Here is a 461,373-nt window from a genome sequence, read left to right on the forward strand (position 1 = left end):
CATCATGCGGGGGAACGGGCGCGCGACCGGTGAGGCGGGGCCGTTCGGTACTGTCGGCGGCGATGCACAAGACCTTGATCGTGACCAACGACTTCCCACCCAGGCCCGGCGGCATCCAGGCGTTCCTGCACAACATGGCGCTGCGGCTGGACCCCGACAGGATCGTCGTCTACGCCTCCACCTGGAAGCGCGGCGCCGAGGGCACGGAGGCGACGGCGGCCTTCGACGCCGAGCAGCCCTTCACGGTCGTGCGCGACCGCACGACGATGCTGCTGCCGACCCCGAGGGTGACCGGACGGGCGGTGGGACTGCTGCGTGAACACGGCTGCGAGTCGGTGTGGTTCGGCGCTGCGGCCCCGCTCGGTCTGATGGGCCCCGCGCTGCGCCGGGCGGGTGCCCGGCGGATCGTCGCCACCTCGCACGGCCACGAGGCGGGGTGGGCGCAGCTGCCCGCGGCCCGGCGACTGCTGCGCCGTATCGGCGAGGGGACGGACACGATCACCTACCTCGGCGAGTACACGCGCTCACGGATCGCCGCCGCGCTCACGCCGGAAGCGGCCGGGCGCATGGTCCAACTGCCGCCCGGCGTCGACGAGAAGACGTTCCATCCGGGGTCGGGCGGCGACGCGGTACGCGAGCGGCTGGGGCTCGCGGAGCGGCCGGTGGTGGTCTGCGTCTCGCGGCTGGTGCCGCGCAAGGGGCAGGACACCCTGATCCTCGCCATGCCCGCGATCCTGGCGAGGGTCCCCGACGCCGTGCTGCTGATCGTCGGCGGCGGACCGTACGACAAGGAGCTGCGGAAGCTGGCGACGGAGACCGGCGTCGCCGACTCCGTACGCTTCACCGGCCCCGTGCCCTGGTCCGAGCTGCCCGCCCACTACGGCGCCGGCGACGTCTTCGCGATGCCCTGCCGCACCCGCCGCGGCGGCCTCGACGTGGAGGGCCTGGGCATCGTCTATCTGGAGGCCTCCGCGACGGGCCTCCCAGTGGTCGCGGGCGACTCCGGCGGCGCTCCTGACGCGGTACTGGACGGTGAGACGGGCTGGGTGGTCCATGGCGCCCCGCCGGCGCTCGCCGCCCAGGAATCGGCGGACCGCGTCACGACCCTGCTGCTCGACCCCGAACTCCGCCGTCGCATGGGCACGCGCGGCCGGGACTGGGTCGAGGACCGCTGGCGCTGGGACCTCCTGGCGAACCGCCTGCGCGAGCTGTTGTAGGAGCCCTCAGCCCCGGTACAGCGACTCGATCTCGTCCGCGAAGTGCTTCGCCACCACACCGCGCTTCAGTTTCAGCGACGGCGTGATGTGGCCGGCGTCCTCCGTGAACTGGGCGTCCAGGACACGGAACTTGCGTACCGACTCCGCCTTCGAGACCGCCGCGTTGCCGTCGTCCACCGCCTGCTGGACCGCCGCCAGCAGATCCGGGTCGTCGTGCAGCGACGCCGCCGTCGAGCCCGCCGGTTTGCCGTGCTCCTTGGCCCAGCGCGCCAGGAACTCCTCGTCGATCGTCACCAGCGCGGCCACGAACGGACGCCCGTCGCCGACCACGATGCACTCGGCGATCAGCGCGTGCGCGCGGATGCGGTCCTCGATCACAGCGGGCGCCACGTTCTTGCCGCCCGCCGTCACCAGGATCTCCTTCTTGCGGCCGGTGATCGCGAGATACCCGTCCTCGTCGAGCGTGCCGATGTCGCCGGTGTGGAACCAGCCGTCGGCCAGCGCCTCCGCCGTCGCCGCCTCGTTGTTCCAGTAGCCCGTGAACACGTGCTCGCCGTGCAGCAGCACCTCGCCGTCGTCGGCGATACGGATCACCGAACCCGGCAGCGGCTGCCCCACCGTGCCGATCTTCTGCCGGTCCCACGGGTTGAACGCGGTCGCCGCGCACGTCTCCGTCAGGCCGTACCCCTCCAGCACCGTGAAGCCGATGCCGCGGAAGAAGTGACCGAGCCGTTCGCCCAGCGGGGCGCCGCCGGAGATGGCGTACTCGCCCCGGCCGCCGAGGACCGCGCGCAGCTTGCCGTACACGAGCACGTCGAAGACCTTGTGCCTGATCCTGAGTCCGAGGGACGGACCCCGCGCGCTGTCCATCGCGCGGCTGTAGTCGATCGCCGTCCGTGCCGCGCGGTCGAAGATCTTCCCCTTGCCGTCCGCCTGGGCCTTGGCGCGCGCCGAGTTGTAGACCTTCTCGAAGACACGCGGCACCCCGAGGATCAGCGTCGGCCGGAACGTGGCCAGTTCCTCGGTCAGATTCTTGATGTCCGGTACGCAGCCGAGTTTGATCGGCGCCATCACGGAGGCGACCTCGACCAGCCGCCCGAAGACGTGCGCGGCGGGCAGGAAGAGCAGGACGGAGCAGTCGCCCGTGCGGAACAGCGGCTTCATGCGCTCCACCACGTTGCCGCACTCCGCGAAGAACGCGCGGTGCGTCAGCACGCAGCCCTTGGGCCGGCCGGTGGTCCCGGAGGTGTAGACGATCGTCGCCGGATCGTCCGCCTTCGCCGTCGCGCTGCGCCGGTCGACCACCGCCTCGGGGACCTCCGCGCCGGCGGCGGTCAGCTCCGCCACACAGTCCTTGTCGATCTGCCAGACGTGCCGCAGCTCCGTCAGCCCGTCCGACACCGACCGTACGGCCGCCGCGTTCGCGTCGGACTCCACGATCACGGCCGCGGTGCCCGAGTCACCGAGGACCCACTGCACCTGCTCGGCCGAACTCGTCTCGTACACCGGTACCGTGACGGCGCCCGCGCTCCAGATCGCGAAGTCGAACAGCACCCACTCGTAGCGGGTCCGAGACATCAGGGCGACCCGCTCGCCCGGGAGGATGCCGGACGCGATCAGCCCCTTGGCCACCGCCCGTACCTCGGCGAGGAACTGGGTGGCCGTGACGTCCGTCCAGACGCCGCCGGTCTTGCGGCCCAGGACCGCGACATCCGGATGCTGAGCGGCGTTGCGGCTGATGAGATCCGTCAGATTGCCGTCCGAGGGGACCTCGTACAGGGCCGGAAGGCTGAACTCGCGCAAGACTGCTGCTCCTCGTCGGGCGCCGGTCGCACGGCACTGTGCCGAACCGGCTGCGGTCCACATCGGGCAGGTGCTCTCGGGGGCGAGCACGAGGGGACTGCCCGGACGTTACCCACCGGTACAGGGTTCCGGATAGAGGGTGCCGGCCAGATGTTCCCTGCGTCACACGTTTTTGACAGTCCTTCGCGCAGATTAGTCCACAGCTGTGCGGACGTGCGAGTAAGCGCAGGTCCGGACCCCTCTACTCAGCCCGAAGACGGCGATCTAGGGTGAGCGGCATGGGTGGTGGCGGGAACATCGGCAGGGACATCGACCAGAACAGTGACCGGAGCAGCGACCGGGTCGGCGGCAGCGCCCGTACCCGCGTCCATGTCGTCAGCGACGTGCACGGCAACGCCCGCGACCTGGCCAGGGCCGGCGACGGCGCCGACGCCCTGATCTGCCTCGGGGACCTCGTCCTCTTCCTCGACTACGCCGACCACTCGCGCGGCATCTTCCCCGACCTCTTCGGCAAGGAGAACGCCGACCGCATCGTGGAGCTGCGCACCGCCCTGCGCTTCGACGAGGCGCGTGACCTCGGCCGCGGCCTCTGGGCCGGTCTTGAGGCCGACCGCGAGACGGCCATCGAATCGGCGGTACGCCGCCAGTACGCCGAAATGTTCGCCGTCCTTCCCAACCCGACGTACGCCACCTACGGCAATGTCGACATCCCCGGCCTCTGGCCCGAGTACGCCGGACCCGGCACGACCGTCCTCGACGGCGAGCGCGTCGAGATCGGCGGGCGTGTCTTCGGCTTCGTCGGCGGCGGCCTGCGCACCCCGATGCGCACCCCCTACGAGATCTCCGACGAGGAGTACGCCGCCAAGGTCGAGCGGCTCGGCGATGTCGACGTGCTCTGCTCCCACATCCCGCCCGACGTGCCGGAGTTGACGTACGACGTGGTCGCCCGCCGCTTCGAGCGCGGCAGCCGCGCGCTGCTCGACGCCCTGCGCAGGACGAAACCGAGGTACGCGCTCTTCGGCCATGTCCACCAGCCGCTCGCCCCCCGGATGCGCGTCGGCTCGACGGAGTGCGTGAACGTCGGACACTTCGCGTCCACCGGACGGCCCTGGGCCATGGAATGGTGACCGGCGCGCACGCGATAACCTGCACGCTGCACGGGCGGTACCGGTAAGCGTGACCGTCGCCCCGCACCACCGGGGAGACACCATCTGGAGGAGCACGTCGATGGCGGAACACACCAAGTCGAGCATCACGATCGAGGCGGCACCCGCCGACGTGATGGGCGTGATCGCCGACTTCGCCCGCTATCCCGAGTGGACCGGCGAGGTGAAGGAGGCCGAGGTGCTCGCCACCGACGCCGAGGGCCGCGCCGAACAGGTACGGCTGGTGCTCGACGCCGGCGCGATCAAGGACGACCACACCCTCGCGTACACCTGGACCGGCGGTGACGAGGTCAGCTGGACGCTGGTCAAGTCCCAGATGCTGCGCTCGCTCGACGGCTCGTACCACCTCGTCCCGACGGACGGCGGCGCGCGCACCGAGGTCACCTACCGGCTGACCGTCGACGTCAAGATCCCGATGCTCGGGATGATCAAGCGCAAGGCCGAGAAGGTCATCATCGACCGCGCACTCGCCGGTCTGAAGAAGCGCGTCGAGAGCGCCCCCGGAAGCGCCGGGTCCGCCGAAGCGTTCGAGAAGCCCGGCGCCTGATGGCGGAGAGTACGGCCGACACCGCACATGAGGCACGTACGACGAGGGCGACGCGCACGGTCCTGGTCACCGGCCCCGGCGGCGCGGGCCGTACCACCGTCGCCGCGGCGACCGCCCTGGCAGCCGCCCGGCGCGGTGACCGCACGCTGCTGCTCTGCGCCGACCCGGCGGGCCCCGGCGCCGTCATCGGCGCCCCGGCCGGCCTCGGGATCGAACCGGCCGAGGTGACGCCCGGCCTGTGGGCCGCGTGCGTCGACCCCGCCGACTACTTCCGCACAGAGTTCCTCGCGCTCCAGGACCGTGCCGCCACCGTGCTCGACATGCTCGGCGCACGGCGTCTGGACGGCGAAGAGCTGACCGAGCTGCCGGGCAGCGAACAGTTCGCCCTGCTCCAGGCGCTGCGCCGGGCCTCGGCCGGCGACTGGGACGTGACTGTCGTCGACCTGCCGCCGCTGCGCGACGCCCTGTCCGTGCTCGCCCTGCCCGAGCGGCTCCGCCGGCTGCTGGGCCGCCTCCTGCCGGTGGAGCGGCAGGCCGCGCGTGCGCTGCGCCCGATCATGGCGCAGCTCGCCGGAGTGCCGATGCCCGCCGAGTGGCTGTACGGCGCCGCCGCCCGCAGGGACGAGGAACTGGCCGCCGTACAGACGCTGATCGGGGCCGGCACCACGACGGTGCGGCTCGTCGCGGAGCCGGGTCCTGCCGCCCGGGACGCACTGCGCGTGGCCCGCGCCGGGCTCGGACTGTACGGGCTGCGCGTCGACGCCCTCGTACCGAACAAGGTGCTGCCGACGGACTCGTCCGACGCCTGGCTCGCGACGCTCGCCGCCCAGCAGCAGAAGTGCCTGGACGAGTGGAGCGAGGAGTACGGCCCCGCGTGGCCGCTGCGCCCGGTCCGCCATCTCGGCCGGGACCCGCGCGGAGCCGCCGATCTCGCGGACCTCGCCGGTCTCGCGGACCTGGACGCGGACCTGGACGCGGGTGTGGGACCCGACCCCGCCGCGTACGGCGATCCGTGGTGGGTCGAGGACCGGCGCGGGGAGGACGGGCTGCTGGTGTGGTGCCTGCCCCTGCCCGGCGCCGTGAAGTCGGACGTCGGCCTGGTCCGGCGCGGCGACGAACTCCTGCTGACCGTAGGCCCGTTCCACCGCATGGTGCCCCTCGAAGCCGCTCTGCGGCGCTGCACCGTCTCGGGCGCCGCGCTCACGGACGGTGTCCTGAAGGTCCGGTTCACGCCGGAGCCGGGGCTCTGGCCGCGCACGCCCTGAACGTCCCCCCGGGGTTCAGGTACCGTCGAAGGTACACAGCCTCCGTTCCGCCCCGGACGAGGCACCTTGTCCCGATGCGGGAGAAACCCATGAGTGATGCCATCGAGCGTCCCGCCGCCGACCCGGACGCCTGGGCCACGGCCTGCGCCGAGGACCTCGCCGCCGAGAAGGCCCGACGTCGCGCCGTGCACGGTACGCCGCCCGGCTCGGCCTCCGAGGAGCTGCGCAAGTTCGTGGACGCGGTCGCCGACAAGGTGTCCTCGTTCCAGAGCCCGCTGCTCGGCATGGCCGCACAGGGCGCCGTCCAGCAGTTCATCAATCAGGCCAGGTCCGCCGTCGAGCCGGTCATCGACCGTAATCCGGACCTTTTCGACCATCTCGCGGCGGCCGGAAACGAACTGCTCGCCGCCTACCGCTCCGCGGTCGAGGGCGACGAGCGCCGCTGGACCCGGGGACCGTCCGAGGCCCCCGACATCCGCCTGAACAAGACGGACGAAAAGGCCAACGACCCCTCGGATCCCCGTGACGAGGGCCCTACTCCGGGTACCCACATCGACCTGGACTGACCAGCCCGGCGCCCGCCCTCGGGTACGGTTGGGCCCAGCGGGGCTCGACCGAAAACTGAGGGACACATGGGACTCACCATCGGCGTCGACATCGGCGGCACGAAGATCGCGGCGGGCGTGGTCGACGAAGAGGGCACGATTCTCGATACGCATCAGGTGCCCACCCCGCCGACCGCCGAAGGCATCGTCGACGCGATCTGCGCGGCGGTGTCCGGGGCCGGCAAGGGACACGACATCGAGGCCGTCGGCATCGGCGCCGCCGGTTACGTGGACGACAAGCGCGCCACCGTTCTGTTCGCGCCGAACATCGACTGGCGTCACGAACCGCTCAAGGACAAGGTCGAGCAGCGGGTCGGTATGCAGGTCGTGGTGGAGAACGACGCGAACGCGGCGGCCTGGGGCGAGTACAAGTTCGGGGCCGGACAGGGCCACGACGACGTCATCTGCATCACGCTCGGCACCGGGCTGGGCGGCGGCATCATCATCGGCAACAAACTGCGCCGGGGACGCTTCGGTGTGGCGGCGGAATTCGGCCATATCCGGGTCGTGCCCGACGGGTTGCTCTGCGGCTGCGGCAGCCAGGGCTGCTGGGAGCAGTACGCGTCGGGGCGCGCCCTCGTCAGATACGCGAAGCAACGCGCCAACGCCACCCCCGAGAACGCGGAGATATTGCTGCGTCTCGGCGACGGCACACCCGACGGCATCGAGGGCAAGCACGTCAGCGCCGCCGCCCGCGAGGGCGACCCGGTGGCCGTCGACTCCTTCCGGGAGCTGGCCCGTTGGGCCGGTGCGGGCCTGGCCGACCTGGCCTCGCTCTTCGACCCGTCGGCTTTCATCGTCGGCGGTGGCGTGTCGGACGAGGGCGAACTGGTCCTCGACCCGATCCGCAAGTCCTTCCGCCGCTGGCTGATCGGCGGGCAGTGGCGCCCGCACGCGCAGGTCCTCGCCGCCCAACTGGGCGGCAAGGCCGGGCTGGTGGGGGCCGCGGACCTGGCCCGCCAGGGCTGAGCCGTACCGGTCCCGTACGGAATCACGTACGGGCCAGGCAATCGGGATGATCACGCCCGCCGTGCCCCTCGGGGGTGCGGCGGGCGTTGGCCTATCGTGGTCCGGTGACAATTCCGGTGAGTGGACAGGGTGGACCCGTCCCCATGATTTCGCTGCCCGACTCCCGTACCGAGCCTGATGGTTCGGCCGTGATCCGTGTGCTCAGCTACAACGTCCGCTCCATGCGCGACGACTGCGATGCGCTGGCCCGGGTGATCCGCGCCTGCGAGCCCGATCTGGTCTTCGTCCAGGAGGCGCCGCGCTTCTTCCGCTGGCGCAAGCGCGCCGCGTGGCTGGCGGCCCGGACGGATCTCGTCGTCCTCAGTGGCGGCGGTACGGCCGCGGGACCTCTGCTGCTGTGCTCGCTGCGCGCCACGGTGGAGCGTACGCAGGACGTACTGCTGCCGCTCACGCCGGGGCTGCACCGGCGCGGCTTCGCCACGGCCGTCGTACGGATCGGCGGCGCCCGTATCGGGCTGCTCAGCTGCCATCTGAGCCTCCAGGCGGACGAACGCCTCGCCCAGGCCGGGATGCTGCTCGACCGCGTCGGGGCGATGGACGTGCCGCACGCGGTGGTGGCCGGCGACCTCAACGACCGGCCCCAGGGGCGTTCGTTCCGGCGGATCGCCAAGGAACTCCAGGACTGCTGGGCGGTCAAGCCCTGGGGGAGCGAGTACACCTCGACGCCCGCCGATCCGCGTCAGCGTATCGACGCGGTCTTCGCGACCGAGGGCGTCGAAGTGCTGGGCTGCGGAGTGCCGTTGGGGCTGCCGGGCATCGCGGAGAGCGACCTGCGGGCGGCCACGGATCACCTTCCGGTGCTGGCCGCCCTGCGCGTGCCCGCGTCCTGAACGCCGCCTCCGGGCAAGGGTCCTGACCTCGCCTCAGATCCGACGGGGCATCAGGCCCACGCCCTTCAGGGCTCCTTGTTCAGACGACCGCGCCGCGGCCCGGATCGTCGTTCTCCTCGTCGTCCTGCTGCATCCGCGCCACCAGCGTGACGAAACCGCCCAGGAAGCCGCCGATACAGACCGTCGTCAGCCACCAGGTCATCTCCCACTGCAACAGCACCGCGAGGAGCATGAGCACCGGGCCGCCGATCACCGCGAGCCAGGCGAACTTGGCCGTGACGTCGGCCTCCGGCAGCGGCGGCGGCTCCGGCGGTACGAAATGGCCCTCGTCGCTGTCGTCGAGGTCGTCCTCGCCGGGCTCCGCCACCGAGTAGTCGCGCGGCCCCCCGCCGGCGACGCCGGGCGCGAAGACGATCGAGCCGCCGAGCGAGGGCTTGTCCGGCTTGTCGAACTTGCTCGGTTTGACCGGATCGCCGGTCTCGGTGTCCGGCCGGCGCTCGGGCGTCGGCGCCACGGCGGATTCGGCGTCGGCGGCGCCCGGACCGGCGCCCGGACCGGTGCCCGACCCTGCCTCCGGCCTCGTCTCCGGTCCCGCTTCCGACCGGTTCACCGGCCCGAGGTCCGCCTTCGTGGTCCCGGACCCCTTGTCCTTGGGCGGTGCCGGCTCGGAGCTGTTCCGGTCGCTCTCCAGCAGCGCCAGATCCTCGACCGACTTGAAGGGCTTGGCACCCGGCGGATCGGCCGGCTCCTCGCCGTAACCCGCGACGATCGCCGCCCACGCGGCGTCCTCGTCGATCGGCTGCGGCTCACGGTCCGCGTCATGCTCAGCCACCGGTTGTGCTCCCCTTCTTCCCGACGATCGGAGCGAGTCGGCCGATGAACGCGTGGCTCTCCTCGAAAATCCGCTCCGCATCGTGGTCCAACGTCGCCACGTGGTAGCTCTGTTCCAGAATGACTTCACGGATGTCCGTCGACGAGACCCGGCCGAGGATCCTGGCCGAGTCGGCCGGGGGCACGACATGGTCCTGGGGGCTGCGCATCAGCAGCAGCGGCTGGGTGACCTGGGGCAGCTCACCGTCCACCAGCCGGAAGAAGTTCCGCAGGGAGTGCGCGGAGTGCAGCGGCACCCGGTCGTAACCGATCTCCTCGCTGCCCGGCAGCGCGATGTCGCTGCGCAGACCCTTTGTCGTCCGGACGAGGTGACGGGCGACCGGCAGGGCGTACGCCGAAAGGCCGTGCACCTTGTTCCCCGGGTTGACGACCGCGACGCCGGTGACGGCGTGCCCGTGCTTGGCGGCGAGGCGCAGCGCCAGCGTCCCGCCCATGGAGAGACCGAAGACGAAGACCTGCTCGCACCGCTCGGCGATCTCCCGCAGCGCGCGGTCCACCTCCGCGTACCAGTCCTGCCAGCCGGTGATCTGCATGTCCTCCCAGCGCGTGCCGTGCCCGGGGAGCAGCGGCAGCGACACCGTGAGATCCCGGGCGGCCAGATACTCGGCCCAGGGGCGCAGCGACTGCGGGGAACCGGTGAATCCATGGCAGAGGAGGACGCCGACAGCTCCGCCCTCGTGGCGGTACGGCTCGGCTCCAGGAAGGACCGGCACAGGGTCTCCTGTTCGTCAGTCTCGAAGTGGTACTTCACCGTACGCGACCGGACCGACACCGACCAGAGCCGTCGGCGCCCCGGGACGGAACCACCGCGTCCCCCGCGGGTTAAGGTGCGTCGACAGCACACAGGAGGCACCCGAGTTGATCTACCGCGCGATGAAGTTCTCCATCGGAGGGCCGCTCAAGCTTGCGTTCAGACCTTGGGTGGAGGGCATCGAGCACATCCCCGATGACGGGCCCGCGATCCTCGCCAGCAACCATCTCTCGTTCTCCGACTCCTTCTTCCTTCCCGCGGTCCTGAGCCGGAAGGTGACCTTCATCGCCAAGGCGGAGTACTTCACATCGCCGGGCGTGAAGGGCCGGCTCACGGCCGCGTTCTTCAAGGGCGTCGGTCAGCTGCCGGTGGACCGCTCCGGCGCGCGCGGCGCGGGCGAGGCGGCCATCAAGAGCGGCATAGCGGTCCTGCGGAGCGGTGAACTCTTCGGTATCTACCCCGAGGGCACCAGGTCGCCCGACGGACGGCTCTACCGGGGCAAGCCGGGCGGCCTGGCGCGCGTGGCGCTCGCCTCCGGCGCGCCCGTGATCCCGGTCGCCATGATCGACACGGAGAAGATCCAGCCGCCGGGCACGGTGATGCCGAAGCTGATGCGGCCGGGCATCAGGATCGGGCGACCGCTGGACTTCAGCCGGTATCAAGGCATGGAGAACGACCGTTTCATCCTGCGTTCGCTGACCGACGAAGTCATGTACGAGATCATGAAGCTGTCCGGTCAGGAGTACGTCGACATCTACGCGACGGCCGCCAAGCGCAAGATCGCCGAAGAGGCGAAGGCGGCGAAGACGGCGAAACCGCTCAAGCCCGGGAAGACGGAGCAGCCGGGGTAGGCGGGACGGACGGGACCGGGGGGTTGGGGAAACACATGGCCGGACGCGAACGGGTCGTACGGATGTCGGTCGAGCAGCCGCTGTGGCGCGCGCTCACCGCGTACCGCCTGCTGACCATGGTCTACGCCGTCCTGATCGCCGCCTTCGCGCGCGACAAGTTCGAGCGCCCCTGGCTCGCCGCCGGCTACCTCGCCCTCCTCGTCGTCTGGACGGTCGCCACGCTGCCCAAGGTGGCCAACGCCGTCAGCTGCACCAAGCGCTTCCTCGGCGTCGACCTCACCATCGCGCTCGCCGGCGTCCTGCTCACCTCGGTCGTCGACGTGCAGGCCCGGCACGAGGACGGCCCCACCCTGCCGAGCATATGGACCGCAGGCGCCGTCCTCGCCTTCGCTGTCAAGGGCGGCTGGCGCTGGGCGGCCTTCGCCTCCTCGCTGGTCGCCGTCGCCAACCTGGTCGGGCGCGGCAACCCCAGCCGGGACACCCTGCACAACGTGCTGCTCGTCTGGGTCGCGTCCATCGCGATCGGCTACATCGTGGAGGTCGCCCGCGCCTCCGAACGCACCCTGGCGCGCGCCCTGGAGATCGAGGCGGCGACCCGCGAACGCGAGCGGCTGGCGCGCGACATCCACGACAGCGTGCTCCAGGTCCTGGCCATGGTGCAGCGGCGCGGCACCGCGCTCGGGGGCGAGGCGGCGGAGCTGGGCCGGATGGCCGGGGAGCAGGAGGTCGCCCTGCGCACCCTGGTCTCCAGCGGCCTCGTGCCCCCCACGCGCGCCTCCGAGGACGCCTCGCTGGGCGCGGTGGTGCGTCACGTCGACGACGCGGAGTACGGCGCGGAGGGGCGGGGACCCGGGGACGACTGCGGCCCCGACGGGGCCGAGTTGTGGGATCTGCGTACGCTGCTGGCGCCGTTCTCCGGCTCGGCGGTGACACTCGCCGAGCCGGGTGCTCCCGTCCTGCTCCGGCCCGCGGCGGCCAGGGAACTGGCCGCGGCCGTCAACGCCGCCCTGGACAATGTCCGTCAGCACGCGGGCGACGGCGCGCGGTCCTGGATCCTGGTCGAGGACTCACCGGACGAGGTGGTCGTGACCGTCAGGGACGACGGCCCGGGTATCCCGGAGGGGCGTCTCGCCCAGGCGGAGGGGGAGGGACGTCTCGGTGTCGCGCTCTCGATCCGGGGGCGGCTGCGGGAGTTGGGCGGTACGGCCGAGCTGATCTCGGTTCCCGGCCAGGGCACGGAAGTCGAGTTGAAGGTTCCACGGGGGAAGGCGGAGCGATGAGCGAGCAGACGGAGAAGAACGAGCGCGGCGAGGGCGGCGGCGCGGACGGCGCCGTGGCAGGACCGACGCGCGTGATGGTGGTCGACGACCACCCCATGTGGCGCGACGCCGTCGCCCGCGACCTCACCGAGGCCGGCTTCGACGTGGTGGCGACGGCCGGCGACGGCCCTCAGGCGGTGCGCCGCGCGACGGCCACCACCCCCGACGTGATCGTCCTCGACCTCAACCTGCCCGGCATGCCCGGTGTCCAGGTCTGCAAGGAACTGGTCGGCTCCCAGCCCGGCCTGCGGGTCCTGGTCCTCTCGGCGAGCGGCGAGCACGCCGACGTACTCGAAGCGGTGAAGTCCGGCGCCACCGGCTATCTGCTGAAGTCGGCCAGCACGGCCGAGCTGACGGACGCCGTACGGCGCACCGCCGTCGGCGACCCGGTCTTCACTCCCGGACTCGCCGGACTGGTCCTCGGCGAGTACCGCAGGCTCGCCTCGGAGCCCGCCCCCGCCGCGTCCGACGAGCCCAAGGCGCCCCAACTGACCGACCGCGAGACCGAGGTGCTGCGCCTGGTCGCCAAGGGGCTCTCGTACAAGCAGATCGCCGAGCGCCTGGTCATCTCGCACCGCACGGTGCAGAACCACGTACAGAACACCCTCGGCAAGCTCCAGCTGCACAACCGCGTGGAGCTGGTGCGGTACGCGATCGAGCGCGGCCTCGACGACGTGTGACGCGCCGCCGGCGCGCCGTGCGCACCACCGCCGATCGGCAACCGCCCCTCACCGCCCTCTGGTGTTACGGAAATGACCCTGCGCACCATGCCGGGGTGACCTGTGTCACTCAGGCGTGGCTCAGGTGCGTCACCGACGGCGAAGGGAAGTGTTTCCATGCGGGTCGGAGTATTGACCGGGGGCGGCGACTGCCCAGGGCTCAACGCGGTCATTCGAGGCATCGTACGCAAAGGCGTCCAGGAGTACGGGTACGAGTTCACCGGCTTCCGGGACGGCTGGCGCGGACCGCTGGAAGGCGACACCGTACGGCTCGACATCCCCACCGTGCGGGGCATCCTGCCCCGCGGTGGCACCATCCTCGGATCCTCACGCACCAATCCACTCAAGGCGGCCGACGGCATCCGCCGGATCAAGGAGAACCTCGCGGACGGCGGGGTCGACGCGCTCATCGTGATCGGCGGCGAGGACACCCTGGGCGTGGCGGCCCAGCTCTCCGACGAACACGACGTGCCCTGTGTCGGCGTGCCGAAGACCATTGACAACGACCTCTCGGCCACCGACTACACCTTCGGATTCGACACGGCGGTCGGCATCGCGACCGAGGCCATCGACCGCCTCCACACCACCGCCGAGTCGCACATGCGCGTCCTCGTCTGCGAGGTGATGGGGCGGCACGCGGGCTGGATCGCCCTGCACTCGGGTCTCGCGGGCGGCGCGAACGTCATCCTCATCCCGGAACAGCGCTTCGACATCGACCAGGTCTGCGCCTGGGTGACCTCCCGTTTCAAGGCCTCCTACGCGCCCATAGTGGTCATCGCCGAGGGCGCGATGCCCAAGGACGGCGAGGTGATTCTCAAGGACGGGACGCTGGACTCCTTCGGCCATGTCCGGCTGTCGGGTGTCGGCGAGTGGCTCGCCAAGGAGATCGAGAAGCGCACCGGCAAGGAGGCGCGGACCACGGTCCTCGGGCATGTGCAGCGCGGTGGTACGCCCAGCGCGTTCGACCGGTGGCTGGCCACGCGTTTCGGGCTGCACGCGATCGAGGCCGTGAAGGACGGCGACTTCGGCAAGATGGTCGCCCTGCGCGGCACGGACATCGTGCGCGTCCCGATCTCGGAGGCGATAGCGGAACTCAAGACGGTCCAGCCGGAGCTTTACAAAGAAGTCGGCGTCTTCTTCGGCTGACCGGTCACCGATCACCGGCCATGGCCGTACGTACGCGCGGTGGCGTACGTACGGCCAGCCGCCGGCCGGCCGGTCAGCGCAGGCGCTCCGCCCCGCTGCCGCGCATCGCGCCGGCGAGGAGATCACCGACGATCTCCGGCCCGCGCAGCGTCAGTACGGACTCCGGATGGAACTGGACCCCCGCGAAGCCCGGTCCGCGCAGCGCGTGCACCTCTCCCGCGCCGTCCCTGCTGACCTCGATGCCGCGCGCCGCCAGCGCCGCCGCCCGCTCGTCGTCGCAGCGCGCGGTGAAGCTGTTGTAGAAGCCGACGGTCTCCGTCCGGCCGAAGAGTTCGATCCGGGTCTGCGCGCCCTGGTACGGCAGCCGCTTGCGCGCGGTCCTGAGCCCCAGCTCCGCCGCGATCAGCTCGTTGCCGAGGCAGACACCCAGCAGCCCGTGCCGGTGCTCGCGCAGCAGCGCGGCGGTCAGCGCGCGCAGCGTACGCATCCGGGGACCGGCGGCGTCCGACGGGTCTCCCGGCCCCGGGCCGAGCACCACGGGCCCCCGGTGCGCGAGCGCCGCCTCCGTACTGAAGCCGGGTTCGTCGTACCGCCGTACGGTCACCTCCAGACCGGCCGACCGCAGCAGGTGCGCGAGCATCGACGTGAAGGTGTCCTCGCTGTCGACGACCAGCGCGTGCCCCGTCAGCGACGCCGACCGCTCCCGCATCTTCAGCCAGAACGGCGCCAGTTGCGCGCGCCGCGAGTCCAGCGCCGCCCGCACGCGCGGGTCGTCCGCGAGCGCCTTCCGTACGGAGGAGCCGTCCGGCCGCCCCGGGTGCACGCCCAGCGCCGTCAGCACCCCCGCCGCCTTGGCATGGGTCTCGGCGACCTCGCCGGCCGGGTCGGAGTGCCGTACGAGCGTGGCCCCGACCGGCACGCGCAGCCCGCCGTCGGCGCCGATGTCGGCCGTCCGGATCAGGATCGGCGAGTCGAGGGTCTGCGCCCCGCCCGCGTCCCTCCCCACGAGGGCCAGCGCGCCCGCGTAGTAGCCGCGCCCCGTGCCGTCCCGCCCCTGCGGCTCGTACCGCGCGATGACGCGGCAGGCGTTCTGCACCGGCGATCCCGTGACGGTCGCGGCGAACATCGTCTCCCGCAGGACATCACGCACATCGAGCGAGGACCGCCCGCGCAACTCGTACTCCGTGTGCGCGAGATGAGCCATCTCCTTGAGCCGGGGGCCGATCACCACCCCGCCCATGTCACCCACGGTGCACATCATCTTGAGTTCCTCGTCGACGACCATGGACAGCTCGTCGGTCTCCTTGCGGTCGCCGAGGAAGTCGAGCAGCGCCTCGGCGGTCGGCCCCTGCGGCGGATAGCGGAACGTCCCGCTGATGGGATTCATCACGACGGTGCCGCCGCTCATCCGCACATGTACCTCGGGGCTGGCCCCGACCAGGGTCCGGCCGCCCTTGTCCCCGGTGTGCACCACATACGTCCAGTACGCGCCCCGCTCACCGGCCAGCAGCCGCCGGAAGAGCGCGAGCGCGTCGGCGCGCCCGAAGCCGGGGATCCGGCCCTCGAAGGTCCGCCTGATGACGAAGTTGGCCCCCTCGCCACGCCCGATCTCGTCCTCGACGACACGCCGGACGACGTCCGCGTACCGCTCGTCGTCCACGTCGAAGGCGCCGTCCTCGACCTGGACGTGGTGCGCGGGCAGGTGCGCGAGGACCTCCGCGAGCGGCAGCTCGTGCGTTTCGTCGGCAACGAGCACCGCCAGGGGGGTGCCGTCGTCGTGCGCCTCGAAGCCGCGCTCCCGGATCTGCCGGAACGGCACCAGGGCGAGCGAGGGGCGCTCGTCCTCGGCCGGGATGTCGGCCAGCCGCGCCGCCTCGCGCACCTCGCCGATGAGCAGCTCCACGGTGTCGTGGTCCCGCCCCGGTGTGCGGCGGCGCAGCAGGGCGAAGGGCGGGCAGCCGTCGCCGGTGAGCCGGGCCAGGAGCGCGCGGGTGTCCGCGCCGGTGCTGTCTGTACCGGTGCTCTCTGTACGGATGGCGTCAACGCGAGTGATGTCCATACGGGTGGGGTTCCTTCCGGAGAAGAGGAACGGCCCCGATTCCCGGTCCGTGCCGGCCGGCGGGCCGGGAAACACGGAAGGCCGCCCCTCGGGCGGCCTTGCGATTCGGTGTCGAGCGCGTGAATCAGCGGACCGCCGGATGTGCGGTCCACCACCAAGCCTGGTTCAGCTGCGCCAACATGTCGCGGAGCATAACCGACATCCCCCGCGCGTGAAACGAACGCGGAGAGACGTCTCAACCACTGAGAGAGGACATGGACGGCCTCCGGGACCCCGTAATGTTGTCCGCGTGACCGTGAACGCTGACACCCGAGCACCCGCCGTGCAGGCGACCTGGCGAGACCTCCCCGCGGCGCAGCAGCCCGAGTATCCCGATGCCGAGGCCCTGCGCGCTGCCGTCGCGGAGCTCGAAAGCTATCCGCCGCTCGTCTTCGCGGGCGAATGCGACCAGCTCCGCGCCAGGATGGGAGCCGTCGCCAAGAGCGAGGCGTTCCTGCTCCAGGGCGGCGACTGCGCGGAGGCCTTCGACGGCGTGTCCGCCGAGCAGATCCGCAGCAAGCTCAAGACCCTGCTCCAGATGGGCGCGGTCCTCACCTACGCGGCCGCCGTGCCGGTCGTGAAGGTGGGCAGGATCGCCGGCCAGTACTCGAAGCCGCGCTCCAAGCCCACCGAGACACGTGACGGCGTGACGCTGCCCACCTACCGCGGCGACTCCGTCAACGGCTTCGCCTTCACCGAAGAGGCCCGCGTCCCGGACCCCGAGCGCCTGAAGCGGATGTACCACGCGTCCGCCGCGACGCTCAACCTGGTGCGTGCCTTCACCACCGGTGGCTACGCGGACCTGCGCCAGGTGCACGCCTGGAACCAGGACTTCGTGAAGTCGTCCCCGTCCGGCCAGCGTTACGAGCGGCTCGCCCGGGAGATCGACAACGCGCTGAACTTCATGAAGGCGGCGGGCACCGACCCGGCGGAGTTCCGTACGGTCGAGTTCTTCTCCTCGCACGAGGCGCTGCTCCTCGACTACGAGTCGGCGCTGACCCGCGTCGACTCGCGCACCGGCAAGCTGTACGACGTCTCGGGCCACATGGTCTGGATCGGCGAGCGCACCCGTCAACTGGACGGCGCGCACATCGAGTTCGCCTCGCGGATCGCCAACCCGATCGGCATCAAGCTCGGCCCGACGACGACCGTGGACGACGCGCTCAGCTACATCGACCGGCTCGACCCCGAGCGCGAGCCCGGCCGGCTGACCTTCGTCGTCCGGATGGGCGCCGACAAGGTCAGGGACAAGCTCCCCGAGCTGGTCGAGAAGGTCACCGCGTCCGGCGCGACCGTGGCCTGGGTGACCGACCCGATGCACGGCAACACCTTCGAGGCGGCGTCCGGCCACAAGACCCGCCGGTTCGACGACGTGCTGGACGAGGTCAAGGGCTTCTTCGAGGTCCACAAGGCCCTCGGCACGCACCCGGGCGGCATCCATGTCGAGCTGACCGGCGAGGACGTCACCGAATGTGTGGGCGGCGGCGACGAGATCTTCGTCGACGACCTTCACCAGCGGTACGAGACGGCCTGCGACCCCCGGCTCAACCGCAGCCAGTCGCTCGATCTGGCCTTCCTGGTCGCGGAGATGTACCGGGCGCAGTAGGACCTGACGGCAGCCGCGGCAGGCACGCGGGAGACATACGAGGAGTGGGGCGCGGATCGCGATGTGATCCGCGCCCCACCCATGCAGGGGGGTCTGTCGCGCACGCCGGGCGGCGGGGTAAGGTTAGGTTTGCCTCACCGTTCAGAACGGGGACGGCGCCAGCCAACGACCCCGCCGGGAGGTGAACCGCGTGTACATCTGCTCCTGCTTCGGCATCACCGAGCAGCAGGTACGGGAACACGCGGCGGCGGGCGCGTGCACCCCCCGCCAGATCGCGTCGGCCTCCAAGGCCGGCACCGACTGCGGGTCGTGCGTACGAAGCATCCAGTCGCTCCTCGGGCGCGGCGGCTGCCCGCGCCGTGAGCTGCTGGGGACGGCCGCGGAGCCCGCGATCGTGGAGACGGCGGTCTCCCAGCCGGTGCGGCCGGTGCTCGCGCAGTCGGGTGCCGTACAGGCTGTGGCCACCTCGGCCGGCCTGGAAGCCGCCTGACGCGCGGCTACGCCGTCAGCTGTCCGGCTGCTCGATCAACTGGGCGATGTAGAGCGGCTCGCCGAGCTTCTCGACCAGATCAAGCTGGGTCTCCAGATAGTCGATGTGGTGCTCCTCGTCCTTGAGGATCGACTCGAAGATCTTCGCGGACGTGATGTCGGACTTGGCCCGCATGAGCTCGATCCCGCGCCGCAGCCGGTCGATCGCCTCGATCTCGATCTGCCGGTCGAGGTTGAACATCTCGGTGACCGTCTGGCCGACCCGTACATGGAAAAGCCGCTGATAATTCGGCAGACCCTCCAGGAAGAGAATCCGGTCGGTCAGAACCTCCGCGTGCCTCATTTCGTCGAACGACTCGGATCGGGTGTACTTCGCGAGCTTCGTCCAACCGAAGTTCTCCTGCATTTTCGCGTGCAGGAAGTACTGGTTGATCGCGGTCAATTCGGCGGTCAGCTGCTCATTCAGGAACTCGATGACCTCGGGGTCGCCCTGCATCGCAGAGACTCCTTCCGCACGGGGAGTGGCAGTTCGCGCATCCTTGCACCACGCATGAAAAGCGTCCAGTAAGTCCATCCTTAGTAGTAGTTGCCCGAATCGGTCGGTACCTGGTCATGACCACCCTTCGCGGTCTGTCACCATGGAAGGCATGGGTCAGCCGGAAAGCCGGGAAGAGCGGGAGTCCGCGCAGTCCGGGCTTCCGCCGGGGCAGCGGCTCCAGCGCGGCTGGCCGGTCACCCATTACGGGCCCGTGCCCAAGTTCAAGCCGGACCGCTGGGAGTTCCGGGTCTTCGGCGCCACGGCCGACGGTGAGAAGCGCTGCTGGAATCACGAGGAGTTTTCGGCCCTGCCGTTCTCCACGGTCGTCGCCGATCTGCATTGCGTCACAAAATTCAGCATGCTCGGGGCCGAATGGGGCGGTGTACTCGCCCGTACCATCCTGGAACTGGCGCCGCCCGCGGCCACCGTGACCCATGTGATGGTCTGGGCCGAGTACGGCTACAGCGCCAATATCCGGCTCGCCGACTTCGCGTCGGAACGGACCGTCTTCGCCACCCACAAAGGCGGCGAACTCCTCACCGCCGAGCACGGATTTCCGCTGCGGCTCGTCGTCCCGCATCTCTACGCGTGGAAGGGCCCGAAATGGGTCCGGGGCGTGGAGTACATGACCGCCGACCGCCGCGGTTTCTGGGAGGAGCGCGGCTACCACAACATCGGCGACCCCTGGTCCGAGCAGCGCTACTCCTACCAGGAAGTCCCCGGAGACGGCCCCGAGATCTAGGACAGGACCTGGGGCCTTACCCGTGCTCGCGCAGCTTCTTGAGCAGGGCCACGTCCGCCGCGTGGCCCTCCTTGCCGCCGGGGGTCTCGATCACCAGCGGAACGCCCTCGGTCGCCGGATGCGAGAACAGCGCCCGGAACGGCTCCTCGCCGATATGGCCCGCGCCGACGTTCACATGCCGGTCCTTGAGGGCGCCGCAGACGTCCTTGGAGTCGTTGGCGTGGATCAGCCGCAGCCGCCCGGGACCCACCGTCTCCACGAGCTCGTCCAGCGTCCGGCGTGTCCCTCCGGGCGCGGCCAGATTGTGGCCCGCGGCGAAGATGTGGCACGTGTCGAGGCAGACACCGAGCTTGGGGTGCGAGTCCAGCGCGGCGAAGTACGGACCGAAGTCCCCGGCCAGCGAACAGAGCGAGGAGCCCTGCCCCGCGGTCGACTCCAGCAGCAGATACGGGTCGTCGTCGTGTGTCAGCTCGTCGAGAAGCGGCAGCAGCAGCTCCCGTACCTGCGCCAGCGCCACCTCGCGCGTCCGCCCGCCGGTCGCCGATCCGGTGTGCACGACGACGCCCGGCGCGCCGATCTCCCGGCCCCGGCGAAGGCTGTGCCGCAGCGACTCCACGGACCTCTCGGCCGTCTCCGGCGTGTGGGAGCCGAAGTTGATCAGGTAGGGCGCGTGGATGTACGCGGACAGCCCCTCGGCCGCGCACTCCGCTCGGAACCGTTCGTCCTGCGCGGGATTCCCGCGCGGTGTCGCCCAGCCCCGCGGGTTGGCGACGAAGACCTGGACGGTCTCGGCGCCGATGTCACGCGCCCAGGCCAGCCCCACGCGGGCGAGACCGCCCGCCACCGGAACATGGCCGCCTACGGGATTGCGCGGGCGGTCGGGGAGCGTCAAGCCTCAGATTCCCTTGGTCGTGATGGTGATGGTGCTGCCCTCTGGGGCCTCTTCGCCGCCGTCGACGGACTGCTTCTCCACGGTGTCGTCGAGGAACGGGAAGCTCCGGTCGACCTTCACCTCGAAGCCCGCCTCCGACAGCTCCGTCTTCGCGGCGTCTATAGACTTCCCGGTGACGTCCGGGACGGCGATCATCCGCGGGCCCTTGGAGATGGTCAGCGTGACGCTGTCGCCGCGGGCGAGCTTGGTGCCCTCCTTCGCGGACTGCCCGGCCACCGACCCAGCGTCCTCAGGGGAGTTGACCCGCTCGGCCGCGATCCTCACGTCGAGTCCCGCGTCCTCCAGCGAGGCGGTCGCCTCCTCCTCGGACTGACCGGTCACGTCGGGCATGTGGACCGGGCTGCCCTTGCTGACGACCAGCGCCACTCCCGCGTCGGGCCGCAGCTCCGTACCCGCCTTCGGCTGGGTGCGGATGATGTCGCCCTGATCGGTCTGCTGGTCGAAGGAGCGGGTGACGACGCCGGGCGCGAGCCCGGCCTTCCTGAGGGCGTCCTTGGCGTCGGCCAGCGACTTGCCGGCCAGATCCGGGACCCGCACGATCTCCGGGCCGCGTGAGATGACGAGGGTCACCGACCCGTTGCCCCGTATCCGCGACCGCGGCTCGGGGTCGGTGCGCATGACCGTGCCGCGCTCGAACGTCCCGCTGAAGTCCATTTCCACCTTCGCGTCCAGACCGGCGTCGGCGAGGCGCTTCTTCGCGACCTGCTCGGTCTGTCCGAGGACGGAGGGGACACGGGTGAACTGCCCGGAGTTGATGTACCAGACCCCGACGCCCACACCGAGCACCAGCAGCGCGGCCACCACGATGGCGACGACGCCCCTGGGGGGTCCGGACGCGCCCCGGCCGCCCCGGCGGCGCGCGAAAGGCTGTCGCGGCGGGGCGGGCGGTCCCGGCGGCGGCAGCGTGAGCCGGCTGGTGCGGCGGACCTGGTCGTCTCCCGAGGAGGCGGCCGGGCCGGGCGTACCGGATTCGTCGGCCGACACCGGGGAGCGGACAAGGCGCGGAATCACGCTCGTACGGTCGTCGGAGCCGTCGCCGAGGCCATCACCCGCACCGGTGGCCGGTGCGGCTCCGGAGGGGGCCAGGGAGGCGTCCCGCGAGCGTCCGGCCCCGCCGTCGACGCTGTCGTGGCTGTCCTGGGACGGCTCCGAGGCGGCGCCCACCCTTGTGCCGCCCGTGCGGCCCTTGCCGCTCTTGCCGGCCTTCGTGCCGGCGGCGGCCGACGTGGTCGTGGACGTCGTCGCCTGCGGCGGCATCGCGTCCAGCTGCGCGTCGTCGAGCGCGGCGCGTGTCTCCCGGGTCATCGCGAGAAGCGCCACCGCGTCCTCGGGGCGGATCTCCGGATTGCGGGCGGTGGCCGCCGCGACCAGCTCGTCCAGCTCGATCGCCATTCCGGGCACGGCGGCGGACGGCGCGGGCACGTCCTCGTTCAGATGGAGGTAGAGCACCTGCGCGGGGGTGTCCCCGCCGTGCGGCTTGGCGCCGGTCAGCATCTCGTGCAGGACGACACCGCACGCGTACACGTCGACCCGGGTGTCGGAGGTGCCGTACTCGATCTGCTCGGGGGCGAGATAGGAGACCGTGCCGAGGATCGTGCCGCTGGTGTTGGTGACCGAGCCGACGGCCCGTACGAGGCCGAAGTCGGCGACCTTCACCCGGCCGTCGTCCCCTATCAGGACGTTCTCCGGCTTGATGTCCCGGTGGATGAAGCCGGCCCGGTGCGCGGCGCCCAGCGCGGCCAGCATCGGCTCCAGGATGTCGAGGGCGGCACGCGGCTGGAGGGCGCCGCGCTCGCGCAGGACGTCCCGCAGCGTGCAGCCCTCCACGTACTCCATCGCCAGATACACGTACGCGCCCTCGGCGCCCTGGTCGAAGACCCCCACCACGTTCGGGTGCGCCAGCCGCGCCACGGACTTGGCCTCGCGGATGAAGCGCTCCACGAAGACCGAGTCGGTCGCCAGAGCGGGGTGCATCACCTTCAGGGCCAGGACCCGGTCGAGCCGGGTGTCGACAGCGCGGTAGACCGTGGCCATGCCGCCGACGGCGATGCGCGCGTCGACGCGGTAACGGCCGTCGAGCACCTGCCCGACAAGAGGGTCCTTGAGCGTCGTATCCACCCGGCCGATTCTACGAGCCGCCACCGACACTCCCGCAGCCCCGGGTGAGGCCGGACGCGCCAATGGAGCCGTCTTGTGACAGCGCGCACACCACTTCGCGGCAATCGGCCGACACCCTTCCGGCCGCCGTCCCCCGGGGCGCCCTCCGGCCCTCCCGGAACGGGGGTCAGAAGGCCGGCCGCTCCGGGTCCAGTACCGCCAGCCCCTCCTTGGGAGACGAGGCGTCGGCGAAGTGCCGGCGCGGGATGCGCCCCGCGCGGTGGGCCAGCCGGCCCGCCTCGACCGCGTGCCGCATCGCCTCGGCCATCAGCACGGGCTCCTGGGCGCGTGTGACCGCCGACGCCAGCATGACCGCCGCGCAGCCCAGCTCCATGGCGAGCGCCGCGTCGGAGGCCGTGCCCGCCCCCGCGTCCAGGATGACCGGCACGCGCGCGTGGCCGGTGATCAGCTCGAAGTTGTGCGGGTTACGGATGCCCAGACCCGATCCGATCGGTGACCCGAGCGGCATGATCGCCGCGCAGCCCACGTCCTCCAGCTTCCTCGCGAGCACCGGATCGTCGTTCGTGTACGGCAGGACGGTGAAGCCGTCGTCCACCAACGTCTCGGCGGCGTCGAGCAGTTCGATCGGGTCGGGCAGCAGCGTCCGTTCGTCGGCGACCACTTCGAGCTTGATCCAGCCGGTGCCCAGCGCCTCACGCGCCAGCCGGGCCGTGAGGACCGCCTCGCCCGCGGTGAAGCAGCCGGCTGTGTTCGGGAGCACCCGGATGCCGAGCCGGTCGAGCACCGACAGGACGGAGCCCTGCACGGTCGGGTCGAGCCTGCGCATGGCGACGGTGGTGAGCTCGGTGCCGGAGGCGGTCAGGGACCTTTCCAGTACGTCGAGGCTGGGCGCGCCGCCCGTCCCCATGATGAGCCGGGAGTTGAGTGCGGTGCCGCCGATGACGAGCCTGTCGTCGGACATCTGGTTCAGCCTCCCTGGACAGCGGTGAGGACTTCGACGCGGTCGCCGTCGGACAGGGTGGTGGCCGACCAGCGCCCGCGCGGGACGACGGTCTCGTTGAGCGCGGCGGCGACGCCGGACGGGGCGGGGGTGAGGGTCGCGACGAGGACGTCGAGGGTGACGGGGCCGGTGAGGACGCGGGTCTCGCCGTTCACCGAGACGGTCACGGAGGAGTCCGCGGGCGGGTTCGTGGGCGGGTTCGCGTGCGGATCGAGGGGCGGATTCACGGTGTCTGTCATGCGTGCTGCTCCTGACCTGCGGAGACGGCGGGGGAGAGACCCGGCGCCGGGCCGGGCGCGAACGTGGGCGAGAAGCGGTCCGGTGTGAAGGGCCGTGCGTCGTCGGGGAGTTCACCCGTCGTGAGCACGGTGGCCATCACCTGGCCCGTGACCGGCGTCAGGAGCACCCCGTTGCGGTGGTGCCCGGTGGCCAGATGCAGGCCGGGCAGCGCGGTCGGGCCGAGCAGCGGGGCGTTGTCCGGCGATGTCGGCCGCAGCCCCGCGCGGGTCTCGGTGAGCGGCAGTTCGGTGATGCCGGGGAGCAGTTCATGGGCGTCGCGCAGGAGTTCGTACACCCCGCCCGCCGTCACCGTCGTGTCCCAGCCGAGCTCCTCGCTCGTGGCGCCGACGACCAGCTCGCCGTTCTCGCGCGGCACCAGATAGACATGGCTGCCGCGGACCTCGGCCCGCAGTGTCCGGGAGAGGAAGGGTGCGTACGGGCGCGGCACCGTCAGCCGCAGGACCTGGCCCTTGACGGGCCGTACCGGCGGCAGGACGTCGTCCGGCACCCCGGCGAGCCGCCCGCTGAGGCTGCCGCCGGCGATGACCACCTGCTCGGCGCCGAGTTCGGTGCCGCCTGCGACGGTGACTCCGGCGGCCCGGTCCCGGACCACCCGCAGCCTCTCGGCCCATGCCCGGTGGAAGACCACCCCGGCCCGCTCGCAGGCCGTCACGAGGGCCGCCGCGAGCCTGCGCGGGTCGATCTGGTGGTCGCCGTCGGCCCGCAGCCCGCCGCGTACGCCAGGGGCGAGCATCGGCTCCAGCCGCCGGCACTCGCGGCCGGTGAGCCATTCGGACTCCAGGCCCGACCTCCTTTGGAGGGCGTGGAGTTCACGCAGCCGCGCCCGGTCGTCGGAGTCGAGAGCGACCGCGAGCGTGCCGCAGGCGCGGTAGCCGGTGTCCTGCCCGGTGGCGGACTCCAACTCGGCGACGAAGTCCGGATAGAGCCGCGCGGAGGCGATGTTCAGCCCCAGCAGGGTCTGCTCGCCGTGGTCGAGTTCGCTGACGGGGGCGAGCATCCCGGCGGCGACCCGCGCGGCCCCGCCGCCGGGCTCGGGGTCGACGACGGTGACGCCGAGCCCGCGCTGTGCCGCGCGCCAGGCGGTGACGAGGCCGATGACGCCGCCCCCGACGACCAGGACGTCGGTGTGCCGGGGACCCGGGCCGGCCGACGGGTCCGGAGACCTGCCCGGAGAGGTCTCCGGACCGGATTGCCCCAACGGAACGTGAGATGAGCGCATGGGCGTCCAGCTCCTCCCTTCGCCGGCATGACCCGGATCAGGTTCGTACGGTCGGAGGCCGCGTCAGCCTCCCTCTCAGCCCGGTGCGTACGGGCTCCCGCGAGGTGTGAAGTCTCTTGTTCGCTACTGCCGACAGATGCTTCCGGGTCAGCGTAACCCCCGCTCCCCGCGCCCTGTAAGGGCGTCGTCGTCCCGGCCCGATCCAAAAGCCAGACCCTAAGGTGATCAGGTGAACGAGCAGCGGAAGCAGGCGGACCGGCGGCGCACCGTCATCGTCGGCGCGGGCATGGCGGGCGTACAGACCGCCGTCGCCCTGCGTGAACTGGGCTACGGCGGCCCCGTCACCCTCATCGGAGCCGAGCCCCACCAGCCCTACGACAGGCCCCCACTCTCGAAGGCCGTCCTCCTTGGGACGGCGGAGAGTTCGGCCTTCGACGTGGACTTCGGCGCGCTCTCCCTGGAGCTGCGGCTGGGACTCGAAGTGACCGGAGTGCGCCCCGACGACCACGAGGTGGACACGGCGGCGGGGCCGGTCCCGTACGACGTACTGGTCCTCGCCACCGGCGCCGAACCGATCACCCTCCCCGGCACCGGGGACACGCCCGGTGTCCATCTGCTGCACACCCTGGACGACGCCGCGCGGCTGCGCCCCGTCCTGGACCGCCGGAACCACGTCGTCGTGGTCGGCGCGGGCTGGATCGGCGCCGAGTTCACCACCGCCGCCAGGGAGGCCGACTGCGCGGTGACCGTCGTCGAGGCCGCGGACCGTCCGCTCGCGGGCGCCCTGCCGGCCGAGGTCGCCACTCCGATGGGGGACTGGTACGCGCAGAGCGGCGCGGAACTCCTCACCCACGCGCGCGTGACGCGCATCGGGCCCGGCACGGTGGCCCTCGCCGACGGCCGCGAGCTGTCGGCGGACGCGGTCGTCGTGGGCATCGGCGCCAGACCCGCCACGGCCTGGCTGGCGGGCTCCGGCATCGTGACCGGCCCCGAGGGCGCCGTCACGGCCGACGACCGGCTGCGCACGTCACGGGCCGACGTGTACGCGGTCGGGGACTGCGCCTCGTTCCCCTCGGCCCGCTACGGCGAGCGGCTGCTGGTGCACCACTGGGACAACGCGCTCCAGGGGCCGCGCACGGTCGCCGCGGACATCGTGGGGGAGGCCCACGAGCCGTACGACCCCGTGCCGTACTTCTGGTCCGAGCAGTTCGGCCGCTTCGTGCAGTACGCGGGCCATCACGCGCGGGCCGACACGCTGCTGTGGCGCGGCGACCCGGCGACCGCGGCCTGGTCGGTCCTGTGGCTGCGCGACGGGGCGCTGGTGTCGCTGATGACCGTCGGCCGGCCGCGTGATCTGGCGCAGGGCCGCAAGCTCGTCGCGTCGGGCGCGCGGATCGACACACGGCGGGCCGCCGACCCGGCCGTACCGCTCAAATCGACGGTTCTCTGACCTCGCCCGACGCCGCCCGGAGACCCGTTCGCCGCCCGGCTCGGCTTCCGACTGTCAGTCCGGGATGGCAGGCTTGTCCTGTGACTGAGATTGACGCAAAGATCGATGCTCTCGTCCCTGCCTGGCTTCACCTGCCCGATATCGCCGAAATGCTGGATATCGAGGTGACGCGTGTGCGTCAGCTGGTGAAGGAAGGCACGCTGATCGCCGTGCGCCGCGGGGAGAACCGCGCGCTCCAGGTGCCGGCCGCCTTCATCGACGGCAACAAGGTCGTCAAGGGCCTCGCCGGGACCTTGACGCTCCTGAGGGACGACAGCTTCACCGACGAAGAGATGCTTGAGTGGCTCTTCACTCCCGACCCGTCCCTGCCGGGCACGCCCGCGCAGGCCCTCAGCGAGAATCGCGGTACGGAGGTGAAGCGCCGCGCTCAGGCGCTCGCCGTCTGACGACACCACCACCGGCCGTGCGCGGGGCGGAGCGCTCCGCCCCGCGCACGGCCGTTACGGAGAAGCGCTCCGACAGACACCGATCCGACGGGGGAGACCCGCATGCCCGCAGCGCCCGGTGCGCCCAGCGCACTCGATCTGCTGTCCGACGCCCGGCTCTATCTGTGTACGGACGCGCGGAAGCGGCAGGGGGATCTCCCGGAGTTCCTGGACGCCGTCCTCACCTCCGGTGTGGACATCGTGCAGCTGCGTGACAAGGGCATGGAGGCGGCCGAGGAGCTGGAGCACCTCCAGGCCTTCGCCGACGCCTGCCGGCGCCACGGCAAGCTCCTCGCGGTGAACGACCGGGCCGACGTGGCGCACGCCATCGGCTCCGACGTGCTGCATCTGGGCCAGGGCGACCTGCCCGTCTCCGCCGCCCGCGCCATTCTCGGTACGGAGCTGCTGATCGGCCGCTCCACGCACTCCGAGGCCGAGGCGATGGCGGCGGCCGGTGAGCCCGGTGTGGACTACTTCTGCACGGGTCCCTGCTGGCCCACCCCCACCAAGCCCGGCCGGCACGCGCCGGGGCTCGGCCTCGTGCGGTACGCGGCGTCGCTGGCCACCCGGCGCCCGTGGTTCGCGATCGGCGGGATCGACGCGGGCAACCTCGAAGAGGTGCTGGACGCCGGGGCCCGCCGGGTCGTGGTCGTCAGGGCCGTCACGGAGGCGGACGATCCGGCCATGGCGGCGGCCGGTCTCGCCAAGCGCGTCCGCGACCGAGTGGCCTGACATCCGGCGCCCGGCCGCCCGGCAAGCCGGCGCCTGCCCCGCCCGCCCTCGATCTTCGGTGTCCGTACCGTCCGAGGGATGGACAGGGATGGTGTGAAACGAACAAATCGCCCTGGTCTGGTTGGGTGATCGCCGTAGCCTCGATAGCCTTCGGATATGGCCCTTGGTACAGCTTCGACCAGGACGGATCACGCTCGTACGGTGCGTGACCTGCTTGCGACCGGCAAATTGTCGTACTCGTTCGAATTCTGGGCGCCCAAGACGGAGAAAGGCGAGCGGAATCTCTGGAACGCGCTGCGCCGGGTCGAGGCGGTCGGCCCGAGCTTCGTCTCCGTGACCTACGGCGCGGGCGGCTCCACCCGGGCCGGCACGGTCAAGGCGACCCAGCGCATCGCCTCCGACACCACGCTCACCCCGGTCGCCCACCTCACCGCCGTGAACCACTCGGTCGCCGAGCTGCGCAACATGATCGGCCAGTACGCGGACGCCGGGATCAGGAACATCCTCGCCGTACGCGGAGACCCGCCCGGCGACCCCATGGGCGAATGGGTCAACCACCCCCAGGGCGTGCGGTACGCGGCCGACCTCGTCCGGCTGATCAAGGAGTCCGGCGACTTCTGCGTCGGTGTCGCGGCCTTCCCCGAGATGCACCCGCGCTCGGCCGACTGGGAGAGCGACATCCGGCACTTCGTGGCCAAGTGCCGCGCGGGCGCCGACTACGCGATCACCCAGATGTTCTTCGACCCCCAGGACTATCTGCGGCTGCGGGACAAGGTCACCGCCGCGGGCTGCGACACGCCGATCATCCCGGAGATCATGCCGGTCACCAACGTCCGGCAGATCGAGCGCTTCTCGCAGCTCAGCAACGCCTCGCTGCCCCCGGCGCTGAAAGAGCGGATCCTCTCGGTCAAGGACGATCCCGCCGCTGTACGCTCCATCGGTATCGAGTACGCGACGGAGTTCTGCGCGACGCTGCGCGCGGAGGGTGTTCCCGGACTCCACTTCATTACACTCAACAACTCCACGGCGACGCTCGAAATCTACGAGAATCTCGGACTGCACGAGCAGTCGTGACAGGTCGTACCCGCCCCGCTCCGGGGCGGTGACCGCAGGAGAGGGGCGGGCATGGGCTGGACGGTCCTCTACATCGCGTTCGGCATCGTCGCGCTGTGGCTGCTGGGCGAAGTGCTGCTCCAGTACAAGGCGCGGCTCCGCTGGCGGCTCCTCGCCTTCATCGGTTTCGCCGGCGTGGTGCTGGGTGTCCTCCTCGCCTCCGTCCCGGTCATCGCGGTCGGCGCGATCGCGTTCGCGGTCGGCCAGACCTATGTGACGCTCTCGTTCCGCCGCGGCTTCTCCACGGGCTGGGCGATCGGCGGCAGCCCCGGCGCGAGCCGGCGCCGCAGGGCCGGTGGCGGTGAGACCGAGAACCGCGAACCGAGCCTGGAAGTCTCGGACTTGGAGTACCAGCCCGTCGCCGCGGGCCCCGCCGAGGCCGCCGCTCCCGTCCCCGACGAGCCCCCGTACACCGCCTCCGTCTACGAGCCGGAGCCCATGCCGGACGAGACCGGGCAGTACGGCGTCTACACCGATGCCGCCTACCAGGCGACCCAGTACGGCGACTACGACCCGTACCACGGTTACGACGCGACCACGGGCCAGGACGCCTACGCGGGTCATGACGCCTACGCCGGCCAGGGCCAGGGCCCCCAGGACGGATACGGCGCCTCCGACGTGTACGCCGCCCCGGACCCGTACGCGACCCAGGGGCAGGATGTGTACGGCGGCCAGGACGCGTACGGCGCCCAGCAGGACCCGTACGCGGCGCGGAACGACCAGGGCGGGCAGTACGACTACGGCACGGGCCAGCAGCAGTACGCCGCCTACACCGACGACCCGTACAGCGGCGCGGCCACCGGCGGCGAGTCCTATGGCTCGTACGACAGTTACGGCGGCCAGCAGCAGTACGCCGACCCCTACGCCGGCCAGAACGGGCAGAGTGCCCAGCCGGAGTACGGCGCGGAGACCCCGCCCGGCGGCGTCTGGGTCCCGCAGCAGCGCGAGGGCGAGAACGTCCCCCCGATGCCGCAGCAGGCACCGCAGCAGTACGGCTACGACCCCAACTACGACGAGCAGCAGTACCGCTACTGACGGGCACTCAACTCCCGCCATCCCTTCGCGAGTTCACCCCGGCGCGGGGGATTCAGCGCGAGCCGCGGAAGTCCGCGCCCTCCACGATCAGCCCGGCGACCAGCGCCCCCGACATCCCCGCGTGCGCCAGCCCGCCGCCCGGATGCGCCTCGCCGCCGACGAGATAAAGCCCCGGCAGCCGCGTGGTGTTCGCCGGATGCAGCAGCCGGCCCTCCGCACCCGCCAGCGACGGTGCGGGCACCGAGCCGCCCCGCGCCCCGGTCCGTGCCGCCGTGTCCGCCGGCGTACGGACCTCCCGCCAGCGCAGCCGCTCCCGCAGCTGAGGCACGGCGGCGCCGGCCGCCTCCACCAGCACATCGGCGTACCGCTCACGCAGCCCGGGATCCGTCCAGTCCACCGGACCCTGCGGCGCGACGGTCGCCGTGACGGTGACCGCCTCGTGCCCGTCGTCCGGACGCGTCGTCGGATCGTCGGGCCGCAGCACCGTGACCGTGGGCCGCTCCGCCGTCCGCCCGGAGAAGACCGCGGCGGCCTCACCGGCGCCGGCGGGGGAGTGGACCACCGTACGGTGCGCCGCGTCGTCCGGCCTGCCTCCGCGCAGGGCCAGCAGCACCGTGAACCTGCCGGGAACCGACGCCGCCCCGACGCCGCCCGCGCCCCCGCCCCGGGGCCGTACGTCCTCGTCCCGCCACAGCTCCTGGCCCGCCAGGGCGGCCGGAGCCGTGCCCGCCACCACATGCTCCGCCCCGACGACCGCCGAGGTGCCGGCCGAAGCCCCCGGCGCCAGCTCGACACCGACCGCGCGGCCGTCCTTCTCGACGATCCGGGTCACCTCGGCGTGGAACACGAACTCCACCCGGCGCTCCAGGCACCGCTCGTACACCGCGTGCGCCAGCGCCCGCATCCCGCCCCGCACATACCAGCTGCCGAAGGTCTGCTCCATGTACGGCAGCGACGCCGCGCCCGCCGGGGTGTGCCGTGGGTCAAGACCGTACGACAGCGCGTACCCCTCCAACAGCGCGGCGAGCCGGGGATCCGCCAGCTCCCGCGCGCCCACCTCGGCGACGGTGCCCGCCCACCGGGGCCCGCGCAGGAGCCTCCGCTGCCGCACGGCGGGATACGGATCGCGCCCCAGCACCTGCCAGTCCTCGCGCAGCGGCTCCTCCAACAGAGGCCGCCGCGACCGGTCCCAGGCGTCCCGGGCCCGGCCGAGGAAGTCGCCCCACCGCGCGCCGGCGCCCGCGCCGAGAGCGGCGTCCAGGGCGGCGACGACACCGGCGCGCGACGCGTTCGGCAGCGACACATCGGTGCCGTCGGGGAAGACATGGCGGCTCGCCGGGTCGACCTGCGTCATCCGCACGCACTCTTCGAGCGGCTTCTTGCCGGTCTTGACGAACAGATCCCGGTAGACGGCGGGCAGATGCAGCAGCCCGGGGCCCGTGTCGTACGCGAACCCGTCCCGCTCGAACCGGCCGAGGGCCCCGCCGTACGTCGCGGAGCGCTCGTACACCGTCACCTGGTGCCCCGCCACCGCCAGCCGGGCAGCCGCCGCCATCGCGCCCATCCCGGCGCCGATCACCGCAATCCGTGCCATGAAGTGGACCTTAGCGGCCGGTTTTTCCCCGGTCGCGCCCGGGAGGCGCGGTGTTCACAGCGGGCGGCCAGGTGGTGGCGAGGCGCCGCTCGGCGCGTCTGTCCGCCCTGCGCCGCCAGAACCGGCGGATCTTCGAGGCCACGAAGAAGGTGATCACGATGCCGATCAGCAGCAGGCCGCCCGCGACGACCGCCGCGGCGAGCGGGTGGAAGATCGCGAACGTGATGATCCCGGCGACACCCAGGTCCTCCGCGGTGCTCACGGCGATGTTGCTGAAGGGCTCCGGCGACGTGTTGACCGCCATCCTCGTGCCGGCCTTCACCAGATGGCTCACCAGAGCGGTCGATCCGCCGACCGCGCCCGCCGTGATCTCCGGGAGCGAACCGCTCTGTCCGGCGAGCAGCGCGGCGACCACCGCGCCGGTGACCGGTCTGATCACGGTGTGCACGGAGTCCCAGATCGAGTCGACGTACGGGATCTTGTCCGCCACCGCCTCGCAGACGAAGAGCACACCGACGACGATCAGAACGTCGGTGCGCTGGAGCGACTCGGGGACCTCGTCGGTCATCCCGGTCGCGCCGAAGACACCCAACAGCAGGACCACCGCATAGGCGTTGATCCCGCTGGCCCAGCCGCTGGTGAAGACAAGGGGGAGTACGGACACGGACGAGATCGTAGCCAGAGACTCGGCCGGACGGGTGAGCTCCGCAACGGGGTCGTGAGTATCCGTACCTAGTACATGAGATGAGTAGAGACACGGATAGGCCCTCACCTGCGAAGACGGAAGAGTGAGGGGCACGGGAGGGGCGCGACGCCGAAACCGCCGGCACGGGGCGGCGGAGCGGCGTGGCACCCCGACCGCCACGGGGGTGGGCAGTGCGCCGCTCCGGCCGGGACGAGTGAGGAAGTCCGGCCGGAGCGGCGCACTTTCCGCTGTCCGGCAGGCAAGAGCGTGCCGGCCCCGGACGCCGCGTCAGCTCCCGCCGACCCGGCCGTGCAGCAGCAGCGAGAGCGCCGCGTGCACGTCGTCGATCGACCGCTCGGGCTGGAACGCCTGCCAGTCCAGGGCCGCCACCAGCACCATTCCCACCAGTGCGGCGGCGGTGAGCGGAATGTCGATCTCCTCGCCGAGTTCACCGCCGTCGATCCCCTCCTGGAGCACCTTCTCCACGACGGCGACGGCCCGCTGACGCGCTATCAGTAACGTCGGCTGCCACGCGCGGTTGGTGCGCCAGAGTTCGGCCACGTACAGCTGGGTGAAGGCCGGGTGGCGGTCGATGAAGGCGAGTCCCGCGCGGACCATGGCGTCCAGCGCCTCGACGCTGGTCCCTTCGCGCTCCGCCGTCTCGTCGGCCGCGGTCTGGAGGGAGGCGGTGAGCAGGCCCACGCCGTGCCGCAGAAGCTCCTCGAACAGCTCGTTCTTGTTCTTGAAGTTGTAGTAGACCGTGCCTTTGGCGACTCCGGCGCGCTCGGCGATCTCGTCCACGGTCGTCGCCGAGAAGCCCTGTTCGGCGATGAGCGTCACCGCGGCGTCGTAGAGCTTCTGACGGGTGGCCTGCCGGCGGGTGCTGCTGCTGTCCATGCGCCCGATTCTCACAGGTGCCGGGGAGGCGTCCGACGGTGAGCGCCGGCAGCAGGCAGGTGCGGCCCGTGCCGGACGCGCCCGCGACCGCGAGGACCCCCGAGCCCGCGCACGGGGCAGAAGTGCAGGTCAGGGTCGATTGTCAGTGGCGTACTCCACGATGGACACATACGGCCACAGAGCCGTCACAGAGACGACCAGGAGGTTCGTCATGGCCAGTTCCTACGCCGCAGCCGCGCACCGGCGAAGCACAGGCGGCCCTGCCCCCTCACTGACCGGCGCCGCGACCGATGTCCACCCCGTCCAGAGGCGCGCGACCGCGCCGCCCGCCGCCATCGACCTGCTCGCCCAGGCCCGCTCGGGACTTGACGAGGCCGCCACCTTCGAAGCGCCCAACGAGCGTTACGCCACGGCGCACCTGGCCGCCCTGCGCACGGCGGCGGCGGTCCTCGCCGCGCGTGGCCGCCCCGAGCCGACGAGCCCGCGCCGCAGGCGCATACGGAGCGCCTGGGAAGTGCTGCCCGAGATCGCCCCCGAGCTCACCGAGTGGAGCGCCCTGTTCGCCTCGGGAGCCACCCGCAGGGCGCGGGCCGAGGCGGGTATCCAGGGCGCCGCGAGCAGCCGCGACGCGGACGATCTGCTGCGCGACGTGGCCATGTTCCTGCGGCTCGTGGAGCGGCTTCTCGTGCTCGAACCGGTGCTGCCCCGGCCGAGGGCCGAACAGCCGGAGAAGGGCGGCGCCGTTGGGTGACAGGGACGGACCGACGGAGGCAATAGGCTGTGCGGTGCCTGCACCGTTCACGCCCCGCGACCTGGGGCGGCACCGCGCCGAGGAGTCAACTGCCGTGTCGGACCCTTCCCCTGCCTTCGGTGGAGAGACGCCGTCGCGCCCCCGTAGCTCCCTGCGCACCGCCGTGGTCTGGGAGGTGCTCCAGGTCGCCCTCGAAAGCCGCGCCGCCGCCGTGGGTACGGCGGCCCTGGATGTCCTCGACACCGGGGGCGGCACGGGCAACTTCGCCGTGCCCGTGGCCCGCCTGGGCCACCGGGTGACCGTCGTCGACCCCAGTCCCAACGCGCTGTTCGCGCTGGAGCGCCGGGCCGCCGAGGCCGGCGTCGCGGACCGCGTCAGCGGCGTCCAGGGCGACATCCACGGACTGTTCGACGTGGTGGGGCGGGGCGGCTACGACGCGGTGCTCTGCCACGGCGTCCTGGAGTACGTCGACAACCCCGCCGAGGGCGTCCGGAACGCGGTCGAGGCGCTGCGCCCCTCCGGTGCGCTCAGCCTGCTTGCGGCCGGCCTCGGCGGCGCCGTACTCGCCAGGGCGCTCGCCGGGCACTTCACCGAGGCCCGGCAGGCGCTCACGGACCCGGCGGGCCGCTGGGGCGAAGGCGACCCCGTGCCCAGGCGGTTCACCGTCGAGATGCTCACGGAACTGGTCGACAAGGCCGGTGTCGACGTGGGCGCGGTGCATGGTGTCCGGGTCTTCTCCGACCTGGTTCCCGGTGTTCTGGTGGACACTCAACCGGGCGCCCTGGAGGCCCTCCTGAAGCTTGAGGCGGCCGCCGCCGAACTGTCGTCCTTCCACTCCGTGGCGAGCCAGTTGCACGTCCTGGGGGAGAAGCGGGCCTGACGGCGGGCGCCCCGGAGCACTGATCGCCGGGCTGATCAGCAACGCAGCTGTGGATGGAGTGCGCCACAGGCCCCCCGGCAGAGCCTTCGGCGCCGTATGATCGGGGTACGCCTTCCGGCATGACGGGTGGACGGTTGGGGAATCAACGCCTCAGCGGCCGAGTCGTCGTGGCGGCCCGGATTGGCGAAATGGCGTAGAGGGCGGGTTTCACGGGGGCGAATCCCTGCCTATCCTGAAGGGGCCGCATACCGGTCGCCCCCCGCGACCGACGACTAGGAGGACTCCGTGCCGCTCTCGGAGCACGAGCAGCGAATGCTCGAGCAAATGGAGCGAGCGCTGTACGCCGAAGATCCCAAGTTCGCGACAGCGCTTGAGGGAAGCGGGCTGCGCAGGTACACCCGGCGACGGGTCTACCAGGCGGTCGCCGGCTTTCTGGTGGGTATCGCGCTCCTCATGACCGGTATGGTCGCCAAGCAGATCTGGATCGGCGTGGTGGGATTCCTCGTCATGCTGGGCTGTGCGGTCCTCGCGGTCACCGGCTGGCGCAAGGCCCCGAAACCGGGCGAGCAGCAGCCGACCGGGGAAGCGACGGCCGACCGTAGACAGCCTCGGCAGCGCCGCTCATTCATGAACCGGATCGAGCAGCGATGGCAGCGCCGCCGTGACGAGCAGGGTCAGTAGATACGGCAGGTACGGCGCAGAGGTTCACCAGCCAAGCTTGTAGCAGTGGTGCGGCTGCCGTGGGACACGGCAGAGACGGGTGAGGGGCGAACGCGGAAAGCGTTCGCCCCTCACCCGTCTCCGCATACGGGCCGTACCCCCGCCCCGTATCTCGCGCTCGCCCGTAGCCCCGGCCCCAGGACACACGAGACGGGGGTGGGGCGCGGGGCCCGAAAGCCGCCCCGCGCCCCGCCCCCGTGGACGGTCCAGCCCCGCCTGCTCAGCCCCGCTGCCGGGACGGCCTGCTGAAGAGCGCCGTCAGCCGGCGGACAAGCTCCAGGCGGCGCACCCCCCAGCGGTCCGTGACGGCCGCCCAGCGCTCGGACAGCGCCCACATCACCCGAATGGACGAGCGCGGCAGGAGTAGCGCGCGCTGGCGGGCCCAGCGGCCCACCCCTTCGCCCAGCCCCGCGCGTACCCGCTGGACCTCGTCGGCGAGGCCCGTGGCGGGCTGTGGCTCCGGCGCGTACAGCACCTGCTCCACCGCGCGTGCCACCCGGTGCACGGCGTTGGCGGCCTCACCCTCCAGCCGCCCCAGCCGCACGATCCGGGCCGCCGTCCTGCGGGGGGTCTGCGCGTCGTCGGGACGGATGCCGTGATCCCACGCGGTGTCGACGATCTCCCGCCAGGCGCCCAGCGCCCGCGCCGTGGCATCGGCGGGCGTACGGCCCCCGGAACCGAGACGCCGGGCCCGCACCCGGATCCGCCACAGCAGCGGCAGGAGTGGCACCAGCAGCACGGCCAGGACGCCCAGCGTGATGCCGATGACCGTCCCCGCGGACGTTCCCGAGCCCGTCGGAGGCAGCGCACCCGCCGGTGCCGTCGTGCCGCAGTCGCCGATCCTGGCCGCCTGGGGCGGGCAGCTGTCCGAGGCGGACGGCTGCGAGCTCGGCGCGGACGACGTGCTGGCCTCGGGCTGGGACGGATCGCTCGCGTCGCCCGAAGGAGCCTCGGGGATCGTGTAGTCCGGTGCGCTGCCCCGGCTCGGCGTCGGCTCGAAGCGGGTCCAGCCGACCCCCTCGAAGTACAGCTCGGGCCAGGCGTGCGCGTCACGCAGCCCGACGGACATCGTGCCGTCCGACTGCGGGGTACCCGGGGTGAAGCCCACCGCCACCCGGGCCGGAATGCCCAGCGTGCGGGCCATCGCCGCCATCGAGAACGAGAAGTGGACGCAGAAGCCCTGCTTCTGGCTGAGGAAGCGGGTGATGGCCGAGACGCCCGTGCCCGACGCGACCTGGGTGTCGTACGTGAAGCCGCCGTCCACGGCGAACCAGTCCTGGAGCCTGACGGCCCTCTCGTAGTCGTTCGCGGCGCCGTCGGTCACCTCGCGTGCGGTGTCCGCGACCACCTCGGGAAGGTTGTCGGGCACCTTCGTGTACTCACGCACCAGCGCGGCCGGGGGTCTCGGCGCCGTGGCGAGCTGGTCACGCGTCGGCTCCACCAGCAGACTGCCGACCTGGTACTGCGCGCCCTGCGTGGTCTCGCCCCGGTCGCCGACCAGGGTCCGGCCGCTCGGTTCGAAGCGCCAGCGCCCCTCGATGTCCACCTCGGACGCGGGATAGGGCATCGGCAGATAGTTCTGCCGGTACCAATTGGCGGCGGAGATACTCGTCTTGATCTCGGTGGTGCTGACGTCGCCGTTCAGACCGGGCGGACTGGGAAGCCTGTCCGGCACGTCCTCGACACTGCGCTGGGAGAACCGCCAGGACGTACCGTCGAAGTCGTCCAGCGCCATGATCCGCAGATACAGGTTCTGGGTGCTCTCCGCGTTCGTCCGGTACCGCAACGCCTCGCGGTCCTCGGGCTGGTTGAGGTTGTCCTGGAGGGACACGAGCGGATTGACGGCGGAGATCGTGCCACCGCCCAGACCCGAACCCGCCCCGGCCCCCGTGCCGTTGAGCAGCCCGCCGTTCAGCGAAGGCAGCGCGGCGGGCACGACGAGCGCGATTCCCAGGGCCATCACACCGATACGGTGCCCCGCGCGGACCGGTGCCGCGGCCCGGCCCCCGGTGTCCATCCCGGCGGCGGTACGGCCCGGGGCGCGCGGAGCGCCACCGAAGACGCGCCCCCACTGGGAGAGCCGGTCCCGGCCCTCGGCCAGCAGCAACAGCAGATACCCGCCGGCCGCGAGCAGGAACCAGAGCCAGGAGGCCGCGCCGCCGTTGAGACCGGCGGCGACCGAGTACAGCGCGAGCAGCGGCAGTCCGGCCGGGGCCGCGCTGCGGAACGTCACGGCGAGCGCGTCCACGGCGAGACCGATGACCAGCACACCGCCGACCAGCATCAGCTTGATGCCGTCGGTGGCCGGCGCGGGGATCGCGTACCGCCCGACGTCCTCGCCGCCCTCGTTCAGCAGCTCGCCGAAGCGCTGGAAGACCTCGGGGCCGGGAAACAGACCGAGCACGGCGTGCTCCGACGCGAACACCACCGTGAGCATCAGCAGCCCGATGACCGCCTGGAGCGCCACGATCAGCGTCCTGGCCAGCGGCACCCGCCGGCCGAGTGCGCCCGCCCCCACCAGGATCCCGACCATGAACGCCGCCTGGAGGAGCCAGGTGGCGGGATCGACCAGCGGCAGCAGCGCGCCCGCCGACATCAGCGTGGCGGCGAACGCGCACAGCGCCAGCCTCGCGCGACCGCTCATGACCATCCTCCGGAGAAACCTGCCGAGCCCTGGGTCGCACCCGACTCGGTGCGCTGGTGTGCCGCCTGCTGCCACAGGTCCGGGAGCGCGGACCCGGCCGGCACCGCGAGGGCGGTCCAGCCGGACTCACGCAGCTGCCTCAGCCGGTCCTGGAGGCGCGCGGGCGGTTCTTCGCCGCCGTCCTGGAACCAGCCGGAGCTGTCCAGGACGAACGCGACGGCGGCGCCGCTGCGGTGCCGCATACGGCCGGCCACCGCCGTCTGCTCCTCGTCGAGATCCCCGAGGAAGGCGATCAGCAGCCCCTCGGTGCCGCCGCGCAGCACGTCGTACGCGCGCGACAGCCCCGCCCCGTCGGAGTGGTCGACGACCGCGAGCGTGTCCATCATGAGTCCGGCCGCGTCGGCGGACTCCTGCGTCGAGCCGGCGAACCCGTCGGCGCCCTCGCCGGGCACCGACGTCCCGGTGTCGGTCAACAGCCGTACGGCGAAGCCCCGTTCCAGCATGTGCACCAGCGCGGACGCCGCGCCCGACACCGCCCACTCGAAGGCCGAGTCGGGGCCGGCGCCCTGATAGGCGAGCCGCCGGGTGTCGAGCAGCACCGTGCATCTGGCCCGCTGCGGCTGCTCCTCGCGGCGCACCATCAGCTCGCCGTAGCGCGCGGTGGAGCGCCAGTGCACCCGGCGCAGGTCGTCGCCGTGGCGGTACCCGCGCGGGATGACGTCGTCCTCGCCGGCCAGCGACAGCGAGCGCTGCCGCCCGTCGCCGTACCCCGCTGTCGCTCCCGCCAGCCGGACCGGTGGCAACGGCTCGGTGCGCGGGATGACGGTCAGGATGTCGTGGGCGCTGAAGGACCGCGTCAGCTCGCACATCCCGAACGGATCGCTCAGCCTCAGCTGGAGCGGCCCGAGCGGATAGCGCCCGCGCAGGTCCGAGCGCACCCGGTAGGAGACCTCGCGGCGCCCGCCCGCCTCCACCCGGTCCAGGACGAACCGGGGGCGCGGGCCCAGCACGTACGGCACATGGTCCTGGAGCATCAGCAGACCCGTGGGCAGCCGCGACACGTTGTCCATCCGCAGATGGACGCGGGCCTCGGACCCCGCGGGCACCCGCGACGGCGAGAGCCGCCTGCTGCCGGCGACCCGGTAGCGCGTGCGGTACAGCACGGCGACACAGACCAGCGGCAGCACGGCCAGCAGCATCCCCACCCGGAGCAGATCCGCCTGGCCGAGGACATAGGCGCAGACCGCCGCGGCTATGCCTGCGGCGAAGAACGACCGGCCGCGGGTGGTGAGACCGCCCAGCGCCGCCCGCAGCCCGCCCTTGTCCTCGGTCTCCGAGGGGGTGGCAGCGGGCTCCATCACAGCCGCCGGACGCCCGGCTGGGGCCGGTCGTAGAGCGGCGCGGCGGCCACGGGAGCCTGCCGGCCACCGTCGGCCGTCGGCACCGGGACGCGCTGCAGGATGTCCTGCACCACCTGCTCGGCGGTCCGGCGGTTGAGCTGTGCCTGCGCGGTCGGCAGCAGCCGGTGCGCCAGCACGGGGACTGCCAGCGCCTGTACGTCGTCCGGCAGCGCGTACTCCCGGCCGCTCAGGGCCGCGGACGCCTTCGCCGCGCGCAGCAGATGCAGCGTCGCGCGCGGCGACGCGCCCAGCCTGAGATCCGGGTGGTTACGGGTCGAACCGACCAGCTCCACCGCGTACCGCCGCACGGAGTCGGCCACATGGACCTTCCGCACGGCGTCGATCAGCTTCACGATGTCGTGCGCGTGGGCCACCGGCTGGAGATCGTCCAGCGGCGAGACCCCGCCGTGCACGTCCAGCATCTCCAACTCGGCCTCCGCGCTCGGATAACCGATGGAGACCCTGGCCATGAAACGGTCGCGCTGCGCCTCGGGCAGCGGATACGTCCCCTCCATCTCGACCGGGTTCTGCGTCGCCACCACCATGAAGGGACTGGGCAGTTCGTACGTCTGCCCGTCGATGGTGACCTGGCGCTCCTCCATCGACTCCAGCAGCGCCGACTGCGTCTTCGGCGAAGCGCGGTTGATCTCGTCGCCGATCACGATCTGCGCGAAGATCGCCCCGGGCTTGAACTCGAAGTCCCGCCGCTGCTGGTCGTATATGGAGACCCCGGTGATGTCCGACGGCAGCAGGTCAGGCGTGAACTGGATACGCCGCACCGAGCAGTCGATGGAGCGTGCGAGCGTCTTGGCCAGCATCGTCTTGCCGACGCCGGGGACATCCTCGATGAGGAGATGTCCCTCGGCGAGCAGCACTGTCAGCGAAAGCCGTACGACCTCAGGCTTGCCCTCGATCACACCCTCCACCGATGCGCGCACACGCTCCGCTGTGGTGGTCAGATCTGTGAGGCTCGCTCGATCGTCATAGGTCGTCACCCGGCCCTCCTCGGCCCGTTCATACGGGCCGAGGCTCTTCTCACGGCCCGGCCCACCCCGAAATACGGACGCCGCGCCCGGATGGTTCCGGAACGCCGCCGTCACTCACGCATTCTTGTAGCCGTTACCGCTTCGTGTCACTCGCCTGTGGATAAGTGGGTGTGAATTGCCGGAGTTGCCGTGCTTCTGCCGCGGGCGACGCGGTCAGTTCGCCGGGTCGACTTCCCGCAGAAGGCCCGTCGACACGTCGAACACGAACCCCCGCACGTCGTCGGTGTGCAGAAGGAACGGAGACGTCCGCACCCGCTGCATCGACTGACGTACATCCTGGTCCACGTCCCGGAAGGACTCCACGGCCCAGGCCGGACGCTGCCCGACCTCCATCTCCAGTTCGTGCCTGAAGTCCTCGGTGATGGCCTCCAGGCCGCAGCCGGTGTGATGGATGAGTACGACGCTGCGGGTCTGGAGCGCGCGCTGGCTGATGGTGAGTGAGCGGATGACGTCGTCGGTGACGACGCCGCCCGCGTTGCGGATCGTATGACAGTCACCGAGCTCCAGGCCCAGCGCGTCGTGCAGGTCGAGACGGGCGTCCATGCAGGCGACCACGGCGACGCGGAGCACGGGGCGGGCGTCCATCCCGGGGTCGTCGAAGCCCTTGGCGTAGTGCCGGTTGGCATCCACGAGTCGATCGGTGACCGTGCCGTCGGTACGGGCCGCGGCGGCGGTTGCCCGGGCGGACTCGGCGGGGAGGTGCGCGGAAGTCGACATACCCATAGACGGTAATGCCCACCCGCGCCGGGGGCCCGCTCCACGGCAGGACAAACATCGTCGGCGAGCCCTGGTGTGAGGTAAGCCACACAATTGGCACCCGACGCGCACGCGATCTCCGGACGATCCACCCCGCCGCTCCACCCGCGCCGGGCCGGGCGACGCGCTGGCCGGTTGATTGACCGGGGAGACCTGTGGACTAAAGTGACGCGAAGTTCACGGACATCCCGAACACTCACCGGAACACTCCCCGAATTCCCCCCGCGTGTGCGGCGTACGTGCGGCTCGGCCTCCCCACGCTCGGCGGTACGTACAAACACGCCGGACCTGAGAGGGCGCATGAGCGAGCGCAGCCAGCGAACCCGCGAGGCCCGGGTATGACCGCGATCCGGCACGTTCCGGTGATGCTCGACCGGTGCCTCCACCTGCTCGCCCCCGCCCTCGCCGAACCGGGCGCCGTCGTCGTCGACTGCACCCTCGGGCTCGGCGGCCACAGCGAGGCGCTGCTCAGCACCTTCCCCGCCGCACGGCTCGTCGCGCTCGACCGTGACAAGGAGGCGCTGCGCCTCTCCGGCGAGCGCCTCGCCCCGTACGGCGACCGCGCCACCCTCGTGCACGCCGTCTACGACGAACTCCCCGACGTCCTCGACCGGCTGGGCATCCCGCGCGTCCAGGGCGTGCTCTTCGACCTCGGCGTCTCGTCCATGCAACTCGACGAGGCGGAGCGGGGATTCGCGTACGCCCAGGACGCCCCGCTGGACATGCGCATGGACCAGTCGGCGGGGATGAGCGCCGCCGAGGTCCTCAACACCTACGCGCCGGGCGAACTGGTACGGATCCTGCGGGCGTACGGCGAGGAGAAGCAGGCCAAGCGCATCGTGTCGGCGATCGTCAGGGAACGCGCCGTCGAGCCCTTCACCAACAGCGCCCGCCTGGTCGAACTCATCCGTGACGCGCTCCCGCAGGCCGCCAAGCGCACCGGAGGCAACCCCGCCAAGCGGACCTTCCAGGCCCTGCGGATCGAGGTCAACGGCGAGCTGTCCTCAGTAGAAGCGGCCATTCCCGCCGCGGTGGAAGCCCTCGCCGTCGGTGGCCGTATCGCCGTACTCGCCTATCACTCCCTCGAAGACCGCCTGGTCAAGCAGGTCTTCGCGGCCGGCGCCGCCAACACCGCGCCGCCCGGCCTGCCCGTGGTGCCCGAGCAGTACCAGCCGAGACTCAAACTCCTGACGCGCGGCGCCGAACTGCCCACCGACGCCGAGGTCGCCGAGAACCGCCGGGCCGCCCCCGCCCGGCTGCGCGGCGCGGAGCGGATCCGGGAGGACGTGCGGTGAGCGGACGGGCCAGGCAGCTGAGGGGGCGGGCCGCGCGGCTCGCCCGGCTGATGCCGACGACCGGGGCGAGCACCGCCGCGCGTACGCCCTTCGTCCTGCTGGTCGTTCTCCTCCTCGGCGGCGGGCTGATCACCCTGCTCCTGCTGAACTCCTCGCTCAACGCGGGGTCGTTCAAGCTGAGCGAGCTCAAGAAGCGGACCACCGACCTGACCGACGAGCAGCAGGCGCTCCAGCGGGACGTGGACAACCTCTCGGCGCCCGACGCCCTCCAGCGCCGCGCACGGCAGCTCGGCATGGTGCCCGGCGGCAGCCCCGCCTTCCTGAACCCCGACGGCAAGGTCAGCGGCGTCCCCTCCGAGGCCGACGCGCTCCCGTACGCGGCACCGTCCGCCCTGGACGCCTTCCCGCCCGTCGCGCCGAGCCTGCCCGCCTCGCTCGCACCGTCCGTGTCCCCGTCGGAGTCGCCCACGGACACCGCGGCGGACCCGTCCTCCACAGAAGGACTCGCGCCCGCGGACCCGTCGACCACGCCGACCGCCTCGCCCGTCCCTTCCGTCCCCTCCGACTCGTCCGCCTCGGCGGACTCGCGCGGCGCGCCCTCCACCGCACCCGTCCCCGGACCGACGTCCACCGCGCCCACCACCCCGACGACCCCCGGCAGGTGACGCAAGTGCCCCCCGAGCAACCACCGCGCCGCCGGGTCCCCGGCCCCGCGCGCTCCGGGAGCGGCGCCCGCCCCCGGCCCGAATCGCGTTCCCCGCGGCGTCCAGCGCCCCGCCCCTCCGGACGCCCGCGCCGCCCCGACCCGGGCCGTCCGCGCTCCGAGGCCGCCCCCCGCGCCCCGCACCGCATCCGGCTCAGCAGCCACCGCCCCCGGCTGCGCCTGGTCAGCCTCGGACTGACCCTCGTCATGCTGGTCTTCGTCGTCCGGCTGCTCCAGGTCCAGGCCGTCGACGCGAGCGCGTACACCGCCAAGGCCGAGAAGAACCGCTTCACGAGCGTCACGCTGGCCGCCGAGCGCGGTGAGATCACCGACCGCGCTGGTGTCGCCCTCGCCACCAGCGTCGACGCGCACGACATCACGGCCGACCCCAAGATGTTCACCCCCGAGGACAGCAACGTCCCCGACGCCCCCGAGCAGGCCGCCGCCCTCCTCGCGCCGATCCTCGACAAGGAGCCCGAGACGCTCGCCAAGCAGCTCTCGGCCCCCAAGTCCCGCTTCACGGTGCTCGCCCACCGCAAGACCCCCCAGGTCTGGAACCAGATCAGCGACCTCAAGGCCGTTCTCGCCGAGAAGGCCGAGAAGGCGCGCTCGGCCAAGGGCGGCAAGGGCGGTGAGGCACCGGCCAGCGTCCTCGCCGGAGTCTTCCAGGAGCCCAGCAGCAAGCGCGTGTACCCCAACGGGGACCTGGCGGCCGGGATACTGGGCTACGTCAACGCCGCCGGCCACGGAGGCGGCGGCGTGGAGTCCATGCTCGACAAGAAGCTGTCCGGCCAGGACGGCGAGATCACCTACGCGCACTCCGGCGGCCGTCGCGTCCCCACTGCGGACTCCCAGGAGACCCCGGCCGTCCCCGGCACCGACATCGAGCTCACCATCGACCGGGACATCCAGTGGGCCGCCCAGCGGGCCATCACCGACCAGGTCGAGGAGTCGCAGGCCGACCGCGGGTACGTGATAGTGCAGAACACCCGGACCGGCGAGGTGCTGGCCATGGCCAACGCCCCCGGCTTCGACCCCAACGACCTGTCGCAGGCCGACAGCGCCCGGATGGGCAACGCCGCGCTCCAGGACGCGTTCGAACCCGGCTCCACCAGCAAGGTCATGTCCATGGCGGCCGTCCTCGAGGAGAAGGCCGCCATCGCCGGCACCCATGTCACCGTGCCCAACCGGCTGCACCGCGGCGACCGCCTCTTCAAGGACGACATCGACCACCCCACGTGGTATCTGACGCTCAACGGCGTCCTCGCCAAGTCGAGCAACATCGGCACCATCCTGGCGACCGGACAGCTGGGCAGGACCCAGCCCGAGGCCAACCAGGTCCTCCACTCCTACCTGCGTAAATTCGGCATCGGCAGCCCCACGGGCCTCGACTATCCCGGTGAGACCCAGGGCATCCTGGCCGACCCGAAGGACTGGTCGACCTCGCAGCAGTACACGATCCCCTTCGGCCAGGGACTGTCGATCAACGCCATGCAGGCGGCCTCGGTCTACTCGACCATCGCCAACGGAGGCGTACGGATCGAGCCCACCCTCGTCCGCGGCACCCAGGGCCCCGACGGCCTCTTCACCCCCGCCGAAGCCCCCAAGAAGACCCGCGTCGTCAGCGAGAAGACAGCGAAGACGCTGGCCACCATGCTGGAATCCGTCGTCGGCGACGAGGCGGGCACCGGCACCAAGGCCCGTATCCCCGGCTACCGCGTCGCGGGCAAGACGGGAACGGCCAACCGCGTCGATCCCGAGACCGGGCGCTACAAGGGCTACACGGCGTCCTTCGCGGGCTTCGCGCCCGCCGACGACCCGCAGATCACCGTCTACTGCGCCATCCAGAACCCGACCAGCGGCAGCTACTTCGGCGGCCAGATCTGCGGCCCCATCTACAAGGAGGTCATGGAGTTCGCTCTCAAGAGCCTCCAGATCCCACCGACCGGCCGGACATCGGATCCGCTGCCGGTCGAGTTCAAGCCCGGCGAGTGACCCAGGGAACACCCCAGTGACAACGATCACCCCCGACCCGGGGAACCAAGACGACCCGTCCGTCACCCCACCGGACGGCTCCGGCACCCGGCGGCCCTCACTTGGCCCGGTGCCCGGTGAGCCCGGTACGCTCACCGCCGTGCCCCACGCAGATAACCACCGAACCGCCACAAAGGACGCGCCCGTGAACCACCCCGGAGCGCCCCGCCCGGACCATGTCCGGCCGATCTCACTCGTGGACCTCGCCGCCAAGCTGGGGGCCGAGCCCCCGGCGGACGGGGCGGCGACAGGCATCACCCACGACTCGCGCGCGGTACGCGAAGGGGACGTGTACGCCGCCCTGCCCGGTGCCCGCTTCCACGGCGCCGACTTCTCCGCCCAGGCGGCCGACCTCGGCGCCGCTGCGATCCTGACCGACCCCGCGGGCGCCGAACGCGCCGCCTCCACCGGCCTGCCGGTGCTGGTGACCCCCGACCCACGGGGCAGCATGGGTGAACTCGCCGCCGAGATCTACGGCCACCCGGGCGCCGGCCTGCTCCAGATCGGCATCACCGGCACGTCCGGCAAGACCACCACGGCGTACCTGGTCGAGGGCGGACTGCGCGGCGCCGGACACCACACCGGGCTCATCGGCACCGTCGAGATGCGCATCGGCGACGACCGCATCAAGTCCGAGCGCACCACCCCCGAGGCCACCGACCTCCAGGCGCTCCTCGCCGTCATGCGCGAGCGCGGTGTCGACTCCGTCGCGATGGAGGTTTCCAGCCACGCGCTGGTGCTCGGCCGGGTCGACGGCTGCGTCTTCGACATCGCCGTCTTCAACAACCTCAGCCCGGAGCACATGGAGTTCCACTCCGGCATGGAGGACTACTTCCAGGCGAAGGCACGGCTGTTCACGCCCGAGCGCAGCCGGGTCGGCGTCGTCAACTACGACGACGAGTACGGGCGCCGGCTGGTCGACGAGGCGGGCGTGCCCATCACCACCTTCTCCGCCGAGGGCCACCCCGACGCCGACTGGCATGCCGAGGACGTCGAGGTCGGCTCACGCGGCAGCACGTTCACCGTCGTCAGCCCCAAGGGCGAGCGGATCCGCGCGGAGGCACCCCTGCCCGGCCCCTTCAACGTGGCCAACACACTGGCCGCCGTCGTCACCCTCGCCGTGGCCGGAATCGACCCCCAGGTGGCCGCGGACGGCGTCGCACACGTGCCCGGCGTTCCCGGCCGGCTGGAGCGCGTCGACGTGGGCCAGCCCTACCTCGCGGTCGTCGACTACGCCCACAAGACGGACGCGGTCGAATCGGTCCTGCGCTCGCTGCGCAAGGTCACCCGGGGCAAGGTGCACGTCGTCCTGGGCTGCGGCGGCGACCGCGACCGGTCCAAGCGCCCCTCGATGGGCGCCGCCGCCGCCAGGCTCGCCGACACCGCCGTACTGACCTCGGACAACCCCCGCTCCGAGGACCCGCTCGCGATCCTCGCCGCGATGCTCGCGGGCGCCGCCGAGGTGCCCATCCACGAGCGCGGCGACGTCCTGGTCGACGCCGACCGGGCGGCGGCCATCGCGTCCGTCGTCTCCCGCGCGGGCGAGGGCGACACCGTCCTGATCGCCGGCAAGGGCCACGAACAGGGCCAGGACATCGCCGGGGTGGTACGCGCCTTCGACGACCGCGAGGTGCTGCGCGAGGCCATCGAGCGCTCCTGCCGCGGCAGGAGCGAGAGCGCCGACCGGGCATGACGTCCCCGCCCGCCACCCGGAGACCCCCGCCCCGCCCCTGTCCCTCACCCGCCCTCCAATTGCCGGACGGTCCCAGTGATCACCCTCTCCCTCGCCGAGATCGCCACCATCGTCGGCGGACAGCCGCACGACATACCGGATCCGGACGTCCTCGTCACCGGACCCGTCGTCATCGACTCCCGCCAGGTCGCGGACGGCAGTCTCTTCGCCGCCTTCGCCGGTGAGAACGTCGACGGCCACGACTACGCCCGCAAGGCCGTCGAGGCGGGCGCCGCCGCCGTCCTGGCCGTCCGCCCCGTCGGTGTCCCCGCCATCGTCGTCGAGGACGTCGTCCAGGCCCTCGGCGCCCTCTCCCGCGCCGTCGTGCGGCGCACCGGCGCCACGACCGTCGCGCTCACCGGATCCTCGGGCAAGACCAGCACCAAGGACCTCATCGCCCAGCTCCTGCGGCGGGCCGCCCCCACCGTCTGGCCCGACGGCAATCTCAACAACGAGATCGGCCTCCCCCTCACAGCCCTGCGCGTCGCCGACGACACCCGGTTCCTCGTTCTGGAGATGGGCGCGCGCTACATCGGTGACATCCGTTACCTCACCGGCCTCGTCCCCCCGAGGATCGGCCTCGTGCTGAACGTCGGCACCGCCCACATCGGCGAGTTCGGCGGCCGCGAGCAGATCGCCGAGGCCAAGGGCGAGTTGGTCGAGTCCCTGCCGTCCGCCGACGAGGGCGGCGTGGCCGTCCTGAACGCCGACGACCCCCTCGTACGCGCCATGGCCACCCGCACCAAGGCGCGCGTCCTGCTCTTCGGAGAGTCCGACGAAGCAGACGTACGGGCAGAGAACGTCCACGTCGACGCCCTCGGCAGACCCTCCTTCCGCCTTCGAACACCCACCGGGTGCAGCGAGCTGACGCTGCGGCTGTACGGTGAGCATCACGTGTCGAACGCGCTCGCCGCGACCGCCGTCGCCCATGAGTTGGGCATGTCCGTCGACGAGATCGCCCTGGCGCTCTCCGAGGCGGAGACCCTCTCCCGCTGGCGTATGGAGGTCACCGAGCGCGCGGACGGCGTGACGATCGTCAACGACGCCTACAACGCGAACCCCGACTCCATGAGGGCAGCGCTCCGCGCGCTGGTCGCCATGGGCGGTGCCGCCAGGGAAACCGGCGGACGCACGTGGGCGGTGCTCGGCCCGATGGCCGAACTCGGTGACGAGGCGCTCGCCGAGCACGACGCGGTCGGACGGCTCGCCGTCCGGCTCAACGTCAGCAAGCTCGTCGCAGTCGGGGGCAGGGAAGCGTCCTGGCTGCGACTGGGCGCCTACAACGAGGGTTCGTGGGGTGAGGAGTCGGTGCACGTGTCCGACGCGCAGGCGGCGGTCGATCTGTTGCGCAGTGAACTGCGTTCGGGAGACGTCGTGCTGGTGAAGGCTTCCAGGTCGGCCGGACTGGAGCGGGTCGCCCAGGCACTGCTCGAGAACGCAGTCGAGGGTGAGGTCTCCGGCCGATGAGGCAGATCCTCTTCGCGGGAGCCATCGGGCTCTTCCTGACCCTGATCGGTACGCCGCTGCTGATCAAGCTGCTGGCCCGCAAGGGTTACGGCCAGTTCATCCGGGACGACGGCCCCCGCAGCCACGGCAGCAAGAAGGGCACGCCCACCATGGGCGGCATCGCCTTCATCCTGGCCACGCTGATCGCCTACGCCCTGGCGAAGGTGATCACCGGCGAGGACCCGACGTTCTCCGGTGTGCTGGTCCTGTTCCTGATGGCGGGAATGGGCCTCGTCGGCTTCCTCGACGACTACATCAAGATCGTCAAGCAGCGTTCGCTGGGTCTGCGGGCCAAGGCGAAGATGGCCGGACAGCTGATCGTGGGTATCGCCTTCGCGGTGCTCTCGCTCCAGTTCGCCGACCTCCGCGGCAACACCCCGGCCTCCACCAAGCTGTCCTTCGTCACGGACTTCGGCTGGTCCATCGGACCGGTGCTCTTCGTGGTCTGGGCGCTGTTCATGATTCTCGCGATGTCCAACGGCGTGAACCTGACGGACGGTCTGGACGGACTGGCCACCGGCGCCTCGGTGATGGTCTTCGGCGCCTACACCTTCATCGGCCTCTGGCAGTTCCAGGAGTCCTGCGCCAACGCGCTGACCCTGACCAACCCCGACGCCTGTTTCGAGGTACGCGATCCGCTCGACCTCGCCGTCGTCGCCTCGGCCCTCATGGGCTCCTGCTTCGGCTTCCTGTGGTGGAACACCTCACCCGCCAAGATCTTCATGGGCGACACCGGCTCGCTCGCCCTGGGCGGCGCCCTCGCGGGCCTCGCCATCTGCTCCCGTACCGAACTCCTGATCGCCCTGCTCGGCGGCCTCTTCGCCCTCATCACCATGTCCGTGGTGATCCAGGTCGGTTCGTTCCGGCTGACCGGCAAGCGCGTCTTCAGGATGGCCCCGCTCCAGCACCACTTCGAACTCAAGGGGTGGTCCGAAGTCCTTGTCGTGGTCCGCTTCTGGATCATCCAGGGCATGTGCGTGATCGTCGGACTCGGACTCTTCTACGCGGGCTGGGCGGCCGACAAGTGAGCGACCGTCAGCCGGCCGGAACGCCGGCCGGAGCCTCGGCCGGCCTCCGGGCCCGGTGGCACGGCAAGCGGGTCACCGTCGCCGGTCTCGGGGTCTCCGGGATGCCGGCGGCCCGCACGCTGAAGGACCTGGGCGCCGTCGTCACGGTCGTCAACGACGGCGACGACGAGCGTGCCCGTACCCAGGCCGCCGAACTGACCGAGGTGGGCATCACCGTACGGCTCGGCGACGGCGCGACCCTCCCCGAGGGAACCGAACTCGTCGTCACCGCGCCCGGCTGGAAGCCCGACAAGCCGCTCTTCCTGGCCGCCGCCGAAGCCGGCGTACCCGTCTGGGGCGACGTCGAACTGGCCTGGCAGCTCAGGGGACCCGACGCCGCCCCCTGGCTCGCCGTCACCGGCACCAACGGCAAGACCACCACCGTCCGCATGCTCGCCGCGATCCTCAAGGCTGCGGGCCTCCGTACGGAGGCCGTCGGCAACATCGGCGTCTCGCTGCTCGACGCCGTCCTGCCCGACGAGAACGGCGAGGAGAAGTACGACGTCCTCGCCGTCGAACTCTCCAGCTACCAGCTGCACTGGGCGCCGAGCCTGCGCGCCCACTCGGCGGCCGTCCTCAACATCGCGCCCGACCATCTCGACTGGCACGGCTCCATGGAGGCGTACACCGCCGACAAGGGCCGTGTCTACGAGGGCAACACCGTCGCCTGCGTCTACAACGCCGCCGACAAGGTGACCGAGGACCTGGTGCGCGAGGCCGATGTCGAGGAGGGCTGCCGTGCGATCGGCTTCACCCTCGGCACCCCGGGCCCCTCCCAACTCGGCGTCGTGGAAGGCCTCCTGGTCGACCGCGCCTTCGTCGAGAACCGCACCGTACAGGCCCAGGAACTCGCCGAGATCGGGGACGTCAACCCGCCCGCCCCGCACAACATCGCCAACGCCCTCGCCGCGGCGGCCCTCGCCCGCGCCTACGGCGTCGCACCCGCCGCCGTACGCGACGGACTGCGCGCCTTCCGCCCGGACCCGCACCGTATCGAGCACGTCGCGGACGTCGCGGGTGTCAGCTACGTGGACGACTCCAAAGCCACCAACACCCATGCCGCCGAAGCCTCACTGGCGGCCTACGACCCGATCGTCTGGATCGCCGGCGGGCTCGCCAAGGGCGCGTCCTTCGACGAGCTGGTCGAGACGTCGGCGAAGCGGCTGCGCGGCGTGGTCCTCATCGGCCGCGACCGCGCGCTGATCGCCGAAGCCCTCGCGCGACACGCCCCTGAAGTCCCGGTCGTGGACCTCGAACAGACGGACACTGGGGCGATGTCGGCCGCGGTCCGTGCGGCGGCGCGCCTCGCGAAGACCGGGGACACCGTCCTGATGGCCCCGGCCTGTGCCTCGATGGACATGTTCGTCAACTACAACAAGCGGGGCGAGGCGTTCGCGGACGCGGTCCGCGCACTCGCCGCCGAGCACGCCTGACCGACCGGCCGACAGCCCTGCGAGCGCGAGCCGCGAGGGCCCCACCGGCCGGTCCGGTCGTGCCGCGCACGACTGGAGGGGACAGCGAAGATGCCGGCCGACGACACCACGGGTGGCCGCCCGCGCCCCGTGCGTCCTTCGGTACGCGGGCGGTTCCCCGCCGCCGTACCGCCCTTCGCCCTGCCGGGAGTGACCGCCGGCGCCGTCACGGGGGCCGCGCGCCCGCCCGCACCGCCCGGCCTCGCCCTGCGCGGCCGGGCCCCCGGAGCGGCCGTACGGCGGCCTCCCGCCGTCCGCGGCGGGTCCGCCGGACCCAGCGCCCGGGGGCCCCGCCCGCCGCGCGGCAACAGGGTGCGGCGGATGTACGAGCAGGCCCGCCGCGCCTGGGACCGGCCGCTCACCGCGTACTACCTGATCCTCGGCGCCAGCATGCTGCTCACCGTGCTCGGTCTGGTGATGGTCTACAGCGCCTCGATGATCAAGGCGCTGGAGCTCTCGCTGCCCGGCTCGTATTTCTTCCGCAAACAGTTCCTCGCGGCCGTCATCGGCGCCGGACTGATGCTGCTCGCCTCCCGGATGCCCGGCAAACTGCACCGCGCCCTCTCCTACCCGCTGCTCGTGGGCGCCGTCTTCCTGATGGTCCTCGTGCAGGTCCCGGGGATAGGGCACTCGGTCAACGGCAACCAGAACTGGATCTACATCGGCGGCCCCTTCCAGCTCCAGCCCAGTGAGTTCGGCAAGCTGGCGCTGATCCTGTGGGGCGCCGATCTGCTCGCCCGCAAACAGGACAAGCGGCTGCTGACCCAGTGGAAGCATCTCCTGGTGCCGCTCGTCCCGGTCGCCTTCATGCTGCTCGGTCTGATCATGCTCGGCGGCGACATGGGCACCGCGATCATCCTCACCGCGATCCTCTTCGGACTGCTGTGGCTCGCGGGGGCGCCCACCCGGCTCTTCGGCGGCGTGCTCGCCATCGCCTGCGCCCTCGGTCTCATTCTCATCAAGACCAGCCCCAACCGGATGTCCAGGCTCGCCTGCATCGGCGCCACGGACCCCGGCCCCGGCGACCAGTGCTGGCAGGCCGTGCACGGCATCTACGCGCTGGCCTCCGGCGGATGGTTCGGTTCCGGGCTCGGCGCGAGTGTGGAAAAATGGGGCCAACTCCCGGAACCTCACACGGACTTCATCTTCGCCATCACCGGGGAGGAACTGGGGCTGGCGGGGACGCTGTCGGTACTCGCCCTCTTCGCGGCTCTAGGCTATGCGGGTATCCGCGTGGCCGGACGCACGGAGGACCCCTTCGTGAGGTACGCGGCGGGAGGCGTGACCACGTGGATCACGGCGCAGGCCGTGGTCAACGTCGGCGCGGTGCTCGGTCTGCTGCCGATCGCCGGAGTCCCGCTCCCGCTGTTCTCCTACGGAGGTTCAGCCCTGCTGCCGACCATGTTCGCTGTCGGGCTGCTGATCGCGTTCGCGCGAGAGGATCCCGCCGCGAAAGCGGCCCTGGCCATGCGAAGGCCCGGCGTGAGATGGAAGACGATGAGACGGCGCGTCAAGAAGCGTCCGTCCGGAGAGCGGTGAATTTCGGTGCATGTCGTACTCGCCGGTGGGGGGACCGCCGGCCACATCGAGCCCGCGCTCGCCCTCGCGGACGCCCTGCGGAGGCAGGACCCCACCGTGGGGATCACGGCCCTCGGTACGGAGCGCGGACTCGAAACCAGGCTGGTACCCGAGCGGGGGTACGAACTGGCCCTCATCCCCGCCGTCCCGCTGCCGCGCAAGCCCACCCCTGAACTGATCACCGTCCCCGGCCGGCTCCGCGGCACCATCAAGGCCGCCGAGCAGATCCTGGAGCGCACGAAGGCGGACTGCGTCGTCGGCTTCGGCGGCTACGTCGCGCTGCCCGGCTATCTCGCCGCCAAGCGCCTGGGCGTGCCGATCGTCGTGCACGAGGCCAACGCCCGCCCCGGCCTGGCCAACAAGATCGGTTCGCGGTACGCGGCGGCCGTCGCCGTCTCCACCCCGGACAGCAAGCTGCGCGGCGCCCGCTACATCGGCATCCCGCTGCGCCGTACGATCGCCACCCTCGACCGGGCGCGGGTGCGTCCCGAGGCGCGCGCCGCCTTCGGGCTCGACCCCAACCTGCCCACGCTGCTGGTCTCCGGAGGCTCGCAGGGCGCCCGCAGGCTCAACGAGGTGGTCCAGCGGGCCGCGCCGCTCCTCCAGCGCTCCGGGATCCAGATCCTGCACGCGGTCGGACCGAAGAACGAAATGCCGCGCGTCGACAACATGCCGGGAATGCCGCCGTATATCCCGGTACCGTATGTGGACCGGATGGATCTCGCCTACGCCGCTGCGGACATGATGCTCTGCCGGGCCGGCGCGATGACCGTCGCCGAACTCTCCGCCGTCGGGCTCCCGGCCGCCTACGTACCGCTGCCCGTCGGCAACGGTGAACAGCGGCTCAACGCCCAGCCGGTGGTGAAGGCCGGCGGCGGACTGCTGGTCGACGACGCCGAACTGACGCCCGAATGGGTCCAGGGCAATGTGCTGCCGGTGCTGTCCGACCCGCACCGGCTGTACGAGATGTCCCGCGCGGCAGCCGAGTTCGGCCGCAGGGATGCGGACGAGCTGCTCGTCGGCATGGTGTACGAGGCGGTCGCAGCGCGCCGTCAGGCATAGGGAGGCAGGGGCAGTGGCCGGACCGACGACCGCCGAGCGTGATGCGGAACGCACCGAGTCGGAATCCGGCCGCCCCCGATCGGGGCGGCCCGGGCGCCGCCGATTCCGGCTTCTCGACCGCCGTTTTCTGCTTCTTCTTACTTCGTTGATCGTGCTCGGTGGCGGGGGAATCTGGCTGCTTTACGGCTCTGCCTGGCTGAGGGTCGAGCAGGTGAAGACTTCGGGGGTCGAGGTGCTGAAGCCCGCCGAGGTGGAAGCCGTCGCGGCAGTTCCGTTCGACACCCCCCTGATTTCCGCCGACACCGAAGCGATTGAGCGTCGACTTCGGCAGAAGCTGCCGCGTATCGACTCGGTGGATGTCGAACGGTCATGGCCGAACGGCATCGGTCTGAAAGTGACTGAGCGAAAGCCCGCGCTGGTTATCGAAAAGGGAGCAAAGTTCATCGAAGTGGACGCGAAGGGCGTTCGTTTCGCCACCGTCGACAAGGCCCCGAAGGGCGTACCCCTGCTGGAATTGACGGTGGATCAGTCCCCGAGTGTGCGACGCTTCACAGCCAGTCGTCTGATGTCCGAAGCGGTACGCGTCTGGGACGAACTCCCCGGCAAAGTCGCCGACGCCACCAGTGTGGTGAAGGTCCGTTCGTACGACTCGATCTCACTGGAGTTGACCGGCGGGCGCACCGTGATGTGGGGGAGCGGCGAGGATGGCGGCGCGAAGGCGCGGGCTCTCACCGCTCTCATGAAAGCAGTTCCCGACGCGGTGCACTTCGATGTGAGTGCGCCCACCGCCCCTTCCGTATCAGGGAGTTGACGCGCATATGTGCTGACCAGCACCCTGGTTGGTCAGCCCTGTGCGTGATCACATAGGGTGAAAAGAAAAACGGGAGGTTCGGCGTGTTCGTTGAACGTGCGCCACGTGTCGACTTAGTGTCCTGTTCGGAAGAGTCCAAGAAGCAGACACTCTGGTAACCCTAAACTTCAAGGTTAGGGTTCGGGTCGGCGTCCGGACCGTCCCATCGGCATCAGTCCCCGCCTCGCGACAACAGCGAAGCGGCGACACGTAACTCGAGGCGAGAGGCCTTCGACGTGGCAGCACCGCAGAACTACCTCGCAGTCATCAAGGTCATCGGTGTCGGCGGCGGTGGTGTCAATGCCATCAACCGAATGATCGAGGTCGGCCTCAAGGGCGTCGAGTTCATCGCGATCAACACCGACGCACAAGCCCTGTTGATGAGCGACGCCGACGTCAAGCTCGACGTCGGCCGTGAACTCACCCGTGGCCTCGGCGCCGGCGCGAACCCGGCAGTCGGCCGCAAGGCGGCCGAGGATCACCGCGAGGAGATCGAGGAGGTCCTCAAGGGGGCCGACATGGTCTTCGTCACCGCCGGTGAGGGCGGTGGAACCGGTACCGGCGGCGCCCCCGTCGTCGCCAACATCGCCCGCTCGCTCGGCGCCCTCACGATCGGCGTCGTCACCCGGCCCTTCACCTTCGAGGGCCGGCGGCGCGCGAACCAGGCGGAGGACGGCATCGCCGAGCTCCGTGAAGAGGTCGACACCCTCATCGTCATCCCCAACGACCGCCTGCTGTCCATCTCGGACCGTCAGGTGAGCGTTCTGGACGCGTTCAAGTCCGCGGACCAGGTGCTCCTCTCGGGTGTCCAGGGCATCACCGACCTCATCACCACGCCGGGTCTGATCAACCTCGACTTCGCCGACGTCAAGTCCGTGATGTCCGAGGCCGGATCGGCCCTCATGGGCATCGGCTCCGCACGTGGCGACGACCGCGCGGTGGCCGCCGCGGAGATGGCGATCTCCTCGCCGCTCCTCGAAGCGTCCATCGACGGCGCGCGCGGTGTGCTGCTCTCCATCTCCGGCGGTTCCGACCTCGGTCTCTTCGAGATCAACGAGGCCGCGCAACTGGTCAGTGAGGCCGCGCACCCCGAGGCCAACATCATCTTCGGCGCCGTCATCGACGACGCCCTCGGCGACGAGGTACGGGTCACCGTGATCGCGGCAGGCTTCGACGGCGGACAGCCGCCGACCCGCCGCGAGGCCGGCCTCACCTCGGCCAAGCGGGAGGAGCAGCCGTCCTACCGCTCCGCCGCCCAGGAGCCCGATTCGGGCCGCCCCGCCGGCGGGCTCGGCACGGTCCCCCGCGAGGAGGCGCCCGCCCCCGAGCCGGCCCCGGTGGCCAACGAGAAGTCCCTGCCGCCCATCTCGCCGCCGCACGTCCCGCCGGCCCGTCCGTACCAGGACACCCAGGCCGAAGAGCTGGATGTTCCGGACTTCTTGAAGTGATAGGCCAGCACAACGCGTTGAGCTCGGCCGGCGGCGCCCATTTCGCCTTCACCGACAGGTGGGGCGGGGTGAGCGCCGCTCCGTACGAGCAGCTCAACCTCGGCGGCGCGGTCGGCGACGATCCCGCCGCCGTACGCGCCAACCGGACCGCCGCCGCCGAGTCCCTCGGGATCGACGCGGCGCGGGTCGTGTGGATGAACCAGGTGCACGGCCGCGATGTCGCCGTCGTCGAAGGACCCTGGGAGCCGGCCGGGTCGGACGCGATCCCGGCGGTCGACGCCGTGGTCACCACGAGCCGGGGGCTCGCACTCGCCGTACTGACCGCGGACTGTGTCCCGGTCCTGCTGGCCGACCCGGTGGCGGGAATCGCGGCCGCCGCGCACGCCGGACGCCCGGGAATGGTCGCGGGAGTCGTCCCAGCCGCCGTCGATGCGATGATCGCGCGGGGCGCCGAGCCCTCCCGTATCACCGCCCGGACCGGACCCGCCGTCTGCGGACGCTGTTACGAGGTCCCCGAAGCCATGCGGGCCGAAGTCGCCGAAGCCGTACCGGAGTCCTGGGCCGAGACCAGCTGGGGCACCCCCGCCGTCGACGTCATCGCCGGGGTGCACGCCCAACTCGCCGCGCTCGGGATCGGGGACAGGCACCGCTCGGAGGTCTGCACCCTCGAATCGGCCGACCATTTCTCGTACCGCCGCGACCGCACCACCGGACGGCTCGCCGGTTATGTCTGGCTGGAGGCGTCATGACCGATCGCGGGGCCGAACTCGCCGAAAATCTTCACAAGGTGGAGAACCGTATCTCCTCCGCCTGCGCCGCGGCCGGGCGGAACCGGGACGAAGTAACCCTGATCGTCGTCACCAAGACCTACCCCGCGAGCGATGTCCGGCTCCTTCATGAACTGGGTGTGCGGCATGTCGCCGAGAACCGGGACCAGGACGCGGCGCCCAAGGCCGCCGCGTGCGCGGATCTGTCGCTGACATGGCACTTCGTGGGTCAGTTGCAGACCAACAAAGTCCGTTCCGTGGTCGGTTACGCCGACATCGTGCAGTCGGTCGACCGGCTCAGGCTCGTCTCGGCGCTGTCCGCCGCCGCGGTGCGCGCGGACCGTGAGATCGGCGCGCTGATCCAGGTCGCGCTCGACGCGGATTCGGGTGCGCGAGGCGAGCGGGGCGGCGTCGCGCCGGACGGAATCGGGGAGTTGGCGGCGGCCGTCGCCGAGGCTCCGGGACTGCGGCTGGACGGTCTCATGACCGTGGCACCACTCGCCGGACAGTATGCCGATCGTCAACAGGCCGCGTTCGAGCGGCTGCTGGAATTGTCATCCCTGCTGCGCTCGGACCATCCTGCTGCGAACATGGTGTCAGCAGGGATGAGTGCGGACCTCGAAGCAGCCGTTTCGGCCGGAGCGACACATGTGCGCGTCGGTACGGCGGTACTCGGAGTCCGCCCCCGGCTCGGGTAACGTCGCGAAGCAAGTCGGACCACAGCAGAAAATATGGTCATTTCCGCCGAAAGGTGGACGGGCCGCGTGGATCGAGGGCACTTGGTGACGAGGCCGATCCACCACAGAGCGGAGGACTCAGAGCATGGCCGGCGCGATGCGCAAGATGGCGGTCTACCTCGGCCTCGTGGAGGACGATGGGTACGACGGCCGGGGTTTCGACCCCGATGACGACTTCGAACCCGAGCCCGAACCCGAGCGTGAACACCGGCGCCACCAGCCGGTGCACCAGGTCGAACGGGACGAACCGGTACGAGTGGTGCAGCCACCTCCGCAGCGTGAACGGGAGCGTCAGCCGGTGCCGGTAGCGGCAGAAAGCGGACGTCCTGCCCGAATCGCCCCCGTGGCATCCATCACACCTGAACGCCCCAGCCTGGAGAAGAACGCACCAGTGATCATGCCCAAGGTCGTCTCCGAACGAGAGCCCTACCGCATCACCACATTGCACCCGCGGACCTACAACGAGGCCCGTACCATCGGGGAACACTTCCGGGAGGGGACCCCGGTGATCATGAATCTGACCGAGATGGACGACACCGATGCGAAGCGACTTGTCGACTTTGCCGCGGGACTTGTCTTCGGTCTCCATGGCAGCATTGAGCGAGTGACGCAGAAGGTGTTCCTGTTGTCGCCTGCTAACGTCGATGTCACGGCGGAGGACAAAGCCCGTATCGCAGAGGGCGGGTTCTTCAACCAGAGCTGAGATTCGACACCGGGAACGACCCGGCCACGAGGCCGGACCAGAGAGCCAGGGGAGAGGGAAGCGCGGGATGAGCGTTGCGCTACAGGTGGTCTACATCGCGCTGGTGTGCTTCCTCATCGTGCTGATCTTCCGGCTGGTCATGGATTACGTCTTCCAATTCGCCCGCTCATGGCAGCCCGGCAAGGCGATGGTGGTCGTTCTGGAGGCCACCTACACTGTCACCGATCCACCGCTCAAGCTTCTGCGGCGGTTCATCCCGCCGTTGCGTCTCGGGGGCGTGGCACTCGACCTGTCCTTCTTCGTTCTGATGATCATCGTGTACATCCTGATCTCGGTCGTCAGTGGCCTTGCGAGGGGCATGTGAACGATACGGTCTTGCCGACTGCCGACGACTACGTAGAGGTGAAGAAGAGATGCCGTTGACCCCCGAGGACGTGCGGAACAAGCAGTTCACGACCGTCCGCCTCCGAGAAGGCTACGACGAGGACGAGGTCGATGCCTTCCTAGACGAGGTCGAGGCCGAACTGACGCGCCTGCTTCGTGAGAACGAGGATCTGCGCGCCAAGCTCGCCGCCGCGACGCGTGCCGCCGCGCAGAACCAGCAGCAGCAACAGCAGCAGCAGGGGATGCGCAAGCCGCCGGAGCAGCAGGAGCGGCCCGGTGCGCCTGTCCCCGCCGCCATATCTGGACCGCCGGTACAGCAGCAGCAGCCCCCGCAGATGGGCCAGCCCCAACTGCCGGGTGGGCCCCCGCAGCTTCCCGCCGGCCCCGGCGGTCACGGCCCCGGCCCGGGTGGACACCCCGGTCACGGCCCCGGCCCGCAGGGTCAGCACGGTCCCGGTCCCATGCAGGGCGGCCCCATGCAGGGGCAGATGCAGGGCGGTCCGATGCAGGGCCAGATGCAAGGGCAGATGCAGGGCGGTCCCATGGGTGGACCGATGGGCGGACCCATGGGTCACGGCCCGGGGCCCGGTCAGGGCGGTCCCGGCGGCGACAGCGCCGCGCGTGTGCTCTCGCTCGCCCAGCAGACGGCCGACCAGGCGATCGCGGAGGCCCGTTCCGAGGCCAACAAGATCGTCGGCGAGGCGCGCAGCCGCGCCGAGGGTCTGGAGCGGGACGCCCGTGCGAAGGCGGACGCCCTTGAGCGGGACGCGCAGGAGAAGCACCGCGTGGCGATGGGCTCCCTGGAGTCCGCGCGCGCGACGCTGGAGCGCAAGGTCGAGGACCTGCGCGGCTTCGAGCGCGAGTACCGGACACGGCTGAAGTCCTACCTGGAGAGCCAGCTGCGGCAGTTGGAGACCCAGGCCGACGATTCGCTGGCCCCGCCGCGTACGCCTGCGGCGGCCTCGCTGCCGCCGTCGCCGTCCATGGCACCGGCCGGTGCGGGCGCGATGGGTCACACGATGGGTGGCAACCCGTCCATGGGCGGTGGGCACGGTCCCTCGTCGGGCGGACCGTCGTACGGGAACCAGCAGCAGATGTCCCCGGCGATGACGCAGCCGATGGCACCGGTACGGCCGCAGGCGCCGCAGCCCATGCAGCCGATGCAGCAGGCGCCGTCGCCGATGCGGGGATTCCTGATCGACGAGGACGACAACTGACGGGGGTTGGGCGCGGGATCCGCGCGCAGCCGTCGGCAGGCTGAAGGGCCGTGCCCGGGGTATGAACCCCGGGCACGGCCCTTTTCGCGTCCGCGCGACGCCGGGGCGCTGCGCGCGCTTTCCCCCACCCCGCCCCTTCCCGAAACCGGGGGCGGGGCCCCGGACCTCCCAGGGCCCTCGGCCCTGCGGGCCGGGCGGGCGGGTTCGCCGCTGCGCGGCGGGGAGTTCGGCCTCGCGGCCGGGTGCGGACCCGGGCCCTGCGGGCCGGGTTGGGTTGTTTGCCGCTGTGCGGCGGGGCGTTCGGCCTGGCGGGCCAGGGCGGGTTGTTTGCCGCTGCGCGGCGGGGTCTTGGACCCCGCTGTCCTTGGCCTTGCGGGCCGGGGCGGCGCGGTTTGCCGCTGCGCGGCGGCCAGCTTGGGCCCCGGGCCTCGGTAGCCATCCGCCCTGCGGGTCGGTTCGGCTCGGGCGTTGTTGTGCGGCGCGCCGACCCCCGGCCCGGCCCGCAGGGCCAAGGGGCCCTGGGGGGTCCGGGGGCCCCGCCCCCGGTTTCGGGAAGGGGCGGGGTTGGGGGAAAGCACCCCCCGGGGTCAGGCCTTGCGGAGGTGGAACGTGAGGGAGAGACCCTCGTCCGTGAACGGGGGGCCGAACGTCGCGTCCGGTGGTGCCGGGGTGAAGTCGAGCGCCAGGACCTCGTCCGAGATCAGCGACGCGTGCGTCGACAGCGCCGTCCGGGTCTCCTCCGTCGTCGTCGACCAGCGGACCGCGATACGGTCCGCGACATCCAGGCCGCTGTTCTTGCGCGCCTCCTGGATCAGCCGGATCGCGTCGCGCGCCAGGCCCGCCAGGCGGAGTTCCGGGGTGATCTCCAGGTCCAGCGCCACCGTCGCGCCCGAGTCGGACGCGACCGACCAGCCCTCGCGGGGCGTCTCCGTGATGATCACCTCGTCCGGTGCCAGCGAGACCGGTTCGCCGTCGACCGTGACCGACGCCGTCCCCTCACGCAGCGCCGCGGACAGCGCCGCCGCGTCCGCGTCCGCGACCGCCTTCGCCACCGCCTGGACGCCCTTGCCGAACCGCTTGCCCAGCGCCCGGAAGTTCGCCTTCGCCGTGGTGTCGACCAGCGAGCCGCCGACCTCCGAAAGCGCCGCCAGCGACGAGACGTTCAGCTCGTCGGTGATCTGCGCCCGCAGCTCGGCCGACAGCGTCTCGAAGCCCGCCGCCGCGACCAGCGCGCGGGACAGCGGCTGGCGCGTCTTCACGCCCGACTCCGCCCGCGTCGCGCGGCCCAGCTCCACCAGCCGCCGTACCAGCGCCATTTGGCGCGACAGCGCGGGGTCGACCGCCGACAGGTCCGCCTCCGGCCAGGACGACAGGTGCACCGATTCCGGTGCCCCGGGTGTGACCGATACGACGAGGTCCTGCCAGACCCGCTCGGTGATGAACGGGGTGAGCGGCGCCATCAGACGCGTCACCGTCTCGACCACCTCGTGCAGCGTGCGCAGCGCCGACTTGTCGCCCTGCCAGAAGCGGCGGCGTGAGCGGCGTACGTACCAGTTGGACAGGTCGTCGACGAACGCCGACAGCAGCTTGCCGACCCGCTGGGTGTCGTACGCGTCCATCGCCTTCGTGCTCTGGTCCACCAGCGCGTGCAGCTCGCTCAGCAGCCAGCGGTCCAGTACGGACCGCTCCGCCGGCGCCGGGTCGGCCGCGGACGGCGACCAGCCGGACGTGCGCGCGTACAGCGCCTGGAAGGCGACCGTGTTCCAGTACGTCAGCAGCGTCTTGCGGACGACCTCCTGGATCGTCGAGTCACCGACCCGCCGCGCCGCCCACGGCGACCCGCCCGCCGCCATGAACCAACGCACCGCGTCCGCCCCGTGCTTGTCCATCAGCGGGATCGGCTCCAGGGTGTTGCCCAGGTGCTTGGACATCTTCCGGCCGTCCTCGGCGAGGATGTGCCCGAGGCAGACCACGTTCTCGTAGCTCGACTTGTCGAAGACGAGGGTGCCCACGGCCATCAGCGTGTAGAACCAGCCGCGCGTCTGGTCGATGGCCTCCGAGATGAACTGCGCCGGGTACCTCTTCTCGAAGAGGTCCTTGTTCCGGTGCGGGTACCCCCACTGCGCGAACGGCATCGAACCGGAGTCGTACCAGGCGTCGATGACCTCGGGCACGCGCGTCGCGCTCTCCCCGCAGGTCGGGCAGGGGAACGTCACCGCGTCGATGAACGGGCGGTGCGGGTCGAGCGACGACTGGTCCTCGCCGCTCAGCTCGGTCAGTTCGGCGCGTGAGCCCACGCAGGTGAGGTGCCCCTCCTCGCACTGCCAGATGGGCAGCGGCGTGCCCCAGTACCGGTTGCGGGACAGGGACCAGTCGACGTTGTTGTCCAGCCAGTCGCCGTAGCGGCCGTGCTTGACCGAGTCCGGGAACCAGTTGGTCTTCTCGTTCTCCTCAAGGAGGCGGTCCTTGACGGCGGTTGTGCGGATGTACCAGGACGGCTGCGCGTAGTAGAGGAGGGCCGTGTGGCAGCGCCAGCAGTGCGGATAGCTGTGCTCGTACGGCACATGACGGAACAGCAGCCCGCGCGCGTCCAGGTCGGCGGTGAGCGCCTCGTCCGCCTTCTTGAAGAAGACGCCGCCGACGAGCGGTACCTCCGGCTCGAACGTGCCGTCGGGACGCACCGGGTTGACCACCGGCAGGCCGTACGCCTTGCAGACCACGAGGTCGTCCGCGCCGAACGCGGGGGACTGGTGGACCAGACCCGTACCGTCCTCGGTCGTCACGTACTCCGCGTTGACGACGTAGTGCGCCTCGGTGCCCTCGGGGAAGTCGATGAGCGAGAACGGACGCTCGTACGTCCACCGCTCCATCTCCCGGCCGGTGAACCGCTCGCCGGTCAGCTCCCAGCCCTCGTCGCCGAGCGCCTTCTCCACCAGCGGTTCGGCGACGACGAGCTTCTCGGTGCCGTTCGTCGCGACGACGTAGGTGACATCGGGGTGCGCGGCGACCGCGGTGTTGGACACCAGCGTCCAGGGCGTGGTCGTCCACACGAGCAGCGCCGCCTCGCCCGCGAGCGGGCCCGAGGTCAGCGGGAAGCGGACGAAGACGGACGGGTCGACGATCGTCTCGTAGCCCTGGGCGAGCTCGTGGTCCGACAGGCTCGTCTGGTCGCGCGGGCACCAGGGGGCGACGCGGTGGTCCTGGACGAGCAGCCCTTTGTTGAAGATCTCCTTCAGTGACCACCAGACGGACTCGATGTACTCCGGGTTCATCGTCTGGTACGCGTCGTCCAGATCGACCCAGTAACCCATGCGGGTCGTCAGCTCGGCGAAGGCGTCCGTGTGCCGGGTCACGGACTCGCGGCACTTGTCGTTGAACTCCGCGATGCCGTACTTCTCGATGTCCTGCTTGCCGGTGAAGCCCAGCTCCTTCTCGACGGCGATCTCCACGGGCAGGCCGTGACAGTCCCAGCCGGCCTTGCGCGCGACGTGGTAGCCGCGCATCGTACGGAAGCGCGGAAAGACGTCCTTGAAGACGCGGGCCTCGATGTGGTGCGCGCCGGGCATGCCGTTCGCCGTCGGCGGGCCTTCGTAGAAGACCCACTCGGGGCGGCCCTCGGACCGCTCCAGGCTCTTGTCGAAGACCTTGTTCTCGCGCCAGAAGGCGAGCACGGCGTGCTCCAGCGCGGGCAGGTCGACCTGGGCGGGCACCTGGCTGTACTGCGGTGGCGTCATGGACGAAACTCCTCCAACGGAACTGCGGCATCTCCGTCGGAGGGACGAGAGCCTGCGGCTCCCGCGGTACCACCCTCCTTGGCCCCGGGCGTGGCCGCCCTCGGCCCCCTCATTGGGGTCGCGCTGCCGGGTCTACGGCCCCGCGTACTGCCAGGGCTTTCTTCCGGCGGCTCCGGGGTGATGCTTCACTCCGCGCTCTGCCCCCGGGCTCGCACCGTCCCCGGGTCGCTCATGGCCGCTCTCGGAGCTACTCGTCCCCATCCACGCCTCTCGCTCGGGCCAGTGTAAGGCCCCGACGGTGACCCGAATGGTCCGGCGGGCCGAGTGGACTTCCCGGAGCGGCCCGTGCGGCGGATTACCCGGCGGGGAGCTGGGCACAACGGATGGAGGCTCGCCTTGTCACCGGCGGAGGCGGGTCCCACCGGCGGCGTGCCCCGTTGCCGCGTGGCTGGTGTCGATTTATCGTCCCAGCACGACTCGCGTGCAAGATCACAAAATGTGAAGGGGCCGCGGCCATGGTGGCGAAAAAGACCGCCGCGAAGAAGACAGCGGCCAAGAAAGCGGCTGTGAAGAAGTCAGCGGCCGACAAGGCGGCTGCCAAGAAGACGTCGGCGGCCGAGGCACCGGAGCGAGAGACACCGGCGACGCACGCACCGGACGCGGAGGAGACCGCCGCGTCCGAGCCGGAGCACCAGGCACCTGCGAAGAAGACCGTGGCCAGGAAGACGGCGCCTCCTAAGAAGGCCGCCGCCAAGAAGGCCGCGAAAGAGGCCGCGACCGCGGCCGAGGGGGCGGCCGAGGCCGCGGAACAGACGGGAGCCAAGACGGTGGCAGCGAAGAAGACAGCGGGCAAGGGATCGGCGGCCCCGGGCGCCACGGCGACCGCGGTGCCCCCGGTGCGCGGCACGACACTGGCCGGGGAACTCCCCGTACGGCCCGGCGAGGACCCGTGGACGGAGGAGGAGGTCGCCGAGGCGCGGACCGGTCTGGAGAGCGAGGCGGCCCGGCTGAACGCCGAGATCTCCTCGTCCGAGCAGGCGCTCGCCGGTCTGATGCGGGACTCCGGCGACGGCGCCGGGGACGACGACGCCGACACCGGCACGAAGAACATCACCCGCGAGCACGAGATGTCCCTCGCCGCGAACGCGCGCGAGATGGTGGAGCAGACGGAGCGGGCGCTGCTGCGCCTCGACGCCGGTACGTACGGCCTCTGCGAGGTCTGCGGCAAGCCGATCGGCAAGGCCAGGATGCAGGCGTTCCCGCGGGCCACGCTGTGTGTCGAGGACAAGCAGAAGCAGGAACGGCGCGGCTGAGGCCGTACGTGGGTGCCGTACCCTCGACCCTAATCGGGATCTAACTTGAGGGACTCACGTGGCAGAGGCGGAGCGCGTCATCGGTACGCCGGATCTTGACGACGAGGACGCGGCTCCCGCCGTTCCGGTCAGGGGAAAGCGCAAGATCGCCGCGCTCTTCTCCGTGGCACTGGTCGCCTATCTGCTCGACCTCGGCAGCAAGATGCTCGTGGTGGCGAGGCTGGAGCATCACGATCCGATCAATGTCGTCGGCGATCTGCTGAAGTTCGAGGCGGTGCGCAACGCGGGCGCGGCCTTCGGTATCGGCGAGGCGTACACCGTCTTCTTCACGTTCGTCGCGGCGGCCGTGATCGTGGTGATCGCGCGGCTGGCCCGCAAGCTCTACAGCGGGCCGTGGGCCGTGGCGCTCGGTCTGCTGCTCGGTGGGGCGCTCGGCAATCTCACCGACCGGATCTTCCGTGAGCCCGGAGTGTTCAAGGGCGCCGTGGTCGACTTCATCGCGCCGGCGAACTTCGCGGTGTTCAATCTCGCCGACTCCGCGATCGTGTGCGGCGGCTTCCTGATCGTGATCCTTTCCTTCCGCGGGCTCGACCCCGACGGGACCGTCCACCGCGACTGAGGCCGGGGCACTCCGGACCGGAACCGAGGCTCCGTCCCGGGGCCGGGGAGGCCGTCCGTGGGCGGCCGGGCCGTGCGGGCAAGGCATACTCGACGGGTGAGCACCGTTCCCGATATCCGCACCCTGCCCGTTCCCGACGGCCTCGAAGGTGAGCGCGTCGACGCCGCCATCGCCCGCATGTTCGGGTTTTCCCGTACGAAGGCGGCCGAGCTGGCCGCCGCCGGCAAGGTGCAGGTCGACGGCGCTGTGGTCGCCAAGTCCGAACGGGTCCGCGGCGGCGCCTGGCTGGAAGTCGAGATGCCCGCGCCGGCCGCCCCGGTGCGTGTGGTGGCCGAGCCGGTCGAGGGCATGGAGATCGTGTACGACGACGACGACATCGTCGTGGTCGTCAAGCCGGTCGGTGTGGCAGCGCACCCGAGTCCCGGCTGGACGGGTACGACCGTCATCGGCGGGCTCGCCGCGGCCGGCTACCGCGTCTCGACGTCCGGCGCCGCCGAGCGGCAGGGTGTCGTGCACCGGCTGGACGTCGGCACCTCCGGGCTGATGGCCGTGGCCAAGTCGGAGCGCGCGTACACCTCGCTCAAGGCGCAGTTCAAGGAGCGGACCGTCGACAAGCGCTACCACGCGTTGGTGCAGGGGCATCCGGACCCGATGAGCGGGACCATCGACGCCCCGATCGGGCGGCACCCGAACCACGACTACAAGTTCGCCGTGACCGCCGAGGGCAAGCCCTCCGTCACGCACTACGACCTGATCGAGGCCTTCCGGTCCGCCTCGCTGCTGGACATCAAGCTGGAGACGGGCCGCACGCACCAGATCCGGGTGCACATGGCGGCCCACCGCCACCCGTGCGTGGGCGACCTGACGTACGGGGCCGACCCGACGCTGGCCAAGCGGCTGGGGCTGACCCGGCAGTGGCTGCACGCGATGAGGCTGGGCTTCGAGCACCCGTCGGACGGCCGGTGGGTGGAGTTCGAGAGCACGTACCCGGACGATCTGCAGAACGCGCTGGACAAGGTCCGCGCCGAGAGCAACGTATGACCCTGGGGGACGCCACGGCCGCCGCTGGAGCCGCCGCGGGCATCGGCGGTCTGGCGTACGAGATCCGGTCCGCGGTCGGCGCGGCCGACCGCGAGGCGTGTTTCGCGGTCCGCAGACAGGTGTTCGTCGCGGAGCAACAGGTGCCCGGGGACCTGGAGTTCGACTCCCACGACGCTCTCGGCGCCGCCGCCGCGCATGTGCTCGCGGTGCGGGACGACGGGGTGCCGCTCGGCACGTCGAGGCTGCTGTACGGGCCGGAGGCGGCGGACCGGACCGACGGTGATCCCACGGTCGGCTCGCTCGGCCGGCTCGCGGTGGTGAAGGAGGCGCGGGGCCTGCGGGTCGGTGTCGCGCTGGTGAGGGCCGTGGAGGACCTGGCGCGCGAGCGCGGGCTGCTCGTGGTGGATCTGCACGCGCAGACGCGTGCGCTGGGGTTCTACGAGCGGCTGGGTTACGAGGCGTACGGCCCGGAGTACGAGTCCGTGGGGATCCCGCACCGTGGGATGCGCCGCGCGCTGTAGCGGGGGGTGCCGGGGCCCTGAGTGATCGTGGGCGCGGCCCGCGCGGCAATCGTTAGGAAACTTTCCCAACACTCTTGACGGTGATTGGAAACAACCTTAACTTTCACTCACTTGCTGTCATGCCTCTGACAGTCGATCTCCCGCACCGGACCCCACCCGAAGGGAGCACCACCCCATGTCCCAGCACCCCGTCCCCCACACCCGAGGACGGCGCGGCCGCAGAGCGCTCCTCGCCCTGTCCGCGCTCGGCATCATGACCGCCATGCTGTCCCCCATGAGAGCCGGCGCCGCCACCACGAGCACCGGCACCGCCCCCGCGTCCGCCGCGGGCGTGGCCTCACCCATCAGTGACAACGGCCAGCTCAAGGTCTGTGGCACCCGCCTCTGCAACAGCCAGGGCCAGGCCGTCCAGTTGCGCGGCATGAGCACGCACGGGACCCAGTGGTACTCCCAGTGCGTCACCGACGGCTCGCTCGACGTCCTCGCCAACGAGTGGCGGGCCGATGTGCTGCGCGTCTCCACGTACGTACAGGAGGGCGGCTACGAGTCCGACCCCCAGCGATTCACCTCCCTCGCCCAGAAGTTCGTGGACGGCGCGAACCAGCGCGGGATGTACGCGGTCATCGACTGGCACATGCTCAGCCCCGGCGACCCCAACTTCAACCTGGAGCGGGCGAAGACCTTCTTCACCGCGATGGCGAAGAAGTACAAGGACAGCCCCGGCGTCCTCTACGAGATCGCCAACGAGCCGTCCGACGTGAGCTGGGCGACCGTCAAGTCGTACGCCGAGAAGATCATTCCGGTTATCCGGGCGCAGGACCCCGACGCCGTCGTCCTCGTGGGCACGCGCGCCTGGTCCTCGTTCGGCGTCTCCGACGGCGCCGACGAGAAGGAGGTCGTGAACAACCCCGTCAACGCCTCCAACATCATGTACACGTTCCACTTCTACGCCGCGTCGCACCGGGACGAGTACCTGGCCGCGCTCGACCGGGCGTCGGACCGACTGCCCGTCTTCGTCACCGAGTTCGGCACCCAGAACTACGCGGGCGAGGGCGCCAACGACTTCGGCCAGTCGCAGCGCTTCCTCGACCTGATGAAGCGGAAGAACATCTCCTGGACCAACTGGAACTACTCCGACGACCACCGCTCCGGAGCCGTCTTCAAGGAAGGCTCCTGCAACGCCGGCAACTTCTCGGGCACCGGCGTGCTCAAGGAGGCCGGTGTCTGGATCCGCGACCGGATCCGCGAGTAGCGGCGACCGCGCGCGGGTGAAGCCCGCGCGCACCGCCGGAATGTCTCCTCGCGGCCCGGAAGCGGGCCGCGAGGAGCACCGCGTCGCCTCAGCCTCGCCGGCTTCGGAGTCCACGCGTGGCAGGGTTGAGAGGCCTTGATCGTCAGGGCTCACGACTCCGGAGGGCGCACCGTGGCCCAGTTGGCGCTGCTGCTCGTGCTGTTGCTGGGCGCCGTGGTGACGGTGCCGCTGGGGGAGCGGCTCAACCTGCCGTCGCCCGTGCTGATGACCATTTTCGGGATCGTCCTGGCGCTGCTGCCCTTCGTACCGAACGTCGACGTGCCGCCGGACCTCATCCTCCCGCTTCTGCTGCCGCCCCTGCTCTACGCGGCCGTACAGCGCACCTCCTGGCGGCAGTTCACCGCCAACGTGCGGCCGATCCTGCTGCTCGCCGTGGCGCTGGTCCTCGTCACCATGGCGACGGTGGCGAGCGTGGCCAACTCCGTCGTCCCCGGAGTGCCGATCGCCGCCGCGTTCGTCCTCGGCGCGCTCGTCGCGCCGCCCGACCCGGTCGCCGCGACCGCCGTCGCCGGCTCGCTCGGACTGCCCCGGCGGCTCGTCTCCATCCTGGAGGGCGAGGGGCTGTTCAACGACGTCACCGCGATCGTGCTCTACCACGTGGCCATCGGCGCGGTGGTCGGCGGCAGCTTCTCCTGGCCGGGGGCGGCCGGGACGCTCGTGCTCTCCGCCGTCGTCGCGATCGCCGTGGGAGTGGCGCTCGGGTGGCTCTCCAACAAGCTCATGGCGCTGCTCGGCGACGCGCCCCTCCAGGTCGGTCTCACCCTCCTGGTGCCGTTCGTCAGCTATGTCATCGCCGAGGAACTGCACGGCTCCGGTGTCCTCGCCGTCCTGACCACCGCCCTCTTCCTCGCCGAGCACTCCGCCGACGCCGACGACGTGATGGGACGGCTGGCCGGGAACACCTTCTGGGAGATCATCGACATCCTCGTCACCGGTATCGCCTTCGGCCTCGTCGGGCTCGAACTGCACCACGCCCTCGGCGCGGCCGAGGGCCACACGGGGCAGATGCTCGCCTGGTCGGGCGCCGTCGTCGGGGTCGTGGTCCTCGTACGGCTGGTGTGGCTGCTCCCGGCGGTGTGGGTCACCAAACGGCTGCACAAACTCCGGGACTACGACGAGGAGATCCCGGTCAGCTGGCGGGAGACCGTCGTCATGTGGTGGGCCGGGATGCGCGGGGTGGCCTCGGTCGCGCTGGCGCTGGCCATCCCGCTGGAGACCGACGACGGGTCACCCTTCCCCGGCCGCGACACGATCATCTTCATCGCCTTCGCCGTCATCATGACGACGCTCGTCTTCCAGGGACTCACCCTGCCGTGGCTGGTGAAGGTCCTCGGCGTACGCGCCGACACCGAGGCCGAACGCGGCTTCGAGCACGAGCTGGCCGTCCGCGCGGCCAAGGCGGCCAAGCGCCGCCTCAAGGAGATCGAGGAGGTCGAGGACCTGCCCGAGGAGCTGAGCGAGCGGCTGGCGCGCGGGGCGTACGACATCGGGGCGCGGATCAGCCCGGACGTGGTCGACGAGGAGCGGCGCGACTGGTTCGCCAAGCGCGGACAGCGGATCAGGACCACGCAGCGGATCCAGCGCGAGATGATGTCGGCGGCCCGGCACGAGGTCCTGGCGGCGCGCAGCGAACCCAACGCGAATCCGGAAGTGGTGGACCGGGTGCTCAGATATCTGGACGTACGCAGCCTGCGCTGAGCGCGGCGACCGGCGGTTCCGCGGGACCTGACGCGACCTGCCCGACCTGCCGAACCCGCCTGACCCGCCGTCAGCCCCGGCCCGCGCGGGGGTCCCCGTCGGCGTTCTCCGTCAGCGCCGGGTCGGGCTCGTGGTGCGGTCCGGCATCGCTCGCGGCGCCGTTCCTCCCCGGGGCCGGGAGCACCGCGGCCCGCGCGGTCGCGATCCGCGGCAGCGCGTACGGATGCTCCGCGACCAGCCATGCGATCAGCTGCTCCCGTACCGTGCAGCGCGCCGTCCAGATGTCGTCCGCGTCCTTCGCGGTGACGACGGCCCGCACCTCGATGGTGCTCGGGCTGGTGTCGGTGACGGCCAGACTCCAGTCCCGGCCGTCCCAGGCCGCGCAGTCCTGAAGGATCTCGTGCAGCTTCTCGCGCATCAGCTTCACCGGCGCGGAGTGGTCGAGCTGGAGGAAGACGGTGCCGGTCATCTGGACCCCGCCGCGCGACCAGTTCTCGAACGGCTTGCTCGTGAAGTACGACACCGGCATCGTGATCCGGCGCTCGTCCCAGGTGCGTACCGCGAGGAAGGTGAGCGTGACCTCCTCCACCACACCCCACTCGCCGTCCACCACGACGGTGTCGCCGAGCCGCACCATGTCGCCGAAGGCGATCTGGAATCCGGCGAAGAGATTGCCGAGCGTGGACTGCGCCGCGACGCCCGCGACGATGCCGATGATGCCGGCGGAGGCGAGCATCGACGTACCGATCGTCCGCATGCTCGGGAAGGTGAGCAGGATCGCGGCGACCGCCACCACGACGACCACCGCCGTCACGATCCGCATGATGAGCGTGACCTGCGTACGGACCCGGCGGACCTTTGCCAGGTCGCGGGCCGACGTCGCGTAGCGGGCGTACGTCGACTCCACGACGGCCGACACGATGCGCACGACCAGCCAGGCACCCGCACCGATCAGGACCAGCGTCAGTACGCGGCCGACACCGGTCTCGTGGTTATCGACGGCCGCCCAGCGCGTCTCGCCGTACGTGGCGAACAGCAGCACGGTGAGGACGACGACCTGGAGCGGCAGCCGGCAGCGCCGGAGCAGCCCCCACAGCGGGGTCTCGGCGTGCCGGGCGTCCGCGCGGCGCAGCATCAGGTCGACGGCCCAGCCGAGCAGCAGAGTCAGGACGACAGCACCACCCAGCACGGTCAACGGTCGCAGTACGTTCTCCATGGCTCCGGATTCGGACGAGGGGGCCCACCTGGCAGGATGGGCGGATGGACGTCGTTCTCTTTCATTCGGCCCACGGCCTGCGCCCGGCGGTGCACGCGGGAGCCGAACGGCTGCGCGCTGCCGGACACCACGTGCACGTGCCCGACCTCTTCGAGGGCCAAACCGTCGAGACGGTCGAGGAGAGCAGGGCACTCAAGGACAAGATCGGTTCCGACGAGCTGCTGAGGCGCGCCGTCCTCGCCGTGGCGCCCTACTCGGAACGCGGTCTGGTGTACGCGGGATTCTCCTTCGGCGGGTCCGTCGCGCAGACGCTCGCGCTGGGGGACTCGAAGGCCCGCGGGCTGCTGCTGATGCACGGCACGTCGGACATCGCCGCGAACGCGTCGGTGGACGACCTGCCCGTGCAGCTGCATGTCGCCGACCCGGACGTGGCCGAGCCGCACGACTGGCTGAACACCTGGTACCTGCGCATGCGGGAGATCGGGGCGGACGTGGAGATCTACCGGTACCCGGGCGTCGGGCACCTCTACACCGACCCGGACCTGCCGGACTACGACGAGCCGGCGGCGGAGCAGACCTGGCGTACGGGGCTGGCCTTCATCGAGTCGCTGGCTTAGCACGTGGAGTCGGTGTCTGCCCGTCAGCCGCGGGTGCAGCGGCCCGTGGTGCGCCCGCCGGGGGCCGGGCCGCACAGATACATGCTGTCGGTCGCCTCGTCGCTGATGTAGCGGCCCACACAGGCGCTGTTCGTGTCCAGACCGCGGGTGCGGCACCAGTTGACGGCGTGCTCGCCGCTGTTGAAGCCGGAGACGTAGAACATCCAGTAGCCCGGCTTCAGCGAGGCGTGTTCGTCGCTGTCCAGATAGCGCGCGTTGGCGATGCCCCTGCTGCGCAGGGCGGCGGCCTGTTTGTCGCGGGCGGCGGTGCCCGCGGACTTCTCGGTGGAGGCGAGCTGGGCGACCCAGTTGCCGGTCAGGTCGTCGCCGGACGGTTCGTCGTCGTCGCTGTCCTCGTCCCCCGTCTCGCTGTCGACCGTGGCGGAAGGCGTCGGCGAGGGCGACTTCACGTCGGGGCTCCGCGGGCTCGCCGACGCCCCGGGGGACTTCCCGTCGGACCGTGAGCCGGAATCGTCCTGGAGCGAGATGACCAGCGCGGTCGCCGCCACGAGCGCGACGGCCACGGCGACGGCGGCGACGACCATCGGCGTACGTCCGCTCCGTGCGGCGGCAGCCGGCCGGCGCCGCGTGGTGACCCCGTCGTCCGCCACGGGGTGCGAGCCGCCGGACCGGGTCAGCGCCACCCGGGGATCCGGGACCGGAGCCCGGGGCGGCGCGGGGGCGATGAGGGTCGGCAGCTCCCAGTGCGGTGTCACGCCCGCCTCGACCTGGGCCAGCATCCGATCCAGCTGGGCGGCGTCGGGCCGCGCGGCCGGGTCACGTACCAGCAGCGCGTTCAGTACGGGCGTGAGGGGCCCGGACCGTACGGGCGGCGGAACGGGCTCGTCCAGTACGGCGGCGAGCGTGGCCAGGGTCGTCGCACGGCGCAGCGGGCTGACGCCCTCCACACAGACGTACAGCGTCACCCCCAGCGACCACAGGTCGGAGGCGGGGTCGTCGCCGTGCCCGCGAATGCGCTCCGGGGCGAAGTACTCGGGCGAGCCGACCAGTTCGCCGGTCGCCGTGAGGGAGGTCGAGCCCTGGAGGGCCGCGATGCCGAAGTCGGTGAGCACCGCGCCGCCGTCCTCGCGCAGCATGACGTTCGCGGGCTTCACGTCGCGGTGCTGGATGCCGACCGCGTGGGCGGCCCGCAGTCCTGCCAGCACCTGGCGGCCGATCCTGGCGGCGTCCACGGGCGGCAGCGCGCCCCGCGCGACACGGTCCATGAGCGTGTCGCCGGGCAGCAGCTCCATCACGATCCACGGATGCGGCCCGACGTCCACGATGTGATGGATCGTCACCACATGCGGGTGGCTGATCCTCGCCAGCGCCCGTGCCTCGCGCAGCACCCGCTCACGCGGCACATGGGCGCTTTGGGGCGTGGCCGCCGTCATCGCGGGGTCGGGGGAGCGGACCTCCTTCAGCGCCACCTCGCGGTGGAGCACGGCGTCACGTGCCCGCCACACCGTGCCCATACCGCCGCTGCCGAGCCGTTCCAGCAGCTCGAACCGCCCGTCGATGATCCTGTTCTCGCTGCCCCCGGTCATGCGGGTCAGCGTACGGGCCACGGTGGGGTGGCCCGTACGCGGTTAGGCCTTGGGCCGGCTCCGGTGACCCGGTGCCGTCACGCGGCCAGGGCCTTGGTGATCGCCGCGGTGAAGTCCGGCGCCGTCAGCGGGGCGTTCTCGCTGCCCTCCGCGGTGACCGTCTTCCCGTCCATGCGGAGCGTCGGGGTGCCCTCGACGCCGCTGCTGTCGAACGTCGCCGACATCTTCATCGCCCAGGCGTCGAACGTGCCGCTCTCGACGTTCTTCTTGAACGCCGCGTTGCCCTTGAGGCCGTCGACCGAGTCGGCGATCTTCAGCAGGGAGCTGTCGTCGGCGAACTTGTCGTCGCTCTCACTGGGGTGGTTCTGCGCCGAGTAGAGCGCCGCCTTGTACGCCGAGAACGCCTCGGGGCTCACATCGAGCGCGGCGCCCAGCGCGGACAGCGCGTTCTTCGAGCCCTCGCCGTTGTCCGAGTTGTCGATGAACGTGGCGCCGACGTACTTGACCTTGTACTTGCCCGCGTCGACGTCCTTCTGGATCGTGGCGCCGACATGCTGCTCGAACGTCGCGCAGATCGGGCAGCGGGAGTCCTCGTACAGCTCCAGGGTCTTCTTCGCCTCGGGCTTGCCGATGACGACGGTCGTGCCGTTCGTGCCGGAGGTGTGCTTCGGCGCGGTGACGTTCGTCGCGTCCTTGGCCGCCTCCCACTGCGAGGGCTTGTTCGCCTGGACGACCCCGAAGCCGACACCGCCGGCGATCGCCAGGATCGCGACGGTGGATCCGGCGACGACGAGCTGGCGGCGGGCGCGGTCCTTCTTCGCCTGCCGCTCGCGCTGCTCGCGCAGCTTCTCGCGGGCGGCGGCCTTGTTGGCGTTGCTGTTGCGTGCGCTCATGACTGGTCTACTCCGTGTGGGGTCGAACGAGACGCGCGGGCGCGAAGAGACGCGCGCCGGCACGCGGGGGACGGACGGCGGCCGCAGACGGCTGCCGACGTGGTGCTCAGGCCGGGAGAAGGGCCGAGCGAGGTGGTCCCCGTCGTCCGACGGAGTGCGCGCACAGGCGCGTACGGGAGGTGTGCGGGCGGGTGGCGGGGCGCGGGAAGCGCCGTACCGTACGGCGGACCGTGCCGGCCACCGCGACGGCGACCAGCAGCGGCCGGAAGGCGAAACCGGCGAGCGCCCGGACCAGGCCCGCCAGGGCGGCCTCGCCCCGCCGCAGCCAGAGCGCGGCGAGCAGACCGATCGCGACATGGGTGGCGAGCAGCAGCCACGGGAGTGCGGGATCGGGGGAGCCCAGCAGGGTGGCCGCCGCGCTCTCGGGCGAGGCGACCGACGAGACGCCGGGCAGCGGGGAGCCGAAGCTGCCGCCGCACAGGACGTCGAGGCCGACGGAGCGCAGGGGGCCCTCGACGGGTCCGCCGGCGGCGCCGTAACAGACGTTCTGGCCGGTGGTGAAGATGGTGTCCGCGGCCAGTTCGAGCGGGACGAGCAGGGCCGCTATGCGCCAGAAACCCCGCTCGCGGCCCGCCAGGGCGTACGAGACGGGGAACACGACGGCGCACAGGACGGCGACGACGGACAGGGGCAGCGGGGCCCGCGACAGCAGGACATGGGAACCGGCGGACAGCGTCACGGCCAGTGCCGTGAACAATGCCGCCCGCAGCGCCCTGAGCCGTGCCGCCGATATGTCCATCGTCGCCGAGTGTGCCACGAGAACCTGTAAGGGGTCCCTAAGGTCGCCGTCGCCCCGGGCGGGGTCAGCCGCCGGCGAGCTGTCCGTTGCGGAAGAGGTCCACGAAGATCTGGTGGTCCGCGCGGGCCCGTGCCCCATAGCTGTGGGCGAACTCCACCAGCAGCTCGGAGAAGCCCTCCTCGTCCGCCGCGATCGCCGCGTCGATGGCCCGCTCCGTGTTGAACGGCACCAGCGAGTGGCCGCTCTCGTCGTCCGCCGCTCCGTGCATCGTCGCCGTCGCGCGGCCGAGGTCGGCGACGACGGCGGCGATCTCGGCCGGGTCGTCGATGTCCGACCAGTCGAGATCGACCGCGTACGGGGAGACCTCGGCGACCAGCTGGCCCGCGCCGTCCAGCTCTGTCCAGCCGAGCCACGGGTCGGCGTGCGCCTGGAGCGCGCGCTGGGAGATCACCGTGCGGTGGCCCTCGTGCTGGAAGTAGCCGCGCACCCGCTCGTCGGTGATGTGCCGCGAGACGGCGGGGGTCTGCGCCTGCTTGAGGTAGATCACGACGTCGTTCTCCAGGGCGTCGCTGTTGCCCTCCAGCAGGATGTTGTACGAGGGCAGGCCGGCCGAGCCGATGCCGACGCCGCGCCGCCCCACGACGTCCTTCACCCGGTAGGAGTCGGGGCGGGTCAGGCTGGACTCCGGCAGGGTCTCCAGATAGCCGTCGAAGGCCGCCAGGACCTTGTAGCGGGTGGCGGCGTCCAGCTCGATGGAGCCGCCGCCCGGGGCGAAGCGGCGCTCGAAGTCACGGATCTCGGTCATCGAGTCGAGCAGCGCGAAACGGGTCAGCGAGCGGGCGTCGCGGAGCGCGTCGAGCAGCGGTCCTGTCGCCGTGTCCAGGGTGAACGGCGGGACCTCGTCGTTCTTCGCGCCCGTGGCCAGCGCGTGGATCCGCTCGCGGTAGGCGGCGGCGTAGATCCGGACCAGCTCGCTGATCTGGTCGTCGCTGAGCGCCTTCGTGTAGCCGATCAGCGCGAGCGAGGCGGCCAGGCGCTTGAGGTCCCAGGTGAACGGTCCTACATAGGCCTCGTCGAAGTCGTTGACGTTGAAGATCAGCCGGCCGTTCGCGTCCATGTACGTGCCGAAGTTCTCGGCGTGCAGATCGCCGTGGATCCAGACCCGGCCGGTGCGCTCGTCCACGTACGGCCCGCCGTGCTGCTCCCGCTCCAGGTCGTTGTAGAACAGGGACGCCGTGCCTCGGTAGAAGGCGAAGGCGGAGGCGGCCATCTTGCGGAATTTGACCTGGAAGGCCGCCGGATCAGCGGCGAGCAGGGCACCGAAGGCGGTGCCGAACACGGAGAGGATCTCCTCCCCTCGCTGCTGGTCAGCGGCTTCGACCGGGCGCGGGACCGACATCGGTGGTGCCTCCTGGAACATGACGAACTGGGCGGATGAACTGACACGCCACCCGCCTCGGGCGACGGCGCCGTCAGTACTGGCAACGCACGAACGTACCGGTGCGTGCCCGTTCCGCGCCGGTCGACCCGGAGGTTCGTGACGCCCGGTCCGGACTCCTCGGGACATCGTCCGGACGCGCTTCGATTGTCAGTGGGCGGTCGTAGACTTCGGGGCTGTCCCCCCGGGGGGGCAGCCCGTCGCTCGTCCGCTCGTTCGCTGGAGGCCTCAGCCGTGACCAAGCCGCCGTTCACGCACCTGCATGTGCACACGCAGTACTCGTTGCTGGATGGTGCGGCGCGGTTGGGGGACATGTTCAAGGCGTGCAATGAGATGGGGATGTCTCATATCGCGATGACGGATCATGGGAATCTTCATGGTGCGTACGACTTCTTCCATCAGGCGAAGAAGGCGGGTGTGACGCCGATCATCGGTATTGAGGCGTATGTGGCGCCGGAGTCGCGGCGGAACAAGCGGAAGGTGCAGTGGGGGCAGCCGCATCAGAAGCGGGACGATGTCTCGGGTTCGGGTGGTTATACGCACAAGACGATCTGGGCGGCGAACAAGACCGGTCTCCATAATCTGTTCCGGTTGTCGTCGGACGCGTATGCGGAGGGGTGGCTGACGAAGTGGCCGCGGATGGACCGGGAGACGATCGCGAAGTGGTCGGAGGGGTTGATCGCTTCGACGGGGTGTCCGTCGGGTGAGTTGCAGACGCGGTTGCGGCTGGGGCAGTTCGATGAGGCGATGCAGGCGGCTTCGGACTATCAGGATATTTTCGGTAAGGACCGGTATTTCCTGGAGTTGATGGATCACGGGATCGAGATCGAGCGCCGGGTGCGGGACGGGTTGCTGGAGGTGGGGAAGAAGCTGGGGATTCCGCCGCTGGTGACGAATGACTCGCATTACACGTATGCGGGCGAGGCGACGGCGCATGATGCGCTGCTGTGTATTCAGACGGGTAAGAATCTGTCGGATCCGGACCGGTTCCGGTTCGACGGGACGGGTTATTACCTGAAGTCGACGGACGAGATGTATGCGGTCGACTCCTCGGACGCCTGGCAGGAGGGGTGTGCGAACACGCTTCTGGTGGCGCAGCAGATCGATACGGAAGGCTGGTTCCAGGAGCGGAACCTGATGCCCAAGTTCGACATCCCCGACGGCTTCACCGAAGTCACCTGGTTCCGTGAGGAGACCATGCGGGGAATGGCCCGGCGTTTCCCGAACGGCATCCCGGAAGACCGCCAGAAGCAGGTCGAGTACGAGATGGGCATCATCATCGAGATGGGGTTCCCGGGGTACTTCCTGGTTGTCGCCGACTTCATCATGTGGGCCAAGAACAACGGCATCGCCGTGGGCCCCGGCCGAGGCTCCGCCGCCGGCTCGATCGTCTCGTACGCGATGGGCATCACCGACCTCGACCCGATCGAACACGGTCTGATCTTCGAGCGGTTCCTCAATCCCGAGCGCATCTCCATGCCGGATGTCGACATCGACTTCGACGAGCGTCGGCGCGGTGAGGTCATCCGGTACGTCACCGAGAAATACGGCGCCGACAAGGTCGCCATGATCGGGACGTACGGAAAGATCAAGGCGAAGAACGCCATCAAGGACTCGGCGCGAGTGCTGGGTTATCCGTACGCGATGGGCGACCGGCTCACCAAGGCCATGCCGGCGGACGTCCTCGGCAAGGGCATCGACCTTTCCGGCATCACCGACCCCAAGCACCCGCGCTACAGCGAGGCGGGCGAGATCCGGGGGATGTACGAGAACGAGCCCGACGTCAAGAAGGTCATCGACACGGCGAAGGGTGTCGAGGGTCTGGTGCGGCAGATGGGGGTGCACGCGGCCGGCGTGATCATGTCCAGCGAGACGATCACCGACCATGTGCCGGTCTGGGTCAGGCACACCGACAACGTCACGATCACGCAGTGGGACTATCCGCAGTGCGAGTCGCTCGGCCTGCTGAAGATGGACTTCCTGGGTCTGCGAAATCTGACCATCATGGACGATGCCGTCAAGATGGTGAAGGCCAACAAGGGTATCGATCTGGAGCTTCTGTCCCTGCCGTTGGACGACCCCAGGACGTACGAACTGCTCTGCCGAGGTGACACGCTCGGCGTCTTCCAGTTCGACGGCGGTCCGATGCGCTCGCTGCTGCGGCTGATGAAGCCCGACAACTTCGAGGACATTTCCGCCGTGTCGGCCCTCTACCGGCCGGGCCCGATGGGCATGAACTCGCACACGAACTACGCGCTGCGCAAGAACGGGCAGCAGGAGATCACTCCGATCCACCCGGAGTTGGAGGAGCCTCTCAAGGAGGTCCTCGGCCTCACCTACGGCCTGATCGTGTATCAGGAGCAGGTGCAGAAGGCCGCGCAGATCATCGCGGGCTACTCGCTCGGCGAGGCGGACATCCTCCGCCGTGTGATGGGCAAGAAGAAGGCCGACGAACTGGCGAAGAATTTTGTCCTGTTCCAGGCCGGTGCCAAGAAGAACAACTTCTCGGACGAGGCCATCCAGTCGCTGTGGGACGTACTGGTCCCGTTCGCGGGATACGCGTTCAACAAGGCGCACTCGTCCGCGTACGGGCTCGTCACCTACTGGACCGCGTATCTCAAGGCGAATTACCCGGCCGAATACATGGCGGCCCTGCTGACCTCGGTGAAGGACGACAAGGACAAGTCGGCCGTCTATCTCAACGAGTGCCGGCGCATGGGCATCAAGGTGCTGCCGCCGAATGTCAACGAGTCGGTGGCGAACTTCGCCGCACAGGGCGACGACGTGATCCTCTTCGGACTGACGGCCGTCCGGAACGTCGGCACGAACGTCGTCGAATCGATCATCCGCTCGCGCAAGGCCAAGGGGAAGTACGCGACGTTCCCCGACTTCCTGGACAAGGTCGAGGCGGTCGTCTGCAACAAGCGCACCGTCGAATCGCTCATCAAGGCGGGCGCCTTCGACGAGATGGGCCACACCCGTAAGGGGCTCGTCGCGCACCACGAGCCGATGATCGACAACGTCGTACAGGTCAAGCGCAAGGAGGCGGAGGGGCAGTTCGACCTCTTCGGCGGTATGGGCGACGGCGACGACGCGTCCTCCGAGCCGGGCTTCGGGCTCGACGTGGAGTTCTCCGACGTGGAGTGGGACAAGTCGTATCTGCTCGCGCAGGAACGGGAAATGCTCGGCCTGTACGTCTCCGACCACCCCCTCTTCGGTATCGAGCACGTCCTGTCCGACAAGTCGGACGCGGCGATCTCGCAGCTCACCGGCGGCGAGCACGCCGATGGCGCGGTGGTCACCATCGGCGGCATCATCTCCGGCCTCCAGCGGAAGATGACCAAGCAGGGCAACGCGTGGGCGATCGCCACCGTCGAGGATCTGGCGGGCTCGATCGAGTGCATGTTCTTCCCCGCCACCTACCAGCTGGTCTCCACCCAACTGGTCGAGGACACCGTCGTCTTCGTCAAGGGACGTCTCGACAAGCGCGAGGACATCCCGCGTCTTGTCGCGATGGAGCTCCAGGTCCCCGACCTGTCGTCCAGCGGGACGAACGCGCCGGTCACGATCACCATCCCCACGGTGAAGCTCACGCCGCCCATGGTCAGCAGGCTGGGTGAGATCCTCAGCCACCACCGGGGCAACTCCGAGGTGCGGATCAAGCTCCAGGGCGCACGGAAGACGACGGTGCTGCGGCTCGACCGGCACCGGGTGCAGCCGGACCCGGCGCTCTTCGGCGACTTGAAGGTGCTGCTCGGGCCGTCCTGTCTGGCGGGGTAGCGGGCGCGGGGGAGCCGTAGCGGTACGCGTACGCGTGGAGGGGCACGCCCGGGAGACCGGGCGTGCCCCTCTTCAGTCAGGTGCCGCCGAAGTCAGATGTGGCTGACCTCGTCAGTCAGTCATGCGCGCAGTCACGCGTGAGTCCGGCGTCAGTTGTGGCCGAAGCGCTTCTGGCGGCCCTTGTGGGCCACATCGGACGGCGTGACCTGCGACTGTATCTGCTCGGCCTTGGCCTCCGAGGAGGACGAGGACTGCTCGGCGCCACGCTCGGTGGACGAGCGGTCCTGCTGCTGTTGTCTGCCGCGGTCACGGTTCTTGTTCTTGGCCATGGTGCTGCCTCCTGAAGGATGTTGGGGCCAGGGCCGCTGTCAGATTCACATACGCCGTGACTCACCGCATTTTGGATCATAGCTGTGCGTAACGGACATGGTTCGGCCGTCTCCGGGGGTAGCCGGGAGGGACACGCCACGCCGATGATCCAGTTCCGGCCGTTAACCCAGTTGCGGTCGGGCAGACTCGAAGGAAACCCGTAGCAACTTCCGATCCCGACGTTCCCGAAAGAGGGTGGAACACGTGGACCGCTGCGTCGTCCTGGTGGACGCCGGTTACCTGCTGGGCGCCGCCGCGAGCCTCCTGGCCGGAGAACCGGCCCGCTCACGCATCACCGTCGACCACGCCGCCCTCATCCAGGGGCTGCGCGAGCGCGCCGAGGCCGATACGGAGCAGCCGCTGCTCCGTATCTACTGGTTCGACGGCGCCCCCGACCGCGTGCCGCAGCCCGAACACCGACGGCTGCGCGTCATGTCACGTGTCACCGTCCGGCTCGGTGCGCTGACCCGCAGCGACGGGAGATGGGCGCAGAAGGGCGTCGACGCGGCGATGCACGCCGAGCTCACGGAGTTGGCCAGAAATCGCGCCTGCTCGGACGTGGTGCTGGTGACCGGCGACGGTGATCTGCTGCCCGGCCTGATGTCCGCGAAGGAGCACGGCGTCGCCGTGCACCTCTGGGCGGTGCAGGCGGCGGACGGCGACTACAACCAGTCCGAGGACCTCGTGGCCGAGGCCGACGAACGCCGGGTGCTCGACCGGGCCTGGATCACCAAGGCCGTACGCGCCAAGGACTTCGGCGGCGTCTGCGCGCCGCAGCCCGCGCCGCGTCCGGAGATCGCCGCGATCCTCTCCGCGCCGCTGCCCGAGTCGGCGCTCGCCGCCTCCGCCGAGCGGGCGGCCGAGGCGCAGGCCGCGTCCGCGCGCAACGGGACGGCGCCGGCGACGACGGAGCACGGGCCAGGTGCCGGGCCGGGGCGCGAGCACGGCCCCGGGACCGCGCAGTCGGCGCCCGCCGGTGGCAAGGGTGTCCCCACCCCGAAGGACCTGGCCGCCCTGCGCGCGCCCGGACCCCACGCCGCGCCCGCGCCCCCGCCGGGGAACGCGACGCTGCGCTGGTCGTCCGACCGGGGCTGGGTCGAGCGCACGGGCGGCGGGGGCCAGCTCGGGGAGCCGCCCGAGACCGCGTCACTGCCGACGCTGGCGCAGCTCACCAGCGCGGAGCAGCGCTGGGCGGACCGCGAGGAGGACATCACGACGGTCGGCGGCGATCCGTTCGAGGTGGGGCAGGTGTTCGCCAGGCGCTGGGTGGAGAGGCTGCCCGACGTGGGCCACGCGCAGAAGCTGTCCACGATGTATCCGCGGATCCCGCACCGTATCGACGGCGAGGTGCTGAGGTACGCGGCCCGCTTCGGACTGCTGGCACACAAGGACGACCAGATCGACGAGCACGACCGGTACGCGATCAGAGCGGGGTTCTGGCGCGAGATCGATGTGCGGGCGGCGGCGGAGCATCCGTCGGCGAAGGGTGCGGATCACTCGCCACCGAAGGGCGACGGAGCGGCGGAGTAGCGCCCGCACGCGGGCGCGGGACGGGTCACCGGGCGCCCCCGGGCGGATTACGGGCAGTTGGACCCCGTAGGCTCGTGTCTTGTGAGTACGGTGTGCGCGGTGCGGGAGCTGGTCAAGACGTACCCCGCCGCGCGCGCCAGGCGTGGCGCCCCGGCCACGCCCGAGGTGCGCGCCAACGACGGGATCTCCCTGGACGTGCGGCAGGGCGAGATCTTCGGACTGCTCGGTCCCAACGGTGCGGGCAAGTCCACCCTCGTACGTCAGCTCACCGGGCTGATGCGGCCGGACTCCGGCAGCGTCGACGTCCTCGGCCACGATCTTGTCGGCCATCCCGAACGCGCCTCGCGCCTCATCGGCTATCTCGGCCAGGAGTCCACCGCGCTCGACGAGTTGACGGTCGGGCTCGCGGCCGAGACCACGGGCCGGCTGCGGGGGCTCGGACTGAGCGAGGCGCGGGCCGAGCGGGACGCGGTGCTCGCGGAACTCGGCCTGACGGAGCTCGCGGGGCGTCCGCTGAAGAAGCTCTCCGGCGGTCAGCGGCGGATGGCCTGCTTCGCCGCGACGCTGGTGGGGGAGCGGCCGGTGCTCGTTCTGGACGAACCCACCACCGGTATGGACCCGGTCGCCAGGCGCGCGGTCTGGGCGGCGGTCGACCGCCGCCGGGCCGAACGCGGCGCGACGGTGCTGCTGGTCACCCACAACGTCATCGAGGCCGAGACGGTCCTCGACCGGGTCGCCGTGCTGGACCGGGGCAAGGTCATCGCCTGCGACACCCCGTCCGGCCTCAAGGAACAGGTCGCGGGCGAGGTACGGCTCGAACTCGTCTGGCGCCAGCGCGCCCCGCTCGACGTCCCGGAGGTCGCCGCGCTGCGCGGTTCCGCGCAGGAGTCGGGCCGCCGCTGGGTGCTGCGGCTCGCCCCGGACGAGGCGCGCGCGGCGGTGGCGGCGGTGACGGGCGGCGAGGCGTTCGCGGCGCTGGACGACTTCACCCTGGCGACGCCCAGCCTGGAGGACGTCTACCTGGCCCTCGGCGGCCAGGTTCAAGGCCTGGTGAAGACATGACCGGGAAACACTCCAGATTTACGACTCCGAGACCCGCCCGCCTTGCCACCGGGGGGCGCGCCGCGGTTCGCACGCGGGCCGCGTTCGCTGGGGCGGGGGGTCCTGGGACAGCCCGCTGCGCGGACGGCAGGCCGCCGCGCGGGGCGACCGCCGTCGGATCGGGCCGTGCGGCGCTGCGCGCCTCGGAAGCGACCCGCTTCGCTTCGCTCAGCGCAACGGGCCGGCGCTGCGCGCCTCTCCTCCGGGCCACGCCCGGACGCCCCTCCGCTCCGCTCCGTCCCCACCGGCAGCTGATCCTCTCCGCTTCGCTCCGAGGCCTCCGAGGCAGGACCACCCAGGACGTGCCCGCCAGGCCCGCATCCGCAGTTCCCGCCGTTGCCGTCCACGCGGTCGCCGTCCACGCCGTCGCCGTCCACGCGACCGCCGCAGGCGGTCGGTGCGCCGAAGGCCGTAACGCCCTGGCCGCCCATTGCGTGGCCGTCGTCCACGCGCAGTGCGCCGAAGGCCGCCACGCCCCGGGCGCCCGAGGCGGAGCCGTCCTCCCCGCGACCGGCCGGAACTCGGCCGTTCCTACGGGGCGTTCGGGGCGTTCCGGGCGTATGGCACGCTGGGCGCGGGTGGCCGTGGGTGTCAGGTGCCGGGGTCGCATCCGTCCGTACGGACCGAACAGGAGCTGCGTCAGGTGAGCATCGTGCCCGCGGAGGCCGTCGGCGGGAAGCGCCGGACCGTCCCGGACCCCCGTGCCGCGAGCGACGGAGCCGGCCGGGGGCCGGCCGCGCTGGCGCCGCGTGCGCGGCTGCTGCCCTCGCTCGCCGCCGTGTACCGCGCGCAGCTGTCGCGGGCGCGGGTCGCCCGGATCCCGCTGCTTTTCGTCGCGACCTTCCAGTCCGTCGGGATCATGATCCTGATGCGCGGCGTCGTCGACGGCGGCGCCGAGGCGCGCGCCGTGGTCGCGGGGTCGAGCGTGCTCGTCGTGGCCTTCGTCGCGCTCAATCTGCTCGCCCAGTACTTCGGTCAGCTCCGGGCCACCGGCGGGCTCGACCACTACGCGACGCTGCCCGTGCCGCCCGCCGCCGTGGTGCTGGGCGCGGCCGGGGCGTACGCCTCGTTCACCGTCCCGGGCACCGCCGTGACCGCGGTGACCGGCAGTCTGCTCTTCGACCTGCCGCTCACCCACCTCTGGGTGCTGGTCGCGGTCATCCCGCTCTCCGGCGCCGCGCTGGCCGGGCTCGGGGCCGCGCTCGGGCTGCTGGCGCCCCGCCAGGAGCTCGCCACGCTGCTCGGGCAGCTCGGCATGTCCGCCGCGCTGCTGCTGGGTGTGCTGCCCGCCGACCGGCTGCCGGGGCCGATCGCGTACGCCCGGGATCTGCTGCCGTCCACGTACGGCGTGGAGGCCCTGGCCCGTACCTTCGACAGGCATCCCGACTGGCCCACCGTCGCGCTCGACCTCGCGGTCTGCGCGGCCGTCGGCGTCGTCTCGCTGGCCGTGGCGACGTGGGCGTACAGGCGTGCGGCAGTCCGATGAGGCACTGCCGGGCCATGCCTGGCACGATGGCGGGGTGACAGCTCCTCTGACGCCGCCCCACCAGCCCCCGAACGACGGCCCCTGGCAGCACGCCCAGGGCGCGGGGGCCACGGCCGCCCACCACACCGCCAAGGCGGCGGACGAGGCCGACACGAGGACCGAGCTGAAGCAGGCAGCCGTCGTGACGCTCGTCGTGGCTGTCTCCGGCGTGCTGCTCGGACTGCTCTGGCTCTGGCTGTCGCCCCGGGTGCCGCTGATCGCCGGTGAGTCGGCCGTGTTCCTGAAGGACACGGAGGGCGAGGAAGCTATCGGCGCGGACGGCACGTTCGTGCTGCTGGCCCTGGGATTCGGCCTGGTCAGCGCTGCCCTGGTCTTCCTCTTCCGACGGCGCGGCGGTGTCCCGCTCGTCGTGGGCCTGGCACTGGGCGGGCTGCTCGCCTCGGGGCTGGCCTGGCTGGTCGGCTGGGGTCTTGGCCCGGACGACGTGGTCACACAGGCACGGGCGGCCGGAGAGGGCGCGACGTTCGACGCGCCGCTGGAGCTGAACGCGCGGGGAGCGCTGCTGGCGTGGCCGGTGGCGGCGATGATCGTGCACCTGGCGCTGACGGCGCTGTTCGGCCCGCGCGACCCGGAGCCGGAGTGGGTGCCGTTCGGGGCGCCGTATCTGCCGGCCGACCGGGAGGACGGGCCGGAGACCGGACGCTGACCTCGCCCCGTCGAGCCGTCACGCCTTGGCGATCGGGGCCAGCGTCGCGGCCGTCAGGGACGTCAGGTCCGAGGGGGACAGTTCCACCTCCAGGCCGCGGCGGCCCGCCGAGACGCAGACCGTCGCGTGGGTCCCCGCCGACGCGTCGAGGACCGTACGGAGCCGCTTGCGCTGGCCCAGTGGCGAGATGCCGCCGCGTACGTAGCCCGTGGTGCGCTCCGCCGCCGCCGGGTCCGCCATCGTCGCCCGCTTGCCGCTTACCGCGGCGGCCAGCGCCTTGAGGTCCAGCGAGCCGGAGACCGGGACGACCGCCACGGTCAGTTCGCCGTCGACGTCGGCGACCAGCGTCTTGAACACCCGGTCCGCCGGGACCCCCAGAGCCGCCGCGGCCTCCTCGCCGTACGAGGGGGCCGCCGGGTCGTGTTCGTACGCGTGCAGGGTGAACTCGGCCTTCGCCGCCGTCAGCGCGACCGTCGCCGGGGTGCCGCCGGCGGCCTTCTTCGCTTGCTTCTTCGCCAAGGGATCTGTTCCTCGCGTCAGTTGAAGAGCCCACAGACCTGAGAAGAGCCCGCGGAGGTCAGTTGGGGCTCGTCGGGCCCCGGGTGAGGTCCACGGCCGGCAGCGACGGCAGATGCCGGATCACCGCGGTCTCGGCGCGCAGCAGCTTCAGTTCCTCCCGGAGCCGCGTCACGGTGTCCGGGGCCTGGAGCAGCCGCTGCTTCGCCGGGATGTCCAGGACGGCCGCCGCGGCCACCAGATACGAGACGACGGACGGCTCCTCGGGCAGGTCGTCGCCGGTCGACAGCGACCGCTCACGCGCTCCCGCCAGCCGTTTCTGGTAGCTGCGGAACGCCCGCAGGACGCCTTCGGCGAGTGCTCCCGCCCCCTCACCCGAGTCCTCTTCGACCGCCTCGACCTCGGCGGTCAGATACGGCCCGCCGGTGTCGACGGAGAGCAGCCGGACCCGGCTGGTGCCGGTGCCCAGCACCTCGAAGCTGCCGTCCTGGCGTTCGCGGATCGTGGTCGCGTCGGCGACGCAGCCCACCTGGTGGAAGGCCTTCAGCGGCTCGGCGCCGAAGCCCGCCGACGGCCCGCGCTCCGGCAGGGACGTGGGGTCGGGCATGCCCGACGCGGTCGGCGCGACCTCGTGCCCGTCGCGGATCGCGACCACGACGAAGCGTCGCGGTTCGGACTCGTCTGTCTTGAGCAGGTCGCGCATCATGGCGCGATACCGCTCCTCGAAGATGTTCAGGGGCATGACGAGGCCCGGGAACAACACCGCGTTCAGCGGGAAGAGAGGGAGATGTGCGGTGGTCACAACGCTCAAGCGTAATGGCCGCGCGGACGCCCTCGGTCTGTCCGGTTCCACAACGGCATCCCGGAGGCCACCTGGAGGCGTACGCCGTCGCGTGTCTCCAGGAAGTGACCCAGCGGATCGTCGGTCAGCGACGTCCACGGAAAGGACGTCGCGTACGGGCCGATCAGCCGGAACTGTTCCAGCGCCTCGTCCCATCGGCGCCGTCTGACCAGCACGTACGCCAGCAGGTTCCGTACCTCCGCCGGCCAGGAGTCGCCCACCGCGTACACGGACGAGAGCCGGATCGCCTCGTCGCAGGCCGCGTCTGTCCGGTCCGTCGTCATCGAGGTGAGGTCGTCGTCAAGCAGCCGGCTGAAGGCGGCCCGCATCGGAAGTGCCTTGACGAGCGACCCGGGCAGCGCGTCCGCGGCGGCCTGTTCGGCGAAGTCGAAGCACTCCTGGTGCGAGCCGTGCCACTGGGCGGAGAGGTACTGCAGGGCCGCGACATGGCAGCCGTAGTGGTGCGACGAGCGGCGTACCGCCTCGCCCCAGAGCGACTCGAAGGCCCGGTGGCCCGCGTGCGTGCCGCGCGCGTGGTCCAGGGCGATCCGCCACGGCACCGGGTCGCGCGGGTCGCCGTCGGCCGCCGCGCCGATCAGCGGGCCCATCTCCCGCAGGAGCTCGGCGCGGGCGGGGGACTCCCAGGCCTTGCGCACACCGAGTTCGGCCTTGACGACGAGCGCGTCCGGGTCGGCGGGCGAGGCGGCGAGCCAGTGGGCGAGCCATTCGTGGCGGTTGTGGGCGAAGGCGGCGAGCCGCATCACATAGCGGTCGCGGTCCTCCCACTCGGCGGATTCGCGCGTGGTCGCCAGCAGCTTCGCCGCGTGCTCGTACTCGCCGAGCGCGGCGGAGACGAGCGCCGGGGCGAGCCGCTCGTCGGGGGCGTCGAGCAGTACCGCATCGTCCGGCGGAAGCCCCTCGGCGAGCCGCGGGGTGTGCCGGAGCATGCGCGCGGTACTGATCAGGGCGCGAATCAATGACATGGTGCGGACCATTGAAAACCGCAGGTCGCAGAGGCGCCAGAGGGCATATGTGAAGCTTTGGTGGTGGGTGAAAGGTTGTCTCGGGCCAGGTCAAGGGAGAGTAAAGAAAGCCGTCCCGGCGCTGGGTCAGCCGCGGCGCAGGAGACGTGAGGCACCTGCTGCGACTGTTGTGGCGAGGATCCAGCCGAGCAGGATCATCGCCGCCGAGAGCCACTGCCAGCCGCCCTCCGGCCGCCAGTGCCCGTCCTGGCCCAGATCGATCACCGGCACCAGCAGATCCAGTACGTACAGGGCCGGATTCCACGCCGGATGCTCCTCGGACTTGATCGCCTCCGGGGCGTGCCGCGCGAAGACGAACGTGCCCGCCGCCCACAGCATGGCCATCCACAGCGCGGCCCGGCCGGGACGGTAGCCGTAGGCCACCGTCCAGTCCTGGATGAAGCCCCAGATCTTCCCCGCCACCGGCAGCGTCTCGCGCCGTCGGCGCTGCTTGGCCAGCAGCACCTCACGGGCGTCGGCGTCCTCGCCGCTGTTGCGCATCACCTGCGCAAGGCGTTCGTACGGCTCCGGCGAGTACTCCGGCGTCGCCGAGTCCAGCCACTCCAGCCGCCGGTTGAGCGGGAAATGGCCGGACGGCACCACGTTCTCGTAGACGAAACCGCCCATCGCGAGACCGCCGGGGCCCGGCCAGCTCGTGGAGAGATCCATCAGCGTGATGATCTTCGCGCCGTTCAGCACGACCCTGCCCTCCAGCGGGCGCTCGCACTGGAAGCGCAGCTCCGTCGCGGTGATCCGGCGCAGCGACAGCTCCTCGCCGGGCGACATCAGGAAACGGGCCTGGTGGAGGTCGATCGTGTCGCCGAACCGGCCGTCGTCGAGGCGCACCCCGCCGTAGCACTCGAAGCGCCGGATCTCGGTGCCCGGCGGCAACGACCCGCGGCCCGCGGTGTTGCCGGTGTAGACCGTGCCGTACGGCGGTGTGGAGTTGGCGTTGCCCGTCGCGATGCTCACGACCGCGCCCGTCAGATAGAGCGAGCGCTCGACGGTCAGCTGCGGCGCGTTGAGCGCGCGGCGCTCGCCCGCCGCGCGCAGCCGGCTGCCGCGCAGCATCAGCGAGCCCCCGACCTTCGAGCCGCGCAGGCTGAACTCCCCGTGCGTCTCTATCTGTTCGGCCTGAAGGTCCTGGCCGACCGACATCCCGTCGGCGGCTATCGACCGGCTGCTGCTGTCCGGCCGGACGGATATCTGGCTGATCAGCAGGTCCGTGCCGATCTGCGCGTCGGTGAGCCGGATACCGCGCGCGACCTGGCAGCGAGGCAGATGCAGATCGCCCTCGGTGCGCAGCCGGGCGGCCTCCAGGCGCGGGATCACACACCCCACCAGCCGCAGCGTGGTGAAGTGGCACTCAGGCAGCACCAGTTCACGCTCGAAGCGGCAGAACGTCAGCTCCACGTACGGCTCGACATTGCCGCCGGCCAGGTTCAGCGACCCGCTGATGTACGCCCCGCGCAGCTTGAGCGCGGCGACCCGCCCCGGGCGCGCCGAGGGACCGCTCAGCAGCAGCAGCGCGACCACGCGGGCGCGCACGCTGCGGTGCTCACCCCAGGGGCCGGCCGCGGCCGGATCGTTGAGCAGTGGACTCGGCACGCTCAGGTCGTAGGTACTGCCGTTCCGGAACGCCTGCCACATGCCGAGTTCTGTGGCCGAGAGCCAGTCCGGAGCTTCGTCGTCCTGCGGCTCGGACACTGCCGCGCCTCACTTCCCCGTTTGCCGTGCTGTGCGCCGTACCTCACGCTGTGGTCGTGTGACTCCCGCGCAGCCGTCGCCGGGCGGGGCTGCTGTGGTGAGGTCGTACGAACGTTCTTCCCTCTGAGTGACCGATCGAACGCCAATCGTTGACATTAGTAGCCGTGAGTGACATTCGGGGCTCATATCAGCCAGTGATACGGGCGGCCGTCGGCCGGATCAGGTCTGCGAGAATTGACCGCGTGATCTCACGAATCGATCTGCGCGGCGCCGCCCTCCCCGAGGGCGCCGCACTGCGCGACCTGCTGCCCCGTGCCGACTTCGACGTGGAAGCCGCCCTCTCGAAGGTGCGCCCCATCTGCGAGGACGTGCGCCATCGCGGCACCGCGGCGCTGATCGAGTACGCGGAGAAGTTCGACGGCGTCTCGCTGGAGCGCGTACGGGTCCCCGCCGAAGCCCTCACCCGGGCCCTGGCGGCCCTGGATCCCGCCGTACGGGCCGCGCTCGACGAGTCCATCAGGCGGGCCCGTATCGTCCACCGCGCCCAGCGGCGCGCGGCGCACACCACCCAGGTCGTGCCCGGCGGCAAGGTGACCGAGAAGTGGGTGCCGGTCTCCCGCGTCGGGCTGTACGCGCCCGGCGGACGCGCCGTCTACCCGTCGTCCGTGATCATGAACGTGGTCCCGGCGCAGGAAGCGGGCGTCGGCTCGATCGCCCTCGCCTCCCCTCCGCAGCAGGAGTTCGACGGCCTGCCGCACCCGACGATCCTGGCCGCCTGCGCCCTGCTGGGCGTCGACGAGGTGTACGCGGTCGGCGGCGCCCAGGCCGTCGCGATGTTCGCGTACGGGACGACCGGCCCCGACGGCTGCCCGCCCGCCGACATGGTCACCGGACCCGGCAACATCTGGGTCACCGCCGCCAAGCGCTACTTCGCGGGCCGTATCGGCATCGACACCGAGGCGGGCCCGACCGAGATCGCCGTCCTCGCCGACGGGACCGCCGACCCGGCGCACGTCGCCGCCGACCTGATCAGCCAGGCCGAGCACGACCCGCTCGCCGCCGCCGTCCTCGTCACCGACTCCGTCGAACTCGCCGACGCCGTCGAGAAGGAACTGGTGCCGCAGACCGCGGCCACCAAGCACGTCGAGGAGCGCATCGCGCCCGCCCTGGCGGGCAAGCAGTCCGCGATCGTGCTGGTCGACGGCGTCGAGGAGGGCCTGCGGGTCGTCGACGCGTACGGCGCCGAGCACCTGGAGGTGCAGACCGCCGACGCCGCCGATGTCGCCGCCCGGGTCCGCAACGCGGGTGCGATCTTCGTGGGGCCGTACGCCCCGGTCTCGCTCGGCGACTACTGCGCCGGCTCCAACCACGTACTGCCGACCGGCGGTTGTGCCTGTCACTCCTCCGGCCTGTCCGTCCAGTCCTTCCTGCGCGGCATCCACATCGTCGACTACACGCGGGACGCCCTCGCCGATGTCGCCCACCACGTGGTGACGCTCGCCGAGGCCGAGGACCTGCCCGCGCACGGCGCCGCCGTCAAGGCGCGTTTCGGCTGGAAACTGCCCTCGCGGCGGCCCACGGGGGAGGTGCCCGACGCGTGACGAACATCGACGACCTTCCCGTACGTGACGAACTGCGCGGCAAGTCCCCCTACGGGGCGCCCCAGTTGGACGTCCCCGTCCACCTCAACACCAATGAGAACCCGTACCCGCTGCCCGAACCGCTCGTCGAGCGGATCACCGAGCGGGTCCGGGAGGCCGCCCGCGGCCTCAACCGCTACCCCGACCGGGACGCGGTCGAACTGCGCACCGAGCTGGCCGCCTACCTCCGCCGCACCTCCGGCGACCTCCCGCTGACCGCCGCCAACGTATGGGCGGCCAACGGCTCCAACGAGGTCATCCAGCAGCTGCTCCAGACCTTCGGCGGCCCCGGCCGCACCGCGATCGGCTTCGAGCCCTCGTACTCGATGCACCACCTCATCGCGCGCGGCACCAGCACCGGCTGGATCTCCGGCCCTCGCAACGAGGACTTCACCATCGACGCCGACGCCGCCGCGCGGGCGATCGCCGAGCACCGCCCCGGCGTCGTCTTCATCACCACCCCCAACAACCCCACCGGCACCGCCGTCGACGCCGCGACCGTGGCCCGGCTGTACGACGCGGCGCAGGCGGCCGGTCCTTCGCTGGTCGTGGCCGACGAGGCGTACGTCGAATTCAGCCACCACCCCTCGCTCCTGCCGCTGCTCGCCGGCCGGCCGAACCTCGTCGTGTCCCGCACGATGTCCAAGGCCTTCGGCGCCGCCGGACTGCGCCTCGGCTATCTCGCCGCCGACCCCGCCGTGGTCGACGCCGTGCAGCTGGTGCGCCTGCCGTACCACCTGTCGGCCGTCACCCAGGCCACCGCGCTCGCCGCGCTGGAGCACACCGATACGCTGCTCGGATATGTCGAACGGCTCAAGACCGAGCGGGACCGGCTGGTCACCGAATTGCGGGCGATGGGCTTCGAGGTCACCGAATCGGACGCCAACTTCGTCCAGTTCGGCGTCTTCGACGACGCGCACCGGGCCTGGCGGACGATCCTCGACCAGGGCGTGCTGGTGCGCGACAACGGCGTCCCCGGCCGGCTGCGGGTCACGGCGGGCACCCCGTCCGAGAACGACGCGTTCCTCGACGCGGTACGTAAATTGACGAAGGAGCAGAGCGCATGAGCCGTATCGGCCGCGTGGAACGAACGACCAAGGAGACCTCGGTCGTTGTCGAGCTCGACCTCGACGGCACGGGCAAGGTCGAGGTGTCGACGGGCGTCGGCTTCTACGACCACATGCTCGACCAGCTCGGCAGGCACGGACTCTTCGACCTGACGGTCAAGACCGAGGGCGATCTGCACATCGACTCGCACCACACCATCGAGGACACCGCGCTCGCGCTCGGCGCCGCCTTCAAGCAGGCGCTCGGCGACAAGGTCGGCATCTACCGCTTCGGCAACTGCACCGTCCCGCTGGACGAATCGCTCGCCCAGGTCACCGTGGACCTCTCCGGCCGCCCCTATCTGGTGCACACCGAGCCGGAGGCCATGGCGCCGATGATCGGCAGTTACGACACGACGATGACCCGGCACATCCTGGAGTCGTTCGTGGCCCAGGCCCAGATCGCGCTGCACGTCCACGTCCCGTACGGGCGCAACGCGCACCACATCGTCGAGTGCCAGTTCAAGGCGCTGGCCCGCGCGCTGCGGTACGCGAGCGAACGCGACCCGCGCGCCGTCGGCATCCTCCCGTCCACGAAGGGCGCGCTGTAATTTCATGACCGGTCTCAACACCATCCTCATCGTCCTCGGCCTGTTCCTGGCCGGCGGCGTCTACTCCTTCGCCAAGCAGAAACAGCCCACCGGCGTCATCGTCCTGCTCGGCATCTGCTCCGCGCTCGCTCTCGTCGCCGGCATCCTCCGTATCCAGGGGCTCTGGGAATGACCAAGAACGTCGTCATCCTCGACTACGGCTTCGGCAACGTCCGTTCGGCCGAGCGCGCCGTGGCGCGTGCCGGGGCCGGCGTCGAGATCACCCGTGACTTCGACAAGGCCATGAACGCCGACGGGCTGATCGTGCCCGGCGTCGGCGCCTTCGCCGCCTGTATGGCCGGGCTCCGCGCGGCGCGCGGCGACTGGATCGTCGGCCGCCGGCTGGCCGGCGGGCGCCCCGTGCTCGGCATCTGCGTCGGCATGCAGATCCTCTTCGAGCGCGGCATCGAGCACGGCGTGGAGACCGAAGGGCTCGACGAGTGGCCGGGCACCGTCGGCCCGCTCCTCGCCCCGACCGTCCCCCACATGGGCTGGAACACCGTCGACGCGCCCGCGGACAGCCGGCTCTTCGCCGGGCTCGACGCCGACGAGCGCTACTACTTCGTGCACTCGTACGCCGTCCACGACTGGTCCCTCGAAGTCACCAACCCCAAGATCCGCGCCCCGAAGGTCACCTGGTCCCGGCACGGCGAGCCGTTCGTGGCCGCCGTGGAGAACGGGGCACTGTGGGCCACGCAGTTCCACCCCGAGAAGTCCGGCGACGCCGGAGCCCAGCTGCTGTCCAACTGGATCGGAACCTTCTGATGTCCGGCACACCCACCTCCCCCTCCGTACCGAGGCTCGAACTCCTCCCCGCCGTCGACGTGCGCGACGGCCAGGCCGTGCGGCTCGTGCACGGCGAGTCGGGCTCCGAGACCTCGTACGGCTCACCGCTGGAAGCCGCACTCGCCTGGCAGCGCGCGGGCGCCGAGTGGCTGCATCTCGTGGACCTCGACGCGGCGTTCGGCACGGGCGACAACAGGGACCTGGTCGCGGAGATCACCGGCGCCATGGACATCGAGGTCGAACTGTCCGGCGGTATCCGCGACGACGCCTCACTCACCGCCGCGCTCGCCACCGGCTGCACGCGCGTCAACCTCGGTACGGCGGCGCTGGAGACCCCCGAGTGGGCGGCCAAGGCCATCGCCGAGCACGGCGACAGGATCGCGATCGGCCTCGACGTACGCGGCACGACGCTGCGCGGACGCGGCTGGACCAGCGACGGCGGCGACCTGTGGGAGACGCTGGCCCGCTTCGACGAGGCGGGCTGCGCGCGCTACGTCGTCACCGACATCGCCAAGGACGGCACCCTCCAGGGGCCCAACCTGGAGCTGCTGAAGAGCGTGTGCGCGGCCACCGACCGGCCGGTCGTCGCCTCGGGCGGCGTCTCCTCGCTCGCCGATCTGCGCGCCATCGCCTCGCTGGTGCCCGCCGGGGTCGAGGGCGCGATCATCGGCAAGGCCCTGTACGCGAAGGCGTTCACGCTGGAAGAGGCGCTCGCGGAGGTGGCGCGATGAGCCCGGGGGGCGGCGTGCGCCGTATCGCATCGGGCGGCCCCTGGGAGGACGCCTACGGCTACTCCCGCGCCGTCGAACTGCCCGGCGGTCTCGTCCTCGTCTCCGGCTGCACCTCCGTGGTGGACGGGCGGATCGCCGAGGGCGGACCGTACGAACAGGCCGTCACCGCCTTCGGTGTCGCCGTCGAAGCCCTGCGGGACCTCGGCCTCGCCGCCGAGCACGTCGTGCGCACCCGGATGTATCTGACGCACGCCGGGGACGCGGACGACGTCGGGCGCGCCCACAAGGAGCTGTTCGGCGATGTACGGCCCGCCTCGTCGATGGTCGTCGTCGCCGGTCTCATCGACCCGAGCCTGGTGGTCGAGGTCGAGCTGGAAGCCTTCCGCGCGCCGGCGGGAGGCCCGGCATGAGCCTCGCCGTACGAGTCATCCCCTGCCTGGACGTGGACAACGGCCGGGTCGTCAAGGGCGTCAACTTCCAGAATCTGCGCGACGCGGGTGACCCCGTGGAGATGGCGCGGCTGTACGACGCCGAGGGCGCCGACGAGCTGACCTTCCTCGACATCACCGCCTCGTCGGGGGACCGCGAGACGACGTACGACGTGGTGCGCCGCACCGCCGAGCAGGTCTTCATCCCGCTCACGGTGGGCGGCGGGGTCCGTACCCCGGAGGACGTCGACAAGCTGCTGCGGGCGGGCGCCGACAAGGTCGGCGTCAACACGGCCGCCATCGCGCGCCCCGAGCTCCTGCGGGAGATCGCCGAGCGCTTCGGCCGCCAGGTGCTCGTCCTGTCGGTCGACGCGCGGCGTACGCCGGAGGGCACGTTCGAGGTCACCACGCACGGCGGGCGCCGGGGCACCGGCATCGACGCCGTGGAGTGGGCGCACCGCGCGGCCGAACTGGGCGCGGGCGAGATCCTGCTCAACTCGATGGACGCGGACGGCACGAAGGACGGGTACGACACGGAGATGATCGCGGCCGTACGCGCGCGGGTGACGGTCCCGGTCATCGCCTCGGGCGGCGCGGGCAGGCTCGCGCACTTCCCTCCTGCCGTCGACGCGGGCGCGGACGCCGTACTGGCCGCGTCCGTCTTCCACTTCGGCGATCTGCGGATCTCCCAGGTCAAGAAGGAACTGCGCGACACGGGCCACGCGGTGCGCTGAACACCCGCGAAACGCACGGGAGCCGCCCCGGAACGTCTGTTCCGGGGCGACTTCGCGTCATTACGGGGAGTCGACGAAGGGGACTGCCGCACGCTCTACGTCGCCCGCACCGCCACCGCTTCGCAGCTCGCCGAGCAGGTGAACGAGGCCGTCTCACTCATCAGTTACCACCTGCGCAAACTCGCCGACTACGGCCTGATCGAGGAGGCGCCGGCGCAGGGCAAGGACGGCCGCGAGCGCTGGTGGCGGCCCGCGTCCGAAGGGCTGAGCTTCCGTGACGAGGACTTCAGGGACGCGCCCGAGGCCGTCGCGACGCACGCGGCCGTGGGCCGGATGTCGTTCGAGCAGCGCTCGGAGCTCTACCGGAGCTTCCTCGACAGCCGGTCGGCCTGGGCACCGGATTGGCGTGGCGCCTCATTCAGCAGCGAGTACCTGGCGCGGCTCACCGCCGGGGAACTGGCCGAACTCGGCCGGGAGATGCACGCACTCGTCTGGCGGTACGAGGAGGCCGGCCGGGCCGCGGTGAAGGCCGGTGACACCGCCGAACTCCGTACGGAGGCGGCCCGGTTCGGGCCGGTCCGCGCGGTGACCCGCACCCCCGGCCGGCTGCGTGGCCGGCTCGGCTGGCTCCTGGTCGAGGTGGGCCTGCGCCTCGTACACAGTCCGCGGGCACACGCCGCGCGTACGGCCTGACGGAAGGTCCGCGGCCCTACATCCCGAGCTTCGCCCGCTGGACCTTGTCGACCGCTTCCTTGTCGCCCTCCACATCCACCCGGGCCGCGTCCTGCCGGCCGAAGACGAAGAGCAGCAGCTCGCCCGGCTCCCCGGTGACCGTCACGACCGGAGAGCCCCGGTGCGCCACCGCCGTCTGGCCGTCCGGGCGGCGCAGCACGAGGCCCACCGGCGACTTGCGGCCCATCATCCGGGCGCCCTTCTCCAGCCGCGCCCACAGGGTGTTCGAGAAGACCTTGTCGAGCTCGCGGGGCGCCCAGTCGGGCTGCGCCCGCCGCAGGTCCTCGGCGTGGACGTAGAACTCGACCGTGTTCGCCACCTCGTCGAGCTGCTTGATCCCGAAGGGCGACATCCGCGGCGGCCCCGTACGGATGAGCTGGATCAGCTCCTCGTACGGCTTCGCCACATACTCGCCCTGCACCCGCTCCAGCCGGTTCCTGAGCGGTCCGATGACCGTTCCGCCCGCCGCGTCCGGGCGGCGCTCACGCACCACCACATGGGCCGCGAGATCCCGGGCGGTCCAGCCGTCGCACAGGGTCGGGGCGTCGGGTCCCGCCGACTCCAACAGGTCGGCGAGCAGAAGTCGTTCACGCTTTGCATGGGTCGACATACGTGCCAGCGTACGACCGCCGCGCACCGTCCGCCCAGTGGACGCCCGGAGCCCGCGCCGCGACACGCGCGGCACAATGGGCCGTATGACCAGCACGACCGAGGGCCAAGGCCCCGCCAGTGGCCTCGACCCCGCCATCGCCGCCCGGCTCAAGCGCGGCGCCGACGGGCTGATTCCGGCCGTTGCCCAGCAGTACGACACCGGCGAGGTGCTGATGCTCGGCTGGATGGACGACGAGGCCCTGCACCGCACCCTCACCACCGGGCGTGCCACCTACTGGTCCCGCAGCCGCCGCGAGTACTGGGTCAAGGGCGACACGTCCGGCCACGTCCAGCACGTCAGGTCCGTGGCGCTCGACTGCGACGCCGACACGGTCCTCGTCAAGGTCGACCAGGTGGGCGCCGCCTGTCACACCGGCGACCGGACCTGCTTCGACGCCGACGTCCTCAGGCCATCGACGCCCACGACGGGCCCCGCCGCCGACTAGGCTCCGCTGCCATGGATCTCGACACCTTCCGCAAGCTGGCGGTCGACCGCCGTGTCATCCCGGTCGGCCGCAGGCTCCTCGCGGACGGCGACACCCCCGTCGGTCTCTACCGCAAGCTCGCCGCCGAACGCCCCGGGACATTCCTCCTCGAATCCGCCGAGAACGGCCGCTCCTGGTCGCGCTACTCGTTCGTCGGCGTCCGGTCCGCCGCCACCCTCACGGAACGCGACGGCCGGACCCACTGGCTCGGCACCCCGCCCGTCGGCGTTCCCGTCGACGGAGACCCCCTGGCCGCCCTGGGCGCCACCGTGGAGGCCCTGCACACCCCGCACGACCACGACGGTGACCGGCCGCCCTTCACCGGCGGCATGGTCGGCTACCTCGGCTTCGACGTCGTACGGCGGCTGGAGAAGAAGATCGGCGACCACGCGCGCGACGATCTGCGGCTGCCCGAGCTGACGATGCTGCTCACCTCCGACCTCGCTGTCCTGGACCACCGCTCCGGCACCGTCCTGCTCATCGCCAACGCGATCAACCACAACGACCTCGACACCGGCGTGGACGAGGCCTACGCGGACGCCGTCGAGCGGCTCGACGCCATGGAACGGGACCTGGCGCGCCCCGTGGACAGCCTCCCCACCGCGCTGCCGCCGTCCGAACTGCCCCCGTACACCGCGCTCTGGGGCGGCGAGGCCTACCAGGAGGCCGTGGACGACATCAAGGAGCGCATCAGGGCGGGCGAGGCCTTCCAGGTCGTGCCCTCGCAGCGGTTCGAGACCCCCTGCGAGGCGAGCGCCCTCGACGTCTACCGGGTACTGCGGGCCACCAACCCGAGCCCGTACATGTACCTCTTCCGCTTCGACGGCTTCGACGTCGTCGGCTCCAGCCCGGAGGCGCTGGTCAAGGTCGAGGACGGGCACGCGATGGTCCACCCCATCGCCGGCACCCGCCCGCGCGGCGCGACCCCGCAGGACGACCAGGCCCTCGCCGACGAACTGCTCGCCGACCCCAAGGAGCGCGCCGAGCACCTGATGCTGGTCGACCTCGGCCGCAACGACCTGGGGCGGGTCTGCGAACCCGGCAGCGTCGAGGTCGTCGACTTCATGTCCGTCGAGCGCTACTCGCATGTCATGCACATCGTCTCGACCGTCACCGGCCAGGTGGCCGAAGGCCGTACCGCCTTCGACGTGCTGACCGCCTGCTTCCCCGCCGGCACGCTCTCCGGCGCCCCTAAGCCGCGCGCCCTGCAGATCATCGACGAGCTGGAGCCCACGCGGCGCGGTCTGTACGGAGGCTGCGTCGGCTACCTCGACTTCGCCGGCGACTCCGACACCGCCATCGCCATCCGTACGGCCCTGCTCAGGGACGGCACCGCGTACGTCCAGGCCGGCGCCGGCGTCGTCGCCGACTCGGACCCCGTCGCCGAGGACACCGAGTGCCGCAACAAGGCCGCCGCGGTGCTGCGCGCGGTGCACACCGCGAACCGGCTGGGAGGGCCCGGCACGGGCCCGTCCGAGGCGGCGCGGGAGCGGTAGGGGATAGTGGGGCGGGTGAGTGCCGTACCGATTCCCCAGCCCCGCGCCGAGACGACGGCGGACGCCACGAGAAGGCGCGCCGGCCGAAGTCTCGGCATAGCCCTCCTCCTCGGCGCCGCCGGCTCCGCCGTGGTGCTGATCGCCTCCGGCCAGACCTGGGCCGACGGCATCGCCACCGTGGCGGGCGGCAGCGTGTCGCTCCACGTCGGCGGCCGTGACGTCACCGGTGTCCCCGCCGCGCTCGCCATCGCGGGCCTCGCCGCCCTCGTGGCCGTCTTCGCCGTCCGTACGGGCGGGCGGCTGCTGGTCTCCGCGCTGCTCGCCCTCAGCGGCGCGGGCGCGGCAGTCGCCGCGCTCGTCGGCGCCAACGACAGCTCGGCCCTCGACGACGAGGCCGCCCGTACGACCGGCGACACGGCCGCGACCGTCGACGGCCTCATCCACACCGCCTGGCCCTACGTGACGGCGGCCGGCGGCGTACTGATCCTCCTCGCCGGTCTGCTGGCCCTGCGATACGGATCACACTGGCCCACCATGTCGGGCCGCTACGAGCGCGACGGCACCCCGCGCGCCGCCCGCGTCCGAAGGCCGGCGGCCGGGCCCGCCAAGGCCACCGACCCCGACCGGCCCGAGGACATCTGGAAGGCCCTGGACCGGGGCGAGGACCCCACGGGCTGAAGAGGCGACCGCGGCCCGGACCCCCCGAGGGGGAACGCCGGGGGGTGCGGGACAATGAACGGTGAGCGTTCGGCCCGGCCGGCGCGCGACCCCAGCGCCACAGCAGCACACCAGCGCAGCACATCAGCAAACGAGGAGCGAATTCATGGCGGGCAGCAGCCACGGACACACCCCGGCCGCCTGGACCGGTGTCACCATCTCTGTCATCGGCTTCGGCATCGCAGGCGTCTTCATGGTGGCGGCCGACCCCCTCGGGTTCGTGGGCGGCCTCGCGGTCGTCCTCCTCGGCGGCATCGTCGGCCTCGCCATGCGGGCCGCCGGCCTCGGCGCGGTGAAGGAGTCCGAAGCGGCGAAGCAGGCCCGCGTGGAGGCCGCGCGGGCGTCCCTTGACCGTGCGGAGCGCGAGGCCGTGGCACGCGGTGAGGGCCACCCGACCGGTGAGCCGCAGGTCGCGCAGGCGGGCCCCGAGCCCGCGAAGCAGACCGCGTAACCAACCCCCGCGGCCTTACGGGAACGTACTCCGCACAGCGACACCAGGCGCAGCCCCGCCACCGCCGGGCTGCGCCTTCGTCGTACGGCGGACGCTCATCGGCGGCGCGCGTACGGGGTACGGCGCGGGGTCCGGCTGCGCTTTCCCGCCCGCACGGGGGACAATCACCCGGTGGACGCCATGCCTGCACCCGCCGCGCCGCCCCCGGCACCCGCTCCGGCGACCCGCGCCCGGCGGCTACTCGCCCCGCTCGGCACGCTCGCCGGCGTCGTCGCCGCCTTCACCTACGTCGGCCTGGTCGACCCCAACGAGAGTGGCCACTACCCCGTCTGCCCGCTGCTCAGCATGACCGGCCTCTACTGCCCCGGCTGCGGCGGTCTGCGCAGCGCGCACGCCGTCGCGCACGGCGACATCGCCGCCGCGTTCGGTTCCAACGCGCTCGCCGTCGTCGGCTACGCGATCTTCGCGGCGGTGTGGCTGGGCTGGCTGATTCTCGTCGCTCGCGGAACACGGCCCCGGGTCTCGGTGCCACCCTTCACGGGATGGGCCGTCGGCGCGGTCATCGTGGTTTTCACGGTGCTGCGAAACCTTCCTTTCGGCTCGTCGCTCGCCCCGTGAAGTGCCAGGTGGTGGGAGGGTGGACCGGTGGATGCGGGCCCTCGGCCCTCCTCCGGATACCATCGACATGGCTGATCCTCATCCATGGCTGAATCCGACACCGTTCCCGGAAGGGGGCCGCTCGCGTGAGTGTGCTCGACGAGATCATCGAAGGCGTACGCGCCGACCTCGCGGAGCGGCAGGCGCGCGTCAGCCTCGACGAGCTCAAGGAGCGCGCGGGCAAGGCGCGGCCTGCCAAGGACGGCGTCGCCGCACTGCGCGGCGAGGGCGTCACGGTCATCTGCGAGGTCAAGCGCTCCAGCCCCTCCAAGGGCGCGCTGGCCGCGATCGCCGACCCCGCCGGACTGGCCGCCGACTACGAGGCGGGCGGCGCCGCCGCCATCTCCGTACTGACCGAGCAGCGCCGCTTCGGCGGCTCGCTCGCCGACCTCGAAGCCGTACGGGCCAGGGTCGACATCCCCGTCCTGCGCAAGGACTTCATCGTCACGGCGTACCAGCTGTGGGAGGCGCGCGCGTACGGCGCCGACCTCGCCCTGCTGATCGTCGCCGCCCTGGAGCAGCCCGCGCTCGTCTCGCTCATCGAGCGCGCCGAGTCCATCGGGCTGACCCCGATCGTCGAGGTGCACGACGAGGACGAGGTCGAGCGCGCGGTCGACGCGGGGGCGCGGGTCATCGGGGTCAACGCGCGCGACCTGAAGACGCTGAAGGTGGACCGCGGCACGTTCGAGCGGCTCGCCCCCGAGATCCCGGACGGCATCGTCAAGATCGCCGAGTCCGGTGTGCGCGGACCGCACGACCTCATCGCCTACGCCAACACGGGCGCCGACTCGGTGCTCGTCGGCGAGTCCCTGGTCACCGGGCGCGACCCGAAGACGGCGGTGGCCGATCTGGTCGCCGCGGGCGCGCACCCGGCCCTGCGGCACGGGCGGAGCTGACCCCCGATGCCCATCCCCGCCTCCGGACGCCCGGCCGTCGTGCCCGTGCCCCACGCGCCGCTGGCGCGCGGGTGCCGGCCGCGCGGCTGCCGGGCCCCCGCGCGGCGGGTGCACGGGCGGCGGGTGCGGTACGTGATCGGTGACGAACCCGGTCAGGTCAACGGGATGCGATGGCCCCGGGCCGCGCTCCGGCGAGGCCCTTCCGACCGCGACCACTGAGCCCAGGCGGACACCCGCCGCGGCGACACACGCCCGGAAGACCGGTCCACGACCCACGCCCCTCCCGGCCCACGCCGGTCACGGGGCGGCCTTGCCCATGGCGCCCACGGTGCACCCACCCGTCGCTCCGCCGCTCCATGAGGAGATCATCCGTGACGTCCGCTCCCACCACTTCTTCCGGTTCTTCCGGTTTCTTCATTCCCGACCCCGAGGGCCTGAGTCCGAACACCGACGGCTACTTCGGCGCGTACGGCGGCAAGTTCATCCCCGAAGCGCTCGTCGCCGCCGTGGACGAGGTCGCCGTCGAGTACGAGAAGGCCAAGGGCGACCCCGCCTTCGCCGACGAGCTCAACGACCTCATGGTCAACTACACCGGCCGCCCCAGCGCCCTCACCGAGGTCCCGCGGTTCGCCGAGGAGGCCGGCGGCGCCCGGGTCTTCCTCAAGCGGGAGGACCTGAACCACACCGGGTCCCACAAGATCAACAATGTGCTCGGCCAGGCGCTGCTCACCAGGCGCATGGGCAAGACCCGCGTCATCGCCGAGACCGGCGCCGGACAGCACGGCGTCGCCACCGCGACCGCCTGCGCGCTGTTCGGGCTCGAATGCACCATCTACATGGGCGAGATCGACACCGAGCGCCAGGCGCTGAACGTCGCCCGCATGCGGATGCTCGGCGCCGAGGTCGTACCGGTCAGGTCCGGCAGCCGCACCCTGAAGGACGCCATCAACGAGGCGTTCCGCGACTGGGTCGCCAACGTGGACCGTACGCACTACCTCTTCGGCACCGTCGCCGGACCGCACCCCTTCCCCGCGATGGTGCGGGACTTCCACCGCGTCATCGGCGTCGAGGCGCGCCGCCAGATCCTTCAGCGGGCGGGCCGGCTGCCCGACGCCGCCGTCGCCTGTGTGGGAGGCGGGTCCAACGCGATCGGTCTCTTCCACGCGTTCCTCGCCGACGACGACGTACGGCTGGTGGGCTGCGAGCCGGCCGGTCACGGCATCGCGAGCGGCGAACACGCGGCCACGCTGAGCGCGGGCGAGCCCGGCATCCTGCACGGTTCGCGGTCCTACGTCCTCCAGGACGAGGAGGGCCAGATCACCGAGCCGTACTCGATCTCGGCCGGACTCGACTACCCGGGCATCGGCCCCGAGCACGCGTACCTCAAGGACAGCGGGCGCGGCGAGTACCGCGCCGTGACCGACGACGACGCGATGAAGGCCCTGCTGCTGCTCTCCCGCACCGAGGGCATCATTCCGGCCATCGAGAGCGCGCACGCGCTCGCCGGGGCGCTGGAGGTCGGCCGTGAGCTGGGGAAGGACGGCCTGATCGTCGTCAACCTCTCCGGGCGCGGCGACAAGGACATGGACACCGCCGCCCGCTACTTCGGGCTGTACGACGAGGAGAGCGCCAAGTGAGCGGGAACATCCAGCTGTTGAGCGACACCCTCGCGGCGGCGCGGAGCGAGGGGCGCGCCGCGCTCATCGCCTATCTGCCGGCCGGATTCCCGACGGTGGACGGCGGCATCGACGCCGTGAAGGCCGTCCTCGACGGCGGCGCCGACGTCGTCGAGATCGGGCTGCCGCACAGCGACCCGGTGCTCGACGGCCCCGTCATCCAGACCGCCGACGACATCGCCCTCAAGGGCGGCGTGAAGATCGCGGACGTGATGCGTACGGTCCGCGAGGCGTACGAGGCCACCGGGAAGCCCGTGCTGGTCATGACGTACTGGAACCCGATCGACCGGTACGGCATCGAGCGCTTCACCACCGAGCTGGCCGAGGCGGGCGGCGCCGGGTGCATCCTGCCCGACCTGCCCGTGCAGGAGTCCGACGTGTGGCGGCAGCACGCCGAGAAGCAGGGCCTCGCCACCGTCTTCGTGGTCGCGCCCAGCAGCAGGGACGACCGGCTCGCGAAGATCACCTCCGCCGGCTCCGGGTTCGTCTACGCCGCCTCCCTGATGGGTGTCACCGGCACCCGGCAGTCGGTGGGCGCGCAGGCCCAGGACCTGGTGCGGCGGACCCGCGCCACCACCGATCTGCCGGTGTGCGTGGGGCTCGGGGTCTCCGACGCGGCGCAGGCCGCCGAGGTCGCCTCGTTCGCCGACGGGGTCATCGTCGGCTCGGCCTTCGTCAAGCTGATGCTGGACGCGCCCGACACCGGGGCGGGAGTCCTCGCGGTCCGCGGGCTCGCCGCCGACCTGGCGGAAGGCGTTCGCAAGCGCTGACGGGTGCGGTAGCTCATACGGGTGGACATGGGACCGGGGAGGTGCGTACGTGCCTCCCCGGTTCGTTGCTGAGGCGTGAGCGAGAAGAACCGTGAGGCAAAGAGGAGCGCCCGAGAGCGGCTCCAGGAGCAGCGTGAGCGGGACAAGAAGCGGGAGCGGCGCAGGCGCACTCTCGTCGTCTCGGCGGCGGTGGTGGGCGTGCTGGGTGTGGCGGCGGCGATCGGACTCGTCGCGAGCAACGCGAACGAGGACAAGGGCGAGAGAGGCGCCGCGGGCCCCGTTCTCGCGCCGTCGGGCGCACAGGGCAAGGACGAGCTGTCGATCCCGGTGGGCAAGGCCGACGCCCCGTCGACCCTCACCGTGTGGGAGGACTTCCGCTGTCCGGCCTGCGCCCAGTTCGAGAACGCGTTCAGGGACACGATCAAGGAGCTGGAGACCGACGGTCAGCTCAAGGTCGACTACCACCTCGCCACGATCATCGACGGCAACATGGGTGGTACGGGCTCGCTGCGCGCGGCCAACGCGGCGGCCTGCGCCCAGGACGCGGGCAAGTTCGCGCCGTACCACGACACGCTCTTCCAGAATCAGCCGCCGGAGCCCGACGACGCCTTCGCTGACAACGCGCGGCTGCTGGAGCTCGCGGGCAAGGCCGACGGCCTGGAGTCGGCCCCCGGCTTCCGTCAGTGCGTGGAGGACGGCAAGCACGACAAATGGGTGATGAACTCGAACGCGGCGTTCCAGAAGGGCGGCTTCAGCGGCACGCCGACCGTCCTGCTCAACGGTGAATCGGTCTTCCCCAAGAAGGGCGCCGAGAACATCACTCCGGACAACTTCAAGAGGTGGGTCAGGGAGGCCAACAAGGGCAAGCAGCCGGGCACCGCACCGGCGACGCCCCCGGACACCGGGGCCTCTCCCTCCTGAGCCGGCGGGCCGCGCGGGGGCTTTTTCGCGCGGGCTCGTTATCCATACGTTGCCGGGCGGGTTGCCGTACTCCCCGCCCGGCACGGTAGCGTCGGAACCGCCATGGAATTTGCCTATATCCCCAGTCCGTCGAGCGGCGTGGTCCATCTCGGACCGCTTCCGCTGCGCGGCTATGCGTTCTGCATCATTCTCGGTGTCTTCGTCGCCGTCTGGTACGGCAACAAGCGCTGGATCGCCCGCGGCGGCAAGGCCGGCACCGTGGCCGACATCTCCGTCTGGGCCGTGCCCTTCGGACTTGTCGGCGGCCGGCTCTACCACGTGATCACCGACTACCAGCTGTACTTCAGCGACGGTAAGAACTGGGTCGACGCCTTCAAGATCTGGGAGGGCGGCCTCGGAATCTGGGGCGCGATCGCCTTCGGCGCCGTCGGCGCGTGGATCGGCTGTCGCCGCCGGGGCATCCCGCTGCCCGCGTACGCGGACGCCATCGCACCCGCGATCGTGCTGGCCCAGGCCATCGGCCGCTGGGGCAACTGGTTCAACCAGGAGCTGTACGGCAAGGCCACCGATCTGCCGTGGGCCGTGGAGATCTCCGACGGGGTGAACCGCGAGGGCGGTACGTACCACCCGACGTTCCTCTACGAGTCGCTGTGGTGCGTCGGCGTCGCGCTGCTCGTGGTCTGGGCCGACCGCCGCTTCAAGCTCGGCCACGGACGCGCCTTCGCGCTCTACGTCGCCGCGTACTGTGTAGGCCGGTCCTGGATCGAGTACATGCGCGTCGACGAGGCGCACCACGTGCTGGGGCTCCGCCTCAACGTGTGGACCGCGATCATCGTCTTCGTCCTCGCGGTGGTCTACATCGTGATCTCGGCGCGGATTCGCCCGGGTCGCGAGGAGATCGTCGAGCCGGACCGCGAGACGCTCGGCAAGGACGCGAAGGCCAAGACCGAGGACGGCGACGCCGAGGTCGAGCTCAAGAAGGGCGACGAGCCCGAGACGGCCGGGGCCGGGGCGGATGCCGCCCCGGACGCGGAGAGCAGCTCCGACACCGCGGCGGCCAAGAACGCCTGACGGCTGCGACAGCCAGGCAGGGTTTGCCAGACACGGTCCAAAGGGCCGCCGGACCTCCTCAGGAGGCCCGGCGGATCTTTCGTGTGCCCGCCTGACGGGCGCGCGTCGGCCCGCCGGGGGCGGATAGCTCGTTGGCCCGGTTTCGGCAACGCCGGGAGCGTGCCAGGCTGAGACGTCGGGCACGGAGGCCCATTCGGGCCGTCAGTTCTGCAGCACGCCCCGTTCGCGGGCCGCCAGGGTGAGTGTGTGGTGAGCCGCCGTGACGATCGCCGCGTCCACGAAGCGGCCGTCCGGCAGTGCCAGCGCACCCGCGTCCTTCGACGCCGCCTCGACGATCTCCGTGGCCGACTCGATCTCCCGCGCCGTCGGGAGATACGCGCGTTCGATCACCGGCAGCTGGCGCGGGTGGATCGCGGAGCGCCCGAAGAAGCCCAGCGAGCGCCCGTGCGCGCACGAGGCCGCCAGCCCCTCCAGGTCCCGCACATCCGGGAAGACGGACTGGGCCGGCGCCGGCAGACCGGCGGCCCGTGCCGCCACCACGACGCGGCTGCGCGGCCAGTCGAGCCCGGCGTCGTTCCGTACCCCCAGATCGGCGCGGAGGTCGGCCTCGCCGAGTGCGATCCCCCGCAGGAGGGGATGGGCCGCGGCGATGGCGTGGGCGTTCTCGATGGCGAGGGCCGACTCCAGCAGCGCGTACAGCGGGACGCCCGGGGCCATGGCCGCGGCCCGGCGGATGTCCGACGCGTGCGTGACCTTCGGCAGCCGCAGCCCCGCCAGACCGGGGAGGCCGGCCAGCACGGGGATGTCGGCGTCGCAGGCGACACGGACATGGACCGGGGTCGCGCCGGGGGAGGCCAGCAGGTCGGCCGTCGCGGCGCGCGCGTACTCCCGGCGGTCGGTGGCGACCGCGTCCTCCAGATCGACGATCACCGCGTCGGCTCCGGCGGCGAGCGCCTTCTGTACGACGTCGGGCCGGTCCCCGGGCACGTACAGCCAGGTGAGCGGGGCGTGCGGCGGGCACGTCGGGTGCGGACGTCCCGGCACGGCTGGGGCGTGCGGCGCGGGGCGGCTCACAGCGCGCCCTCCTCACGGAGGGCCGCGATTTCCCCAGCGGAGAGGCCCAGCTCGGTGAGGACCGCGTCCGTGTCGGCGCCGTGCGGCCGGCCGGCCCACCGGATGGCCCCGGGGGTCTCCGAGAGCCGGAAGAGGACGTTCTGCATGCGGATCGGACCGAGGTCCGGATCCTCGACCTCGGTGACGCTGTCCAGCGCCCGGTAGTGCGGGTCGTTCATGACGTCGCGGACGTCGTAGACGGGGGCGATGGCCGCGTCCGCCTTCTCGAACGCGGCCATCGCGTCGTCGCGTGAACGCCGGGCGATCCACTCGCCCACCGCCTTGTCCAGCACGTCGGCGTGTTCGGCCCGCCCGCTGCCGGTGGTGAACCACGGCTCGTCGACCAGTTCCTCCCGGCCCACCAGCCGCATGACGCGCTCGGCGACCGACTGGGCGGAGGTGGAGACCGCGAGCCAGGAGCCGTCGGCGGTGCGGTAGGTGTTGCGGGGGGCGTTGTTACGGGAGCGGTTGCCGGTACGGGGCTGTACGTAGCCGAGCTGGTCGTACCAGAGCGGCTGCGGCCCCAGCACCGTCAGGATCGGCTCGATGATCGCCAGATCGACCACCTGTCCCCGCCCCGTCGTCGCCCGGCCGTTGAGCGCGGTCATCACGGCGTACGCGGTGGCCAGCGCCGCGATCGAGTCGGCCAGACCGAACGGAGGCAGCGTCGGCGGCCCGTCGGGCTCGCCCGTCATCGCGGCGAACCCGCTCATCGCCTCGGCGAGCGTGCCGAAGCCAGGACGCCGGGAGTACGGGCCGAACTGCCCGAAGCCGGTGACCCGGGCGAGCACCAACCGGGGGTTGACGGCGGAGAGTTCGGCCCAGCCGAGGCCCCATTTCTCCAGCGTGCCGGGGCGGAAGTTCTCGATGATCACGTCCGCTTCGGCGGCCAGCCGCAGCAGGACGTCCCGGCCGGGCGGGCCGCACAGGTCGAGCGTGATGGTGCGCTTGTTGCGGCCCAGGATCTTCCACCAGAGGCCGACGCCGTCCTTCGCGGGGCCGTGCCCGCGCGACGGGTCGGGGCGGGTGGGGTGCTCGACCTTGATGACCTCGGCGCCGAAGTCACCGAGCATCGTGGCGGCGAGCGGCCCGGCGAAGAGGGTGGCGAGGTCCAGGACGCGCAGGCCGTCCAGCGGGGGAGCGGCGGGAGCCTTCGACCCGGTGCCGGTGCCCGTGCTGTTCGTGGTGGTCATGACGTGGCCTCGTCGATCTCGCAGCGGTACGGCATGGACGTGGACGCCCCGTGGCGCCGCACACAGAGCGCGGCGGCGGCCGACGCCCAGCGCGTCGCCTCCGCCATCGGACGGCCCTCGCCGATCGCCACGGCCAGCGCGCCGACGAACGTGTCGCCGGCGGCCGTCGTGTCCACGGCGGTCACCTTCGGCGCGGGGACGGTGACGGGCCCGGCGTCGCGCGCCGCGTACAGACAGCCCGCCGCGCCCAGGGTGATCACGACCTCCGGGACCTGCCGGAGCAGCACCTTCGCCGCCTCGCGCGGGTCGGCGACGCCCGCGAGCTCCGCGGCCTCGTGCTCGTTGGGGACCAACAGATCGGTGGCGGCGAGCAGTTCGGGCGGCAGCGGCTGGACGGGGGCGGGGGTGAGGATCGTCCGAACCCGGTGCCGCCTGGCCGCCCGCGCGCCGTCGAGTACGACGCTCAGCGGGAGTTCGAGCTGGAGGAGCAGGGAGGCGGCGGTGCCGATGAGGGTCTCCTCGCCGGGGCCGAGCGCGGTGAGGGTGCCGTTCGCGCCGGGGATGACGACGATCGCGTTGCCGCCCTCGTCGTCCACGACGATGTGCGCCGTGCCGGAGGGGCCATCGGCGGTGTGGAGCAGGTCGGTGTCGACGCCGGACGAGGTGAGCGTGTGCCGGAGCCGTACGCCGAACTCGTCGTCGCCGACCGCGCCGATCATCGCCACGTCCCCACCGGCGCGGGCGGCGGCGACGGCCTGGTTGGCGCCCTTGCCGCCGGGGACCGTACGGAATTCACGGCCCGTGACGGTCTCCCCGTGCTTCGGGGCCCGCGCGACGTACGCGACGAGGTCCATGTTGGTGCTGCCGAGCACCACGATGCCGGTCATGGGCGGAGTGCCTCCTGGGTGAGTCGGGCGAGTTCGTCGAAGCCGGTGCCGTCGAATCCGACGACGGAGGTGGCGAGGCGGTTCTTGAGCGGAGCCGTCCACCGCTCGGGCAGCCGGTCCGGGTGCCCGGCGAGCAGACCGGCGACGGACCCGGCCGTCGCGCCGTTGGAGTCGGTGTCCCAACCGCCGGACACGGCACGGCAGATGGAGCCGGTGAAGTCGCCGTCGGCGTGGGTGAGGGCGGCGGCGATGAGCGCGGCGTTAGGGATGGCGTGGACCCAGTGGTAGTGGCCATGGGCGGCGTGCAGCCGGTCGACGACGGTGTCGAAGCCATTGTGGACGCGGGCCGTCCCGATCCCGTCGCGGACGGCCTCCGCGAGTCGTGAGCGCGGGGGTACGACGGCGAGGCCGGCGCGCAGAGAGGCGTGCACGTCGGCGCCGCCGCCGGCCGCGGCGATGGTGCCCGCGACGAACATCGCGCTGTACACCCCGTTGGCGGTGTGCGTCAGCGCGGCGTCCCGGTGTGCCTGGGCGGCGGCCGACGCGGGGTCACCCGCGTGCGTCCAGCCGTGGACGTCCGCGCGGATGGCCGCGCCGATCCACTCCCGGAACGGGTTGTGGTGCCGGGCCGTGTCCGGGGGCTCGATCCCCGAGAGCAGATTGCGGTACGCGACGCGCTCGGCGGTGAACGTACGTCCTGCGGGCAGCTGGTCGAGCCACAGACGCGCGACGTCGGCGGTGCGGAAGCCGCGGCCGTACCGCTGGAGCAACAGCGCGTTGAGCAGGGGGTAGTTGAGGTCGTCGTCCTCGGGCATGCCGTCGATGTTCTCGGCGAGGGAGTCGGCGGCGGAGCGCCGGTTCCAGGGGTGCGCGGCGGCGAGGTCCGCCGGGACGCCCTCGGCGGTGAACCAGTTGTTCAGGGGCCAGTTGCCGGTGGCGCGGGCGAGTGCGCGGATGGCGGCGAGTGGGAGTTTCTCGACGGGTTTGCCGAGGAGACAGCCGGCGGCGCGGCCGAGCCAGGCGGCGTGCAGCTGGTGGGTGCTCAGGGGGGTGTGTTCCCCGGCCCCGCCCCTTCCCGAAACCGGGGGTGGGCCCCCGGGCCCCCCGATGGTCGCGTCCGCCGGGCCGGGCGGCGCGCTTCGCGGCGCGGTGGTGGACGGCGCGTGATCGCCGGCACTGCCCGCTCCCGGGTCCGGTGCCAGGCCGCCGGGCCCCCGTGCGGCGGGCGCGCTCGCGGTCGGCCACGCGTCGCCGCACGCTCCTACGATCTCCGGCAGCTCCGTCGGTTCATCGGCCGCCAACGGGCTTGGCAGCTCCGCCAGTTCATCCAGAAGCGTCACGGCCAGCGTGCGCAGGTGCGCGGGGGGCGGTGGGGTGGAGGCGCCCCCGTGGGGTGGGGACGCGGGGCCGCCCCCGGCGTGCCACCGCGCGGCCACCGCCGTCGCGTCGCGCCCGTCCTCCGCCGCCTGGCGCAGCTCGTGGCCCAGCAGGTCCTCCGGCTGGACCCAGGTCACCCGCAACGGCTCCGTCATCGCGCCACCGTCAGCTCGGCGAACGCCGCCTCGTGGGCCCGGCGGCGCGCCGTGTCCTGGGCGAACATCTCGTACGCCACCTTCGTCAGCGTCCGCCCCGGGCCGTACAGATCGAGGCGGCTCGCCTCCGACACACGCTTCGCCCAGTCGGGCGGGATCGTCGCCCCGCCGGACAGCGCCCCGGCCACCGCCCCGCTCATCGTGGCGATCGAGTCGCAGTCGCGGCCGTAGTTGACGGAGCCGAGGACCGTACGGCGGTAGTCGCCGTCGCCGATGAGCAACATGCCGAGGGCGACGGGCAGTTCCTCGATGGAGTGCAGCCGCGAGGGACGGCGCGCGCCGAGGGACGGGGCGCGGTAGTCGGGGCCCACGGTGTCGAACGGCGCGACGGCCTCCCGAAGCGGACGCAGCGCCGGCTCGAAGTCGTCGTGGGCGGCGGCCACTTCGCACACCGCCTCGATCGCGGCGCGCGTCCCGTCCTTGGCGAGCCCGAGGCACGTGTCGATGACGCTCGTCGGCGTCGCGCCCGGCACACACGCCGCCGCGACGGCCGCCGCGAGGACCCCGGCCGCCTCACGGCCGTAACTGGACTGGTGCGCGCCGGCAACGTCGACGGCCTCCGCGTACGCGGCACCGGGGTTCGCCGCGTTGACGAGGCCCACCGGCGCCATGTACATCGCCGCACCGCAATTGACGATGTTCCCGGCGCCCGCCTCGCGGGGGTCCACATGGCCGTAGTGGATACGGGCGACGAGCCACTTCTCGGCGAGGAAGATCCGCTGGAGAGGCAGCGCCTCCGCCTCCAGCTCCGGGATCCAGCGCGGGGTGGAGATCAGGTCGGGGACGAGATGGTCGGCGACGGCGTACGCGTCGAGGTGGTCGCGGACCGTGGCGTACACCCGCACCAGCGCGTGCGTCATCAAGGTGTCGTCGGTGACATGGCCGTCGCCCTTGTGGTACGGGGCGATGGGCCGCGCCGTACGCCAGTCCTCGTGCCACGGGCCGACGATGCCGGACACCCGGCCGCCGTGCCGGTCCATGATCTGCTCGGGGGTCCAGCCCTCGACGGGGCCGCCGAGCGCGTCTCCGACGGCCGCGCCGACGAGACTGCCGGCGATCCGGTCTCGGAGTGAGGGCGTCGCGGATGCTGTGAGCGTCGTCATGCCGGAATTGTCCACCCCGGTACGTCCCGTGGGGGTGAAGCTCGCCGCCCTTGGTGCTAAAGGGAGTTGTGGTCCGCGGAGTCCGTCGAGTTCGCCGAGTCGAGCGTGCGGGTCAGCAGCCCGGCGAGTTCGACCAGGTCCGTGCCCGCGAGACGCGGCAGGGCGCAGCCCGCCAGGACGCGGCAGGCGTCGCGCCACGCCGGGGGCACGGCCGCACCCCCGCCGAGCGCCCCGGTCAGCGCACCGGCGAGCGCGGGCGCCGAGTCCGCGACCCGCGAGAGGCAGGCGGCGGCGGGTACGGCGGCGCGGACGTCCCCGCCGGAGGCGAGGGTCAGGGCGAGGGTGACCGGCACGGTCTCGGCGGCGGCGATGCCGTAGCTGTAGACGTGGTCGACGATCTGATGCTCCAGCAGGGGGACGAGCGCGAAAGCTCCGGCGGGCTCGTCGGCGAAGTCCCGCGCCAGCTTGACCGCGTGCTGGGCGTTGCGGCCGATCTCCGTGCTGTCCGGCAGCTGTTCGAGCGCGGCGGCGACAGCGGTCGCGGTGTCGGCGCCGCCGAGCGCCGCGGCCACGGCGGCGGCCATCGCGCGGGCGCCGTGCACCCCGTCGCCGTCCTGCGTGTAGCGGGCGTCGAACTCGGCGAGTTCGGCGGCGGCGTGCGGACGCCCCGGATACGTGACCGCCAGGACGACGGCCCGTACGCAGGCCGCGTCGTCGAAGTAGTGCGGGTTGTCGTGGCCGGTCGCGGGCGGGCGCAGACCGGTGGCGAGATTGCCGAGCCCGGCACGTACGGAGATCCGGGCGCGGAGCGGCAGTACGGCGGACTCCACCTCCGGCGCGCGGTCCGCCGCCGCGGCGATCTCGCAGGCGAGGGTGGACCAGGCGAGGTCGATGGCGGCGCGGGTGCGGCGATCGGCGGGAAGGCCGGCGAAGTGGTCACCGAACGCGGTGAGCACGGTCTCGGCGGCGAACGCCGCCCACTCGGCGTCGTCGGACGGGCCGAGGCGCAGGGGCTCGGGGGGCTGGTTGAGGGCGATGGGGACGGGGAGGGTGGTGGTGGCGTTCTGCTCGGCGAAGGTGTCGAGCTCGCGGGTGAGCCGTCGGGTCCACTCGGGCATCCGCGCGGCCCGATGCCGCGCGGCGGGCCACCCGGCGGCATCCCCGGCGGCCAGCCCGAGAAGCAACCCTTCGACCCGCTCGCGCCCGGCGCCCGCCCCGACACGCAGGTGCTGACACCGGGGAGCGCCGGCGCTCCGGTCCGGCCGGGGCGCCGGCGGCCGTTCCCGCGCGTCCGCCGGCTGCGAACCGCGCGGTGTCCCGTACGCGCCCTCGGACCCGGCCGGGTTCCGGCGCTTCGAGGGCTCGCTCAGCACATTCCGCTGTTGAAGGCCGGGCTGGGCGTCGGGCGACGGCTCGACGTCGTGTGCTCCCCGAGCCGCGCCCTCCGGCCGGCCTGGGTTTCGGCGGGTTGGGACTTCGTCCTCCGCGCCCAGCGCGTTCCGCGGCTGCGAACCGTGCTGTGCGCCGGGTGACGGTTCGGCGGCGTGGGTTTCGTACGCGCCCTCTGCGTGGGCGGGGTTCCGGCTGGCGGGCGGTGCTTCGTCACCCTCCGCCCGGCCAGGGTTCCAACCGGTCCGGGCCTCGTCCTGTGTCCTCGTCCGCCCCGCGTTCAGCGCGCCCCCGGGCTGCGGACCGAGCCAGGTGCCGATGTCCGCCCCCGCGCCCTCGCCCCCCTCCCCGCCCGTCACAACCCCTCCCCGTCCTCGTCCGGAGTCAGCAGGTCTGCGATCTCCAGGACGTGGTAGCCGCGCATCGATGGGAGGCAGCTGCCGCGGGCCGGGCCGATTGCCGAGGACCATTCCTGGGGGATCGCTGCGGCGCCGGACACCGCTCCGGCCAGTGCTCCCGCCACCGCCGCCGTCGTGTCCGCGTCGCGGCCCATGTTGACCGCTGTCAGGACCGACGTACGGAAGTCGCCGCGGGCCGCCGCGAACGCGCCGAGCGCCAGGCCCACCGCCTCCGGCGCCAGGTCCGTCCACGGATAGCCGCCGATCACGACCGCCGAGCGGACCGCACGCTCCATGGTGAGCGTGTCGGGGTACTCGCGACCCGCCGCGACCACCGCGCGGCGCAGTGAACGGGCCGTCCAGGAGTCCATCGGGATCACCGAGAGCGCCGCCGCGACCACCGACGCCGGGCCCGCGCCCGTCATCGCGGCGGCGACCCCCGCCGCCACCGCCTGGCCGCCGTAGATGCCCTCGCCCTCGTGGCTGACCGTGCCGTCGACCGCGACCAGCCTGGCCGCCTCGGCCGGGCTGCCCGCCGCGAAGACGCCGAACGGGGCCGCCCGCATCGCGAGGCCGTCGCTCCAGGCGTGCCGGTGCTGCGCCGTGATCGGCGCGGCGAGGCCCCTGCGCAGATTCTCCAGCGTGCCGCGCTCGCTGAACCCGGCCCCCCGGAAAGCTCCCTCGTCCAGGTCGGCCAGCCAGTGGTGCCACGCGTTCTCGGCATCGGCGACCGTCAGGGCCGAGCCGTGTCCGGCCAGGAGGAGACCGGAGAAGATCGCGTACTCGGTGTCGTCCGTACCGGCCGGGTTGTCGCTGACGAACCCCTCGATACGGCCCCAGCGGCGGCGGATCTCCGAGGGGCGCATGTTCTCGGCCGGCGCCCCGAGCGCGTCGCCGACCGCGAGGCCGAGCAGCGAACCCCGCGCCCGTTCCCGCAGAGCGGTGACCCTCGACGGAGCGGGACCGGTGCCGGAACCGCAGGCGGTCAACTCCATCGCGGGGCCTTTCGCGCATCGGGCCCCAGGGAGGCCACTCTTCCTCCCATACGTCCCACGCCGCGACCCGCGAGAGTCCCGCAAGCGCCTCTGTCACCCGGCTGGTGCCTTGGTAAGCATGGCTTTCCTTGCTGGCGGGGCCCCTGTTTCGTGCGTACTTTCGAAGCCGTGGGCGGGGTGTCCCGCCACGCCCGAGCAGCCGGATCAGCCGGTCATCGGGACCGGCTGGGAAGGGGACAGCGTGTCCGTCATGGACAACGAGGCGTCACTCCACGGAGCACACCGTGACAATCACACGCACCGCGATGTGAACGGCGGCTGGCTGCGCCCCGCCGTGTTCGGCGCGATGGACGGACTCGTCTCGAACCTGGCTCTGATGACCGGCGTGGCGGGCGGCTCCGTCGACCGGCAGACCATCGTCATCACCGGCCTCGCGGGCCTGGCGGCCGGCGCCTTCTCGATGGCCGCGGGTGAGTACACTTCCGTGGCGTCGCAGAGCGAGCTCGTCCAGGCCGAGCTGGACGTGGAGCGGCGGGAGCTGCGCAAGTACCCCAAGGACGAGATGGCGGAGCTGGCCGAGCTGTACGAGTCGCGCGGTGTGGAGCCGGAGCTGGCACGCCAGGTCGCGGAGCAGCTCTCGAAGGACCCCGAGCTGGCGCTGGAGATCCACGCGCGCGAGGAACTGGGCGTCGACCCGGACGATCTGCCGTCCCCGATGGTCGCCGCCGTGTCCTCGTTCGGCTCCTTCGCGGTGGGCGCGCTGCTGCCCGTGCTGCCGTATCTGATCGGCGCCACCGAGCTGTGGCCCGCCGTGCTGGTGGCGCTGCTCGGGCTCTTCGCCTGCGGCGCGCTCGTGGCGCGGATCACCGCGCGGAGCTGGTGGTACAGCGGTCTGCGGCAGCTGCTGCTCGGCGGTACGGCGGCGGCGCTCACGTACGGGCTCGGGGCGCTGTTCGGGGCGGCCGTCTAGCCGGCCCCCGGCGGGGTGGTGGGCCGGCGCCGCGACAAGCCCGGTCTGCCGCCCCGGCCCGGCACACCGCCCACCAGGCGTACGACATATTGCGCGGTCGGGGACATGCCGTCACTGTGGTGACGAACATCCCCTCGACCATCCTCCGGCCTTGTCCCACCTGGGTGGGACACTTTGCGTGGCGTCACATATTTTTGCCGTTACCCGGTTGTTTCGAACGCTTGAACTCCGGGCATGACCCGTAGGCGCCGCGGGCAATGAAGCTCGCTCCGCCGTGGTCCGGTGTACGGCGTCCCGTACCCCCTGACCTCCTTCGCCGCTGCGAGCGGCGTCCACATGCTGGATTCCGCTATCCGCTTTCTGAGCAGCCGACCCATCATGTAACCTGCACGAAATTTTGCCCAGGGCCAGCGTCGTCCCTCGGTTATCGCATATGCCACGACGACGACGGGAGAGCCGATGCGTTTCGACGCCTGGTCGCCCATGGATGGCCGCCCCGCTGCGCAGGGCATGTATGACCCCCGTAACGAGCACGACGCCTGTGGCGTCGGGTTCGTGGCCACCCTGACCGGTGTGCCCGGCCACGAGATGGTCGAGCAGGCGCTGACCGTGCTGCGTAATCTCGAACACCGCGGTGCCACCGGCTCCGAGCCCGACTCGGGCGACGGCGCCGGCATCCTGCTCCAGATCCCGGACGCGTTCCTGCGCGAGGTCACCGGATTCGCGCTCCCCGAGGCCGGTTCGTACGCCGTCGGAATCGCCTTCCTGCCCGCCGACAACCCGGACGAAGCCGTCTCACGGATCGAGACGATCGCCGCCGAGGAGGGCATCGACGTCCTCGGCTGGCGCGAGGTGCCGGTCGCCCCGCAGATGCTCGGTGCCATCGCCCGCTCGACCATGCCGGTCTTCCGCCAGCTCTTCGTCTCCGCGGCGACGGACGCGGGCAAGGCCACGGGCACAGGCACGGACGCGGGCAACGACGCCGGCACAGCCCCGATCACGGGCATCGCCCTCGACCGCAGGACCTTCGTCCTGCGCAAGCGCGCCGAGCGCGAGGCCGGGATCTACTTCCCCTCGCTCTCCGCCCGGACGATCGTCTACAAGGGCATGCTGACCACCGGCCAGCTGGAACCTTTCTTCCCCGACCTCTCCGACCGCCGCTTCGCGACCGCCGTCGCCGTGGTGCACTCGCGCTTCTCCACCAACACCTTCCCGAGCTGGCCGCTCGCCCACCCGTACCGCTTCGTCGCCCACAACGGCGAGATCAACACGGTCAAGGGCAACCGCAACTGGATGCGGGCCCGCGAGTCCCAGCTGGCCTCCGACGTGTTCGGTGACGACCCCGGCACCCTGGAGCGGACCTTCCCGGTCTGCACCCCCGACGCCTCCGACTCGGCGTCCTTCGACGAGGTCCTGGAACTGCTCCACCTCGGCGGCCGGTCGCTGCCGCACTCCGTGCTGATGATGGTCCCCGAGGCGTGGGAGAACCACGACTCCATGGACCCCGCCCGGCGCGCCTTCTACCAGTACCACGCGACGATGATGGAGCCCTGGGACGGCCCCGCCTGCGTCACCTTCACCGACGGCGTCCAGGTCGGCGCGGTCCTCGACCGCAACGGGCTGCGCCCCGGCCGCTACTGGGTCACCGACGACGGCCTCGTCGTCCTCTCCTCCGAGGTCGGCGTCCTCGACATCGACCCCGCGAAGGTCGTCCGCAAGGGCCGCCTCCAGCCCGGCCGTATGTTCCTCGTGGACACCGCCGAGCACCGCGTCATCGAGGACGACGAGATCAAGGCGACGCTCGCCGCCGAGAACCCGTACCAGGAGTGGCTGGAGGCCGGCGAGATCGAGCTGGAGGACCTCCCCGAGCGTGAGCACATCGTGCACACGCACGCCTCCGTCACCCGCCGCCAGCAGACCTTCGGCTACACCGAGGAAGAGCTGCGGATCATCCTCGCGCCGATGGCCCGCACCGGCGGCGAACCGCTCGGCTCCATGGGCACCGACAGCCCGATCGCCGCGCTGTCCGCGCGCCCCCGGCTGCTGTTCGACTACTTCACCCAGCTGTTCGCGCAGGTCACCAACCCGCCGCTGGACGCCATCCGCGAGGAGCTCGTCACCTCGCTGCGCTCCACCCTTGGCCCCCAGGGCAACATCCTGCGGCCGACCGCCGCCGCGTGTCGCAGCGTCACCCTGCCGTTCCCGGTGATCGACAACGACGAGCTGGCCAAGCTCATACACGTCAACGCCGACGGCGACATGCCCGGCATGACCGCCGCCACGCTCTCCGGCCTCTACCGGGTCAACGACGGCGGCGACGCCCTGGCCGCCCGGATCGAGGAGATCCGCGCCGAGACCGACGCCGCGATCGAGGCCGGCGCGCGGATGATCGTGCTCTCCGACCGGCACTCCGACGCCGAGCACGCGCCCATCCCGTCCCTGCTGCTCACCGCCGCCGTGCACCACCACCTCATCCGCACCAAGCAGCGCACCCAGGTGGGGCTGCTGGTCGAGGCCGGTGACGTACGCGAGGTGCACCACGTCGCGCTGCTCATCGGCTACGGCGCCGCGGCCGTCAACCCGTACCTCGCGATGGAGTCCGTCGAGGACCTCGTCCGCGCGGGCACCTTCATCGAGGGCCTGGAGCCCGAGAACGCCATCCGCAATCTCATCCACGCCCTCGGCAAGGGCGTCCTGAAGGTCATGTCCAAGATGGGCATCTCCACCGTCGCCTCCTACCGGGGCGCGCAGGTCTTCGAGGCCGTCGGTCTCGACGAGGCCTTCGTGGAGAAGTACTTCAGCGGTACGGCGACCAAGATCGGCGGCGCCGGGCTCGACATCATCGCCCAGGAGGTCGCCGCCCGCCACGCCAAGGCCTACCCGCCCTCCGGCATCTCCGCGTCGCACCGCGCGCTGGACATCGGCGGCGAGTACCAGTGGCGCCGCGAGGGCGAGCCGCACCTCTTCGACCCCGACACGGTCTTCCGCCTCCAGCACGCCACCCGCAACCGCCGCTACGACATCTTCAAGATGTACACGGACCGGGTGAACGAGCAGTCCGAACGCCTCATGACGCTGCGCGGACTCTTCAGCTTCGACTCCGGCCGTGAGCCCGTCGCCCTGGACGAGGTCGAGCCCGCCTCCGAGATCGTCAAGCGCTTCTCCACCGGCGCCATGTCGTACGGCTCCATCTCCAAGGAGGCGCACGAGACCCTCGCCATCGCGATGAACCAGCTCGGCGGCAAGTCCAACACCGGCGAGGGCGGCGAGGACGCCGACCGGCTCCACGACCCCCGGCGGCGCTCGTCCATCAAGCAGGTCGCCTCCGGCCGCTTCGGCGTCACCAGCGAGTACCTCGTCAACGCCGACGACATCCAGATCAAGATGGCCCAGGGCGCCAAGCCCGGCGAGGGCGGCCAGCTGCCCGGCCACAAGGTCTACCCGTGGGTCGCCAAGACCCGGCACTCCACGCCCGGCGTCGGCCTCATCTCGCCGCCGCCGCACCACGACATCTACTCCATCGAAGACCTCGCCCAGCTGATCCACGACCTCAAGAACGCCAACCCGGCCGCCCGCATCCACGTGAAGCTGGTCTCCGAGGTCGGCGTCGGCACGGTCGCGGCCGGTGTCTCCAAGGCCCACGCCGATGTGGTCCTGATCTCCGGCCACGACGGCGGTACGGGCGCCTCCCCGCTCACCTCGCTCAAGCACGCGGGCGGTCCCTGGGAGCTGGGCCTCGCCGAGACCCAGCAGACCCTGCTGCTCAACGGGCTGCGCGACCGGATCGTCGTCCAGACCGACGGCCAGCTCAAGACCGGCCGCGACGTCGTCGTCGCCGCGCTGCTCGGCGCCGAGGAGTTCGGCTTCGCCACCGCGCCGCTCGTCGTCTCCGGCTGCGTCATGATGCGCGTCTGCCATCTCGACACCTGCCCGGTGGGCATCGCCACCCAGAACCCGGTGCTGCGCGAGCGCTTCTCCGGCCAGGCCGAGTACGTCGTCAACTTCTTCCAGTTCATCGCCGAGGAGGTCCGCGAGCTCCTGGCCGAGCTGGGCTTCCGTACGCTCGAAGAGGCCGTCGGGCACGCCGAGTTGCTGGACACCGAGCGGGCCGTGGACCACTGGAAGGCACAGGGCCTGGACCTCAAGCCGCTGTTCCACGTCCCGGCCCTGCCCGACGGCGCCGTACGGCACCGGATCATCGAGCAGGACCACGGCCTGGCCAAGGCGCTCGACAACCAGCTGATCAAGCTGGCCGCCGACGCGCTCGGCGCCGAGAGCGCCGAGGCCGCCCAGCCGGTCCGCGCGCAGACCGCGATCCGCAACATCAACCGCACCGTCGGCACGATGCTCGGCCACGAGGTGACCAAGAGGTTCGGCGGCGCGGGACTGCCCGACGACACCATCGACATCACCTTCACCGGCTCGGCGGGCCAGTCCTTCGGCGCCTTCCTGCCCAGCGGCATCACGCTGCGCCTGGAGGGCGACGCCAACGACTACGTCGGCAAGGGCCTCTCCGGCGGCCGGGTCGTCGTCCGCCCCGACCGGGGCGCCGACCACCTCGCCGAGTACTCGACCATCGCGGGCAACACCATCGCGTACGGCGCGACCGGCGGCGAGCTGTTCCTGCGCGGCCGTACCGGCGAGCGCTTCTGCGTCCGCAACTCCGGTGCCACGGTGGTCTCCGAGGGCGTCGGCGACCACGGCTGCGAGTACATGACCGGCGGCCACGCCGTCGTCCTGGGCGAGACGGGACGCAACTTCGCGGCCGGCATGTCCGGCGGCATCGCGTACGTCATCGACCTCGACGCCGACAACGTCAACGCCGGCAACCTCGGCGCCGTCGAGACCGACCTCTCCGACACCGACAGGAAGTGGCTGCACGACGTCGTGCGCCGCCACCACGAGGAGACCGGGTCCACCGTCGCGGAGAAACTGCTGACCGACTGGGACACCTCCGTGACCCGGTTCAGCAAGATCATTCCTTCCACCTACAAGGCAGTGCTCGCCGCCAAGGACGCCGCTGAGCTCGCCGGTCTCTCCGAGCAGGAGACCACCGAGAAGATGATGGAGGCGGCGACCAATGGCTGACCCCAAGGGCTTCCTGACCACCGGGCGCGAGGTCGCCAAGTCCCGCCCGGTGGACGAGCGCAGACACGACTGGAACGAGGTCTACGTTCCGGGCTCACTGCTCCCGATCATCAGCAAGCAGGCCGGACGCTGCATGGACTGCGGCATCCCCTTCTGCCACAACGGCTGTCCGCTCGGCAATCTCATCCCCGAGTGGAACGACTACGCGTACCGCGAGGACTGGACAGCGGCGAGCGAACGGCTGCACGCGACCAACAACTTCCCGGAGTTCACCGGCCGGCTCTGCCCCGCGCCGTGCGAGTCCGCGTGCGTGCTGGCCATCAACCAGCCCGCCGTCACCATCAAGAACGTCGAGGTCTCCATCATCGACAAGGCATGGGACAACGGCGACGTCGTCCCGCGCCCCCCGGAGCGCCTGTCCGGCAAGACCGTCGCCGTCATCGGCTCCGGCCCGGCCGGGCTGGCCGCGGCCCAGCAGCTCACCCGGGCCGGCCACACGGTCGCCGTGTACGAGCGCGCCGACCGCATCGGCGGCCTGCTGCGCTACGGCATCCCCGAGTTCAAGATGGAGAAGTCCCACATCAACCGCCGTATCGAGCAGATGCGCGCGGAGGGCACCAAGTTCCGTACGGAGACGGAGATCGGCCGCGACATAGACGCGGCGAAGCTCCGCAGGCGCTACGACGCCGTGGTCATCGCGGCGGGCGCCACCGTCTCGCGCGACCTGCCCGTGCCCGGCCGCGAGCTGAACGGCATCCACTTCGCGATGGAGTACCTGCCGCTCGCCAACAAGGTGCGGGAGGGCGACCTGACGGTCTCCCCGATCACCGCCGAGGGCAAGCACGTCGTGGTCATCGGCGGCGGCGACACCGGCGCGGACTGCGTCGGTACGGCGCACCGCCAGGGCGCCGCGTCCGTCACCCAGCTGGAGATCATGCCCCGGCCGGGCGAGGACCGCGCCCCGAACCAGCCCTGGCCGACCTTCCCGATGCTCTACAAGGTCACCTCCGCGCACGAGGAGGGCGGCGAGCGGATCTACTCCGTCTCCACCACCCACTTCGAGGGCGACGAGGACGGCAACGTCCAGTCGCTGCACCTCACCGAGGTCGAGTTCAAGGACGGCCGCCCGGAGCCGAAGCCCGGCACCGAGCGGGTCATCCCCGCCCAACTGGTCACCCTCGCCATGGGTTTCACCGGTACGGACCGGTCCAACGGTCTCGTCGACCAGTTCGGCCTCGAACTCGACGCGCGCGGCAACATCGCACGGGACGCCGAGTACGCGACCAACGTCGACGGCGTGTACGTTGCGGGTGACGCGGGTCGCGGCCAGTCCCTGATCGTGTGGGCCATCGCCGAAGGCCGTTCGGCCGCCCGCGGCGTCGACCGCTATCTGACCGGAGCGAGCGAACTGCACGCCCCGATCCGCCCGACGGACCGTTCACTCACGGTCTGAGCCAAGAAACGTCCCGTACAACGGCGTACGGACGAATGACGGCCCGGGGGACGTCCCCTGGACCCTCCGCAAGACACGGCGCCCGCCAGTCCCCGACCGGACGACGGCGGGCGCCGTGGCATGTGCGCCCCGTGCTGTGTAGCCTCTACGCACCCCCCGCGCCCGTCGAGTGAACGGCAACACTCATGACCACAGCGCCCTTCGCGGCAGGCCCGGCGATCAGCCTCCGCAAGGTCGAGGAGACCGCGCCCGCGCTCGTCGAGCACTACCGGGCGGCGGGCATATCACTGCGGAAGCACGGGATGAGCGGTCAGCGCGCCGCCGTCTATCTGGTCCTGGACTACTCGGGATCGATGCGCGAGTACTACCAGGACGGCAGCGTCCAGGCGTTCGCCGACCGGGTGCTCGGCCTCTCGGCGAATCTGGACGACGACGGTGTCGTGCCCGTCGTGTTCTTCTCCACGGACGTCGACTGCGAGACCGACATCGCGCTCGCCGACCACCGCGGCCGTATCGACCGGATCGTGGCCGGGCTCGGGCACATGGGCAAGACCAGCTACCACCTCGCCATGGACGCGGTGATCGACCACTATCTGGACAGCGGGTCCACCGCGCCCGCCCTGGTGGTCTTTCAGACCGACGGCGGGCCGATCAACAAACTCGCCGCGGAGCGCTATCTCTGCAAAGCGGCCGAACTCCCGTTGTTCTGGCAGTTCGTCGGCTTCGGCAACAAGCGCAGCTCACAGTTCAACTTCCTTCAGAAACTTGACGAGTTGGCCGTTCCGCAGAAGCGGTCCGTCGACAACGCGGGCTTCTTCCACGCCGGGCTCGACCCGCGCGAGGTGCCGGACGAGGTGCTGTACGACCGGCTCGTCGCGGAATTCCCGCTGTGGCTCGCGGCGGCCCGCTCGCGGGGCATCGTGCGCGGCTGACCCGCGCGGACACCGTCAGTTCGGCACCGGGCGTGTCGGATCCGGGTAGGCCCGGGGAGCGTGCTAGGCTGACCGCGTTGCAGTTTTGGTACCCATGAACTTTATGTGCGCCTGACGGGAATGTTCCTCAGGCGCATTTTATTGTTTTCGCCGGCTTCTCCGGATGGGGCTCAATGCGGCGACGAGGAATCCGTGAAGTGCGGATTCGTCTCTGCACCTGTTTTAGGAGAATGACATGGCTACTGGAACCGTGAAGTGGTTCAACTCGGAAAAGGGCTTCGGCTTCATCGAGCAGGACGGCGGCGGCGCCGACGTCTTCGCCCACTACTCGAACATCGCCACCCAGGGCTTCCGTGAGCTCCAGGAGGGCCAGAAGGTCTCGTTCGACGTCACGCAGGGCCAGAAGGGCCCGCAGGCGGAGAACATCGTCCCGGCCTGATCGCCGGACGCGTACCTCGCAGCCGGGGCCCGCACCTGCACGGTGCGGGTCCCGGCTTGTGCTGTCCCTGAGGGCTGTCCCGTGATCCCCGGCGGGCGTGCGACGACAGCTGCGGCATCTCGCCGCGTCGGCCGCCGCGCGCGCTGCTCCACCGGGGATTACGGGACAGCCCTCAGGGGATGTCCTGCCGATCTTGCCGGGCTCGCGGTCCCTGATCCGGCCTGATCGACAAGACACCCCCAGACCCGGGCCGGAAACGCCCCAGGAAGGTTCTTCACCGAATGACTCGCCCCGAACGCCCGGCCCGCGCACCCCGCCCGGCCGGTAAGCGCCCGGTCCACTCCCGCGCCAAGAGCCCCGCGAAAGGCACGGCGAAGGCGCCGGTCCGCCGCGTCGCGCGCCCGCAGGAGTTCACACTCCCGGAAACCATCACCCCCGCGCTGCCCGCCGTCGAGGCGTTCGACGAACTCGACATGCCCGCGGCACTGCTCAAGACCCTTACCTCCCTGGGTGTGACCGCTCCCTTCCCGATCCAGGGCGCCACCCTCCCGAACTCCCTCGCGGGCCGCGACATCCTCGGCCGGGGCCGTACCGGATCCGGCAAGACCCTCGCCTTCGGCCTCGCGCTGCTGGCCCGCCTCGCCGGCCGCCGCGCCGAGCCGCGCGCGCCGCACGCGATGGTCCTGGTGCCGACCCGCGAGCTGGCGCAGCAGGTCACCGACGCCCTCACGCCGTACGCCACCGCGGTGAACCTGCGCATGGCCACCGTCGTCGGCGGCCTGTCGATCAGCAAGCAGGCCGGGCAGCTGCGCCGCGGCGCCGAGGTGCTCGTGGCGACGCCCGGACGGCTCAAGGACCTCATCGAACGGGGCGACTGCCGGCTGGACCAGGTCACCATCACCGTCCTCGACGAGGCCGACCAGATGGCCGACATGGGCTTCATGCCGCAGGTGACCGCGCTGCTGAAGCAGGTGCGGCCGGACGGGCAACGGATGCTGTTCTCCGCGACGCTCGACAAGAACATCGACCGGCTCGTACGGCAGTACCTGACCGACCCCGTCGTCCACTCCGTCGACCCCTCGCAGGGCGCGGTCACGACGATGGAGCACCACCTCCTGTACGTCATGGACGAGACCGACAAGAAGGCCGTCACCATGCGGATCGCGGCCCGCGAGGGCCGGGTGCTGCTGTTCCTGGACACCAAGCGGTCGGTGGACCGGCTGGTCAAGCGGCTGCTGGCGAGCGGTGTACGGGCCTCCGGCCTGCACGGCGGCCGGTCCCAGCCGCAGCGCAACCGCACGCTCGACCAGTTCAAGACCGGCGAGGTGACCGTCCTCGTCGCGACGAACGTCGCGGCGCGCGGCATCCATGTCGACGACCTGGACCTGGTCGTCAACGTGGACCCGCCCGTCGACCACAAGGACTATCTGCACCGCGGCGGACGCACCGCGCGCGCCGGTGAGTCGGGCAGCGTCGTGACGCTCGTCCTGCCCGAGCAGAAGCGGGACATGACGCGGCTGATGTCGGACGCGGGCATCGCCCCGAGGATCACCAGCGTCAAGTCGACCGACGCGGAACTGACGCGGCTGACCGGGGCGCGGGAGCCCTCCGGGGTCGCGATCACCATCGAGGTGCCGCAGCCCGCCGTACGGAAGCCGCAGAAGGCACGCGCGTCGCGCCCGGCCCGGCGGACGGGCGGCGCGGGCGCGGGCGGCGGCGGGACCCGACTGGGCGCGGCCGGCGGATCCGCCCGGGGCAGCCGCGGCGGCCGCCGCGGCCGGCCTCCGGGGACGGGCGCCGACGGCGGCCGTCGCACCGCGGCGTAGGCCCTACGAGGGCGGGGGATCGCCCTCGTACCGGCCGTACTTGGGTGAGCGAGGACGACGCGGGTGCGCCTTCCGTGCCGGAAGGGCTGCGGGGGCGAGGGCCGCGTGAGCGGTGCTGCCCGCCCACAGGGCGGGACGGCGCCCGCCGGCGCTAGGGCGTGTTTGAGAAGTCCCGTCTGGCCCACGACGCCTGGCACGCGCGCTCGCCGCGTTGTCGGAGTCATCCAAGTACGTCCAATATGAGGATGATCCTCCGCCTTGCGATCGCACGCACCAGACGCCGTGGGCCCCGCCCGATGGGCGGACGACGCTACTTCTCAAACACGCCCTAGGTGTGTCGTTTGGCTCAGGCCGGATGAGGGGGCCATGCCGACCGACGACAACGGGGGGCACCCCCCCCGTGCCCGAAGGGCTGCGGGGGAGAGCGTGCGTGCCAGGGACCGCGAGCCCGACAGGATCGCCCGGACAGGACCCCAGGCCCCGTCCGGCGGGTCTTCGCGGGCCCCGAACGCCGCAGTGACATCAGCCGCTGTCGCGGCGTGCGGCACGGGCTATCCGCCAAGATCGCCCGGACAGGGCCTGGGCGGGGGATCGCCCTCGTACGCGACGTACTCGGGCAATGTGCCCGAGGGGCGCCGGAGCGTGGGCGGGGCAGGTGTCGCGGGGTGCTGATGTTGTGTCATGGGTGCCGGGCCGGGCTTCCGGTCGTTCGGTGCTCGTGACGAACCGGTCACAACGGTCGGGTGTCGTGGCCGTGTCGGGTGGTGAACTTGGCGAAAACTCCACCGACTTGGGATTGACGTGCACACGTCTACGCGCGTCATCATGAGGGCATGCGAATCCCCCCACGAATCGCCCTCATCGGCGGCGCAGCCGCCCTCCTGTCCACCCTCCTCGTCGGCGGTACGGCGGCCGGTGCCGCCACGGCCGCCCCGCTCGCGGTCGGCGACATCTGCTACTCCGACCTGCCGTCCCAGGCGCACGACACCCTCGACCTGATCGACCAGGGCGGGCCCTACCCGTACCCGCAGGACGGCGGCGTCTTCCAGAACCGCGAGGGCATCCTGCCTCAGCAGTCCACCGGCTACTACCACGAGTACACCGTCAAGACGCCGGGCTCTCCCGACCGCGGTGCGCGCCGCATCGTGACCGGTAACTCGCAGCAGGACTACTACACCGCCGACCACTACGAGTCGTTCGACCTCGTCGACCACGGCTGCTGATCCCGCACCGTCCGCACCACGGCAGACAGGTAGCCTCCGCCCCATGACAGTGACGTATGTGATCCCCGGGGCGGAGGTCACCGGTCTTGAGCGCTTCTGGCAGGTGGTCGGCGAAGCCGTGAACGGCCCCGACGGTTACTTCGGGCGTAATCTCGACGCGTTCGCCGACTGCCTCAGCGGCGGCTTCGGGACCCCGGACGACCGGGACTTCGTCATTGAGTGGCGCGAGCACGAACTCTCCCGCCGCGCACTCGGCCACGAGGAGACCGCCCGGCAGCTGCGCGCCCGGCTGGCGCGCGTTCCCGAGGTCAACAGGGCCTTCGTCCAACGGCAGTTGGACGACGCCGAGGCCGGCCGTGGCAGCACCGTCTTCGACTGGCTCACGGAGATCATCGACGAGCGGGCGCCAGGCACCCTGCGGCTGCTCTGAACCGCCGGGCCCCCCACCGGCCCCGGCGGCTCACCGGCCGCGCGGCAGCAGGCCCTCCAGCCTGCGCCGGACCGCCGCGTCCGGCAGACCGCTCACCGCGTCGGCCGCGGTCTCGCGCGCGTGACCGGCCACCTTCCCGTCGGCGAGCATCCGCGCCAGCGCGTCCACCGCCCTCGGGTCCGCCCGGACCGCGAGACCCCGCGCCGCCTCGGCCGCCGTGACCGCCACCGGGTCCGTCAGCCGCGCCGCCAGCGCCTCGCGGATCCCGGGCGTGTCCGCGTCCGACACCGCCAGCGCCGTCGTCGCCCGCTCCCGCACCGAGTTGTCGATGTCCGCGCTGAGCGCCGTCAGCGCCGCGATCCCCTCCTCCTGGTCGCCCGCGACGAGTTCGGCCAGCGCGGCCGTCACCCGGCGCCGTACTCCCGGATCCGGATGCCCGGTGTGCCGCAGGATCTCCGGCAGGACAGCGGCGTCGCCCTGCGCACCGAGCGCCGTCACACAGGCGCCGATCAGCTCCGGTGTCCGAGCCCGCGCGCACAACTCCCGCAGCGGCGGCAGCGATCGGTCCGCGAACGGCTTGTTCCCGTCCGCCATGCCGAGCCCCGCGAGTACGTCGGCGGCGAAGGCGCGACGCAGCGGATCGTCGCTCGCGCACCAGGCGAGCGCCGCCTGGAACGACTCCTCGTCGCCGCGCCGCCACAGCGCGGCCACCGGCTCGCGCCAGTCGTCCCGTTCGGGTACCCCGCACCGCAGCGCCCGCCCCGCCAGCACCTCGAACGGTGCGGGCAGACCCAGGGATTCCTCCAGAACCGTGGTGATCGCCCCGTGCCCGGTCTGCCGCTCCAGGCTTGCGACGGGCACGCCGTCCTTCAGCGTCTCGACGACGACCGTCACCCCGCCGTCCTCCTCGATCCGGCGCACCACCGTCTCGTCGCCCTCGCCGGCCATCGGCAGCAGCTCGGCGTGCAGTTCATGCTCCACCGCCTCCGGCGCCGTCCACCGCCGCGCCTCGGCCAGCGCCTCCTCGCGCGCGCCCGCGCCGTGCCGCAGCAGGGCCCGTACGGTCGACGGCGAGCCGCGCCGGGCGGCCGTCACCAGGGGCGGCTCGCCGTCCGGGGCGCCGCCCCCGGGGCCGGGAAGGTCGGGGTCCGCGCCGTGCGCCAGCAGCGCCTCCACCGTGGCCGCGTGGCCCTGCCCGACGGCCCAGGCCAGCGCCGTGAAGCCGTACGCCTCGCGTCGGTCGGGGTCCGCGCCCGCCGCCAGCAGGGCCAGCACCACCTCCGTATGACCGCCGCACGCGGCCCCGCACAGCGGCAGGTCGCCGTCGCCGGGGCCACTCGCGCGCCCGGGGCCGGCGCCGGCCGCCAACAGCAGCCGGACCACGCCGGGTTCGTCGCTGACGGCCGCGGCGTAGAGCGCGCTCTGGCCGTCCCGGTCGGTCGCCTCGGCGGGGACGCCGGAGCGCAGCAGACGTACGACGTCGTCGTCCCGGCCCTCGTACACGGCCGAGAACAGCTCGTCCGTCGCGTCGTCCGGCGCCTCGTCCGGCGCGGGGCCGTGCGCGTCACCGGGCGGGCTGCCGGGCGCGCCGTCGGTGTCCGCTGTCCGCTCGTTCGTCATCCTTCGACCTTCGCCCGACGGGACCATTCACGCCAAATCGATAAATCGACGGCCGCTTTCCGGCGCGGTGAAGTCCCGTACGGCCAGGGGGAGTTAGGTGTCGCAGTCCAGCACGGTGTGACAGAGCTGGCACCGCGCCCGCACCCGCCCCCTGACCGGCACGCGGATGCGCTGATGGCAGGTGGGGCAGGGGAACGACACCCGCAGCCCGTCCGGCAGCGTCTCGAAGGCGTACGGGCGCCCGGCGTCCCCGGACTCGCCGGGGTGGTCGAGCGCGTAACGGCGCTCCTTGGCGTACCGGTGCCGGCCCGACCACCCCGCCGTCGTCAGCGGCGGCTGCTGCTCGTCCCGCAGGGCCTGGGCCTTGCCCTTCGTGTAGGCGGTGTAGCCCTGGGGGCTGGTGAACCAGATGGCCGGGTCCTCGTTGAACACGATCGCCCGCTTGGCCAGCACGTAGCCGAACTCCTCCGGCGTCAGATAGCCGAGCTTCTGGCTGGAGTCCCGGTCCTCCCGGAACGCGTCGAGCAGCAGCCAGCCCGCGCCGAGGTACGTCGTCACGGTGTCGGTCAGGATCTCGTTGTCGCGGGTGCCGGGGAAGCTCAGCCCGAGCCGGTGCAGCAGGACATGGGTGATCTCGTGCGCGAGGGCGGCGCCGATGTCCCTGCGGTGGGTCCGGAAGCGGTCGTTGAGCTCGATGAAGTACTCCGGCCCCGCCGTCAGCTCGACACTCGCCGCGTGCTCCATCTCGTGGAAGCCGACGATCATCCGGGCGTCCGGCAGATGCAGCTGCTGGACCAGTGCGCGGGCCACCCGCTGCACTCCCAGATGCAGGTCGTCGTGATCGGCGAAGGCCACATCGGCGGGCGCGACGCTGGTGTCGTACCGCCGGATTCCGTCGCCCGGCATATGTCGGTAGAGCGCGGTGATGGCGGCCCGCACGGTGTCCAGATGCGGATAGCCGTGCACGACCGGGCTGCCGTTCGCCGCGCCTCTGTCCGTCACGCCACTACCCCTTCGTAGGACGGTCGACCGCCCTCAACTGTACGGGGGCGAGCTCCGCGGAGGCCCGACTGTTGCGTTGGCTGAAATCTACATCTTGTGCCACGGCTGATTTCCTCCCCATAATCCGGATCACGCTGTGGCGGGCGGACGCGGGCGATCTTTTGTTTCACCGGTCGTCGGTCGGCTTCGCCATGCGTACGGCACCCCCACGTGCTGAGTGTCATCCGTACACAGCTTCACGCACGACAGCCCCACGCAAGACAACCAAACGCACTGTTTCCCCCCACGAAAGGCAGTCAGTTGAGCTTCCTGCGTGCCCTGAAAAGATGTGCCGTCGTCGGCGCGGTCGTCCTCGCCGGTGTCAGCCTTCAGCCCACCTCCGCTTCGGCCACCCCGCCCCCGGGCCCGCTGGTCGTCGGCGGCACCCCTGCCGAGCAGGGTGAGTTCCCCTTCATGGTCCGGCTCTCCATGGGCTGCGGCGGCGCGCTCTACGAGCAGGACATCGTCCTGACCGCCGCCCACTGTGTGGACGGCTCCGGCCCGAACACCGGCATCACCGCCACGGCGGGCGTCGTGGACCTGGAGAGCCCCGACGCCGTCGAGGTCAACTCCACCGAGGTCCTCCAGGCCCCCGGCTACAACGGCACCGGCAAGGACTGGGCGCTGATCAAGCTCGCCCAGCCGATCGACCTGCCGACGCTCGACATAGCCACCGACGACTCCCTGAACAACGGCGAGTTCACCGTCGCCGGCTGGGGTGCGGCCACCGAGGGCGGCGGCCAGGAGCGGTACCTGCTGAAGGCCAACGTGCCCTTCGTCTCCGACGCGGACTGCGAGGGCGCGTACGGCAGCAGCCTCGTCCCGTCCGAGGAGATCTGCGCCGGCTTCATCGAGGAGGGCGGGGTCGACACCTGCCAGGGCGACTCCGGTGGCCCGATGTTCCGTGACAACGGCGCGGGCGGCTGGATCCAGGTCGGCATCGTCAGCTGGGGCCAGGGCTGCGCGCAGCCGGGCTTCCCGGGCGTCTACACCGAGGTGTCCACCTTCGCCGCCGACATCCAGTCGGCAGCGGCGGGCCTTTGACGGACGGCTCGTCCGGCGCGCCGCGCCGTCGGCTAGGCGCGTGGCGCGCGTGATGTGACACGAACGAGGAGGGGTGGGTTCCGGACCAAGGGGTCCGGAACCCACCTCTCTCTTGTTTCTCCCGTTTTTCGGAGCCGCGCGGCTTTCGTCCGTGCTTTCGGCCGTGTGGGCGCCATGTCGGCGGACGCGCGCGCGGCGACCGGGGATCGGGGCGGGTTCCGGTGTTCGGTGGCCGGACGGCGACCGGAGGCCGACCGTTCGGTTGGCCGAGATTCGTATCTTGTGGGGCCGCTCCTGCCCTCCGGATAATCCGGATCGCGTTCCTGTCGGGCTCATGCCAACGGCGCGCAACGCGCGTCGACCCGTGTGTGCCATGACAGGAGCAACTCCCTCAAGCCCCCACGAAAGGCAGACCGTTGAGCATTCAGGGTGTCCTCAAGAGATGCATCGCTGCCGGCGCTGTCATGCTCGCCGCCATCAGTCTCCAGACCGCCTCAGCCACCGCCGCGCCCGTGCCGGACGCGCCCAAGACGCAGGCCGCCGCCCCCCTCGCGCCGCCCGTCGTCGGCGGTACCCGTGCCGCCCAGGGTGAGTTCCCCTTCATGGTCCGCCTCTCGATGGGCTGTGGCGGCTCGCTGTACTCGTCCACCGTCGTGCTGACCGCCGCCCACTGTGTGAGCGGATCGGGCAACAACACCAGCATCACCGCCACCGCGGGCGTCGTGGACCTCCAGAGCAGCAGCGCCGTCAAGGTCCGCTCCACCAAGGTCCTCCAGGCCCCCGGCTACAACGGCGCGGGCAAGGACTGGGCGCTGATCAAGCTCGCCCAGCCCATCAACCTGCCGACCCTCAAGATCGCCACCACCACGGCGTACAACAACGGCAACTTCACCGTCGCCGGCTGGGGTGCGGCCACCGAGGGCGGCGCCCAGCAGCGCTACCTCCTCAAGGCGACCGTCCCGTTCGTCTCCGACGCCAGCTGCAACTCGTCGTACGGCGGCCAGATCATCACGAGCGAAGAGATCTGCGCCGGATTCGCCGCCGGCGGCACGGACACCTGCCAGGGTGACTCCGGCGGCCCGATGTTCCGCAAGGACAACGCCGGCGCCTTCATCCAGGTCGGCATCGTGAGCTGGGGCAACGGCTGCGCCCGGCCGAACTACCCCGGTGTCTACACCGAGGTCTCCACCTTCGCCTCCGCCATCGCGTCGGCCGCGGCCACTCTCTGATCCCCCTCCGGGCTCTCTGATCCGAGCGGATCCGGGCCCGTAGAGCGCCCGGTCCCGAGGGCGGGGCAGGTCAGGACACGCCGTCGGCGCGTCGGTCCACGACCTGTCCCGCCTGTGGTGCTCCGGCTGTCGTGGACCCGTACCGCGTGGGACCTGGGGGGAGGACACCCCCTAAGCTTCCGCACCATGACCACGAGCGACAACGGGAACACCGGCGGCATCGACCAGTCCGTCCAGGCCGAGCTGGACCGGCTCCGCGGAAGTATCGACAACATCGATGCGGCCGTCGTCCATATGCTTGCGGAACGGTTCAAATGCACCCAGCAGGTCGGCCATCTCAAGGCCGAACACGATCTGCCGCCCGCCGACCCGGCCCGTGAGCAGCGGCAGATCACCCGGCTCCGGCAGCTCGCCGAGAGCGCCAGACTCGATCCCGCGTTCGCCGAGAAGCTCCTCAATTTTATTATTGCCGAGGTGATCCGCCACCACGAGACGATCGCGGACAACGCGGAGAAGGCCGACGGCCAGGGGCGCACGAACGGCCGGACCTGACCGACCGGTGACCCGGCGGTACGGGCACCGCGCTCCCGTGCCCCACCCCGTGCTCCCTCCCGTGCGCTCACAGCGCAATCCCCACCCGCTGTGCCTCCCCATCCCCATCGGGCAGCATGTCCCCATGTCCGTACTGACGCGCGACGAAGCGCAGACCCGTGCCCAGCTCATCGACGTCCACCGGTACACGGTCGCCCTCGACCTGACCACCGGCGACGAGACCTTCGAATCCCGTGCCGCCATCGAGTTCACCGCCCTCGCGGCCGGAGACACCTTCGTCGAGCTGAAGCCCGCACTGCTGCGCTCCGTCACCCTCGACGGGCAGCCCCTGGACCCCGGCGCCCTCAGCGAGAACCGGCTCGCGCTCCCCGGTCTCGCCGAAGGCCGGCACGAACTGCGCGTCGACGCCACCATGCGCTACTCCCGCACCGGCGAGGGCATGCACCGCTTCACCGACCCCACCGACGGCGAGACCTACGTCTACACCCAGATGTTCCTCGAAGACGTCCAGCGGGTGTTCGCCGTCTTCGACCAGCCCGACCTCAAGGCCGTCTTCGCCCTCACCGTCACCGCCCCCGAAGGCTGGACCGTACTCGGCAACGGGATCGCCACCGACGAGGGCGACGGCCGCTGGAGCCTCGCGCCGACCCCGCCCATCTCCACCTACCTCGTGGCCGTCGCCGCCGGTCCCTGGCACTCGGTCCGCACCGAACACGCGGGCCTGCCCTTCGGCATCCACTGCCGGCGCTCCCTCGCGCCCCATCTCGACACCGACGCCGACGAAATCTTCGCCATCACCCGCGCCTGTTACGACCGCTACCACGCGAAGTTCAAGGAGCCGTACCCCTTCGACTCCTACGACCAGGCCTTCGTCCCCGAGTTCAACGCCGGTGCCATGGAGAACCCGGGCCTCGTCACCTTCCGCGACGAATTCGTCTACCGCTCCGCCGTCACCGACACCGAGCGGCAGACCCGGGCCATGGTCATCGCCCACGAGATGGCCCACATGTGGTTCGGCGACCTCGTCACGCTCACCTGGTGGGACGACATCTGGCTCAACGAGTCCTTCGCCGAGTACATGGGCTACCAGACCCTCACCGAGGCCACCCGCTACACCGACACCTGGGTCGCCTTCGGCATAGACCGCAAGTCCTGGGGTTACGACGCCGACCAGCGGCCCTCCACCCACCCCGTCGCGCCGGACCCGGACGCGGTGCCCGACACCGCGTCCGCGATGCTCAACTTCGACGGCATCTCCTACGCCAAGGGCGCCTCCGCGCTGCGCCAACTCGTCGCCTGGCTCGGCGAGAAGGACTTCCTCGCCGGCATCAACACACACTTCGCCCGCCACAAGTTCGGCAACGCCACCCTCGCCGACTTCGTCGACTCCCTCGCCGCCTCCACCGACCGCGACGTGCACCGGTGGGCCGAGCGGTGGCTCCGTACGACCGGCGTCGACACCCTCACCCCCACCGTCACCGGCAACGGCTCCGAGGCCGGCTGGACGCTCGGCGTCACCCAGGACGGCAGCCGCCCGCACCGTATCGCCGTCAGCGCCTACGACCGTGACCTGGTCGACCCCGGCAGGCTCGCCCCGCGCGACCGCTTCGAGATCGACATCCCGCAGCAGGACGGCCCCACGCTCCGCCCCGGCCGCCGCCCCGACCTGGTCGTCCTCAACGACGGCGACCTCGCCTACGCCAAGGTCCGCCTCGACGACCGCTCCTGGGCCACCGCCCTCGACTCCCTTTCGGCCATCCCCGACCCGCTCACCCGCACCGTCGTCTGGAACACGGCCCGCGACATGGTCCGCGACGGCGAACTGCCCCCCGGCGCCTACCTGGAGGCCGCGCGTACGCACCTCCCGCACGAGTCCGACCTCGCGATCGCCCAAGGTGTACTCGGCTTCGCCGCCACCCAGATCGCCGACCGCTACCTCGGCCCCGACGAGCGGCCCGCCGCCCTCGCCACCCTCACCACCATCTGCCGCGCCCTCATCCGCCGCACCGAGGACGGCAACGCACCCGGCCTGCGCCTCACCGCCGTACGCCACTTCATCTCCGCGGCCACCCAGCCCGACGGCATCCAGGACTGGCTCGGCTCGGGCAGCGTCCCCGGCGGCCCCGAACTCGACCCCGAACTGCGCTGGCGCATCCTCTACCGCCTCGCCGTCCTCGGCGCCGTGGACGACGCCGCCATCGCCGGCGAACTCACCCGCGACCCCAGCGCCACCGGCCAGGAAGGCGCCGCCCGCTGCCGGGCCGCGATCCCCGACAGCGACGCCAAGGCCGCCGCCTGGGAACGGCTCTTCCTCGGCGACGACCTGTCCAACCACCTCTTCACCGCCACCGCCCAGGGCTTCTGGCAGCCCGAACAGACCGGCCTCGTACGCGAGTACGTCCCCCGCTTCTACAAAGACGCCGTCGAACTGGCCGCCCGTCGCGGCCCCGCCATCGCCGAATTCGCCGGACGTTACGCCTTCCCGCTCCACGCGGTGGACGAGGAGTCGCTGCGCCTGGGCGAGGAATGCCTGGCCGGGGCGGACCTCCTGCCCGCGCTGCGCCGCAAACTGGCCGACCAACTGGACGACCTGCGCCGCGCGCTGCGGGTCCGGGCCGAATGACCCCGCGGTCTCCGTAAGGAGGACGGGCCGGCCCGCCCTCCTTACGGAGACCGCACACCGTAAACACACACACTCTCCTTCAGCGCACGCCGCTACCCCCGCCGGGTCCGGATCGTTGTGCACCGTAGGCACCACCCGACCGACCCCGGACCCCTGGTGCATCTGGCCCCCGCGCCCTGAAGGACCTCCATGACCGACCTGTCAGCAGACGATCACGACCAGCCGCACGATCTGGTCGGCATCGGCATCGGACCGTTCAACCTCTCCCTCGCCGCGCTCGCCGACGGCGTCCACGGAGGCCTCGCCGCCACCTTCTTCGAACAGCGCCCCGCCTTCCACTGGCACCCCGGGCTGCTCCTCGACGGCACCACCCTCCAAGTGCCCTTCCTGGCCGACCTGGTGACCCTGGTCGACCCGGCGAGCCCCTGGTCGTTCCTGAGCTATCTCAGGGCCTGCGACCGGCTGTACCCGTTCTACTTCGCCGAGCGCTTCCACATCCAGCGCGCCGAGTACGACGCCTACTGCCGCTGGGTCAGCGAACAGCTCCCCGGTCTCCACTTCGGCCACCAGGTCGACGCCGTCCGCTGGAACCCCGAACGCGCCCTCTTCGAGGTCGACTTCACCCAGCTCGACAACGACGGCGAGGTCGAGGCGCTCGGCCGCGCCTACACCCGCAGTGTCGCGCTCGGCGTCGGCACCGAGCCGTACGTCCCCGAACCGCTCAAGCTCCTCGCCGACACCCCGGCCGTGCCCGTGATCCACTCCGCCGACTACCTCGCCCACCGCGAGCGGATCCTCCAAGCCGAGCACATCACCGTCGTCGGCGCCGGACAGTCCGGCGCCGAGGTCTTCCTCGACCTGCTGCGCGCCCGCCCCACCGGCGCCGAGAAGCTCCACTGGCTGGCCCGCACCGAGGCCTTCGCGCCCATGGAGTACTCCAAACTCGGCCTGGAGCAGTTCACCCCCGACTACACCAGCTACTTCCACGCCCTGCCCGAACGCGTACGCGACGAACTCCTGCCCCGCCAGTGGCAGCTCCACAAAGGCATCGACGCGGGCACCATCGCGGCCATCCACGACGAGCTCTACCGCCGTACGCTCCACGGCGGCTGGCCGGACGCCGTCCTGACCCCCGGCGTTCTCGTCCGTACGGCGGGACGCGTCGGCGCCACCCGCATCGAACTGCACCTGGAACACGCCCAGCAGTCCGGCCGCTCCCGGCTCACCACCGACGCCGTCGTCCTGGCCACCGGTTACCGCGAGCGCCCGCTCGGCAGAATGCTGGCCGGACTCGACCCGTACATGCGTCTCGACGAGTCCCAGCGCCCGCGCATCGACGACCGGTACCGGCTGCTGCTCGATGCCTCGGTGACCGGCTCGGTATACGTACAGAACGCCGAACGGCACACGCACGGCGTCGGCGCCCCCGACCTCGGACTCGCCGCCTGGCGCAGCGCGACGATCCTCAACTCGCTGACCGGCACCGAGCCCTACCCACTGCCACGGCGTACCGCGTTCACCAGCTTCGGCCTCGACGGACAGGAAAAGCACCGGGCGGTGCCGGTGCCCAGAGGTCTCGTACCGCTCTCCGAAGTGCGCTGACCCGGAACGGGACCAGGGCCTGTCCGGGGGGTGCGCCGGCGTGGTGCCGAGGGGACGGCACCACGCCGGCGCGTCATCGCGCGACGAGTCAGAAGACCGGGGTGCCGTCGCGCGTGAGCTTCCAGTCCACCGAGGCGAACGAGGCCGGGTCGACGGTCTTCTCCGTCTGCACCCAGGTGATGATCGTGTTCCGGATCTCGTCCGGGTTGGCCCACAGCTGCTGGGCGCCCGCGACATGCGGGAAGTTGCCGCCGCCGCTCGCCCGGTAGTTGTTCACGGCGAGGACGAACTTCGCCGCCGGGTCCAGCGGCTTCCCCTCGAAGGAGAGATTCACGATCCGCGAACCGGCCGGCTTGGCGATGTCGATGTCGTACGTCAGCCCCGACACCACGTCGTAGTTGTAGTCCGGGATGCTGTCCGCGTTCGTCAGCTTCGAGGTGTCCACCGGCGCACCGGCCGCCGTCCGCACGTAGTACTTCGCCGAGAACTCCAGATAGTCCCTGATCTGAGTGCCCGTCAGCAGCCGTGCCTCCAGGGTGTTCTCGAACGGGTACAGCCCCGCCGCGTCCTTGATGGTCACCTCGCCCGCCGGGATCCCCGCCGTACGCGAGAAGCACGACGCCTGCGACAGCAGCGGCAGCGCCGCCCACTCGCCGCCCGCGAGACCGGCCTTCACCGTCTCCGTCTGCACATGGTTGATCAGGTCGATCAGCGGCTCGTCCCGCCAGGGCGCGTCGGCCGTCGTCATCGCGGCCGTCGACGTCCCGATGACCTGGTTGACGTAGCTCACGACCTTGCGGTGCTCGTCGACGAGCAGCCCCGTGATCTTCGGGTCCTCGTCCACCGTGCTGGAGTTGAGGACCTGCGAGCCGACCTTCTCGACCGACCAGCGGCCCCGCTCCCACACCAGGTCGAAGTCGAACAGCGTCAGCCGCTGTCCCCACTTCAGCGGCTCGGACAGCACCACGTCCTTGCCGGTCTCCTTGTTGGTGACCCGGTACTCCGGAATCTCGCTGTGCGCGTGACCGACCAGGATCGCGTCGATGCCCGGCACCTGCTCGGCCACCAGCCCGGCCGCGTTCTCGACGTACGGAAGCTGGTCTCCGTAGGAGGACGTGCCGTTCGACCCCGAGTGCGCGGAGACGATCACCACGTCGGCGCCCATCGACCGCAGCCTGGGCACCCACTTCGCGGCCTGCTCCTCCAGACCCGGGAACGTCATCTTCCCCTGGACGTTCACCTTGTCCCAGATCGCGATACCCGGGTTCGTCAGCCCCAGCACGGCCACCCGCACATCGCGCCCGTGGGGCGTCCGCAGCCGCTTGATCACATACGGCGGGAAGGCCGGCCGCAGCGTCTTCGCGTCCAGCGCGTTGGCGCCGAGCAGCGGGAAACGGCACTGCTCCTCGAACTTGCGCAGCACCGGGATGCCGTAGTTGAACTCGTGGTTGCCGAGGGCGGCGGCGTCGTACCCGATCGCGTTCATCGCCTGCGCCATCGGGTGCACCGGGCCGCGCTTCGCCGTGATCGGGTCGATCTTGGCGTAGTAGTACGAGAGCTGGGTGCCCTGGATGGTGTCGCCCGCGTCGATGAGCAGGGTGTTGCCCCGGCCCTTCTCCTTACGGACGCGGTTCACCAGCGTGGAGATCTTCGCCAGACCGACGTCGTTGCGGTCCTTGTCGTCGAACTCCTTGTCCGTGAAGTAGTCCCAGTTGAAGACGTTGCCGTGCAGGTCGGTGGTGCCCATCACGGTGAACGAGTACCGCTTCGGACGCCCGTGGCCGTGACCGTGGCCGCCGCCGTGCTCCCGCGCCTCGGCGCCCCCGGCGGTGCCCCCGGCGATCGCCACTCCGGCTCCCGCGGCGGCCGACCGGCCCAGGAACGTCCTTCGGTTCAGCGGCATCGCTACTCCCTCGTACTCGTCAACTCGGCGCACAACGCGCGTAGATAGGGCCGCTAGATTCTGACGCAGGAACGCGGAATCGAACACCCCCAGCGGGTTTCGATCCGATGACCGCCGAATGTCGTGCCCCGGACGGGAGCCGGATGGGAGAGTGACCGGACGGACCGGGGAAGGCCGTACGCCTCCCCGTCCCCCCCCACAACTCGCCGTCGTACGAGGGAGAACCCAGCCGTGACCACCGACGCCCCCGCCCCCGTCTCCGCGCCCTACGGCACCCCGGAAACCCCGAGGGTCGCCGTCCGCGGCGAGGCGCGCCTGGAGTTCGACCCGGAGATCGCCAGGATCGGCGTCACGGTCAGCGCGCGCGGCACCGACCGCCGCACCGCCCTGGAAGACCTCACCCGCCGCAACAACGAGGTCCTGGCCCTGATCAAGTCCTACGGTGACGCCGTCGAGAAGCTGGAGACCGGCTCCTTCTCCATCAACCCGGAACTCACCCGGCACGGCCGCGGCGAACGCGTCCGCGCCTACCACGGCCGCGTGCACATCAACGCCGAGCTCGCCGACTTCACCGCACTCGGCGAACTCACCACCCGCCTCGCCGACCTCGACCTCACCACCGTCGACGGTCCCTGGTGGGCCCTGCGCCCCGACTCGCCCGCCCATGGTGAGGCCCGCGGGCAGGCGGTCCGCGAGGCGGTCCAGCGGGCCCGCGAGTACGCCGGGGCGCTCGGCGCGAATCTCGCCGCCCTTGTCGAGCTCGCCGACATCGGCGCGGAGAACGCCGTGCCGTTCGCCACGCGTGCCCCGGCGTACGCGATGGGTTACGGCGGCGCCCCCGAGGCCGCCGGCGCGGCCCCCGCGCTGGACCTTGAACCGCAGCGCCAGACCGTCTACGCGCAGGTGAACGCGCGCTTCACGATGACACCGCCCGTTCTCTGACCGGCGCACGCGGGAATTACCGAATACCGCTCATCGGAGCAGCCCCGCGCCCACTTCAACACTTGGCAACAACCCTTCATGTAAAGGTTGTTGAGTAGTCATGTGAGACCGATTACCTACCCGGCGGTAAGGTTTAGTCTCGGTTCATGCGCCGAGCAAAAATCGTCTGTACCTTGGGGCCCGCCACCGACTCGTACGACCAGATAAAAGCACTGGTCGAGGCCGGAATGGACGTCGCCCGCTTCAACCTCAGCCACGGCAGTTATGTCGAGCACGAGGAGCGCTACCAGCGCGTACGCAAAGCCGCCGAGGAAACCGGCCGCAGCGTGGGAATCCTCGCCGACCTTCAAGGCCCGAAGATCCGCCTCGGGCGCTTCCGCGAAGGTCCGGTACTCCTTGAACGCGGCGACGAATTCACCATCACCGTCGAACCCTTCGAAGGCGACCGCCACACCTGCGGCACGACCTACGAAGGACTCGCCGACGACGTGACCACCGGCGAGCTCATCCTGGTCGACGACGGCAAGGTCACGCTGGAGGTCACCGCGGTCGACGGACCCCGCGTCCGTACCACCGTGGTCGAGGGCGGCATGGTCTCCGACAACAAGGGCCTCAACCTGCCCGGCGTCGCGGTGTCCGTCCCCGCGCTCTCCGAGAAGGACATCGAGGACCTCCGCTGGGCCCTGCGCATCGGCGCCGACGTCATCGCTCTCTCCTTCGTACGGAGCGGACGCGACATCGAGGACGTCCACCGCATCATGGACGAGGAGGACCGGCGCGTCCCGGTCATCGCCAAGGTCGAGAAGCCGCAGGCCGTGGAGAACATAGACGACATCGTCGCCGCGTTCGACGGCATCATGGTCGCCCGCGGCGACCTCGGCGTCGAGATGCCGCTGGAGCAGGTGCCGATCGTGCAGAAGCGCGCGATCAAGCTCGCGAAGCGCAACGCGAAGCCGGTCATCGTCGCCACGCAGATGCTCGACTCGATGATCGAAAACTCCCGGCCGACCCGCGCGGAGGCGTCGGACGTCGCCAACGCCGTCATCGACGGCACCGACGCGGTGATGCTGTCCGGCGAGACGAGCGTCGGCAAGTACGCGGTCGAGACGGTCCGGACGATGAGCCGGATCGTGGAGGCGGCGGAGGAGGACGTGCTGGCCAAGGGCCTGCCCCCGCTCACCGAGCGCAACAAGCCCCGCACCCAGGGCGGCGCGGTCGCCCGCGCGGCGGCCGAGATGGGCGACTTCCTGGGCGCGAAGTTCCTGGTGGCCTTCACACAGTCGGGCGACACGGTCAAGCGCCTCTCCCGCTACCGCTCACCGATCCCGCTGCTGGCCTTCACCCCGGACCCGGCGACACAGGCGCAGCTCAACCTCACCTGGGGTGTGGAGGCGTTCCTCGGCCCGCGGGTGGAGTCGACGGACGCGATGGTCGACCAGGTCGACGAGCAGCTGCTGCGGATCGGCCGCTGCGACAAGGGCGACATCGTGGTGATCACGGCGGGCTCCCCACCGGGAGTGGCGGGCTCGACCAACCTGGTCCGCGTCCACCACATCGGCGAGGACGACAGCCCCAAGTAGTACGCTCCGCGCACGCACGATGGGCCGGAGCTGAGTGCTCCGGCCCGGTGTGTGTCCGTGCGGCGTGATCGCGGCCGCATGATCCCGCGGGACCTCAGAGGTCTGGTGAGATCATGGAAATGGAGGGAAAGTACCCCGGGTGGGATTCGAACCCACGCTGGATGGTGTTTGAGACCATTGCCTCTACCGCTGGGCTACCGGGGCGCCCTTTGAAACGAAGGAATTGGTGTCCCCTCCGTGACACAACCATACCGTAGCTGGGTAGGCTCTTGACGAGCAGTATCTGCCTGGAACGAGGAGCCTCAGTGACCGCCCCCGAGTCGCCCCAGCCCGTCGCCGACGACGACAAGTCGCATGTGCCGCCCCTGACGACGCGCGTCGTCATCGCCGAGGACGAGGCGCTCATCCGCCTCGACCTCAAGGAGATGCTCGAAGAAGAGGGCTACTCCGTCGTGGGCGAGGCCGGTGACGGTGAGCGTGCCGTCGAGCTCGCGCGGGAGCACCGGCCCGATCTCGTCATCCTCGATGTCAAGATGCCCGTCCTGGACGGCATCTCCGCCGCGGAGAAGATCGCGCGGGAGTCCATCGCGCCCGTCCTGATGCTCACTGCCTTCTCCCAGCGCGATCTCGTGGAGCGCGCCAGGGACGCCGGTGCCATGGCGTATCTCGTGAAGCCGTTCAGCAAGACGGACGTCGTGCCCGCCATCGAGATGGCCGTCTCGCGCTTCAACGAACTCAAGGCGCTGGAGCGGGAGGTCGCCGATCTGACGACCCGCCTGGAGACGCGCAAGCTCGTGGACCGCGCGAAGTCGATCCTCCAGACCCAGTACGGCCTCACGGAGCCCGCCGCCTTCCGGTGGATCCAGAAGACCTCGATGGACCGGCGGATGTCGATGCAGCAGGTCGCCGAGGCCGTCATCGAGGACGACGAGGAGAAGAAGAGGGCCGCGAAGGGGCAGTAGAGCGGTCGGCACGGCGCGAGAAGGCCCGCACCCCTTTCGGGACGCGGGCCTTCTCGCGTACGTACGCGCGCGCGTGGACTCAGTCCTCGCCCAGATACGCCTTCCGCACCGACTCGTCGACCAGCAGGTCCTGCCCGCTGCCCGAGAGTACGACCTTGCCGACCTCCATCACATGGCCCTGGTCGGCCAGTGACAGCGCCGCCTGGGCGTTCTGCTCGACGAGGAGGATCGTCGTGCCCTGCGACTTGAGTTCGGCGATCGTCGCCATGATCTTCTGCATCATGATCGGCGAGAGTCCCATGGACGGCTCGTCCAGCATGAGCAGCTTGGGCCGTGACATCAGCGCCCGCCCCATGGCGAGCATCTGCTGCTCGCCGCCGGAGAGGGTGCCCGCGGCCTGCTTGCTGCGTTCGCCGAGGATCGGGAACAGCTCGTAGGCGCGCTTGATGTCGCTGTCGATGCCGGCGGCGTCCTTACGGAGGAACGCGCCGAGCTTGAGGTTCTCCGCGATCGTGAGACGCGGGAAGATCCGGCGCCCCTCGGGGGAGTGCGCCAGACCCATCGCGACGATCTTGTGCGCGCCGACGCCGTTCAGCGGCTTGCCGTCGAAGACGATCCGGCCCCCGGACGGCTTGAGCAGCCCGGACAGGGTGCGCAGTGTGGTCGTCTTGCCCGCGCCGTTGGTGCCGATGAGCGTGACGATCTGACCGGCTTCGACGCTGAAGGAGATGCCCTTGACGGCTTCGATCTTGCCGTAGGCGACCTTGAGGTCCTCCACCTCCAGTAGTGCGGTCACTTGCTGTCTCCTTCTTTGCCTGCCGTGCTGTGTGCCTCCGCGGCCTCCACCTCGGAGACTTCCTCGGCGCCTGGGGCGCCCTCGTAGGGGGTGCCGAGATAGGCGGCGACGACCCGCTCGTCGGCCTGGACGACGTCGGAGGTGCCCTCGACGAGCTTCTGGCCCTGGACGAGGACGGCGACGCGGTCGCACAGGTTGAAGATGAAGCGCATGTCGTGCTCGATGACGAGTACGGCGATGCCCTGGTCACGGATGGCGAAGACCAGGTCCTGGGTGGTGCGGGTCTCCTGCGGGTTCATGCCGGCGGTCGGCTCGTCGAGCAGGAGGAGGCCCGGGTCGCTGGCGAGGGCGCGCGCGATCTCCAGTTTCCGCTGTTCTCCGTAGGGGAGGTTGCGGGCGAGGTGGTCGCGCTTGGCCGAGAGGCCGGTGAACTCAAGGAGTTCCATGGCGCGTTCCTCGGACTCCTTCTCCGCCTTCTTGAAGCCGGGGCCGCGCAGGAGCGCGGACCAGAGGCCTTCCTTGGTCCTGGTGTGGCGTCCGACGAGGACGTTCTCCAGGACGGTCATGTTGGCGAAGAGCCGGATGTTCTGGAACGTCCGGGCGATGCCCGCCTTGGTGACCAGATGGGACTGGTGCGGCAGGACGGTGCCCTTGTAGCTGACGGTGCCCTCGGTGGGGACGTACAGACCGGTGAGGCAGTTGAAGAAGGTGGTCTTGCCCGCGCCGTTGGGGCCGATGAGGCCGACGATCTCGCCGGTGTTGACCTGGAGGTCGACGTTCTGTACGGCGGTGAGGCCGCCGAACTTCTTGGTGACGCCGGTGGCTTGGAGCACGGGGACGGCGGCCTGCGTGGCGGCCTTGGGGGATCCGGCGCCGGTGGGTTCGATGTCGGTGGTCATTCGGGTCACACCCCCGCTTTACTGAGGCCGATATCGCCCTTGGGCGCGTCCAGTTGCCCGGTTTCGTGGAATTCGAGCTGCTTCCTGCGGTCGGCGATGAGGCCCTCGGGGCGGAATCGCATGAGCAGGATCAGCGCGATGCCGAAGAGCAGCAGCTGGTAGTCCGACATGAACTGGAGCTTCGCCGGGATGAGGTAGAGCAGCGAGGCGCCGATGAGGGGACCGCTGACCGTGCCCATGCCACCGAGGATGACGGCGGCGAGCAGGAACGCCGAGTTCGGCGGGACGGCTTCGACGAACTTGTACTGGGCGGGGGTGACGGTGAAGGTCACGTGCGCCTGTACGGTGCCGGCCATGCCCGCGAGGGTGGCGCCGAGCGCGAAGGCGAGCAGCTTGAGCCGGAAGGCGTTGATGCCCATGGCCCTGGCCGCGGTCTCGTCCTCGCGGATGGCGACCCAGGCGCGGCCGATGCGCGACTGGTCGGAGCGGCGGAAGACCGTCACCACGATGATCGTGAACAGCAGCATCAGCAGGTAGTAGTTGGAGAACCTGCCGAGTTCGACGCCCAGAATCGTATGTGGCTCCCCGAGGTTGAACCCGAAGAGGTCCAGGTCGGGGATGTTCGGGATGCCGTTGGAGCCGTTGGTGACATCGGGGCCCGACGATCCGTCGAGGTTCTGCATGGTGATGCGGAAGATCTCACCGAAGCCGAGGGTCACGATGGCCAGATAGTCGCCGTGCAGTCGCAGGGTCGGCGCGCCGATGACGACACCGAAGATCAGCGAGGCGCCGGCGCCGCAGAGGACGGCGGCCCAGAACGGCAGCTGGAGCCCGATGGTGGACGACGGCGATCCGGAGACGAGGGCGGCCGTGTAGGCGCCGACGCCGAGGAAGGCGACGTATCCGAGGTCGAGCAGACCTGCGAGGCCGACGACGACGTTGAGTCCGAGCGCGACGGTGGCGAAGATCAGGATGTTCGTCCCGATGGAGGCGTACGCGTCGTTGCTCTGGGTGAACGGGAAGGCGAACGCGGAGACGAACGCCGCGGTCACGGTCACGTTCTTGTGCTTCGAAGTGAGGCTTGCGAGGCGGCGGTTGAGGCCGGCCCGCGAAATGGCGGTCGCGCCGAAGGCGACGAGGAGGATGTAGCCGATGAAGAGCTCGGCGGCCTCGGTGTCGATGCCGAAGGTGAAGACGAACAGGCCGAGCCCGAAGGCGGCGGCGATGACGAGGATCTCGGCCCAGCCGGGGAGCGGTGCGGCTTCCTCGGGAACGGGCGCCTTGAACGACTGGACGAACCGCTGCCAGGCGTTGGGGCTCGGGTGCTCGTGCGGGACGTCGCAGGGGAGGCCGAGGGCCGCGACGAGCGTGATCAGCGAGGCGACCGCGGCGACGTAGGCGCCCGGTTCGAGGTTGGCGAGTCCGCCGAGTTTCACGGCGATCGCGATGACCGTGTACCAGGTGGTGGCGAACGTGCCGAGGGCGAAGAGAAGGACGGGGCCGTTCTTGCCGCCGGGGGAGAGCCAGCCGAGGCCGCGTACGCCGTAACCGGCGGCGACGAAGAGCAGGGTCAGCAGCGCACCGGTGAGGGTGAGCAGCTGGAGGCCGCCGGGGTAGCCGGTGACCGTGAGGTCGCCGGGGAATTCGGCGGTCCAGGTCCAGGCGAGGAAGGTGCTCGCGAACGTCGCGACGGCGCCGATGGCGGCGCCGAGACTGGCCACCGCGGGCGGCAGGCCGATGACGGGGCGCTGCTCCCGGTGTGCGGGGGCCGCGGTGGTCGTCTTCGATGTGGTGGTGGTCATCGGTATCACGCCCGATCCGATACGCGTGCGCCGAGCAGACCTTGTGGCCTCAGCAGCAGTACGAGGATGAGGAGGACGAACGCCCACACGTCCTTCCAGGCGCCGCCGCCGAGCTGCGACATGCCGGGGATGTTCTCGATGTAGGCGGTGGCCATGGATTCGGCGAGACCGAGTACCAGGCCGCCGATCATGGCTCCGTAGATGTTGCCGATACCGCCGAGGACCGCGGCCGTGAAGGCCTTGAGTCCGGCGATGAAGCCCATCTTGAAGTTGACCTCGCCGTACTTGAGACCGTGCGCGACCGCCGCGATGGCGGCGAAGGCGGCACCGATGGCGAACGCGGTGACGATGATGCGGTCGGTGTTGATGCCCATCAGCTTGGCCGTGTCCGGATCCTGCGACGTGGCCTGCATGGCGCGCCCGGTGCGGGTCTTGGAGACGAACACGCCGAGCGTGATCATGCACAGGGGTGCGGCGATGAGCAGGAAGAGGTCGCCGCGGCTGATGGCGAACGCGCCGAAGTCGAGCCTGCCGCCCTCGAACTCGGGGAAGGGGCGGGACTTCGTGGCGTCCGGGTAGAAGGCCCAGATGGCCTGCTGGAGTGCGATGGAGAGGCCGATCGCGGTGATCAGTGGCGCGAGCCTGGGCGCGTCACGCAGGGGCCGGTAGGCGAAGCGTTCGGCTCCTACGGCGACGAGCACGGAGCAGGCCATCGCCATGAGGATCATGAGGGGGAGTGCGATGAGCAGACTGGTACCGCTGGGCAACCAGAGAAATGCGGTCAGCGCACCGAAGCCGCCGATCATGAATATCTCGCCATGGGCGAAATTGATGAGCTGGACTATGCCATAGACCATCGTGTAACCGATTGCGATGAGTCCGTACAGCGCGCCGAGTAGCAGGCCGTTGGCAAGTTGCTGCGGCAGATCGTTCACCGCGGGGCCTCCGAATGAGTGGGGTCAGATACGGCCGCGGGGGGGCGCTGTGGCGCCCCCGCGCGGTGGTAGGTCCTACAGGAGGGAGGGCTGGTGAGCCCGGTCAGCCCTCGAACACGCCCGTCTTGACGGGTACGTGCTTGCCGCCCTTCACCTCGTAGAGGGAGAGCTGCTTGTTCACGGTGTCGCCGAACTCGTCGAATCCGACCGTGCCGGTGACGCCGTCGAACTTGACGTCCTGCATGGCCTCGGTGATCTGCTTGCGCGCGTCCTTGACGTCGCCGGGCAGCTCGCCGTCGTTCTTCTCGACGACGGCCTTCACGGCCTGGATGATCGCCCAGGTGGAGTCGTAGGCGTAGCCGCCGTACGCCTCGAACGCGCCGTCGTAGCCGCCGGCCTCGTAGTCCTTGATGAACGTCTTGGCGGTCTCCAGGGTCTCCAGGGGCGCGCCCACGGAGCTGGCGAAGTCGCCTTCGGAGTTCTTCTTGCCCAGCTTGATGTACTCGGCGCTGAAGAGAGCGTCACCGCCGACGGTGGGGATCTTGGCGCCGGCGTTCTTGATCTGGCTGGCCAGCGGGGCACCGGCCGGGTACTCGCCGCCGTAGTAGACGAAGTCGGCGTCCTTCTGGGCGACCTTGCTCGCGACGGACGAGAAGTCCTTGTCGTCCGGGTTGATGTGGTCGGTGCCTACGACCGTGCCACCGAGCTTCGTGAACTCGGCGGAGAAGGTCGCGGCGAGACCGGCTCCGTAGGTCTTCTTGTCGTCGATGACATAGACCTTCTTGAGCTTCTTCTCGTTGAACATGAACTGCGCGGCGTACGGGCCCTGAATGGCGTCCGTGGTGGCCGTACGGAAGTACGTGTCGAAGCCGCGGACCTTCTTGCCGCTCTGCCAGTCCTTGCCCTGAGTCATCTCGGGGTTGGTGTTGGCGGGCGAGACCTGGACCAGGTTGTCGTTGGCGAAGACCTTCTGCATGGCCTGGCCGACATCGGAGTTCAGGGGGCCGACAACGCCCACGACGTCCTGGTTGCCGACGAGCTTCGTGGCGTTCTGCTGGCCGGTCGCCGCCTGGGCGACGTCGTCCAGGGACTCCAGCTCGAAGGTGATGCCTTCGACTTCGTTGTTCTTGTTTGCCGTTTTGACGGCGAGGTCGGCGGAGTTCTTGATGCCCTGGCCGAGCGCGGAGAGGTCTCCGGTCAGCGGCGCGTCGAGGCCGATGACGACGGTCTTCTTTCCGCCGCCGCCGCCCTCGCTGCTGTCGTCGCGGGAGCCGCAAGCAGAAAGCGTGAGGGCTCCTACAGTGACCGCAGTGGTGACTATGAACAAGGAACGGTGACGCACGATCAGTCCTTTCCCCTGGCACGGCTGTCCCTGATTGAGAAGCCGGGTCGAGCGCTGGAACCGAACTGAAAGGAATCCGGTGGCGCGGTGACTGGCCGTGACTCTAAGCGCGCTGGTGGGGGTGGTGCAGAGGTGGGGCCAAGGATGTGACTCTCTTGTTATGACGGAAGCGCGATGAAGCCCGTGGCGGTGGGGAAAGACGTGTGATTTGAGACTGTTGGTGAGTCCACATACTGAGAACCAGCAGGACCGCACCGGTAATCGGGCGATTACGGAGTGGAGCGGTCGCATGTCTTCTGGACGGCCGCGCCGAGGTCTTCCGGGTATCCGCCGCCGAGGATACGGCTCTGTTTCTGGACCGCCCGTTCATTACGTAACGTGACATCCAGGAAGGGGAGTCCGGCATTCCGTGGTACCTCCCCGCAGTCGAGCACATAGACGGTCACCAGCACCTCGCGGGAGCCTCCGGCCGGCACGGTGAACGGCGCCGACGGTTCGGTCGAAACGGCCAGCGCCGCGGACGGCTGGGTGACGGCGTCGATCGTGACGCGCCGGCCGGGCTCGGTCGAGACGGTGACGCCGAAGGTGAACGCGCCCGCGTGCTCGCTCTTCGGCGCGGCGCCCCCGTAGGCGAAGCCAACCACCTGCGACGGCCAGGGCGGTGGTGGCTCGGGAGGCGGCGACGGGGAGTTGAGGACGTACAGGCAGCCGCCCGCCGTGAGGGCCGCGGCGACGCCCAGCGCGGCCTTGCGGCGGTGCCGCGGGGGCACCGTGAGACGGATGCGGGGCCCCGTCGCGCCGGTGAGCGGGGGCTCGGGATGGTGATAGGTGTCCTCGCCCGGTTCGACGGGGCCGATACCGCTCATGCGCCGACGCTAATGCGGTTCGGGCGCGACGACAATGGATCGCGCCGCAAGGCGTGACGCAACGTCACCATCGAGGGTCCCACCTGGCTTTCCCGTGCCGGGGTCCGGCGGCGGGCGGGGCGCCGCGGGAGCCCCGACAGGCCTTGGTTTCCGCCGTGTTTCGCGGTAGTCCCGCGGCCGTCACGCGTCTCACCTGTTGGTCACCGCGGGCCTTCGGAAGCCCGTTCGGCACCTTTACCGGCCCGCTTGAGCTCCCCTTGAGGTTCGCCCCTCAGGCGTTTTTCCGCGTCGTGAATCCGGTGCCGTCGCCGCTCTGGAGAAGGCACGTCAACCGCGCGGTGCAGACCCGCTTTCCCTGCTCGTCGGTGATCACGATCTCGTACGTCGCGGTGGACCGGCCCCGGTGGAGCGGGGTGGCGACACCGGTCACCAATCCGGCACGCGCGCCGCGGTGATGCGTGCAGTTGAGGTCCACGCCCACGGCGATCTTGTCGCGTCCGCCGTGGAGCATCGCGCCGATGGAGCCGAGGGTCTCGGCGAGTACGGCGGACGCGCCGCCGTGCAGCAGCCCGTACGGCTGGGTGTTGCCCTCCACGGGCATGGTGGCGACGACGCGCTCGGGGGACGCCTCGGTGACCTTCAGGCCCATGCGACTGCCGAGGTCCCCGGCGGAGAAGAGCGAGGTCAGATCGGTGTCGTACGGCGCGTACTCCTCGACGACCTCCTTCGGGAACGTCGCCGACTCCTCGTTCGCTTCTGACTGCTCACCCATGGGTCCGGCTCCGATCGGCTGCGTGGTGCGATACGTGTGCGGTGCGTGTTTTGGTGCGTGCCGGCGCGCGGGATTGCGCGCGTGGCTCCGCGCGGGCCGGCACGCACCGTCTTATCAGATGACTGAGCGAACGCTTAGGCGGGGCCGCGCTGAGGCGGCCGGGACCGGGACCGGACCCGGGGGTTCCGTCAGCGGTGCTCGAAGCGCACCACGACGGACTTGCTCGCCGGGGTGTTGCTGGTGTCGGCCGTGGAGTCCAGCGGCACCAGCACGTTCGTCTCCGGGTAGTAGGCGGCGGCGCAGCCGCGCGCCGTGGGGTAGTGCACCACCCGGAAGCCGCGGGCCCGCCGCTCCACGCCGTCCTTCCACTCACTGACCAGATCGGTGTACGAGCCGTCGGGCAGGCCCAGCCGGCGTGCGTCGTCCGGGTTCACCAGCACCACCCGGCGACCGCCCTTGATGCCCCGGTAACGGTCGTCGAGGCCGTAGACCGTGGTGTTGTACTGGTCGTGCGAGCGCAGCGTCTGTAGGAGGAGCCGCCCATCCGGCAGCGCCGGGTACTCGACGGGCGCCGCGGTGAAGTTGGCCTTGCCGGTGGCGGTGGGGAAGCGCCGCTCGTCGCGCGGGGCGTGGGGGAGCTGGAAACCGCCGGGCCTGGCGACGCGTTCGTTGAAGTCCTCGAAGCCGGGGACGACCCGCGAGATCCGGTCGCGGATCGACCCGTAGTCCTTCTCGAACTCCTCCCAAGGAGTCAGCGACCGCGGACCGAGGACGGCACGCGCCATCCGCGCGACGATCGCCGGCTCGGACAGCAGATGCGGGCTCGCGGGGGCGAGGTTGCCGCGCGAGGCGTGCACCATGCCCATGGAGTCCTCCACGGTCACGATCTGCCTGCCGCCCGCCTGCACGTCCTTGTCCGTACGGCCGAGGGTCGGCAGGATCAGCGCACGCGCGCCGGTCACCGCGTGCGAGCGGTTGAGCTTGGTCGAGACGTGCACGGTCAGCCGCGCGGTGCGCATCGCCGCCTCCGTCACCTCGGTGTCCGGCGACGCCGAGACGAAGTTGCCGCCCATGGCGAAGAAGACCTTCGCGTCGCCGTCGCGCAGCGCGCGGATGGCCCGTACGACGTCATAGCCGTGGTGACGCGGCGAGGTGATCCCGAACTCCTGGTCCAGGGCGTCGAGGAAGGCCGCCGCGGGCCGCTCGAATATGCCCATGGTGCGGTCGCCCTGGACGTTGGAGTGTCCGCGTACGGGGCACACCCCCGCGCCCGGCCGGCCCACATTGCCGCGCAGCAGCAGGAAGTTGACGACCTCGCGAATGGTCGCGACCGAGTGCTTGTGCTGGGTCAGGCCCATCGCCCAGCAGACGATGGTGCGCTTCGACGCCAGCACCATGGACAGCGCGCGCTCGATGTCCGCGCGGTCGAGACCCGTCGCGACGAGGGTCTCGTCCCAGTCGGCGGTGCGCGCGGCGGCGGCGAACTCCGCGAAGCCGTGGGTGTGCTCGGCGACGAACGCCTCGTCGACGGCGGCCGGATCCGACTCGGCCGCTTCCAGTATCAGCTTGTTGAGCAGCCGGAAGAGGGCCTGGTCGCCGCCGATGCGGATCTGGAGGAAGAGGTCGTTGAGCGCGGCGCCCTTGACCATGCCCTGCGGCGTCTGCGGATTCTTGAACCGCTCCATGCCGGCCTCGGGCAGCGGATTCACCGAAATGATCTTCGCGCCTGCCGACTTGGCCTTCTCCAGGGCGGAGAGCATCCGGGGGTGGTTGGTCCCGGGGTTCTGCCCGGCCACGATGATCAGGTCGGCCTGGTGCATGTCCTCCAGGGAGACGCTGCCCTTGCCGACACCCAGGGTCTCGGAGAGCGCCGAACCGGACGACTCGTGACACATGTTGGAGCAGTCCGGCAGATTGTTCGTACCGAACTCGCGGGCGAACAGCTGGAACAGGAAGGCCGCCTCGTTGCTCGTACGGCCTGAGGTGTAGAACAGCGCCTCGTCGGGGGAGTCCAGCGCCGTCAGCTCCTCGGCGATGATCGCGAACGCGCGCTCCCAGCTCACCGGTTCGTACCGGTCGCCCCCGCCGGCCGCGCCGTCACCGCCGTCGCCGGAGCCGCGCTCCAGGAGCATCGGCTGGGTGATACGGCCCTGCTGGCCCAGCCAGTAGCCGCTGCGCCGCGCGAGATCCGCGACCGGGTGCGCGGCGAAGAAGTCCGGCGTCACCCGGCGCAGCGTCGCCTCCTCGGCGACCGCCTTCACACCGTTCTCGCAGAACTCCGCCGTGTGCCGGCGCTCGCCCTCCGGCCAGGCGCAGCCCGGACAGTCGAAGCCGTCCTTCTGGTTGACCTTGAGCAGCGTCCGCGCCGCGCGCCCCACGCCCATCTGCTGCTGGGCCACCCGCAGCGAATGCGCCACGGCCGGCAGCCCGGCCGCGCTGTGCCGGGGGTCGGCGACCCGCGGCGCGTCCTGGACCGGGTCACCTGAAGGCGGCTTGCGAGCCATCACGCACTCCCTCACTCGTACGACGGGACTCCGTCCCGCGATCCCGTCCCCCGACAACTCTCCCCCGATCCTGTCACGCACCGCCGGGGGCACCTCGTGGTGGAGTGCCGGTCAGGATTGTCAGTGGGGCGTGGCAGGATCGAGTACGTGGCTGAGACAGCGTCGAAGAAGACCGAAGACAACCGTCCTCGCCTGCTCCTCATGGACGGGCACTCCCTGGCGTACCGGGCGTTCTTCGCGCTGCCCGCGGAGAATTTCACCACCAGCTCCGGCCAGCCGACGAACGCCTTCTACGGCTTCGCCTCGATGCTGGCCAACACCCTGCGTGACGAGGCGCCCACGCACTTCGCGGTGGCCTTCGACGTGTCACGCAAGACATGGCGCTCGGAGGAGTTCCCGGAGTACAAGGCGAACCGCTCCAAGACGCCCGACGAGTTCAAGGGCCAGGTCGAGCTGATCGGCGAACTGCTGGACGCGATGAACGCGCACCGGTTCGCCATCGAGGGCTTCGAGGCGGACGACGTCATCGCCACCCTCGCCACCCAGGCCGAGGAAGCCGGCTTCGAGGTCCTCATCGTCACCGGCGACCGGGACTCCTTCCAGCTCATCAGCGAGCACACCACGGTGCTGTATCCCACCAAGGGCGTCTCCGAGCTGACCCGCTTCACCCCGGAGAAGGTCCAGGAGAAGTACGGCCTGACCCCCGCGCAGTATCCGGACTTCGCCGCCCTGCGCGGCGACCCGTCGGACAACCTCCCGGGCATCCCGGGCGTCGGCGAGAAGACGGCCGCGAAGTGGATCAACCAGTTCGGCTCCTTCGCCGAGCTCGTGGAGCGCGCCGAGGAGGTCAAGGGCAAGGTCGGGCAGAATCTGCGCGAGCACCTGCCCTCGGTCAAGCTCAACCGCCATCTCACCGAGCTCGTGCGCACCGTCGAGCTGACGAAGACCGCACAGGACCTGGAGCGCTTCCCGTACGACCGGTCGGCCGTCACCGGTGTGCTCGACGTCCTGGAGATCCGCAATCCGAGCCTGCGCGAGCGGCTGCTCGGCGTGGACCCCGGCGCCGTCGAGGACGAGGCCCCGGCCCCCGACGCGGGCATCGAGCTCGACGGCAAGGTCCTCACCTCCGGCGAACTGGCGCCCTGGCTCGCCGAGCACGGCGACGAACCGCTGGGCGTCGCCCTCGTCGACACCTGGGCGCTCGGCACGGGCAGCATCAGCGAGGTCGCGCTGGCCGCGGCAGACGGCGCCGCCGCCTGGTTCGACACCACCCAGCTCGACGAGGCGGACGAGAAGGCGTTCGGCGCCTGGCTCGCGGCGGCGGACCACCCCAAGGTGCTGCACAACGCGAAGAGCGCCATGCGGGTCGCCCCCGAGCACGGCTGGCGGGTCGGCGGCGTCACCATGGACACCGCGCTCGCCGCGTATCTGGTCAAGCCCGGCCGCCGTTCCTTCGCCCTCGACGCCCTCGCTATCGAATACCTCGGACGCGAACTCGCCCCGGCCGCCGCGGGCGACGGGCAGCTCGCCTTCGGCAGCGACGACCAGGCCGAGGCCGACGCGCTGATGACACAGGCGCGCGCCGTCCTCGACCTCGGCGACGCCTTCACCGGACGGCTGGAGGAGGTCGGGGCCACCCGGCTGCTCCAGGAGATCGAGCTGCCCACCTCCGCGCTCCTCGCCAAGCTGGAGCGCAACGGCATCTCGGCCGACCAGCCCCATCTGGTCACCCTGGAGCAGCAGTTCGCCGCCGCCGTCCAGCAGGCGGTCAAGGAGGCGCACGCGTCGGTCGGCCACGAATTCAACCTCGGCTCGCCCAAGCAGCTCCAGGAAGTCCTCTTCGGCGAGCTCGCCCTGCCCAAGACCAAGAAGACCAAGACCGGTTACACGACGGACGCCGACGCGCTGGCCTGGCTCGCCGCGCAGACCGAGCACGAACTGCCCGTCCTGATGCTGCGCCACCGCGAGCAGGCCAGGCTCCGCGTCACCGTCGAGGGCCTGGTCAAGATGATCGCGTCCGACGGCCGGATCCACACCACCTTCAGCCAGACGGTGGCGGCCACCGGCCGGCTCTCGTCCACCGACCCCAACCTGCAGAACGTGCCGGTGCGCACCGACGAGGGCCGGGCCATCCGCCGCGGGTTCGTCGTCGGCGAGGGCTACGAGTCGCTGATGACCGCCGACTACAGCCAGATCGAGCTGCGTGTCATGGCCCATCTGTCCGAGGACGCCGGTCTGATCGAGGCGTTCACCTCCGGCGAGGACCTGCACAACACCGTCGCCTCCCAGGTGTTCGGTGTGGAGCGGGCCGCCGTCACCCCCGACATGCGCCGCAAGATCAAGGCGATGTCGTACGGACTGGCGTACGGCCTCTCGGCGTTCGGCCTCTCCCAGCAGCTGAACATCGAGGCGGCCGAGGCACGCGGCCTGATGGACACCTTCTTCGAACGCTTCGGCGGCGTACGGGACTATCTCCAGCGAGCGGTCGAAGAGGCCAGGGCCACGGGCTACACGGAGACGATGCTCGGCCGCCGGCGCTATCTCCCGGACCTCAACAGCGACAACCGGCAGCGCCGCGAGATGGCCGAGCGGATGGCGCTCAACGCCCCGATCCAGGGCACGGCCGCCGACATCGTGAAGGTCGCGATGCTCCGGGTCGACACGGCGCTGACCGAAGCCGGGCTGGCTTCGCGCATGCTCCTCCAGGTCCACGACGAAATCGTGCTGGAGATCGCCCCCGGTGAGCGGGAGCGGGTGGAGGAGCTGGTGATCCGCGAGATGGCCGCGGCGACCGAGCTGCGGGCGCCGCTGGACGTCTCCGTGGGCGTCGGCCCGGACTGGGACTCGGCCGCCCACTGACAGCGGCCCCCGCTCCTGTCTCGCTGGGCGCTCAGCGCGATCCCGTACGTGAACGATCGGGCGCCGTCCGGTCGTTCGCGGCCGGCGGCGCCACCGGCTTCGTACGGGCTCCGCGCAGCCGCATCCCCGCGCCGTACAGCACGAGTCCCGCCGCCAGCCCCGCCCCGGCGCCGAAGCAGAGCGTCGGGATGACGTCCAGCGGCGTCGACACCTGCCCGTGGTAGTCGTACCAACGGATGAACCGGTGCGCCATGGCGGTCAGCACGCACCCGGCGAGCAGCGCGTAGGCGAGCATGCGTTCGCGCCGTACGAGCACGGGCACCGAGCCCGGCGCGGGAGACCGGGGCAGCCGGCGCAGGGCGGAGACCGTGAACCAGCAGAGCGCCACCGCCGCCAGCGCCGAACTGCCGTACTGCGTGTACGTGTAGAGCGGGAAGCCGGCGACGACCTCCCCCAGCGCGGGCACCATACGGGTGCCCCACCGGTCGATGTGCGTGAACGCGTCCCACACCACATGGGTGGACGCGCCGAGCACCGCCGAGACGTAGAACCGGGCGGCGAGCGCCCCGCGCCCTCCGCCGCGCCGGTCGGGTCCTCGTACGAAGGCGTACGCCCGCCCCTGCCAGGCGGTGGGCAGCAGCGAGAGCAACGGCTCACGCAACATCAGCCAGAGGCCCACCAGGGCCGCGGCGATGACGGCGTCGACGGTGAACAGGCCCACCGGGCCGTGCGTCACCTCGCCGAACTCCATGGCGGCAGGCACGGCGGTCGCCGCGAAGTACGTCATGTCGGGTGCCATCGACCCGGCGACGAGCGCGGAGGCGAGCAGCGGCCCGCGCGACGTGCCGTCCCTTCTGATGCCCGGCAGCACCGCCGCGGCATGGCTCAACGTGAAAGGCACGGCATGTCTCCCGGGGGCGTGTGGTCGTCCGATCAGGCAGGGAACACGCCCACCTGGCACGGAGTCAGTATGGAGGACGCCACTTCCTCGCCACCGGTTCGACCTACGGGAAGCCGGGAGGTGGCGAACCGGTGAAAAGCGGTCAGCGGCCCATGTGCGTACACAGGGAGTTGCCGTAGGGTCGCCTGAGTCCTCGCGCTGGGAGCGCGAACCGCTGTTCACCGGGAGGGACCAGACGTATGGCAGCGAAATTCGGCCGCCGGCTCCGCAGAGGGGCGACCACCACCGCGGTCGCCGCGCTCGCGGTCGCCGCACTCTCCGCCTCGCAGGCCCCGGCCATCGTCTCCGGTGGCGGTGGCGGTGACGGCGGCGGGAAGCAGGCGTCCGGATCGAGCGTGCCGGACGGCGACGGCTCGGCCTCCGGTGACTCCTCGTACCACACGGATCTCCCGCCGCTGAACACCCCGAACAAGCCCGGCACTTCGATCGATCTGCCAGGCCTCGGCAGTGAGTCGGAGGCCGGTATACCTGCCTCGGTGCTGGCCGCGTACAAGCAGGCCGAACAGAGCATCGCGATCACCAACCCCGGCTGCAATCTGCCGTGGGAGCTCCTCGCCGCGATCGGCAAGGTCGAGTCGGGCCAGGCGCGCGGCGGCAGGGTCGACAGCGAGGGCACCACGCTCACGCCGATCCTGGGCCCGGTGCTCAACGGTGTCGGCTTCGCCAACATCTCGGACACCGACAACGGCGAGTACGACGGGGACAAGACCCACGACCGTGCCGTGGGCCCGATGCAGTTCATCCCGTCCACCTGGGCCACCTGGGGCCAGGACGCGAACGGCGACGGCCGCGAGGACCCGAACAACATCTTCGACGCGGCGCTCGCCGCCGGCCGCTATCTCTGCGCCAACAACCGCGACCTGTCGATTCAGGCCAATCTCGACCAGGCGATCCTCAGCTACAACCGCTCGAACGAGTATCTGGCCACGGTCCTGTCCTGGCTCGACTACTACAAGCGCGGCACCCACGAGGTGCCGGACGGCACGGGCGTGCTGCCCACAGGCCCCGGCCCGCTGAACCCGGGCGGCTCCGGGAACTCGCCGAGCCCGAGCCCGAGTCCGACCTCGTCGAAGCCGGGCAAAACGCCGAGCCCCGGTTCGTCCCCGAGCCCGCAGGATCCGGGCGACTCGCCGTCGCCCAAGCCTCCCAAGCCCCCGAAGCCGCCGACGACGACACCGCCCGCGACCCCCGCGCCGACCGTCCAGCGGCTGGAGAACGCGGGCACGGGCAAGCTGTCCGCCACGGCGGGCGGGGCGTTCGCGGAGCGCGTCTCGGTGCGCGGCGAGGACGCCACCGGCAAGGCCGTCGGCAAGGTGGCCGTACGGTTCGAGATCGTCGGCGACACCGACGCGACGTTCACGGGCGGCGGCAAGCAGGCCACCGTCACCAGCGGCAGTGACGGCGTCGCCACGGCGCCCGCGCTCCAGGCGGGCGAGAACACCGGCGACTTCACGGTGCGGGCGAGTGCCGTGGGCCGTACGGTCCCGGCGCTCGACTTCACGGCGACGGTCACCGAGCGCCAGGCGGACGCGGTCGTCCGGATCAGCGACAAGGAACTCAACGCGGCGCCGGGCGCGGAGTTCGCCGACGCGGTCGAGGTCAAGGCCACCAACCAGGGCCAGACGGCTCCGGGCGTGGCGGTCAAGGCCACCCTGGTCAAGTCGGCCGACGACGCGTCGCCGGCCGACAAGGGCCCGTATTTCAAGGGCGCGGACGGTCAGCCGCTCAGGTCCCTGGAGGGGCTGAAGACGAACGACCAGGGCCTGCTCGTGCTTCCGAAGATCTACGCGGACGACACGACGGGCACGTTCCTGCTGCGGATCGAGACGGCGGGCGGCGCGACGGTGACGATCGAACTGAAGGTCACCGCCCCCGCGTAGCCCGGGGCCTACGGCACCCAGCGGGCGCCGCCCCTCTGTCACGGACGGAGGGGCGGCGCCGGTTCGTGCCGCGTGCTTACGACCGCGGACACGCCCTACCGCCGGTCCTTCAGGCGACGCGTCGCGACCGCCCGTGTCGGGTCCTCCGGCCACGGGTGGCGTGGGTAGCGCCCGCGCAGCTCCGCGCGTACGGCGAGGTAGCCCTCCCGCCAGAAGGACGCCAGATCCGCCGTGACGGCCGCGGGGCGCCCGGCGGGGGACAGCAGATGGACCAGCACCGGCACCCCCGCGACCTTCGGCGTCTCCGTCAGACCGAACAACTCCTGGAGTTTCACCGCCAGTACAGGCTGCTCGCCGCCGTAGTCGACCCGTACGCGCGATCCGCTCGGTACCTGGAGGCGCTCCGGCGCCAGTTCGTCCAGCCGCGCCGCCTGCCCCGACGACCACGGCAGCAGCCGCCGCAGCGCCTGGCCCGCCTCGATCCGCGCCAGATCGGCCCGGCGCCCGGCCTTCGACAACTCGGGCTCCAGCCAGTCACCGGCGCCGTCGAGCAGGGCCGCGTCCGAGACGTCCGGCCACGGAGCGCCCAACGTCCGGCGCAGAAAGCCCAGTCGCTCGCGCAGCGCCTGCGCGTCACGCGTCCAGTGCAGCAGGGCGCCCGGGCCCTCCCGCCGCAGACCCTCCAGCAGGGCTGCTCGCACCAGGGCCGGGTCGGGCCGGCGCAGCGGCCGCGCGGACAGTTCGATCGCGCCGAGCCGCCGCACCTGTCTGGCGACGACATCGCCGTCCTCCCAGCGCACCTCTTCGCCCGAGACCAGCAGATGCGCGGCGGCGTCACGGGCGGTGTCCTCGTCGATGACGGCGGCCAGCCGCACCCGGGCGGAGGCCGCCGTCGTAGGCCGGTCCGCGACGGAGACGGCCAGCCAGGGCGCGCTGCGCAGCCCGGACGCGTCGGCCAGTTCGGCACCGGTCCCCGACGCCATGAGGAACGCGCCGCCGCCACGGGCGCGCGCCACCCTCTCGGGGAAGGCGTACGCGGCGACGACCCCGACGACGGCATCGTCCGGCAGCGCGCCCGCCTCACCGCTGCCGCTGCCGCCACCGTCGTCGGCCTCGCGACCGCGCCCCCCGGCGGAGGCCAGCCTCCGCACCTCCCGGCGCCAGCGCGGCGCGTACGCGTCCCCGCCCCGTCTCGCCCTGCGCCACGCCGCCGCCAGGTCGTCCCCGTACGTCCTCGGCGGCTCCTCGCTCAGCAGTGCCACCACCTCCGCGGCCCGTTGCGCGCCGACCTCCCGGGCGCCGTCGAGCAGGGCGCGGGCCAGCCGCGGATGGAGACCGAGCCGGGACATGCGCACGCCCCGCTCGGTCACCCGGCCCTCGGCGCCGACCGCCCCGATCGCGGCCAGCACCGCCCGCGCGGCGGCCAACGCCCCCGCCGGCGGCGCGTCGAGCAGCGCGAGGCCCGAGGCGTCCGGATCGCCCCAGCACGCGGCCTGCAACGCGAACGACGCCAGATCGGCGACCTTGATCTCGGGCGCCGGGAACCGCGCGAGCCGCGCGTCCTCCGCCTCCTCCCAGCACCGGTAGACCACCCCCGGCCCCTCACGCCCCGCCCGTCCCGCGCGCTGGCGTGCCGTCGCCTGTGAGGCCCGCACGGTGGTGAGCGCGCTCAGCCCCCGCGCGTGGTCCGTACGCGGCTCACGCGCGAGACCCGAATCGACCACCACCCGGACGCCCGGCACCGTCAGGCTCGACTCCGCCACCGAAGTCGCCAGTACGACGCGGCGGTTGCCGTCCCCCGGCCCCGCGAGCACGGCGTCCTGCACCTCCGCCGGGGCCCGGCCGTGCACCTGAAGGACGTCGGCGCCCAGGCTGTCCCGGTCGCCCAACAGATTCGCCATCCGGACGATCTCGCCGACGCCCGGCAGGAACACCAGCACATCGCCCGCGCGCTCGGCCAGCGCCCTGTTCACCACCGTGCCCATATGCGTCAGCAGTGCTGGATCGACGCGCATCCCGTGCGGCGGACGCACCGGGCGCGACGGCGGTGCCCACACGACCTCCAAAGGATGCGTGACTCCCCGCGCCTCCACCACAGGCGCGTCCCCCAGCAGCCGCGCCCACCCCTCGGCGTCGGTCGTCGCGGACGCGGCCACCAGCCGCAGTCCAGGACGGAGCGTGGCCCGTACGTCCAGCAGGAAGGCCGCCACCGTGTCGGCGTCCAGATGCCGTTCGTGGCACTCGTCGATGATCACCACATCGACCCCACTGAGCTCCTGGTCGCGCTGGAGCCGCTGGAGCAGTACGCCGGTGGTCACCACCTCCACCACCGTGTCGCGTCCCACCACGCGCTCCCCGCGCACCGTGAACCCGACGCTCCCGCCGACCCGTTCGCCCAGCAGCCACGCCATCCGGCGGGCCGCCGCACGTGCGGCGATCCGGCGCGGCTCGGCGACGACCACCCGCCGCCGGGGTCCCTGCACGCCGCCGTGCACGCCCACGAGCCCGGCCAGCACGAGCGGCACCAGCGTCGTCTTGCCCGTGCCGGGCGGCGCGCACAGCACGGCGCACCCGGGCCCGTCGAGGGCCGCCTCCAGCGCGGGCAGGGCGGTACGGACGGGCAGGGCGCCGAGGGCGTCTTCGCGGATCACGCCCTCAGTCTCGTACGCAGACGAAGATCGCCGACCCCGGAATCAGATTCCCGCGCAGCGGCGACCAGCCGCCCCACTCCTGGGTGTTCCAGGCCGGCCACTCCGGCTCCACCAGGTCGACGAGCCGGAAACCGCCCGCCACCACGTCGCGTACCCGGTCACCCACCGTCCGGTGGTGCTCGACGTACATCGCGTGCCCCCGCTCGTCCTGCTCCACGTACGGCGTGCGGTCGAAGTACGACGCGGACACCGACAGGCCCTCGGGACCGGGCTCGTCGGGGAACGCCCAGCGGATCGGGTGCGTGACCGAGAAGACCCAGCGCCCGCCCGGCCGCAGCACCCGCCGCACCTCGCGGAACACCCGCACCGGATCGGCCACGAAGGGGATCGCGCCGTACGCGGAGCACGCCAGGTCGAAGGAACCGTCACCGAAGGGCAGCGCTCCCGCGTCCGCCTCCACAAGAGGCACCTCGTCGCCGATGCGCAGCGCGTGCTGGAGCTGCCGGTGCGAGAGGTCGAGCGCCACCGGACGGGCCCCCTGCTTCGTCAGCCAGCGCGAACACTGCGCCGCGCCCGCCCCGATCTCCAGGACGTCGAGGCCCTTGAGCGACTCGGGCGGCCCCAGGAGCTCCGCCTCCACCTCGTCCAGCCCCTCGGGCCCCCACACGAACCGGTCGTCGCCCAGGAAGGTGCCGTGCTCGATCTGATAGTCGTCCGCGTTCCGGTTCCACCAGCCCCGGTTGGCGCGGCTGCTCTCCGTGCCGTCACTGTCACGCCGGGTGGCCTCGGGCTCCCACTCCGTCTGACGCTCCGTGTGCTGATGCTCTGCCTGGTCTTGGCTCATCGTGTCCGTCGTCGTAGTGTGCGGAGAGGCCGCACGCGCCTGTGCCGCTCCGTAGTCGGCCGGTAGCGACCGGGGCCACGGTGCGGCCGCTGTGGCCTCATGAAACGAATGTTGTGCCGGGTATGGGGCGTTCCGCCCCGGGTGTGCGCCTTCGCGCATTGACCGTGTCCGGCTGCCCCCGTATGCTAAAGGTTGCGCTGCGGGCTTGCGCGCCTCAGACGTAGCAGGCCGCGCTCGCATCTGTTGTAGGTCCCCTCGGCTGTTCGAGGCGCCTTCCTCGTCGGGAATGGCGCTTCCCAGGCTGTCCGGCTTCCGGCAGATGGCGATACGGGCTCTCGGCGTGGCAGTACCTACGACTCAATGTCCGTACCGGAGCCTTTACCCACATGACGAGCAGCACCGAGACCACCGCCACCACCCCGCAGGTTGCGGTCAACGACATCGGTAACGAGGAAGCATTCCTCGCCGCGATCGACGAGACGATCAAGTACTTCAACGACGGCGACATCGTCGACGGCGTCATCGTGAAGGTCGACCGGGACGAGGTCCTGCTCGACATCGGTTACAAGACCGAAGGCGTCATCCCGTCCCGCGAGCTTTCGATCAAGCACGACGTCGACCCCAACGAGGTCGTCGCCGTGGGCGATGAGATCGAGGCCCTCGTTCTCCAGAAGGAGGACAAGGAAGGCCGGCTCATCCTGTCCAAGAAGCGCGCGCAGTACGAGCGCGCCTGGGGCACGATCGAGAAGATCAAGGAAGAGGACGGCATCGTCACCGGCACCGTCATCGAGGTCGTCAAGGGTGGACTCATCCTCGACATCGGCCTCCGTGGCTTCCTGCCGGCATCTCTCGTCGAGATGCGCCGCGTCCGCGACCTCCAGCCCTACGTGGGCAAGGAGCTCGAAGCCAAGATCATCGAGCTGGACAAGAACCGCAACAACGTGGTCCTGTCCCGCCGTGCCTGGCTGGAGCAGACGCAGAGCGAGGTTCGCCAGACCTTCCTCACGACCCTGCAGAAGGGCCAGGTCCGCTCCGGCGTCGTTTCCTCGATCGTCAACTTCGGTGCGTTCGTGGACCTCGGCGGTGTCGACGGTCTCGTGCACGTCTCCGAGCTCTCCTGGAAGCACATCGACCACCCCTCCGAGGTTGTCGAGGTCGGCCAGGAAGTCACCGTCGAGGTTCTCGACGTGGACATGGACCGCGAGCGTGTCTCCCTGTCGCTCAAGGCGACGCAGGAAGACCCGTGGCAGCAGTTCGCCCGGACGCACCAGATCGGCCAGGTCGTTCCCGGCAAGGTCACCAAGCTCGTTCCGTTCGGTGCGTTCGTCCGCGTCGACGAGGGCATCGAGGGTCTGGTCCACATCTCCGAGCTGGCCGAGCGCCACGTGGAGATCCCGGAGCAGGTCGTCCAGGTCAACGACGAGATCTTCGTCAAGGTCATCGACATCGACCTGGAGCGCCGTCGCATCAGCCTCTCGCTGAAGCAGGCCAACGAGGCGTTCGGCGGTGACCCGGCCTCGGTCGAGTTCGACCCGACGCTGTACGGCATGGCTGCCTCGTACGACGACCAGGGCAACTACATCTACCCCGAGGGCTTCGACCCCGAGACCAACGACTGGCTCGAGGGCTTCGAGGCTCAGCGCGAGGTGTGGGAGACCCAGTACGCCGAGGCGCAGACCCGCTTCGAGCAGCACCAGGCGCAGGTCATCAAGTCCCGCGAGGCCGACGAGGCCGCCGCTGCCGAGGGCGCTGCCGCCCCGGCCGGCGCGGCTCCGGCCGCCTCCGGTGGCAACGGTGACGGTGGCGGCGGCGGTTCGTACTCCTCGGAGTCCCAGGACAACTCCGGCGCCCTGGCGTCGGACGAGGCCCTGGCCGCCCTGCGGGAGAAGCTGGCCGGTGGCCAGAGCTGACGCTCTGACTCCGTAACCGGCTACGGAGACCGGTTTTCGTAACCGGTCGACAGCTCGACGTAAGGCCCGCTCCCCGGGGGAGCGGGCCTTACGCATGCCCGCACCGCCGGGGCACCCCCGGGCGCATCGCCGGGCCGCGAAGATCAACGGCGGCCAAGTGCCGTACGCTGTCGGCCTGTTGATTCCCGTACCACCGGCGCCGGGACCCACGGTGCCCGCACGGACGGGTTCCGGTCCGTCCGTCACCGGCCGGATGCGGGGTGCGCCGCCGGGGAATGCTCACGCCCGGAGGCGCGTTCTTCCTGAGGAACACGAGGAGGACCGGTAATCGTGCTTGATCCGCAGGATTTGTACGAGTGGGAGCCCAAGGGCCTGGCAGTCGTCGACATGGCGCTCGCGCAGGAGTCCGCGGGCCTTGTCATGCTCTATCACTTCGAGGGCTACATCGACGCGGGTGAGACCGGCGACCAGATCGTCGAGAACCTGCTGGAGTCGCTGCCTCACCAGGTGGTGGCGCGCTTCGACCACGACAGGCTGGTCGACTACCGTGCCCGCCGCCCGCTGCTGACGTTCCGGCGCGACCGCTGGTCGGGCTACGAGACGCCGGCACTGGAGGTACGGCTCGTCCAGGACGCCACCGGCGCCCCGTTCCTGCTGCTGTCGGGACCCGAGCCGGACGTGGAGTGGGAGCGTTTCGCCGCGGCCGTCTCGCAGGTCGTCGAGCGCCTCGGCGTACGGCTGGCCGTCAACTTCCACGGCATCCCGATGGGCGTCCCGCACACGCGCCCCGTCGGCATCACCCCGCACGGCAACCGCACCGACCTCATGCCGGGCCATCGCAGCCCCTTCGACGAGGCCCAGGTGCCCGGCAGCGCCGAGGCGCTGGTCGAGTTCCGGCTGATGGAGACGGGCCACGACGTTCTCGGTGTGGCCGCGCACGTCCCGCACTACGTGGCGCGGTCCTCGTACCCGGACGCGGCGCTGACCGCGCTGGAGGCCATCACGGCGGCGACGGGACTCGTCCTGCCGGGCGTCGCGCACGCCCTCCGTACGGAGGCGCAGCGCACCCAGACCGAGATCGAGCGCCAGCTCGGCGAGGGGGACGAGGAGCTGGTGACGATGGTGCAGGGCCTTGAGCATCAGTACGACGCGGTGTCCGGGGCCGAGAGCAGGGGCAATCTGGTGGCCGAGCCGGTGGAGCTGCCGTCGGCGGACGAGATCGGGCTCGAATTCGAGAAGTTCCTTGCCGAGCGCGAGGGCGACTCCTGAGACGTCCGGACGTCCGGCAGTCTCGTAAAACGCCCGGTGCACGCTCTAGGCTGCGAGACATGCTGAAAGTGGGCCTGACCGGCGGAATCGGTGCCGGAAAGAGCGAAGTATCCCGACTGCTCGTCTCGTACGGCGCGGTGCTGGTGGACGCGGACAAGATCGCCAGAGAGGCCGTCGAGCCCGGGACTCCCGGGCTCGACGCCGTTGTCGAAGCCTTCGGGCCCGGTGTGCTCACCGCCGACGGGAGGCTCGACCGGCCGAAGCTCGGCTCGCTGGTCTTCTCCGACAGCGACAGGCTCGCCACCCTGAACGGCATCGTCCATCCCCTGGTCCGCGAGCGTTCGGCGGAGCTGGAGAGCGCGGCGGGGGAGGACGACATCGTCGTCCACGATGTGCCGCTCCTCGTCGAGAACGGGCTGACCGGGCTCTTCGACCTGGTCGTGGTCGTGGACGCGTCCCCCGAGACACAACTGGACCGGCTCGTACGGCTCCGGGGCATGGCCGAGTCCGACGCCAGGTCGCGGATGGCGGCGCAGGCCACCCGAGAGCAGCGCACCGCGGCCGCCGATCTGGTGGTCGACAACGACGGGCCGCTGGAGAAGCTGGAGCCGCGGGTCCGTGAGGTCTGGGAGCGGCTGGTCGAGCGGGCCACCGCCGACGCCCCCAGTGACCGCTGACGGGCCTCGCCGGCGGGCCCACCGACCGGTCCTCGGCCACCGAACCGTTTTGGAATACCGGCAACCTGTGCGACCTTGAACGCGCGACCGAGGGGAAGGATTCGACCGTGCCCGAGAGCCCGGAGACCCACGTCATCGACTACCGCGCGGCCGAGCAGCTGCTCGCCGCGCGCGACCCGCGCGGCGCGGTCAAGCTGCTGGACTCGGTGATCGCGGCGCATCCCGAGAACACGGCGGCCCGGCTGCTGCGCGCCCGCGCGTTCTTCGCCGCCGCCCAACTGCGTCCCGCCGAGCTGGAGTTCGAGCTGGTCCTGGAGCGTGAGCCGGACAACGCCTTCGCGCACTTCGCGCTGGCCCGTACCTATGAGCGGGCGGGGCGGCCCGAGCACGCGACGAAGCACTTCAGGCTCGCGGCGGCGCTCGACCCGAACCCCGAGTACCTCAAGGCGGCCCGTTTCGACTCCGACGACTGAGGTCGTCGTTCCGGTCGCTGTCCTTCCCCCATCTCCAGGGCCGCTCATCAGTGGTGCCGCCGCGTCGTTGGCCGTGATCCTCGAACGGCGGTACGTCGCGGCTCGGCTGGTAGCGGGACCCCTGGCGCATATGGCGGACGACCAGCACGAAGTCCGTGGCGACGATCAGCAGCAGCACCCCACAGGCGGCGGCCCAGCCGGGTTGGCCGGCGATCGCGAAGGCGACCGTGCCCAGGGTGAACCAGCACAGCCCCCAGACACTCAGCCACCAGCGCATCCGCAGCGGACTGCGCGCGGTGACGGGTTCATTTCCGGTGCGCATTGCATCGCACCTCCTGTTGATGACGTACCCGGTCCGCGCCCGCCCCGTCGGAAAGTCCGTCGATCCGACCTCCCGGAGAACGATGAGTTCCAGGCGCGGCGGGTGTCTACCTCTTTGAAAACACACCACGTGTTCAACGGAGGAGACCCCCAATGTCCGAGGCTACGACCACTCACGTGCCGGATGCATCCGCGCAGCTCACGTCGCCTTCCGAAGTCCGGTCCGCTTCCACGGCCGGTGCCGTCGGCGAGGCTCGGGGCGGGCTCTCGCGCCGTACGGACATCGTGGTCCGTACGCTCCAGATCGTCCTCGCGCTGTTCATGGCGATCCCGAGCGCCGGGCCCAAGATCATCGGCCACTCGGTGGCGGCCGAGTCGTTCGACGAGATCGGCTTCGGCGACTGGTTCATGTATCTGACCGGGGGCCTTGAGCTGGCCGGCGCCGTCGCGCTGGTCGTTCCGATCCTCTCGGGAGCCTCCGCGATCGCGCTCATCGGCCTGATGATCGGCGCCTTCATCACCCAGGTGACCGTCTTCGACGGTCAGAACGCGCTGACGCCGGTGATCCTTCTCGTCCTCTTCGCGGTGGTCGCGTGGGTGCGGCGGCAGAAGACCGTGGAACTCGTCGCCCTGGTGCGCCGGCGGGTCTGATCCATGGCCTCCCGCCGTCGCGTCTGAAGACCGCATCCTCGCGCCCTGGAGGATGCGGCCTTCAGGCATGACGGGGGGACTGTCAGACCCCCCGCCTAGACTCGCCGTAACGAGATCTCGCAGGTGTGCGACCTGGGGACCTGGACGGAAGGAGTCGGTGACGATGGCGCGACACGCGTTGGACGACGCGCTGCCGACTGTCCGGGCCGCTTCGGTCGTTCTTGAGGACACCGGCAGGGACGTGGACACGAACGTCGGCACCCACGCCGCCGGCTCCGCGACACCGCCGGCCCGCTGCGCGGTGGTCTTCCTGCCCGCGGGCCTGCCCCGTGAGGGACGTGTCGCGTTCTGGGTGCCGGAGGGGGAGCCGCCCGCCGAGGGCGACTTCACCACGGGCGATCTCACGGTCGTGGTCCCGGCCGACCACCATGATCCCGGCGACGGGGACGGCTCCGGCGGTCCGCACACGGACGTGGCGACCCGCGTCGTACGCGCCCTGCTCATGCCCGTCGCCGACGCCGTGCCCCTGCTGGTCCGTGCCCGCTCCGACGCCTCGGCCCATCCCTCGGCCGCCTGCTGGGGCGCAGCCGCCCTGCACGCACTCCACCTGGCGGCCCGTGGCCAGCTGCTGCCCGGCCTCACGGCCTCCGACCACGACGCCTGGCGCGCGGGCCCGCTCGACGCGGACGACATCGCCCAGTTGCGGGCCATCGCCGCCGCCATGCCGTACGAGGCGCACGCCGTCCCGCTGCCCGGTCCGCTCCCGCTGCGGCTGCCCGAGCCGGAGGCGCTGGTGCGGGCCTTCCTCGACGCGGTCGCGGACGCCCTGCCCCGCACGCCCGCCGCCGCGTTCGCCGCGGGCGCGCCCTTCGCCGCGCGGGCCGCGCAGCATCTGCCCCACGCCCGCTCCTGGGCGGCCGAAGCGGCGGCGGGTATGGACGCCGGGGTGCGCGTATCGCTGCGCCTCGACCTGTCCGCGTACGAGCTGTTCGACTCCTCGTCCCCGCGGGAGACCCCGGAGGAGTCCGGCACCGAGCGGCGTGCCGGGGCCGCCCTCGTCCAGATCCACAGCCTCGCCGACCCGACGCTCGTCATGGACGCGGCTCAGCTCTGGGCGGGCGACGGCGACGACCTCTTCGGCCCGCGCGCCCGGATCGACGCCCTGCTCGCGCTGCGCCGCGCCGCGCGCGTCTGGCCGCCGCTCGCCAGGCTGCTGGAGCACGACGTCCCCGCCGTGCTGCCGCTCTCCGAGGACGAGCTGTACGAACTGCTCGGTCCGGGCGCCGCGAGTCTCGCCGCCGCCGGAGTGGCCGTCCACTGGCCGCGTGAGCTGGCGCGTACGCTCTCGGCCGCCGCCGTCGTACGTTCCGCGCCCGGCTCGGCCACCGACGGCACACCCTTCTTCGACAGCACCGAACTGCTCAAGTTCAACTGGCAGTTGGCGCTCGACGGCGATCCGCTCAGCGAGGCGGAAATGGACGCGCTCGCCGAATCGCACCGGCCGATCGTGCGGCTGCGCGACCAGTGGGTGGTGATCGACCCCGACCTCGTGAGGAAGGCGCGCAAGCGGGAGCTGGGCCTGCTCGACCCGGTCGACGCGCTGGCCGTCGCCCTCACCGGCTCGGCCGAGGTCGAGGGCGAGACGGTCGACGCCGTCCCGACTGGCGCGCTGGCGGTCCTGCGTGACCGGCTCGTCGCCGGCTCGGCGGCCGTCCCGCAGCCCGCAGCCCTGGACGCCACCCTGCGCGACTACCAGCTGCGCGGTCTCGCCTGGCTCGACCTGATGACGTCACTCGGTCTCGGCGGCTGTCTCGCCGACGACATGGGCCTCGGCAAGACGATCACCGTCATCGCGCTCCATCTGCACCGCGCACGCCCGGTCCCCACACTCGTCGTCTGCCCCGCCTCGCTCCTCGGCAACTGGCAGCGGGAGATCACCCGCTTCGCGCCCGGCGTCCCCGTCCACCGTTTCCACGGCTCCGGCCGCACGCTCGACGGCGTGACGGACGGGTTCGTCCTCACCACGTACGGCACGATGCGCGGCAGCGCGCCCGAACTGGCCGCCCACACCTGGGGGATGGTCGTCGCCGACGAGGCCCAGCATGTCAAGAACCCGTTCTCCTCCACGGCCAAGGCCCTGCGCACGATCCCCTCGCCCGCCCGCGTCGCCCTGACCGGTACCCCGGTGGAGAACAACCTCTCCGAGCTGTGGGCACTCCTCGACTGGACGACCCCCGGACTCCTCGGCCCGCTCAAGTCCTTCCGCGCCCGCCACGCGCGCGTCGTGGAGAACGTGGAACACGCGGGGTCGGCGGGCACCACCGCGAGCGACGAGGCGGTGGAACGGCTCTCCCGGCTGGTCCGCCCCTTCCTGCTGCGCCGCAAGAAGTCCGACCCCGGCATCGTGCCCGAGCTGCCGCCCAAGACGGAGAGCGACCATCCCGTGCCGCTCACCCGCGAACAGGCCTCTCTCTACGAGGCCGTCGTCCGCGAGACGATGGGCGCCATCGAGAGCGCCGAAGGCATCGCGAGGCGCGGTCTCGTCATGAAGCTGCTCACCGCGCTCAAACAGATCTGCAACCATCCGGCGCAGTATCTGAAGGAGGACCGGACCAGACTCACCGGCCGCTCCGGCAAGCTCGCCCTGCTCGACGAACTGCTCGACACGATCCTGACCGAGGACGGCTCGGTCCTGGTCTTCACGCAGTACGTGTCGATGGCGCGGCTCCTCGCCGCGCATCTCACCTCCCGCGCGATCCCGTCCCAACTCCTGCACGGCGGCACGCCCGTGGCGGAGCGCGAGCGGATGGTGGACCGGTTCCAGTCCGGCGAGGTGCCCGTCTTCCTGCTGTCGCTCAAGGCGGCGGGCACCGGCCTCAACCTCACCCGGGCCGGCCATGTCGTGCACTACGACCGCTGGTGGAATCCGGCCGTCGAGGAGCAGGCCACCGACCGTGCGTACCGCATCGGCCAGACCCGGCCCGTGCAGGTCCACCGGCTGATCGCGGAGGGCACGGTGGAGGACCGGATCGCCGAGATGCTCGACGCCAAGCGCGCCCTGGCCGACGCCGTCCTGGGCTCGGGCGAAGGAGCCCTCACCGAGCTGACCGACCGTGAACTGGCCGATCTGGTCTCGCTCCGGAGGCCGTCATGACCGCGCCGCGCGTCCCCCGGCACGACGACCGCCGCCGTACGTTCCCCGCCCTGCCGCGACGGCCCCGGGCTGCGGGCGAGGGCGACTTCGCCACCAGCTGGTGGGGCAACGCCTGGGTGGAGTCCATGGCGGACTCCGCGCTCGACCCGGCCCGGCTGCGCCGCGGGCGCGCCTACGCGGACGGCGGGCACGTGGACGCGATCACGGTCACCCCGGGACGGGTGATGGCGTACGTGCACGGCTCCCGGCCGCGCCCGTACCGTACCGAGATCCGCCTGCGCACCCTCGGCGACGGCGACTGGGAAAGTCTCCTCGACACCGCCGCTGCCCGCCCGGACCATATCGCCGCCCTTCTCGACAAGGACATGCCGCAGGCGCTGGCCGCCACGGCGGACCTGCTGCCCACCGCGGGGGATCTGACCCCCGACTGCTCCTGTCCCGACGACGGATTCCCGTGCAAGCACGCGGCGGCGCTCTGCTACCAGACGGCGCGGTTGCTCGACGAGGACCCGTTCGTGCTGTTCCTGATGCGCGGACGGGGCGAGCACGAGATCCTCGCCGACCTGACCCGCCGCAACGCCACCCGCTCCGCCGCCGAACGCGGCACGGCCGCACCGCCCATGCCCACGGTCGACGCGGCAGCGGCGGTGACCCCCCACCCGCTGGGGACCCTGCCGCCGCCCTTCCCGCTGCCCCCCAACCCGGGCCGCCCGCCGGTCTATCCGCACACACCCGGCGCCCCCGACCCACTGGCGCTCGACCTGCTCGCCACGGAGGCGGCGGCCCGCGCGCACACGTTCCTCGCGACCGGTATCGACCCCGTCGCCGGCCTCACCCCCTGGCAGGACGCCGTCCGCCTGGCCGCCGCCCACCCGGGCTCCGGCCTCACCGCCTCCACCCGCGCTCTCTACCGCGACCTTGCGTCGGGCACCGACCACACCCCCACGGACCTGTCACGCGCCGTCGCCGCCTGGCGCCAGGGCGGCCTCGCGGGCCTGGCCGTCCTGGAAGACCCCTGGGACCCACCCGCCGGCCCCTTCGACCGGGCCCGCCCCGCCCTGATCGCGGCCGACTTCTCCCACTTCCGCCCCTGGCGCAACCGTCTCTCCGAGCGCTCGCTCCAACTCCGCTTCGGCCGCGACGGCCTCTGGTACGGCTACGAATCGGACCCCGACCAGGAAGACTGGTGGCCCCGCGGCACCCCGGACACGGACCCGGTGGGCGCACTGACAGCCCTGCTCGGACGGTGACCGTTAGACTCTTCTCCGTTACGGCCGACGGACCAAGGGGGCGCGGTGGAAGCCGAGTTGGTGGCACTGGCGGCGGCGGGAGCGACCGCCCTGGTGCAACAGATGGCAACGGAGGGCTGGACGGCGGCACGCGACCGGGTGGTGGCGTTCTTCGCGGACCGGAGCTCGGTCACCCCCGACTCGGTCGAGGAGGACCTGGAGACCGGCCGAGCCGAACTGGTCGCGGCCTACCGCGACGAGGACGAAGACCTGATGGCCGACGTCCAGTCCGAGTGGCGCACCCGCCTGCGCCGCGCACTGGCGGCGGACCCGTCGGCGGCTGCCGAACTCCGCACCCTGCTGGACGAGCTGTCCCCCGCAACACCCACGACGTACCAGGCGATCGACGTCCACAACACGATCACGGGCGCCACGGTGCACGGCCCGGTCATCCAGACGGGCGCGATCGGCAGGGTCGATTTCGGCGGCAAGGGCGCACACGGACGAGGCGGGCTCTGACGGATCGCCGTCGCGGCGGGGGAATGGGCATCCCCCGCCGCGACAGTTGTGCCTGATGGCCTGGCCCGCGTGGGGCCGGGGCCGGGGTCAGGCGGTGTGGAGCGTCAGGCCGTAGGTGCTGAGGATTTCGTTGATCGGCTGGAACCAGGTCTCGCCGCCGCCGCTGCAGTTGCCCCAGCCGCCGGACGTCACGCCCTGGGCCTGGTCGCCGCTGAGGAACGAGCCGCCCGAGTCGCCGCCCTCCGCGCAGACGCTGGTCTTGGTCATCTGGTGGACGGCGCCCTGGGCGTAGTTGACCGTCTCGTTCTTGCCGAGGACGTTGCCGCAGTGCCAGTGCGTCGTGGAGCCGGAGCGGCAGATCGAGGCGCCGATGGGGGCCGCGTTCGAGCCGCGCACCAGCTGGTCCGAGATGGTGCCCCAGCCGAGGACGACGGGCACGGTCCACCAGCCGTTGGCGACGTTCACCCAGGCGTAGTCGTTGCCGGGGAAGGACGAGCCCTGGAAGTTGCCGATGGCGGAGTTGTCCCAGCCGCGCACGGACTGGCCGCGCGGGCCGCAGTGACCGGCGGTGACGAAGCCGCCGTGCACCGAGAAGCCTATGGAACAGCGGACGTTGCCCGTGTAGTACGGGTCACCGCCCACGGTGCCCGCGGCGAACGTGGTCGGGGCCTGGGTCGTCTCGGCGACGGTCACCGGACCGGCCTTCTTGGCCTTGGCGACGAATCCGGCGACGGCCTTGTCGCCGCTCTCGGACGCCAGGACGTTCACCACGACCCGGTTGGTCTTCGGGTCGACGCGCCAGCTGCTGACGCCGGCCGGCGCGGAGAGCGCGTCGATGCGCTTCATGGTCGCGTCGAGGGCCCGCTCGCTGTGCTTCACGAGCTTGACCGTGGCGCCTGTCGCGCGCACGGCGGCGGCCTTGTTGTCGTCGGTGATGGCGACGGTGAGCTTGTTGTCGGCCGCGCTGAACCAGGAGCCGCCGTACGACGCTCCCGCCACCTTCTGCGCCTTGCCGTCGATGGCGGTCGCCGTCTTCTCGGCGGCGAGCCGCGCCACGGCCTGAGTCTTCGTCAGACCGAATTCTTCCTGCATGGCGGTGAGCAGGCCGGCGGACGCGGCGGGCGCCGCCTTCGATGCTGACGCCGAAGCTGACATCGATGTCGAGGCCGAGTCGGGAGTGGCGGCCGACGCGGGCGCGAGCCCGGCCGCCGCCCAGGTGCCGACGAGGAGGAGTGCGGACAGACCGGTGCTTACAACTGTCTTGCGTCTCAAGGCATTCGCCCTTCGGTTGTTCCAGCGATCGTGGGGTTGGAACAGTGGGACAGCGGAACAGTGCAACAGAGGGCGAGTGAGAGCGCTCTCATTCGCCTCGGCCGGAGCGTATCCAAGGATCAAGAACAGGTCCATGCCAATGGTGGAACGGAATCTGGGCAAGTCTCGATTCGCCTGGTCGGGAGGGTCCTGGCGGGTTGAAACGGAGTGTTCCGACGGGTGCCCGAACGGGCACGAGAGTCCCCAACAGACCCTTGACAGCGGGCTTTACAGCGTTGCAGGAGTCAGGCGGTGAACGCCCTCTCAAGAATCTGAACCCCTTGACACCCTCCCCAGGAGGTCATGTCGGCCACCCGCGTCCCCCGCGGGAGCGGGTCACAGCAACTCCGCCCACCGCACCAGCGTCGCGAAGTCCCGCTCCCGCAGACCGCGTCGCGGGTGGATGCGCAGAAGGAGCGCCGGGCCGTCGTGATGGGTCGAGACGTACGTCGTGTCCAGGTCGGTGATCATGTCGTCGACCCACGCGAACGGTCTGCCGTCCGCCCATTCGACCAGCGGCCGGGTCTTCCAGTAGAGACCGTCCGGGTCCTTCGCGAAGAGCTCGGGCCACTCGATCACCGGCAGATCGCCCGGCAGCCCGACGGCCGGCGCGATCATGGTGTTGGCCTCGTGCATCCAGGTGGTGGCCCAGGCCAGTTCGAAGGGCAGCTCGGTGAGTATCCGGCCGTGGGCGGGGTTGAGGCGTACCCGCAGCCCGCGTCTGTGGCGCCGGGATCCCGGCGCCTGACGGGAGAGCCAGTTCGACGGGCGCAGATGGTGGGTCGTGTACCCGCGCGGCCGGGTCAGCCGGGCGGCGTACGGGTTGAGGGGGCCGTCGACGTCGAGGAGGAGCAGTGGGCGAACCGTCATGGAGGTGAAATGCCCGCTGGGGACGGGGTTTACGGCTCTGCGCCCGTATCGCTCAGAAGTCGGCGAGCGTCCGTTCGTCCAGCCTCGCCACGGAGTCCTGGGCATGAGTACGGACGTAGGCGGCCCGGATCCGCTCGATCCGGGCGTCGCGCGACGTCGCCTCCGACGCCGGGTACAGCAGGATCAGCTCGTACGAACGCTCGCGTTCGATCGTGCCGTTGGAGTCGCGCCACTGGCCCCGGCCCTCCTGGATCGTCAGCCCGGACGGAAACTCCGGAGTGACATGGCGGTCGATGAACGCCATGAACTGACGGTCGGTCACATCCGGTTCGCCGTCGGGCCGTTCGGTACCGAAGAAGAGCCGCGTCTCGACATACGCCGCGCCGCGGTCGGTCCCGGCCGAGGGCTGCCGGCTGTCGAGGCTCGCGTACGCCGCCGGGGCTCCGACGCCCAGTACGGCGACCGAGGCCGCCGCGACGGCGAGCCACGCCAGCTGCCTCGGGGTACGGGGGCTGGTGAGCCGGGATGTCTTCGGCGTGGTCGGCACGTTCCGCACGGCGGGAGGTCGCTCTCTCTCGGAAGGTCCGCACGGAGGGCCCTCACATGCGGATTCACACGCGCGATCAACCGCCACATCACCCCGTCGAGACACCGGATCCGACCGGAAACCACCCGCATGAGTGCATGACCGCCCCCTTCGCACGAAGTACGTTGCTGCGATGACCACCGCTCCCGAGAGCCGCCCCGCCGATCTCGTCATCACCGGCTGCACCACGCTGACGCACGACGACCCCCATGGGGCCGGTGGTATCGGCTTCGTCGAGAACAGCGCGATCGTCGTACGCGACGGCGTCATCGAGTCGATCACGGCACCGGAGGCCGTCGCCGCTCTGCCCGCCGTCGAACGCGTCGACGCGCGCGGGCAGCTCGCCATGCCCGGACTGATCAACTGCCATACGCACACACCCATGGTGGCCCTGCGCGGCGTCGCCGAGGACGTGCCGATCGAGGAGTGGTTCAACGACTGGATCTGGCCCATCGAAGTCAATCTCACCGACCGCGACATCGAACTCGGCGCCCTGCTCGCCTGCGCCGAGATGATCCGCGGCGGGGTCACCACCTTCGCGGACCACTACTTCTCCATGGACGCGGTCGCCGCCGCCACCGAGGCGAGCGGGCTGCGGGCCAACCTCGGCTGGGGCTACTTCTCCAGCGAGGGCGCCGCCGGACGGGAGCGGTCGCTCGACTTCGCGCTGCGGGCGCGGGGCGCCGCCGACGGACGGATCACCACGTCCCTGGCGCCGCACGCCCCGTACACGGTGAGCGACGACGATCTGGCCGCCACCGCCGAACTCGCCCGCGAGCACGGTCTGTTGGTGCACATCCACGCCTCGGAGAACAAGGACCAGACCGCCGCGAGCGTCGCCGCGCACGGCCACACGCCCATCGAGGCCCTGCGGCGTGCCGGGCTGCTCGACGTCGACCTGCTGGTGGCCCACGGCACCGGGCTCACCGACGACGATCTCGCCGTACTCGGGCGCGGCGCCGGGCATATCGCGTTCGCCACCGCGCCCAAGGGCTATCTCAAGTTCGGCTGGGACATGACTCCGATGCGCGCGCTGGCCTCGATCGGCGTGCCCGTCGGCCTGGCGACGGACGGGGCGGCGTCGAACAACACCCTCGACATCTGGGAGAGCATGACGCTCACCGGGCTCACCCAGAAGTCGGCGGAGCGCGACCCCTCCTGGCTGACGGCGCGTCAGGCCCTCGACCACGCCACCACCCAGAGCGCTCAGGCGGTCGGCCTCGGCGACCGGATCGGCGTACTGGCTCCGGGACGGCGCGCCGATCTGATCCTGGTGGATCTGACGGGACCGCACACCCAGCCGGTCCACGACCACGCCGCGACTCTCGTCTTCAGCGCCCGCTCCGCCGATGTGCTGACCACGATCGTGGACGGGCGGATCCTGATGCGCGACCGAAGGCTGCTGACGCTCGACCTCCCGCAGATCGTCGGGGAACTGACCAGCCGGCTACCGGCGTTGACGGACCGTGGCCACGGTCGCCGCATCCAGGACTACGACCCGGCGTAGACGCGACGGTTCGGGCACGGGGGCGTGCCCCGTCCAGGTCCCGTACGCGCCTGTCGCATGTACCGCGTCGTACGGCTCCGCCCCTGGACCATGATGGTCCGGTGAGACTCGAAGCGATCACCTGGGAGCGGCTGACCGACGCCCTGGCCGAGCGTGCCATGGAGACCAAGGCCGACGACGGGAGCCCCTGGCTGAGAATCGCTGTGGACGGCGCTCCCGCCGCGCACCCCGGCGTACCGGCCGAAGCGCTCGCCGACGCCCTGCGGCTGCGGGGCCGCTCGGTACTCGTCGTCGGGACGGGCGGCTTCCTGCGGCCCGCGTCGCTGCGGTACGAGTACGGGCGGCACGAGCCCGACTCGTACTACGACGGCTGGTTCGACACGGGCGCACTGTGGCGGGAGGTGTTCGGGCCGGTGGAGGCGGGTGGGACGGGGCGGGTCCTGCCGGATCTCTGGGATCCCGCGACCGATCGCGCCACCCGCAGCCGGCGCGTCGAACTCCCTCCGGGCGGTGTGCTGTTGGTGCACGGGCCGCTGCTGCTCGGGCACTGGTTCCCGTTCGACCTCACGGTGCATCTGCGGCTGTCACCGGCCGCGCTCCGCCGTCGCACCGACGAGAGCGAGCAGTGGACGCTGCCAGCCTTCGAGCGGTACGAACGGGAGGTCGGTCCGGCGGAGACCGCCGATGTCGTCGTACGCGCGGACGACCCCGCGCCACCCTGCCTGGGCTCTCCGGCAAGATCCGAAAGACACGCCCTAGGGCACCGGTGGACGGCCGCCCGTCAGAGTGACCGACAGGGCGCCTGCCCGGCAGCCAGCGGTCGCTGCCGCCGCGGGATCCGCGCCCGTCAACAGGGCGGCGAGGAAGCCGCCGTTGAAGGCGTCGCCCGCGCCGGTGGAGTCGACCGCCCGCGCGGGGTGGGCCGGGACGCGGGCCGTTACGGCTCCGTCCGACGCCACCAGCGCGCCGCCGGGTCCCAGCGTCACCACGACCAGCGGGAAACGGCGGCTCAGTTCGGCCGCCGCCTTCTCGGCGTCCGGGACGCCGGTGAGCAGCCGGGCCTCGTCAGCGTTCGGCAGGAGCACCCCAACACCGTCGGCAGCCGCCAGGAACACCTCGGGCCCGAGGCGCGTGATGAACCCCGCCGACGCCGGGTCCACGCTCACCGGCACGTCACGTGCGACCGCCGACCGCACGGCGGCGCGCACCACGTGGCGGCTCGTGGCGGCGAAGAAGAGATAGCCGGAGATGTGCAGTCTGCTCACCCCGTCGAGCAGCGCGTCCGACCAGTCGGCGGCGCAGAGGCGCAGGACGGCGCCGCTGTCGGTGAGGAAGGTGCGTTCGGCGGAGGCGTCGACCAGTGAGACGACGGTGGCGGTCGGTGCCTCGTCGTCGGCGACGAGCAGCGGCCGGACACCGGCCGCTCGCAGTTGTCCCTCGTGCCACGCGGCGGCGTCCGTGCCGACCCGGCCGAGCAGCCGGACGTCCGCGCACCCCGTGGCCGCCGCCCAGCACGCCGCGTTGGCCCCCGCGCCGCCCGGCAGGGTGCGGATCTCGGCGGCGGTGTCCGTGCCGTGCGCGAGCGGCGTACGGTGCCGGGCCACCACGTCGGTGACGACGTCCCCGACGATCAGCAACGCACCCGGCGCATCCGGCGCATCCGGCGCACCCGCGCCACCGGTCCTGGTCGCACCGCTCACCGCACACTCACCGCGCCGCCGCGATCAGCGCGGCCAGCCGCACGTTGCCACGTACGGCCGCCAGATTCGCCTCCAGGGACGCGCCGCCCGTACGTCGCATCAGCTCACCCAGCAGGAACGGCGTGACTGCCTGCCCGCCGATGCCCTGCTCCCGGCAGTCCGACAAGGCCTCGGCGAGCACCCGGTCGTGCAAATCCGGATCGAGCTGTTCCGCCTCCGGCACGGGATTGGCGACGATCAGGGCGGCCTCCGGCCCGCCGAGCGCGTCCTGCGCCGCCATCACCGCCGCGACCTCCTCCGGAGTGCGGACCGTCCAGTCGACGGGCTCCCCGGACGACGTCAGGTAGAAGCCCGGGAAGCGCTCCGTGCCGTACCCGAGGATCCCGACGCCCAGGGTCTCCAGACGCTGCAAGGTCGCCGGTACGTCGAGGATCGACTTCACCCCCGCGCAGACCACCGTGATCCGGGTCTGGGCCAGCAACCGAAGGTCCGCCGACTCGTCCTGCGCCCTGGTCCAGTCGCGGTGGACACCGCCCAGGCCGCCGGTCGCGAAGACCCGGATCCCGGCGCGGGCGGCGAGAAAGGCCGTCGCGGAGACGGTCGTCGCACCGCTCGCTCCCGTCGCGAGCGCGGGCGCCAGGTCGCGGTGGCCCAGCTTCCGGACGGACGGATCCCCGGCGACCCGCTCCAACTGGTCCTTGTCCAGGCCCACATGAGCCCGGCCGTCCAGCACGGCGACGGTGGCGGGGACGGCGCCGCCGGACCGTACCAGCGCTTCCAGCTCCTCGGCGACGGCCAGATTGCGCGGTCGCGGCAGACCGTGCGCGATGATCGTCGACTCCAGGGCGACCACGGGCCGGCGCGCGTCGAGAGCCTCCCGCACCTCGGGGGAGAGCAGCAGTGTCGTGTCAGGCATGTCCCATCCCTGGCACGGGACGGGGCCCCGCAAACGTCGGCCGAGCACCTGAGCACCGAGCACCCGGACACCCCAGCCCAAGCGCCGGGCTCGACCGCAGACGCGTCAGAACAACGGCGCGGGCAGCACACCTTCCAGCGCCAGCAGTCGCCGCTTGGTCTCCAGGCCGCCCCCGAAGCCGCCCAGCCCGCCGCCGCTCTCCACCACCCGGTGGCACGGCACCACGATCGGCAGCGGGTTGGACCCCATCGCGGCGCCGACCGCCTGGGCCGCGCCCGGACTGCCCACCCGGTCGGCCAGATCCCCGTACCCGACGACCGTGCCGTACGGAACGCCGGCCGCCAGCTCCCGCAGCACCTGCCGGTTGAAGCCGCCCGACAGCGACCAGTCGAGCGGCAGCTCGAACTCCCGGAGCGTGCCGTCGAAGAAGGCCGCCAGCTGACGTATCGGCTCGGCCAGCCGGCCCGCCGGATCCTCGACGGGCTCGGCGCCGAGCCGACCCTTCAGCTGCCGAAGTGCCGTCTCCCGCCGCCCGGTCGTGGCGTGGAAGACAACTGTCACAAGTCCTTCACCGGTGGCGGCCAGCAGCAGCGGGCCGATGTCGCTTCCGACGACGGCCCACTCCACGGACTGCGCGTTGCTGTTCATGCCCACCACGCTACGACCCGGCACTGACAACGGGCCCCGACCTGTGGAGCGACGCCGGTCAGCCCACCGCGTCCCGCACCACGTCGGGGTTGTTGGTGATGATGCCGTCCACGCCGAATCCGGCCACGCGCAGCGCGCCCGCGGCGTCGTTGACCGTCCAGGTGCTGACCTGGAGCCGCTTGCCGTGCGCGCCCTTCAGCCGGTGCACGGCGGTCACGTACTCGGCGGTCAGCGTGGAGTGCGTCGGGTTGATCTGGTCGGTGAACTTCGCGTACGAGGGCAGGTCCGCGACCGCCGGCGTACCGAGGAATCCGGTGGTCACGTCGGGCCGCCGCGCGTGCACGGCCTTCACGCTGTCCGCGCCGAAGCTCTGGATGACGAGCTTGTTCTTGACGTGCGAGCGGTCGAGCCAGCCCTCCGCGCGCAGGACGCGCAGGGTGTCCTTCTCGATGCCCGGGTACAGCTCGGGGGCCTTGATCTCCAGAAGAAGCTTCTGGCGGTTCTCCTCGACGGTGTCCAGATACTGCTTCAGCGTCGGCACCCGCGCGCCCGCCCACTCGGCGCCGAACCAGCTGCCCGCGTCCAGCCGCGCGATCTCCGCCGCGGTGAAGTCCTTCACATTCCAGGGAGCCCGGTCGGGGAAGACCTGCTCGACGTCGGTGGTCCGCTTCAGGTCGGTGTCGTGCAGGACGACCAGCTCACCGTCCTTCGTACGCTGGACGTCGTTCTCCACCCAGTCGATGCCCAGTTCCTCGGCCTTGTCGACGGCGGCGAGCGTGTTCTCCGGGGCGTAGGCGGAGGCGCCGCGGTGCGCGATGACCAGCGGGTCGGCGCCCTGACGGGCAGACGCGGCGGAGCTCTCCGGGGCCGTGGCGCGCGGTGCGGCGGCCGACGTGGTTCCCGGCAGAATCAGCGCGGCGGCTCCCAGCAGCGCGACGGTCGCGGTCACAGAGGTGCGTGCGTACACGTGGACTCCTAGCGTCGATCCAGCACAGACGGGCCGAGAGTGACAGCCGGCGGCCAACACGCGACAGGCGAAGGTTGGCCACAACGTGAACGGAATGCGCCCGAGGCAGGCCCCGAGGCGGTCTCCAAGTCGACAAAAGGGTGACCTGATGTTTGCTTGCCGTGCCGCTGGTCATACCCTCGCCCCCGAACCAGCGCTTCCGCAGACGGCTCATCAGGAGCGAAGGGCGTACCGCATGCAGGGCACCACCGACGGATTCAGCTACGGCCTGATCACCCCCGTGGCGGCCTTCCTCATGGCCTGCCTCGGCGGCGCTCTGGGCCTGCGCTGCGCCATCAGATCCCTGCACACCCCGGAACGCGGCCGGGAGGCCGGCTGGCTCGCGCTCGCCGCCATCGCGATCGGCTCGGGCGTGTGGACGATGCACTTCATCGCCATGACCGGCTTCAGCGTCGCGGAGACGCCCGTCACCTACGACCGGGCCACGACCTTCGCCAGCCTCGGCCTCGCGATCGTCATGGTCGGTGTCGGGCTCTTCATCGTGGGATACCGGGGCGCGACCACGATGGCCCTGGTCACCGGCGGCACCGTCACCGGCCTCGGCATCGCGAGCATGCACTACCTGGGCATGGCCGGGATGCGGCTGCGGGGCAGCCTCGAATACGACACGCTGACCGTCGGCGGCTCGGTCGTCATAGCCGTCGTGGCGGCCACCACGGCGCTCTGGGCCGCCGCGTCCGTGCACGGACTGCTGCTGAGCATGGCCGCCAGTCTGGCGATGGGCGTCGCCGTCACGGGCATGCACTACACGGGCATGGCGGCCGTCCACGTCCATCTGCGGACGTCCGGCGGCCCCGCCGAGGGAGCCGAAGGGGGCGAGCCCGCGGCCACGCTGCTCGGGCCCATGCTGGTGGGGCCCGGGGTCTTCCTGCTGCTGGCGGCCGTCGTCGTGATCTTCGACCCGCTGATGGTGATGGGCGGCCGGGCGGGGCGCGCCCCGCTGCCCCGGGGCCGGGCGGGCCGAGGGCCCCACGAGCGGTCCCTGCCCGGCGTTCCGGCCCAGCGGGCGCGACGGGAGCCCACGTACGGGGAAACCGCCGAGGAGACGGTGTCCAGGCGGTCCGGGGGCGGGTCGCGGGGCGTCCACGACTGGTGATCCACACCCGACTGTCAGTGGGGGGTCGTACCGTGGATACATGCGGCCAGTTTCCAAGATCGAACGTACTTTGGCGCCTTTTGAGGTCATCAGCTCCTACGCACCCAGCGGCGACCAGCCGACGGCGATCGCGGACCTGGAGCGCCGCATCCGCGCGGGCGAGCAGGATGTGGTCCTGCTCGGTGCGACGGGCACCGGCAAGTCGGCCACCACGGCCTGGATGATCGAGAAGCTTCAGCGCCCCACCCTGGTGATGGCTCCGAACAAGACGCTGGCGGCCCAGCTGGCGAACGAGTTCCGCGAGCTGCTGCCCAACAACGCCGTCGAGTACTTCGTCTCGTACTACGACTACTACCAGCCCGAGGCGTACGTCCCCCAGTCGGACACCTACATCGAGAAGGACTCCTCGATCAACGACGAGGTCGAGCGGTTGCGCCATTCGGCGACGAACTCGCTGCTCACCCGCCGTGACGTCGTCGTGGTCGCGTCCGTCTCCTGCATCTACGGCCTGGGTACGCCCCAGGAGTACGTGGACCGGATGGTGCCGCTGAAGGTGGGCGAGGAGTACGACAGGGACGAGCTGCTGCGCCGCTTCGTCGACATTCAGTACACCCGCAACGACATGGCGTTCACACGCGGCACCTTCCGGGTCCGCGGCGACACCATCGAGATCTTCCCGGTCTACGAGGAACTGGCCGTCCGCATCGAGATGTTCGGCGACGAGATCGAGGCGCTCTCCACCCTCCACCCGCTCACCGGCGAGATCATCAGTGAGGACCGGGAGCTGTACGTCTTCCCGGCCAGCCATTACGTCGCGGGTCCCGAGCGCATGGAGAAGGCCGTCAACGGCATCGAGCGGGAGCTGGAGGAGCGCCTCGCCGACCTGGACAAGCAGGGCAAGCTCCTGGAGTCCCAGCGGCTGCGCATGCGCACCACGTACGACATCGAGATGATGCGCCAGATCGGCTCCTGCTCCGGTATCGAGAACTACTCGATGCACTTCGACGACCGCTCGCCGGGCACGGCGCCCAACACCCTCCTGGACTACTTCCCGGAGGACTTCCTGCTGGTCATCGACGAGTCGCACGTGACCGTGCCGCAGATCGGCGCCATGTACGAGGGCGACGCGTCCCGCAAGCGCACCCTGGTGGACCACGGCTTCCGGCTGCCCTCCGCGCTGGACAACCGTCCGCTGAAGTGGGAGGAGTTCCAGGAGCGCGTCGGCCAGACCGTCTATCTGTCGGCGACCCCCGGCAAGTACGAGCTCTCACGCGGCGACGGTTTCGTGGAGCAGATCATCCGCCCCACCGGGCTGGTCGACCCGCAGGTCGTCGTCAAGCCGACCGAGGGCCAGATCGACGACCTGGTGCACGAGATCCGCACCCGCACCGAGAAGGACGAGCGCGTCCTGGTCACCACCCTCACCAAGAAGATGGCGGAGGACCTGACCGACTACTTCCTGGAGCTGGGCGTACAGGTCCGCTATCTGCACAGCGACGTCGACACACTGCGCCGTATCGAGCTGCTGCGCGAGCTGCGCGCGGGGGAGTACGACGTGCTCGTCGGCATCAACCTCCTGCGAGAGGGCCTCGACCTCCCCGAGGTGTCGCTGGTGGCGATCCTCGACGCCGACAAGCAGGGCTTCCTGCGGTCGGGCACGTCGCTGATCCAGACGATCGGCCGTGCGGCGCGCAACGTGTCGGGCCAGGTCCATATGTACGCGGACAAGATCACCCCGGCGATGGAGCAGGCCATCGACGAGACCAACCGCCGCCGCGAGAAGCAGATCGCGTACAACACCGAGCGCGGTCTCGACCCGCAGCCGCTGCGCAAGAAGATCAACGACATCGTCGCGACCATCGCGCGCGAGGAGGTCGACACCGAGCAACTGCTCGGTACGGGCTACCGCCAGGGCAAGGAGGGCAAGCAGGCCAAGGCCCCCGTGCCGACGCTCTCCGGCGGCCGGGCGGCCAAGGCCGGCAAGCAGGGCGCGGTGGTCACCGACCGGCCCGCGGCCGAACTGGCCGGAATCATCGAGGAGATGACGGACCGTATGCGCGCGGCTGCGGCCGATCTGCAGTTCGAGGTGGCCGCGCGGCTGCGTGACGAGGTGGGTGAACTCAAGAAGGAGCTGCGGCAGATGAGAGAAGTGGGGCTGGCCTGACGCCGCCGTATCGGGCGCCGTATGCGGTGTGTTGCAAGACCGACACAAAAACGGCCGAAGTCTCCTGCGCTGTCAGTGTGACTGCGTAGGGTACGGGACAACCGCACACATGGACGGTTGCGGGGGAACTTCCGAGAGGGGACAGCGCGTGGCGGACGTATCAAGGGGCAGTGCGCCCGGGGGCCCTGGGGTCAATCTGACCAAGGGACAGGCCATCAGCCTGGAGAAGAAGGGCGGCGGCACCCTGACCGCGGTGCGCATGGGCCTCGGCTGGCAGGCCGCCCCGCGTCGCGGCCTGTTCGGGTCACGCACCCGCGAGATCGACCTGGACGCCTCGGCGGTGCTCTTCGCCGACAAGCAGCCGGTCGACGTGGTCTTCTTCCGCCACCTCGTCAGCGACGACGGCTCGGTGAAGCACACCGGTGACAACCTCGTCGGCGGCGCCGGACAGGGTGGGGACGACGAGGCGATCCTCGTGGACCTGCAGCGCGTTCCGGTGCACATCGACCAGATCGTCTTCACGGTGAATTCGTTCACCGGCCAGACGTTCCAGGAGGTGCAGAACGCCTTCTGCCGCATCGTCGACGAGACCAACGGCGACGAGCTCGCCCGCTACACGCTCGACGGCGGCGGTCAGTACACCGCGCAGATCATGGCCAAGGTGCACCGTTCCGGCGCGGGCTGGCAGATGACCGCCCTGGGCAACCCGGCCAACGGCCGGACGTTCCAGGACCTGATGCCGGCGATCCTGCCGCACCTGTAGGCACGGCTCGCCAGCGCAAGCGCAGCTCCCGGAGGCAAGGCCGCCGGGAGCTGCACCGCTTGCCGAGCGATCCCGCCGAGCGGCCCAACAGGCAGGCTCCACCGAGCAGTTCGCACACGGCGCCAGGCAACACGACCCGGCACCACGCAGAGCACCACAGTCCGAGCAGCACCACCGAACGACATCACTACGCGGCACCGAAGCGTGACCGACGAGGGGACAGAGGCGATGACGGCCGAGCTGGTCCGGGGGCAGAACCACCCCTTGCCCCACAGCCGACTGGAGATCCGGGTGACGGCCGCGGCACCGGTCCTGGCGTGCGCCACCCTCGGCGACAACCGGGGCACGGTCCTCGGCGTCGAGTGGATCGCCCACCCGGGCTCGCCCGCACTCCCCGGCATCGAGGTGTCCCGGCAGGCCGCCGCCGGGCTGCGCTTCCATGTCGACCTGGAGGCCCTGCCCGACCGCGCGCATCTGGTGCACATACTGCTCGCGCTCCCCGAAGGGGGCGGCGGGCCGGCCAGGTTCGGCGCCACCGCGGCCCCGTTCGCCGCCGTCACCTCCACGGACGGCACCGAGATCGCCAGCTTCACCATCACCGACCTGGAGGCGGAGTCCGCCGTCGTCGCGCTGGAGCTCTACCGCCGCCAGGGAGCCTGGAAGGTCCGCGCCGTCGGCCAGGGGTACGCGGGCGGGCTCGCCGAGCTGTTCCGCGACCAGGGCCTGCCGGGGGCCCGCGAGTTCGCCGCCGGGATCCAGGAGGCGGTGGCCCGGCACATGGCCAGCGCGATCCAGGCACCCCTGACCGGCACGCAGGACGGCGTACGCGTCCGCTCCGACCGGTCGGCCACGGCCACCCAGCCCGGCCAGACCGCCGCGGGCTCCACCGGAGCCGGCGCCGCGGCCACCGGTGCCGGCACCACCCCCGGCACCGGCGCCACGCCCCACCAACTGCCCGGCACCCCCGGGCCCACCGGCCCGGACAGCCAGGGCCAGCAGCCCGCCGCCGCCTCGCACGGCACCACGGGCGGGCGGGTCGACTACACACACCCGCGCCGCCGCACCACGGCCCCGCCCACCCCACCGCCCGCGGCTCCGCCGGCCCAGCCAGGCCAGGCGTCGCGCCCGGTGGCGGGCGACGCGACCGGCTGGTCTCTGGAAGAGCGCCTCTACAACCAGGTGTGGGGCATGTTCGAGGACCTGGCCCGCGCCACCGCCGCCTACCGCAGCGCCGTCGACTTCGCCGAGTCCCGGATGGACCAGGAGCTCGACCGGGTCCTGTCCGACCCGCGCAGCCGGATAGGCGGCACCGGCGACGCGGCCCGCGAGGCCGCCCGCGCCAAGCGCGACCAGCTCACCGGCCAGGCGCGCGAGGCGCTCGACCGGGACCTCGCCCAGCTGGCCGCCGAGACCGAGGTCGTCGAGCCCGCCCTGCCGCCGTCGTACGCCCGCTGGGACAACCCCGTCTGGCACGCCTACCGCGTCCCGATGGACAACCCGATGGCGCTTCGCCTCGGCGATCTCCATCTCCCCGAGCGCACTGACCTCCGCATCCCGATGCTGGTCAGGCTCCCGCTGGAGCGCGGTCTGTGGATCGACAGCGGCAGGTCGGGCTCGGAGGCCGCCCTCATGCTGGACGAGGGGCAGCTGCGCAGGCTCGCCATGGACAACGCCGTCGGTCACGCCGCACGTCTCCTCGCGGCCTACCCGCCCGGCGAGTTCACCGTCCATGTGATCGACGCCGCCGGCTCGGCCGCCGCGTCCCTCGCCCCGCTGGTCGGCTCGGGAGTGCTGAACCAGCCGCCGGCGACCGGCGCCGGGGGCGTCTCCGCCGTCCTCGCGAGGCTCACCCAGCGGGTGGACCTGGTGCAGATGGCCATCAGGGGCGGCGCCGCCGACTCACTGCCGCCCGATCTCGACACCGCCGAACAACTGCTCATCGTCAACGACTTCCCGCACGGATTCGACGACCGCGCGGTCACCCAGCTGCGCTACCTCGCCGACGAGGGCCCGGCCGTCGGTGTCCATCTGATGATGGTCGCCGACCGGGAGGACGCCAGCGCGTACGGGCCCGTGCTCGACCCGCTCTGGCGTTCGCTGCTGCGCATCACACCGGTCGCCGACGACCACCTCGCCGATCCCTGGGTCGGCCACGCGTGGACGTTCGAGCCGCTGGCCATGCCGCCGGGAAGCCAGATACTCCGGCAGGTGCTCGAACAGGTCGCCGAGGCACGCCGCGCCTGGCGCCGCTGACGCGCCCGTACCGTCCCCGAGCCCCGATCGCCCGGCCTCGGCACCGTACGGGCTCCTGCTCGCCGAGGCGTCTCTGACCTGCACCTCTGCGCGAGCTTGACCATGGACTTTACCTTTTCTTGGGAGTTCCTGTACTCTCCATTGAACGGAGGGGAGTACTCCCGCACCGCGACGTACCCGTCAATACGGACCGCCATCGGTCCCGGGGCGTCGGCCCGCCGGCGCAGACGAGACGCACGGGTGGAAGAGACCTCCGGCAGCGACGACGCTGATCAGTAGCCGTACGACGCCGGAGGCGCAGTGGACGTTACTTGGATGACGTGGGCACTGACCATTTTTGGTCTGTGTGCCCTGATCGGGGTCGACTTCTTCATCGGGCGCAAGCCCCATGACGTGTCGATCAAGGAAGCCGGAATCTGGACGGTCGTATGGATCGTTCTCGCCGCACTGTTCGGCATCGGCCTGCTCGTGTTCGGCGAGAGTCAGGCATCGGGCGAGTTCTTCGCCGGATTCATCACCGAGAAGTCGCTCAGTGTCGACAATCTCTTCGTCTTCGTCCTGATCATGGCGAAGTTCTCGGTGCCCTCACACCTCCAGCAGCGGGTGCTGCTCTTCGGTGTGCTGATCGCGCTGGTCCTGCGCGCCATCTTCATCGCTGCGGGCGCCGCGATCATCGCGAGCTTCTCGTGGGTCTTCTACATCTTCGGCGCGTTCCTGATCTACACCGCCTGGAAGCTCATCCAGGAGGCGCGCTCGGACGACGAGGAGGAGGAGTTCGAGGAGAACCGCCTCCTGAAGTCCATCGAGAGCCGTTTCGGAGTGGCCGACAAGTACCACGGCACGAAGCTCTTCATCAGGAACAACGGCAAGCGGGTGCTGACCCCGCTGATGGTGGTCATGCTCGCCATCGGCACGACCGATGTGCTGTTCGCGCTGGACTCGATCCCCGCGATCTTCGGTCTGACCCAGGATCCGTACATCGTCTTCACCGCCAACGCCTTCGCGCTGATGGGTCTGCGACAGCTGTACTTCCTGATCGGCGGCCTGCTCAGGAAGCTGGTCCACCTCAGTTACGGGCTGTCGATCATCCTCGGGTTCATCGGCGTGAAGCTGGTGCTGCACGCGCTGCACGAGAACGGGGTGCATGTCCCCGAGATCTCCATCCCGTTCTCGCTCGCCGTCATCTGCGGTGTGCTGATCGTCACCACGATCACGAGCCTCATCGCCTCCAAGAAGCAGGCGGAGCGCGACGCGGCCGAGGGCATCGGGAGCGGGAACAGCAAGGACAACGACAGCGAGGGCAAGGCCGACATCGAGGCCTGACGGTACGGCGTGCGTGGAACCGCGCGCCGTACGGGAGACAAGAGCCGGGGCGAGTGGCATCAGCCGCTCGCCCCGGTTCTCTCTGTCTACCAGCCGCGCTCGCGCCAGGCCGGGAGCTGCGGGCGCTCCGCGCCGAGCGTGGTGTCGTCACCGTGTCCCGGATAGACCCAGGTCTCGTCCGGCAACCGGTCGAAGAGCTTCGTCTCGACGTCGTTGATCAGACTGGCGAAGGCTTCCGGGTCCTGGTGCGTGTTGCCCACGCCGCCCGGGAAGAGGCAGTCGCCCGTGAAGAGATGCGGGTGGCCGTGCGGGTCGTCGTAGACCAGCGCGATCGAGCCCGGCGTATGCCCCACGAGATGGCGTGCGGTCAGCTCGATCAGCCCGACCCGGACCGTGTCGCCGTCGTCCACCAGCACCTCGGTCGGGACGGGAATCCCCTCGGCGTCGTACCGTCCGGCGAATGTCTCGGCGCCGGTGGCGGCCACGACCTCGGCCAGCGCCTGCCAGTGGTCGGCGTGCCGGTGCGTGGTCACGACCGACGCGATGCCGTCGTCACCGATCAGCGTCAGCAGCGTGTCCGCGTCGTTCGCGGCGTCGATCAGCAGCTGCTCCCCGGTGGCCCGGCAGCGCAGCAGATAGGCGTTGTTGTTCATCGCGCCGACCGCGACCTTGGAGATCATCAGGTCGGTCAACTCGTGCACATCGGCCGGTCCGTCGAGCTTCACGGCTCCGCTGTAGGTCATACCACTCAGCCTATAGCGGCGGCAGTACGGGCAGTGAGGAGTCCGAGGTCTTGAGCGCCGCACCGTCGCGGCGGCCGGCGAGCCAGCCCATCAGGTCGGCCGCCGGGCCCGTGACGGCCGCCGGGGTGCCGTCGGCGCGGCCGGTGCGCCAAGTACGTCCGCCGGGCGAGGTGAGGGCGAGCGGGGGTACGTCAGGGTGCCCGGCGAAGCGCTCGGTGAGGAAGTCGGTCTCGCGGTCGGTGAAGTCGTCGGAGAGGTCTTCGAGCTCCCGGCCGATACCCAGGTCGACATGGTGGAGTTCGACCTCGACGAGCCTGCGGAACGGGACCCGGGCGGCGATGTCCGTGACGCCGTTGCGGAGCGCGACCGTGCGTGCCCAGTCGGCGGGGACGGCCGCCACCCGCCGGAGGTGCCCGGCCGTGGCGCGTACGTCGGCGACCTGGACATCAAGGGGCCGGGAGGCGTCGCGCTCGATGTCCCGGTCGCGGGTGACGGCGTCCGGGTACATGGGCCGGCCTTCGAGCACATTGACGAGTGCTTCGGCGTTTCGGGCGAGATGGGCCAGTACGTGACCGCGGCTCCAGCCCGGCAGCCGTGACGGCTTGGCCAGGGAGGCGTTGTCCAGCAGGGCGGCTGCGGTGAGGAGCCGGTCGGTCGCTTCATGGAGGGATTCCAGGTCGCGCACATGATCGAGCATGGGGCCGACCATAGCCCGGCCACTCCTTCGGGTGAAGGCAGTCGTAAGCTGCGGTAAATCGAATGCACGTGCTATAAGCTCCTGAGAGGCATCCTGACCAGGAGCCCTCGCCCCCCGGTGTCCCAGTGACCCGGGTCATTCCATTTGGCAGTCCATCGATTTGGCGACCCCCATTACTCTGGAACGGGGGCTCCGCCCCTGCTTCTCTCCAGAAAGGTGCGGACCGGCGTGGCCGACCGTCTCATCGTCCGTGGCGCTCGCGAACACAATCTCAAGAACGTTTCGCTCGACCTCCCGCGTGACTCCCTCATCGTCTTCACCGGGCTCTCCGGGTCGGGCAAGTCGTCCCTCGCGTTCGACACGATCTTCGCCGAGGGGCAGCGTCGTTATGTCGAGTCGCTGTCCTCCTACGCCCGGCAGTTCCTCGGGCAGATGGACAAGCCGGACGTCGACTTCATCGAAGGCCTTTCGCCGGCCGTCTCCATCGACCAGAAATCGACCTCCCGCAACCCCAGGTCGACCGTCGGCACGATCACCGAGGTCTACGACTACCTCCGGCTGCTCTTCGCCCGTATCGGCAAGCCGCACTGTCCCGTCTGCGGCCGGCCGATCGCCCGCCAGTCGCCGCAGGCCATTGTCGACAAGGTCCTTGAGCTGCCCGAGGGCAGCCGGTTCCAGGTGCTGTCGCCGCTGATCAGGGAGCGCAAGGGCGAGTTCGTCGATCTGTTCTCGGACCTCCAGACCAAGGGGTACAGCCGGGCGCGCGTCGACGGGCAGACCATCCAGCTGAGCGAGCCGCCGAAGCTCAAGAAGCAGGAGAAGCACACCATCGAGGTGGTCGTCGACCGTCTCACGGTGAAGGGCAGCGCCAAGCGCCGGCTGACCGACTCGGTCGAGACCGCGCTCGGGCTCTCCGGCGGCATGGTCGTGCTCGACTTCGTCGACCTCCCGGAGGACGACCCCGAGCGCGAGCGGATGTACTCGGAGCATCTGTACTGCCCGTACGACGACTTGTCCTTCGAGGAGCTGGAGCCGCGCTCCTTCTCCTTCAACTCGCCCTTCGGCGCCTGCCCCGACTGCACGGGTATCGGCACCCGTATGGAGGTCGACCCGGAGCTGATCGTCCCCGACGAGGAGAAGTCGCTGGACGAGGGCGCCATCCACCCGTGGTCGCACGGGCACACGAAGGAGTACTTCGGCCGGCTCATCGGCGGACTGGCCGAGTCCGTCGGCTTCCGTACGGACATCCCGTGGGCCGGACTGCCGCAGCGCGCCAAGAAGGCACTGCTGTACGGGCACAAGACCCAGGTCGAGGTGCGGTACAGGAACAGGTACGGCCGCGAGCGGGCGTACACGACCCCGTCCTTCGAAGGCGCGGTCTCCTTCGTCAAGAGGCGGCACTCGGAGGCGGAGAGCGACAGCAGCAGGGAGCGCTTCGAGGGCTACATGCGCGAGGTGCCCTGCCCGACATGTCACGGCACCCGTCTCAAGCCGCTCGTCCTCGCGGTCACGGTCATGGACAGGTCCATCGCCGACATCTCCGCGATGTCGATCAGCGAATGCGCCGACTTCCTCGGCAAGATGACGCTGAACGCCAGGGACAAGCAGATCGCCGAGCGGGTCCTCAAGGAGGTCAACGAACGCCTGAGGTTCCTGGTCGATGTCGGCCTGGACTATCTCTCGCTCAACCGCGCGGCCGGCACACTCTCCGGCGGTGAGGCGCAGCGCATCCGGCTCGCCACCCAGATCGGCTCCGGTCTCGTGGGTGTCCTCTATGTGCTGGACGAGCCGTCCATCGGCCTCCACCAGCGCGACAACCACCGGCTGATCGAGACCCTCATCCGGCTGCGCGACATGGGCAACACCCTGATCGTCGTGGAGCACGACGAGGACACCATCAAGGTGGCCGACTGGATCGTCGACATCGGCCCCGGCGCGGGCGAGCACGGTGGCAAGGTCGTCCACACCGGCACGCTGAAGGAGCTCCTGGACAACGAGGAGTCGATGACCGGGCAGTATCTGTCCGGCAAGAAGGCCATCCCGACGCCGGAGGTCCGCAGGCCGGCCGACCCCAAGCGGCGGCTCACGGTCCACGGCGCGCGGGAGAACAACCTGCGGGACATCGACGTGTCGTTCCCGCTGGGCCTGTTCACCGCCGTCACGGGCGTCTCGGGATCCGGCAAGTCGACCCTGGTCAACGACATCCTCTATCTGCACCTGGCCCGTGAGCTGAACGGCGCCAAGTCGGTGCCGGGGCGCCACACCCGCGTGGACGGGGATGATCTGGTCGACAAGGTCGTGCATGTCGACCAGTCGCCCATCGGCCGTACGCCCCGGTCCAACCCGGCGACGTACACCGGGGTCTTCGACCATGTGCGCAAGCTCTTCGCCGAGACGATGGAGGCGAAGGTCCGCGGCTATCTCCCCGGGCGCTTCTCCTTCAACGTCAAGGGCGGGCGCTGTGAGAACTGCGCGGGCGACGGCACCATCAAAATCGAGATGAACTTCCTGCCGGACGTGTACGTCCCGTGCGAGGTGTGCCACGGAGCGCGCTACAACCGGGAGACCCTGGAGGTCCACTACAAGGGCAAGTCCATCGCCGAGGTGCTGGACATGCCGATCGAGGAGGGGCTCGACTTCTTCGAGGCCGTCCCGACGATCTCGCGTCACCTCAAGACGCTCAACGAGGTGGGTCTGGGCTATGTGCGGCTCGGCCAGTCCGCGCCGACCCTCTCGGGCGGCGAGGCGCAGCGTGTGAAGCTGGCCAGCGAACTCCAGAAGCGGTCCACGGGCCGCACGGTGTACGTGCTGGACGAGCCCACCACCGGGCTGCACTTCGACGACATCAGCAAGCTGATCAACGTGCTGTCGGGGCTGGTCGACAAGGGCAACACGGTCATCGTCATCGAGCACAACCTGGACGTCATCAAGACGGCGGACTGGGTCGTCGACATGGGGCCCGAGGGTGGCAACGGCGGCGGGCTCGTCGTCGCCGAGGGCACACCGGAGCAGGTGGCCGGGGTCTCGACCAGCCACACCGGAAAGTTCCTGCGGGAGATCCTCGACGTGGAGCGGATCAGCGACGCGGCCTCTTCGGGCCGGACGAAGTCACCGGTCCGCAAGACGGCGGCGAAGGCCGCTGTGAAGAAGACGGTCGCGGCCAAGAAGACGGCCGCGCGGTCCCGTAAGGCGTGACATCAGACGGCCGGGGCGTCGCCGGAGGGCGCCTCGGCCGAACGTATGCGCGAGATCTGGGTCAGAATGGGCACCTTCCATCAAACGGCAGGATGCGAGATGAAGGTGTCCGAGCAGCAGCGCCCTGAGAGCGCTTCCGTCGTCCGGATCATGGCAGAGGTCCTCGGGGCCGATGAGTTGAAGTCCTCCGACAGCTTCTACGACTTCGGCGGCACGTCCCTCCAGGCGGTACGCATATGCACCCGCGTCAAGAGAGAGCTGGGTATCCGGGTCTCTCCCGACACGGTCTTCGACAGTGAAACGGTCGGGGACTTCCAGGCAGCCGTGATGGCCCGCGGCGAAGCCGTCTGACCGGGACGGGGACCGACTTCTCATGCCCCGCATGTCCCACACGACTCCCGCCCCTTCCACGCCTGACGCGCGGCTGATCCACGAGGCCGTCGCACGGCAGGCCGGGCTCCGGCCGGACGCGACGGCACTCGTCTTCGGTGGCCGGCGCGTCAGTTACCGGACGCTCGACCTCGCGGCGGAGGCGTACGCCGCAGAGCTCGGCCGCCTCGGTGTGGGCCCCGGACGGCCGGTGCCCGTACTGCTGCCGCGCTCGCCCCAGTTGGTGGCCGTGCTCCTCGCCGTACTGAAACGAGGTGCCGCCTACGCGGCGCTGGATCCCAAGCTCCCCGCCGACCGGCTGCGCACCGTGCTCGGCATGCTGGCCCCGCCGGTTGTCGTCGCCCCGTCGCCGGGCGGCCACGCGTTGCCCGCCGTGGACGACGACGGCCGCACCGTATGGCAGCCACCCGCCGAAGAGCTGACCGAAGCGGCCGAACGGGCACCGGCCGCACGCCACCCCCCGCACGCGCCGGACTCGGTGGACGCCTCGGACGCGGCGGACGACGGCGCCGCTCCCGCCACCGTGTTCTTCACTTCCGGCACCACCGGCACCCCCAAGGGCGTGCTCTCCCCGCACCGTGCGACCACCCGGCTGTTCGGCCCGGACAGCTTCGCCGACTTCGGCCCCGGCCGCGTGATGTCCCAGGCCGCCCCTGTCTCCTGGGACGCGCTCACCCTCGAACTGTGGAGCATGCTGACCACCGGTGGCACGGTCGTGCTGGTCGACGGCGACTACTTCCTCCCCGACGACCTGGCCGAACTCGTCGAATCCACCGGCCTGGACACCATCTGGCTCACCGCCGCGCTCTTCAACCTCTTCGTGGACGAGGACCCCGACTGCTTCACCGGACTGCGCCAGGTCTTCACCGGCGGCGAGCGCCTCTCCGCCCCGCACGTCCGGGCGTTCCTCGCCCGCCACCCGGGCATCACGCTGGTCAACGGCTACGGCCCGGTCGAATGCTGTGTCTTCGTCACCACCCACCGGATCCGACCGGCCGACTGCGAGGCCGAGTACGGCATTCCGCTCGGCACGGCGGTCCCCGGCACCGCGATCCATGTCCTCGACGGCGACCGTGAGGTGCCGCCCGGCGCGCTTGGCGAGATCTGTGTCTCCGGGGACGGACTGGCCGACGGTTACCTCGGCAACGAGCGGGCCACGAGGGAGAGTTTCACCACGTTCGACCCCGGCACCGGCCCCAGAAGGATCTACCGCACCGGCGATCTCGGCCGGCTGGACGGCGATGGAGTGCTCCACTTCCACGGCCGCGCCGACCGGCAGATCAAGATCTCGGGACACCGAGTCGAGCCCGCCGAGACGGAGGCCGCGGCCCTGCGCCTGCCGGGGATACGGGAGTGTGCAGTGGTCCCCGTCGCTGGTCGGAGCGGTGCGTACGAGCGTCTGGCGATGTTCTACACAGAGGAGCCGTACGGCGGGACGGGCGCGAAGGGTGACGCCGGCACCGCGGTCGACAGCTCGGACGCGGAGCCGGAGGCCGTACGGAAAGCGCTCGCCGCCGTACTGCCGCGTGCCCAGGTGCCGGACGAGGTCAGGCGCATCGGTTCGTTCCCCCGGACGCCCAACGGCAAGATCGACATCGCCGCACTGTTGGACCCGCCGGGCTGAGGGACGCATGATCGGTGTCTGAATATCGCCGCACCGGCCTCGTCCGCCACCCCCCAGAGGTCCGTCCCAGTCGTTCGCACCACGAAGCGAGAAGCGATGGAACCGCGTACCTACCCGATGTCGTTCGAGCAGGAGTCGATCTGGCTCAACGACCAGTACCAACAGGGCACCTCGCGCTATCTGGAGACGTGGGTCCACCGGCTGCGCGGAGCCCTCGACATCGTTGCCGTCGAAGCCGCGCTGACCGGCATCGTGGCCCGGCACGAGGCGCTGCGCAGTCGGCTGGTGCTGGTGGACGGTGTTCCCCGGCAGATCGTCGTCCCGCCGATGCGGGTCCCGGTCGACGTACGGCGGATCGCCGCGGACGAGCGCGGAACGGCGCTCAGGGACGCTGTCACCCGGCAGTTGGACCTCGCCGAACCGCCGCTGCTGAAGGCCACACTGCTGGTGATCGGCGACGGCGACAGCGATGGCGACGAGAACGGCGACCACGACAACGACTCCGAGCAGGAGTCGGTGCTCGCCGTCGCCATCCACCACGCCGTGATCGACGGCTGGTGCTTCAGCCTCCTGGACCAGGAGTTCGGCGAGCTCTACCGCGCCGAGGTCGAGCACCGGGCGCCCCGGCTGCCCGAACTGCCTGTCCAGTCGGGGCCGTACGCCGAGCGCCAGCGCAGTACCGGCGCCGAGGACCGCGCGCGGCTGGTCGAGCACTGGCGGGCCGAACTGGCCGGCGCGCCCGCCGAGTCGTCGTTCCCCGCCGACCGCCCGCGCCCGCCCGCCCTCAGCCACCACGGCGGCCAGGTCGAGTTCGCCGTCGACGCCGCCACGGGAGCGCGGATACGCCGCCTCGCCGCGCGGCTGCGGACGACGCGATTCGTGGTGCTGGCCGCCGCGCTGACCGCGCTGATCGGCCGCCACACCGGCCAGGACGATCTCGTCATCGGCACGCCCGTGTCGCGCCGCGACGAGCCGGAGACCGAGGACCTCATCGCCTGTCTCACCGATGTGCTGCCGCTGCGCGGACGGCCGCGCCACGACCGGTCGTTCACGGATCTGACCCAGGAGATGAAGCATCAGGTCCGCTCGGCCGTCCGGCACAAGGACGTGCCGTACAGCCATCTGGTGCGCGAGTTGGGTGTCGAGCGCACGCTCAGCCGCTTTCCGCTCTTCCAGGTGGTGTTCGCGGTCGACGACGCGCCCCCGTCGGCGCTCTCCCTGCCCGGCGTCCGGGCCGAACGCATCCAGGCGCACGGCGGGACCGCCAAGTACGACGTGTTCCTGCACCTGTTGCCCGACGGGGACGGGTACCGCGGGCTGTGGGAGTACTCCGCGGACCTCTTCGACCGGGCGACGGCCGAGCGGCTGGCGGCCCGGTTCGTCACGTTCGTCGCCGACGCCGTCGCCCGCCCCGACGCCGCGCTCCAGGACCTGGCGGTCATGCCCGCCGGCGAGGAGCGGCAGGTGCTCACCGAGTGGGCCCGCGGGGCGCCGCCGCCTTCCGAAGTGCCGCTCGTGCACGAGGCGTTCGCGCGCTCGGCCCGGCGGACACCGGACGCCCCCGCCGTCGTCGCGCACGGGCGGACCCTGTCGTACGCGGAGGTGGACGCCGCCGCCGACCGGGTCGCCGCGGTGCTCGTCGAGCAGGGCGCCGTACGCCGTCCCGTCGGCGTCTGCCTGGAGCGGACAGCGGACCTGCCGGTGGCCGTCCTCGGGGTGCTGAAGGCGGGCGGCAGCTGTGTGCCGATCGACCCGGACCATCCGGCGGAGCGGATCGCGTTCACACTCCGGGACAGCGGGATCGGGATCCTGCTCACCCAGCGCGGCTGCCGGCCGGCCGAACTGCCCGCCGGTGTGCGGGCGGTGCTCATCGACGAACTGCCGGAGGGCCGGGAGCGGTTCGAAGGGGTCGCTCCCATCGCTCCCGTCGTCCCGGTGGCGCCCGACGACCTCGTGTACGTGATCTACACCTCGGGTTCGACGGGCCTGCCCAAGGGCGTCGCCATGGAGCACGGCCCGCTCGCCAACCTGATCGAGTGGCAGCGCCGCAGGTCGGCGGCCGGGCCGGGCACCGGTGAGGGGGCACGGACGCTTCAGTTCGCGCCCCTCGGCTTCGACGTCGCGTTCCAGGAGATCTTCTCGACCTGGGCGGCGGGCGGCGCGCTCGTCCTCGTGGACGAAGAGGCCCGGAGAGATCCGCACCAACTGCTCGACCTGATCACGTCGGAGCGGATCGAGCGGCTGTTCCTGCCGTTCGTCGCGTTGCAGCAACTGGCGGAGTACGCGTGCGCGACCGGCCGCCGCTGCGGCTCTCTCAAGGAGGTCCTCACGGCGGGCGAACAGCTCCATGTCACGCCCGCCCTGCGGCAGTTCTTCGGCTCGCTCACCCCGGCCGCGCTGGAGAACCAGTACGGCCCCTCCGAGACCCACGTCGTGACCGCCGAGCGCCTCGGCCCCGACCCGGCCGACTGGCCCGATCTGCCGAGCATCGGCCGCCCTGTCGACGGCGCGACGGTCGCGCTGCTCGACGAGCGGCTGCGGCCGGTGCCGGCGGGCGCCGTGGGGGAGATCTGCGTCGGGGGACCGGTGGTCGCGCGCGGCTATGTGGGGCGCCCCGAGCTGACCGCCGAGAGGTTCGTGCCCGGCGACATCCCCGGCACCGGCGCGAGCGGCGGCAGCCGGTTCTACCGCACGGGCGACCTGGCCCGGCTGCTGCCCGACGGCCGGATCCAGTACGTGGGCCGGGGCGACGGCCAGGTCAAGATACGGGGCCACCGGGTGGAGACCGGCGAGGTCGAGGCGGCCGTACGCGCCCAGCCCGGCATCGCCGACGCGGCTGTCGTGGCCCAGGAGCTCGGCCCGGGAGCCGGGAAGCGGCTCCTCGCGTACTTCATCACCGGGGACCCGACGGCGCCCGGCCCGGAGGAGATACGCCGGGCGCTGCGTGCCCGGCTGCCCGAACCGCTGGTCCCGGCGCGCTGCGTACCGGTCGACCGCTTCCCGCTCACGCCGAGCGGCAAGGTCGACCGCGCCGCGCTCGCCCAGAGGACCGGTCAGGGCGAGGGCGACACCCCGGGGGCCGGCGCCGCGCCCCGTACCGCCGCCCAGGAGCGGATCGCGCACCTGTGGTCGACGCTGCTCGGCCTCGGCCCCGTCGGCGTGCACGACGACTTCTTCGCGCTCGGCGGCGACTCCCTGCTGGCGACCCGGCTCGTCCTCGCGCTCCGGGAGGAACTGGCCGTACAGATACCGCTCCGCTCGGTCTTCACCTCACCGACCGTCGCGGGCCTCGCCGCACTGGTGGACGACGCCGAAGAACGGGCGCGGGACGAACTGTCCCCGGTCCCGGGCGCCTCCTCCGCAGGAGGGGAGGCTCTTCCCGGCCAGGGCCTTCCGGACCCGAGTCCTCACGACCCGAGCCCTCCCGACCTCGGCGACGACATCCGGCTCGCCCCGGACATCGTCGCCGCGGCCGATGTCCGCACCGTCGTCCCCGACCCGGAACACATCCTCCTCACCGGAGCCACCGGCTTCCTCGGCGCCTTCCTACTGAGGGAGCTGCTGCGGACAACCGACGCCACCGTCCACTGTCTGGTGCGCGGCGGCGATCAGCCGAGCGCCGAGAAACGACTGTGCTCGGTCATCGATTCGTACGGCCTCAGCGACCCGTCCAGCGAGCACCGCGTCTCGGTGATCGCCGGCGATCTGGCCCGGCCCCGGCTGGGCCTCCCGGCGGCCGACTTCGACCGGCTCGCCCGCACCGTCGACGTCGTCTACCACGCCGGGGCCGCCGTCAATCTGGTCTTCTCCTACGAGCAGTTGAGAGCCGCCAACGTGCACGGCACGCAGGAGATCCTGCGGCTCGCCGCCCTGCACCGCACCGTGCCCGTCCATCACATCTCCACCGTCGGTGTGTATGGGGGCGGTGCGGCCGGCAGCGCGTACGGCGCCGCCGAGAGCCCCGTACGCGGCATCCGGTCCATCCGCCCCGAGGACCCGACCGGACCGCTCGCCACACTCGAACACGGCTACACACAGAGCAAATGGGCGGCCGAACAACTCGTGGAGGCCGCGCGTGACCGGGGGCTGCCGGTCTCCGTCTACCGGCCCACCCGGATCACCGGAGAATCGACCACCGGCGTCTGCCAGACGGGCGACTTCATGTGGCTGCTGCTGAAGGGCTGCGTCCAGGCGGGCGTCGCCCCGTCGGGCGTCGACACCGCCTTCGACCTCGTGCCGGTGGACTACGTCAGCGCCGCCGTGGTGGCGCTCTCCCGTCAACCCCGGTCGGCGGGACGGACGTTCCATCTCGCGGGGGAGCGCCCACTGCGCATGGACACCGCCGTCACGCGCCTGCGCGCGCTGGGCCACGCCGTCGAGGACGTCCCGCCCGCCGACTGGCTGGCCGCCACCGAGGCGGATCCCGGCAACGCGGCCTTCCCGCTGCTCGCGGCCATGGCCGCCGAGACGCGCGGAGGGGGATCGGAGGGGAGCGCGTTCTTTGACGCGCGGGACACCCGGCGTGCGCTGGCGGGCACCGGGATCGTCTGCCGCGACATCGACGAAGAGCTCTTCCGTACGTATGTGGACTACTTCACCCGCACGGGCTTCCTGCCGCCACCGGCCCCCTCCCGGGCGAGCCTCGCCGACCCCGCCGCCGGTCCGGGGCCGCTCCCGCCCCCAGCTCCGGCCCCCTCGTCGGTGCCGAGGCCGCAACCGCAGCCGAAGCCCCGGTCGACCCCGTCCGGCCCTACGCCACCTCGTCCTCATAAGGAGGCTCCGCGCCGGTGCGGGAGCAGGTGACCGCGGCGGCCCGTGCGGCGAAGCCGAGGATGTCCCGCCACTGCCCCGCGTCGAGCGCGTCCACCGCCCCTTCGACAGGACGTCGCGAACGCCCAACTGGTGCAGCAGCGCGGCGTTCACGGTGTCCCCGGCGCCGATGGTGTCCACGACGTCCACCGGGGCGCCCGGTACTGCGAGCTCCAGCCCGGCCCGTGTCCGTACGCTCAGCCCGTCGGCGTCCCGCGTGAGCACCACGGCCGCGGGGCCGCCCGCCCCACCGCCCGCCCCACCGCCCGCCCCACCGCCGGAACCGCCCGCCCGGCCTTCGGTGGCCTGCTGCGGGACCAGGTCGATCAGTGCCTCTCCGGCGACGACGATCACGCCGCCGAACGTAACCCATCGTCCTCACACGCGACAGCGTGTGCATGGCCGGCCGCACACGATGCCCGCGGCGGGCGCCCGAATCGCCCCGGGTAGGGTCGGGACCAGCGCCAGCCTTTCTGACCAGTGGAGACACCATGCCCGCCCGGCCCACCTCCCGTCGTACCGTCCTGAAGGGGGTCGCCGTCGCCGGTGCGGCCGGTGCCGGCGTGGCCGCCTGCTCCACCGAGTCGAAGCTCGGTCACGCGCAGGAGCCGACCCCGACCGCCCCGGTCGACCTCGGCGCCGCCGACGCGGTACCGGTCGGCGGCGCCAAGCTCTACCGGGAAGAGCGTCTGGTGGTGAGCTGTCCCGCCGAGGGCCAGTACAGGGCCTTCAGCGCGCAGTGCACCCACGCGGGCTGTGTGCTGGAGAAACTGGACGGTAACGAGGGCAACTGCCCCTGCCACGGAAGCCGGTTCGACGTCACGACGGGCAAGGCGTTGAAGGGCCCGGCGACGGTGCCGCTGCCCGAGGTGCCGATCAGCGCGAAGGACGGCAGGCTCGTCGCCGGACCGGACGCCTGAGCGCCCCCTCTTCAAGCCGTACAACACCCCCACCGCCCCACCCGGCGCGGCCACACTGTCGGTGCCCGCAAGTAGGGTGGAAGACATGGCCGACCCCTCCAGCTACCGCCCCAAGCCGGGACAGATCCCCGACTCCCCGGGGGTCTACAGGTTCCGCGACGATCACCGCCGGGTGATCTATGTCGGGAAGGCCAAGAGCCTGCGCCCCCGGCTCTCCAGCTACTTCCAGGACCTGGCGAATCTTCACCCGCGCACCCGCACGATGGTCACCACGGCCGCGTCCGTCGAGTGGACGGTCGTCTCCACCGAGGTCGAGGCGCTCCAGCTCGAATACTCGTGGATCAAGGAGTACGACCCCCGGTTCAACGTCAAGTACCGCGACGACAAGAGCTATCCGTATCTCGCGGTCACGCTGAACGAGGAATTCCCGCGCGTGCAGGTCATGCGCGGCGCCAAGAAGAAGGGCGTGCGCTACTTCGGTCCGTACGGCCACGCGTGGGCCATCCGCGAGACCGTCGACCTGATGCTCCGGGTCTTTCCCGTACGCACCTGCTCCGCCGGGGTGTTCAAGAACGCCGAGCGCACCGGACGGCCCTGTCTCCTCGGCTACATCGGCAAGTGCTCGGCGCCCTGCGTCGGCCGTGTCACCCCGGAGGAGCACCGCGAACTGGCCGAGGAGTTCTGCGACTTCATGGCCGGCCGCACCGGCGCGTACATCCGCCGGCTGGAGCAGCGGATGGCCATCGCCGCCGAGGACATGGAGTACGAGAAGGCGGGCCGGCTGCGCGACGACATAGGGGCGCTGCGCCGGGCGATGGAGAAGAACGCCGTCGTGCTCGCCGACGCCACCGACGCCGACCTGATCGCCGTCGCCGAGGACGAACTGGAAGCGGCCGTACAGATCTTCCACGTCCGCGGCGGACGCGTCCGCGGCCAGCGCGGCTGGGTGACGGACAAGGTCGAGGAGGTCGACACGGCGGGCCTGGTCGAGCACGCGCTCCAGCAGCTGTACGGGGAGGAGATCGGCGACTCGGTTCCCAAGGAGGTCCTTGTCCCGGCCCTGCCGGAGGACCAGCGGGAGACCGACGCGCTCTCCCAGTGGCTGAGCGACCGCCGGGGCTCGCACGTCTCGCTGCGGATCCCGCAGCGCGGCGACAAGAAGGACCTGATGGCGACGGTGGGGCGCAACGCCCAGCAGTCGCTCGTCCTGCACAAGACGAAGCGGGCCAGCGATCTGACGACACGCTCGCGGGCCCTGGAGGAGATCGCGCAGGCGCTCGGGCTGGACAGTGTGCCGCTGCGCATCGAGTGCTTCGACATCTCGCACCTCCAGGGTGACGACGTCGTGGCGTCGATGGTCGTCTTCGAGGACGGCCTCGCCCGCAAGAGTGAGTACCGCCGCTTCCAGATCAAGGGCTTCGAGGGCCAGGACGACGTCCGTTCGATGCACGAGGTGATCGGCCGCCGCTTCAAGCGCTACATCGCAGAGAAGGAGCGGACGGGGGAGTGGACGGCGGAGGAGGGCGCCGACGCCCAGGACCAGAACGGTGAGGATCCGAACGGCCAGGACCGGGCCGCCCAGCAGCCGAGCGCCCCGGGCGAGGACGGGCACAACGGCCACACCGGACCGTCGTCTCTCAAGGAGGACGACGGCAGGCCCAAGCGTTTCGCGTACCCGCCCCAGCTCGTCGTGGTCGACGGCGGACAGCCCCAGGTGGCCGCCGCCAAGCGGGCCATGGACGAGCTGGGCATCGACGACGTCGCCGTCTGCGGCCTCGCCAAGCGCCTCGAAGAGGTCTGGGTGCCCGACGACGACGATCCCGTGGTGCTGCCCCGCTCCAGCGAAGGGCTGTACCTTCTCCAGCGCGTACGTGACGAGGCCCACCGCTTCGCCATCACCTATCAGCGGGCCAAACGGGCCAAACGCATCCGCAGCAGCCCCCTGGACGACGTCCCCGGCCTCGGCGAGACCCGGAAGCAGGCACTCATCAAGCATTTCGGCTCGGTGAAGAAGCTCCGGCAGGCCACAATCGAGCAGATCTGTGAGGTGCCGGGGCTCGGCCGCAAGACGGCCGAGTCCGTGGCCGTGGCCCTCGCCCAGACGGCACCGGCCGCGCCCGCTGTCAACACGGCAACAGGAGAGATCATGGAAGACGACGGGGGCAGCACGCATGACTGAGCAAGACCGGGACGGAGTGGCAGACGTGAGTACGGGTGAGCCCAAGGAACGCGCGGAGGGGGCAGCACAGGAAACGGGCGGGAAGACCACGCGGGAGAACGCCGGAGAGCCCGTCGAAGGGACCGACGCGTCCGGGGAGCCCGTCCCCGAGCCCGCCATCCCCGAGCTGGTGATCATCTCCGGCATGTCGGGCGCGGGCCGCAGTACGGCCGCCAAGTGTCTTGAGGACCTCGGCTGGTTCGTCGTGGACAACCTGCCGCCCGCGCTGATCCCCACCATGGTCGAGCTCGGCGCCCGCTCGCAGGGCAACGTCGCCCGGATCGCCGTGGTCGTCGACGTCCGGGGACGCCGCTTCTTCGACAACCTGCGCGAATCGCTCGCCGACCTCGACGCCAAGCAGGTCACCCGCAGGATCGTTTTCCTGGAGTCCTCCGACGAGGCCCTGGTCCGCCGCTTCGAGTCCGTACGCCGTCCGCACCCTCTCCAGGGCGACGGCCGGATCGTGGACGGCATCGAGGCCGAGCGCGACCTCCTGCGCGAGCTGCGCGGCGACGCCGACCTGGTGATCGACACCTCCAGCCTCAACGTCCACGAGCTGCGCGCCAAGATGGACGCCCAGTTCGCCGGCGACGAGGAGCCGGAGCTGCGGGCCACCGTCATGTCGTTCGGCTACAAGTACGGCCTGCCGGTCGACGCCGACCTCGTGGTCGACTGCCGCTTCCTGCCGAACCCGCACTGGGTCCCCGAGCTGCGCCCCTTCACCGGCCTCAACGAGGAGGTGTCCGGCTATGTCTTCAACCAGCCGGGCGCCAAGGAGTTCCTGGACCGCTACACGGAGCTGCTGGAGCTGATCGCCGGCGGCTACCGCCGTGAGGGCAAGCGCTATGTGACCGTCGCCGTCGGCTGCACCGGCGGCAAGCACCGCTCCGTCGCCATGTCGGAGAAGCTGGGCGCGCGGCTGGCCGCCGAGGGAATCGAGACCGTTGTCGTCCACCGGGACCTGGGGCGCGAGTGACCGGACGTAACTTCCGGCTGCGGCGGCTGCGCAGGGACACACCCGCGCTGGCCGGCCGTGGCCGCGGCGCCCAGCCCAAGGTCGTCGCGCTCGGCGGCGGCATGGGGCTGTCCGCCTCCCTGACGGCGCTGCGCCGGATCACCGGCGATCTCACGGCGGTCGTCACTGTCGCCGACGACGGCGGTTCCAGCGGCCGGCTCCGCGAGGAGCTGGGCGTGCTGCCGCCGGGTGATCTGCGCAAGGCGCTGGCGGCGCTGTGCGGCGACGACGACTGGGGCCAGACCTGGGCCCGCGTCATCCAGCACCGCTTCCAGTCCAAGGGCGACCTGCACGAACACGCGGTCGGGAATCTGCTGATCGTCGCCCTGTGGGAACAGCTCGGTGACCATGTCCTGGCCCTGGACCTGGTCGGCAAGCTCCTCGGCGCCCACGGCAGGGTGCTGCCGATGTCCGCGGTGCCGCTGGAGTTGCAGGCGCTCGTACGGGGCCATGACCCGGACCACCCGGACGAGATCGACACCGTACGGGGCCAGGCGACGGTCGCCCTGACCCGCGGCGAGGTGCAGTCGGTGCATCTCGTGCCGAACGACCCGCCGGCGGTCCCCGAGGCCGTCGCCGCCGTCCTCGACGCCGACTGGGTGGTGCTCGGCCCCGGTTCCTGGTTTTCCTCCGTGATCCCCCATCTCCTCGTGCCCGAGTTGCTCGACGCGCTCGTGGAGACGAAGGCCCGCCGGGTGCTCTCGCTGAACCTCGCGCCGCAACCCGGTGAAACCGATGGCTTCTCACCGCAGCGTCATTTGGAGGTTTTGGGACGACACGCCCCTAAACTCGCCCTGGACGTGGTGCTGGCCGACGAGGCCGCCGTGCCCGACAGCGAATCACTCTCCGACGCCGCCATGCGGTTCGGTGCCGCGGTCGAGCTGGCCCCGGTGGCCCGGCCCGACGGACTTCCGAAGCATGACCCGGAACTGTTGGCCGCCGCGTACGACCGTATTTTTCGGATGCATGGAAGGATCGGCCCATGGCGATGACGGCAGCGGTGAAGGACGAGATCGCCCGGCTTCCGGTCACCCGTACGTGCTGCAGGAAGGCCGAAGTCTCGGCGATTCTCCGGTTCGCGGGTGGTCTCCATCTGGTGAGCGGACGCATTGTGATCGAGGCGGAGCTGGACACCAGCATCGCCGCGCGCCGACTGCGCAAGGACATCCTGGAGATCTTCGGGCACAACTCCGAACTGGTGGTGATGGCCCCCGGCGGACTCCGCCGCGGCAGCCGCTACGTCGTACGGGTGATTACCGGCGGTGACCAGCTGGCCCGTCAGACGGGCCTGGTCGACGGCCGTGGCCGGCCGATCCGCGGACTGCCTCCCCAGGTGGTCTCCGGCGCGACCTGTGACGCCGAGGCGGCCTGGCGGGGCGCGTTCCTCGCACACGGTTCGCTCACCGAGCCGGGGCGCTCCTCCTCGCTGGAGGTGACCTGCCCGGGGCCCGAGGCGGCCCTCGCGCTCGTGGGCGCGGCCCGCAGGCTCCAGATCCCGTCCAAGGCGCGTGAGGTACGCGGCGTGGACCGGGTCGTCGTACGGGACGGGGATGCGATCGGGGCGCTGCTGACGCGGCTCGGGGCGCACGAGTCGGTGCTGGCGTGGGAGGAGCGGCGGATGCGCCGCGAGGTCCGCGCGACGGCCAACCGCCTGGCCAACTTCGACGACGCGAATCTGCGCCGCTCGGCCCGCGCGGCCGTGGCGGCCGGGGCCCGGGTGCAGCGGGCGCTGGAGATCCTGGGCGACGAGGTGCCTGAGCACCTGGCCGCCGCAGGCCGGCTGCGCATGGAGCACAAGCAGGCGTCGCTGGAGGAGTTGGGCGCGCTCGCCGATCCGGCGCTCACCAAGGACGCGGTGGCGGGACGGATTCGCAGGCTGCTGGCGATGGCGGACAAGAAGGCTCAGGACCTGGGCATTCCGGGGACGGAGTCGACGCTGTCGGAGGAGATGGCCGACGGCCTCGTCGGCTGAGGACGCCACACCACCGCGACACCAACATGCCGCTGCCGGTACCCCGAAGGGACCGACAGCGGCATTTTGCATGGCTTTGATGCGCCCTTGACATGACCATGCAGGTTGGCGAGCCTGTCGGCGTCCCGTCACACCTGTGGCGGACCACAGCAAGGGGGGCACATGAGACGCGGAGCGAGAGCGATCCTCGCGGCGGGCGCACTGTTGCTGAGCGGAATCACGGCGGCACCCGGCGCCCGGGCCGACACGGCCACCGAAAGGTCCCCGGCAGCGGCCGGGGACACCCTCAAGGTCTTCGACGCCGAGGTCACCGCCGGGCAGGTGCCGCTGCTCCTCGCGGCCGGCCAGGACGCCCATGAACTGGGCGAGTCGGTGCCGAAGGGCGGCAGGGCGAAGGTCGAGCTGTTCCTCACCGGCGACCAGGCGCGCGGGCTTGAGGCCCAGGGCGTCGAGGTCACCGAGCGGAAGATCTCCGCGCAAACGGAATCCCGGCTGAAGGCGGCAGGGGACGGGGTGTACCGCCCGTACAGCGGACCCGGCGGTCTCCAGGAGGAGATAACCGAGGCCGGCGCGGCCAACCCCGGCCTCACCAAGGTCGTTTCCATCGGCAAGACCATCCAGGGCAAGGACATCCTCGCCCTCAAGCTCACCAAGGGCGCGGACAGGACCAGGGACGGCGCCAAGCCCTCCGTGCTCTACATGTCCAACCAGCACGCGCGGGAGTGGATCACCCCCGAGATGACGCGGCGGCTGATGCACCACTATCTCGACAACTACGGCAAGGACCCGAGGATCACGAAGATCGTCGACTCCACCGAGCTGTGGTTCGTCCTCTCCGCCAACCCCGACGGCTACGACTGGACGCACGCCGCCGAGGCCAACCGTCTCTGGCGCAAGAACCTCCGCGACGTCAACGGCGACGGCGTCATCAGCCGCGGCGACGGCATCGACCTGAACCGTAACTTCACCTACAAGTGGGGCTACGACAACGAGGGTTCGTCCCCGCAGTCCACCGGCGAGACCTACCGGGGCGCCTCCCCCGGCTCCGAGCCCGAGACCCAGGCGATCGACCGCCTCCAGAAGCGCATCGGGTTCGACTACGGCGTCAACTACCACTCCGCCGCCGAACTGCTCCTCTACGGCGTGGGCTGGCAGGTCGCCACCCCGACCCCCGACGACATCCTCTACCGGTCGCTCGCCGGCACCCCCGAGAACTCCGCGGTCCCCGGCTACTACCCGCAGGTCTCCTCCGAGCTCTACACCACCAACGGCGAGGCCGACGGACACGGCGCGAACGTCAACGGGATCATGATGTTCACCCCGGAGATGACCACCTGCGAGACGGTCTCCGACAGCATCCCTGACGACGCCTGGGAGGCGGACGACTGCCGGTCCGGTTTCAACTTCCCCGACGACGAGAAGCTGATCCAGGCGGAGTTCACCAAGAACATCCCCTTCGCGCTCTCCGTCGCCGAGACCGCAGCCCACCCCGACCGGCCGTCCTCATCGGTCGGACTGAGCGCCCCCGACTTCACCCCCGACACCTTCACCACCTCCTACGCGCGCGGCGGTGACCAGGAAGTCGCCGTCACCGCCCGCAAGTCGGTGCGGAAGAAGGAGCTGAACTACCGGATCAACGGCGGCCGGACGCACGACGAGGACCTGCGGGCCTGGAAGGGCGGTGAGACCTACGGCGGCGAGGACAACCTCCACTTCGACGAGTACCGCGCCGAGGTCGAGGACGCCGGTCCGGGCGACCGTGTCGAGGTCTGGTTCACCGGCCGTACCAAGAGCGGCAAGCGCACCACCAGCGACCGCTTCACCTACACGGTGGCCGAACGGCCCCGCGCCGACACCCTCGTGATCGCCGACGAAGGCGCGCCCGCGCAGTACGCGCGCGACTACGTCGACGCCCTCCGGGCCAACGGCCGTACCGCCGTTGTCTGGGACGTGGCCACGCAGGGCGCACCGCACCCCCTGGGCGTCCTCAGCCACTTCACCACCGCTGTCCACCACACCGGCGCGGGCACCTCGGACGGCGATACGCAGATCTCCGTACGCGACTTCCTCAACGAGGGCGGCAAGCTGATCGAGGCGGGCGAGCGGGCCGGCGGGAACGCACAGGTCGGGCGCACGCAGACGAACGACTTCAGCCAGTACTACCTCGGCGCGTACGGGCGTATCCCCGCGGCGGGCGCCACCGGTTTCACCGGGGCCGGCGCGCTCCTCGGGACGTCGGGACCGCTCGGCGCGGCACCCGGCAACCCGCTGGACCAGGCGGGCACATACACCGTCACCTCCTCCGTACTCGCCCCGGACCTCTTCCCGCAGTTCGCCAGCGCGGCGGCGGGGACCTACGACGTCGGCACCGGGGCCGCGGCGGTGACCACGAGGGACACCGTCCTGCTCGGCTTCGGGCTGGAGCAGGTCACGGACGCGTCGGCGCGCGCCGACTTGCTCGGGAAGGCGCTGCGGGCCCTGCGGCGCTGACCGCGCCCGTACCACCGGGGCCGCGTCAACCCCGCGGCGTCCCGTACCCCCACCGGGCGGTACGGGACGCCGCTGGTTGGCAGGACCCCGGGCCCTGGCCCCCACGCGATGTCACCGAGGCGCGTGGGGGGAGGTAGGGTCATAAGAGGTCGGGGACATCCCATACGCACTCGCCGGCGTCGAAACCCGGCGTACCAACGAGGAGATCGGTTCGTGACGATCCGCGTAGGCATCAACGGCTTTGGCCGCATCGGCCGTAGCTACTTCCGCGCGCTGCTGGAGCAGGGTGCGGACATCGAGATCGTGGCTGTCAACGACCTGGGTGACACCGCGACCACCGCTCATCTGCTGAAGTACGACACGATCATGGGCCGCCTCAAGGCCGAGGTGAGCAACACCGCCGACACGATCACGGTCGACGGCAAGACGTTCAAGGTGCTCTCCGAGCGCAACCCGGCCGACATCCCCTGGGGTGAGCTGGGCGTCGACATCGTCATCGAGTCGACCGGCATCTTCACCAAGAAGGCCGACGCCGAGAAGCACATCGCGGGCGGCGCCAAGAAGGTCCTCATCTCGGCTCCGGCCAAGGACGAGGACATCACCATCGTGATGGGCGTCAACCAGGACAAGTACGACGCGGCCAACCACCACGTCATCTCCAACGCCTCCTGCACCACCAACTGTGTGGCGCCGATGGCCAAGGTTCTCCTGGAGAACTTCGGCATCGTCAAGGGCATGATGACGACGGTCCACGCGTACACCAACGACCAGCGCATCCTGGACTTCCCGCACAAGGACCTGCGCCGCGCGCGTGCCGCCGCCGAGAACATCATCCCGACCACGACGGGTGCCGCCAAGGCGACCGCGCTGGTCATCCCGGAGCTTGAGGGCAAGCTCGACGGCATCGCGATGCGCGTCCCGGTCCCGACGGGCTCCGTCACCGACCTGGTCGTCGAGCTGGAGCGCGAGGTGACCAAGGACGAGGTCAACGCCGCGTTCCAGAAGGCCGCCGAGGGGCAGCTGAAGGGCCTCCTGGAGTACACCGAGGACCCGATCGTCTCCTCGGACATCGTTAACTGGCCGGCCTCCTGCACCTTCGACTCCTCCCTGACCATGGTCCAGGGCAAGAGCGTGAAGGTCATCGGCTGGTACGACAACGAGTGGGGCTACTCCAACCGGCTGGTCGACCTGACCACCTTCATCGGCGGGCAGCTCTGACAGCGGTCCGGTAGGCAACTTCCGAATGTGTTCGACAGGGCTCGTGCGGCGCGACGTGGCGCTGACCGGGCCCTGTCGTCCGTGTGCTGTCCGTGCCGGCTCATCCGTGTGCTCGCGGACGTCGCGGGACGTGGAGCCGCTCTCAAGGAGTCACTGATACATGAAGACGATCGACGAACTTCTCGACGAAGGGGTCGCCGGCAAGCGCGTCTTCGTCCGGGCCGACCTCAATGTGCCGCTCGACGGCACCACCATCACGGACGACGGCCGGATCCGCGCCGTGCTGCCGACCGTCGCCAGGCTCGCCGAGGCCGGCGCCCGCGTGATCGTGGCCTCGCACCTGGGCCGCCCGAAGGGCGCGCCGGACCCCGCCTTCTCGCTGGCCCCCGCCGCCGCGCGGCTCGGTGAACTCCTCGGCGCCGGCGTGGCGTTCGCGACCGACACCGTCGGTGATTCCGCGAAGGCCGTCGTCGGCGACCTTGAGGACGGACAGGTCGCCGTCCTGGAGAACCTCCGCTTCAACGCCGGTGAGACGTCGAAGGACGACGCCGAGCGCGGCGCCTTCGCCGACCGGCTGGCCGAGCTCGCCGACCTCTACGTCGGCGACGGCTTCGGCGCCGTACACCGCAAGCACGCCTCGGTCTACGACCTGCCGGCCCGGCTGCCGCACGCGGCGGGCGGTCTGATCGCCACCGAGGTCGGCGTGCTCAAGAAGCTCACCGAGGACGTCGAGCGGCCGTACGCCGTCGTCCTCGGCGGCGCCAAGGTCTCCGACAAGCTCGGCGTCATCGACCACCTCCTGGAGAAGGCCGACCGCATCCTGATCGGCGGCGGCATGGCGTACACCTTCCTCAAGGCCCAGGGCCACGAGGTCGGCGCCTCGCTGCTCCAGGAGGACCAGATCCCGGCCGTCCAGGAGTATCTGAAGCGCGCCGGCGAGCGGGGCGTGGAGTTCGTCCTGCCGGTCGACGTCCTGGTCGCGCCGGCCTTCCCCGACCTGAAGACGAAGGCGCCGGCCGACCCGGCGACCGTCCCGGTCGACGCCATCCCCTCGGACCAGATGGGTCTGGACAGCGGTCCGGAGACCAACCGGCTGTACGCGTCGAAGCTCGCCGACGCGACGACGGTCTTCTGGAACGGCCCCATGGGTGTCTTCGAGCACCCCGACTACGCCGAGGGCACCCGGGCCGTCGCCCAGGCCCTGATCGACTCCGACGCCTTCACGGTCGTCGGCGGCGGCGACTCGGCCGCCGCCGTCCGGATCCTCGGTTTCGACGAAAACGCATTCGGCCACATTTCGACCGGTGGCGGCGCCAGCCTCGAATACCTCGAGGGCAAGACGCTTCCCGGCCTCGCCGCACTGGAGGACTGACCTACTGATGGCAGCTGAAACCCCGACCGAGAAGACCGCCCGTACCCCGCTGATGGCGGGCAACTGGAAGATGAACCTCAACCACCTTGAGGCCATCGCGCACGTCCAGAAGCTTGCCTTCGCCCTGACCGACAAGGACCACGACGCGGTCGAGACGGCCGTCCTGGTGCCGTTCACGGACCTGCGGTCCGTGCAGACGCTGGTCGACGGCGACAAGCTCAAGATCAAGTACGGTGCCCAGGACATCTCCTCGCACGACTCCGGCGCGTACACCGGTGAGGTCTCCGGGCCAATGCTGGCCAAGCTGAAGTGCACGTACGTGGCCGTCGGTCACAGCGAGCGACGCCAGTACCACGCCGAGAACGACGAGATCTGCAACGCGAAGGTGCGGGCCGCCTTCAAGCACGGGCTGACCCCGATCCTCTGCGTCGGAGAGGGGCTGGACGTCCGCAAGGCCGGTGAGCAGGTCCCGCACACGCTCGCGCAGCTCGACGGCGGCCTCAAGGACGTCTCGGCCGACCAGGCCGAATCCGTCGTGATCGCCTACGAGCCGGTGTGGGCCATCGGCACGGGCGAGGTCGCCACCCCCGAGGACGCGCAGGAGGTCTGCGGGGCGATCCGCGCGCGGCTCGCGGAGCTGTACTCGCAGGAGCTGGCCGACCAGGTCCGTATTCAGTACGGCGGCTCGGTGAAGGCCGGGAATGTCGCCGCGATCATGGCGCAGCCGGATGTGGACGGCGCCCTTGTCGGCGGTGCGGCGCTGGACGCCGAGGAGTTCGTCAAGATCGTCAGGTTCCGCGACCAGTAAGTATGCGAGGACGCGGATCCGTCGTACCCTGGCGGGGGCCGACAGGCATTTCACAGGTGCCGCCGGCCCCCGTTGTCCTCGCAGTTCCGTCCAATCCCGATTCAATTCGAGAGAATTCCGGAAAGTAGGTCCAGCCGTGATTGTGGGGTTCTCGATCGCCCTGATCGTCTTCAGCCTGCTGCTTATGCTGCTGGTGCTGATGCACAAGGGGAAGGGCGGCGGTCTCTCCGACATGTTCGGTGGCGGCATGCAGTCGTCCGTCGGTGGTTCCTCGGTCGCCGAGCGTAACCTCGACCGCATCACCATCGTGGTCGGTATGGGATGGTTCGCCTGCATTGTCGTGCTTGGTCTGCTGATGAAGCTGGACAGCTGACCGGTCGTACAGTACGTCGCCGGGGGCGCGGCCTATCATGAGGCCCTGCGTCCCGGCGGTGGGGGTGTAACTCCACTTGCTGGACGCGCGTTGGGCCATACGTAGACTGGGGCGCTCGACAGCGGAGATGCCTCTCGACGCTTGATGCTTGCGGCACCATTCACGCAGGGAGTTACGACCGTGGCAAGTGGCAACGCGATCCGGGGAAGCCGGGTCGGAGCGGGGCCGATGGGTGAGGCCGAGCGTGGCGAGTCCGCGCCACGCGCGCGCATCTCCTTCTGGTGCTCCAACGGGCACGAGACGCAGCCGAGCTTCGCCAGTGACGCACAGATTCCGGACACGTGGGACTGCCCACGGTGCGGATTCCCGGCCGGCCAGGACCGGGACAATCCCCCGGATCCACCGCGCACAGAGCCGTACAAGACACACCTCGCCTATGTACGCGAGCGGCGCAGCGACGCGGACGGCGAGGCGATCCTCGCCGAAGCCCTCGCCAAACTGCGGGGCGAAATCTAGACATTGATCCGGCCGGACACCCAAAGGTGCCCGGCCGGAGCCGCATTCGCGGACGGCCGATTGTCAGTGGCATCCCTTACGGTCCGAACAGGAAGACCGAAAGGGAGAGTTGTGACCACGGACGAGTCGACCGACGGATCGGCGCCCGGAATGACGGCCGGGGCGAGAGCCGATGCGCCGGCGGCCGGGGGAAAGCCGGCGCAGGCGCGAGTGCCCGCGTGGCGCGGGGGATTCGGGCGGCTCTGGAGCGCCGCCGTGATCTCCCGGTTCGGTGACTCGCTGCGTACGGCCGCACTGCCGCTGCTCGCCGCCTCGTTGACCGACGACCCTCTTCTCATCGCCTCGGTGACCGCCTGCGGCTATGTGCCCTGGCTGCTCTTCGGACTGCTGGGCGGCGCCGTCGCCGACCGGGTGGATCAGCGGCGGGCCATGTGGGCCGTCGACCTGGCGCGTGGCGTGCTGATGGCGGGGTTCGCGCTCGCGGTCGCGCTGGACCACGGCACGATCGCGCTGCTGCTCGCCCTCGCCTTCCTGCTCACCACCCTCCAGACGCTCTTCGACAACGCCGCCACGGCCCTGCTGCCCGCCGTCGTTCCCCGCGAGACGCTGGCCGGCGCGAACGCCCGCCTCATGACCGGCCAGCAGGTCGCGAGCGGCTTCCTGGCGGCGCCACTGGTCCCGGCGCTCCTGGTCATCGGCGCCTCCGCACCATTCGCGGCCAACGCCGCCACCTATGTCGTCGGCGCCCTGCTCATCGCCTCCCTGCGGACCGACGCACCGGGCAGGGCCCCCAAGGCGGCGGGCAGCACCCTGCGTGCGGAGATGGCGGAGGGGACGCGCGCCCTGTGGCGGGACAGCGTGCTGCGGGGCCTGTCCGTGGCGACTGCCCTGTCGAACATCGGCATGGGCGCCCTGATCGCCACCCTCGTCCTGCACATCACCGGCTGGCTGGACGCGGGCAACGGCGGGTACGCGGCGGTCATCACGGCGTACGGCGTCGCCGGCGTCGTCGGCGGACTGGTGGCACCGCGGCTCGGCCTCCGGATCGGGCGGACCCGGAGCGTCCTTGTCGCCGGGATCGTCCAGACCTGTGCGCTGGTGGTCCTCGGGACCGTTCGTGAACTGTGGGTGGCCATCGCCGCCATGGCGGTGTTCGCGGTGATGGGCATGGTCTGGAACGTGAACCAGGCGACCCTGATACAGGAGCGGAGCCCGGCCGAGATGCTCGGCCGGATCAGCTCCGCCTTCCGCACGCTCGCCATCGGCGGCGCCCCGCTCGGCGCGCTGCTCGGCGGCCTAACCGCGGCGGCCTGGGGACTCAACACGCCCGCGCTGCTGGCGGCCGGTGCGTTCACACTCGCTGTCGCATCGCTCGGCGCTCTGATCAATTAGGTTGGGAGGGCAGCCAGGATCTCCAGCACACTCCTGGGCACCGCACTCACGCAGGCACTCACGTACGAGAAGAAGTGGGCTGAAGCAAGATGTCCGAGAACAAGGCAGAAGGCCGCGCAAAGCTGAACCGACTGCCCCAGTGGAGCGCGCTGGGCAAGCATCGTGAGCAGCTGGGGGAGACGAATCTGCGGGAGCTGTTCGCCACGAACCCGGCGCGCGGCACCGGCTACACCCTCCAGGTCGGTGACCTCTACCTGGACTACTCCAAGCATCTGGTGACGGACGAGACGCTCACGCTGCTGCGTGACCTGGCGGAGGCCACCGGCGTCGCGGGGCTGCGGGACGCGATGTTCCGCGGCGAGAAGATCAACACCACCGAGGACCGGGCCGTGCTGCACACCGCGCTGCGCGCCCCGCGTGACGCGGTGATCGAGGTCGACGGCGAGAACGTGGTTCCGGGCGTGCACGCCGTCCTCGACAAGATGGCCGCCTTCTCCGAGAAGGTCAGGGCGGGCGAATGGCTCGGCCACACGGGCCGCCCCGTCCGCAACATCGTCAACATCGGTATCGGTGGGTCCGACCTCGGCCCCGCGATGGCCTACGAGGCGCTGAAGTCCTTCACCCACCGCGATCTGACGGTCCGTTTCGTGTCGAACGTCGACGGGGCCGACCTGCACGAGGCCGTGCGCGATCTGGACCCCGCCGAGACGCTGTTCGTCATCGCCTCCAAGACCTTCACCACCATCGAGACCATCACCAACGCCACCTCGGCCCGCGACTGGCTCCTGACCGGGCTCAAGGCCGGCCAGGAGGCCGTGGCCAAGCACTTCGTGGCGCTGTCCACCAACGGCGAGAAGGTCGCCGACTTCGGCATCGACACGACGAACATGTTCGAGTTCTGGGACTGGGTCGGCGGGCGGTATTCCTACGACTCCGCCATCGGTCTCTCGCTGATGATCGCGATCGGACCCGACCACTTCCGCGAGATGCTCGACGGCTTCCACCTCGTGGACGAGCACTTCCGTACCGCGCCTGCCGAGTCCAACGCACCGCTGCTGCTCGGCCTGTTGGGGGTCTGGTACGGCGCGTTCTTCGACGCCCAGTCGCATGCGGTCCTGCCCTACAGCCACTATCTGTCCCGGTTCACCGCGTATCTCCAGCAGCTGGACATGGAGTCCAACGGCAAGTCAGTGGACCGCGACGGCGAGCCGGTCCAGTGGCAGACGGGACCCGTCGTCTGGGGCACCCCCGGCACCAACGGCCAGCACGCGTACTACCAGTTGATCCACCAGGGTACGAAGATCATCCCGGCCGACTTCATCGGCTTCGCCCAGCCCGTCGACGACCTGCCGCACCAACTGGTCGCCCAGCACGACCTGCTGATGGCCAACTTCTTCGCCCAGACCCAGGCGCTGGCCTTCGGCAAGACGCCCGACGAGGTCCGGGCCGAGGGCGTCCCCGCCGAACTCGTGCCGCACAAGACGTTCCGGGGCAACCACCCCACCACCACGATCCTCGCCGGGACCCTGACCCCCTCCGTACTCGGCCAGCTCATCGCGCTGTACGAGCACAAGGTCTTCGTCCAGGGCGCGGTGTGGAACATCGACTCGTTCGACCAGTGGGGCGTCGAACTCGGCAAGGTCCTCGCCAAGGAGATCGAGCCGGTCCTCACCCAGATCGACGGCGGTCGCGAAAGCTCCCAGGACAGGCCGCTGGACGCCTCGACGGCCGAGCTGGTCACGAAGTACCGGGCACTGCGGGGGCGTTGAGCCGATGACCGAGGGGGAGGAGCGGCGGCTCAGACCGCCGAACAACACGCTGAACGAGAGGGCGGTCGCCTGGTGGCGTGCGCAGTGGCTGCTGCTCACCCTGGCGCCGGTGGCCGTCCTCGGCGTGCTGGGCGCGCTCATAGCCCCGGCGCGCGTCTGGCTGCTGGTCCCCGCCGCCGTCCTCGCCGTGCTGGGCCTCGCCTGCACGGTGTTCCTGCCGAAGTGGTGGTTCCGGGTGCACCGCTGGGAGGTGACGGACGATGCGGTCTACGTCCGTACCGGCTACTTCTGGCAGGAGTGGCGGATCGCGCCGATGTCCCGGATCCAGACCGTGGACACCGTACGGGGCCCGCTGGAGCAGTTGTTCAAGCTCTCCACCGTCATCGTCACCACCGCCTCCTCCAAAGGAGCGGTACGGATCGAAGGGCTCGGCCATGAGCTCGCCGCGGAGCTGGCCGAGCAGCTGACGCACATCACCCAGGCCACGCCCGGGGACGCGACGTGAGCACGGTCGCGGTGCCGGCGCCGGGGGAGGGATGGCGCAAGCTCGACAAGCGCACCCTGCTCGTCACCGCCGCGGTCATGTCCAGCGTGGCCGGCGGAGCCGGAGTCCCGACCGCCATCGGACTCGCCGGCGGCATGGGGCTGGGGCGCGCACTCGCCTGGGTGCTGCCCGCGGCCCTGCTGCTGATCGCCGCCGGTACCGGCGCCGACTACGTCCGCTGGCGCCGCACCCGCTACCGAATAGGCCCCGACCGGGCCGAGCTCCACACCGGACTGCTCCTGGTCAAACGCCGCTCACTGGGACGCGAACGGATCAGGAGCGTCGACCTCACGGCCAACCTCCTGCTGCGGATCCTCGGACTGGTGAAGGTCCGCATCGGTACGGGAGAGCACACCGGCGGCGAATCCACCCTGGAACTCGACCCGGTCACCCGCGCCGAGGGCGAGCGTCTCCGTACGGAACTGCTGGACCGCACCGCGTCGGCCGGCGCCGGGCACCCGGACGGGATGCTGGCCGTCCTCGACCCCCGCTGGATCGGCTACGCCCCCCTCTCCTTCGTCGCGCCCCTGCTGGGCGGCGCGGCGGCGGGCGGCGTGATGCAGGTCGGTGAGTGGTTCGGGGTCCAGCACGAGGTTCTGGTCTGGATCGCGGACCGGTTCCGGGACACCTCGATCGTGGTGACGGTCGTCGTGCTCGTGGCCGCCGCGCTCCTGGCCGGCGTGGTCGGTTCGCTCGGCCTCTGGGTTGAGATGTGGTGGAACTACCGGCTGGAGCGGGAGCCCGGCGGCACGCTGCGGGTCCGGCGCGGCCTCTTCACCTCCCGGTCGGTCTCCATAGAGGAGCGCAGGCTGCGGGGCGTGGAGCTGGTCGAGCCGATCGGTGTGCGGCTCGTCGGCGCGGCGCGGGTGGATGCCGTCGCGACGGGGCTCACCCAGGACGACGACGACAAGCACACCGACCTCAAGACGCTGCTGCCGGCGGCGCCGAGGGCGGTCGCCGACGAGGTGGCAGCGCACGTCCTGCGCGAGACGTCGTCCCTGACGAGTGCGGCCGTTCTGACCCCGCACCCGCTTGCCGCGCGCGGGCGGCGGCTGCGCTGGGCGGTGGGGGCCGCGCTGCTGCCGGTGCTGGTCCTGGTGATCCTCGGCCTGCTCGTGAGCGAGGTGCTGCTGCCGATCGCGGCAGCGTGCGCGGTGGTGCTGGTGCCGATCGCGGTGGCGCTCGCGCTCGACGCGTACCGCAGTCTCGGGCACGGGCTCAGCGGGGGTTATCTGGTCGCGCGGTCGGGGACGGTGCGGCGGTCCACCGTCGCGCTCCAGCGGGGCGGTGTCGTGGGCTGGACGGTCAAGCAGTCGTACTTTCAGCGGCGGGCCGGGCTGGTGACGCTGACGGCGACGACGGCGGCGGGGGACGGCGCGTATCACGTTCGTGACGCGGCGGTGGGGGAGGGGTTGGGGTTCGCGGCGGAGGCGGTGCCGGGGCTGCTGGAGCCGTTCCTGGAGAAGTAGGGGGCGGGGCGGGGCGGGCCGCTGCGCGGGCCTGTTCCCCCACCCGCCCCTTCCCGAAACCGGGGCTCCGCCCCGGACCCCGTACGGCCTTCGGCCGTGCCCTCAAACGCCGGGCGGGCTGAAGGGCTTGCCGGGCTGAAGCTCCCTACTGCCAGCTCGATCCGACCAACTCCCTTTCCGTGGCCGCCAGATGGAAGGCCGCCGCCAGCCAGGCCGACGCGTAGCTGTCCGGGGCGTCGTCGCCGAGGCGGCCGAAGGTGTCGCGGGTGCGGCGGTCGGCCTCGGAGGTGAGGGTCGTCGTCAGGCCGGCCGCCGTGTGGAAGCCGGTGGCGCGCAGTGCGGCGCCGTCCGCCCGTGAGCCGCCGTTACGGGCGGACTCGGCGACCGCGCGGCGACCGCCCGAGACGGCGAGCTCGGTCAGACGGCGGACGCGCCACACGGGGGAGTCGACCAGCACGTCCGGGCCGGTGCGCTCGTGCTCCGTCGGAGGGCAGACCTCCGGCGGTGGGAGGTGCGAGCCCTGGAGACGGTCGTAGCCGAGGTCGGCGCGATCCTGCCAGTCCGCCGGAAGACGCAGCGTCGCCTCCGTGCCCGGCACCGGGCCCACGGCCAGAGGACGCAGTGTGGCGGCGCGCTCGGGGTCGATCCGGCCCAGTACGCGCACGCGCAGGCCGGGGCGGGAAGCGAGCCGTCGCAGATTCGCCGTGTGGGCGAGATCCGGATGGGGGTGCGCCGCCATCAGACGGATCAGGGGTCCGGCCGGCCGTTCGGCTTCGGCGCTCGGCAACTCGCGCGCGAGCACCTGGTCGCCCACGGCGCCGGTGATCACCAGGTCGCAGCCGACCGGTTCGCCGATCCTGGCGGTCAGTTCCTCGTCGGGGCCGGCGCCGCGGGCGGCGGCGAGCCGCTCGGACACGGTTTGGGCCGGCGAGCGGGCGAACAAGGGCGAGAGCGGCCCCGACGACCAGGGCAGACCTGCGAGCGGGCTGGACCGGACACCCTTGCCCGAACCGAGCCGGCCGTCCGGAGAGATCGTCGCGCCGGTGATCAGCAGGCCGCCTCGGGAGAGTTCGGCATGGTTGAGGACCGACGCGCCGACGCCGACGGGGGCCGTCGCCGCGCCCCGCGCGCGGGCCGATCCGCCCGGCTTCACATCCGCCACGGAGAACCAGCGGTGGTCGTCGTCAACGAGATGGGTGACCACGCCTCCGTACCCCGTCGCGCTGATGACGGGCTCCCGGCAGACGCCGTACACGCGCAGCGAGCCACTCGGCCGGTAGCCGCGCCGGGCCGTGCCGATCAGTTCGGGGTCGCCGTTGCCCGCCGCCAACAGGCGGGTGGTGAGCAGGAGTTCACGCAGGGCCGCGACCAGGTCGGCCAGCCGGTGACCGGCATGGCCCGTGCGGGCGTCGCGCAGGCCGCGCACCACGCGCAGGGCGGCGGCTTCGGCGCGGTGCAGTCCGGCCAGGCGGGCGGTGTGGGCCGCGCGCAGCAGTTCCGCCTGCGGGATGGCCCCGGCGGCGGGCAGGCCGGCCGCGAGCACGGCGGTGGCGGCGGACCACAACCCGGCCGCCGCGTCGATCCGCACCGGGCTGAGCGGGGCGACCGGCTCGGCAGGGGTCGCGGGGGCCCCCGTGGCCGGGACTGGGGCCACGGGGGCCGGAGCCTCCGGGGCGGCCTCCGTCGCGGGCACGTCTTCAGGAGCTGCCACCGGGCACGCGCCGAGGACGGCCGCGCGGTGCAGACAGCGCGGCGACAGCAGGCACGTGCACCGCGCCTGATCGGCGTCCGTGACGGTGCCCGACGCGCCGGGGAGCAGGGTGACCACCGCGTCCTCGCCGCATTTCACCCTCACACCGCCGTCGTCGGGCGGGTCGGTGGCGGTCGCCGGTACGGCGCCGTACAACTCGATCGCCGCGTCGAGCTTCTTGCGCAGCCGGGACGTCAGGCTCTCCACCGCACCGGCCACCACCTCCGCGGTGACCGGTGGCAGCGGGACGGTCGGTTCGGACGATGTCATCGGTTCTCCCCGCGGAGACGGTCGCCCACCCAGCGGGCGAGGGCGAGAGGGCTGAGGGCGGCGACCGGCATCCCCGCCGCCACCAACTGCTGTGCGACAGGCACCGAGTAGCGAGGGGCGCCGGTGTCGTCCAGGGCCGCGCAGCCCATGAGATGGACACCGGACGCGGCGAGTGAACGCACCTCGCCGAGCAGGCCCCCGAGTGAGTAGCCCTCCTCGAAGTCACTGACGACCACGACGAGGGTGCGGCTCGGCACGGTCACGAGGGAGCGGGCGTGCGCGAGGCCCGCCGCGATGTGCGTACCGCCGCCGACACGCACCTCCAGCAGCAGCGACAGCGGATCGGTGACCCGGTCCGTCAGGTCGATCACCTCCGTGGAGAAGGTGAGGAAGTGGGTGGAGAGGGTGGGCACCCCGCCCAGGACGGCGGCCGTCAGCGCTGACCAGATGACCGACGCCTCCATCGAGCCGGACACGTCGACCACAAGGATCAGCCGCCAGTCCGCCTCCCGGCTCGCGCGTGTGCTGAACACCGGATGCTCCGGGACGACGACGGTCCGCCCGTCGTCCAGACGCCGGGTGTGCGCCAGGTTGGCGCGCAGCGTGCGGGGAAGATCCAGCTTGCCGCCGGGGCGGCGGGTGGGGCGGGGGTGTGCCAGCCCCGTGAGAGTGGGGCGCAGCCGGGTGGCGAGCTCCCGGGCGAGCTCGTCCACCAGGCGGCGTACGAGTGGCCGCAGCTGGGCGAGTTGTTGCTCGGGCATGCCGCCGGCCAGCGAGAGGACCGACTGGAGCAGTTCGACCGATGGCCGGACGGACGCCGGGTCCAGTTCGGCGATCACGTCCGTACGGCCCGCGTCCGCCGCTCTGGCGAGAACCTCCTCGCGGACGTCCGCGGCGAACAAAACGTCGAGTTCCTTCGCCCACTCGCGGGCGCTGGGGAAGGACCTGCCCTGGCCGCCCCCGTCGCCGGGTGCGCCCGGCAGCCCGTCCGTGATGCCGTCGGCGCCCTCGCCGCGCCCACTGCCGTACAGCTCGTCCAGCGCGTGCGCGTAACGGCGGGCGCCGTCGGGGAGTTGGTCGCTCTCACGGCCGAGCAGCAGCCGCCAGCGGTCGGCGGGTGCGAGGCGGCGGGAGTCGTCCGCAGGGCGGGTCCGGTTCTCCGGGCGGTGCGTGTCCTCCGGTGCGTCGTCGGCTCCCGGCCGCCGCGAGGGCACCACCGGTTCGGGCAGCCCCAGGGCGGTCAGCGCGGCGAGCCCGGCGGTGTCCGCCGCCGTCCACAGCGCGACGAGCTCCGGTGGCGCGCTCAGCGTCAGGTCGGGGCGGTCGCCGAGGCGGTCCGCGACCGAACGGAGCAGCCGGCCCCGGTCGGCGGGGGTGAGCACGTCGAACCCACCGCGCAGCGCCGGAAGCCGGTCGAGAAACCCCTGGTCGGGGAGGGTGTCGACCCGGTCGAGAAGCGGCGTGAGAGCGGCCTCGGCGGACTGGAGCAGCGGTCCGGCCGCCGTCAGCAGACCGGTGAGCAGCCCGGAGAGGCGGTGCCGTCCGTCCGGATCGACGGCTCTGTCGACCCAGCTCGCGACCCGGTCGCCCAGAGCCTGTGGCGCGTCGAGGTCGAGCAGGACGCGCGTCGCCGTCGCGGCCCCGCGGATGACCGGTGAACCGGTCGTCGCGAGTGTGGTCAGCGCGTCGTCCATCCGCAGACCGAGGCGGTGCTCGCCGGCCCGCGTGGCGAGCGCGACCAGCGCGACGGCGTCCTGCGGGTCGTCGCTGCCCGCGAGACCGGGGAGCCCGCGCACGGCTGCCTCCAGCAGGACCACGGCGAGTTCGGACGCGTCGCGCCTGGTGGCGTCCGTGGTGCCGGGCAGATGTCCCTGGCGCAGTGCGTGCAACAGGTCCAGGGCGGCGAGGAGTTCGGGCAGGGTGGCCGACGACGGCAGTACGTCGGCGGCCTCCGCCAGGCGCTCGGTGACCAGCTCCGGGAGATCGCAGCGGGCGGCGTCACGCAGCCCGGTGAGGGTGTGTGAGGCGGTGGGCCCGCCCTCCGCGTGCTGCGCGTGGGCGATCTCGCGCAGCTTTCCGGCGGCGGCGCCGGCGGCCGTGACACCACGGACACCGACCAGGTCGAGCCGGGCGGGGACGGAGGGCGTCCAGGACGCCTGCCACCGGGTACTGAGACCGGCGGAGTCGCCCGTACGGGTCACATCGCCCGGGGAGCAGTAGCCGACGTCGCACACCTGTAGGCGGTTCAGGAGGACCTCGCGGCGTCCGTCCAGCTCCGAGCGGAGCGGGTCCAGACGCACCTCGCGGGGCTCGGGGCTCTCTGGGCAGGGGAGCCGCAGCGCGGCGAGCTCGGCCTCGACGGCCGGGCCGAGCCCGGAACGCGGAGTGCCGGGCGCGACGCGGCCCCGTTCGGTGCCCACGAGGACGGTTTCGAGGGCCCGTGCCAGGGCCCGGCCCCGGCCGAGGGGTTCGCCCTGACCGAGAACGGCCGTGACCGCCTCCAGCAACTCGCCCCGCCCCGGGGCGGGCAGCGCCCGCAGCCGCGCGAGGTCGTCGGCGAGCCGCAACGCCTCGACGGCCTCGCCGGTCCCCGCGGTGTGTCCGGCGTCCCGCATCGCCCGGCACAACCCGGTGATCGCCCCGGCGGCGGCCTCCCGCACCCGCTCACCCACCCCACCGGCCACGAACACGGCCTGCTGCCAGCGCGGATCCCGAATCCCGGCGGGATACCCGGAACGGGAGTCGAGCAGGCCGAAGGTATACGGCACGAGCGAGGTGACGACGCCACCCCCGCCGATGCCCGCCCGGGAACTGCCGCCGTTTCCGATGGTCCGGGCTGGGTGGTCGCTCCCAGCGGCTCCTGCTGCCCTGGCGGCCTGGTCGGCTGCGGCGGACGGACTCGCCTCGGCGTTCCCGCCGAATCCGGCGGTCTCGGGACGAAGCGCCCCCTTTGTTGTGACTGCACCAACCGCCCCAACTGCCCCGGCCAGCCCGGCCGTTCCGGCTTCGGCGGGCGAAGCCGCCCGGCGTGGGGCCAGTGCCGGGGCGTGGAAGGCGCCGATCACCGCCGCCACGCGGCGCGTTGTGCCTGCCGCCTCGGTGATCGTGCGGCGCATGTGGGACTCGCGGGCCAGGTCCGTCTGGGGTACTCCGCCCGCCGTCGACGCGTCGTGGCGCAGTGCCCAGCCGACGCCGAGTGCCGCGCGGCGTACCGCCTCCGGTGGGCAGTCAGGTGCGCGGACCTCCACCGTTCTGTCCCACAGGTCGTCGCCGTCGCGGCCCGTGCCGGACGCGTCCAGCGCGGCGGCGAACGCGGTTCCTCGGCGGTCCGGGCCCGCGTCGGAATCCCTCGGCGTCCAGCCAGGGTCGGACAACGGCAGGTCGCAGCAGCGCACTTCGACGCCGTGGTCCCTGGCCCAGCGGATCGCCGCGAGTTCCGGGGAGAAGTCGGCGAACGGGTAGAAGCCCAGGCGTCCGTCCTCGTGGGCGCCGGCGAGCGCCACCGGTGCCACCGTGCCGGGGGCGGCGAGATGGGTCAGCCACGGCTGGAAGTCCGTCGGCAGCTCGACACAGATCACGTCGGCGCCCGAGGCGTCCAGCAGCGCCGGTATCGCCGCGGCCAGCGCGGGGCTGTGGTGCCGTACCCCGATCAGGTACGGCTCCACGCAGCCCGCGAGCGCGCTCACCGCGTCCCGGGGATCACTGGCGGCACTGTCGTCCGCGGTGGTGTCCACCGCCTGCGCGCCGCTCAACGCAGGTTCTCCCTGAGGTCCCAGAGCCGCCGCCACATCTCCGCGCCGTCCTCGGCGCGGCGTCGTACCGGTCCGTCCCAGTACCCCAACAGCCGCCCGTGGTCGGTCTGGTCGTCCTTGAGGACCACCCCGAGCAAGTGTCCAGGGACCAGGTCGAGCAGCTCCCCACCGGGCAGATACGCCGCTGCCACCCCGAGCGACGCGGCGACCTGCACGGCTTCCGCCGTGGACATCACGGTGCCCGGCCGCTCCACGTCCCAGCCCTCGGCCGAGCGACCGCTGCGCAGATCGCGGAAGACGGTGACCAGCACGTCCAGGACGGCGTCGTCCACCCCGTACGCCGTACCCGCGCGCTCCACGGCCGCCGTGGCCTGCCGGCGCACGAGCGCGGTCTCCGCGTCCGCGTCGGCGATGGGATGGATCGTCTCGAAGTTGAAGCGCCGCTTGAGCGCTGCGGACATCTCCGAGACACCCCGGTCCCGGAGGTTGGCCGTCGCGATCACGCTGAAGCCGGGGACGGCCGCGGCCTGCGCGTCGTCCGTGCCCGCGAGTTCCGGCACGCTCAGCCGACGGTCGGACAGGATCGACACGAGCGCGTCCTGCACCTCCGGCAGACAGCGGGTGATCTCCTCGATCCGGGCGACCCGGCCGGTGCGCATCGCGGTGAGCACCGGGGAGGCGACCAGGGCCTGTGGTGTGGGGCCCTGGGCGAGCAGCAGCGCGTAGTTCCAGCCGTAGCGGAAGGCGTCCTCGGTGGTGCCCGCGGTGCCCTGCACGGTGAGGGCGCTGGTGCCGCTGACGGCGGCGGCCAGCAGTTCGGAGAGCATCGACTTCGCGGTGCCCGGTTCGCCGACGAGCAGCAGGCCGCGCTCACCGGCGAGGGTGACCACGCACCGCTCCACCAGGGCGCGTTCGCCGATGAACTTGGGGGCGACGGTCAGCCGCGCGGGCAGCCCGGCGTGGGTCCCCGTCAGCCGCAGCGCCTCGTCGCCGCTGCCGCAGATGAAGGTGACCACCGCGCGCGGGGTCAGCGCCCAGCCGGGTGGGCGCGGGCCGTCGTCGTACGCGGCGAGAAAGGCGAGTTCGGCGGCGTACCGTTCCTCGGCCGGCAGGGACTGCCGGCTCGCGGGGGCGGTCGCCCCGGTGTCCGTCCGGGTGTCTGTCCGGGTCGTCATGCAGAGTCCTCGTTCGGGTGAAGTGAAGTGAAGTAGTGCGGTGGGACAGGGGAGTTGGAGTGAGTGGGGCGGGGTGGCTCGGCACCCCGCCCCGGCCGCACGGTCAGCCCCGGCCGCCCCGCCCGGCGCGCCGCGTCTTGAGCTCGTCGAACCGAGGGACGTCGCCCTCCTTGATCCGCTGCCAGGCCCTGCGGTAGAGGTCGGCCACCGGCTCGGTGGGCGCGATCACGTCGAGCGGCGCGCCCTCCGCGCTGACCAGGTCGAACAGCGGCAGCTTCCACCGCTCCAGCGGGGCCGCCGCCGACCCGGTGACCGTCCAGCCGCCCGGCAGGAAGAGCGAACGCCTGGCCCCGGTGCGGGTCGCGCCGACCACCAGGTCGGTGGCCGCCAGTTCCTCGCGCGCCGCCTCGATACGGGCGGCTCCGCCGCGCCGCCGCTTCCAGCCCGTCCACCGGACGACATTGGTGTCGGTCGGATCGGGCATCGCCAGCAGCATCAGATAGAGCACGGCGGCGTCCTCACTGATGCCGCACTCCTTGGCCACCTCCACGACCAGGTCGGGGACGGAGCGGCCGGGATCCTGGGGATACCAGGTGCCGTCCTTGTCCCGCTCTCCGGCCACCGGTTCGCCCGGGTCGCCGAGGAGCGCCGTGAAGCGCGGGTCGCGGGCGACGCGCAGACCCGCCTCGGCGGGGAACAGCTGCTGGGCGTTGGCGCTCTGCCCGGACCCGTACCCGCCGACGCCTCGGAGGACCGGCAGGTACGGGTCACCACCTGCCTCGTCCAGCAGCGCCACACGGATCGCGGGCTTCGGCTGGTCGTCGGACGTCGCCATGACCACCGCGCCGAAGCGTTCGTAGCCTGCGCCGGTCTCGGTGGGCGCCCCGGCCGCCTTACGGAAGGCGGACAGGTGCACGTACCGGCCCACGCTGAGCATCAGCTCCGGGTTGGCCAGCCGCTCCCGCACCACGCTCAGCACGCCCGGAAGCAGCGCCCGGACCGGATGACCGGCCGGCAGCCGGTGGGCCAGCCACGCGGCCGTCGCGATCACGGTCGTCAGCGCGCCCGTGTCGAACACGGTGGTGTCCTTTCCGGCGGGAACGACATGGTCACCCTCCACCTGCCAGGGCGCGTCGACCGCCAACTGCGGTTCGCCGGACGGGTCGATGAGCGCCCGCAGGGTCCGCTCCGCCGTCCAGGACGACCGCACGGCCCGGACCGCCTCCGACACGAGCAGCAGCATCTCCTCGGAGACAGGGGTCCGCCGGCCCAGCGCGCTGTTCCAGATCTCGGCCGCCGCGGCGACGTCGGGCCCCTCTGTCCACAGCCGGGCGGGCTCCGCCGGCAGCAACGCCGCCACGACGGCCCGCCGGACGCCGACGTCGACGTGGCGCAGTGTGTCCCTGGCCAGCGCGGCGTTCGGGGCCTTCAGCCCCAGGGTGCTGCGTACCTCCGTGGGCAGGAAGCCCTGCACGTACGTGTCCACCTGGGGCAGACCGGCCACCACCAGCGCCGCCATGGACGGCGTGACGCCGGTGAGCCGGGCGAACTCCTCGGCGGCGGCAGGGAACCACGGCGCGGGCCCGCGCTCGGCCAGTTCGGCGCGGAAGGCCCCGAACCAGTCGCCCTCCCGGCCGTGGCCGAAGCCGATCTCGCGGGGCGCCGACCGCACCGTGTACGGAGCGGGAACCTCGAAGCGGCCCGTCGGATCGTGGAACAGCGCGGCGAACTCGCGACGGTGCCCGTTCCAGAACTCCGGACGGACGACGGCGATGAACGCGCCGTCGGCCAGCGACAGCACACCCGACCAGTTGCCTCCCCGTTGGCTGCCGTTCGCGTCGAGGAGCGCGCTCTCGTCGAGCTGGAGCCGGCAGACGCGCCAGCGGCCGGCGTCTTCCGCCGTGGTCAGACCGAGCGCGGTCAGCTCCGCCAGCAGCCCGACCAGCGTCTCGCGGTGCTCCGCCGCCGTGGCCGACGAGGCGGCCCGGTAGGCGGACGCGGCGGCCGGGGAGTCGAGAAGCTTCTCCCACTCGGTGCTGTCCACCGGCAGCGGCGACCCGTCCAGATGGAGGGGTGCGGCCGTACCGGCGGCGGCCCCTGTCTCGTGCGCGGCGTCTGCTTCCACCCCCACCGGGCTCGCCAGCACCTCACCCAGGACCTGGAGCTGACCGGCGAAGCTACGTGACTGGGACGAGTAGCCCACCGAGAACTGGCAGTCGTCCGCGAGTCCGTTGAGCGCTTCCCCGATCAGCTCGTTCTCCGGGCCGACCGCCTCGGTCTTCGGCGTGTGGACGACCGCCTTGCTGTCGAGCCGCTCGACGATCGCGTCCAGCGCGGCTTGCTGCTCGGCGGTGAACCGCACCACCCCGGCGATGCCCCGCACCAAGGCATCGTGGGTGACGGCGGGCAGCAACTGACGTACCAGGGAGGGCAGTTCGTCGGGGTGGTCCGTCCCCGTCCGCTCCTTCTCGGCTTTCCTGGCCTTCTCGGCCTGCGCGACCGCCGCCGCGAGCAGCGTCGCCGCCGTCTCGCGGTCGATCCCCCGCAGCGCCTCGGAGCCCCTCGGGTCCCTGACCCTGAGGCAGTGCCAGTAGTTCTCCGGCGGCAGCACCGCCGTGCCCGCCGCGAACGAACCCGGCTCGCCGTTCGTCCGGGCGAGCGAGGTGACCCCGCCCTCCGGGTCGACCAGACTGATCTCCGAGCCCGTGGCACTGACACACCGAGGCCGGTCGTCGCCGGGGAAGAGCAGGGGGCGGGCCGGCCAGCCGATGTCCGGGGACAGCGTGACGGCGTTCCCGGCCAGGTCCTCGCAGCGCCGCGACCCGTCGGGCAGTCGCACCACCCGCCAGCCCAGCAGCCCGCCCACCGGATGCGCGCCGGGACCGGTCCTGTCCGACGGGGCGGGCACCAGCGTGCCTCCGAGCAGCTTGCTGCCCTCCGGCGCGTCGCGCGTCGCCTCGGCGAAGAAGTCGGGCCTGCCGATGTCGCCGGTATCACCCGTCTCCGGGTCCAGTTCACGCAGGCGCAGCTTGCCTTCGGCGTCCTTGGCCCGCGTCCAGTACCGCGTCCCGTCCGTGGTCACCGACTGCTCCTCGGGCAGCGTGGTGTCCCCCGCGTACAGGACACCGCCGCCCGTGAGCCGCCCACCGCCCGGCCTCGGCACGGTGTACGGGCCCAAGCCGTTGCTGAGCGCGTCGACCCGGACGCCGCGGACGCCGTTCGCGGAATCGACGAGGACCGGGCGGTCGGCGGCGGTGTGCCAGTACCCGTGCAACAGGCCTCCGTCGGAAGCGGCCCGCCAGTGCACGAGCAACTGCCCGTCGACGTAATGGAATCCGGGGTGTTCGTACCAGCGGATGTCCCGGTCGGGGATGCGCAGGTCGTGTGTCAGTACGGCGCCTTCGGCGTCGAGCACCCGCGCCTGCGAGGTGCCCGCCACGATCAGATGGGGCCAGGCGTCGGCGACGACCAGCCGGTTCCGCTCCTCCTCCGGCATCAGCTCCGCTACGGCCGCCTCCCAGGCGGGCCAGCCCAGTTCGTCGAAGATCCCGGCCCGCAGTGTCCGGACCAGCAGTGGGACCAGATCAGTGGCGGCGACGGCCCGCACCTCGTCCTCCGCGAGCGCCAGCGCCAGGCTGGGCAGCCGGCCCAGCCTGTTCAGGCTGTCGGGCACCAGGGGCAGCGTCGACGCGGCGGGCCTGCGGGCGACCTCGTTCATCCACTCCGTGAGCATCGGGCGCCCGCCGGGGGAGTCGGCCACCACCTGGAAGCGATCCGCCTCGTCACCGAACTGGTCGAGCCCCGCCCGGAACGCGGGCCGGAACCGGGCGTCGGCCTCCAGCGCGCGCAGATCGCGGCGGTTCGTATCCTGCCCGGCCCACTCCCGCACGTGCAGCCGCGGGGTCCACCCCTCCGTCTTCGGATCGGCGACCGGCACGTGCAGGGACAGCAGCAGGTCCAGCAGGTCCACATCGCCGTAAGGAACCGGCAGTTGGCCGGTCGCGCCGGTCGCGGCCAGTTCGGCGCGCAACTGCCCGGCCATCCGCTCCACGAGCGGGTAGAACTCTGGTGTGTCGGGGACCGCGCCATAGGACGGGGAACGGTACTTCGTGAATCGCAGGTACCAGCCCAGCGTGCCGTCGGCGGGCCGCTGCCCGGCAGGCAGCCCGGCGTCCCAGAGCCCCGCGGTCGCCCCGCACTCCTCCAGCAACTCCACCCAGAACTCGGCGCAGTCCCCGTCCTCGGGCAGCAGGTTCAGCAGCGTCCCGCGCGTCGAGGGCTCCCGCAGGGACAGCGCGGCGAGAGCCGGGCGATGCGCGGTCCACCAGCCCGGCGCCGCCCGCCGGGTGGCAGGGAGGGCGAGCAGCTCGGTCAGATACGCGCCCTCCGCCACCGTCACGTCCGCCCCGGCGGCCTTCGCCAGCTTGCGCAGATCGGTGGACATCTGGACCGACGGCTGGATCCCGCCAGCGGTGCGCCGTACACACAGCTCACGGAACCGGCGGTACGCCTCCTCGGCCGGCATCCGGGCCGCCAGCTCCCGCGCGTACCCGGACAGCGCCTTCACCGGCAGCGCCCCGGCCAGCGCGAACTCCAGGAACACCGCGTCCAGCCGCTCCTCGTCCACGGCCAGCCCGTGCTGCCTGTCCGCGTCGCGCGCCCGCATGAACATCTGCCCCGCGTACGTGGGATTCTCCGCGCCCAGGAAGACGCGCCCGGCCTGTTCGAGGAAGGTCGGCAGGAAATGCGGTACGGAGTCGGCCAGACGTCCCGCGATCTGCTGGTACGCGGTCAGCGCCGCCTTCGGTTTGGTCTTCGCCTGCTTGGCCACGCGCTCCAGCTCCGGCACGAGCCCGAGCGCCTGACGGCCGTCCCTCGGGTGGTGCACCAGCACCCACTCCGGGAAGCTCAGCGACTGCCGCATCCCAAGGCCGACCTCGGCCGGCTCGCCGTCCGCTTCCAGGCCGAGAAAGCCCGCGGCCATGTCCTCCGCCGCTCCCAGCTCCCCGGCGACCAGCCGCACCACGACCCGGTCGTCCAGCCCCGGATGCCGGTAGGCCCGGGTGGTCAGGGGGACCGCGCGCGGTCCCGCGTCCGGGGTGCCGGGCGGCAGCACCGCCCCGGCCCTCAGCAGCTGTTCGGCCTCGGCCGCCGTCCGTCCCTCTGTTCCCGCTCCCACCACAGCCCCCGTCGTGTCCGTTCCCGCCCGCATCCGTGCCCCCGTGTCGTCACTCACGCGTCCTTGCCCTCCTTGACCGTGCGCCCGGCGTGCAGGGCGGCGGCCATGCGCATCCCCTCGGACCAGGCCACCGGTCCGACCTGCCGCAGCGGCAGCGTGCGCCCGTCCTGGCGGCTCCAGGACAGGTCACCGGTCTCCGAATCCCCGTACCAGTACGGCTCCCCGATCCACACCGACGCCTCGGTGACCGTCCCGGCCTCCCGTATCTGACAGGTGGCATAGCCGCCCGTCACCCGGTAACCGAGCGTCGTGGCCCGCGCCGCGAGCCCGAACCGTGAGTCGTAGCCCGCGCCCGCGAAATCCGAGACCGAGGTCGCCTTCTCGGCGAGGTCGGCCGGCTTGTGCCAAGTGGCCCGGTGGATCTGCTCCACCCCCTGTGTCAGGCCCAACTCGGCGGCGAATTCCCGCAGATCGTCCAGCTCGGGCAGCAGCACGGGATGCGGCAGAGTCACCGTCGCCGGTGACAGCCGTATCGTCTCGCCGTCCGGATCGACCACCCGCAGCTCACCCGAGTCGGTGGCGTCCCGGAGGAACCCCACCTCGTCCGGGCTCCCGCCCATCACCACCAGGTCCCGCAGCCCCGCCTGCCACGCCTCGTCGGGCCACACCCGGGCCAGCAGCCCGGTGGGAACGGGCAGGGACGACACCATCCAGCTGTCCACCCGCGCGACACAATCGGTCGCGTGCCGGTCCAGCCACTCGGCGAGCGCGCGCAGCCTGTCCACCTCCGGGTGCGTCCGCACGGCCTTGGGCAGGGTCTTCAACTGCCGCCCCGCGGCCCGCCCCGCTGTGGACCGCGCCGTCACCCGGCCTTCCACCAGGGCGACTTCATACCCCTCGCCCGCCGGCAACCAGCCCATGGAACACGCACCTCTCCCCGTTCACGCACGATGAATCCCGCAGGGGAATGGACCCCGCACTGCGGTAGGAGAAGAACGCTACCGGGACCCACTGACAGCGACGGCCCGGCCGCCGGGGAGGCGAACCGGGCCGTCGGGCCGATGAGATGACGTTCAGTCAGGCGGACGCCCGTGACATCAGGCGGACACCCGCGGCATCAGGCGGACGCCTGCGGATACAGCGCGCGCGGCAGCTTCGACGCCGCCGGCTCGTCCAGGAGCCAGAGCGTCCGCGCGCGGCCGTACGCCCCCGCCGCCGGCGCCTGGATCTCGCCCGCGCCGGAGAGGGCGATCTCCGCCGCCTCCGCCTTGTCCTCGCCCGCCGCCAGCAGCCACACCTCGTGCGCCGCCCGGATCGCGGGCAGGGTCAGGGAGATCCGGAGCGGCGGCGGCTTCGGGGCGCCGCGCACCGCGACCACCGTGCGCTCGGTCTCCCGGACGCCCGGCAGCTCGGGGAAGAGCGAGGCCACGTGCGTGTCCGGGCCCACGCCGAGCATCAGCACGTCGAAGGACGGGACCCGGGCATGGTCCTCCGGCCGTGCGGCGGCGGCCAGTTCCGTCTCGTACGCGGCTGCCGCCGCCTCGATGTCGGAGCCGTACGGGCCGTCGGATGCCGGCATCGCGTGCACCCGTGAGGGGTCCAGCGGTACCGAGTCCAGCAGTGCGGCCCGCGCCTGGGTGATGTTGCGTTCCGGGTCGCCCTCCGGGAGGAAGCGTTCGTCGCCCCACCAGAGGTCGAGCCGGGTCCAGTCGACCGCGTCCCGGGCGGGCGCCTCGGACAGTGCGGCCAGCAGACCGTTGCCGTTGCGCCCGCCGGTCAGGACGATCGACGCGGAACCGCGCGAGGCCTGGGCGTCCACGATCTTCGTGATCAGCCGGGCCGCCGCGGCACACGCCATCAGCTGCTTGTCCCGGTGGACGACGAGCTGCGGAACGCTCACTTCGACGTCGCCTTCTTGTCGGCCTGCGGCGCCGCCTTCTCCGCCGCGTGACCGGAGCCCGAGCCGGAGCCCGACCCGGACCCCGCACCCGAGCCGTGCGCGCCGTTCTTCACCGGCTCCACCCGTTCCACGCCGAACCGCAGCGTCGCCGCGTACGTGTCGTCCGGGTCCAGCCTGCGCAGCTCCTCGGCGATCAGCTCCGAGGTCTCCCGCCGGTTGAGCGCCACCGCCCGGTCGGGCTGCCCCTCGATCGCCAGCGTCGCCAGCGAGCCGTCCGACCTGCGCAGCTCGATCGGCCCGCAGTCGGTCTCCATCCGGACGGCCGTGAGGCCGGGGCCCGGCGAGACCGAGCGCGTGACCGCGACGTGCAGCCTGTCGGCGAGCCACATCCCGAGCAGCTCGCAGCTCGCGTTCATCTCCTCGCCCTCCACATGGACCGCGGTGACCTTGCAGTCGACCTGGTCCAGCGCGGCGGCCAGCATCGAGCGCCACGGGGTGATCCGGCTCCACGCCAGATCCGTGTCGCCGGGGGTGTAGACGGCGGCGCGGGCCTTGAGCTCCTCGATCGGGTTCTCGGCGGCGTAGGTGTCCGTCACCCGTCGCTGGGCGAGCGTGCCCAGCGGGTCCTTGCTGGGGTTGTCGGGCGCGTTCGCCGCCCACCAGACCACGACCGGGGCGTCGGGGAGCAGCAGCGGCAGCACGACCGACTGGGCGTGGTCGATGATCTCGCCGTACAGCCGCAGTACGACCGTCTCGCCCGTGCCGGCCTCCACGCCCAGCCGCACCTCGGCGTCGAGGCGCGCCTTGGACCGGTCGCGCGCCGAGCGGGAGACCCGCTTGACGACGACCAGCTTGCGCGACGGGTGCTCGCGGGACGCCTCGTTGGCGGCCTTGAGCGCGTCGTAGGCGTTCTCCTCGTCCGTGACGAGGACCAGGGTGAGGACCATCCCGACGGCCGGGGTGCCGATCGCCCGGCGTCCGTCGACCAGCGCCTTGTTGATCTTGCTGGACGTGGTGTCCGTAAGGTCGATCTTCATGGCCGACGCCAGCTCCGTCCGTGTCGTGCGAGCATTTCGTCCGCCTCGACCGGACCCCAGGTCCCGGACTCGTACTGCGCGGGCTTGCCGTGCTTCTCCCAGTGCCGCTCGATCGGGTCGAGGATCTTCCAGGACAGCTCGACCTCCTCCGTGCGCGGGAAGAGGTTCGAGTCGCCGAGCAGCACGTCGAGCAGCAGCCGCTCGTACGCCTCGGGGCTGGACTCCGTGAAGGACTCGCCGTAGGCGAAGTCCATCGAGACGTCCCGCACCTCCATCGCCGTGCCCGGCACCTTCGAACCGAAGCGCATGGTCACGCCCTCGTCCGGCTGCACCCGGATGACCAGGGCGTTGTGCCCCAGCTCCTCGGTGGCCGTGTGGTCGAAGGGGGAGTGCGGGGCCCGCTGGAACACGACCGCGATCTCGGTGACACGGCGGCCCAGGCGCTTGCCCGTACGGAGGTAGAACGGGACGCCCGCCCAGCGGCGGTTGTCGATCTCCACCTTCACCGCGGCGTAGGTGTCGGTGGTCGACTTGGGGTCGATGCCGTCTTCCTGGAGATAGCCGACGGCCTTCTCGCCGCCCTGCCAGCCCGCGGCGTACTGCCCGAACACCGTGTCCTTGCCGAGATCGTGCGGCAGCCGTACGGCGCCGAGCACCTTGGTCTTCTCGGCGGCCAGCGCGTCCGCGTCGAAGGAGGCGGGCTCCTCCATCGCGGTGAGCGCGAGGAGCTGCAGGAGGTGGTTCTGGATGACGTCACGCGCGGCGCCGATGCCGTCGTAGTAACCGGCCCGGCCGCCGATGCCGATGTCCTCGGCCATCGTGATCTGGACATGGTCGACGTACGACCGGTTCCAGACGGGCTCGAAGAGAGTGTTCGCGAAGCGCAGGGCGAGGATGTTCTGAACGGTCTCCTTGCCCAGGTAGTGGTCGATCCGGAAGACCTCGTTGGACGGGAAGACCTCGTGCACGACCTTGTTGAGCTCCTGCGCGGAGGTCAGGTCGTGGCCGAACGGCTTCTCGATGACGGCGCGCCGCCAGGAGCCCTGCTTCTGGTCGGCCAGCCCGTGCTTCTTGAGCTGCTTGACGACCTTGGGGAAGAACTTCGGCGGTACGGAGAGGTAGAAGGCGAAGTTGCCGCCCGTGCCCTGCACCTTGTCGAGGTCCTCGATGGTGGACTTCAGGTTCTCGAAGGCCTGGTCGTCGTCGAAGTCGCCCTGGACGAAGCGCATCCCCTGGATGAGCTGCTGCCAGACCTCCTCCCGGAAGGGCGTACGGGCGTGCGCCTTGACGGCGTCGTGGACCTCCTGCGCGAAATCCTCGTCCTGCCATTCGCGACGGGCGTACCCGACCAGCGAGAATCCCGGCGGCAGCAGGCCCCGGTTGGCAAGGTCATAGACGGCCGGCATCAACTTTTTACGGGACAAATCGCCCGTGACGCCAAAGATGACCAGGCCCGACGGCCCCGCGATACGCGGGAGCCGTCGGTCCGCGGCGTCACGAAGCGGATTCGCTCCGTGGGTTGCGGTCAAGGGTTCAGTCCTCCGAAGGGGCGAGGCGCTTGAGCTCCGCCTCGGTCGACTTGAGCAGGTCGGTCCAGGCCTTCTCGAACTTCTCGACGCCCTCGTCCTCCAGCACCTGGACGACATCGTCGTACGAGATGCCCAGCTTCTCGATGGCTTCGAGATCGGCACGCGCCTGGTCGTACGTACCCCTCACGGTGTCACCGGTGACCGCTCCGTGCTCGGCGACCGCGTCCAGCGTGGCCTCCGGCATGGTGTTCACGGTGTGCGGGGCGACCAGGTCGTCCACGTACATCGTGTCCCGGTACGCGGGGTCCTTGACGCCCGTCGAGGCCCACAGCGGACGCTGCTTGTTGGCCTGGAGGCGGTCCAGCGTCGCCCAGCGGTCGGTGCCGAAGACGTCTTCGTACGCCTCGTAGGCCAGCCGGGCGTTGGCCACGGCGGCCTTGCCGCGCGCTGCCTTGGCCTCGTCCGTGCCCAGCGCGCCGAGCCGCTTGTCGATCTCGGTGTCCACGCGGGACACGAAGAAGGACGCCACCGAGTAGATCTTCGAGAGGTCGAGGCCCGCGGCGTTCGCCTTCTCCAGACCCGACAGGTACGCGTCCATGACCTCGCGGTAGCGCGCGAGGGAGAAGATCAGCGTCACATTGACACTGATGCCCCGGGCAATCGTCTCGGTGATCGCCGGGAGCCCCGCGCGGGTGGCGGGGATCTTGATGAAGGTGTTCGGGCGGTCCACCAGCCAGGCCAGCTGCCTGGCCTCGGCCACCGTCGCCGCCGTGTTGTGCGCCAGCCGGGGGTCGACCTCGATGGAGACGCGGCCGTCCTGGCCCTGCGTCTCGTCGAAGACCGGGCGCAGGATGTCGGCGGCGTCACGGACGTCCGCCGTCGTGATCATGCGGACGGCTTCCTCGACGGTCACCCCGCGCGTCGCGAGGTCGGTGACCTGAGCCTCGTAACCGTCTCCCTGGGAGATGGCCTTCTGGAAGATCGAGGGATTGGTCGTGACACCCACGACATGCTGCTGGTCCATCAGTTCGGCGAGGTTGCCTGATGTGATGCGCTTGCGCGACAGGTCGTCGAGCCAGATCGCGACGCCTTCGTCGGAGAGGCGCTTGAGTGCGTCTGTCATAAGAGTTGCATCTCCTACTTAGTCGTATACCAACGTCAGCGCGTCACGGCTGCCAGAGATTCCCGGGCGGCGGACGCGACCGCGTCCGCGGTGAATCCGAACTCCCGGAAGAGGACCTTGCCGTCGGCCGACGCACCGAAGTGCTCCAGCGAGACCACATGGCCGGCGTCGCCCACAAATCGGTGCCAGGTGAGCCCGATTCCGGCCTCGACCGCCACCCGCGCCTTCACGGACGGCGGCAGGACGCTGTCCCGGTACGCCTGATCCTGCTCCTCGAACCACTCGACCGACGGCATCGACACCACACGGGTCGCGATGCCCTCCGCCTGAAGCCGCTCGCGTGCCTCGACCGCCAGCTGGACCTCGGAGCCGGTACCGATGAGTACGACCTGGGGCTCGCCGCCCTCGGCCTCGAACAGCACGTAACCACCCTTGGCCGCGCCCTCGTTGGCCTCGTACGTCGGCACACCCTGACGCGTCAGCGCCAGTCCGTGCGGCGCGCCCTTGGCGTGCCGCTTGAGGATCTCGCGCCAGGCGATCGCCGTCTCGTTGGCGTCCGCGGGACGCACGATGTTGAGACCGGGGATGGCCCGCAGGACCGCCAGATGCTCGACGGGCTGGTGGGTGGGGCCGTCCTCGCCGAGACCGATCGAGTCATGCGTCCACACATACGTGACGGGCACCTGCATCAGCGCCGCGAGCCGCACGGCCGGGCGCATGTAGTCGGAGAACACCAGGAAAGTGCCGCCGTAGATACGGGTGTTGCCGTGCAGTGCGATGCCGTTCATCGTCGAACCCATGGCGTGCTCACGGATGCCGTAGTGCACCGTGCGGCCGTAAGGGTCGGCCTCCGGCAGCGGGTTGCCCGCCGGGAGGAACGACGACGTCTTGTCGATCGTGGTGTTGTTGGAGCCCGCGAGGTCGGCCGAACCGCCCCACAGCTCGGGAATGACGGCGCCGAGCGCCTGGAGGACCTTGCCGGACGCGGCGCGGGTGGCGACGCCCTTGCCGGACTCGAAGACCGGCAGCTTCTTCTCCCAGCCGTCGGGCAGCTCGCCCGCGCGGATCCGGTCGAACGTCGCGGCACGCTCGGGGTTGGCCGTACGCCACGCGGCGAACGTCTTCTCCCACTCGGCGCGCGTCTCGCGGCCCCGGTCGAGCGCCTGACGCGTGTGCGCCAGGACCTCGTCGGCCACCTCGAAGGTCTGCCCGGGGTCGAAGCCCAGCACCCGCTTGGTGGCGGCGACCTCCTCGTCGCCCAGCGCCGAGCCGTGCGCGGCCTCGGTGTTCTGCGCGTTCGGGGCGGGCCAGGCGATGATCGAGCGCGCGGCGATGAACGAGGGGCGCTCGGTCTCGGCCCGCGCCGCCTTCAGCGCACGCGCCAGACCCGCCGGGTCGAGGTCGCCGCTCGGCAGCTGCTCGACGCGCTGGACGTGCCAGCCGTACGCCTCGTACCGCTTCAGGGTGTCCTCGGAGACGGCCGTCTCGGTGTCACCCTCGATGGAGATGTGGTTGTCGTCCCAGAGCAGGACGAGGTTGCCGAGCTTCTGGTGGCCGGCCAGCGACGACGCCTCGCCGGAGACACCCTCCTGAAGGCAGCCGTCACCCGCGACGACCCAGATGGTGTGGTCGAAGGGCGAGGTGCCCGGGGCCGCGTCGGGGTCGTAGAGGCCGCGCTCGTAGCGGGCGGCCATGGCCATGCCCACGCCGTTGGCGACACCCTGGCCGAGCGGCCCGGTCGTGGTCTCGACGCCGACCGTGTGGCCGTGCTCCGGGTGGCCCGGGGTCTTCGACCCCCAGGTGCGGAACGCCTTCAGGTCGTCCAGCTCCAGGCCGTAGCCCGCGAGATACAGCTGGATGTAGAGAGTCAGCGACGAGTGGCCCGCGGAGAGTACGAACCGGTCGCGTCCGGTCCACTGCGCGTCGGCCGGGTCGTGCCGCATCAGCTTCTGGAAGAGCACATAGGCGGCTGGGGCCAGGCTCATCGCCGTACCGGGATGGCCGTTGCCGACCTTCTGTACGGCGTCCATGGCCAGGACGCGGACGGTATCGACCGCCTTGCGGTCCAGGTCGGTCCACTCTTCGAGATCTGTGGTGGTCGGCTTGGTGCTCACCCTGAGTCAGGGCTCCTCTCCACATGTCGAATCCCGGTGTCTGAGGGCGCACCGGTTCGGTGCCGAGCCTACCCTTGTGGCGCTTCGCGACCATGCCCGTCCACTTCTGTGAAGAGGAGGCACCACCGGGGTGCCGGGACGGTGTCGGGTGCGCCCCCTGGGGGCGGCCGACGGACGGGGCCCGACCCCGCGCGCGGCGCTCCCAGCAGGCGTCAACACGAGCCCACCCCCGATAAGAACGGCATATGGGCAACGTCTAGAGTGGCGTGGTACGCGCAAGTCTTTACCGGGCCTTCACGCCCGAAACTTGCTGGGATTTCTCTGTCTGGGGTGTGCGTGACGGCCGTCGAGTCCCGACCCGCAGGGGTCGTCCTGACTCCGAGCCCGGGGGGCCATCGGCCGTTCGGGGCCCGCGTCAAAGCGTTCGTGGCGCTGACCAAACCACGGATCATCGAGCTGCTGCTCATCACCACCGTGCCGGTGATGTTCCTGGCCGAGCAGGGTGCGCCGGACTTCTGGCTGATGGTCGTCACCTGCGTCGGCGGCTACCTCTCCGCCGGCGGTGCCAACGCACTGAACATGTACATCGACCGCGACATCGACGCGATGATGGACCGCACGTCGCAGCGCCCGCTGGTGACCGGCATGGTGTCGCCCCGCGAGAGCCTGGTCTTCGGGCTCTCCCTGGCCGTGATCTCGACGCTCTGGTTCGGTCTGCTGGTCAACTGGCTGTCGGCGGCGCTCGCACTCGGCGCGCTCCTCTTCTACGTCGTCGTCTACACGATGATCCTCAAGCGGCGTACGTCCCAGAACATCGTCTGGGGCGGCATCGCCGGCTGTATGCCCGTCTTCATCGGCTGGTCGGCCGTCACGAACTCGCTGTCCTGGGCCGCCGTCATCCTCTTCCTGGTGATGTTCTTCTGGACGCCGCCGCACTACTGGCCGCTGTCGATGAAGGTGCGCGAGGACTACGCGCGCGTGGGCGTGCCCATGCTCCCCGTCGTCGCGTCGAACCGCGTGGTCGCCCGCCAGATCGTGCTCTACAGCTGGGTGATGGTGGTCGTGTCGCTGCTGCTGACGCCGCTGGGCTACACCGGCTGGTTCTACACGTCGGTGGCCCTGGTGGCCGGCGGCTGGTGGCTCTGGGAGGCGCACGGGCTCCAGTCGCGGGCCAAGTCCGGTGAGACGGGCGCCAAGCTGAAGGAAATGCGGCTGTTCCACTGGTCGATCACCTATGTGTCGCTGCTCTTCGTGGCCGTCGCGGTGGACCCCTTCCTCCGCTGACACGACTACCCGTCGGTAGCATGTCGCCCATGGCAGAGACCGAGGTTGACGAGCAGACCGGTGACGGGGCGGCGCGCGCGAGCCGGCAGGCCGCGCGGGACGAGCGGCGCGCGGCCCGACTGGCCAAGCAGATCGGCGCGTTCGCGCGCCGGCACGGCGGCGCCGCGGAGGGACAGCTCGCGTATCTGGGCCAGGCGGGCACCCGCATCGTGCTCGTGGCGCGGGACGGCGACTGGGGCGATCTGGTCGCACCCTCGCACGAGGTGGCGCTGAAGGCCGTCGAGAAGTCGGGGATCACCGTGCACGAGTCCTTCGACGGCGAGTTCGCCGCGAAGGTCCGCACGGGCCCGTACGAGTGGACCCGCATGGCAGGCATCCAACTCGGCGGCCCGTCCAACGCGTAGGGCTTCCTGGCCAAGGCGTGTCCGGTTTCGATCGGTGGGTCGGGCAACACCCCGAGCGCCGCCGGCCCGTTAGGACTGTAGGGATTCGGTCCAGGACGGGAAGCGCCATGATCGAGACAATGACTCTGGTGGACCAGAACTGCCACGGTGTGCTCCGTACGGAGCTGGGCCTCGGCACCTTCGAGGCCCAGCTCGGCAGGACCGCGGGGCCGCCCGCGCCGGGGACCACCTTCTTCGACACCCAGACCGGTTTCGCCGTACGGCGCTGGTGCCCGCCGCTCCTCGGCCTTGAGCCCCACACCTCGCCCGCCGGCTATCTCGCCCGGCGCCGGGAGCTCGGCGTACTGGAGGCAGGGCGGCGGCTGTTGCGGGGCACCGGCGTCACCACGTATCTGGTCGACACCGGGCTGCCCGGCGATCTGACCGCCCCCGGGGAGATCGCGGCCGCCGGCGCCGCCGAGGCACGCGAGATCGTCCGGCTCGAACTGCTCGCCCAGCAGGTCGCCGACACCTCGGGCACCGTCGGCTCGCTGCTCGCCAACCTCGCCCACGCCGTGCACACGGCGGCCGGCACCGCAGTCGCCTTCGTGTCCGTGGCCGCCCTGCGCCACGGGTCCGCGTCGGCGGCCGAGCCGCCCGGCCCCGCGGAGGTACGTGCCGCCGCCGGACGCTGGCTGGCGAGTCGGCGCGTGGGCGGCCGGCTCACCGACCCCGTACTGCTGCGGCATCTGCTGTGGACCGCCGTCGCCACCGGGCTGCCGCTCCAACTGCACGCGGGCGGCGGCGAGGGGTGCAGGGGCAACTGCCCGGACGGCGGTCCGGCGCGGATCGCGGGCTTCGCGGCGGCCACGGCCGGGCTCGGCACCGACGTGGTGCTGCTGCACGGCCTGCCGTACCACCGGCAGGCCGCCCGTCTCGCCGCGGCCTTCCCTCATGTGTACGTGGATCTCGGCCCGGCCCTCGCGCACACCGGGGCCCGCGCGGCGGACGTACTGGCCGAGGTGCTGGAGCTGGCGCCGTTCGGGAAGCTGCTCTACTCCAGCGGCGCGCGCGGGCTGCCCGAACTGCACGTGGTGGGCGCGAGGGTCTTCCGGCAGGCGGTGGCGCGGGTGCTCGGCGGCTGGGCGGCGGACGGTTCGTGGGCGCTCGCCGACGCGCAGCGCGTCGCGGAGATGATCGCCTCGGGCAACGCCCGCCGGATCTACGGCCTCGACGAGACTTGACGGCCGTCAGGCCCCGCGAGGGCGGGCGGGGGCGGCGAGGTCTTTCGGATCAGGCCGTGGACAGTGCCGGGTCGGCCGGATCCGCCTGCGCCGGGATCTCCGGTTCGGTCACGGGCCGCTCACGCAGGCTCAACGCGAGCCGCAGGACCGCGATCCAGGTCAGCGCGGAGCCCAGCATATGGACGCCGACCAGGATCTCGGGCACGTCGGTGAAGTACTGGACGTAGCCCACACCGCCCTGCGCGAGCAGCACGATCAGCAGGTCACGCGCCCGCGCGCGGGTGTCGGCAGGGGCGTCCACGACGCGCAGCACCAGCCACATCGCGATCGCCAGCGCGCAGACCACCCAGGCCGCCGCCGCGTGCACATGCGCCGCGTCGACCCAGTCGAACGGCATCCGGGGCACCTCGCTGCTGTCGCCCGCGTGCTTGCCGGAGCCGGTCACCGTCGTACCGGCGGCGATCAGCAGGCCCGTCGCGACGACCAGAGCCCAGCCCAGCTTCCGTACCGGACGCGGCACCCGCGGCCGGGACGTCGCGTCGCCCTCGCGGGTGCGCTGCCAGACGATCACGGTGACGGTGAGCAGGGCGTTGGCGAGCAGGAAGTGCACCGCCACGGTCCAGGGGTTGAGCTCCATGTGGACCGTGATGCCGCCCATCACGGCGTTCAGCACCACGACCCAGAACATGCTCCAGGCGAGCCGGGACAGTCCGCGCCGCGGGGGCTTGACCGACCGGGCCGCGACGATCGCCCAGCCGACGGCCGCCGACAGGACGTACGTCAGCATGCGGTTGCCGAACTCGATCGCGCCGTGCAGACCCTGCTCGGACGTCGCGAACAGGCTGTCGTCCGTGCACTTGGGCCAGGTGTCGCAGCCGAGCCCGGAGCCCGTGAGCCGGACGGCGCCGCCGGTGACGATGATGACGACGGTCATCACGACGGCGGAGAGGGCGGCTCGCCGGAGCGTACGGGGGGACGGAGTCCAGCGCTGGGCGATGTAGTCGAGGGGGTTCCACACGGCCACCATCGTAGGCGGGCCCTTGTGAACGCAGTCACGAGGGGTCCCCGCGCGTCAGCGCGCGCGTCCGGAAAGCTACTCCCAGCGGAAGAGACGGGCCGCCGCCCCGAGCCCGAGCACCGCCCACACGGCCAGCACCCCGAGGTCGTCCCAGGGCATCCCCGCACCGTGCTGGAGCACATCACGCAGCCCCACGGAGAGGGCTGAGATCGGCAGCAGACCGAGCAGGGTCCGCGCCACGTCCGGGAACTTCTCCAGCGGCACGATCACGCCGCCGCCCACCAGCAGCAGCACGAACACGAGATTCGCCGCGGCCAGCGTCGCCTCCGCCTTGAGCGTGCCCGCCATCAGCAGCCCGAGCCCGGAGAAGGCGGCCGTACCGAGGACGAGCAGCAGCAGTACGGCGAGCGGGTTGCCCCCCGGCGACCAGCCGAGCGCGAACGCGATGACCGTCAGCAGCACGATCTGAAGGACCTCGGTGACCAGGACGGAGAGCGTCTTGGCTGTCATCAGGGCCCAGCGCGGCAGGGGTGAGGCACCAAGCCGTTTCAGTACCCCGTAACGCCGTTCGAAGCCCGTCGCGATGGCCTGCCCGGTGAAAGCCGTCGACATCACGGCCAGCGCGAGGACACCGGGAGCGAGGAAGTCGACCGACGTGCCCGGGCCCGTGTCGATGATGTCGACCGTCGAGAACAGCACCAGCAGCAGACTCGGGATGATCACTGTCAGCAGCAACTGCTCGCCGTTGCGCAGCAGCATCTTCGTCTCGAAGACCGTCTGCGCGGCGATCATCCGCGGCAGCGGCGCCGCGCCCGGCGCGGGGGAGTACCTGCCGGCGCCCGTGTCCGTACCCGTGCTCATGGACGCAGCTCCTTGCCGGTCAGTTCGAGGAAGACGTCCTCCAGCGTGTGCCGCTCGACGGAGATCTTGTCCGGCATCACCCCGTGCTGCGCGCACCAGGTCGTCACCGTCGCGAGCAGTTGCGGATCGATCGTGCCGCCGATCCGGTAGGCGCCCGGCACCAGTTCGGCTGCGGCCGACCCGTCGGGCAGCGCCTTGAGCAGCGAGCCGAGGTCGAGCCCGGGGCGGCCGGTGAAGCGCAGGGTGTTCTCGGCGCCGCCCCGGCACAGCTCATCGACAGTGCCGTGCGCCACGACCTGCCCGGCGTCGACGATGGCGACGTCGTCGGCCAGTTCCTCGGCCTCGTCCATGAAGTGCGTGGTCAGCACCGTGGTCACCCCGTCGGCGCGCAGCTCGCGCACCAGCTCCCAGGTGGAGCGGCGGGCCTGCGGGTCGAGCCCCGCGGTCGGCTCGTCCAGGAACACCAGCTCGGGGCGGCCGACGACCGCCAAGGCGAGCGAGAGCCGCTGCTGCTGGCCCCCGGAGAGCCGCCGGTAGGCCGTACGGCCGCAGCCGCCGAGCCCGAGACGCTCGATCAGCTCAGTGACGTCCAGCGGGTTCGCGTGCAGGGCGGCCATATGGCGGAGCATCTCTTCCGCGCGGGCGCCGGAGTACACGCCCCCGGACTGAAGCATCACGCCTACGCGCGGGCGCAGCCGGGCCGCGTCCGTCAGGGGATCGAGGCCGAGGACGCGTACCGTTCCCTCGTCCGGTCTGCGATAGCCCTCGCAGGTTTCGATCGTGGTGGTCTTGCCGGCTCCGTTGGGGCCGAGGACCGCGGACACCGTGCCCGCCCGGACGCTGAGATCCAGGCCGTTCACCGCGGTCCTGGCCCCGTACCGCTTGACCAGGCCCCGGACCTGGACCACCGGATCTCCGATGTCGCTGCGCATGCCGTGAGTCTAGGCAGCGGTCCAGGAGGCCCCGGGGCCGCCCCTGAATTCTTAGGTCACCCTAAGTGACGCAGGGCACCACTCGTCGTACCGGACGACTGTTGTCACTGTCGAGGGAATTACGCAACAATGGCGTTGTGAAATACGTCGGCGAGGCTCCGCAGGAGGAACTCGCGACCGGTGAGCGTTCCACACGCAACCGGGTCGCGCGCTCCATCCTGGACCACGGCCCCTCCACCGTCTCCGACCTCGCGGGGCGCCTGAAACTCACCCAGGCCGCCGTCCGCCGCCATCTCGACGCACTGGTCGCCGACGACGTGGTGGAACCACGCGACCAGCGTGTTTACGGCTCACGCGGGCGAGGCAGGCCCGCCAAGGTGTTCGCCCTCACCGACTGCGGCAGGGACGCCTTCGACCAGTCGTACGACAAGCTCGCCGCCGACGCCATCGAGTGGATCGCCCGTGGCGCGGGCGGCGGCGCCAAGGGTGAAGCGGCCGTCGCCGCCTTCGCGCGCGACCGGATCGCCACCCAGGCGGGGACGTACCGGCAGGCGGTCGAGTCCGCCGCGCCCGAGAAGCGCACCGAGGCGCTCGCCAGGGCACTGAGCACCGACGGATATGCTGCCGCGGCCCGCAGCGCGCCGAACCAGCAGGGTGAGCAGCTCTGCCAGCACCACTGCCCGGTGGCCCACGTGGCCGAGAGGTATCCGCAGTTGTGCGAGGCGGAGACGGAGTTCTTCTCCGAACTGCTCGGGACCCATGTGCAGCGGCTGGCGACCATCGCCCACGGTGACGGGGTGTGCACGACGTTCATCCCGCACAGCGGCGGGCACGGCGCGCCACCCGGTCCCCCGGGGACCGGCGGCACCCCACAGACCGATCCACCGCAGATCAGCCAGCAGACCGATCATCACGCATCCGAAAGCACGGCCGGGAGGAACCCCGCATGACGCTCCCCACGGAGACCGCCCATCCTGAGCTCGAAGGACTGGGCAAGTACGAATACGGCTGGGCCGACTCCGACAAGGCCGGCGCCGCCGCCAAGCGCGGTCTCTCCGAAGACGTCGTCCGCGACATCTCCGCGAAGAAGAACGAGCCGGAGTGGATGCTGAAGCTCCGTCTCAAGGGACTGAAGCTGTTCGGCAAGAAGCCGATGCCGAGTTGGGGCTCCGACCTGTCGGGCATCGACTTCGACAACATCAAGTACTTCGTCCGGTCGACGGAGAAGCAGGCGGAGTCCTGGGAGGACCTGCCCGAGGACATCAAGAACACGTACGACAAGCTCGGCATCCCCGAGGCGGAGAAGCAGCGTCTCGTCGCCGGTGTCGCGGCCCAGTACGAGTCCGAGGTCGTCTACCACCAGATCCGTGAGGACCTGGAGGAGCAGGGCGTCATCTTCAAGGACACCGACACCGCCCTCAGGGAGAACCCGGAGCTCTTCCAGGAGTACTTCGGCACGGTCATCCCGGTCGGTGACAACAAGTTCGCCTCGCTGAACTCGGCCGTGTGGTCCGGCGGTTCGTTCATCTACGTGCCGAAGGGCGTGCACGTCGAGATCCCGCTCCAGGCCTACTTCCGTATCAACACCGAGAACATGGGCCAGTTCGAGCGGACGCTGATCATCGTCGACGAGGACGCCTACGTCCACTACGTCGAGGGCTGCACCGCGCCGATCTATTCCTCGGACTCGCTGCACAGCGCCGTGGTCGAGATCATCGTGAAGAAGGGTGGCCGCTGCCGTTACACGACCATCCAGAACTGGTCGAACAACGTCTACAACCTCGTCACCAAGCGTGCCGTGGCCTACGAGGGCGCGACCATGGAATGGGTCGACGGCAACATCGGCTCCAAGGTCACCATGAAGTACCCGGCCGTCTATCTGATGGGCGAGCACGCCAAGGGCGAGACCCTGTCCATCGCCTTCGCGGGCGAGGGCCAGCACCAGGACGCCGGCGCCAAGATGGTTCACATGGCTCCGAACACCTCGTCGAACATCGTCTCCAAGTCGGTGGCGCGAGGCGGCGGCCGTACCTCCTACCGAGGACTCATCGAGATCGGTGAGGGCGCCCCCGGATCGAAGTCCAACGTGCTCTGTGACGCGCTGCTCGTGGACACGGTCTCGCGCTCCGACACCTATCCGTATGTGGACGTCCGCGAGGACGACGTGTCGATGGGCCACGAGGCGACGGTCTCCAAGGTCTCCGAGGACCAGCTCTTCTACCTGATGAGCCGCGGTATGACGGAGTTCGAGGCCATGGCGATGATCGTGCGCGGCTTCGTGGAGCCGATCGCCAAGGAACTGCCCATGGAGTACGCGCTGGAGCTCAACCGGCTGATCGAGCTCCAGATGGAAGGCTCCGTCGGCTGACGCCGCCGCGCGCGGCAGTCAGCAGCAGCGACCGATTCCCCAAGAGGCAGAGAGAGAGCACGACGACAGCCATGGCTGAGGCTTTGAACATTCCGGTGGGTTCCACCACCACCGGGTCGATCGCGGTGGCCGCCGAGTCGACCGTCGCCACGCGCATGAGCGCGCCGCCGTCCTACGACGTCGCGGACTTCCCCGTTCCGCACGGCCGCGAGGAGGAGTGGCGGTTCACGCCGCTGGAGCGGCTGCGCGGTCTCCAGGACGGTACGGCCGTCGCCGACGGTCTCATCCGTACGGAGGTGTACACCCCCGCCGGTGTCACCCAGGAGACCGTCGGCCGCGACGACCCGCGCGTGGGCAAGGCCGGCATCCCGGCCGACCGGGTGGCGGCGCAGGCGTACACCTCGTTCGAGAAGGCGTCGGTCGTCTCCGTTCCCAAGGAGACCGTGCTCACCGAGCCCATCCGGATCACCGTGCACGGCCAGGGCGGCACCGCCTTCGTGCACCAGGTGGTCGAGCTGGGCGCCTTCGCCGAGGCGGTGGTGGTCATCGACCACACCGGCGACGCGGTGGTCGCCTCGAATGTCGACTTCCTCATCGGTGACGGAGCCAAGCTGACCGTCGTGTCCGTGCAGGACTGGGACGCCAAGGCCGTCCATGTCGCCCAGCACAACGCGCTGGTCGGCAGGGACGCCTCGTTCAAGTCGATCGTGGTGACCTTCGGCGGCGACGTCGTACGGCTCCACCCGCGCGTGCAGTACGGGGGCCCCGGCGGCGAGGCCGAGCTCTTCGGTCTCTACTTCACCGACAAGGGCCAGCACCAGGAGCACCGGCTCCTGGTCGACCACAACGCCCCGCACTGCAAGTCCAACGCCGTCTACAAGGGCGCGCTCCAGGGCGACGACGCGCACGCCGTCTGGATCGGTGACGTGCTGATCCGCGCGCTCGCCGAGGGCACGGACACCTACGAGATGAACCGGAACCTGGTCCTCACGGACGGCGCCCGGGTCGACTCCGTACCGAACCTGGAGATCGAGACCGGCGAGATCGCCGGCGCCGGTCACGCGTCGGCCACCGGCCGGTTCGACGACGAGCAGCTCTTCTACCTGATGTCGCGCGGCATCCCCGAGGTCGACGCCCGCCGCCTCGTCATCCGCGGCTTCTTCGCCGAGCTGGTCCAGCAGATCGAACTGCCGGACGTCGAAGAGCGTCTGCTCGCCAAGATCGAGGCGGAGCTGGAGGCATCAGTCTGATGACCTTCGTCCGAGTCTGTGGACTGACCGAGCTGGAGGACGGCACCCCCAAGCGGGTCGAACTCGACGGCATACCGGTCTCCGTCATCCGTACCGAGGGCGAGGTGTTCGCGATCAACGACATCTGCTCGCACGCGAACGTCTCCCTCTCGGAGGGCGAGGTCGAGGACTGCTCGATCGAGTGCTGGCTGCACGGCTCCAGCTTCGACCTGCGTACGGGCAAGCCGAACGGCCTTCCCGCGACGCGCCCCGTCCCCGTATACCCCGTACAGATCCAAGGGGACGATGTGCTCGTCTCCGTCACCCAGGAGTCCTGAGTCACCCATGGCAACCCTTGAAATCAACGACCTGCACGTCTCTGTCGACGCGGAGGGCGGTGCCCGCGAGATCCTCAAGGGCGTCGACCTGACCGTCAAGCAGGGCGAGACGCACGCCATCATGGGCCCCAACGGCTCCGGCAAGTCGACCCTCGCGTACTCCATCGCGGGCCACCCCAAGTACACGATCACCGGTGGCACTGTGACCCTGGACGGTGAGGACGTCCTGGAGATGACGGTCGACGAGCGCGCCCGCGCCGGACTCTTCCTCGCGATGCAGTATCCGGTCGAGGTCCCCGGCGTCTCGGTCTCCAACTTCCTGCGCACCTCCGCCACCGCCATGCGCGGTGAGGCACCCAAGCTGCGGACCTGGGTGAAGGAGGTCAAGACCGCGATGGAACAGCTCCAGATGGACCAGGCGTTCGCCGAGCGCAACGTCAACGAAGGCTTCTCCGGCGGCGAGAAGAAGCGCCACGAGATCCTTCAGCTCGAACTGCTCAAGCCCAAGGTCGCGATCCTCGACGAGACGGACTCCGGTCTGGACGTCGACGCGCTGCGGGTCGTCTCCGAGGGCGTCAACCGCGTCCGGGAGAGCGGAGAGGTCGGCACACTGCTGATCACGCACTACACGCGGATCCTCCGCTACATCAAGCCCGACTTCGTGCATGTCTTCGCCCAGGGCCGTATCGCCGAGTCCGGCGGCGCGGAGCTGGCCGACAAGCTGGAGAACGAGGGCTACGAGGCGTACGTGAAGGGTGGCGTATCCGCGTGACACAGCCGTCAGGCCTCCTCACCGGGCCGGGCCGACTGCTCGACGAGGCGGTCCGTAAGGACTTCCCCCTGCTGGACCGGCTGGTCCACGACGGGAAGAAGATCGTGTATCTGGACAACGCGGCGACATCGCAGAAACCGCGCCAGGTGCTCGATGCCCTCAACGAGTACTACGAGCGGCACAACGCCAACGTGCACCGCGGCGTCCATGTGCTCGCCGAGGAGGCCACGGCCCTGTACGAAGGCGCTCGCGACAAGGTCGCCGCCTTCATCAACGCGCCGAGCCGCGACGAGGTGATCTTCACCAAGAACGCCTCCGAGTCGCTCAACCTCGTGGCGAACATGCTGGGCTGGGCCGACGAGCCCTACCGCGTGGACCACGAGACCGAGATCGTCATCACGGAGATGGAGCACCACTCCAACATCGTGCCGTGGCAGCTGCTCTCGCAGCGCACCGGAGCGAAGCTGAAGTGGTTCGGTCTCACCGACGACGGCCGGCTCGACCTGTCGAACATCAACGAGATCATCACCGAGAAGACGAAGATCGTCTCCTTCGTGCTGATCTCGAACATCCTGGGCACGGTCAACCCCGTCGAGGCGATCGTCCGCCGTGCGCAGGAGGTCGGCGCGCTGGTGCTGATCGACGCCTCGCAGGCAGCCCCGCACGTCGCGGTCGACGTGCAGGCGCTGCAGGCCGACTTCGTGGCCTTCACCGGCCACAAGATGTGCGGCCCGACCGGGATCGGCGTCCTGTGGGGCCGCCAGGAGCTGCTGGAGGACCTTCCGCCGTTCCTCGGCGGCGGCGAGATGATCGAGACCGTGTCGATGCACTCTTCGACGTACGCCCCGGCCCCGCACAAGTTCGAGGCGGGTACGCCCCCGGTCGCCCAGGCCGTCGGCCTCGGCGCGGCCGTGGACTATCTGTCCGCGATCGGCATGGACAAGATCGCCGCGCACGAGCACGCCATCACCGAGTACGCGGTGAAGCGGCTGCTCGAAGTCCCCGACCTGAGGATCATCGGCCCGGCCACGGCCGAGGAGCGCGGCGCCACGATCTCCTTCACACTCGGAGACATCCACCCCCACGACGTGGGTCAGGTGCTCGACGAGCAGGGCATCGCGGTCCGGGTCGGTCACCATTGCGCACGGCCGGTCTGCCTGCGGTACGGAATTCCGGCGACCACGCGGGCGTCGTTCTATCTGTACTCCACGCAGTCCGAGGTCGATGTCCTGGTCGACGGGCTGGAGCACGTCCGTAATTTCTTCGGATGAGGGACTGACCGGTGAAGCTGGATTCCATGTACCAGGAAGTCATCCTGGATCACTACAAGCACCCCCACGGGCGCGGTCTTCGCGACGGCGACGCGGAGGTGCACCACGTCAACCCGACGTGCGGTGACGAGATCACGCTCCGTGTGAAGTACGACGGCTCACGCATCGAGGACGTGTCGTACGAGGGCCAGGGCTGCTCCATCAGCCAGGCCAGCGCGTCCGTCCTGAACGAGCTGCTGGTCGGCAGGGAACTGGCCGACGCGCAGAAGATCCAGAGCACGTTCCTGGAGCTGATGCAGTCCAAGGGCCGGCTCGAACCCGACGACGCGATGGAGGAGGTGCTGGAGGACGCCGTGGCGTTCGCCGGTGTCTCCAAGTACCCCGCCCGTGTGAAGTGCGCGCTGCTGAGCTGGATGGCGTGGAAGGACGCGACGGCCCAGGCACTGGGCGACCCCGCGCATAAGGAGACGGCATGAGCGAGAACGAGACCGTGATGATGAAGCCGGCCTCCGAGGAGGAGGTCCGCGAGGCGCTGTACGACGTCGTCGACCCCGAGCTGGGAATCGACGTCGTCAATCTGGGCCTCATCTACGGCGTCCACATCGACGAGTCGAATGTCGCCACCCTCGACATGACGCTGACGTCGGCGGCCTGTCCGCTGACCGACGTGATCGAGGACCAGGCGAAGTCGGCGACCGAGGGCATCGTCAGCGAGCTGAAGATCAACTGGGTCTGGATGCCGCCGTGGGGTCCCGACAAGATCACGGACGACGGCCGCGAGCAGCTGCGCGCGCTGGGCTTCAACGTCTGAGCCGGTTGCCCGGCCGCTACACGAAGGCGTGACGCGCTCCTTGCTGGGGCGCGCCACGCCTTCGTCGTACCGGACCCGGCCGGCTCGAAACGGTGCCGCCGAACCGGCCGGGTGTGGCAGGGCGCTCGGAAACCGCCCGGCGAGGGGGAACCTGCATCGGGGGATGGCGGCTACTCGTACGTTGGCCCCTTCTGCCGTCCCGTCGCGCAGTCGATCACTTCCACCCTTCGCGCGATGCTGAACAACTCGGCGCAGCTCGACTCCTGTTGGAATTGCTCTACCACCCGGTGATGCACGTACTGACGGTGTGCCACCTCGGCCAGTTTCCGGAAGACGTCCATGTCGAGCTGCTGCTGCGAGGCGAAGCAGTTAAGGGCGCGCATCTTGACGTCCAGGAGCTCCTGAGTGCCGACGAAGAACTCGTTGGGCTCGAATCCGACGCTGTAGGGCGACCGGAAGTAAGTGAGATTGCCAGCCTCCCGCAGGGCCAAGGACGTCGTCTCCTGTGCCGTGGTGCTGTGGTCGAGATGCTGGTCACGTGGGAAGTGCGTGTAGACGATATCGGGCCGGGTCTCGTGGAAGACGTCGACCAGATCCGCTTTTATGCGGCCCCGGTGCTCCGCGAAGCTGGTGTCGGGGATGGAAGAGAAGGTGTACTCATGCACGCCCAGCAAGGCACCGGCGGCCAGACATTCCTCGTGCCTCACCGGTGTGCCGTCCGGGCCCGGCGCGCCGGTGGTCAGGCAGTGCACCCGGACCCGAAAACCGTTGAGCGTGTACCAGAGCAGCCGCATGCCCATGGCGATCTCGGCGTCATCCGGATGGGCCACCACAACAAGGACGATCTTCATCGCTCTCCTTTCGGACGGATGGCCTTCATCGCGAAGCCGCTGTGCGGGACTCGGAGATCCAGGCCCGACAGGGGGACAGCCCTCCCTCGCTGTACGGCCGCTTCGACCGGGCCACAGCCGTGACGGCCATGGCCCGGACAAGAAGAGGGGAGGCGAGGGTCGGCCTGCGGGGTCTACTGGTATTCGTGCGCCATGCGGGTGAGGACGAGATGGCCGCGCTCGACGAGCACCGAGTTTCGTTTCGTGAGTCCGGTGTTCAGGTATGAGACGCCGAGTCTTGTGACCAGCAGGCGCAGTGCTCTTTCCTCTGTGTCCGACAGCATGCGGCCGTACCCTGCGAGGTAGGCCACTTTGAGGTCGGGGCGCGTCGCCCAGACCGCAGCGCACAGCCAGACGAACTCCTCGACGGCGATGCCGTTGCCGGACATCGCGAAGTCGATCAGTCCGTGGCCGTGGTCGCGGTCCCACAGCCAGTTGCGGGTCGAATAGTCACCGTGCTGGTACACGGCGGGGAGGCCGTCGGCCAGCTCGGGCAGTTCACGGGCTACGCACTGCACCAGGGCGCGCTGGGCGTCGTCGAGGTGTCCGGTGGTGTTCTCCAGGCAGGTGGCGACCTCGGTCGCGTGGTCCGCCATGGATGTGCGGATTCCCTCGCGGTCCTGCTCCGAGGCTGGGCCGGAGTGATCGTGCCAGCGCCTCAGCAGTCGGCCGGCGAGTTCGTGCACGTGCCGCTCCTCCTCCGGCTGGAGAGGCAGGTCTCGTACCACGCGGCCCGGCAGTGGCGAGGTCATGATCGCCTGAAGGTCGGGATCTGCGGCGAGGATGCGGGGAGTCTCGTGGGGGGCAAGGACCCGCGCCGCGTACGCATAGCCGCGGATCTCGCGCTCGTAGTCTCTCGTGCTCGGACTGATCTTGACGAACGCGACCTCGGCGCCCGCTGACACCCGCCAGACCCTGGAGTCTCCTCGGGGCCAGGACACATCGGTGACCTGGTCCACGCCAGATAGGTGATTGGCGGCCCATCGCAGCAGGTCAGGGGGAATGGGGGCATTCTGGGCCATGGGCGAGTCTTCTCCGAATCGCGTGGGGCAGCGATATCCCGCAGGGAGCTGGACGTGCTGCGTGGTGGCTGCGGCGACGTCTGGACTGTACTCACCGCTGGGGGTCGGCCGGTGGAACGGAAGGGTCAGAAGTGGTCGGGCAACCACGGTTCGCGGTCTGCGGTGGTAAGGAGGAGCTGGGCGATAGATCTCGGGTCTCCGCTTACCCCGGCCAGTGCGGCGGAGGTAGCACTGCGATAACCCCCGGCGTACCAGACGGCGAACTGGCCCCTGGTCAGGGTGAGCCGCCCTTCTCGGGTGGTGGGCGACAGCTCGCCCTTACCGCCGGCGACCCGCAGCATGAACGGCTCGGTGGCCGCGCCGTCCTCGGTGACGACTTCGATCGGGAGAGCGAGGTCCGCCTCGTCGGCCCAGCCCCGCAGTTGCACGGCCTGGCGCAGGTTCAGGACGCGCAGCATCCACGGGTGCCACGCGCAAGCGGCCAGAGAGCCGGAGCGGCGCAGTCGGTGCAGCAGCGTGGGAGCGGGCGGCAGCCCGGTCCGCTGGAAAACGACGCTGGAGATCCTGCTGCTGTGCCGGCCGAGGAACGCGAACATCGCCACGGCCTCATCTCCTGACGTGGCCCAGAAGTCGTGGACGACCAAGCGCCGCCCCTCAGCCGGATGATCTTCGAAAGCCACGGAGAGCATCCCGGTTGGTTGCTGTCCGGGACGGTTGAACTGGTAGCTGGTAAGGCCGGGGTGCTTCTCCCGCTGCCAGCGCTCCCACCAGCTCGGCCGCCTCCACGGCCCGTTCCAGCGCGAAGCCAGGTCCTCGTACGTCAGGCTGTGCTGCTCGGTGCTCCCGTGAGAGATCTCAAACCCGGACCCGTCAAAGCCGCGTCTGAGTTCGTCGGTGGGTACGGTCCAGGAGAACACCGGGGTGGGCGCCTCCCAGCCGAGGCGGCGGGCGTATCCGTTCGAGCTGGTCCACAGCGTGGAGAGGACGGCGCCCTGGTCGCGCAGCGGGCGCAGCCGTTCGGTGATCATTTGGACGGACAGGTGGGTTCCGCGTTCCTCGGGTGCGACACATCCGGCGCTGAGCAGGGCGGAAGGCACGGGCGCGCCGCCGAAAAACTGGTGTCCGAGAAGGCTGAGGCCGCCGGCAATGACCCTGTCACCCCGCAGTGCGACGCGGATGTCCGCGTAGGGGCGCAGACGCGTGATGTCGCCCACGGGGTGGCCGTAGCTGCGGGTGGATAGGTTGCTGTACTGCTGCCAGAGTTCGTCGTCAGCGTTCACGATCCGGATCGAATCGGGCACGTGACGTCACCCCTCTCAGTAGTTGGTTTCGTCGCGGGCGGCGTCGGCGTCGACCGGTACGAAGAAGCTGCGGGTGAAGATCACGACAGTGTCGCCGTGCTGGTTGTGGCCGGTGGTGCGGCAGGTGACGATTCCGGTGTCCGGCCGACTCTTCGAGAGGCGACGACCAGTGATCTCCGTCTCCGCGTAAAGGGTGTCGCCCACGAAGACCGGGTGGGTGAACCGGATCTCGTCGAATCCGAGGTTGGCGAGCGTGAGGCCGCTGGTGCTGCGCACGGTCATCCCGCCGACGATGTGAAGGGTGATGCTGCTGCACACCAGGGGGCGGCCCCACTCGGTCAGGCTGCTGTACCGGGCGTCGGTGTGGATCGGGGCGTCGTTGCCGCCGAGAGTGGTCATCAGGACGTTGTCGGTCTCGGTGACGGTACGGCCGGGCCGGTGCTCGATAACCATCCCTTCCGGCAGCTCGTGGTAGCCGAGACCCACGACTTCCCGGTAGCGGTCGTCCGCGATACGCCGGTACCCGCTCGGCATCGGGATGCCGGCCGTCACGCGGTCACCGCCAGCGGGGTCCGGGCCGCCGCACGGGACAGCAGGTCCTTCGCTGCCCGGACCATGGGCGGGCCGACCATCTGGTGTCCGACGCGGACGATGCGGCCACCAGACTGCTCCGCGGAGGCCACGATGGCGCGGGCGGTCGCGATTTCCTCTCCCGTCGGACTGAACACCTCGGTGAGGGTCGAGAGCTGCCGCGGGTGCACGCAGCTCTTGCCGGCGAAGCCAAGATCCTTGGCGCGCTTCGCCTCACACCGCAGCGCATCGCTGTCGTCCAGGTCGAAGAACGGGGAGTCGATCGCGGGGATGCCCGCGGCGGCGGCACTGGTGATGAGCCGGGACCGGGCATGCAGCATGGGCTCCCAGCCCCTCCCGCAGCCGGTGGCCGCCGCGTAGTCGGCCGTCCCGAACAGAACCCCGGCGATGCGCTCGGCACGCACGATCGACGGCAGATCTTCCACAGCGCGGGGGGTCTCGATCAGCGCATACAGGTGAGGCGTGTAGCCGGGCGAACTGATGGCACCGGCGACGATCTCGACATCGCGGGGGGATTCCACCATGGGGATCAGGATGATCTGCGGCTTGACCGGATAGTCGGCGACGGCGACGAGGTCGCGGATGCCTTCGCGGGTGGTGGGAGAACTGATCCGAATACCGAGGGTGCAGCCCTGCGGCGCCGCCGTGGTGAAGAAGGAGCGGGCGGCCTGGCGGGCGTCGGCCTTGGCCGGGGCCGGCACGGAGTCTTCCAGGTCCACCAGGGCGACGTCCGCGCCGCAGTCGCGGGCGGTCGGAAACCGGGTGAGGACGTGGCCGGGCGTGATGATCCACACCCCTGCGGGAGCAGGCGTCTGGATCATCGTCGCTCTCCCTGCACGGCCAGGGCGCGGGCCGCGTCCGGGATCATGTCTTCCTGCCCGGCGGTGACCCTGCGCTGGCCAAGCTCGACGAACACGTCCCAGGGGTGCACCCCCGCCTGCCGGGCGGCGGTCAGGACGGGCTTCTTGAACCCGGAGAACACACCGGCCAGCCCGGAGGCCAGGCTCGCGGAGTCGATCGTCGGCGGAGCCGGCATGAGCGTCCTCTCCGCAAGATCGGCGGCGTCCGCCATGAGCCGCAGGTCGATCCCGGTGGGATGGCCCAGGCGCTCCAGCACCGCCACAAGGACTTCCAGTTGGGTGTTGCCCGCCCCTGCCCCTAATCCGCGGGCGCACGCGTCGATCATGCGGGCCCCGGCCTCGACGGCGGCCACGGAGTTGGCCACGGCCATGCCCAGGTTGTTGTGCCCGTGGAAGGCGACCGGCACGTCCACCGCAGCGGTGACGGCGGCGACCCGTGCAGTGACATCCCTCGGGAGAAAATGTCCGGCGCTGTCGAAGAAGCAGACCGCCTGAGCCCCGTACCCGACCATCAGCGCGCACTGCTCGGCAAGCTCCTGCGCACTGGCCATGTGGGTCATCAGCAGCACCCCTTGGGCTTCGACGCCCAGTTCCCGGATGACGCCGAGGTGCCGCTCGGTGACGTTGGCCTCGGTGCAGTGCGCGCCGACACGCACCACGTCCACACCGTGACGTACGGCGCTACGGAGGTCGGTGGAACTCCCCCAGCCGGGCAGGATGAAGGTCGCCATCCTGCTGTGGGGCATCGCTTCACGGGCCGTGGCCAGCATCTCGTCGTCGCTGAGCTTGGCGTGGCCCACCTGGTGGGAAGAGGCGCCGACGCCGTTACCGTGGCCGATCTCCACCACGGGGACACCGGCGGCGTCGGCGGCAGCGGCGTAGGCGCGGATCTGGTCGCGGTCGAGCTGGTGGCGGACGGCGTGCTGGCCGTCGCGCAGCGTGGGGTCGTGCACGATCACAGCCTGCTGGCGCATCAGATGTACTCCTTCAGCTCGGTGTCCTGGGACAGGGCGTGCTGTTCGGACGCGTAGATCGCGGCGGCGCTGATCACTTCGAGGTTGCCCGCGTGTACCGGGATGCGGCTTCGGGTGGCCGTGACCTCTACGATCACGCGCATCGTGCCGTCGGTGACGGTGCAGGAGGTCACGCGGTAACCGGGGACGATGGCCTGCATGGCCGCCTCGGCGGAATCCACGAGTTCACGGACCGGTCCCTGCTCGGCGCCGTCGGCCACCACCGTCATCGCGACGCGGAACGGGGGCGGCGGTGCGGCGGCCGAGATGTTGAGCATGGTCTTGGCGCTGTCCGCCTGGGTGAACTGGTGGATCGCGCCCCTGGTCGTTTCGATGTACTCGTCCAGGTTGAGGCGGCTGGCCCTGCCGACGCTGACGCTGGCGGCCGTGGCCACCATCTCCACGTAGGCGGGCCGGTAGCGCCCGGCGATCGAGTGCAGGACCGGGATGGCTGCCTGGCCGCCGCAGGAGACGAGGCCGATGTGCCGGTGTGCGGCAGCCTGGTCGCCGTTCACGGTAGGCACGATCAGCGTGCCGGAGCTGCTGGGGGTCAGGTCGATGAGCGTCGCCCCGCTGTCGGCGAGCTTGACCCAGTGGGCGGGGTGGTCGAACGCATTGGTGGCGTCGAAGACGATCTCGAATCTCTGGTCCGAGTCCAGCAGGGCGTCGACGCCGCCCGCTGTGGTGGTACAGCCCAGTTCCGCGGCCTGGATCAGCCCTCGACTGGTGTTGGCGCGGCCGACGACGAGGCCGCAGTCCAGGTACGGGGAATTGCGTATGCGCTCGATCAGGTCGAGCCCCAGGGGTCCGGTCCCGAGGACCGCCGCGTTCAGCACGATCGGTGGCATGGGCTGCTTCCGTTCCTGAGCAGCGGGTCAGACGACCCGGAGGTGGATGGAGGGGAGCCGGGTGGACGTCGCGCGGAAGTCCGTGCCGGCGGTGAGCGGGACGCTTGCGTGGACCGAGCCGGCCAGGATGATGTCTCCGGCGTGCAGAGTCGTGCCCAGGGAGGGCAAGCGGTGCGTCAGCCAGGCCAGGGCCTTGAACGGATCGCCGAGAATGTCGCGCCCTTCCCCGGTACCGGCCACCTCGCCGTTGGCCGTTGCTGTGACCCGCTCGGTGCCGAGTTCCCAGGACACGTCGAAGGGGACGGGCTCCCCGACAATGACGCCGGCGCAGGCGGCGTTGTCGGCGATGCAGTCGACCAACGTGATGTTCCAGTCGGTGAAGCAGGTGTCCAGGATTTCGAAGGCAAGGAACACCTCGGCCACGGCGCTGCGGCACGTATCCAGATCAGATGGTGCTGACAGGTCGCGTCCGAGCCGGAAGGCGATCTCGGTTTCGATCCTGGGGTTCATGAACTCGGCGGCACGCAGGCAGCTACCACTCGACCCGACCATGCCGTCGAAGATGAATCCGGAATCGGGCTCGCAAATGCCGATCTGCTCTTGCATGGCAGACGACGTCAAGCCGATCTTGTGACCGGTGACCTCGGCGCCCGCCGACACCCGCCGCTCCACGTTGATCTGCTGGATTCGGTACGCGTCTTCGAGAGTCAGATTCAGATACGGAAAGCGCCCGGACAACCGCGGTACGGGAACACGGGAGCGGGCAGCGGCAGCCAGTTCCTCGGCCAGGACGAGAAGACTGCCCGGTACCTGGTCTTCCTGATAAGTCGTCATGGTTCCTCCCTTGCAGACCGGTGGAGTTATGGCCCAGGACGTTCGGTAGGCCCTGGGTACGAGGGAACCTCGCTGGTGGTGGGGTTGGGGAGAGGGCCTGCTGTGAGCTGCAAATGGGTTTGCATCTGGTGCAAAAGCCCTGCGGTGATGGGCGTCCAGCGCCTACGGTGGACGGGGCGCGGCTTCGGTCGGTGACGGGAGCGGGGTATGGGTGAGGTCAGGGCAACGCCGGGAAGCCGGGCGGAGGACGCTCATCTGGGGGAGGTCATCCGGACTGAACGCGGGAAGCAAAGGATGACGATCGCTCAGCTTGCCGCGAAAATGGGCTACTCGATCGCACAGGTATCGCGGTACGAGACCGGGAGGTCGTCGCTCGCGGACGTCGCCACACGCAGGCTGTTCATCGACGCGCTCGGGCTGCCGCCGCAGGCGCTCGGTCTGGCGCCGGACGTTCCGGTCGATGACCACGGCCGGGCCCCTGACGTGTTCGCCGAGTACCCACGCCTGCCTGCCTCTATGGTGAGAAACCTTGGCAGCGAGGATGGTGAGGATGCGGTGCGGCGTAGAAAGTTGCTGGCGAACCTGGCGGTCACCGCAGCCGCAGCCGCCGGCACCCCGCTCATGTTGGGAAGCACGGGCAATAGGGACACGCTGATCGGTGACGTGCTCGTCGGCCGGCTGCGAGACGCGATGCTCGGGCTCGGCGGCGAGGTGCTGCCCGAACCGGTGCAACTGTCCGTCGAACTGGGCCGCGCCGTTGCGGACTTCCATGCTTGCCGGTACGACAGTCTCTCGTCGCGGCTGCCGCTGGTGATCCGCTCCGGGCACGCGCACAGCGTCAGCGGGAATGGCCAGCATTTGGTGCTGGCCAAGGCGTACGTGCTGGCAACCCGGCTGCTGGTCAAGTTCGACGAACAGCAGCTCGGATGGATGGCTGCCGACCGCGCACGACAGTTGGCCGAGGCGGACGGCAACACTCTCGCCATCGCCGAGTCCGCCCGGCAGATCGCAGTGCTGGCGCGGAGAGCCGGATGGCACCACGAAGCGATGTCGATCGCGCTGACCGCTGCCGGTACGCCTGGCTTGCGCGAGGCGGGACATGACGGGACGGCGCAGCGGGGGCTGCTGATCCAGTCCGCCGCCTACAGCGCCGCGCGTGACGGCGACGCGGACGCCATGCGGGAGATGACCGCCGAAGCTGCCGCCATCGCACGGGAGCTGGGCAGTACGACCCGCTTGCGGGACCACGGCGGCGGGTTCAGCGCGGCGATGGTGCAACTGCATCTGATCTCGGCGGAGAACTCGACCGGCGACCCAGGCGCGGCACTGACGGCGGCCCGCGCCATGACCCCGCAGAGCCTGCCCACCGTCGAGCGGCGCGCTCGTTACTTCACCGACGTGGCTGCGGCGCTTGGGCGGTGGGGGCGCCGGGACGAGTGCGTGCGCGCGTTGCTGGCGGCGGAGCAGCACGCCCCGGAAGAGACTCATTCCCGGCCGGCGGTGAAGACCATGGTCTCCGGGCTGCTGGTGTCCGGTCGGACCACCAGCGAACTGAGGGGCCTGGCCGCACGTTGCGGCGTGCTGGTGTAACCGCAGGGAGGGCCTGTCCGGTGGGGTGGACCGGCAGCCCGCGAGTGCTGGGCTCGGGGGCGTGGCCTGTCCGTTCATGGCCCAGCATCCTCACAAGACCTACGGCCACATCAGCTGCGGTACTACCCGGGTCCCGAGCCGGTACGCGCGCAGCGCCTGCTCGGGCGATGAGGTGCGCGTCCGTCGGTGGCCTTCGACGCTGATCACCTCGGAGTGGTCCTCGAACGCCATGCCCCAGGCGGCGACGCGGCCGTCGATCCGGTCGCCGTACTCCTGAACGACAGCGAACAGCCGGGGTGCGTTGTCGGCGACGATGTCCGCGAGGAGGGCGGTGAACTCTTCGCGTCCGCAGAGGGGTTGCATTCCGTAGGGGTCCGGGACGAGCAGGTCGAGGGCGGGGGGCGGTGGGTGGTGTTTGCCATTGCTGCCTCCTTGTCTTTGGAGTGGGCCGCGACGTTGGGCTTACGAGTAGCGTGCCCGGGGAAGCAACAAACTGATCGCCACGCGGCTGCCGGGCGCCCAACTCGCTCTGGAGACCGCGTCGGGACGGATGGTCGACAACCAGTACAGCCAAGACGTGCTCAAGAGCATGGCCGCGCCTATGCGCTGGCGCTCGCCTGATCGAGCACTGGCAGTTCGGCCTGGAACTGAAACAGTCCCGCACCATGACAGACCTGCCCGGCTCCGTGCGGGACCAACTCTCCACCGGGCAGCGGCTGATGCTGCGGACCGCAGGGGTGGTGAAGCGGCGCGACCTCCAGGCTTACCACTTCAGCCCGTTCCGGTTTGCGGACTGACCGCCGCCCCGCCCCCCTCCGCGTCTGTGGCCGCCGGGCGCCCGAGGCCGGGAATCCGCCGGTCTTGTGTACGGGCGTACGCAACTCATGCGTACACTCGTACACATGGGACTTGGATACGGATTGCTCGCCGTCGCCATCGCGGCGGAGGTGGCAGGCACGACGGCCATGAAATACAGCGAGGGCTTCACCAGGCTCTGGCCCTCGCTGGGGGCCGTGATCGGTTACGTGCTGGCGTTCGCCATGCTCGCCCAGACCCTCAAGACGCTCTCCGTCGGCACCGCGTACGCGATCTGGGCCGGCGTCGGGACCGCCGCCGTCGCCGCCATCGGCATGATCTTCCTGAGCGAGGCGGCCACTCCGGCCAAGCTCGCGGGCATCGTGCTCGTCATCGCCGGTGTCGTCCTCCTCAACCTGGGCGGGGCCCACTGATGGCCCGGCGTTACGACCCCGGGCGGCGCCAGCGCATCATCGACGCGGCGATCCGGGTGGCCGGGCGAGCCGGGATCGCGGGGCTGAGCCACCGCACCGTCGCCGCCGAGGCCGATGTGCCGCTCGGCTCCACGACGTACCACTTCGCCTCCCTGGACGAGCTGTTGGTCGCCGCGCTGCGACAGGCCAACGAGGGCTTCGCCGCCGTCCTCAGGGAGAGCGGCGCCCTCGCCGACCCGGGGTGCGACATCGCGGACGAGCTGGCCCGGGTCACCGGGCAGTGGCTCGCGGCGGACCGCACCGGCGTGGAGCTGGAGTACGAGCTCTATCTCGCCGCCCTGCGCCGCCCCGCGCTGCGGCCGGTGGCCGCCGAGTGGTGCGACGCGATCACACAGAGCCTGGCCGACCGGGTCGACCCCGTCACGGCCCGCGCGCTGGTCGCCATGCTCGACGGGATCTGCCTTCAAGTACTGCTCACCGGACGGGAGTACGACGCCGGCTACACCCGCGAGATGCTGGACCGGATCCTCGCCGGGGCGTCGGCGGCCGGTGACATGGCCTCCGCGGAGCACGGCGCGCTCCCGTAGATTGACCGGATGAGCATTCCGCCCGCCAAGTCCGCGCCGGAGCGCGCGCCGGATCCCGGCACAGAGCCCGCGGCTGTCATAGGCCCCGAGATCACCTACGCCGAGTGCCGCCAGTGCGGCACGCTCATCGCCGGGCTCGACGGCCGCTACAGCTGCGGGGTCTGCGGCTGGGTGAACCACCACTCCGAGGGACACCGCCTGCTCCCGCGCCCCGAGGACGACAAGGGCCGCGCCGCGGGCGACAGGGACGACAACCGCCTCGGCTGAACGTTGAATGTCCTGGGCAGAGCCGGCGCGGGCCCGGCGCCGCCACCGTGGCGCACCGTGTGCCCGTACGCCGAGACCGGTTGGCCTCGGCGTACGGGCGCCCGTTAGGTTTCGCTCATGACCGACACGACTGCTACTCGCACCACCGGCGCCGTCGCCGCCGGGCTCGCCACTCTTACCGAGGACGGGACCGTCCTCGACACCTGGTACCCCGCCCCCGTGCTCAGCGACGACCCGGGCCCCGCCGGGACCGAGCGGCTGGACGCCGGCCGTGCGGCCGAACTGCTCGGCGACGCCGCCCGTAAGGCCGTCGGACCCGACACGCGCCGCGGGGTCGAGGTCGTCGCCGTCCGTACGGTCATCGCCTCGCTCGACGACAAGCCCCTCGACGCGCACGACGTGTACCTCCGTCTGCACCTGCTCAGCCACCGCCTGGTCGAGCCGCACGGCCAGAGCCTCGACGGCATCTTCGGTCTGCTCGCCAACGTCGCCTGGACCTCGCTCGGCCCGGTCGCCGTCGACGCGCTGGAGACGGTGCGGCTGAACGCCCGCGCGGAGGGCCTGCACCTCCAGGTCACCTCGGTCGACAAGTTCCCGCGTATGACGGACTACGTCGCCCCCAAGGGCGTACGTATCGGCGACGCCGACCGCGTCCGCCTCGGCGCGCACCTCGCCGAGGGCACCACCGTGATGCACGAGGGCTTCGTCAACTTCAACGCGGGCACTCTCGGCGTCTCCATGGTCGAGGGCCGGATCTCGGCCGGCGTCGTCGTCGGCGACGGCTCGGACATCGGCGGCGGTGCCTCCACCATGGGCACCCTCTCCGGCGGTGGCTCGGAGCGCATCGTGATCGGCGAGCGCTGTCTCATCGGCGCCGAGGCGGGTGTCGGCATCCCGCTCGGCGACGAGTGCGTGGTCGAGGCGGGTCTCTACATCACCGCCGGTACGCGCGTGACGCTGCCCGACGGTGAGATCGTCAAGGCCCGTGGGCTGTCCGGCGCGTCGAACATCCTCTTCCGTCGCAACTCGATCACCGGGAAGGTCGAGGCCCGCCCGAACAACGCGGTCTGGGGCGGCCTGAACGACGTTCTGCACAGCAACAACTGACGCGCGCCGGGCGCGTACGACAGCCGCGTACGCGCCCGCGTGCGGCATACACCACGGGGGACGGGGATCCGATGACGAGGCGATACCGCGCGGCCGGGATGCTGGCCGGGGCGTTCGTCCTGCTGCTGACGACGGCGGGCTGTTCGGAAGTGATCAACGAGATCGAGGCGGAGAAGGGCGGCGGCACCGCGCCGTCCAGACCGGGGCCGCCCCCGTCCTCGTCCGCCGGCCCGCGGCCCTCCGTCGAGCCCTACCCGCCGCTCGCCGAGTCCGCCCCGGCGTCGCCGTCCGCCGGGGCGAGCACGCCCGGTTGCCCGCCGTCGGGCCTCGACGTCGTGATCGGCGGCGAGGACGCCGCCATGGGCCACCGCGTGGTCACCGTCCAGCTCTGGAACTGCGGCGACAAGCCCTACCGCGTCAAGGGCTACCCCGGCGTCGAACTCCTCGACGAGGCCCGTGAGCCCGTCGACGTCAAGGTCACCCATGAGAGTGATTACACCTACACCGGCAGGCGCGACGACCGCCCCCGGCAGCTGACCCTGGCGCCGGACGGCACCGCGAGCGCGGTGCTGCACTGGAACAACCGCGTCACCTCCATCGACGGCGCCCCCACTCCGGGCGCCCATATCCTCGTCACCCCCGCCGCCGGCGAGAAGCCCGTCTCCCTGCCGCTCCCCGTCGATCTCGGTACGGACGGCACCCTGGACGTGACCTCGTGGGCGGCGGACGAACCTGTCAGTGGTCGGTGATCCAATGGGACGTATGGACACCGAACGTGCCGACCCCTCCGACCTCGACGTGCTGCGCGCGGCCTTCCCGCCCGAGCTCCGCAGACCCCCGCTGGGCTGGAACGTCGTCCAGGACTTCGAGCGGGAGCAGGGCATCGTGCTCCCGGAGCCGTACCGCACGCTCGTCGCCGAGATATGCGACGGCAGCGGTGAGGGTCCCGCCGACGTCGACGGGCTGATACCGCTGAAGTCCCTTCCCGCGGACTGGGGTTCGGGCGGGGCGCAGCGCGCGCCCGCGAAGGCTTTCCCGCTCACCGAGGCATGGGTGTGGGAGGACGACCCCCGGCCGTACGAGGAGATAGAGCCGCTGATCGACGAGGTCAGCAACGACGGCAGCATCGTGCTGGGCACGGACGGCTGCGGGCTGTACTGGCACCTCGTCGTCACCGGCGCGCAGCGCGGCCGAATATGGGCCGTCAGCGACGTGGGCGCCGCGCCTTTCGGCAAGGAGCCCGGCTTCGCCGAGTGGGTGGCGCACTGGGCGGAATCCTTCTGATCTCAGGACCGGTTCACAGGTGAGCCGTGTGACCGTCGCGGCCGTGCCGGAGATCGAGAGGGCGGGGCCCGGTTCGTACGAGCTGTACCGCAGTGAGCGGGCGGCCGAGGGCGACACACGCGCGCCGCGCACCTGGGGCCGGCCGCGATCAGCCTCAGCCCCGCCCCGGACAGGGTTTAGCTCCCGGGAAAGCGGTGGTCCGGCCGTATGTGGGGTACGGCCGGACCACCGCCGGTCAGGGGGCGGTGTGCCCGGTCAGAGGGGTCAGGGGCGTCAGGGCGTCAGGGGCGGAAGCGCAGCACCTGCGGGTCGTGGTCGCTGTTCTGGTCGGCGAACTCGGCGTTGATGTGGACGCTGTCGTAGTCGAAGTCGTCGATCGACGGGCTCGTCAGGATCTGGTCGAGAACCTGGCTGTTGCCCTGGTAGACGTACGAGTAACGCTCGGGCGCCGGCAGGGACTTGACCGCCGGGTACAGCGCGCGGTCGGCGGCGAGCGCCTTCGTCGTGGCGGAGAACTCGAAGTCGTTGATGTCACCGACGACCAGGATCCTGGCGCCACGCTGGATCTTCTGGAGGTCCTTCACGAACGCGTTGACGGCCTTGGCCTGGAGGTGCCGCTGCGGCTCGGAGATCCGGTTCGGCGGCTGGTGGTGCGAGACCAGGCTCTCGTCGCCGCCCTTGGAGCCGAAGTGGTTGGCGATCACGATGACCGGCTCGCCCCGGAAGGTGAACTCACCGGCCAGCGGCTTGCGGCTGTTCTCCCAGGCGGCGTTGGTGGGGTCGATCCGGCCGGGGGAGAGGCTCAGGGCGGCCTTGCCGCCCGTGCGTACGGCCTCGGTCGCCGTCGTGGCGTCGCCGCCCGCGCGGTCGGTGAAGGAGACCCGCTCGGGGTTGAAGAGGAAGACCTGACGGATGTTGCCGCCGGGCTCGCCGCCGTCGGTCTTGTTCTCGGGGTCCACGGTCCGCGCCTCGTACGCGGGACCGCCGGCGGCCACGATCGCCGCCGTGAACTTGGCGATCGTCCGGTCCGCGGAGACGGTGCCGTCGTCCGTGGCGCCGTTGTCGTCCTGGATCTCCTCCAGGGCCAGGATGTCCGGCGACGAGAGGTTGCCGACGACGGCGGCGGCCAGCGCGTCGAACTTCTCCTGCGGGTCGGACGGGTCGAGGTTCTCGACGTTGTACGTCGCCACGGCCAGCTCGTCGCGGCGCTGCGCGCGAGTCGTCTCGGGCTTCGCGCCGTTGCCGGTGACCTTCCCGAGCGTGCGGGCGGTCAGCGTGTAGCCGCCGAACTGGTTGAAGTCCAGGGGGCCTTCGGTGTCGCCCGACAGCACGTCGCCGACATCGGCCTTCGGGAACGGCTGCTCGGCGACCGGGGCCAGCTGCTGGATCTGGAGGCGGCCGGTGTTCTGGTCCTCGTACGAGCCGTAGAGCGTGCCGCCCCGGCGGGTCTCGTTCTCGCTCGGCTTGACCGTCACCCACAGCTCCGAGTACGGGTCGGTGGCGCCGACCACGCGCGAGGTGCCGACGCGGACGTTCATGCCCTCCAGCGACTCGTAGTAGTCCAGCGCGTAGCTGCGGGGCTTCAGCTGAAGGCCGTTGATGCTGTTGCCCGTCGCGGCGGTGCCCTTCGGCGTGTACGCGGCCGGGACGGTCTTGGCCGAGACGGTCACCGGCGCGGGCAGCTTGTTGCCGGAGGAGACGACCGTGATCTTCGGCGACGAGAGCTGGGTGAGGGACTGGTTCCCGGAGGCGGTGCCGCCGGGGATGTACTCGGTGACCGTGCCGGACACCTTGACCGAGTCGCCCACGGCGACCGTCGGGGCCGAGCTGGTGAAGACGAAGATGCCCTCGCTGGTCGCGCGGTCCTTGTCCGGGTTCGGGTCCTGGAACCAGAAGCCGCGGGAGGAGCCGTAGGCCCGTACGCCGGTGACGATGCCGGGTACGTCCGCCACCGGGGTACCCACGAGCGGCGATATCCGGCCACTGCCCTGGATGCCGTGGATCCTGATCTCGGCGGCCGAGGCCGAGGAGGATCCGGCGAGCAGACCGGCGGCCAGGGCGGCGGCGACGAGGGCCGAGACGGCGGCGGTTCTCGGTACGGATGAAGGCATTACGGGACTCCGGAAGTGAGGAAGTAAGGAGTGTGGGAGGCGGAGTTGGAGACAAAGTTCTACGCGCGTCACACTCTTGGGTGCGCCCATATGTTGTCAAGGGTGTGCGGGTGTACGCGCGTTGTCGGCCAAGTGAACCGGGTGGGATGGGGTGAAATACGTCTACGCTTGGGCGCCCTGGATCCCGTAAGGCGCAAGGAGAATCACCAGATGTCCGGAGACCGCCCCACTCTGCCGCCGGTGCGGCTGCCCTCGGACGCGGAGCTGGCGCGGGACGCGCTCGCGGTACCGCTGCTCGCCAGGGCGGTCCGCCTCGCCCGCTGGGCCGGGCCGGAGACACGCGTGGGGGCGGGCGGTGAACTCGTCGAGGAGCAACTGCCCGCGGCGGCCGAGGCGCTGGGGCTGATCGGGACCGAGAGCCCCGAACCGACCGAGAGCGACGAGGCGCTGGCGGCGGGGGCACGGGCGGAGGCGGAGGCCGACGCGAGCGAGGCGTGGCGGGTGGCCGTCGACACCGGTCTTGTCGAGGTGGAGGACCCCGGCCAGGACGAGGAGGCGGGCGGGGGTTCCGACGCGGACGGCACCGTGAGCGCCGGGGCCGCGCTCCAACTGATCGCGTCCGGCGGCCCGCAGGACATCCTCTCGCTCTGGCTGGACGCCCTGGACGTCGTCTTCGCCGACGCGACGGCGCCCGTCCTGGAGGACCTGGCCGGCGCCATCGGCGACGACGGCGAGATCGACCTCGACGCGCTGGACTGGGACCCGGAGATGGAGGCCGAGTTCCTGGAGGGAGTCCTCGGCAACCTCTATCTGCTCACCGTCGGCGAGGGCGGGACCGAGCCCGTCCCCGTACCGCTGCCGGTCCTCGCCGCGTCGATGATCGTGCCCGACGACATGGGCGAGCCCACCGACGACGTCCTTGAACAGGTGTCCGAGGCGATGATGCGGCTGGACGACCAGTTCGCGCTGCTTGAGCCGATCGGGCTCGTCACGTATGTGCCCGTGGACGAGGCTCTGATGGTCGAGGACGCCGAAGGCGGCTCCGACGCGGTGCCGTACGGCGACGACGAGGACGTGTCGCGGTACGGCGTGGTCACGCTGACCCCGCTCGGGCTCCACGGGATCAGGTCCCGGATGCGGGACGCGGGCGTGGACGCGCCCGCCGTCGGCGATCTGGCCGACAAGGGCGCCGACGCGCTGCTCGACGGCGTCGCGCACTTCCCGGAAGCGGCTGCCCGCGCCGAGACGGAACAGTGGCTGGCCCGCCGCGAATCCGCCGAAGCGGCGCGCGAACTCCTGCGCGCCGCCAAGGGATCCGACCCCGGCGCCCCGCTGCGCCGGCTGCACTGCCAGCAGGCACTCGCGCTCGTCGGCGCCGAGGCGGAGCCCGCGGTGCGCGAGGTCCTGGACGACGGGGAGCTGGGCGGGCTCGCCCGCGTCTGGCTGGCGGAACTGGGCGCCGCCGACGTGCCGCCGCCGTCCGAGTCGATGATCTTCTGGCTGGCCATCGACACCATCGCCGCCCAACTCGACGCCGAGGGTGAGCCGGTGGAGCTCCAGGAACTGGTGGAGGGCCTGGTCGGCCGGCACAGCGGCTTCTTCGACGCGGTGTGGCGGGTGGACCACCCGGCGACGGCGGACGTGCTGGAGGCGATGGGCCGGCTGCACCAGGACCGCAAGGCGGCGAAGGACGCCCGCAAGGCGGCGTTCAAGGCACGCTCGCGCAAGGGGAGCTGACGGCCGGGCGGGGACCCTCCGCACGGCGGCGGCGGGCCTTACCCCGTTCCCTCAAGTCCGCAGGTACGACGCGCCGTTGAGGTCCAGGACGGTGCCTGACGACCACTCCGCCTCCGGGGAGGCCAGCCACAGGACGGCCGCCGCGATCTCGTCTGCGCTCGCCACCCGGCCGAACGGGCTCTGCGCCCGGATCGCCTCGCCCTCCGCCCCCGTCAGCCGGTCGGCCACCCGTTCGGTGTCGAAGAAGCCCGGCGCGACGGAGGCGACGCCGATGCCGTACGGCGCGAGCGAGACCGCGAGCGACTGGCCCAGCGCGTGCACCGCCGCCTTCGTGGCGCCGTACGCGGGATGGTCGGGCTCGCCCCGGAAAGCGCCGCGTGAACCGATGTTGACGATCCGGCCGCCCGTGCCGCGGTCGATCATGGACCGCGCGGCGCGATGGCTGAGCAGCGCCGTACCGAGCAGGTTCACCGACAGATGGCGCTGCCAGCTCGCCGCCCAGTCCTCGTACGAGGTCGTGGGGAGCGGATGACGCTCGTTCACCGCCGCGTTGTTCACGAGCACGTCGATGCCGCCCAGTGCCTCGTGCGCCGCGTCGGCGATCCGCGCCGCGCCCTCGGGGTCCGACAGGTCGCCGCCCAGCAGCGTGTGGCCCGTGCCGTCGAGGGAGTCCAGGGTGTGGCGCGCGTCCTCCTCACGGGTGCCGTAATGGACGGCGACGCGGTCTCCGTTGGCGGCGAAGGCGCGGGAGACGGCGCGGCCGAGCCCTCGTGAGGCACCGGTGACCAGGACCCGGCGGCCGGTCTGCGGGAAGTTCATGAAGCGGCCCTTCGGAGACGGGACTTGGGAGGCTTGTCGCGGGACGGCTCGCCCGGCGTCAGGCCTAGGGCGTGTTTTAGAAGTAGCGTCGTCCGCCCATCGGGCGGGGCCCACGGCGTCTGGTGCGTGCGATCGCAAGGCGGAGGATCAGCCCCGTAGATGGACCGGACGTACTTGGATGACTCCGACAACGCGGCGAGCGCGCGTGCCAGGCGTCGTGGGCCAGACGGGACTTCTCAAACACGCCCTAGGGCCTGATCCAAACGACAGACCCTAGACGCCGTTGTACGCCCGTACCGCCGACGTGCCGATCCGGCCGTACCAGCCCGACGCGTCGGCCGCGAGCCCGTCGATGATGTCAGGCAGCGACCACGCGCGCAGCGGTGCCCCGTCGGCGAGGCGCAGCGCGGTGCAGGTGTCGCCCGACGCCGCGTAGACCGTCTTGCCCGCGACCACGGGCGGTACTTTCGCGATCCCGGTCAGCCGTCGTGTCCAACGGGGCTGGCCGGACATGAAATCGACGGCCTCCAGGGTGTCCGCCTTCGACCAGTGCAGCACCAGACCGCCCGCCGAGACCGGATCGCGCAGTCCGCCCGTCCGCCGTGGCCAGCTCGTCTCGACGCCGAGCGTGGGGCGCGACCGCAGCCAGCGCGGCTTCCCGTCGGCCGGATCGAAGCCGTGCAGTTCGCCCGCCGTGGCCAGCAGACCGGTGGAGCCCGCCGCGCCGATGGCCGTGGCACCCGGGGTCACGGCGTAGGTGCGTGCGGCGACGGCGACGCGCTCTCCGCCACGGGCGCGGATGATGTGCAGCCTGCCCTCCGTGGTGAGTACGGCGAAGTTCCCCGCGTCCGGCAGCGCGGTGGCGGCGAGGGACTGGCCGGAGTCGGCCTTCAACCCCTCGTACGTCCAGATCGTCCGGGCCGACGCGGCGTCGACACCATCCACCCGCCACCCCAGGGTGGTGGCCAGCAGCAGGGTGCGGCCCAGTACCGCCGGTGGCTGCGTGCGGCCGAGTTCGCGCTCCCAGCGCATCGCCCCGGTGCCCAGATCGACGGCCATCAGCTCCTTCTCGTCCTCCTGGTCCTCGTACGACGAGATCGCCGCACCGTCGGCGACGGTGACCCAGACGGGTGGCAGCCTCTGAATCGGGTCGGCCTCGGCGCGCTTCTTTCCGGAGCCGAGGGCAACGACGGGCAGCCCGACGTCGGGCGCGACCAGAACCCCGTCCGCCACGCCCCACACACTCGGCGCGCTCGCCGTGGCTTCCAGTTCCCAGCGGCCGGCACCGTCCGATGCCGCGCAGGCGCGGACGTAACCGTTGGTACCGCTCAGTCGCCCGTGCAGCAGCAGGGTGCCGCCGGAGAGCAGCAGGGCGTCGATGCCGTCCGGCTCGGCGGTGAGACTCCAGCGGAGCGCGCCCGGGGTCGCCGAGCCCTTCCTGAGGGTGAGTTGGGCGACGCCACCGGTGGTGAGGTCGCCGGAGGGGGAGTTTCCCCAGCCGCGTACGACGGAGACGCCGAGCAGCCCGGTGAGGGAGGTGGCGCCGGCCACCAGCACTCCCCGGCGGGCCAGTTGACGCCGCTCGATGCGCTTCGCGCGCCGGAAGGCGAGGTCGGGACCGGGGGCGCGCCCGCGGTCGGGACGAGGCGCCGGGGGACGGGGGTTCGTGACCTGCTTCGTGGGAACCACCGCCGTCCGCTCGCGCGGCGGGGCCTCGTCGTCCTTTGCCGTGTCGTCACCCTGTACGAGACTCCGCAGCGGCTCCTCGCGCCACCACAGCGGCGCCTGCGGATCGGCTGTCCGCTCCAGCACCTCGCCGACCGAAGGCCGGTGCGCCGGGCCCTTGTTGAGACAGTCGGCGACCAGCCCCCGCAGCTCCGGAGGCACCTCGTCCAGGTCGGGCTCCTCGTGCACGGCCCGGTAGAGCAGGATCGCCACCGTTCCGTCCCCGAAGGGATTGCGGCCGGTGGCGGCGAAGGCGAGGACCGCGCCCAGTGCGAAGACGTCGGCCGACGCCGTCACCGGGGAGTCGCCCGTGATCTGCTCGGGCGCGATGAATCCGGGTGTCCCGATGATGTCCCCGGCCTCGGTCATCCCGTGGTCCCCGAGCGCACGCGCGATCCCGAAGTCGATGACGCGCGGCCCCTCGGCGGTGACCAGGACGTTGGACGGCTTCAGGTCGCGGTGCACGAGTCCCGCGCCGTGAATGCTCGTCAGCGCCTCGGCGAGCGCCGCGCCCAGCGACCGTACGACCGTCACGCCCAGCGGCCCGGCGGCGGCCACCGCCCGCCGCAGCGTGACGCCCGGCAGGTAGGCGGTGGCCAGCCACGGCACTTCGGACGTGGGATCGGCGTCGAGCACCGCCGCAGTGTGCGCACCCGTCACGGCGCGGGCGGCGGCGGCCTCGCGCCGGAACCGCTCGCGGAAGTGCGGTTCGGCCGCGAGGTGCGCGTGCACGGTCTTCACCGCGACCAGCCGGCCACCGGTCGTACGGCCCAGATAGACCCGGCCCATGCCACCGGCGCCGAGCCGGCCGAGCAGCCGTACGGAGCCGAGGGTGGTGGGGTCGCCGGGCAGGAGGGGATCGGTCATGTCAACTCCGGTACGGCGAAGGTGGACAGGGTGCCCGACGCCGACACGACATGTACGAGCCCGGCCTCCGCACCGGCCTCCGCACCGGCACCGCCCTCACCCGCACCTTTGTCACTCCCGGCGCCCTGCCGGACGATCACCGTACGCACCTCGCCCGTCTCGGCCGCCCAGACGAGCGCGCCCGTCGCCGCGTTCCGCGCGTGCACCCCCCACCCGGGGACCTCGCCGATCGCCTCGTCGCCCCCGGGCGCCGTCCCCAGTCCGTAGACGAGCCCGCCGGCCACCGTCAGCGAACCGTCCTCCGGCCGACCGACGTCCGTCGAACTCCAGCGCGTACGGCCGGTTCCCGCGTCGAGTGCCTTCACGGTGCGGTGATCGGCGGTGTGCACGAGCCCGGCGGCGGCCGTGGGGGTGATGGTGGCGTCGGTGTCCTCCTCGGCCTGGTCGAGGGACCACAGCGTGCGCCGGGTCGCGAGGTCGACGGCCTTCAACTGCCCGGCCCGCGCGTAGTAGTGGACGCCGCGGGCGCCGAGATATGACTCCGGATAGCGCGCGCCGCCCGGTATCTGACGGTCGAGTGTGCCGTCGGCGGCGCGCAGCACCGTCAGCGGTTCGTCCGTCTCCTTCTCGTCGGCGGTGAAAGGGCTCGCGGCCGCCACACCGATCCGGCCGTCCCTCTCGTAGAGCCCCGCCACCTCCGCCGGAGCGCCCTCGTGGAACCAGAGGGGTGCTCCGGTGCCGGGGTCGTAACCGTAGGCGCGCCAGGGGCGCTTCTGGGCGGTGCGCCGCTCCCACAGTGTCGTGTACGGGCTGTAGGTGACGACACAGAGGATGTCCGCGGAGACCGAGAGCGCGGAGAGTTCGCCGTCGACCGAGACGACCGGGTCGGACGTGGCGGAACCGCTGGGATTCGGCGGGCGATGAGGGTTGCGCACCATGGGGTTGGCGGACCACTTCACGGCGCCGGTCGCCGCGTTCAGGGCGGTGATCTCGGCCATGAAGATGCCCGAGGAGCGCGCCAGGTGGACGACTCCGTCGCCGGGTACGACGTCGGCGATGTACTCGGCCGGGTAGCTCCAGGCGACGGCACCGGTTCGCGGGTCGACGCGGGTCAGCGCGGAGTCGGAGACCAGATAGAGGGCTTCGCCGTGCCGCAGCGGGGTGGCGTCGCCGATGTCGCGGGTCCACAGGGCGCGGCCGAGTGTGTACGGGCCCGGTGAACCGGAGGGGCCGGACTGCGCCCCGTCGCCGTTCCCTTCGTCGTCGCCGGTGAGTTCGGTGAGCCAGGCGACCGCGCCGATCGCCGCGCCGCCCGCGATGGCCGCTCCGCCCCAGCGCAGAAACCGCCTTCGTGACGCGCCCCGGCCCCCGCTCACGACCGTGTCGGCGCCCGCGCCCGGCGCGAGCGTCGCCCCGGAGGCCGGGCCGTGGACGGTCGCGGCCGGTGCCGGGGGTGCGTCCGCGGGAGCGTCCTGCGGCTCATCCTGTGGCCCATCCCGCGGTTCGTCCCCCGTCTCGGCCGCCGCTTCAACTTCCCCTTCCGCCTCCACCTCCGCCCCCGGCGCCTTCGCGACCAGCGCGGCCACTTCCTCCTCGCGGCGCCGGATCAGACCGGACACCGCCTCCCGCTCCCACCACGGATCGCCGTCGGTCCACGCCGCGCACGCGCTCAACACCTCGGCCACCGTGGGCCGGTCGCCCGGCTCCTGGCTCAGACAGCGCCCGAGCAACTCCCGCCACTCCGGCGCGCCGTCCCCGGCCGTCGCCCCGGCCACCCCGTCGAGATCCGCGGGGCCGTGCATCGTCCGGTACAGCACCTGGTGCACCGGGCCGGTGCCGAACGGCGGACGGCCGGTCGCCGCGTACGCGAGGAGCGCCCCGAGCGCGAACACGTCGACGGCCGGGCCGGGTTCACCCGTCCCCGTGAGCAGTTCGGGCGCGATGAAGCCGGGCGAGCCGACGACCTCACCACTGCCGGTCAGGCTCTCGTCGGCGGCGGTCCGCGCGATCCCGAAGTCGATGACCATCGGGCCGTCGCGCGTCACGACGATGTTCGACGGTTTGAGGTCACGGTGGACGAGTCCGACGGCGTGCACGGCGGCGATGGCCTCCGCCAGCGCGGCCCCGAGCGCGGCGAGTTCGCCGGAAGCGAGCGGGCCGAGGGCCGAGACCGCCCCGGCGAGAGTGGGCCCGGTGCAGAACTCGGTGGCCAGCCAGGGGCGTACGGCCTCCGGATCGGCGGCGAGCACGGCAGCCGTGAACGGCCCCGCCACCGAGCGCGCCGCAGCCGCCTCGCGCCGGAACCGCTCCCGGAACAGCGGGTCGGTCGCAAGGTGCTCGTGCACCGTCTTGACCGCCACCAGCCGCCCCGACGCCGCCCTGCCGAGATGGACCTGGCCCATGCCGCCCTCACCGAGCAGGGCGACCAGCCGATAGCCCCCGAGTTCCTCCACCGTGGCTCCCCCTCCGTGCCTCCGCCGCGTACACGGCCGATCACTGCGACGCGTAATGAGCATCCCAAGGTTCCGGCGTCCTTGGCGATACGGGTAAAACCCGTGGCAGCTCATCGGCCGCTCTCCTAAAGTCATATCTGTCCAGGTGCGAAGGCGGGACCTACTTCCACTGTTAATGGGGCGGTCGCAGGTTCGAGTCCTGCCATCGGCGCACAAGCCGGTGTAGCTCAGTCGGCAGAGCACCTTGTCGGTTCCGCCGGCCTTGATCTCTGGACTTCTCATCGAATTCGGGGGAATTCCCATGGCACGCTTCAACACCCGTCTTTCCGCGCCCCGCGGTAAGTCGCCCGTGCGCTCGACCGGCGGTAACACCCTCACCCACCAGGGCGGCACCGGACATTCGCGCGACGCCAGGTCCGAGCTGTTCCTGCTGGCCGTCGCCAACTTCGTTTCCCAGCAGACTTTCTACGAGTCCGGGGACGACCGGGACAACCGCTTCGCCGGCCTCGTAGGTGAACTCGCCGTCGACGACCCGCGGTGGACGGCCGGTCTGCTGAGCTGGCTGCGCCGTGACGGCAACATGCGGACCGCCGCCATTGTCGGCGCCGCCGAATACGTGAAGGCGCGTCTCGACCTGGACGTCAGCACCGGACCTTCGAACCGTCAGGTCATCGATTCCGTACTGCTGCGCGCCGACGAGCCCGGCGAAATGCTCGGTTACTGGACGTCCCGTTACGGACGCCGGATCCCCAAGCCCGTCAAGCGTGGCACGGCCGACGCGGTGAAGCGGCTCTACAGCGGAAAGTCGCTGTTGAAGTACGACACCGCGTCCAAGGGTTATCGGTTCGGGGACATTCTCAATCTCGTGCACGCCTCGCCCGACCCGGCGAAGGCATGGCAGGGCGAGTTGTTCCGTTATGCCCTCGACCGCCGGCACCACCCCGACACCGCGGTTCCGCCCGCGTCGAACCGCACTCTCATCGCGCACCGCGAGCTGATGGCGCTGCCCGTCGCGGGCCGGCGCGCGGTGATCACGGCTCCCGGCGCCGCCGAGCGGCTGGCGGAGGCGGGCATGACATGGGAGATGCTGGCGGGCTGGCTCCAGGGTCCGATGGACGCGGCGGCGTGGGAGGCCGTCATCCCGTCCATGGGGCCGATGGCGCTGCTGCGTAATCTGCGGAACTTCGACGAGGCCGGGGTGAGCGACGAGGTCGCGGCGAAGGTCGCCGCCGAGCTGTCGGACCCGGCGGTGGTCGCCCGTTCGCGGCAGTTCCCGTTCCGCTATCTCGCCGCCTACCGGCACGCGCCGTCGCTGCGCTGGTCCTACCCGCTGGAGCGGGCGCTCGGCCACTCGCTGGCCAATGTGCCCGCGCTGCCGGGACGGACGCTGATCCTGGTTGACCGCTCGGGCTCGATGTGGTCGCGGCTGTCGGACCGCTCGGAGCTCAACCGGGCGGACGCCGCGGCGATCTTCGGTACGGCGGTGGCGATGCGGGCCGCCGACGCCGATCTGGTCGAGTTCGGTTCGACCAGCGGCAAGGTGAAGTACCGGGAGGGCGAGTCGGTGCTGAAGGTCCTGGCGCGCTTCGGCGATCTGGGTGGCACGGACACGTCGCGGGCGGTCCGGGCGCACTTCCGGGGCCATGACCGGGTGCTGATCGTCACGGACGAGCAGGCGTCGTACAGCCACTACGGCGACCCGGCCGAGCAGGTCCCGGAGCGCGTTCCCGTCTACACCTGGAATCTGGCGGGATACCGGGCCGGACACGGTCCGTCTGGTGGCCGGAACCGGCACACGTTCGGCGGTCTGTCCGACGCCGCGTTCCGTATGGTTCCGCTGCTGGAGGCGGGTCGGGACGCCGACTGGCCGTGGGCGGCCCGACCGCCGGAACGGGGGCCGGGGAGGGCCGTGGGGTCACTGGGGAACGAGTGATCCTGCGGCCCGTGGGTTGTCGGGCATGGCGCGTCGGGTGCCGTTGGGCGCATACTCCAGCTAATGACAAAGTCAGCCGGTTCCCGGCGCCACCTGCCGTCCAGTCCCTTCAACCGCCAAGGCCCGGCCTCACCTCCGCCCGAGCACTTCGACGTGGGAGACCGTGTCTCCCATGACCAGTTCGGGTTGGGCAGAGTCATCGGAGTCGAGGGTGAGAACGCCGTGCTCATCGACTTCTCGGGCCGCCAGGGTCGGATCCTGAGCCCCTTCTCCAAATTGACCAAGCTCTGAAGACCCAGGCCTACGGGCCGCCGCGATCCCCGTGACCGCGGCGGCCCGTAGAGGGATGTCCCCAGCGGTGGTCAGAGGGACTTGGCCGCGGGCTTGACCATGCCGCGGACCGTGCGGGACTTCACGAACTCGCCGACGGCGGTCATCTCCCACTCACCCGAGTACTGCTTGATCAGCTTGGCCATGATCACGCCGGTCTGCGGCTCGGCGCCCGTCAGGTCGAAGCGGACGAGTTCCTCGCCGGTCCGGGCGTCCAGCAGCCGGCAGTAGGCCTTCGCGACCTCGTTGAACTTCTGGCCGGTGAACGAGTTGACCGTGAAGACCAGGCCCGTGGCCTCGGCCGGCAGCCGGCCGAGGTCGACCACGATCGTCTCGTCGTCCCCGGCGCCCTCACCGGTGAGGTTGTCGCCGGAGTGCTTGACCGAGCCGCCCAGGATGGACAGCTTGCCGAAGTAGCAGCTGTCCAGGTGGTTGCGGTTGGGTCCGTAGGCGATCACGGAGGCGTCGAGGTCGATGTCCTTGCCGCGGAAGGCGGGCTCCCAGCCGAGGCCCATCTTGACCTGGGTCAGCAGCGGGGCGCCGCCCTTGACGAGCGACACCGTCTGGTTCTTCTGGAGGCTGACGCGGCCCTTGTCCAGATTGATCTTCCCGGCGGCCTGCGGGGGGCCCGGGGGAGCGGACGGCGGGACGGGCGCCGAGGGAGTGACAGGGGCCGCGATCCGGGGGTCGGGCGCCGTCGGGGTCGGAGCCGGGGGCGGGACGGGCGCGGAGGGCGGCACCGGGGCCATGGGGGTCACCGGGGCCTGCGGGGCCTGTGGGGTGGCCGCGGCGGGCGCCGTGGGCTCCTCCACGGAGACGCCGAAGTCGGTGGCGATGCCCGACAGCCCGTTCGCATACCCCTGGCCGACCGCGCGGACCTTCCAGGCGCCGTTGCGCAGATAGACCTCCACGACCACCAGGGCGGTCTCCGAACCCAGGTTCGGCGGGGTGAAGGTGGCGAGCGCGCTGCCGTCGTCGGCGTTGCGGATGGTCGCTGTGGGCTCGATGCCCTGGAAGCTCTGTCCCGCCGCGTCGGGGCTGGCCGTGACGACGATCTTCTCGATTCCGGCGGGGACGTTGGCGGTGTCCACCACGATCGCGTCCGGGGCCGTACCGCCGCCGGACCGGTAGGTCACACCCGGGCCCGTCGGCTGGTTGTAGAAGATGAAGTCGTCGTCGGAGCGCACCTTGCCGTCGGCGGTGAGCAGCAGGCCCGAAACGTCGAGCCGCACCGGTGCGGCGACGTCCACCGCCACGCGGGTGGCGGAGAGAGGGATGTTCGAGCCGGGGGTCATAGCTGTCATGCCAGGCGTAACGAACGACTCCTCTTTGCCGTTCCCTTACCCTCGTGCCCCTCGCCCGTACGGGTCAGTAGGGCCACTGGGGCGGGTGGGTGCAGAAGTGGCCGCCCAGATGGGCGTGGTCGGGATTGCCGGGGTCCAGCTCGCCCTGTTCGTCGACGAGTTTGTCCGCGTACTGCTCCGAGTCGTCCCTCGGCTCGTACCCGAGATCCCGCGCCGTCGAAAGGTCCCACCACAGGCGGGTGTTGGCGGACGAGCCGTAGACGACGGTGTGCCGCACGTCCTCGGCGGTGAGCGCGGCGTGGAAGAGCCTCGCGCCGTCCCCGGGGCTCATCCAGACCGACAGCATCCGTACGGAGGTCGGCTCCATGAAGCAGGACCCGATCCGTACGGAGACGGTCTCCAGCCCGTGCTTGTCCCAGTAGAACTGCGCCAGATCCTCGCCGAAGCACTTGGAGATGCCGTAGAAGGTGTCCGGGCGGCGCGGGGTCTCGATCGGGATCAGCGCGTCCGAGTCGAGCGGGTAGGAGCCCTGCGGCCGTGGCGTGAACCCGACGGCGTGATTGCTTGAGGCGAAGACCACCCGCGCGGTGCCCTCCTCGCGTGCCGCCTCGTAGAGGTTGTACGTCCCCTCGATGTTGGCCCGCAGGATCTTGTCGAACGACGCCTCCAGCGAGATGCCGGCGAGATGGATGATCGCGTCCACACCCCGGACGGCCTCACGGAGCGCGTGCTTGTCGCCGAGGTCGGCCGTGATCGCGTCCGGCTCACCCTCTATGGGAGTGGCGTCGAAGAGCCGGAGTTCGTACCCGTAGGCGGGCAGCAGGCCGCGCATCAGGGTGCCGAGGCCGCCCGCTGCGCCGGTGAGCAGGACGGTTCGCGGTTGGGGCATGGGCGTGAATCTCCTCGGACGTACGGGGGCGGACCCCGAGCGATCAGAATCGATCAGATGTATGGATGTGGTTCATATGCGTGGACACGCTAAGGAGTGTCGGAGTCAGGGTCAAGTGTCGCGCGGAGGTGGTCAATCCGCTCGTGAGTTGCGGTTTTCCGTCTTGACCGGCGCCAGGCGGCTGGCCTAGCGTGGCGCTGTTCAGAAATATGGACGCCGATCAGAATTGTGCACGAGCGTGAGTGCTCGCCGCACGGCCCAGGGAGCGCCAGTGACCTCAGCCCCGCTCGCCGCCCGCCTCGACCGAGTCGCCGGGCCGTTGTTCTTCCCCGTCACCGCGTACGGTCCGGACGGCGCCGTCGACCTCGACGCCTTCCGCGCGCACATCAGAAGCGGTGTCGACGCGGGATGCGCCGCGGTTTTCGCCTGCTGCGGCACGGGCGAGTTCCACGCGCTGACCCCGGAGGAGTTCGGGGAGTGCGTGCGCGTGGCCGTGGAGGAGACAGCGGGGGCGGTCCCCGTCGTGGCGGCCGCCGGTTACGGTACGTCAATCGCCCTCAGATACGCGGAGATCGCCGAGGCCGCGGGCGCCGACGGACTGCTCGCGATGCCGCCCTACCTGGTCATGGCCGACCAGGAGGGCCTGCTGCGCCACTACTCGGCGCTGGCCGCGGCCACCGGCCTGGAGACCATCGTCTACCAGCGCGACAACGCTGTCTTCACCCCCGAGACCGTCGTCGAACTCGCCAAGGTCGACGGCATCATCGGCCTCAAGGACGGCCACGGCGACCTCGATCTGATGCAGCGCATCCTCAGCGCCGTACGCACCGACCGGCCCGACACCGACTTCCTCTACTTCAACGGCCTGCCCACCGCCGAACTCACCGGACTCGCCTACCGCGGCATCGGCATCACCCTCTACTCCTCCGCCGCCTTCGCCTTCGCGCCCGAGATAGCCCTCGCGTTCCACCGCGCCCTCACCTCCGGCGACGACACAACCGTGAACAGCCTCATCGACGGCTTCTACCGGCCCCTGGTCGAACTGCGCTCCAAAGGACGCGGATACGCCGTCTCGCTCGTCAAGGCGGGCGTCAGACTGCGCGGTTACGACGTGGGCGAGGTACGCACCCCGCTGAGCGAACCGCGGCCCGCGCACATCAAGGAGCTCACCGAGATCATCGAACGCGGCTACGGGCTGCTCCGCGACGAGGAGCCGGGGGAGGGCGCGTGAAGGCCTCCGCCTTCCTCTACCCCTGGGACGTCGTGGGCGACCCCGGCGCGCCCGCCCGCGTGCGGGACCTGGGCGTCCGCCAGGTCACCCTCGCATCCGCCTACCACTCCACGCGCGCCCTGACCCCGCGCCACCCCCTGCACCGGGTCGTCACCGCCGAACACTCCGCCGTGCTCCACCCTCTCGACGAGGACCGCTGGGCGGACGCCGAACTGCGCCCGTACGCCGCCGGCGACTGGGCCCCCGGCGACGCCTTCGGCGAAGCCGCCGCGGTGCTCGCCGACACCGGACTCGACGTGCACACCTGGGTCGTCCTCGCGCACAACTCCCGCCTGGGCGCCGAGAATCCAGGCACCTCCGTCGTCAACGTCTACGGCGACCGATACCCCTGGGCCCCGTGCATCGCGCGACCCGCCGTCCGTACGTATGTCGTCTCGCTCGCCGCCGAAGCCGCCGTACGGCCCGGTGCGAGGGGCACCGAACTGGAATCCCTCGGCTGGTACGGGCTCGCGCATCTGCACGCCCACGACAAGATCGGCGGCGTCCCGCTCGGCGAGGCCGCGCAGTATCTGATGTCGCTCTGCTTCTGCACCGTCTGCCGCGCCGGATACCTGTCGCTGGGCCTGGACCCCGACGAGCTGAACACCGCCGTCAGGCGCGCCCTGGAGCCCGTCTGGGCCGGCGCGCAGGCTCCCGGCGGCCCCGAGGGCCTCGCCGGGATCGAGAAGCTGCTCGGCGCGGAGCTCACGGCCGCCACCCTCGACTGGCGTGTCAGCACGGCCCGTTCGCTCCAGGAGGCCACCGTCGCGGCCGTACGCGCCCACGGCGGCCCCGGCTTCCAGGTGCTGGTCCACGCCGACCCCCACAGCCACCGCACCGGGGCCAACGCCGGTGTCGACCCCACGCACATCCTGGACACCGCCGACGGCGTCGTCCTGCCGTGCACGGGGGGCGCGGCGGAGGCGATGCTGCCACCGTTCGCCGCCCACCGCCGTGAACCCACCGTGCTGGCCGCCAACTTCACCGTTGTCGCGGGTATGGGCGGGAGCCCCGGCACCCTCGCCGACGACGCGGCGCACGCGCGTGCGCTCGGCGCGACCGAACTGCGGCTGTACCACGCGGGCCTGGCGTCGGACGCCGATCTCGCGGCCGTCACCGCCGCGCTCTCACGCCTCGGCTGACCGGCCCCGGGGCAGTCCTCCGTAGAAGGCGAGGCCGGCCGCCGCCAGCAGCCCGATCACTCCGGTGACCGGCAGCAGCACCGTGATGTCGACGAAGGCGATCAGTCCCGCGCCGAGCGCGAGGGACACCGCGTTCGGCACGTAGATCAGGGTGTTGGCGGTGGCGGCGGTCCGCCCGAGCACGGCGTCCGGAGTCTCGCGCTGCACCGCCGTCAGCGCCACGATCAGCACGCACGGCAGGCCGATCCCCACCGCCACCGCGCTCGCCAGCACCACGGCGTCGTACGGCAGCGCCCGCAGCCCCACCGCGACCGCGAAGAGCGCGATGCCACCGGCGGCGAACGCCCGTTCCGGCATCCTGCGCATCAGCGGACCCGCCAGCAGCCCCACGGCGACCGAGCCGACGCCCTGGAGCGCGTAGAGCAGACCTACGTACGTAGGCGCGTGCCCGAGGCCCTTGTCGACCACCGCGTAGATCGCCGCGCCGTTGAGCCCCGCGAGCAGCATCGTCATCGATCCCGCCAGGACCAGGGGGCGCAGGACCGGTGAGTTCCGCAGCACCCGCGCGCCCTGCGCCGTACGGGAGAGCCAACTCCCGGTGCGGTCCGGCACCGGCTTCTCCTCCCGGATCCGCATCAGCGCGAAGAGCCCCGCCGACAGCGCGAACGTCGCGGCGTCGAGCAGGGCGACCGTCCCGCCGCCGTACGCCGCGAACAGCCCGGCGCCCGCGAGCGGCGCGAGGAGCTTCATGCCCTCGTTCGCCGTCATCCGCAGCCCGTTGAAGTCACCGAGCAGCCGCTTGTCGATCGCCGTCGCGACCAGGGCTGCCTCGGCGGCGTCCTGCACCACACCACTGACGCCGTAGACGAGCAGCACGGCGAACAGGATCCAGATCCGGCCGGCCGATTCGACCACGAGGAGCAGGGGCAGCAGCGCGGCCATCGCGAGATTGCAGAACACCAGCAGCGGTCTGCGCCGCCACCGGTCGGCGACCGCGCCCAGCAGGGGCCCCACCAGCGTCGGCGCCCACATCGCGAAGACGGTCAGGGCCGCCAGACTGTCCGACCCGGTGAGGGACTTGACCCAGATCCCGCCGACCAGCCACATCGCCGACGTACCGAAGCCGGACACCACCACACCGGACAGATACAGCCCGGCGTTGCGGTCCCGGAGGACCGTGCCCATGGCCCACTTCTTCCCCATCCCCATCGGCACATCCTGGCACGGGGGTCCGGGCCGCCGGCGGGGCCGCCCGGTCAGCGCAGCGCCGCCTCCATCATCCGCTTGGCGATCGGCGCCGCCAGCCCGTTGCCGCTGACCTCCGAGCGTGCCGCGCCCGAGTCCTCGACCAGGACGGCCACCGCCACCTCCTTGCCCGTGGACGCGTCCTTCGCGTACGAGGTGAACCAGGCGTACGGCGTCTGGCTGTTGTCCACACCGTGCTGGGCCGTGCCCGTCTTGCCGCCCACCTCGACGCCGTCGATACGGGCGTTGGTGCCCGTGCCCTCATCGACCACCGTCACCATCGCGCTGCGCAACTGCTCGGCCGTCGACGACGAGACGATCCGGCGCGACGGCTCGTCCTCGTAAGAGGTGAGCGTGTCGCCGCCCGCGTCCACGACCTTGGAGACCATGTGCGGCGATTCGAGGACCCCGTCGTTGGCCAGCGCGGAGGAGACCATCGCCAGCTGGAGCGGCGTGGCGGTGACCTCGAACTGGCCGATGCCCGTCAGTGCCGTCTGCGCGTCGTCCATGCCGGACGGGTAGACGCTCGCGGCGGCCCGCACCGGCACGTCCTGCTCGGTGTCGTTGAAACCCAGCTTCGACGCCGTCGCGCGCACCTTGTCCTCGCCGAGGTCGGCGGCCATCTTCGCGAAGACGTTGTTGCACGAGTACTGGAGCGCCGTGCGGATCGTCGCGTCCTCGCAGGGCGCCGACTTGTTCTCGTTCTCCAGGACCGTGCTGGTGCCGGGCAGCGTGAACGGGTCCGGGCTCTCGGTCCGGGTGTCCACATCCCCGTACAGCCCGTCCTCCAGCGCCGCCGCGGCCACCACCAGCTTGAAGGTCGACCCCGGCGGCAGCGGCTGCCGCAGCGCCCGGTTGACCATCGGCTTGTCCGCGTCCGCGTTCAGCCGGCTCCACGCGTCGCCGTCGTTCGTGCCACTGATCGCCGACGGGTCGTACGACGGGGTGCTGACCATCCCGAGGATCTTCCCCGTCGCCGGGTCGATCGCGACGGCCGCGCCCTTCTTGTCGCCCAGCGCCTCGAAACCGGCCTTCTGCACCGCCGGGTCGATCGTCGTCAGCACACTGCCCGGCGCGGTCTGCTTGCCCGTGAGCGCGTCCAGCGGATTCTTCAGCCGGGGGTCCGTGCCGTCCAGGACGTGCGAGTAGATGCCTTCGAGCTGCGTGGAGCGGTACGCCTGCGAGCTGTAGCCGGTGACCGCCGCGTAGAGCTCACCGTCCGTGTACGTACGTTTGTACTTCAGGTCGTCGCCGCCCGACGTCCTGGCGGAGCCCGTGACGGGGGAGCCGGCCACGACGATGTCGCCCAGCGGCTGGGCGTACTGGTCGATGAGCGTGCGTCGGTTGCGTTCGTTGTCCGCGAGGGCCTTGCCCTGGTACGCCTGCACCCAGGTGGCCCGCACCAGCAGGGCGAGCACCATGAGCAGACAGACGACCGCGGTGCGCCTGATTGTCTTGTTCATCCCACACCGGAGGACGAACGGGACCGGGCCGCGCGTTCCGCCGGGAGCCTCTTCTCAGAAACTCTTCATACCGGGCCGGCCGGCCGGTGGGACGGAGGTCACCCGCGCGGGGGAGACCGGTCGCCCGGGAGGGGCGCGGTCAGAGCCTGCGGGTGGCCAGCGTCAGACGGTCGCGCGCGTCGAACAGCGCGTCCTTGATCATCTGCTCGTGCGCGGGCGTGAGCCGCGCCACCGGCACCGAGCAGCTGATCGCGTCGCGCGCGGGTGTCCGGTAGGGGATCGCGATGCCGAAGCAGCGCAGCCCGAGGGTGTTCTCCTCACGGTCCACGGCGTACCCCTGCTCGCGGATCGTGTTCAGTTCCCCGATGAGCTTCTCGCGGTCGGTGATGGTGTGCTCGGTCAGCGACGACAACGTCTCCGGCAGCATCTTCCGCACCTGCTCGTCGCTGTGCGTCGCGAGCAGAGCCTTGCCGAGCGAGGTCGAGTGCGCGGGCAGCCGGCGGCCGACGCGCGTGAAGGGCCGCAGATAGTGCTGGGACTGGCGGGTGGCGAGATAGACGATGCTTGTGCCGTCGAGGCGCGCCAGGTGGATCGTCTCCGTCGTGTCGTCGGAGAGCCGGTCCAGGGTGGGGCGGGCGGCGGCCACCACCTCGTCACCGTCGATGTACGACGTGCCGACGAGCAGGGCCCGTACGCCGATGCCGTACCGCGTGCCCGTCGCGTCGGTCTCCACCCAGCCCAGCTCCACCAGGGTCCGCAGCAGCATGTAGAGACTGGACTTCGGATAGCCGACCGCTTCCTGCACCGAGGCGAGGGAGTGCATCCCGGGACGCCCGGCGAAGTACTCCAGCAATTCCACCGTCCGCACGGCGGACTTGACTTGTGCTCCACCCGTTTCCGCTGCCGACATTGTCCCTCGCCCCTCACTTGACCACTCTTGACCACATAGAACGCACAGAAATAGAGTCCCCTTGGATTCATCATCAGGAACTCTGTTCAGAATACCGAACAGCGCCTTGGTGATGACAGCGGACGACACAGGAATTGGAAGGAAGCCGCGGTGGCAGCAGTACCAGTCTGGAGTGTCGACCCCCGAACCGGGAAGCCGCGTGAGCAGGTCGCGGTCGAGGCCACGGCCGAGGAGGTCGACCGCGCGGTGGGCCGCGCGCACGCCGCCCGGCCCGCGCTCGCCGACCGTACCGCGCGTGCGGCGCTTCTGCGTACGGCGGCGGATCTCCTCGATGAATCGGGGGCGTACGCCATCGAGGCGGCGGACGCCGAGACCGCGCTGGGACCGGTCCGGCTCACCGGCGAACTCGCCCGTACGACCGCCCAGTTGAGGGCCTTCGCGGACGTCGTCGACGAGGGCGCGTTCCTCGACGTACGCATCGACCACGCCGACGGCGACCGTACGCCGCCCTGGCCCGACCTGCGGCGCTGGAAGGTGCCGCTCGGCGTCGTCGCCGTCTACTCGGCCAGCAACTTCCCGTTCGCCTTCTCCGTCCCTGGCGGCGACACCGCGAGCGCGCTCGCCGCCGGCTGCCCCGTGGTCGTCAAGGCACACCCCGACCACCCCGCCACCTCCGAGATCTGCGCCGCCACCCTGCGCAGGGCCGCCGCGCAGGTCGGACTGCCCGAGGACGTGGTGGTCCTGGTCCACGGCTTCCAGGCCGGTGTGGAGCTGGTGAAGCACCCGCTGGTGGCCGGGGCGGGCTTCACCGGTTCGGTACGCGGCGGACGCGCCCTCTTCGACGCGGCGGCGGCCCGGCCCACCCCGATCCCCTTCCACGGCGAACTCGGCTCGCTCAACCCCGTCGTGATCACCGAGGCGGCGGCGGCCGAGCGCCCCGAGCAGCTCGGCGCCGGTCTGGCCGGGGCGATGACGCTGGGCGAGGGCCAGTTCTGCACCAAGCCCGGCTTCGTCCTGGTCCCGGAGGGCGACGCGGGCGACAGTCTCCTCAAGTCGCTGACGACGGCCGTCAGCGAGACCGAGCCCGGCGTGATGCTCGACCACCGGATGCGGGACGCGTTCGTCGCGGGCGTACGCGAGCGGGCGGAGCTGCCCGACGTGGCGGCCCCCATCACCCCGGGCGCCGGCGGCGACCACACCGTCAGCGCGGGCTATCTGACCGTACCGGCGGGGCGCCTGGCCGCCGACGGACCGCACGATCTGCTCCTGGAGGAGTGCTTCGGCCCGGTGACGGTCGTCGCCCGGTACGGCTCCGACGCCGAGATCGGCGCCGTCCTCGGCCGCCTCCCCGGCAACCTCACCGCCACGCTGCACCTCGCCGACAGCGAGGCCGGGGACGCGGACTCCGGCGCGGCGCGGCTGCTCGCCGACCTGACGCCGCTCGCGGGCCGCGTCCTCGTCAACGGCTGGCCCACCGGCGTCGCCGTCGCCCCCGCGCAGCAGCACGGCGGCCCCTACCCGGCGTCCACCTCCACGTCGACCTCCGTCGGCGCCACGGCGATCGAGCGCTGGCTGCGGCCCGTCACCTACCAGTCCACGCCCGCCGCGCTGCTCCCGCCGGAGCTGCGCGACGACAACCCGGCGGGTCTGCCCCGCCGGGTGGACGGCCGCGCGGAGCCGGCGACGGTCTCGTAGACCAGCGAAACGCGACCCCCGACCGCCCGGTAAATCGTTTGCCGGGCGGTCGGGGGTTTGCTGTACTCCCCGACGTCGGCCGCCCGGCCGACCCGTCAACCACTCAAGGAGCCGTCATGCGCGGAACGTCCGTGTCCATCCAGCGGAAGGGAACCCCTGCCTATTCAAAGGACATGACGCTCAGTGAGTACGCGTACGCTCAACCTCGGAATCCTGGCGCACGTCGACGCCGGTAAGACCAGCCTGACCGAGCGGCTGCTGCACGCCGCCGGAGTCATCGACGAGATCGGCCGGGTCGACGACGGGAACACCCAGACCGACTCCCTGGCACTCGAACGCAGGCGCGGCATCACCATCAAGTCCGCCGTCGTCTCGTTCGCCATCGACGACATCACCGTCAATCTCATCGACACCCCGGGACACCCGGACTTCATCGCCGAGGTGGAGCGGGTGCTCAGCGTGCTCGACGGCGCCGTCCTCGTCGTCTCCGCCGTCGAGGGAGTCCAGGCGCAGACGCGCGTCCTGATGCGGACACTGCGCCGGCTGCGCATCCCCACGCTCGTCTTCGTGAACAAGATCGACCGCGTCGGCGCCCGGCACGACGGCCTGCTGCGTGACCTGGCCGCGAAGCTGACGCCCGCGATCGTCCCGATGGGATCGGTACGCCGACTCGGCACGCGCGGGGCCGACTTCACCCCCTACGGCGCGACGGATCCGGCCTTCTCCCCGGCCGGCACGCTGGCCGAGCGACTGGCCGAACAGGACGACGCCTTCCTGGCGGCGTACGTCGAGGACCCGGCCCGCCTCACGTACGACACGCTCCGCCGCGAACTGGCCCACCGGACAGGCCGGGCGCTGATCCATCCCGTGTACTTCGGCTCGGCCATGTCCGGCGCGGGTGTGGACACGCTCACCGCCGCCATCAGGGAGTTGCTGCCCGCCACCGCGGGCGACGAGCGGGGTCCCGCCTCCGGCACGGTCTTCAAGGTCGAGCGCGGCACGGCCGGCGAGAAGATCGCCTACGTACGGATGCTCGCCGGCACGCTGCGCGTACGCGACCGGCTGCCCGTCGGCGACGGCGACGAGGGCAGGGTCACCGCGATCAACGTCTTCGAGGACGGCTCGTCGGTGCGCCGCCCCTCCGTCGGAGCGGGCCGGATCGGCAAGCTCTGGGGGCTCGCCGACATCCGGATCGGCGACGTGATCGGCGACCCGGCCGCCGCCACCGCCGCGCGCCGCCACTTCTCCCCGCCGACCCTGGCCACCGTCGTCGTCCCCGGCGAGAGGACCGACAAGGGCGCGCTGCACGCCGCGCTCACCCAACTGGCCGAGCAGGACCCGCTGATCAATCTGCGGCAGGACGAGATCCGGCAGGAGATCTCGGTCTCGCTCTACGGCGAGGTACAGAAAGAGGTCATCCAGGCGACGCTCGCCGACGAGTACGGCGTGGACGTCACCTTCCGTGAGACCACGACGATCTGTGTGGAAAGGCTCGCCGGTACGGGAAGCGCGGCGGAGGTCATGGGAAAGGAACCCAATCCGTTCCTCGCGACCGTCGGACTGCGGGTGGAACCGGCGCCGCCCGGCAGCGGTGTGGAATTCCGGCTGGAGGTCGAACTCGGCTCCATGCCATACGCGTTCATGAAAGCCATCGAGGACACCGTGCGGCTCACCCTGCGCGAAGGGCTGTACGGATGGGCGGTCCCCGACTGCCTCGTGGTGCTGACGCGCACCGGCTACGCGCCCCGGCAGAGCCACGCCCACGCCACGTTCGACAAGAGCATGTCGAGCACCGGCGGTGACTTCCGGCTGCTGACCCCGCTGGTGCTGATGGCCGCGCTGAAGGACGCGGGCACGGTCGTGTGCGAACCCATGCACCGCTTCCGGCTCGACGTACCGGCCGACACGTTCGGAGCGGTGCTGCCCGCCCTCGCCCGGCGGCGTGCGGTGCCGCACACGCCGTCGGTGCGCGGGACGTCGTACGTGGTGGAGGGCGAGATCCCGGCGGCCCAGGTGCACGCCCTCGAACAGCTGCTGCCGACGCTCACGAGCGGCGAGGGCGTCCTGGAGGCGGCCTTCGACCATCACCGGCCGGTCCAGGGCCCGCCCCCGGCCCGCTCCCGCACCGACCACGACCCGCTCAATCGCAAGGAGTACCTCCTCAGCGTGGTGCGGCGGGTCTCGGCGGGGGCGCGGTGAGGCGGCTGTTGCCGGGCGTCCCATTCCCGGCCGTCGTGGCGGGAATGGGACGTGTGTCCGGCGGGTTGCGCTAGGAGCGGAGGGAGGCTCCGCACCGACCTGCCCTGGAGAGAAGCAGACACATGCGCGTGGAGATCTGGAGCGACATCGCCTGTCCCTGGTGCTACATCGGCAAGGCCCGGTTCGAGAAGGGACTCCAATCCTTCGAGCACCGGGCCGACGTCGAGGTGGTGCACCGTTCCTTCGAGCTCGACCCCGGGCACGCCAAGGACGAGGTCGCTCCCGTGGTCGACATGCTCGCCGCCAAGTTCGGCCGCTCCCGCGACGAAGCCCTCGCCATGGAGGAGCAGGTGGCCTCGCAGGCGCGCTCCGAAGGGCTTGGCTACCGCGTCGGCGACCGGGACCACGGCAACACGTTCGACATCCACCGGCTGCTCCATCTGGCCAAGGCGCGCGGCCGGCAGGACGAGCTGCTGAGCGTCGTCTACCGGGCGAACTTCGCCGAGGAACGCTCGGTCTACGACCTGGAGACCCTGGTCGATCTCGCCGTCGAGGCGGGCCTGGACGAGGCCGAGACGCGGGTACTCCTCGCGGACGGGGACGCGTTCGCCGACGAGGTACGGGCCGACGAACGGGAGGCGGCGGAACTCGGCGCGACCGGCGTGCCCTTCTTCGTACTCGACCGCCGCTACGGGGTCTCCGGCGGCCAGCCGGCCGAGGTCTTCACCCAGGCGCTGGAGCAGGCGTGGCAGGGACGTGCGATCACGCCCCTCGGAGGGGACGGCGCGGCGAACGACCCGGCTCCCACCTGCGACGCGGACGGCTCCTGCGAGATTGCGCAGGCCCACACCCATTCATAAGGATCCCTTGGGCCTTCCCCTTGGAAACGCGCAATTGACTGAGAGACGCGGGGGTCCCAGGGTGAGGGCATGGACACTCTGGGAGGCACCGAGTTCACGCCCGCGGCGACGTATCTGAACACATCGAGCTGCGGTCTGCTGCCGCGCCGGGCGGTCGAAGCGGTACGGGCGCTGGCCGTCGACAACGGCACGGGGGCAGGGCACGGCGGGGGCAGTTTCGACTCGGTGGACGCGGCCCGCGCCTCGTTCGCGCGCCTCGTGGGGATTCCCGCCGGGCGCGTGGCCGTCGGCGGCTCGGTGGCGGTCCATGTCGGTCTGATCGCGGCCTCGGTGCCGCCGGGCAGCGAAGTACTCATGGCCGAGGGCGAGTTCAGCTCCGTCGTCACCCCCTTCGCCGTACGCGGTGATCTCAAGCCGCGCTATGTGCCGCTGGAGTCGCTGGCCGGCGAAGTACGGCCCGAGACCGCGCTGGTGGCCGTCTCGGCCGTCCAGTCCGGAGACGGCCGCATCGCCGATCTGCCGGCGGTAAGGGCCGCCGCCGAGGCGCACGGCGCCCGTACGCTGCTCGATGCCACCCAGGCGGCGGGCTGGCTGCCCGTGGACGCGGGGGCGTACGACTACACCGTCGCCGGTGGCTACAAGTTCCTGGTGAGCCCGCGCGGCACCTCGTTCCTGACCGTCACCGAGGAGGCGCAGGAGAGCCTGGTGCCCATCCACGCGGGCTGGGTCTCGGGCGCGGACATCTGGGCAAGTACGTACGGCCCCGTCGAGCAACTGGCCCACTCCGCACGCCGGTTCGACGAGCCGACGGCCTTTCTCTCCTACCACGGCGCCGAACAGTCCCTGGCCCTGCTGGAAGAGATCGGCGTCGAGCGGATCCAGGCCCATGTCACCGCGCTCGCCGACCGCTTCCGGGCCGGCCTCCGCTCCCTCGGACACGAGCCGGTCGCCGCCCCCGGCTCCACCGTCGTGGCCGTCCCCGGTCTCGGCGCTCTGCACCCCCGGCTCCAGGCGGCGGGCGTGACGGTCTCGGTCCGCGCGGGCAATCTGCGTGCCGCCTTCCACCTCTACAACTCCACGGCGGACGTGGACCGCGCGCTCGACGTCCTCGCGGGCTGAGCGACCACTCCGCCGGAGCCCGGACGCGTGAGTGCGGGGCCGGTCGTGACGACCGGCCCCGCACTTCTTCCACGCGGGCGGACTCAGCGGACCGGCGTGAAGTCCCTGGAGCCGATGAACGACGGCCTCGGGGCGGGCGCCGCGAACGGCTCGACCGCCGCGTTCTCCACGCTGTTGAAGACGATGAAGACGTTGCTGCGCGGGAACGGGGTGATGTTGTCGCCCGACCCGTGCATGCAGTTGCAGTCGAACCAGGTCGCCGAACCGGCCTTGCCCGTGAAGAGCTTGATGCCGTGCTCCGACGCGAGATCGGTGAGCGCCTGGTCCGACGGTGTCCCCGCGTCCTGCATCTTCAGCGACTGCTTGTAGTTGTCCTTCGGCGTCTCGCCCGCGCAGCCCAGGAAGGTCTTGTGCGACCCGGGCATGATCATCAGGCCGCCGTTGGTGTCGAGGTTCTCGGTCAGCGCGATCGACACGGAGACGGTCCGCATGTTCGGCAGACCGTCCTCGGCGTGCCACGTCTCGAAGTCCGAGTGCCAGTAGAAGCCCGAGGCGCCGAAGCCCGGCTTCACGTTGATACGGGACTGGTGGACGTACACGTCCGAGCCCAGGATCTGCCGGGCCCGGCCCACCACACGCTCGTCGCGCACCAGACCGGCGAAGAGCTCACTGAGCTTGTGGACCTCGAACACCGACCGTACGTCCTTGGACTTGGGCTCGATGATCGAGCGCTCGTCGGACCGGACGGCCGGGTCGGTGACCAGCCGGTCGAGCTCGGCGCGGTAGAGCGCCACCTCGTCGGGGCCGATCAGCTGGTCGACGGCGAGGAACCCGTCCCGCTCCAGACCCTGGAGCTCACGAGCGGCGACCGGGCCGGGGGTGCCGGGCGGTGACCAGACGACGGGGTCCTGACGCGGGGTGGTCACCTCACCCACGCCACGGGTCGGGTACAGGTCGGTGCGTGCAGGGGCGGTGGTCATGGCGGTTCAGCCCTCCTCGGTCAGCAGCGGGTATACGCCGTTCTCGTCGTGGTCCTCCCGCCCTGTCACCGGCGGGTTGAAGACGCAGACACATCGGAAGTCGGTTTTCGGCCGGAGCGTGTGCTTCTCGTGGCCGTTGAGCAGATACATCGTGCCGGGGGAGATCCAGTGGGTCTCGCCCGTGTCGTCGTTGGTGAGTTCGGCCTCGCCCTCCACACACAGCACCGCCTCGATGTGGTTCGCGTACCACATCGGTGTCTCGGTGCCCGCGTAGAGCACGGTCTCGTGCAGGGAGAAGCCGACCTTCTCCTTGGCGAGTACCAGGCGCTTGCTCTCCCAGGTGCCCGACGCCGATTTCACATGGCGGTCGGTGTTCTCGATGTCCTTCAGCGATCGAACGATCACGGTGGCTGGGACCCTTCTGTGCTGCGGCGTGTCCGTGCTGCGGCGTGCCGCGGTTCTGTGCCGCGTCGCGTTGTCTTGTCCGGTGCCCGCCCTGGGGCCCGGATCACCCGGGCCCCAGGGGCGGACCTTTTCGGTCAGGCGGTCAGTCGATCGGTCGGTCAGGCCGTCTCGCGTACGGCGCGGGCCAGCGTGCGCAGGCCCTCGTCCAGTTCCTCGGGCGTGACGGTCAGCGCTGGAAGCAGCTTCACGACCTCGCTCTCCGGGCCCGAGGTCTCCAGCAGGAGCCCCAGCTCGAAGGCGCGGCGGCAGATCGCGCCGGCCCGCGGCTTGTCCTCGAACTCCATGCCCCAGACGAGGCCACGGCCGCGGAAGCTCACACTGCCGGGCGCGCACTCCTCCACCAGGGCCAGCAGCGCGCGCTCGACCTGCTCGCCGCGCTCCAGGGTCTGCTTCTCCATCTGGCCGTCGGCCCAGTAGGTGTTGAGCGCGGCGGCGGCCGTCACGAAGGCCGGGTTGTTGCCGCGGAACGTGCCGTTGTGCTCACCGGGCTCCCAGATGTCCAGCTCCGGCTTGAAGAGCGTCAGCGCCATCGGCAGGCCGTAGCCGCTGATGGACTTCGACAGCGTGACGATGTCCGGGGTGATGCCGGCCTCCTCGAAGGAGAAGAACCCGCCGGTGCGTCCGCAGCCCATCTGGATGTCGTCGACGATGAGCAGCATGTCCTGGCGCTCGCACAGATCGGCGAGGGCGCGCAGCCACTCGGGGCGGGCGACGTTGATGCCGCCCTCGCCCTGCACCGTCTCGACGATGACGGCGGCGGGCTTGTTGAGTCCGGAGCCCTGGTCATCGAGCAGCCGCTCGAACCAGAGGAAGTCCGGGACCTGGCCGTCGAAGTAGTTGTCGAACGGCATCGGGGTGCCGTGGACCAGCGGGATGCCCGCTCCGGCCCGCTTGAACGCGTTGCCGGTGACGGCGAGCGAGCCCAGCGACATGCCGTGGAAGGCGTTGGTGAAGGACACGATCGACTCGCGGTTCTTCACCTTGCGGGCCAGCTTGAGCGCCGACTCGACGGCGTTGGTGCCCGTGGGGCCCGGGAACATCACCTTGTACGGCAGATCACGGGGCCGCAGCACCACGCTCCGGAACGACTCCAGGAAGGCGCGTTTGGCGGTGGTCGCCATGTCCAGGCCATGGGTGATGCCGTCGCGCTCGATGTAGTCGATCAGCGCCCGTTTCAGTACGGGGTTGTTGTGCCCGTAGTTGAGCGAACCGGCGCCGGCGAAGAAGTCGAGGTAGCTGTGACCGTCCTCGTCGGTGAGACGGCTGCCCTGCGCGCGGTCGAACACGGCCGGCCAGCCGCGGCAGTAGCTCCGTACCTCGGATTCGAGGGTCTCGAAGATACTCAGGACGGGCGGGGTGATGGTCATAGCAGTCTCCTGAAGGGTGTGGGAGAGAGGAGTGAGGGAGTGGGGGGAGTGGCGCGGCTCAGGTCGTGAGCGGGCCGATCCGGTACAGCACCTCGGGCTGGTGTCCTCCGTCGGGGAAGAGCTCCCCGTCGAAGAGCACTTCGCGCTCCAGGGTCGCGCCATGACGCTCGGAGAAGGCGTGGAACATGCGGTCCGACGCCGCGTTGTCGGGGGTGACCGTCGTCTCGACAGAGGTGATCCCCTGCTCGTCGGTGACCCGTCGGACGAGTGAGTCGAGGAGGGTGCCGGCGAGGCCCTTGCCCCGGTGGGCGCTGTCGACGGCCACCTGCCAGACGACCAGGGCCTCCGGGCGCTCGGGCCTGACGTAGCCCGTCACGAAGGCGATGGGGGTCCCGTCGGCCGCGCCGTCGGCTCCCGAGGCGGTGTCGCGGGCCACGACCGAGGTCGCGGCGAAGTCACGACACCACAGCAGATAGCTGTACGAGGAGTTCAGGTCGAGCACCTCGGAATCGCGGGCGATGCGCCAGATCGCGGCCCCGTCCTCCACTCGTGGGGCGTCGATCCGGAAGGATCGCGTGAATTCGCTTCGGACACCTGCAAGGTCTGCTTGGGCGGCAGTCATGTCTATTGAATTTACCGAGCGGATTCAGAAAGCGCATCGTCGGCAGGGGTTGGGCGGGGACCTGATCTGTGTTATCACGCGGGCGCGTGCGCCAAGGAGGCGGGGAGGTGGTACGTGACGGTTTGACCAGGAGATACCGGGCAAGACGGGCGTGCTTGTGTACTCGGTCACATGTGCGTAACGCTCTCGATCCCTGTCGGAATTACATCGTCGCCGTTGTTGAAACCTTGGCGTTTAGGATCAGAAAAAGCGGGCAGACGAATACGGGAAGCTGCTTGGAGAAGAATACATTCCCGTATTCTCGAATTAATGCGTCCGTTGTTTTCAGGATGCGATGCCGGACCACTTGTCGGATACTGCCTTCTCGGCCGCCGCGGGATTCACATCGGCGCCCGCCGCCGCGAGCGTGGCGCCCAGTGCGGCGAGCGAGGACCGGACCGCGCCGGGGGTGGCATGGGAGCCGTAGTGGTTGACCCGGATCATCTCCTTGGCCAGCGCCCCGCCCCCGGCGATCAGGGGCAGCGAGGGGTCGGCGGCCAGGGCATCGGCGACCAGCGCGGAGGCGTCGGTTCCCGGCGGGGTGCGCAGCGTGGTGGCGACAGGGGCGGTGTCCCGCGCGGAGTACACGTACGGCTCAATCCCACCGCCGAGTGCGAGCGCCCCCGCGCGGGTGGCCGAGGCCGCCGAGGCGTGTGCCGCCATCCGGGTGGCGAGCCCCTCCGCCTCGATGCGCTCCAGACAGGCGTCCAGGGCCAGCATCTCCAGCTGGGCGGGGGCATGCGGCAGAGCCGCGCGGCCGGTGTCGATCCAGCGCTCCTTCCAGTCGAGGAGCGAGAGGTACGAGCGGCGGGGTGCCCCGGGGTTCGCCGCCAGCCGCTCCCAGGCGCGCGCGCTCACCGACACGGCGGAGACACCGGCGGGGCCGCCCATGGCCTTCTGCGCGCCGATCACGCACAGATCGACGCCCCAGGCGTCGGGCAGCAGCGGCTCGGCGGCCACGGACGCGACGGCGTCCAGCATGAACAGCGCCCCGTGGGCGCGGACGGCCTCGCCGATCTCCGCCACGGGGTTGGTGTTGCCGGTGGCCGCCTCCGCGTGCACCAGCGACACGAAGTCGATCTCCGGGTGCTCCGCGAGGGCGCGCTCGACCTGCTCGGCCGTGGCCGCCGCGTGGAAGGGCACCTCCAGATCCACGACCTTGGCGCCGCAGTCGCGGAGCCAGTCGCCGAAGGTCTGGCCGTACGGGCCGGTGACGACGTTCAGCGCGGTCGAACCGGCGCGGGCACCACCGCGGACGCAGCCCTCCAAAGGAAGCAGCGCCTCTCCCTGCATGACCACCACGTCCTGGTCGGTGTCGAGCAGGGCGGCGACCCGTCGCTCGACGGCCGCGAAGCGGGCGGGGGTGAGGGGAGCGAGGTCCAGCAGGGGGTGGGTCACGGCGGCGGGCTCTCTTCGGGTCGGGCTGGTGGGGCGGAGCGGGGCGGGACGGTCGAGCCGGGCGTCGCTCGAACGCTGTTCGGACACGCCCTCGTCGAGGGTACTCAGCGCCTCGTAAAGTTCGGCCCATGAGTGATCGCGCGGTGCTGCATGTGAAGGGCCGGGTGCTCGTCGGCCCCGACGAGGTCAGGGACGAGCTGTGGGTCGTGGACGGGCGGACCACCTATGAGCGTCCGTCCGGCGCGCGCGACATCCGTACGGTCGCGGGCTGGGCCGTACCGGGCCTGGTCGACGCCCACTGCCATGTGGGTCTGGACACCCACGGTCCGGTGGACGAGGCGACGAGCGAGAAGCAGGCGCTCGCCGACCGGGACGCGGGCACGCTGCTGCTGCGCGACGCGGGGTCGCCGTCCGACACCCGCTGGATGGACGACCGGGACGATCTGCCGAAGATCATCAGGGCCGGCCGGCACATCGCGCGAACCCGCCGCTACATCCGTAACTTCGCCCACGAGATCGAGCCGGGCGACCTCGTCGCCTTCGTCGCCCAGGAGGCCAGGCGCGGCGACGGCTGGGTCAAGCTCGTCGGCGACTGGATCGACCGTGAGGCCGGGGACCTGACCGCGTGCTGGCCGCGCGGCGAGGTCGAGGCGGCGATAGCCGAGGCGCACCGGCTCGGCGCCCGCGTGACGGCCCACTGCTTCGCGGAGGTCGCGCTGCGCGATCTCGTCGAGGCCGGGATCGACTGCGTCGAGCACGCCACGGGGCTCACCGACGACCTGATCCCGCTCTTCGCGGGGCGGGGCGTCGCGATCGTCCCGACGCTGGTCAACATCGCCACGTTCCCGGATCTGGCGGCCGGCGCCGAGACCAAGTTCCCGCGCTGGTCGGCCCATATGCGGCGGCTGCACGAACGCCGTTACGACACGGTGCGCAACGCGTACGACGCGGGCATCCCGGTCTTCGTCGGCACGGACGCGGGCGGCTCCCTGGCGCACGGTCTGGTGGCCGACGAGGTCGCGGAGTTGGTGAAGGCCGGTATTCCGCCGGTGGAGGCGCTGTCGGCGACCGCGTGGGGAGCGAGGGCCTGGCTGGGGCGTCCGGGCCTTGAGGAAGGCGCTCCGGCCGACCTGGTGGTGCTCGACGGGGACCCGCGGGTCGATGTGCGGATGCTGGCGGCGCCGCGGCGGATCGTGCTCAACGGGCGGGTCGTGGGCTGACGTTCGGCGCGGTCGCCCTTCGGCGAGGCCCCCGGTGAGCTCTTGGGTGAGCTCGCCGTACGCCCGCCGGAACGGCCGGGTGCGCGACCCTGCGCCCCCCGTGTGGGGGGTCGGAAGGAACGCCCGTACCCACAGAATTCGAACGTGGACACAGAAACCCCCCTTTGGAGTGAACTCACCCCAGGTGTCCGCCAGTTCACTCTCGGTGCGCGAGGATTCCCGTGTCTCGGTCGCCGCCGCCCATGTGTCCCCGTGCAGGCCGGTCGGCGACGCCAAATCTCAGTGGGGGTTCCACCATCTTGAACAGCAATGTCTTCCGCATGCCCGCACGCCGTTCCGCCGCGCTGGCGGCGGCCGTGGCCCTGGTCGCGGGGCCCGCCGTGCTTGCCGCCCCGGCGCAGGCCACGGGAGGAACGGGAGCGACCTCAGGAAAGGGCAAGGCGGGCGCGGTCGTTCTGCGGACCGCCCTCGATGTGTCCCTGCTCAACAAGACCGTCGAAGTGCCGCTGCGGGCGTCGCTCAACGAGGTGCAGGCCCCTGCCGACGCCGACAGGACCGCGCTCACCGTCGAACTCGACGGGGTCGACCAGGGCAGGCCCTTCACCGTGCTGGGCGCCGAGGTCGCCACCGCGCGGGCCACGGCCGACGACCAGAAGGCCGAGGGCTACGCCAACATCGCCCATGCCAAGGTCCATGTCCCCGGGCTGCCGCTCCTGTCACTCATCGAGGTCCAGGAGGTCACCTCCAAGGCGGTCTGCGAGGCCGGGAAGAAGCCCGTCGCCGAGTCCAATCTGCTCGGCTCCGTCACCGTCCTCGGTAAGAAGGTCACGCTCTCCGCGGGCGGACCGACCCGGGTCGAGGTGCCGGGCGTCGGCGAGGTGACGCTCGACCTGTCGAAGACGCGGACCACGTCCCGTACGGCCGCCGCGACCGCGCTCGAACTGCGGGTCGCGGTGAACCCGCTCAAGCTGAACGTCGCCGACGTCCAGGGCACGCTCACCCTCGCAGAAGCGACCTGTGAGGCGCCCGCCGAACCGGTGAAGGAGGAGCGGCCGGAACCGGAGAAGGACGGCGTCGAACCGCAGACCGCGTCGGAGCCGGCCCCCGAGAACCTCGCCGAGACGGGCGGCAGTTCGACCACGCCGTATCTGGCGGGCGGGGCGGTGCTGCTGCTCGCCGTGGGCGGCGGCGCGATGGTGCTCGTACGCGGGCGCGACAGGAGCTGACGGGGCGCTTGGCGCTTGGCGCCTGTGGCCGGTCGCCGGGCGGGTCGGGTTCCCGTCCGGCGACCGGCCGCGCACATCGTCGCCCCTCAGGCGCGGACCGCCGAAAGGGCCAGGGCGAACGCCCGGAGGAAGCGGTCCGTCGTCGCCCGGTCCCGGACCGCGAGGCGTAGCCATCGTGGTCCGAGTCCCGGGAACGTGTCGCCGCGTCGCGCCGCGAAGCCCAGGGCGCGCAGCTTCTCCCGTACCGCGTCGGCCGAGTCCGTCGCCACGAGCACGAAGGGGCCCGCGGCGGGTTCCACGGCGCGCACCCCGTCGAACTCGGCCAGCCCGGCCAGCAGATGGGCCCGCTCCGCCGCCGTACGGCGCGCCGCCGCCTCGGCCTCCGCGAGCGCGGCAGGCGTCATACACGCCTCGGCGGCGGCCAGCGCGGGCGTCGAGACCGGCCAGAGCGGCTGGGCCGCCGCGAAGGCCCCGACGGTCGCCGGATCGGCCAGGACGTAGCCGATGCGCAGTCCGGCGAGTCCCCACGTCTTGGTGAGGCTGCGCAGCACCACCAGTCCGGGCACGTCGCCGCGCGCCGCCAGCGCCTCCGGCTCTCCGGGCACCGCGTCCATGAATGCCTCGTCCACGACCAGCGTCCGCCCCGGACGCGCCAGTCGTAGGAGGTCTTCGGCCGGGTGCAGCACGGACGTCGGGTTCGTCGGGTTGCCGATCACCACCAGATCCGCGTCCTCGGGGACGGCCGCCGGATCCAGCCGGAAGCCGTCACCGGCGTCGAGCAGCACGCGCCGTACGGTGTGCCCCGCGCCGGTCAGGGCGGCCTCCGGCTCCGTGAACTGCGGGTGCACCACGACGGGGCGGCGCGCGGGCAGGGCGCGGGCGAGCAGGACGAACGCCTCCGCGACGCCCGCGGTCAGCAGCACGCGCTCCACCGGGAGCCCGTGGCGCGCGGCGACGGCGGCCCGTGCCGCGCGTCCGTCCGGGTAGGCCGAGAGAGTCGTGAGCGACGCGGCGATCCGCTCCCGGAGCCAGTCGGGGGGCGTGCCGGGGCGGACGTTGACCGCGAGGTCGGTCAGGCCGGCGCCGTCGTCCCGTACCTCGGCGTCGCCGTGGTGCCGCAGGTCGTGGGCGTCAGTGGGCGTGCGCATGACTGCCGTGGCCGTTGCCGTGGTGATGCCCGTGCCCGCTGTGTCCGTCGTGCCCGTCGTGCCCGTCGTGCCCGTCGTGTCCGTCGTCGTCCGGGTGGAAGTGCGGCTGCTGCGGCGCCCCCACCTTGTCCTCGAAGCCGGGCAGCGCGATCCGGTAGACGCAACTGTCGCAGTTCATCCGCAGATCGCCCCGCACCGCCTCGTGGTAGCGCTCCATGACCAGGTCCAGCAACTCCTCGGTGGGACCCACCACATCGGCCGACGCCACCTCAGTCTCCGGATGCGCCGCCGCCCACTCCCGTGTCTGCCGCACGACACGCTCCGGCAGGATCCCGGTGAACAGGAAGTACGGCAGGACCACGATCCGGCGCGCCCCGAGCCGTACGCAGCGGTCGAGCCCGCTCGGCACGTCCGGCGCGGCCAGCGACACGAAGGCCGTCTCCACGCCCGCGTAACCACGCCCCTCCCAAAGAAGCCGCGCCGCCTTCAGTACCTCCGCGTTGGCGTCGGGGTCGGTCGAACCGCGCCCCACGAGCAGCACGGTCACCTCGGACCGGTCGCCGGTGAACCCCGCCAGGCCCGCCAGCGCCTCCTCCAGACGTCGTTCGAGGACCGTGAGCAGGGCGGGGTGCGGGCCGAGCGGACGGCCGTAGGTGTACGAGATCCCCGGGTGACGCTCCTGCTCGCGCTTGAGCGCCGCCGGTATGTCGCCCTTGGCGTGCCCGGCGGACACCAGCATCAGCGGGACGGCGGCGAACCGGGTGACGCCGCGTTCGACGAGTTCGGCCACGGCGTCGCCGATGGGCGGCGCCGACAGCTCGATGAAGCCGCCGGCGACGGGCAGTTCGGGATGCCGCCTGCCCAACTCCCGTACGAACTCCCGGAAGGCCTCGGCGCCCCCGGTGTCCCTGGTGCCGTGGCCGGCGATGAGCAGTGCGGGTCGGGGGGTGGTCACGCGTTCTCCTTGGCGAGGTGGTGCTGGGGCGGGTGGTACGGGTGGTAGAGCAGGGCGTTGAGCGCGGCGGCGGCCACGGCGGAGCCGCCCTTCTCCGAGATGTTGCTCACCGCCGGCAGCCCGCTCTCACGCAGCGCCGCCTTGGACTCGACGGCGCCGACGAAGCCGACCGGGAGACCGATCACGAGCGCGGGGTCGGCGTCCAGGAGCAGCAGTTCCTCCAGCGCGGTGGGGGCGCAGCCGATCACCCAGAGCGCGCCGGGGCCGACCTCTTCGTAGGCCAGACGCACCGCGTGCGCGGAACGGGTGAGCCCCGGCCCCGCCGCGGCCTCCTCAAGACGGCACACCGCGGTCCTGCGGGTGATGCCTGCGGCGACCATCCGCACGTCGGCGACGACCGGCGCGCCCGCGTGCAGCGCGTCGTGCGCCGCGGCCAACGCGGCCTCGTCGCAGACGAGATCGCCCAGATACGCGGGATCGGCCGCCGAGTGGATGACGCGCTCCACGACCGCGCGGGTCAGCGGCGCGAGGTGCGAGGTGTCGACGCGGGCGCGCAGCCTGCGGAACGACTCCTCCTCGATGGGATGGACGACGCGGTCGGCCACACGTTCCTGGCTCATCGGACTCCCTCCGACTGCCACCGGTAGCCCCGGGGCGTCACCATCCGGCCCGCGATCTCACGCGTGGCCGTGTTGCCCACCGTCACCACCGTCATCATGTCCACCGTCGCCGGGTCGAGCCGGGCGAGCGTGGTGAGATGGCTGGTGCCGTCGGGGCGGGACGCGTTGCGTACGACTCCGACAGGCGTCGCCGCCGTACGGTGCTCCGCCAACAGGGCCAGCGCCTTGGGCAGTTGCCAGTCCCGGCCGCGGCTGCGCGGGTTGTAGAAGGTCACTACGATGTCGGCCTCGGCCGCCGCGCGGACGCGGCGCTCGATGACCTCCCAAGGAGTGTGCAGGTCCGACAGGCTGATCGAGACATGGTCGTGCCCGAGAGGCGCGCCGAGGATCGCGGCGGCGGCCAGCGCGGCCGTCACGCCCGGTACGCCGACCGCCTCGATGTCGTCGGCCGCCTCGGCGAGCGCGGGCGACGCCATCGCGTACACGCCCGCGTCTCCGCTGCCGATGAGAGCCACGGCATGCCCCGCCTGTGCCTCGGCCACCGCCGTACGGGCCCGCTCCTCCTCGTGGCCGAGCCCCGACTCCACGACGCGTGTGCCGGGGCGGAGCAGGTCCCTGATCTGGTCGACGTACTGGTCGAGCCCGACGAGCACCGAGGCGCGCCGGAGCTCGGCCGTGGCGCGCGGAGTCAGCAGGTCCCGCGCGCCAGGCCCGAGCCCGACGACGGCGAGCCGCCCGCGCGGAGGCTTGCGCACGACCGCGCAGGTGGCCATCGCGGGCCGTCCATCGGGGCTGGACTTCCGCTTCTGTACGAGGAGTTCACCGCCACGCCCGGCGGCGAGCGCCGCGGCCTCGGCGACGGACGGGGTGCCGACGGCCGCGAGGGGCGCGTCGGACGGGTTGGGCACGGCGACGTCGGCCAGCACGCCGGCCGGGTACGTCCTGACGGGCACCCCCAACCTGCCGGCCGCCTCGACGATCCCGGGCTCGTTCGCCTTGGCGTCGACGGTGGCCAACTCGGCGACGCTGAGCGGCGACAGCCCGGCGTCCCGCAGGGCGTCGAGGATGACGTCGTACACCTCGTCCCCGCCCACGCCCTTGCTGGCACCGACACCGACGACGAGCGAGGGAGGCCTCAGGACGACGTCCGCAGGCCCGAGGGGCACGATCCGGTCGGTGAGGTGGAGGGCGGGGAGGGGAGCGGGGACGTCGGCCCGTGGCGCCGGGTGCGTCGTGGCGGCATCCGGTTCCGCTGGCTGACGCGCGTGCGCGACCGCGTGGCGCGGTTCGGCTGTCGACCGCGTGCGAGCCGCGGTGGTCGCCGCGCTTCGCCCGGCGGGGTCCGCCGTGCCAGGCGCCGGCGGCTCTTCCCGCGTCACGTTCGGCGGCAGCGCCGGAAGCGGCCATACGGCGTCCGCACGCAGTCTCACCGGCGTGCCGTCGAGCAGCGCGCGCGTCAGCGTCGGCACCGCGCCCTCGACCGGCAGACCCAGCGTGTCGAGGCCCGGGACGCCCGTGGCGTCCGTCGCCGTCGTGATCACCGGGGTCGCCGCCAGGACCGACGCCACCTCCGCGGCGAGGGAGTTCGCCCCGCCGCCGTGGCCGCCGAGCAGTGACACCGCGTACCGCCCCGCCTCGTCCACGCACACGACACCCGGGTCCGTCGTCTTGTCGGCGAGCAGCGGGGCCAGCAGCCGTACGGTCGCCCCCGTGGCCAGGAAGCACACCAACTGTTCGCACTCGGCGAACGCGCTCTCCACCGCCCGGCGTACCGGGCCGTCGTAGACGCGCGTGCGGCCGGGCCAGGCCGTGGCCAGGCGGTCGCGGGCCGAGGCGCCCGCCGCCGTCGCGGAGATCAGGCCGATCACTGGGTCGCTCCTTGCATGGGGTGGGGATCCGGCGCGGCGGGGCGGTCGCCCCACAGCAGGAAGACGGGGTTCGTGGCCGCGAGCCGGGTCACGTCGCCGGGCAGCGGTGCGAGCCGCGAGGAGTGCAGCAGTACGCCGCCGGTGGCGAACCCGGCACCGGCCAGGGCCTCCCGCACCGCCGGCACCCGGTCCAGCGCGGCCACCGACACCACGACCGTCCGGCGCGCCACTCGCGCGCACGCCGTGACGACGGCGGACAGCTCACGGCCGCCGCCGCCGACGAACACGGCGTCCGGATCGGGCAGCCGGGACAGTGCCGCCGGAGCGGACCCGTGCACCGTCTGGACGTCCACGCCGTGCGCCAGCGCGTTGGCGCGGACGCGTTCGGCGCCGTCGGGCGACTTCTCCACCGCGATGGCCGCCGCGCCGAGACGCGCGCACTCCACGGCCACCGACCCCGAGCCCGCGCCGACGTCCCACACCAGGTCGCCCGTCCTCGGCCCGAGCCTGGCCAGCGCCAGCGCACGCACCTCGAACTTGGTGATCATCGAGTCGCGGTGCGTGAACTCCTCCTCGCCCAGTGCCCAGCGGGCCGGGCCCGGCCCGTGGCCGGCCACGGTGCGCGGGACCGGGGCGTGCGCCCGCGCCTCGTCCAGGGACAGCACCACGCTCAGCGGCTCGGGCCAGTCGCGGCCCGCCGCGTCGGCGGGGGACAGCCGCTCGACCCGCTCGCCGTCCGGGTCGCCCAGCGCGGAGGCGACGACGAGCGTGCGGGGGAGCCCGGTGCCCGCGAGGGCCGCGCCCAGTTCGGCCGGGCCCGCTCCCGGACCCGTCAGCACCGCCACCTTCGGGTGCGCGCGGCAGACGTTGACCGCCGTACGGAGGTCGCGTCCGTGCGCGCTGACGACGACCGCGTCGTCCCACGGCAGGCCGATCCGGGCGAACGCCACGGCGACGGACGGGGCGGCGGGCCGTACGTCGAGAGCCCCGGCCCCGAAACGCCCGGCCAGCGCCCGTACGACCCCGAACAGGCCCGGGTCGCCCGAGGCCAGCACCACGACCCGCCCGGCGTCCGCACGGGCGTGCTGCCGCGCGATCGCGTCCAGCGCCGGCGCCAGCGGCCCCAGCACCACCCGCGGGATCTCCTCGCGCAGTCCGGCCATCGCCGCGGCCTCCTCAAGATGCCGCCGCCCGCCGACGACAAGGGCCGCCTCGGCCACGTCCCGCAGGGAGTCCTCGGAGAGCGGTGTGCCCGTCCCCGTACCGATGACGGTGATCACCGTGCGGCGCCCCGGGTCCGCTCCTCGCGCAGCGCCTTGCGGGCGGCGGGGTCGGCCCGCCGGAAGCCGTGGAAGTGCCCGGGGTGGTAGAGGTGCGAGCGCGTCCCCGACGCGGACAGCGCCGGTCCGACCAGGAACAGCGTGTGCTTCCAGAGCTTGTGCTGCTTGACGGTCTCCTCCAGCGTGCCGATGGTGCAGCGCACCACCAACTCCTCCGGCCAGGTCACCTGATGGGCGACGAGGACCGGCGTCGACGTCGGATAGCCGCCCTCCAGAAGCTCCTGGGTGAGCTGGCCCGACCGCGCGGCCGACAGGAACACCGCCATCGTCGTGCCGTGCCTCGCGAACTCCCGTACCTCCTCGCCCGGCGGCATCGGCGTCTTGCCACCGCCCAGCCGGGTCAGGATCACGGACTGCGCGATCTCCGGAATCGTCAACTCCCGCCCCGCGACGGCGGCGACGGCCGAGAACGACGAGACGCCCGGCACGATCTCCACCGCCAGACCGAGCGCGTCGCAGCGGTCCACCTGCTCCTGCGTACCGCCCCAGAGGGCCGGGTCCCCGGAGTGGATCCGGGCGACCTTCAGCCCCTCGCGGGCCGCCCGTTCGTACACGGCGACGACGTCCTCCAGGGAAAGCGCCGCCGAGTCGAGGATCTCGGCGTCCTCGCGCGCGTGGCCGAGCACCTCCGCCTGCACCAGGCTGGCCGCCCAGATGACGACATCGGCGCCGGCGATGGCGCGGGCCGCGCGGAAGGTCAGCAGGTCGGCGGCGCCGGGGCCCGCGCCGACGAAGGTCACCTTGCCGGCGGTGTGATCGGTCATGAGCGGTGGTCCTCGCGGGTCAACGGGGCGGGGGAGCGGATGGGGTGAACATGAATGTGCGGACCGGGGGTCCGATCGGCTAGCAAGGGCGCATGGCGGTGTTCGTCGCGCTCGGCGCGTTCCTCATGACGCTCTTCGGCGGCTGGACGGCGCAGCGCGTCACCGACCGCCGGCATCTGGTACTCGGCCTGGCCGGCGGACTGATGCTCGGCGTGGTCGGCCTCGAACTGCTGCCCGAGGCCATGGACGTCGCCGGCGAGGACTTCCTCGGGGTCCACCGGGCGCTCCTGCTGTTCGTCGGCGGATTCCTCTTCGCCCACGTCGTGGAGCGCCTGCTGGCCGTACGACGGGCCGCACACGGCGCGGCGGACGCCGAGACCCCGCACGCCCACGCGGGCGGCCACGGCGGCGGCGCCGGGCGGACCGACCGCGCGCCCCAGGTGGGGCTGACGGCCGCGTCCGCGATGGTGCTGCACAGCCTGATGGACGGCGTAGCGCTCGGCGCCGCGTTCCAGGTCGGCGGCGGCATGGGCGCGACCGTCGCGCTCGCCGTCATCACCCACGACTTCGCCGACGGCTTCAACACGTACACGCTGACCAGCCTCTACGGGAACGACCGCCGCAGGGCGTTCACGATGCTCTTCGCCGACGCCGTCGCGCCCGTCGTCGGCGCTGCCTCCACTCTGCTGTTCACCCTTCCGGAGGAACTGATCGGAAGCTATCTCGGATTCTTCGGCGGCGCGCTGCTGTATCTGGCCGCCGCCGAGATCCTGCCCGAGGCGCACCACGAACACCCCGCGCTGTCGACGCTGCTGTGCACCGTCGGCGGCGTGGGCTTCATCTGGCTGGTGGTGGCGCTGGCCAACTGAGGCGAGCCGCCCCGCCGGGCCCGCGCTCACAGCTTGCCCCCGCGCCCGCCGTCGCGCCGCGCGGGCGCGATGAGCGTCGAGAGATACGGCAGCGTCCCCCGCTCAAGCTCGGAGGCGGGGCGGATCGACTCCTCCGGCAGCCCGAGCGCCGACCCCCACACCGCGCCCTCCGTACGGCCCGTCTCCCGCAGCGCGGTGGCGACCTCGCCGGCCAGCCGCCCGAACTTGTAGGCCACGACGGTGCCGGGACCGTTCAGCGCGTCCTTCAGTACGGAGGCGCCCGCCGTCACCGGCACCAGCGTCAACGGCTCGGTCCCCTCGGTCAGCACCGCGCCGCCGCGTGCGGCCAGATCCTGCATCGCGGTGATCCCCGGAACGGTCTCCACGACCGTCCCCGGCACCAACTCACCGATCGTCTGCGCGAGATAGGTGAACGTCGAGTAGACGTTCGGGTCGCCGATCGTCGCGAACGCCACGCTTCCGTGAGGATGCGCGCGCAGCAGCTCGGCGACCCGCCCGCCCGCCGCGTCCCAGGCGGCCTCACGGCGGGCCCGGTCGGCGCGCTCGTTCAGCGCGAAGACCACACGCCGGACCTTCTCGGCGCCGACGTAGTGCAGCACGGTCGCCTCGGCCCGGCCGGGCTCCCCGCCGTCCGTTCCGTCGGCCGCCGCCATGACGGGCACGACGACGACGTCCGCCTCCCGCAGAAGACGCACGCCCTTCACCGTCACCAGCTCGGGGTCCCCGGGGCCCACCCCGACCCCGACGAGTCTGCCGCTCATGCCGTGCACCTTTCGACGAATCTCCGTGCCATGCCGGGCGCCGCCGCCCAGTGCGTATGCAGATAGCTCGCGTGCACGCCCCGCTGTACGAATCCCTCGACCCGGCGCTCGGGCCGCACCAGCCCCCACGCGGGCGCCGCACCGGCCCCGGGTTCGAGCACCGTCCGATGGAACTCGTGCCCCCGCAGCCGCGTCCCGGCGGCGGCGAGAACGCTGTCCCGGACGGCGACGGCCTCCCGGTACCCGAGCGTCAGCCGCTCCGACATCCGCGCGTCGGCGTCGAGCACGCCACACATCGGCGCACCGTCCAACGACCGCGCGAGATAGAGCAGCCCGGCGCACTCGGCGGCCACGGGGGCGCCGGAGTGGGCCAGTTCGGCGACGGCCTTACGGAGGGGTTCATTGGCCCCCAACTCGCCCGCGTACACCTCGGGAAACCCACCACCGATGACCAACCCCTTGGTGTCGGGGGGCAGTTGCTCGTCCCGGAGTGGATCGAAGACGACGACATCGGCACCGGCGGCGCGCAGCAGCTCGCCATGCTCGGCGTAGGAGAAGGTAAACGCGGCACCACCGGCGACGGCGACAACGGGCGCCTTCAGCCCCTCCGGCGTTTGAGGAGCGGGGTCCGGGGCGGAGCCCCGAAAATCAGCCCGCCCGGCGTTTGAGGGCACGGCCGGAGGCCGTACGGGGTCCGGGGCGGAGCCCCGGTTTCGGGAAGGGGCGGGTAGGGGAACAGCCCCGCGCAGCGGCCCCACCCCCCGCACCGCACCCCCCGCATCCCAAGCCGCCACCTCCAAAGAAGGCGCACTCCGCGCCAACCGGAGCAACCCCTCCACGTCACACCCCACCCGCACCCACTCCGCCATCCCCCGCACCGCGCCGACCGCATCCCCCCACCGCTCCGCCACCGGCACCAACCCCAGATGCCGCGACGGCGTCTCGATCTCGCCCGCCCGCCGCAGCGCGCCGAGCACCGGCACCCCCGACTCGTCCAGCGCCTCCCGCAGCAACGCCTCGTGCCGGTCGGACGCCACCTTGTTGAGGATCACCCCGCCGATCCGCACCTCCGGGTCCCACGACGCGAACCCGTGCACCAGCGCCGCCACCGACCGGGACTGCGACGACGCGTCCACGACGAGCACCACCGGCGCCCGCAGCAGCTTCGCGACCTGGGCGGTGGACCCGAGTTCGCCCTGCCCGGCGGCGCCGTCGTACAGCCCCATCACGCCCTCGACGACGGCCAGGTCACAGCCCGCCGCGCCGTGCGCGAAGAGCGGTCCGATCAGCTCCGTACCGCACAGGTACGCGTCGAGGTTCCGGCCCGGCCGCCCCGTCGCCAACGCGTGGTAGCCCGCGTCGATGTAGTCGGGCCCGACCTTGTGCGGGGACACGGCGAGGCCGCGCCCGGCGAAGAACGCCATCAGCCCGGTGGCGACCGTGGTCTTGCCACTGCCGGAGGCGGGCGCGGCGATGACGAGACGCGGCACCGATACAGGCACCGATACAGGCACCGATACAGGCACCGATACAGCGGGGCCCGGGGCGGCGGCATTCACCACTCGATCCCCCTCTGCCCCTTCTGCCCCGCGTCCATCGGATGCTTGACCTTCGTCATGTCGGTGACCAGGTCCGCGAGTTCGACCAGCGCCTCCGGCGCGTTCCGCCCGGTGATCACCACGTGCTGTGTCCCCGGCCGCTCCCGCAGCACCCGTACGACCTCGTCGGTGTCCACCCAGCCCCAGTGCATCGGGTACGCGAACTCGTCCAGTACGTACAGCCGGTACGTCTGAGCCGCCAGGTCGCGCCTGACCTGCTCCCAGCCCTCGCGCGCCGCGTCCTCATTGGAAAGCTGCTTGTCGCGCTGGACCCAGGACCAGCCCTCGCCCATCTTGTGCCAGTCGACCGAACCGCCCTCGCCGCTCGCCCCCAGCACCTTCAGCGCGTGCTCCTCGCCCACCTTCCACTTCGCCGACTTGACGAACTGGAACACCCCGATCGGCCAGCCCTGCGTCCAGCCGCGCAGCGCCAGTCCGAACGCCGCCGTCGACTTGCCCTTGCCGACGCCTGTGTGGACGACGACGAGCGGCCGGTTCCGGCGCTGGCGGGTGGTGAGCCCGTCGTCCGGCACGACCGCCGGCTGTCCCTGCGGCATCAGGCAACCCTCCCGTACGCGCCCGAAGCGCCTCGCACATCCCTGACCAGCCCCGCGATGCTGTCCGCGCGCAACTCGTCGAGCGTGACGGCCGTGCCGCCGAGCTCGCCCGCGAGCGCGACCGCCAACCCGAGCCGTACCGGCCCCGACTCGCAGTCCACGACCACCGACGCCGTGCCGTCGGCGGCGTGCAGCCGTGCCGCGCGAGTCCCGAGCGCCACCGGATCGGCCCCGCCGGTCGCCCGCCCGTCGGTGACCACGACGAGCAGCGGGCGCCGCGCGGGATCACGCATCCGCTCCACCCGAAGGACGTCGTGCGCCTTCAACAGCCCGGCGGACAACGGAGTCCGCCCGCCGGTGGGCAGCGACTCCAGCCGTACGGCCGCCGCGTCGACCGAGGAGGTAGGCGGCAGCGCCACCGTGGCGTCCTTCCCACGGAAGGTGATCAGACCGACCTTGTCGCGCCGCTGGTACGCGTCCAGGAGCAGCGACAGGACGGCGCCCTTCACAGCCGACATGCGCTGCCGCGCGGCCATCGACCCGGAGGCGTCCACCACGAACAGCACCAGATTGCCCTCGCGCCCCTCGCGGTTCGCCTGCCGCAGATCGTCGCGCCGTACCACCAGCCCGCGCCCGGAACGGCCACGCGCCCGCTGGTGCGGCGCGGCGGCCTGGATCGTCGCGGCCAGATGCAGTTTGCTCAGCGCGCCCCGTGGCCGCCTGGCCCCGGTCGTACGCCCGTGGTCGGTACGCGCCCGGGAACGGCGCCCCGCCGCACCCTCACCGAGACCGGGCACGCTGAGCGTCTTCGTACGGAAGGGCTCGGCGGCGCGTACGGCGGACTGCTCACCGCCGCCCCCGGCGGGACGGCCGCCCTGCCCCTCCTCGGGCTCCGCAGGCGCCTCGGCGGGCTCGGCCGGGCTTTCCCCCGCTTCCGGCCCCCGCGGCCCCTCAGGCCCGTCCTGCGGCGGCTGCCCGCCCCCGCCAGGCCCGTCCGGATCCGGGTCGTCGTCGGGAGAGCCGTCATCGCCGCCGAACTCCTCCAGCGTGTCGTCCAGTTTCTCCTCGTCCAGCCCCGGTGCGTCGAACGGATTGCGCCGCCTGCGGTGCGGCAGCGCGAGCAGCGCCGCCTGCCGTACGTCCTCCGCCAGCACGACCGTGCGCCCCGCCCACGCGGCGAGCGTCGTCGCCGTCCTGGCCATCACGATGTCGGCGCGCATGCCGTCCACCTCGAACGCGGCGCACGTCGCGGCGATCTGCCGCAGCGCGGCGTCACCGAGCCGTACCTCGGGCAGCAGCGCCCGCGCGGCCACGATGCGCGCCCGCAGCTCGTTCTCCTCGTCGGCCCAGCGCGCGGCGAACGCGGCGGGGTCGTCGTCGTAGGCGAGCCGGCGCCGTACGACCTCCACCCGCAGATCGGGCTCGCGCGAGGCGGTGACCTCGACGGTGAGTCCGAACCGGTCGAGCAACTGCGGCCGCAGCTCGCCCTCTTCGGGGTTCATCGTCCCCACGAGCAGGAACCGCGCGGCATGCCGTACGGAGACGCCCTCGCGCTCTACGTAGGAGGCCCCCATCGCGGCGGCGTCCAACAGCAGGTCCACCAGGTGGTCGTGCAACAGGTTGACCTCGTCCACGTACAGCACGCCCCGGTGCGCGTCGGCGAGCAGCCCCGGCTCGAAGCTCTTCACGCCCTCCGCCAGCGCCCGTTCGATGTCGAGCGCGCCGACCAGCCGGTCCTCGGAGGCGCCGACGGGGAGTTCGACCACCCGCGCGGGGCGCGCGGACCCCGGACCCGCCTCGTGCGGCCCGTCGGGGCACGCCGGGTCGGGTGCTCCCGGGTCGCAGGAGAAGCGGCAGCCCGCGACGACGGCGACGTCCGGCAGCACCGCGGAGAGCCCGCGCACGGCCGTGCTCTTCGCGGTGCCCTTCTCGCCGCGCACGAGCACCCCGCCGACGGCCGGGGACACGGCGTTGAGCAGCAGCGCGAGCCGCAGATCGTCCTGCCCGACGATGGCGGTGAAGGGATACGGCGTACTCACAGTGCCTCCAAGGCATGGGTCGGCGTGTTCGGCCCGTCCGGCGTTCGGAAGCCGGCTCCGGCGGCTCCGGCGGCGCTCGGGTTCGCTCTCACTCGCCGCCCCCCTCCAGATCGCCCTCCAGCTCCAGATACGTCGCCCGCAGCCGCTCCAGCGTCTGTTCGTCAGGCTCCGCCCACAGCCCCCGCTCGGCGGCCTCCAGCAGCCGCTCGGTGATGCCGCGCAGCGCCCACGGGTTGGACCGCCGCATGAACTCCTGGTTCTCCGGCGCGAAGACGTACTCCGCGGACAACTTCTCGTACATCCAGTCGTCCACGACGCCCGCCGTCGCGTCGTACCCGAAGAGGTAGTCGACGGTCGCCGCCATTTCGAAGGCGCCCTTGTAGCCGTGCCGCCGCATCGCCGCCATCCAGCGCGGGTTGACCACCCGCGCCCGGAACACCCGGTGCGTCTCCTCGCCCAGCGTCCGCGTCTTCACCTGGTCCGGCGTCGCGCTGTCACCCACATACGCCTCGGGCGACTCACCCGCCAGATGCCGCACCATCGCGACCATGCCGCCGTGGTATTGGAAGTAGTCGTCCGCGTCGACCAGATCGTGCTCCCTCGTGTCGACGTTCTTCGCCGCGACCTTGATCCGCCGGAACGCCGTCTCCATGTCCCCGCGCGCCGCACGCCCGTCGAGCCCGCGCCCGTACGCGTAGCCGCCCCAGACCGCGTACACCTCGGCCAGGTCCGCGTCCGACCGCCAGTTCCGCGCGTCGATCAGCGGCAGCAGACCCGCCCCGTACGCGCCCGGCTTCGATCCGAAGATCCGCGCCGTCGCGCGCCGGCGGTCACCGTGGAGAGCCGTGTCCTCATCGGCGTGCGCCCGTACGTAGTTGGCCTCGGCCGGCTCGTCCAGCTCGGCCACCGCCCGTACGGCGTCGTCGATCAGTCCCACCACATGCGGGAAGGCGTCCCGGAAGAAGCCCGAGATCCGCACCGTCACATCGATCCGGGGCCGTCCCAGCTCCGCCGCGGGCACGATCTCGAAGCCGGTGACCCGCCGGGACGCGTCGTCCCACACCGGCCGGCAGCCCAGCAGCGCCAGGATCTCGGCGATGTCGTCACCCTGGGTGCGCATCGCGGACGTGCCCCAGACGGTCAGCCCCACCGACGCCGGATAGGCGCCCGTGTCGGCCAGATACCGGGCGACCAGCGAGTCCGCCAGCGACTGGCCGACCTCCCAGGAAAGCCGCGACGGAATGGCCTTGGGGTCGACGGAGTAGAAGTTGCGGCCCGTCGGCAGGACGTTGACGAGCCCGCGCGTCGGCGACCCGGAGGGGCCCGCCGGGACGAACCCGCCGTCCAGGGCGCGCAGGATGTTCCCGATCTCGTCCGTCGTACGGGCCAGCCTCGGCACCACCTCAGTAGAGGCGAAGCCCAACACGGCCACCGCTGAGGCCAGTTCCTGCCCCAGGACCTCCCCGGCCAGCGGAGCCGCCGCCGACAGTTCCCAGCCCCGCTCCTCCATGCCCTCCGCGAGCCGCCGGCAGAGCTGCTCCAGCAGATCGATCGCGTCCGCCGCCGACCGCGCCGGACCCGCCACCAGGTCCGTCAGCTCGGCCGGCACCTTCACCGGCGCTCCAGGCTCGCCCAGCAGCTCCTTCTCGGCCAGCCCGAAGTGCTCGGCGAGCGCCGCCCGCAGGCCCGGCAGGGCGTTCGCCTCGCCGCCCCACACCTGCGAGGCGCGCAGCACGGCGAGCACCAGGTTGACCCGTGCCTCACCCTCGGGGCCACCGCCCAGGATGTGCAGACCGTCCCTGATCTGGACGTCCTTGATCTCGCAGAGATAGCCGTCGACATGCATGACGAACGAGTCGAAGTCGTCCTCGCCCGGCTGCTCGTCCACATGCAGGTCGTGGTGCAGCTCGGCGGCCTTGACGAGCGTCCAGATCTGGGCGCGCACGGCCGGCGCCTTCGTCGGGTCGAGATCGCTGACCAGCGCGTACTCGTCGAGGAGTTGCTCCAGCTTGGCCAGGTCCCCGTAGGTGTCGGCGCGGGCCATCGGCGGTACCAGATGGTCCACGACGGTGGCGTGGCCGCGCCGCTTGGCCTGGGTGCCCTCGCCGGGGTCGTTGACGATGAACGGGTAGATCAGGGGCAGTTCACCGAGCACCGCGTCCGGGCCGCAGCCCGCCGACAGGCCGAGGCCCTTGCCGGGCAGCCACTCCATCGTGCCGTGCTTGCCCATGTGGACGATCGCGTCCGCGCCGAAACCGTTCCTGTCCGCCGCCGTCTCCAGCCAGCGGTACGCGGCCATGTAGTGGTGCGACGGCGGCATGTCCGGGTCGTGGTAGATCGCGATCGGGTTCTCGCCGAAGCCGCGCGGCGGCTGGATCATCACCACGACGTTCCCGAACCGGAGCGACGCGAGCACGATGTCGTCGCCGTCCACGTAGAGCGAGCCCGGCGGCTCGCCCCAGTGCTCCAGCATGCCCGCGCGGAGCTCCGGCTCCAGCTCGTCGAACCAGGCGCGGTAGTCGGCCAGCGGCACCCGCGCGGGCGCCACGGCCAGCTGCTCCTCCGTCAGCCACTCCACGTCGTGGCCACCGGCGTTGATGAGCCGGTGGATCAGCTCGTCCCCGTTGTCGGGGTGCGCGTCGGCGCCGTCCCCCACCCGGTAACCGGCGTCGCGCAGGGCGTCCAGCACCCGTACCGCCGACGCCGGGGTGTCGAGACCGACCGCGTTGCCGACACGTGAGTGCTTCGTCGGGTACGCGGTGAAGACCACGGCCAGCTTCTTCTGCGCGTTCGGCCTGTGCGCGAGCCGGGCGTGCCGCACCGCGATCCCGGCGACCCGCCCGGCCCGCTCGGGGTCGGCGACGTACACCGGGACCCCGTCGGGGCCCTGCTCCTTGAACGAGAACGGGACCGTGATCAGCCGCCCGTCGAATTCCGGGATCGCGACCTGCATCGCGGCGTCCATGGGCGACAGCGCGGCGTCCGACGCGTCCCAGGCGGCCCGTGACGACGTCAGACAGAGCCCTTGCAGGACCGGTATGTCCAGGTCGGCCAGCGCCCCGATGTCCCACGCCTCCTCGTCGCCGCCCGCCGACGCGTCCGACGCGACGGTGCCGCCGGCCGCGAGCACGGTCGCGATCAGCACGTCCGCGGCGCCGAGCCGATCAAAGAGGGCGGGATCGGCGCCGCGCAGTGAACCGCAGTACACCGGAAGGGCGTTGGCGCCCCGCTCCTCGACGCGGTCGCACAGCACGTCCACGAAGGAGGTGTTCCCGGAGAGCTGGTGCGCGCGGTAGAAGAGCACCCCGACGGTCGGCCGCCCTTCTACGAAGGCGCGCTCGCCGTGCACACCCCACTCGGGCATCGGGCGCGGCGCCTCGAACCCCTCACCGGTCAGCAACACGGTGTCGGAGAGGAACCGCGCCAGTTCCGCCAGATTCTCCGGCCCGCCCTCGACCAGGTAGCGCAGCGCCTCGGCGACCACACCGGCGGGCACCGACGAGTCGGCCATCAGCTCCGCGTCCGGTACGGACTCCCCGCCCAGCAGCACGGTCGGTACGCCGGACGCGGTGAGCACGGCGAGACCGTCCTCCCAGGCGCGTTTGCCGCCCAGGAGCCGTACGACGGCGATCCGCGCCCCGGCGATCAGCGCGGGCAGGTCGTCGGTGGCGTCGAGCCGGGTCGGGTTGCCGATGAGATACGGGGCGCCCGAGGCACGGGCGGCCAGCAGATCGGTGTCGGCGGTGGACAGCAACAGCACAGTCGGGGAAGGGCTGTTGACAGGCGCGGTGGTCATGGCGCTCCAGGTGCGATGAAGGGAAGTCCTGACGGGGCGCCCGACTCGATCAGCCGCAGCAGCGCGTCCGTGTCCGCGTGTTCTTCGATCAGATCGCCGAGAAGGTCGAGTTGCTCCTCGCGCAGGGCGGCGAACGAGGTGCCCGGGGCGGGTACGAAGCGGCGCCCGGCCGCCCCTGCCACCTCGCGCAGGAAGGCGCGCCGGAAGCCGTCGCTCTCCAGCGAGCCGTGCCAGTGCGTGCCCCACACCTGGCCCGAACGGCATCCGTCCAGACGACGGCCGGCGCCGTCGACGAGGAAAGGGTCACCCCCTTCTACGGAGGCGACGCCGTGGTGGATCTCGTACCCCTCGACGCGCTCGCCCAGCGCCTCGCCGACAGGGCGAGCCAGCGTCTTCTCACGGGCGAACTCGACGCGTACGGGCAGCAGTCCGAGTCCCGCCACGGACACACCGCCCGAGCCCGAGCGGAACTCGACGTCGTCCTTGATGTGCTCGCCGATGAGCTGGTAACCGCCGCAGATCCCGAGGACGGGGCGGCCGTCGGCGGCGCGCCGCAGCAGCGCGTCGGCGAGACCGCGCTCGCGCAGCCAGGCCAGCGCCCGCACCGTGCCGCGCGTACCGGGGACGATCACCAGGTCCGCGTCGGCGATCTCGTCGGCGCGGTCCACGAAACGCACCACCACGCCCGGTTCGGCCGCCAGCGCGTCCACGTCGGTGAAGTTGGACATCAGCGGCAACGCGCAGACGGCGACCCGCAGGACGTCCTCTCCGTACGGAGGGGCCACCACCGACTCGCGTACGGCGCCGCGCAGGGAGACCCGCAGACCGTCCTCCTCGTCGATGCCCAGACCGTGCCGGAAGGGCAGCACACCGTAGGTGGCGCGGCCGGTCAGCCCGCGCAGCATCTCCAGACCCGGCTCCAGCAGCGACACGTCGCCCCGGAACTTGTTGACGAGATAACCCGCGACCAGTGATTGGTCCTCGGGGCTCAGCAGCGCCGTCGTACCGAAGAACGACGCGAAGACACCGCCCCTGTCGATGTCGCCGACCACGACGACCGGCAGGCGGGCCGCCCGCGCGATGCCCATGTTGACGATGTCGGTACGCCGCAGATTGATCTCCGCCGGGCTGCCCGCGCCCTCGCAGATCACCGCGTCGTACGTGCGCCGCAGCTCCTCCAGACACTCCACGACGGTGCCCAGCAGGGTTTCCTGGCGGCCGGGGCCCGCGCCGTCGCCGTGGTAGCCACGCGCGCTCAGTTCACCCACCGGCCGCCCCATCAGGACGACTTGACTGCTGCGGTCGCCGCCCGGTTTGAGCAGGACGGGATTCATCAGCGCCGTCGGCTCGACGCGCGCCGCCTGTGCCTGCATCGCCTGTGCCCGGCCGATCTCGGCGCCTTCGCGCGTCACGAACGAATTCAGCGACATGTTCTGCCCCTTGAAGGGCGCCACCTTCACGCCCCGGCGGACGAGCCAGCGGCAGATGCCCGCCGTCACGACGCTCTTCCCGGCGTCGGACGTCGTTCCGGCGACGAGCAGCCCGCCCCCGCGCGCCTGTCCCGTGCTCATCGCCGCGCCTTCCCAAGGAAGTTGTCGGCCAGCAGCCGCCCGGCCACGCAGACCCCGAACGCCAGCACGCCCACCCGGCGCGACAGTTCGACCGCCCGCTCGATGTCGGCCACCTCGACCGGCCGGCCACCGCCGTTCAGCACCGGCCGGTGCTCGACCCGCCCGCCGTACGCGAGGGTGCCGCCGAGCCGTACGCCCAGCGCGCCCGCGAACGCCGCTTCCACGGGGCCCGCGTTGGGGCTCGGATGACGGCCCGCGTCGCGCCGTACCGCCCGCAGCGCCCGCGCGGGCGCGCCGCCCGCCACGGCCGCCAGTGCCGCCGTCAGCCGGGCGCCCGGCCAGCCGGCCACGTCGTCCAGCCGCGCCGCCGCCCACCCGAAGCGCAGATGGCGCGGCGACCGGTGGCCGACCATCGCGTCCAGCGTGTTGACCGCGCGGAACGCGACCAGCCCCGGCACCCCGCTGAACGCGCCCCAGACCAGGGCTCCCACGACGGCGTCCGAGGTGTTCTCCGCGACGGACTCCACGACGGCGCGGGCGATCTCCGGCCCGTCCAGGCCCTGCGGATCCCGCCCGCACAGATGCGGCAGCCGCTCCCGTGCCGCCTCGATGTCCCCGGCCGCCAGCGCCCCGCCGACGGCCCTCGCCTCGCGCCCCAGCGACGTACCGCCCACCACGGTCCAGGTGACGGCGGCGGTCAGGACGACGGAGGGGGCCGTACGGCCCCGCAGCCCGCGCGCCACGAGTGCGGCCACCCCGGCCGTACCCCCGGCGCAGACGACGGTGTGCAGCGCGCCCCAGCCCCGGTGGTCACGCCACAGCAGGCGCTCCACGGCGCCCGCGGCCCGCCCGAAAGCGGCGACCGGATGGCCGCGCCGGGGATCGCCGAAGAGCCGGTCCGCGAGGAGACCGGCGGCGGCGCCGTACGCGAAAACGCTTCCCTGGGCCGGTACTTCGCGGCCCGCCGAATACCCGGCACGCATCGCTCAGCCCGCCGATACGCCTCGGGACGCTCTCGGGTTTCTCGTACTCGAAGGTCTGGACGCGACAGCTGAACCGCAGCCGGGCATGGCGACATGTCCTCACTCAGGGTCCGCGCCCTGGTTCGACGTGATGCGGCGACAAGAGTTCCTGACTCCCCGGGACATGGCTGTCCCCGGTCACAGTGGCGGGACCGCGCCGGATTCGCACCGGCTTCCTCTCGCTGTCGCCGTATTGGCCTCGGCAGTCCACCACGCGTGCGAAGTCCCGTCAACCAGGCTTTGACCTGCGACGGGGCAGTGTGCTGAGGCCCACACGGCGGTCAGGCGACGATCATGTAGATCCCGTACGACACGGCGGCCAGGCACAGGGCGAAGCAGACGTACGCGCCGGTGCGGGCGACGGTGACGGACCCCGTGGGTGCCGCGCTCTTCGAGAGCCCGACGATGCCCAGGGTGAACAGGCCCACCAGGGCGACGGTGACCACGAGACTGACGCCGAAGACGGAGCCGAGCGCCGCCCAGTCGATGTTCATGCTGAAAGAGTGTCCTTCGCTTCGTGTCGGGCCGCTGAGGTCAGACGGCCGCGGGCCGGGCCGGTTCGGCGGTCGGGTCCGATGTGCCCCCCGGGGCCGGGATGGTGGCGGCGATCTCCGACGCCGGACCGCCCACAGGGGGCGGGGTGACGGCGGCGACGGCCGCGGTCACGACACCCGGGGGTTCGTCGGCCACGGCGGACTCGTCCGCCGCGTTGACATTCGTGTGGTCGACCGGCCTGCGCCGCGACGCGACCCAGATGACCGTCGAGAGCGCGACGAGCAGCGCCGCCGTGGCCGCGATGCCCCACGGGCCCTGCCCGGTCAGGAACTCGGCGCCCGCCGCGACCAGCGCGGCGGCCGGCAGGGTCAGTCCCCAGGCGATGAACATTCGGGTGGCGGTCGACCAGCGGACGACTCCGCCCTTGCGGCCGAGACCGGCGCCCATCACCGCACCGGAGCAGGACTGGGTGGTGGAGAGCGAGAAGCCCAGATGGGACGAGGCGAGGATGACGGTCGCCGCGCTGGTCTGGGCGGCGAAGCCCTGCTGCGGGCGGAGGTCGGTGAGGCCCTTGCCCATGGTGCGGATGATGCGCCAGCCGCCGAGATAGGTGCCCAGCGCGATGGCGACACCGGCGGAGACGATCACCCACAGCGGGGGATTGGAGCCGGGGGCGACGACGCCGCCGGTGACGAGCGCGAGGGTGATGACACCCATGGTCTTCTGCGCGTCGTTGGTGCCGTGGGCAAGGGAGACGAGGGCGGCCGACGCGATCTGTCCCACCCGGAAGCCCTTCGCGGTGGCCTTCTCGTCCGTGCCGCGGCCGATGCGGTACGTCAGCCGGGTGGCGAGCATCGCGGCCAGACCGGCGACCAGGGGCGCGGCGAGCGCCGGGAGCAGGACCTTGGTGACGACGACCCCGCCGTTGACACCCGAGGTGCCGACGGACATCAGCGTGGCGCCGATGAGACCGCCGAAGAGAGCGTGGGAGGAGCTCGACGGAAGGCCGAGCAGCCAGGTGAACAGGTTCCACAGGATGGCGCCGACGAGCGCCGCGAAGATCACTTCTGTTCTGATGCCCTGCTCGTTGATGAGCCCGCCGGAGATCGTCTTGGCGACCTCGACCGACAGGAACGCGCCGACGAGGTTGAGCACGGCGGACATCGCGACCGCCGTCTTGGGTTTCAGTGCGCCGGTCGAGATGGTCGTCGCCATCGCGTTGGCGGTGTCGTGGAAACCGTTCGTGAAGTCGAACACGAGAGCCGTCACGATCACGATCGCGAGCAGCAGCGTGAGGTGTTCCATTAACCCTGGCAATCCCTTGACGTCATCGGCCGTTCAGGAACGTAGGTACGTTGAATGAACGGAAGATGAACTGGGGCGGGCTTTGCGGTGACTCTCGCTCCGAGTGGGGCACCTGGCAGGATCGCCGCATGACGGAAACCGGTGACCGGCACACGTATGAGGGCACGCGCGAAGACGCTTACGAGGGCACGCGCGAAGAGGCCCGGGAGCAGGGGATCGCGCGGGCCTGGCGGGACCTCGTCGCCACCGCCCGCCGCAGCGCGGCCGACGGACTGGTCGTCGGCACCTCGGGCAATGTGTCCGTACGGGTCGGAGAGCTGGTCCTCGTCACGCCCAGCGGGGTGCCGTACGACCGGCTGACGCCCGACGACACCGTCGCCGTGGACCTCGACGGCCACCAGGTCATCGGCCGTCTCAGGCCCACCAGCGAGCTGCCGATGCATCTGGAGGTCTACCGGAACGCGGACGCGGGCGCCGTCGTCCACACCCACGCCGTCCACGCCACCGCCGTCTCCACCCTCGTGCCCGAACTCCCGCTGATCCACTACATGGCGGCGGACTTCGGCGGTCCGGTCCGGATCGCCCCCTACGCGATGTACGGCACGGACGCCCTGGCCGAGAACATGGTGCGCGCGCTGCGCGACCGCACGGGCTGTCTGCTCCAGAACCACGGCACCGTCACCCACGCCGCCACCCTGGACCAGGCCTACGACCGTACGGCTCAGCTGGAGTGGATGTGCCGCCTCTGGCTCACGGCGAGTTCCGTCCCCGGCCACGCGCCCAGCCTGCTCTCCCGGCAGCAGGTGCGGGACGTCGAGGAGCGGCTCAAGGGCTACGGCCAGCCGGGCTGACCAGGCGCGCGGCCGGATCAAGCCCCCGGACTGGTGCAAGGCCGTGCCTCCCGTGCCTCCGGTGCCTCCCGTGTCACCCCGGACGGCTGCTCCACTGGCCGTACGGCCCGTCCGTACCGACACTGGGAAAATGCGACCGGCCAGAGCGACGGCAGCAGCCGTCACCACAGTGATCGGTGTCGGCACGGCAGCCGTGGCGGCCGGCCGGTACGCGAGCGACGCCGCGCTCAAGGCGCCTTTCGGACGACCACTGCCGGGCGACCCGCGGCTCACCGTGCACGCCACGGCCGCGGGCCGGGTGACCCTCACGCGCTGTCTGGCCTCCTTGCGCCCCGGGACCTACGGGCTGGAGTCCGCGGACGTCCAGGCGGTCGTCGGGCCCGTCATCGACGACGTACCGCACCCCGCCGACACCGTCGTCCGCCGGCTGGAGCGCGTCAGCCGCGGCACCCTCGGCGCCGGCAGCCGCGTCCGGCTCACCCCCCAGATTCACCACGGCGACCCCGGCAGCGCGCTCGGCCTGGAGTACGACCGGGTGGAGATCCCCGGTGAACTCGGCCCGCTGCCCGGCTGGTTCGTGCCCGGCAGCCGCGAGACCTGGATGATCACCGCACACGGGCTCGGCGCCACCCCGGAGCACCCCATGAACGTCATGGAGTTCCTGGTGGAGCAGCATCTCCCGGTCCTGAACCTGTTCTACCGGGGTGACCAGGGCGCCCCGCGTCCCCCCGACGGCCTCGGGCACCTCGGCGACTCGGAGTGGCGCGACCTCGACGCCGCGATCCGCTTCGCCGTGCGAGGCGGCGCCGAGTACGTGATCCTCTACGGCTGGTCCGTCGGAGCCACGATGGCCCTGCACGCCGCCGGGAAGTCCGGACAGCGCGACCGCATCAAGGGACTCGTCCTGGACAGCCCCGTGCTCGACTGGGAGGCCACCCTGCGCGCCATGGCCACCGCCCGCCGCACCCCCGGCCCGCTCCTGCCCCTCGCCGTCCGCGCCGCACAGGGCCGCACGGGACTGCGCGGCGGCCGGCTGCCCGTGGTCGCCGACCCGGGGAAGCTCGATGTCCCCACGCTGATCGTCCACGGCCCCGACGATGCCCTGTCCCCCTGGTACCCCTCCCGCGAACTGGCCGCCCGCCGCACCGACCTGGTCACCCTGCACACGGTCTCGGACGCCCCGCACGGCGCCATGTGGAACGCGGACCCCACCGGTTACGAGGAAACGCTCCGCCGCTTCCTCACCCCCCTCATGTGACCCCTCGGCACCGTCACTCACACCGGCGCGCGACCTCCGCCGGGTAAGGCCGCCCGCGCTTCTCCGCCACCCCCGGCCACCCTCCGCTCCGGCGTCTTCCCGGGCGGGTGACCGGCGGGTGGAGGTCCGGGCGGCAGGTTCCGTTTGGGCTTTCGGGCAATCAGCGGGAAGACTGCTCCTGTGACGTCCCGAAAGCCTGATGAGCAATTGGCGCGCAACTCCAGACTCCGACTCGTCCGTCCCCGGGCCCTGACCACGGCCCGCCGGGCCGTGACCACCGGGCGAACACGTCCGGCGCCCCGTCCGCCGGAGGGCACACCACCGCGCGCGGAGCTGGCCCGTCAGGCGCGGGCCGTCCTCGCGGACGCCGTGCGGATCGCCCGCTGGGCAGCGGCCGACCGGGACCCCGGAGCGGGCCCGCTGGCCCCGAAGGCCCGCGAACGGGCCGCCGAGGCCATGGAGTTGACGCCGGACCAGGTGAGCGCGGGCTGGGACCGCGCCAGGCTGGCCGGGCTCGTCGAACTGCACGGCGGCACCGCACGCCCCGGCTGGCGCCTGCGCGCCTGGGACCGTGACGAGTCGGCCGTCCTGCGCGGCTGGGTCGCCCTCTTCGACGCCTGGTCGCTCGTCCACGCCGCCCCGGACGACCTCGCCCCCGCGACGGTCGCCGAGGTCGTGGAAGCCGTCCCCCAGGTGCTCTCCCTCCTCCAGCTCTCGGCCGGCCCCGTGCTTGTACCGGCCCTGCTCGACCTGCTCCAGCAGCGCGTCGCGGAACTGCGCGACGAGCGCTGCGAGGTGCCGTACGACCCCACGAACGCCGCGGGTCCCACGGCGCCCGCCGCCGCGCCGGAGCCCCGCCCCGAGCCGGCCCCGGCCACCGCCGCGACCGTCCCGCTGCCGCGGCTTCTCGACTGGGCCCTGGAGGGCCTGGCCGCCGTCGGCGCCCTGACCCTCGGTGAGGGCCAGGCGACCCTCACCCCGCTCGGCAACTGGGCGGTCTGGGTCAAGCTGGAGCAGATCTGTGTCGCCGCCCAGAGCCCGGCGGGCAACATCGAGCAGTCCGCCGAGAACATGCTGCGAGGCTGCGCCCGGCTCACCCCCGGACCCGCCCGCGCCGAATACCGCGCCTGGCTTGCCGCCCGCACCGTCGGCAGCGCGGTCACCGAACTCGTCGCCGTGGCACGCGGCGAGGACGCGCTCCTGCGCGGACTCGCCTTCGAGGCGCTGCGCGTCGTCGGCGCCCCCGCCGAGCCGGAGGTGCGCACCGCGTCGGCCGAACCCTCCCTGCGCCCCTACGCGTTGCTCTGGCTCGCGGAGTACGAAGGCGCGGACCCCGAGGACGCGCCGGACATCCTCACCCGTGAGGAGTCGACCTGGCTCTGGGTCGACACCGCGGCCGCGGTCGCCGACCACGGCGAGACCGCGCTGCTGGTCCGCCACCTCGACTCGGCCGTCCAGGGCACCGTCCCGGCCCTGCTCGACGAGGTCAGGGCCGTCGGCCACCCCCGCACCGTGCAGGTGCTGGTCGCACTGGCGGCCGCGCACCCGGACCCGGCGCTCGCGAAGGCCGTACGCCGGGCGGCTTTCCAGGTCCACACCGGAGGCGCCTGACCGCCCCGCACACCGGCCCGCCCGCCACGCACCGGAGCGCCGGGCCGGCCCAGGCACCAGGGGCCGGAAGGCTCAGCCGGCGGCGCCCGGTGCGTATGTACCGAAGCTCCACACGTTGCCCTCCGCGTCGCGCGCCATGTAGTCCCGGGAGCCGTAGTCCTGGTCCGTGGGCGGCATCAGGATCTCCACTCCCTGGGCCGCGGCGCGCGCGTGGTGCGCGTCGACGTCCTCGACGACCACATAGACCCCGGTGGGCCCGCCGCCCGCCATCGCCTGGGCGAAGACGCCCTCCCTCTTCCTGGACCCCAGCATCACCATGCCGTTCCCATGGGCCAGTTCGGCATGGAGGACGCTGCCGTCCTCGCCCTCGTACACACTCACCTCCGTGAAGCCGAAGGCTTCCTTCAGAGTCCTGATGGCCGCCTTCGCGTCCTCGTAGACGAGCGTCGGACAGATACTCGGCGCACCGGCCATGCTGATCACCCTTCTCCAAGCTCCGGCTGTGACCTGTGTCTCAGTTCCTCCAGTCTGGCAGCGGCCACTGACAACGCAGCCCGGCCGAGTGCTCCCGGGGGACACCCATGGGGCGTAAGCAGTTGTGCGGCCCCGGTAGACTCGGCGGCATGGCATCTCTCCTTGTGCATTAGCCGGCGTCGAAGAATCCCCTCCGCCCGCCCTTCCGCCGTCCATACCCGCCTTGGAGTTTTTCCGTGATCACCGCCACCGGTGTCGAGTTGCGCGCCGGCGCTCGTGTCCTCATCGAGTCAGCCTCCTTCCGTATCGCCAAGGGCGACCGCATCGGCCTCGTCGGCCGTAACGGAGCCGGCAAGACCACCCTCACCAAGTGCCTCGCGGGCGAGGGCATCCCCGCCGCCGGCACCATCACCCGCTCCGGCGAGGTCGGCTATCTGCCGCAGGACCCGCGCACCGGCGACCTCGACACCCTCGCCCGCGACCGCATCCTCTCCGCCCGGGACCTCGACTCCGTCCTGAGGAAGATGCGTGAGAACGAGGACCGGATGGCGAACGGCAAGGGCGCCACCCGTGAGAAGGCGATGAAGAAGTACGAGCGCCTGGAGACGGAGTTCCTCACCAAGGGCGGTTACGCCGCCGAGTCCGAGGCCGCCACCATCGCCGCCGCGCTCGGCCTGCCCGACCGGGTGCTCGGGCAGCCCCTCCATACGCTCTCCGGCGGTCAGCGCCGGCGCGTCGAACTCGCGCGCATCCTCTTCTCGGACGCCGACACGCTGCTGCTGGACGAGCCGACGAACCACCTCGACGCCGACTCCGTCGTCTGGCTGCGGGACTATCTCAAGAGCTACCGCGGCGGCTTCATCGTCATCTCCCACGACGTCGACCTCGTCGAGACGGTCGTCAACAAGGTCTTCTACCTGGACGCCAACCGCTCCCGGATCGACGTCTACAACATGGGCTGGAAGCTCTACCAGCAGCAGCGCGAGTCCGACGAGAAGCGCCGCAAGCGCGAGCGGGCCAACGCGGAGAAGAAGGCCGCCACGCTCAACTCGCAGGCCGACAAGATGCGCGCCAAGGCAACCAAGACCGTTGCCGCGCAGAACATGGCACGCCGCGCCGAGCGCCTGCTGTCGGGCCTGGAGGCCGTACGCCAGTCGGACAAGGTCGCCAAGCTGCGCTTCCCGGACCCCGCGCCGTGCGGCAGGACGCCGCTGACGGCCGAGGGCCTGTCGAAGTCGTACGGCTCCCTGGAAATCTTCACCGACGTCGACCTGGCCATCGACAAGGGCTCGCGCGTCGTCATCCTCGGCCTCAACGGCGCGGGCAAGACCACGCTGCTGCGGCTGCTCGCCGGGGTGGAGAAGCCCGACACCGGCGAAGTCACCCCGGGCCACGGCCTCAAACTCGGCTACTACGCGCAGGAGCACGAGACGCTCGACCCCGAGCGCTCCGTCCTGGAGAACATGCGGTCGTCAGCCCCGGACCTGGACCTGGTCGATGTCCGCAAGACCCTCGGCTCGTTCCTCTTCTCCGGCGACGACGTCGACAAGCCGGCCGGTGTCCTGTCCGGCGGCGAGAAGACCCGCCTCGCGCTCGCGACCCTGGTGGTCTCGTCGGCCAACGTGCTGCTCCTGGACGAGCCCACGAACAACCTCGACCCGGCCAGCCGCGAGGAGATCCTCGGCGCGCTGCGCACATACAAGGGCGCGGTCATCCTGGTCACCCACGACGAGGGCGCCGTCCAGGCGCTCGAACCCGAACGGATCATCCTGCTGCCCGACGGCGTCGAGGACCTGTGGGGCGCGGACTACGCGGATCTGGTGGCGCTGGCCTGACGCGGGACGGGCGTGATCCACTCCGTATGGATCATTCGGCTCAGCGGTGATCCATCATCTGAGTGAGTGCGTCTCGTACTTTGGCGTGGCGTGCCGACGATCAAGGCGTTCCGTGACCAGTTGGATCAGCTTTCCGGCGCACCCTTCCTGACCTGCGGTTTCTTGCGCGGATCCGGCGTTCTGCCTGCGTATGCCGCTCTGGAAGTAGCAATTCCGTTCGTGTTCGAATGCTGCGCTCCGTCGAAGCTTTGGGTGCGAACCTTGCTGAATGGGTGGCCAGGAGCGGCCCGAGGGGTGATCATGAGAAGTCCAGAGCGCACTTCCATGAGGAGGCACGGGTGGCCGAGACTCTGAAGAAGGGCAGCCGGGTAACCGGCCCCGCGCGCGACAAGCTCGCGGCAGACCTGAAGAAGAAGTACGACTCCGGTGCGAGTATCCGTGCGCTGGCCGAGGAAACGGGCCGGTCTTACGGATTCGTCCACCGGATGCTCAGTGAATCCGGAGTCACGCTGCGGGGACGCGGCGGAGCGACACGCGGCAAGAAGGCCTCGGCCTGACGACCGCGTACGGCTTCTCCGGCCACCGGTTCCGCCGGTGACCACCCGGCCGGTCGTCGCGGTCGACCGGGTGGTTACTGTGCAGTCACTTGGCAAGTCCTGCTGACTGCACCGAACCGGAGGCACCCCATGACTTCGCTTGATCCCGTACTCGACAAGGACGGCGTACGGCTCACCGTCGAGGACGCGGTTGCCACGGTGACCCTGACCAACCCGGCCAAGCGCAACGCTCAGTCTCCCGCTCTGTGGCGGGCGTTGACGGAAGCCGGGCAGTCACTGCCGGGCAGCGTGCGGGTCGTCGTGCTGCGCGGCGAAGGCAAGTCCTTCTCCGCGGGCCTCGACCGGCAGGCGTTCAGCCCCGAGGGCTTCGACGGCGATCCTTCCTTCGTGGAGCTGGCACGCCGTTCCGACACGGAACTGGACGCGGCCATCACCGTGTACCAGTCCGCCTTCACCTGGTGGCGCCGGAGCGACATCGTGTCGATCGCCGCTGTCCAGGGACACGCCATCGGCGCCGGATTCCAGCTCGCGCTCGCGTGCGACCTGCGAGTCGTCGCGTCGGACGTGCAGTTCGCCATGCGCGAGACCAGTCTGGGGCTGGTCCCCGACCTCGGCGGCACGCATCCCCTCGTCGGCCTGGTCGGCCACGCCCGCGCGCTGGAGATCTGCGCGACGGGCCGCTTCGTCCAGGCGGACGAGGCCGAGCGCACGGGCCTGGCCAATCTGGTGGTGGAGCCGGCGGAACTGGACGAGGCGGTGAAGGACCTGACCGCGGCCCTGCTCGCCGCGCCGCGCGACGCGACGGTCGAGACGAAGGCCCTGCTGCGGGGCGCCTCGTCACGCACGTACGACGAGCAGCGCGCCGCCGAACGCGCGTCCCAGGCCCGCCGCCTGCGCGACCTGGCGGGCCTCGGCGACTAGGGCGTGTTTGAGAAGTCCCGTCTGGCCCACGACGCCTGGCACGCGCGCTCGCTGCGTTGTTGGAGTCATCCAAGTACGTCCGGTCCATCTACGGGGCTGATCCTCCGCCTTGCGATCGCACGCACCAGACGCCGTGGGCCCCGCCCGATGGGCGGACGACGCTACTTCTAAAACACGCCCTAGGGCCTGTCTTTGGGGTCAGGCCGGATCTTCGCGGGCCCGGAACTGCTGTTACTTGAGGATTGCCAGCATCCGGTCTCCCAGGACCGCGGCCGAGGCCGGGTTCTGCCCGGTGACCAGGTTGCGGTCCTCGACCATGTACGGCTCCCAGACCGGGCCGCGGCTGTAGTTGACCCCGACCTTCTCCTTCACGTCGGTCTCCAGCAGCCACGGGGCCCTGGAGGCCAGCCCCACGCCCTCCTCCTCCTCGTTGGCGAAGCAGGTGATGTTGAAGCCCTCGAACGGCGACTTGCCGTGGATCCTGGTGGCCAGCATCGAGGCCGGTGCGTGACAGACGATGAACAGCGGGTCACCCGAGGCCAGTTGCCGCGTCAGCAGCCGTCCGACATCGGCGTCCCACGCCAGGTCCGACATCGGACCGTGACCGCCCGGCAAGTACACCGCGTCGTAGTCCTCCAGGCGGACGTCCGACACCCGCAGCGGCCGGCGCATCACCTCCGCGGAACGGATGATGGCCTCCAGTTCGAGGGCGCTGTCGTTTCCGCCGGTCATCTCGGGACGCAGACTCATCATGTCGACGTTCGGGGTCACGCCGTTCGGCGTCGCGACGACGACCTCGTGGCCGGCGTCCGTCAGTATCTTGTACGGGTTCGCGAACTCCTCGGCCCAGTATCCCGTCGCGTACCTCGTGCCGTCGTTCAGCACCCAGTAGGTGGCTCCGCTCACGATGAAAAGCACCTTGGACATGGCAAAGGTCCCCTCTCGGACGCGTGTGAAGGTTCCGCCGGACGAGCCACGGGACGACTCGCCGCAGCCGGTTTCCCCCCTTCAGCCAATCTAGGCTCGGTCATTCAGGTGTGCGCGCCGAGATGAGGGGACCGCTGGTCCCCGCGCTTTCTGCTGGGTCAGTCCGTCGTGTCGACCGCCGTGACCAGTACGGCCACCGTCGGGTGACTCGGCAGTGATGCCGTGACCGCCCGGCGGACGGCGCGTACCACCTCCGGCGGGTGATGGCCCCGGGACGTCGCCAGTTCGATGCGGACATGGCCCCTCGTCACGAGCACCGCCGTGCCGAGCGACGCCGACAGATGGGCCACGCCGGGGACGTTCGCCGCCATGACCGCCGCCGTGCCCTTCGGGGCGACCGCGGTTGCCCCGAAGGGCTCAGCGCGCCCGACGGATTCCCCGGAGCCGGCATCCGGCTCCTTGTCCAGCAGCGCCGTCACCCGCAGGTCGACCTCCGTCACCCGCAGGCCGAGCCGGTCCACCGCGTGCGCGTACAGCGCCGTACGAAGCCGCTCGGCCACGTCGGGCAGCGGCTCGCCCGCGACCGCCGCGAAGTCCCCCTCGATACGGAGCACCCCCGGCGGCAGCGCACTGGGCGGCGGCTGCACGGCGGGCCGCTCCGCCGAGCCGGGGTCCACCAGACAGACCCTCAGCCGGCCCAGCACCGCGCCAGGCACTTCCGCCGCCGCGCGCCGCAGCGCGGTCGTCGCCGCCCGTTCGGCCAGCCACGCCCCGTCCGCCGTATCGCCTAGCGGGAGCAGCCGGCCGAGGCCGAGCCGTTCGCGTACCGCCCTGCTCCAGCCGTCCGTACCCGTCCCGCCCTGCCCAGTCGTCATGGCCCCACCCTGCAACATTCCTGGCGCGAGACCGGGCAAGGCGCCCTAATGTGGGCAACGAGTCCATCGGTGCCCGGAAAGGGGCGAATCGCTATGTCCGACACCGCACAGCGCAACCAGTCCGAGCCCTCCTTCAAGCCGTCCGCCGACGAGCAGCGGAAGGCCGCGATGAAGAAGGGCGGCGGCGACCCGGGCGTCCGCGGCCGGACCACCATCGCCGACGGGGTCGTCGAGAAGATCGCCGGCCTCGCCGCCCGTGACGTGCTCGGCGTCCACGCGATGGGCAGCGGCATGTCCCGCACCTTCGGCGCCGTACGGGACAGGGTCCCCGGTGGCTCCAAGTCCGTGTCGCGCGGTGTGAAGGCCGAGGTCGGCGAGGTGCAGACCGCACTCGACCTGGAGATCGTCGTCGACTACGGCGTGGCGATCTCCGACGTCGCCCGCGACGTGAGGGAGAACGTGATCTCCGCCGTCGAACGGATGACGGGCCTTGAGGTCGTCGAGGTCAACATCGCCGTCAGCGATGTGAAGCTGCCCGACGAAGAGGACGAAGAGCCCGAGACCCGGCTCCAGTAACGGCCGGATCCGGAAGACCGAAGAGGAGTCACTCGATGAGCATGGCGGTGGTCGGCCTGTTGGCCGGTATGGCCCTGGCGTTCGCCGGATACTTCGGCGGTTTCGGAGCCTTTCTGCTGGTCGCCGCGTTGGGCGCGGTCGGGTTCGTGGCAGGCCGGTTCCTCGACGGTGATCTGGAAGCGGGCGATCTCTTCCGCGGTCGCGAGCGCCCCGAACGCCGGCGGTGACCGCCCGTGGCCGGTGAGCGGGTGACGGCCCCCGAGCGCGGGGCGACCACGATCGCCGACCGTGTCGTCGCGAAGATCGCGGCGCAGGCGGCGCGGGAGGCACTGGGCGGCGTGCCGGAGGGCGGTGCGGCACCGCACGCGGGCGTCCTGGTCAACCACGGTGTGGCGCGCGTACGGATCGGTGTCGAGCTGGACTACCCCTCCGACATCGGCGCCCAGTGCGGCGCGGTGCGTCACCGGGTCGTCCAGCGGGTACATGCCCTGGCGGGGATGGAGGTGCCCGAAGTGGTGGTCAGGGTCGAACGGCTCCACTCCGTCCACACCCGCGCGGAACAGGGGAGGATCCAATGAGCGAGCCGGACGCCGAGGGGACCGAACGCGCGTCGGGCGCCGTCCGCGCGGACGTGATCGACCTGGACCAGTCGTCCTCCGCCGCGCGGTACGAACCGAGGCGCCCGACGCTGAAGCAGGGCGACGGTGACGGCGACGGGGACACCAAGTCCGGCCGCTTCTGGGCCTGGCGCCGGATCCCCGCCGCCGTGGTCGCTGCGATCCTGCTCGGCGCGGCGGCCCTGCTCCTCTACGACGTCTCGGCCGTACGCGCCGAACACCCCGCCATGTACTGGCGCCGGTGGCTGGCCGACCAACTCGCCACCGTGCCCCTGGACAACAGCTGGGCCCTGGTCGGCTCCGGCCTCACGGGGGCCCTGGGACTCTGGCTGATCGTCCTCGCCCTCACACCGGGGCTGCGCCAGGTGCTGCCGATGCGGCGGGGCCCCTCGCGCGTACGGGCCGGGCTCGACCGGGAGGCGGCGGCGCTGATGCTGCGCGACCGGGCGCTGGAAGTCTCCGGTGTGCAGTCCGTACGGGTACGGGCCCGCCGCTCCAAGGTCCGTGTGCGGGCGGTGTCCCACTTCCGCGAACTCGACGACGTACGCGCCGATCTCGACTCCGCGCTCGGTACCGGCATCGGAGACCTCGGCCTCGTCAGGCCGCCCGCGCTCTCGGTGCACGTCCGCCGGCCGAAGAAGGGATGACGGGATGCTCAGGGTCGTCAACCGTGCCCTGCTGGGCCTCGTCGGGCTGGTGCTGCTCTGCGTCGGCGGCGGGGTGTTCGTGGCGGGTCTGGGCGTGTCCGTGCCGTCCTGGTGGCCCTACACCGGTCGCCACGACGTGCTGCTGAGCGACGCGGACCGGGACCGGTGGAGCGCGCAGAGCTGGTGGTGGCCGGTCGTCATCGCGGTGCTCACGGTCCTGGTGCTGCTGACGCTGTGGTGGCTGCTGTCCCAACTGCGGCGTGCGCGGCTGGGAGAGGTGCTGGTCGAGAGCGGCAACGGTGAGGGCGCGCTGCTGCGGGGGCGGGCGCTGGAGAACGTCCTGGAGAGCGAGGCGCAGGCGCTGCACGGTGTGTCCCGGGCCCGGGTGCGGCTGACGGGGCGGCGCAGTGCGCCGGAGGCGCGGGTACGGCTGCTGCTGGAGCCGCACGCGGCGCCGGGGCAGGCGCTGGAGGAGCTGACGGAGGAGGCGGTGGCGCATGCGCGGGACTCGGCGGGGCTGGAGGCGTTGCCGACGGAGGCGAGGTTGCGGGCCGCGAAGCATCGGGCGCGGCGGGTGGCGTGAGGTTGCGGGCCGCTGCGCGGGGCCTGTTCCCCTACCCGCCCCTTCCCGGCAGCATCGATATGCGGCTCCGCCGCGTGGGGGCTCTGCCCCGGACCCCGTACGGCCTTCGGCCGTGCCCTCAAACGCCGGGCGGGCTGATTTTCGGGGCTCCGCCCCGGGCCCCGCGCCTCGAACGCCGGCGGGGCTGAAGAGGTCTGCCTTGGTCAGTAGCCGTGGCGGATGCCGCCGTCCACCGGGAGCATCAGGCCCGTCAGGTAGGACGCCGCGGGGGAGAGCATGAACGCCGCCGTACGGCCGAACTCGGCCGGCGTGCCGTAGCGGCGCAGCGGTATCCGGGCCTCCTGGGACGCGCGGGCCGCCGCCGGGTCGCCCGACAGGGAGTCCAGTTCACGGACCCGGTCCGTGTCGATGCGGGCCGGCAGCAGGCCGATCACGCGGATGCCGCGCGGGCCCACCTCGCCGGCGAGTGACTTCGCGAATCCCGCCAGGCCCGGCCGCAGGCCGTTTGAGATCGTGAGGCCGCGGATCGGTTCGTAGACCGAGCCGGACAGCACGAGACCGATGACCCCGCCCTCACCCAGCTCCGTGGCCGCCTTGCGCGCCAGCCGTACCGCGCCGAGGAAGACCGAGTCGAACGACGACAGCCACTGTTCGTCCGTCGTGTCCAGCGCGAGCCCCGGCGCCGGGCCGCCGACGCTGATCAGGATCCCGTCGAAGCCGCCGAACCGCGACCGTGCCACGGCTATCAGGCGCTCCGCGACCGAGGGATCGGCGTTGTCCGCGACCACGCCGAACGCGTTCGGGCCGATCGACTCCGCCGCCTCCGTGACGGACTTCTCGTCGCGCCCGGTGACGACCACTTTCGCCCCGTCCGCCACCAGCGCTTCGGCGGACGCGCGCCCCAGTCCCCGGGACGCGCCGGTGACGATGTAGACGCGGTCCTTCAGTCCAAGATCCATGGCCCCTATCCTGCCTCGTCCTCCCGGGCCAGGGCGAGGGCCGTCCCCACGAGCCCGATGTGGCTGAACGCCTGCGGGAAGTTGCCCAGTTGCCGGCCGATCGCCGGATCGTACTCCTCGGCGAGCAGACCGACGTCGTTACGAAGGGCGAGAAGGCGCTCGAAGAGTTCCGTCGCCTCCTCTCCGCGACCCGTCATGAGCAGGGCGTCCGCCAGCCAGAACGAGCAGACGAGGAAGGTGCCTTCGCCGCCCGGCAGCCCGTCGATCGACGCCCCCTCCGTGCTGTAGCGGCGCACCAGCCCGCCCGCTCCCAGCTCCGCCCGCACCGCGTCGACCGTGCCCACCACCCGCGGATCGTCCGGCGGCAGAAAGCCGAAGCGCGGGATCAGCAGGGTCGCCGCGTCCAGTTCGGCCGAACCGTACGCCTGCGTGAAGGTGTTACGAACCGGGTCGAAACCCTTCTCGCACACCTCCCGGTGCACCTCGTCGCGCATCGTCCGCCACCGGTTCACATCACCGCGCAGCGACGGATCGGCCTCCAGCGTCTTGACCGCACGGTCGGCGGCGACCCACGCCATCACCTTGGAGTGCACGAAGTGCTGCCGGGGGCCGCGCACTTCCCACAGGCCCTCGTCCGGCTCGCGCCACTTCGACTCCAGGAAGCCCAGCAGGGCGAGCTGGAGATCCCAGGCGTGCGGCTGCCCCGCGAGGCCGACCTCCCGTGCCACGTGGAGGGAGTCGATGACCTCGCCGTACACGTCGAGCTGGAGCTGCTGGACCGCCTCGTTCCCGGTCCGGACCGGGCGGGAGCCCGCGTAACCGCCGAGCCACGGCAACTCCGTCTCCGGCAGCCGCCGTTCGCCCGCGACCCCGTACATTATCTGGAGGTCGGAGGGGTCACCGGCGACCGCGCGCAGCAGCCAGTCGCGCCACGCCCTGGCCTCGTCGACGTAGCCCGCGGACAGCAGGGCGTTCAGGACGAGCGCCGAGTCGCGCAGCCAGCAGTAGCGGTAGTCCCAGTTCCGTACGCCCCCCAGCTCCTCGGGGAGCGAGGTCGTGGGCGCCGCCACGATGCCGCCCGTCGGGGCGTAGGTGAGCGCCTTGAGCGTGAGCAGGGAGCGCAGGACGGCTTCGCGGTACGGCCCCTTGTACGTACAGTGCCCCGCCCACTCCTCCCAGTCCGCCTTGCTGTGCTCCAGGGCCTCGAACGGGTCGACCAGATCGGGGCGCGGCAGGTGCGAGGGGTGCCAGCTGAGGACGAACGCGACCTTCTCCCCGGCGCCGACGGTGAACGACGAACAGGTGCTGAACTCCTGGCCCCACGTCTTGACCAACGGCTTCTCGTCCGGCGCCGGTTCACCGCCGCCCGGCCGCGCCAGCGAGACGCTCCGCAGCCAGACCGAGTCCGGCCCTGCGACGGCGACGCGCTGCCCGTCGGTCCTGCGTACCCACGGCACGATGGAGCCGTAGTCGAAGCGCAGCCGCAGGGCGGCGCTCATCTCCACCGAGCCGCTGACGCCCTCCACGATGCGTACGACATCGGGCGCGACGTCGCGCTGCGGCATGAAGTCGGTGACCTTCACCGTGCCGCCCCTGGTCTCCCACAGGGTCTCCAGCACCAGCGAATCGCCCGCGTACCGGCGGCTGGTGCACCGGGTGGCACCTCGGGGAGCGAGCAGCCAGTGGCCGTTCTCCTTGCTGCCGAGCAGGGACGCGAAGCACGCGGCGGAGTCGAAGCGCGGCAGGCACAACCAGTCGATGGAGCCGTTCACGCCGACGAGCGCCGCGGTCTGCAAGTCGCCGATGAGGGCGTAGTCCTCGATGCGTTGGGTCACCTCAGCCCTGTTCCCGCAGGGCAGGCGGGTTATGCGGCGGCCGTCTCCCGCTCGGGTGTGCCCCGGGCGGCGGCGGCAGCGCGGTCGCGCTTCTCGCGCCGTACGAGAATGACCCACCCGACGGGCACGCCCGCGGTGAACAGCCACCACTGCACGGCGTACGCCATGTGCGGGCCGATGGAGCCTGAGTCGGGCTCGGGGATCTGCCGCGGGCTGCCGCCGGCCGCCGCGGGGGCGGTCTGCTCGATGTAGCCGCCGAGTACGGTCCGGCCGAGGAACCCGGCCTGCTGCTCGCTGTTGATCAGCATGACCTGGCGGTCCGGGAGGTCGCTCAGCTCCTTGATGCCGCTGGTGCCGGTCGTCTCGTCCGCCTTGAGGCGGCCGGTGACGGTGACCTCCCCCTTGGGGACCGCCGGGATGTCCGGGAAGGAGCGCTGGTCCGCGCCGAAGGGGATCCAGCCGCGGTTGACGAGGACCGCCCGGCCGTCGGCGAGGACGAGCGGGGTCAGGACGTGGAAGCCGACTGTCTCGTCGGCGTTGGTCCGGCGGCGTACGACGACCTCGTGCGCCGTGTCGAAGGTGCCCGTGGCCTCGACCCGTCGCCAGAAGTCGGCGCGCGGCACGGTGTGACCGGGGGAGGTGAGCTCGGTGACCGGGACCGGCTTCGCCTTGAGGTTGTCGGCGATCAGTGTGTTCTGCGCCACCCGGTGTTCGTGCCGGTGCAGCTGCCAGAAGCCGAGCTCGATCATCACGGGGATGAGGGCGAGGGCGAGCAGGGTGAGGATCACCCACTGCCGCGACAAGAGGAACCGGTACACGCCTTTGACGGTACCCGGCGGGTCGGCCGCACCCGGCAGCGGGTCCGCCGGGCCGGGCGCCCGCCCGTACACCTGTCCGAGATCACTCACACCCGGTCGACGATGCCCGCCTTCCCCTCGGCGCGGGCGCAGTGGGCGCCGCAGAACCACTGGCCTTCGACCTCGACGCCCTGGCCGATGATCTGGACGCGGCAGTGTTCACAGACGGGCGCCATGCGGTGGATGGCGCAGGAGAAGCAGTCGAAGACATGCACGGCGCCTTGCGCGTGCACCTCGAAGGACATGCCGTATTCGTTTCCGCAGACTTCGCAACGTGCCATGCGCCACAGGTTGGGACGCGGCGGCGCGGTGCGCGAGCGGACCGGGGGCGAGTCGCGGCGCAATCACCCGTCTGCCGGGGGCACCGCCGCGGGCGCCACGTCGCGCAGCAGATGTGTGAACGCGGCCTCGTCCACGACCGGTGTGCCGTACTCCGCCGCCTTCACCGTCTTGGACGTCGCCGAGCCGGGATCGTTCGTCACGAGCAGACTCGTCTTCCGCGAGACGCTGGTGGCGACATGCAGCCCCGCCTCGACGGCCCGGTCCTCCAGCAGCTCACGGTCGACCGACGTGTCACCCGAGAAGGCCACCCGCATCCCCTGCGCGAGCGGCTTGTCGCTCTCGTACCGCCCAGGGTTCGGATACGGACTGGGCGGCAGCCGGCGCGACGGGCGCCAGGTCGTCGGACGGTGCGTCGCCTGATGGCCGATCAGCGGCCTCGCCGGGCTGTCCGTCCACTCCGTGAGCGGCCGGCATTCGAGCAGCGGCAGCCGCACCCCGTCCCGCGCCGCCGCGTGCAGGCTCGGCCGGAACGCCTCCGCGAGCACCCGCGCGTCGTCCAGCGCGTGGTGCGCGCGCCGCTGGGCGACGCCGAAGTGCTCGGCGAGCGTGGCCAACTTGTGGTTGGGCAGCGGCAGTCGGAGCTCCTTGGCGAGTGCGATGGTGCACAGCCGCTGACGCGTGGGCGCGACCGCCTTCGCGCGCGCGTACTCCCGGGAGATCATCGACCAGTCGAAGAACGCGTTGTGCGCGACGAGCACCCGGTCCGCGAGCCGCTCCGAGAACTCCCGCGCGACATCCCTGAACAGCGGGGCGTCCGCCAGCACATCGGTCGTCAGCCCGTGGATCCAGACCGGTCCCGGGTCGCGCTCGGGATTGACCAGCGTGTACCAGTGGTCCTCGACGTCGCCCCGCGCGTCCAGCCGGTACACCGCCGCGGACACTATGCGGTCGTCGCGGGCGAGTCCGGTGGTCTCCACGTCGACGACCGCGTATCCCTGGGGGTACGCGGCCGGCCACATCGTCGAAGTCGCGGGGTCGTCGAGCATGGTCACAGAGAATACGGGCCACGACTGACAGTCCGTGACGCGCCTCTGACCAGTCGTCGCCCCGCCCGCGCGGTACGGGTGCTGACGGACCGTCCGGTCACCCGTTGGGGGAAGTCACCAAGAGCCGCTGACAGGATGTCTCACATACTTGTCGGTAACAACATCTAGCCGGGGCCGCGCACCCCGCTCTACGGTGCTTGGCATGCCGCCGAACCTGCCCGATGTCGTGCTGTGGTCGATCCCCGCGTTCGTCCTGCTCACCCTGGTCGAAGTGGTGAGTTACCGGCTCCATCCCGACGAGGACGCCGCCGGGTACTCGGGCAAGGACGCCGCCACCAGCCTCTCCATGGGGCTCGGCAGCCTCGGCTTCGACCTCCTTTGGAAGATACCCGTCGTCGCCGTCTACACGGCGGCGTACGAGCTGACGCCCCTGCGCGTCCCCGTCCTGTGGTGGACCATCCCGCTCATGCTGCTCGCGCAGGACTTCTTCTACTACTGGTCCCACCGCGGCCACCACGTCGTGCGGATCCTCTGGGCCTGCCACGTGGTGCACCACTCCAGCCGGAAGTTCAACCTCAGCACCGCGCTGCGCCAGCCCTGGACCTCGCTCACCGTCTGGCCGTTCTACCTCCCGTTCATCCTCCTGGGGGCGCACCCCGCCGCGCTCGCCTTCTGCTCGTCGGCGAACCTCGTCTACCAGTTCTGGGTGCACACCGAGCGGATCGACAAGCTGCCCCGGCCCTTCGAGTACGTGCTGAACACGCCGTCGCACCACCGGGTGCACCACGCCTCCCAGGGCGGCTATCTGGACCGCAACTTCGGCGGGATCCTGATCGTCTGGGACCGGCTCTTCGGCTCCTTCGCGGCCGAGACCGAGCGGCCGGTCTACGGGCTCACGAAGAACATCGAGACCTACAACCCGCTGCGGGTCGCCACCCACGAGTACGCCGCCATCGCACGCGACGTACGGGCCGCCCGCGACTGGCGCGAACGGGCCGGACGGGTCTTCCGGGGACCCGGCTGGCAGCCCGAGTGAGCCGCCCGCCCGCGAAGCCGCTCCTGGTGGCCTTCGCGCTCGCCGCCGTCGCCGAACTGGTCTGCGTCGCCGTCGGCTCACGCACCGGCCAACTCGTCGCCAAGCCCCTGCTGATGCCGCTCCTCGCCGCGTACGTGGCCGCCAGGGGAGGCCCCCGGCTCCTCGTCGCCGCGCTGCTCCTCGGCTGGGGCGGCGACGTGCTCCTGCTCGTCCCGGCCGACGCGGCGTTCCTCGCGGGCATGGGGTGCTTCGCCGCCGGACACCTCTGCTACCTGACGCTGTTCGGCCGCCGCCGTACGCGCGTCGATCTCGCGGTCGGATACGGCCTCGTGCTCGTCGTGGCGCTCGTCCTGCTGTGGCCCGGCCTCCCCGCCGAACTGCGCGTCCCCGTCGCCGTCTACAGCCTGCTGCTGGCCGCCATGGCCTACCGGGCGAGCGGTCTCGGGCCGCTCGCCGGCGCGGGCGGCGCGCTCTTCCTGCTCTCCGACACGCTCATCGCCACCGACGTCGCCGAGTGGCCCCAGCCCCCGGCCGCCGGTCTGTGGATCATGCTGACCTATCTCGCGGCCCAGGCCCTGCTCACGGCGGGCGTCGTGCACGCCGGCACGGGCCTCTCGCCCACGGAGGGCAGCCCGGCGGCCCGCACGGCCCGCCCCGTACACGACTGAGCGGGCCGCCCCACCGGGACGGCCCGCTCGTCTGCTCACGCTGTCGTGCTCAGCGGCGGACGGCGTCCAGCGCGTCCACCACGCCGGCACCGTAGAAGCCGTTCTTCTGCTTGTTGCCCTCGCACACCGCGTCGACGATGCCGTCACCGTCGATGTCGTACGGGTTGGTGCACGACGTCGCGTCGGCCTGGACGTTCAGCAACGTCTTGACCAGCCACGGCGAGGCGTACGGGTGGGTCGACTTGATCAGCGCCGCGACACCCGCCACGTGCGGGGACGCCATCGACGTACCGCCCTTGTAGCCGAAGCCACCACCGGGCAGCGTGCTCAGGATCAGACCGTTGACGGCGGGTGCCTCCGGGGTCTGGTACGCCGTCAGGTCGCCACCGGGAGCGGCGACGTCGACGGTCCCGAGACCGTAGTTGGAGTACGACGCCTTCAGGTTCTTCGCACCGGTCGCGGAGACCGTGACGACACCCGGCACCTGGGACGGAATGTCCAGGCACTCGGACGGGTCGATCACCCGGTCGGCCGGGGTGGTGTCGTTCGGGCTCGAACCGTCGTTGAGCTCGTCGGCGGCCAGGTCCATGTCGGAGTTGCCGGCGGCGGCGACATTGACGATGCCCTTGCCCTCGGCGTACCGGGTGGCCCGCGTGACGGCGTCGGCCAGGGCTTTCTGGTCCGGGTCGTCCTCGCAGTTGAACAGCCACGGGTCGGTGTAATAGCTGTTGTTCGTCACATCGACGCCGTGCTCGGCGGCCCAGACGAAGCCGCAGACGACGGCCTCGGTGTAGAAGAAGCCGTCGGGCTGGGACACCTTGATGCCGGAGACCTTCACGCCCGGAGCGACGCCGGTGACACCGGTGCCGTTCTTGGCCGCGGCGATCGTGCCCGCGACGTGCGTGCCGTGGTCGCTCTCCCCGGGGCCCGGACGCCAGGCGCCGTCCGCCGTGTTGGGCGTGCCGCCCACACAGCTGACCGACGCGCGACGGTCGAAGTTCGGAGCGAGGTCGGGGTGGGTGTCGTCGACACCCGTGTCGATGACGCCGACGGTGACCTTGCTGCTGCCGAGCGACTTCTGGTGCGCCTTGTCCGCCTTGATGGCCGGCAGGTCCCACTGGAGGGGCTCCAGCGCGTCCTGGTCGGCGCCGGCCTTCGCCGTGGCGGCCTTCGCCTCCTTGGCGGACAGCGGCTGCTCGGCCTCGATGTCCGTGGTGGTCTGGGCCGTCAGCGGCTTCGTACGGGTGGCACCCGCCGAAGCGACGCCCCGGACCTTGCGGATCGCCGGGCCGAACTCCGGGTTCTGCGAGTGGACGACGATGACGCCTATCTGGTCATAGGCGATCACCACGGTGCCACCGGCCTTGGTGATGGCTTTCTTCACCGACTTGACGGTGGAGTGCCCGCCGTTGGTGTTCACGACGTACGACAGCTTCGGGCCGTCCGCCGAGACAGCGGCCGGGACGTCGTCGGCCGGCGCCGCCGACGCGGACCCGGCCGGCAGGAAGCCGAGCGAGGCGATGAGCGCCAGACCGACGGGCAGAACCAGTGCGTGCCGCCGTCTGGATCTCAGATGAGCCATGGGTTCTCCACATCATCCGTGAGGCCGCCCCTGCGCACAGCGCGCATGGGCGGGTACATGACGAGCGAAGCTATCGCTGATCATCCCTGCTCATCAATGATTTCGGGCAGAAAATCGCCGGTGTTGAACCACTTCGCCGCGCTCTCCGTGCCGTTGTCAGGGGGTGGACAACATCACCCCCTCAGTGAGCGCCCCCTCGACCACCCCTACCGCACCTGCGTCACGAGGAGATTCCGTGGCTACCGATGGACCGCCGCCGCCCAAGGGCAACTCGGACCCCAGCACCCCCGCCCAGCCCACGACAGCACAGTTCACAGAGGTCCAGGAGAGCGCCGAATTCGGTGAACTGCGCCGTACGTACCGCTCCTTCGCCTTCCCCCTGACCATCGCCTTCATCGCCTGGTACCTGCTGTACGTGCTGCTGTCCAACTACGCCGGCGGCTTCATGGGCACGAAGCTCTTCGGCAACATCAACGTCGCCTTCGTCTTCGGCCTCGGTCAGTTCCTCACGACGTTCCTCATCGCCTGGTTCTACTCGAAGTACGCATCGCAGAAGCTCGACCCCAAGGGCGCGGCGATCAAGTCCCGTATGGAGGCCGACCTGTGAGCCCGACCATCCAGCTGACCGAGGCCGCCGGAATCCAGCTGGCCGCCAACACCGACGCCAGCGAGCACCGGCCGCTGATCATCACGCTCTTCGCGCTGTTCGTCATCGCCACCCTCGTCATCACCGTCTGGGCCGGCCGGCAGACCAAGAGCGCCGCCGACTTCTACGCGGGCGGACGCCAGTTCACCGCCTTCCAGAACGGCCTCGCCGTCTCCGGCGACTACATGTCCGCCGCCTCCTTCCTCGGTATCGCCGGCGCCATCGCCCTCTTCGGCTACGACGGCTTCCTCTACTCCATCGGCTTCCTGGTCGCCTGGCTCGTCGCGCTGCTGCTGGTCGCCGAACCGCTGCGCAACTCCGGCCGCTACACCATGGGCGACGTCCTCGCCTACCGGATGCGCCAGCGCCCCGTCCGTACGGCGGCGGGCGCCTCCACCATCGTCGTCTCGATCTTCTATCTGCTGGCCCAGATGGCCGGCGCGGGCGTGCTCGTCTCGCTGCTGCTCGGCATCACCAGCGACGCGGGCAAGATCCTGATCGTCGCCCTGGTCGGCATCCTGATGATCGTCTACGTCACCATCGGCGGGATGAAGGGCACCACCTGGGTCCAGATGGTCAAGGCCGTCCTGCTCATCGCGGGCACCCTGCTCATCACCTTCCTGGTGCTGCTCAAGTTCAACTTCAACGTCTCCGACCTGCTCGGCAGCGCCGCCTCCAACAGCGGCAAGGGCTCGGCCTTCCTGGAGCCCGGACTCAAGTACGGCCTCACGGAGACCTCGAAGCTCGACTTCATCTCGCTGGGCATCGCGCTCGTCCTCGGCACCGCCGGACTGCCGCACATCCTGATCCGCTTCTACACGGTGCCCACCGCCAAGGCGGCTCGTAAGTCCGTCAACTGGGCCATCGGCATCATCGGCGGCTTCTACCTGATGACCATCGCCCTGGGCTTCGGCGCGGCGGCCCTGCTCACTCCGGAGGAGATCACCAGTTCCAACGCGGCGGGCAACACAGCGGCGCCACTGCTCGCGATGGAGATCGGCGGTGGCGGTGACTCCACCGGCGGCGCCATTCTGCTCGCCGTCATCTCCGCGGTCGCCTTCGCCACCATCCTCGCGGTCGTGGCCGGTCTGACGCTGGCGTCCTCGTCGTCGTTCGCGCACGACATCTACGCCAACGTCATCCGCCGGGGCAAGGCCACCGAGAAGGAGGAGGTGCGCGCGGCCCGCTACGCGACCGTCGCCATCGGCGTCGTCTCCATCGCGCTCGGCGCCCTCGCCCGCGACCTGAACGTCGCCGGTCTGGTGGCCCTCGCCTTCGCGGTCGCCGCCTCCGCCAACCTGCCGACGCTTCTCTACAGCCTTTTCTGGAAGCGGTTCAACACGGTCGGCGCGCTCTGGTCGATCTACGGCGGTCTGGCCTCGTCCGTCCTGCTGGTCCTGTTCTCGCCGGTCGTCTCCTCCAAGCCCTCCTCGATGTTCCCGGACGTGGACTTCGCCTTCTTCCCGCTGGAGAACCCCGGACTGATCTCGATCCCGCTGGGCTTCCTGCTCGGCTGGCTCGCCTCGGTCCTCTCCAAGGAGGAGCCCGACGTCAAGAAGTACGCCGAGCTGGAGGTCAAGTCGCTCACCGGCACCGGGGCGCACTGACCCGATCGGTCCACTGATCGATTCGCTGATCGAATTCAACCGAAGAGAGAGCCACGGGCGTGGCCGCGTCGTAGAGTCCTACGACGCGGCCACGCCGCTCCTTGTAGGAAACGGGCCCGGTGGATGTCAGAGGTCTGCCGTACGCTCGAAAGATCGGTCGCACACGAGACCGAGACGACCGTCCCAGAGGTACCAGAGGCACCACGAGGAAGGGGGCTCACAGTGCTCATCGACACTTACGGCCGGGTGGCCACCGACCTGCGAGTCTCGCTCACCGACAAGTGCAATCTCCGGTGTACGTACTGCATGCCGGAAGAGGGCCTGCAGTGGCTCGCCAAGCCCGATCTCCTCACCGACGACGAAATCGTCAGACTCGTTCGTATCGCCGTGACCCTGCTCGGCGTGCGCGACGTCCGCTTCACCGGCGGTGAGCCGCTGCTGAGGCCCGGTCTCGTCGGGATCGTCGAGCGGTGCGCCGCCCTCGCGCCCCGCCCCAAGATGTCGGTGACGACCAACGGCATCGGGCTCCAGCGCACGGCCGCGGCGCTCAAGACCGCCGGTCTCGACCGGGTGAACGTCTCGCTCGACACCCTGCGCCGCGACGTCTTCAAGACCCTCACCAGGCGCGACCGCCACCAGGACGTGCTCGACGGGCTGGCCGCCGCGCGCGCGGCGGGCCTGACCCCCGTCAAGGTCAACACCGTCCTGATGCCGGGGCTCAACGACGACGAGGCCCCCGAGCTGCTCGCCTGGGCCGTCGAGAACGGCTACGAGCTGCGCTTCATCGAGCAGATGCCCCTCGACGCCCAGCACGGCTGGAAGCGGGAGGGGATGATCACCGCGGGCGACATCCTCCAGTCGCTGCGCACCCGCTTCACCCTCACCGAGGAGGGCGGCGAGGAGCGCGGGTCCGCCCCCGCCGAGCGCTGGATCGTGGACGGCGGGCCGCACCGGGTCGGTGTCATCGCCTCCGTCACCCGCCCGTTCTGCTCGGCCTGCGACCGCACCAGGCTCACCGCCGACGGTCAGGTGCGTACGTGTCTGTTCGCCCGTGAGGAGACCGATCTGCGCGCGGCCCTGCGCTCGGACGCCACCGACCAGGACATCGCGACGCTCTGGAAGCTGGCGATGTGGGGCAAGAAGGCGGGCTCCGGCCTGGACGACCCGCTGTTCCTCCAGCCCGACCGGCCCATGTCAGCCATCGGCGGGTGAGGTGTCGCGCTCCCACTCGGCCAGGGTCACGACGTCCTTGAGGAAGCCGCGGACACCGAGGAACGACGACAGGTGTTCGCGGTGCTCCTCGCAGGCCAGCCAGGTCTTCCGGCGCTCGGGCGTGTGCAGCTTGGGGTTGTTCCAGGCCAGCACCCACACGGCGGAGGCGCGGCAGCCCTTGGCCGAACAGGCAGGTCCGCCGGGGGGTCCTTCGGAGGCGCCGGGAGAATCGAAGAGGTCCACGGCCTCAAGCCTAGAGCGTGACGGGGGCGCGACCGACAGCCGCTGACCCCGGGAGATACGCCCGAAGGAGACGCGCCCCGAAAAAGGCGACGCCGAGCAGCCACGGGGGGAGCTGCCCGGCGTCGGTCCGTCGCTCCGACGGGGGATGCGGAGCGCCTACAAAGTATGTCACGGGTAGCCGGGTCAGGTGCACCGGAACTTCATGATTGATCTGAGCTTTTCTTGAGCTTCGAGAGTGTTCGAGTCAACTCCGGCCGCGCGGGGGAGCCGGCTGTTCGAAGTCCGCGGACCGCGCGCCGGATTCCGCTCCACCCGGCACGGGCGCGGGAGCGATCATCGGCCGGGCCGGCGGAGGCAGATGGGTCGACGGCAGGGAACCGGCGTTCTCCCGGCCCCCGTTGGCGATCACCACGGCCACGTACGGCAGCAGGACACCGAGGACAAGGCACCCGATCGCCACATAACGCTCCACATTCCACAGAGCGACGGCCAGGATCACCGCGAGGGTGCGCACCAGCATGGAGATGACATAGCGCCGCTGTCTGCCGCGCACGTCCTCGTCGAGTCCCCGCCTCGCTCCCGTGATACGGAAAACCTCGGTGCTGCCCTGCTTCCGCATCACGGTCCACCATCCGATTCCCTCGCCGGCCGCTCCCAGTACCGGCCCCCGACCACGGTACGCCCGGCGTGCGCCTCCTACGAGAGGGGGTACCGCCTGATGGCGGCGCACCCCGTCCCCGCCCGAACACGTACGGCCCGGTACGCGAGTGGGCGTACCGGGCCGTACGGGGCTGCAGGGGTCGTAGCGGTGTCCCCCGGCTCAGGACGCCGTTTCCGCCGTGACCTCGACCGCGGCGAGGTTCTTCTTGCCCCGGCGCAGCACCAGCCAGCGCCCGTGCAGCAGCTCCCCGGCGTCCGGTACGGCTTCGGCGTCCGCGACCTTGACATTGTTCACGTACGCCCCGCCCTCCTTCACCGTGCGACGGGCCGCCGACTTGCTCGGCGCCAGCCCCACCTCGGTCAGCAGGTCCACCATCGGCGCCAGCTCCGCCACCCGCGCGTGCGGCACCTCTGACAGGGCCGCCGCCAGCGTCGCCGCGTCCAGCCCGGTCAGCTCACCCTGGCCGAACAGCGCCTTCGAAGCGGCGACCACACCGGCGCACTGCTCGGCGCCATGGACCAGCGTCGTCAGCTCCTCGGCCAGCGCCCGCTGCGCCGCACGGGCCTGCGGACGCTCCTCGGTCAGCTTCTCCAGCTCCTCGATCTCCGCGCGGGACTTGAAGCTGAAGATCCGCAGGAACTTGGAGACGTCCCGGTCGTCGGCGTTCAGCCAGAACTGGTAGAAGGCGTACGGCGTCGTCCGCTCGGGGTCCAGCCAGACCGTGCCGCTCTCCGTCTTGCCGAACTTGGTGCCGTCGGCCTTCGTGATCAGCGTGGTCGCCAGGGCGTGCACCGACGCCTCGGGCTCGACCCGGTGGATCAGATCCGTACCCGCCGTGAGATTGCCCCACTGGTCACTGCCGCCGGTCTGGAGCGTGCAGCCGTAGCGCCGGTACAGCTCCAGGAAGTCCATGCCCTGGAGGATCTGGTAGCTGAACTCGGTGTAGCTGATGCCCGCGTCGGAGTTCAGCCGCCGCGCGACCGCCTCCTTCGCGATCATCTTGTTGACCCGGAAGTACTTCCCGACGTCGCGCAGGAAGCTGATCGCCGACAGACCCGACGTCCAGTCCAGGTTGTTGACCATGGTCGCCGCGTGCGGACCCTCGAAGTCCAGGTAGCGCTCGATCTGCGCGCGCAGCCGCCCCACCCACTCGCCGACGACCTCGGGCTCGTTCAGGGTGCGCTCCGAGTTCGGCTTCGGGTCGCCGATCAGGCCCGTCGCCCCGCCGACCAGCCCCAGCGGACGGTTCCCCGCCTGCTGGATCCGGCGCATCGTGAGGATCTGGACCAGATTCCCCAGATGCAGGCTGGGCGCGGTCGGGTCGAAGCCGCAATAGAACGTGACGGGGCCGTCCGCGAACGCCTTGCGCAATGCGTCCTCGTCGGTGGACAGGGCGATCAGCCCACGCCACCGCAGCTCGTCGACGATATCCGTCACGTGTCTCGCGTCTCCTTCGGTGTCAGGTCGGCCCGGCGTCCACGACGCCGGAACCCCTTCGAGGTTATACGCCCTGGCTGACCGAACTCATATTGAAATCAGGCACCCGGAGCGCGGGCATCGCGGCCCGCGTGAAGTAGTCGCCCCACTCGCGAGGCAGCGTCTTCTCCGTCCGGCCCGCCTCCGACGCGCGCGACAGCAGGTCCACCGGCGACTCGTTGAAGCGGAAGTTGTTCACCTCGCCGACGACCTCGCCGTTCTCGACCAGATAGACACCGTCGCGGGTCAGCCCCGTCAGCAGCAGCGTCGCCGGGTCGACCTCGCGGATGTACCACAGGCAGGTGAGCAGCAGCCCGCGCGTGGTGCCGGCGACCATCTCCGCCAGGGAACGCTCACCGCCGCCGTCCAGGACCAGATTGTCGACGGCCGGCGCGACCGGCAGCCCGGTCAGCTCCGCGCTGTGCCGGGTGGTGACCAGCCGGTCCAGCCTGCCGTCCCGTACCCAGTCCGTCGCGAGGAGCGGCAGACCGTTGTCGAACACCGACGAGTCGTCGCCCGACGCGTGCGCGATCACGAACGGCGCCGATTCCAGGCCCGGTTCGTTCGGATCGCTGCGCAGCGTCAGCGGCAGCCCGGCGAGGGTGTCGCCGACGCGGGTGCCGCCGCCGGGCTTGGAGAAGACCGTACGGCCCTCGGCGGCGTCCCGCGCGGACGACGACCACAGCTGGTAGATCAGCAGATCGGCCACCGCGGTCGGCGGCAGCAGCGTCTCGTAACGGCCCGCGGGCAGCTCGATGCGGCGCTCCGCCCAGACCAGCCGCCGCGCCAGCTCGGCGTCGAGCTCCGCCGGATCCACATCCCTGAAGTCACGCGTCGAGCGCCCCGCCCAGGCCGACCGCGAGCGGTCGGGGGACTTGGCGTTCAGCTCCAGCGTGCCGTTGGGCTGGTCGTGCCGGAGCCGTACCCCCGTGGACGTACCGAGATACGTCGAGGTCAGCTCGTGGTTCGCGAAGCCGTACAGCTCCCGGCCACCGGCCCTGGCCCGCGCGAAGGACTCACCGAGCGCCGGCGCGAAGTCCGCGAAGACCGCGGACGTCGTCTCGGCGGGCTCGTCGGTGAAGTCCTTCGACACCGGACCGGCGTCGACGAGCGGCCGGGCGTCCTCGGCGGGGCCCGCACCACGGGCGGCGGCCTCGGCGGCGCGCACCAGCGGCTCCAGCTCGTCCGCGGTGACGGCGGACCGCGACACCACACCGGAGGCGGTGCCCTCCCTGCCGTCGACGGTCGCGATGACGGTGAGCGTACGGCCCCGGGTAAGACCGTTCGTCGTCAGCGCGTTGCCCGCCCAGCGGAGGTTGGCCGTCGAGTGCTCGTCGGCGATGACCACGCAGCCGTCGGCGGTCGACAGGTCGAGCGCCCGCTCGACGATCTCGTGCGGCTTGCTGCTCGTGCTCATCGTCCCGCCTCCTGCGTGGTGTTGAGGATGTTCACTCCGCGGAAGAGGGCGGAGGGGCAGCCGTGGGAGACCGACGCGACCTGACCGGGCTGGGCCTTGCCGCAGTTGAAGGCGCCGCCGAGTACATACGTCTGCGGTCCGCCCACCGCCTCCATCGAGCCCCAGAAGTCCGTCGTCGTCGCCTGGTAGGCCACGTCCCGCACCTGGCCGGCGAGCTTGCCGTTCTCGATCCGGAAGAACCGCTGCCCGGTGAACTGGAAGTTGTAGCGCTGCATGTCGATCGACCACGAACGGTCGCCGACCACATAGATCCCGCGCTCCACCCCGCCGATCAGATCCTCCGTGGCGAGCCCGCCCGGATCCGGCTTCAGCGACACGTTCGCCATACGCTGCACCGGCACATGGCCCGGGGAGTCCCCGTACGCGCAGCCGTTGGACCGGTCGAAGCCCGTCAGCTTCGCGATCCGCCGGTCCAGCTGGTAGCCGACGAGCGTGCCGTCCTTGACGAGGTCCCACGACTGGGCCTCGACGCCCTCGTCGTCGTACCCGATCGTCGCCAGGCCGTGCTCGGCCGTCCGGTCACCCGTCACATTCATGATCGACGAGCCGTACGCCAGCTTCCCCAGCTGGTCGAAGGTCGCGAAGGACGTCCCGGCGTACGCCGCCTCGTACCCCAGCGCCCGGTCCAGCTCGGTCGCGTGCCCGATCGACTCGTGAATCGTCAGCCAGAGGTTCGACGGGTCGACCACCAGGTCGTACGTCCCCGCCTCGACACTCGGCGCGCGCATCTTCTCGGCGAGCAGCGCCGGGATCCGCTCCAGCTCCGAGTCCCAGTCCCAGCCGGTGCCCGTCAGATACTCCCAACCCCGGCCCACCGGCGGGGCGATCGTGCGCATCGAGTCGAACTCGCCGCTCTCGCCGTCCACCGCGACCGCCGAGAACTGCGGGTGCAGCCTGACGCGCTGCTGCGTGGTGACGGTGCCCGCCGTGTCCGCGTAGAACTTGTTCTCGTGGACGGTCAGCAGCGAGGCGTCGACATGCGCGACGCCCTCCGCGCGCAGCAACCGCGCGCTCCACTCCGCGAGAAGTCCACTCTTGTCCTCGGCGGGTACCTCGAAGGGGTCGATGTCGTACGCCGACACCCAGGTCCTCTCCCCGTGCACCGGCTCGTCCGCCAGCTCGACCCGCTCGTCCGAACCCGCCGCCGCGATCACCTTCGCCGACAGCTTGGCCATCGCCACGGCCTGCCCCGCGACCCTGGCCGCCGCGTCCATCGTCAGATCGACCCCGGAGGCGAATCCCCACGCGCCGCCGTGCACGACACGCACCGCGTACCCGACATCGGTCGAGTCCGACGACCCGGCGGGCCTGGCGTCCCGCAGCCGCCAGTCCGCGCTCCGTACCCGCTCGAACCGGAAGTCGGCATGATCGGCGCCGAGCGCACGCGCTCTGGCGAGGGCCGCGTCGGCGAGCGCCCTCAGCGGCAGTGCCAGAAACGACTCATCGACCTCATGGGGCACGTCGGCCTCCCTTTCACACGCCTCGGTAAAGGTGTCCGCAGTGAATCATGCGGTACGGAACGGGCTTTCGCCGCGTTTATGTAGGGACCCCACAGTGACCGTACCGAGGCGCTGTCCATGCCCGAGTCCACGGACCGGCGGCTCGGGCGATAGATTTCGCAGGTACCAGACAGCTACGAAAGGTGCTCCGTTGAGCCGCTCGGTTCTCGTCACCGGAGGAAACCGGGGCATCGGTCTTGCCATTGCCCTGGCATTCGTCGGCAACGGCGACAAGGTCGCCATCACCTACCGCTCGGGCGAACCGCCCAAGGCCCTGACGGAGTCGGGCTGCCTGGCCGTCCGGTGTGACATCACCGACGGCGAACAGGTGGAGCAGGCCTACAAGGAGATCGAGGAAGCCCACGGTCCCGTGGAGGTGCTGGTCGCCAACGCCGGTGTCACAAAGGATCAGTTGCTGATGCGGATGTCCGAGGAGGACTTCACGTCCGTCCTCGACACCAACCTCACCGGCACCTTCCGCGTCGTCAAGCGCGCCAACCGCGCCATGCTGCGCGCCAAGCGCGGCCGCGTCGTCCTCATCTCGTCCGTGGTCGGCCTGCTCGGCTCGGCCGGCCAGGCGAACTACGCGGCCTCCAAGGCCGGCCTCGTCGGCTTCGCCCGCTCGCTCGCCCGTGAACTCGGCTCGCGCAACATCACGTTCAACGTCGTGGCCCCCGGTTTCGTCGACACCGACATGACCAAGGTGCTCACCGACGAGCAGCGCAAGAACATCGTCGCCAACGTCCCCCTCGGCCGTTACGCACAGCCCGAGGAGATCGCGGCCGTGGTCCGCTTCCTCGCCTCGGACGACGCCGCGTACATCACTGGAGCCGTCATTCCCGTTGACGGCGGATTGGGCATGGGTCACTGATCACATGAGTGGAATCCTCGCCGGCAAGCGCATTCTCGTCACCGGCGTCCTCACCGACGCCTCCATCGCCTTCCACGCCGCCAAGATCGCGCAGGAGGAAGGCGCGGACGTCATCCTCACCGGCTACGGGCGCCTCTCGCTCGTCGAGCGCATCGCCAAGCGGCTGCCCAAGCCCGCCCCCGTCCTTGAGGTCGACGTCACCAACCAGGAGCACCTGGACTCCCTCGCCGACCGGATCCGGGAGCACCAGGGCGAGGGCGCGAGCCTCGACGGAATCGTGCACTCGATCGCCTTCGGCCCGCAGGGAGTCTTCAACTTCCTGGAGGCGGAGTGGGAGGACGTCGGCACGGCGGTGCACGTCTCGGCGTACTCGCTCAAGTCGCTGACCATGGCCTGCCTGCCGCTGATGGGGCGCGGCGGCTCGGTCGTCGGGCTCACCTTCGACGCGCAGTTCGCCTGGCCCAAGTACGACTGGATGGGCATCGCCAAGGCGGCGCTCGAATCCACCAACCGCTATCTCGCGCGTGACCTGGGCGCCCAGAACATCCGCTGCAACCTGGTCTCCGCCGGCCCCCTCAGGTCGATGGCCGCCAAGTCCATCCCGGGCTTCGAGGAGCTGGCCGACGTGTGGAACCACCGCGCGCCGATCGGCTGGGACCTGTCCGACCCGGAGCCGACCGGCCGTGGTGTCGTCGGACTGCTGTCGGACTTCTTCCCGAAGACGACGGGCGAGATCCTGCACGTCGACGGCGGCGTCCACATGATGGGTGCCTGACCGGCTGAACGGCTCGACCCCGAAACCGCGTGACCGCCCGACGGCGGCACGCGGTTTCGCGCGTCGTGCGGCGCGGATGCTCACTGTCCGTGTCCGTACGAGTCGAGAAGCGCGACGAATCCCCGCAGACTGATCGGGGAGGAGGTCTCGCTGTGTACCGGAAAGCACGCAAGGTGGCTGCCTCGCTGACGGTGGCGGTGCTGATCGTGACCGGCCTCGCCGTCACCGCTGTCGTACGCGACGAGTCACCGCCCCCGGCCGTGAAGACGTCGGCGGCGGACGTGCTGGGTGTGGACCGCGTCGCGGTGGGCGACGACGGTGAGGACGCCCGCGACCGACGTGAGGACCGCGACGCCCGCGACGCCCGCGGGCGCGAACCGTTCGGGGCCTCGTGCCGTACGACCGCCGAGGGCTCCCAGGTGACCGCGTTCTGCCACAACCCGTACCCGGAGACCGACCGGGTCCAGCTGCACATCGAGTGCGCGCGCTGGTGGGACGTCGACTCCGACAGCGCGCCCGCCGAGGCCAGGCCCGCCGGTTACGTCAGCCTCGCCGGGCGCTGCTGGAAGGAGATCGAATCGGCCTGGGTCAGCCACGAGCGCGTCGTGCCCTGACCGGGGCCACGGCCGCCGCCCTCAGGCCGTCTCGCGCAGACAGCTGAACGCGTGGCTCGCCGCCTCCGCCCCCGCCGTCTCCGCGTCCCCGGCCCTGATGGCCGCCACCAGCCGTGCGTGGTCCAGATAGAACGCCGGCCGCAGCTCACGCCCCACATCGGCGCGCAGCCCGTCGCGCATCAGATCGCTCAGATCCGCGTAGAGCGTGGTGAGCACCTCGTTGTGCGAGGCCGAGACCACCGCGAGATGCAGGGTCGCGTCCGCCGCCACGAACAGGTCCGCGTTCCCGCCGGCCCACGCCTCCTCGCGGCGCGCCAGCAGCGTGTCCAGCTGCCGCATGTCCCGATCCGTACGGCGCTCGGCCGCCAGCCGGGCCGCCGACGCTTCGAGGGTGGAGCGCACCTCCGCGATGTGCCGGGCGTCGGCGTCGGCGAACCTGCGGTGCATCACGCCCGCCAGCTCGCTCGTGGCGACGACGTAGGTGCCCGAGCCCTGTCGGATGTCCAGAAGCCCGTTGTGCGCCAGCGCGCGCACCGCCTCACGGACGGTGTTACGGGCCACGCCCAGCTGCTCGACCAGCTCGGGCTCGGTGGGGATGCGAGAGCCGACCGGCCATTCGCCCGACGTGATCTGGTTCCGCAGCTCGGTGATCACCTGATCGGAGAGCGCGGATCGCCGGGGAGAGGTCAGGGCCATGGTGCTCCAAGTTCTCGGTGCCGGGGGACGACGGGGGCGATTGGACAACCAATCATCCCATGATTCTATGATGGCTCCATGCTGGACGAGACCACGACCCCACTCCCGCCCCGGGAGGACACCGCGCCCCTGCCCGCCGATTCCCCCGCACCGGCATCCTCACCCCGGGCGGCCGTATGGCTGGCACGCCTTCTCGTCGTCGGGCTCGTCCTCGCCGCCGTCAACCTCCGTCCCGCCATCACCAGCCTCGGCTCGCTGCTCGAAGACGTACGCGCCGGACTCCATATGAGCGGCAGCGTCGCCGGTGTCCTCACCTCCGTACCGGCGCTCTGCTTCGCCGTCTTCGGTGTCACGGCCCCGCGCCTGGCCCGCCGCTTCGGGCCCGCCACCGTGGTCTGCGCCGGCCTGGTGGCCATCACGGCCGGTCTGCTGATCCGCCCCTTCACCAGCGGCACGGCCGCCTTCCTCGCGGCGAGCGCGCTCGCGCTGATGGGCATAGCCGTCGGCAACGTGCTGATGCCGGTGATCGTGAAGCGGTACTTCCCCGACCGGGTCGGCACCATGACCGGCCTCTACTCGATGGCGCTGTCCGCGGGCACGGCCGTGGCCGCGGCCGCGACCGTCCCCATGACCTCGGCGCTGGGCGGCAGTTGGCGCCTCGGCCTCGGGCTGTGGGCGGTGGTCTCAGCCGTCGCCGTACTGCCGTGGGCGGTGCTTCTCGTACGCGACCGGAAGAGCGCGGGGAGCACCGCGAGCCCGGCCGGTGCCGGCACGGGGCGGCGGCCCGAGCCCGAGCAGGGCGCGGCGGGGGCGCAGGCAGGGGCACCGGCGCCGAGGATCGCCCGCAGCCGCACCGCCTGGGCGCTCGGCTGCTTCTTCGGCCTCCAGGCCACGGGCGCGTACATCACCATGGGCTGGATGCCGCAGATCTTCCGTGACGCGGGGGTCCCGGCCGGTACGGCGGGGCTGCTGCTCGCCGTCACCATGGTCATGGGCGTCCCCCTGGCCTTCGTGATCCCCCGGCTGGCCACCCGCATGAAGAACCAGGGTCCGATCGTCATCGCCCTGGGAGCCTGCGGTCTCACCGGCTACGCGGGGCTCTTCCTCGCGCCCGCCGCCGGTGCCTGGGCGTGGGCGGTGCTGCTGGGCGTCTCCAACTGCGCCTTCCCGCTGGCACTCACGATGATCGGGATGCGCGCGAGGACCGGCGCCGGGATCGTACGGCTGTCCGCCTTCGCGCAGAGCACCGGCTATCTGATCTCCATCCCCGGTCCGCTGCTGGTGGGCGTGCTCTACCAGCACAGCGGCGGCTGGGAGCTGCCGATCACGCTGATGGGCGGGCTCATGGTGCCGCAGATCATCCTGGGGGTCGTCGCGGGCCGGGACCGGACGATCGAGGACGAGTGCTGAGATGAGAAACTGGGCCCATGCCAGTCCTTGATCCGCATCCCCAGAACGGCCAGAAGAAACTGCTGATGATGTTCGGCACGATCATCGGCATCATGGTGGTGATCGCCGTCATCGCCTCGATCGCCGCGCCCTGATATGGGCGAGACCTCGGCGAGCCGAGCCCTGAAAAGAGGGGATGGTGGTGCTGGCCCTACCGTCCCTTAGGGGGCCAGGGTCAGGGTCAAGTGGGTGGGTCTCCGGATGGGAGCGGGGGCCGGTGATCCGTAGCTTTGAGGTACTTCAACCGCTGACCTACGGAGGCGGCCATGCAGGCCCCTACGCACACCCGGTCCCACCACTCGTCCCCCAACGGCGTCGACATCCGTCTGCCCTGGTGGGCGGTGGTGCTCCCGGCCCTCGCGTTCGCCGCGCTCCTGCTGCTGATGGCCGGCCCCGTCCCGGCCGACGCCGCCGCGACCGACCCCGGCGTCGGCGGTGTGGTGATCCACATCCAGCAGACCCTCGCCAGGTAGCGGAGTCACGTCATCCGTGGTGGGCGGCCCCTCCAACACCCCGCGCCTGACGGCGCAATTCATGCGAAGCTGGGATGCATGAGCGTCGAAACACCCCGCAGGATTGTCCTACTCCGGCACGCGAAGGCCGACTGGCCCGACGTGGCCGACCATGAGCGGCCGCTCGCAGAGCGAGGCCGCGCGGACGCCCCGGTGGCCGGCCGCCGGATTGCGGAGACCGGCATCGCCTTCGACCTGGCCCTCTGCTCGACGGCGGCCCGTACGCGCGAGACCTGGAAGCTGGCGGTGCACGAGCTGCCGTCGCGGCCCAGGACCGTCTACGAGGACCGGTTGTACGACGCCACGCTCGGCGACCTCCTGGCGCTGGTCACCGAGACGCCGGACGAGGTGAAGGACCTCCTGCTGATCGGCCACAACCCCGGTATGCACGCCCTCGCGGACGCCCTCTCGGCGCGCGCCGACGGCGACGCCCTGGGGCGGCTGACCGCGAGCGCGTTCCCGACCTCGGCGTTCGCCGTCATCGAGATCACCGGCTCGTGGAAGACCGTGGAGCCCGACGTGGGGACGCTCCTCGAATACTGGGCCCCGCACGACTGACCGAGATCGCCCCTCCGGCCGCGCCGCCCCAACTCCCTTACGACAGAGCCCCGGCACGGTGTGCGTGCCGGGGCTCTTCCCTCTCTCGTACGAGTCCGGGGTACGGCTCCGGCTCAGAGCGACGGGCCCGCCTCCGGGCCCTCCGCGGCCTCCACCTCTTCGACTTCTTCGCGTGTGATGCCCAGCAGATAGAGCACGGTGTCGAGGAACGGCACGTTCACCGCCGTGTGCGCGGCCCTGCGGACCACCGGCTTGGCGTTGAACGCGACCCCGAGCCCCGCCGCGTTCAGCATGTCGAGGTCGTTGGCGCCGTCGCCGATCGCCACGGTCTGGGACAGCGGCACCCCCGCCTCGGCGGCGAACCGGCGCAGCAGCCTGGCCTTGCCCGCCCGGTCGACGATCTCGCCCACGACCCGCCCCGTGAGCTTCCCGTCCACGATCTCCAGCGTGTTCGCCGAGGCGAAGTCGAGCCCCAGCTGGTCCTTCAGCCCGTCGGTGACCTGGGTGAACCCGCCCGACACGACGCCCACTTGGTAGCCGAGCCGCTTGAGCGTACGGATCAGGGTGCGGGCGCCGGGCGTGAGCCGTACCTCCGCGCGTACCTTCTCCACCACCGACGCGTCGAGCCCGGCCAGCAGCGCCACACGCGCGTGCAGCGACTGCTCGAAGTCCAGCTCACCGGCCATGGCCCTGGCCGTCACCTCGGCGACCTGCTCCTCGCAGCCGGCGTGCGCGGCGAAGAGTTCGATGACCTCGTCCTGGATGAGGGTCGAGTCGACGTCCATGACGACCAGCCGCTGCGCCCGGTGGTGCAGCCCGGCCGAGACGACGGCGACGTCCACCCCGATCTCGGCGGCCTCCGTCGCCAGCGCGGTGCGCAGCGGTTCGGTAGGGGTGCCGGACACCGCGAACTCCACCGCCGTGACCGGGTACTTGGCCAGCCGGAAGATACGGTCGATGTTCCCTCCGGTCGAGGTGATGCGCGCGGCGATGGCCGCCGTCGACTCGGCGGACAGCGGATGTCCGAGCACGGTGACATGGGAACGGCCGCTGCCGCGCGGCCTGTTGTCCCCGGTCCCGGAGATGATCTCCGCCTGGAGCTTGAGGGAGTCGGCCCAGCTGTGGACGGTCGCGCGCAGCTCGCCCTCGGCGCCGCCGCCGGCGGGTGAGGTGACGAGCGCGCACAGGACGATACGGCCGCGGGTGACGACCTGCTCGATGTCTATGACGTCGAGAGAGTAGGCGGCGAGGGTGTCGAAGAGGCCCGCGGTGATCCCCGGGCGGTCCTTGCCGAAGATCTTGACGAGAAGCGTGGGGGCTGCGTCGGTGGTCTGAGGGGGCTGAGATGCGCTCATGGTGATTCCACCGTATCGGGCGGGACGGGTGGGGCGACCCGGTGTCCCGCGTGCCGGACAGGCATCCCCGGCGGCTCTTCCTGCATCCGTCCCGACCGGGGTCCCGCTGGTGGGGTTTGAGCGTGTTCACTTACGTTTCGCCGCGCCACGAACGGGATTTTGCGCTCTTCTCCGAGGCCCGACTTTCGTATAAGGGGCCGGGCCTGAAATAGTTCCCCACGATGTTCGCCATCCCTAGACTCCCTGTGATGGGGGTAACTCGGGGGACAACCAGTGGGGCATGGAGTGCCGGAACTCGTACTTGAAATGAACGGAAGGACCTGGACGCTCGATCAGTCCAGGTCGTACAGCCTGGGACGTGATCCGCAGGGCGACTTGGTGATCGATGACGCACGTGTCTCGTGGCGTCATGCCACCATCAGCTGGGGGGGCCGTAGTTGGGTAATTGAGGACCACGGCAGCACCAACGGCACTTATGTGCAGGGCCAGCGGATCCACCAGATGGAAATCGGTCCGGGAACCGCTGTGCGTCTCGGCAATGCGACCGACGGACCGCGGCTGAATCTCAACGGTGCGGCAGCGCCCCAGGCGCCTCAGGTGCAGCACGCGCCGCCGCAGCACGCGCCCGCGCAGCCGCAACCGCAGCCGCAGGGCGGCCCAGGATGGGCGCCTCAGCAGCAGCCTCCTCAGCAGCAGGGCTGGCCGCCCCAGCAACAGCAGCCACCCCAGCAGCAACAGCAACAGCCTCAGCAAGGCTATGTACCGCCGCAGCACGGAGGGCCTGGAGCCCCCGGTGCCGGTGGTCACGGCGGTCCAGGCTCCGGTGGGGCGGCGGGGGCCCCGCCGGTGTACGGGGACCGCAGCCCGACCACCTTCCATCAGGTGGCTCTCGGCCGGGTGATGCGCATCGGCCGTGCGCTGGAGAACGAGCTGGTGGTCTCCGACCTCCAGGTCTCGCGTCTGCACGCCGAGTTCACCTCGACGCCCGACGGCCGCTTCCAGATCCGCGACCTCGGATCCCACAACGGCACGTACGTCAACGGTCAGCCGATCCCCAAGTCCGGTACGGCGCTGATCGGCCCGAACGACATCGTGGGCGTCGGTCACTCGACCTTCCGCCTCGTCGGCGACCGGCTGGAAGAGTTCGTCGACACCGGTGAGGTCTCGTTCTCGGCCCGCCACCTCACGGTGACGGTCGACGGCGGCAAGCAGATCCTCAAGGACGTCTCCTTCGGTGTCCCAGAGAAGTCGCTCATCGCGGTCATCGGCCCCTCGGGCTCCGGAAAGTCCACGCTCCTCAAGGCGCTCACCGGCTACCGGCCCGCCAACGAGGGCGATGTCCTGTACGACAACAGGAATCTCTACAAGCAGTTCGCCGAGCTGCGCCAGCGCATCGGTCTGGTTCCGCAGGACGACATCCTGCACAAGGAGCTGACCGTACGGAAGGCGCTCAAGTACGCGGCCAAGCTCCGGTTCCCCGGTGACACCGCCGAGTCCGAGCGCGAGGCCCGTATCGACGAGGTGCTGCGCGAGCTCAAGCTCGACATCCACAAGGAGAAGCGCGTCACCTCGCTCTCCGGCGGCCAGCGCAAGCGGGTCTCCGTCGCGCTCGAACTGCTGACCAAGCCGTCGCTGATCTTCCTGGACGAGCCGACCTCCGGCCTCGACCCGGGTATGGACCGTGACGTCATGCAGCTCCTGCGCGGCCTCGCCGACGACGGCCGTACCGTCCTCGTCGTCACCCACTCGGTGGCGGAGCTGGCGATCTGCGACAAGCTGCTCGTCATGGCGCCCGGTGGCTCGGTCGCGTACTTCGGACCGCCGGAGGAAGCGCTCAACTTCTTCGGCTACACCACCTGGGCCGATGTCTTCTCGGCGTTCGAGAACTACCGCGACTACGACTGGGCGGGCCGCTGGCGCGGTTCGCAGCACTACCAGATGTACGCCGCCGACATCGACGCCGTCGCCGCGCAGTCCGTCCATATGCCGTCGCCGCAGCAGATGCGCCCGCCGAAGCCGCAGAGCTGGGGCTCCCAGCTCTGGACGCTGATCCGCCGCTACTCCTCGGTCATCGCCTCCGACCGGGGCTTCCTCGGTCTGATGGTGATATTGCCCGCCGTCCTCGGCGTGGTGAGCGTCGTGATCCCCGCGGAGTTCGGTCTGGGACCGCCCGACCCGCCGTCCAGGTTCAACGGCAAGGCCGGGACGATCCTGCTGATCCTCGCGGTCGGCATGTGCTTCTCGGGCGCGGCCAACTCCGTACGAGAGCTGATCAAGGAACGGGTGATCTACGAACGGGAACGGGCCACCGGTCTGTCCCGCTCCGCGTATCTGATGTCCAAGGTCATCGTGCTCGGCGTGATCACGGCCTTCCAGGGCGTCATCATCTGCGGCATCGGCTTCGCGCCGCGCGCGCTGCCCGACGAGGGCCTGATCATGCCGCCGGCCGTCGAGATGTGCGTCGTGATCATCGCGCTGGGCTTCACGTCGATGATGTTCGGTCTGGTGATCTCCTCGCTGGTGAAGACCGCCGAGAAGACCATGCCGCTGCTGGTCATGTTCGCGATCGTCCAGGTCGTCTTCACCGGCACGCTCTTCCAGGTCTACGGTTCGCCCGGCCTGGAGCAGTTCGCCTGGCTGATGCCCTCGCGCTGGGCGATCGCCGGCACCGGCTCCACGCTCGACCTGGCGCATCTGATGCCGCCGTGGGACCCGAAGAGCCCGAACGACCTGGACCCGCTCTGGGACCACTCGATCGGGCAGTGGGGCTTCAACCTCGCGGTCCTGCTGTTCATCGGCGTCCTGTGCGGATTCGTGGTGGCGCGGTTGCTGCGCCGCCACGAGCCTGAGGTCATGCGCAAGTAACGCGGAACACGCACGCCGCCGGTGGGCGGCACCCCGCGAAGGGGTGCCGCCCACCGGCGTCTGTGCGTGGTCGTGCGCTGTGGTGCCGTCGCTCAGTAGGCGCTGTCGACGTTGTCGATCGAGCCGTAGCGGTCGGCGGCGTAGTTGGCCGCGGCGACGATGTTGGCGACGGGGTGGTACTGGCTGTTCGGCGTGCCCTTGACGTGGTAGGTGTCGAAGGTCGGCTTGATCACCTGGAGCAGGCCGATCGAGGGGACGCCGTTCTTGGCGTTGATGTCCCAGTTGTTGATCGCCCGCGGGTTGCCGCTGGACTCCCGGATGATGTTGCGGTGCAGACCCTCGTAGGTGCCGGGGATCTTCTCCTTCTTCATGATGGACAGGGCTTCCTTGATCCATCCGTTCAGGTTGTTGGCGTAGGCGGGCTTGCGGTCGGCGGAGCGGTTGGCCTTGGCCTTGGCGGCCGCGCGCTTCTTCGCCTTCGCGGCTGCCTCCTTCTTGGCGTCGGCCTTGTCCTTCGCCTTCTCCTTCGCCTTTGCCTTCGCCTCGGCGGAGGAGTCCTGCTTCGCGTGAATCTCCGCGACGCGGTCGGCCAGGGTGTGCTGCTCGGTCAGGCTCTTCTGGACGGCGGCGGCCTGCGTGCCGCCCGTGCTCGACTGGAATGCGACCGGGGCGGCGGACGTGGACGCGGCCACGGCCTTGCTCGAGCCCTCGGCGGATGCGTTGCCCGGGACCAAGGAGAAGGTGAGGGCCGCGGCGGCGACAGCTGTCACGCCGGCGATCGAGAGCCGGTGGCTCTTGTTCAGACGGTTGCCAGGGGTGCTGGACGCGGTCATTCGACTTACCTCTTCGAATAGCGGGGCGTCGCGGAGGCCGGTCGGCCAGATGCCTGAATGGCGGCGACGGCTGCAATTCTTAGCGGCAGCAAAACCCTGTGGCAAAGGTGTGACGTACGACCCGTGATAGTTGAAAGGGGTGTAAATGAGACACCCTGCTACCGGTTCACGGCATCCCTGCGCCCGTCAATATGTCCACTACGTACCTTCGTAAGTGATCTGCGTCCTATGTGCGGCGTCACATCGGGCAGGGCCCGACTTCACCAGAGGTTGCTGGCGCAACTCGGAGAGTGAGCGTTCTCATCCGGCAGGACGAGGTGGACGTCGCCGAACTCGTGCCAGAGGTAGAGATGCCGTACCGCCTCGGTATAAGCGGCCTCCAGCGCCTCCCGGCCGGTGATCGCCTCCAGCATCAGCAGATGCGAGGCCGCCGGCTCGTGCAGCCCGGTCAGCAGCCCGTCGACGACACGCACCCCGCGCCGCGGCGTGACCACCAGATCCGTCCAGCCCGAGGCCGCCCGTACACCCCCGCGGGGCCCGGCCGCCGACTCCAGCGCCCGTACGGCCGTCGTCCCGACCGCGACGATCCGCCCGCCGCCGGGGCCTGTCTTGTGGATCTTGCCGGGCTCGCGGTCCCTGGTGCCGCACCTCGCCGCGTTGTCGTCGGTCGCCGACGCTCCGCGTCGGCTCCCTCCTCCGCCTTGCGATCCACGACACCAGACCCCGCTCCCTGATCCGGCCTGATCCACAAGACAGCCCCCCGCCACCGCCGCGTTCACCAGCCGGGCAGTCGTCGCCGGCACCTCGAAACGCTCCGGGTACGGCGGCTGGTGCGCCTCCGCCGACGCCACCCCCGTGTCCAGCCTGATCGGCGCGAACTGCACACCCCGGCTCACCAGCTCCGCCACCAGCCGCGCGGTGAACGGCCGGCCCGCGCTCGGCATCTCCGCCGAGCCCGTGCTGTCGGGGGAGGGGAGCGCGAAGACCGTCTGATACGCCGAGAGCGGCTGGTCCCGCTCCGTGTACCCGTAGCGGATGGGACGGCCGTGGCGGCCCAGCAGCCCCGGCACGTCCCCGCCGTCCATCCGCGCCCACCACAGCCGTGTGCCCGCCGGGTCCAGCGGCTCCTCCAGTACGAGGTGCCCGCCGCCCGGCAGCCGTACGACCGCCCCGTCCGGACCCCCCGCACGTGCCCGGGTCGCCCCCTTGCGCCCGCCCGGGCCCGGCGCCCCCGGCGTCCGCAGCTCCACCGCCCACCGGCCGTCCCCCCCCCGCGTGGAGAAGTGGACGACCAGCCGCTCGGCCCCGAGCCGCGCTGCTCGGCCGGCACCCGCAGCCCCTCCAGCCCCTCCGGGCAGCCCGGCCCCTCCAGCCCCGTCCGCCTCACGACCGCCCCGGCCACGAGGCCGCCCCCAGCAACGAGGTGGCCGAATACCGCCCGCTCGTCGGCCGCTGCCGGAGCAGCCGCAGGAAGCCCGGCACCACCGACCGGGGATCCGGCCGTACGTCACCGTCGTCCGGCACGGCCGCCGCGTACAGATCGGTCTGCATGTCGCCCGGATCGACCGTCCACACCCGCAGCCCCGGCTCCTCCACGGCGAGCACGGCGGCCAGATGGTCGAGCGCGGCTTTGGACGCCCCGTACCCGCCCCAGGTCTCGTACGCCTCAGCCGCCGCGTCCGAACTGACGGCGATCACCGTCCCCGCGCCGCCGGCCCGCAGCAGCGGCAGCGACTCCTGTACGAGCCCGAGCGCCGCCACCACATTCGTCTCCAGCGCGGCGCGCAGCCCGTCGAGGGCCAGCGCGTCCAGCCGTACGAGCGGCTCCGCGCCCAGCGCGCTGGCGTTGCTCACCAGCAGATCGAGCCCGCCGAGCGCCGCCGCCGCGGCGACCAGCTCCGTGCGGTGGACGGGATCGGTCACATCCCCGGGGACCGCCGTCACCCGCGTCCCGTGGACCCGGATCTCCCTGGCCGCCTCCTTCAGAGCCCCCGGCGTCCTGGCGTCGAGCACCAGATCCCACCCGTCCTCGGCGAGCGCCCCGGCGAGTGCGCGCCCCAGTCCCTTGGAAGCCCCCGTGATGACCGCTACCGACATGGCGTCCACTCCTTCTCGCCTCGCGTCGGCCCCGGACCTCGCCGAGAGCCGTTGTCCTCAACATAGAAAGGACAGGCGCCCCGCCACCTCAGCCGCGGGTCCCGCCCCGCGAAGGCACTTCGCCCTAGGTCCCGTGGCTCGACACAAGACCCAAGGTCCTGTCGTTCGGATCTTGCCGGGCTCGCGGTCCCTGGAGCCGCGCCCCGCCGCGTTGTCGTCGGTCGGCATGGCTCCGCCATGACTCCCTCCTCCGCCTTGCGATCCACGACACCAGACCTCGCTCCCTGATCCGGCCCGATCCAAACGACAGGACCTAGTCCCCAAGCCCTCGTCCCCTGCGTCCGAGGTCCGATCCGGTCGCTTCAGGGCGCCGGTACCGTGAGGTCATGAGCCATCGACCGAGCTCCGGGCTCGCCGCCGTGAGCACCGCGCTCCTCGCGATGAGCAGGCATCTGGAGGTGCGGGACGTCCTCAAGACGATCGTCGCCTCCGCCCGTGAACTGCTCGACGCCGAGTACGCCGCGCTCGGGGTGCCCGACGACCACGGCGGCTTCGCCCAGTTCGTGGTCGACGGCGTCAGCGACGAGCAGTGGAAGGCCATCGGCCCGCTCCCGCGCCAGCACGGCATCCTCGCGGCGATGCTGCTCGACCCCCGGCCCGAGCGGCTCGCCGATGTGAAGGAGGACCCGCGCTTCGGGGGCTGGCCCTCCGCCCACCCCGACATGTCCGACTTCCTCGGCCTGCCCATCCGCGACGGCGACGAGACGATCGGCACGCTCTTCCTCGCCAACAAGCGCTGCCCCAAGCCGGCCGACGGCTGCGGATTCACCGAGGAGGACGAGGAACTCCTCGGCATCCTCGCCCAGCACGCCGCGATCGCCCTCACCAACGCCAGGCTGTACGAGCGCAGCCGGGAGCTGACCATCGCCGAGGAGCGCTCCCGGCTCGCCCACGAGCTCCACGACGCCGTCAGCCAGAAACTCTTCTCGCTGCGGCTGACCGCCCAGGCCGTCGCCAGCCTCATCGACCGCGACCCGGCCCGCGCCAAGGGCGAGCTGCGGCAGGTCGCCGACCTCGCCGCCGAGGCCGCCGACGAGCTGCGCGCCGCCGTGGTCGAGCTGCGCCCCGCCGCCCTGGACGAGGACGGACTCGTCCACACCCTGCGCACCCAGATCCAGGTCCTCGACCGCGCGCACTCCGCGCATGTCACCTTCGACAGCTGCGGCGTGAAGGCGCTGCCTTCCTCCCAGGAGGAGGCGATGCTGCGCGTGGCCCAGGAGGCGCTCCACAACGCCCTGCGCCACTCCGGCGCCGAGCGCGTCGACGTGACCATCGCCCGCCGGGGCCAGGGCGCGGTGCTCAGCGTCACCGACAACGGCAAGGGCTTCGAACCGAGGACGGTCCGCAGGGCCGGCCGCCACCTCGGGCTCGTCTCGATGCGGGACAGGTCGAGCGGTGTCGGCGGCAGGCTGACGGTGCAATCGGCGCCCGGACAGGGCACCACGATCGAGATGGAAGTTCCCGGTGGCTGACGACAAGAGAATCCGCGTACTGCTGGTGGACGACCACCAGGTGGTCCGCCGCGGCCTGCGCACCTTCCTGGAGATCCAGGACGACATAGAGGTCGTCGGCGAGGCGTCCGACGGCGACGAGGGCGTGGCGGGCGCGGAGGAGCTGCGGCCGGACGTCGTCCTGATGGACATCAAGATGCCGGGCACCGACGGCATCGAGGCCCTGCGCAAGCTCCGCGACCTCGCCAACCCGGCCAAGGTGCTGATCGTGACGAGCTTCACCGAGCAGCGCACGGTGGTGCCCGCGCTGCGGGCCGGGGCGGCGGGCTACGTGTACAAGGACGTCGACCCGGAGGCGCTGGCCGGCGCCATCCGCTCCGTACACGCCGGTCATGTCCTGCTCCAGCCGGAGGTGGCGGGCGCCCTGCTGGCCCAGGACGACCCCGGGTCCGGACAGGGCAGGGGGTCATCGCTCACCGACCGGGAGCGCGAGGTGCTCACCCTGATCGCGGACGGCCGCTCCAACCGGGAGATCGCCCGCGCGCTCGTCCTCTCGGAGAAGACCGTCAAGACGCATGTCTCGAACATCCTGATGAAGCTGGACCTCGCGGACCGTACGCAGGCGGCGCTGTGGGCCGTACGGCACGGCATCACGGGATGAGCGCGGTGGCGCGGGTCGCGGGGGCTCGGGTCGCGGGGTCGCGGGAGCCTAGCGGCCGCTGATCCAGAATGTCGTATTCCGATCTGAGATTCATACCGTCGGGTGCATGTCCCCCACACGGCGTATCCCCGGCGGTGTCCGCGCGTTCTCCATGGCGTGCCGCGGATCACCGCCGCGGCCCTTGCGATGGAGGATCCTGAAAATGAACAACCTCAAGAAGGCCGCCGCCCTCACCATGATCGCCGGTGGCCTCGTCGCCGCCGGTTCCGGTGCCGCCTTCGCCACCGGCGGCCCCCACGCCGCCGCCGACGGCAAGGCCGTGCACTCCCCGGGCATCGGCTCGGGCAACCTCGTGCAGGCCCCGGTGCACGTCCCCGTGAACGCGGTCGGCAACACGATCAACGTGATCGGCGTCCTCAACCCGGCGTTCGGCAACCTCGGCCTGAACCCCTGATCCACCGCCGCCCAGGCGCCACGGCCCCGGTGCCCGTCCTCAGCGACGGGCACCGGGGCCGTGCCACATCTCACACCCGGGTCCGCTCAGCGCGGCCCGCGCTCCCTCTCCTCCACATACGCGTTGTACGCGGCCACCTGCGCCCGCCGCGACACCCGCTCCACCGGCCGCAGCAACTCACCACGCGCCGCCATCTCCGACGCGCTCACCGCCCCGCCGTGCCCGTTCTCCCGCGCCAGCGCGACGAGCAGCCCCACCCGCTGCGCCAGCTCCAGCACCCGTACGGCACGCGGCGGATAGCCCGGAGCCAGCACCTCGCGGCCACGCTCCGACCGCGCGCGGTACGCGTCCAGCGCCGCCTCGGCCACCGGCCCCGACGCCGCCACATCCAGCCGCGACAGCGCGTCCGTCGCGTCCCGCAGCGCCTCGGCCAGCTCCCGCTCCGCCTCACCGAGCGACGGCACATCCGCCGGCGGCGCCTCACGCACCGGCAGACAGTGCCAGACCACCTCCACACGAAGGTCGCCCTCGGGTCCCACCGCGGTCACCTCGGGCACCAGCCCGTACGGCGCCCCCGAAGCGACCACCGCCTCCTCCGCCTCCAGCGCCCGGGCGTTGAACTCCGGCGGCCCGCTCAGCCCCAGCGGATGCCCCGGCGCCGGAAGCGCCACGCGGTACCCGGACACCCCCAGCGCGCGCAGCCGGCCGAGCGCCAGCGTCAGCCCGACCGGCCCCGTCTCGCCCGGCAGCCCCGCCACCCGGTGCACCGCGTCCGGCCCGACGATCGCGAGAGCCGCGTCGTCCGGCGATACGAAACCGGCAAGGAGGGCATTTCCCCAGGCCGCCAACAGTCCTGAGCGTGGTTCGGAAAGCATGGCCCCAGCCTAGGGAACGGACCTAAGGAGTTGACCGCCGGACCGGTGGCGTAGGTTTTCCCTGTGGAGCTGCGCCCACAGGCGCATGCCAGATCTCAAGACTGCATGGGGAGACAACGCGCTCATGAGCGATGTACTGGAGCTGGTGGACGTATCCGTGGTCCGCGACGGACGCGCTCTGGTGGACGATGTCTCCTGGTCCGTCAAGGAGGGCGAACGCTGGGTGATCCTCGGCCCCAACGGCGCTGGAAAAACGACCCTTCTCAACCTCGCGTCCAGCTATCTCTTCCCCTCCACCGGCAAGGTGAAGATCCTCGGCGACAAGCTCGGCAAGGTCGACGTCTTCGAACTCCGCCCCCGCATCGGCGTGGCCGGAGTCGCCATGTCCGAGAAGCTGCCCAAGCGCCAGACCGTGCTCCAGACGGTGCTCACCGCCGCGTACGGCATGACCGCCACCTGGCACGAGGACTACGACGACGTCGACGAACAGCGCGCCCGCGCCTTCCTCGACCGGCTCGGTATGACCGAGTACCTGGACCGCAGGTTCGGCACCCTCTCCGAGGGCGAGCGCAAGCGCACCCTGATCGCCCGCGCCATGATGACCGACCCCGAACTGCTCCTCCTCGACGAGCCCGCCGCCGGTCTCGACCTCGGCGGCCGGGAGGATCTCGTACGCCGCCTCGGCCGGCTCGCCAGGGACCCGTACGCCCCCTCCATGATCATGGTCACCCACCATGTCGAGGAGATCGCCCCCGGTTTCACCCATGTCCTCATGATCCGCCAGGGCAAGGTCCTCGCCGCCGGTCCCATGGAGACCGAGCTGACGTCCCGTAACCTCTCCCTCTGCTTCGGCCTCCCGCTCGTCGTGGAGCAGGCCGACGACCGCTGGTCCGCGCGCGGTCTCCCGCTGCGCTGAGCCCACCGCGAACTCACCGCGGCCCATGGCGATCTCATGGCCGCCGACGGCCAAGACGGCGCCTGGGCAGCGTAGATGACCTGATCGCGCCCCCTGTCCGGACCGGACCCGCCCACCTACCATGATGATGTGGAAATCGAAGCATGGGTGTGGTGGCTGATCGCGGCCGTGGGACTGGCGATACCGCTCGTCCTGACGGCGATGCCCGAGTTCGGGATGTTCTCCGTGGGCGCGGTGGCCGGTGCCGTCGTCGCGGCGCTCGGCGGCGGAATCGTGGCGCAGGTCCTTGTCTTCGTAGCGGTCTCGGTCGCGCTCATCGCCGTCGTACGGCCCCTGGCGGCCAGACAAGGCACCCGAACCCCCCGGCTGGCCACGGGAATCGACGCCCTGAAAGGGCGTCAGGCCGTGGTTGTCGAACGGGTCGACGGCAGCGGCGGCCGGATCAAACTCGCCGGAGAGATCTGGTCGGCACGTGCTCTCGACGCCGAACAGGCCTTTGAACCGGGGGAGAAGGTCGACGTGGCCGAGATCGACGGCGCCACCGCGGTGGTGATGTGAGCGCCCCCGCGCGCCATCACGCGCCCCGCGTTTCCATGAGCTCGACCAGGCAACCAGGCAGAACACCCCCCACACGCAGGCGTGTTCTGCGAAACTCGATCATCTGACAGTCCAGCAGTTCGGCAGCGAAGGGCAGTAAGGAACGCGATGCCATCAATCATCATCGTCTTGGTCATCCTGGTGGTGCTTGTATTCATCGCCCTGATCAAGACGATCCAGGTCATCCCGCAGGCGAGCGCCGCCATCGTGGAGCGCTTCGGGCGCTACACCCGCACGCTCAACGCGGGCCTGAACATCGTGGTCCCGTTCATCGACTCGATCCGCAACCGGATCGACCTCCGTGAACAGGTCGTCCCCTTTCCGCCCCAGCCGGTGATCACCCAGGACAACCTGGTGGTCAACATCGACACCGTGATCTATTACCAGGTCACCGACGCCCGCGCCGCGACGTACGAGGTCGCCAGCTACATCCAGGCGATCGAGCAGCTCACCGTCACCACGCTGCGCAACATCATCGGCGGCATGGACCTGGAGCGGACCCTCACCTCCCGCGAGGAGATCAACGCGGCCCTGCGCGGCGTCCTCGACGAAGCCACCGGCAAGTGGGGCATCCGCGTCAACCGCGTCGAGCTCAAGGCCATCGAGCCGCCGACCTCCATCCAGGACTCGATGGAGAAGCAGATGCGCGCGGACCGCGACAAGCGCGCCGCGATCCTCACGGCCGAGGGTATTCGGCAATCGGCGATCCTGACCGCCGAGGGCGAGAAGCAGTCGGCGATCCTGCGCGCCGAAGGTGAGGCCAAGGCCGCCGCCCTGCGCGCCGAGGGCGAGGCCCAGGCCATCCGTACGGTCTTCGAGTCCATCCACGCCGGAGACCCCGACCAGAAACTCCTCGCCTACCAGTACCTCCAGATGCTCCCCAAGATCGCCGAGGGCGACGCCAACAAGCTCTGGATCGTGCCCAGCGAGATCGGCGACGCGCTCAAGGGACTCAGCGGCGCGTTCGACAACCTCGGCTCCGGAGTGCCGGGCTTCAACACGGGCAAGGATCGCCGCCAGCAGGCACCGCTCGACTGACCCTTCCAGGTCCCGGCTCCAGGTCCCGGCGCCGGCGATCCCCGTTTCTCTGATCCGTACGTCACGTTCCCGTGCGACGCACCACCCGTCGTACGGGAACGGCCCCGCCCTCGTGCATGATCGGTTCAACAACCACCGATCACCGAGGGACGTGTCGCGTGACCATCTGGGAGATGCTCGCCGTGTTCGTCGCGGGCACCTGCGCCGGGACCATCAACGCCATCGTCGGCTCGGGCACGCTGATCACCTTCCCCGTGCTGCTCGCCACCGGCCTGCCACCCGTCACCGCCACCGTCTCCAACGCACTCGGCCTGATACCGGGCGCCGTCAGCGGAGCCATCGGCTACCGCGCCGAACTCACCGGACAGCGCCGGCGCGTCATGCGCCTGGGCACAGCCGCCGTCTGCGGCGGGCTCTGCGGGGCGATCCTGCTCGTCTCACTGCCCTCGACGGCCTTCGAGACCATCGTGCCGATCCTGGTGAGCCTCGCGCTCGTCCTCGTGATCCTCCAGCCCCGGCTCTCCAAGACCGTCCAGCGCCACCGCGCGCGGAAGAACGTCGTCACGAAGACCGACGGCGGACCGCTCCTCTTCGGCGGTGTCATGGCCGCCAGCGTCTACGGCGGCTACTTCACAGCCGCCCAGGGAATCATCTACATGTCCCTCATGGGCATGCTGATCGACGAGGAGATGCAGCGGCTCAACGCGGTCAAGAACGTCCTCGCCGCCATCGTGAACACCATCGCCGCGATCTTCTTCCTCTTCGTGGCCGAGTTCGACTGGACGGCGGTCGTGCTCATCGCCGTCGGCTCCGCCATCGGCGGCCAACTCGGCGCGAAGGTCGGCCGGCGGCTCTCACCCACCGTGATGCGCACGATGATCGTGGTCGTCGGCACGGTCGCCATCGTCCAACTGGTCACCCGCTGAGCGGACTTCACGCGGACTTCACGCGGACCCCGGGCGGCCCCCGCACGCGACGGCCCGCCTCCGGTGTACGGAGACGGGCCGTCCGGCGACAAACGTGACAACGGCGACGGGGAGGAAAGCACTCAAGGCCTACGCGGCCACACCGGCCCCCGCCAGCCACTGCGGCAGCGCCGACCGCTCACCGGCCCGCAGCGCCAACAGCATCGCGTCGGCCGGCGACGGCACGAACGGCTCGTGCAGCAGCGGCATTCCGGCCTGCTCGGGCGTCCGGTCGGCCTTACGGTGATTGTCCTCGGCACACGAGGCGACCGTATTCAGCCAGCTGTCCGCACCGCCACGCGACCTCGGCAGCACATGGTCCACGGTCGTCGCGCGCCGACCGCAGTACGCGCACCGGTGCTGGTCGCGTATCAGCACCCCGCGCCTCGACCACGGTGCCTGTCTTCGGAAGGGCACCCGTACATACCTGCAGAGCCTGATCACCCGGGGCACCGGCAGATCCACCTGGGCCGCACGCACCCGCAGAGCCGGGTGGGACTGCTCGACGACGGCCTTGTCCTGAAGGACCAGCACCACCGCACGGTTGAGTGTCACCGTCGACAGCGGCTCGAAGCTCGCATTCAGTACCAGCGTGTCCCGCATCCCGCCCACCTCCCGTGTGCCGTCCCGCCGGACGGCGGGCTGGGATCAACTCTGGCCGGGCGCGCCAAGATGGACAACGCAATATCCGCCTATCCGAGTTCCGAGGACGACCCCAATAACCCCCGCAACGAAAAAATGCCCTGCTCTGATCTCTCCAAGACCAGGGCAGGGCAAACAACAGCTGAACGGTCAGCTCTCCGCCGGCACGGCGTACTCACCGACCAGCTGCGCACGCGCGAGCGTGTGGAACCGCAGATTGAAGCCGACCACGGCGGGCGACGCGTCCGAGTCCGGGCCCAGCGTGTCACTGTCCACCGCGTACACCGTGAACACATAACGGTGAGCGGGATCACCCGCCGGGGGAGCGGCACCCCCGAAGTCCTTCGACCCGTAGTCGTTACGGGCGTGCACGGCGCCCTTGGGCAGCCCCTCGAACGAACGGGAACCCGCGCCGGCCGGAAGCTCCGTGACCGACGCCGGGATGTCGAACAGCGTCCAGTGCCAGAAACCACTGCCGGTCGGCGCGTCCGGGTCGAAACACGTCACGGCAAAGCTCTTGGTCTCCGCGGGGAACCCCTCCCACCGCAGGTGCGGCGATGTGTTCCCCGCCGCGAAGACCTGGGCGTCCTTCAGGACCGCACCCGACGTGATGTCGTCGCTCACCACGGTGAAGGACGGCACAGGCGGGTGGAAGTCATGAGGGAGTGGAGCCCTCTTCGCCTCGGTCACTACTGAACCTCCGGATTCGGCTCGGTGCCGCCGGGCCTCGCGGGACCCGGCGGCCTTCCGGAGCCGAGACTACGGCCGTACGGATCTCAGGCCCAGTTGCGACGCCCGCCGACGTCGGCGATCCACTGGTTGAGGTAGGCCGCCCAGTCGGTCCCCTGGAAGTCGTGCAGACCCACCTGGAAGGAGCGGTACGAGTCGCTGCCCTCGGAGAACAGGCCCGGCTTCTTGTCCATCTCCAGAATGACGTCCATCTCGCGGTCGTCCGCGATGAACGTCAACTCGACCTGGTTCAGCCCGCGGTACCGCTGCGGCGGAGCGAACTCGATCTCCTGGTAGAACGGCAGCCGCTGACGCGTCCCGCGGATGTGCCCACGCTCCATGTCCGCGCTGCGGAACCGGAAGTCCAGGCTGATGAAGGCATCCAGGATGGCCTGCTGGGCCGGCAGCGGGTGCACGTTGATCGGGTCCAGGTCGCCGGAGTCCAGCGCGCGGGCGATCTCAAGCTCCGTCGTCACACCGATGTTCATGCCGTACAGCTGCTGCCCGCCGATGCTCGTCACCGGCGTCTCCCACGGGATCTCCAGCCCGAAAGGCACCACGTGGACCGCGCCGGCCTTGACCTCGAAGGCACCGCCGAGACGCTGCTTGACGAACTCCAGGTCCTGCTTGACCTCCTGGTCCCCGCCCTCGACCTCGACGCGGGCCTGGAGACCGACGGAGAGCCCCTCGATCTGCTGGTCGACCGAACCGCCCTGGATACGCACCTCGCCCTGGACGACCCCGCCCGGGACGACGTTCTGCTCGGTCAGCTCGGTCTCGACGGACGCACCGCCGGCGCCCATGCTCGCGAGCAGCCTCTTGAAGCCCATAGTCACTCCTCCTAGATCCTGACCTCTACATACGCGTCACGACCGCGGGCGGTTCCCCCGCTACGCTCGGACGACATGATCGAGCGCCCCGACCGTACGCCGCTGCCCCGTGACTTCTTCAACCGGCCCGTGCTGGAAGTCGCCCCCGACCTGCTGGGCCGAACTCTCCTGCGCCGCACGGCGGAAGGAACGATAGAACTCCGCCTCACGGAAGTGGAGGCGTACGCCGGCGACATCGACCCGGGCTCCCACGCCTACCGTGGCCGCACCGACCGCAACAGCGTGATGTTCGGCCCGCCCGGCCACGCGTACGTCTACTTCACGTACGGCATGTGGCACTGCCTCAACCTGGTGTGCGGCCCGGAGGGCAAGGCGAGCGGTGTACTGCTGCGCGCCGGCGAGGTCCGGGAGGGCGCGGAGCAGGTACGGAAACGACGAGTCTCGGCCCGTAACGACAAGGAACTGGCCAAAGGCCCTGCCCGGTTGGCCACGGGCCTTGACGTCGACCGCGTCCTGAACGGCACCGACGTGTGCACCGGTGGCGACGCGCCCCTGTCGATACTCACGGGTACGCCGCCGCCCCGTGACCAGGTACGCAGCGGTCCGCGCACCGGGGTGGGCGGCGAAGGCGCCCCGCACCCCTGGCGCTTCTGGATCGACGGCGACCCGACGGTGAGCCCGTACCGCGCCCACACTCCGCGCAAACGGGCAACTTGACGCGCCGGGGCGGGACGCCTAATGTAGTCCGAGCCGCTTTGCCCGGGTCTTGCTCTTCAGCAGCCCGAAGCGGCCACCCACTACCTACGATTCACCCCTGACGGGTTCTATTTCGGCATGCCGAAATTCGAACTCGCTCGACCCGATTATGAGTCGCCCGGGGAATCGGTTAACGTAGTGGACATGCCGAAAGGGAAACGCGAAAGCGGATAACCGATTAGGCACTCCCGCTGACTGGGAATCAGGCGCCGAAAGGTTCTGATAGAGTCGGAAACGCAAGACAGCAAGACCGAAGGGAAAGCCCGGAGGGACCCGGAGACGGGACCGAAGGAAGCGTCCGTTCCTTGAGAACTCAACAGCGTGCCAAAAGTCAACGCCAGATATGTTGATACCCCGGCCTGGTCCACCTGTTTGGTGGGTTGGGTTTGGGTTCCTTTGATAGAAACACAGCGAGGACGCTGTGAACACCGGGTCTTATTCCGTCCTGGTGTTCCGCTCTCGTGGTGTCACCCGCGCTCTTCAACGGGCACGGGCAGAGCATTCACGGAGAGTTTGATCCTGGCTCAGGACGAACGCTGGCGGCGTGCTTAACACATGCAAGTCGAACGATGAAGCCTTCGGGTGGATTAGTGGCGAACGGGTGAGTAACACGTGGGCAATCTGCCCTGCACTCTGGGACAAGCCCTGGAAACGGGGTCTAATACCGGATAATACTGTTCCCCTCATGGGGGGTGGTTGAAAGCTCCGGCGGTGCAGGATGAGCCCGCGGCCTATCAGCTTGTTGGTGGGGTAATGGCCTACCAAGGCGACGACGGGTAGCCGGCCTGAGAGGGCGACCGGCCACACTGGGACTGAGACACGGCCCAGACTCCTACGGGAGGCAGCAGTGGGGAATATTGCACAATGGGCGGAAGCCTGATGCAGCGACGCCGCGTGAGGGATGACGGCCTTCGGGTTGTAAACCTCTTTCAGCAGGGAAGAAGCGCAAGTGACGGTACCTGCAGAAGAAGCGCCGGCTAACTACGTGCCAGCAGCCGCGGTAATACGTAGGGCGCAAGCGTTGTCCGGAATTATTGGGCGTAAAGAGCTCGTAGGCGGTTTGTCACGTCGGGTGTGAAAGCCCGGGGCTTAACCCCGGGTCTGCATTCGATACGGGCAGACTAGAGTGTGGTAGGGGAGATCGGAATTCCTGGTGTAGCGGTGAAATGCGCAGATATCAGGAGGAACACCGGTGGCGAAGGCGGATCTCTGGGCCATTACTGACGCTGAGGAGCGAAAGCGTGGGGAGCGAACAGGATTAGATACCCTGGTAGTCCACGCCGTAAACGTTGGGAACTAGGTGTTGGCGACATTCCACGTCGTCGGTGCCGCAGCTAACGCATTAAGTTCCCCGCCTGGGGAGTACGGCCGCAAGGCTAAAACTCAAAGGAATTGACGGGGGCCCGCACAAGCAGCGGAGCATGTGGCTTAATTCGACGCAACGCGAAGAACCTTACCAAGGCTTGACATACACCGGAAAGCATCAGAGATGGTGCCCCCCTTGTGGTCGGTGTACAGGTGGTGCATGGCTGTCGTCAGCTCGTGTCGTGAGATGTTGGGTTAAGTCCCGCAACGAGCGCAACCCTTGTTCTGTGTTGCCAGCATGCCTTTCGGGGTGATGGGGACTCACAGGAGACCGCCGGGGTCAACTCGGAGGAAGGTGGGGACGACGTCAAGTCATCATGCCCCTTATGTCTTGGGCTGCACACGTGCTACAATGGCCGGTACAATGAGCTGCGATACCGTGAGGTGGAGCGAATCTCAAAAAGCCGGTCTCAGTTCGGATTGGGGTCTGCAACTCGACCCCATGAAGTCGGAGTTGCTAGTAATCGCAGATCAGCATTGCTGCGGTGAATACGTTCCCGGGCCTTGTACACACCGCCCGTCACGTCACGAAAGTCGGTAACACCCGAAGCCGGTGGCCCAACCCCTTGTGGGAGGGAGCTGTCGAAGGTGGGACTGGCGATTGGGACGAAGTCGTAACAAGGTAGCCGTACCGGAAGGTGCGGCTGGATCACCTCCTTTCTAAGGAGCACTTCTTACCAAGTCCGCTTGGTCAGAGGCCAGTTCATCGGCGAGTGTCCGGTGCTGGTTGCTCATGGGTGGAACGTTGACTATTCGGCTCTTCCGGTCTTCACGGCCTGTCAGTACTGCCCCCTCTTGGGGGCGTGGAACACAGTCCGGGGGGATGGGGAGGGCCGGGCGCGCTGTTGGGTGTCTGAGGGTGCGGACTTGTTCCGGATCTTCGGGTTGCCGGCCCCAGTGAACTCCACAGTTGTGGGGGTGGTGGGTGGTTGGTCGTTGTTTGAGAACTGCACAGTGGACGCGAGCATCTGTGGCCAAGTTTTTAAGGGCGCACGGTGGATGCCTTGGCACCAGGAACCGATGAAGGACGTGGGAGGCCGCGATAGGCCCCGGGGAGCTGTCAACCGAGCTTTGATCCGGGGGTGTCCGAATGGGGAAACCCGGCAGTCGTCATGGGCTGTCACCTACTGCTGAACACATAGGCAGTGTGGAGGGAACGCGGGGAAGTGAAACATCTCAGTACCCGCAGGAAGAGAAAACAATCGTGATTCCGGGAGTAGTGGCGAGCGAAACTGGATGAGGCCAAACCGTATGTGTGTGATACCCGGCAGGGGTTGCGCATGCGGGGTTGTGGGAGTTCTTTTGACCGGTCTGCCGGCCGGTCGGCGAGTCAGAAACCGTTGGTGTAGGCGAAGGACATGCGAAAGGTCCGGCGTAGAGGGTAAGACCCCCGTAGCTGAAACATTAACGGCTCGTTTGAGAATCACCCAAGTAGCACGGGGCCCGAGAAATCCCGTGTGAATCTGGCGGGACCACCCGCTAAGCCTAAATATTCCCTGGTGACCGATAGCGGATAGTACCGTGAGGGAATGGTGAAAAGTACCGCGGGAGCGGAGTGAAATAGTACCTGAAACCGTGTGCCTACAAGCCGTGGGAGCGTCGCTGGCAGTACTTGTGCTGCCAGTCGTGACTGCGTGCCTTTTGAAGAATGAGCCTGCGAGTTTGCGGTGTGTTGCGAGGTTAACCCGTGTGGGGAAGCCGTAGCGAAAGCGAGTCCGAATAGGGCGTCATAGTAGCGCGCTCAAGACCCGAAGCGGAGTGATCTAGCCATGGGCAGGTTGAAGCGGCTGTAAGAGGTCGTGGAGGACCGAACCCACCAGGGTTGAAAACCTGGGGGATGACCTGTGGTTAGGGGTGAAAGGCCAATCAAACTCCGTGATAGCTGGTTCTCCCCGAAATGCATTTAGGTGCAGCGTCGTGTGTTTCTTGCCGGAGGTAGAGCACTGGATAGGCGATGGGCCCTACCGGGTTACTGACCTTAGCCAAACTCCGAATGCCGGTAAGTGAGAGCGCGGCAGTGAGACTGTGGGGGATAAGCTCCATGGTCGAGAGGGAAACAGCCCAGAGCATCGACTAAGGCCCCTAAGCGTACGCTAAGTGGGAAAGGATGTGGAGTCGCAGAGACAACCAGGAGGTTGGCTTAGAAGCAGCCATCCTTGAAAGAGTGCGTAATAGCTCACTGGTCAAGTGATTCCGCGCCGACAATGTAGCGGGGCTCAAGCGTACCGCCGAAGTCGTGTCATTCCAGCATGTGGGCCAACGCCCGTTGGGATGGGTAGGGGAGCGTCGTGTGCCGGGTGAAGCCGCGCCGGAAGGCAGTGGTGGACGGTTCACGAGTGAGAATGCAGGCATGAGTAGCGATACACACGTGGGAAACGTGTGCGCCGATTGACTAAGGGTTCCTGGGTCAAGCTGATCTGCCCAGGGTAAGTCGGGACCTAAGGCGAGGCCGACAGGCGTAGTCGATGGACAACCGGTTGATATTCCGGTACCCGCTTTGAAACGCCCAGTGTTGAATCCTCTGATGCTAAGACCGTGAAGCCGTTCCGGACCCTTCGGGGAATGGAAAGTGGTGGAGCCGTTGACCCGAGGTGGTAGTAGGCAAGCGATGGGGTGACGCAGGAAGGTAGTCCAGCCCGGGCGGTGGTTGTCCCGGGGTAAGGGTGTAGCCCGAGAGATAGGCAAATCCGTCTCTCATGCGGGGTGAGACCTGATGCCGAGCCGATTGTGGTGAAGTGGATGATCCTATGCTGTCGAGAAAAGCCTCTAGCGAGTTTCATGGCGGCCCGTACCCTAAACCGACTCAGGTGGTCAGGTAGAGAATACCGAGGCGTTCGGGTGAACTATGGTTAAGGAACTCGGCAAAATGCCCCCGTAACTTCGGGAGAAGGGGGCCATTTCTGGTGATGGGTCTTGCACCTTGAGCTGGGGGTGGCCGCAGAGACCAGCGAGAAGCGACTGTTTACTAAAAACACAGGTCCGTGCGAAGCCGTAAGGCGATGTATACGGACTGACGCCTGCCCGGTGCTGGAACGTTAAGGGGACCGGTTAGTCACATTTCGGTGTGGCGAGGCTGAGAACTTAAGCGCCAGTAAACGGCGGTGGTAACTATAACCATCCTAAGGTAGCGAAATTCCTTGTCGGGTAAGTTCCGACCTGCACGAATGGCGTAACGACTTCTCGACTGTCTCAACCATAGGCCCGGTGAAATTGCACTACGAGTAAAGATGCTCGTTTCGCGCAGCAGGACGGAAAGACCCCGGGACCTTTACTACAGTTTGATATTGGTGTTCGGTTCGGCTTGTGTAGGATAGGTGGGAGACTGTGAAGTGGCCACGCCAGTGGTTGTGGAGTCGTCGTTGAAATACCACTCTGGTCGTGCTGGATGTCTAACCTGGGTCCGTGATCCGGATCAGGGACAGTGTCTGATGGGTAGTTTAACTGGGGCGGTTGCCTCCTAAAGGGTAACGGAGGCGCCCAAAGGTTCCCTCAGCCTGGTTGGTAATCAGGTGTTGAGTGTAAGTGCACAAGGGAGCTTGACTGTGAGACCGACGGGTCGAGCAGGGACGAAAGTCGGGACTAGTGATCCGGCGGTGGCTTGTGGAAGCGCCGTCGCTCAACGGATAAAAGGTACCCCGGGGATAACAGGCTGATCTTCCCCAAGAGTCCATATCGACGGGATGGTTTGGCACCTCGATGTCGGCTCGTCGCATCCTGGGGCTGGAGTCGGTCCCAAGGGTTGGGCTGTTCGCCCATTAAAGCGGTACGCGAGCTGGGTTTAGAACGTCGTGAGACAGTTCGGTCCCTATCCGCTGCGCGCGTAGGAGTCTTGAGAAGGGCTGTCCCTAGTACGAGAGGACCGGGACGGACGAACCTCTGGTGTGCCAGTTGTTCTGCCAAGGGCATGGCTGGTTGGCTACGTTCGGGAGGGATAACCGCTGAAAGCATCTAAGCGGGAAGCCTGCTTCGAGATGAGGGCTCCCACCCACTTGATGGGGTAAGGCTCCCAGTAGACGACTGGGTTGATAGGCCGGATATGGAAGCACTGTGAGGTGTGGAGTTGACCGGTACTAATAGGCCGAGGGCTTGTCCTCAGTTGCTCGCGTCCACTGTGTTAGTTCTGAGACAACGAACGACCGTGTTTATATCCGGTGTGTACTCAATTGAATAGAGTGCCTGTTCGCTTAGTGCCGAAATCCCCCTCTGTGCGGGACACGGCCGATAGTGTTTCGGTGGTCATTGCGTGAGGGAAACGCCCGGTTACATTCCGAACCCGGAAGCTAAGCCTTTCAGCGCCGATGGTACTGCAGGGGGGACCCTGTGGGAGAGTAGGACGCCGCCGAACAATCTTTCATGGACCCCTGGTCCAGCGTTCACGCTGGACCAGGGGTCTTTTTGTTTTCTCTGCCTTTCCCTTTGAAGCGCGTCCGATCGCCGGCTGCGTGAGAATGACTGTGGTACCCGAAGACAGGAGCCGTGCCGATGTCCCCCAACTCTCCCGACGACCGTCCGGAGCGCGAATCACGTCGTAGGGACGGTGGTGGTGACCGGAGCGGTTCCCGTGGCGGTCGTGACGACCGTGGTGGTGGCCGTCCCTCCGGCGGCGGTCGTCCCGCCGGCAAGGGCGGTGGTGTCGGTGACTACGTGACCAGGGGCGACAACCGTGGCGGTGGTCGACCGTCCAGCGGTGGTCGTCCCACCGGCAGTTCGGGCGGTGGGGCCCGTGGGCGTGATGAGCGTCCGTCCTTCCGTCGTGAAGACCGGCCGAGTGGTCCGCGTCGGGATCGCGACGACAACAACCGCGGCGGAAGGCCCAGCAGCGCTGGTCGTCCCACCGGGGCCGGCCGTTCCACCGGCGGTGGCCGTCCCACCGGAGGGGGTCGCCCTACCGGTGGCGGGCGTCCCACTGGTGGTGACCGTCCCACCAGTGGTGGATTCCGTGGGCGTGATGAGCGTCCCAGCCGTCCGCGTCGTGATGACGACCGTGGTGACCGTGGCGGTCGTCCGGCCGGTGGCGGGGGCCGCCCCGCCAGTGGTGGTGGATTCCGTGGGCGCGACGAGCGTCCCAGTGGCCCCCGTCGTGATGACCGGGGCGGGCGTGATGAGCGTCCCTCGTTCCGTCGTGAAGACCGGCCGAGTGGTCCGCGTCGGGATCGCGACGACAACAACCGCGGCGGAAGGCCCAGCAGCGGTGGGCGTCCCAGCGGTGGCGGCGGTTACGGCCGGCGTGACGACCGCGAGCGTGGCGGGTACCGCGGGCGGGACGAGCGGGACGATCGCGGGGGTTACGGGCGTCGTGACGACCGGGAGCGCGACCGGGACAGGGAGCCCATCAAGCGGCTGCCGATCCCGGAGGACGTCACCGGCGAGGAGATCGACAAGGCTGTGCGGCAGGAGCTGATGAGCTTGCCCAAGACACTCGCCGAAGACGTCGCCAAGAACCTCGTCATGGTCGCCAACCTCATCGATGAGGACCCCGACCAGGCTTACGCCTACTCGCGCGTGGCGCTGCGGCTCGCCTCCAGGGTCGCCGCGGTACGGGAGGCCGCCGGCTTCGCCGCGTACGCGACGCAGAAGTACGGCGAGGCCCTGGCCGAGTTCCGGGCGGCGCGGCGGATGACGGGGAACGTCGACCTGTGGCCCGTGATGGCGGACTGCGAGCGAGGTCTGGGCCGCCCCGAGCGGGCCCTGACCATGGCCGGTGAGCCCGAGGTGCTGAAGCTCGACAAGGCGGGGCAGGTCGAGATGCGGCTGGTCGCCGCCGGCGCCCGCCGCGACATGGGCCAGATCGACGCCGCCATCGTGACGTTGCAGGGTCCCGAGCTGGGCTCGAACTCCGTACAGCCGTGGTCCGCGCGCCTGCGTTACGCGTACGCCGACGCGTTGCTGTCGGCCGGGCGCGAGGGCGAGGCGCGTGAGTGGTTCGCCAAGGCGCTTGAGGCCGACAAGGACGGTGCCACCGACGCCTCGGACCGTCTGGCGGCTCTGGACGGCGTCCAGTTCGTCGATGTGGACGATGACGATGACGATGACATCGAGTCGGAGCCCGACAGCGACGAGTCCTGATCCGACGATCACCGCACCATGAACAGAGGGCGGCATTCCCACCGGGATTGCCGCCCTCTCTCTTTGTCCTCTTTCTCTTTTTCCTCTTTGTCAGCCGTCCGCGAGGCTCCTCAGCACCAGGCCCGTCGCCGGCTTCGGGCCGAACGAGGTCGACTTGCGCGGCATCGTGACCGCCTGGCGGGCCAGCTCCCGTACGACCTCTTCGCGCACCGGGTGCAGCAGGACGGCCGTACTGCCGTGGCGTTCCGCCTGGTCGACGACGGCTTGTGTGTCGTGGATGTACGAGATGTGATCGGGCGCGTCCGGGATCTTCCAGATGTGGTCGAGCAGCGTGAAGTGCAGCACGGTCGCGTCCAGGGCCCGCCACTCCGCCGGCCGGCCGGCCGGCACCGTATGGGCGAGGAGCGCCGCGTCGGGGCGGTCGACCAGGTGGAAGCGGCCGTCGCCCGCCAGCAGAAAGGCGTTCCCGGGCCCGCCTCCTGCCCCGTCCCCGGCCGCCGTGCCGCCGGTGACCGCTTCGGCCAGGGCCTCCAGGGCTTCCGGCAGCTTCCCGTCGAGCGTGCGGACCCGGAAGGCGCCCGGCGCACCCGGCACGTTCCGCAGCGCCGCCAGCGCGTCCGCGACCGGCAGCCGGTGCAGCAGCCGGTGGATCGCGCGGACCTGGAGGGGATACCGCGCGGTGTCGACCAGCAGGACCAGGCCGTACGCCCAGGGGCCCGCGGCGGACGGCGGGTGTTCCTCGCGCAGCCGCAGATAGGTCGCCCACCGGTGGTGGCCGTCGGCGATGAGCGCCTGACGGTCCGCCAGATCCTTGTTGATCTCGGCCAGTTCGGCGGGATCGGTGACCGACCAGAGGCGGTGGCTGAAGCCGTCCTCCGTGGTGGTGGACAGCAGCGGCCTCCGTCGCACGGCCCGTTCGATGGCGGCGGTCGTGCCGGTCGCGCTGCCCTCACCGCGGTACGTGAGGAGCAGCGGCTCCAGATTGGTGGCGGTCTCCCGCATCAGGGCCGCCCGGTCCTCGACGATGTCCGGCATGACGTCCTCGTGCGGCAGCACGACACCCTCGTCGGGCGTGGACAGGGCCAGGGCCCCGATGACGCCGCGCTGGAGCAGATCGCCGTCGCGCTGCTCGTACACGTACAGCGCCGGTTCCGCGTCCGGGGCGAGGACGCCTTCCGCGAGCCAGCGCCGGAGCGTCTCGGCCGCCTGGCGGTGCCGGTCGGCGGCGGTCGCTGCCTGGGGCAGGATCAGCCGGACGATGTTGTGCGGGTCGGCCGACTCCAGGTGGTGCAGTCCGTCGGGCCGTACGACGACGTCGTACGGCGGCGAGGTCACCGCGGCGAGGCTGCCCACCCGTTCGGGGACGTAGCGCAGTCCGCGGAACGGGATCAGACGGAGACCTTTCCCTGCCGACCCTGTGGTGTTCATCAGGGCATCGTATGCGGGCTCGGGCATGAGCGATGATCGGGGGACGACGTCCGGTCATGGGGCGGAAGAGGAAACGGGAGACTGATGAGTCAGCCGAGCAGGACCAGGCCCGACGGCAGCGCGACGGCGCTCCACGAGGCGTACGACACGGCTCTGCTGGACCTCGACGGGGTTGTGTACGCGGGCGGCGAGGCCATCGACCATGCCGTCGACTCGCTGGTCACGGCCCGGGACGGCGGCATGCGTCTCGCGTACGTCACCAACAACGCGCTGCGGACCCCGGACGCCGTCGCCGCGCATCTGACGGAGCTGGGGGTGCCCGCCGAGCCCGCCGAGGTGATCACGTCGGCGCAGGCGGTGGCGCGGCTGATCTCCGAGCAGGTGCCGGCCGGTGCGCGGGTGCTGGTCATCGGTGGCGAGGGTCTGCGGGTCGCCCTGCGGGAGCGGGGACTTGAGCCGGTGGAGTCGGCCGACGACGATCCGGCGGCCGTGGCGCAGGGGTACGGCGGGCCGGAGCTGGCGTGGGGGCGGTTCGCCGAGGCCGGGTACGCGATCGCGCGTGGGGTGCCGTGGTTCGCGTCCAACACCGACCTGACCATTCCGAGCGCGCGGGGGATCGCCCCGGGCAACGGGGCGGCCGTCGAGGTGGTACGGATCGCCACGGGCGCCGAGCCGCAGGTCGCGGGCAAGCCGCTGCCGCCGATGCACCGGGAGACGGTGCTGCGTACGGGGGCCAAGCGGCCGATCGTGGTGGGGGACCGGCTGGACACCGACATCGAGGGCGCGTTCAACGGTGATGTGGACTCGCTGCTCGTGCTGACCGGGGTGACGGACGGGGCGCAGCTGCTGGCCGCCGAGCCGAGGCACCGGCCGACGTATGTGGACGCGGATCTGCGCGGGTTGCTGACCGGGCAGCCCGAAGTGGCGGTCCGGGACGGCGAGTTCGTCTGCGGCGGGTGGACCGCCGCCGTACGGGACGAGGCGCTGGTGCTCGACGGCGACGGCGTGGCCATGGACGGGCTGCGGGCGCTGTGCGCCGCGGCCTGGGCACACGCCGGGGACGGTTCGTGCGCCCTGGACGGGGGCAAGGCGCTGGCGAAGCTCGGGCTGTAGCCGGGCCCGGCTTCGTGACGCGGGGTGCCCCGGGCCTACGCGTCCTCGCCCGAGCGCAGCAGTTCGTCCTCGGAGGTGCCGCGCCGCCAGTAGCCCGTGAACCTCACCGCCGCGCGGTCGAAGCCGAGTTCGCCGACGAGGTGTCGGCGTACGGCCTTGACGGTCGCCGACTCGCCCGCGAGCCACGCGTACGGCGTGCCGTCCGGCAGGTCGGCCGCGCGGATCGCCTCCTCGGTGGCGGGCGCGGACTCGTCCTGTACGAGCCAGGTGAGGTGCGCGTCGGCCTTGGTGGAGAGCTCCCACCGGTCGGAGGCGTGCTGGAGCGCGATCCACACATGCGCGGGGGTGCCCGGCGGCAGGGACTCCAGGATGCCGGCGACCGCGGGGAGCGCGGACTCGTCGCCGGTCAGCAGGATCCAGTCGGTGCCGTCCGGCGGGCGGAAGTCGTACGCCACGTTCTCCTCGTGGATCGGGGCGAGCACCCCGACCCGGTCGCCGGACCCGGCGTTCAGCGCCCAGCGGGTGGCCGGGCCCTCGTCGGAGCCCGGCGCCACCTCGTGCACGGCGAAGTCGATGTCCAACTCCTGGGGCTCGCGCCGCAGATCGCGCACCGTGTACGTCCGCATGACGCCGCGTACGTCAGGGTCGAGGGCGCGCCACGCGGCCCACCAGTGCCCGTCGTCCGGGCCCGGCATGACGGGGGCGTTCTGCCCCGGCCGCGGCAGGAAGAGCTTCACGCGCTGGTCCCGGCCGCCCGACGCCAGGCGCGCCACGTCGTCGCCGCCGAAGGTGACGCGGACGAAGGAGGGGGAGGGGCGCGTCGTACGCAGCGCGGTCAGGCTGAAGAACTGGAACGGTTCCTCGGTCATCGGGCCAGCCTCTTCGACTTGGTGATGGCAGCGGCGACTTGTTCGACCACGGGTGCGTAACCGGCGTAGCTGTAGCGCTCCTCCATGGACCACGGGGTGATCTGGTCTGCCTTGACGGCGGGCAGCCGGCTCCAGGGGCGCCGCTTGGCGAGTCCGGAGACGGGGAGGAGCGCGCCGATTCCGAGCGCGCCGACTCCGGTGAGCAGCGAACGGCGGGTGAGAACCGGAAGGGGGCTGTTCATCGCGGTGTTTCCTCGTTGCTTCCCTCTTGAGGATCAAGCGTGAGGGTAGGCTAACCTAACCCTCGTGTTGGTCGACAGTCCCCCCGAATCCGAACTGAGCGCGGAGCCCGTACCGCTCACCGTGACCCGTAAGCGCCGTACGCTGCGCGCCGCCGGGCTGCTGGTGTCCGTCGGAGTCCTGCTGCTCGTCTGTGCCGCCGGTATCGCCGTCGGCGCCAAGTCGATCCCGCTCGGCGATGTATGGCATGGTCTGTTCCACGACTCCGGCACCGGCAACGACGTGATCGTCGTCGATGTCCGGCTGCCCCGCACGCTGCTCGGGTTGCTGGTCGGCGCCGCGCTCGGGCTCGCCGGCGCGGTGATGCAGGCGCTCACCCGAAACCCCCTCGCCGAACCGGGACTGCTGGGAGTGAACGCCGGAGCCGCCGCCGCGGTGGTCTCGGCCATCAGCTTCTTCGGCGTCACCTCCATCGGCGGGTACGTGTGGTTCGCGTTCGCGGGCGCCGCGATCGTCTCCGTGGTCGTGTACGCGCTCGGCGGCAGCCGCAGCGCCACCCCCGTACGGCTCGCCCTCGCCGGCACCGCCGCCACGGCGGCGCTCTACGGCTACGTCAACGCCGTGCAGCTGCTGGACTCGGCGGCCCTCGACCGGCTGCGCTTCTGGACCGTGGGGTCCCTGGCATCGGCCGACATGTCGACAGTCGGCAAGGTATGGCCCTTCATCGCCGTCGGCATCCTGCTCGCGCTGCTGATCGCCCGGCCGCTGAACGCCCTGGAGATGGGCGACGACACGGCGAGGTCGCTGGGCGCCCATCTGACCCGTACCCGCGTCCTCGCCATGGTCTGCGTCACGCTGCTGTGCGGCGCGGCGACCGCGGCCTGCGGACCGATCGTGTTCGTCGGGCTGATGGTGCCGCATCTCGTACGGGCCATCACCGGGCCGGACCTGCGGTGGATCCTGCCGTACGCCGCCGTGCTGTCGCCCGTGCTGCTGCTGGGCGCCGATGTGATCGGGCGGGTCGTCGCGCGGCCGGCCGAGGTACAGGTCGGCATCGTCACCGCGATCGTCGGCGGACCCGTCTTCATCCAGCTCGTACGGCGCAAGAGGATGGCCCAGCTGTGAACGTCCGGAACGGCGTACGGACCAGTCCCGTACGGATGCGCCCCGCCCGGGGCGCCACGCGCGCGATCCGCACGACCGGCGGTCTCTCCCTGCGGCTCGACGTCCGCTCCGGCCTCGTCGTCCTGCTGCTCGTCGCCGCCGTCTGCGCGATGTCCGTGATCCTCATCGGACAGGGCGACTTCACGATGTCGCCCGGTGACGTCGTCGCGACCCTGCTCGGAAACGGCACGGCGGCACAGGAGTTCATCGTCAAGGACCTGCGCCTGCCGAGGATCCTGGTCGGCCTGCTCGTGGGTGCGGCGCTCGGCGTCGGCGGCGCGGTGTTCCAGTCCATCTCCCGTAATCCGCTGGGCAGTCCGGACGTGATCGGCTTCGGACAGGGCGCGACCGTCGGCGCGCTGAGTGTGATCGTCCTCCTCCACGGCGGCTCGGCCGCCGTCGCTGGCGGCGCCGTCGTCGGCGGTCTGCTGACAGGCGCGGGAATCTATCTGCTCGCCTGGAAGCGCGGCGTGCACGGCTACCGGCTGGTCCTCATCGGTATCGGTGTCGCCGCCATGCTCACGGCGGTCAACCACTACCTGATCACCAAGGCCAGCCTCGTCGACGCGACGCGCGCCGTGCTGTGGATGACGGGATCGCTCGACGGCCGGGACTGGGCACAGGTCTGGCCGCTGCTCGCCGTCTGCGCCGTACTCATCCCTCTGGCGCTGGTGTACGGACGGCCGTTGCGCATGCTGGAGATGGGTGACGACGCCGCGTACGCGCTCGGTGTACGGGTGGAGCGCACCCGGATCGTGCTGATGGCCGCGGCCGTACTGCTCGTCTCCGTGGCGACCGCAGCGGCCGGCCCCATCACCTTCGTCGCACTCAGCGCGCCGCAGCTCGCGCGCCGGCTGACCCGTGCGCCAGGCCCCAACCTCGGCCCGGCCGCGGCGATGGGAGCTCTGCTGCTGCTGGTCGCCGACTGGACGGCGACGTCGGCGTTCGGCGACCGTCAGCTGCCGGCGGGTGTGGTGACCGGTGTGCTCGGCGGCTGCTATCTGCTCTGGCTGCTGGTCACCGAGCGCAGAGCGGGCCGTATATGAGCGCCGACGTCCCGGCCCGTGGCCCCGCCCCCGCCCCCGCCCCCGCTCCCGCTCCCGCTCCCGTTCGCGTCCCCGTTCCCGTTCCCGTCCCGAGCGTCTCTCCGAGTCTTCCCACCCCCAGGAGTACGACCATGCAGCGCCTCACGGCGGAAACGGTGACCCTCGGCTACGACCAGCGGGTCATCGCCCGCGATCTGTCGGTCGAGATCCCCGACAACTCGTTCACCGTGATCGTCGGCCCCAACGCCTGCGGCAAGTCGACCCTGTTGCGGGCCCTGTCCCGGATGCTCAAGCCGTCCGAGGGCCGTGTCCTGCTCGACGGCGCCGCGATCCACTCCATGCCCGCCAAGAAGGTCGCGCGGACGCTGGGGCTGCTGCCGCAGTCGTCCACCGCGCCGGACGGCATCACGGTCGCCGACCTGGTCGCCCGGGGCCGCTATCCGCACCAGGCGCTCCTGCGCCAGTGGTCCAGGCAGGACGAACGAATAGTCGAGGAGTCGATGGCGTCGACCGGCATCGGCGAACTGGCGGATCGCTATGTCGACGAATTGTCCGGCGGCCAGCGGCAGCGGGTCTGGATCGCCATGGCGCTCGCCCAGCAGACCCCGCTCCTGCTCCTGGACGAGCCCACGACATTCCTGGACATCCAGTACCAGATCGATGTCCTCGACCTCTGTGCCGATCTGCACGAGACCCAGGGCCGTACGCTCGTCGCCGTCCTGCACGACCTCAACCACGCCGCCCGCTACGCCACGCACCTCATCGCGATGCGCGAGGGCGAGATCTACGCCGAGGGGCCGCCGGCCGAGGTCGTGACCGCGGAGCTGGTCGAGCGGGTCTTCGGGCTCCGCTGCCAGGTCATCGACGACCCGGAGACGGGCACCCCGCTGGTCGTCCCCGCCGCGCGCAGGGCGCGGCACACCGTGCCGGTGGGACTGTCCAAGTGAGCTGTACGCGCCGCCCGCCGCGCGCACCGGGCGGCGGCTGGTTCAGAGCAGCGAACGCAGCCGCAGCAGATCGCGGAAACCCGCTTCGAGTCTGACCCGCCCCGAGCCCCACGCCTTGGCGAAGTTCAACTCGCCGTCAACCATGGCCACCAGATCGTCGCCCGCCATCGCGAGCCTGATCTGCGCCTTCTCACGCGGCGGTCCTTCGTGGGTGTCCAGCACCTCGATCCGGCCCTCCTCGATCCGGCCGGTGAAGGTCGCGTCGAGGTCCGTTATGTGGCAGCTCAGCGAGCGGTCGAAACCGGCCGCCCCGCGGATCCCGTGGTCCGCCCGCGCCATGTTGTCCGAGAGCTTTTCGAGTGCGCTGCGGCACTCCTCCTTCGTCGCCATCGTGATCGACGGTACCCCAGGGCTTCGCGGTAGCGTCTGGGCATGAGCGACGAGACGGCGGGCCCGGCCGACGAGCAGCGGGCCTCCCCTCCCCCCGAGCCGGAGCCGCGGTACGGGACCGAGCCGCGGTACGGGACCGAGCCGCGGTACGGGACCGAGCCGCGGCCGGAGGCGCAGCCGCAGCCCGGGACCGAGCCCGAGCCCCCCGCCCCGGCCCACGACCCCGCGGCCCCCTCACCTCTCGGCATAGAGCGCGTCCCCACCGGCAATCCCGAGGTGGACGAGAATCTGGCCAGACTCGGCGACGCGGACCACCTCCCGGCGGACGGCCACCTCGACGTGTACGAGGATGTGCACCGGGGCCTGCGCGACGCGCTCACCGCGCTCGACGTACGCCCCGGACCAGGCCAGGCCGCCCCCCGGCCCGGCCCCGCGCAGCCGTACGACCACAGGAGCTGAACCGAACGTGGCAGGAGTGGCACGCCAACGCCTCGACGCCGAGCTGGTACGCCGCAAACTCGCGCGCTCCCGTGAGCACGCGACCCAACTGATCGCCGCGGGACGGGTGACCGTCGCCGGCGCCACCGCGACCAAGCCGGCCACCCAGGTCGAGAAGAGCGCCGCCGTGGTCGTCGCCGATGACGGCGGCGATCCCGGTTACGTCTCGCGCGGCGGGCACAAACTCGCGGGCGCCTTCGCCGCCTTCGTCCCCCAGGGCCTGCGGGTCGAGGGGCGCAGGGCGCTGGACGCGGGAGCGTCGACCGGCGGCTTCACCGATGTGCTCCTGCGGTCGGGGGCCCGGGAGGTCGTCGCGGTGGACGTCGGATACGGGCAACTCGCCTGGTCTCTGCGGAGCGATGAACGCGTCACCGTCAAGGACCGTACGAACGTACGTGAGTTGACGCTGGAGATCATCGAAGGAGAGCCGGTGGACCTGATCGTGGGTGATCTGTCGTTCATTCCGCTGGGCCTGGTGCTGCCCGCGCTGGCGCGGTGCGCCGCGCCCGACGCGGACCTGGTCCTGATGGTCAAGCCGCAGTTCGAGGTGGGCAAGGAACGCCTCGGCAGCGGCGGCGTCGTGCGCAGCCCGCAGCTGCGGGCCGAGGCCGTACGGACAGTGGCGCGCAAAGCGGCGGAACTCGGCCTCGGGACACGGGGCGTCACCGCGAGCCCGCTGCCCGGACCCGCCGGGAACGTCGAATACTTCCTGTGGCTCACCGCCGGGGCGCCCGATGTCGACCCGGCCGATGTCGACCGTGCTGTGGCGGAGGGACCCCGTTGACGACGAACGCAGAACAGACCGAGCGGACCGGTGCGGAACGACGCACGGTCTTCCTGCTGGCCCACACCGGCAGGCCCGCCGCGATCCGCAGCGCCGAACTGGTCGTGCAGGGACTGCTGCGCAACGGCCTCGGTGTACGGGTGCTGGCCGCCGAGGCGGCCGACCTGCCGCTCCCGTCGGCCGTCGAGACCGTCCCGGAAGACGCGTCCGGCGCGCTGAACGGCTGTGAACTGCTGATCGTGCTCGGGGGCGACGGCACGCTGCTGCGCGGCGCGTCCTTCGCGCGCACCTCGGGTGTGCCGATGCTCGGCGTCAACCTGGGCCGGGTCGGCTTCCTCGCGGAGGCGGAGCGCGACGATCTCGACAAGGTCGTGGACCGGGTCGTCACCCGCGCGTACGAGGTCGAGGAACGGATGACCATCGACGTCCTCGTGCACAGCAACGGCACGGTCGTGTACGAGGACTGGGCGCTCAACGAGGCGGCCGTGCAGAAGGTGTCGCCCGAGCGGATGCTCGAAGTCGTCCTGGAGATCGACGGGCGGCCGGTGACCGGCTTCGGCTGCGACGGCATCGTGTGCGCGACCCCGACCGGTTCGACGGCGTACGCCTTCTCGGCCGGCGGTCCTGTGGTGTGGCCCGAGGTGGAGGCGCTGCTGATGGTGCCGATCAGCGCGCACGCGCTGTTCGCCAAGCCGCTGGTGACCTCGCCGAAGTCGGTGCTCGCGGTGGAGGTGCAGCCGCACACGCCGCACGGGGTGCTGTGGTGCGACGGCCGCAGGACGGTGGAGCTGCCGGCGGGCGCCCGGGTGGAGGTACGGCGCGGGGCGGTCCCCGTACGGCTGGCACGCCTGCACCAGGCGTCCTTCACCGACCGGCTGGTGGCGAAGTTCGCCCTCCCGGTGGCGGGGTGGCGCGGGGCGCCGCACTAGGCCCTGTCCGCCGGGCGTCGCCGTGTCGCCAAATCCGTATACCGCTTCCACCGTCACACACCGCCACGTCGCCGTACCGCCATGTCGTCACGGGGCGCGAGATGAGCGGATCGCGCCCCCGCGAGCGCCTCCGGGATCGAACCGGAGGGCGGGGGCCGTCGCACACCGGGCTTCGGACCTCGTAAGGTCGTGTCCGTGTTGGAGGAGATGCGGATACGGTCGCTCGGGGTCATCGACGACGCGGTTGTCGAGCTGTCGCCGGGGTTCACCGCGGTGACCGGCGAGACAGGCGCGGGCAAGACCATGGTCGTCACCAGTCTGGCGCTGCTGCTCGGCGGTCGCGCCGACCCCGCGCTGGTGCGGATCGGTACCAAGGCCGCGGTGGTGGAGGGGCGGCTCACCATGTCCGCCGATGCCCCGGCCGCCCTGCGGGCGGAGGAGGCGGGCGCCGAGCTCGACGACGGCGCGCTGCTGATCAGCCGGACCGTGTCGGCCGAGGGGCGCTCGCGCGCCCACATCGGCGGCCGTTCCGTGCCGGTGGGCGTGCTGGCCGAGCTGGCGGACGACCTCGTCGCCGTACACGGCCAGACCGACCAGCAGGGTCTGCTGCGGCCCGCGCGGCAGCGGCAGGCGCTCGACCGGTACGCGGGGGACGCGGTCGCGGCCCCGCTCGCCAAGTACACCGAGGCCTACCGGCGGCTGCGGACCGTCGCCGCCGAGCTGGAGGAGCTGACCACCCGCGCCCGTGAGCGCGCGCAGGAGGCCGACCTGCTGCGCTTCGGCCTGAACGAGATCGCCGCCGTCGAGCCCCTGCCGGGCGAGGACACCGAACTGGCCGCCGAGGCCGAACGGCTCGGCCACGCCGAGGCGCTGGCGTCCGCGGCGTCCCTCGCGCACGCGGCGCTCGCCGGTGACCCCGAGGATCCGTCGGCGGGCGGCGACGCCACGACACTCGTGGGCGGCGCGGGACGGGCCCTGGACGCCGTACGGTCCCACGACCCTGCTCTCGCCGTACTTGCCGAGCGGATGGGCGAGATCGCGATCCTGCTGGCGGACGTGGCCGGTGAACTCGCGGGTTACGCCGACAACTTGGACTCCGACCCGCTGCGCCTCGCGGCGGTCGAGGAGCGGCGGGCCGCGCTCACCGGGCTGACGCGCAAGTACGGCCAGGACATCACCGAAGTGCTCGCCTGGGCGCAGGAGAACGCGGCGCGGCTGACCGAACTCGAAGGCGACGACGACCGGATCGGCGAGCTGACGGCCGAGCACGCCACTCTGCTGGGTGAACTGTCCGTCCTGGCACAGGCGTTGACCGACGCCCGTACGGAGGCGGCGGCGCGCTTCGCGGAAGCCGTCACCGCCGAACTCGCGTCACTCGCGATGCCGCACGCGCGCGTCTCGTTCGACGTACGGCAGTCCGAGGACCCGGACGGTGTCGAGGTGGGCGGCCGGCCGGTGGCCTACGGCTCGTCCGGGGCCGACGAGGTCGAACTGCTGCTGGCCCCGCACCCCGGCGCCCAGCCGCGGCCGATCGCCAAGGGCGCGTCCGGCGGTGAGCTCTCGCGCGTCATGCTCGCGGTCGAGGTTGTCTTCGCCGGGTCCGATCCGGTGCCGACATATCTCTTCGACGAGGTGGACGCGGGCGTCGGCGGCAAGGCCGCGGTCGAGGTCGGCCGCCGGCTCGCGAAGCTCGCCAAGTCCGCGCAGGTGGTGGTCGTCACGCATCTGCCGCAGGTCGCGGCGTTCGCCGACCGGCAGCTGCTGGTGGAGAAGACGAACGACGGCTCGGTGACCCGCTCCGGTGTCACGGCTCTCGAAGGCGAGGACCGGGTACGGGAGTTGTCCCGGATGCTGGCCGGCCAGGAGGACTCGGAGACGGCCCGCGCCCACGCGGAGGAACTGCTGGCGACAGCCCGCGCGGACGCGTAGCGCGAGCCGCGCCGGCGCGGGCGGCGGTGGCGGGCCGCGCGGGCGGCGTACGGCCTCCGCGCTCCGGCCGGTACCGTAAGTGGGGCGCGCCCTGACGTCACTCATGTGAGTGATATCGGGCGGGTAGTCGCCCGATCGACACACCCGCCGTGCCCCCTCGGTGCCGGAAGGTCCGTACCGGCTGGCATCCTTGGGGACGGCACACACCACCGGAAAACAGGAGCCTTGACCACGTGACACAGCTGCGTACGGTCCAGGTCCTCGGCGGTGGCAGTGCGGGCAGCAGCGCGCATGTCAGATCGCTGGCGGCCGGACTCGTCGCCCGTGGCGTGCGTGTCACGGTCTGTGCGCCGGACTCGCTGGAAGCGATCCACGACTTCCGGGGCTGTGGCGCCGACCATGTGCCGGTGGCCCGGCGCGGGGACCCCGTCTCGCTCGGGGCACTTCGGGCCGTCTGCGCCACCGCCGATGTGGTCCACGCGCACGGACTGCACGCCGCCGTACGCGCGGCGGTCGCCCTCGGTGGCCGGCGCGTGCCGCTCGTCGTCACCTGGCACACCCGCGTGCACGCCGACGGGCCGCGCGGCCAGCTGCTCCGGCTTCTTGAGCGAAGAGCCGTCAGGGCGGCGGCAGTTGTCCTCGGCACCTCGTCCGAGCTGGTCGACCGGGCCCGCGAGCGCGGCGCCCGCGACGCGCGCCTCGCGCCGGTCGCGGTCCCGGCCCCGCGCCGGACCCCGGCGCGCGGCGAGGACGAGGGATACGACGCGGACGACAAGGCCCGCGCCGAACTGGGCGCGATGGGGCGGCCGTTGCTGATGGCGGTCGGCAGCCTCGTACCCGGACGGGGTTACGGCACCCTGCTGGACGCGGCGCGGACCTGGCGCGGTCTTGATCCCGTACCGCTGCTGGTCATCGCGGGCGAGGGCCGTGAACGGGCCCTGCTCCAGGGGCGGATCGACAACGAGGGCCTGCCGGTCAGCCTCGTGGGCCGGCGTGACGACGTGAGCCAGCTCCTCGCCGCCGCCGACATCGCTCTCCTGCCCAGCCGCTGGGAGGCCCGCTCGCTGCTGGCCCAGGAGGCGCTGCGGCTCGGTGTCCCCCTGGTCGCCACGGCGGTCGGCGCCGTACCCGAACTCGTGGGCGACGCGGCGGAGCTGGTCCCGTACGGTGACGCCGCCGCCCTCGCGGACACGGTGACCCGGCTGCTGGCCGACCCCGGGCGGCGGGCCGAACTCGCGGCGGCCGGGCCGGTCCGCGCGGCGACCTGGCCGACGGAGGACCACACGATCGCCCAAGTCCTCAGCGTCTACGACGAGTTGGCGCAGTCGCCGCCGAGGTGACGCGGGCCCGAGTCCCTCGCCCACCAGTTCTCGCTCAGCGCACGTGGCGCCGCGCCCGCAGCGCCAGGCTCAGGGCCAGCACTGTCTGCGGGTCGTCCAGGTCCGTGCCGAGCAGTTCGGAGATACGGGCCAGCCGGTTGTAGAGGGTCTGCCGGTTCAGGTGAAGTTCGCGCGCCGTCTCCGCCTTGCGGCCCGCGTGGTCCAGGAACGTCGCCAGCGTCGGCAGCAACGGGGCGCGGGACGTGCGGTCATGGGCGAGCAGCGGGCCGATCGCGCGGTCCACGAACGCCGACAGGTCGGGGTGGTCCCGCAGCCGCCACAGCAGCAGATCGATGTCCAGCCGTCCGGCGTCGTGCCACGGCCGCTCCGGCAGACCCCCGGCCGCCGTCGCGGTCTCCGCCGCGTGGCGCAGTCCCGCGCCCGCCACCGCCCAGCCACCGGGGACCCCGACGACCACCACGGGCCGGGGTCCGCCGGGACGCTCAAGTCCGGCCCGTGCCACGCCCGCCCGCAGCGCCGCGGCCACCCGGTCGGCCACCGCCGCGCGTTCGGACGCGGAGCGCAGCCCGATCAGCAGCGGGATCCGGCCCTCCACGGGACGTACGCCCAGGAGCACCGGCACCCCGAGAATCCCCAGCTCCTCCAGTACGGCCCGGGCCAGCGGCGCCCAGTTGCCCGACGGAGCGGGCCCGGGGTCCAGCCGCATCACCACCGGCAGCAGCGGCCCCTCGCCCGGCCGGAACCCCAGCACCGCGGCCTGCGCGGGCGCGTCGTCCGCCGTGACACGGCCCTCCGCCAGATCGGTGAGGAAATCGCCCCGGCCGCGCGCGGCCAGCTCGTCCTCCTGGCGCGCCTGCATCAGGACCACCGCCAGGATGCCCGCCGCCCGTTCGGCCGCCATCCGGTGCACCGGCAGCAACGGGGCAGCCACCGGAGGCAGTACGAGCCGCGCCCGTACGGAACCGGCCCCGTGCCCGCCACCGGGCACGTCCACCAGCACCGTGCCGGCGGGCGGCCCCGCCTCACGGTCGGCCCGCCGCGCCCGCAGCCCCTCCCAGACCTGGAGCGGCTCCGCGGCCGTCGGGGCCCCCGCCGCACCGGCCGCCGCGTACAGCAACTGCCCTTCGGCGGTCTCCAGGAAGACCGGGTTGCCCGCGAAGTCGGCGAGGATACGAAGCACCTGGGGCACACCGCCCCCGTCGAGCAGCGCGTCCGTGCACCGCCGGTGGACCTCGTCGGCCTGGCGCAGCAGCGCGTAGTGACCGTTGACGATCTCGGTGTGGATCTCCTCGGTCACCGAGACGAACGGCACCTCACGGTGCAGCTGTACCAGCGGCAGCCCGGCCGCCCGCGCCGCGTCCACGACGGCGGCGGGCAGCCGCCCGAACCGCGGTCCCAGTTCCACCACCAGCGCGGCGATCCCGCGATCGGCGAGCCCGCGCACGAAGACGCGCTGCTCGGCGGGGCGGGACCCAAGACCGATGCCGGTGGTGAGCAGCAGCTCGCCGCCCTTGAGCAGCGACGCGATGTTGGGCACCTCGCCCGCGTGCACCCAGCGCACGGTGCGGTGCAGCCGGTCCGCCCCCGCGACGACCTCCGGGAGCCCGGCGCGGAGCCCCGGCAGCTCCAGGGCCCGCCGCACGGTGATTCCGCCCTGATCGTCCATGGGGCCGGACGCTACCCGGCCCGCGCGTCCATGTCCGTCTCCGGACCCGCGGGCCGTCGGCCGCCTCCCGGCGTCAGCCGCCGTACGCTCCCGAAGCCGTCAGGCGCAGCGCCGTGTCGATCAGCGGGACATGGCTGAACGCCTGCGGGAAGTTGCCGACCTGGCGCTGGAGCTTCGGGTCCCACTCCTCGGCGAGCAGGCCGAGGTCGTTACGGAGCGCCAGCAGCTTCTCGAAGAGCTTGCGGGCCTCGTCGACCCGGCCGATCATCGCGAGGTCGTCGGCCAGCCAGAACGAGCAGGCCAGGAACGCGCCTTCGTCGCCCTCCAGACCGTCCACGCCGGCGTCGTCGCCCGCGGTCGGGTAGCGCAGGACGAAGCCGTCCTCCGTGGAGAGCTCGCGCTGGATCGCCTCGATGGTGCCGATGACGCGCTTGTCGTCCGGCGGCAGGAAGCCCATCTGCGGGATCAGCAGCAGCGAGGCGTCCAGTTCCTTGGAGCCGTAGGACTGTGTGAAGGTGTTGCGCTCCTTGTCGTAACCCTTCTCACACACGTCGTGGTGGATGTCGTCGCGCATCTCGCGCCAGCGCTCCAGCGGGCCGTCGGCGTCGCCGGACTCGATCAGCTTGATCGTCCGGTCGACCGCGACCCACGCCATCACCTTCGAGTGCACGAAGTGGCGGCGCGGCCCGCGCACCTCCCAGATGCCCTCGTCGGGCTGGTCCCAGTGCGTCTCCAGATAATCGATCAGCTTGAGCTGGAGCAGCGAGGCGTAGTCGTTGCGGGCCAGGCCCGTCATATGCGCCAGGTGCAGGGCCTCGGTGACCTCGCCGTACACGTCGAGCTGGAGCTGGTGCGCCGCGCCGTTGCCCACCCGGACCGGGCCCGACCTCTCGTAGCCGGGCAGCCAGTCCAGCTCCGCCTCACCCAGCTCACGCTCGCCCGCGATCCCGTACATGATCTGGAGATTCTCGGGGTCGCCGGCGACGGCCCGGAGCAGCCACTCGCGCCAGGCGCGGGCCTCCTCGCGGTAGCCGGTGCGCAGCAGGGAGGACAGGGTGATGGCGGCGTCGCGCAGCCAGGTGTAGCGGTAGTCCCAGTTCCGTACGCCCCCGATCTCCTCGGGCAGCGAGGTCGTGGGCGCGGCGACGATGCCGCCGGTCGGCGCGTACGTCAGGGCCTTGAGCGTGATCAGCGAGCGGACGACTGCCTCGCGGTAGGGGCCGTGGTACGTACAGTGCTCGACCCACTCCCGCCAGAAGTCCGAGGTCGCCTCCAGCGATCCCTCGGGGTCCGGCAGCGCGGGCGGCTGCCGGTGCGAGGGCTGCCAGCTGATGGTGAACGTGACGCGGTCGCCGGGGGCCACTGTGAAGTCGGAGTACGTCGTCAGGTTCTTGCCGTACGTGTCCGCCTCGGTGTCGAGCCAGATCGAGTCCGGTCCGGCGACGGCGACGGTGCGGTTGTCCACCTGGTGCACCCAGGGCACCACCCGGCCGTAGCTGAAACGCATCCGCAGCGCGGAGCGCATCGGCACCCGGCCGCTTACACCTTCCACGATCCGGATCAGCTGCGGCGCGCCGTCACGCGGCGGCATGAAATCGGTCACTCTGACCGTGCCGCGCGGCGTGTCCCACTCCGATTCCAGGATCAGGGAGTCGCCCACATAGCGGCGCCGATCGGCTCGCGGGGGCTCGGCCCCCGCGGGGGAGGCCGGTCCGAGCCGCCAGAAACCGTGTTCGTCGGTCCCCAGCAGAGCCGCGAACACGGCCTGCGAATCGAAGCGGGGCAGGCACAGCCAGTCGACTGTGCCGTCCCGGCAGACCAGGGCGGCGGTCTGCATGTCTCCGATGAGTGCGTAATCCTCGATGCGCCCGGCCACGTGCATCTCCAGTCGAACGGCCACGTTCGCCCCGGGGGGCGATTACTGCGGTCAAGGGTCGTTGACGAGCTCTTTTTCCGGGAACACGGGCGGGGGTAGTGCCGTTTGCCGGCCGGACTCGGCAGCGAATGTCCGAGCAGGATACGACGCACTTCGGAGATCCGCGCAGGTGTCCAGGCAACACAAATGAGCCGAACGAGTTGGCCGACAGTGACACAACCCAAGCCGTCGCAGGTCCGATGACGTGCGGTAACGGGCCGACAACTGGCTGCCGACGGCCTGGTGACCGGGACGTGACCGCATGGTGACCGTGTGCTGATCATTCAGGCTCATGGGGTGATCAACTTGTGATCTTGGGCAGGGGTTGACAGACCGTCAAACACCCTTCGTGGATTGGCTGGAAAAGGTCTTTGTCATGGTGTCCGCGCCGGTTTCGCGGGCATCTCGTCACGAGGTGATTCCGGGGTCGCCGGCGGTCGCGTCCCGCGCGCGTCGCGAGGGCCCGCCGACCGGGCGCCGCGCCGCCCCCGCGCGGCCGACGCGAACGTCCCCCCGCCGTCGCTGATACCCTGGTGGCCCGTGGACGGATGGCCCCCCAGCGCTTCTCGGGGGCCCCGAACCGCAGCGACGGCCGACCCCTCCAGATCCTCCGGTCTCACCGGTGATCCACCGGACAGGGGCGCCGGTACGCACCTCAGACCGCGACCACGGGAGCACCGTCTTGGCCATGCCGAACCGATCCTCGACCTCCTCGACGACCAAGCACATCTTCGTCACCGGGGGCGTCGCCTCCTCCCTCGGCAAGGGCCTGACCGCCTCCAGCCTGGGGGCTCTCCTCAAGGCACGGGGCCTGCGGGTCACCATGCAGAAGCTCGACCCGTATCTGAACGTCGACCCGGGCACGATGAACCCGTTCCAGCACGGTGAGGTGTTCGTCACCAACGACGGCGCCGAGACCGACCTGGACATCGGGCACTACGAACGCTTCCTGGACGTCGACCTCGACGGCTCGGCCAACGTCACCACCGGCCAGGTCTACTCGACGGTCATCGCCAAGGAGCGGCGCGGCGAATACCTCGGCGACACGGTCCAGGTCATCCCGCACATCACCAACGAGATCAAGCACCGCATCCGGCGCATGGCGACCGACGACGTCGACGTCGTCATCACGGAGGTCGGCGGCACGGTCGGCGACATCGAGTCGCAGCCGTTCCTGGAGACCGTCCGCCAGGTCCGCCACGAGGTGGGCCGCGACAACGTCTTCGTCGTGCACATCTCGCTGCTCCCGTACATCGGCCCCTCCGGCGAGCTGAAGACCAAGCCGACGCAGCACTCGGTCGCCGCGCTGCGCAGCATCGGTATCCAGCCGGACGCGATCGTGCTGCGCGCCGACCGCGAGGTGCCGCTCTCCATCAAGCGCAAGATCTCGCTCATGTGCGACGTGGACGAGGCCGCCGTGGTCGCGGCGATCGACGCGAAGTCCATCTACGACATTCCGAAGGTGCTGCACACCGAGGGCCTGGACGCCTACGTCGTACGGAAGCTGGACCTGCCGTTCCGCGATGTCGACTGGACCGTCTGGGACGACCTGCTGGACCGGGTCCACAACCCCGACCACGAGGTCACGGTCGCGCTCGTCGGCAAGTACATCGACCTGCCCGACGCGTATCTGTCGGTCACGGAGGCGCTGCGGGCCGGCGGCTTCGCCAACCGGGCGCGGGTCAAGGTCAAGTGGGTCACCTCGGACGACTGCAAGACGCCCGCGGGCGCGGCGCGGCAGCTCGGGGACGTCGACGGCATCCTGATCCCCGGCGGGTTCGGCGAGCGCGGGGTAACCGGCAAGGTGGGGGCGATCCAGTACGCACGCGAACAGAAGATCCCATTGCTGGGCATCTGTCTGGGCCTGCAGTGCATCATCATCGAGGCCGCGCGCAACCTCCTGGAGAACCCGGACGCCAACTCCACCGAGTTCGACGCAGCGACGGCGCACCCGGTGATCTCCACGATGGAGGAGCAGCTCGCGTACGTGGAGGGCGCCGGCGACCTGGGTGGCACGATGCGGCTCGGCCTCTACCCGGCGAAGCTCGCGGACGGTTCGATCGTGCGGGGCGTCTACGACGACCAGCCGTACGTGGAGGAGCGCCACCGGCACCGCTACGAGGTCAACAACACCTACCGCGCGGAGCTGGAGAAGAAAGCGGGCCTCGTCTTCTCGGGCACGTCCCCCGACAACAAGCTCGTCGAGTACGTGGAGTACCCGCGCACGACCCACCCCTACCTGGTCGCCACACAGGCGCACCCGGAGCTCAGGTCGCGTCCCACGAGGCCGCACCCGCTCTTCGCGGGCTTGGTCAAGGCCGCGGTGGAGCGGCGGCGGGGCGCGTAGCCGCCGGACCCGAGGCGATAACGTTGACCGAGGTACGGCTCTCCCGGCTTCCCGGGATCCGTACCTCGGTTTCCGCTGTGTGGGCGTGTGTGGAGGTAAGTTTCGATGGCCATCAAGGACACCCCCGAGGAGTGGCGGATCACCGCCACCGCGACGCCGTTCCGGGGCAACAAGACCAGCGTCCGTACGGACGACGTGGTCATGCCCGACGGCTCGGTCGCGCGCCGTGACTACCAGGTCCACCCCGGTTCGGTCGCGATCCTCGCCCTGGACGAGGCGGACCGCGTGCTCGTCGTACGCCAGTACCGGCACCCCGTCCGCCAGAAGCTCTGGGAGATCCCGGCGGGCCTGCTCGACATCCCCGGCGAGAACCCGCTGCACGCGGCGCAGCGGGAGCTGTACGAGGAGGCGCACGTCAAGGCGGAGGACTGGCGGGTGCTGACGGACGTCTACACGACGCCGGGCGGCTGCGACGAGTCCGTACGGATCTTCCTGGCGCGCGACCTCTCCGAGGCGGAGGGCGAGCGCTTCGACGTCTCCGACGAGGAGGCGGACATGGAGCAGGCGCGGGTGGCGCTGCCGGAGCTGGTACGGGGCGTACTGGCGGGGGAGCTGCACAACAACGCCCTTGTTGTGGGCGTGATGTCGCTGACCGCCGCGCTGGCGGGGGACGGTCCGGAGGCGTTGCGTCCGGCGGACGCCGAGTGGCCGGCGAGGCCGTTCGACGCGTGAGGGCCGGCTCCGGGGTCTTCCGGTAGGACGAACTGCTGATCCGATTGGGGGATTTGTCGCCGTGCCCCACGGGGTCGGTCGCGCAGCGTGAACTAGGCTCGAATCACCCGTGCGGACATCCGCCGGGCTCGACTCGTGCGCACCCCGCCGGACGGGCAGGGGAAGGAGCGTGGCCGTGACGGACCAGGCGGTGGACGTGAACGGCGGCCCTGCCCGGTCGCGTACGGAACCCTCAACTCCGGCCGAAACGTCGGCACTTGACGCCACGTCGGTCGATCCGGCGGTCGTGTCGGGCGCCACGCCGGCCGGCGCGGCTGTCGCACCCGGTGCCACGTCAGCCGGCGCGGCTGTCGCGCCTGACGGTACGTCAGGGAGGCGGCCCGCCACCCGTCTACGGCCTGTCCCGGACCTCGCGCCGGCCGACGGCGACCCGCCGGCGACGCGCGCGTCGAAGGAGCCGCGCCCGCGCGCCGGCGACGGGAAACCCGACAAGGCCGGAGCTGCCGGAGGCGAGCGCTCCGGCCCGCGCCGGGCCGAGGCCAGGACGGACGCGCGGGTGGACGCGCCAACTCCGGCCGGTGGCACGGTTAGCGCGGCCAAAGCCGATGCACCGGCTCCGGCCCGCGACGCGAGGACGGTTTCCGACCGTGCTCCCGCGACCGCGGCGCATGGCGCTCGCGCGGCGACCGCCGCTCCTGCGGCCGGGCGCACGGAATCCGGGCCCGCCCCGCACCCCGCGACCACTGCCGATGGCGCTCGCGCGGCGACCGCCGCCCCCGGATTCTTCGGGCGGCAGCGGGAGTTGAAGAGCCTGCACAGCGACATCGAGCGGGCCGGGCTCAACACCATCGCCGGGCGGAAGGCCGCCCATACCCGGGTGCTGCTCATCGCCGGGCAGCGGGGCTCCGGGCGGACCGCGCTCGCGCGGGAGCTGGCGCGGCAGGTGGGGCGGCGGTATTCGGACGGGGTGCTGCACATCCGGCTCACCGAGCCGAGCGGCGAGCCCGTCCCCGTCGAGCGCACCGCGCGCGATCTCCTCGGCGAGTTCGGCATCGCCGTGCCGCCCGGCGCCGGTGAGGACGAGCTGTCCGAGATGGTGCGCGACGCGCTGGCCGACCGCCGGGTGCTGCTGCTACTCGACGACGCCCACGACGCCGAGCAGGTCGACCTCCTGCTCCCGGAGAACCCGGACTGCCTCGTCGTCGCCGTCGCGCGCGGTCCCCTCACCGGTATCCCGGACATCCGCCCGTGCACCATCGGCGGCCTGGACGCCAAGGCCGCGATCGAACTGCTCAGCACGTACACCGGAACCGTCCGCATCACCGTCGACCCGCAGGCCGCCGAATCGCTCGCGGAGGAGTGCGGCGGCCAGCCCGCCGCGCTCGCCGTCGTCGGCGGCTGGCTCGCCGCCCGTCCCACGGTCTCCGTCGCCGACGCCGCCAAGCGGCTGCGCTCCGTCCCCTGGGATCCCGAACAGCCGCAGGGCGTACGGGCGTTGGCGCGTGCCTTCCGCTTCGTCTACGAGGAGCTGCCGCCCTCCACCGCCGGGGTCCTGCGGCTGCTCGCACTCGCCCCCGCCGGATTCGCCGACGCCCACACCGCGTCCGCGCTGGCCGGCTGTTCCGTCTCGGCCGCCAGGGCGGCGCTGGACAACCTCGCCGGACTGAACCTCCTGCGGCCTGCGGGGGAGCAGTACGAGGTCCTCGGCTCCCTCGCCCCGTTCATGCGCGCGCTGATGGAGGCCAAGGAACGCCCCGCCGAGGTGCAGCTCGCCAGGGCGCGGATGCTGGAGCGGACCGTACGGCTGCTCCAGTCCTGCCGCGCCGTCACCGAGCCCGACGGTTCGCAGGCGCGCAGGAAGCTCGCCGCCCTGCCCCGCGCCGTGCGCTTCCCGAACACCCGGGCCGCCGCCGACTGGCTGCGCTCCCGCAGGCCCGCCCTGCTGGCCTCCGCCCGGCTCGCCGTGGCCGACGGCGGGCTGGACACCCTCGCCCGCAGGCTGGTCTCCGCGCTGGTCAGGGCGCTCGCCGCACACCAGGGCACGGACGCGGCGGCCCCCGACCTGTACGGGCTGCACCAGCTGGTCCTCGGTGTCGCCGAGCGCCAGGGCCTGCACCGTGAGGAGGCCGCGGCGCTGCTCAACATCGGCGATCTGGACGCCCTGACGGGCCGTACGCACGACGCGCTGGCCCGGTACCGGTCAGCGCTGGACGCCGGAAGGGCCGCGAACGACCACTACGCCACCGGCCGCGCGATGGAATCCGTAGGCGGCGCCTACCAGGAACTCCAGGACTGGCACCGCGCCGCCGACTGGTACGGCCGCGCCCTCGCGCAGCGGCTCAGCCGCGGCGAGCGGGCCGACGAGGCGCGGCTGTACGGACGGCTCGGCACCGTCCACACCTGCGCGGGCCGCTACGGCGAGGCGCTGCGCCACTGGCGCGCCGCCTCGGCGGGCTTCCGCAGGCTCCAGGACCTTCCAGGTCAGGCCCGCGCGCTCAGCGAGGCGGCCAGGGTCCTGGAGTACGCGGGCCGTCCCGAGGAGTCGCTGGGGACCTGCCAGGAGGCCGTGGAGTACGCCCGGCTGGCCGGGGACACCCGGCTCCAGGCCGCGCTGGAGCTGCGGCTCGCGGACACGCTGGACCGCCTCGGCGACCCGACGGCGGCCCGGCTGCACCGCAAAGCCTCCGGCCGTCTGCTCTCGACCGACTCCTCTGCGGGCTGATCCGCCTACGAAATCCGAAGCGCCTCGGTAGAACGTTGATGCTTTGCAAGGCTAGACAGTGAGAAGTCCTTCATTAGAATGGCTCTGTCGTAGGTTAGCGATGCCTTCCGATGCGCCGTCGGCGTATGGGTTTGTAGGGCATTGCCCGAGCAATCCCTGAGCCAAGGACCGTGATCACCGTGCTCGTCGGCATCCCCCGCGAGGTCAAGAACAACGAGTTCCGGGTGGCCATCACCCCCGCCGGAGTGCACGAGCTCGTGCGCCACGGCCATCAGGTCGTCATCGAGCGGGACGCCGGCGCGGGCTCCTCGATCAGCGACGCCGAGTTCACCGCCGCCGGCGCCCGGACACTGCCCACCGCCGACGACGTCTGGGCCACCGCCGACCTGGTGCTGAAGGTCAAGGAGCCCATCGCCGAGGAGTACCACCGCCTCCGCAAGGACCAGACCCTCTTCACGTACCTGCATCTCGCCGCCTCCCGCGAGTGCGCGGACGCGCTGCTGAAGTCCCGTACCACCGCCATCGCGTACGAGACCGTCGAGACCGCGAACCGCCGCCTCCCGCTGCTCGCCCCGATGTCCGAGGTCGCGGGCCGGCTGGCCCCGCAGGTCGGCGCCTACCACCTGATGCGCTCGGTCGGCGGCCGCGGCGTGCTGCCCGGCGGCGTTCCCGGTACGGCTCCGGGCCGCGCCGTCGTCATCGGCGGCGGTGTCTCCGGCTGGAACGCCACCCAGATCGCCGTCGGCATGGGCTTCCATGTGACCCTGCTCGACCGGGACATCGACAAGCTGCGCGAGGCCGACAAAGTCTTCGGCACGAAGGTGCAGACCATCGTCTCCAACGCGTACGAACTGGAGCGGGCGGTCGTCGAGGCCGACCTCGTCGTCGGCGCCGTTCTCATCCCCGGGGCGAAGGCGCCGAAGTTGGTCACCAACGCGCTCGTGGCCAAGATGAAGCCCGGAAGTGTACTTGTCGACATTGCAATCGATCAGGGTGGCTGCTTCGAGGATTCACACCCCACCACCCACGCCGAGCCGACCTTCCAGATCCATGACTCGGTGTTCTACTGCGTCGCCAACATGCCGGGCGCCGTACCCAACACCTCCACCTACGCGCTGACGAATGCCACGCTTCCCTACATCGTGGCTCTCGCCGACCTCGGCTGGACCGAGGCGCTGCGCCGCGACCCGGCGCTCGCCAAGGGCCTCAACGCCCATGACGGGCAGGTCACTTACGGTTCCGTGGCCGAGGCGCACGGTCTTCCGTACACCGAACTGGCAACGGTTCTGGGCTGACCCGTCAACGGAGTTCGTCAACCTGACGCCCCCGGCCGGATCTTGCTCGGCGAGATCCGGCCGACTGTGTGTCCGGCCACTCCCGCGCCCGCGCTCAACTCGCCTCGAACGTAACCCTTTAACCCTTTCGCACCCGTGTGAAGCGCGCCGACGGAGCCCTGTGCGCCCTTGACACAGGGGTGTTCGGTTGCCGACACATCGGGCCGGGTCCGGCGGATTGTGTTGCTGCGGAGTGGTGACACGCCATAGAGTCGCCAACCGTCGGCATGGTGCCACGCTGACCTATCGATAAGTTTCCTGGTCACGTCCAAGGAGGTAAGACGACTTGTGAATGAGTCGACATTTACTCCCGGGGGTGGTCAACCAGGAATGCCCGCGCTGGGCCACCGGAGCCCGTCGTCCGGGCTAGAGGCCGTCGGCTCCGTCGCTGTCCGCACCTTCACCACCCATCAGCACATGACGACAGCCCACCAGACGATGGACGGCCACAACGTGAACGCCATGGCCGGCAACGAGAGTGGCCGAGAGTCCACCCACTTCGCCGACTTCGACGAGGTGCCCGAGGGGCACTTCTACGACCCCGACGCCGAGTACGAGCCCGACCCCGAGTACGCGGCCACCCTCGCGCCCGACGCGGCCAGACAGCGCCGCGAGCGAATCGGCCCGACCGGGCGTCCCCTGCCGTACTTCCCGATCCCCGGCCCGGTCACCGACCACGGCCCCGCGAAGATCATCGCGATGTGCAACCAGAAGGGCGGCGTCGGCAAGACCACGTCGACCATCAACCTGGGCGCCGCGCTCGCGGAGTACGGCCGGCGGGTGCTGCTCGTCGACTTCGACCCGCAGGGCGCCCTGTCCGTCGGGCTCGGGGTCAACCCGATGGAGCTCGACCTCACGGTCTACAACCTGCTCATGGAGCGGGGCATGTCGGCCGACGAGGTGCTCCTGAAGACCGCCGTGCCCAACATGGACCTGCTCCCGAGCAACATCGACCTCTCGGCCGCCGAGGTGCAGCTGGTGAGCGAGGTCGCCAGGGAGTCCACGCTCCAGCGGGCGCTCAAGCCGCTGATGCAGGACTACGACTACATCGTGATCGACTGCCAGCCCTCGCTCGGTCTGCTGACCGTGAACGCGCTGACCGCCGCGCACAAGGTGATCGTCCCGCTGGAGTGCGAGTTCTTCGCGCTGCGCGGTGTGGCGCTGCTGACCGAGACCATCGAGAAGGTCCAGGAGCGGCTCAACCCGGAGCTTGAGCTCGACGGCATCCTCGCCACGATGTACGACTCCCGTACGGTGCACAGCCGCGAGGTCCTGGCGCGGGTCGTCGAGGCCTTCGACGATCACGTGTACCACACGGTGATCGGCCGGACCGTGCGCTTCCCGGAGACCACCGTCGCCGGTGAGCCCATCACCACCTACGCCTCCAACTCCGTCGGTGCCGCCGCCTATCGCCAGCTCGCCAGGGAGGTGCTCGCCCGGTGTCACGCCGAGTGAGTCTGCCCGGGGCCGACGAGCTGTTCCGTACGACCGGGGGCATGGCGCTCCAGGCTTCCTCACCGGGAGACCGGCGGCGTACCGCGAACGGTGAGCCGCGGGTCCCGGCACCGGCCCAGGAGAGCGACCCGGTCGCCGAACAGCCGGGGGCCGCGCAGGCGGCGGCACCCGCTCCCGCGCCGGCACCGGCCCAGGAGCACTCGGCGACCGACGCGGACTCGGCGGCCACGTCCCGCAGCCGCACCCCCGAACGGGAGCAGCCCCAGCGCCGGGCCCCGGGATCGCAGGACAGCGGCGGCAGCGGCGGTGGAGCGGCCCCGGCGGGCCAGCAGGGCGGCCAGCGCCGCCGAGGGGGCCGCGGCGCCAATCGCCGTCCCAGCGGGCGCGAACGGCACGACGAGAAGATCACGGTCTACGTCTCCGCCGAGGAACTGATGGACCTGGAGCACGCGCGTCTGGTGCTGCGCGGCGAGCACGGGCTCGCCGTGGACCGGGGGCGGATCGTCCGTGAGGCGGTCGCCGTGGTCCTCGCCGACCTGGAGTCGCGCGGCGACGCGAGCATTCTCGTACGGCGCCTGCGCGGGCGCTGAGGGTAGCCTCGCCGGACCGAGCACCGCTCTCCCGCCTCCAGGACCGCCATGCCACCGACCGACGAACCCACCGCCCGCTCGCCCCGCCGCGCGCTGGGCCGTGGGCCCGGGACGGGCGGCGCGGCGGCCGAGCCGCCGGTGGTCGTGGAGCCGGGGGCCGTACAAGTACCACTGCCCGCGCCCGCCGCCGAGCCGGAGCCGGAGGCCGTACAAGTACCACCGCCCGCGCCCGCCGCCGAGCCGGAGCCGGAGGCCGTACAAGTACCACCGCCCGCGCCCGCCGCCGAGCCCGAGCCTGAGCCGGAACCTGAGCTCCCGCCCGAGCCGGACCCCGAGCCCGTACCCGATCCGGAGCCCGTACCCGCACCTGACGCGGACACCGAGCCCGAGCCCGCCCCGGCCGCCGATGGTGAACCCGAGCCGGACGACGGGCGGTTCACCGTTCGGCTCGCGAACTTCGAGGGGCCCTTCGATCTGCTCCTTCAGCTGATCTCGAAGCACAAGATGGACGTCACCGAGGTCGCGCTCTCGAAGGTCACGGACGAGTTCATGGTGCACATACGAGCCATGGGCACCGACTGGGACCTCGACCAGACCACCGAGTTCCTGGTCGTCGCGGCCACGCTCCTCGACCTCAAGGCCGCACGCCTGCTGCCGTCCGCCGACGTGGAGGACGAGGGTGACCTCGCGCTGCTGGAGGCCAGGGACCTGCTCTTCGCCCGGCTGCTCCAGTACCGCGCGTACAAGCAGATCGCCGAGATCTTCAGCGCCCGGCTCGACTCCGAGTCGCGGCGCCACCCCCGTACCGTCGGCCTGGAACCGCACCACGCCGCGCTCCTCCCCGAGGTCGTCATCAGCATCGGCGCCGAGGGCTTCGCCCGGCTCGCGGTCAAGGCGATGCAGCCCAAGCCCAAGCCGCAGGTCTACGTCGACCACATCCACGCGCCGCTCGTCTCCGTCCAGGAGCAGGCGGGGATCGTCGTGGCGATGCTGCGGGCGGCCGGCGAGGTGAGTTTCCTGACACTCGCCGAGGACGCCCCGGACACGCTCACCGTCGTGGCGCGCTTCCTGGCGCTGCTGGAGCTCTACCGGGAGAAGGCCGTCGCTCTTGCCCAGGACGAGGCCCTGGGGCCCCTCATGGTGCGCTGGACGGGCGGGGACGACGGCGAGCAGCCACGGGTCACGGACGAGTTCGACCGTCCGCCCGACCCCGTGGAGGACGCGAAGGACTCGAAGGGCACGAAGGAAACGGACGCCGCGACGGACACGAGCGAGGAGATGGCGTGAGCGAGCAACGGACGGTCGCCGACCTCGATCTCAAGCCCGCCCTGGAGGCGGTCCTCATGGTCGTCGACGAGCCCGCGACCGAGGACCACCTGGCCAAGGTGCTGGACCGGCCGCGCAGGGCCGTCGCGGACGCGCTGCGCGAGCTGGCCGACGAGTACACCGTCCAGGGCCGCGGATTCGAGCTGCGCCTCGTCGCGGGCGGCTGGCGCTTCTACTCGCGGGCCGAGTACGCGGAGGCCGTCGAGGGCTTCGTCCTCGACGGCCAGCAGGCCCGGCTCACACAGGCCGCGCTGGAGACCCTGGCGGTCGTGGCGTACCGCCAGCCGGTCAGCCGGTCCCGGGTCTCGGCCGTACGCGGAGTGAACTGTGACGGGGTCATGCGGACCCTCCTCCAGCGCGGTCTCGTCGAGGAGGCGGGAGCGGAACCCGAAACAGGTGCGATCCTGTACAGGACGACGAACTATTTCCTGGAGCGGATGGGCCTGCGCGGTCTGGACGAGCTTCCGGAACTCGCGCCCTTCCTTCCGGAGGCGGACGCGATCGAGGCCGACAGCCTGGAAGGCGTTCCGTCGTTCGATCCGGACGCACCGTACGCCCCGGACACTCACGCAGACGACAAGACGGACATTTGATGCGAAGCAACGGCAGGAACAGCGGAAGCGGCAGCGGCGACCGGAGCGGCGGCCGGGGAGCCGCGGGCGGCAAACCCCAGTCGAGGGCCGGCGGCGGTCGCGGCGGCAGCGGGGGGAGCGGCGGGAGCCGGGGGAGCGGCGGCGGCGCCGGCTCGCGCGGCGACAAGCAGCCGAAGCGTGAGGGTACGCCGCGTCCCGAGGAGCGCCGTTACGACGTCGGGCGCGGTGGCCAGGGTGGCGGTCAGGGCGGTTCCGGCGCCCCGTCGGGCGGCGGCAGCCGTGGCGCGGCTGCCCGCGGCGGTGCCAAGGGCGGCCCCAAGGCCCCGAGCATCGCGGCCAAGCGCCGGGCCCAGGGCAAGCCCGCCCGCCCGCGCGAGCTGGACGCCAAGATCGAGCAGCGCAACCGCGACCGGTACGCCGACAAGCCGGAGATCAGGACCCCGAGGACCAATCCGGGCGCCGAGCAGGAGGGCGAGCGGCTGCAGAAGATCCTCGCGCGGGCCGGCATGGGCTCGCGCCGGGCCTGCGAGGAGCTGATCGAGCAGGCCCGTGTCGAGGTCAACGGTGAGATCGTCGTCGAACAGGGCATGCGCGTCGACCCGCACCGCGACGAGATCAAGGTCGACGGGCTCACCGTCGCCACCCAGTCGCATCTCTTCTTCGCGCTGAACAAGCCCGCGGGCGTCGTCTCCACGATGGGCGACCCGGACGGCAGGCAGAACCTCGGCGACTACGTCACCAACCGCGAGACCCGGCTGTTCCATGTGGGCCGGCTGGACACCGAGACCGAGGGCATCATCCTGCTCACCAACCACGGTGAGCTGGCCCACCGCCTCACGCACCCCAGGTACGGCGTGAAGAAGACGTATCTCGCCGCTGTCCAGGGCCCGTTGCCGCGTGATCTGGGCAAGCGGCTCAAGGACGGCATCCAGTTGGAGGACGGCTACGCCCGCGCCGACCACTTCCGTGTCGTGGAGAACACCGGGAAGAACTATCTGGTCGAGGTGGTCCTCCACGAGGGCCGCAAGCACATCGTGCGCCGCATGCTCTCCGAGGCGGGTTTCCCCGTCGACCGGCTGGTCCGCACCGCGTTCGGGCCGATCCCGCTGGGCGACCAGAAGTCCGGCTGGCTGCGCCGCCTCACCAACACCGAGGTCGGCATGCTGATGCAGGAAGTCGGCCTGTAACCAGGCGTGTTCGACCCGAACCGCAGCAGTTGAGGACAGCCCGTGGCCCGAGGCCACGGGCTTTCCTGCTTGCGGGGCCCGCCGGTTCACCTTTATAGTCAGTATGACTATTAAGGAGGCGGGCGTGAGTCTCGCGGATTTCCTCGACCCGTTGCAGCAGCCTTTGGTGACCGTTCTCGACACCCCGGTGAGCTGGACCGAGGTGCTCGGCTTCGGCAGCGGAGCGCTCTGCGTCTGGCTCGTCGCCCGCCAGCACATCGCCAACTGGCCGATCGGCATCGCCAACAACCTGTTCTTCATCCTGCTGTTCACCCAGGCGGGCCTGTACGCCGACGCCGGGCTGCAGGTCGTCTTCATCGCCCTCGCCACGTACGGCTGGTGGACCTGGACCCACGGGGGTGGACCAAGTACGTCATCTCTCCCGGTGCGGCGCACCACGCGCACCGAGTGGGGCTGGCTGCTCGTGGCGGGGGCGGTGGGAACTCTCGGGCTGACGCTGCTCCTCGACCGCCAGACCTCCTCGACGGTCCCCTTCTGGGACGCCGTCACCACCGCGCTCTCGCTGATGGCGACCTACGGGCAGTGCCGCAAGCGGCTGGAGTCCTGGTGGCTGTGGATCGCGGCCGACATCGTCTACATCCCGCTCTACGCGCACAAGGACCTCTATCTGACGTCGATCCTGTACGTGGGCTTCCTGACCCTGTGCCTCATCGGGCTGCGCAACTGGTCGCGCGACCTGGCCGGCCGGCCCGCCGTGCCGCTGGAGGTCACGGCATGAGCGGGAACTACGAACACGGCCTGGTCCTCGGCAAGTTCTACCCTCCGCACGCGGGCCACCACCACCTCGTACGGACCGCGCGGGAGCGCTGCGAACGGCTCACGGTCCTCGTCTGCGCCGCCTCCGTCGAGTCCGTGCCGCTCGCCGACCGCGTCGCCTGGATGCGCGAGGTCCACCCGGACGCCCATGTCGTGGGCGCCGTCGACGACACCCCGATGGATCTGCACGACCCGGCCGTCTGGGACGCGCACATGGCGGTCTTCCGCGCGGCCGTCCCCGAGCCCGTGGACGCCGTCTTCACCTCGGAGTCGTACGGGGACGAACTCGCCCGCCGCTTCGGCGCAGAGTCCGTCGCCGTGGACCCGGACCGCACGCTCCACCCGGTGTCGGGGACGGCCGTCCGCAAGGACCCCGTCGGCTGCTGGGACTTCCTCGCCCCGCCCGTCCGGGCCGCGCTCACCCGCCGCGTCGTGGTGCTCGGCGCCGAGTCCACCGGCACCACGACCCTCGCGCTGGCGCTGGCCGAGCACTACCGGGCGCGTGGCGGCGTGTGGAGCCGTACGCGCCATGTGCCCGAGTACGGGCGGGAGTTCAGCGAGCGGAAGCTGGCCTCCCTGCGTGAGAACTGGCCCGGCGCGCAGTGGGAGGACGTCGAATTCACCACCGAGGACTTCCCGTTGATCGCCCGGCGGCAGAACGAGCTGGAGGAGGAGGCAGCCCGGGACGGCTCGCCCGTCCTCGTCTGCGACACCGACTCCTTCGCCACCACCGTCTGGCACGAGCGGTACGTGGGCGGGCGCAACCCGCGCGTCGAGGAGATCGCCGACCGGGTGCCGCACCATCTGTGGCTGCTCACCGGCCATGAGGGTGTCGCCTTCGAGGACGACGGACTGCGCGACGGCGAGGAGCTGCGGCCCTGGATGACGGGCCGCTTCAGGGACGAACTGACCCGCACGGGGCGGACGTTCGTCGCGCTCGAAGGGTCGCGCGAGAGTCGTCTCGCCGAGGCGGTGGCCGCTGTGGACGCGCTGCTGGGGCAGGGTTGGTACTTCGCCGCACCTCTGCCGGAGAACAGATGACACCCCCTCAGACTCCCCAGCCCTCGCAGCAGCCCTCCCGGCAGCCCCGGGTGCCCGAGAACTACGACCCCGCCGCCTTCGTGCCGTTCGCCGTCACCGTCGATCTCGCCGTCTTCACGGTCCGTGAGAGCCGTCTGCACGTCCTGCTCGTCGAACGGGGCGAAGAGCCGTATCTGGGCCACTGGGCGCTGCCCGGCGGCTTCGTACGGCCCCGGGAGTCCGCCGGGCAGGCGGCCAGGCGTGAACTCGCCGAGGAGACCGGCCTGTCGCCCGACACCGTGGCCGGACTGCGGCCCGAGCAGCTGCGTACGTACAGCGACCCGGACCGTGACCCCCGGATGCGGGTCGTCTCCGTCGCGTACACCGCGCTCGTGCCCGATCTCCCCGAGCCGCGCGGCGGCGGCGACGCCGCGCAGGCCCGGTGGACCCCGTACGACGACGACGAGCTGGGCCGGCTCGCCTTCGACCACGGCCGGATCCTCGCCGACGGCCGGCGCCGTATCGGCGCCAAGCTCGAATACACCTGCCTCGCCACGGCGTTCTGCCCGCCCGAGTTCACCCTCGGGGAGCTTCAGCAGGTCTACGAGACGGTCTGGGGCGTGGTGCTGGACCGGCCCAACTTCCGCCGCAAGGTGCTGACTTCACCCGGCTTCGTCGAACCGGTCGAAGGCCCGCCGCGGCGCACCGGCGGCCGGGGCAAACCGGCCGCCCTCTACCGCGCCGGCGCGGCCACCGCGCTGCACCCGCCGCTGCTTCGACCGGAAGGACGGACCACCCCATGACCGCAACGGACACGGCCGGCAAGTCAGCCGCCACCGGCGCCATGACCGGGCTCGCGCTCGGCGACGCCCTCGGCTTTCCCACCGAGTTCAACGATGTGCCCGCCATCCTCGCCAAGTTCGGTCCCTGGCGGGAGATCCCCCTGCTGAAGCCCGCGATCGTCAGCGACGACACCCAGATGACGCTCGCGCTCGGCCGGGGTCTGCGCACCGCCATGGGCCGGGGCCTGCTCGGACCGCTGAGCCTCACCCGGCCGGTACGCGAGGAGTTCGTGGACTGGTTCCACGACCCGCAGAACAACCGGGCCCCCGGCAACACCTGTATGACGGCCTGTCAGCTGCTCGACAGCGACCGTCCCTGGCAGCAGGCGAGCCGGATCGGCTCCAAGGGCTGCGGCGCCAACATGCGGGTCGCGCCCGTCGGGCTCGCGCCGGGACTGAGCGCCGAACAGCGGTCGGGAGCCGCCCAGTTGCAGTCCGGCCTCACCCATGGCCACCCGACGGCCCTGGCCGCCTCCGACCTCACGGCCCACGCGGTGCATCTGCTGGCGCGGGGGACCGAACCGATGGGCCTGGTGGGCCTGTTGCGCTCGTACGCGTACGAGAACCGGTCCCGCTACCACCACGCGTGGCTCGGCGATCTGTGGACCCACAGCCAGGACCCGTCCCCCGAGCACTTCATCGAACGGGGCTGGGACGACTGCCTGGCCGTGCTCGAACGGGTCCAACGGGCCCTGCGCACACCGTCCCCCGAGACGGACCCGTGCCTGGCGACCGGCGACGGCTGGATCGCCGAGGAGGCGTTCGCCACCGGGCTGCTCTGCTTCCTGCTCTTCCCCGACGAGCCGGTCACCGCGCTGCGCCGGGCGGCGTGCACCAAGGGCGACTCGGACTCGATCGCCTGCCTGACGGGCGCGTTCGCGGGAGCGCACCTCGGGGCGGGAGCGTGGCCGAAGGAGTGGGCCGACCGGATCGAGTACCGCGAGGAGCTGCTGGAACTCGGAGCACTCTGGGACGCTTGATCCATGCGTATGGATGACGAACATGTGGCCGACGGCGGCGCTCCCGGTCACCGCATCGACGAGCCGGCGGACGAGCGCGCCCGGCGCCTGTGGCGGGCCGGGCTGCCGACGACTGATCTCGGGCCGGCCCTCGCCGAGGAGACGGATCCGCTGCTGTTCGCCACCGTCTCCGGCGCGCACCTCTACGGATTCCCCTCCACGGACTCCGATGTCGACCTGCGCGGCGCCCATCTGCTGCCGGTCGCCGAACTCATCGGGCTGCACGAGCCCGACGAGACCCGGTCGCGGATGTGGGACCAGGACGGTGTGGAGATGGACCTGGTCAGCCACGACCTGCGGAAGTTCGTGCGGATGATGATGCGGCGCAACGGCTACGTACTGGAACAGCTCCACTCGCCGCTGATCGTCCACTCGACCGAGGCGCACCGCGAACTGCTGTCCCTCGCGCCCGGCGTACTCACCGGCCACCACGCCCACCACTACCGCGGATTCGCCGCGACCCAGTGGCGGCTCTTCGAGAAGACCGGCGAACTCAAGCCGCTGCTCTACACGTTCAGGGCGCTGCTCACCGGTGTCCATCTGATGCGCAGCGGCGAGGTGCAGGCCCATCTGCCCACACTGCTCGGCGAGGTGAGCGCGCCCGCGTATCTGCCCGAGCTGATCGAGGCGAAGGCCGAGGCCGAACACGGCGCGGCGACGGGCCTCGCCCCGACCCGCCTGCGGAGCGACGTGGACGCCCTCCACGAGGTCCTGGCGGACGCGAGGGAGGAGACCCGGCTCCCCGACTCCCCGGCCGGATACGAGGCGCTCCACGACCTCGTGGTGCGCACCCGGCTGGAGAGACCGGACACGCTCTAGGGCGTGTTTTAGAAGTAGCGTCGTCCGCCCATCGGGCGGGGCCCACGGCGTCTGGTGCGTGCGATCGCAAGGCGGAGGATCATCCTCGTACTGGACGTACTTGGATGACTCCGACAACGCGGCGAGCGTGCGTGCCAGGCGTCGTGGGCCAGACGGGACTTCTAAAACACGCCCTAGACGCCGAGCGCCGACGCCCGGCGCGTGCGGATCACGAAGTCCTCGACACGCGCGCGGTCGGGTTCGGCGGGCAGCGGGGAGTCGGCGAGCGCGGTGTCCGCCTCTTCTCCGAGGCGGTTCATCCGCCGCTCCACCTCCGCCCACGAGACCTCACCGCGTTTGACCGCGAGCAGCGGTTCGCGCTGGTCACCGGCGTCGACGACCAGCCGCCCCGTACGCAGCAGATCGCGGCAGGTGCCGAGCAGCCGCAGCAGATGCATGGCGTGCTTCCAGCGGGGCGCGCCGTGCTTCCGCAGGTCCGCCTCCAGCTTCCGGCGCTGGCCGATCGCGTAGCGGACGAAGGTCTCGTGCGCCTGCCGGGAGAGGAACGCCTCGCGCAGGGCGAGGAGTTCACGGCCGGTGGCGTCGGCATGCTCGACCAGCGGCGAGTGCAGGCATTCGAGCGCATTGGGATTGCCGCGCAGCGCGAGCAGACAGAAACGCTCCAACTCCCACGAGAACTGCTCGTCGGCCGGCCCGTCGACATGCGTCGGAGGCTTCTCGAAGCGCCAGAAGAGCGGCGTCGGCGCCCGGAACACCCCCCGGCGGTCGGTGTCACTGCCCTCGGTCGCCAGACCGAAGGCGCGGGAGCCCATGACGCACGCGTAGACGGTGTGCTCGCGCACCAGGTCCTCGGGGTTCATGGCCATGGAGATTACGGGGGCCGCACCACTGACCCGCCGCCGGGCCCGCGGCCGTCTCGCGCAACGGTCGGCCGGGCCGTATCCGCGTACATCTGTCTAACCTGGACGGAGTACACGATCACTGAGCGGGACGAGGAGCACGACGTGCCGGTACGAGCTGTCCGAGGGGCCGTCCAGCTGGAGCGGGACGAGCCGGGACACATGGACGAACAGGTCGCGCAGCTGCTCTCCGCCATCCTGGAGCGCAACAGCCTCGGGGAGGACGACCTGATCAGCATCTGGTTCACGGCCACCCCCGACCTGCACAGCGACTTCCCGGCCGCCGCCGCGCGCGGACTCGGCATCGTCGACGTCCCGCTGATCTGCGCGCAGGAGCTGGACATCGAGGGCGCCATGCCGCGCGTGGTCCGCATCCTCGCGCACATAGAGTCCGAGCTCCCCCGATCCGAGATCGCGCACGTCTACCTCGGCGCCGCGGCAGCCCTCCGCAAGGACATCGCCCAGTGAGAACCGCCCTCGTCATCGGAACCGGCCTCATCGGCACCTCGGCCGCCCTGACCCTCGCCGGACGCGGCGTCGCCGTCCACCTCGTGGACCACGACCCGGCCAGGGCGCGTACGGCGGCGGCGCTCGGCGCGGGCACCGATGAGCCGCCGGCCGGCCCCGTCGACCTCGCGATCGTCGCCGTACCGCCCGCGCACACCGCCGGCACGCTCGCCGACGCGATGCGCGCCGGCCGCGCGCGCGGCTATCTGGACGTCGCCAGTGTCAAGGGCGGCCCCCGGCGCGAGCTGGAGGCGCTGGGCCTGGACCTGGCCGCTTACATCGGTACGCACCCCATGGCCGGCAAGGAGAGCTCCGGGCCGCTCGCCGCCACCGCCGACCTCTTCGAGGGCCGGCCCTGGGTGCTGACCCCCACCCCCGGCACCGACACCGAGGTGCTGAACCTCGCGCTCGAACTGGTCGCGCTCTGCCGCGCCGTGCCGGTCGTGATGGACGCCGACGCCCACGACCGGGCCGTCGCCCTCGTCTCCCACACCCCCCAGCTGATCTCCTCGATGGTCGCCGCCCGCCTGGAGGACGCCGACGAGGCGGCCGTACGGCTCTGCGGCCAGGGCATCCGTGACGTCACGCGGATCGCCGCATCGGACCCCCGGATGTGGGTCGAGATCCTCACCGCGAACCCGGGGCCCGTCGCCGACGTGCTCGCGGGCGTGGCCGCCGACCTCGGCGAGACCGTCGAGGCGCTGCGGGCGCTCCAGTCCGCCGACGAGGCCAAGCGGCGCGGCGGCACCGAGGGCATCGAGGACGTACTGCGGCGCGGCAACGCGGGCCGCGTGCGGGTACCGGGCAAGCACGGCGCGGCCCCGACGGCGTACGAGACGGTGGCCGTCCTGATCAGCGACCGGCCGGGCGAGCTGGCGCGTATCTTCGCGGACGCCGGGAGCGCCGGGGTCAACGTCGAGGACGTCCGGATCGAGCACGCGACCGGGCAGGAGTCGGGTCTGGTCCAGCTGATGGTGGAGCCCGCGGCGGCCCCCGTGCTGAGCGCGGCGCTGCGCGAGCGCGGCTGGTCGATCCGCCGCTGACGGAGCCCGCCCGCGCACCCGCCCCGGGTGGCCGCGCGGGCGGCTTTCGCGGGGGTGTAAGGGAGGGTCCCAGCACTCGGTAACCTTGTGCGGGGGCGTACTGACGTCTGGGCGTTGGGAAACGGCCCCCGGAACGTATCCAGACCGTCGCGCGCGAACCACTTCGCCCACGACTCCGCGCCCCGTGAACCAGGAAGGTGTCCGCCCCCGTGGAAACCGCTGCAACCGACGCCAGGACCGCCCCGGCCGCCGTGATCGTCGCCATCGACGGGCCCGCGGGCACCGGCAAGTCGAGCACGTCCCGGGCCGTGGCCACCCAGCTCGGGCTGAGCTACCTGGACACGGGCGCGCAGTACCGGGCGATCACCTGGTGGATGATCAGCAACGGAATCGACGTCCAGGACTCCTCGGCCGTCGCCACGGCGGCCGACAAGCCGGTCATCGTGTCCGGCACCGACGCGGCGAACCCGACGATCACCGTCGACGGCGCGGACGCCTCGGGACCCATCCGTACGCAGGCGGTCACGGCCAAGGTCAGCGCGGTCAGCGCCGTCCCCGAGGTACGGGCCGTCATCACCGGACTCCAGCGCTCCATCGCGGCCGGTGCCGGGAACGGCATCGTCGTGGAGGGACGTGACATCGGCACGACCGTGCTGCCCGACGCCGACCTCAAGGTCTTCCTCACCGCCTCGCCCGAGGCGCGCGCCGCGCGCCGCAGCGGCGAACTCAAGGGCAAGGAGGCCGGCGACCTCGCGGCCACCAGGGAAGCGCTGATCAAGCGGGACGCGATCGACTCAAGCCGTAAGACGTCACCGCTGGCCAAGGCGGCCGACGCGGTCGAGGTGGACACCACCGACCTCACGCTCCAGCAGGTCATCGAGTGCGTCGTCACCCTTGTCGAGGAGAAGCGGGCGGCCCGGTGAGCGGACCCTCCCGGACCGAACCGTCCCGCGCCGCCGCGCCCTCCCCGAAGGGCGCCGCGGTCGGCCGCCGCATCGGCATCGGACTGATGTACGGCCTGTGGAAGCCACGGGTGCTCGGTGCCTGGCGGGTCCCGGTGACCGGCCCGGTGATCCTGGCCGTCAACCACTCGCACAACATCGACGGGCCGATGCTCATGGGCACCTCGCCCAGGCCCGTGCACTTCCTGATCAAGAAGGAAGCCTTCATCGGTCCGCTCGACCCGTTCCTGCTGTCGATCGGACAGCTGAAGGTGGACCGTGAGACCACCGACCGCGCCGCCGTCACCGACGCCCTCGGGGTGCTCAAGGGCGGCGGGGTCCTGGGGATCTTCCCCGAGGGCAGCAGGGGAGAGGGCGACTTCGCCTCCCTGCGGTCCGGGCTCGCGTACTTCGCCGTACGCACCGGGGCGCGGATCGTCCCGGTGGCGGTACTGGGAAGCACGGACCGCCGCGGGCGGTTGATATCCGCGCTGCCACCACTGCGCAGCCGTGTCGACGTCGTCTTCGGGGACGCGTTCGAGGCCGGTGACGGGAGTGGCCGGCGCACGCGGCAGGCGATGGACGATGCCACGCTGCGGATCCAGAAGCGGCTGACCGCCCATCTGGACCACGCCAGGCGCCTCACCGGGCGCCCGGCAGGACTTGAGTAGTGCACCGCGTCCGCGCGGTGCACCGATCACGATGAACGAGGTACGGACTTCATGAACAACCCTATTCACTCCGGCGACTCCGGTGGCTCCGTCGACGAGCACGGAGAGCTTGGCGACGCCGAGTACTCGGAGTTCATGGAGCTCGCCGCCCACGAAGGCTTCGACCCCGAGGAGATCGAGGGCGCGCTCGACGAGGCCGGTCACGGCCCGCTGCCCGTCCTCGCGGTCGTCGGCCGCCCCAATGTCGGCAAGTCGACCCTGGTGAACCGCATCATCGGCCGCCGCGAGGCCGTCGTCCAGGACAAGCCCGGCGTCACGCGCGACCGCGTCACGTACGAGGCCGAGTGGGCCGGACGCCGCTTCAAGGTCGTCGACACCGGCGGCTGGGAGCAGGACGTCCTCGGACTCGACGCCTCCGTCGCCGCCCAGGCCGAGTTCGCCATCGAGACCGCCGACGCCGTGGTCTTCGTCGTGGACTCCACGGTCGGCGCCACCGACACCGACGAGGCCGTCGTCAAGCTGCTGCGTCGCGCGGGCAAGCCCGTCGTGCTCTGCGCCAACAAGGTCGACGGCCAGAGCGGCGAAGCCGACGCGACGGCGCTGTGGTCGCTGGGCCTCGGCGAGCCGCACCCCGTGTCCTCGCTGCACGGCCGCGGTACGGGCGACATGCTCGACGCGGTCCTGGAGGCGCTGCCCGACGCCCCGCAGCAGACCTTCGGCACCACCGTCGGCGGCCCGCGCCGTATCGCGCTGATCGGACGCCCGAACGTCGGCAAGTCCTCGCTGCTCAACAAGGTCGCGGGCGAGGAGCGTGTCGTCGTCAACGAGATCGCCGGCACCACCCGCGACCCGGTCGACGAGCTGATCGAACTCGGCGGCAAGGTCTGGAAGTTCGTGGACACGGCAGGCATCAGGCGCCGCGTCCATCTCCAGGAGGGCGCCGACTACTACGCCTCGCTCCGCACGGCCGCCGCCGTCGAGAAGGCCGAGGTCGCCGTCGTACTGATCGACACGAGCGAGTCCATCAGCGTCCAGGACCAGCGCATCATCACGATGGCCGTCGACGCGGGCCGCGCCCTCGTCGTCGCCTTCAACAAGTGGGACACCCTCGACGAGGAGCGCCGCTACTACCTGGAGCGCGAGATCGAGACCGAGCTGGCGCAGATCGCGTGGGCGCCCCGGGTCAACGTCTCGGCGCGCACCGGGCGGCACATGGAACGGCTTGTCCCCGCGATCGAGACGGCGATCGAGGGCTGGGAGACGCGCGTGCCGACCGGCAGGCTCAACGCCTTCCTCGGCGAGCTCGTCGCCGGGCACCCGCACCCGATCCGCGGCGGCAAGCAGCCGCGCATCCTGTTCGGTACGCAGGCGGGCACCCGGCCGCCCCGTTTCGTGCTCTTCGCGTCAGGCTTCATCGAGGCGGGCTACCGGCGCTTCGTGGAGCGCAGGCTCCGCGAGGAGTTCGGCTTCGAGGGCACGCCCATCCACATCTCCGTACGGGTGCGGGAGAAGCGCGGCCGTAAGAAGTGACACGCGGGTGCCAAACGAGAAGCCGGTGGGCCGGCGCGGAGACATCCGCGCCGGCCCACCGGCTTCTCGTATACGGCCCGGTCACAGGCCCCGGCGGGGCGCAGGTGGCAGGGCCATCTGCGGGCGGCCCGCCTGATACTGCCTGCCGCTCTGCCAGGTGAACGGGGCCTGCTGCCCCGAGGACGACCCGTGCATCCCCGTACCGAAGGCGGTGAAGCCCAGGCTCTCCTCACCGCTCCGGTCGCCCGGCAGTGTCCTGAACGACCGCAGATACTCGGAGTACAGGGCGTCGTAGATCGGCGTGGCCGAGCAGCCGGACGAGTAACCGGCCGGCGGGTCCTGGGCCGGGCGCATCGCGGGGACCTGGGGCTGGTACTGCTGGCGGTGACGGTCGTATGAGTGCACGTAGGTGCCAACGACCTCGTCGTCCGTCGGATGCGGCCTGACCGGCGAAAATGCTGGTCGGGAGGGTCGGGAGGGGTGTAGGGGGGAGCCGTCGGGGGCGTGGGCCGGGTCTTCGGCGCGCTCCCGCTCCTCGCCGCGGTGCTTGCCCTCGGGGCGTTCCCCGGCCCGGTACTCCGCGGGCCGGTACTCCTCCGAAGGGGCGGGTCCCTCGTCCGTCACGTGCCGGCCAGCGGCATCGCCGCCGCCACCAGGCGGCCGTCCGCCGCCGCCTTGTCGAGCGCGTCGCGCAGCAGGTCCTCCCGCGGCTGCTGCCCGATGTAGCCGACCGGCGCGGCGAAGACGAGGACCGTACGCGACTTGTTGGCGGCGGCCCGCCAGTCGCCGGTGACCTGGAGCGGCTGATGGGCCTGCCACCAGGCGACCGGGGTGCCACCGCCCGTACCGGGCTGGAGAACCGCGTGCAGCTGGCCCATGGCGAGCAGCACCGACCAGCCGGGCAGTGAGCGCGGGGCCCGGTTCAGATCGCTGATCGGCTGGAAGCCCTGCTCCACCAGGAGCGGCAGGAACTCGTCCTCCCCGGCGAGCGAACCGGGCCGGGCGATGGGTCCGGTCGGCTCGACGACCAGGGCGGGGTGCAGCTGGTTGTCGATCAGGACCAGACCGCTGGTGACACCGAGGACGGCCTGGTCGCCGCCGGTGCCCGGCGCCGCCTGCGGGTCGCCGCCCGTGATGCTCCGGACGGCGCCCTGGAGCTGGTCCTCGGCCACCTTGACGACCTGCGAGGGGATGCAGGTCGCGTGGGCGAAGGCGAGGACGGCGGTCTCGTCGCCGATGAACAGCACCGTGCTGGTGCGCTCAGTTTCGGAGTCGCCCGGGGTACGGCAGGAGGTGCAGTCGTAGCTGCCCGGGGAGTTCTCGCCGACGAGCAGGCGATCGGCTTCTTCGTCGCCGATCTCGGCGCGTACGTCTTCGCTGACGTCGAGCATGCGCGGCACGGGTGGCTCCTCGAACTCGGTGCGTGGGCCGGGCTGTTCCCGGCTGGTAAAGAGACAACGGGTGAGCTGTCGCCGGGGTCACGCGCGAAGCCGGGCGAATCGAACCACCCGCCCGGCCCAAGAGGTGTCCTGCCGCTCCCGCCGGGCTCGCGGGGCCTGGCACGCACGTTCTCCCCCGTAGGCCCTGAGGGGGCGCGGGAGGTGGCCTCCTCAGCCTTGCGACCGCACGCACCGACGGGGCATCAGCCGCTGCCGCGGCGGGCGCTCCCGCATCCGGCCTGATCGGCAGGGCACCTCTCGCACGTACGGGTGAAGCTTCCGGCCGTCCCCGCCCCGCCGCGCGGGAGCCGCCGCCGTGCTGCGCGACGGTGCCACGGTGCCGCCGCACCCGGCGGCGGCCGACGGCGCCGCTCGCGCGTGCGCCGGCGTGCGACCGGACGAGCCCGCCCCCGGCCCACAGTCGCTCCAGTTTGACCAGGGAGACACCGCAGCCCATGCACATCTCTTTTCTGCTCCACAACGCGTTCGGCGTCGGGGGCACGATCCGCACCACGTTCAATCTCACGCGGGTGCTCGCCGAGCGGCACGACGTCGAGATCGTCTCGGTCTTCCGCCACCGCGAGGAGCCGACGCTGAGCGCGCCCGAAGGCGTCCCGCTCCGCCATCTCGTCGATCTGCGCAAGAACAGCCCGGACTACGACGGCGGCCACCCCGACATGGCCCGGCCGGCCACCGTCTTCCCGCGCGGCGACGGACGGCACAAGCAGTACAGCCGCCTCACCGACACCCGTATCGGCGAGCATCTGCGGTCCCTGAGTGCCGACGTCGTCGTCGGCACCCGCCCGGGACTCAACTGCCACATCGCCCGGCAGACCGCGCGCGGCCCGGTGCGGGTCGGCCAGGAGCACCTCACGCTGAACACCCACAGCCACCGGCTGCGCCGCGAGATCGCCCACCGGTACGTGCTGCTCGACGCCGTCACGACCGTCACCGAGGCCGACGCCCACGCCTACCGCACCCGGCTGCGGCTGCCCGGCGTACGGATCGACGCGGTGCCCGGCAGCGTGCCCGAGCCCGCCGTCGCCCCCGCCGACTCCACCGGGAAGTGGGTCGTGGCGGCGGGCAGACTGACCTCGGTCAAGCGGTACGACCTGCTGGTCACGGCCTTCGCCAAGGTGGTGGCGGCGCGGCCGGACTGGCGGCTGCGGATCTACGGCGCGGGCGACGCGACCGGCAACGAACGCGACGCGCTGCGTGCCCTGATCGACGAGCGCGGGCTCTACAACCACGTACAGCTGATGGGTACGGCGAACCCGCTGGAGCCCGAGTGGGTCAAGGGCTCGATCGCCGTCGTGACATCGAGCGTCGAATCCTTCGGCATGACCATCGTCGAGGCGATGCGCTGCGGCGTGCCCGTCGTCTCCACCGACTGCCCGCACGGGCCGGGCGAGATCATCGAGGACGGGGTCGACGGCCGGCTGGTGCCGGTCGGGGACGTGGACGCGATCGCCGGCGGACTCCTCACCCTGATCGAGGACGACGAACTGCGGCGGCGTACGGGCCTGGCGGCCCTGAAGTCGTCCGCCCGGTTCGATCCCGCGCGGATCGCCGAGCGCCACGAGGCGCTGTACGCCGAACTGGTCGCCCGGGGGAGGAACGGGGGACCGCGCGAGACGGTGCTCGGCACCGTACGGCGCGGCCGTGGCCTTCTCATGGGAGGCGCGCACTCCGTGCGCGAACTGGCGGCGGCCGCCGTCCGCAAGGGGAGGACCGCGTGAGCGCCCTCGTCGCACACTGCACGGCCGACGCGGCCGGCACCGTGACCTTCGAACTGGCAGGAGCGGCGGCGGCTTCCGGTGCGGAGCTGGTGCTGCGGCGGCGCGGCGGCGCCACGCCGGCCGACGAGGTCCGCCTTCCGCTGACCGGACCGCGCGCCGTACTCGACCGCGCCACCCCGCTCGCCGAGGGCCGCTGGGACATCGTCCTCGTCGCGGAGCGGGGCGACGGTGCCGGTGACGGCGCCGGTGACGCCGGCGGACAGCCCGTCCGGCCCGGCACCAGGGACGTACGCGCGCTCGTCGACCGGATCCCCGGCGCGGGCCCGGTCACCGTCCGCGTCCCCTACCCGACCGCCGACGGCCGCCTCGCGCTGCGCTGCTGGGTCCGCGCACCCCACGCGGAGGCCGGGGCGATCCAGCTCGCGGACGGTGCCATGACCGTACGGGGCGTGCTGTACGGCGCCGATGCGGGCGACGGCGCGAGTGTCGAGGCGCGGCGGAACCCGAGCGAGGGCGCCGCGGCACCCCGTACGCACCGGGTCCCGCTGACCGGCGGCGCGGACGGCGCCTTCAGCTTCACGCTGCCGTACGCGGAACTGGCCGAACCGGCGATGACCGCACGGCGGTTGTGGGACCTGTGGCTGCTGCCCGCACCCGGCGCGGACCCCGTGAGGCTCTCCCGGATCCTCGATGACGTATGGGACCGCCGGAGCATCCATGTCTACCCGGCGTACCGGGCGGACGGCTGGCTGGCCGCCCCCTGCTACTCGGGCGACAACAACCTCCTCGTACGGCTCGACCCGCGGACCTGAGCGTCTCGGCCCCTGAGCGTCTCGGCCGACCGTCCATGCGGACGGAAGCTGTCCTCGACGGCTGACAGAATCTCCGCATGCTGGACACCTCGGCCCGACTCCTGCGTCTGCTCTCCCTGCTCCAGGCCCACCGCGAATGGTCCGGCCCCGATCTGGCCGAACGCCTCGGGGTGACACCGCGCACCGTACGGCGCGATGTCGGCCGGCTCCGTGAGCTGGGCTACCCGGTGAACGCCCGCCCCGGCACCGGCGGCGGATACCAGCTCGGTGCCGGGGCCGAACTGCCACCGCTCCTGCTGGACGACGAGGAGGCCGTCGCCGTCGCCGTCGGACTGCGTACGGCGGCGGGCAACGGCATCGACGGCATCGGCGAGACGTCCGTCCGCGCCCTGGCCAAGCTGGAACAGGTCCTGCCCGGCCGGCTGCGCCGCCGGGTCGGCGCGCTCAACGCGTTCACCGTCCCGATGCTCCGGGGCCCCGGCCCGACCGTCGACGCGAGCGTGCTCACCGAACTGGCGAATCTCTGCCGGGACGGCGAGCGGCTGCGCTTCGACTACCTCGACCACGGCGGCGCCGCCAGCCGCCGCACCGTGGAGCCGCACCGGCTGGTGTGCACCGAGCGCCGCTGGTACCTGGTCGCCTGGGACCTGGACCGCGCCGACTGGCGTACGTTCCGGGCCGACCGTGTCACCCCGAGACCCCCGCACGGCCCCCGCTTCCCGCCCCGCGAACCGCCCGCCGATGATCTGGCCGCCTATGTCTCCGAGGGCGTCTCCACGCGGGCGTACGCCAACGCCGCGGTGTTCAGGCTCCATGTCTCCGCGGCCGAGGCGGCGCAGCTCGTGTCACCGTCCGCCGGTGTGCTGGAGCCGGTCGACGCGCACAGCTGTCTGCTGCGCACCGGGGCGGGCGGGCTCGACGTGATGGTGGTCCACGTGATGCTCCTCGGCGTCGACTTCGAGGTGGTCGAGCCGCAAGAGCTGACCGCACACATGCGGACGGCACGGGACCGCCTTTCCAGGGCGCTGGGGGACGCTCCGTAACAAGAGAGGGACGGGAGCCGCCGCGTTCGCCCCTCATCCGGAAGGTGTCGTACCGCCCGTGATTGTGCGAGGGGGAGGTTAATTCCAAGCCGCGTGTCAATTACCGGAGGTCCGTCGAACGGGGGAATTCGGGGCATAAAAAATACGGTGATCTTCGAACCTGCCTAATTGCTTATCGCTTACTTACGGCAGATGTGTGAAGGCCCCCGAGAAGGCGCCGGGGAGTCGCCGAACACATGTCGTGATCCTGTGACACAAGTGTGACGCTGTCGTATGTAAGTGAGTGGGGACAGTGACCGCGGAGCCCGCCCGGCACCCGCTTCCGTCACCGTCCGGCGTCACCCGCCGGCCGGGCCGGAAGCGCCGACAAGCCTTACGCTGAGCCGTATGGCATCGATACCGACACCTCCGGCGCAGCCCGACGACGCGCCCGACTCCTATGTGGGCCTCGGCGCGGTCGAGGCCGAGCGCATCGCGCGCGAGCGCGGCTGGACCACCGTCAGAGCGCTGCCGCCGGGCGCCATCATCACCCTGGAGTACCTCCAGGGGCGGTTGAACTTCGAGGTCGAGAACGACACCGTCATCCGCTGCTGGCTCGGCTGAACCCGCGCGTACGAGGGCTCACGAACGGGAAGACCCCGGCGCGCGCGCCGGGGTCTTCCGCTGTCAGGACCGGAGTTCAGCCGCCCGTAAGCGGCCGTGAGCGCGGCGGGCGGCGGCTGCCCGCCGGGGTGATCGGCGTCCGCTCCGAGCGCGCCGTGGCGTGCGGCCGGGGCTGGGTGAGCTGCGTGGAGGTGTTCCTGCCGGTCGCGTTGCGTCCCGAGTGCGCCGTGCCGACCGTCGAACGGCCGGCGTCCTCGTCCTCCTGCGCCGGGAGTTGAGGGACTATCACGGGCCAGGGCCCGCCGGCGGGCGCCGGCTCGGACACCGTCCTGCGCCGCTCGCGCCACCGCTCACGCACGGTGAAGACAGCGGCCTCCGTACGGGCGATCGTCGGCTCGAACCACGGCAGGGCGAGCAGGATCAGCAGACCGGCGACCCAGCCGAGCAGCACGTCGCTCAGCCAGTGCGTACCCAGATAGACGGTCGTCGCGCCGACCCCGAGCGCGACCACGGACGACCCGATCGACAGATAGCGCCTGGCCCGAGGCGTGGTGGCCAGATAAGCCAGGATGCCCCAGGTCACCACCGCGTTCGCGGTGTGTCCTGAGGGGAATATGTCGCCGCCCGCGAAGAGTTCGGCCGATCCGATCTGCGTCGCGTAATGAGGGCCGAGCCGGCCGAGGCCGAGCTTCACCGCGCCCACGGTCACGTTGAGCAGCAGCAACGACGCGCCGAGGACGAGCAGCGGTCGCAGCGTGTGCTGGCGCCAGGACCGCCACCCGAGCCAGGCCGCGATCATCACGGCGGTGGGGCCGCGCTGGCCGAGCACCACGAAGTAGTCGAGGAAGGCGTGCAGTTGCTGCCACTGCTGGTACGGCCGGAACAGCATGATCTTCCAGTCGAGGACCACCAGCCAGGACGAGGCGAGGACGGCGACGACGATGGCGAGATAGATCGCCAAAGTCCCGCCGAAGAGGGTCGCGCGGGTACGGCTCATCCGCGGGATCTCTATCTTCGGCGGCTCCGGCTCCCGGTCCAGTCGGGCGAAGATGTCGGTACGCACCCAATCGACGTTACAGCGAGTGAACGGCCGACTCGGTCGTTCCAGTCTCTTTGTGATGACGATGTGATGTGGAGTGTGTCTCGGATCGCTGTTTATCCGAGGCGGTTCCGCAATTTCATGTGACCTTCCGCCCTATTGCCCGTGGCGGGGCCCCGGTAACTGTCTATCTGCAAAACAGAATTAGTTCACCGTGGCGTCGCACGGAATTTTCCGGCCGCTTGACCGAAGCTTGACCGCGCCGAGGTGACCCCCCGGCCGTCCGCGGCCCGTCCCCGTACGCCACACTTCGACGTCCGGCGGGTGAGATGAGCCACGTTCGAAGCAGGGGAACTCGCGTACTGTGTCCGGCACTCGCCCGTCGATGCCGGGCCGCCCCGGGGGACCGCCACCGCCCCGGCCGGTCCGCCGAGCGCGAGAATCATTGGGAGGTAGGGAGATGTCCGGGACCACCACGGCCGGAGCGCGCCTGCGTGCCGCCGTCGGCGGCGGTGCCCACGGCGCCGGCGTCAACCGGTGGGCCGTCCTGGTCGTCCTCTGCGTCAGTCTGCTGCTCGTCGCGCTCGACGCGACCGTGCTGCACGTCGCCATCCCCGCCGTCACCGAGGACCTGCGCCCGAGCGGTGTCGAGCTGCTGTGGATCGTGGACGCCTACCCGCTGGTCTGCGCCGCGCTGCTGATCCTCTTCGGCACCCTCGGCGACCGGATCGGCCGCCGCCGGGTCCTGCTCATGGGCTTCGGCATCTTCGGCCTGGCATCGGTGGCCGCCGTACTCGCCTCTTCGCCCGGCATGCTGATCGCCTCCCGCGCCCTGCTGGGCGTCGGCGGCGCGATGATCATGCCCGCCACGCTCTCCATCCTCCGTGCCGTCTTCCCCGACCGGCGCGAGCGCGCCATGGCGATCGGCATCTGGACGGCGGTGGCCGCGGTCGGCGCCGCGACCGGACCGGTGCTCGGCGGGTTCCTGGTCGAACACTTCTGGTGGGGCTCGGTCTTTCTGATCAATGTGCCGCTGATGGTGCTGATCCTCCCCGTCGCCCGCTTCCTGCTGCCCGAGTCGAAGGGCGGCTGCGACGGTCCCTGGGACGTGGCCGGCGCGCTGATGGCGGCGGCCGGGGTGCTCGGCGCGGTCCTCGGGGTCAAGCGCCTCGGCGCCGGCGCCTCGATGCTCGACGTCAAGACATTCGGCCCGCTGCTGCTCGGCGCGGTCCTGCTCTTCCTCTTCGTACGGCGGCAGAAACGCCGGAAGCATCCGCTCATAGATGTACGGATGTTCGCCCGGCCTGCCTTCTCGACCTCCGTCGGCTGCATCGTCCTCGCCATGCTCGCGCTGGTCGGCCTGGAGCTGATCGCCGTCCAGTACCTCCAACTGGTGCTCGGGCTCAGCCCGCTGGAGACCGGACTGCGGCTGCTGCCGCTCACCTTCGCCGCCATGGCGGCGGGCGCCACCGGGTCGTACACCCTGCGCGGAGTCGGTCCGCGCCGGATGGTGGCCTGCGGGTTCGTCCTCACGGCGGGCGCCGTGCTGCTGCTGGTGATGATGGGCGACCACGACCGGCCCGCGCTGCTGACGACGGCCTTCGTGCTGCTCGGTTTCGGTCTCCAGTCCACGCTCTTCGGCGCGTACGAGTCGATGCTCAGCGAGGCGCCGCCCGAGCAGGCGGGCGGGGCCGCCGCCATCGGCGAGACGTCGTACCAGCTCGGCGCGGGCATGGGCATCGCGCTGCTCGGCAGCGTCATGAACGCGGCGTACGCGCCCGGCCTGGCGTCGGGCGCGGTCGACGGGGTGCCGGCGGCGGCGGGGTCGGCCGCCTCCCACTCGCTGGGGGAGGCGTACCAGGTGGCCGCCCAGCTGGGTGGTCCGACGGGCGAGGCCCTGCGCAGCGCGGCGCGTCAGTCCTTCGTGCACGGTCTGCATGTCACGCTCCTGGTCAGCGCGGCCCTGCTGCTGCTCGGCGCGGTGGCCGCGCTGCGGCTGCCCCGGCTGATGGACTGCGGCGCACCGCCCTGCGGGGAGGCCGCGGAGACGGCGGAACGGGTGGGAACGGGGATACCGGGGCCACGCGACGGCGCCGGAAGGGACGGCAGGGCGGTCGGGGCCGCCGTCCCCGCGGGCCGGGGTCCGGCGCGCGGCGGTGACTCTGGACGGGCCCCGGCCCTGCGCCGTAATGTCGGCGCCGAGCGTAACTAGCGCTGCTAGTTTTACTGATCCGCGAGCCGCCGGAGGCAGCCCTCATGTCCGCACCCTCAGCCTCGAAGCCGTCCTCCTCGAAGCCCTCGTCGTCGAAACGTCCGCCCTTCGACCCCCGCGACCCCCTCGGTCTCGACGATCTGCTGGAGCCCGAGGAGCTGGCCGTCCGCGACACGATGCGCTCCTGGGCCACCGACCGGGTCATGCCGCACATCGCCGACTGGTACGAGCGAGGCGAGCTGCCCGGCATCCGTGAACTCACCCGTGAACTCGGTTCCCTCGGCGCGCTCGGCATGTCGCTCCAGGGGTACGGGTGCGCGGGCGCCGGCGCCGTGCAGTACGGCCTCGCCTGTCTGGAGCTGGAGGCCGCCGACTCCGGCATCCGCTCGCTCGTCTCCGTACAGGGCTCCCTCGCGATGTACGCGATCCACCGGTTCGGCTCCGAGGAGCAGAAGCAGCGGTGGCTGCCCGGCATGGCGGCCGGCGAGACCATCGGCTGCTTCGGTCTCACCGAACCCGACCACGGCTCAGACCCGGCCGGGATGCGCACGTACGCCAGGCGCGACGGCACCGACTGGGTGCTCACCGGCCGCAAGATGTGGATCACGAACGGGTCGGTCGCTGGTGTCGCCGTCGTCTGGGCCCAGACGGACGACGGCATCCGCGGCTTTCTCGTACCGGCCGGCAGCCCCGGCTTCTCGGCGCCCGAGATCAAGCACAAGTGGTCGCTGCGCGCGTCGGTCACCAGCGAACTGGTCATGGACGAGGTACGGCTCCCGGCCGACGCCGTACTCCCGGGGGTGACCGGTCTGCGGGGTCCCCTCAGCTGCTTGAGCCATGCCCGCTACGGGATCGTCTGGGGCTCGATGGGGGCGGCGCGCGCCAGTTTCGAGTCGGCGGTGGACTACGCGAAGACCCGCGAACAGTTCGGCAGGCCGATCGGCGGCTTCCAGCTCACCCAGGCCAAACTCGCCGACATGGCGCTCGAACTGCACAAGGGGATCCTGCTCGCGCACCATCTCGGCCGCCGGCTGGACGCGGGGAGACTCCTCCCCGAGCAGGTCAGCTTCGGCAAGCTCAACAATGTGCGGGAGGCGATCGAGATCTGCCGTACCTCGCGCACGATCCTCGGCGCCAACGGGATCTCGCTCGAATATCCCGTGATGCGCCACGCGACGAATCTGGAGTCGGTGCTCACCTACGAGGGCACCGTCGAGATGCACCAGCTCGTGCTGGGCAAGGCACTCACCGGTCTCGATGCCTTCCGGTGACCGGGGGACGACCCGGTGAGTGCCTCGCTCAGCTCTGGTTGAAGAAGCCGTCCCGGCCGTGTGTCTTCGACTCCCCGCTGACGATCTCGGTGTCGGCGGGGGTCAGCAGGAACACCCGGGTGGCGACACGGTCGATCGAGCCCCGGAGGCCGAAGATCAGACCGGCGGCGAAGTCGACGACACGCTTGGCGTCGGCGGGCTCCATCGCGGTGAGGTTGAGGATGACCGGGACGCCCTCCCGGAAGAGCTCGCCGATGCCACGCGCGTCCCGGAAGCTCTCCGGCGTGACGGTGGCGATCCTGCGGTCCTGTTCGGGAGCCGACTCGGCGGCGATCCGCACCCGCGGATCGGTCTTCCAAGCCTCGTTGCTCTCGGCACCCTCGGAGTACTCGTCGTCGTAGTAACGCTCGTCGTTGTCCTCAACGAGGCCCAGCCAGGCACTCGCCTTGCGCACCGATCCCATGGACGCCTCCTTTCACCGCGGTCGCTTGTGGTTCCGCGTCCCTATGGTTGTCCATGATGCGGATTGCGCGCCAAGTGGATTGTCGGCGCGCAGGGGATTCGTGACGGTACTGGTGCAGAAGATATGGCGATTCGTCAGGGTTCTTCCTGTGTACGGGCCCTGACGCACTGAAAATATGAAAGTCCGGCCAGACGGGTGACGGTGGGGACGTACGAGTGAATCGTCCGCTCGATACGATGCCAGGCGCACCGTCGAACCACACCCGGGGGGAAGCATTGTGTTCGGAATTGTGAGGCCCTGCGGCCATCGGCTCTCGGAAGGGCTCAAGACCGAGTGGATGGCTCATCTGTGCGGGCTCTGCCTGGCACTTCGCTCGGACCACGGACAGTTCTCCCGCATCGTCACCAACTATGACGGCCTGATCGTCTCCGTCCTGACGGAGGCTCAGGCCGAGCGCAGCACCGGATGGCGCCGTACAGCTGGCCCCTGCCCACTTCGCGGCATGCGAACCGCTCCGGTCGCGAAAGGCGAGGGAGCACGTCTCGCGGCGGCCGTCTCGCTGGTGCTCGCTTCTGCGAAGGTACGGGACCACGTCGCCGACGGGGACGGGGTGTTGAAGCGCCGGCCGGTGGCGCTCGCCGCGCGCCGGATAGCCGGCGGCTGGGACCGCGCGGGCGCGCGCACCGGCGCGGAGCTGGGCTTCGACACGGCGGTGCTCGTCGACGCGGTCGACCGGCAGACCGGCATCGAGGCGCTCGCCGGCCCCGGCACCCCGCTGCTCACCGTCACCGAGCCGACCGAGACGGCGACGGCCGCCGCGTTCGCCCACACCGCCGTACTCGCGGGCCGGCCGGGCAACATGGCGCCGCTCGCCGAGGCGGGCCGGCTCTTCGGACGGCTCGCGCATCTGCTGGACGCCGTGGAGGACCAGGCCGCTGACGCCGCGTCGGGTGCCTGGAACCCGCTCACGGCGACGGGGACCTCACTCGCCGAGGCGCGCCGGCTCGCGGACGACGCGCTGCACGGCATCCGGCTGGCGCTGCGCGACGCGGAGTTCGTGGACGACAAGCTGGCGCATGTGCTGCTCGCCCACGAACTGGGAACATCCGTCGACCGTGCCTTCGGGACGTCGTCCTGTTCGCACGAGGGGCAGGCGTCCGTCCAGGGCGGCGGGAATCCCTACGACGGGCAGGGCGGGAATCCGTACGGGGGCGGGAGCGGGAATCCGTACGGCTCGAACAATCCGTACGGGGGCGGCAGTCAGGGCGACGGCAATCCGTACGGCGGCGGGAGCCCCGGCGGCCCCGGCGGCGGCGGGCCCGACCCCCTTCCGCAGCCGCCCCGGCCGGAGCGGCGTGGCTTCTGGGCCGGCTGCGCGGTGGCGATCGGTCTCTGCTGCACCTGCAAGCTCTGCTGTGCCAAGGAGTACGAGGGCCCGTGGTCGCGCAAGAAGCGCGAGGGGTGCTGCCGGGACTGTGACTGCGACTGCTGCGACTGCGGTTGCGACTGCTGATTTCGGCCCCGGGACGGCCTCATTCTGTTTTGTGCGGACCGGGGCCGTCCCGGCATGTGGGCAGTGCGTGGATCACGTGCCGACAGCGATTTCAGGCCGCTCCAACGGCATTTTGCCCGATGGGGTGGCCGGAAGGCGCCCTTGTGCGGGCAGTTGGCCCACCCAATACTCCCTCACAGCGCTTGTCAGGGGCACGGCATATCCGGAATTCGGACGTGTCTCTGACTGCGCCTCACGGGCCAGACCACCCCAATCAGGCCCCAGATTCCTTCGGAGGAACGACACGTGAGGATCAAGCGCACCACCCCCCGCAGTGGTATTGCGAGACGTACGCGGCTGTTCGCCATCACCACCGGTCTCGTCGCCGCCGCTGCACTCGCCGTTCCCACAGCGAGCGCCGACACGGCCGGGACCTTCAGCGCGAACCAGCTGACGGCGGCGAGCGACGCCGTCCTGGGCGCCGACGTGGCCGGCACCGCCTGGTACGTCGACAAAGCGACCAACGCCCTCGTCGTCGAGGCCGACACCACCGTCAGCGCGGCCGAGATCGCCGAGATCAAGCGCGAAGCCGGCGCCAACGCCGGTGCCCTGGAGATCAAGCGGACCCCCGGCAAGCTCTCCAAGCTCCTCTCCGGCGGCGACGCGATCTACTCGTCCGTCGGCCGTTGCTCCGCCGGGTTCAACGTACGCAGCGGCACCACCGACTACTTCCTGACCGCCGGTCACTGCACCGAGGGCAACCCGAGCTGGTACACCAACTCGGCGCGCACCACCCTCATCGGCCCGACGGCGGGCTCCAGCTTCCCGGGCAACGACTACGGCATCGTGCGTTACTCCAACGCCTCGGTCCCGCGTCCCGGCACCGTCGGCAGCGTCGACATCACCAGCGCGGCCAACGCCACGGTCGGCATGTCCGTGACCCGTCGCGGCTCCACGACGGGCACCCACAGCGGCTCCGTCCAGGGCCTCAACTCCACGGTCAACTACGGCGGCGGCGACATCGTCTCGGGCCTGATCCGCACCAACGTCTGCGCCGAGCCCGGCGACAGCGGCGGCCCGCTCTACTCCGGCAGCCGCGCCATCGGCCTCACCTCGGGCGGCAGCGGCAACTGCTCCTCCGGCGGTACGACGTACTTCCAGCCGGTGGTCGAGGCGCTGAACGCGTACGGCGTCAGCATCACCTGAGCACCGCCCGCCCGCCCGCCGGCCGGTCCGACCGGCTGAGCCGGACTGAACTGAGCTGAACCGAGTCCCCGCCCGTGAGCTCCGGGCGGGGACTCGGCGTGTTTCCGGTGCGCACCCGCGCACGGTGAACTCCCGTGTCGAGGGGGCGATTTCAAGACAGGACTAGTCCTCACCCATCGCCGAGCACCTGGTTGCACCGAGTGTTTACGAATGGAACCGCGACGTTCTGACCTCCCCACGTGAACGGGGCGGGAGGGAAATGAACCCGTCGTGTGCACGTCCGGAAGCCGACCTTGTGTGCTACTGGCGAGTTTAGGAATAGTGGGCGCCTCATCCTCCGTATCACCGCACCCCACATGCGATGACACGGCCCCCACAGGAGGTATCAGTTGAAGCACCGACGCATTTCCAGGAAGCGCGTGGCGATAGCTGGCAGCGCCGTCACCGCCATGGTCGTGGCCGGGATTTCCTTCCAGACTGCGAACGCCAGTGAGGACGCTCCCACGGTGACGGCGAAGACGCTGTCGGCACCCGCGGCCGGAAAGCTCGCATCCACCCTTGTCGGCGACCTCGGCGCCGACGCGGCCGGCTCGTACTACGACAGCAAGACCAAGGCCCTGGTCGTCAACGTCATCGACACGGCGGCGGCCGAGACCGTCCGCGAGGCCGGCGCCAAGGCGAAGGTCGTGACGCACTCCCTCGCCGAGCTGAAGGACGCCCGCGGCTCCCTCACGGGTGAGGCGAGCACCCCCGGTACGGCCGTGGCCGTCGACCCCGTGTCGAACAAGGTCGTCGTCACCGCGGACCGTACGGTCAAGGGCGCCGCGCTGAACAAGCTCACCGAGACCGTGGAGAAGCTCGGCGCCAAGGCCGAACTGAAGCAGACGGCGGGCGAGTTCAAGAAGTTCATCGCCGGCGGCGAGGCCATTCACTCCGGCGGTGGCCGCTGCTCCCTCGGCTTCAACGTGGTCGTCGGCGGCGAGCCGCACTTCATCACCGCGGGCCACTGCGGCACGGCGGGCAGTTCCTGGTCCGACTCCGCCGGCGGCGCCGAGATCGGCTCCATGGTGGACTCGCAGTTCCCGGGCAACGACTTCGCGCTCGTCAAGTACACCGGCTCCGCCGAGCACCCGAGCGAGGTCGACCTGTACGACGGCAGCACGCAGGCCATCGCGCAGGCGGGCGACGCGACCGTCGGCCAGGCGGTCTCGCGCAGCGGCTCCACCACCCAGGTGCACGACGGTGAGGTCACCGCGCTCGACGCCACCGTGGACTACGGAGGCGGCGACGTCGTCGAGGGTCTCATCCAGACCACGGTCTGCGCCGAGCCCGGCGACAGCGGCGGCTCGCTCTTCGCCGGTGACACCGCGCTGGGGCTGACCTCGGGCGGCAGCGGCGACTGCTCCTCGGGCGGCGAGACGTTCTTCCAGCCCGTCCCGGAGGCGCTCTCGGCGTTCGGCGCCGAGATCGGCTGATACCCCGGCCGACCGGCCGACAGATCGACCGTACGGAAACAAGAAGCCCGGCCCGCCGTCATCGGCGGGCCGGGTTTTTCGGTGTGCGCGTACCCGCTGGGCAGGCCCCGGGAAGCCGCCGTCACCAACTTCGCCCCATGTCCGTGGAAGTGACGGGGTGATAGTGATTCAGCCGCTCGCCCCGGGGTCTCCGGAGTCGCTCTTTTGTTCGAGTCAGGTCGCTGACTAGGGACGATGGGGTTAGAGTATTCGAACGGGCGTGCGATGGATGTATCGGGCGTATGGCTGAAATGGGGTGGAGACGGAGGTGTGTCATGGGGCATTTCTCCCATCTGCACACCGCGTCCGGCTACTCCGCCCGGTACGGCGCCGCCCACCCCGAACACCTCGTCCGGCGGGCGGCCGAGCGCGGCCAGCCGTCGCTCGCGCTCACCGACCGGGACACGGTCACCGGCGCGGTGCGGTTCGCGCTGGCCGCCGCCGAAGCCGGTGTCCGGCCGATCTTCGGTATCGACCTGGCGGTGGAGGCCCTCGCCCCGCCGCCTCCGGCGCGCCGCCGCCGTACCCCGACCCGCGGTGGCGCCCATGTGATCGAGCCGCCCCTGCGATTCGTCCTGCTCGCGCGGGACCGCGCCGGCTGGGCCCGGCTGTGCCGTATCACCTCGGCCGCCCATGTCGGCGCGCTCGCCGGCACACCGCCGGTGGTGCCGTGGGAAGCGCTGCGGGAGCACGGCGGGCCCGGTCTGATCGTGCTGCTCGGACCGCTCTCGGAGCCGGTACGGGCACTGTCGGCGGGCCGGGAGGACATCGCGATGAAGCTGCTGGCGCCGTGGCGGGAGATCTTCGGATCCGGGATCCGGCTGGAGACCGTCCTGCACGAGCGGTCCGGCACCGGGCCGGGCTCACTGCGGCTGGCCGCCCGCACCCTGGCCCTGGCCGACCGCACCGGCACCACCGCCGTCCTCTCCAACGCGGTCCGCTACGCCGACCCGGACCAGCACCGGCTCGCCGATGTCCTGGACGCCGCACGGCTGCTGAGGCCGGTCGACCGGCGCCATCTGGACGGCGGGCACCGCTGGCTCAAGGACGAGGGAGCGATGGCGGAGAACGCACGACGGATCGCCGAATGCGCCGGAGCGGACGACCGGCGGGCACACCGCCTGCTGGCGGACACCGCGGCCACGGCGGCCCTGTGCGCCGTCGACCCCGCGGCGGACCTGAGCCTGGGCACGCCGCGCTTCCCGGAACCGGCGGTGTTCGGCGCGGAGCCCGGCGGCGCGGCGCGGGTGCTGCGCGGGCGGTGCGAGGACGGGCTCGTCCGGCGCGGTCTGGACCGCGACCGCGCCGCGCTCGACCGGCTGGACGAAGAACTCCGCGTGATCTCCACGCTGAACTACGACTCGTACTTCCTCGCGGTCGGCCAGGTCGTGGCCGACATCCGGGAACTGGGCATCCGGGTCGCGGCCCGCGGCTCGGGCGCGGGATCGATGGTCTGCCACGCGCTGGGCATCGCCACGGCCAACCCGCTCGACCACCGGCTGCTGTTCGAACGCTTCCTGAGCGCGCGCAGGGCATCGCTTCCCGACATCGACATCGATGTGGAGTCCGCCAGAAGACTGGAGTGCTACGACGCGATCTTCGACCGGTTCGGCAGCGAACGGGTCGCGGTCACCGCGATGCCCGAGACCTACCGGGCCCGCCGGGCGCTGCGGGACACCGGCCTGGCGCTGGGGATCGCACCGGCGGACGTCGACCGGATCGCCAAGAGCTTCCCGCACCTGCGGGCCTCGGACATCACCGGCGCACTCGCCGAACTGCCCGAACTGCGCGGGCTGGCGGCGGAGGCGGAGCGGTACGGCCCCCTGTGGGAACTCGCCGAGGGCCTCGACTCCCTGGTCCACGGCATGGCCATGCACCCCTGCGGAGTGGTCATCAGCGACGCGACGCTCCTGGACCGGCTGCCGGTGCAGCCCACCCCGCAGGGCAACTACCCGATGGCGATGGCGGCCAAGGAGGAGATCGAGGCGCTGGGCAACATCAAACTGGACGTCCTGGGCGTGCGGATGCAGTCAGCGATGGCCCACGCCGTCGTCGAGATCGAACGGGCGACCGGCGACCGCATCGACCTGGACGACCAGAGCCAGGTGCCGCTCGACGACCCGTTCGCGTTCAAGCTCATCCAGGAGAGCCAGACCCTGGGGCTGTTCCAGCTCGAATCGCCCGGCCAGCAGGATCTGCTGTCCCGACTGCAGCCCCGCGACCCGCAGGACGTCATCGCCGACATCAGTCTCTTCCGCCCGGGGCCGGTCGCCGGGGGGATGCCGGAGCGCTACATCGCCGCCCGGCACGGCGGCGACCCCGGTTACGCCCATCCGGACCTCGAACCGGTGCTCGCCGACACCTACGGCGTGACCATCTGGCACGAACAGATCATCCAGACGCTGTCGGTGCTGACCGGCTGCGACTACGCGATGGCCGAGATCGCCCGGCGCGCGCTCGGTGACAAGGAGCGGCTGCCCAGGATCAAGGACTGGTTCCACAGCCAGGCCGCCGCCCGGGGTTACGACTCCGGGGTCCGCGACGCGGTGTGGAAGACCGTCGAGGCCTTCGGCGCCTACGGCTTCTGCCGCGCGCACGCGGTGGCCTTCGCCGTACCGGCCCTGCAGAGCGCCTGGCTGAAGGCGCACTTCCCGGCGTTCCTGCTGGCCGGGCTGCTCGAACACGACCCCGGTATGTGGCCCAAGCGCGTCCTCGTCGCGGACGCCCGCCGGCGCGGCGTCCCGCTTCTGCCCGTCGACGTCAACCACTCCAGGACGGAGCACACTGTCGAGCGGACCGAGGGAGAGCGGTGGGGCGTACGGCTCGCGCTGTCCGCCGTGCGCGGGATCAGCGAAGAGGAGTACGCCCGGATCGAGGAGGGGCAGCCGTACCACTCGCTGTCGGACTTCTGGCAGCGGGCCCGTCCCAGCAGACCGGTCGCCGAACGCTTCGCGGAGATCGGCGCCCTGAACTCCCTCCACGACGGCAGTCCCACCCGCCGCGATCTGCTGCTCCAGATCGCCGAACTCCACCGGCAGTCCCGCGTCCGGTCCGCCGGCGAGGGACAACTGCCCATCCACGCGGACGCGGTCGGCGGAGCCGGGCCGAGCGGACTGCCGGAGATGACAGGACGCGAAGCCCTGAGCGCGGAGCTGAACACGCTCGGCATCGATGTCTCCAAGCATCTGATGGAGCACCACCACCGGCTGCTGCGGGAGATCGGCGCGATCGACGCGGCACATCTGGCGGAGGCTCCCCAGGGCCGGCAGGTCCTGGTCGCCGGAGTACGGGCCTCCACCCAGACCCCGCCGATCGCCAGCGGCAAGCGCGTCATCTTCGTCACCCTGGAGGACGGCTCAGGCCTGGTCGACCTGGCGTTCTTCGAGGACTCCCACCCCGCCTGCGCGCACACCGTCTTCCACAGCGGACTGCTGCTGGTCCGCGGCACCGTACAGGTGCGCGGTACCCGCCGCACCATCGTCGGCAGCATGGTCTGGGACCTGGACGAGATCGCCGCCGCGCGCCGCGACAACGGTCCCGAGGCCGCGCTCGCCCTGCTCGGCGCGAGCCACCCCCAGCCGACCCCCGCCCAGCCCCGGCGGACCCTCGCCAACGGCACCACCGGCGCCCGTCTGCACCCCTACGCCGATCTGCAACCGCCCGGCAGCCGCTCGGCCGACCTGAAGAAGTTCGGCCACACCAGCTCGGGGAGCGCGGGATGACCGCCCGCCCGCGGCACATCGCCCATCTGCATCTGCACTCGCACGCCGCACCGGACGAAGGACGGCACGCGGACGTGACCGACCTGCTGACCGGCATCACCCCTCATGTCCAGACGGTCTCGCCCGACGCCGTCCAGCTCGACCTGACCTCCGCGCTCAGATACTTCGACCGGTCCCCCTACGGCCTGGTCCAGCTGGCGCAGCTGCGGCTGATGGCCCTGTACGGCATCGAAAGCAGCGCCGGGCTCGCGGCCAACCGCATGCTGGCCACCATGGCGGCCGACGCGTCGGCGCCGGGCCGGGCCACCTGGGTACCCGAGGAGGAGGCCGCCGGCTGGCTGCGTTCCCGCCCGGTCACCGGGCTGCCCGGGATCGGCCGCGCCACGGCCACCACACTCGGTAGGTACGGTCTGCACTCGGTCGGCCAGGTCGCCGACACACCCGCGGCCACCCTGCAACGCCTACTCGGCGCCGGTCCGGCCCGTCTGCTGGCCGAGCGTGCCCGGGGCCACGACCCCCGCCCGGTCGTCCCGCTGGAACCGGCGGCACATCTGGTGGCCGACCTCGTCCTCGACCGGGACTGCCTCGACCCGGAAGGGCACCACCGGGCCGTCCTCGGGCTCGCCGACCAGATCGGCCAACGCCTGCGCGGCGAGGGCCAGGTCGCCGGCCGGCTCAGTCTCACCGTGCGCTACGCCGACCGCAGCTCCACCACACGTACCCGTACGCTCCCGGAGCCGACCGGCCACTCACCCGCGCTCGCGGCGGCTCTTCTCGGTCTGCTGGCCGCGCTCGGGCTCCAGCGCGCGCGGGTCCGCGCCTTCGTGGTCCGCGCCGACGACCTGCTGCCGGCCGTCGGCGCTCCCCGCCAACTCTCCCTGGATCCACGCGACGCCCGCGCCCACACGGTGGAGAAGGCCGCGGACCGCGCCCGCCACCGCTTCGGTCCGAGGGCCCTGTACCCCGCTACCCTGGCCGACGACCACGCACCGCACCGGGAGCGGAAACGGTATCCCTGACGGATGGCAGTGGGACAGCACGCTGTTCCGGGGGAGCCGCCAGGTCGGCGGTGACCGCGACGCCGGGCCGGCGGCCGTTCAATATTTTTACTGACGCGTAACTTCCCTTCCGGTTACTACCCGTGCGTAACTTGGCATGAGCACAACCGGTGTGGTCCGGGCCACAGCACTGACAGCTGTCCCCCTCTTCCCTTGAGCCGCAAGGAGATCGCTCGATGCTGCCCTGGAAACGCGTGTTCGGACCACTGGCGGCGCTGCTGCTGGCGGTCTCGGCCGCCACCACCGCACCCGCCGTCGCGGCCACCCCCACCGCGAGCCCGACAGCCGTCACCGCCGCCACCGTGAGCAGCGGCTGGAACGACTTCTCCTGCAAGCCCTCCACCGCCCACCCCCGCCCCGTCGTCCTCGTCCACGGCACCCTCGCGAACTCCGTCGACAACTGGCTCGGTCTCGCCCCGTACTTGGTGAACCGCGGCTACTGCGTCTTCTCGCTCGACTACGGGCAGCTCCCCGGAGTGCCGTTCTTCAACGGCCTCGGCCCCATCGACAAGTCGGCCGGGCAACTGAGCGCGTACGTCGACCGGGTGCTCGCCGCCACGGGCGCGCCGAAGGCCGACATCGTCGGCCACTCGCAGGGCGGCATGATGCCCCGCTACTACCTCAAGTTCCTCGGCGGAGCGCCGAAGGTGAACGCCCTCGTCGGACTCGCGCCCGACAACCACGGCACGACCCTCCTCGGTCTGACGAAGCTCCTGCCGCACTTCCCGGGCGCCGAGGACCTGTTGAACGAGAAGACCCCCGGACTCGCCGACCAGATAGCCGGATCGCCCTTCCTCACCAAGCTCAACGCGGGCGGCGACACCGTGCCCGGGGTCAAGTACACCGTCATCGCCACCCGTTACGACCAGGTGGTCACCCCGTACCAAAGCCAGTTCCTGACCGGGCCCGACGTACGGAACGTCACCCTCCAGGACCTGTGCGCGGTCGACCTCTCCGAGCACCTGGCGATCGGGCTGTTCGACCGGATCGCGTTCCACGAGGTGGCCAACGCGCTCGATCCGGGCCGTGCCACGCCGACGACCTGCGCGTCGGTCATCGGCTGAATGTGAAACGACCGCGGGGCTCCGGACCGATCGGCCCGGAGCCCCGCGTACGCATGGTCAGCGGCCGTGCCGGCCGCCCGCGGGCTGCGCCTTGCGGCGGACCGTACCGAACATCACGGCCGCGCCGGCGGCGAGAATCGCCGCGCCACCCGCCGCGATGTACGGAGTGGTGCTGTCGCCACCGGTCTCGGCGAGGTTCTCCGAACCACCCGCAGGCTGCGGCGCCGCCGCGTCGGCGCCGTTCGCCTCGGGCGCGTTGGCCTTGGGCTCGGCGGCGGGCTCGGCCGCGTCCCCGTAGCCACCGGCGTCCTTCGCGGCGCCCTTCACCTCGGCACCGCCCCCGGCCTCCTCGGGGCTGTCACCGCCGTGCCCGTTGTGGTCGACGGTCGACTTGGACGCGCCCTCCTCGACGTCGGCCTCGGAGGGGGCGGACGCCTCGGGAGCGGCGGCCGAACCGCCGTTGTCGGCGCCGAAGACCACGTCGGAGCAGGTGTAGAACGCCTCGGGGCTGTCCGAGCGCTGCCAGATCGAGTAGATCAGGTGGCGGCCCGACTTGGCGGGGACGATGCCGTCGAAGACGTAGGCACCGTTCTCCAGCTTCGGGTCGGTGACCTTGGCGAACGGCTTGTCCTCCAGGTCGGACCACTTCAGCGGCTGGCCCGGGTCGTAACCGTCCTTGGTGATGTACAGCTCGAAGGAGCCCTTGTGCGGGGCGGTGGCCTTGTAGTTGAAGGTGCGGTTGCCCGCGGTGAAGGGTGACGACGGCCAGTCGCCGCGCGGCAGGTCGAGCCCCTTGTACTTGTCGCGGCCCGCGGAGCAGAGCTTGCCGTCCGGGATGATCGACTTGTGGTTGCCCGCGGCGTCGGCGATGTTGACCTCGTTCCAGTCGTAGAACGCCTGCGTCCCGCTGGACGCCACCGCCGCCTTGCACGCCGCCGACTGCGGATTCTCCGGCCCCTCGGCGAAACAGGCGGACACCCGGCTGACCGGGTCCGTCATCGACCCGTGGGCCCCGGCCGGCCCGGCGGCCAGCCCCACGAGCGCGAGCGGCGCGACGCCCAGCACAACGATCCCGGCGGTCCTACGACGAGCGGTCATGGATTCGTTCTCCTTCAGAGCGGCGCGAGCTGGGGGAGCGGAACGGGACGAACTCCCGGCGGCGTGACCTCCGTTGCACACGGCGCCACCGCTGGTCGTCCCGCTCCGGCCCTCAGCAAGCTAGCCCCTCGAAACCCCGGAACGGCCTGCTGGGACGGGGTGAAGGGGATCCTTATGGTCCGCTTAAGACACGGCTAAGAGACCGCTGAGATTGCCCCGGACCAGGACCGGCGCGGGACCTCGCACCGGTCCCGGTCCGGTCCGGTCAGGTGGCCGGCACCGTGTCCTCGAACGTCGTGCCCGCCGCGCGGTACCCGCTCACCAGCGCGCCCACCTGGGCCGGGCTGAGGACCTGGTCCTTCACATGCAGCACATAGTCCACCTGCTGGTCGTATGAGCGCGGTGTCGTGCTGCTCTGGCCCTCCAGGTCGATCAGCCACTGGTTGAAGTTGATCGACATCGGCCGCTCCGGCAGATAAGCGGCTCCGTGCGTGCCGAAGTGCTGTCCGTCGACGTAGTACGTGATGGCGTTGTTGTCGATGGTCACCACCAGGTCGTGCCATCCGGCGTAGCTCTGCCGGGCCTCGCTGTGCTGGTTGACGGCCTCCCACGGGTCGGGGCGGTAGGTCTCCCACGAGGTGGTGTAGAGGATGTTGGCCGGTTCGCCCCAGCCGCCGTTCGGCAGATACTCGAAGTCGTACTCCGCGTAGTCGTCCGCCATCGGTGCCTTGAGGTCGTTGATGGTGAAGAACGTCTGGACGAGGCGGTCGCCGTCCGGTCCCGACCTGGGCGCGTCGCTGAACTTCACGCGCGCCGCGTACGTCCCGTTGCGGAACTTCATGGAGCGGGTGAGGATCTCCGTCTGCTCCGTGGACGCGGCCGTCCCGGCGGTCGAAGTCTCCAGATTCATCACCGAGTTGCCGCTCTGACCGGCGAACGTGACGTTCTCCGGCACCCAGTTGGCGCCGGGCACCCCCGGACCGCCGGAGTTCGCGCGGACGTTCCAGCCGTTCGCGGCGATCTTCGGGTCGCTGTGGCCGCTGTAGTTGAAGTCGTCGAACAGGGTCGGGCCCTCGGCGGGGTCGGTCGGCGGATCGGTGGGATCGGTCGGATCCGTGGGGTCGTCCGGGTCGTTGCCGCCGGGCGCCTCGCCCCACGCCGTCGTACCGCCTACGTGCGCGGTGATCCGGGGCCAGTCGCCGTACGTGGCCCGGTCCCGGCCGAAGGAGTAGTCGTCGCTCTGGCCCAGCGGCTGCCAGTTCGACTGGTGGAAACGCAGTTGCATGTCCCCGGTGTCCGCGCCGGGGGCCAGGGTGCCCGCCCCCGGGGTGAAGGCGATCTCCAGATACCGGTCGGCCGCCGCGGTCGGGTTCGCGAGTGTTCCGAAGGTGCCGGTGATGTTGGCGCAGCCCTTCACCGCCCAGGAGCAGGCGAACCGGTAGGAGGCGGAGGCGGAATCGGCCTTGAAGTAGTACCGCACCTTGACGTCGCTCAGCTGTACGGCGGCGGTGCCGTTGTTGCGGACTTTCAGCCAGGGTTCGCTCTGGTCGGCCGTCGCCCCGGAAGCGCTCGTGCGGTACTGGACGACGAGCCCGTCGGCCGCCGCCGCGGCGCCGGCGGGCGCGGGCATCGCCGCCAGCGCCGTACAGCTCAGGGCCACGGTGACAGCGGTCGCGGCTGCCGCGCGCACGCGGCTCTTGGCGAGTTTCCTCATGGGGTGTTCCTCTCCGGAACGGTGGTGGGGGAGGGGGGTTACGGACGTGGTCGCGCCGTACCTGCGGGGGCGGCCGGGGGATGGTCAGGGGATGGTCATGAGGGAGCGGGGGGTGAGCCTCCGGTAGCGGACGCCGAGCGCGTCCAACCGTGCGGTGTGCCGACGCAGCCGCTCGATGAAACCGGTCCAGTCGCCGGCGCCGCCGGACCAGGCGCGGTCCGCCAGAGCGCACAGGCGGGGGTAGGTGAGGTACTCGATCCGGTCGGGGGTCTTCACGTACTCGGTCCACAACTGCGCCTGTGTGCCCAGGACTCGGGCGGTCTCTTCGGCGTCCCAGTCGCCCGGCACCGGCTCGTTGCCGTGCACCGCCCGCAGACCGACGGGGTCACCGGGCTGACCGGGTGGCTCGCACGGTGCGGTGGACTGGGCGTAGTCGAGGTAGGTGGCCCGGTGATGGGCGGTCACCACCTGGTGGCCGCGCCGGGCGGCGGCCAGCGCGTGCGCCGGATCGCGCCAGGTCATCACCGTGAATTCCAGGGGCAGTTCGGTCCCCGTCTCGGCCCAGCCGACGGGTCTGCGGCCCCGCTCCACCAGGAACGCGCCGATCCGGGCCATGAACCAGCCGTGCAGCGCCGCCGGTCCCGTGAGCCCTTCGGCCGCCGCGCGGGCACGCGCCGCCGGACTGGACTCCCACTCGGTGGTCGGGCACTCCTCGCCGCCGATGTGGATGTACGGGGACGGGAAGACGTCCATGACCTCGTCGAGCACCGCCCGGCAGAAGTCGATGGCCTGGTCGTGGACGCCGAGCACGGTGTCGCAGACACCCCAGCGGGTCCAGACGTCGAGGTTCCGCTCCGGGTGGTTGCCGAGTTCGGGGTAGGCGGCGAGGGCCGCGCGCACATGGCCGGGCATCTCGATCTCCGGCACGACGCTCACCCCGCGGTCGGCCGCGTAGCTCACCAGGGCCCGCAACTCCTCCTTGGTGTACGTCCCCGAGTGCGGGACGCCGTCGAAGCGGTCGCCGCCATGGCCCGGGGGCCAGGTCATCGACTCGCTCCGCCGGCCGCCCACCGAGGTCAGCCGGGGGTAGGCGTCGACCGGCATGCGCCAGCCCTGGTCGTCCGTGAGGTGGAGGTGGAGGGTGTTGAGCTTGTGGAACGCGAGCAGGTCCACGTATCTGCGCAGATAGGAGACGGGCTGGAAGTGCCGGGCGACATCGAGCATCGCCCCGCGCCAGGGGTGTCTGGGCACATCGGTGATCTCGACGCAGGGCAGCTCCCAGGAGCCGCCCCGTACCCGGCCCGACAGGGCCTCGGCGGGGAGCAGTTGACGGATCGTCTGGACTCCGCGCAGCAGGCCGGTGGGCTGTGCGGCGCGCAGCGTCAGCGCCTGCGGAGAGACGGTGATCCCGTACCCCTCCTCGCCGAGGCCGCTGAGGGCCGGGTCGAGCGCCAGCACGATCCGGCCGTCGGACGAGGGGGCGAGCGGCAGTCCGGTGGCCGGTGTGAGCAGGGTGCGCAGGAGATCCGACGCCGCGCGCGTGCCGGGCGGGGACTGGACGGAGGTGTCCTGGCCGAGGGTGAAACGGCCGGGGCGGGGTGCGACCTTGTGGGGCCGGGGGACGAGGGCGGGTTCGGGGTGTGACGCTGACACGGCGGTGGCCTCCGGGAGTTCGGATCTCGGACGGTTCGCGGGCCTTCTTCGCGGGCCTTTCTCGGGGTGCTTCGTCGCGCGCTTTCTCCGTGGGACTTCGGGGGCATTCGCCGGGTCAGCCCTTGACGGCGCCGGCCGCGAAGCCGGAGGTGACATGGCGCTGGAGCAGCAGGAAGATCACCAGCGCGGGCAGGGCGAAGAGTGTCGACGCGGCCATGGTGGCGCCCCAGTCGGTGCCGAACGTGTTCTGGAAGGACGACAGCCAGACCGGCAGGGTGCGGTTGTCCTGCTCCTTGATGATCAGGAAGTTCGCGTAGGCGAACTCGTTCCACGCGGTGATGAAGCCGAAGAGCGAGGTCGCCATCAGACCGGGCATGAGCAGGGGCAGGGCCACCCGCCGGAAGGCGCCGTTCCGGGTGCAGCCGTCGACCTGCGCCGCCTCCTCCAGTTCGGGCGGAATGGTCCCGATGAAGCCCCGGAGCACCACGATCGTGAACGGCAGCGTGATCATGAAGTAGACGAGAGTGAGGGTCGGCAGCCGGTCGAGCATGTTCGTGTCGCGGGAGATGATGTAGATGGGGATGATCAGCGATTCCCAGGGAGCCATCTGGGCGATGAAGACCATGAGCATGAACTGCCGCCGGCCCTTCCAGCGCATCCGGGCGACGGCGTACGCGGCCCCGAGCGCCACCAGCAGCGACAGCAGCACCGCCCCCACCGTGACCAGAACGCTGTTGCGCCAGAAGAGTTCGAAGCCGTCGGCCTGTACGGCCCGGCGGAAGTGGTCCAGCGTCCAGGTGCGCGGGACCAGCCGGGGCTCGGCGGACTGGATGTCGCGGGACGGTTTGAAGGCGGTCGAGATCATCCAGTACACGGGGAACAGAGAGATCACGACCGTCACCACGGCGGCGGCGTTCAGCGGTATCCGGCGGACTCGGGGGTGCCGCGACGGCGGTGTCATCGGAGTTCGTCCTCCTGACGGAGCATCTGACGGAAGTAGAGGACGAGTACGCCGGACATCAGGACCACGGTGAGCATCGACGCCGCGGAGCCCAGGTCGTAACGCTGGCTGGAGAGCGCGGTCTGGACCGCGTACACGGGCAGGATCGTCGTGGCGTCGCCCGGCCCGCCGCGGGTCATCACCCAGATCTGGACGAACGCCTTGAACGTCCAGATCACCTCCAGCGAGAACACCAGCATGAAGATCGGCCGGAGCATCGGGAACGTGACCGAGCGGAAGATCCGGGAGCCCGAAGCCCCGTCCAGCCGGGCCGACTCGTACAGCTCGGTGGGGACGGTGGTCAGCCCCGAGTAGAGAGTGATCGCGGCGAACGGCACGGACTGCCAGACGATCAGTACGACGAGGATCGCGAAGGCGGCGGTGCCGTCGGCGAACCACGGGTAGCGGTCGAACGATTCGAAGCCCAGCGCGACCAGGGACCGGTTGACGATGCCGAACTCGGAGTGGAACAGCCACTGGAACACGGTGGTGGCCGCCACCACCGGCATCGCCCAGGCGAGCACCAGCGCGCTGAGCACCACCGTGCGGCCCGCCTTCGCCAGCCGTTCGGTCATCAGCGCGACCAGGGTGGAGATCACCATGATCAGGACGACGCTGACGGCCATGAAGAGGAAGGTGCGGCCGGTCACCTCCCAGAACCGCGGGTCGGACAGCAGCGTGCGGTAGTTCCGCGCTCCCACGAACTCCGCGTCCCCGGCGATCAGTTGGCGGAGCCCGAAGTCCTGGAAGGAGATCAGCACGGCCCGCAGCAGCGGGTAGACGAGCAGATACAGCATGCCGCCGATCGCGGGTGCGATCAGGGCGTACGGCCAGAGGCTGTGCGCGGGGGCGCGTGGGGTGGTCCCTTCACGGATGACCGGCACGGCATGTCCCCTCTCGGTGGAACCCACGGGCGGCGAGGAGCCAGGAGCCGGGGAGTCAGGAGTTGGCGTTCATGGCCCTGGTGATGTCCCGCGACGCCTTCGCGGCCTCCTTCGCCGCGTCGCCGCCGACGAGGACCGCGGTCATGTAGTCCTTGATCGGGTTCTCGGCCTCCACGGCGGCCCAGCCGGGGGTGTTGGGCGTCGCGTGCCCGTTCACCGCCCCGACGGCCATCGCGGCGGCGCCCGGATCCGCCGCCACCGCCGGTGCCAGCGTGGTCCGGTTCGGCACATAGCTCATGGCCACCGCGAGCTTCTTCTGCCAGGCGTCTCCCGTCAGCTCCTTGACGAACGTCAGCGCCTCGTCGGGGTGGCCGGCCGCGGCGGGGACCACCAGATCGGAGCCGCCGGTGAAGACGGCGCCGGGGGTGGCGGCGGTCTTGCCCGGAATCGGGAAGAAGCCCAGCTTGCCCTTGAGCCCGGGGTTGTTCTCGATGACGGCGTTGGCCCCGCCCGGGGTGGAGATGAGCTGTGCCACCTGCCCCTTCGCCATCACCTCGGCCTGCGGCGGATCGTCCTCGTCGGCGTCCTTGGGACCCTTGCCCAGCGCCTGGAGCCTCTCGTAGAAGGCCATGCCGCGCAGCGCCTCCGGGGTGTCCAGCGCGCCCTTCCACCCGTCGCCGGATTCGGTGGCGAGGTCGCCGCCCTCGTCCCAGATGAAGCCGCCCAGGGCGTACCACAGCTGGCCGGGCAGATAAATGCCCTGCGTATCAGCCGTGTTGAGCTTCGTGGTCGCGTCGATCCACTGCTCGCGGGTCTTGATCGCGGCGGCGTCGACGCCCGCATTCTTGAACAGGTCGGTGCGGTAGATGACGACCCGGTTGGCCGCGTAGTACGGGATGCCGTACTGCTTCCCCTCGTACGAACCCGGCTCGGCGAGGCCCTTCAGCCAGTCCCCGCCCTTCAACTCCGCCTTGCTGTCGCTGAGGTCGAGCAGTCCGCCGCTCGCCGCGAACTGGGCGACCTGGGTGTTGCCCACCTCGATCACATCGGGCGCGTCGTTGCTGGCGAGGGCGGCGGTGATCTTCTGGCCGATGCCGTCCCACTCCTGGATCTGGACCTTGGCCCTGATCTTCGGGTGCTCGGACTCGAAGCCCTTGACGAACTCCTTCTGGAACGCGGCCGAGACGCTGTCACGCATCAGCCAGACGTCGACCGTCGTCCGTCCGTCGCCGCTCTCGTCGGCGGAGTCGGAGGACGTACTGCAGGCACTGAGTACGGCGGCCGTGACCAGCACGGAACCACCGGCGAGCAAGCGGTACTTCACGATTCACCTCGGAGAGAGCGGGACCTGACCACCTGACCAGTGGGGCTCACTGGTCAGCTCACCTCTTGATGCTGGATGAAGGTGGCATAGACCAATAAGGCCGTCAACCCCTCGCGATACAAGGGGAATTGATGATCTCCTCGGGGGTCGAGGCGCTTTCACTCTCCCGGAGGGCGGTTACACTTGACCTGACCAGTGGCGGAGTTGGGGCACTGGTATGCCGAACTGGTAAGTTCGGTAGGGCTGTTCGAGCAGGACGGGCGTCCGGAGGGGGACAACAACACCATGGATGCCGAGGTACCCGGGACGGTGCTCAAACGGGAGCGGGCCCGTGATGCCGTCCTGGAGCTGATCGAGTCGCGCAGCCCCGGGGACGCCATCCCGTCCGAACGCGCCCTGTGCGCGCTGCTCGAAGTGTCCAGGCCCACCGTGCGCTCGGCGATCGACGAGCTGGTGGCCGCCGGTCTGCTGGTCCGCGAGCACGGCCGCGGCATGTTCGTCGCTCCCGCGAAGATCACCCAGGAGCTGGTCTCCGCCGACCTCACCCTGACCGTGCCGCAGGCGGCCGGGACATGGTCGAGCCGGCTGCTGGAGTTCACCACGCACCAGGCAGGCGCCCGCGTCGGCCGCAAGCTCCGTATGTCACCCGCCGAGGACATCCTCTACGTCGCGCGGCTGCGGCTGGTCGACGGCGCCCCGATGGCGATCGAGCATCTGCACCTGCGGGCCGCGCTCGCCCCCGGCCTGTCGGCCCGGGAACTGGAGAGCGGCGATCTCTACGACCATCTGCGGGACACCCACGGGGTCCATGTCCACGAGGCCGTACAGGCCATCGAGCCGACCGTCGTCACCCGCGCGGAGGCGGAGTTCCTCGACGTACCCGAACTCTCCCCGGCGCTGCTCTTCGAGCGGCTGACCTCGGACACCACCGGCCGGCCCGTGGAGTACGTCCACTCGCTGTACCGGGGTGACCGCTACCGCATCGTCTCCCGGCTCACGCTGGGCCCGGCGGCGTCATCGGCGACGGCATCGTCGTTGGCGACGGCATCGTCGTTGGCGGCGGCCGACGGGGACGGGCACCATCCGGGCATCCCGCCGGGCGACTTCGGCCACGGCGACGCCGTCACGTCCTCGACCCGGGGGGACATCCAGTCCGGCGCGTGAACGGCTGGCCCCTCAGCCCACCCAGCGGTAGCGCCGCTCCGGGCGCCCCGTCCCGCCGTACCGGAGCGTCACCTCCGCGCGGCCCGTGTCGGCGAAGTACTCCAGATATCGCCGCGCGCTCACCCGCGACAGCGCTCCCTCGTCCGCGCACTGCGTCGCCGACAGCCCCTCCTCGTGCCGGCGCAGCGTCCGCTCGACCAGCTCCGCCGTGTGCGCGGCCAGCCCCTTCGGCAGCTCACGGGAGCCCGGCGGGCGCGTACCGAAGATCTGGTCCACGTCCTCCTGGCGCGCCTCGCCCAGCCGGTCGAGCCGGGTCCGCAGCGATGCCACGTGCCGCAGCTGCTCCTGGAGCGCCGACCGGCTGAACGGCTTGATCAGATAGTGCAGCGCCCCCGCCCGCAGCGCCGCGCGGATGACGCCCGCGTCCCGCGCCGCCGTGATGAACAGGGCGTCCACGCTCGTACGCGCCGCGTCCCGCTCCTCCGCCGCCCGCAGCTCACGCAGCACGGCGATCCCGTCCAGGTCGGGCAGATAGATGTCGAGAAGCACCAGGTCGGGCCGGTGGTGCTCGGCCGCGCGCAGCGCTTCGGCGCCGCTGTGCGCCACAGCGACGACCTCAAACCCGTCCATCGCGGCCACATAGCGGCCGTGCAGCTTCGCGACCATGAAGTCGTCGTCCACCACCAGCACCTTTGTCACGCCGTCACGCTAGGCCGCGACCGCAACGACCACAACGTCCGTTGATTCCGGAAGAGAGACAGCTTCTTAACGCGAAGGCAACATGTGGGCCATCTCACTGCCCCGCGACTTGCTCTCCCGAAAGGCGGCACCCGTGCGTTTCCGCACTCCCCTCGCCCTCCTCGGGGCCGCGCTGCTGGTGCTGGTGGGTCCGCCGCTGCTTTCCGTGGGCAGTGGCGGCGACACCGGTACCCAGATACCCGGCCTGCGCTTCATGGTCCCCAACACGCCCGGCGGCGGTTACGACATCACCGCCCGCACCATGGCCAAGAACGCCGAGGACGCCGAACTCAACCACAACATCGAGGTCTTCAACCTGCCGGGCGCCGGCGGCACCGTCGGTCTCGCCCGCGCCGTGAGCGAACACGGCAACGGCAAGCTCGCGGTCTCCATGGGCCTCGGTGTCGTCGGCGCCGTACGCACCAACAACTCGCACGAGACCCTCGCCGACACGACGCCGATCGCCCGCGTCAGCGAGGAGACCGACATCGTCGTCGTCAGCAAGAACTCCCCGTACAAGACGATCGACGACCTGCTCACCGCGTGGAAGAAGGATCCGGCCAAACTGCCCGTCGGCGGCGGCTCCTCACCCGGCGGACCCGACCACCTCGCGCCCATGCTGATGGCACGCGCCGCCGGGATCGCGCCGAAGACCGTCAACTACATCCCCTTCGACGGCGGCGGCGAACTCCTCGCCTCCATCCTCGGTAACAAGGTCGCCTTCGGCGTCTCCGGACTCGGTGAATACCGCGACCAGATCGAGGCCGGCGAGCTGCGCCTGCTGGCCGTCACCGGCCCCGAGCGGACCCCCGGCCTGGACGCGCCCACCCTGCGCGAGGCGGGTCTCGACACCGACTTCACCAACTGGCGCGGAGTGGTCGCGCCCCCCGGTCTCTCCGACGCCGAACGCGACAAGCTCATCCGCTTCTTCGAGGAGCTGCACGCCTCTCCTCAGTGGAAGGACTCGCTCAAGAAGAACAACTGGGACGACGCCTTCCTCACCGGTGAGGAATTCGGCGACTTCCTCGCCGCCGAGGACAAGCGCGTGGAATCCGTCCTGAAGGAGCTCGGACTGTGACCACCCAAGCGAACACTCCTCCCAAGGAGGAGACCCCCGAGTCCCGCGGCTGGCTGCGCGACCACTCCGAACTCGGCGTCGGCCTCATGCTGCTCGTCCTCGGGATCCTCGTCCTCACCGACGCCCTGACCATGGACGTCGACATCACCCAGCGCGGCCCGGTCGGCCCCAAGACCGTGCCGATCGTCGTCGGTATCGGTCTGCTCGTCGTCTCCGTCCTCCTCAGCCTCGACGTCCTGCGCGGCGGCCGGGGCGAGGCCGAGGGCGGCGAGGACATCGACCTGAGCGAACCGGGCGACTGGCGGACCGTGCTGCTGCTCGCCGGGGTCTTCCTCGGCAACGCCGTACTCATCGGCCCCCTCGGCTTCCCCATATCCGGGGCGCTGCTCTTCTGGGGCTCGGCGTACGCGCTCGGCAGCCGCCACCTCCAGCGCGACCCGCTCATCGCCGCGGGCCTCTCCCTCGTCACCTACTTCATCTTCAACAACCTCCTCGGCGTCCCCCTCCCCGGCGGCCCCCTGATGGGAGTGATCTGATCGTGGACTCCCTCAACTCCCTGATCGACGGCTTCGGTACGGCGCTCACACCGATCAATCTGCTCTGGGCCGCGATCGGTGTGCTGCTCGGCACCGCGATCGGCGTCCTGCCCGGCATCGGCCCCGCGATGGCCGTCGCCCTGCTGCTTCCCGTCACCTACGGCCTGGAGCCGACCGGCGCGTTCATCATGTTCGCCGGTATCTACTACGGCGCCATGTTCGGCGGCTCCACCACCTCCATCCTGCTCAACACGCCGGGTGAGAGCGCGGCGGTCGTCGCCGCCATCGAGGGCAACCCGATGGCCAAGGCGGGACGCGGCGCGCAGGCGCTCGCCGCGGCGGCCGGAGGTCACTTCGTCGGTGGCATGATCGGCACGATCCTGCTGGTCGTCCTCGCACCGACCGTCGCCTCCCTCGCCGTCGACATCGGCGCCCCCGACTACTTCGCCATCATGGTGCTGGCCTTCATCGCCGTCACCTCGGTCCTCGGCTCCTCGCGGATCCGCGGGCTCGCCTCGCTGCTCATCGGCCTCACCATCGGACTGGTGGGCCTCGACCAGATGACCGGCCAGCAGCGCCTCACCTTCGGTTCGCTCCAACTCGCGGACGGGATCGACGTGGTGATCGTCGCCGTCGGTCTCTTCGCGATCGGCGAGGCCCTGTGGGTCGCCGCGCATCTGCGGCGCTCCAGCGGCGAACCGGTCCCCGTCGGCCGCCCCTGGCTGGGCAAGGACGACGTACGGCGCACCTGGAAGCCATGGCTGCGCGGGCCGGTCATCGGCTTCCCGTTCGGCGCGATCCCGGCCGGCGGCGCGGAGATCCCGACGTTCCTCAGTTACGTCACCGAGAAGCGGCTGTCCAAGCAGAAGAAGGAGTTCGGCAAGGGCGCCATCGAGGGCGTCGCGGGACCCGAGTCGGCCGCGTCCGCGTCGGCCGCCGGAACGCTCGTGTCGATGCTGACCCTCGGACTGCCGACGACCGCGGTCGCCGCCGTGATGCTGGCCGCGTTCCAGCAGTACGGCATCCAGCCGGGACCGCTGCTGTTCGAGCGGGAGTCGGAGCTGGTGTGGGGGCTGATCGCCTCGCTGTTCGTCGGCATGGTGCTGCTGCTGGCCCTGAACCTGCCGCTCGCCGCGGTGTGGGTGAAGCTGCTGCGCATCCCGCGTCCCTACCTCTACGCGGGCATCCTCTTCTTCGCCGCCGTCGGCGCGTACGCGGTCGGCGGGGAGGCCCTCGACCTGGTGATCCTGCTGATCATCGGACTGATCGGGTTCGGCATGCGGCGCTACGGGCTGCCGGTGCTGCCGGCCGTCATCGGTGTCATCCTCGGCCCGGCCGCCGAGCAACAGCTGCGCAGGGCGCTCCAGATCAGCGACGGAAGCGCCACCGGCCTGGTGGACACGCCCTTCTCGGTGGCCGTCTACGCCGTCGTCGTACTGATCATCTGCTGGCCGCTGGTGCGCAAGGTACTGACGGGGCGCCGGAAGGAGACCAAGATCTCGGCGTAACAGGGCCGCCCGGCCGCGGGACCGGCTGACAGCCGGTCCCGCGGCCGAGTCGAGAACCGGCCGTGCGGCCGGTGACCGAATGCCCGCCGGTCCGAACTGTCGGTGGTGGATGGGACCATCGACTCATGACCCCGATCGACTGGGACGACGCGGCAGACTCCTTCGACGAGGAGCCCGACCACGGGCTGCTCGATCCGGCCGTGCGCAAGGCGTGGTCCGCCAAGCTCGCCGGCTGGCTGCCGGCCGAGCCGTCCAGGGTGCTCGACCTCGGCTGCGGCACCGGCAGCCTCGCCCTCCTCGCCACCGAGCTGGGCCACCGCGTGTCCGCCGTCGACCTCTCGCCGCGCATGGTCGGACTCGCCAGGGCCAAGCTGTCCGGCACGGACACCGAGGTGCTGGTCGGCGACGCGGCCAGACCGCCCGTGGGGGAGCGGACGTTCGACGTGATCATGGCCCGCCATGTGCTGTGGCTGCTGCCCGATCCGGACAGGGCCCTGACCCACTGGCTGTCGCTGCTGCGGCCCGGCGGCCGGCTGGTCCTGATCGAAGGCGTCTGGTCAGGCGCCGGACTCCCGGCGACACGTGTCACGATGTCCGTCGCCCCGCTCGTCGAGCGCGTCCAGCACGAGCATCTGTCGGCCGATGCCGCGCTATGGGGCCGCGCCGTGGACGACGAGCGGTACGCGCTGATCGCCCACGCGGCCGAGCGCCGCCGCCACACGGAAGTGGTCGACGTCCATCTGATCCTGCGCAGGGGCGACGAGGTGCTGCTCGCCCGCCGGTCCGGCACGGGCTACGGCGACGGACTGCTCAACTGCCCGGCGGGGCACGTCGAGGACGGCGAGGACGTCCGTACGGCTGTGATCCGCGAGGCTGCCGAGGAGATCGGCGCTCAACTGGACCCGGAAGACCTGCGTACGGCCCTGGTCATGCACCACCGAGGCCCCGGCGGCCGGCCGCGCACCGGCTGGTTCTTCGAGGTCGGGTACGACGCGGGGCGTACGGCCTGGGAGCCGTACAACCGGGAGCCCGAGAAGTGTTCGGGCCTCTTCTGGCACCCGCTCTCCGCGCTCCCGGACGACATGGTCGCCTACTGCCGCGCGGGCCTGGAGGCGTACCGCGCGGGGGAGCGCTTCGTCATCCACTGGCACGACGACGCCGACTCCATCGCCCACGACCCGGCGGGCACACCGCGCGCGACCCTGCTGGCCAAGACGGACACGGGTGCTACGAGGGGAGCGGGCGACCGAGAAGGGCAGTGAACGCGCCGTCGCGTACGAGGAGTTCGATCTCGTCCAGCGCGCGGCGGGCCGCGTCGGCGGCGACCGGGTCCCGCTCGGCGAGGCCGCTCTCCTCGAACTCGTCCTCGTCGAGCCGCAGCACGGTCCCGCCGTCGGCCGACGCCCACAGATCGAGATCCAGGTCCTCGACCACCAACTCGTACCGGAGTTCCCCTGGACCCCGGCCACGCACGACCGCCGGCCGTGTCACGTCGCAGTACCAGCCCTTGAGGACGCCGTCGGCCGTGCGGACCTCCTTCACCGCGTACCAGCGGTCGCGCCAGTAGTGCTCGGTGAAGACGTCGCCGGGCTCGAAGCGTACGAAGCCGAAGTCCCGTACGCCCTCGGCCGCCCACGGCGCACGCACCACCACATGGGTGCCGTCGTCGGCGAGGAGGGAGGCGGGGTAGTGGATCTTCGTCGCGCCCGCCTTGACCAGCCGCACCTCGACCTGGACCGCCGGGGCCCCGCCCGAGTCAGGTGAGCTCGCGGACATGGCGTACCTCCGAGGCAGAGACCTGATAGCCGAACCAGCGGTTGACCGCCAGCATCGGCTCGTTGTGCGCGTCGTTGTTGGTGAACGCGTCGGTGTAACCGGCGGCGCGGGCGCGGCGCAGGGAGTCGGCCTTGGCGGCCTTGGCCAGACCCCGGCCGCGATGCTCGCGCAGCGTGCCCGTCATGGCCGACAGATAGGTCGTGGCACCGTCCGTGTGGACCAGGGCGAAGGCCGCGATCCTGCCGTCGGCGACCACGAGGGTGCTGAGCCGGCGGTCCAGACAGGGGTGGTGCCAGACGTTGTTCAGCCAGTCCTCGTAGTCGTCGAGGTTCGTGTTGACGTCGCCCGGTTCGTCCGCCGTCGCCTCGGCGTCCGCCTCGAACAGCGCGCGCGGGTCGTCGGTGAAGTCCGCCGCCGACGCCACGGCGCAGCCCGTGGGAAGCCTCAGCGGCCCGGGCAGCGTGGCACCCGCCAGATCGAGGCGCTGGAAGCGCGCGGTACGCAGCGGCGAGTAGCCCCGGCGGGCGGCGAAGGCGAGGGACGCGGGCTCGTCGTTCACCCAGCCGAAGGCGGTGGTCGCGCCCTCGGCGGCCAGATGCTCCTCGGCCGCCCGCAGGATCGCGGATCCCACGCCCCTGCCCGTGTGGTCGGGGTGCACATGGGGGTTGACCCGGGACTGACCGGGCTCGGCGCTGTCGTAGGCGAGACCGACATGCGACATGCCGATCACCTCGCCACCGTCCTCGGCGACCAGCATGCGGTACTTCGCCGCCGGGTTGGCGCTGCGCACGGTGAAGTGCAGGGACTCCTCTGTCGTCACGGAGTACGGGATGGTGGCACGGCGGACGCGGACGACGGCGGCGGCGTCCCCGGGGCGGAAATCACGAACGATCACAGTCATGGAGCGGCACGCTACGTGGCCGCACCACCGGAACGCTCCTTATTTTTCTCGGTTCCCAAGCGCGGGTGATGAGGGAGAATCAGCCCTGTGACCTTGAAGATCTCCATCGATGACGACGATGCCACCGCTCCGTACGAGCAGTTGCGCACCCAGATCTCCGAACAGGCGCGCTCCGGCGCGCTGCCCGTGGGACACAAGCTCCCGACGGTACGCGGCTTCGCCGAGGAACTCGGCCTGGCGGCGAACACCGTGGCCAAAACCTATCGGGCCCTGGAGTCGGACGGGGTGATCGAGACGCGCGGGCGCAACGGCACGTTCATCGCGGCGGCGGGTGACGCGGCCGACCGCAAGGCGGCGGCAGCGGCCCAGGAGTACGCGCGGCAGGCGAGACGGCTCGGTCTGGCGCGCGCGGAGGCGCTGTCGCTGGCGGAGGACGCGGTGCGGGCGGCGTACTCGCGCTGAGACCGGGCCCTCGGTGGCGGGCCGGCTCCCGGCGTCATCTGGCCAGCCGCCCCAGCAGCGACGACGCCGCGGTGATCCCCAGCACCGCCGCGAAGAGCAGCACCCCGAAATCGAGCAGCAGATGGGACGAGGTACCGAGCAGCAGTCCGCGTAGCGCGTCCACCTGGTAGCTGAGCGGATTGATCTTGCTGACCACCTGGAGCCAGGCCGGCATGATCGCCACCGGATACAGCGCGTTCGACGCGAAGAAGAGCGGCATCGTGATGGCCTGGCCGATGCCCATCAGCCGGTCCCTGGTGAGGACGATGCCGGCGATCGTGATCGACAGACACGAGAAGAAGGCCGAGCCGAGGATCACCACGACCGCGACCCCGAGCAGTTTCAGCGGGTTCCAGGTCAGTCCCACCCCGAGGGCGGCGGCGATGAGGATCACCACGAGCGCCTGGATCAGCGCCTTCACCCCGGAGGCGAACGCCTTGCCGCTGATCAGGGCGGCTCGCGGGGTCGGGGTGACCAGGAGTTTGGTCAGGATTCCGGCGTCCCGCTCCCAGATGATCATGATGCCGTAGAAGATCGCGATGAACATCGCGGACTGGGCGATGATGCCGGGCGCGAGGAAGTCGATGTAGGGGATGCCGCCGGTCGGGATGGCCCTGAGATGGGTGAAGGTCTCGCCGAAGATCAGCAGCCAGAGGGCCGGCTGGACGGCCCGGGTGTAGAGCTCGGTGCGGTCGTGGCGCAGCTTCTGGAGCTCGACCACGCACATGGCGATGACTCTGGAGGGCAGGACGCGCAGGCCCGTTCGGGGTCGCGGTGGTACGAGCAGCAGCTCGAAGCGGGCGGGATCGACGTCCTCAGCCGAGTCTCGACGCCGTCCGGCGGGTGCTTCTGACATCGCGGTAGGTGCCTCCTTCCTCCTCCAGGCCCTGGCCGACCACGTCGCGGAAGACGTCCTCCAGGGTGGGGAGGGTGTCGCTCCGCGCGGGTGCGCGGGACGCGCCCGGCTCGCCCTCCTCACCGGACTTACGCGACGCATCCGCCTCACCCGTCTCACCCGCCTCCGCGCGGCGGCGTTCGCGCAGCTCTTCCCGCAGTTCGTCGGGGGTGCCGAGGGCGTGGATCCGGCCGCGGTGCATCAGCCCGACCCGGTCGCAGTACTGCTGGGCCTCGTCCATGTAGTGCGTGGTCACCAGCACGGTCATACCCGTGGCCCGCCGCACCGCGTTGATGTGGTCCCAGACGCTGCTCCGGGCGATCGGGTCGAGACCGATCGTCGGCTCGTCCAGCATCAGCAGCCGGGGCGCGCTCACCAGCGCCTGCGCGAGTTCCAGCCGGCGGATCATGCCGCCCGAGTACGTCTGGGCCATCCGGTCGGCGGCCTCGGAGAGGTCGACCACGTCCAGCGCCTGCGCGACCCGCGCGGCTCGCTCATGGCGCGGGACATCGAAGACGCGGGCGAACAGGGTCACGTTCTCGCGCCCGGTCAGCGTCGCGTCGGCGGACAGTTGCTGCGGCACGTACCCGAGCAGGCGGCGTACCGCCATCTTGTCCTTCGCGGCGTCGTGTCCGAACACCTTGACGATGTCCGCGGGGACCGGCAGCAGCGTGGTGACACAGCGGATCGCGGTCGTCTTGCCCGCGCCGTTGGGGCCGAGCAGCCCGAAGATCTCGCCGGTACGGACGGACAGATCGAGGCCGTCGACGGCCTTGGTGTCACCGAACGAGTAGTCCAGTCCGCGGCAGCTCACGGCCTCGGCATCGGCATCGGTATCGGCCTCGGCGGAAGACCGGTCCGCCCCGTCGGAAGTCATGGCTTCACAGTAGCCCCGGCCTGGACAAATGACGCAAAAGGTACGCCGGGTGGGGGCGGGCGGCCGGCTGGTAGCAGCGGGCCAACTACAGGTACAGCCCCGCGTCCGCGCCCTTCGACTGGCCCGGGACCGACGTCGGGCCGCCGCCCCGGCGCAGTGCGAACAGTTCGGCCAGCGTCGCGCCCTCCCGGCCCACCGCCCCCTCCCAGTCGCCCTCCTCCCGGCTCAGCCAGCGCTCCGCCTCCGGGCGGGTCAGCGAGCCGACCTCGATCCGGGCCAGACAGCGGCCGGGCCTGACGACCGCCGGGTGGAGCCGTTCCAGGTCCTCGTTGGTCGTCACGCCCACCAGGACGTTACGGCCCTGGCCGAGCAGCCCGTCGGTGAGATTCAGCAGCCGGGAGAGCGCCTGGCCCGCCGTGTGCTTGGCCTCGCCCCGGATCAGCTCGTCGCAGTCCTCCAGGAGCAGCAGCCGCCAGCGGCCCTTGGACGAGCCCTCGTCCTCGCCGATCGCGATGTCCATCAGATAGCCGACGTCGTTGAAGAGCCGCTCCGGGTCCAGGACGCAGTCGACCTGGCACCAGTCACGCCAGGACCGGGCCAGCGTCCGCAGCGCCGAGGTCTTCCCGGTGCCGGGCGGGCCGTGCAGCAGGAGCAGCCGTCCCGCGATGTCGTCCGGGGTCACCTTCATCAGCCGGTCCATCGCGTCGGCCACCGGAGCCGTGTAGTTGTCCCTGACCTCGTCCCACGTACCGGCCGCGATCTGCCGGGTCGTGCGGTGCGGGCCGCGGCGCGGCGACACGTACCAGAACCCCATGGTCACGTTCTCGGGCACCGGCTCGGGCTCGTCCTGCGCCCCGTCCGTCGCCTGGCGGTGCACCTTCTCGGCGAGTTCGGAGCTGGTCGCGGTCACCGTCACGTCCGCGCCCCGGTTCCAGCGGGAGACGAGCAGCGTCCAGCCGTCGCCCTCGGCCAGCGTGGCACTGCGGTCGTCGTCGCGCGCCGAGCGCAGCACGGTGGCGCCCGGCGGCAGCAGGGAGACACCGGACTTGACGCGGTCGATCGACGAACTGTGCGAGTGCGGCTGCTCGCCCGTCGCGAAACGGCCGAGAAAGAGCGCGTCGACGACATCCGACGGTGAGTCGCTGTCGTCGACGTTCAGCCGGATCGGCAGGGCGTCCTGAGGCTTGGCAGACATGTCGCCCATGATCCGGCACGGGCGCCGCCGACGCACGGTGTTTTGCCCCGGCGGCGCCCGCTCGTCCGGTCAGCCGACGCCGACCGCCCGCGCGGCCCGGCGGGCCGCGCGTACCACCGCGTACGCCTTCGTCAGCGCCCGGTCGCCGGCGAAGAGGCGGCCGACGGACCGGCCGTCGACCAGCCGCCCGAACTCCCCGATCTCCGTGGAGCGCCGCACCGTGACCCGTTCCAGGGCGTACGGGCCCTGCCGCCGGCGGGCCGGCCCGTTGCCCACGGCCAGCGACTGCTCGAACCCGGCCGCCCGCACGGCGCGCCGCACCCGGCGGGTGGAGTAGCCGTACGGATACGCGAACGAGACCGGCGCGGCGCCCAGTTCGGCGGCGACGATCTCCCGGCAGCGCGCCGCCTCGTGGCGAAGGCGCGCGTCGCCGAGCTGGTCCAGCTGCGGGTGTGTATGGCTGTGGCCGCCGATCTCCACCCCGGCGGCGGCCAGTTGGCGCACCTGGTCCCAGTCGAGCATCGTGTCGAGGGCGCCGCCCTCGTCGTACGGGCCGCGCAGCCACCCCGTGGAGACGAACAGGGTGGCCGCGAAGCCGTGCCGCGCCAGGGCGGGCAGGGCGTACCGGTGCACGCCCTCGTAGCCGTCGTCGAACGTGATCAGCACCGGCCGCTCGGGCAGCCGCCCGTCCCCCCGCCACGCGGCGGCCAGCGCCGCCGTCGTCAGCGGGGTGAACCCCTGCTCGCCGAGCAGCGAGAGCTGCTCGGCGAACGCGTCGGGCGACACCGACAGGGCGCGCACCGACGGGGCCGGCCGGTGCGCGATCGCGTGGTACATCAGGATCGGCACGGGCAACTCCGATCCCGATCCCGGCCCCGGGCATGGTGGTGCGCCGTCCCCCATGCCCATGCTCATACGACGGCTCCCCGTGGACTCTCCCGCGCCGAAGCCGGAGTTGACGAAGCCGAGGGGGCCACCGGGCTGATCGGGCCGGACGAGAACGTGACCGCGCCCCGGCGCGTCCGGGCACTGCCCACCACAAAACCGGCCGCCGTCGTCAGCACCCCCGCCACGATCGCCCCGGCCCGCCCCGCGCCGCCGCGCCCCCGGCCCCGTACGGCGTCCCGCAGCCCGCGTGCCACCCCCGCGGGCAGCACCCGGGTGGCATAGCGCCGCTCGGACTCAAGTCCCTTGCCCGCGCCCACACTTCGGGCGACCAGCGCCTTCGAGAGCCCTTCGGCGTAGGCGCGGGTGCGGAAGTACTTGAACCCCATGCGCGATTCGGGGACCTTGTGGTGGATCACCGCGCGGTCGTCGATCAGCAGGACCGCGTGCGGCAGGGCCTCACCGAGCCTGATGCACAGCTCCGTCTCCTCGCAGCCCAGCGGACGCTTGTCGCCGTCCCGCCCGATGCCGGTCGCGAAGCCGCCCGCCGCGTCGAAAGCCGTACGGCGGAACGAGGCGTTGCCGCCCAGGATGTTGCGGACCCGCACCTTGCCGGGCGGCAGCCCCCGGTACGTACAGCCGACGACCCAGTCGAACTCCTCCGGGAACCAGACGGGCCGGCTCCCGGACGCCCAGGCGGGCAGCGTCCTGCCGCCGACCGCCATCACCCGCGCGTCGCCGAAACCCGCGGCGAGATACCGCAGCCAGTCGTGCTCGGCCACGGCGTCGTCGTCCAGGAAGGCCACGAACTCCCCCCGCGCGGCGGCGATTCCGGTGTTACGTCCGGCGGAGAGCCCGCGGGGGCCCGCGTTGGCGAGCACCCGCACCTCCCCGCCGTCCGCCGCCGGCGCCCCGGCGTACTCCGCGCGAAGCCGCGTCCGCAGCGTCTCGTTGTGGTCGACCACGAGCAGCGTCTCCGTGGCCGGCATCGACTGACTCCGTACGGAGGCGACCGCGGCGAGAATGTCCTCCCAGCGTTCCTCCGTGTACGCGCAGACGACCACGGAGAAGGAACGGTGGAGCTGACGGTCGATCAAGACACCTCCCCCCGCCCGATCATGGGCCCCGGGAGGCCCGGACGGACGGAGAGCGGGAGCGCCGTCCGGACGGATCGCGGCTTGCGCCGCGCCGACCTCGGGACGCCCTTCTCCCGGAGGATGACCTTCAGCACCCGCAGCCCGTCGCGTACGGCCCGGAGATTGCTCACGCCATGGATCCGGTCGTACTCGTGGCTCGGGATCTCCTGCACCTTCAGACCGGCCTTGACGACCCGGATGTTCATCAGGGTCTCGACCTCGAACCCGGTGCAGTCGAGCGTGATCCGGTCCAGGCAGTGCCGCCAGAAGGCGTTGTAGCCGTAGCAGAGGTCGGTGTAGCGGGCGCCGAACTTGGCGTTCACGACCGAGCAGAGTACGGCGTTGCCGAGCTTGCGGATCGGTGTCATGTCGTCCGTGCCGCCGCCGTTGGCGAACCGCGACCCCTTGGCGAAGTCGGCGCCCGAGACCAGGGCCGACACATAGCTGACGATCTCCTGGCCGTCGGCCGAGCCGTCCGCGTCGATCATCACGATGATGTCGCCCGTGCACGCGGCGAAGCCGCTGATCAGGGCGTCACCCTTGCCCTTGCCGCGCTGTTCCACGACCTTGATGCCGGGCCACAACTCCCGTGCGACGCCGACCGTGCCGTCGGTCGAGTTCCCGTCCACGAGGACGACTTCATGGATCCAGTCGGGCAGTGTCTTGAACACGTACGGCAGATTCTCCGCCTCGTTCATCGCGGGGATCACCACGCTCACCGGCGGCGCGATCGCGAGATACGAGGAGACCGGCCGGAACCGGCCTTCGAGTACTCGTTCGTCCAGGTCGTCACCGGAGAACGGCATACCTAACGGGTCTTCGCCCGAGGTCGTCGGGCGCAGGATTGAGCTCACGGGATCTTTCCCTCTCCACCGGTGGACCGCCCGCCCCCGGGCGGTCCGGATGATGTGCCGGTTCGAAAGGGGGGTTCTCACCCTGTACGCGGCAGCGTTGAGCCCTTGCTGCCGGGTGAGTCGAGAAAGCGAGAACCGCGCGGCACCCCCCTACCGCGCCCACGCCGGGAGCCGTCGCGACGTCCGAGCCCTCCCCTGAAGTCGCTCTCCATCACGGTCCGATGCGGGTGGATGTCCGAAGGTATTGATACTTAGGACTGTATGGCAAGTGCTGCGATATGACCGTGCCTATTTGCGATTTGGCATCACTTCGGCATCGGCTTCCGGAACATCCGTGTTCGGATTTACTCGGTCCAACCGCCCGGCGATCCGCTTCCTGCCGGTTCGCTCGGTATACGCGCGTCCATCAGTAAGTTCTCACCAGATTGACTTGGCATGGACACTTACGGTCAAGTCCCGTCCCTGGTACGAACGTTGAGGCAGAGATCCTGCTCAATGGAGGTTTCATGAAGCTGTCCAGATTCGCCGCCCTGACGTCCACGCTCCTGCTCGGCGCGGTCCTCGCCCTCACCGGGGCCGGCCAGGCCCAGGCGGCCGAGAACGCGGCACTCGACTACGTCGCCCTCGGTGACTCCTACTCATCCGGACTGGGGTCCGGTTCGTACGACAGCGGCAGCGGCGACTGCAAGCGCAGCAGCAAGGCCTACCCGTCCCTCTGGGCCGCGGCCAACTCACCCTCGTCGTTCGCCTTCACCGCCTGCTCGGGCGCTCGTACGGGTGACGTGACCGGCAGTCAGCTCGGCCCCGTCAACTCCGGGACCGACCTCGTCAGCATCACCGTCGGCGGCAACGACGCCGGCTTCGCCGACGTCATGACCACCTGTGTCCTCCAGTCCGAGGCCAGTTGCGTGGCGCGCGTGAACCAGGCCCGCAGCTACGTCACCAACACGCTGCCCGGCCAGCTCGACTCGGTCTACAACGCGATCAGCGCCAAGGCCCCCGCCGCCAAGGTCGTCGTGATCGGCTACCCGCGCTTCTACAAGCTCAACGGCTCCTGCCTGGTGGGCATGACCGAGACCGAGCGCGCCGCGATCAACGGGGCCGCCGACCACCTGAACGACCTGCTCGCCAAGCGTGCCGCCGACCACGGCTACAGCTTCGCGGACGTCACCGGCCCCTTCACCGGTCATGAGATCTGCTCGTCGGCGTCCTGGCTGCACAGCGTCAGTTTTCCGATCGGCGAGTCGTACCACCCCACCGCCCAGGGCCAGTCGGGTGGTTATCTGCCGGCCTTCTCCTCGGCCGTCTGACCCAATCGCGGATCGTACGAACTGACCACCGGTGAGAAGCCTGTCCGTCCGCCCACCTGGGGCGGGCGGACGGGAATCGACCTTCGATCTCATCGAACTCTTCGCAGGTCGATTGTCCAACTCGCCCTGGAATGCAATGGATTCACCGGGCGAACTGCCATCCCCCAACGGGTGTTGTCAATCCCTGAGGCGGGATACACGTGTGTCCCACGGGGGCGATAGGGTTAACCTGCCCGAGCCGGGTGCCCTCGTACGGGTGGGGAGTGACATGGATCAGATAGTGCACAGCAGGGCGCGAGTCCCTGCCATCACATGTGGGAGCAGCGCGACCAGTTCACGGCTCGACCGTCATCTGTCGGTGCTCGGCGGCCCTGCCGTCCCGCAGCGCGAGACGGCCGAGGCGACGAGCCTCATGCGGGAGCTGACCTCGCGCGACGAGGTACGGACCCGCAGGAGCAAGAGCGCGCGTGTCTCCCTGTTCGCACCGCTGAGGCGGCTGCGACGGTCCCTCTTCGGCAGCCGCCACTGACCCAGCCGGTCGGCGGTCGCCGACCCCCGGAGCACGCTCGGGCGATCACGTCGTCCCGACGCAGCGCCGCTCTCCGCTCGCCCGTCACTCCCAGGGCCCGCGGCGGTGCGTCGGTGTGTTCGCCGAGCGCCGGGATTCCCCCAGAGGTGCCGCCGCGTCACCACCCGGCACGTGAACCGGCTGCAGCGACAGGGGAGGCGAGGGGACAGAGGCGTAACAGCGGTGCGGCGGGCGGCTATTCGCCGCTTCGCGTGTAGGCGCGGACCGTCAGCGGTACGAACACCGCCAGGATCACCAGACCCCAGAGCAGGGCACCCAGTACCGGATTGGCCGAAGGCCAGGCCGCGTCGGCGCTCGGCGACGCGTTGCCGCACAGATCGCGTACGGCCGCCGCCACCGCGCTGATCGGGTTCCACTCGGCGACGGTGCGGAGCCAGCCGGGCAGGCCGTCGGTGGGGATGTACGCGTTCGAGAGCAGCGGCAGGACGAAGGTGACGCTGCCCAGCTGTCCTGCGATCTCCTCGTTGCGGATGAGCAGTCCGAGATACGCGCCGACCCAGTTGGTCGCGAAGCGGAAGAGCAGCAGCAGACCGAAGGCCCCGAGCGCGCCGGGCGCGCCGCCCTCGATCCGCCAGCCCACCGCGAGACCGACCAGTACGAGCGGGACCATGCCGATCGCTGTGGTGAGCAGATCCGCCGCGGTCTGGCCCAGCGGTACGGCGACCCGGCTCATCGGCATCGTACGGAACCGGTCCATCACCCCGCGCTGGACGTCCTGGGAGGACTGGAACATGCCGGTCATGATGCCTCCGGCCGCCGTGGCCGCCAGCAGCCCAGGCACCAGGAAGGCGCGGTACTCCTGGCCCGGTGTCGCGAGCGCGCTGCCGAAGACGAACCCGAAGAACAGCAGCATCGTGATCGGCATGGTCTGGGTGAGGACGACCACGCCGGGGGAGTGTCTGATCCGCCGCAGATGGCGGCCGAGGACGGCGGTGCTGTCGTAGGCGACGGTGCTCATGCGGCACTCTCCTCGGTGGTCGTACGGGACGCGGGTCGCACCGTCCGGCCCGTCCGGCCGGCGGCCTCGGTCGCCCCCGCGCCGCCGGTCAGGCGCAGGAACACCTCGTCGAGTGTCGGCGGGCGCAGGGCGGCGTCGACCACCGGCACCCCGGCGGCGTCCAGTTCGCGGACGATCCGGGGGAGGGTGAGCGTGCCGCCCGCCGCCACGGCCCCCACCGTCCGGCGCTCCCGGTCGATCACCGGCTCGGCGCCGGTCAGTTGGTCGAGCACGCCCGCCGCCGCGACGAACGCCGGCCGCGGGGCGTCACCGGCCAGCACGACCTCCGCGTACGACCCGATGAGGGACTTGAGCTCCGCGGGGGTGCCCCGGTGCGCGGCCCGGCCGTGGTCGATCAGCACGATGTCGTCGGCCAGCCGGTCGGCCTCCTCCAGATACTGCGTGGTCAGCAGGACGGTCGTGCCCTCGTCGGCCAGTTCGCGTACCGCCGTCCAGATCCGCCCGCGGCTCTGCGGGTCGAGACCGGTCGTCGGCTCGTCGAGGAAGAGCACCTGGGGCCTGGTGAGCAGGCTGGACGCCAGGTCGAGGCGGCGGCGCATACCGCCGGAGTAGGTACGGGCCGCCCGGTCGGCCGCTTCGGTGAGGTCGAACCGCTCCAGCAGCTCGTCGGCGCGGGCCCGGCCGGCCGCTCCCCGCAGCCGGAGCAGTCTCGCGAAGAGCCGGAGATTCTCCCGGCCGGTCAACTCGCTGTCCACGGAGGCGTACTGGCCGGCGACGCCGATCGCAAGGCGTACCGCGGCCGGCTCCTTGACGATGTCGTGCCCGGCGACGCGGGCGGATCCGCCGTCGGGTGCGCTGAGCGTGGTGAGGACGCGTACGGCGGTGGTCTTGCCCGCGCCGTTCGGTCCCAGCACCCCGCAGACGGTGCCCCGGGCGACGGCGAGATCCAGCCCGCGCAGGGCGTGGACGTCACCGAACCGCTTCTTCAGACCTTCACTAAGTACGGCGTACGTAGTATCCATGCGGCTCATCGTAGCTCACTACGTACGCCGTACGTAACTGGGCGCTGAGGGAGAATGGCGGACGAGGTGATGACCGATGGCGGGGAGACCTGCTGAACCCGAAGTGATCTGGTCGCGTCCCGAGCGCGCGGCCCGTGGCCCCAGGCCCGCGTACACCCGCGCCGAGATCGCGGCCGTCGCCGTACGGATCGCGGACGCCGACGGCATGGAAGCCGTCTCGATGCGCCGTGTGGCCGCCGAGCTGGGCTGCGGC

General features: G+C 71.0%; 393 protein-coding genes, 2 tRNA genes, 3 rRNA genes, 5 pseudogenes and 2 riboswitches (1 of these 405 cut by a window edge). Of the genes and pseudogenes, 239 read left to right on the forward strand and 164 right to left on the reverse strand.

All coding sequences use genetic code 11. The features are described from left to right. Nucleotides 1-62 precede the first annotated feature (62 nt). Nucleotides 63-1,217 carry a glycosyltransferase family 4 protein gene (locus OIE74_RS29045; RefSeq protein WP_329388790.1) on the forward strand — a complete coding sequence of 385 codons (1,155 nt, stop codon included), beginning with the start codon at nucleotides 63-65 and terminating at the stop codon, nucleotides 1,215-1,217. A gap of 6 nt (nucleotides 1,218-1,223) precedes the next feature. Here OIE74_RS29045 and OIE74_RS29050 read toward each other — a convergent pair whose 3' ends face one another. Further along, nucleotides 1,224-3,020, reverse strand: coding sequence for an AMP-dependent synthetase/ligase (locus OIE74_RS29050; protein ID WP_329388792.1), 1,797 nt, complete (start codon nucleotides 3,018-3,020; stop codon nucleotides 1,224-1,226). A gap of 278 nt (nucleotides 3,021-3,298) precedes the next feature. Between OIE74_RS29050 and OIE74_RS29055 the strand changes: the two genes are divergently transcribed. The 6 genes from OIE74_RS29055 (at nucleotide 3,299) to OIE74_RS29080 (ending at nucleotide 8,462) form a co-directional block, all read left to right on the forward strand. After that, entirely contained in the window at nucleotides 3,299-4,147 is an 849-nt protein-coding gene (locus tag OIE74_RS29055; RefSeq protein ID WP_329388793.1) for a metallophosphoesterase family protein, read from the forward strand. Between the two features lie 100 nt (nucleotides 4,148-4,247). Further along, the gene (locus OIE74_RS29060) at nucleotides 4,248-4,733 is read left to right on the forward strand and encodes an SRPBCC family protein (protein ID WP_329388796.1); all 486 of its coding nucleotides are present in this window, start codon (nucleotides 4,248-4,250) and stop codon (nucleotides 4,731-4,733) included. Then, entirely contained in the window at nucleotides 4,733-5,998 is a 1,266-nt protein-coding gene (locus OIE74_RS29065) for an ArsA family ATPase (protein ID WP_329388798.1), read from the forward strand. The genes OIE74_RS29060 and OIE74_RS29065 overlap by 1 nt, the downstream gene beginning before the upstream one ends. 89 nt (nucleotides 5,999-6,087) lie before the next feature. Then, complete coding sequence (locus tag OIE74_RS29070) at nucleotides 6,088-6,564, forward strand: DUF5304 domain-containing protein (RefSeq protein ID WP_329388800.1); 477 nt, start codon at nucleotides 6,088-6,090, stop codon at nucleotides 6,562-6,564. 66 nt (nucleotides 6,565-6,630) lie between these two features. Then, complete coding sequence (locus OIE74_RS29075; RefSeq protein WP_329388802.1) at nucleotides 6,631-7,572, forward strand: ROK family glucokinase; 942 nt, start codon at nucleotides 6,631-6,633, stop codon at nucleotides 7,570-7,572. Nucleotides 7,573-7,715: 143 nt separating this feature from the next. Continuing rightward, nucleotides 7,716-8,462 (forward strand): endonuclease/exonuclease/phosphatase family protein, encoded by a 747-nt coding sequence (locus tag OIE74_RS29080; RefSeq protein ID WP_329388804.1) that lies wholly within the window; start codon nucleotides 7,716-7,718, stop codon nucleotides 8,460-8,462. Between the two features lie 79 nt (nucleotides 8,463-8,541). Here the strand turns inward: OIE74_RS29080 and OIE74_RS29085 are convergent, their stop codons facing one another. Further along, nucleotides 8,542-9,294 carry a hypothetical protein gene (locus tag OIE74_RS29085; RefSeq protein WP_329388806.1) on the reverse strand — a complete coding sequence of 251 codons (753 nt, stop codon included), beginning with the start codon at nucleotides 9,292-9,294 and terminating at the stop codon, nucleotides 8,542-8,544. Next, nucleotides 9,287-10,066, reverse strand: a complete 780-nt coding sequence (locus OIE74_RS29090) for an alpha/beta hydrolase (RefSeq protein ID WP_329388808.1) — start codon at nucleotides 10,064-10,066, stop codon at nucleotides 9,287-9,289. Before OIE74_RS29090 ends, OIE74_RS29085 begins: the two co-directional genes overlap by 8 nt. A gap of 145 nt (nucleotides 10,067-10,211) precedes the next feature. Between OIE74_RS29090 and OIE74_RS29095 the strand changes: the two genes are divergently transcribed. From OIE74_RS29095 to OIE74_RS29110, 4 genes are all read left to right on the forward strand, one after another. Continuing rightward, nucleotides 10,212-10,955, forward strand: a complete 744-nt coding sequence (locus OIE74_RS29095; protein ID WP_329388810.1) for a lysophospholipid acyltransferase family protein — start codon at nucleotides 10,212-10,214, stop codon at nucleotides 10,953-10,955. 35 nt (nucleotides 10,956-10,990) lie between these two features. After that, entirely contained in the window at nucleotides 10,991-12,235 is a 1,245-nt protein-coding gene (macS, locus tag OIE74_RS29100; protein ID WP_329388812.1) for a MacS family sensor histidine kinase, read from the forward strand. Between the two features lie 74 nt (nucleotides 12,236-12,309). Then, nucleotides 12,310-12,954: a response regulator transcription factor gene (locus OIE74_RS29105; RefSeq protein WP_329392483.1), complete on the forward strand. Its 645-nt coding sequence runs from the start codon at nucleotides 12,310-12,312 to the stop codon at nucleotides 12,952-12,954. A gap of 156 nt (nucleotides 12,955-13,110) precedes the next feature. After that, nucleotides 13,111-14,139: a 6-phosphofructokinase gene (locus OIE74_RS29110; protein ID WP_329388814.1), complete on the forward strand. Its 1,029-nt coding sequence runs from the start codon at nucleotides 13,111-13,113 to the stop codon at nucleotides 14,137-14,139. 73 nt (nucleotides 14,140-14,212) lie between these two features. Here OIE74_RS29110 and OIE74_RS29115 read toward each other — a convergent pair whose 3' ends face one another. Beyond that, complete coding sequence (locus tag OIE74_RS29115; protein ID WP_329388816.1) at nucleotides 14,213-16,198, reverse strand: anthranilate synthase family protein; 1,986 nt, start codon at nucleotides 16,196-16,198, stop codon at nucleotides 14,213-14,215. A gap of 289 nt (nucleotides 16,199-16,487) precedes the next feature. Here OIE74_RS29115 and OIE74_RS29120 point away from each other — a divergent pair, with 289 nt between their 5' ends. Further along, complete coding sequence (locus OIE74_RS29120) at nucleotides 16,488-17,843, forward strand: class II 3-deoxy-7-phosphoheptulonate synthase (RefSeq protein ID WP_329388818.1); 1,356 nt, start codon at nucleotides 16,488-16,490, stop codon at nucleotides 17,841-17,843. Nucleotides 17,844-18,033: 190 nt separating this feature from the next. After that, a complete protein-coding gene (locus OIE74_RS29125; protein ID WP_329388820.1) occupies nucleotides 18,034-18,333 on the forward strand; it encodes a (2Fe-2S)-binding protein in 300 nt (99 codons plus the stop codon). 15 nt (nucleotides 18,334-18,348) lie between these two features. Here the strand turns inward: OIE74_RS29125 and bfr are convergent, their stop codons facing one another. After that, nucleotides 18,349-18,828, reverse strand: a complete 480-nt coding sequence (gene bfr, locus OIE74_RS29130) for a bacterioferritin (protein ID WP_329388823.1) — start codon at nucleotides 18,826-18,828, stop codon at nucleotides 18,349-18,351. Nucleotides 18,829-18,979: 151 nt separating this feature from the next. Here bfr and OIE74_RS29135 point away from each other — a divergent pair, with 151 nt between their 5' ends. Further along, entirely contained in the window at nucleotides 18,980-19,612 is a 633-nt protein-coding gene (locus OIE74_RS29135; protein WP_329388825.1) for a sulfite oxidase-like oxidoreductase, read from the forward strand. A gap of 16 nt (nucleotides 19,613-19,628) precedes the next feature. On the opposite strand, the gene OIE74_RS29140 is transcribed toward OIE74_RS29135, so the two are convergent. The 5 genes from OIE74_RS29140 to thiO all read right to left on the reverse strand — a co-directional run bounded on the left by OIE74_RS29140 (nucleotide 19,629) and on the right by thiO (nucleotide 25,201). Further along, a complete protein-coding gene (locus OIE74_RS29140; protein WP_329388827.1) occupies nucleotides 19,629-20,504 on the reverse strand; it encodes a deoxyribonuclease IV in 876 nt (291 codons plus the stop codon). 3 nt (nucleotides 20,505-20,507) lie between these two features. Further along, nucleotides 20,508-22,682, reverse strand: a complete 2,175-nt coding sequence (locus OIE74_RS29145) for a Stk1 family PASTA domain-containing Ser/Thr kinase (RefSeq protein WP_329388829.1) — start codon at nucleotides 22,680-22,682, stop codon at nucleotides 20,508-20,510. 166 nt (nucleotides 22,683-22,848) lie between these two features. After that, nucleotides 22,849-23,643: a thiazole synthase gene (locus tag OIE74_RS29150; protein WP_329388831.1), complete on the reverse strand. Its 795-nt coding sequence runs from the start codon at nucleotides 23,641-23,643 to the stop codon at nucleotides 22,849-22,851. 5 nt (nucleotides 23,644-23,648) lie between these two features. Then, nucleotides 23,649-23,849, reverse strand: a complete 201-nt coding sequence (gene thiS, locus OIE74_RS29155) for a sulfur carrier protein ThiS (RefSeq protein WP_329392484.1) — start codon at nucleotides 23,847-23,849, stop codon at nucleotides 23,649-23,651. Between the two features lie 68 nt (nucleotides 23,850-23,917). After that, nucleotides 23,918-25,201, reverse strand: a complete 1,284-nt coding sequence (thiO, locus tag OIE74_RS29160) for a glycine oxidase ThiO (protein WP_329388833.1) — start codon at nucleotides 25,199-25,201, stop codon at nucleotides 23,918-23,920. Further along, nucleotides 25,198-25,312: riboswitch (TPP riboswitch) on the reverse strand. It overlaps the preceding gene by 4 nt. 175 nt (nucleotides 25,313-25,487) lie before the next feature. On the opposite strand from thiO, the gene OIE74_RS29165 reads away from it, so the two are divergent. The 5 genes from OIE74_RS29165 (at nucleotide 25,488) to OIE74_RS29185 (ending at nucleotide 30,016) form a co-directional block, all read left to right on the forward strand. Beyond that, a complete protein-coding gene (locus tag OIE74_RS29165) occupies nucleotides 25,488-26,651 on the forward strand; it encodes an NAD(P)/FAD-dependent oxidoreductase (protein WP_443076385.1) in 1,164 nt (387 codons plus the stop codon). A gap of 80 nt (nucleotides 26,652-26,731) precedes the next feature. Further along, complete coding sequence (locus OIE74_RS29170) at nucleotides 26,732-27,097, forward strand: Rv2175c family DNA-binding protein (RefSeq protein ID WP_031231907.1); 366 nt, start codon at nucleotides 26,732-26,734, stop codon at nucleotides 27,095-27,097. 102 nt (nucleotides 27,098-27,199) lie between these two features. Further along, nucleotides 27,200-27,868 carry a thiamine phosphate synthase gene (gene thiE / locus OIE74_RS29175; RefSeq protein WP_329388837.1) on the forward strand — a complete coding sequence of 223 codons (669 nt, stop codon included), beginning with the start codon at nucleotides 27,200-27,202 and terminating at the stop codon, nucleotides 27,866-27,868. A 156-nt stretch (nucleotides 27,869-28,024) separates the two neighbouring features. Then, a complete protein-coding gene (gene metF, locus OIE74_RS29180) occupies nucleotides 28,025-28,942 on the forward strand; it encodes a methylenetetrahydrofolate reductase [NAD(P)H] (RefSeq protein ID WP_329388839.1) in 918 nt (305 codons plus the stop codon). A 51-nt stretch (nucleotides 28,943-28,993) separates the two neighbouring features. Beyond that, nucleotides 28,994-30,016 carry a hypothetical protein gene (locus OIE74_RS29185; RefSeq protein WP_329388841.1) on the forward strand — a complete coding sequence of 341 codons (1,023 nt, stop codon included), beginning with the start codon at nucleotides 28,994-28,996 and terminating at the stop codon, nucleotides 30,014-30,016. Nucleotides 30,017-30,068: 52 nt separating this feature from the next. Here the strand turns inward: OIE74_RS29185 and OIE74_RS29190 are convergent, their stop codons facing one another. The 3 genes from OIE74_RS29190 to OIE74_RS29200 form a co-directional block, all read right to left on the reverse strand. Then, nucleotides 30,069-31,610 (reverse strand): phytoene desaturase family protein, encoded by a 1,542-nt coding sequence (locus OIE74_RS29190; RefSeq protein WP_329388843.1) that lies wholly within the window; start codon nucleotides 31,608-31,610, stop codon nucleotides 30,069-30,071. Between the two features lie 10 nt (nucleotides 31,611-31,620). Beyond that, entirely contained in the window at nucleotides 31,621-32,274 is a 654-nt protein-coding gene (locus OIE74_RS29195) for a DUF4126 domain-containing protein (protein WP_329388846.1), read from the reverse strand. 309 nt (nucleotides 32,275-32,583) lie between these two features. Beyond that, nucleotides 32,584-33,192 (reverse strand): TetR/AcrR family transcriptional regulator, encoded by a 609-nt coding sequence (locus OIE74_RS29200; RefSeq protein WP_329388848.1) that lies wholly within the window; start codon nucleotides 33,190-33,192, stop codon nucleotides 32,584-32,586. 211 nt (nucleotides 33,193-33,403) lie between these two features. On the opposite strand from OIE74_RS29200, the gene OIE74_RS29205 reads away from it, so the two are divergent. From OIE74_RS29205 to OIE74_RS29215, 3 genes are all read left to right on the forward strand, one after another. Further along, entirely contained in the window at nucleotides 33,404-33,943 is a 540-nt protein-coding gene (locus OIE74_RS29205; RefSeq protein ID WP_329388850.1) for an SAV_6107 family HEPN domain-containing protein, read from the forward strand. 94 nt (nucleotides 33,944-34,037) lie between these two features. Then, nucleotides 34,038-34,823: a methyltransferase gene (locus OIE74_RS29210; protein ID WP_329388852.1), complete on the forward strand. Its 786-nt coding sequence runs from the start codon at nucleotides 34,038-34,040 to the stop codon at nucleotides 34,821-34,823. Between the two features lie 285 nt (nucleotides 34,824-35,108). After that, the gene (locus tag OIE74_RS29215; protein WP_329388854.1) at nucleotides 35,109-35,504 is read left to right on the forward strand and encodes a DUF3040 domain-containing protein; all 396 of its coding nucleotides are present in this window, start codon (nucleotides 35,109-35,111) and stop codon (nucleotides 35,502-35,504) included. 259 nt (nucleotides 35,505-35,763) lie between these two features. Here OIE74_RS29215 and OIE74_RS29220 read toward each other — a convergent pair whose 3' ends face one another. The 4 genes from OIE74_RS29220 to OIE74_RS29235 all read right to left on the reverse strand — a co-directional run bounded on the left by OIE74_RS29220 (nucleotide 35,764) and on the right by OIE74_RS29235 (nucleotide 41,350). Next, nucleotides 35,764-38,187, reverse strand: a complete 2,424-nt coding sequence (locus OIE74_RS29220) for a transglutaminase TgpA family protein (protein WP_329388857.1) — start codon at nucleotides 38,185-38,187, stop codon at nucleotides 35,764-35,766. Then, on the reverse strand, nucleotides 38,184-39,545 hold the full coding sequence (locus tag OIE74_RS29225; RefSeq protein ID WP_329388858.1) for a DUF58 domain-containing protein: 1,362 nt from the start codon (nucleotides 39,543-39,545) through the stop codon (nucleotides 38,184-38,186). The genes OIE74_RS29220 and OIE74_RS29225 overlap by 4 nt, the downstream gene beginning before the upstream one ends. Next, entirely contained in the window at nucleotides 39,545-40,582 is a 1,038-nt protein-coding gene (locus tag OIE74_RS29230; RefSeq protein WP_329388860.1) for an AAA family ATPase, read from the reverse strand. The genes OIE74_RS29225 and OIE74_RS29230 overlap by 1 nt, the downstream gene beginning before the upstream one ends. Before the next feature lie 204 nt (nucleotides 40,583-40,786). Next, nucleotides 40,787-41,350 carry a beta-class carbonic anhydrase gene (locus tag OIE74_RS29235; protein WP_329388862.1) on the reverse strand — a complete coding sequence of 188 codons (564 nt, stop codon included), beginning with the start codon at nucleotides 41,348-41,350 and terminating at the stop codon, nucleotides 40,787-40,789. A gap of 377 nt (nucleotides 41,351-41,727) precedes the next feature. Between OIE74_RS29235 and rsmH the strand changes: the two genes are divergently transcribed. The 16 genes from rsmH to OIE74_RS29315 all read left to right on the forward strand — a co-directional run bounded on the left by rsmH (nucleotide 41,728) and on the right by OIE74_RS29315 (nucleotide 59,944). Then, entirely contained in the window at nucleotides 41,728-42,684 is a 957-nt protein-coding gene (gene rsmH / locus OIE74_RS29240; RefSeq protein WP_329388864.1) for a 16S rRNA (cytosine(1402)-N(4))-methyltransferase RsmH, read from the forward strand. Next, the gene (locus tag OIE74_RS29245; protein WP_443076262.1) at nucleotides 42,681-43,349 is read left to right on the forward strand and encodes a septum formation initiator family protein; all 669 of its coding nucleotides are present in this window, start codon (nucleotides 42,681-42,683) and stop codon (nucleotides 43,347-43,349) included. Before rsmH ends, OIE74_RS29245 begins: the two co-directional genes overlap by 4 nt. A 5-nt stretch (nucleotides 43,350-43,354) precedes the next feature. Next, the gene (locus tag OIE74_RS29250; protein ID WP_329392486.1) at nucleotides 43,355-45,382 is read left to right on the forward strand and encodes a peptidoglycan D,D-transpeptidase FtsI family protein; all 2,028 of its coding nucleotides are present in this window, start codon (nucleotides 43,355-43,357) and stop codon (nucleotides 45,380-45,382) included. Between the two features lie 184 nt (nucleotides 45,383-45,566). Beyond that, entirely contained in the window at nucleotides 45,567-47,114 is a 1,548-nt protein-coding gene (locus tag OIE74_RS29255) for a UDP-N-acetylmuramoyl-L-alanyl-D-glutamate--2,6-diaminopimelate ligase (protein WP_329388866.1), read from the forward strand. Between the two features lie 75 nt (nucleotides 47,115-47,189). Then, nucleotides 47,190-48,620: a UDP-N-acetylmuramoyl-tripeptide--D-alanyl-D-alanine ligase gene (locus tag OIE74_RS29260; protein ID WP_329388868.1), complete on the forward strand. Its 1,431-nt coding sequence runs from the start codon at nucleotides 47,190-47,192 to the stop codon at nucleotides 48,618-48,620. After that, nucleotides 48,617-49,687 (forward strand): phospho-N-acetylmuramoyl-pentapeptide-transferase, encoded by a 1,071-nt coding sequence (gene mraY, locus OIE74_RS29265; protein ID WP_329388870.1) that lies wholly within the window; start codon nucleotides 48,617-48,619, stop codon nucleotides 49,685-49,687. The genes OIE74_RS29260 and mraY overlap by 4 nt, the downstream gene beginning before the upstream one ends. Before the next feature lie 101 nt (nucleotides 49,688-49,788). Continuing rightward, nucleotides 49,789-51,159, forward strand: a complete 1,371-nt coding sequence (gene murD, locus OIE74_RS29270) for a UDP-N-acetylmuramoyl-L-alanine--D-glutamate ligase (protein ID WP_329392487.1) — start codon at nucleotides 49,789-49,791, stop codon at nucleotides 51,157-51,159. Between the two features lie 90 nt (nucleotides 51,160-51,249). Next, complete coding sequence (gene ftsW, locus OIE74_RS29275) at nucleotides 51,250-52,737, forward strand: putative lipid II flippase FtsW (protein WP_329388872.1); 1,488 nt, start codon at nucleotides 51,250-51,252, stop codon at nucleotides 52,735-52,737. Between the two features lie 6 nt (nucleotides 52,738-52,743). Further along, nucleotides 52,744-53,838, forward strand: coding sequence for an undecaprenyldiphospho-muramoylpentapeptide beta-N-acetylglucosaminyltransferase (murG, locus tag OIE74_RS29280; protein WP_329388874.1), 1,095 nt, complete (start codon nucleotides 52,744-52,746; stop codon nucleotides 53,836-53,838). A gap of 13 nt (nucleotides 53,839-53,851) precedes the next feature. Further along, entirely contained in the window at nucleotides 53,852-54,649 is a 798-nt protein-coding gene (locus OIE74_RS29285; RefSeq protein WP_329388876.1) for a cell division protein FtsQ/DivIB, read from the forward strand. Nucleotides 54,650-54,924: 275 nt separating this feature from the next. Beyond that, nucleotides 54,925-56,136, forward strand: coding sequence for a cell division protein FtsZ (ftsZ, locus tag OIE74_RS29290; RefSeq protein ID WP_329388878.1), 1,212 nt, complete (start codon nucleotides 54,925-54,927; stop codon nucleotides 56,134-56,136). Beyond that, nucleotides 56,133-56,885, forward strand: coding sequence for a peptidoglycan editing factor PgeF (pgeF, locus tag OIE74_RS29295; RefSeq protein WP_329388881.1), 753 nt, complete (start codon nucleotides 56,133-56,135; stop codon nucleotides 56,883-56,885). Before ftsZ ends, pgeF begins: the two co-directional genes overlap by 4 nt. Continuing rightward, entirely contained in the window at nucleotides 56,882-57,601 is a 720-nt protein-coding gene (locus tag OIE74_RS29300) for a YggS family pyridoxal phosphate-dependent enzyme (protein ID WP_329388883.1), read from the forward strand. Before pgeF ends, OIE74_RS29300 begins: the two co-directional genes overlap by 4 nt. A 124-nt stretch (nucleotides 57,602-57,725) precedes the next feature. After that, nucleotides 57,726-58,343: a cell division protein SepF gene (locus OIE74_RS29305; protein WP_031231917.1), complete on the forward strand. Its 618-nt coding sequence runs from the start codon at nucleotides 57,726-57,728 to the stop codon at nucleotides 58,341-58,343. Nucleotides 58,344-58,410: 67 nt separating this feature from the next. Further along, on the forward strand, nucleotides 58,411-58,707 hold the full coding sequence (locus OIE74_RS29310; protein ID WP_189107884.1) for a YggT family protein: 297 nt from the start codon (nucleotides 58,411-58,413) through the stop codon (nucleotides 58,705-58,707). A 49-nt stretch (nucleotides 58,708-58,756) separates the two neighbouring features. Next, a complete protein-coding gene (locus tag OIE74_RS29315; protein WP_329388887.1) occupies nucleotides 58,757-59,944 on the forward strand; it encodes a DivIVA domain-containing protein in 1,188 nt (395 codons plus the stop codon). Nucleotides 59,945-60,531: 587 nt separating this feature from the next. Here the strand turns inward: OIE74_RS29315 and ileS are convergent. Next, nucleotides 60,532-63,678, reverse strand: coding sequence for an isoleucine--tRNA ligase (gene ileS / locus OIE74_RS29320; RefSeq protein ID WP_329388889.1), 3,147 nt, complete (start codon nucleotides 63,676-63,678; stop codon nucleotides 60,532-60,534). Between the two features lie 515 nt (nucleotides 63,679-64,193). On the opposite strand from ileS, the gene OIE74_RS29325 reads away from it, so the two are divergent. The 6 genes from OIE74_RS29325 (at nucleotide 64,194) to OIE74_RS29350 (ending at nucleotide 70,182) form a co-directional block, all read left to right on the forward strand. Further along, a complete protein-coding gene (locus tag OIE74_RS29325) occupies nucleotides 64,194-64,991 on the forward strand; it encodes a TraR/DksA family transcriptional regulator (protein ID WP_329388891.1) in 798 nt (265 codons plus the stop codon). Between the two features lie 58 nt (nucleotides 64,992-65,049). Continuing rightward, nucleotides 65,050-65,610 (forward strand): signal peptidase II, encoded by a 561-nt coding sequence (gene lspA, locus OIE74_RS29330; RefSeq protein WP_329388893.1) that lies wholly within the window; start codon nucleotides 65,050-65,052, stop codon nucleotides 65,608-65,610. Between the two features lie 96 nt (nucleotides 65,611-65,706). Further along, nucleotides 65,707-66,651, forward strand: coding sequence for an RluA family pseudouridine synthase (locus tag OIE74_RS29335; RefSeq protein WP_329388895.1), 945 nt, complete (start codon nucleotides 65,707-65,709; stop codon nucleotides 66,649-66,651). Then, a complete protein-coding gene (locus tag OIE74_RS29340; RefSeq protein ID WP_329388897.1) occupies nucleotides 66,648-67,172 on the forward strand; it encodes a GNAT family N-acetyltransferase in 525 nt (174 codons plus the stop codon). The genes OIE74_RS29335 and OIE74_RS29340 overlap by 4 nt, the downstream gene beginning before the upstream one ends. A gap of 175 nt (nucleotides 67,173-67,347) precedes the next feature. Further along, nucleotides 67,348-68,424, forward strand: coding sequence for a glycoside hydrolase family 5 protein (locus tag OIE74_RS29345; RefSeq protein ID WP_329388900.1), 1,077 nt, complete (start codon nucleotides 67,348-67,350; stop codon nucleotides 68,422-68,424). 171 nt (nucleotides 68,425-68,595) lie between these two features. Then, nucleotides 68,596-70,182, forward strand: a complete 1,587-nt coding sequence (locus OIE74_RS29350; protein WP_329388902.1) for a Na+/H+ antiporter — start codon at nucleotides 68,596-68,598, stop codon at nucleotides 70,180-70,182. A gap of 70 nt (nucleotides 70,183-70,252) precedes the next feature. Here the strand turns inward: OIE74_RS29350 and OIE74_RS29355 are convergent, their stop codons facing one another. Beyond that, nucleotides 70,253-71,398, reverse strand: coding sequence for a mechanosensitive ion channel family protein (locus OIE74_RS29355; RefSeq protein ID WP_329388904.1), 1,146 nt, complete (start codon nucleotides 71,396-71,398; stop codon nucleotides 70,253-70,255). A gap of 44 nt (nucleotides 71,399-71,442) precedes the next feature. On the opposite strand from OIE74_RS29355, the gene OIE74_RS29360 reads away from it, so the two are divergent. Then, the gene (locus OIE74_RS29360; RefSeq protein WP_443076264.1) at nucleotides 71,443-72,015 is read left to right on the forward strand and encodes a dienelactone hydrolase family protein; all 573 of its coding nucleotides are present in this window, start codon (nucleotides 71,443-71,445) and stop codon (nucleotides 72,013-72,015) included. Between the two features lie 23 nt (nucleotides 72,016-72,038). On the opposite strand, the gene OIE74_RS29365 is transcribed toward OIE74_RS29360, so the two are convergent. The 4 genes from OIE74_RS29365 to OIE74_RS29380 form a co-directional block, all read right to left on the reverse strand. Further along, nucleotides 72,039-73,601: a serine/threonine-protein kinase gene (locus OIE74_RS29365; protein ID WP_329388905.1), complete on the reverse strand. Its 1,563-nt coding sequence runs from the start codon at nucleotides 73,599-73,601 to the stop codon at nucleotides 72,039-72,041. Nucleotides 73,602-73,678: 77 nt separating this feature from the next. Beyond that, nucleotides 73,679-74,494 carry a DsbA family protein gene (locus OIE74_RS29370; RefSeq protein ID WP_329388907.1) on the reverse strand — a complete coding sequence of 272 codons (816 nt, stop codon included), beginning with the start codon at nucleotides 74,492-74,494 and terminating at the stop codon, nucleotides 73,679-73,681. Nucleotides 74,495-74,600: 106 nt separating this feature from the next. Continuing rightward, nucleotides 74,601-75,293 carry a hypothetical protein gene (locus OIE74_RS29375; RefSeq protein WP_329388909.1) on the reverse strand — a complete coding sequence of 231 codons (693 nt, stop codon included), beginning with the start codon at nucleotides 75,291-75,293 and terminating at the stop codon, nucleotides 74,601-74,603. Nucleotides 75,294-75,357: 64 nt separating this feature from the next. Next, on the reverse strand, nucleotides 75,358-76,692 hold the full coding sequence (locus OIE74_RS29380) for a DUF2252 domain-containing protein (protein WP_329388911.1): 1,335 nt from the start codon (nucleotides 76,690-76,692) through the stop codon (nucleotides 75,358-75,360). 273 nt (nucleotides 76,693-76,965) lie between these two features. Here OIE74_RS29380 and dnaE point away from each other — a divergent pair, with 273 nt between their 5' ends. Further along, entirely contained in the window at nucleotides 76,966-80,511 is a 3,546-nt protein-coding gene (gene dnaE, locus OIE74_RS29385) for a DNA polymerase III subunit alpha (RefSeq protein WP_329388913.1), read from the forward strand. Between the two features lie 149 nt (nucleotides 80,512-80,660). Here dnaE and OIE74_RS29390 read toward each other — a convergent pair whose 3' ends face one another. Further along, nucleotides 80,661-80,840: a hypothetical protein gene (locus tag OIE74_RS29390; RefSeq protein ID WP_329388915.1), complete on the reverse strand. Its 180-nt coding sequence runs from the start codon at nucleotides 80,838-80,840 to the stop codon at nucleotides 80,661-80,663. A 235-nt stretch (nucleotides 80,841-81,075) separates the two neighbouring features. Between OIE74_RS29390 and OIE74_RS29395 the strand changes: the two genes are divergently transcribed. The 4 genes from OIE74_RS29395 (at nucleotide 81,076) to OIE74_RS29410 (ending at nucleotide 85,703) form a co-directional block, all read left to right on the forward strand. Next, a complete protein-coding gene (locus OIE74_RS29395; RefSeq protein WP_329388917.1) occupies nucleotides 81,076-82,410 on the forward strand; it encodes an NYN domain-containing protein in 1,335 nt (444 codons plus the stop codon). A gap of 90 nt (nucleotides 82,411-82,500) precedes the next feature. Continuing rightward, the gene (locus tag OIE74_RS29400; protein ID WP_329392489.1) at nucleotides 82,501-83,472 is read left to right on the forward strand and encodes an ABC transporter ATP-binding protein; all 972 of its coding nucleotides are present in this window, start codon (nucleotides 82,501-82,503) and stop codon (nucleotides 83,470-83,472) included. A gap of 682 nt (nucleotides 83,473-84,154) precedes the next feature. Beyond that, nucleotides 84,155-84,997, forward strand: a complete 843-nt coding sequence (locus tag OIE74_RS29405) for an ABC transporter permease (protein WP_329388919.1) — start codon at nucleotides 84,155-84,157, stop codon at nucleotides 84,995-84,997. 34 nt (nucleotides 84,998-85,031) lie between these two features. Beyond that, on the forward strand, nucleotides 85,032-85,703 hold the full coding sequence (locus OIE74_RS29410; protein WP_329388922.1) for a hypothetical protein: 672 nt from the start codon (nucleotides 85,032-85,034) through the stop codon (nucleotides 85,701-85,703). An 18-nt stretch (nucleotides 85,704-85,721) separates the two neighbouring features. Here the strand turns inward: OIE74_RS29410 and ybaK are convergent, their stop codons facing one another. From ybaK to OIE74_RS29430, 4 genes are all read right to left on the reverse strand, one after another. Then, on the reverse strand, nucleotides 85,722-86,222 hold the full coding sequence (ybaK, locus tag OIE74_RS29415; RefSeq protein ID WP_329388924.1) for a Cys-tRNA(Pro) deacylase: 501 nt from the start codon (nucleotides 86,220-86,222) through the stop codon (nucleotides 85,722-85,724). A 58-nt stretch (nucleotides 86,223-86,280) separates the two neighbouring features. Beyond that, a complete protein-coding gene (locus OIE74_RS29420; protein ID WP_329388926.1) occupies nucleotides 86,281-87,021 on the reverse strand; it encodes an LON peptidase substrate-binding domain-containing protein in 741 nt (246 codons plus the stop codon). A 5-nt stretch (nucleotides 87,022-87,026) separates the two neighbouring features. Beyond that, on the reverse strand, nucleotides 87,027-88,055 hold the full coding sequence (locus OIE74_RS29425; RefSeq protein ID WP_329388927.1) for a hypothetical protein: 1,029 nt from the start codon (nucleotides 88,053-88,055) through the stop codon (nucleotides 87,027-87,029). A gap of 114 nt (nucleotides 88,056-88,169) precedes the next feature. Continuing rightward, nucleotides 88,170-89,789 (reverse strand): oxidoreductase, encoded by a 1,620-nt coding sequence (locus tag OIE74_RS29430; RefSeq protein ID WP_329388930.1) that lies wholly within the window; start codon nucleotides 89,787-89,789, stop codon nucleotides 88,170-88,172. A 242-nt stretch (nucleotides 89,790-90,031) separates the two neighbouring features. Here OIE74_RS29430 and hisD point away from each other — a divergent pair, with 242 nt between their 5' ends. The 9 genes and pseudogenes from hisD to OIE74_RS29475 all read left to right on the forward strand — a co-directional run. Then, nucleotides 90,032-91,390 (forward strand): histidinol dehydrogenase, encoded by a 1,359-nt coding sequence (hisD, locus tag OIE74_RS29435; RefSeq protein WP_329388933.1) that lies wholly within the window; start codon nucleotides 90,032-90,034, stop codon nucleotides 91,388-91,390. Next, entirely contained in the window at nucleotides 91,387-92,496 is a 1,110-nt protein-coding gene (locus tag OIE74_RS29440; protein WP_329388935.1) for a histidinol-phosphate transaminase, read from the forward strand. The genes hisD and OIE74_RS29440 overlap by 4 nt, the downstream gene beginning before the upstream one ends. Next, nucleotides 92,493-93,086: an imidazoleglycerol-phosphate dehydratase HisB gene (gene hisB, locus OIE74_RS29445; protein ID WP_329388937.1), complete on the forward strand. Its 594-nt coding sequence runs from the start codon at nucleotides 92,493-92,495 to the stop codon at nucleotides 93,084-93,086. Before OIE74_RS29440 ends, hisB begins: the two co-directional genes overlap by 4 nt. 4 nt (nucleotides 93,087-93,090) lie before the next feature. Continuing rightward, on the forward strand, nucleotides 93,091-93,258 hold the full coding sequence (locus OIE74_RS29450; RefSeq protein ID WP_329388939.1) for a hypothetical protein: 168 nt from the start codon (nucleotides 93,091-93,093) through the stop codon (nucleotides 93,256-93,258). Beyond that, entirely contained in the window at nucleotides 93,255-93,890 is a 636-nt protein-coding gene (hisH, locus tag OIE74_RS29455) for an imidazole glycerol phosphate synthase subunit HisH (protein ID WP_329388941.1), read from the forward strand. Before OIE74_RS29450 ends, hisH begins: the two co-directional genes overlap by 4 nt. Beyond that, nucleotides 93,890-94,642, forward strand: a complete 753-nt coding sequence (gene priA / locus OIE74_RS29460; protein WP_329388942.1) for a bifunctional 1-(5-phosphoribosyl)-5-((5-phosphoribosylamino)methylideneamino)imidazole-4-carboxamide isomerase/phosphoribosylanthranilate isomerase PriA — start codon at nucleotides 93,890-93,892, stop codon at nucleotides 94,640-94,642. Before hisH ends, priA begins: the two co-directional genes overlap by 1 nt. Beyond that, on the forward strand, nucleotides 94,639-95,052 hold the full coding sequence (locus OIE74_RS29465; RefSeq protein ID WP_329388944.1) for a RidA family protein: 414 nt from the start codon (nucleotides 94,639-94,641) through the stop codon (nucleotides 95,050-95,052). Before priA ends, OIE74_RS29465 begins: the two co-directional genes overlap by 4 nt. Next, on the forward strand, nucleotides 95,049-95,804 hold the full coding sequence (gene hisF / locus OIE74_RS29470; RefSeq protein WP_329388946.1) for an imidazole glycerol phosphate synthase subunit HisF: 756 nt from the start codon (nucleotides 95,049-95,051) through the stop codon (nucleotides 95,802-95,804). Before OIE74_RS29465 ends, hisF begins: the two co-directional genes overlap by 4 nt. A gap of 36 nt (nucleotides 95,805-95,840) precedes the next feature. After that, a pseudogene (locus OIE74_RS29475) lies at nucleotides 95,841-96,344 on the forward strand (helix-turn-helix domain-containing protein); the annotation flags it as partial. A gap of 169 nt (nucleotides 96,345-96,513) precedes the next feature. Here OIE74_RS29475 and OIE74_RS29480 read toward each other — a convergent pair. Continuing rightward, a complete protein-coding gene (locus OIE74_RS29480) occupies nucleotides 96,514-97,146 on the reverse strand; it encodes a TIGR03085 family metal-binding protein (protein ID WP_329388948.1) in 633 nt (210 codons plus the stop codon). An 85-nt stretch (nucleotides 97,147-97,231) separates the two neighbouring features. On the opposite strand from OIE74_RS29480, the gene hisI reads away from it, so the two are divergent. The 11 genes and pseudogenes from hisI to lgt all read left to right on the forward strand — a co-directional run bounded on the left by hisI (nucleotide 97,232) and on the right by lgt (nucleotide 106,327). Next, a complete protein-coding gene (hisI, locus tag OIE74_RS29485; RefSeq protein ID WP_329388950.1) occupies nucleotides 97,232-97,633 on the forward strand; it encodes a phosphoribosyl-AMP cyclohydrolase in 402 nt (133 codons plus the stop codon). Between the two features lie 11 nt (nucleotides 97,634-97,644). Further along, nucleotides 97,645-99,168 (forward strand): anthranilate synthase component I, encoded by a 1,524-nt coding sequence (locus tag OIE74_RS29490; protein WP_329388952.1) that lies wholly within the window; start codon nucleotides 97,645-97,647, stop codon nucleotides 99,166-99,168. Nucleotides 99,169-99,174: 6 nt separating this feature from the next. Next, on the forward strand, nucleotides 99,175-99,846 hold the full coding sequence (locus tag OIE74_RS29495) for a TIGR02234 family membrane protein (protein WP_329388954.1): 672 nt from the start codon (nucleotides 99,175-99,177) through the stop codon (nucleotides 99,844-99,846). A 145-nt stretch (nucleotides 99,847-99,991) separates the two neighbouring features. Next, nucleotides 99,992-100,231: pseudogene (locus tag OIE74_RS29500) on the forward strand (HGxxPAAW family protein); the annotation flags it as partial. Nucleotides 100,232-100,516: 285 nt separating this feature from the next. Next, nucleotides 100,517-100,954: a DUF2752 domain-containing protein gene (locus tag OIE74_RS29505; RefSeq protein ID WP_329392490.1), complete on the forward strand. Its 438-nt coding sequence runs from the start codon at nucleotides 100,517-100,519 to the stop codon at nucleotides 100,952-100,954. A gap of 125 nt (nucleotides 100,955-101,079) precedes the next feature. Then, nucleotides 101,080-101,889 (forward strand): indole-3-glycerol phosphate synthase TrpC, encoded by an 810-nt coding sequence (gene trpC, locus OIE74_RS29510; protein WP_329388956.1) that lies wholly within the window; start codon nucleotides 101,080-101,082, stop codon nucleotides 101,887-101,889. A gap of 6 nt (nucleotides 101,890-101,895) precedes the next feature. After that, a complete protein-coding gene (trpM, locus tag OIE74_RS29515) occupies nucleotides 101,896-102,108 on the forward strand; it encodes a tryptophan biosynthesis modulator TrpM (protein WP_329388958.1) in 213 nt (70 codons plus the stop codon). 152 nt (nucleotides 102,109-102,260) lie between these two features. Further along, entirely contained in the window at nucleotides 102,261-103,526 is a 1,266-nt protein-coding gene (trpB, locus tag OIE74_RS29520) for a tryptophan synthase subunit beta (protein ID WP_329388959.1), read from the forward strand. Then, nucleotides 103,523-104,335 (forward strand): tryptophan synthase subunit alpha, encoded by an 813-nt coding sequence (gene trpA / locus OIE74_RS29525; protein ID WP_329388962.1) that lies wholly within the window; start codon nucleotides 103,523-103,525, stop codon nucleotides 104,333-104,335. The genes trpB and trpA overlap by 4 nt, the downstream gene beginning before the upstream one ends. A gap of 75 nt (nucleotides 104,336-104,410) precedes the next feature. Next, nucleotides 104,411-105,256 carry a DsbA family protein gene (locus OIE74_RS29530; protein ID WP_329388963.1) on the forward strand — a complete coding sequence of 282 codons (846 nt, stop codon included), beginning with the start codon at nucleotides 104,411-104,413 and terminating at the stop codon, nucleotides 105,254-105,256. A 102-nt stretch (nucleotides 105,257-105,358) separates the two neighbouring features. After that, the gene (lgt, locus tag OIE74_RS29535) at nucleotides 105,359-106,327 is read left to right on the forward strand and encodes a prolipoprotein diacylglyceryl transferase (protein WP_329388965.1); all 969 of its coding nucleotides are present in this window, start codon (nucleotides 105,359-105,361) and stop codon (nucleotides 106,325-106,327) included. Between the two features lie 201 nt (nucleotides 106,328-106,528). Here lgt and OIE74_RS29540 read toward each other — a convergent pair whose 3' ends face one another. The 7 genes from OIE74_RS29540 to OIE74_RS29570 form a co-directional block, all read right to left on the reverse strand. Next, nucleotides 106,529-107,371: an HpcH/HpaI aldolase/citrate lyase family protein gene (locus OIE74_RS29540; RefSeq protein WP_329392491.1), complete on the reverse strand. Its 843-nt coding sequence runs from the start codon at nucleotides 107,369-107,371 to the stop codon at nucleotides 106,529-106,531. A 26-nt stretch (nucleotides 107,372-107,397) separates the two neighbouring features. Continuing rightward, nucleotides 107,398-108,633, reverse strand: a complete 1,236-nt coding sequence (locus tag OIE74_RS29545; RefSeq protein WP_329388967.1) for a CaiB/BaiF CoA transferase family protein — start codon at nucleotides 108,631-108,633, stop codon at nucleotides 107,398-107,400. Then, nucleotides 108,630-109,520: a ribokinase gene (gene rbsK, locus OIE74_RS29550; RefSeq protein WP_329388969.1), complete on the reverse strand. Its 891-nt coding sequence runs from the start codon at nucleotides 109,518-109,520 to the stop codon at nucleotides 108,630-108,632. The genes OIE74_RS29545 and rbsK overlap by 4 nt, the downstream gene beginning before the upstream one ends. Beyond that, nucleotides 109,517-111,052, reverse strand: a complete 1,536-nt coding sequence (locus OIE74_RS29555) for an ADP-ribosylglycohydrolase family protein (RefSeq protein ID WP_329388971.1) — start codon at nucleotides 111,050-111,052, stop codon at nucleotides 109,517-109,519. The genes rbsK and OIE74_RS29555 overlap by 4 nt, the downstream gene beginning before the upstream one ends. Next, nucleotides 111,049-112,215 (reverse strand): ADP-ribosylglycohydrolase family protein, encoded by a 1,167-nt coding sequence (locus OIE74_RS29560; protein ID WP_329388973.1) that lies wholly within the window; start codon nucleotides 112,213-112,215, stop codon nucleotides 111,049-111,051. Before OIE74_RS29560 ends, OIE74_RS29555 begins: the two co-directional genes overlap by 4 nt. A 56-nt stretch (nucleotides 112,216-112,271) precedes the next feature. Continuing rightward, on the reverse strand, nucleotides 112,272-113,441 hold the full coding sequence (locus OIE74_RS29565) for an ADP-ribosylglycohydrolase family protein (protein ID WP_329392492.1): 1,170 nt from the start codon (nucleotides 113,439-113,441) through the stop codon (nucleotides 112,272-112,274). A 518-nt stretch (nucleotides 113,442-113,959) separates the two neighbouring features. Then, a complete protein-coding gene (locus OIE74_RS29570; RefSeq protein WP_329388975.1) occupies nucleotides 113,960-114,997 on the reverse strand; it encodes an ADP-ribosylglycohydrolase family protein in 1,038 nt (345 codons plus the stop codon). A 250-nt stretch (nucleotides 114,998-115,247) separates the two neighbouring features. Here OIE74_RS29570 and OIE74_RS29575 point away from each other — a divergent pair, with 250 nt between their 5' ends. From OIE74_RS29575 to OIE74_RS29610, 8 genes are all read left to right on the forward strand, one after another. Next, entirely contained in the window at nucleotides 115,248-115,967 is a 720-nt protein-coding gene (locus OIE74_RS29575) for a VIT1/CCC1 transporter family protein (RefSeq protein WP_443076386.1), read from the forward strand. 459 nt (nucleotides 115,968-116,426) lie between these two features. Next, complete coding sequence (gene gltB / locus OIE74_RS29580) at nucleotides 116,427-121,055, forward strand: glutamate synthase large subunit (RefSeq protein ID WP_329388979.1); 4,629 nt, start codon at nucleotides 116,427-116,429, stop codon at nucleotides 121,053-121,055. Next, nucleotides 121,048-122,508 (forward strand): glutamate synthase subunit beta, encoded by a 1,461-nt coding sequence (locus tag OIE74_RS29585; RefSeq protein ID WP_329388980.1) that lies wholly within the window; start codon nucleotides 121,048-121,050, stop codon nucleotides 122,506-122,508. The genes gltB and OIE74_RS29585 overlap by 8 nt, the downstream gene beginning before the upstream one ends. A gap of 185 nt (nucleotides 122,509-122,693) precedes the next feature. Continuing rightward, on the forward strand, nucleotides 122,694-123,440 hold the full coding sequence (locus OIE74_RS29590; protein ID WP_329388982.1) for a VWA domain-containing protein: 747 nt from the start codon (nucleotides 122,694-122,696) through the stop codon (nucleotides 123,438-123,440). Between the two features lie 235 nt (nucleotides 123,441-123,675). Then, nucleotides 123,676-123,879 (forward strand): cold-shock protein, encoded by a 204-nt coding sequence (locus OIE74_RS29595; protein ID WP_015607926.1) that lies wholly within the window; start codon nucleotides 123,676-123,678, stop codon nucleotides 123,877-123,879. A gap of 281 nt (nucleotides 123,880-124,160) precedes the next feature. After that, nucleotides 124,161-125,705 (forward strand): DEAD/DEAH box helicase, encoded by a 1,545-nt coding sequence (locus OIE74_RS29600; protein WP_329388984.1) that lies wholly within the window; start codon nucleotides 124,161-124,163, stop codon nucleotides 125,703-125,705. Nucleotides 125,706-126,538: 833 nt separating this feature from the next. Then, nucleotides 126,539-126,928 (forward strand): ribonuclease, encoded by a 390-nt coding sequence (locus tag OIE74_RS29605; protein WP_329388986.1) that lies wholly within the window; start codon nucleotides 126,539-126,541, stop codon nucleotides 126,926-126,928. Between the two features lie 43 nt (nucleotides 126,929-126,971). Then, nucleotides 126,972-127,358: a barstar family protein gene (locus OIE74_RS29610; RefSeq protein WP_329388988.1), complete on the forward strand. Its 387-nt coding sequence runs from the start codon at nucleotides 126,972-126,974 to the stop codon at nucleotides 127,356-127,358. Between the two features lie 30 nt (nucleotides 127,359-127,388). On the opposite strand, the gene OIE74_RS29615 is transcribed toward OIE74_RS29610, so the two are convergent. Both OIE74_RS29615 and OIE74_RS29620 read right to left on the reverse strand, forming a co-directional pair. Next, nucleotides 127,389-128,978: an ankyrin repeat domain-containing protein gene (locus OIE74_RS29615; protein WP_329388990.1), complete on the reverse strand. Its 1,590-nt coding sequence runs from the start codon at nucleotides 128,976-128,978 to the stop codon at nucleotides 127,389-127,391. 93 nt (nucleotides 128,979-129,071) lie between these two features. Beyond that, the gene (locus tag OIE74_RS29620; protein ID WP_329388992.1) at nucleotides 129,072-129,980 is read right to left on the reverse strand and encodes a hypothetical protein; all 909 of its coding nucleotides are present in this window, start codon (nucleotides 129,978-129,980) and stop codon (nucleotides 129,072-129,074) included. Nucleotides 129,981-130,280: 300 nt separating this feature from the next. On the opposite strand from OIE74_RS29620, the gene OIE74_RS29625 reads away from it, so the two are divergent. The 5 genes from OIE74_RS29625 to OIE74_RS29645 all read left to right on the forward strand — a co-directional run bounded on the left by OIE74_RS29625 (nucleotide 130,281) and on the right by OIE74_RS29645 (nucleotide 137,069). Next, on the forward strand, nucleotides 130,281-131,063 hold the full coding sequence (locus OIE74_RS29625) for a S1 family peptidase (RefSeq protein WP_329388993.1): 783 nt from the start codon (nucleotides 130,281-130,283) through the stop codon (nucleotides 131,061-131,063). Nucleotides 131,064-131,527: 464 nt separating this feature from the next. Further along, complete coding sequence (locus OIE74_RS29630) at nucleotides 131,528-132,292, forward strand: serine protease (protein WP_329392493.1); 765 nt, start codon at nucleotides 131,528-131,530, stop codon at nucleotides 132,290-132,292. Nucleotides 132,293-132,478: 186 nt separating this feature from the next. Further along, nucleotides 132,479-132,844: a chorismate mutase gene (locus OIE74_RS29635; RefSeq protein WP_329388996.1), complete on the forward strand. Its 366-nt coding sequence runs from the start codon at nucleotides 132,479-132,481 to the stop codon at nucleotides 132,842-132,844. 124 nt (nucleotides 132,845-132,968) lie between these two features. After that, nucleotides 132,969-135,467, forward strand: a complete 2,499-nt coding sequence (gene pepN, locus OIE74_RS29640; protein ID WP_329388998.1) for an aminopeptidase N — start codon at nucleotides 132,969-132,971, stop codon at nucleotides 135,465-135,467. A gap of 189 nt (nucleotides 135,468-135,656) precedes the next feature. Next, nucleotides 135,657-137,069, forward strand: a complete 1,413-nt coding sequence (locus tag OIE74_RS29645) for a lysine N(6)-hydroxylase/L-ornithine N(5)-oxygenase family protein (protein ID WP_329389000.1) — start codon at nucleotides 135,657-135,659, stop codon at nucleotides 137,067-137,069. Between the two features lie 88 nt (nucleotides 137,070-137,157). On the opposite strand, the gene OIE74_RS29650 is transcribed toward OIE74_RS29645, so the two are convergent. After that, nucleotides 137,158-138,972, reverse strand: coding sequence for a bifunctional metallophosphatase/5'-nucleotidase (locus tag OIE74_RS29650; RefSeq protein WP_329389002.1), 1,815 nt, complete (start codon nucleotides 138,970-138,972; stop codon nucleotides 137,158-137,160). A 231-nt stretch (nucleotides 138,973-139,203) separates the two neighbouring features. Between OIE74_RS29650 and OIE74_RS29655 the strand changes: the two genes are divergently transcribed. Both OIE74_RS29655 and pyk read left to right on the forward strand, forming a co-directional pair. Beyond that, complete coding sequence (locus OIE74_RS29655) at nucleotides 139,204-139,914, forward strand: SIMPL domain-containing protein (protein WP_329389004.1); 711 nt, start codon at nucleotides 139,204-139,206, stop codon at nucleotides 139,912-139,914. A gap of 146 nt (nucleotides 139,915-140,060) precedes the next feature. After that, the gene (gene pyk, locus OIE74_RS29660; protein ID WP_329389006.1) at nucleotides 140,061-141,494 is read left to right on the forward strand and encodes a pyruvate kinase; all 1,434 of its coding nucleotides are present in this window, start codon (nucleotides 140,061-140,063) and stop codon (nucleotides 141,492-141,494) included. Nucleotides 141,495-141,625: 131 nt separating this feature from the next. Here the strand turns inward: pyk and OIE74_RS29665 are convergent. After that, a tRNA-Leu gene (locus OIE74_RS29665) sits at nucleotides 141,626-141,698 on the reverse strand. Between the two features lie 101 nt (nucleotides 141,699-141,799). Between OIE74_RS29665 and OIE74_RS29670 the strand changes: the two genes are divergently transcribed. Beyond that, on the forward strand, nucleotides 141,800-142,456 hold the full coding sequence (locus OIE74_RS29670; RefSeq protein ID WP_329389008.1) for an ANTAR domain-containing response regulator: 657 nt from the start codon (nucleotides 141,800-141,802) through the stop codon (nucleotides 142,454-142,456). Between the two features lie 79 nt (nucleotides 142,457-142,535). Here the strand turns inward: OIE74_RS29670 and OIE74_RS29675 are convergent, their stop codons facing one another. From OIE74_RS29675 to OIE74_RS29710, 8 genes are all read right to left on the reverse strand, one after another. After that, nucleotides 142,536-143,252, reverse strand: coding sequence for an ABC transporter ATP-binding protein (locus OIE74_RS29675; RefSeq protein WP_329389010.1), 717 nt, complete (start codon nucleotides 143,250-143,252; stop codon nucleotides 142,536-142,538). Continuing rightward, nucleotides 143,249-144,151 (reverse strand): ABC transporter ATP-binding protein, encoded by a 903-nt coding sequence (locus tag OIE74_RS29680; protein WP_329389012.1) that lies wholly within the window; start codon nucleotides 144,149-144,151, stop codon nucleotides 143,249-143,251. Before OIE74_RS29680 ends, OIE74_RS29675 begins: the two co-directional genes overlap by 4 nt. Before the next feature lie 5 nt (nucleotides 144,152-144,156). After that, nucleotides 144,157-145,953 (reverse strand): branched-chain amino acid ABC transporter permease, encoded by a 1,797-nt coding sequence (locus OIE74_RS29685; RefSeq protein ID WP_329389014.1) that lies wholly within the window; start codon nucleotides 145,951-145,953, stop codon nucleotides 144,157-144,159. 5 nt (nucleotides 145,954-145,958) lie between these two features. Continuing rightward, nucleotides 145,959-146,888, reverse strand: coding sequence for a branched-chain amino acid ABC transporter permease (locus OIE74_RS29690; protein ID WP_329389016.1), 930 nt, complete (start codon nucleotides 146,886-146,888; stop codon nucleotides 145,959-145,961). A gap of 103 nt (nucleotides 146,889-146,991) precedes the next feature. Beyond that, nucleotides 146,992-148,230 (reverse strand): branched-chain amino acid ABC transporter substrate-binding protein, encoded by a 1,239-nt coding sequence (locus OIE74_RS29695; RefSeq protein ID WP_329389017.1) that lies wholly within the window; start codon nucleotides 148,228-148,230, stop codon nucleotides 146,992-146,994. 269 nt (nucleotides 148,231-148,499) lie between these two features. Continuing rightward, nucleotides 148,500-149,096 carry a Tat pathway signal sequence domain protein gene (locus tag OIE74_RS29700; protein WP_329389019.1) on the reverse strand — a complete coding sequence of 199 codons (597 nt, stop codon included), beginning with the start codon at nucleotides 149,094-149,096 and terminating at the stop codon, nucleotides 148,500-148,502. Between the two features lie 271 nt (nucleotides 149,097-149,367). Continuing rightward, nucleotides 149,368-149,868, reverse strand: a complete 501-nt coding sequence (locus tag OIE74_RS29705) for a PaaI family thioesterase (RefSeq protein WP_329389021.1) — start codon at nucleotides 149,866-149,868, stop codon at nucleotides 149,368-149,370. A gap of 188 nt (nucleotides 149,869-150,056) precedes the next feature. Then, entirely contained in the window at nucleotides 150,057-152,372 is a 2,316-nt protein-coding gene (locus OIE74_RS29710; RefSeq protein ID WP_329389023.1) for an FdhF/YdeP family oxidoreductase, read from the reverse strand. 147 nt (nucleotides 152,373-152,519) lie between these two features. Here OIE74_RS29710 and polA point away from each other — a divergent pair, with 147 nt between their 5' ends. Beyond that, a complete protein-coding gene (gene polA, locus OIE74_RS29715) occupies nucleotides 152,520-155,231 on the forward strand; it encodes a DNA polymerase I (protein ID WP_329389025.1) in 2,712 nt (903 codons plus the stop codon). 31 nt (nucleotides 155,232-155,262) lie between these two features. Here the strand turns inward: polA and OIE74_RS29720 are convergent, their stop codons facing one another. Beyond that, entirely contained in the window at nucleotides 155,263-156,132 is an 870-nt protein-coding gene (locus OIE74_RS29720) for a DUF4184 family protein (RefSeq protein WP_329389027.1), read from the reverse strand. A 239-nt stretch (nucleotides 156,133-156,371) separates the two neighbouring features. Here OIE74_RS29720 and OIE74_RS29725 point away from each other — a divergent pair, with 239 nt between their 5' ends. Further along, nucleotides 156,372-158,072 carry a lytic transglycosylase domain-containing protein gene (locus OIE74_RS29725; RefSeq protein WP_329389030.1) on the forward strand — a complete coding sequence of 567 codons (1,701 nt, stop codon included), beginning with the start codon at nucleotides 156,372-156,374 and terminating at the stop codon, nucleotides 158,070-158,072. A gap of 95 nt (nucleotides 158,073-158,167) precedes the next feature. Here the strand turns inward: OIE74_RS29725 and hrpB are convergent, their stop codons facing one another. After that, nucleotides 158,168-160,723 carry an ATP-dependent helicase HrpB gene (gene hrpB, locus OIE74_RS29730; protein WP_329389032.1) on the reverse strand — a complete coding sequence of 852 codons (2,556 nt, stop codon included), beginning with the start codon at nucleotides 160,721-160,723 and terminating at the stop codon, nucleotides 158,168-158,170. 4 nt (nucleotides 160,724-160,727) lie between these two features. Next, nucleotides 160,728-161,567 carry a class I SAM-dependent methyltransferase gene (locus tag OIE74_RS29735; RefSeq protein WP_329389034.1) on the reverse strand — a complete coding sequence of 280 codons (840 nt, stop codon included), beginning with the start codon at nucleotides 161,565-161,567 and terminating at the stop codon, nucleotides 160,728-160,730. Nucleotides 161,568-161,953: 386 nt separating this feature from the next. Between OIE74_RS29735 and rpsA the strand changes: the two genes are divergently transcribed. The 4 genes from rpsA to OIE74_RS29755 all read left to right on the forward strand — a co-directional run bounded on the left by rpsA (nucleotide 161,954) and on the right by OIE74_RS29755 (nucleotide 165,896). Continuing rightward, nucleotides 161,954-163,477, forward strand: a complete 1,524-nt coding sequence (gene rpsA / locus OIE74_RS29740) for a 30S ribosomal protein S1 (protein WP_329389035.1) — start codon at nucleotides 161,954-161,956, stop codon at nucleotides 163,475-163,477. Nucleotides 163,478-163,807: 330 nt separating this feature from the next. Then, nucleotides 163,808-164,746, forward strand: a complete 939-nt coding sequence (locus tag OIE74_RS29745) for a PAC2 family protein (protein ID WP_329389037.1) — start codon at nucleotides 163,808-163,810, stop codon at nucleotides 164,744-164,746. Between the two features lie 59 nt (nucleotides 164,747-164,805). Then, nucleotides 164,806-165,423 (forward strand): dephospho-CoA kinase, encoded by a 618-nt coding sequence (gene coaE / locus OIE74_RS29750; RefSeq protein WP_329389040.1) that lies wholly within the window; start codon nucleotides 164,806-164,808, stop codon nucleotides 165,421-165,423. 107 nt (nucleotides 165,424-165,530) lie between these two features. Then, nucleotides 165,531-165,896: a tetratricopeptide repeat protein gene (locus OIE74_RS29755; RefSeq protein WP_189108605.1), complete on the forward strand. Its 366-nt coding sequence runs from the start codon at nucleotides 165,531-165,533 to the stop codon at nucleotides 165,894-165,896. On the opposite strand, the gene OIE74_RS29760 is transcribed toward OIE74_RS29755, so the two are convergent. Continuing rightward, nucleotides 165,865-166,218, reverse strand: a complete 354-nt coding sequence (locus OIE74_RS29760) for a DUF6343 family protein (protein WP_329389044.1) — start codon at nucleotides 166,216-166,218, stop codon at nucleotides 165,865-165,867. The genes OIE74_RS29755 and OIE74_RS29760 overlap by 32 nt on opposite strands. 152 nt (nucleotides 166,219-166,370) lie before the next feature. On the opposite strand from OIE74_RS29760, the gene OIE74_RS29765 reads away from it, so the two are divergent. The 4 genes from OIE74_RS29765 to OIE74_RS29780 all read left to right on the forward strand — a co-directional run bounded on the left by OIE74_RS29765 (nucleotide 166,371) and on the right by OIE74_RS29780 (nucleotide 171,770). Further along, nucleotides 166,371-166,868: a DoxX family protein gene (locus OIE74_RS29765; RefSeq protein ID WP_329389045.1), complete on the forward strand. Its 498-nt coding sequence runs from the start codon at nucleotides 166,371-166,373 to the stop codon at nucleotides 166,866-166,868. A gap of 163 nt (nucleotides 166,869-167,031) precedes the next feature. Next, entirely contained in the window at nucleotides 167,032-170,022 is a 2,991-nt protein-coding gene (locus OIE74_RS29770) for a DEAD/DEAH box helicase (RefSeq protein WP_329389047.1), read from the forward strand. Further along, nucleotides 170,019-171,272, forward strand: coding sequence for an SWIM zinc finger family protein (locus tag OIE74_RS29775; protein WP_329389049.1), 1,254 nt, complete (start codon nucleotides 170,019-170,021; stop codon nucleotides 171,270-171,272). Before OIE74_RS29770 ends, OIE74_RS29775 begins: the two co-directional genes overlap by 4 nt. A 45-nt stretch (nucleotides 171,273-171,317) precedes the next feature. Then, nucleotides 171,318-171,770 carry a hypothetical protein gene (locus tag OIE74_RS29780; RefSeq protein ID WP_329389051.1) on the forward strand — a complete coding sequence of 151 codons (453 nt, stop codon included), beginning with the start codon at nucleotides 171,318-171,320 and terminating at the stop codon, nucleotides 171,768-171,770. 87 nt (nucleotides 171,771-171,857) lie between these two features. Here the strand turns inward: OIE74_RS29780 and OIE74_RS29785 are convergent, their stop codons facing one another. The 3 genes from OIE74_RS29785 to OIE74_RS29795 all read right to left on the reverse strand — a co-directional run bounded on the left by OIE74_RS29785 (nucleotide 171,858) and on the right by OIE74_RS29795 (nucleotide 174,498). Further along, nucleotides 171,858-173,042 (reverse strand): S1 family peptidase, encoded by a 1,185-nt coding sequence (locus OIE74_RS29785; RefSeq protein WP_329389053.1) that lies wholly within the window; start codon nucleotides 173,040-173,042, stop codon nucleotides 171,858-171,860. A 375-nt stretch (nucleotides 173,043-173,417) separates the two neighbouring features. Next, the gene (locus tag OIE74_RS29790; RefSeq protein ID WP_329389055.1) at nucleotides 173,418-173,951 is read right to left on the reverse strand and encodes a hypothetical protein; all 534 of its coding nucleotides are present in this window, start codon (nucleotides 173,949-173,951) and stop codon (nucleotides 173,418-173,420) included. A 52-nt stretch (nucleotides 173,952-174,003) separates the two neighbouring features. Then, nucleotides 174,004-174,498, reverse strand: coding sequence for a DUF3574 domain-containing protein (locus OIE74_RS29795; protein ID WP_443076267.1), 495 nt, complete (start codon nucleotides 174,496-174,498; stop codon nucleotides 174,004-174,006). A gap of 172 nt (nucleotides 174,499-174,670) precedes the next feature. Here OIE74_RS29795 and OIE74_RS29800 point away from each other — a divergent pair, with 172 nt between their 5' ends. Together OIE74_RS29800 and OIE74_RS29805 are read left to right on the forward strand one after the other, a co-directional pair. Then, nucleotides 174,671-176,044, forward strand: a complete 1,374-nt coding sequence (locus OIE74_RS29800; RefSeq protein ID WP_329389057.1) for an amidohydrolase — start codon at nucleotides 174,671-174,673, stop codon at nucleotides 176,042-176,044. A 101-nt stretch (nucleotides 176,045-176,145) separates the two neighbouring features. Beyond that, a pseudogene (locus OIE74_RS29805) lies at nucleotides 176,146-176,803 on the forward strand (uridine kinase). Here OIE74_RS29805 and OIE74_RS29810 read toward each other — a convergent pair. From OIE74_RS29810 to OIE74_RS29825, 4 genes are all read right to left on the reverse strand, one after another. Continuing rightward, complete coding sequence (locus OIE74_RS29810) at nucleotides 176,800-177,744, reverse strand: carbohydrate kinase family protein (protein WP_329389059.1); 945 nt, start codon at nucleotides 177,742-177,744, stop codon at nucleotides 176,800-176,802. The pseudogene OIE74_RS29805 and the gene OIE74_RS29810 sit on opposite strands and share 4 nt — an antisense overlap. Before the next feature lie 7 nt (nucleotides 177,745-177,751). Then, nucleotides 177,752-178,660 (reverse strand): pseudouridine-5'-phosphate glycosidase, encoded by a 909-nt coding sequence (locus OIE74_RS29815; RefSeq protein ID WP_329389061.1) that lies wholly within the window; start codon nucleotides 178,658-178,660, stop codon nucleotides 177,752-177,754. Between the two features lie 105 nt (nucleotides 178,661-178,765). After that, nucleotides 178,766-179,308, reverse strand: a complete 543-nt coding sequence (locus tag OIE74_RS29820; RefSeq protein ID WP_329389063.1) for a methylated-DNA--[protein]-cysteine S-methyltransferase — start codon at nucleotides 179,306-179,308, stop codon at nucleotides 178,766-178,768. A 58-nt stretch (nucleotides 179,309-179,366) separates the two neighbouring features. After that, on the reverse strand, nucleotides 179,367-180,275 hold the full coding sequence (locus tag OIE74_RS29825) for a glycerophosphodiester phosphodiesterase (RefSeq protein ID WP_329389065.1): 909 nt from the start codon (nucleotides 180,273-180,275) through the stop codon (nucleotides 179,367-179,369). Nucleotides 180,276-180,510: 235 nt separating this feature from the next. Here OIE74_RS29825 and OIE74_RS29830 point away from each other — a divergent pair, with 235 nt between their 5' ends. The 5 genes from OIE74_RS29830 (at nucleotide 180,511) to OIE74_RS29850 (ending at nucleotide 187,934) form a co-directional block, all read left to right on the forward strand. Then, complete coding sequence (locus OIE74_RS29830; RefSeq protein ID WP_329389068.1) at nucleotides 180,511-181,431, forward strand: MHYT domain-containing protein; 921 nt, start codon at nucleotides 180,511-180,513, stop codon at nucleotides 181,429-181,431. 40 nt (nucleotides 181,432-181,471) lie between these two features. Further along, nucleotides 181,472-183,595, forward strand: coding sequence for an excinuclease ABC subunit UvrB (gene uvrB, locus OIE74_RS29835; protein WP_329389071.1), 2,124 nt, complete (start codon nucleotides 181,472-181,474; stop codon nucleotides 183,593-183,595). A gap of 196 nt (nucleotides 183,596-183,791) precedes the next feature. After that, nucleotides 183,792-184,358 carry a TerD family protein gene (locus tag OIE74_RS29840; RefSeq protein WP_329392495.1) on the forward strand — a complete coding sequence of 189 codons (567 nt, stop codon included), beginning with the start codon at nucleotides 183,792-183,794 and terminating at the stop codon, nucleotides 184,356-184,358. A gap of 228 nt (nucleotides 184,359-184,586) precedes the next feature. Continuing rightward, entirely contained in the window at nucleotides 184,587-186,611 is a 2,025-nt protein-coding gene (locus tag OIE74_RS29845; protein WP_329392496.1) for a TerD family protein, read from the forward strand. Between the two features lie 300 nt (nucleotides 186,612-186,911). Next, nucleotides 186,912-187,934: a TerC family protein gene (locus OIE74_RS29850; RefSeq protein ID WP_329389073.1), complete on the forward strand. Its 1,023-nt coding sequence runs from the start codon at nucleotides 186,912-186,914 to the stop codon at nucleotides 187,932-187,934. Nucleotides 187,935-188,020: 86 nt separating this feature from the next. On the opposite strand, the gene OIE74_RS29855 is transcribed toward OIE74_RS29850, so the two are convergent. Together OIE74_RS29855 and OIE74_RS29860 are read right to left on the reverse strand one after the other, a co-directional pair. Further along, nucleotides 188,021-188,677: an MBL fold metallo-hydrolase gene (locus tag OIE74_RS29855; RefSeq protein WP_329389075.1), complete on the reverse strand. Its 657-nt coding sequence runs from the start codon at nucleotides 188,675-188,677 to the stop codon at nucleotides 188,021-188,023. Between the two features lie 10 nt (nucleotides 188,678-188,687). Further along, nucleotides 188,688-189,374: a maleylpyruvate isomerase family mycothiol-dependent enzyme gene (locus OIE74_RS29860; protein WP_329389077.1), complete on the reverse strand. Its 687-nt coding sequence runs from the start codon at nucleotides 189,372-189,374 to the stop codon at nucleotides 188,688-188,690. 228 nt (nucleotides 189,375-189,602) lie between these two features. Here OIE74_RS29860 and uvrA point away from each other — a divergent pair, with 228 nt between their 5' ends. From uvrA to OIE74_RS29880, 4 genes are all read left to right on the forward strand, one after another. Then, complete coding sequence (uvrA, locus tag OIE74_RS29865) at nucleotides 189,603-192,569, forward strand: excinuclease ABC subunit UvrA (RefSeq protein ID WP_329389079.1); 2,967 nt, start codon at nucleotides 189,603-189,605, stop codon at nucleotides 192,567-192,569. Nucleotides 192,570-192,668: 99 nt separating this feature from the next. Continuing rightward, the gene (locus OIE74_RS29870) at nucleotides 192,669-192,920 is read left to right on the forward strand and encodes an acyl carrier protein (RefSeq protein WP_329389081.1); all 252 of its coding nucleotides are present in this window, start codon (nucleotides 192,669-192,671) and stop codon (nucleotides 192,918-192,920) included. Between the two features lie 31 nt (nucleotides 192,921-192,951). Beyond that, nucleotides 192,952-194,583, forward strand: a complete 1,632-nt coding sequence (locus OIE74_RS29875; RefSeq protein WP_329389083.1) for an amino acid adenylation domain-containing protein — start codon at nucleotides 192,952-192,954, stop codon at nucleotides 194,581-194,583. A 96-nt stretch (nucleotides 194,584-194,679) separates the two neighbouring features. Then, nucleotides 194,680-199,386, forward strand: a complete 4,707-nt coding sequence (locus tag OIE74_RS29880) for a non-ribosomal peptide synthetase (protein WP_329389085.1) — start codon at nucleotides 194,680-194,682, stop codon at nucleotides 199,384-199,386. Here the strand turns inward: OIE74_RS29880 and OIE74_RS29885 are convergent. Beyond that, a pseudogene (locus OIE74_RS29885) lies at nucleotides 199,334-199,638 on the reverse strand (PfkB family carbohydrate kinase); the annotation flags it as partial. The gene OIE74_RS29880 and the pseudogene OIE74_RS29885 sit on opposite strands and share 53 nt — an antisense overlap. A 245-nt stretch (nucleotides 199,639-199,883) precedes the next feature. Between OIE74_RS29885 and OIE74_RS29890 the strand changes: the two are divergent. The 15 genes and pseudogenes from OIE74_RS29890 (at nucleotide 199,884) to OIE74_RS29960 (ending at nucleotide 217,468) form a co-directional block, all read left to right on the forward strand. Then, nucleotides 199,884-200,312 (forward strand): Rieske (2Fe-2S) protein, encoded by a 429-nt coding sequence (locus tag OIE74_RS29890; protein ID WP_329389087.1) that lies wholly within the window; start codon nucleotides 199,884-199,886, stop codon nucleotides 200,310-200,312. An 85-nt stretch (nucleotides 200,313-200,397) separates the two neighbouring features. Continuing rightward, a complete protein-coding gene (uvrC, locus tag OIE74_RS29895) occupies nucleotides 200,398-202,491 on the forward strand; it encodes an excinuclease ABC subunit UvrC (RefSeq protein WP_329389089.1) in 2,094 nt (697 codons plus the stop codon). Then, nucleotides 202,484-203,506, forward strand: a complete 1,023-nt coding sequence (gene rapZ / locus OIE74_RS29900; RefSeq protein WP_329389091.1) for an RNase adapter RapZ — start codon at nucleotides 202,484-202,486, stop codon at nucleotides 203,504-203,506. Before uvrC ends, rapZ begins: the two co-directional genes overlap by 8 nt. Further along, on the forward strand, nucleotides 203,503-204,537 hold the full coding sequence (locus tag OIE74_RS29905) for a gluconeogenesis factor YvcK family protein (protein ID WP_329389093.1): 1,035 nt from the start codon (nucleotides 203,503-203,505) through the stop codon (nucleotides 204,535-204,537). Before rapZ ends, OIE74_RS29905 begins: the two co-directional genes overlap by 4 nt. Further along, the gene (whiA, locus tag OIE74_RS29910) at nucleotides 204,528-205,517 is read left to right on the forward strand and encodes a DNA-binding protein WhiA (protein WP_329389095.1); all 990 of its coding nucleotides are present in this window, start codon (nucleotides 204,528-204,530) and stop codon (nucleotides 205,515-205,517) included. Before OIE74_RS29905 ends, whiA begins: the two co-directional genes overlap by 10 nt. Nucleotides 205,518-205,679: 162 nt before the next feature. Then, a pseudogene (locus OIE74_RS29915) lies at nucleotides 205,680-207,875 on the forward strand (M14 family metallopeptidase); the annotation flags it as partial. 345 nt (nucleotides 207,876-208,220) lie between these two features. Next, nucleotides 208,221-209,225: a type I glyceraldehyde-3-phosphate dehydrogenase gene (gap, locus tag OIE74_RS29920; RefSeq protein WP_329389099.1), complete on the forward strand. Its 1,005-nt coding sequence runs from the start codon at nucleotides 208,221-208,223 to the stop codon at nucleotides 209,223-209,225. A 160-nt stretch (nucleotides 209,226-209,385) separates the two neighbouring features. Continuing rightward, nucleotides 209,386-210,597, forward strand: coding sequence for a phosphoglycerate kinase (locus OIE74_RS29925; protein WP_329389102.1), 1,212 nt, complete (start codon nucleotides 209,386-209,388; stop codon nucleotides 210,595-210,597). Between the two features lie 7 nt (nucleotides 210,598-210,604). Further along, nucleotides 210,605-211,405, forward strand: coding sequence for a triose-phosphate isomerase (tpiA, locus tag OIE74_RS29930; protein WP_329389104.1), 801 nt, complete (start codon nucleotides 210,605-210,607; stop codon nucleotides 211,403-211,405). 136 nt (nucleotides 211,406-211,541) lie between these two features. Then, nucleotides 211,542-211,778: a preprotein translocase subunit SecG gene (gene secG, locus OIE74_RS29935; protein ID WP_329389106.1), complete on the forward strand. Its 237-nt coding sequence runs from the start codon at nucleotides 211,542-211,544 to the stop codon at nucleotides 211,776-211,778. A 180-nt stretch (nucleotides 211,779-211,958) separates the two neighbouring features. Continuing rightward, nucleotides 211,959-212,294, forward strand: coding sequence for an RNA polymerase-binding protein RbpA (locus tag OIE74_RS29940; protein ID WP_329389108.1), 336 nt, complete (start codon nucleotides 211,959-211,961; stop codon nucleotides 212,292-212,294). 150 nt (nucleotides 212,295-212,444) lie between these two features. After that, a complete protein-coding gene (locus OIE74_RS29945; protein ID WP_329392497.1) occupies nucleotides 212,445-213,686 on the forward strand; it encodes an MFS transporter in 1,242 nt (413 codons plus the stop codon). Nucleotides 213,687-213,775: 89 nt separating this feature from the next. Beyond that, nucleotides 213,776-215,455, forward strand: a complete 1,680-nt coding sequence (pgi, locus tag OIE74_RS29950; RefSeq protein WP_329389110.1) for a glucose-6-phosphate isomerase — start codon at nucleotides 213,776-213,778, stop codon at nucleotides 215,453-215,455. A 4-nt stretch (nucleotides 215,456-215,459) separates the two neighbouring features. Then, nucleotides 215,460-215,960: a PH domain-containing protein gene (locus OIE74_RS29955; protein WP_329389112.1), complete on the forward strand. Its 501-nt coding sequence runs from the start codon at nucleotides 215,460-215,462 to the stop codon at nucleotides 215,958-215,960. Beyond that, nucleotides 215,957-217,468, forward strand: a complete 1,512-nt coding sequence (locus tag OIE74_RS29960) for a PH domain-containing protein (protein ID WP_329389114.1) — start codon at nucleotides 215,957-215,959, stop codon at nucleotides 217,466-217,468. Before OIE74_RS29955 ends, OIE74_RS29960 begins: the two co-directional genes overlap by 4 nt. 145 nt (nucleotides 217,469-217,613) lie before the next feature. Here the strand turns inward: OIE74_RS29960 and OIE74_RS29965 are convergent, their stop codons facing one another. The 10 genes from OIE74_RS29965 to tkt all read right to left on the reverse strand — a co-directional run bounded on the left by OIE74_RS29965 (nucleotide 217,614) and on the right by tkt (nucleotide 237,297). Then, nucleotides 217,614-219,488 carry a hypothetical protein gene (locus OIE74_RS29965; protein WP_329389116.1) on the reverse strand — a complete coding sequence of 625 codons (1,875 nt, stop codon included), beginning with the start codon at nucleotides 219,486-219,488 and terminating at the stop codon, nucleotides 217,614-217,616. After that, nucleotides 219,485-223,240 carry a DUF5682 family protein gene (locus OIE74_RS29970; protein ID WP_329389118.1) on the reverse strand — a complete coding sequence of 1,252 codons (3,756 nt, stop codon included), beginning with the start codon at nucleotides 223,238-223,240 and terminating at the stop codon, nucleotides 219,485-219,487. Before OIE74_RS29970 ends, OIE74_RS29965 begins: the two co-directional genes overlap by 4 nt. Then, complete coding sequence (locus OIE74_RS29975) at nucleotides 223,237-224,415, reverse strand: ATP-binding protein (protein WP_329389120.1); 1,179 nt, start codon at nucleotides 224,413-224,415, stop codon at nucleotides 223,237-223,239. Before OIE74_RS29975 ends, OIE74_RS29970 begins: the two co-directional genes overlap by 4 nt. 103 nt (nucleotides 224,416-224,518) lie before the next feature. Further along, on the reverse strand, nucleotides 224,519-229,627 hold the full coding sequence (locus OIE74_RS29980) for a DNA-binding protein (protein ID WP_443076387.1): 5,109 nt from the start codon (nucleotides 229,625-229,627) through the stop codon (nucleotides 224,519-224,521). A gap of 20 nt (nucleotides 229,628-229,647) precedes the next feature. Then, a complete protein-coding gene (locus OIE74_RS29985; RefSeq protein ID WP_329389124.1) occupies nucleotides 229,648-230,514 on the reverse strand; it encodes a DUF4132 domain-containing protein in 867 nt (288 codons plus the stop codon). A 197-nt stretch (nucleotides 230,515-230,711) separates the two neighbouring features. Beyond that, on the reverse strand, nucleotides 230,712-231,494 hold the full coding sequence (pgl, locus tag OIE74_RS29990; RefSeq protein WP_329389126.1) for a 6-phosphogluconolactonase: 783 nt from the start codon (nucleotides 231,492-231,494) through the stop codon (nucleotides 230,712-230,714). Next, on the reverse strand, nucleotides 231,491-232,531 hold the full coding sequence (gene opcA / locus OIE74_RS29995) for a glucose-6-phosphate dehydrogenase assembly protein OpcA (protein WP_329389128.1): 1,041 nt from the start codon (nucleotides 232,529-232,531) through the stop codon (nucleotides 231,491-231,493). Before opcA ends, pgl begins: the two co-directional genes overlap by 4 nt. After that, nucleotides 232,528-234,060 (reverse strand): glucose-6-phosphate dehydrogenase, encoded by a 1,533-nt coding sequence (gene zwf, locus OIE74_RS30000; RefSeq protein WP_329389130.1) that lies wholly within the window; start codon nucleotides 234,058-234,060, stop codon nucleotides 232,528-232,530. Before zwf ends, opcA begins: the two co-directional genes overlap by 4 nt. Nucleotides 234,061-234,064: 4 nt before the next feature. Beyond that, on the reverse strand, nucleotides 234,065-235,183 hold the full coding sequence (gene tal, locus OIE74_RS30005; RefSeq protein WP_329389132.1) for a transaldolase: 1,119 nt from the start codon (nucleotides 235,181-235,183) through the stop codon (nucleotides 234,065-234,067). A 35-nt stretch (nucleotides 235,184-235,218) separates the two neighbouring features. Next, on the reverse strand, nucleotides 235,219-237,297 hold the full coding sequence (gene tkt / locus OIE74_RS30010) for a transketolase (protein ID WP_329389134.1): 2,079 nt from the start codon (nucleotides 237,295-237,297) through the stop codon (nucleotides 235,219-235,221). Nucleotides 237,298-237,633: 336 nt separating this feature from the next. Here tkt and OIE74_RS30015 point away from each other — a divergent pair, with 336 nt between their 5' ends. From OIE74_RS30015 to OIE74_RS30025, 3 genes are all read left to right on the forward strand, one after another. Further along, nucleotides 237,634-238,581 (forward strand): heme o synthase, encoded by a 948-nt coding sequence (locus tag OIE74_RS30015; protein ID WP_329389136.1) that lies wholly within the window; start codon nucleotides 237,634-237,636, stop codon nucleotides 238,579-238,581. Between the two features lie 29 nt (nucleotides 238,582-238,610). Then, on the forward strand, nucleotides 238,611-238,985 hold the full coding sequence (locus OIE74_RS30020; protein WP_329389137.1) for a hypothetical protein: 375 nt from the start codon (nucleotides 238,611-238,613) through the stop codon (nucleotides 238,983-238,985). A gap of 107 nt (nucleotides 238,986-239,092) precedes the next feature. Further along, nucleotides 239,093-240,208 carry an amidohydrolase family protein gene (locus tag OIE74_RS30025; RefSeq protein ID WP_329389139.1) on the forward strand — a complete coding sequence of 372 codons (1,116 nt, stop codon included), beginning with the start codon at nucleotides 239,093-239,095 and terminating at the stop codon, nucleotides 240,206-240,208. A gap of 49 nt (nucleotides 240,209-240,257) precedes the next feature. On the opposite strand, the gene OIE74_RS30030 is transcribed toward OIE74_RS30025, so the two are convergent. The 3 genes from OIE74_RS30030 to OIE74_RS30040 form a co-directional block, all read right to left on the reverse strand. Then, entirely contained in the window at nucleotides 240,258-241,235 is a 978-nt protein-coding gene (locus OIE74_RS30030) for a COX15/CtaA family protein (RefSeq protein WP_329389141.1), read from the reverse strand. A 66-nt stretch (nucleotides 241,236-241,301) separates the two neighbouring features. Then, nucleotides 241,302-242,087 carry an ABC transporter permease gene (locus OIE74_RS30035; RefSeq protein ID WP_329389143.1) on the reverse strand — a complete coding sequence of 262 codons (786 nt, stop codon included), beginning with the start codon at nucleotides 242,085-242,087 and terminating at the stop codon, nucleotides 241,302-241,304. Continuing rightward, nucleotides 242,084-243,019, reverse strand: coding sequence for an ABC transporter ATP-binding protein (locus OIE74_RS30040; RefSeq protein ID WP_329389145.1), 936 nt, complete (start codon nucleotides 243,017-243,019; stop codon nucleotides 242,084-242,086). Before OIE74_RS30040 ends, OIE74_RS30035 begins: the two co-directional genes overlap by 4 nt. A 137-nt stretch (nucleotides 243,020-243,156) precedes the next feature. On the opposite strand from OIE74_RS30040, the gene OIE74_RS30045 reads away from it, so the two are divergent. From OIE74_RS30045 to OIE74_RS30080, 8 genes are all read left to right on the forward strand, one after another. Beyond that, nucleotides 243,157-243,969: a helix-turn-helix transcriptional regulator gene (locus tag OIE74_RS30045; RefSeq protein WP_329389147.1), complete on the forward strand. Its 813-nt coding sequence runs from the start codon at nucleotides 243,157-243,159 to the stop codon at nucleotides 243,967-243,969. Then, nucleotides 243,966-245,387 (forward strand): Fe-S cluster assembly protein SufB, encoded by a 1,422-nt coding sequence (gene sufB, locus OIE74_RS30050; protein ID WP_329389150.1) that lies wholly within the window; start codon nucleotides 243,966-243,968, stop codon nucleotides 245,385-245,387. Before OIE74_RS30045 ends, sufB begins: the two co-directional genes overlap by 4 nt. Before the next feature lie 71 nt (nucleotides 245,388-245,458). Further along, complete coding sequence (gene sufD, locus OIE74_RS30055) at nucleotides 245,459-246,637, forward strand: Fe-S cluster assembly protein SufD (protein ID WP_329389152.1); 1,179 nt, start codon at nucleotides 245,459-245,461, stop codon at nucleotides 246,635-246,637. Beyond that, the gene (locus tag OIE74_RS30060) at nucleotides 246,637-246,954 is read left to right on the forward strand and encodes a bifunctional 3-phenylpropionate/cinnamic acid dioxygenase ferredoxin subunit (protein ID WP_329389154.1); all 318 of its coding nucleotides are present in this window, start codon (nucleotides 246,637-246,639) and stop codon (nucleotides 246,952-246,954) included. Before sufD ends, OIE74_RS30060 begins: the two co-directional genes overlap by 1 nt. Nucleotides 246,955-246,961: 7 nt before the next feature. After that, nucleotides 246,962-247,726 carry a Fe-S cluster assembly ATPase SufC gene (gene sufC, locus OIE74_RS30065; RefSeq protein ID WP_329389156.1) on the forward strand — a complete coding sequence of 255 codons (765 nt, stop codon included), beginning with the start codon at nucleotides 246,962-246,964 and terminating at the stop codon, nucleotides 247,724-247,726. Continuing rightward, nucleotides 247,723-248,997, forward strand: a complete 1,275-nt coding sequence (locus OIE74_RS30070) for a cysteine desulfurase (RefSeq protein WP_443076272.1) — start codon at nucleotides 247,723-247,725, stop codon at nucleotides 248,995-248,997. Before sufC ends, OIE74_RS30070 begins: the two co-directional genes overlap by 4 nt. Before the next feature lie 11 nt (nucleotides 248,998-249,008). After that, on the forward strand, nucleotides 249,009-249,473 hold the full coding sequence (sufU, locus tag OIE74_RS30075) for a Fe-S cluster assembly sulfur transfer protein SufU (protein WP_329389158.1): 465 nt from the start codon (nucleotides 249,009-249,011) through the stop codon (nucleotides 249,471-249,473). Further along, the gene (locus OIE74_RS30080; RefSeq protein ID WP_189108654.1) at nucleotides 249,470-249,808 is read left to right on the forward strand and encodes a metal-sulfur cluster assembly factor; all 339 of its coding nucleotides are present in this window, start codon (nucleotides 249,470-249,472) and stop codon (nucleotides 249,806-249,808) included. Before sufU ends, OIE74_RS30080 begins: the two co-directional genes overlap by 4 nt. A gap of 170 nt (nucleotides 249,809-249,978) precedes the next feature. Here the strand turns inward: OIE74_RS30080 and OIE74_RS30085 are convergent, their stop codons facing one another. The 8 genes from OIE74_RS30085 to OIE74_RS30120 all read right to left on the reverse strand — a co-directional run bounded on the left by OIE74_RS30085 (nucleotide 249,979) and on the right by OIE74_RS30120 (nucleotide 257,071). Beyond that, nucleotides 249,979-250,659, reverse strand: a complete 681-nt coding sequence (locus tag OIE74_RS30085; RefSeq protein WP_329389161.1) for a PIG-L deacetylase family protein — start codon at nucleotides 250,657-250,659, stop codon at nucleotides 249,979-249,981. A gap of 173 nt (nucleotides 250,660-250,832) precedes the next feature. After that, entirely contained in the window at nucleotides 250,833-251,720 is an 888-nt protein-coding gene (locus OIE74_RS30090) for an aminoglycoside phosphotransferase family protein (protein WP_329389163.1), read from the reverse strand. A 125-nt stretch (nucleotides 251,721-251,845) separates the two neighbouring features. Beyond that, the gene (locus OIE74_RS30095) at nucleotides 251,846-253,000 is read right to left on the reverse strand and encodes a GNAT family N-acetyltransferase (RefSeq protein ID WP_329389165.1); all 1,155 of its coding nucleotides are present in this window, start codon (nucleotides 252,998-253,000) and stop codon (nucleotides 251,846-251,848) included. Nucleotides 253,001-253,036: 36 nt separating this feature from the next. Next, entirely contained in the window at nucleotides 253,037-253,555 is a 519-nt protein-coding gene (locus tag OIE74_RS30100) for a MaoC family dehydratase (RefSeq protein WP_443076388.1), read from the reverse strand. A 14-nt stretch (nucleotides 253,556-253,569) separates the two neighbouring features. Then, nucleotides 253,570-254,406 (reverse strand): HpcH/HpaI aldolase/citrate lyase family protein, encoded by an 837-nt coding sequence (locus tag OIE74_RS30105; protein ID WP_329389169.1) that lies wholly within the window; start codon nucleotides 254,404-254,406, stop codon nucleotides 253,570-253,572. 23 nt (nucleotides 254,407-254,429) lie between these two features. Continuing rightward, complete coding sequence (gene dmpG, locus OIE74_RS30110) at nucleotides 254,430-255,446, reverse strand: 4-hydroxy-2-oxovalerate aldolase (RefSeq protein WP_329389170.1); 1,017 nt, start codon at nucleotides 255,444-255,446, stop codon at nucleotides 254,430-254,432. Then, nucleotides 255,446-256,333 carry an acetylating acetaldehyde dehydrogenase gene (locus OIE74_RS30115; RefSeq protein WP_329389172.1) on the reverse strand — a complete coding sequence of 296 codons (888 nt, stop codon included), beginning with the start codon at nucleotides 256,331-256,333 and terminating at the stop codon, nucleotides 255,446-255,448. Before OIE74_RS30115 ends, dmpG begins: the two co-directional genes overlap by 1 nt. 27 nt (nucleotides 256,334-256,360) lie before the next feature. Then, the gene (locus tag OIE74_RS30120) at nucleotides 256,361-257,071 is read right to left on the reverse strand and encodes a 2-keto-4-pentenoate hydratase (protein WP_329389174.1); all 711 of its coding nucleotides are present in this window, start codon (nucleotides 257,069-257,071) and stop codon (nucleotides 256,361-256,363) included. 303 nt (nucleotides 257,072-257,374) lie between these two features. Between OIE74_RS30120 and OIE74_RS30125 the strand changes: the two genes are divergently transcribed. After that, nucleotides 257,375-258,757 (forward strand): helix-turn-helix domain-containing protein, encoded by a 1,383-nt coding sequence (locus OIE74_RS30125; RefSeq protein ID WP_329389176.1) that lies wholly within the window; start codon nucleotides 257,375-257,377, stop codon nucleotides 258,755-258,757. A 99-nt stretch (nucleotides 258,758-258,856) separates the two neighbouring features. On the opposite strand, the gene OIE74_RS30130 is transcribed toward OIE74_RS30125, so the two are convergent. Further along, entirely contained in the window at nucleotides 258,857-259,120 is a 264-nt protein-coding gene (locus OIE74_RS30130; protein ID WP_329389177.1) for a hypothetical protein, read from the reverse strand. Between the two features lie 302 nt (nucleotides 259,121-259,422). Here OIE74_RS30130 and OIE74_RS30135 point away from each other — a divergent pair, with 302 nt between their 5' ends. The 7 genes from OIE74_RS30135 to OIE74_RS30165 all read left to right on the forward strand — a co-directional run bounded on the left by OIE74_RS30135 (nucleotide 259,423) and on the right by OIE74_RS30165 (nucleotide 263,231). After that, the gene (locus OIE74_RS30135; protein ID WP_329389179.1) at nucleotides 259,423-259,554 is read left to right on the forward strand and encodes a hypothetical protein; all 132 of its coding nucleotides are present in this window, start codon (nucleotides 259,423-259,425) and stop codon (nucleotides 259,552-259,554) included. Nucleotides 259,555-259,659: 105 nt separating this feature from the next. Further along, complete coding sequence (locus OIE74_RS30140) at nucleotides 259,660-259,986, forward strand: DMT family transporter (RefSeq protein WP_329389181.1); 327 nt, start codon at nucleotides 259,660-259,662, stop codon at nucleotides 259,984-259,986. Next, nucleotides 259,986-260,573, forward strand: coding sequence for a TetR/AcrR family transcriptional regulator (locus tag OIE74_RS30145; RefSeq protein WP_329389183.1), 588 nt, complete (start codon nucleotides 259,986-259,988; stop codon nucleotides 260,571-260,573). Before OIE74_RS30140 ends, OIE74_RS30145 begins: the two co-directional genes overlap by 1 nt. Before the next feature lie 9 nt (nucleotides 260,574-260,582). Continuing rightward, the gene (locus OIE74_RS30150; RefSeq protein ID WP_329389185.1) at nucleotides 260,583-260,840 is read left to right on the forward strand and encodes a hypothetical protein; all 258 of its coding nucleotides are present in this window, start codon (nucleotides 260,583-260,585) and stop codon (nucleotides 260,838-260,840) included. 117 nt (nucleotides 260,841-260,957) lie between these two features. Next, nucleotides 260,958-261,947 (forward strand): 2,3,4,5-tetrahydropyridine-2,6-dicarboxylate N-succinyltransferase, encoded by a 990-nt coding sequence (gene dapD, locus OIE74_RS30155; protein WP_329389187.1) that lies wholly within the window; start codon nucleotides 260,958-260,960, stop codon nucleotides 261,945-261,947. Nucleotides 261,948-262,018: 71 nt separating this feature from the next. Further along, nucleotides 262,019-262,696, forward strand: a complete 678-nt coding sequence (locus tag OIE74_RS30160; protein ID WP_329389189.1) for a DUF4232 domain-containing protein — start codon at nucleotides 262,019-262,021, stop codon at nucleotides 262,694-262,696. Nucleotides 262,697-262,709: 13 nt separating this feature from the next. Continuing rightward, on the forward strand, nucleotides 262,710-263,231 hold the full coding sequence (locus OIE74_RS30165) for an SMI1/KNR4 family protein (protein WP_329389190.1): 522 nt from the start codon (nucleotides 262,710-262,712) through the stop codon (nucleotides 263,229-263,231). Between the two features lie 281 nt (nucleotides 263,232-263,512). Here the strand turns inward: OIE74_RS30165 and OIE74_RS30170 are convergent, their stop codons facing one another. Beyond that, a complete protein-coding gene (locus OIE74_RS30170) occupies nucleotides 263,513-265,342 on the reverse strand; it encodes an endonuclease/exonuclease/phosphatase family protein (protein ID WP_329389192.1) in 1,830 nt (609 codons plus the stop codon). Nucleotides 265,343-265,552: 210 nt separating this feature from the next. Here OIE74_RS30170 and OIE74_RS30175 point away from each other — a divergent pair, with 210 nt between their 5' ends. Further along, nucleotides 265,553-267,079: a hypothetical protein gene (locus OIE74_RS30175; RefSeq protein ID WP_329389194.1), complete on the forward strand. Its 1,527-nt coding sequence runs from the start codon at nucleotides 265,553-265,555 to the stop codon at nucleotides 267,077-267,079. 51 nt (nucleotides 267,080-267,130) lie between these two features. On the opposite strand, the gene OIE74_RS30180 is transcribed toward OIE74_RS30175, so the two are convergent. The 3 genes from OIE74_RS30180 to OIE74_RS30190 form a co-directional block, all read right to left on the reverse strand. Further along, nucleotides 267,131-267,898 carry an SDR family NAD(P)-dependent oxidoreductase gene (locus OIE74_RS30180; protein ID WP_329389196.1) on the reverse strand — a complete coding sequence of 256 codons (768 nt, stop codon included), beginning with the start codon at nucleotides 267,896-267,898 and terminating at the stop codon, nucleotides 267,131-267,133. 273 nt (nucleotides 267,899-268,171) lie between these two features. After that, complete coding sequence (locus OIE74_RS30185; RefSeq protein ID WP_329389198.1) at nucleotides 268,172-270,490, reverse strand: protein kinase domain-containing protein; 2,319 nt, start codon at nucleotides 270,488-270,490, stop codon at nucleotides 268,172-268,174. Then, nucleotides 270,487-272,943, reverse strand: a complete 2,457-nt coding sequence (locus tag OIE74_RS30190) for a serine/threonine-protein kinase (RefSeq protein WP_329389200.1) — start codon at nucleotides 272,941-272,943, stop codon at nucleotides 270,487-270,489. Before OIE74_RS30190 ends, OIE74_RS30185 begins: the two co-directional genes overlap by 4 nt. Before the next feature lie 138 nt (nucleotides 272,944-273,081). On the opposite strand from OIE74_RS30190, the gene OIE74_RS30195 reads away from it, so the two are divergent. The 3 genes from OIE74_RS30195 to OIE74_RS30205 all read left to right on the forward strand — a co-directional run bounded on the left by OIE74_RS30195 (nucleotide 273,082) and on the right by OIE74_RS30205 (nucleotide 275,167). Further along, a tRNA-Asn gene (locus OIE74_RS30195) sits at nucleotides 273,082-273,151 on the forward strand. A 93-nt stretch (nucleotides 273,152-273,244) separates the two neighbouring features. After that, nucleotides 273,245-274,876, forward strand: a complete 1,632-nt coding sequence (locus OIE74_RS30200; RefSeq protein WP_329389202.1) for a TROVE domain-containing protein — start codon at nucleotides 273,245-273,247, stop codon at nucleotides 274,874-274,876. Between the two features lie 63 nt (nucleotides 274,877-274,939). Then, the gene (locus OIE74_RS30205) at nucleotides 274,940-275,167 is read left to right on the forward strand and encodes a hypothetical protein (protein ID WP_037784015.1); all 228 of its coding nucleotides are present in this window, start codon (nucleotides 274,940-274,942) and stop codon (nucleotides 275,165-275,167) included. 71 nt (nucleotides 275,168-275,238) lie between these two features. On the opposite strand, the gene OIE74_RS30210 is transcribed toward OIE74_RS30205, so the two are convergent. Together OIE74_RS30210 and OIE74_RS30215 are read right to left on the reverse strand one after the other, a co-directional pair. Beyond that, nucleotides 275,239-276,510, reverse strand: a complete 1,272-nt coding sequence (locus OIE74_RS30210; protein WP_329389205.1) for a TerD family protein — start codon at nucleotides 276,508-276,510, stop codon at nucleotides 275,239-275,241. A gap of 64 nt (nucleotides 276,511-276,574) precedes the next feature. Next, entirely contained in the window at nucleotides 276,575-277,399 is an 825-nt protein-coding gene (locus tag OIE74_RS30215; RefSeq protein WP_329389207.1) for an NAD-dependent epimerase/dehydratase family protein, read from the reverse strand. A 271-nt stretch (nucleotides 277,400-277,670) separates the two neighbouring features. Here OIE74_RS30215 and OIE74_RS30220 point away from each other — a divergent pair, with 271 nt between their 5' ends. Next, the gene (locus OIE74_RS30220; RefSeq protein WP_329389209.1) at nucleotides 277,671-278,630 is read left to right on the forward strand and encodes a 5-dehydro-4-deoxyglucarate dehydratase; all 960 of its coding nucleotides are present in this window, start codon (nucleotides 277,671-277,673) and stop codon (nucleotides 278,628-278,630) included. After that, nucleotides 278,627-279,811 (forward strand): hypothetical protein, encoded by a 1,185-nt coding sequence (locus OIE74_RS30225; RefSeq protein ID WP_329389211.1) that lies wholly within the window; start codon nucleotides 278,627-278,629, stop codon nucleotides 279,809-279,811. Before OIE74_RS30220 ends, OIE74_RS30225 begins: the two co-directional genes overlap by 4 nt. Here the strand turns inward: OIE74_RS30225 and OIE74_RS30230 are convergent. The 3 genes from OIE74_RS30230 to OIE74_RS30240 all read right to left on the reverse strand — a co-directional run bounded on the left by OIE74_RS30230 (nucleotide 279,797) and on the right by OIE74_RS30240 (nucleotide 283,429). Then, entirely contained in the window at nucleotides 279,797-281,014 is a 1,218-nt protein-coding gene (locus tag OIE74_RS30230; RefSeq protein WP_329392499.1) for an MFS transporter, read from the reverse strand. The two genes, OIE74_RS30225 and OIE74_RS30230, sit on opposite strands and share 15 nt — an antisense overlap. 53 nt (nucleotides 281,015-281,067) lie before the next feature. Continuing rightward, nucleotides 281,068-282,519: a peptidoglycan D,D-transpeptidase FtsI family protein gene (locus tag OIE74_RS30235; RefSeq protein ID WP_329389213.1), complete on the reverse strand. Its 1,452-nt coding sequence runs from the start codon at nucleotides 282,517-282,519 to the stop codon at nucleotides 281,068-281,070. 139 nt (nucleotides 282,520-282,658) lie between these two features. Further along, a complete protein-coding gene (locus tag OIE74_RS30240) occupies nucleotides 282,659-283,429 on the reverse strand; it encodes an IclR family transcriptional regulator (RefSeq protein WP_329389215.1) in 771 nt (256 codons plus the stop codon). Nucleotides 283,430-283,579: 150 nt separating this feature from the next. Here OIE74_RS30240 and OIE74_RS30245 point away from each other — a divergent pair, with 150 nt between their 5' ends. From OIE74_RS30245 to OIE74_RS30260, 4 genes are all read left to right on the forward strand, one after another. Then, complete coding sequence (locus tag OIE74_RS30245) at nucleotides 283,580-285,124, forward strand: aldehyde dehydrogenase (NADP(+)) (RefSeq protein ID WP_329389217.1); 1,545 nt, start codon at nucleotides 283,580-283,582, stop codon at nucleotides 285,122-285,124. Between the two features lie 183 nt (nucleotides 285,125-285,307). Next, nucleotides 285,308-287,323 carry a translation factor GTPase family protein gene (locus OIE74_RS30250; RefSeq protein WP_329389219.1) on the forward strand — a complete coding sequence of 672 codons (2,016 nt, stop codon included), beginning with the start codon at nucleotides 285,308-285,310 and terminating at the stop codon, nucleotides 287,321-287,323. A gap of 122 nt (nucleotides 287,324-287,445) precedes the next feature. Continuing rightward, complete coding sequence (locus OIE74_RS30255) at nucleotides 287,446-288,183, forward strand: DsbA family oxidoreductase (RefSeq protein ID WP_329389221.1); 738 nt, start codon at nucleotides 287,446-287,448, stop codon at nucleotides 288,181-288,183. A 69-nt stretch (nucleotides 288,184-288,252) separates the two neighbouring features. Next, nucleotides 288,253-289,302 carry an aminotransferase class V-fold PLP-dependent enzyme gene (locus tag OIE74_RS30260; protein WP_329389223.1) on the forward strand — a complete coding sequence of 350 codons (1,050 nt, stop codon included), beginning with the start codon at nucleotides 288,253-288,255 and terminating at the stop codon, nucleotides 289,300-289,302. 83 nt (nucleotides 289,303-289,385) lie between these two features. On the opposite strand, the gene thpD is transcribed toward OIE74_RS30260, so the two are convergent. The 5 genes from thpD to OIE74_RS30285 form a co-directional block, all read right to left on the reverse strand. Continuing rightward, nucleotides 289,386-290,282, reverse strand: coding sequence for an ectoine hydroxylase (gene thpD, locus OIE74_RS30265; protein WP_329389226.1), 897 nt, complete (start codon nucleotides 290,280-290,282; stop codon nucleotides 289,386-289,388). Between the two features lie 6 nt (nucleotides 290,283-290,288). Then, nucleotides 290,289-290,687, reverse strand: a complete 399-nt coding sequence (locus OIE74_RS30270; RefSeq protein ID WP_329389228.1) for an ectoine synthase — start codon at nucleotides 290,685-290,687, stop codon at nucleotides 290,289-290,291. Nucleotides 290,688-290,845: 158 nt separating this feature from the next. Beyond that, complete coding sequence (ectB, locus tag OIE74_RS30275) at nucleotides 290,846-292,114, reverse strand: diaminobutyrate--2-oxoglutarate transaminase (protein ID WP_329389230.1); 1,269 nt, start codon at nucleotides 292,112-292,114, stop codon at nucleotides 290,846-290,848. A gap of 58 nt (nucleotides 292,115-292,172) precedes the next feature. Continuing rightward, a complete protein-coding gene (ectA, locus tag OIE74_RS30280) occupies nucleotides 292,173-292,736 on the reverse strand; it encodes a diaminobutyrate acetyltransferase (RefSeq protein ID WP_329389231.1) in 564 nt (187 codons plus the stop codon). A gap of 324 nt (nucleotides 292,737-293,060) precedes the next feature. After that, nucleotides 293,061-294,173, reverse strand: coding sequence for a pyridoxal-phosphate-dependent aminotransferase family protein (locus OIE74_RS30285; protein WP_329392500.1), 1,113 nt, complete (start codon nucleotides 294,171-294,173; stop codon nucleotides 293,061-293,063). Nucleotides 294,174-294,301: 128 nt separating this feature from the next. Between OIE74_RS30285 and OIE74_RS30290 the strand changes: the two genes are divergently transcribed. Continuing rightward, nucleotides 294,302-295,393 (forward strand): amidohydrolase family protein, encoded by a 1,092-nt coding sequence (locus tag OIE74_RS30290; RefSeq protein WP_329389233.1) that lies wholly within the window; start codon nucleotides 294,302-294,304, stop codon nucleotides 295,391-295,393. A gap of 299 nt (nucleotides 295,394-295,692) precedes the next feature. Next, nucleotides 295,693-296,619, forward strand: coding sequence for an SCO1860 family LAETG-anchored protein (locus tag OIE74_RS30295; RefSeq protein WP_443076273.1), 927 nt, complete (start codon nucleotides 295,693-295,695; stop codon nucleotides 296,617-296,619). Between the two features lie 86 nt (nucleotides 296,620-296,705). Here the strand turns inward: OIE74_RS30295 and cobC are convergent, their stop codons facing one another. Genes cobC through cobM form a run of 6 tightly spaced genes read right to left on the reverse strand, consistent with a single transcriptional unit; the run spans nucleotide 296,706 to nucleotide 303,314 of the window. Continuing rightward, on the reverse strand, nucleotides 296,706-297,767 hold the full coding sequence (gene cobC / locus OIE74_RS30300) for an Rv2231c family pyridoxal phosphate-dependent protein CobC (protein ID WP_329389237.1): 1,062 nt from the start codon (nucleotides 297,765-297,767) through the stop codon (nucleotides 296,706-296,708). Further along, nucleotides 297,751-298,722, reverse strand: coding sequence for a sirohydrochlorin chelatase (locus OIE74_RS30305; RefSeq protein WP_329389239.1), 972 nt, complete (start codon nucleotides 298,720-298,722; stop codon nucleotides 297,751-297,753). The genes cobC and OIE74_RS30305 overlap by 17 nt, the downstream gene beginning before the upstream one ends. After that, entirely contained in the window at nucleotides 298,719-299,342 is a 624-nt protein-coding gene (locus tag OIE74_RS30310; RefSeq protein WP_329389241.1) for a precorrin-8X methylmutase, read from the reverse strand. The genes OIE74_RS30305 and OIE74_RS30310 overlap by 4 nt, the downstream gene beginning before the upstream one ends. Next, nucleotides 299,339-301,210, reverse strand: a complete 1,872-nt coding sequence (gene cobJ / locus OIE74_RS30315; protein ID WP_329389243.1) for a precorrin-3B C(17)-methyltransferase — start codon at nucleotides 301,208-301,210, stop codon at nucleotides 299,339-299,341. The genes OIE74_RS30310 and cobJ overlap by 4 nt, the downstream gene beginning before the upstream one ends. After that, the gene (cbiE, locus tag OIE74_RS30320) at nucleotides 301,207-302,490 is read right to left on the reverse strand and encodes a precorrin-6y C5,15-methyltransferase (decarboxylating) subunit CbiE (RefSeq protein WP_329389245.1); all 1,284 of its coding nucleotides are present in this window, start codon (nucleotides 302,488-302,490) and stop codon (nucleotides 301,207-301,209) included. The genes cobJ and cbiE overlap by 4 nt, the downstream gene beginning before the upstream one ends. Beyond that, nucleotides 302,487-303,314, reverse strand: coding sequence for a precorrin-4 C(11)-methyltransferase (gene cobM / locus OIE74_RS30325; protein ID WP_329389247.1), 828 nt, complete (start codon nucleotides 303,312-303,314; stop codon nucleotides 302,487-302,489). Before cobM ends, cbiE begins: the two co-directional genes overlap by 4 nt. Nucleotides 303,315-303,406: 92 nt before the next feature. Here cobM and OIE74_RS30330 point away from each other — a divergent pair, with 92 nt between their 5' ends. Continuing rightward, nucleotides 303,407-304,183, forward strand: coding sequence for a ZIP family metal transporter (locus tag OIE74_RS30330; protein ID WP_329389249.1), 777 nt, complete (start codon nucleotides 303,407-303,409; stop codon nucleotides 304,181-304,183). 26 nt (nucleotides 304,184-304,209) lie between these two features. Here the strand turns inward: OIE74_RS30330 and cobI are convergent, their stop codons facing one another. The 9 genes from cobI to OIE74_RS30375 all read right to left on the reverse strand — a co-directional run bounded on the left by cobI (nucleotide 304,210) and on the right by OIE74_RS30375 (nucleotide 317,348). Beyond that, complete coding sequence (gene cobI, locus OIE74_RS30335; RefSeq protein WP_329389251.1) at nucleotides 304,210-304,965, reverse strand: precorrin-2 C(20)-methyltransferase; 756 nt, start codon at nucleotides 304,963-304,965, stop codon at nucleotides 304,210-304,212. Beyond that, complete coding sequence (locus tag OIE74_RS30340; protein ID WP_329389253.1) at nucleotides 304,962-306,467, reverse strand: cobyrinate a,c-diamide synthase; 1,506 nt, start codon at nucleotides 306,465-306,467, stop codon at nucleotides 304,962-304,964. The genes cobI and OIE74_RS30340 overlap by 4 nt, the downstream gene beginning before the upstream one ends. 53 nt (nucleotides 306,468-306,520) lie before the next feature. Next, nucleotides 306,521-307,120 carry a cob(I)yrinic acid a,c-diamide adenosyltransferase gene (cobO, locus tag OIE74_RS30345; protein WP_329389255.1) on the reverse strand — a complete coding sequence of 200 codons (600 nt, stop codon included), beginning with the start codon at nucleotides 307,118-307,120 and terminating at the stop codon, nucleotides 306,521-306,523. Then, nucleotides 307,120-309,159 (reverse strand): putative cobaltochelatase, encoded by a 2,040-nt coding sequence (locus OIE74_RS30350; RefSeq protein ID WP_329389256.1) that lies wholly within the window; start codon nucleotides 309,157-309,159, stop codon nucleotides 307,120-307,122. The genes cobO and OIE74_RS30350 overlap by 1 nt, the downstream gene beginning before the upstream one ends. An 88-nt stretch (nucleotides 309,160-309,247) precedes the next feature. Then, the gene (gene cobN / locus OIE74_RS30355; protein WP_329389258.1) at nucleotides 309,248-312,955 is read right to left on the reverse strand and encodes a cobaltochelatase subunit CobN; all 3,708 of its coding nucleotides are present in this window, start codon (nucleotides 312,953-312,955) and stop codon (nucleotides 309,248-309,250) included. Continuing rightward, nucleotides 312,952-314,526 (reverse strand): cobyric acid synthase, encoded by a 1,575-nt coding sequence (locus tag OIE74_RS30360; protein ID WP_329389260.1) that lies wholly within the window; start codon nucleotides 314,524-314,526, stop codon nucleotides 312,952-312,954. Before OIE74_RS30360 ends, cobN begins: the two co-directional genes overlap by 4 nt. After that, a complete protein-coding gene (locus tag OIE74_RS30365; protein ID WP_329389262.1) occupies nucleotides 314,523-315,509 on the reverse strand; it encodes a cobalamin biosynthesis protein in 987 nt (328 codons plus the stop codon). The genes OIE74_RS30360 and OIE74_RS30365 overlap by 4 nt, the downstream gene beginning before the upstream one ends. A gap of 142 nt (nucleotides 315,510-315,651) precedes the next feature. Then, a riboswitch (cobalamin riboswitch) is annotated at nucleotides 315,652-315,727 on the reverse strand. Between the two features lie 102 nt (nucleotides 315,728-315,829). Further along, nucleotides 315,830-316,042, reverse strand: coding sequence for a hypothetical protein (locus OIE74_RS30370; RefSeq protein WP_329389264.1), 213 nt, complete (start codon nucleotides 316,040-316,042; stop codon nucleotides 315,830-315,832). Nucleotides 316,043-316,082: 40 nt separating this feature from the next. Further along, nucleotides 316,083-317,348, reverse strand: a complete 1,266-nt coding sequence (locus OIE74_RS30375) for an inorganic phosphate transporter (RefSeq protein WP_329389267.1) — start codon at nucleotides 317,346-317,348, stop codon at nucleotides 316,083-316,085. A gap of 128 nt (nucleotides 317,349-317,476) precedes the next feature. Here OIE74_RS30375 and OIE74_RS30380 point away from each other — a divergent pair, with 128 nt between their 5' ends. The 3 genes from OIE74_RS30380 (at nucleotide 317,477) to OIE74_RS30390 (ending at nucleotide 321,068) form a co-directional block, all read left to right on the forward strand. Beyond that, a complete protein-coding gene (locus tag OIE74_RS30380; RefSeq protein WP_329389269.1) occupies nucleotides 317,477-318,199 on the forward strand; it encodes a class II aldolase/adducin family protein in 723 nt (240 codons plus the stop codon). A gap of 130 nt (nucleotides 318,200-318,329) precedes the next feature. Then, nucleotides 318,330-319,457, forward strand: a complete 1,128-nt coding sequence (locus OIE74_RS30385) for an alpha/beta hydrolase (protein WP_329389271.1) — start codon at nucleotides 318,330-318,332, stop codon at nucleotides 319,455-319,457. Nucleotides 319,458-319,637: 180 nt separating this feature from the next. Continuing rightward, complete coding sequence (locus OIE74_RS30390) at nucleotides 319,638-321,068, forward strand: hypothetical protein (RefSeq protein ID WP_443076275.1); 1,431 nt, start codon at nucleotides 319,638-319,640, stop codon at nucleotides 321,066-321,068. A 72-nt stretch (nucleotides 321,069-321,140) separates the two neighbouring features. Here OIE74_RS30390 and OIE74_RS30395 read toward each other — a convergent pair whose 3' ends face one another. Beyond that, complete coding sequence (locus OIE74_RS30395) at nucleotides 321,141-321,542, reverse strand: VOC family protein (protein ID WP_329389275.1); 402 nt, start codon at nucleotides 321,540-321,542, stop codon at nucleotides 321,141-321,143. 236 nt (nucleotides 321,543-321,778) lie between these two features. On the opposite strand from OIE74_RS30395, the gene OIE74_RS30400 reads away from it, so the two are divergent. The 3 genes from OIE74_RS30400 (at nucleotide 321,779) to OIE74_RS30410 (ending at nucleotide 324,855) form a co-directional block, all read left to right on the forward strand. Continuing rightward, on the forward strand, nucleotides 321,779-323,377 hold the full coding sequence (locus OIE74_RS30400; protein ID WP_329389278.1) for an ABC-F family ATP-binding cassette domain-containing protein: 1,599 nt from the start codon (nucleotides 321,779-321,781) through the stop codon (nucleotides 323,375-323,377). A 338-nt stretch (nucleotides 323,378-323,715) separates the two neighbouring features. Further along, the gene (locus tag OIE74_RS30405; RefSeq protein WP_023542602.1) at nucleotides 323,716-323,934 is read left to right on the forward strand and encodes a helix-turn-helix domain-containing protein; all 219 of its coding nucleotides are present in this window, start codon (nucleotides 323,716-323,718) and stop codon (nucleotides 323,932-323,934) included. A gap of 129 nt (nucleotides 323,935-324,063) precedes the next feature. Then, entirely contained in the window at nucleotides 324,064-324,855 is a 792-nt protein-coding gene (locus tag OIE74_RS30410; protein ID WP_329389280.1) for an enoyl-CoA hydratase/isomerase family protein, read from the forward strand. A gap of 231 nt (nucleotides 324,856-325,086) precedes the next feature. Here OIE74_RS30410 and OIE74_RS30415 read toward each other — a convergent pair whose 3' ends face one another. Both OIE74_RS30415 and OIE74_RS30420 read right to left on the reverse strand, forming a co-directional pair. Then, nucleotides 325,087-325,782: a type 1 glutamine amidotransferase domain-containing protein gene (locus tag OIE74_RS30415; RefSeq protein ID WP_329389282.1), complete on the reverse strand. Its 696-nt coding sequence runs from the start codon at nucleotides 325,780-325,782 to the stop codon at nucleotides 325,087-325,089. Nucleotides 325,783-325,940: 158 nt separating this feature from the next. Next, a complete protein-coding gene (locus tag OIE74_RS30420) occupies nucleotides 325,941-326,657 on the reverse strand; it encodes a hypothetical protein (RefSeq protein ID WP_329389284.1) in 717 nt (238 codons plus the stop codon). 168 nt (nucleotides 326,658-326,825) lie between these two features. Here OIE74_RS30420 and OIE74_RS30425 point away from each other — a divergent pair, with 168 nt between their 5' ends. Genes OIE74_RS30425 through amaP form a run of 5 tightly spaced genes read left to right on the forward strand, consistent with a single transcriptional unit; the run spans nucleotide 326,826 to nucleotide 329,080 of the window. Then, entirely contained in the window at nucleotides 326,826-327,233 is a 408-nt protein-coding gene (locus OIE74_RS30425; RefSeq protein ID WP_384213546.1) for an Asp23/Gls24 family envelope stress response protein, read from the forward strand. Between the two features lie 35 nt (nucleotides 327,234-327,268). Next, nucleotides 327,269-327,460: a hypothetical protein gene (locus OIE74_RS30430; protein WP_329389288.1), complete on the forward strand. Its 192-nt coding sequence runs from the start codon at nucleotides 327,269-327,271 to the stop codon at nucleotides 327,458-327,460. A gap of 6 nt (nucleotides 327,461-327,466) precedes the next feature. Further along, entirely contained in the window at nucleotides 327,467-327,811 is a 345-nt protein-coding gene (locus OIE74_RS30435) for a hypothetical protein (RefSeq protein WP_329389290.1), read from the forward strand. Further along, nucleotides 327,808-328,497, forward strand: a complete 690-nt coding sequence (locus OIE74_RS30440) for a DUF6286 domain-containing protein (RefSeq protein ID WP_329389292.1) — start codon at nucleotides 327,808-327,810, stop codon at nucleotides 328,495-328,497. Before OIE74_RS30435 ends, OIE74_RS30440 begins: the two co-directional genes overlap by 4 nt. 4 nt (nucleotides 328,498-328,501) lie before the next feature. Further along, nucleotides 328,502-329,080 carry an alkaline shock response membrane anchor protein AmaP gene (amaP, locus tag OIE74_RS30445; RefSeq protein ID WP_329389294.1) on the forward strand — a complete coding sequence of 193 codons (579 nt, stop codon included), beginning with the start codon at nucleotides 328,502-328,504 and terminating at the stop codon, nucleotides 329,078-329,080. 203 nt (nucleotides 329,081-329,283) lie between these two features. Here the strand turns inward: amaP and OIE74_RS30450 are convergent, their stop codons facing one another. The 5 genes from OIE74_RS30450 to OIE74_RS30470 all read right to left on the reverse strand — a co-directional run bounded on the left by OIE74_RS30450 (nucleotide 329,284) and on the right by OIE74_RS30470 (nucleotide 334,065). Beyond that, complete coding sequence (locus OIE74_RS30450; RefSeq protein ID WP_329389296.1) at nucleotides 329,284-330,039, reverse strand: SDR family oxidoreductase; 756 nt, start codon at nucleotides 330,037-330,039, stop codon at nucleotides 329,284-329,286. A 5-nt stretch (nucleotides 330,040-330,044) separates the two neighbouring features. Next, nucleotides 330,045-331,874 carry a glycoside hydrolase family 15 protein gene (locus OIE74_RS30455; protein ID WP_329389298.1) on the reverse strand — a complete coding sequence of 610 codons (1,830 nt, stop codon included), beginning with the start codon at nucleotides 331,872-331,874 and terminating at the stop codon, nucleotides 330,045-330,047. A gap of 29 nt (nucleotides 331,875-331,903) precedes the next feature. Then, complete coding sequence (locus tag OIE74_RS30460) at nucleotides 331,904-332,692, reverse strand: SURF1 family cytochrome oxidase biogenesis protein (RefSeq protein WP_329392501.1); 789 nt, start codon at nucleotides 332,690-332,692, stop codon at nucleotides 331,904-331,906. Between the two features lie 86 nt (nucleotides 332,693-332,778). Further along, complete coding sequence (locus OIE74_RS30465) at nucleotides 332,779-333,012, reverse strand: hypothetical protein (RefSeq protein WP_329389300.1); 234 nt, start codon at nucleotides 333,010-333,012, stop codon at nucleotides 332,779-332,781. A 63-nt stretch (nucleotides 333,013-333,075) separates the two neighbouring features. After that, the gene (locus OIE74_RS30470; protein ID WP_329389302.1) at nucleotides 333,076-334,065 is read right to left on the reverse strand and encodes a DEDDh family exonuclease; all 990 of its coding nucleotides are present in this window, start codon (nucleotides 334,063-334,065) and stop codon (nucleotides 333,076-333,078) included. Between the two features lie 196 nt (nucleotides 334,066-334,261). Between OIE74_RS30470 and OIE74_RS30475 the strand changes: the two genes are divergently transcribed. Both OIE74_RS30475 and OIE74_RS30480 read left to right on the forward strand, forming a co-directional pair. Continuing rightward, nucleotides 334,262-335,095: a sterol desaturase family protein gene (locus tag OIE74_RS30475; RefSeq protein WP_189108716.1), complete on the forward strand. Its 834-nt coding sequence runs from the start codon at nucleotides 334,262-334,264 to the stop codon at nucleotides 335,093-335,095. Then, nucleotides 335,092-335,763, forward strand: a complete 672-nt coding sequence (locus OIE74_RS30480) for a lysoplasmalogenase (protein WP_329389304.1) — start codon at nucleotides 335,092-335,094, stop codon at nucleotides 335,761-335,763. Before OIE74_RS30475 ends, OIE74_RS30480 begins: the two co-directional genes overlap by 4 nt. 49 nt (nucleotides 335,764-335,812) lie before the next feature. Here OIE74_RS30480 and OIE74_RS30485 read toward each other — a convergent pair whose 3' ends face one another. Further along, nucleotides 335,813-337,345, reverse strand: coding sequence for a S8 family peptidase (locus tag OIE74_RS30485; RefSeq protein WP_329389306.1), 1,533 nt, complete (start codon nucleotides 337,343-337,345; stop codon nucleotides 335,813-335,815). Nucleotides 337,346-337,580: 235 nt separating this feature from the next. On the opposite strand from OIE74_RS30485, the gene OIE74_RS30490 reads away from it, so the two are divergent. The 3 genes from OIE74_RS30490 (at nucleotide 337,581) to moaA (ending at nucleotide 340,810) form a co-directional block, all read left to right on the forward strand. After that, a complete protein-coding gene (locus OIE74_RS30490) occupies nucleotides 337,581-337,952 on the forward strand; it encodes a DUF485 domain-containing protein (RefSeq protein ID WP_329389308.1) in 372 nt (123 codons plus the stop codon). Continuing rightward, nucleotides 337,949-339,598 (forward strand): solute symporter family protein, encoded by a 1,650-nt coding sequence (locus OIE74_RS30495; protein WP_443076276.1) that lies wholly within the window; start codon nucleotides 337,949-337,951, stop codon nucleotides 339,596-339,598. The genes OIE74_RS30490 and OIE74_RS30495 overlap by 4 nt, the downstream gene beginning before the upstream one ends. Nucleotides 339,599-339,820: 222 nt before the next feature. Then, complete coding sequence (gene moaA, locus OIE74_RS30500; RefSeq protein ID WP_329389310.1) at nucleotides 339,821-340,810, forward strand: GTP 3',8-cyclase MoaA; 990 nt, start codon at nucleotides 339,821-339,823, stop codon at nucleotides 340,808-340,810. Here the strand turns inward: moaA and OIE74_RS30505 are convergent. The 5 genes from OIE74_RS30505 to OIE74_RS30525 form a co-directional block, all read right to left on the reverse strand. After that, on the reverse strand, nucleotides 340,793-341,053 hold the full coding sequence (locus tag OIE74_RS30505) for a hypothetical protein (protein ID WP_329389312.1): 261 nt from the start codon (nucleotides 341,051-341,053) through the stop codon (nucleotides 340,793-340,795). The genes moaA and OIE74_RS30505 overlap by 18 nt on opposite strands. A 244-nt stretch (nucleotides 341,054-341,297) precedes the next feature. Further along, the gene (locus tag OIE74_RS30510) at nucleotides 341,298-341,672 is read right to left on the reverse strand and encodes a DUF3099 domain-containing protein (protein ID WP_329389315.1); all 375 of its coding nucleotides are present in this window, start codon (nucleotides 341,670-341,672) and stop codon (nucleotides 341,298-341,300) included. 201 nt (nucleotides 341,673-341,873) lie between these two features. Further along, nucleotides 341,874-343,151, reverse strand: a complete 1,278-nt coding sequence (gene tyrS / locus OIE74_RS30515) for a tyrosine--tRNA ligase (protein WP_329389317.1) — start codon at nucleotides 343,149-343,151, stop codon at nucleotides 341,874-341,876. Between the two features lie 64 nt (nucleotides 343,152-343,215). Next, entirely contained in the window at nucleotides 343,216-344,607 is a 1,392-nt protein-coding gene (locus tag OIE74_RS30520) for a metallopeptidase TldD-related protein (RefSeq protein WP_329389319.1), read from the reverse strand. Continuing rightward, the gene (locus tag OIE74_RS30525) at nucleotides 344,604-346,127 is read right to left on the reverse strand and encodes a TldD/PmbA family protein (protein WP_329389321.1); all 1,524 of its coding nucleotides are present in this window, start codon (nucleotides 346,125-346,127) and stop codon (nucleotides 344,604-344,606) included. The genes OIE74_RS30520 and OIE74_RS30525 overlap by 4 nt, the downstream gene beginning before the upstream one ends. A 190-nt stretch (nucleotides 346,128-346,317) precedes the next feature. On the opposite strand from OIE74_RS30525, the gene fabG reads away from it, so the two are divergent. The 3 genes from fabG (at nucleotide 346,318) to OIE74_RS30540 (ending at nucleotide 348,426) form a co-directional block, all read left to right on the forward strand. Further along, nucleotides 346,318-347,037, forward strand: coding sequence for a 3-oxoacyl-[acyl-carrier-protein] reductase (gene fabG, locus OIE74_RS30530; RefSeq protein ID WP_329389324.1), 720 nt, complete (start codon nucleotides 346,318-346,320; stop codon nucleotides 347,035-347,037). Between the two features lie 4 nt (nucleotides 347,038-347,041). Further along, the gene (gene fabI / locus OIE74_RS30535; protein WP_329389326.1) at nucleotides 347,042-347,812 is read left to right on the forward strand and encodes an enoyl-ACP reductase FabI; all 771 of its coding nucleotides are present in this window, start codon (nucleotides 347,042-347,044) and stop codon (nucleotides 347,810-347,812) included. A gap of 152 nt (nucleotides 347,813-347,964) precedes the next feature. Further along, entirely contained in the window at nucleotides 347,965-348,426 is a 462-nt protein-coding gene (locus tag OIE74_RS30540; RefSeq protein ID WP_329389328.1) for a hypothetical protein, read from the forward strand. A 21-nt stretch (nucleotides 348,427-348,447) separates the two neighbouring features. Here the strand turns inward: OIE74_RS30540 and OIE74_RS30545 are convergent, their stop codons facing one another. Then, on the reverse strand, nucleotides 348,448-349,122 hold the full coding sequence (locus OIE74_RS30545) for a FadR/GntR family transcriptional regulator (protein ID WP_329389330.1): 675 nt from the start codon (nucleotides 349,120-349,122) through the stop codon (nucleotides 348,448-348,450). A gap of 78 nt (nucleotides 349,123-349,200) precedes the next feature. Here OIE74_RS30545 and OIE74_RS30550 point away from each other — a divergent pair, with 78 nt between their 5' ends. From OIE74_RS30550 to OIE74_RS30565, 4 genes are all read left to right on the forward strand, one after another. Further along, a complete protein-coding gene (locus OIE74_RS30550) occupies nucleotides 349,201-350,532 on the forward strand; it encodes a CynX/NimT family MFS transporter (protein WP_329389332.1) in 1,332 nt (443 codons plus the stop codon). 17 nt (nucleotides 350,533-350,549) lie between these two features. Further along, nucleotides 350,550-350,666, forward strand: coding sequence for an SGM_5486 family transporter-associated protein (locus tag OIE74_RS30555; protein ID WP_329389334.1), 117 nt, complete (start codon nucleotides 350,550-350,552; stop codon nucleotides 350,664-350,666). A 171-nt stretch (nucleotides 350,667-350,837) separates the two neighbouring features. Beyond that, complete coding sequence (locus tag OIE74_RS30560) at nucleotides 350,838-351,044, forward strand: hypothetical protein (RefSeq protein WP_329389336.1); 207 nt, start codon at nucleotides 350,838-350,840, stop codon at nucleotides 351,042-351,044. A 78-nt stretch (nucleotides 351,045-351,122) separates the two neighbouring features. Then, complete coding sequence (locus tag OIE74_RS30565) at nucleotides 351,123-351,641, forward strand: SixA phosphatase family protein (RefSeq protein ID WP_329389338.1); 519 nt, start codon at nucleotides 351,123-351,125, stop codon at nucleotides 351,639-351,641. 113 nt (nucleotides 351,642-351,754) lie between these two features. Here the strand turns inward: OIE74_RS30565 and serB are convergent, their stop codons facing one another. Next, a complete protein-coding gene (gene serB, locus OIE74_RS30570) occupies nucleotides 351,755-352,996 on the reverse strand; it encodes a phosphoserine phosphatase SerB (protein WP_329389340.1) in 1,242 nt (413 codons plus the stop codon). Nucleotides 352,997-353,269: 273 nt separating this feature from the next. Between serB and OIE74_RS30575 the strand changes: the two genes are divergently transcribed. Then, entirely contained in the window at nucleotides 353,270-355,861 is a 2,592-nt protein-coding gene (locus OIE74_RS30575) for an FHA domain-containing protein (protein WP_443076277.1), read from the forward strand. 92 nt (nucleotides 355,862-355,953) lie between these two features. On the opposite strand, the gene OIE74_RS30580 is transcribed toward OIE74_RS30575, so the two are convergent. The 3 genes from OIE74_RS30580 to OIE74_RS30590 all read right to left on the reverse strand — a co-directional run bounded on the left by OIE74_RS30580 (nucleotide 355,954) and on the right by OIE74_RS30590 (nucleotide 358,791). Further along, nucleotides 355,954-356,694 carry a transglycosylase SLT domain-containing protein gene (locus OIE74_RS30580; protein WP_329389344.1) on the reverse strand — a complete coding sequence of 247 codons (741 nt, stop codon included), beginning with the start codon at nucleotides 356,692-356,694 and terminating at the stop codon, nucleotides 355,954-355,956. A gap of 260 nt (nucleotides 356,695-356,954) precedes the next feature. Further along, on the reverse strand, nucleotides 356,955-358,052 hold the full coding sequence (locus OIE74_RS30585; protein ID WP_329392503.1) for an S-adenosylmethionine:tRNA ribosyltransferase-isomerase: 1,098 nt from the start codon (nucleotides 358,050-358,052) through the stop codon (nucleotides 356,955-356,957). 25 nt (nucleotides 358,053-358,077) lie between these two features. Beyond that, nucleotides 358,078-358,791 carry an SDR family NAD(P)-dependent oxidoreductase gene (locus OIE74_RS30590; protein WP_329389346.1) on the reverse strand — a complete coding sequence of 238 codons (714 nt, stop codon included), beginning with the start codon at nucleotides 358,789-358,791 and terminating at the stop codon, nucleotides 358,078-358,080. A gap of 386 nt (nucleotides 358,792-359,177) precedes the next feature. On the opposite strand from OIE74_RS30590, the gene OIE74_RS30595 reads away from it, so the two are divergent. The 3 genes from OIE74_RS30595 (at nucleotide 359,178) to OIE74_RS30605 (ending at nucleotide 361,417) form a co-directional block, all read left to right on the forward strand. Then, complete coding sequence (locus tag OIE74_RS30595) at nucleotides 359,178-360,323, forward strand: GAF domain-containing sensor histidine kinase (RefSeq protein ID WP_329389348.1); 1,146 nt, start codon at nucleotides 359,178-359,180, stop codon at nucleotides 360,321-360,323. Next, a complete protein-coding gene (locus tag OIE74_RS30600) occupies nucleotides 360,316-360,963 on the forward strand; it encodes a response regulator transcription factor (RefSeq protein WP_329389350.1) in 648 nt (215 codons plus the stop codon). Before OIE74_RS30595 ends, OIE74_RS30600 begins: the two co-directional genes overlap by 8 nt. 202 nt (nucleotides 360,964-361,165) lie before the next feature. Continuing rightward, the gene (locus tag OIE74_RS30605) at nucleotides 361,166-361,417 is read left to right on the forward strand and encodes a chaplin (RefSeq protein ID WP_329389352.1); all 252 of its coding nucleotides are present in this window, start codon (nucleotides 361,166-361,168) and stop codon (nucleotides 361,415-361,417) included. An 86-nt stretch (nucleotides 361,418-361,503) separates the two neighbouring features. On the opposite strand, the gene OIE74_RS30610 is transcribed toward OIE74_RS30605, so the two are convergent. After that, nucleotides 361,504-362,292, reverse strand: coding sequence for a hypothetical protein (locus tag OIE74_RS30610; protein ID WP_329389354.1), 789 nt, complete (start codon nucleotides 362,290-362,292; stop codon nucleotides 361,504-361,506). A gap of 124 nt (nucleotides 362,293-362,416) precedes the next feature. On the opposite strand from OIE74_RS30610, the gene OIE74_RS30615 reads away from it, so the two are divergent. From OIE74_RS30615 to OIE74_RS30630, 4 genes are all read left to right on the forward strand, one after another. Next, entirely contained in the window at nucleotides 362,417-363,208 is a 792-nt protein-coding gene (locus OIE74_RS30615) for an ABC transporter ATP-binding protein (RefSeq protein ID WP_329389357.1), read from the forward strand. Nucleotides 363,209-363,337: 129 nt separating this feature from the next. Next, nucleotides 363,338-363,766 carry an NfeD family protein gene (locus tag OIE74_RS30620; protein WP_329389358.1) on the forward strand — a complete coding sequence of 143 codons (429 nt, stop codon included), beginning with the start codon at nucleotides 363,338-363,340 and terminating at the stop codon, nucleotides 363,764-363,766. A gap of 147 nt (nucleotides 363,767-363,913) precedes the next feature. Next, complete coding sequence (locus tag OIE74_RS30625; RefSeq protein WP_329389360.1) at nucleotides 363,914-364,843, forward strand: SPFH domain-containing protein; 930 nt, start codon at nucleotides 363,914-363,916, stop codon at nucleotides 364,841-364,843. A 158-nt stretch (nucleotides 364,844-365,001) separates the two neighbouring features. Next, a complete protein-coding gene (locus tag OIE74_RS30630) occupies nucleotides 365,002-365,769 on the forward strand; it encodes a sulfite exporter TauE/SafE family protein (protein WP_329389362.1) in 768 nt (255 codons plus the stop codon). 129 nt (nucleotides 365,770-365,898) lie between these two features. Here the strand turns inward: OIE74_RS30630 and OIE74_RS30635 are convergent, their stop codons facing one another. From OIE74_RS30635 to OIE74_RS30645, 3 genes are all read right to left on the reverse strand, one after another. Then, complete coding sequence (locus OIE74_RS30635; RefSeq protein ID WP_329389365.1) at nucleotides 365,899-366,411, reverse strand: HNH endonuclease; 513 nt, start codon at nucleotides 366,409-366,411, stop codon at nucleotides 365,899-365,901. A 189-nt stretch (nucleotides 366,412-366,600) separates the two neighbouring features. Next, nucleotides 366,601-367,140 carry a YbhB/YbcL family Raf kinase inhibitor-like protein gene (locus tag OIE74_RS30640; protein ID WP_329389367.1) on the reverse strand — a complete coding sequence of 180 codons (540 nt, stop codon included), beginning with the start codon at nucleotides 367,138-367,140 and terminating at the stop codon, nucleotides 366,601-366,603. A gap of 86 nt (nucleotides 367,141-367,226) precedes the next feature. After that, nucleotides 367,227-368,009: a sporulation protein gene (locus OIE74_RS30645; protein ID WP_329389368.1), complete on the reverse strand. Its 783-nt coding sequence runs from the start codon at nucleotides 368,007-368,009 to the stop codon at nucleotides 367,227-367,229. A gap of 75 nt (nucleotides 368,010-368,084) precedes the next feature. Here OIE74_RS30645 and OIE74_RS30650 point away from each other — a divergent pair, with 75 nt between their 5' ends. From OIE74_RS30650 to OIE74_RS30670, 5 genes are all read left to right on the forward strand, one after another. Beyond that, complete coding sequence (locus OIE74_RS30650; protein ID WP_329389369.1) at nucleotides 368,085-368,726, forward strand: DNA-3-methyladenine glycosylase; 642 nt, start codon at nucleotides 368,085-368,087, stop codon at nucleotides 368,724-368,726. 540 nt (nucleotides 368,727-369,266) lie between these two features. Beyond that, nucleotides 369,267-370,790, forward strand: a 16S ribosomal RNA gene (locus tag OIE74_RS30655). Between the two features lie 312 nt (nucleotides 370,791-371,102). Then, nucleotides 371,103-374,224 (forward strand): 23S ribosomal RNA (locus OIE74_RS30660). Between the two features lie 134 nt (nucleotides 374,225-374,358). Next, nucleotides 374,359-374,475 (forward strand): 5S ribosomal RNA (gene rrf, locus OIE74_RS30665). The 16S, 23S and 5S rRNA genes sit together here, the layout of an rRNA operon. A gap of 1,040 nt (nucleotides 374,476-375,515) precedes the next feature. Continuing rightward, nucleotides 375,516-376,196, forward strand: a complete 681-nt coding sequence (locus OIE74_RS30670; RefSeq protein ID WP_329389371.1) for a hypothetical protein — start codon at nucleotides 375,516-375,518, stop codon at nucleotides 376,194-376,196. 90 nt (nucleotides 376,197-376,286) lie between these two features. Here OIE74_RS30670 and OIE74_RS30675 read toward each other — a convergent pair whose 3' ends face one another. Continuing rightward, nucleotides 376,287-377,624 carry a DUF1015 domain-containing protein gene (locus OIE74_RS30675; protein ID WP_329389373.1) on the reverse strand — a complete coding sequence of 446 codons (1,338 nt, stop codon included), beginning with the start codon at nucleotides 377,622-377,624 and terminating at the stop codon, nucleotides 376,287-376,289. 84 nt (nucleotides 377,625-377,708) lie between these two features. Between OIE74_RS30675 and OIE74_RS30680 the strand changes: the two genes are divergently transcribed. Then, complete coding sequence (locus tag OIE74_RS30680) at nucleotides 377,709-378,737, forward strand: HAD hydrolase-like protein (protein WP_329389375.1); 1,029 nt, start codon at nucleotides 377,709-377,711, stop codon at nucleotides 378,735-378,737. 35 nt (nucleotides 378,738-378,772) lie between these two features. Here the strand turns inward: OIE74_RS30680 and OIE74_RS30685 are convergent, their stop codons facing one another. Next, the gene (locus OIE74_RS30685; RefSeq protein WP_329389377.1) at nucleotides 378,773-379,606 is read right to left on the reverse strand and encodes a siderophore-interacting protein; all 834 of its coding nucleotides are present in this window, start codon (nucleotides 379,604-379,606) and stop codon (nucleotides 378,773-378,775) included. Continuing rightward, nucleotides 379,603-379,848: a hypothetical protein gene (locus OIE74_RS30690; protein WP_329389379.1), complete on the reverse strand. Its 246-nt coding sequence runs from the start codon at nucleotides 379,846-379,848 to the stop codon at nucleotides 379,603-379,605. Before OIE74_RS30690 ends, OIE74_RS30685 begins: the two co-directional genes overlap by 4 nt. Nucleotides 379,849-379,912: 64 nt before the next feature. Between OIE74_RS30690 and OIE74_RS30695 the strand changes: the two genes are divergently transcribed. The 3 genes from OIE74_RS30695 (at nucleotide 379,913) to OIE74_RS30705 (ending at nucleotide 383,003) form a co-directional block, all read left to right on the forward strand. Next, nucleotides 379,913-380,971, forward strand: coding sequence for a FecCD family ABC transporter permease (locus tag OIE74_RS30695; protein WP_443076281.1), 1,059 nt, complete (start codon nucleotides 379,913-379,915; stop codon nucleotides 380,969-380,971). 35 nt (nucleotides 380,972-381,006) lie between these two features. Further along, nucleotides 381,007-382,056 (forward strand): FecCD family ABC transporter permease, encoded by a 1,050-nt coding sequence (locus OIE74_RS30700; RefSeq protein WP_329392505.1) that lies wholly within the window; start codon nucleotides 381,007-381,009, stop codon nucleotides 382,054-382,056. 131 nt (nucleotides 382,057-382,187) lie between these two features. After that, nucleotides 382,188-383,003: an ABC transporter ATP-binding protein gene (locus OIE74_RS30705; protein ID WP_329389381.1), complete on the forward strand. Its 816-nt coding sequence runs from the start codon at nucleotides 382,188-382,190 to the stop codon at nucleotides 383,001-383,003. A gap of 42 nt (nucleotides 383,004-383,045) precedes the next feature. Here OIE74_RS30705 and OIE74_RS30710 read toward each other — a convergent pair whose 3' ends face one another. Further along, nucleotides 383,046-383,393, reverse strand: coding sequence for an SCP2 sterol-binding domain-containing protein (locus OIE74_RS30710; protein ID WP_329389383.1), 348 nt, complete (start codon nucleotides 383,391-383,393; stop codon nucleotides 383,046-383,048). Between the two features lie 42 nt (nucleotides 383,394-383,435). Here OIE74_RS30710 and OIE74_RS30715 point away from each other — a divergent pair, with 42 nt between their 5' ends. The 5 genes from OIE74_RS30715 to OIE74_RS30735 all read left to right on the forward strand — a co-directional run bounded on the left by OIE74_RS30715 (nucleotide 383,436) and on the right by OIE74_RS30735 (nucleotide 388,873). Continuing rightward, nucleotides 383,436-383,852, forward strand: a complete 417-nt coding sequence (locus OIE74_RS30715) for a hypothetical protein (protein ID WP_329389385.1) — start codon at nucleotides 383,436-383,438, stop codon at nucleotides 383,850-383,852. 7 nt (nucleotides 383,853-383,859) lie between these two features. Further along, a complete protein-coding gene (locus OIE74_RS30720) occupies nucleotides 383,860-384,675 on the forward strand; it encodes a TlyA family RNA methyltransferase (RefSeq protein ID WP_329389387.1) in 816 nt (271 codons plus the stop codon). Continuing rightward, complete coding sequence (locus tag OIE74_RS30725) at nucleotides 384,672-385,604, forward strand: NAD kinase (protein WP_329389390.1); 933 nt, start codon at nucleotides 384,672-384,674, stop codon at nucleotides 385,602-385,604. Before OIE74_RS30720 ends, OIE74_RS30725 begins: the two co-directional genes overlap by 4 nt. Nucleotides 385,605-385,793: 189 nt before the next feature. Then, on the forward strand, nucleotides 385,794-387,533 hold the full coding sequence (gene recN, locus OIE74_RS30730) for a DNA repair protein RecN (RefSeq protein WP_329389392.1): 1,740 nt from the start codon (nucleotides 385,794-385,796) through the stop codon (nucleotides 387,531-387,533). 233 nt (nucleotides 387,534-387,766) lie between these two features. Further along, on the forward strand, nucleotides 387,767-388,873 hold the full coding sequence (locus tag OIE74_RS30735; RefSeq protein WP_329389394.1) for a glycosyltransferase family 4 protein: 1,107 nt from the start codon (nucleotides 387,767-387,769) through the stop codon (nucleotides 388,871-388,873). A gap of 34 nt (nucleotides 388,874-388,907) precedes the next feature. Here the strand turns inward: OIE74_RS30735 and OIE74_RS30740 are convergent, their stop codons facing one another. Then, a complete protein-coding gene (locus tag OIE74_RS30740) occupies nucleotides 388,908-390,539 on the reverse strand; it encodes a PucR family transcriptional regulator (RefSeq protein ID WP_329389396.1) in 1,632 nt (543 codons plus the stop codon). A 73-nt stretch (nucleotides 390,540-390,612) separates the two neighbouring features. Beyond that, the gene (locus tag OIE74_RS30745; RefSeq protein WP_329392507.1) at nucleotides 390,613-392,421 is read right to left on the reverse strand and encodes a glycoside hydrolase family 15 protein; all 1,809 of its coding nucleotides are present in this window, start codon (nucleotides 392,419-392,421) and stop codon (nucleotides 390,613-390,615) included. Between the two features lie 721 nt (nucleotides 392,422-393,142). Here OIE74_RS30745 and OIE74_RS30750 point away from each other — a divergent pair. The 14 genes from OIE74_RS30750 to OIE74_RS30815 all read left to right on the forward strand — a co-directional run bounded on the left by OIE74_RS30750 (nucleotide 393,143) and on the right by OIE74_RS30815 (nucleotide 409,256). After that, entirely contained in the window at nucleotides 393,143-394,801 is a 1,659-nt protein-coding gene (locus OIE74_RS30750) for a CTP synthase (RefSeq protein ID WP_329389399.1), read from the forward strand. Between the two features lie 105 nt (nucleotides 394,802-394,906). Further along, a complete protein-coding gene (locus tag OIE74_RS30755; RefSeq protein ID WP_329389401.1) occupies nucleotides 394,907-395,533 on the forward strand; it encodes an NUDIX hydrolase in 627 nt (208 codons plus the stop codon). 802 nt (nucleotides 395,534-396,335) lie between these two features. Further along, the gene (locus OIE74_RS30760) at nucleotides 396,336-398,255 is read left to right on the forward strand and encodes a tetratricopeptide repeat protein (RefSeq protein WP_329392508.1); all 1,920 of its coding nucleotides are present in this window, start codon (nucleotides 396,336-396,338) and stop codon (nucleotides 398,253-398,255) included. A 179-nt stretch (nucleotides 398,256-398,434) separates the two neighbouring features. Then, nucleotides 398,435-399,550 carry an alanine dehydrogenase gene (gene ald / locus OIE74_RS30765; RefSeq protein ID WP_329392509.1) on the forward strand — a complete coding sequence of 372 codons (1,116 nt, stop codon included), beginning with the start codon at nucleotides 398,435-398,437 and terminating at the stop codon, nucleotides 399,548-399,550. 369 nt (nucleotides 399,551-399,919) lie between these two features. Next, nucleotides 399,920-401,044: a ParA family protein gene (locus tag OIE74_RS30770; protein ID WP_329389403.1), complete on the forward strand. Its 1,125-nt coding sequence runs from the start codon at nucleotides 399,920-399,922 to the stop codon at nucleotides 401,042-401,044. Next, a complete protein-coding gene (locus OIE74_RS30775) occupies nucleotides 401,041-401,634 on the forward strand; it encodes a hypothetical protein (protein WP_329392510.1) in 594 nt (197 codons plus the stop codon). Before OIE74_RS30770 ends, OIE74_RS30775 begins: the two co-directional genes overlap by 4 nt. A gap of 48 nt (nucleotides 401,635-401,682) precedes the next feature. Further along, entirely contained in the window at nucleotides 401,683-402,921 is a 1,239-nt protein-coding gene (locus OIE74_RS30780) for a segregation and condensation protein A (protein WP_329389405.1), read from the forward strand. Next, the gene (gene scpB, locus OIE74_RS30785; RefSeq protein ID WP_329389407.1) at nucleotides 402,918-403,553 is read left to right on the forward strand and encodes an SMC-Scp complex subunit ScpB; all 636 of its coding nucleotides are present in this window, start codon (nucleotides 402,918-402,920) and stop codon (nucleotides 403,551-403,553) included. Before OIE74_RS30780 ends, scpB begins: the two co-directional genes overlap by 4 nt. Beyond that, a complete protein-coding gene (locus OIE74_RS30790) occupies nucleotides 403,553-404,740 on the forward strand; it encodes a pseudouridine synthase (protein ID WP_329389410.1) in 1,188 nt (395 codons plus the stop codon). The genes scpB and OIE74_RS30790 overlap by 1 nt, the downstream gene beginning before the upstream one ends. A gap of 124 nt (nucleotides 404,741-404,864) precedes the next feature. Beyond that, a complete protein-coding gene (gene pnuC / locus OIE74_RS30795; RefSeq protein WP_329389412.1) occupies nucleotides 404,865-405,518 on the forward strand; it encodes a nicotinamide riboside transporter PnuC in 654 nt (217 codons plus the stop codon). After that, nucleotides 405,515-406,597 (forward strand): AAA family ATPase, encoded by a 1,083-nt coding sequence (locus OIE74_RS30800; protein WP_329389414.1) that lies wholly within the window; start codon nucleotides 405,515-405,517, stop codon nucleotides 406,595-406,597. Before pnuC ends, OIE74_RS30800 begins: the two co-directional genes overlap by 4 nt. Beyond that, a complete protein-coding gene (locus OIE74_RS30805) occupies nucleotides 406,594-407,379 on the forward strand; it encodes an NUDIX hydrolase (protein WP_329389416.1) in 786 nt (261 codons plus the stop codon). Before OIE74_RS30800 ends, OIE74_RS30805 begins: the two co-directional genes overlap by 4 nt. Next, nucleotides 407,376-408,398, forward strand: coding sequence for an ADP-ribosylglycohydrolase family protein (locus tag OIE74_RS30810; protein WP_329389418.1), 1,023 nt, complete (start codon nucleotides 407,376-407,378; stop codon nucleotides 408,396-408,398). The genes OIE74_RS30805 and OIE74_RS30810 overlap by 4 nt, the downstream gene beginning before the upstream one ends. A gap of 3 nt (nucleotides 408,399-408,401) precedes the next feature. Further along, the gene (locus tag OIE74_RS30815; protein ID WP_329389420.1) at nucleotides 408,402-409,256 is read left to right on the forward strand and encodes a nucleotidyltransferase domain-containing protein; all 855 of its coding nucleotides are present in this window, start codon (nucleotides 408,402-408,404) and stop codon (nucleotides 409,254-409,256) included. A 173-nt stretch (nucleotides 409,257-409,429) separates the two neighbouring features. On the opposite strand, the gene OIE74_RS30820 is transcribed toward OIE74_RS30815, so the two are convergent. Further along, nucleotides 409,430-410,116, reverse strand: a complete 687-nt coding sequence (locus OIE74_RS30820) for a nucleotidyltransferase domain-containing protein (protein WP_329392511.1) — start codon at nucleotides 410,114-410,116, stop codon at nucleotides 409,430-409,432. Between the two features lie 144 nt (nucleotides 410,117-410,260). Between OIE74_RS30820 and aroH the strand changes: the two genes are divergently transcribed. From aroH to der, 5 genes are all read left to right on the forward strand, one after another. Beyond that, nucleotides 410,261-410,623 carry a chorismate mutase gene (gene aroH / locus OIE74_RS30825; protein ID WP_329389422.1) on the forward strand — a complete coding sequence of 121 codons (363 nt, stop codon included), beginning with the start codon at nucleotides 410,261-410,263 and terminating at the stop codon, nucleotides 410,621-410,623. Then, nucleotides 410,620-411,705 (forward strand): prephenate dehydrogenase, encoded by a 1,086-nt coding sequence (locus OIE74_RS30830; protein WP_329389424.1) that lies wholly within the window; start codon nucleotides 410,620-410,622, stop codon nucleotides 411,703-411,705. Before aroH ends, OIE74_RS30830 begins: the two co-directional genes overlap by 4 nt. A gap of 197 nt (nucleotides 411,706-411,902) precedes the next feature. Then, nucleotides 411,903-412,628, forward strand: coding sequence for a (d)CMP kinase (gene cmk, locus OIE74_RS30835; RefSeq protein WP_329389426.1), 726 nt, complete (start codon nucleotides 411,903-411,905; stop codon nucleotides 412,626-412,628). Further along, nucleotides 412,625-413,317 (forward strand): lysophospholipid acyltransferase family protein, encoded by a 693-nt coding sequence (locus OIE74_RS30840; RefSeq protein WP_329389428.1) that lies wholly within the window; start codon nucleotides 412,625-412,627, stop codon nucleotides 413,315-413,317. Before cmk ends, OIE74_RS30840 begins: the two co-directional genes overlap by 4 nt. A gap of 51 nt (nucleotides 413,318-413,368) precedes the next feature. Then, complete coding sequence (gene der / locus OIE74_RS30845) at nucleotides 413,369-414,847, forward strand: ribosome biogenesis GTPase Der (RefSeq protein WP_329389430.1); 1,479 nt, start codon at nucleotides 413,369-413,371, stop codon at nucleotides 414,845-414,847. An 81-nt stretch (nucleotides 414,848-414,928) separates the two neighbouring features. On the opposite strand, the gene OIE74_RS30850 is transcribed toward der, so the two are convergent. Then, on the reverse strand, nucleotides 414,929-415,471 hold the full coding sequence (locus OIE74_RS30850) for a hypothetical protein (RefSeq protein WP_329389431.1): 543 nt from the start codon (nucleotides 415,469-415,471) through the stop codon (nucleotides 414,929-414,931). Continuing rightward, a complete protein-coding gene (locus tag OIE74_RS30855) occupies nucleotides 415,468-416,247 on the reverse strand; it encodes a hypothetical protein (protein WP_329389433.1) in 780 nt (259 codons plus the stop codon). The genes OIE74_RS30850 and OIE74_RS30855 overlap by 4 nt, the downstream gene beginning before the upstream one ends. 494 nt (nucleotides 416,248-416,741) lie before the next feature. Between OIE74_RS30855 and OIE74_RS30860 the strand changes: the two genes are divergently transcribed. From OIE74_RS30860 to OIE74_RS30875, 4 genes are all read left to right on the forward strand, one after another. After that, complete coding sequence (locus OIE74_RS30860; protein ID WP_329389435.1) at nucleotides 416,742-418,025, forward strand: glycosyltransferase; 1,284 nt, start codon at nucleotides 416,742-416,744, stop codon at nucleotides 418,023-418,025. Continuing rightward, nucleotides 418,022-418,837: a hypothetical protein gene (locus tag OIE74_RS30865; protein WP_329389437.1), complete on the forward strand. Its 816-nt coding sequence runs from the start codon at nucleotides 418,022-418,024 to the stop codon at nucleotides 418,835-418,837. Before OIE74_RS30860 ends, OIE74_RS30865 begins: the two co-directional genes overlap by 4 nt. Before the next feature lie 77 nt (nucleotides 418,838-418,914). Further along, nucleotides 418,915-419,880, forward strand: a complete 966-nt coding sequence (locus OIE74_RS30870) for a helix-turn-helix transcriptional regulator (RefSeq protein WP_329389439.1) — start codon at nucleotides 418,915-418,917, stop codon at nucleotides 419,878-419,880. 387 nt (nucleotides 419,881-420,267) lie between these two features. Then, nucleotides 420,268-420,483 carry an I78 family peptidase inhibitor gene (locus OIE74_RS30875; protein WP_329389441.1) on the forward strand — a complete coding sequence of 72 codons (216 nt, stop codon included), beginning with the start codon at nucleotides 420,268-420,270 and terminating at the stop codon, nucleotides 420,481-420,483. A 76-nt stretch (nucleotides 420,484-420,559) separates the two neighbouring features. Here OIE74_RS30875 and OIE74_RS30880 read toward each other — a convergent pair whose 3' ends face one another. Further along, nucleotides 420,560-421,546: a phosphatase PAP2 family protein gene (locus tag OIE74_RS30880; RefSeq protein WP_329389443.1), complete on the reverse strand. Its 987-nt coding sequence runs from the start codon at nucleotides 421,544-421,546 to the stop codon at nucleotides 420,560-420,562. A gap of 436 nt (nucleotides 421,547-421,982) precedes the next feature. Between OIE74_RS30880 and OIE74_RS30885 the strand changes: the two genes are divergently transcribed. Beyond that, nucleotides 421,983-423,734 (forward strand): MFS transporter, encoded by a 1,752-nt coding sequence (locus OIE74_RS30885; RefSeq protein ID WP_329389445.1) that lies wholly within the window; start codon nucleotides 421,983-421,985, stop codon nucleotides 423,732-423,734. 44 nt (nucleotides 423,735-423,778) lie between these two features. Further along, nucleotides 423,779-425,005: an acyl-CoA dehydrogenase family protein gene (locus OIE74_RS30890; RefSeq protein ID WP_329389447.1), complete on the forward strand. Its 1,227-nt coding sequence runs from the start codon at nucleotides 423,779-423,781 to the stop codon at nucleotides 425,003-425,005. Between the two features lie 28 nt (nucleotides 425,006-425,033). Here the strand turns inward: OIE74_RS30890 and OIE74_RS30895 are convergent, their stop codons facing one another. Next, nucleotides 425,034-425,468 (reverse strand): cell division protein SepF, encoded by a 435-nt coding sequence (locus OIE74_RS30895; protein WP_329389449.1) that lies wholly within the window; start codon nucleotides 425,466-425,468, stop codon nucleotides 425,034-425,036. 277 nt (nucleotides 425,469-425,745) lie between these two features. On the opposite strand from OIE74_RS30895, the gene OIE74_RS30900 reads away from it, so the two are divergent. From OIE74_RS30900 to OIE74_RS30925, 6 genes are all read left to right on the forward strand, one after another. Further along, complete coding sequence (locus OIE74_RS30900; RefSeq protein WP_329389451.1) at nucleotides 425,746-426,981, forward strand: DUF5685 family protein; 1,236 nt, start codon at nucleotides 425,746-425,748, stop codon at nucleotides 426,979-426,981. Nucleotides 426,982-427,266: 285 nt separating this feature from the next. Continuing rightward, nucleotides 427,267-428,166: a S1 family peptidase gene (locus OIE74_RS30905; RefSeq protein ID WP_329389453.1), complete on the forward strand. Its 900-nt coding sequence runs from the start codon at nucleotides 427,267-427,269 to the stop codon at nucleotides 428,164-428,166. 389 nt (nucleotides 428,167-428,555) lie between these two features. Then, entirely contained in the window at nucleotides 428,556-429,641 is a 1,086-nt protein-coding gene (locus tag OIE74_RS30910) for a S1 family peptidase (RefSeq protein ID WP_329389455.1), read from the forward strand. Nucleotides 429,642-429,955: 314 nt separating this feature from the next. Next, nucleotides 429,956-433,402, forward strand: a complete 3,447-nt coding sequence (locus OIE74_RS30915) for a DNA polymerase III subunit alpha (protein ID WP_329389457.1) — start codon at nucleotides 429,956-429,958, stop codon at nucleotides 433,400-433,402. Continuing rightward, a complete protein-coding gene (locus tag OIE74_RS30920; RefSeq protein WP_329389459.1) occupies nucleotides 433,399-434,421 on the forward strand; it encodes a DNA polymerase Y family protein in 1,023 nt (340 codons plus the stop codon). Before OIE74_RS30915 ends, OIE74_RS30920 begins: the two co-directional genes overlap by 4 nt. Before the next feature lie 215 nt (nucleotides 434,422-434,636). After that, complete coding sequence (locus OIE74_RS30925) at nucleotides 434,637-435,524, forward strand: esterase/lipase family protein (protein ID WP_329389461.1); 888 nt, start codon at nucleotides 434,637-434,639, stop codon at nucleotides 435,522-435,524. A gap of 57 nt (nucleotides 435,525-435,581) precedes the next feature. Here OIE74_RS30925 and OIE74_RS30930 read toward each other — a convergent pair whose 3' ends face one another. From OIE74_RS30930 to OIE74_RS30955, 6 genes are all read right to left on the reverse strand, one after another. After that, nucleotides 435,582-436,622, reverse strand: coding sequence for a lytic polysaccharide monooxygenase auxiliary activity family 9 protein (locus tag OIE74_RS30930; protein WP_329389463.1), 1,041 nt, complete (start codon nucleotides 436,620-436,622; stop codon nucleotides 435,582-435,584). Nucleotides 436,623-436,887: 265 nt separating this feature from the next. Further along, nucleotides 436,888-438,336 carry a cellulose binding domain-containing protein gene (locus OIE74_RS30935; protein ID WP_329389465.1) on the reverse strand — a complete coding sequence of 483 codons (1,449 nt, stop codon included), beginning with the start codon at nucleotides 438,334-438,336 and terminating at the stop codon, nucleotides 436,888-436,890. A gap of 84 nt (nucleotides 438,337-438,420) precedes the next feature. Next, the gene (locus OIE74_RS30940; RefSeq protein ID WP_329389467.1) at nucleotides 438,421-439,989 is read right to left on the reverse strand and encodes a beta-N-acetylhexosaminidase; all 1,569 of its coding nucleotides are present in this window, start codon (nucleotides 439,987-439,989) and stop codon (nucleotides 438,421-438,423) included. Nucleotides 439,990-440,104: 115 nt separating this feature from the next. After that, on the reverse strand, nucleotides 440,105-440,950 hold the full coding sequence (locus OIE74_RS30945; RefSeq protein WP_329389469.1) for a carbohydrate ABC transporter permease: 846 nt from the start codon (nucleotides 440,948-440,950) through the stop codon (nucleotides 440,105-440,107). After that, the gene (locus tag OIE74_RS30950) at nucleotides 440,947-441,873 is read right to left on the reverse strand and encodes a carbohydrate ABC transporter permease (protein WP_329389471.1); all 927 of its coding nucleotides are present in this window, start codon (nucleotides 441,871-441,873) and stop codon (nucleotides 440,947-440,949) included. Before OIE74_RS30950 ends, OIE74_RS30945 begins: the two co-directional genes overlap by 4 nt. Before the next feature lie 55 nt (nucleotides 441,874-441,928). Continuing rightward, nucleotides 441,929-443,197 carry an extracellular solute-binding protein gene (locus OIE74_RS30955; protein WP_329389473.1) on the reverse strand — a complete coding sequence of 423 codons (1,269 nt, stop codon included), beginning with the start codon at nucleotides 443,195-443,197 and terminating at the stop codon, nucleotides 441,929-441,931. Between the two features lie 285 nt (nucleotides 443,198-443,482). On the opposite strand from OIE74_RS30955, the gene OIE74_RS30960 reads away from it, so the two are divergent. Continuing rightward, the gene (locus OIE74_RS30960; RefSeq protein ID WP_329389475.1) at nucleotides 443,483-444,361 is read left to right on the forward strand and encodes a GntR family transcriptional regulator; all 879 of its coding nucleotides are present in this window, start codon (nucleotides 443,483-443,485) and stop codon (nucleotides 444,359-444,361) included. Between the two features lie 12 nt (nucleotides 444,362-444,373). Here OIE74_RS30960 and OIE74_RS30965 read toward each other — a convergent pair whose 3' ends face one another. Then, nucleotides 444,374-445,027 (reverse strand): response regulator, encoded by a 654-nt coding sequence (locus OIE74_RS30965; RefSeq protein ID WP_329392512.1) that lies wholly within the window; start codon nucleotides 445,025-445,027, stop codon nucleotides 444,374-444,376. A 166-nt stretch (nucleotides 445,028-445,193) separates the two neighbouring features. On the opposite strand from OIE74_RS30965, the gene OIE74_RS30970 reads away from it, so the two are divergent. The 4 genes from OIE74_RS30970 (at nucleotide 445,194) to OIE74_RS30985 (ending at nucleotide 449,483) form a co-directional block, all read left to right on the forward strand. Continuing rightward, on the forward strand, nucleotides 445,194-446,177 hold the full coding sequence (locus OIE74_RS30970) for a Bug family tripartite tricarboxylate transporter substrate binding protein (protein ID WP_329389477.1): 984 nt from the start codon (nucleotides 445,194-445,196) through the stop codon (nucleotides 446,175-446,177). Then, nucleotides 446,174-446,713, forward strand: a complete 540-nt coding sequence (locus OIE74_RS30975; RefSeq protein WP_329389479.1) for a tripartite tricarboxylate transporter TctB family protein — start codon at nucleotides 446,174-446,176, stop codon at nucleotides 446,711-446,713. Before OIE74_RS30970 ends, OIE74_RS30975 begins: the two co-directional genes overlap by 4 nt. 2 nt (nucleotides 446,714-446,715) lie before the next feature. Then, nucleotides 446,716-448,221 carry a tripartite tricarboxylate transporter permease gene (locus OIE74_RS30980; protein WP_329389481.1) on the forward strand — a complete coding sequence of 502 codons (1,506 nt, stop codon included), beginning with the start codon at nucleotides 446,716-446,718 and terminating at the stop codon, nucleotides 448,219-448,221. Between the two features lie 125 nt (nucleotides 448,222-448,346). After that, nucleotides 448,347-449,483: a methyltransferase domain-containing protein gene (locus OIE74_RS30985; protein WP_329389483.1), complete on the forward strand. Its 1,137-nt coding sequence runs from the start codon at nucleotides 448,347-448,349 to the stop codon at nucleotides 449,481-449,483. On the opposite strand, the gene OIE74_RS30990 is transcribed toward OIE74_RS30985, so the two are convergent. After that, the gene (locus tag OIE74_RS30990; protein ID WP_329389485.1) at nucleotides 449,449-449,997 is read right to left on the reverse strand and encodes a DUF402 domain-containing protein; all 549 of its coding nucleotides are present in this window, start codon (nucleotides 449,995-449,997) and stop codon (nucleotides 449,449-449,451) included. The genes OIE74_RS30985 and OIE74_RS30990 overlap by 35 nt on opposite strands. Beyond that, nucleotides 449,978-450,898, reverse strand: coding sequence for a GNAT family N-acetyltransferase (locus OIE74_RS30995; protein ID WP_329389487.1), 921 nt, complete (start codon nucleotides 450,896-450,898; stop codon nucleotides 449,978-449,980). The genes OIE74_RS30990 and OIE74_RS30995 overlap by 20 nt, the downstream gene beginning before the upstream one ends. A gap of 87 nt (nucleotides 450,899-450,985) precedes the next feature. Between OIE74_RS30995 and OIE74_RS31000 the strand changes: the two genes are divergently transcribed. Then, nucleotides 450,986-451,360: a GntR family transcriptional regulator gene (locus OIE74_RS31000; protein ID WP_329389489.1), complete on the forward strand. Its 375-nt coding sequence runs from the start codon at nucleotides 450,986-450,988 to the stop codon at nucleotides 451,358-451,360. Nucleotides 451,361-451,394: 34 nt separating this feature from the next. On the opposite strand, the gene OIE74_RS31005 is transcribed toward OIE74_RS31000, so the two are convergent. The 6 genes from OIE74_RS31005 to OIE74_RS31030 all read right to left on the reverse strand — a co-directional run bounded on the left by OIE74_RS31005 (nucleotide 451,395) and on the right by OIE74_RS31030 (nucleotide 457,193). After that, nucleotides 451,395-452,255, reverse strand: coding sequence for an ABC transporter permease (locus OIE74_RS31005; protein ID WP_329389491.1), 861 nt, complete (start codon nucleotides 452,253-452,255; stop codon nucleotides 451,395-451,397). Further along, nucleotides 452,215-453,171 (reverse strand): ATP-binding cassette domain-containing protein, encoded by a 957-nt coding sequence (locus OIE74_RS31010; RefSeq protein ID WP_329389493.1) that lies wholly within the window; start codon nucleotides 453,169-453,171, stop codon nucleotides 452,215-452,217. Before OIE74_RS31010 ends, OIE74_RS31005 begins: the two co-directional genes overlap by 41 nt. Before the next feature lie 85 nt (nucleotides 453,172-453,256). Further along, on the reverse strand, nucleotides 453,257-454,366 hold the full coding sequence (locus OIE74_RS31015) for a DUF5925 domain-containing protein (RefSeq protein WP_329389495.1): 1,110 nt from the start codon (nucleotides 454,364-454,366) through the stop codon (nucleotides 453,257-453,259). Nucleotides 454,367-454,435: 69 nt separating this feature from the next. Then, nucleotides 454,436-455,269, reverse strand: a complete 834-nt coding sequence (locus tag OIE74_RS31020; RefSeq protein WP_329392513.1) for a polysaccharide deacetylase family protein — start codon at nucleotides 455,267-455,269, stop codon at nucleotides 454,436-454,438. Between the two features lie 8 nt (nucleotides 455,270-455,277). Next, the gene (locus OIE74_RS31025; RefSeq protein ID WP_329389497.1) at nucleotides 455,278-456,348 is read right to left on the reverse strand and encodes a glycosyltransferase family 2 protein; all 1,071 of its coding nucleotides are present in this window, start codon (nucleotides 456,346-456,348) and stop codon (nucleotides 455,278-455,280) included. Next, nucleotides 456,345-457,193 (reverse strand): glycosyltransferase family 2 protein, encoded by an 849-nt coding sequence (locus OIE74_RS31030; protein ID WP_329392514.1) that lies wholly within the window; start codon nucleotides 457,191-457,193, stop codon nucleotides 456,345-456,347. The genes OIE74_RS31025 and OIE74_RS31030 overlap by 4 nt, the downstream gene beginning before the upstream one ends. Before the next feature lie 554 nt (nucleotides 457,194-457,747). Between OIE74_RS31030 and OIE74_RS31035 the strand changes: the two genes are divergently transcribed. Together OIE74_RS31035 and OIE74_RS31040 are read left to right on the forward strand one after the other, a co-directional pair. Further along, nucleotides 457,748-458,551 (forward strand): SGNH/GDSL hydrolase family protein, encoded by an 804-nt coding sequence (locus OIE74_RS31035; RefSeq protein ID WP_329389499.1) that lies wholly within the window; start codon nucleotides 457,748-457,750, stop codon nucleotides 458,549-458,551. A gap of 268 nt (nucleotides 458,552-458,819) precedes the next feature. Then, the gene (locus tag OIE74_RS31040) at nucleotides 458,820-459,080 is read left to right on the forward strand and encodes a hypothetical protein (protein ID WP_329389501.1); all 261 of its coding nucleotides are present in this window, start codon (nucleotides 458,820-458,822) and stop codon (nucleotides 459,078-459,080) included. Between the two features lie 235 nt (nucleotides 459,081-459,315). Here OIE74_RS31040 and OIE74_RS31045 read toward each other — a convergent pair whose 3' ends face one another. Together OIE74_RS31045 and OIE74_RS31050 are read right to left on the reverse strand one after the other, a co-directional pair. Then, nucleotides 459,316-460,098, reverse strand: a complete 783-nt coding sequence (locus tag OIE74_RS31045) for an ABC transporter permease (protein WP_329389503.1) — start codon at nucleotides 460,096-460,098, stop codon at nucleotides 459,316-459,318. Then, a complete protein-coding gene (locus OIE74_RS31050; RefSeq protein ID WP_329389505.1) occupies nucleotides 460,095-461,120 on the reverse strand; it encodes an ATP-binding cassette domain-containing protein in 1,026 nt (341 codons plus the stop codon). The genes OIE74_RS31045 and OIE74_RS31050 overlap by 4 nt, the downstream gene beginning before the upstream one ends. 76 nt (nucleotides 461,121-461,196) lie before the next feature. On the opposite strand from OIE74_RS31050, the gene OIE74_RS31055 reads away from it, so the two are divergent. Further along, nucleotides 461,197-461,373, forward strand: partial view of a TetR/AcrR family transcriptional regulator gene (locus OIE74_RS31055; RefSeq protein ID WP_329389507.1) — the start only. It continues 537 nt past the right edge of the window; 177 of the gene's 714 nt are visible here — the first part of the coding sequence; the start codon lies at nucleotides 461,197-461,199; its stop codon lies beyond the right edge, outside the window.

It is taken from the genome of Streptomyces sp. NBC_01716, from assembly GCF_036248275.1.
Taxonomy (GTDB): domain Bacteria; phylum Actinomycetota; class Actinomycetes; order Streptomycetales; family Streptomycetaceae; genus Streptomyces.

Coding starts and splice junctions, on each gene's coding strand:
- OIE74_RS30180 (WP_329389196.1), bottom strand. CDS start 267,898: ATGAACTTCCCGCAGACCGGCCGCCGGGTCCTGGTCACCGGTGCCTCA.
- OIE74_RS30805 (WP_329389416.1), top strand. CDS start 406,594: ATGACACCCCCTCAGACTCCCCAGCCCTCGCAGCAGCCCTCCCGGCAG.
- tal (WP_329389132.1), bottom strand. CDS start 235,183: ATGACAGACGCACTCAAGCGCCTCTCCGACGAAGGCGTCGCGATCTGG.
- macS (WP_329388812.1), top strand. CDS start 10,991: ATGGCCGGACGCGAACGGGTCGTACGGATGTCGGTCGAGCAGCCGCTG.
- OIE74_RS30615 (WP_329389357.1), top strand. CDS start 362,417: ATGAGCGATGTACTGGAGCTGGTGGACGTATCCGTGGTCCGCGACGGA.
- opcA (WP_329389128.1), bottom strand. CDS start 232,531: ATGAAGATCGACCTTACGGACACCACGTCCAGCAAGATCAACAAGGCG.
- OIE74_RS30145 (WP_329389183.1), top strand. CDS start 259,986: ATGGCCCGGCGTTACGACCCCGGGCGGCGCCAGCGCATCATCGACGCG.
- OIE74_RS30115 (WP_329389172.1), bottom strand. CDS start 256,333: ATGCCACCGATCGTGCTGAACGCGGCGGTCCTCGGGACCGGACCCCTG.
- OIE74_RS30965 (WP_329392512.1), bottom strand. CDS start 445,027: ATGGTCGCGAAGCTGCACGGCCGCTATGTGGCCGCGATGGACGGGTTT.
- OIE74_RS29135 (WP_329388825.1), top strand. CDS start 18,980: ATGGGTCAGCCGGAAAGCCGGGAAGAGCGGGAGTCCGCGCAGTCCGGG.
- OIE74_RS30175 (WP_329389194.1), top strand. CDS start 265,553: ATGTCCGGAGACCGCCCCACTCTGCCGCCGGTGCGGCTGCCCTCGGAC.
- OIE74_RS29735 (WP_329389034.1), bottom strand. CDS start 161,567: ATGAGCCAAGACCAGGCAGAGCATCAGCACACGGAGCGTCAGACGGAG.
- OIE74_RS29380 (WP_329388911.1), bottom strand. CDS start 76,692: ATGTCGGTCCCGCGCCCGGTCGAAGCCGCTGACCAGCAGCGAGGGGAG.
- OIE74_RS29830 (WP_329389068.1), top strand. CDS start 180,511: ATGCAGGGCACCACCGACGGATTCAGCTACGGCCTGATCACCCCCGTG.
- OIE74_RS30510 (WP_329389315.1), bottom strand. CDS start 341,672: ATGCGGAAGCAGGGCAGCACCGAGGTTTTCCGTATCACGGGAGCGAGG.
- OIE74_RS30475 (WP_189108716.1), top strand. CDS start 334,262: ATGCCGCCGAACCTGCCCGATGTCGTGCTGTGGTCGATCCCCGCGTTC.
- metF (WP_329388839.1), top strand. CDS start 28,025: ATGGCCCTTGGTACAGCTTCGACCAGGACGGATCACGCTCGTACGGTG.
- OIE74_RS29975 (WP_329389120.1), bottom strand. CDS start 224,415: ATGACGACCCGGACAGACACCCGGACGGACACCGGGGCGACCGCCCCC.
- OIE74_RS30150 (WP_329389185.1), top strand. CDS start 260,583: ATGAGCATTCCGCCCGCCAAGTCCGCGCCGGAGCGCGCGCCGGATCCC.
- OIE74_RS30625 (WP_329389360.1), top strand. CDS start 363,914: ATGCCATCAATCATCATCGTCTTGGTCATCCTGGTGGTGCTTGTATTC.
- OIE74_RS30085 (WP_329389161.1), bottom strand. CDS start 250,659: ATGAAGATCGTCCTTGTTGTGGTGGCCCATCCGGATGACGCCGAGATC.
- OIE74_RS30205 (WP_037784015.1), top strand. CDS start 274,940: ATGACAAAGTCAGCCGGTTCCCGGCGCCACCTGCCGTCCAGTCCCTTC.
- OIE74_RS29190 (WP_329388843.1), bottom strand. CDS start 31,610: ATGGCACGGATTGCGGTGATCGGCGCCGGGATGGGCGCGATGGCGGCG.
- pyk (WP_329389006.1), top strand. CDS start 140,061: ATGCGCCGAGCAAAAATCGTCTGTACCTTGGGGCCCGCCACCGACTCG.
- OIE74_RS29575 (WP_443076386.1), top strand. CDS start 115,248: ATGGACAACGAGGCGTCACTCCACGGAGCACACCGTGACAATCACACG.
- OIE74_RS30465 (WP_329389300.1), bottom strand. CDS start 333,012: ATGGCACGTTGCGAAGTCTGCGGAAACGAATACGGCATGTCCTTCGAG.
- OIE74_RS30170 (WP_329389192.1), bottom strand. CDS start 265,342: ATGCCTTCATCCGTACCGAGAACCGCCGCCGTCTCGGCCCTCGTCGCC.
- OIE74_RS30780 (WP_329389405.1), top strand. CDS start 401,683: ATGCCACCGACCGACGAACCCACCGCCCGCTCGCCCCGCCGCGCGCTG.
- OIE74_RS31030 (WP_329392514.1), bottom strand. CDS start 457,193: ATGCCGTTCTCCGGTGACGACCTGGACGAACGAGTACTCGAAGGCCGG.
- OIE74_RS29345 (WP_329388900.1), top strand. CDS start 67,348: ATGTCCCAGCACCCCGTCCCCCACACCCGAGGACGGCGCGGCCGCAGA.
- OIE74_RS30310 (WP_329389241.1), bottom strand. CDS start 299,342: ATGAGCCAGGAACGTGTGGCCGACCGCGTCGTCCATCCCATCGAGGAG.
- OIE74_RS30945 (WP_329389469.1), bottom strand. CDS start 440,950: ATGACACCGCCGTCGCGGCACCCCCGAGTCCGCCGGATACCGCTGAAC.
- serB (WP_329389340.1), bottom strand. CDS start 352,996: ATGAGCGCATCTCAGCCCCCTCAGACCACCGACGCAGCCCCCACGCTT.
- OIE74_RS29220 (WP_329388857.1), bottom strand. CDS start 38,187: ATGAGCGGTCGCGCGAGGCTGGCGCTGTGCGCGTTCGCCGCCACGCTG.
- OIE74_RS30700 (WP_329392505.1), top strand. CDS start 381,007: ATGCGCCCCGCCCGGGGCGCCACGCGCGCGATCCGCACGACCGGCGGT.
- OIE74_RS29705 (WP_329389021.1), bottom strand. CDS start 149,868: ATGGGTGAGCAGTCAGAAGCGAACGAGGAGTCGGCGACGTTCCCGAAG.
- OIE74_RS30790 (WP_329389410.1), top strand. CDS start 403,553: ATGCGAAGCAACGGCAGGAACAGCGGAAGCGGCAGCGGCGACCGGAGC.
- OIE74_RS29325 (WP_329388891.1), top strand. CDS start 64,194: ATGGTGGCGAAAAAGACCGCCGCGAAGAAGACAGCGGCCAAGAAAGCG.
- OIE74_RS30160 (WP_329389189.1), top strand. CDS start 262,019: ATGACGAGGCGATACCGCGCGGCCGGGATGCTGGCCGGGGCGTTCGTC.
- fabI (WP_329389326.1), top strand. CDS start 347,042: ATGAGTGGAATCCTCGCCGGCAAGCGCATTCTCGTCACCGGCGTCCTC.
- OIE74_RS30365 (WP_329389262.1), bottom strand. CDS start 315,509: ATGCGTGCCGGGTATTCGGCGGGCCGCGAAGTACCGGCCCAGGGAAGC.
- OIE74_RS31005 (WP_329389491.1), bottom strand. CDS start 452,255: ATGTCAGAAGCACCCGCCGGACGGCGTCGAGACTCGGCTGAGGACGTC.
- OIE74_RS29630 (WP_329392493.1), top strand. CDS start 131,528: ATGCTCGCCGCCATCAGTCTCCAGACCGCCTCAGCCACCGCCGCGCCC.
- OIE74_RS29480 (WP_329388948.1), bottom strand. CDS start 97,146: ATGTCGACCCATGCAAAGCGTGAACGACTTCTGCTCGCCGACCTGTTG.
- OIE74_RS30890 (WP_329389447.1), top strand. CDS start 423,779: ATGTCCGCACCCTCAGCCTCGAAGCCGTCCTCCTCGAAGCCCTCGTCG.
- thiE (WP_329388837.1), top strand. CDS start 27,200: ATGCCCGCAGCGCCCGGTGCGCCCAGCGCACTCGATCTGCTGTCCGAC.
- OIE74_RS29875 (WP_329389083.1), top strand. CDS start 192,952: ATGTCCCACACGACTCCCGCCCCTTCCACGCCTGACGCGCGGCTGATC.
- OIE74_RS29235 (WP_329388862.1), bottom strand. CDS start 41,350: ATGTCGACTTCCGCGCACCTCCCCGCCGAGTCCGCCCGGGCAACCGCC.
- dapD (WP_329389187.1), top strand. CDS start 260,958: ATGACCGACACGACTGCTACTCGCACCACCGGCGCCGTCGCCGCCGGG.
- OIE74_RS30375 (WP_329389267.1), bottom strand. CDS start 317,348: ATGGAACACCTCACGCTGCTGCTCGCGATCGTGATCGTGACGGCTCTC.
- OIE74_RS30560 (WP_329389336.1), top strand. CDS start 350,838: ATGCAGGCCCCTACGCACACCCGGTCCCACCACTCGTCCCCCAACGGC.
- cobM (WP_329389247.1), bottom strand. CDS start 303,314: ATGACCGATCACACCGCCGGCAAGGTGACCTTCGTCGGCGCGGGCCCC.
- rpsA (WP_329389035.1), top strand. CDS start 161,954: ATGACGAGCAGCACCGAGACCACCGCCACCACCCCGCAGGTTGCGGTC.
- OIE74_RS30985 (WP_329389483.1), top strand. CDS start 448,347: ATGACCCCGATCGACTGGGACGACGCGGCAGACTCCTTCGACGAGGAG.
- OIE74_RS30770 (WP_329389403.1), top strand. CDS start 399,920: ATGCCCGCGCTGGGCCACCGGAGCCCGTCGTCCGGGCTAGAGGCCGTC.
- OIE74_RS30415 (WP_329389282.1), bottom strand. CDS start 325,782: ATGTCCAAGGTGCTTTTCATCGTGAGCGGAGCCACCTACTGGGTGCTG.
- OIE74_RS29360 (WP_443076264.1), top strand. CDS start 71,443: ATGGACGTCGTTCTCTTTCATTCGGCCCACGGCCTGCGCCCGGCGGTG.
- OIE74_RS29965 (WP_329389116.1), bottom strand. CDS start 219,488: ATGACATCGTCCGAACCGACCGTCCCGCTGCCACCGGTCACCGCGGAG.
- OIE74_RS30750 (WP_329389399.1), top strand. CDS start 393,143: ATGCCGAACCGATCCTCGACCTCCTCGACGACCAAGCACATCTTCGTC.
- OIE74_RS30745 (WP_329392507.1), bottom strand. CDS start 392,421: ATGCACGTGGCCGGGCGCATCGAGGATTACGCACTCATCGGAGACATG.
- OIE74_RS29300 (WP_329388883.1), top strand. CDS start 56,882: ATGACCGATCGCGGGGCCGAACTCGCCGAAAATCTTCACAAGGTGGAG.
- cobI (WP_329389251.1), bottom strand. CDS start 304,965: ATGAGCGGCAGACTCGTCGGGGTCGGGGTGGGCCCCGGGGACCCCGAG.
- OIE74_RS29945 (WP_329392497.1), top strand. CDS start 212,445: ATGACGGCCGGGGCGAGAGCCGATGCGCCGGCGGCCGGGGGAAAGCCG.
- OIE74_RS29600 (WP_329388984.1), top strand. CDS start 124,161: ATGACTCGCCCCGAACGCCCGGCCCGCGCACCCCGCCCGGCCGGTAAG.
- OIE74_RS30025 (WP_329389139.1), top strand. CDS start 239,093: ATGATCGAGACAATGACTCTGGTGGACCAGAACTGCCACGGTGTGCTC.
- OIE74_RS31015 (WP_329389495.1), bottom strand. CDS start 454,366: ATGTCTGCCAAGCCTCAGGACGCCCTGCCGATCCGGCTGAACGTCGAC.
- OIE74_RS29560 (WP_329388973.1), bottom strand. CDS start 112,215: ATGACGACGCTCACAGCATCCGCGACGCCCTCACTCCGAGACCGGATC.
- OIE74_RS30610 (WP_329389354.1), bottom strand. CDS start 362,292: ATGCTTTCCGAACCACGCTCAGGACTGTTGGCGGCCTGGGGAAATGCC.
- OIE74_RS30200 (WP_329389202.1), top strand. CDS start 273,245: ATGGCACGCTTCAACACCCGTCTTTCCGCGCCCCGCGGTAAGTCGCCC.
- OIE74_RS29845 (WP_329392496.1), top strand. CDS start 184,587: ATGACGGCCGAGCTGGTCCGGGGGCAGAACCACCCCTTGCCCCACAGC.
- cobC (WP_329389237.1), bottom strand. CDS start 297,767: ATGCGCACGCCCACTGACGCCCACGACCTGCGGCACCACGGCGACGCC.
- ectB (WP_329389230.1), bottom strand. CDS start 292,114: ATGACCATCACCCCGCCCGTCCTGAGTATCTTCGAGACCCTCGAATCC.
- OIE74_RS31045 (WP_329389503.1), bottom strand. CDS start 460,098: ATGAGCACCGTCGCCTACGACAGCACCGCCGTCCTCGGCCGCCATCTG.
- OIE74_RS29820 (WP_329389063.1), bottom strand. CDS start 179,308: ATGAACAGCAACGCGCAGTCCGTGGAGTGGGCCGTCGTCGGAAGCGAC.
- OIE74_RS30140 (WP_329389181.1), top strand. CDS start 259,660: ATGGGACTTGGATACGGATTGCTCGCCGTCGCCATCGCGGCGGAGGTG.
- OIE74_RS29545 (WP_329388967.1), bottom strand. CDS start 108,633: ATGACCACCACGAACAGCACGGGCACCGGCACCGGGTCGAAGGCTCCC.
- OIE74_RS30230 (WP_329392499.1), bottom strand. CDS start 281,014: ATGGGGAAGAAGTGGGCCATGGGCACGGTCCTCCGGGACCGCAACGCC.
- OIE74_RS30290 (WP_329389233.1), top strand. CDS start 294,302: ATGAGTGATCGCGCGGTGCTGCATGTGAAGGGCCGGGTGCTCGTCGGC.
- OIE74_RS29105 (WP_329392483.1), top strand. CDS start 12,310: ATGGTGGTCGACGACCACCCCATGTGGCGCGACGCCGTCGCCCGCGAC.
- rapZ (WP_329389091.1), top strand. CDS start 202,484: ATGACTGAGCAAGACCGGGACGGAGTGGCAGACGTGAGTACGGGTGAG.
- OIE74_RS29110 (WP_329388814.1), top strand. CDS start 13,111: ATGCGGGTCGGAGTATTGACCGGGGGCGGCGACTGCCCAGGGCTCAAC.
- OIE74_RS30650 (WP_329389369.1), top strand. CDS start 368,085: ATGATCGAGCGCCCCGACCGTACGCCGCTGCCCCGTGACTTCTTCAAC.
- OIE74_RS31010 (WP_329389493.1), bottom strand. CDS start 453,171: ATGACTTCCGACGGGGCGGACCGGTCTTCCGCCGAGGCCGATACCGAT.
- OIE74_RS30555 (WP_329389334.1), top strand. CDS start 350,550: ATGCCAGTCCTTGATCCGCATCCCCAGAACGGCCAGAAGAAACTGCTG.
- OIE74_RS29925 (WP_329389102.1), top strand. CDS start 209,386: ATGAAGACGATCGACGAACTTCTCGACGAAGGGGTCGCCGGCAAGCGC.
- hisH (WP_329388941.1), top strand. CDS start 93,255: ATGACCAAGAACGTCGTCATCCTCGACTACGGCTTCGGCAACGTCCGT.
- OIE74_RS29075 (WP_329388802.1), top strand. CDS start 6,631: ATGGGACTCACCATCGGCGTCGACATCGGCGGCACGAAGATCGCGGCG.
- OIE74_RS29340 (WP_329388897.1), top strand. CDS start 66,648: ATGACCCTGGGGGACGCCACGGCCGCCGCTGGAGCCGCCGCGGGCATC.
- OIE74_RS30385 (WP_329389271.1), top strand. CDS start 318,330: ATGCGACCGGCCAGAGCGACGGCAGCAGCCGTCACCACAGTGATCGGT.
- OIE74_RS31040 (WP_329389501.1), top strand. CDS start 458,820: ATGGATCAGATAGTGCACAGCAGGGCGCGAGTCCCTGCCATCACATGT.
- OIE74_RS29045 (WP_329388790.1), top strand. CDS start 63: ATGCACAAGACCTTGATCGTGACCAACGACTTCCCACCCAGGCCCGGC.
- OIE74_RS29200 (WP_329388848.1), bottom strand. CDS start 33,192: ATGGACAGCAGCAGCACCCGCCGGCAGGCCACCCGTCAGAAGCTCTAC.
- OIE74_RS29060 (WP_329388796.1), top strand. CDS start 4,248: ATGGCGGAACACACCAAGTCGAGCATCACGATCGAGGCGGCACCCGCC.
- OIE74_RS29165 (WP_443076385.1), top strand. CDS start 25,488: ATGGCGGGCGTACAGACCGCCGTCGCCCTGCGTGAACTGGGCTACGGC.
- OIE74_RS30135 (WP_329389179.1), top strand. CDS start 259,423: ATGACAGACCTGCCCGGCTCCGTGCGGGACCAACTCTCCACCGGGCAG.
- OIE74_RS30185 (WP_329389198.1), bottom strand. CDS start 270,490: ATGACCGATCCCCTCCTGCCCGGCGACCCCACCACCCTCGGCTCCGTA.
- OIE74_RS30420 (WP_329389284.1), bottom strand. CDS start 326,657: ATGACGACTGGGCAGGGCGGGACGGGTACGGACGGCTGGAGCAGGGCG.
- hisF (WP_329388946.1), top strand. CDS start 95,049: ATGAGCCTCGCCGTACGAGTCATCCCCTGCCTGGACGTGGACAACGGC.
- OIE74_RS29590 (WP_329388982.1), top strand. CDS start 122,694: ATGACCACAGCGCCCTTCGCGGCAGGCCCGGCGATCAGCCTCCGCAAG.
- OIE74_RS29880 (WP_329389085.1), top strand. CDS start 194,680: ATGGAACCGCGTACCTACCCGATGTCGTTCGAGCAGGAGTCGATCTGG.
- OIE74_RS29890 (WP_329389087.1), top strand. CDS start 199,884: ATGCCCGCCCGGCCCACCTCCCGTCGTACCGTCCTGAAGGGGGTCGCC.
- pepN (WP_329388998.1), top strand. CDS start 132,969: ATGTCCGTACTGACGCGCGACGAAGCGCAGACCCGTGCCCAGCTCATC.
- hisI (WP_329388950.1), top strand. CDS start 97,232: ATGACCAGCACGACCGAGGGCCAAGGCCCCGCCAGTGGCCTCGACCCC.
- OIE74_RS30235 (WP_329389213.1), bottom strand. CDS start 282,519: ATGAACAAGACAATCAGGCGCACCGCGGTCGTCTGTCTGCTCATGGTG.
- OIE74_RS30680 (WP_329389375.1), top strand. CDS start 377,709: ATGAGTCAGCCGAGCAGGACCAGGCCCGACGGCAGCGCGACGGCGCTC.
- OIE74_RS29205 (WP_329388850.1), top strand. CDS start 33,404: ATGGCCAGTTCCTACGCCGCAGCCGCGCACCGGCGAAGCACAGGCGGC.
- OIE74_RS29700 (WP_329389019.1), bottom strand. CDS start 149,096: ATGAGCGGTATCGGCCCCGTCGAACCGGGCGAGGACACCTATCACCAT.
- OIE74_RS30635 (WP_329389365.1), bottom strand. CDS start 366,411: ATGCGGGACACGCTGGTACTGAATGCGAGCTTCGAGCCGCTGTCGACG.
- OIE74_RS30895 (WP_329389449.1), bottom strand. CDS start 425,468: ATGGGATCGGTGCGCAAGGCGAGTGCCTGGCTGGGCCTCGTTGAGGAC.
- OIE74_RS29595 (WP_015607926.1), top strand. CDS start 123,676: ATGGCTACTGGAACCGTGAAGTGGTTCAACTCGGAAAAGGGCTTCGGC.
- OIE74_RS30035 (WP_329389143.1), bottom strand. CDS start 242,087: ATGAGCACGGGTACGGACACGGGCGCCGGCAGGTACTCCCCCGCGCCG.
- trpM (WP_329388958.1), top strand. CDS start 101,896: ATGCCCATCCCCGCCTCCGGACGCCCGGCCGTCGTGCCCGTGCCCCAC.
- OIE74_RS30565 (WP_329389338.1), top strand. CDS start 351,123: ATGAGCGTCGAAACACCCCGCAGGATTGTCCTACTCCGGCACGCGAAG.
- OIE74_RS29570 (WP_329388975.1), bottom strand. CDS start 114,997: ATGGAGTTGACCGCCTGCGGTTCCGGCACCGGTCCCGCTCCGTCGAGG.
- OIE74_RS30360 (WP_329389260.1), bottom strand. CDS start 314,526: ATGAGCACGGGACAGGCGCGCGGGGGCGGGCTGCTCGTCGCCGGAACG.
- priA (WP_329388942.1), top strand. CDS start 93,890: ATGTCCGGCACACCCACCTCCCCCTCCGTACCGAGGCTCGAACTCCTC.
- OIE74_RS29635 (WP_329388996.1), top strand. CDS start 132,479: ATGACCACGAGCGACAACGGGAACACCGGCGGCATCGACCAGTCCGTC.
- gltB (WP_329388979.1), top strand. CDS start 116,427: ATGCGTTTCGACGCCTGGTCGCCCATGGATGGCCGCCCCGCTGCGCAG.
- whiA (WP_329389095.1), top strand. CDS start 204,528: ATGGCGATGACGGCAGCGGTGAAGGACGAGATCGCCCGGCTTCCGGTC.
- OIE74_RS30030 (WP_329389141.1), bottom strand. CDS start 241,235: ATGGTGGCCGTGTGGAACCCCCTCGACTACATCGCCCAGCGCTGGACT.
- ileS (WP_329388889.1), bottom strand. CDS start 63,678: ATGACGCCACCGCAGTACAGCCAGGTGCCCGCCCAGGTCGACCTGCCC.
- OIE74_RS30915 (WP_329389457.1), top strand. CDS start 429,956: ATGGGGCATTTCTCCCATCTGCACACCGCGTCCGGCTACTCCGCCCGG.
- OIE74_RS29800 (WP_329389057.1), top strand. CDS start 174,671: ATGACCACCGCTCCCGAGAGCCGCCCCGCCGATCTCGTCATCACCGGC.
- OIE74_RS29115 (WP_329388816.1), bottom strand. CDS start 16,198: ATGGACATCACTCGCGTTGACGCCATCCGTACAGAGAGCACCGGTACA.
- OIE74_RS29985 (WP_329389124.1), bottom strand. CDS start 230,514: ATGGGCTGGTTGCCGGCGGGCGAGGGGTATGAAGTCGCCCTGGTGGAA.
- OIE74_RS30215 (WP_329389207.1), bottom strand. CDS start 277,399: ATGCCCCAACCGCGAACCGTCCTGCTCACCGGCGCAGCGGGCGGCCTC.
- OIE74_RS29585 (WP_329388980.1), top strand. CDS start 121,048: ATGGCTGACCCCAAGGGCTTCCTGACCACCGGGCGCGAGGTCGCCAAG.
- OIE74_RS31050 (WP_329389505.1), bottom strand. CDS start 461,120: ATGGATACTACGTACGCCGTACTTAGTGAAGGTCTGAAGAAGCGGTTC.
- OIE74_RS29555 (WP_329388971.1), bottom strand. CDS start 111,052: ATGACGGAGCCGTTGCGGGTGACCTGGGTCCAGCCGGAGGACCTGCTG.
- OIE74_RS30090 (WP_329389163.1), bottom strand. CDS start 251,720: ATGGCCCAGAATGCCCCCATTCCCCCTGACCTGCTGCGATGGGCCGCC.
- murD (WP_329392487.1), top strand. CDS start 49,789: ATGCCGGCGGCCCGCACGCTGAAGGACCTGGGCGCCGTCGTCACGGTC.
- OIE74_RS30920 (WP_329389459.1), top strand. CDS start 433,399: ATGACCGCCCGCCCGCGGCACATCGCCCATCTGCATCTGCACTCGCAC.
- OIE74_RS29450 (WP_329388939.1), top strand. CDS start 93,091: ATGACCGGTCTCAACACCATCCTCATCGTCCTCGGCCTGTTCCTGGCC.
- der (WP_329389430.1), top strand. CDS start 413,369: ATGAACAACCCTATTCACTCCGGCGACTCCGGTGGCTCCGTCGACGAG.
- OIE74_RS30430 (WP_329389288.1), top strand. CDS start 327,269: ATGAGCATGGCGGTGGTCGGCCTGTTGGCCGGTATGGCCCTGGCGTTC.
- OIE74_RS30740 (WP_329389396.1), bottom strand. CDS start 390,539: ATGGACGATCAGGGCGGAATCACCGTGCGGCGGGCCCTGGAGCTGCCG.
- OIE74_RS29765 (WP_329389045.1), top strand. CDS start 166,371: ATGTCCGAGGCTACGACCACTCACGTGCCGGATGCATCCGCGCAGCTC.
- OIE74_RS30925 (WP_329389461.1), top strand. CDS start 434,637: ATGCTGCCCTGGAAACGCGTGTTCGGACCACTGGCGGCGCTGCTGCTG.
- OIE74_RS30675 (WP_329389373.1), bottom strand. CDS start 377,624: ATGAACACCACAGGGTCGGCAGGGAAAGGTCTCCGTCTGATCCCGTTC.
- dmpG (WP_329389170.1), bottom strand. CDS start 255,446: ATGCGCCAGCAGGCTGTGATCGTGCACGACCCCACGCTGCGCGACGGC.
- OIE74_RS30960 (WP_329389475.1), top strand. CDS start 443,483: ATGGATGCCGAGGTACCCGGGACGGTGCTCAAACGGGAGCGGGCCCGT.
- OIE74_RS30425 (WP_384213546.1), top strand. CDS start 326,826: ATGAAGAAGGGCGGCGGCGACCCGGGCGTCCGCGGCCGGACCACCATC.
- OIE74_RS29615 (WP_329388990.1), bottom strand. CDS start 128,978: ATGACGAACGAGCGGACAGCGGACACCGACGGCGCGCCCGGCAGCCCG.
- OIE74_RS30450 (WP_329389296.1), bottom strand. CDS start 330,039: ATGGATCTTGGACTGAAGGACCGCGTCTACATCGTCACCGGCGCGTCC.
- thpD (WP_329389226.1), bottom strand. CDS start 290,282: ATGACCACCGCCCCTGCACGCACCGACCTGTACCCGACCCGTGGCGTG.
- OIE74_RS30550 (WP_329389332.1), top strand. CDS start 349,201: ATGCTGGACGAGACCACGACCCCACTCCCGCCCCGGGAGGACACCGCG.
- ftsW (WP_329388872.1), top strand. CDS start 51,250: ATGCCGGCCGACGACACCACGGGTGGCCGCCCGCGCCCCGTGCGTCCT.
- OIE74_RS29855 (WP_329389075.1), bottom strand. CDS start 188,677: ATGACCTACAGCGGAGCCGTGAAGCTCGACGGACCGGCCGATGTGCAC.
- cobO (WP_329389255.1), bottom strand. CDS start 307,120: ATGCCGCAGGGACAGCCGGCGGTCGTGCCGGACGACGGGCTCACCACC.
- uvrB (WP_329389071.1), top strand. CDS start 181,472: ATGCGGCCAGTTTCCAAGATCGAACGTACTTTGGCGCCTTTTGAGGTC.
- OIE74_RS29370 (WP_329388907.1), bottom strand. CDS start 74,494: ATGAGCGCACGCAACAGCAACGCCAACAAGGCCGCCGCCCGCGAGAAG.
- OIE74_RS29150 (WP_329388831.1), bottom strand. CDS start 23,643: ATGTCCGACGACAGGCTCGTCATCGGCGGCACCGCACTCAACTCCCGG.
- thiO (WP_329388833.1), bottom strand. CDS start 25,201: ATGCGCTCATCTCACGTTCCGTTGGGGCAATCCGGTCCGGAGACCTCT.
- OIE74_RS30685 (WP_329389377.1), bottom strand. CDS start 379,606: ATGACCGAGGAACCGTTCCAGTTCTTCAGCCTGACCGCGCTGCGTACG.
- OIE74_RS30040 (WP_329389145.1), bottom strand. CDS start 243,019: ATGCGCAGCGACATCGGAGATCCGGTGGTCCAGGTCCGGGGCCTGGTC.
- rsmH (WP_329388864.1), top strand. CDS start 41,728: ATGACCGCGATCCGGCACGTTCCGGTGATGCTCGACCGGTGCCTCCAC.
- sufD (WP_329389152.1), top strand. CDS start 245,459: ATGGCTGAGGCTTTGAACATTCCGGTGGGTTCCACCACCACCGGGTCG.
- OIE74_RS30690 (WP_329389379.1), bottom strand. CDS start 379,848: ATGAACAGCCCCCTTCCGGTTCTCACCCGCCGTTCGCTGCTCACCGGA.
- OIE74_RS29955 (WP_329389112.1), top strand. CDS start 215,460: ATGACCGAGGGGGAGGAGCGGCGGCTCAGACCGCCGAACAACACGCTG.
- OIE74_RS30800 (WP_329389414.1), top strand. CDS start 405,515: ATGAGCGGGAACTACGAACACGGCCTGGTCCTCGGCAAGTTCTACCCT.
- sufC (WP_329389156.1), top strand. CDS start 246,962: ATGGCAACCCTTGAAATCAACGACCTGCACGTCTCTGTCGACGCGGAG.
- OIE74_RS29490 (WP_329388952.1), top strand. CDS start 97,645: ATGGATCTCGACACCTTCCGCAAGCTGGCGGTCGACCGCCGTGTCATC.
- OIE74_RS29760 (WP_329389044.1), bottom strand. CDS start 166,218: ATGCGCACCGGAAATGAACCCGTCACCGCGCGCAGTCCGCTGCGGATG.
- OIE74_RS30380 (WP_329389269.1), top strand. CDS start 317,477: ATGACGGAAACCGGTGACCGGCACACGTATGAGGGCACGCGCGAAGAC.
- OIE74_RS29305 (WP_031231917.1), top strand. CDS start 57,726: ATGGCCGGCGCGATGCGCAAGATGGCGGTCTACCTCGGCCTCGTGGAG.
- OIE74_RS30410 (WP_329389280.1), top strand. CDS start 324,064: ATGACTTCGCTTGATCCCGTACTCGACAAGGACGGCGTACGGCTCACC.
- amaP (WP_329389294.1), top strand. CDS start 328,502: ATGCTCAGGGTCGTCAACCGTGCCCTGCTGGGCCTCGTCGGGCTGGTG.
- OIE74_RS30590 (WP_329389346.1), bottom strand. CDS start 358,791: ATGTCGGTAGCGGTCATCACGGGGGCTTCCAAGGGACTGGGGCGCGCA.
- OIE74_RS30875 (WP_329389441.1), top strand. CDS start 420,268: ATGGCATCGATACCGACACCTCCGGCGCAGCCCGACGACGCGCCCGAC.
- OIE74_RS30605 (WP_329389352.1), top strand. CDS start 361,166: ATGAACAACCTCAAGAAGGCCGCCGCCCTCACCATGATCGCCGGTGGC.
- OIE74_RS30060 (WP_329389154.1), top strand. CDS start 246,637: ATGACCTTCGTCCGAGTCTGTGGACTGACCGAGCTGGAGGACGGCACC.
- OIE74_RS29465 (WP_329388944.1), top strand. CDS start 94,639: ATGAGCCCGGGGGGCGGCGTGCGCCGTATCGCATCGGGCGGCCCCTGG.
- OIE74_RS30715 (WP_329389385.1), top strand. CDS start 383,436: ATGAGCGACGAGACGGCGGGCCCGGCCGACGAGCAGCGGGCCTCCCCT.
- OIE74_RS30020 (WP_329389137.1), top strand. CDS start 238,611: ATGGCAGAGACCGAGGTTGACGAGCAGACCGGTGACGGGGCGGCGCGC.
- OIE74_RS30100 (WP_443076388.1), bottom strand. CDS start 253,555: ATGCCGAGCGGGTACCGGCGTATCGCGGACGACCGCTACCGGGAAGTC.
- OIE74_RS29685 (WP_329389014.1), bottom strand. CDS start 145,953: ATGACCACCACCACATCGAAGACGACCACCGCGGCCCCCGCACACCGG.
- OIE74_RS30930 (WP_329389463.1), bottom strand. CDS start 436,622: ATGACCGCTCGTCGTAGGACCGCCGGGATCGTTGTGCTGGGCGTCGCG.
- OIE74_RS29870 (WP_329389081.1), top strand. CDS start 192,669: ATGAAGGTGTCCGAGCAGCAGCGCCCTGAGAGCGCTTCCGTCGTCCGG.
- lgt (WP_329388965.1), top strand. CDS start 105,359: ATGGAATTTGCCTATATCCCCAGTCCGTCGAGCGGCGTGGTCCATCTC.
- OIE74_RS30165 (WP_329389190.1), top strand. CDS start 262,710: ATGGACACCGAACGTGCCGACCCCTCCGACCTCGACGTGCTGCGCGCG.
- pgi (WP_329389110.1), top strand. CDS start 213,776: ATGTCCGAGAACAAGGCAGAAGGCCGCGCAAAGCTGAACCGACTGCCC.
- OIE74_RS30395 (WP_329389275.1), bottom strand. CDS start 321,542: ATGGCCGGTGCGCCGAGTATCTGTCCGACGCTCGTCTACGAGGACGCG.
- sufB (WP_329389150.1), top strand. CDS start 243,966: ATGACGCTCCCCACGGAGACCGCCCATCCTGAGCTCGAAGGACTGGGC.
- OIE74_RS29650 (WP_329389002.1), bottom strand. CDS start 138,972: ATGCCGCTGAACCGAAGGACGTTCCTGGGCCGGTCGGCCGCCGCGGGA.
- OIE74_RS30440 (WP_329389292.1), top strand. CDS start 327,808: ATGAGCGAGCCGGACGCCGAGGGGACCGAACGCGCGTCGGGCGCCGTC.
- OIE74_RS29680 (WP_329389012.1), bottom strand. CDS start 144,151: ATGACCACCGACATCGAACCCACCGGCGCCGGATCCCCCAAGGCCGCC.
- OIE74_RS30255 (WP_329389221.1), top strand. CDS start 287,446: ATGCGCGTGGAGATCTGGAGCGACATCGCCTGTCCCTGGTGCTACATC.
- mraY (WP_329388870.1), top strand. CDS start 48,617: ATGAGGCAGATCCTCTTCGCGGGAGCCATCGGGCTCTTCCTGACCCTG.
- OIE74_RS30520 (WP_329389319.1), bottom strand. CDS start 344,607: ATGAGCACGAGCAGCAAGCCGCACGAGATCGTCGAGCGGGCGCTCGAC.
- OIE74_RS30080 (WP_189108654.1), top strand. CDS start 249,470: ATGAGCGAGAACGAGACCGTGATGATGAAGCCGGCCTCCGAGGAGGAG.
- OIE74_RS30330 (WP_329389249.1), top strand. CDS start 303,407: ATGGCGGTGTTCGTCGCGCTCGGCGCGTTCCTCATGACGCTCTTCGGC.
- OIE74_RS29375 (WP_329388909.1), bottom strand. CDS start 75,293: ATGGACATATCGGCGGCACGGCTCAGGGCGCTGCGGGCGGCATTGTTC.
- OIE74_RS29790 (WP_329389055.1), bottom strand. CDS start 173,951: ATGACGGTTCGCCCACTGCTCCTCCTCGACGTCGACGGCCCCCTCAAC.
- OIE74_RS30580 (WP_329389344.1), bottom strand. CDS start 356,694: ATGACCGCGTCCAGCACCCCTGGCAACCGTCTGAACAAGAGCCACCGG.
- OIE74_RS30810 (WP_329389418.1), top strand. CDS start 407,376: ATGACCGCAACGGACACGGCCGGCAAGTCAGCCGCCACCGGCGCCATG.
- OIE74_RS29815 (WP_329389061.1), bottom strand. CDS start 178,660: ATGCCTGACACGACACTGCTGCTCTCCCCCGAGGTGCGGGAGGCTCTC.
- OIE74_RS30820 (WP_329392511.1), bottom strand. CDS start 410,116: ATGAACCCCGAGGACCTGGTGCGCGAGCACACCGTCTACGCGTGCGTC.
- hisB (WP_329388937.1), top strand. CDS start 92,493: ATGAGCCGTATCGGCCGCGTGGAACGAACGACCAAGGAGACCTCGGTC.
- OIE74_RS30870 (WP_329389439.1), top strand. CDS start 418,915: ATGCTGGACACCTCGGCCCGACTCCTGCGTCTGCTCTCCCTGCTCCAG.
- OIE74_RS30130 (WP_329389177.1), bottom strand. CDS start 259,120: ATGCAACCCCTCTGCGGACGCGAAGAGTTCACCGCCCTCCTCGCGGAC.
- OIE74_RS30710 (WP_329389383.1), bottom strand. CDS start 383,393: ATGGCGACGAAGGAGGAGTGCCGCAGCGCACTCGAAAAGCTCTCGGAC.
- tpiA (WP_329389104.1), top strand. CDS start 210,605: ATGGCAGCTGAAACCCCGACCGAGAAGACCGCCCGTACCCCGCTGATG.
- OIE74_RS29365 (WP_329388905.1), bottom strand. CDS start 73,601: ATGACCGGGGGCAGCGAGAACAGGATCATCGACGGGCGGTTCGAGCTG.
- OIE74_RS29185 (WP_329388841.1), top strand. CDS start 28,994: ATGGGCTGGACGGTCCTCTACATCGCGTTCGGCATCGTCGCGCTGTGG.
- OIE74_RS30990 (WP_329389485.1), bottom strand. CDS start 449,997: ATGTCCGCGAGCTCACCTGACTCGGGCGGGGCCCCGGCGGTCCAGGTC.
- OIE74_RS29645 (WP_329389000.1), top strand. CDS start 135,657: ATGACCGACCTGTCAGCAGACGATCACGACCAGCCGCACGATCTGGTC.
- OIE74_RS30370 (WP_329389264.1), bottom strand. CDS start 316,042: ATGAACATCGACTGGGCGGCGCTCGGCTCCGTCTTCGGCGTCAGTCTC.
- OIE74_RS29980 (WP_443076387.1), bottom strand. CDS start 229,627: ATGCGGGCGGGAACGGACACGACGGGGGCTGTGGTGGGAGCGGGAACA.
- OIE74_RS29080 (WP_329388804.1), top strand. CDS start 7,716: ATGATTTCGCTGCCCGACTCCCGTACCGAGCCTGATGGTTCGGCCGTG.
- OIE74_RS30995 (WP_329389487.1), bottom strand. CDS start 450,898: ATGACTGTGATCGTTCGTGATTTCCGCCCCGGGGACGCCGCCGCCGTC.
- OIE74_RS30125 (WP_329389176.1), top strand. CDS start 257,375: ATGGGTGAGGTCAGGGCAACGCCGGGAAGCCGGGCGGAGGACGCTCAT.
- OIE74_RS29390 (WP_329388915.1), bottom strand. CDS start 80,840: ATGGCCAAGAACAAGAACCGTGACCGCGGCAGACAACAGCAGCAGGAC.
- OIE74_RS31035 (WP_329389499.1), top strand. CDS start 457,748: ATGAAGCTGTCCAGATTCGCCGCCCTGACGTCCACGCTCCTGCTCGGC.
- OIE74_RS29610 (WP_329388988.1), top strand. CDS start 126,972: ATGACAGTGACGTATGTGATCCCCGGGGCGGAGGTCACCGGTCTTGAG.
- OIE74_RS30705 (WP_329389381.1), top strand. CDS start 382,188: ATGCAGCGCCTCACGGCGGAAACGGTGACCCTCGGCTACGACCAGCGG.
- OIE74_RS29310 (WP_189107884.1), top strand. CDS start 58,411: ATGAGCGTTGCGCTACAGGTGGTCTACATCGCGCTGGTGTGCTTCCTC.
- OIE74_RS30260 (WP_329389223.1), top strand. CDS start 288,253: ATGGACACTCTGGGAGGCACCGAGTTCACGCCCGCGGCGACGTATCTG.
- OIE74_RS29425 (WP_329388927.1), bottom strand. CDS start 88,055: ATGGTCCGCACCATGTCATTGATTCGCGCCCTGATCAGTACCGCGCGC.
- OIE74_RS29860 (WP_329389077.1), bottom strand. CDS start 189,374: ATGCTCGATCATGTGCGCGACCTGGAATCCCTCCATGAAGCGACCGAC.
- OIE74_RS29775 (WP_329389049.1), top strand. CDS start 170,019: ATGACCGCGCCGCGCGTCCCCCGGCACGACGACCGCCGCCGTACGTTC.
- OIE74_RS29225 (WP_329388858.1), bottom strand. CDS start 39,545: ATGGAGCCCGCTGCCACCCCCTCGGAGACCGAGGACAAGGGCGGGCTG.
- OIE74_RS29770 (WP_329389047.1), top strand. CDS start 167,032: ATGGCGCGACACGCGTTGGACGACGCGCTGCCGACTGTCCGGGCCGCT.
- OIE74_RS30210 (WP_329389205.1), bottom strand. CDS start 276,510: ATGACAGCTATGACCCCCGGCTCGAACATCCCTCTCTCCGCCACCCGC.
- OIE74_RS29605 (WP_329388986.1), top strand. CDS start 126,539: ATGCGAATCCCCCCACGAATCGCCCTCATCGGCGGCGCAGCCGCCCTC.
- OIE74_RS29710 (WP_329389023.1), bottom strand. CDS start 152,372: ATGGCTCGCAAGCCGCCTTCAGGTGACCCGGTCCAGGACGCGCCGCGG.
- OIE74_RS31020 (WP_329392513.1), bottom strand. CDS start 455,269: ATGGGGGACGGCGCACCACCATGCCCGGGGCCGGGATCGGGATCGGAG.
- OIE74_RS30815 (WP_329389420.1), top strand. CDS start 408,402: ATGCGTATGGATGACGAACATGTGGCCGACGGCGGCGCTCCCGGTCAC.
- OIE74_RS30485 (WP_329389306.1), bottom strand. CDS start 337,345: ATGGCTCATCTGAGATCCAGACGGCGGCACGCACTGGTTCTGCCCGTC.
- OIE74_RS29315 (WP_329388887.1), top strand. CDS start 58,757: ATGCCGTTGACCCCCGAGGACGTGCGGAACAAGCAGTTCACGACCGTC.
- OIE74_RS29055 (WP_329388793.1), top strand. CDS start 3,299: ATGGGTGGTGGCGGGAACATCGGCAGGGACATCGACCAGAACAGTGAC.
- OIE74_RS30935 (WP_329389465.1), bottom strand. CDS start 438,336: ATGAGGAAACTCGCCAAGAGCCGCGTGCGCGCGGCAGCCGCGACCGCT.
- ectA (WP_329389231.1), bottom strand. CDS start 292,736: ATGACTGCCGCCCAAGCAGACCTTGCAGGTGTCCGAAGCGAATTCACG.
- OIE74_RS30545 (WP_329389330.1), bottom strand. CDS start 349,122: ATGGCCCTGACCTCTCCCCGGCGATCCGCGCTCTCCGATCAGGTGATC.
- cobN (WP_329389258.1), bottom strand. CDS start 312,955: ATGACCACCGCGCCTGTCAACAGCCCTTCCCCGACTGTGCTGTTGCTG.
- OIE74_RS30885 (WP_329389445.1), top strand. CDS start 421,983: ATGTCCGGGACCACCACGGCCGGAGCGCGCCTGCGTGCCGCCGTCGGC.
- OIE74_RS30860 (WP_329389435.1), top strand. CDS start 416,742: ATGCACATCTCTTTTCTGCTCCACAACGCGTTCGGCGTCGGGGGCACG.
- OIE74_RS29725 (WP_329389030.1), top strand. CDS start 156,372: ATGGCAGCGAAATTCGGCCGCCGGCTCCGCAGAGGGGCGACCACCACC.
- OIE74_RS30645 (WP_329389368.1), bottom strand. CDS start 368,009: ATGGGCTTCAAGAGGCTGCTCGCGAGCATGGGCGCCGGCGGTGCGTCC.
- rbsK (WP_329388969.1), bottom strand. CDS start 109,520: ATGACCGGCATCGTGGTGCTCGGCAGCACCAACATGGACCTCGTCGCG.
- OIE74_RS30240 (WP_329389215.1), bottom strand. CDS start 283,429: ATGTCGGCAGCGGAAACGGGTGGAGCACAAGTCAAGTCCGCCGTGCGG.
- bfr (WP_329388823.1), bottom strand. CDS start 18,828: ATGCAGGGCGACCCCGAGGTCATCGAGTTCCTGAATGAGCAGCTGACC.
- OIE74_RS30755 (WP_329389401.1), top strand. CDS start 394,907: ATGGCCATCAAGGACACCCCCGAGGAGTGGCGGATCACCGCCACCGCG.
- OIE74_RS29355 (WP_329388904.1), bottom strand. CDS start 71,398: ATGGAGAACGTACTGCGACCGTTGACCGTGCTGGGTGGTGCTGTCGTC.
- OIE74_RS29505 (WP_329392490.1), top strand. CDS start 100,517: ATGCCTGCACCCGCCGCGCCGCCCCCGGCACCCGCTCCGGCGACCCGC.
- OIE74_RS30595 (WP_329389348.1), top strand. CDS start 359,178: ATGAGCCATCGACCGAGCTCCGGGCTCGCCGCCGTGAGCACCGCGCTC.
- OIE74_RS29070 (WP_329388800.1), top strand. CDS start 6,088: ATGAGTGATGCCATCGAGCGTCCCGCCGCCGACCCGGACGCCTGGGCC.
- coaE (WP_329389040.1), top strand. CDS start 164,806: ATGCTGAAAGTGGGCCTGACCGGCGGAATCGGTGCCGGAAAGAGCGAA.
- OIE74_RS29065 (WP_329388798.1), top strand. CDS start 4,733: ATGGCGGAGAGTACGGCCGACACCGCACATGAGGCACGTACGACGAGG.
- uvrC (WP_329389089.1), top strand. CDS start 200,398: ATGGCCGACCCCTCCAGCTACCGCCCCAAGCCGGGACAGATCCCCGAC.